At 61.8% G+C, this 456,891-nt stretch carries 414 protein-coding genes, 10 tRNA genes, 3 rRNA genes, 3 pseudogenes and 1 riboswitch (2 of these 431 only partly in view); of the genes and pseudogenes, 196 read left to right on the top strand and 234 right to left on the bottom strand.

Annotation, left to right across the window (positions count from 1 at the left end):
- The 3 genes from ACYU03_RS03285 to ACYU03_RS03275 form a co-directional block, all read left to right on the top strand.
- Nucleotides 1-631: the 3' portion of a M90 family metallopeptidase gene (locus tag ACYU03_RS03285; RefSeq protein ID WP_461888085.1), read on the top strand. The gene continues 185 nt to the left of window position 1, outside the view; 631 of the gene's 816 nt are visible here — the last part of the coding sequence; its start codon lies beyond the left edge, outside the window; it ends in the stop codon at nucleotides 629-631.
- Between the two features lie 90 nt (nucleotides 632-721).
- Entirely contained in the window at nucleotides 722-1,249 is a 528-nt protein-coding gene (gene ppa, locus ACYU03_RS03280) for an inorganic diphosphatase (RefSeq protein ID WP_461888084.1), read from the top strand.
- A gap of 162 nt (nucleotides 1,250-1,411) precedes the next feature.
- Nucleotides 1,412-2,122 carry a LexA family transcriptional regulator gene (locus tag ACYU03_RS03275; RefSeq protein ID WP_461888083.1) on the top strand — a complete coding sequence of 237 codons (711 nt, stop codon included), beginning with the start codon at nucleotides 1,412-1,414 and terminating at the stop codon, nucleotides 2,120-2,122.
- 351 nt (nucleotides 2,123-2,473) lie between these two features.
- Here ACYU03_RS03275 and ACYU03_RS03270 read toward each other — a convergent pair whose 3' ends face one another.
- The 12 genes from ACYU03_RS03270 to ehuR form a co-directional block, all read right to left on the bottom strand.
- Nucleotides 2,474-3,244: an IclR family transcriptional regulator gene (locus ACYU03_RS03270; RefSeq protein WP_461888082.1), complete on the bottom strand. Its 771-nt coding sequence runs from the start codon at nucleotides 3,242-3,244 to the stop codon at nucleotides 2,474-2,476.
- 81 nt (nucleotides 3,245-3,325) lie between these two features.
- Nucleotides 3,326-4,810: an amidase gene (locus ACYU03_RS03265; RefSeq protein ID WP_461888081.1), complete on the bottom strand. Its 1,485-nt coding sequence runs from the start codon at nucleotides 4,808-4,810 to the stop codon at nucleotides 3,326-3,328.
- On the bottom strand, nucleotides 4,807-6,135 hold the full coding sequence (locus ACYU03_RS03260) for a citrate-proton symporter (RefSeq protein WP_461888080.1): 1,329 nt from the start codon (nucleotides 6,133-6,135) through the stop codon (nucleotides 4,807-4,809). Before ACYU03_RS03260 ends, ACYU03_RS03265 begins: the two co-directional genes overlap by 4 nt.
- A 45-nt stretch (nucleotides 6,136-6,180) precedes the next feature.
- Complete coding sequence (locus ACYU03_RS03255) at nucleotides 6,181-7,350, bottom strand: M20 aminoacylase family protein (protein WP_461888079.1); 1,170 nt, start codon at nucleotides 7,348-7,350, stop codon at nucleotides 6,181-6,183.
- Between the two features lie 142 nt (nucleotides 7,351-7,492).
- Nucleotides 7,493-8,638 (bottom strand): porin, encoded by a 1,146-nt coding sequence (locus tag ACYU03_RS03250; RefSeq protein WP_461888078.1) that lies wholly within the window; start codon nucleotides 8,636-8,638, stop codon nucleotides 7,493-7,495.
- 266 nt (nucleotides 8,639-8,904) lie between these two features.
- Nucleotides 8,905-10,290 (bottom strand): aminotransferase, encoded by a 1,386-nt coding sequence (locus tag ACYU03_RS03245; protein WP_461888077.1) that lies wholly within the window; start codon nucleotides 10,288-10,290, stop codon nucleotides 8,905-8,907.
- A gap of 11 nt (nucleotides 10,291-10,301) precedes the next feature.
- Nucleotides 10,302-11,774, bottom strand: a complete 1,473-nt coding sequence (locus ACYU03_RS03240; protein ID WP_461888076.1) for an NAD-dependent succinate-semialdehyde dehydrogenase — start codon at nucleotides 11,772-11,774, stop codon at nucleotides 10,302-10,304.
- Nucleotides 11,775-11,829: 55 nt separating this feature from the next.
- Nucleotides 11,830-12,849, bottom strand: a complete 1,020-nt coding sequence (gene doeB, locus ACYU03_RS03235) for a N(2)-acetyl-L-2,4-diaminobutanoate deacetylase DoeB (RefSeq protein WP_461888075.1) — start codon at nucleotides 12,847-12,849, stop codon at nucleotides 11,830-11,832.
- 3 nt (nucleotides 12,850-12,852) lie between these two features.
- Nucleotides 12,853-14,043, bottom strand: coding sequence for an ectoine hydrolase DoeA (gene doeA / locus ACYU03_RS03230; protein WP_461888074.1), 1,191 nt, complete (start codon nucleotides 14,041-14,043; stop codon nucleotides 12,853-12,855).
- A 35-nt stretch (nucleotides 14,044-14,078) separates the two neighbouring features.
- Nucleotides 14,079-15,071, bottom strand: a complete 993-nt coding sequence (gene eutC / locus ACYU03_RS03225) for an ectoine utilization protein EutC (protein WP_461888073.1) — start codon at nucleotides 15,069-15,071, stop codon at nucleotides 14,079-14,081.
- Between the two features lie 34 nt (nucleotides 15,072-15,105).
- The gene (gene eutB, locus ACYU03_RS03220) at nucleotides 15,106-16,077 is read right to left on the bottom strand and encodes a hydroxyectoine utilization dehydratase EutB (protein ID WP_461888072.1); all 972 of its coding nucleotides are present in this window, start codon (nucleotides 16,075-16,077) and stop codon (nucleotides 15,106-15,108) included.
- A 107-nt stretch (nucleotides 16,078-16,184) separates the two neighbouring features.
- Nucleotides 16,185-17,579 carry a MocR-like ectoine utilization transcription factor EhuR gene (gene ehuR / locus ACYU03_RS03215; RefSeq protein WP_461888071.1) on the bottom strand — a complete coding sequence of 465 codons (1,395 nt, stop codon included), beginning with the start codon at nucleotides 17,577-17,579 and terminating at the stop codon, nucleotides 16,185-16,187.
- Between the two features lie 286 nt (nucleotides 17,580-17,865).
- Here ehuR and ehuB point away from each other — a divergent pair, with 286 nt between their 5' ends.
- The 4 genes from ehuB to ehuA all read left to right on the top strand — a co-directional run bounded on the left by ehuB (nucleotide 17,866) and on the right by ehuA (nucleotide 20,962).
- Nucleotides 17,866-18,723, top strand: coding sequence for an ectoine/hydroxyectoine ABC transporter substrate-binding protein EhuB (gene ehuB, locus ACYU03_RS03210; RefSeq protein WP_461888070.1), 858 nt, complete (start codon nucleotides 17,866-17,868; stop codon nucleotides 18,721-18,723).
- A gap of 63 nt (nucleotides 18,724-18,786) precedes the next feature.
- On the top strand, nucleotides 18,787-19,446 hold the full coding sequence (gene ehuC, locus ACYU03_RS03205) for an ectoine/hydroxyectoine ABC transporter permease subunit EhuC (protein ID WP_461888069.1): 660 nt from the start codon (nucleotides 18,787-18,789) through the stop codon (nucleotides 19,444-19,446).
- Entirely contained in the window at nucleotides 19,443-20,099 is a 657-nt protein-coding gene (gene ehuD / locus ACYU03_RS03200) for an ectoine/hydroxyectoine ABC transporter permease subunit EhuD (RefSeq protein WP_461888068.1), read from the top strand. Before ehuC ends, ehuD begins: the two co-directional genes overlap by 4 nt.
- Complete coding sequence (ehuA, locus tag ACYU03_RS03195) at nucleotides 20,099-20,962, top strand: ectoine/hydroxyectoine ABC transporter ATP-binding protein EhuA (protein WP_461888067.1); 864 nt, start codon at nucleotides 20,099-20,101, stop codon at nucleotides 20,960-20,962. Before ehuD ends, ehuA begins: the two co-directional genes overlap by 1 nt.
- 63 nt (nucleotides 20,963-21,025) lie before the next feature.
- Here the strand turns inward: ehuA and ACYU03_RS03190 are convergent, their stop codons facing one another.
- Nucleotides 21,026-22,231, bottom strand: coding sequence for an RtcB family protein (locus ACYU03_RS03190; protein ID WP_461888066.1), 1,206 nt, complete (start codon nucleotides 22,229-22,231; stop codon nucleotides 21,026-21,028).
- Between the two features lie 46 nt (nucleotides 22,232-22,277).
- On the bottom strand, nucleotides 22,278-23,408 hold the full coding sequence (locus ACYU03_RS03185; RefSeq protein ID WP_461888065.1) for a slipin family protein: 1,131 nt from the start codon (nucleotides 23,406-23,408) through the stop codon (nucleotides 22,278-22,280).
- Between the two features lie 592 nt (nucleotides 23,409-24,000).
- On the opposite strand from ACYU03_RS03185, the gene rtcR reads away from it, so the two are divergent.
- The 6 genes from rtcR (at nucleotide 24,001) to ACYU03_RS03155 (ending at nucleotide 31,947) form a co-directional block, all read left to right on the top strand.
- Nucleotides 24,001-25,587 carry an RNA repair transcriptional activator RtcR gene (gene rtcR, locus ACYU03_RS03180; protein WP_461888064.1) on the top strand — a complete coding sequence of 529 codons (1,587 nt, stop codon included), beginning with the start codon at nucleotides 24,001-24,003 and terminating at the stop codon, nucleotides 25,585-25,587.
- Nucleotides 25,588-25,636: 49 nt separating this feature from the next.
- Nucleotides 25,637-25,779: riboswitch (FMN riboswitch) on the top strand.
- A 76-nt stretch (nucleotides 25,780-25,855) separates the two neighbouring features.
- Nucleotides 25,856-26,506 (top strand): 3,4-dihydroxy-2-butanone-4-phosphate synthase, encoded by a 651-nt coding sequence (gene ribB / locus ACYU03_RS03175; protein WP_461888063.1) that lies wholly within the window; start codon nucleotides 25,856-25,858, stop codon nucleotides 26,504-26,506.
- A 161-nt stretch (nucleotides 26,507-26,667) separates the two neighbouring features.
- Complete coding sequence (locus ACYU03_RS03170; protein WP_461888062.1) at nucleotides 26,668-26,910, top strand: exodeoxyribonuclease VII small subunit; 243 nt, start codon at nucleotides 26,668-26,670, stop codon at nucleotides 26,908-26,910.
- Complete coding sequence (ispA, locus tag ACYU03_RS03165; RefSeq protein WP_461888061.1) at nucleotides 26,907-27,794, top strand: (2E,6E)-farnesyl diphosphate synthase; 888 nt, start codon at nucleotides 26,907-26,909, stop codon at nucleotides 27,792-27,794. Before ACYU03_RS03170 ends, ispA begins: the two co-directional genes overlap by 4 nt.
- Nucleotides 27,795-27,995: 201 nt before the next feature.
- Complete coding sequence (gene dxs / locus ACYU03_RS03160) at nucleotides 27,996-29,891, top strand: 1-deoxy-D-xylulose-5-phosphate synthase (protein ID WP_461888060.1); 1,896 nt, start codon at nucleotides 27,996-27,998, stop codon at nucleotides 29,889-29,891.
- Between the two features lie 175 nt (nucleotides 29,892-30,066).
- The gene (locus ACYU03_RS03155) at nucleotides 30,067-31,947 is read left to right on the top strand and encodes a TonB-dependent receptor domain-containing protein (protein WP_461891362.1); all 1,881 of its coding nucleotides are present in this window, start codon (nucleotides 30,067-30,069) and stop codon (nucleotides 31,945-31,947) included.
- On the opposite strand, the gene ACYU03_RS03150 is transcribed toward ACYU03_RS03155, so the two are convergent.
- From ACYU03_RS03150 to nrdR, 12 genes are all read right to left on the bottom strand, one after another.
- Nucleotides 31,925-32,734, bottom strand: coding sequence for a cobalamin-binding protein (locus tag ACYU03_RS03150; protein WP_461888059.1), 810 nt, complete (start codon nucleotides 32,732-32,734; stop codon nucleotides 31,925-31,927). The genes ACYU03_RS03155 and ACYU03_RS03150 overlap by 23 nt on opposite strands.
- Nucleotides 32,734-33,153: an MFS transporter gene (locus ACYU03_RS03145; RefSeq protein WP_461888058.1), complete on the bottom strand. Its 420-nt coding sequence runs from the start codon at nucleotides 33,151-33,153 to the stop codon at nucleotides 32,734-32,736. Before ACYU03_RS03145 ends, ACYU03_RS03150 begins: the two co-directional genes overlap by 1 nt.
- Entirely contained in the window at nucleotides 33,150-33,770 is a 621-nt protein-coding gene (gene ribA, locus ACYU03_RS03140; protein WP_461888057.1) for a GTP cyclohydrolase II, read from the bottom strand. Before ribA ends, ACYU03_RS03145 begins: the two co-directional genes overlap by 4 nt.
- Before the next feature lie 107 nt (nucleotides 33,771-33,877).
- Entirely contained in the window at nucleotides 33,878-34,630 is a 753-nt protein-coding gene (locus ACYU03_RS03135; protein ID WP_461888056.1) for a substrate-binding periplasmic protein, read from the bottom strand.
- 16 nt (nucleotides 34,631-34,646) lie between these two features.
- Nucleotides 34,647-35,150 (bottom strand): phosphatidylglycerophosphatase A family protein, encoded by a 504-nt coding sequence (locus tag ACYU03_RS03130; RefSeq protein WP_461888055.1) that lies wholly within the window; start codon nucleotides 35,148-35,150, stop codon nucleotides 34,647-34,649.
- Nucleotides 35,147-36,112 carry a thiamine-phosphate kinase gene (gene thiL, locus ACYU03_RS03125; RefSeq protein ID WP_461888054.1) on the bottom strand — a complete coding sequence of 322 codons (966 nt, stop codon included), beginning with the start codon at nucleotides 36,110-36,112 and terminating at the stop codon, nucleotides 35,147-35,149. Before thiL ends, ACYU03_RS03130 begins: the two co-directional genes overlap by 4 nt.
- An 18-nt stretch (nucleotides 36,113-36,130) precedes the next feature.
- Nucleotides 36,131-36,631, bottom strand: coding sequence for a transcription antitermination factor NusB (gene nusB, locus ACYU03_RS03120; RefSeq protein WP_461888053.1), 501 nt, complete (start codon nucleotides 36,629-36,631; stop codon nucleotides 36,131-36,133).
- The gene (gene ribH, locus ACYU03_RS03115) at nucleotides 36,628-37,104 is read right to left on the bottom strand and encodes a 6,7-dimethyl-8-ribityllumazine synthase (RefSeq protein WP_225788776.1); all 477 of its coding nucleotides are present in this window, start codon (nucleotides 37,102-37,104) and stop codon (nucleotides 36,628-36,630) included. The genes nusB and ribH overlap by 4 nt, the downstream gene beginning before the upstream one ends.
- 91 nt (nucleotides 37,105-37,195) lie before the next feature.
- Complete coding sequence (ribBA, locus tag ACYU03_RS03110; RefSeq protein ID WP_461888052.1) at nucleotides 37,196-38,287, bottom strand: bifunctional 3,4-dihydroxy-2-butanone-4-phosphate synthase/GTP cyclohydrolase II; 1,092 nt, start codon at nucleotides 38,285-38,287, stop codon at nucleotides 37,196-37,198.
- 19 nt (nucleotides 38,288-38,306) lie between these two features.
- Nucleotides 38,307-38,972, bottom strand: a complete 666-nt coding sequence (locus ACYU03_RS03105; protein WP_461888051.1) for a riboflavin synthase — start codon at nucleotides 38,970-38,972, stop codon at nucleotides 38,307-38,309.
- A 42-nt stretch (nucleotides 38,973-39,014) separates the two neighbouring features.
- Complete coding sequence (ribD, locus tag ACYU03_RS03100) at nucleotides 39,015-40,145, bottom strand: bifunctional diaminohydroxyphosphoribosylaminopyrimidine deaminase/5-amino-6-(5-phosphoribosylamino)uracil reductase RibD (protein ID WP_461888050.1); 1,131 nt, start codon at nucleotides 40,143-40,145, stop codon at nucleotides 39,015-39,017.
- 2 nt (nucleotides 40,146-40,147) lie between these two features.
- Nucleotides 40,148-40,612, bottom strand: a complete 465-nt coding sequence (gene nrdR / locus ACYU03_RS03095; protein WP_043210325.1) for a transcriptional regulator NrdR — start codon at nucleotides 40,610-40,612, stop codon at nucleotides 40,148-40,150.
- Between the two features lie 105 nt (nucleotides 40,613-40,717).
- Between nrdR and ACYU03_RS03090 the strand changes: the two genes are divergently transcribed.
- From ACYU03_RS03090 to trxA, 3 genes are read left to right on the top strand one after another with little or no spacing between them, the layout of a single operon-like run.
- On the top strand, nucleotides 40,718-41,170 hold the full coding sequence (locus ACYU03_RS03090) for a YbaY family lipoprotein (protein WP_461888049.1): 453 nt from the start codon (nucleotides 40,718-40,720) through the stop codon (nucleotides 41,168-41,170).
- A gap of 1 nt (nucleotide 41,171) precedes the next feature.
- Complete coding sequence (locus ACYU03_RS03085; RefSeq protein WP_461888048.1) at nucleotides 41,172-41,831, top strand: class I SAM-dependent methyltransferase; 660 nt, start codon at nucleotides 41,172-41,174, stop codon at nucleotides 41,829-41,831.
- 46 nt (nucleotides 41,832-41,877) lie between these two features.
- The gene (gene trxA / locus ACYU03_RS03080) at nucleotides 41,878-42,750 is read left to right on the top strand and encodes a thioredoxin (RefSeq protein WP_461891360.1); all 873 of its coding nucleotides are present in this window, start codon (nucleotides 41,878-41,880) and stop codon (nucleotides 42,748-42,750) included.
- A 104-nt stretch (nucleotides 42,751-42,854) separates the two neighbouring features.
- Here the strand turns inward: trxA and ACYU03_RS03075 are convergent, their stop codons facing one another.
- Entirely contained in the window at nucleotides 42,855-43,199 is a 345-nt protein-coding gene (locus ACYU03_RS03075) for a hypothetical protein (protein ID WP_461888047.1), read from the bottom strand.
- A 157-nt stretch (nucleotides 43,200-43,356) separates the two neighbouring features.
- Here ACYU03_RS03075 and ACYU03_RS03070 point away from each other — a divergent pair, with 157 nt between their 5' ends.
- From ACYU03_RS03070 to ACYU03_RS03050, 5 genes are all read left to right on the top strand, one after another.
- Nucleotides 43,357-43,944, top strand: coding sequence for a DUF2796 domain-containing protein (locus ACYU03_RS03070; protein WP_461888046.1), 588 nt, complete (start codon nucleotides 43,357-43,359; stop codon nucleotides 43,942-43,944).
- Entirely contained in the window at nucleotides 43,945-44,664 is a 720-nt protein-coding gene (locus ACYU03_RS03065) for an ATP-binding cassette domain-containing protein (RefSeq protein ID WP_461888045.1), read from the top strand.
- A complete protein-coding gene (locus tag ACYU03_RS03060; protein ID WP_461888044.1) occupies nucleotides 44,664-45,929 on the top strand; it encodes an ABC transporter permease in 1,266 nt (421 codons plus the stop codon). Before ACYU03_RS03065 ends, ACYU03_RS03060 begins: the two co-directional genes overlap by 1 nt.
- A 9-nt stretch (nucleotides 45,930-45,938) precedes the next feature.
- Complete coding sequence (locus ACYU03_RS03055; protein WP_461888043.1) at nucleotides 45,939-46,463, top strand: DUF3299 domain-containing protein; 525 nt, start codon at nucleotides 45,939-45,941, stop codon at nucleotides 46,461-46,463.
- 109 nt (nucleotides 46,464-46,572) lie between these two features.
- A complete protein-coding gene (locus tag ACYU03_RS03050; RefSeq protein ID WP_461888042.1) occupies nucleotides 46,573-47,256 on the top strand; it encodes an OmpW/AlkL family protein in 684 nt (227 codons plus the stop codon).
- A 64-nt stretch (nucleotides 47,257-47,320) separates the two neighbouring features.
- Here ACYU03_RS03050 and ACYU03_RS03045 read toward each other — a convergent pair whose 3' ends face one another.
- The 3 genes and pseudogenes from ACYU03_RS03045 to ACYU03_RS03035 all read right to left on the bottom strand — a co-directional run bounded on the left by ACYU03_RS03045 (nucleotide 47,321) and on the right by ACYU03_RS03035 (nucleotide 50,366).
- On the bottom strand, nucleotides 47,321-48,256 hold the full coding sequence (locus ACYU03_RS03045) for an NAD-dependent epimerase/dehydratase family protein (protein ID WP_461888041.1): 936 nt from the start codon (nucleotides 48,254-48,256) through the stop codon (nucleotides 47,321-47,323).
- Complete coding sequence (locus tag ACYU03_RS03040) at nucleotides 48,249-49,133, bottom strand: sugar nucleotide-binding protein (RefSeq protein ID WP_461888040.1); 885 nt, start codon at nucleotides 49,131-49,133, stop codon at nucleotides 48,249-48,251. Before ACYU03_RS03040 ends, ACYU03_RS03045 begins: the two co-directional genes overlap by 8 nt.
- A gap of 278 nt (nucleotides 49,134-49,411) precedes the next feature.
- A pseudogene (locus ACYU03_RS03035) lies at nucleotides 49,412-50,366 on the bottom strand (IS3 family transposase).
- 225 nt (nucleotides 50,367-50,591) lie between these two features.
- Between ACYU03_RS03035 and ACYU03_RS03030 the strand changes: the two are divergent.
- Complete coding sequence (locus ACYU03_RS03030) at nucleotides 50,592-51,581, top strand: asparaginase (protein ID WP_461888039.1); 990 nt, start codon at nucleotides 50,592-50,594, stop codon at nucleotides 51,579-51,581.
- Between the two features lie 60 nt (nucleotides 51,582-51,641).
- Here the strand turns inward: ACYU03_RS03030 and ACYU03_RS03025 are convergent.
- The 10 genes and pseudogenes from ACYU03_RS03025 to ACYU03_RS02980 all read right to left on the bottom strand — a co-directional run bounded on the left by ACYU03_RS03025 (nucleotide 51,642) and on the right by ACYU03_RS02980 (nucleotide 64,851).
- Nucleotides 51,642-51,737, bottom strand: a tRNA-Sec gene (locus tag ACYU03_RS03025).
- Nucleotides 51,738-51,743: 6 nt separating this feature from the next.
- Nucleotides 51,744-53,663, bottom strand: coding sequence for a selenocysteine-specific translation elongation factor (gene selB / locus ACYU03_RS03020; protein ID WP_461888038.1), 1,920 nt, complete (start codon nucleotides 53,661-53,663; stop codon nucleotides 51,744-51,746).
- Nucleotides 53,660-55,090: an L-seryl-tRNA(Sec) selenium transferase gene (gene selA / locus ACYU03_RS03015; RefSeq protein ID WP_461888037.1), complete on the bottom strand. Its 1,431-nt coding sequence runs from the start codon at nucleotides 55,088-55,090 to the stop codon at nucleotides 53,660-53,662. The genes selB and selA overlap by 4 nt, the downstream gene beginning before the upstream one ends.
- A gap of 141 nt (nucleotides 55,091-55,231) precedes the next feature.
- Nucleotides 55,232-56,161 carry a formate dehydrogenase accessory protein FdhE gene (gene fdhE / locus ACYU03_RS03010; protein WP_461888036.1) on the bottom strand — a complete coding sequence of 310 codons (930 nt, stop codon included), beginning with the start codon at nucleotides 56,159-56,161 and terminating at the stop codon, nucleotides 55,232-55,234.
- A gap of 4 nt (nucleotides 56,162-56,165) precedes the next feature.
- Complete coding sequence (locus tag ACYU03_RS03005; protein ID WP_461888035.1) at nucleotides 56,166-56,822, bottom strand: formate dehydrogenase subunit gamma; 657 nt, start codon at nucleotides 56,820-56,822, stop codon at nucleotides 56,166-56,168.
- The gene (gene fdxH, locus ACYU03_RS03000) at nucleotides 56,819-57,769 is read right to left on the bottom strand and encodes a formate dehydrogenase subunit beta (protein WP_461888034.1); all 951 of its coding nucleotides are present in this window, start codon (nucleotides 57,767-57,769) and stop codon (nucleotides 56,819-56,821) included. The genes ACYU03_RS03005 and fdxH overlap by 4 nt, the downstream gene beginning before the upstream one ends.
- Nucleotides 57,769-60,834 (bottom strand): formate dehydrogenase-N subunit alpha, encoded by a 3,066-nt coding sequence (gene fdnG, locus ACYU03_RS02995; RefSeq protein WP_461888033.1) that lies wholly within the window; start codon nucleotides 60,832-60,834, stop codon nucleotides 57,769-57,771. The genes fdxH and fdnG overlap by 1 nt, the downstream gene beginning before the upstream one ends.
- Nucleotides 60,835-61,488: 654 nt before the next feature.
- Nucleotides 61,489-61,605, bottom strand: a pseudogene (locus ACYU03_RS02990) (transposase); the annotation flags it as partial.
- 136 nt (nucleotides 61,606-61,741) lie between these two features.
- Entirely contained in the window at nucleotides 61,742-63,181 is a 1,440-nt protein-coding gene (locus ACYU03_RS02985; protein ID WP_461888032.1) for a multidrug DMT transporter permease, read from the bottom strand.
- Nucleotides 63,181-64,851, bottom strand: coding sequence for a hypothetical protein (locus tag ACYU03_RS02980; RefSeq protein ID WP_461888031.1), 1,671 nt, complete (start codon nucleotides 64,849-64,851; stop codon nucleotides 63,181-63,183). The genes ACYU03_RS02985 and ACYU03_RS02980 overlap by 1 nt, the downstream gene beginning before the upstream one ends.
- A gap of 256 nt (nucleotides 64,852-65,107) precedes the next feature.
- Here ACYU03_RS02980 and ACYU03_RS02975 point away from each other — a divergent pair, with 256 nt between their 5' ends.
- Nucleotides 65,108-66,091 carry an IS5 family transposase gene (locus ACYU03_RS02975; protein ID WP_461887441.1) on the top strand — a complete coding sequence of 328 codons (984 nt, stop codon included), beginning with the start codon at nucleotides 65,108-65,110 and terminating at the stop codon, nucleotides 66,089-66,091.
- 79 nt (nucleotides 66,092-66,170) lie between these two features.
- On the opposite strand, the gene ACYU03_RS02970 is transcribed toward ACYU03_RS02975, so the two are convergent.
- The 3 genes from ACYU03_RS02970 to ACYU03_RS02960 are packed head-to-tail and all read right to left on the bottom strand — an operon-like array spanning nucleotide 66,171 to nucleotide 75,258.
- Nucleotides 66,171-68,789, bottom strand: coding sequence for an ATP-binding protein (locus ACYU03_RS02970; protein WP_461888030.1), 2,619 nt, complete (start codon nucleotides 68,787-68,789; stop codon nucleotides 66,171-66,173).
- A 36-nt stretch (nucleotides 68,790-68,825) separates the two neighbouring features.
- Nucleotides 68,826-70,400, bottom strand: coding sequence for a hypothetical protein (locus ACYU03_RS02965; RefSeq protein ID WP_461888029.1), 1,575 nt, complete (start codon nucleotides 70,398-70,400; stop codon nucleotides 68,826-68,828).
- Nucleotides 70,393-75,258 (bottom strand): AAA domain-containing protein, encoded by a 4,866-nt coding sequence (locus ACYU03_RS02960; protein ID WP_461888028.1) that lies wholly within the window; start codon nucleotides 75,256-75,258, stop codon nucleotides 70,393-70,395. The genes ACYU03_RS02965 and ACYU03_RS02960 overlap by 8 nt, the downstream gene beginning before the upstream one ends.
- Nucleotides 75,259-75,707: 449 nt before the next feature.
- Between ACYU03_RS02960 and ACYU03_RS02955 the strand changes: the two are divergent.
- Nucleotides 75,708-76,567: pseudogene (locus ACYU03_RS02955) on the top strand (transposase).
- A gap of 579 nt (nucleotides 76,568-77,146) precedes the next feature.
- On the opposite strand, the gene ACYU03_RS02950 reads toward ACYU03_RS02955, so the two are convergent.
- From ACYU03_RS02950 to ACYU03_RS02925, 6 genes are all read right to left on the bottom strand, one after another.
- Complete coding sequence (locus ACYU03_RS02950) at nucleotides 77,147-77,554, bottom strand: hypothetical protein (protein WP_461888027.1); 408 nt, start codon at nucleotides 77,552-77,554, stop codon at nucleotides 77,147-77,149.
- The gene (locus ACYU03_RS02945) at nucleotides 77,535-79,589 is read right to left on the bottom strand and encodes an integrase (protein ID WP_461888026.1); all 2,055 of its coding nucleotides are present in this window, start codon (nucleotides 79,587-79,589) and stop codon (nucleotides 77,535-77,537) included. The genes ACYU03_RS02950 and ACYU03_RS02945 overlap by 20 nt, the downstream gene beginning before the upstream one ends.
- Nucleotides 79,579-81,105 (bottom strand): site-specific integrase, encoded by a 1,527-nt coding sequence (locus ACYU03_RS02940; RefSeq protein WP_461888025.1) that lies wholly within the window; start codon nucleotides 81,103-81,105, stop codon nucleotides 79,579-79,581. Before ACYU03_RS02940 ends, ACYU03_RS02945 begins: the two co-directional genes overlap by 11 nt.
- Before the next feature lie 4 nt (nucleotides 81,106-81,109).
- On the bottom strand, nucleotides 81,110-82,360 hold the full coding sequence (locus ACYU03_RS02935) for a tyrosine-type recombinase/integrase (RefSeq protein WP_461888024.1): 1,251 nt from the start codon (nucleotides 82,358-82,360) through the stop codon (nucleotides 81,110-81,112).
- Nucleotides 82,361-82,518: 158 nt separating this feature from the next.
- The gene (locus tag ACYU03_RS02930) at nucleotides 82,519-83,040 is read right to left on the bottom strand and encodes a single-stranded DNA-binding protein (RefSeq protein ID WP_461888023.1); all 522 of its coding nucleotides are present in this window, start codon (nucleotides 83,038-83,040) and stop codon (nucleotides 82,519-82,521) included.
- 9 nt (nucleotides 83,041-83,049) lie between these two features.
- Nucleotides 83,050-84,444, bottom strand: coding sequence for an MFS transporter (locus tag ACYU03_RS02925; RefSeq protein WP_461888022.1), 1,395 nt, complete (start codon nucleotides 84,442-84,444; stop codon nucleotides 83,050-83,052).
- 129 nt (nucleotides 84,445-84,573) lie between these two features.
- Here ACYU03_RS02925 and uvrA point away from each other — a divergent pair, with 129 nt between their 5' ends.
- Nucleotides 84,574-87,408: an excinuclease ABC subunit UvrA gene (gene uvrA / locus ACYU03_RS02920; RefSeq protein WP_461888021.1), complete on the top strand. Its 2,835-nt coding sequence runs from the start codon at nucleotides 84,574-84,576 to the stop codon at nucleotides 87,406-87,408.
- Between the two features lie 133 nt (nucleotides 87,409-87,541).
- On the opposite strand, the gene bfr is transcribed toward uvrA, so the two are convergent.
- From bfr to tyrS, 56 genes are all read right to left on the bottom strand, one after another.
- Entirely contained in the window at nucleotides 87,542-88,006 is a 465-nt protein-coding gene (gene bfr / locus ACYU03_RS02915) for a bacterioferritin (RefSeq protein ID WP_461888020.1), read from the bottom strand.
- A gap of 155 nt (nucleotides 88,007-88,161) precedes the next feature.
- Nucleotides 88,162-89,604 (bottom strand): catalase, encoded by a 1,443-nt coding sequence (locus ACYU03_RS02910; protein ID WP_461888019.1) that lies wholly within the window; start codon nucleotides 89,602-89,604, stop codon nucleotides 88,162-88,164.
- 172 nt (nucleotides 89,605-89,776) lie between these two features.
- On the bottom strand, nucleotides 89,777-90,163 hold the full coding sequence (gene rplQ, locus ACYU03_RS02905) for a 50S ribosomal protein L17 (RefSeq protein ID WP_461888018.1): 387 nt from the start codon (nucleotides 90,161-90,163) through the stop codon (nucleotides 89,777-89,779).
- A gap of 42 nt (nucleotides 90,164-90,205) precedes the next feature.
- Nucleotides 90,206-91,207 (bottom strand): DNA-directed RNA polymerase subunit alpha, encoded by a 1,002-nt coding sequence (locus tag ACYU03_RS02900; protein WP_003255452.1) that lies wholly within the window; start codon nucleotides 91,205-91,207, stop codon nucleotides 90,206-90,208.
- 22 nt (nucleotides 91,208-91,229) lie between these two features.
- On the bottom strand, nucleotides 91,230-91,850 hold the full coding sequence (gene rpsD, locus ACYU03_RS02895; protein ID WP_461888017.1) for a 30S ribosomal protein S4: 621 nt from the start codon (nucleotides 91,848-91,850) through the stop codon (nucleotides 91,230-91,232).
- A 15-nt stretch (nucleotides 91,851-91,865) separates the two neighbouring features.
- Nucleotides 91,866-92,255, bottom strand: coding sequence for a 30S ribosomal protein S11 (gene rpsK / locus ACYU03_RS02890; protein ID WP_060392320.1), 390 nt, complete (start codon nucleotides 92,253-92,255; stop codon nucleotides 91,866-91,868).
- 30 nt (nucleotides 92,256-92,285) lie between these two features.
- A complete protein-coding gene (rpsM, locus tag ACYU03_RS02885; RefSeq protein ID WP_158460553.1) occupies nucleotides 92,286-92,642 on the bottom strand; it encodes a 30S ribosomal protein S13 in 357 nt (118 codons plus the stop codon).
- Between the two features lie 131 nt (nucleotides 92,643-92,773).
- Nucleotides 92,774-92,890 carry a 50S ribosomal protein L36 gene (gene rpmJ, locus ACYU03_RS02880; RefSeq protein ID WP_002555468.1) on the bottom strand — a complete coding sequence of 39 codons (117 nt, stop codon included), beginning with the start codon at nucleotides 92,888-92,890 and terminating at the stop codon, nucleotides 92,774-92,776.
- Between the two features lie 28 nt (nucleotides 92,891-92,918).
- Nucleotides 92,919-94,250: a preprotein translocase subunit SecY gene (secY, locus tag ACYU03_RS02875; RefSeq protein ID WP_461888016.1), complete on the bottom strand. Its 1,332-nt coding sequence runs from the start codon at nucleotides 94,248-94,250 to the stop codon at nucleotides 92,919-92,921.
- On the bottom strand, nucleotides 94,251-94,685 hold the full coding sequence (gene rplO / locus ACYU03_RS02870; RefSeq protein WP_009397491.1) for a 50S ribosomal protein L15: 435 nt from the start codon (nucleotides 94,683-94,685) through the stop codon (nucleotides 94,251-94,253). It abuts the gene before it with no gap.
- Between the two features lie 3 nt (nucleotides 94,686-94,688).
- Entirely contained in the window at nucleotides 94,689-94,865 is a 177-nt protein-coding gene (gene rpmD / locus ACYU03_RS02865) for a 50S ribosomal protein L30 (RefSeq protein WP_097086946.1), read from the bottom strand.
- A 2-nt stretch (nucleotides 94,866-94,867) separates the two neighbouring features.
- A complete protein-coding gene (gene rpsE / locus ACYU03_RS02860) occupies nucleotides 94,868-95,368 on the bottom strand; it encodes a 30S ribosomal protein S5 (RefSeq protein WP_461888015.1) in 501 nt (166 codons plus the stop codon).
- Nucleotides 95,369-95,371: 3 nt separating this feature from the next.
- Nucleotides 95,372-95,722 (bottom strand): 50S ribosomal protein L18, encoded by a 351-nt coding sequence (gene rplR / locus ACYU03_RS02855; protein ID WP_009397496.1) that lies wholly within the window; start codon nucleotides 95,720-95,722, stop codon nucleotides 95,372-95,374.
- Nucleotides 95,723-95,732: 10 nt separating this feature from the next.
- Nucleotides 95,733-96,266: a 50S ribosomal protein L6 gene (rplF, locus tag ACYU03_RS02850; protein WP_461888014.1), complete on the bottom strand. Its 534-nt coding sequence runs from the start codon at nucleotides 96,264-96,266 to the stop codon at nucleotides 95,733-95,735.
- A gap of 12 nt (nucleotides 96,267-96,278) precedes the next feature.
- Nucleotides 96,279-96,671 carry a 30S ribosomal protein S8 gene (gene rpsH / locus ACYU03_RS02845; protein ID WP_461888013.1) on the bottom strand — a complete coding sequence of 131 codons (393 nt, stop codon included), beginning with the start codon at nucleotides 96,669-96,671 and terminating at the stop codon, nucleotides 96,279-96,281.
- Nucleotides 96,672-96,880: 209 nt separating this feature from the next.
- On the bottom strand, nucleotides 96,881-97,186 hold the full coding sequence (rpsN, locus tag ACYU03_RS02840) for a 30S ribosomal protein S14 (protein WP_138221822.1): 306 nt from the start codon (nucleotides 97,184-97,186) through the stop codon (nucleotides 96,881-96,883).
- 13 nt (nucleotides 97,187-97,199) lie between these two features.
- Complete coding sequence (gene rplE / locus ACYU03_RS02835) at nucleotides 97,200-97,739, bottom strand: 50S ribosomal protein L5 (RefSeq protein WP_461888012.1); 540 nt, start codon at nucleotides 97,737-97,739, stop codon at nucleotides 97,200-97,202.
- Between the two features lie 20 nt (nucleotides 97,740-97,759).
- Nucleotides 97,760-98,074, bottom strand: a complete 315-nt coding sequence (gene rplX / locus ACYU03_RS02830) for a 50S ribosomal protein L24 (RefSeq protein WP_045484115.1) — start codon at nucleotides 98,072-98,074, stop codon at nucleotides 97,760-97,762.
- An 11-nt stretch (nucleotides 98,075-98,085) separates the two neighbouring features.
- Nucleotides 98,086-98,454: a 50S ribosomal protein L14 gene (gene rplN / locus ACYU03_RS02825; RefSeq protein ID WP_225788815.1), complete on the bottom strand. Its 369-nt coding sequence runs from the start codon at nucleotides 98,452-98,454 to the stop codon at nucleotides 98,086-98,088.
- A 23-nt stretch (nucleotides 98,455-98,477) separates the two neighbouring features.
- Nucleotides 98,478-98,744, bottom strand: a complete 267-nt coding sequence (gene rpsQ / locus ACYU03_RS02820; RefSeq protein ID WP_031303185.1) for a 30S ribosomal protein S17 — start codon at nucleotides 98,742-98,744, stop codon at nucleotides 98,478-98,480.
- A 2-nt stretch (nucleotides 98,745-98,746) separates the two neighbouring features.
- The gene (gene rpmC / locus ACYU03_RS02815; RefSeq protein WP_002555481.1) at nucleotides 98,747-98,938 is read right to left on the bottom strand and encodes a 50S ribosomal protein L29; all 192 of its coding nucleotides are present in this window, start codon (nucleotides 98,936-98,938) and stop codon (nucleotides 98,747-98,749) included.
- The gene (rplP, locus tag ACYU03_RS02810; RefSeq protein ID WP_009397508.1) at nucleotides 98,938-99,351 is read right to left on the bottom strand and encodes a 50S ribosomal protein L16; all 414 of its coding nucleotides are present in this window, start codon (nucleotides 99,349-99,351) and stop codon (nucleotides 98,938-98,940) included. Before rplP ends, rpmC begins: the two co-directional genes overlap by 1 nt.
- Before the next feature lie 12 nt (nucleotides 99,352-99,363).
- Nucleotides 99,364-100,050: a 30S ribosomal protein S3 gene (gene rpsC, locus ACYU03_RS02805; protein WP_010220308.1), complete on the bottom strand. Its 687-nt coding sequence runs from the start codon at nucleotides 100,048-100,050 to the stop codon at nucleotides 99,364-99,366.
- Between the two features lie 13 nt (nucleotides 100,051-100,063).
- Nucleotides 100,064-100,396: a 50S ribosomal protein L22 gene (gene rplV / locus ACYU03_RS02800; protein ID WP_003103908.1), complete on the bottom strand. Its 333-nt coding sequence runs from the start codon at nucleotides 100,394-100,396 to the stop codon at nucleotides 100,064-100,066.
- Between the two features lie 11 nt (nucleotides 100,397-100,407).
- The gene (gene rpsS, locus ACYU03_RS02795; protein ID WP_010486981.1) at nucleotides 100,408-100,683 is read right to left on the bottom strand and encodes a 30S ribosomal protein S19; all 276 of its coding nucleotides are present in this window, start codon (nucleotides 100,681-100,683) and stop codon (nucleotides 100,408-100,410) included.
- A 16-nt stretch (nucleotides 100,684-100,699) separates the two neighbouring features.
- Nucleotides 100,700-101,524 (bottom strand): 50S ribosomal protein L2, encoded by an 825-nt coding sequence (gene rplB / locus ACYU03_RS02790; protein ID WP_461888011.1) that lies wholly within the window; start codon nucleotides 101,522-101,524, stop codon nucleotides 100,700-100,702.
- A gap of 14 nt (nucleotides 101,525-101,538) precedes the next feature.
- Nucleotides 101,539-101,838 (bottom strand): 50S ribosomal protein L23, encoded by a 300-nt coding sequence (gene rplW, locus ACYU03_RS02785; RefSeq protein WP_065759206.1) that lies wholly within the window; start codon nucleotides 101,836-101,838, stop codon nucleotides 101,539-101,541.
- The gene (rplD, locus tag ACYU03_RS02780; protein ID WP_461888010.1) at nucleotides 101,835-102,437 is read right to left on the bottom strand and encodes a 50S ribosomal protein L4; all 603 of its coding nucleotides are present in this window, start codon (nucleotides 102,435-102,437) and stop codon (nucleotides 101,835-101,837) included. The genes rplW and rplD overlap by 4 nt, the downstream gene beginning before the upstream one ends.
- Before the next feature lie 12 nt (nucleotides 102,438-102,449).
- A complete protein-coding gene (gene rplC / locus ACYU03_RS02775; RefSeq protein WP_461888009.1) occupies nucleotides 102,450-103,085 on the bottom strand; it encodes a 50S ribosomal protein L3 in 636 nt (211 codons plus the stop codon).
- Between the two features lie 80 nt (nucleotides 103,086-103,165).
- The gene (gene rpsJ / locus ACYU03_RS02770; protein ID WP_003186070.1) at nucleotides 103,166-103,477 is read right to left on the bottom strand and encodes a 30S ribosomal protein S10; all 312 of its coding nucleotides are present in this window, start codon (nucleotides 103,475-103,477) and stop codon (nucleotides 103,166-103,168) included.
- A gap of 142 nt (nucleotides 103,478-103,619) precedes the next feature.
- Entirely contained in the window at nucleotides 103,620-104,813 is a 1,194-nt protein-coding gene (tuf, locus tag ACYU03_RS02765) for an elongation factor Tu (RefSeq protein ID WP_461888000.1), read from the bottom strand.
- A gap of 30 nt (nucleotides 104,814-104,843) precedes the next feature.
- A complete protein-coding gene (gene fusA / locus ACYU03_RS02760) occupies nucleotides 104,844-106,976 on the bottom strand; it encodes an elongation factor G (protein ID WP_461888008.1) in 2,133 nt (710 codons plus the stop codon).
- A gap of 30 nt (nucleotides 106,977-107,006) precedes the next feature.
- Nucleotides 107,007-107,477, bottom strand: coding sequence for a 30S ribosomal protein S7 (rpsG, locus tag ACYU03_RS02755; protein ID WP_009397350.1), 471 nt, complete (start codon nucleotides 107,475-107,477; stop codon nucleotides 107,007-107,009).
- Nucleotides 107,478-107,594: 117 nt separating this feature from the next.
- Nucleotides 107,595-107,966 carry a 30S ribosomal protein S12 gene (gene rpsL / locus ACYU03_RS02750; RefSeq protein ID WP_003186084.1) on the bottom strand — a complete coding sequence of 124 codons (372 nt, stop codon included), beginning with the start codon at nucleotides 107,964-107,966 and terminating at the stop codon, nucleotides 107,595-107,597.
- Nucleotides 107,967-108,177: 211 nt separating this feature from the next.
- A complete protein-coding gene (gene rpoC / locus ACYU03_RS02745) occupies nucleotides 108,178-112,377 on the bottom strand; it encodes a DNA-directed RNA polymerase subunit beta' (protein WP_461888007.1) in 4,200 nt (1,399 codons plus the stop codon).
- A 65-nt stretch (nucleotides 112,378-112,442) separates the two neighbouring features.
- Nucleotides 112,443-116,516: a DNA-directed RNA polymerase subunit beta gene (rpoB, locus tag ACYU03_RS02740; protein WP_461888006.1), complete on the bottom strand. Its 4,074-nt coding sequence runs from the start codon at nucleotides 116,514-116,516 to the stop codon at nucleotides 112,443-112,445.
- Nucleotides 116,517-116,734: 218 nt separating this feature from the next.
- Nucleotides 116,735-117,103, bottom strand: a complete 369-nt coding sequence (rplL, locus tag ACYU03_RS02735; protein ID WP_461888005.1) for a 50S ribosomal protein L7/L12 — start codon at nucleotides 117,101-117,103, stop codon at nucleotides 116,735-116,737.
- An 80-nt stretch (nucleotides 117,104-117,183) separates the two neighbouring features.
- Nucleotides 117,184-117,684 carry a 50S ribosomal protein L10 gene (gene rplJ, locus ACYU03_RS02730; protein WP_461888004.1) on the bottom strand — a complete coding sequence of 167 codons (501 nt, stop codon included), beginning with the start codon at nucleotides 117,682-117,684 and terminating at the stop codon, nucleotides 117,184-117,186.
- A 198-nt stretch (nucleotides 117,685-117,882) separates the two neighbouring features.
- Entirely contained in the window at nucleotides 117,883-118,578 is a 696-nt protein-coding gene (gene rplA, locus ACYU03_RS02725) for a 50S ribosomal protein L1 (RefSeq protein ID WP_461888003.1), read from the bottom strand.
- A complete protein-coding gene (gene rplK / locus ACYU03_RS02720) occupies nucleotides 118,578-119,009 on the bottom strand; it encodes a 50S ribosomal protein L11 (RefSeq protein ID WP_461888002.1) in 432 nt (143 codons plus the stop codon). Before rplK ends, rplA begins: the two co-directional genes overlap by 1 nt.
- A gap of 119 nt (nucleotides 119,010-119,128) precedes the next feature.
- The gene (gene nusG, locus ACYU03_RS02715; protein WP_003255501.1) at nucleotides 119,129-119,662 is read right to left on the bottom strand and encodes a transcription termination/antitermination protein NusG; all 534 of its coding nucleotides are present in this window, start codon (nucleotides 119,660-119,662) and stop codon (nucleotides 119,129-119,131) included.
- 9 nt (nucleotides 119,663-119,671) lie between these two features.
- Complete coding sequence (secE, locus tag ACYU03_RS02710; protein WP_461888001.1) at nucleotides 119,672-120,040, bottom strand: preprotein translocase subunit SecE; 369 nt, start codon at nucleotides 120,038-120,040, stop codon at nucleotides 119,672-119,674.
- 44 nt (nucleotides 120,041-120,084) lie between these two features.
- Nucleotides 120,085-120,160, bottom strand: a tRNA-Trp gene (locus ACYU03_RS02705).
- 55 nt (nucleotides 120,161-120,215) lie between these two features.
- Complete coding sequence (tuf, locus tag ACYU03_RS02700; protein WP_461888000.1) at nucleotides 120,216-121,409, bottom strand: elongation factor Tu; 1,194 nt, start codon at nucleotides 121,407-121,409, stop codon at nucleotides 120,216-120,218.
- Between the two features lie 84 nt (nucleotides 121,410-121,493).
- A tRNA-Thr gene (locus ACYU03_RS02695) sits at nucleotides 121,494-121,569 on the bottom strand.
- Between the two features lie 28 nt (nucleotides 121,570-121,597).
- A tRNA-Gly gene (locus ACYU03_RS02690) sits at nucleotides 121,598-121,671 on the bottom strand.
- Between the two features lie 23 nt (nucleotides 121,672-121,694).
- Nucleotides 121,695-121,779, bottom strand: a tRNA-Tyr gene (locus ACYU03_RS02685).
- A gap of 144 nt (nucleotides 121,780-121,923) precedes the next feature.
- Nucleotides 121,924-122,349, bottom strand: a complete 426-nt coding sequence (locus tag ACYU03_RS02680; RefSeq protein ID WP_461887999.1) for a hypothetical protein — start codon at nucleotides 122,347-122,349, stop codon at nucleotides 121,924-121,926.
- Between the two features lie 7 nt (nucleotides 122,350-122,356).
- The gene (locus ACYU03_RS02675) at nucleotides 122,357-123,106 is read right to left on the bottom strand and encodes a pantothenate kinase (RefSeq protein WP_461887998.1); all 750 of its coding nucleotides are present in this window, start codon (nucleotides 123,104-123,106) and stop codon (nucleotides 122,357-122,359) included.
- Nucleotides 123,096-124,055: a bifunctional biotin--[acetyl-CoA-carboxylase] ligase/biotin operon repressor BirA gene (gene birA / locus ACYU03_RS02670; RefSeq protein ID WP_461887997.1), complete on the bottom strand. Its 960-nt coding sequence runs from the start codon at nucleotides 124,053-124,055 to the stop codon at nucleotides 123,096-123,098. Before birA ends, ACYU03_RS02675 begins: the two co-directional genes overlap by 11 nt.
- A gap of 293 nt (nucleotides 124,056-124,348) precedes the next feature.
- Nucleotides 124,349-124,464, bottom strand: a 5S ribosomal RNA gene (rrf, locus tag ACYU03_RS02665).
- Nucleotides 124,465-124,594: 130 nt separating this feature from the next.
- Nucleotides 124,595-127,485: ribosomal RNA gene (locus tag ACYU03_RS02660) — 23S ribosomal RNA — on the bottom strand.
- A 236-nt stretch (nucleotides 127,486-127,721) separates the two neighbouring features.
- A tRNA-Ala gene (locus ACYU03_RS02655) sits at nucleotides 127,722-127,797 on the bottom strand.
- A gap of 27 nt (nucleotides 127,798-127,824) precedes the next feature.
- Nucleotides 127,825-127,901: transfer RNA gene (locus ACYU03_RS02650), tRNA-Ile, on the bottom strand.
- 86 nt (nucleotides 127,902-127,987) lie between these two features.
- Nucleotides 127,988-129,524, bottom strand: a 16S ribosomal RNA gene (locus tag ACYU03_RS02645).
- The 16S, 23S and 5S rRNA genes sit together here with 2 tRNA genes alongside, the layout of an rRNA operon.
- A 561-nt stretch (nucleotides 129,525-130,085) precedes the next feature.
- A complete protein-coding gene (gene tyrS / locus ACYU03_RS02640; RefSeq protein WP_461887996.1) occupies nucleotides 130,086-131,285 on the bottom strand; it encodes a tyrosine--tRNA ligase in 1,200 nt (399 codons plus the stop codon).
- Nucleotides 131,286-131,496: 211 nt separating this feature from the next.
- On the opposite strand from tyrS, the gene ACYU03_RS02635 reads away from it, so the two are divergent.
- Nucleotides 131,497-132,909, top strand: a complete 1,413-nt coding sequence (locus ACYU03_RS02635) for a peptidoglycan DD-metalloendopeptidase family protein (RefSeq protein WP_461887995.1) — start codon at nucleotides 131,497-131,499, stop codon at nucleotides 132,907-132,909.
- A gap of 3 nt (nucleotides 132,910-132,912) precedes the next feature.
- Complete coding sequence (locus tag ACYU03_RS02630) at nucleotides 132,913-134,007, top strand: anhydro-N-acetylmuramic acid kinase (RefSeq protein WP_461887994.1); 1,095 nt, start codon at nucleotides 132,913-132,915, stop codon at nucleotides 134,005-134,007.
- A 63-nt stretch (nucleotides 134,008-134,070) separates the two neighbouring features.
- On the opposite strand, the gene erpA is transcribed toward ACYU03_RS02630, so the two are convergent.
- Both erpA and argC read right to left on the bottom strand, forming a co-directional pair.
- Entirely contained in the window at nucleotides 134,071-134,421 is a 351-nt protein-coding gene (erpA, locus tag ACYU03_RS02625; RefSeq protein ID WP_461887993.1) for an iron-sulfur cluster insertion protein ErpA, read from the bottom strand.
- Between the two features lie 162 nt (nucleotides 134,422-134,583).
- Nucleotides 134,584-135,618, bottom strand: coding sequence for an N-acetyl-gamma-glutamyl-phosphate reductase (gene argC, locus ACYU03_RS02620; protein WP_461887992.1), 1,035 nt, complete (start codon nucleotides 135,616-135,618; stop codon nucleotides 134,584-134,586).
- Between the two features lie 142 nt (nucleotides 135,619-135,760).
- Here argC and hemJ point away from each other — a divergent pair, with 142 nt between their 5' ends.
- From hemJ to ACYU03_RS02590, 6 genes are all read left to right on the top strand, one after another.
- The gene (gene hemJ / locus ACYU03_RS02615) at nucleotides 135,761-136,186 is read left to right on the top strand and encodes a protoporphyrinogen oxidase HemJ (RefSeq protein ID WP_461887991.1); all 426 of its coding nucleotides are present in this window, start codon (nucleotides 135,761-135,763) and stop codon (nucleotides 136,184-136,186) included.
- A 28-nt stretch (nucleotides 136,187-136,214) separates the two neighbouring features.
- The gene (locus ACYU03_RS02610) at nucleotides 136,215-137,162 is read left to right on the top strand and encodes an NAD(P)H-dependent flavin oxidoreductase (protein ID WP_461887990.1); all 948 of its coding nucleotides are present in this window, start codon (nucleotides 136,215-136,217) and stop codon (nucleotides 137,160-137,162) included.
- A 78-nt stretch (nucleotides 137,163-137,240) separates the two neighbouring features.
- Nucleotides 137,241-138,023 (top strand): SDR family NAD(P)-dependent oxidoreductase, encoded by a 783-nt coding sequence (locus ACYU03_RS02605; protein WP_461887989.1) that lies wholly within the window; start codon nucleotides 137,241-137,243, stop codon nucleotides 138,021-138,023.
- A 64-nt stretch (nucleotides 138,024-138,087) separates the two neighbouring features.
- The gene (locus ACYU03_RS02600; RefSeq protein ID WP_461887988.1) at nucleotides 138,088-138,426 is read left to right on the top strand and encodes a histidine triad nucleotide-binding protein; all 339 of its coding nucleotides are present in this window, start codon (nucleotides 138,088-138,090) and stop codon (nucleotides 138,424-138,426) included.
- Nucleotides 138,427-138,543: 117 nt separating this feature from the next.
- Nucleotides 138,544-139,191, top strand: coding sequence for a 2-polyprenyl-3-methyl-6-methoxy-1,4-benzoquinone monooxygenase (coq7, locus tag ACYU03_RS02595; protein ID WP_461887987.1), 648 nt, complete (start codon nucleotides 138,544-138,546; stop codon nucleotides 139,189-139,191).
- A 9-nt stretch (nucleotides 139,192-139,200) separates the two neighbouring features.
- Nucleotides 139,201-140,241 carry a DUF2157 domain-containing protein gene (locus tag ACYU03_RS02590; protein WP_461887986.1) on the top strand — a complete coding sequence of 347 codons (1,041 nt, stop codon included), beginning with the start codon at nucleotides 139,201-139,203 and terminating at the stop codon, nucleotides 140,239-140,241.
- Nucleotides 140,242-140,296: 55 nt separating this feature from the next.
- Here the strand turns inward: ACYU03_RS02590 and ACYU03_RS02585 are convergent, their stop codons facing one another.
- Complete coding sequence (locus ACYU03_RS02585) at nucleotides 140,297-140,719, bottom strand: OsmC family protein (protein ID WP_461887985.1); 423 nt, start codon at nucleotides 140,717-140,719, stop codon at nucleotides 140,297-140,299.
- Nucleotides 140,720-140,908: 189 nt separating this feature from the next.
- Here ACYU03_RS02585 and crp point away from each other — a divergent pair, with 189 nt between their 5' ends.
- On the top strand, nucleotides 140,909-141,553 hold the full coding sequence (gene crp, locus ACYU03_RS02580) for a cAMP-activated global transcriptional regulator CRP (RefSeq protein WP_461887984.1): 645 nt from the start codon (nucleotides 140,909-140,911) through the stop codon (nucleotides 141,551-141,553).
- Here the strand turns inward: crp and ACYU03_RS02575 are convergent.
- The 4 genes from ACYU03_RS02575 to ACYU03_RS02560 form a co-directional block, all read right to left on the bottom strand.
- Nucleotides 141,550-142,254 carry a lipoate--protein ligase family protein gene (locus tag ACYU03_RS02575; RefSeq protein ID WP_461887983.1) on the bottom strand — a complete coding sequence of 235 codons (705 nt, stop codon included), beginning with the start codon at nucleotides 142,252-142,254 and terminating at the stop codon, nucleotides 141,550-141,552. The genes crp and ACYU03_RS02575 overlap by 4 nt on opposite strands.
- A 115-nt stretch (nucleotides 142,255-142,369) precedes the next feature.
- Nucleotides 142,370-143,203, bottom strand: coding sequence for an indole-3-glycerol phosphate synthase TrpC (gene trpC / locus ACYU03_RS02570; RefSeq protein ID WP_461887982.1), 834 nt, complete (start codon nucleotides 143,201-143,203; stop codon nucleotides 142,370-142,372).
- Nucleotides 143,200-144,249, bottom strand: coding sequence for an anthranilate phosphoribosyltransferase (gene trpD, locus ACYU03_RS02565; RefSeq protein ID WP_461887981.1), 1,050 nt, complete (start codon nucleotides 144,247-144,249; stop codon nucleotides 143,200-143,202). The genes trpC and trpD overlap by 4 nt, the downstream gene beginning before the upstream one ends.
- Nucleotides 144,250-144,258: 9 nt before the next feature.
- On the bottom strand, nucleotides 144,259-144,852 hold the full coding sequence (locus ACYU03_RS02560) for an aminodeoxychorismate/anthranilate synthase component II (protein ID WP_461887980.1): 594 nt from the start codon (nucleotides 144,850-144,852) through the stop codon (nucleotides 144,259-144,261).
- A 376-nt stretch (nucleotides 144,853-145,228) separates the two neighbouring features.
- On the opposite strand from ACYU03_RS02560, the gene estP reads away from it, so the two are divergent.
- Nucleotides 145,229-147,130 (top strand): esterase EstP, encoded by a 1,902-nt coding sequence (gene estP, locus ACYU03_RS02555; protein WP_461887979.1) that lies wholly within the window; start codon nucleotides 145,229-145,231, stop codon nucleotides 147,128-147,130.
- 80 nt (nucleotides 147,131-147,210) lie between these two features.
- Here estP and trpE read toward each other — a convergent pair whose 3' ends face one another.
- The 9 genes from trpE to ACYU03_RS02510 all read right to left on the bottom strand — a co-directional run bounded on the left by trpE (nucleotide 147,211) and on the right by ACYU03_RS02510 (nucleotide 157,970).
- Nucleotides 147,211-148,692, bottom strand: coding sequence for an anthranilate synthase component I (gene trpE, locus ACYU03_RS02550; protein WP_461887978.1), 1,482 nt, complete (start codon nucleotides 148,690-148,692; stop codon nucleotides 147,211-147,213).
- A 70-nt stretch (nucleotides 148,693-148,762) separates the two neighbouring features.
- Nucleotides 148,763-149,581, bottom strand: a complete 819-nt coding sequence (locus ACYU03_RS02545; protein WP_461887977.1) for a phosphoglycolate phosphatase — start codon at nucleotides 149,579-149,581, stop codon at nucleotides 148,763-148,765.
- The gene (gene rpe, locus ACYU03_RS02540; RefSeq protein WP_461887976.1) at nucleotides 149,578-150,252 is read right to left on the bottom strand and encodes a ribulose-phosphate 3-epimerase; all 675 of its coding nucleotides are present in this window, start codon (nucleotides 150,250-150,252) and stop codon (nucleotides 149,578-149,580) included. Before rpe ends, ACYU03_RS02545 begins: the two co-directional genes overlap by 4 nt.
- A gap of 126 nt (nucleotides 150,253-150,378) precedes the next feature.
- On the bottom strand, nucleotides 150,379-151,206 hold the full coding sequence (locus tag ACYU03_RS02535) for an ABC transporter permease (RefSeq protein ID WP_461887975.1): 828 nt from the start codon (nucleotides 151,204-151,206) through the stop codon (nucleotides 150,379-150,381).
- A gap of 11 nt (nucleotides 151,207-151,217) precedes the next feature.
- Nucleotides 151,218-152,465, bottom strand: a complete 1,248-nt coding sequence (locus tag ACYU03_RS02530; RefSeq protein WP_461887974.1) for an ABC transporter permease — start codon at nucleotides 152,463-152,465, stop codon at nucleotides 151,218-151,220.
- A gap of 66 nt (nucleotides 152,466-152,531) precedes the next feature.
- Nucleotides 152,532-153,566: an ABC transporter substrate-binding protein gene (locus ACYU03_RS02525; RefSeq protein WP_461887973.1), complete on the bottom strand. Its 1,035-nt coding sequence runs from the start codon at nucleotides 153,564-153,566 to the stop codon at nucleotides 152,532-152,534.
- Between the two features lie 40 nt (nucleotides 153,567-153,606).
- Nucleotides 153,607-154,731, bottom strand: a complete 1,125-nt coding sequence (locus tag ACYU03_RS02520) for an ABC transporter ATP-binding protein (RefSeq protein WP_461887972.1) — start codon at nucleotides 154,729-154,731, stop codon at nucleotides 153,607-153,609.
- 211 nt (nucleotides 154,732-154,942) lie between these two features.
- Entirely contained in the window at nucleotides 154,943-155,572 is a 630-nt protein-coding gene (locus ACYU03_RS02515) for a response regulator (protein WP_461887971.1), read from the bottom strand.
- A gap of 10 nt (nucleotides 155,573-155,582) precedes the next feature.
- Nucleotides 155,583-157,970: a PAS domain-containing sensor histidine kinase gene (locus tag ACYU03_RS02510; protein ID WP_461887970.1), complete on the bottom strand. Its 2,388-nt coding sequence runs from the start codon at nucleotides 157,968-157,970 to the stop codon at nucleotides 155,583-155,585.
- Nucleotides 157,971-158,061: 91 nt separating this feature from the next.
- Here ACYU03_RS02510 and ACYU03_RS02505 point away from each other — a divergent pair, with 91 nt between their 5' ends.
- On the top strand, nucleotides 158,062-159,066 hold the full coding sequence (locus tag ACYU03_RS02505) for an alpha/beta hydrolase family protein (protein ID WP_461887969.1): 1,005 nt from the start codon (nucleotides 158,062-158,064) through the stop codon (nucleotides 159,064-159,066).
- Between the two features lie 27 nt (nucleotides 159,067-159,093).
- Here ACYU03_RS02505 and ACYU03_RS02500 read toward each other — a convergent pair whose 3' ends face one another.
- From ACYU03_RS02500 to ACYU03_RS02490, 3 genes are read right to left on the bottom strand one after another with little or no spacing between them, the layout of a single operon-like run.
- Nucleotides 159,094-159,858, bottom strand: a complete 765-nt coding sequence (locus ACYU03_RS02500) for a TerB family tellurite resistance protein (protein ID WP_461887968.1) — start codon at nucleotides 159,856-159,858, stop codon at nucleotides 159,094-159,096.
- Nucleotide 159,859: 1 nt separating this feature from the next.
- Nucleotides 159,860-160,531 carry an N-acetylmuramate alpha-1-phosphate uridylyltransferase MurU gene (murU, locus tag ACYU03_RS02495; protein ID WP_461887967.1) on the bottom strand — a complete coding sequence of 224 codons (672 nt, stop codon included), beginning with the start codon at nucleotides 160,529-160,531 and terminating at the stop codon, nucleotides 159,860-159,862.
- A complete protein-coding gene (locus ACYU03_RS02490) occupies nucleotides 160,528-161,553 on the bottom strand; it encodes an aminoglycoside phosphotransferase family protein (RefSeq protein ID WP_461887966.1) in 1,026 nt (341 codons plus the stop codon). Before ACYU03_RS02490 ends, murU begins: the two co-directional genes overlap by 4 nt.
- 1,123 nt (nucleotides 161,554-162,676) lie before the next feature.
- Here ACYU03_RS02490 and ltrA point away from each other — a divergent pair.
- The 12 genes from ltrA to ACYU03_RS02430 all read left to right on the top strand — a co-directional run bounded on the left by ltrA (nucleotide 162,677) and on the right by ACYU03_RS02430 (nucleotide 178,538).
- A complete protein-coding gene (ltrA, locus tag ACYU03_RS02485; RefSeq protein WP_461885033.1) occupies nucleotides 162,677-164,383 on the top strand; it encodes a group II intron reverse transcriptase/maturase in 1,707 nt (568 codons plus the stop codon).
- A 143-nt stretch (nucleotides 164,384-164,526) separates the two neighbouring features.
- A complete protein-coding gene (locus tag ACYU03_RS02480; protein WP_461887965.1) occupies nucleotides 164,527-167,292 on the top strand; it encodes an LPS-assembly protein LptD in 2,766 nt (921 codons plus the stop codon).
- Nucleotides 167,273-168,589: a peptidylprolyl isomerase SurA gene (gene surA, locus ACYU03_RS02475; RefSeq protein WP_461887964.1), complete on the top strand. Its 1,317-nt coding sequence runs from the start codon at nucleotides 167,273-167,275 to the stop codon at nucleotides 168,587-168,589. Before ACYU03_RS02480 ends, surA begins: the two co-directional genes overlap by 20 nt.
- The gene (gene pdxA, locus ACYU03_RS02470; RefSeq protein ID WP_461887963.1) at nucleotides 168,586-169,575 is read left to right on the top strand and encodes a 4-hydroxythreonine-4-phosphate dehydrogenase PdxA; all 990 of its coding nucleotides are present in this window, start codon (nucleotides 168,586-168,588) and stop codon (nucleotides 169,573-169,575) included. Before surA ends, pdxA begins: the two co-directional genes overlap by 4 nt.
- A complete protein-coding gene (rsmA, locus tag ACYU03_RS02465; RefSeq protein WP_461887962.1) occupies nucleotides 169,572-170,375 on the top strand; it encodes a 16S rRNA (adenine(1518)-N(6)/adenine(1519)-N(6))-dimethyltransferase RsmA in 804 nt (267 codons plus the stop codon). The genes pdxA and rsmA overlap by 4 nt, the downstream gene beginning before the upstream one ends.
- A 120-nt stretch (nucleotides 170,376-170,495) precedes the next feature.
- On the top strand, nucleotides 170,496-170,876 hold the full coding sequence (gene apaG / locus ACYU03_RS02460) for a Co2+/Mg2+ efflux protein ApaG (RefSeq protein WP_461887961.1): 381 nt from the start codon (nucleotides 170,496-170,498) through the stop codon (nucleotides 170,874-170,876).
- The gene (locus ACYU03_RS02455) at nucleotides 170,876-171,721 is read left to right on the top strand and encodes a symmetrical bis(5'-nucleosyl)-tetraphosphatase (protein ID WP_461887960.1); all 846 of its coding nucleotides are present in this window, start codon (nucleotides 170,876-170,878) and stop codon (nucleotides 171,719-171,721) included. The genes apaG and ACYU03_RS02455 overlap by 1 nt, the downstream gene beginning before the upstream one ends.
- 32 nt (nucleotides 171,722-171,753) lie before the next feature.
- A complete protein-coding gene (gene glpE / locus ACYU03_RS02450; RefSeq protein WP_461887959.1) occupies nucleotides 171,754-172,083 on the top strand; it encodes a thiosulfate sulfurtransferase GlpE in 330 nt (109 codons plus the stop codon).
- A 281-nt stretch (nucleotides 172,084-172,364) separates the two neighbouring features.
- On the top strand, nucleotides 172,365-174,287 hold the full coding sequence (locus ACYU03_RS02445; RefSeq protein ID WP_461887958.1) for a PrkA family serine protein kinase: 1,923 nt from the start codon (nucleotides 172,365-172,367) through the stop codon (nucleotides 174,285-174,287).
- 134 nt (nucleotides 174,288-174,421) lie between these two features.
- The gene (locus ACYU03_RS02440) at nucleotides 174,422-175,693 is read left to right on the top strand and encodes a YeaH/YhbH family protein (protein ID WP_461887957.1); all 1,272 of its coding nucleotides are present in this window, start codon (nucleotides 174,422-174,424) and stop codon (nucleotides 175,691-175,693) included.
- On the top strand, nucleotides 175,690-177,255 hold the full coding sequence (locus tag ACYU03_RS02435; protein WP_461887956.1) for a SpoVR family protein: 1,566 nt from the start codon (nucleotides 175,690-175,692) through the stop codon (nucleotides 177,253-177,255). The genes ACYU03_RS02440 and ACYU03_RS02435 overlap by 4 nt, the downstream gene beginning before the upstream one ends.
- 53 nt (nucleotides 177,256-177,308) lie before the next feature.
- Nucleotides 177,309-178,538: a multifunctional CCA addition/repair protein gene (locus tag ACYU03_RS02430; RefSeq protein ID WP_461887955.1), complete on the top strand. Its 1,230-nt coding sequence runs from the start codon at nucleotides 177,309-177,311 to the stop codon at nucleotides 178,536-178,538.
- Between the two features lie 91 nt (nucleotides 178,539-178,629).
- Here ACYU03_RS02430 and folK read toward each other — a convergent pair whose 3' ends face one another.
- Complete coding sequence (gene folK / locus ACYU03_RS02425) at nucleotides 178,630-179,139, bottom strand: 2-amino-4-hydroxy-6-hydroxymethyldihydropteridine diphosphokinase (RefSeq protein ID WP_461887954.1); 510 nt, start codon at nucleotides 179,137-179,139, stop codon at nucleotides 178,630-178,632.
- Nucleotides 179,130-179,486, bottom strand: coding sequence for a dihydroneopterin aldolase (gene folB / locus ACYU03_RS02420; RefSeq protein ID WP_461887953.1), 357 nt, complete (start codon nucleotides 179,484-179,486; stop codon nucleotides 179,130-179,132). The genes folK and folB overlap by 10 nt, the downstream gene beginning before the upstream one ends.
- Nucleotides 179,487-179,560: 74 nt before the next feature.
- On the opposite strand from folB, the gene plsY reads away from it, so the two are divergent.
- Nucleotides 179,561-180,130 (top strand): glycerol-3-phosphate 1-O-acyltransferase PlsY, encoded by a 570-nt coding sequence (gene plsY, locus ACYU03_RS02415; RefSeq protein ID WP_461887952.1) that lies wholly within the window; start codon nucleotides 179,561-179,563, stop codon nucleotides 180,128-180,130.
- A 26-nt stretch (nucleotides 180,131-180,156) separates the two neighbouring features.
- Here the strand turns inward: plsY and tsaD are convergent, their stop codons facing one another.
- Nucleotides 180,157-181,182 (bottom strand): tRNA (adenosine(37)-N6)-threonylcarbamoyltransferase complex transferase subunit TsaD, encoded by a 1,026-nt coding sequence (gene tsaD / locus ACYU03_RS02410; RefSeq protein WP_461887951.1) that lies wholly within the window; start codon nucleotides 181,180-181,182, stop codon nucleotides 180,157-180,159.
- Nucleotides 181,183-181,386: 204 nt separating this feature from the next.
- Here tsaD and rpsU point away from each other — a divergent pair, with 204 nt between their 5' ends.
- The 5 genes from rpsU (at nucleotide 181,387) to ACYU03_RS02385 (ending at nucleotide 189,762) form a co-directional block, all read left to right on the top strand.
- On the top strand, nucleotides 181,387-181,602 hold the full coding sequence (gene rpsU / locus ACYU03_RS02405; RefSeq protein ID WP_003255575.1) for a 30S ribosomal protein S21: 216 nt from the start codon (nucleotides 181,387-181,389) through the stop codon (nucleotides 181,600-181,602).
- A 293-nt stretch (nucleotides 181,603-181,895) separates the two neighbouring features.
- Nucleotides 181,896-183,881 carry a DNA primase gene (gene dnaG / locus ACYU03_RS02400; RefSeq protein WP_461887950.1) on the top strand — a complete coding sequence of 662 codons (1,986 nt, stop codon included), beginning with the start codon at nucleotides 181,896-181,898 and terminating at the stop codon, nucleotides 183,879-183,881.
- A 67-nt stretch (nucleotides 183,882-183,948) separates the two neighbouring features.
- Nucleotides 183,949-185,799, top strand: coding sequence for an RNA polymerase sigma factor RpoD (rpoD, locus tag ACYU03_RS02395; protein WP_461887949.1), 1,851 nt, complete (start codon nucleotides 183,949-183,951; stop codon nucleotides 185,797-185,799).
- A 127-nt stretch (nucleotides 185,800-185,926) separates the two neighbouring features.
- Nucleotides 185,927-189,670, top strand: coding sequence for a bifunctional diguanylate cyclase/phosphodiesterase (locus tag ACYU03_RS02390; RefSeq protein ID WP_461887948.1), 3,744 nt, complete (start codon nucleotides 185,927-185,929; stop codon nucleotides 189,668-189,670).
- 15 nt (nucleotides 189,671-189,685) lie between these two features.
- Nucleotides 189,686-189,762: transfer RNA gene (locus ACYU03_RS02385), tRNA-Ile, on the top strand.
- A 396-nt stretch (nucleotides 189,763-190,158) separates the two neighbouring features.
- Here the strand turns inward: ACYU03_RS02385 and ACYU03_RS02380 are convergent.
- A complete protein-coding gene (locus tag ACYU03_RS02380; protein WP_461887947.1) occupies nucleotides 190,159-190,842 on the bottom strand; it encodes a glycosyltransferase family 25 protein in 684 nt (227 codons plus the stop codon).
- A gap of 161 nt (nucleotides 190,843-191,003) precedes the next feature.
- On the opposite strand from ACYU03_RS02380, the gene ACYU03_RS02375 reads away from it, so the two are divergent.
- The 10 genes from ACYU03_RS02375 to ACYU03_RS02330 all read left to right on the top strand — a co-directional run bounded on the left by ACYU03_RS02375 (nucleotide 191,004) and on the right by ACYU03_RS02330 (nucleotide 201,710).
- Nucleotides 191,004-191,465 carry an Lrp/AsnC family transcriptional regulator gene (locus ACYU03_RS02375; RefSeq protein ID WP_461887946.1) on the top strand — a complete coding sequence of 154 codons (462 nt, stop codon included), beginning with the start codon at nucleotides 191,004-191,006 and terminating at the stop codon, nucleotides 191,463-191,465.
- A gap of 196 nt (nucleotides 191,466-191,661) precedes the next feature.
- Entirely contained in the window at nucleotides 191,662-193,344 is a 1,683-nt protein-coding gene (locus ACYU03_RS02370; protein ID WP_461887945.1) for a flavin monoamine oxidase family protein, read from the top strand.
- A 15-nt stretch (nucleotides 193,345-193,359) separates the two neighbouring features.
- Entirely contained in the window at nucleotides 193,360-194,151 is a 792-nt protein-coding gene (locus ACYU03_RS02365; RefSeq protein ID WP_461887944.1) for a carbon-nitrogen hydrolase family protein, read from the top strand.
- 46 nt (nucleotides 194,152-194,197) lie between these two features.
- The gene (pqqF, locus tag ACYU03_RS02360) at nucleotides 194,198-196,513 is read left to right on the top strand and encodes a pyrroloquinoline quinone biosynthesis protein PqqF (RefSeq protein WP_461887943.1); all 2,316 of its coding nucleotides are present in this window, start codon (nucleotides 194,198-194,200) and stop codon (nucleotides 196,511-196,513) included.
- Between the two features lie 169 nt (nucleotides 196,514-196,682).
- Complete coding sequence (gene pqqA / locus ACYU03_RS02355; RefSeq protein ID WP_008365141.1) at nucleotides 196,683-196,754, top strand: pyrroloquinoline quinone precursor peptide PqqA; 72 nt, start codon at nucleotides 196,683-196,685, stop codon at nucleotides 196,752-196,754.
- 63 nt (nucleotides 196,755-196,817) lie between these two features.
- Nucleotides 196,818-197,729 carry a pyrroloquinoline quinone biosynthesis protein PqqB gene (gene pqqB, locus ACYU03_RS02350; RefSeq protein ID WP_461887942.1) on the top strand — a complete coding sequence of 304 codons (912 nt, stop codon included), beginning with the start codon at nucleotides 196,818-196,820 and terminating at the stop codon, nucleotides 197,727-197,729.
- Between the two features lie 8 nt (nucleotides 197,730-197,737).
- Nucleotides 197,738-198,493 (top strand): pyrroloquinoline-quinone synthase PqqC, encoded by a 756-nt coding sequence (pqqC, locus tag ACYU03_RS02345; RefSeq protein WP_461887941.1) that lies wholly within the window; start codon nucleotides 197,738-197,740, stop codon nucleotides 198,491-198,493.
- A complete protein-coding gene (gene pqqD, locus ACYU03_RS02340; protein WP_461887940.1) occupies nucleotides 198,490-198,765 on the top strand; it encodes a pyrroloquinoline quinone biosynthesis peptide chaperone PqqD in 276 nt (91 codons plus the stop codon). Before pqqC ends, pqqD begins: the two co-directional genes overlap by 4 nt.
- Nucleotides 198,737-199,897, top strand: coding sequence for a pyrroloquinoline quinone biosynthesis protein PqqE (gene pqqE, locus ACYU03_RS02335; RefSeq protein WP_461887939.1), 1,161 nt, complete (start codon nucleotides 198,737-198,739; stop codon nucleotides 199,895-199,897). Before pqqD ends, pqqE begins: the two co-directional genes overlap by 29 nt.
- On the top strand, nucleotides 199,863-201,710 hold the full coding sequence (locus ACYU03_RS02330) for a S9 family peptidase (RefSeq protein ID WP_461887938.1): 1,848 nt from the start codon (nucleotides 199,863-199,865) through the stop codon (nucleotides 201,708-201,710). Before pqqE ends, ACYU03_RS02330 begins: the two co-directional genes overlap by 35 nt.
- 53 nt (nucleotides 201,711-201,763) lie before the next feature.
- On the opposite strand, the gene ACYU03_RS02325 is transcribed toward ACYU03_RS02330, so the two are convergent.
- A complete protein-coding gene (locus tag ACYU03_RS02325; RefSeq protein WP_003084988.1) occupies nucleotides 201,764-201,922 on the bottom strand; it encodes a YqaE/Pmp3 family membrane protein in 159 nt (52 codons plus the stop codon).
- 165 nt (nucleotides 201,923-202,087) lie between these two features.
- On the bottom strand, nucleotides 202,088-203,365 hold the full coding sequence (locus ACYU03_RS02320) for an aspartate aminotransferase family protein (protein ID WP_461887937.1): 1,278 nt from the start codon (nucleotides 203,363-203,365) through the stop codon (nucleotides 202,088-202,090).
- Nucleotides 203,366-203,589: 224 nt separating this feature from the next.
- On the opposite strand from ACYU03_RS02320, the gene ACYU03_RS02315 reads away from it, so the two are divergent.
- Entirely contained in the window at nucleotides 203,590-204,513 is a 924-nt protein-coding gene (locus tag ACYU03_RS02315; RefSeq protein WP_461887936.1) for a LysR family transcriptional regulator, read from the top strand.
- A gap of 229 nt (nucleotides 204,514-204,742) precedes the next feature.
- Here ACYU03_RS02315 and ACYU03_RS02310 read toward each other — a convergent pair whose 3' ends face one another.
- The 8 genes from ACYU03_RS02310 to bioB form a co-directional block, all read right to left on the bottom strand.
- A complete protein-coding gene (locus ACYU03_RS02310) occupies nucleotides 204,743-206,521 on the bottom strand; it encodes an acyl-CoA dehydrogenase C-terminal domain-containing protein (RefSeq protein WP_461887935.1) in 1,779 nt (592 codons plus the stop codon).
- A 285-nt stretch (nucleotides 206,522-206,806) separates the two neighbouring features.
- A complete protein-coding gene (locus ACYU03_RS02305; RefSeq protein ID WP_461887934.1) occupies nucleotides 206,807-208,612 on the bottom strand; it encodes a phenylacyl-CoA dehydrogenase in 1,806 nt (601 codons plus the stop codon).
- Nucleotides 208,613-208,894: 282 nt separating this feature from the next.
- Nucleotides 208,895-209,191: a pyrroloquinoline quinone biosynthesis protein PqqE gene (locus tag ACYU03_RS02300; RefSeq protein ID WP_461887933.1), complete on the bottom strand. Its 297-nt coding sequence runs from the start codon at nucleotides 209,189-209,191 to the stop codon at nucleotides 208,895-208,897.
- A 131-nt stretch (nucleotides 209,192-209,322) separates the two neighbouring features.
- Nucleotides 209,323-210,003 carry a dethiobiotin synthase gene (bioD, locus tag ACYU03_RS02295; RefSeq protein WP_461887932.1) on the bottom strand — a complete coding sequence of 227 codons (681 nt, stop codon included), beginning with the start codon at nucleotides 210,001-210,003 and terminating at the stop codon, nucleotides 209,323-209,325.
- Between the two features lies 1 nt (nucleotide 210,004).
- Nucleotides 210,005-210,829 (bottom strand): malonyl-ACP O-methyltransferase BioC, encoded by an 825-nt coding sequence (gene bioC, locus ACYU03_RS02290; protein WP_461887931.1) that lies wholly within the window; start codon nucleotides 210,827-210,829, stop codon nucleotides 210,005-210,007.
- Nucleotides 210,822-211,553: an alpha/beta fold hydrolase gene (locus ACYU03_RS02285; protein ID WP_461887930.1), complete on the bottom strand. Its 732-nt coding sequence runs from the start codon at nucleotides 211,551-211,553 to the stop codon at nucleotides 210,822-210,824. The genes bioC and ACYU03_RS02285 overlap by 8 nt, the downstream gene beginning before the upstream one ends.
- A complete protein-coding gene (bioF, locus tag ACYU03_RS02280) occupies nucleotides 211,546-212,718 on the bottom strand; it encodes an 8-amino-7-oxononanoate synthase (RefSeq protein WP_461887929.1) in 1,173 nt (390 codons plus the stop codon). The genes ACYU03_RS02285 and bioF overlap by 8 nt, the downstream gene beginning before the upstream one ends.
- A gap of 2 nt (nucleotides 212,719-212,720) precedes the next feature.
- A complete protein-coding gene (gene bioB, locus ACYU03_RS02275) occupies nucleotides 212,721-213,779 on the bottom strand; it encodes a biotin synthase BioB (RefSeq protein WP_461887928.1) in 1,059 nt (352 codons plus the stop codon).
- 89 nt (nucleotides 213,780-213,868) lie between these two features.
- Between bioB and ACYU03_RS02270 the strand changes: the two genes are divergently transcribed.
- The 4 genes from ACYU03_RS02270 (at nucleotide 213,869) to rarD (ending at nucleotide 217,478) form a co-directional block, all read left to right on the top strand.
- A complete protein-coding gene (locus ACYU03_RS02270) occupies nucleotides 213,869-214,606 on the top strand; it encodes a double zinc ribbon domain-containing protein (RefSeq protein WP_461887927.1) in 738 nt (245 codons plus the stop codon).
- Nucleotides 214,607-214,662: 56 nt separating this feature from the next.
- Complete coding sequence (locus ACYU03_RS02265) at nucleotides 214,663-215,427, top strand: TOBE domain-containing protein (RefSeq protein WP_461887926.1); 765 nt, start codon at nucleotides 214,663-214,665, stop codon at nucleotides 215,425-215,427.
- A gap of 124 nt (nucleotides 215,428-215,551) precedes the next feature.
- Nucleotides 215,552-216,526, top strand: coding sequence for a serine/threonine protein kinase (locus ACYU03_RS02260; protein ID WP_461887925.1), 975 nt, complete (start codon nucleotides 215,552-215,554; stop codon nucleotides 216,524-216,526).
- Between the two features lie 64 nt (nucleotides 216,527-216,590).
- Nucleotides 216,591-217,478: an EamA family transporter RarD gene (rarD, locus tag ACYU03_RS02255; protein ID WP_461887924.1), complete on the top strand. Its 888-nt coding sequence runs from the start codon at nucleotides 216,591-216,593 to the stop codon at nucleotides 217,476-217,478.
- 215 nt (nucleotides 217,479-217,693) lie between these two features.
- Here rarD and ACYU03_RS02250 read toward each other — a convergent pair whose 3' ends face one another.
- Nucleotides 217,694-218,212 carry a glycine cleavage system transcriptional repressor gene (locus tag ACYU03_RS02250; protein WP_461887923.1) on the bottom strand — a complete coding sequence of 173 codons (519 nt, stop codon included), beginning with the start codon at nucleotides 218,210-218,212 and terminating at the stop codon, nucleotides 217,694-217,696.
- A 438-nt stretch (nucleotides 218,213-218,650) separates the two neighbouring features.
- Between ACYU03_RS02250 and ACYU03_RS02245 the strand changes: the two genes are divergently transcribed.
- Complete coding sequence (locus ACYU03_RS02245; protein WP_461887922.1) at nucleotides 218,651-220,828, top strand: malate synthase G; 2,178 nt, start codon at nucleotides 218,651-218,653, stop codon at nucleotides 220,826-220,828.
- Nucleotides 220,829-220,881: 53 nt separating this feature from the next.
- On the opposite strand, the gene ACYU03_RS02240 is transcribed toward ACYU03_RS02245, so the two are convergent.
- The gene (locus tag ACYU03_RS02240; RefSeq protein WP_461887921.1) at nucleotides 220,882-221,322 is read right to left on the bottom strand and encodes a response regulator; all 441 of its coding nucleotides are present in this window, start codon (nucleotides 221,320-221,322) and stop codon (nucleotides 220,882-220,884) included.
- Nucleotides 221,323-221,578: 256 nt separating this feature from the next.
- On the opposite strand from ACYU03_RS02240, the gene ACYU03_RS02235 reads away from it, so the two are divergent.
- The 7 genes from ACYU03_RS02235 to ACYU03_RS02205 all read left to right on the top strand — a co-directional run bounded on the left by ACYU03_RS02235 (nucleotide 221,579) and on the right by ACYU03_RS02205 (nucleotide 229,812).
- Nucleotides 221,579-223,516, top strand: coding sequence for a putative nucleotidyltransferase substrate binding domain-containing protein (locus ACYU03_RS02235; RefSeq protein WP_461887920.1), 1,938 nt, complete (start codon nucleotides 221,579-221,581; stop codon nucleotides 223,514-223,516).
- On the top strand, nucleotides 223,513-224,223 hold the full coding sequence (locus tag ACYU03_RS02230) for a 3'-5' exonuclease (protein ID WP_461887919.1): 711 nt from the start codon (nucleotides 223,513-223,515) through the stop codon (nucleotides 224,221-224,223). The genes ACYU03_RS02235 and ACYU03_RS02230 overlap by 4 nt, the downstream gene beginning before the upstream one ends.
- A 97-nt stretch (nucleotides 224,224-224,320) precedes the next feature.
- The gene (locus tag ACYU03_RS02225; RefSeq protein WP_461887918.1) at nucleotides 224,321-224,839 is read left to right on the top strand and encodes an RNA polymerase sigma factor; all 519 of its coding nucleotides are present in this window, start codon (nucleotides 224,321-224,323) and stop codon (nucleotides 224,837-224,839) included.
- Entirely contained in the window at nucleotides 224,836-225,798 is a 963-nt protein-coding gene (locus ACYU03_RS02220; protein ID WP_461887917.1) for a FecR domain-containing protein, read from the top strand. The genes ACYU03_RS02225 and ACYU03_RS02220 overlap by 4 nt, the downstream gene beginning before the upstream one ends.
- Before the next feature lie 180 nt (nucleotides 225,799-225,978).
- Nucleotides 225,979-228,429 carry a TonB-dependent siderophore receptor gene (locus ACYU03_RS02215; RefSeq protein WP_461887916.1) on the top strand — a complete coding sequence of 817 codons (2,451 nt, stop codon included), beginning with the start codon at nucleotides 225,979-225,981 and terminating at the stop codon, nucleotides 228,427-228,429.
- 91 nt (nucleotides 228,430-228,520) lie between these two features.
- Nucleotides 228,521-229,639: a PepSY-associated TM helix domain-containing protein gene (locus ACYU03_RS02210; protein ID WP_461887915.1), complete on the top strand. Its 1,119-nt coding sequence runs from the start codon at nucleotides 228,521-228,523 to the stop codon at nucleotides 229,637-229,639.
- Complete coding sequence (locus ACYU03_RS02205) at nucleotides 229,636-229,812, top strand: hypothetical protein (protein ID WP_461887914.1); 177 nt, start codon at nucleotides 229,636-229,638, stop codon at nucleotides 229,810-229,812. Before ACYU03_RS02210 ends, ACYU03_RS02205 begins: the two co-directional genes overlap by 4 nt.
- Nucleotides 229,813-229,961: 149 nt before the next feature.
- On the opposite strand, the gene ACYU03_RS02200 is transcribed toward ACYU03_RS02205, so the two are convergent.
- The 8 genes from ACYU03_RS02200 to glnE form a co-directional block, all read right to left on the bottom strand.
- The gene (locus ACYU03_RS02200; protein WP_461887913.1) at nucleotides 229,962-231,404 is read right to left on the bottom strand and encodes a lipopolysaccharide kinase InaA family protein; all 1,443 of its coding nucleotides are present in this window, start codon (nucleotides 231,402-231,404) and stop codon (nucleotides 229,962-229,964) included.
- Nucleotides 231,404-232,156, bottom strand: coding sequence for a lipopolysaccharide kinase InaA family protein (locus ACYU03_RS02195; RefSeq protein ID WP_461887912.1), 753 nt, complete (start codon nucleotides 232,154-232,156; stop codon nucleotides 231,404-231,406). Before ACYU03_RS02195 ends, ACYU03_RS02200 begins: the two co-directional genes overlap by 1 nt.
- Nucleotides 232,153-232,887, bottom strand: a complete 735-nt coding sequence (locus tag ACYU03_RS02190; RefSeq protein WP_461887911.1) for a lipopolysaccharide kinase InaA family protein — start codon at nucleotides 232,885-232,887, stop codon at nucleotides 232,153-232,155. Before ACYU03_RS02190 ends, ACYU03_RS02195 begins: the two co-directional genes overlap by 4 nt.
- A complete protein-coding gene (gene rfaP / locus ACYU03_RS02185; RefSeq protein WP_461887910.1) occupies nucleotides 232,887-233,693 on the bottom strand; it encodes a lipopolysaccharide core heptose(I) kinase RfaP in 807 nt (268 codons plus the stop codon). The genes ACYU03_RS02190 and rfaP overlap by 1 nt, the downstream gene beginning before the upstream one ends.
- On the bottom strand, nucleotides 233,690-234,814 hold the full coding sequence (locus tag ACYU03_RS02180) for a glycosyltransferase family 4 protein (RefSeq protein WP_461887909.1): 1,125 nt from the start codon (nucleotides 234,812-234,814) through the stop codon (nucleotides 233,690-233,692). Before ACYU03_RS02180 ends, rfaP begins: the two co-directional genes overlap by 4 nt.
- A complete protein-coding gene (waaC, locus tag ACYU03_RS02175; RefSeq protein ID WP_461887908.1) occupies nucleotides 234,814-235,872 on the bottom strand; it encodes a lipopolysaccharide heptosyltransferase I in 1,059 nt (352 codons plus the stop codon). The genes ACYU03_RS02180 and waaC overlap by 1 nt, the downstream gene beginning before the upstream one ends.
- Nucleotides 235,873-236,922 carry a lipopolysaccharide heptosyltransferase II gene (gene waaF, locus ACYU03_RS02170; RefSeq protein WP_461887907.1) on the bottom strand — a complete coding sequence of 350 codons (1,050 nt, stop codon included), beginning with the start codon at nucleotides 236,920-236,922 and terminating at the stop codon, nucleotides 235,873-235,875.
- Nucleotides 236,923-237,164: 242 nt separating this feature from the next.
- Nucleotides 237,165-240,101, bottom strand: coding sequence for a bifunctional [glutamate--ammonia ligase]-adenylyl-L-tyrosine phosphorylase/[glutamate--ammonia-ligase] adenylyltransferase (gene glnE, locus ACYU03_RS02165; protein WP_461887906.1), 2,937 nt, complete (start codon nucleotides 240,099-240,101; stop codon nucleotides 237,165-237,167).
- Nucleotides 240,102-240,485: 384 nt separating this feature from the next.
- On the opposite strand from glnE, the gene aceE reads away from it, so the two are divergent.
- The 5 genes from aceE (at nucleotide 240,486) to ACYU03_RS02140 (ending at nucleotide 249,270) form a co-directional block, all read left to right on the top strand.
- The gene (aceE, locus tag ACYU03_RS02160) at nucleotides 240,486-243,131 is read left to right on the top strand and encodes a pyruvate dehydrogenase (acetyl-transferring), homodimeric type (protein WP_461887905.1); all 2,646 of its coding nucleotides are present in this window, start codon (nucleotides 240,486-240,488) and stop codon (nucleotides 243,129-243,131) included.
- A 13-nt stretch (nucleotides 243,132-243,144) separates the two neighbouring features.
- A complete protein-coding gene (gene aceF, locus ACYU03_RS02155; protein ID WP_461887904.1) occupies nucleotides 243,145-244,779 on the top strand; it encodes a dihydrolipoyllysine-residue acetyltransferase in 1,635 nt (544 codons plus the stop codon).
- 303 nt (nucleotides 244,780-245,082) lie between these two features.
- Nucleotides 245,083-247,776 (top strand): putative bifunctional diguanylate cyclase/phosphodiesterase, encoded by a 2,694-nt coding sequence (locus ACYU03_RS02150; protein WP_461887903.1) that lies wholly within the window; start codon nucleotides 245,083-245,085, stop codon nucleotides 247,774-247,776.
- A 195-nt stretch (nucleotides 247,777-247,971) separates the two neighbouring features.
- Nucleotides 247,972-248,637: a peptide-methionine (S)-S-oxide reductase MsrA gene (gene msrA / locus ACYU03_RS02145; RefSeq protein WP_461887902.1), complete on the top strand. Its 666-nt coding sequence runs from the start codon at nucleotides 247,972-247,974 to the stop codon at nucleotides 248,635-248,637.
- 9 nt (nucleotides 248,638-248,646) lie between these two features.
- Nucleotides 248,647-249,270, top strand: a complete 624-nt coding sequence (locus ACYU03_RS02140) for a glutathione S-transferase (RefSeq protein ID WP_461887901.1) — start codon at nucleotides 248,647-248,649, stop codon at nucleotides 249,268-249,270.
- Between the two features lie 221 nt (nucleotides 249,271-249,491).
- On the opposite strand, the gene creD is transcribed toward ACYU03_RS02140, so the two are convergent.
- The 4 genes from creD to rloA2 all read right to left on the bottom strand — a co-directional run bounded on the left by creD (nucleotide 249,492) and on the right by rloA2 (nucleotide 253,804).
- Nucleotides 249,492-250,820, bottom strand: coding sequence for a cell envelope integrity protein CreD (gene creD, locus ACYU03_RS02135; RefSeq protein WP_461887900.1), 1,329 nt, complete (start codon nucleotides 250,818-250,820; stop codon nucleotides 249,492-249,494).
- A gap of 274 nt (nucleotides 250,821-251,094) precedes the next feature.
- Complete coding sequence (creC, locus tag ACYU03_RS02130; protein ID WP_461887899.1) at nucleotides 251,095-252,528, bottom strand: two-component system sensor histidine kinase CreC; 1,434 nt, start codon at nucleotides 252,526-252,528, stop codon at nucleotides 251,095-251,097.
- Nucleotides 252,528-253,208 carry a two-component system response regulator CreB gene (gene creB / locus ACYU03_RS02125; RefSeq protein WP_461887898.1) on the bottom strand — a complete coding sequence of 227 codons (681 nt, stop codon included), beginning with the start codon at nucleotides 253,206-253,208 and terminating at the stop codon, nucleotides 252,528-252,530. The genes creC and creB overlap by 1 nt, the downstream gene beginning before the upstream one ends.
- Nucleotides 253,209-253,303: 95 nt before the next feature.
- Nucleotides 253,304-253,804: a retropepsin-like aspartic peptidase RloA2 gene (gene rloA2 / locus ACYU03_RS02120; RefSeq protein WP_461887897.1), complete on the bottom strand. Its 501-nt coding sequence runs from the start codon at nucleotides 253,802-253,804 to the stop codon at nucleotides 253,304-253,306.
- Between the two features lie 182 nt (nucleotides 253,805-253,986).
- Between rloA2 and ACYU03_RS02115 the strand changes: the two genes are divergently transcribed.
- Both ACYU03_RS02115 and ACYU03_RS02110 read left to right on the top strand, forming a co-directional pair.
- A complete protein-coding gene (locus ACYU03_RS02115) occupies nucleotides 253,987-254,874 on the top strand; it encodes an acyltransferase (RefSeq protein ID WP_461887896.1) in 888 nt (295 codons plus the stop codon).
- Between the two features lie 218 nt (nucleotides 254,875-255,092).
- Nucleotides 255,093-256,454, top strand: a complete 1,362-nt coding sequence (locus ACYU03_RS02110; RefSeq protein ID WP_461887895.1) for an APC family permease — start codon at nucleotides 255,093-255,095, stop codon at nucleotides 256,452-256,454.
- 122 nt (nucleotides 256,455-256,576) lie between these two features.
- On the opposite strand, the gene ACYU03_RS02105 is transcribed toward ACYU03_RS02110, so the two are convergent.
- The 8 genes from ACYU03_RS02105 to glyA all read right to left on the bottom strand — a co-directional run bounded on the left by ACYU03_RS02105 (nucleotide 256,577) and on the right by glyA (nucleotide 267,122).
- Complete coding sequence (locus ACYU03_RS02105) at nucleotides 256,577-257,152, bottom strand: DUF2780 domain-containing protein (RefSeq protein WP_461887894.1); 576 nt, start codon at nucleotides 257,150-257,152, stop codon at nucleotides 256,577-256,579.
- A gap of 949 nt (nucleotides 257,153-258,101) precedes the next feature.
- Nucleotides 258,102-259,301, bottom strand: coding sequence for a formaldehyde dehydrogenase, glutathione-independent (gene fdhA, locus ACYU03_RS02100; RefSeq protein ID WP_461887893.1), 1,200 nt, complete (start codon nucleotides 259,299-259,301; stop codon nucleotides 258,102-258,104).
- Nucleotides 259,302-259,598: 297 nt separating this feature from the next.
- Entirely contained in the window at nucleotides 259,599-260,456 is an 858-nt protein-coding gene (gene purU / locus ACYU03_RS02095) for a formyltetrahydrofolate deformylase (RefSeq protein WP_461887892.1), read from the bottom strand.
- 11 nt (nucleotides 260,457-260,467) lie between these two features.
- Nucleotides 260,468-261,100, bottom strand: a complete 633-nt coding sequence (locus ACYU03_RS02090) for a sarcosine oxidase subunit gamma (protein ID WP_461887891.1) — start codon at nucleotides 261,098-261,100, stop codon at nucleotides 260,468-260,470.
- A 138-nt stretch (nucleotides 261,101-261,238) separates the two neighbouring features.
- Nucleotides 261,239-264,256: a sarcosine oxidase subunit alpha gene (locus ACYU03_RS02085; RefSeq protein WP_461887890.1), complete on the bottom strand. Its 3,018-nt coding sequence runs from the start codon at nucleotides 264,254-264,256 to the stop codon at nucleotides 261,239-261,241.
- Nucleotides 264,253-264,588 (bottom strand): sarcosine oxidase subunit delta, encoded by a 336-nt coding sequence (locus tag ACYU03_RS02080; protein ID WP_461887889.1) that lies wholly within the window; start codon nucleotides 264,586-264,588, stop codon nucleotides 264,253-264,255. The genes ACYU03_RS02085 and ACYU03_RS02080 overlap by 4 nt, the downstream gene beginning before the upstream one ends.
- A gap of 14 nt (nucleotides 264,589-264,602) precedes the next feature.
- The gene (locus tag ACYU03_RS02075) at nucleotides 264,603-265,853 is read right to left on the bottom strand and encodes a sarcosine oxidase subunit beta family protein (protein WP_461887888.1); all 1,251 of its coding nucleotides are present in this window, start codon (nucleotides 265,851-265,853) and stop codon (nucleotides 264,603-264,605) included.
- A 15-nt stretch (nucleotides 265,854-265,868) separates the two neighbouring features.
- Nucleotides 265,869-267,122 (bottom strand): serine hydroxymethyltransferase, encoded by a 1,254-nt coding sequence (gene glyA, locus ACYU03_RS02070; protein ID WP_461887887.1) that lies wholly within the window; start codon nucleotides 267,120-267,122, stop codon nucleotides 265,869-265,871.
- A 336-nt stretch (nucleotides 267,123-267,458) separates the two neighbouring features.
- Between glyA and ACYU03_RS02065 the strand changes: the two genes are divergently transcribed.
- Complete coding sequence (locus ACYU03_RS02065) at nucleotides 267,459-268,499, top strand: threonine aldolase family protein (protein ID WP_461887886.1); 1,041 nt, start codon at nucleotides 267,459-267,461, stop codon at nucleotides 268,497-268,499.
- Between the two features lie 96 nt (nucleotides 268,500-268,595).
- Here the strand turns inward: ACYU03_RS02065 and ACYU03_RS02060 are convergent, their stop codons facing one another.
- From ACYU03_RS02060 to gbcB, 4 genes are all read right to left on the bottom strand, one after another.
- Complete coding sequence (locus tag ACYU03_RS02060; RefSeq protein ID WP_461887885.1) at nucleotides 268,596-270,533, bottom strand: methyl-accepting chemotaxis protein; 1,938 nt, start codon at nucleotides 270,531-270,533, stop codon at nucleotides 268,596-268,598.
- A gap of 179 nt (nucleotides 270,534-270,712) precedes the next feature.
- Nucleotides 270,713-271,015, bottom strand: coding sequence for a cell division protein ZapA (locus tag ACYU03_RS02055; protein ID WP_461887884.1), 303 nt, complete (start codon nucleotides 271,013-271,015; stop codon nucleotides 270,713-270,715).
- The gene (locus ACYU03_RS02050; protein WP_461887883.1) at nucleotides 271,012-271,248 is read right to left on the bottom strand and encodes a hypothetical protein; all 237 of its coding nucleotides are present in this window, start codon (nucleotides 271,246-271,248) and stop codon (nucleotides 271,012-271,014) included. Before ACYU03_RS02050 ends, ACYU03_RS02055 begins: the two co-directional genes overlap by 4 nt.
- A gap of 226 nt (nucleotides 271,249-271,474) precedes the next feature.
- Complete coding sequence (gbcB, locus tag ACYU03_RS02045; protein WP_461887882.1) at nucleotides 271,475-272,575, bottom strand: glycine-betaine demethylase subunit GbcB; 1,101 nt, start codon at nucleotides 272,573-272,575, stop codon at nucleotides 271,475-271,477.
- Nucleotides 272,576-272,865: 290 nt separating this feature from the next.
- Here gbcB and gbcA point away from each other — a divergent pair, with 290 nt between their 5' ends.
- Nucleotides 272,866-274,155 (top strand): glycine-betaine demethylase subunit GbcA, encoded by a 1,290-nt coding sequence (gene gbcA, locus ACYU03_RS02040; protein WP_461887881.1) that lies wholly within the window; start codon nucleotides 272,866-272,868, stop codon nucleotides 274,153-274,155.
- A 608-nt stretch (nucleotides 274,156-274,763) separates the two neighbouring features.
- On the opposite strand, the gene ACYU03_RS02035 is transcribed toward gbcA, so the two are convergent.
- Both ACYU03_RS02035 and ACYU03_RS02030 read right to left on the bottom strand, forming a co-directional pair.
- Nucleotides 274,764-275,306 carry a glutathione S-transferase family protein gene (locus ACYU03_RS02035; protein WP_461887880.1) on the bottom strand — a complete coding sequence of 181 codons (543 nt, stop codon included), beginning with the start codon at nucleotides 275,304-275,306 and terminating at the stop codon, nucleotides 274,764-274,766.
- Between the two features lie 357 nt (nucleotides 275,307-275,663).
- Nucleotides 275,664-276,557, bottom strand: a complete 894-nt coding sequence (locus ACYU03_RS02030) for a SphA family protein (RefSeq protein ID WP_461887879.1) — start codon at nucleotides 276,555-276,557, stop codon at nucleotides 275,664-275,666.
- Nucleotides 276,558-277,221: 664 nt separating this feature from the next.
- On the opposite strand from ACYU03_RS02030, the gene ACYU03_RS02025 reads away from it, so the two are divergent.
- Both ACYU03_RS02025 and ACYU03_RS02020 read left to right on the top strand, forming a co-directional pair.
- Nucleotides 277,222-278,340: an iron-containing alcohol dehydrogenase gene (locus ACYU03_RS02025; RefSeq protein WP_461887878.1), complete on the top strand. Its 1,119-nt coding sequence runs from the start codon at nucleotides 277,222-277,224 to the stop codon at nucleotides 278,338-278,340.
- The gene (locus tag ACYU03_RS02020) at nucleotides 278,337-279,704 is read left to right on the top strand and encodes an amidase (RefSeq protein WP_461887877.1); all 1,368 of its coding nucleotides are present in this window, start codon (nucleotides 278,337-278,339) and stop codon (nucleotides 279,702-279,704) included. The genes ACYU03_RS02025 and ACYU03_RS02020 overlap by 4 nt, the downstream gene beginning before the upstream one ends.
- Nucleotides 279,705-279,707: 3 nt before the next feature.
- Here the strand turns inward: ACYU03_RS02020 and ACYU03_RS02015 are convergent, their stop codons facing one another.
- Nucleotides 279,708-280,619 carry a LysR substrate-binding domain-containing protein gene (locus tag ACYU03_RS02015; protein WP_461887876.1) on the bottom strand — a complete coding sequence of 304 codons (912 nt, stop codon included), beginning with the start codon at nucleotides 280,617-280,619 and terminating at the stop codon, nucleotides 279,708-279,710.
- A gap of 313 nt (nucleotides 280,620-280,932) precedes the next feature.
- Here ACYU03_RS02015 and ACYU03_RS02010 point away from each other — a divergent pair, with 313 nt between their 5' ends.
- Nucleotides 280,933-281,808: a tryptophan 2,3-dioxygenase gene (locus tag ACYU03_RS02010; protein ID WP_461887875.1), complete on the top strand. Its 876-nt coding sequence runs from the start codon at nucleotides 280,933-280,935 to the stop codon at nucleotides 281,806-281,808.
- Nucleotides 281,809-281,925: 117 nt separating this feature from the next.
- Here the strand turns inward: ACYU03_RS02010 and ACYU03_RS02005 are convergent, their stop codons facing one another.
- On the bottom strand, nucleotides 281,926-282,063 hold the full coding sequence (locus ACYU03_RS02005; RefSeq protein WP_461887874.1) for a hypothetical protein: 138 nt from the start codon (nucleotides 282,061-282,063) through the stop codon (nucleotides 281,926-281,928).
- Between the two features lie 154 nt (nucleotides 282,064-282,217).
- Entirely contained in the window at nucleotides 282,218-282,532 is a 315-nt protein-coding gene (locus ACYU03_RS02000; RefSeq protein WP_461887873.1) for a hypothetical protein, read from the bottom strand.
- Between the two features lie 265 nt (nucleotides 282,533-282,797).
- Between ACYU03_RS02000 and ACYU03_RS01995 the strand changes: the two genes are divergently transcribed.
- Complete coding sequence (locus ACYU03_RS01995; protein ID WP_461887872.1) at nucleotides 282,798-283,394, top strand: glutathione S-transferase family protein; 597 nt, start codon at nucleotides 282,798-282,800, stop codon at nucleotides 283,392-283,394.
- Here the strand turns inward: ACYU03_RS01995 and wrbA are convergent, their stop codons facing one another.
- From wrbA to ACYU03_RS01950, 9 genes are all read right to left on the bottom strand, one after another.
- On the bottom strand, nucleotides 283,395-284,009 hold the full coding sequence (gene wrbA, locus ACYU03_RS01990) for an NAD(P)H:quinone oxidoreductase (RefSeq protein ID WP_461887871.1): 615 nt from the start codon (nucleotides 284,007-284,009) through the stop codon (nucleotides 283,395-283,397).
- A 70-nt stretch (nucleotides 284,010-284,079) separates the two neighbouring features.
- On the bottom strand, nucleotides 284,080-285,030 hold the full coding sequence (locus ACYU03_RS01985; protein ID WP_461887870.1) for a ring-cleaving dioxygenase: 951 nt from the start codon (nucleotides 285,028-285,030) through the stop codon (nucleotides 284,080-284,082).
- Between the two features lie 84 nt (nucleotides 285,031-285,114).
- Nucleotides 285,115-285,798: a nitroreductase gene (locus ACYU03_RS01980; protein WP_461891356.1), complete on the bottom strand. Its 684-nt coding sequence runs from the start codon at nucleotides 285,796-285,798 to the stop codon at nucleotides 285,115-285,117.
- Between the two features lie 305 nt (nucleotides 285,799-286,103).
- Entirely contained in the window at nucleotides 286,104-286,874 is a 771-nt protein-coding gene (gene etfB / locus ACYU03_RS01975; protein WP_461887869.1) for an electron transfer flavoprotein subunit beta, read from the bottom strand.
- Nucleotides 286,875-286,884: 10 nt separating this feature from the next.
- On the bottom strand, nucleotides 286,885-288,105 hold the full coding sequence (etfA, locus tag ACYU03_RS01970) for an electron transfer flavoprotein subunit alpha (protein ID WP_461887868.1): 1,221 nt from the start codon (nucleotides 288,103-288,105) through the stop codon (nucleotides 286,885-286,887).
- The gene (gene dgcB, locus ACYU03_RS01965; protein WP_461887867.1) at nucleotides 288,105-290,060 is read right to left on the bottom strand and encodes a dimethylglycine demethylation protein DgcB; all 1,956 of its coding nucleotides are present in this window, start codon (nucleotides 290,058-290,060) and stop codon (nucleotides 288,105-288,107) included. Before dgcB ends, etfA begins: the two co-directional genes overlap by 1 nt.
- A gap of 118 nt (nucleotides 290,061-290,178) precedes the next feature.
- Nucleotides 290,179-292,239: a dimethylglycine demethylation protein DgcA gene (dgcA, locus tag ACYU03_RS01960; RefSeq protein WP_461887866.1), complete on the bottom strand. Its 2,061-nt coding sequence runs from the start codon at nucleotides 292,237-292,239 to the stop codon at nucleotides 290,179-290,181.
- Between the two features lie 15 nt (nucleotides 292,240-292,254).
- Nucleotides 292,255-292,785, bottom strand: a complete 531-nt coding sequence (locus tag ACYU03_RS01955; protein WP_461887865.1) for a DUF5943 domain-containing protein — start codon at nucleotides 292,783-292,785, stop codon at nucleotides 292,255-292,257.
- Nucleotides 292,786-292,861: 76 nt separating this feature from the next.
- Nucleotides 292,862-293,839 (bottom strand): dipeptidase, encoded by a 978-nt coding sequence (locus ACYU03_RS01950; RefSeq protein WP_461887864.1) that lies wholly within the window; start codon nucleotides 293,837-293,839, stop codon nucleotides 292,862-292,864.
- Nucleotides 293,840-294,078: 239 nt separating this feature from the next.
- On the opposite strand from ACYU03_RS01950, the gene ACYU03_RS01945 reads away from it, so the two are divergent.
- The 3 genes from ACYU03_RS01945 to ACYU03_RS01935 all read left to right on the top strand — a co-directional run bounded on the left by ACYU03_RS01945 (nucleotide 294,079) and on the right by ACYU03_RS01935 (nucleotide 296,026).
- On the top strand, nucleotides 294,079-294,504 hold the full coding sequence (locus ACYU03_RS01945) for a lysozyme inhibitor LprI family protein (RefSeq protein ID WP_461887863.1): 426 nt from the start codon (nucleotides 294,079-294,081) through the stop codon (nucleotides 294,502-294,504).
- A gap of 123 nt (nucleotides 294,505-294,627) precedes the next feature.
- Nucleotides 294,628-295,344 (top strand): hypothetical protein, encoded by a 717-nt coding sequence (locus ACYU03_RS01940; RefSeq protein ID WP_461887862.1) that lies wholly within the window; start codon nucleotides 294,628-294,630, stop codon nucleotides 295,342-295,344.
- Nucleotides 295,345-295,384: 40 nt separating this feature from the next.
- Nucleotides 295,385-296,026, top strand: coding sequence for a hypothetical protein (locus ACYU03_RS01935; RefSeq protein ID WP_461887861.1), 642 nt, complete (start codon nucleotides 295,385-295,387; stop codon nucleotides 296,024-296,026).
- Here ACYU03_RS01935 and ACYU03_RS01930 read toward each other — a convergent pair.
- Nucleotides 296,021-296,968, bottom strand: coding sequence for a GlxA family transcriptional regulator (locus ACYU03_RS01930; RefSeq protein WP_461887860.1), 948 nt, complete (start codon nucleotides 296,966-296,968; stop codon nucleotides 296,021-296,023). The genes ACYU03_RS01935 and ACYU03_RS01930 overlap by 6 nt on opposite strands.
- 144 nt (nucleotides 296,969-297,112) lie before the next feature.
- Here ACYU03_RS01930 and ACYU03_RS01925 point away from each other — a divergent pair, with 144 nt between their 5' ends.
- From ACYU03_RS01925 to ACYU03_RS01905, 5 genes are all read left to right on the top strand, one after another.
- Nucleotides 297,113-298,057: a choline ABC transporter substrate-binding protein gene (locus ACYU03_RS01925; RefSeq protein ID WP_461887859.1), complete on the top strand. Its 945-nt coding sequence runs from the start codon at nucleotides 297,113-297,115 to the stop codon at nucleotides 298,055-298,057.
- 133 nt (nucleotides 298,058-298,190) lie between these two features.
- Entirely contained in the window at nucleotides 298,191-299,075 is an 885-nt protein-coding gene (locus ACYU03_RS01920; RefSeq protein ID WP_461887858.1) for a beta-keto acid cleavage family enzyme, read from the top strand.
- 18 nt (nucleotides 299,076-299,093) lie between these two features.
- Nucleotides 299,094-300,059 (top strand): L-carnitine dehydrogenase, encoded by a 966-nt coding sequence (locus tag ACYU03_RS01915; RefSeq protein WP_461887857.1) that lies wholly within the window; start codon nucleotides 299,094-299,096, stop codon nucleotides 300,057-300,059.
- A gap of 10 nt (nucleotides 300,060-300,069) precedes the next feature.
- Nucleotides 300,070-300,540 (top strand): thioesterase family protein, encoded by a 471-nt coding sequence (locus ACYU03_RS01910; RefSeq protein WP_461887856.1) that lies wholly within the window; start codon nucleotides 300,070-300,072, stop codon nucleotides 300,538-300,540.
- A gap of 308 nt (nucleotides 300,541-300,848) precedes the next feature.
- Nucleotides 300,849-301,106, top strand: a complete 258-nt coding sequence (locus ACYU03_RS01905; protein ID WP_461887855.1) for a hypothetical protein — start codon at nucleotides 300,849-300,851, stop codon at nucleotides 301,104-301,106.
- 47 nt (nucleotides 301,107-301,153) lie between these two features.
- Here the strand turns inward: ACYU03_RS01905 and gbdR are convergent, their stop codons facing one another.
- Nucleotides 301,154-302,257 (bottom strand): choline metabolism transcriptional regulator GbdR, encoded by a 1,104-nt coding sequence (gene gbdR / locus ACYU03_RS01900; protein WP_461887854.1) that lies wholly within the window; start codon nucleotides 302,255-302,257, stop codon nucleotides 301,154-301,156.
- A 394-nt stretch (nucleotides 302,258-302,651) separates the two neighbouring features.
- Nucleotides 302,652-304,028, bottom strand: a complete 1,377-nt coding sequence (locus tag ACYU03_RS01895) for an L-serine ammonia-lyase (RefSeq protein WP_461887853.1) — start codon at nucleotides 304,026-304,028, stop codon at nucleotides 302,652-302,654.
- Between the two features lie 450 nt (nucleotides 304,029-304,478).
- Between ACYU03_RS01895 and ACYU03_RS01890 the strand changes: the two genes are divergently transcribed.
- The 3 genes from ACYU03_RS01890 to choV all read left to right on the top strand — a co-directional run bounded on the left by ACYU03_RS01890 (nucleotide 304,479) and on the right by choV (nucleotide 307,516).
- Nucleotides 304,479-305,426, top strand: coding sequence for a choline ABC transporter substrate-binding protein (locus ACYU03_RS01890; RefSeq protein ID WP_461887852.1), 948 nt, complete (start codon nucleotides 304,479-304,481; stop codon nucleotides 305,424-305,426).
- 66 nt (nucleotides 305,427-305,492) lie between these two features.
- Entirely contained in the window at nucleotides 305,493-306,341 is an 849-nt protein-coding gene (gene choW / locus ACYU03_RS01885) for a choline ABC transporter permease subunit (RefSeq protein WP_461891354.1), read from the top strand.
- Nucleotides 306,338-307,516, top strand: coding sequence for a choline ABC transporter ATP-binding protein (gene choV / locus ACYU03_RS01880; protein ID WP_461887851.1), 1,179 nt, complete (start codon nucleotides 306,338-306,340; stop codon nucleotides 307,514-307,516). The genes choW and choV overlap by 4 nt, the downstream gene beginning before the upstream one ends.
- 89 nt (nucleotides 307,517-307,605) lie before the next feature.
- Here the strand turns inward: choV and hisF are convergent, their stop codons facing one another.
- From hisF to ACYU03_RS01850, 6 genes are all read right to left on the bottom strand, one after another.
- The gene (gene hisF / locus ACYU03_RS01875) at nucleotides 307,606-308,376 is read right to left on the bottom strand and encodes an imidazole glycerol phosphate synthase subunit HisF (protein WP_461887850.1); all 771 of its coding nucleotides are present in this window, start codon (nucleotides 308,374-308,376) and stop codon (nucleotides 307,606-307,608) included.
- Nucleotides 308,377-308,469: 93 nt separating this feature from the next.
- The gene (gene hisA, locus ACYU03_RS01870; RefSeq protein WP_461887849.1) at nucleotides 308,470-309,219 is read right to left on the bottom strand and encodes a 1-(5-phosphoribosyl)-5-[(5-phosphoribosylamino)methylideneamino]imidazole-4-carboxamide isomerase; all 750 of its coding nucleotides are present in this window, start codon (nucleotides 309,217-309,219) and stop codon (nucleotides 308,470-308,472) included.
- A gap of 123 nt (nucleotides 309,220-309,342) precedes the next feature.
- The gene (locus tag ACYU03_RS01865; RefSeq protein WP_461887848.1) at nucleotides 309,343-309,606 is read right to left on the bottom strand and encodes a DUF2164 domain-containing protein; all 264 of its coding nucleotides are present in this window, start codon (nucleotides 309,604-309,606) and stop codon (nucleotides 309,343-309,345) included.
- Nucleotides 309,606-310,244 carry an imidazole glycerol phosphate synthase subunit HisH gene (gene hisH, locus ACYU03_RS01860; protein WP_461887847.1) on the bottom strand — a complete coding sequence of 213 codons (639 nt, stop codon included), beginning with the start codon at nucleotides 310,242-310,244 and terminating at the stop codon, nucleotides 309,606-309,608. The genes ACYU03_RS01865 and hisH overlap by 1 nt, the downstream gene beginning before the upstream one ends.
- Nucleotides 310,244-310,837, bottom strand: coding sequence for an imidazoleglycerol-phosphate dehydratase HisB (gene hisB / locus ACYU03_RS01855; RefSeq protein WP_166885280.1), 594 nt, complete (start codon nucleotides 310,835-310,837; stop codon nucleotides 310,244-310,246). Before hisB ends, hisH begins: the two co-directional genes overlap by 1 nt.
- 181 nt (nucleotides 310,838-311,018) lie before the next feature.
- Complete coding sequence (locus tag ACYU03_RS01850) at nucleotides 311,019-312,677, bottom strand: OFA family MFS transporter (RefSeq protein ID WP_461887846.1); 1,659 nt, start codon at nucleotides 312,675-312,677, stop codon at nucleotides 311,019-311,021.
- 435 nt (nucleotides 312,678-313,112) lie between these two features.
- On the opposite strand from ACYU03_RS01850, the gene ACYU03_RS01845 reads away from it, so the two are divergent.
- From ACYU03_RS01845 to ACYU03_RS01830, 4 genes are all read left to right on the top strand, one after another.
- Nucleotides 313,113-315,362, top strand: coding sequence for an AsmA family protein (locus ACYU03_RS01845; RefSeq protein ID WP_461887845.1), 2,250 nt, complete (start codon nucleotides 313,113-313,115; stop codon nucleotides 315,360-315,362).
- The gene (gene mutY / locus ACYU03_RS01840; protein WP_461887844.1) at nucleotides 315,359-316,426 is read left to right on the top strand and encodes an A/G-specific adenine glycosylase; all 1,068 of its coding nucleotides are present in this window, start codon (nucleotides 315,359-315,361) and stop codon (nucleotides 316,424-316,426) included. Before ACYU03_RS01845 ends, mutY begins: the two co-directional genes overlap by 4 nt.
- On the top strand, nucleotides 316,423-316,695 hold the full coding sequence (locus tag ACYU03_RS01835) for an oxidative damage protection protein (RefSeq protein WP_461887843.1): 273 nt from the start codon (nucleotides 316,423-316,425) through the stop codon (nucleotides 316,693-316,695). The genes mutY and ACYU03_RS01835 overlap by 4 nt, the downstream gene beginning before the upstream one ends.
- A 91-nt stretch (nucleotides 316,696-316,786) precedes the next feature.
- A tRNA-Phe gene (locus ACYU03_RS01830) sits at nucleotides 316,787-316,862 on the top strand.
- A 109-nt stretch (nucleotides 316,863-316,971) separates the two neighbouring features.
- Here ACYU03_RS01830 and ACYU03_RS01825 read toward each other — a convergent pair.
- Nucleotides 316,972-317,511 carry a TetR/AcrR family transcriptional regulator gene (locus tag ACYU03_RS01825; RefSeq protein ID WP_461887842.1) on the bottom strand — a complete coding sequence of 180 codons (540 nt, stop codon included), beginning with the start codon at nucleotides 317,509-317,511 and terminating at the stop codon, nucleotides 316,972-316,974.
- 108 nt (nucleotides 317,512-317,619) lie between these two features.
- Between ACYU03_RS01825 and ACYU03_RS01820 the strand changes: the two genes are divergently transcribed.
- The 3 genes from ACYU03_RS01820 (at nucleotide 317,620) to ACYU03_RS01810 (ending at nucleotide 319,741) form a co-directional block, all read left to right on the top strand.
- Nucleotides 317,620-318,108: an HPP family protein gene (locus tag ACYU03_RS01820; protein ID WP_461887841.1), complete on the top strand. Its 489-nt coding sequence runs from the start codon at nucleotides 317,620-317,622 to the stop codon at nucleotides 318,106-318,108.
- Between the two features lie 78 nt (nucleotides 318,109-318,186).
- The gene (ppk2, locus tag ACYU03_RS01815) at nucleotides 318,187-319,218 is read left to right on the top strand and encodes a polyphosphate kinase 2 (RefSeq protein WP_461887840.1); all 1,032 of its coding nucleotides are present in this window, start codon (nucleotides 318,187-318,189) and stop codon (nucleotides 319,216-319,218) included.
- Between the two features lie 79 nt (nucleotides 319,219-319,297).
- Nucleotides 319,298-319,741: a hypothetical protein gene (locus tag ACYU03_RS01810; RefSeq protein WP_461887839.1), complete on the top strand. Its 444-nt coding sequence runs from the start codon at nucleotides 319,298-319,300 to the stop codon at nucleotides 319,739-319,741.
- Nucleotides 319,742-319,845: 104 nt separating this feature from the next.
- On the opposite strand, the gene gabP is transcribed toward ACYU03_RS01810, so the two are convergent.
- Nucleotides 319,846-321,246 carry a GABA permease gene (gene gabP, locus ACYU03_RS01805; protein ID WP_461887838.1) on the bottom strand — a complete coding sequence of 467 codons (1,401 nt, stop codon included), beginning with the start codon at nucleotides 321,244-321,246 and terminating at the stop codon, nucleotides 319,846-319,848.
- Nucleotides 321,247-321,849: 603 nt separating this feature from the next.
- On the opposite strand from gabP, the gene ACYU03_RS01800 reads away from it, so the two are divergent.
- The 5 genes from ACYU03_RS01800 to ACYU03_RS01780 are packed head-to-tail and all read left to right on the top strand — an operon-like array spanning nucleotide 321,850 to nucleotide 326,112.
- On the top strand, nucleotides 321,850-322,623 hold the full coding sequence (locus ACYU03_RS01800; RefSeq protein WP_461887837.1) for an ABC transporter ATP-binding protein: 774 nt from the start codon (nucleotides 321,850-321,852) through the stop codon (nucleotides 322,621-322,623).
- A gap of 13 nt (nucleotides 322,624-322,636) precedes the next feature.
- Nucleotides 322,637-323,392: an ABC transporter substrate-binding protein gene (locus tag ACYU03_RS01795; protein ID WP_461887836.1), complete on the top strand. Its 756-nt coding sequence runs from the start codon at nucleotides 322,637-322,639 to the stop codon at nucleotides 323,390-323,392.
- A gap of 56 nt (nucleotides 323,393-323,448) precedes the next feature.
- The gene (locus ACYU03_RS01790) at nucleotides 323,449-324,144 is read left to right on the top strand and encodes an ABC transporter permease (RefSeq protein WP_461887835.1); all 696 of its coding nucleotides are present in this window, start codon (nucleotides 323,449-323,451) and stop codon (nucleotides 324,142-324,144) included.
- Nucleotides 324,141-324,830: an ABC transporter permease gene (locus tag ACYU03_RS01785; protein WP_461887834.1), complete on the top strand. Its 690-nt coding sequence runs from the start codon at nucleotides 324,141-324,143 to the stop codon at nucleotides 324,828-324,830. The genes ACYU03_RS01790 and ACYU03_RS01785 overlap by 4 nt, the downstream gene beginning before the upstream one ends.
- Nucleotides 324,831-324,876: 46 nt before the next feature.
- A complete protein-coding gene (locus ACYU03_RS01780) occupies nucleotides 324,877-326,112 on the top strand; it encodes a methyltransferase (protein ID WP_461887833.1) in 1,236 nt (411 codons plus the stop codon).
- 235 nt (nucleotides 326,113-326,347) lie between these two features.
- On the opposite strand, the gene mdtI is transcribed toward ACYU03_RS01780, so the two are convergent.
- The gene (gene mdtI / locus ACYU03_RS01775; RefSeq protein ID WP_461887832.1) at nucleotides 326,348-326,677 is read right to left on the bottom strand and encodes a multidrug/spermidine efflux SMR transporter subunit MdtI; all 330 of its coding nucleotides are present in this window, start codon (nucleotides 326,675-326,677) and stop codon (nucleotides 326,348-326,350) included.
- Nucleotides 326,671-327,030 (bottom strand): SMR family transporter, encoded by a 360-nt coding sequence (locus ACYU03_RS01770; RefSeq protein WP_461887831.1) that lies wholly within the window; start codon nucleotides 327,028-327,030, stop codon nucleotides 326,671-326,673. The genes mdtI and ACYU03_RS01770 overlap by 7 nt, the downstream gene beginning before the upstream one ends.
- 478 nt (nucleotides 327,031-327,508) lie before the next feature.
- Here ACYU03_RS01770 and ACYU03_RS01765 point away from each other — a divergent pair, with 478 nt between their 5' ends.
- The 5 genes from ACYU03_RS01765 to ACYU03_RS01745 all read left to right on the top strand — a co-directional run bounded on the left by ACYU03_RS01765 (nucleotide 327,509) and on the right by ACYU03_RS01745 (nucleotide 329,147).
- Complete coding sequence (locus tag ACYU03_RS01765; protein ID WP_461887830.1) at nucleotides 327,509-328,087, top strand: hypothetical protein; 579 nt, start codon at nucleotides 327,509-327,511, stop codon at nucleotides 328,085-328,087.
- Nucleotides 328,088-328,096: 9 nt separating this feature from the next.
- Nucleotides 328,097-328,303 (top strand): helix-turn-helix domain-containing protein, encoded by a 207-nt coding sequence (locus ACYU03_RS01760; protein ID WP_043211003.1) that lies wholly within the window; start codon nucleotides 328,097-328,099, stop codon nucleotides 328,301-328,303.
- A 19-nt stretch (nucleotides 328,304-328,322) separates the two neighbouring features.
- Nucleotides 328,323-328,703: a hypothetical protein gene (locus ACYU03_RS01755; protein WP_461887829.1), complete on the top strand. Its 381-nt coding sequence runs from the start codon at nucleotides 328,323-328,325 to the stop codon at nucleotides 328,701-328,703.
- Nucleotides 328,704-328,730: 27 nt separating this feature from the next.
- On the top strand, nucleotides 328,731-328,973 hold the full coding sequence (locus ACYU03_RS01750) for a hypothetical protein (RefSeq protein WP_461887828.1): 243 nt from the start codon (nucleotides 328,731-328,733) through the stop codon (nucleotides 328,971-328,973).
- 98 nt (nucleotides 328,974-329,071) lie between these two features.
- Nucleotides 329,072-329,147: transfer RNA gene (locus ACYU03_RS01745), tRNA-Thr, on the top strand.
- A 36-nt stretch (nucleotides 329,148-329,183) separates the two neighbouring features.
- On the opposite strand, the gene ACYU03_RS01740 is transcribed toward ACYU03_RS01745, so the two are convergent.
- Complete coding sequence (locus tag ACYU03_RS01740; RefSeq protein ID WP_461887827.1) at nucleotides 329,184-330,266, bottom strand: phage integrase; 1,083 nt, start codon at nucleotides 330,264-330,266, stop codon at nucleotides 329,184-329,186.
- Nucleotides 330,267-330,269: 3 nt separating this feature from the next.
- Nucleotides 330,270-330,506: a helix-turn-helix domain-containing protein gene (locus ACYU03_RS01735; RefSeq protein ID WP_461887826.1), complete on the bottom strand. Its 237-nt coding sequence runs from the start codon at nucleotides 330,504-330,506 to the stop codon at nucleotides 330,270-330,272.
- 94 nt (nucleotides 330,507-330,600) lie between these two features.
- On the opposite strand from ACYU03_RS01735, the gene ACYU03_RS01730 reads away from it, so the two are divergent.
- The 7 genes from ACYU03_RS01730 to ACYU03_RS01700 all read left to right on the top strand — a co-directional run bounded on the left by ACYU03_RS01730 (nucleotide 330,601) and on the right by ACYU03_RS01700 (nucleotide 335,411).
- Entirely contained in the window at nucleotides 330,601-330,819 is a 219-nt protein-coding gene (locus tag ACYU03_RS01730) for a hypothetical protein (RefSeq protein ID WP_461887825.1), read from the top strand.
- 9 nt (nucleotides 330,820-330,828) lie between these two features.
- Nucleotides 330,829-333,519, top strand: coding sequence for a toprim domain-containing protein (locus ACYU03_RS01725; RefSeq protein WP_461887824.1), 2,691 nt, complete (start codon nucleotides 330,829-330,831; stop codon nucleotides 333,517-333,519).
- 469 nt (nucleotides 333,520-333,988) lie between these two features.
- Nucleotides 333,989-334,351, top strand: a complete 363-nt coding sequence (locus ACYU03_RS01720) for a DUF7673 family protein (protein ID WP_461887823.1) — start codon at nucleotides 333,989-333,991, stop codon at nucleotides 334,349-334,351.
- Complete coding sequence (locus ACYU03_RS01715) at nucleotides 334,348-334,590, top strand: hypothetical protein (RefSeq protein WP_461887822.1); 243 nt, start codon at nucleotides 334,348-334,350, stop codon at nucleotides 334,588-334,590. Before ACYU03_RS01720 ends, ACYU03_RS01715 begins: the two co-directional genes overlap by 4 nt.
- 62 nt (nucleotides 334,591-334,652) lie before the next feature.
- Entirely contained in the window at nucleotides 334,653-334,892 is a 240-nt protein-coding gene (locus ACYU03_RS01710) for a hypothetical protein (protein WP_461887821.1), read from the top strand.
- Between the two features lie 10 nt (nucleotides 334,893-334,902).
- Entirely contained in the window at nucleotides 334,903-335,160 is a 258-nt protein-coding gene (locus ACYU03_RS01705; protein WP_461887820.1) for an Arc family DNA-binding protein, read from the top strand.
- The gene (locus ACYU03_RS01700; RefSeq protein WP_461887819.1) at nucleotides 335,160-335,411 is read left to right on the top strand and encodes a hypothetical protein; all 252 of its coding nucleotides are present in this window, start codon (nucleotides 335,160-335,162) and stop codon (nucleotides 335,409-335,411) included. The genes ACYU03_RS01705 and ACYU03_RS01700 overlap by 1 nt, the downstream gene beginning before the upstream one ends.
- Nucleotides 335,412-335,801: 390 nt before the next feature.
- Here the strand turns inward: ACYU03_RS01700 and ACYU03_RS01695 are convergent, their stop codons facing one another.
- The 3 genes from ACYU03_RS01695 to ACYU03_RS01685 all read right to left on the bottom strand — a co-directional run bounded on the left by ACYU03_RS01695 (nucleotide 335,802) and on the right by ACYU03_RS01685 (nucleotide 338,966).
- Complete coding sequence (locus tag ACYU03_RS01695) at nucleotides 335,802-336,056, bottom strand: ogr/Delta-like zinc finger family protein (RefSeq protein ID WP_461887818.1); 255 nt, start codon at nucleotides 336,054-336,056, stop codon at nucleotides 335,802-335,804.
- Between the two features lie 74 nt (nucleotides 336,057-336,130).
- Nucleotides 336,131-337,063 carry a phage portal protein gene (locus ACYU03_RS01690; protein WP_461891352.1) on the bottom strand — a complete coding sequence of 311 codons (933 nt, stop codon included), beginning with the start codon at nucleotides 337,061-337,063 and terminating at the stop codon, nucleotides 336,131-336,133.
- Nucleotides 337,064-337,115: 52 nt separating this feature from the next.
- On the bottom strand, nucleotides 337,116-338,966 hold the full coding sequence (locus ACYU03_RS01685; RefSeq protein WP_461887817.1) for a terminase large subunit domain-containing protein: 1,851 nt from the start codon (nucleotides 338,964-338,966) through the stop codon (nucleotides 337,116-337,118).
- Between the two features lie 162 nt (nucleotides 338,967-339,128).
- Between ACYU03_RS01685 and ACYU03_RS01680 the strand changes: the two genes are divergently transcribed.
- From ACYU03_RS01680 to ACYU03_RS01550, 27 genes are all read left to right on the top strand, one after another.
- Entirely contained in the window at nucleotides 339,129-340,100 is a 972-nt protein-coding gene (locus ACYU03_RS01680; RefSeq protein WP_461887816.1) for a GPO family capsid scaffolding protein, read from the top strand.
- A complete protein-coding gene (locus tag ACYU03_RS01675) occupies nucleotides 340,100-341,119 on the top strand; it encodes a phage major capsid protein, P2 family (protein WP_461887815.1) in 1,020 nt (339 codons plus the stop codon). Before ACYU03_RS01680 ends, ACYU03_RS01675 begins: the two co-directional genes overlap by 1 nt.
- Complete coding sequence (gene gpM, locus ACYU03_RS01670; protein ID WP_461887814.1) at nucleotides 341,116-341,850, top strand: phage terminase small subunit; 735 nt, start codon at nucleotides 341,116-341,118, stop codon at nucleotides 341,848-341,850. Before ACYU03_RS01675 ends, gpM begins: the two co-directional genes overlap by 4 nt.
- A 96-nt stretch (nucleotides 341,851-341,946) precedes the next feature.
- A complete protein-coding gene (locus ACYU03_RS01665) occupies nucleotides 341,947-342,408 on the top strand; it encodes a head completion/stabilization protein (protein WP_461887813.1) in 462 nt (153 codons plus the stop codon).
- On the top strand, nucleotides 342,405-342,857 hold the full coding sequence (locus ACYU03_RS01660) for a phage tail protein (RefSeq protein ID WP_461887812.1): 453 nt from the start codon (nucleotides 342,405-342,407) through the stop codon (nucleotides 342,855-342,857). Before ACYU03_RS01665 ends, ACYU03_RS01660 begins: the two co-directional genes overlap by 4 nt.
- On the top strand, nucleotides 342,850-343,530 hold the full coding sequence (locus ACYU03_RS01655) for a phage virion morphogenesis protein (protein ID WP_461887811.1): 681 nt from the start codon (nucleotides 342,850-342,852) through the stop codon (nucleotides 343,528-343,530). The genes ACYU03_RS01660 and ACYU03_RS01655 overlap by 8 nt, the downstream gene beginning before the upstream one ends.
- A gap of 10 nt (nucleotides 343,531-343,540) precedes the next feature.
- Entirely contained in the window at nucleotides 343,541-344,656 is a 1,116-nt protein-coding gene (locus ACYU03_RS01650; protein ID WP_461887810.1) for a DUF2586 domain-containing protein, read from the top strand.
- A gap of 3 nt (nucleotides 344,657-344,659) precedes the next feature.
- Entirely contained in the window at nucleotides 344,660-345,109 is a 450-nt protein-coding gene (locus tag ACYU03_RS01645; RefSeq protein WP_461887809.1) for a phage protein, read from the top strand.
- Nucleotides 345,109-345,327, top strand: coding sequence for a TraR/DksA C4-type zinc finger protein (locus ACYU03_RS01640; RefSeq protein WP_461887808.1), 219 nt, complete (start codon nucleotides 345,109-345,111; stop codon nucleotides 345,325-345,327). The genes ACYU03_RS01645 and ACYU03_RS01640 overlap by 1 nt, the downstream gene beginning before the upstream one ends.
- The gene (locus tag ACYU03_RS01635; protein ID WP_461887807.1) at nucleotides 345,324-345,530 is read left to right on the top strand and encodes a hypothetical protein; all 207 of its coding nucleotides are present in this window, start codon (nucleotides 345,324-345,326) and stop codon (nucleotides 345,528-345,530) included. The genes ACYU03_RS01640 and ACYU03_RS01635 overlap by 4 nt, the downstream gene beginning before the upstream one ends.
- Nucleotides 345,527-346,057, top strand: coding sequence for a lysozyme (locus ACYU03_RS01630; protein WP_461887806.1), 531 nt, complete (start codon nucleotides 345,527-345,529; stop codon nucleotides 346,055-346,057). The genes ACYU03_RS01635 and ACYU03_RS01630 overlap by 4 nt, the downstream gene beginning before the upstream one ends.
- Nucleotides 346,045-346,539, top strand: a complete 495-nt coding sequence (locus ACYU03_RS01625) for a lysis system i-spanin subunit Rz (RefSeq protein WP_461887805.1) — start codon at nucleotides 346,045-346,047, stop codon at nucleotides 346,537-346,539. Before ACYU03_RS01630 ends, ACYU03_RS01625 begins: the two co-directional genes overlap by 13 nt.
- Nucleotides 346,536-346,823 carry a putative phage tail assembly chaperone gene (locus ACYU03_RS01620; protein WP_461887804.1) on the top strand — a complete coding sequence of 96 codons (288 nt, stop codon included), beginning with the start codon at nucleotides 346,536-346,538 and terminating at the stop codon, nucleotides 346,821-346,823. The genes ACYU03_RS01625 and ACYU03_RS01620 overlap by 4 nt, the downstream gene beginning before the upstream one ends.
- 20 nt (nucleotides 346,824-346,843) lie before the next feature.
- Nucleotides 346,844-346,990, top strand: coding sequence for a DUF6890 family protein (locus tag ACYU03_RS01615; RefSeq protein WP_371858534.1), 147 nt, complete (start codon nucleotides 346,844-346,846; stop codon nucleotides 346,988-346,990).
- A 3-nt stretch (nucleotides 346,991-346,993) separates the two neighbouring features.
- Nucleotides 346,994-348,931 carry a phage tail tape measure protein gene (locus tag ACYU03_RS01610; protein WP_461887803.1) on the top strand — a complete coding sequence of 646 codons (1,938 nt, stop codon included), beginning with the start codon at nucleotides 346,994-346,996 and terminating at the stop codon, nucleotides 348,929-348,931.
- Nucleotides 348,931-349,248: a DUF2590 family protein gene (locus ACYU03_RS01605; RefSeq protein WP_461887802.1), complete on the top strand. Its 318-nt coding sequence runs from the start codon at nucleotides 348,931-348,933 to the stop codon at nucleotides 349,246-349,248. Before ACYU03_RS01610 ends, ACYU03_RS01605 begins: the two co-directional genes overlap by 1 nt.
- A complete protein-coding gene (locus tag ACYU03_RS01600; protein WP_461887801.1) occupies nucleotides 349,245-350,420 on the top strand; it encodes a baseplate J/gp47 family protein in 1,176 nt (391 codons plus the stop codon). Before ACYU03_RS01605 ends, ACYU03_RS01600 begins: the two co-directional genes overlap by 4 nt.
- Nucleotides 350,413-351,003 (top strand): phage tail protein, encoded by a 591-nt coding sequence (locus ACYU03_RS01595; protein ID WP_461887800.1) that lies wholly within the window; start codon nucleotides 350,413-350,415, stop codon nucleotides 351,001-351,003. The genes ACYU03_RS01600 and ACYU03_RS01595 overlap by 8 nt, the downstream gene beginning before the upstream one ends.
- 8 nt (nucleotides 351,004-351,011) lie before the next feature.
- Nucleotides 351,012-352,619, top strand: coding sequence for a phage tail-collar fiber domain-containing protein (locus ACYU03_RS01590; RefSeq protein ID WP_461887799.1), 1,608 nt, complete (start codon nucleotides 351,012-351,014; stop codon nucleotides 352,617-352,619).
- Nucleotides 352,620-352,628: 9 nt separating this feature from the next.
- Entirely contained in the window at nucleotides 352,629-353,339 is a 711-nt protein-coding gene (locus ACYU03_RS01585; RefSeq protein WP_461887798.1) for a DUF4376 domain-containing protein, read from the top strand.
- A complete protein-coding gene (locus ACYU03_RS01580; RefSeq protein ID WP_461887797.1) occupies nucleotides 353,336-354,256 on the top strand; it encodes a hypothetical protein in 921 nt (306 codons plus the stop codon). The genes ACYU03_RS01585 and ACYU03_RS01580 overlap by 4 nt, the downstream gene beginning before the upstream one ends.
- Nucleotides 354,253-354,798 (top strand): baseplate complex protein, encoded by a 546-nt coding sequence (locus ACYU03_RS01575; protein WP_461887796.1) that lies wholly within the window; start codon nucleotides 354,253-354,255, stop codon nucleotides 354,796-354,798. The genes ACYU03_RS01580 and ACYU03_RS01575 overlap by 4 nt, the downstream gene beginning before the upstream one ends.
- Before the next feature lie 2 nt (nucleotides 354,799-354,800).
- Nucleotides 354,801-355,505: a hypothetical protein gene (locus ACYU03_RS01570; RefSeq protein ID WP_461887795.1), complete on the top strand. Its 705-nt coding sequence runs from the start codon at nucleotides 354,801-354,803 to the stop codon at nucleotides 355,503-355,505.
- A complete protein-coding gene (locus ACYU03_RS01565; protein ID WP_461887794.1) occupies nucleotides 355,478-356,428 on the top strand; it encodes a hypothetical protein in 951 nt (316 codons plus the stop codon). Before ACYU03_RS01570 ends, ACYU03_RS01565 begins: the two co-directional genes overlap by 28 nt.
- A gap of 1 nt (nucleotide 356,429) precedes the next feature.
- A complete protein-coding gene (locus ACYU03_RS01560; protein WP_461887793.1) occupies nucleotides 356,430-358,367 on the top strand; it encodes an SGNH/GDSL hydrolase family protein in 1,938 nt (645 codons plus the stop codon).
- A gap of 22 nt (nucleotides 358,368-358,389) precedes the next feature.
- Complete coding sequence (locus tag ACYU03_RS01555) at nucleotides 358,390-359,133, top strand: hypothetical protein (RefSeq protein WP_461887792.1); 744 nt, start codon at nucleotides 358,390-358,392, stop codon at nucleotides 359,131-359,133.
- Nucleotides 359,134-359,740: 607 nt separating this feature from the next.
- Entirely contained in the window at nucleotides 359,741-360,028 is a 288-nt protein-coding gene (locus tag ACYU03_RS01550; protein WP_461887791.1) for a HigA family addiction module antitoxin, read from the top strand.
- A 141-nt stretch (nucleotides 360,029-360,169) separates the two neighbouring features.
- On the opposite strand, the gene ACYU03_RS01545 is transcribed toward ACYU03_RS01550, so the two are convergent.
- Entirely contained in the window at nucleotides 360,170-362,446 is a 2,277-nt protein-coding gene (locus ACYU03_RS01545; protein ID WP_461887790.1) for a TonB-dependent siderophore receptor, read from the bottom strand.
- A 144-nt stretch (nucleotides 362,447-362,590) separates the two neighbouring features.
- Between ACYU03_RS01545 and ACYU03_RS01540 the strand changes: the two genes are divergently transcribed.
- From ACYU03_RS01540 to ACYU03_RS01530, 3 genes are all read left to right on the top strand, one after another.
- A complete protein-coding gene (locus ACYU03_RS01540) occupies nucleotides 362,591-363,310 on the top strand; it encodes a response regulator (RefSeq protein WP_461887789.1) in 720 nt (239 codons plus the stop codon).
- 1 nt (nucleotide 363,311) lies between these two features.
- Entirely contained in the window at nucleotides 363,312-364,721 is a 1,410-nt protein-coding gene (locus ACYU03_RS01535; RefSeq protein ID WP_461887788.1) for an ATP-binding protein, read from the top strand.
- Between the two features lie 419 nt (nucleotides 364,722-365,140).
- Nucleotides 365,141-366,520: a flavin-containing monooxygenase gene (locus tag ACYU03_RS01530; RefSeq protein ID WP_461887787.1), complete on the top strand. Its 1,380-nt coding sequence runs from the start codon at nucleotides 365,141-365,143 to the stop codon at nucleotides 366,518-366,520.
- Between the two features lie 49 nt (nucleotides 366,521-366,569).
- Here ACYU03_RS01530 and ACYU03_RS01525 read toward each other — a convergent pair whose 3' ends face one another.
- The 14 genes from ACYU03_RS01525 to tagH form a co-directional block, all read right to left on the bottom strand.
- Entirely contained in the window at nucleotides 366,570-366,989 is a 420-nt protein-coding gene (locus ACYU03_RS01525; protein ID WP_461887786.1) for a hypothetical protein, read from the bottom strand.
- Complete coding sequence (locus ACYU03_RS01520; protein ID WP_461887785.1) at nucleotides 366,989-367,891, bottom strand: NAD synthetase; 903 nt, start codon at nucleotides 367,889-367,891, stop codon at nucleotides 366,989-366,991. Before ACYU03_RS01520 ends, ACYU03_RS01525 begins: the two co-directional genes overlap by 1 nt.
- A 67-nt stretch (nucleotides 367,892-367,958) precedes the next feature.
- Nucleotides 367,959-368,870, bottom strand: coding sequence for a type VI secretion system-associated lipoprotein TagQ (gene tagQ / locus ACYU03_RS01515; RefSeq protein ID WP_461887784.1), 912 nt, complete (start codon nucleotides 368,868-368,870; stop codon nucleotides 367,959-367,961).
- A 78-nt stretch (nucleotides 368,871-368,948) separates the two neighbouring features.
- On the bottom strand, nucleotides 368,949-370,694 hold the full coding sequence (locus tag ACYU03_RS01510; RefSeq protein WP_461887783.1) for a formylglycine-generating enzyme family protein: 1,746 nt from the start codon (nucleotides 370,692-370,694) through the stop codon (nucleotides 368,949-368,951).
- Nucleotides 370,687-371,889 (bottom strand): FtsX-like permease family protein, encoded by a 1,203-nt coding sequence (locus ACYU03_RS01505; protein ID WP_461887782.1) that lies wholly within the window; start codon nucleotides 371,887-371,889, stop codon nucleotides 370,687-370,689. Before ACYU03_RS01505 ends, ACYU03_RS01510 begins: the two co-directional genes overlap by 8 nt.
- On the bottom strand, nucleotides 371,889-372,605 hold the full coding sequence (locus ACYU03_RS01500; RefSeq protein WP_461887781.1) for an ABC transporter ATP-binding protein: 717 nt from the start codon (nucleotides 372,603-372,605) through the stop codon (nucleotides 371,889-371,891). Before ACYU03_RS01500 ends, ACYU03_RS01505 begins: the two co-directional genes overlap by 1 nt.
- Nucleotides 372,605-375,616, bottom strand: a complete 3,012-nt coding sequence (locus ACYU03_RS01495) for a serine/threonine-protein kinase (RefSeq protein WP_461887780.1) — start codon at nucleotides 375,614-375,616, stop codon at nucleotides 372,605-372,607. Before ACYU03_RS01495 ends, ACYU03_RS01500 begins: the two co-directional genes overlap by 1 nt.
- A gap of 13 nt (nucleotides 375,617-375,629) precedes the next feature.
- Complete coding sequence (locus ACYU03_RS01490) at nucleotides 375,630-376,349, bottom strand: PP2C family protein-serine/threonine phosphatase (RefSeq protein WP_461887779.1); 720 nt, start codon at nucleotides 376,347-376,349, stop codon at nucleotides 375,630-375,632.
- Nucleotides 376,350-377,000, bottom strand: a complete 651-nt coding sequence (tagF, locus tag ACYU03_RS01485) for a type VI secretion system-associated protein TagF (protein ID WP_461887778.1) — start codon at nucleotides 376,998-377,000, stop codon at nucleotides 376,350-376,352. It abuts the gene before it with no gap.
- Nucleotides 376,997-380,503 (bottom strand): type VI secretion system membrane subunit TssM, encoded by a 3,507-nt coding sequence (tssM, locus tag ACYU03_RS01480; protein WP_461887777.1) that lies wholly within the window; start codon nucleotides 380,501-380,503, stop codon nucleotides 376,997-376,999. The genes tagF and tssM overlap by 4 nt, the downstream gene beginning before the upstream one ends.
- Nucleotides 380,500-381,801 (bottom strand): DotU family type VI secretion system protein, encoded by a 1,302-nt coding sequence (locus tag ACYU03_RS01475; RefSeq protein ID WP_461887776.1) that lies wholly within the window; start codon nucleotides 381,799-381,801, stop codon nucleotides 380,500-380,502. Before ACYU03_RS01475 ends, tssM begins: the two co-directional genes overlap by 4 nt.
- 6 nt (nucleotides 381,802-381,807) lie before the next feature.
- Nucleotides 381,808-383,142 carry a type VI secretion system baseplate subunit TssK gene (tssK, locus tag ACYU03_RS01470; RefSeq protein ID WP_461887775.1) on the bottom strand — a complete coding sequence of 445 codons (1,335 nt, stop codon included), beginning with the start codon at nucleotides 383,140-383,142 and terminating at the stop codon, nucleotides 381,808-381,810.
- A 15-nt stretch (nucleotides 383,143-383,157) separates the two neighbouring features.
- Entirely contained in the window at nucleotides 383,158-383,643 is a 486-nt protein-coding gene (gene tssJ / locus ACYU03_RS01465; protein ID WP_461887774.1) for a type VI secretion system lipoprotein TssJ, read from the bottom strand.
- A 49-nt stretch (nucleotides 383,644-383,692) separates the two neighbouring features.
- Nucleotides 383,693-385,120 (bottom strand): type VI secretion system-associated FHA domain protein TagH, encoded by a 1,428-nt coding sequence (gene tagH, locus ACYU03_RS01460; RefSeq protein WP_461887773.1) that lies wholly within the window; start codon nucleotides 385,118-385,120, stop codon nucleotides 383,693-383,695.
- Between the two features lie 395 nt (nucleotides 385,121-385,515).
- Between tagH and tssA the strand changes: the two genes are divergently transcribed.
- The 14 genes from tssA (at nucleotide 385,516) to ACYU03_RS01390 (ending at nucleotide 404,210) form a co-directional block, all read left to right on the top strand.
- Nucleotides 385,516-386,544, top strand: a complete 1,029-nt coding sequence (tssA, locus tag ACYU03_RS01455) for a type VI secretion system protein TssA (RefSeq protein ID WP_461887772.1) — start codon at nucleotides 385,516-385,518, stop codon at nucleotides 386,542-386,544.
- Between the two features lie 93 nt (nucleotides 386,545-386,637).
- Nucleotides 386,638-387,153, top strand: a complete 516-nt coding sequence (tssB, locus tag ACYU03_RS01450) for a type VI secretion system contractile sheath small subunit (RefSeq protein WP_461887771.1) — start codon at nucleotides 386,638-386,640, stop codon at nucleotides 387,151-387,153.
- 15 nt (nucleotides 387,154-387,168) lie between these two features.
- A complete protein-coding gene (tssC, locus tag ACYU03_RS01445; protein WP_461887770.1) occupies nucleotides 387,169-388,662 on the top strand; it encodes a type VI secretion system contractile sheath large subunit in 1,494 nt (497 codons plus the stop codon).
- A 96-nt stretch (nucleotides 388,663-388,758) separates the two neighbouring features.
- Complete coding sequence (locus ACYU03_RS01440; protein ID WP_461887769.1) at nucleotides 388,759-389,247, top strand: Hcp family type VI secretion system effector; 489 nt, start codon at nucleotides 388,759-388,761, stop codon at nucleotides 389,245-389,247.
- A 68-nt stretch (nucleotides 389,248-389,315) separates the two neighbouring features.
- A complete protein-coding gene (locus ACYU03_RS01435) occupies nucleotides 389,316-389,756 on the top strand; it encodes a type VI secretion system amidase effector protein Tae4 (RefSeq protein ID WP_461887768.1) in 441 nt (146 codons plus the stop codon).
- Nucleotides 389,753-390,205, top strand: a complete 453-nt coding sequence (locus tag ACYU03_RS01430) for a hypothetical protein (RefSeq protein ID WP_461887767.1) — start codon at nucleotides 389,753-389,755, stop codon at nucleotides 390,203-390,205. Before ACYU03_RS01435 ends, ACYU03_RS01430 begins: the two co-directional genes overlap by 4 nt.
- The gene (gene tssE, locus ACYU03_RS01425; protein WP_461887766.1) at nucleotides 390,199-390,714 is read left to right on the top strand and encodes a type VI secretion system baseplate subunit TssE; all 516 of its coding nucleotides are present in this window, start codon (nucleotides 390,199-390,201) and stop codon (nucleotides 390,712-390,714) included. The genes ACYU03_RS01430 and tssE overlap by 7 nt, the downstream gene beginning before the upstream one ends.
- Nucleotides 390,711-392,573: a type VI secretion system baseplate subunit TssF gene (tssF, locus tag ACYU03_RS01420; protein WP_461887765.1), complete on the top strand. Its 1,863-nt coding sequence runs from the start codon at nucleotides 390,711-390,713 to the stop codon at nucleotides 392,571-392,573. The genes tssE and tssF overlap by 4 nt, the downstream gene beginning before the upstream one ends.
- Complete coding sequence (gene tssG / locus ACYU03_RS01415) at nucleotides 392,537-393,589, top strand: type VI secretion system baseplate subunit TssG (protein WP_461887764.1); 1,053 nt, start codon at nucleotides 392,537-392,539, stop codon at nucleotides 393,587-393,589. Before tssF ends, tssG begins: the two co-directional genes overlap by 37 nt.
- Nucleotides 393,582-396,257, top strand: a complete 2,676-nt coding sequence (gene tssH / locus ACYU03_RS01410; RefSeq protein WP_461887763.1) for a type VI secretion system ATPase TssH — start codon at nucleotides 393,582-393,584, stop codon at nucleotides 396,255-396,257. Before tssG ends, tssH begins: the two co-directional genes overlap by 8 nt.
- 22 nt (nucleotides 396,258-396,279) lie before the next feature.
- Nucleotides 396,280-398,229, top strand: a complete 1,950-nt coding sequence (locus ACYU03_RS01405) for a type VI secretion system Vgr family protein (RefSeq protein ID WP_461887762.1) — start codon at nucleotides 396,280-396,282, stop codon at nucleotides 398,227-398,229.
- Nucleotides 398,230-398,244: 15 nt separating this feature from the next.
- The gene (locus ACYU03_RS01400; protein ID WP_461887761.1) at nucleotides 398,245-398,679 is read left to right on the top strand and encodes a DcrB-related protein; all 435 of its coding nucleotides are present in this window, start codon (nucleotides 398,245-398,247) and stop codon (nucleotides 398,677-398,679) included.
- Nucleotides 398,680-398,691: 12 nt separating this feature from the next.
- On the top strand, nucleotides 398,692-403,068 hold the full coding sequence (locus ACYU03_RS01395) for an RHS repeat-associated core domain-containing protein (RefSeq protein WP_461887760.1): 4,377 nt from the start codon (nucleotides 398,692-398,694) through the stop codon (nucleotides 403,066-403,068).
- A complete protein-coding gene (locus ACYU03_RS01390) occupies nucleotides 403,068-404,210 on the top strand; it encodes an ankyrin repeat domain-containing protein (protein WP_461887759.1) in 1,143 nt (380 codons plus the stop codon). Before ACYU03_RS01395 ends, ACYU03_RS01390 begins: the two co-directional genes overlap by 1 nt.
- 178 nt (nucleotides 404,211-404,388) lie before the next feature.
- On the opposite strand, the gene ACYU03_RS01385 is transcribed toward ACYU03_RS01390, so the two are convergent.
- On the bottom strand, nucleotides 404,389-405,678 hold the full coding sequence (locus ACYU03_RS01385) for an OprD family porin (RefSeq protein ID WP_461887758.1): 1,290 nt from the start codon (nucleotides 405,676-405,678) through the stop codon (nucleotides 404,389-404,391).
- Between the two features lie 436 nt (nucleotides 405,679-406,114).
- Between ACYU03_RS01385 and ACYU03_RS01380 the strand changes: the two genes are divergently transcribed.
- Nucleotides 406,115-408,217 carry a TonB-dependent receptor gene (locus ACYU03_RS01380; protein WP_461887757.1) on the top strand — a complete coding sequence of 701 codons (2,103 nt, stop codon included), beginning with the start codon at nucleotides 406,115-406,117 and terminating at the stop codon, nucleotides 408,215-408,217.
- A gap of 173 nt (nucleotides 408,218-408,390) precedes the next feature.
- On the opposite strand, the gene ACYU03_RS01375 is transcribed toward ACYU03_RS01380, so the two are convergent.
- From ACYU03_RS01375 to aguB, 3 genes are all read right to left on the bottom strand, one after another.
- Nucleotides 408,391-408,588, bottom strand: coding sequence for a hypothetical protein (locus ACYU03_RS01375; protein WP_461887756.1), 198 nt, complete (start codon nucleotides 408,586-408,588; stop codon nucleotides 408,391-408,393).
- Nucleotides 408,589-408,962: 374 nt separating this feature from the next.
- Nucleotides 408,963-410,069 (bottom strand): agmatine deiminase, encoded by a 1,107-nt coding sequence (gene aguA, locus ACYU03_RS01370; RefSeq protein WP_461887755.1) that lies wholly within the window; start codon nucleotides 410,067-410,069, stop codon nucleotides 408,963-408,965.
- A 59-nt stretch (nucleotides 410,070-410,128) separates the two neighbouring features.
- Nucleotides 410,129-411,007, bottom strand: coding sequence for an N-carbamoylputrescine amidase (gene aguB / locus ACYU03_RS01365; protein WP_461887754.1), 879 nt, complete (start codon nucleotides 411,005-411,007; stop codon nucleotides 410,129-410,131).
- Between the two features lie 532 nt (nucleotides 411,008-411,539).
- On the opposite strand from aguB, the gene rfbB reads away from it, so the two are divergent.
- The 7 genes from rfbB to ACYU03_RS01330 are packed head-to-tail and all read left to right on the top strand — an operon-like array spanning nucleotide 411,540 to nucleotide 418,616.
- A complete protein-coding gene (gene rfbB, locus ACYU03_RS01360; RefSeq protein WP_461887753.1) occupies nucleotides 411,540-412,622 on the top strand; it encodes a dTDP-glucose 4,6-dehydratase in 1,083 nt (360 codons plus the stop codon).
- A complete protein-coding gene (rfbA, locus tag ACYU03_RS01355) occupies nucleotides 412,619-413,497 on the top strand; it encodes a glucose-1-phosphate thymidylyltransferase RfbA (RefSeq protein ID WP_461887752.1) in 879 nt (292 codons plus the stop codon). Before rfbB ends, rfbA begins: the two co-directional genes overlap by 4 nt.
- Nucleotides 413,494-414,039, top strand: a complete 546-nt coding sequence (gene rfbC / locus ACYU03_RS01350) for a dTDP-4-dehydrorhamnose 3,5-epimerase (RefSeq protein WP_461887751.1) — start codon at nucleotides 413,494-413,496, stop codon at nucleotides 414,037-414,039. Before rfbA ends, rfbC begins: the two co-directional genes overlap by 4 nt.
- 8 nt (nucleotides 414,040-414,047) lie before the next feature.
- On the top strand, nucleotides 414,048-414,908 hold the full coding sequence (rfbD, locus tag ACYU03_RS01345) for a dTDP-4-dehydrorhamnose reductase (RefSeq protein WP_461891350.1): 861 nt from the start codon (nucleotides 414,048-414,050) through the stop codon (nucleotides 414,906-414,908).
- Between the two features lie 38 nt (nucleotides 414,909-414,946).
- On the top strand, nucleotides 414,947-416,761 hold the full coding sequence (locus ACYU03_RS01340; protein WP_461887750.1) for a sensor histidine kinase: 1,815 nt from the start codon (nucleotides 414,947-414,949) through the stop codon (nucleotides 416,759-416,761).
- A complete protein-coding gene (locus ACYU03_RS01335) occupies nucleotides 416,758-418,164 on the top strand; it encodes a sigma-54-dependent transcriptional regulator (protein ID WP_461887749.1) in 1,407 nt (468 codons plus the stop codon). The genes ACYU03_RS01340 and ACYU03_RS01335 overlap by 4 nt, the downstream gene beginning before the upstream one ends.
- Entirely contained in the window at nucleotides 418,161-418,616 is a 456-nt protein-coding gene (locus tag ACYU03_RS01330; RefSeq protein ID WP_461887748.1) for a YiiD C-terminal domain-containing protein, read from the top strand. Before ACYU03_RS01335 ends, ACYU03_RS01330 begins: the two co-directional genes overlap by 4 nt.
- On the opposite strand, the gene cysQ is transcribed toward ACYU03_RS01330, so the two are convergent.
- Both cysQ and nudE read right to left on the bottom strand, forming a co-directional pair.
- Nucleotides 418,605-419,432: a 3'(2'),5'-bisphosphate nucleotidase CysQ gene (cysQ, locus tag ACYU03_RS01325; RefSeq protein ID WP_461887747.1), complete on the bottom strand. Its 828-nt coding sequence runs from the start codon at nucleotides 419,430-419,432 to the stop codon at nucleotides 418,605-418,607. The genes ACYU03_RS01330 and cysQ overlap by 12 nt on opposite strands.
- Nucleotides 419,429-419,995, bottom strand: a complete 567-nt coding sequence (gene nudE / locus ACYU03_RS01320) for an ADP compounds hydrolase NudE (RefSeq protein WP_461887746.1) — start codon at nucleotides 419,993-419,995, stop codon at nucleotides 419,429-419,431. Before nudE ends, cysQ begins: the two co-directional genes overlap by 4 nt.
- A 76-nt stretch (nucleotides 419,996-420,071) precedes the next feature.
- On the opposite strand from nudE, the gene yrfG reads away from it, so the two are divergent.
- Nucleotides 420,072-420,734 (top strand): GMP/IMP nucleotidase, encoded by a 663-nt coding sequence (gene yrfG / locus ACYU03_RS01315; protein ID WP_461887745.1) that lies wholly within the window; start codon nucleotides 420,072-420,074, stop codon nucleotides 420,732-420,734.
- 115 nt (nucleotides 420,735-420,849) lie between these two features.
- Here the strand turns inward: yrfG and lysM are convergent, their stop codons facing one another.
- The gene (gene lysM, locus ACYU03_RS01310) at nucleotides 420,850-421,290 is read right to left on the bottom strand and encodes a peptidoglycan-binding protein LysM (RefSeq protein ID WP_461887744.1); all 441 of its coding nucleotides are present in this window, start codon (nucleotides 421,288-421,290) and stop codon (nucleotides 420,850-420,852) included.
- Nucleotides 421,291-421,468: 178 nt separating this feature from the next.
- Here lysM and fdhD point away from each other — a divergent pair, with 178 nt between their 5' ends.
- From fdhD to ACYU03_RS01285, 5 genes are all read left to right on the top strand, one after another.
- Nucleotides 421,469-422,299, top strand: a complete 831-nt coding sequence (gene fdhD, locus ACYU03_RS01305; RefSeq protein ID WP_461887743.1) for a formate dehydrogenase accessory sulfurtransferase FdhD — start codon at nucleotides 421,469-421,471, stop codon at nucleotides 422,297-422,299.
- Nucleotides 422,300-422,302: 3 nt separating this feature from the next.
- Entirely contained in the window at nucleotides 422,303-424,639 is a 2,337-nt protein-coding gene (locus tag ACYU03_RS01300; protein ID WP_461887742.1) for an FdhF/YdeP family oxidoreductase, read from the top strand.
- Between the two features lie 214 nt (nucleotides 424,640-424,853).
- Entirely contained in the window at nucleotides 424,854-425,327 is a 474-nt protein-coding gene (locus ACYU03_RS01295; protein ID WP_461887741.1) for a glycine zipper domain-containing protein, read from the top strand.
- A gap of 210 nt (nucleotides 425,328-425,537) precedes the next feature.
- Nucleotides 425,538-426,350, top strand: a complete 813-nt coding sequence (locus ACYU03_RS01290) for a CheR family methyltransferase (RefSeq protein WP_461887740.1) — start codon at nucleotides 425,538-425,540, stop codon at nucleotides 426,348-426,350.
- A gap of 118 nt (nucleotides 426,351-426,468) precedes the next feature.
- Entirely contained in the window at nucleotides 426,469-427,125 is a 657-nt protein-coding gene (locus ACYU03_RS01285) for a response regulator (protein WP_461887739.1), read from the top strand.
- Here the strand turns inward: ACYU03_RS01285 and ACYU03_RS01280 are convergent.
- From ACYU03_RS01280 to hslO, 3 genes are all read right to left on the bottom strand, one after another.
- Nucleotides 427,115-427,549 (bottom strand): acyl-CoA thioesterase, encoded by a 435-nt coding sequence (locus tag ACYU03_RS01280; protein ID WP_461887738.1) that lies wholly within the window; start codon nucleotides 427,547-427,549, stop codon nucleotides 427,115-427,117. The genes ACYU03_RS01285 and ACYU03_RS01280 overlap by 11 nt on opposite strands.
- A gap of 130 nt (nucleotides 427,550-427,679) precedes the next feature.
- A complete protein-coding gene (locus ACYU03_RS01275; protein ID WP_461887737.1) occupies nucleotides 427,680-429,221 on the bottom strand; it encodes a phosphoenolpyruvate carboxykinase in 1,542 nt (513 codons plus the stop codon).
- Nucleotides 429,222-429,401: 180 nt separating this feature from the next.
- Nucleotides 429,402-430,304: an Hsp33 family molecular chaperone HslO gene (gene hslO / locus ACYU03_RS01270; protein ID WP_461887736.1), complete on the bottom strand. Its 903-nt coding sequence runs from the start codon at nucleotides 430,302-430,304 to the stop codon at nucleotides 429,402-429,404.
- 109 nt (nucleotides 430,305-430,413) lie between these two features.
- Here hslO and ACYU03_RS01265 point away from each other — a divergent pair, with 109 nt between their 5' ends.
- Nucleotides 430,414-431,217 carry a phosphatase PAP2 family protein gene (locus ACYU03_RS01265; RefSeq protein WP_461887735.1) on the top strand — a complete coding sequence of 268 codons (804 nt, stop codon included), beginning with the start codon at nucleotides 430,414-430,416 and terminating at the stop codon, nucleotides 431,215-431,217.
- Here ACYU03_RS01265 and ACYU03_RS01260 read toward each other — a convergent pair.
- On the bottom strand, nucleotides 431,214-431,615 hold the full coding sequence (locus tag ACYU03_RS01260) for an RNA-binding S4 domain-containing protein (RefSeq protein ID WP_461887734.1): 402 nt from the start codon (nucleotides 431,613-431,615) through the stop codon (nucleotides 431,214-431,216). The two genes, ACYU03_RS01265 and ACYU03_RS01260, sit on opposite strands and share 4 nt — an antisense overlap.
- Before the next feature lie 166 nt (nucleotides 431,616-431,781).
- On the opposite strand from ACYU03_RS01260, the gene rimB reads away from it, so the two are divergent.
- Together rimB and rimK are read left to right on the top strand one after the other, a co-directional pair.
- A complete protein-coding gene (gene rimB, locus ACYU03_RS01255) occupies nucleotides 431,782-432,264 on the top strand; it encodes a retropepsin-like aspartic endopeptidase RimB (RefSeq protein WP_461887733.1) in 483 nt (160 codons plus the stop codon).
- Nucleotides 432,261-433,166: a 30S ribosomal protein S6--L-glutamate ligase gene (gene rimK, locus ACYU03_RS01250; protein WP_461887732.1), complete on the top strand. Its 906-nt coding sequence runs from the start codon at nucleotides 432,261-432,263 to the stop codon at nucleotides 433,164-433,166. Before rimB ends, rimK begins: the two co-directional genes overlap by 4 nt.
- On the opposite strand, the gene ACYU03_RS01245 is transcribed toward rimK, so the two are convergent.
- Together ACYU03_RS01245 and ompR are read right to left on the bottom strand one after the other, a co-directional pair.
- Complete coding sequence (locus ACYU03_RS01245) at nucleotides 433,167-434,480, bottom strand: ATP-binding protein (RefSeq protein WP_461887731.1); 1,314 nt, start codon at nucleotides 434,478-434,480, stop codon at nucleotides 433,167-433,169.
- 123 nt (nucleotides 434,481-434,603) lie between these two features.
- Entirely contained in the window at nucleotides 434,604-435,344 is a 741-nt protein-coding gene (gene ompR / locus ACYU03_RS01240; protein ID WP_461887730.1) for an osmolarity response regulator transcription factor OmpR, read from the bottom strand.
- A gap of 229 nt (nucleotides 435,345-435,573) precedes the next feature.
- Here ompR and ACYU03_RS01235 point away from each other — a divergent pair, with 229 nt between their 5' ends.
- The 4 genes from ACYU03_RS01235 (at nucleotide 435,574) to ACYU03_RS01220 (ending at nucleotide 440,696) form a co-directional block, all read left to right on the top strand.
- Nucleotides 435,574-437,895 (top strand): Tex family protein, encoded by a 2,322-nt coding sequence (locus ACYU03_RS01235; protein ID WP_461887729.1) that lies wholly within the window; start codon nucleotides 435,574-435,576, stop codon nucleotides 437,893-437,895.
- Nucleotides 437,895-438,278, top strand: coding sequence for a PaaI family thioesterase (locus tag ACYU03_RS01230; protein WP_461887728.1), 384 nt, complete (start codon nucleotides 437,895-437,897; stop codon nucleotides 438,276-438,278). Before ACYU03_RS01235 ends, ACYU03_RS01230 begins: the two co-directional genes overlap by 1 nt.
- 214 nt (nucleotides 438,279-438,492) lie before the next feature.
- Nucleotides 438,493-440,070, top strand: coding sequence for a glutamate--cysteine ligase (gene gshA / locus ACYU03_RS01225; RefSeq protein ID WP_461887727.1), 1,578 nt, complete (start codon nucleotides 438,493-438,495; stop codon nucleotides 440,068-440,070).
- The gene (locus tag ACYU03_RS01220) at nucleotides 440,070-440,696 is read left to right on the top strand and encodes a TetR/AcrR family transcriptional regulator (protein ID WP_461887726.1); all 627 of its coding nucleotides are present in this window, start codon (nucleotides 440,070-440,072) and stop codon (nucleotides 440,694-440,696) included. The genes gshA and ACYU03_RS01220 overlap by 1 nt, the downstream gene beginning before the upstream one ends.
- Nucleotides 440,697-440,875: 179 nt before the next feature.
- Here the strand turns inward: ACYU03_RS01220 and ACYU03_RS01215 are convergent, their stop codons facing one another.
- The 8 genes from ACYU03_RS01215 to ACYU03_RS01180 form a co-directional block, all read right to left on the bottom strand.
- Nucleotides 440,876-441,091 (bottom strand): TOBE domain-containing protein, encoded by a 216-nt coding sequence (locus tag ACYU03_RS01215; protein WP_128323260.1) that lies wholly within the window; start codon nucleotides 441,089-441,091, stop codon nucleotides 440,876-440,878.
- Nucleotides 441,092-441,118: 27 nt separating this feature from the next.
- Nucleotides 441,119-441,931: an aliphatic sulfonates ABC transporter ATP-binding protein gene (ssuB, locus tag ACYU03_RS01210; protein WP_461887725.1), complete on the bottom strand. Its 813-nt coding sequence runs from the start codon at nucleotides 441,929-441,931 to the stop codon at nucleotides 441,119-441,121.
- On the bottom strand, nucleotides 441,928-442,722 hold the full coding sequence (ssuC, locus tag ACYU03_RS01205) for an aliphatic sulfonate ABC transporter permease SsuC (protein WP_461887724.1): 795 nt from the start codon (nucleotides 442,720-442,722) through the stop codon (nucleotides 441,928-441,930). Before ssuC ends, ssuB begins: the two co-directional genes overlap by 4 nt.
- Nucleotides 442,723-442,732: 10 nt before the next feature.
- Nucleotides 442,733-443,881 carry an FMNH2-dependent alkanesulfonate monooxygenase gene (ssuD, locus tag ACYU03_RS01200; RefSeq protein ID WP_461887723.1) on the bottom strand — a complete coding sequence of 383 codons (1,149 nt, stop codon included), beginning with the start codon at nucleotides 443,879-443,881 and terminating at the stop codon, nucleotides 442,733-442,735.
- Nucleotides 443,882-443,940: 59 nt separating this feature from the next.
- Entirely contained in the window at nucleotides 443,941-444,906 is a 966-nt protein-coding gene (locus ACYU03_RS01195) for a sulfonate ABC transporter substrate-binding protein (protein ID WP_461887722.1), read from the bottom strand.
- Between the two features lie 93 nt (nucleotides 444,907-444,999).
- The gene (ssuE, locus tag ACYU03_RS01190; RefSeq protein ID WP_461887721.1) at nucleotides 445,000-445,593 is read right to left on the bottom strand and encodes an NADPH-dependent FMN reductase; all 594 of its coding nucleotides are present in this window, start codon (nucleotides 445,591-445,593) and stop codon (nucleotides 445,000-445,002) included.
- A gap of 280 nt (nucleotides 445,594-445,873) precedes the next feature.
- Nucleotides 445,874-446,512 carry a peroxiredoxin gene (locus ACYU03_RS01185; protein ID WP_461887720.1) on the bottom strand — a complete coding sequence of 213 codons (639 nt, stop codon included), beginning with the start codon at nucleotides 446,510-446,512 and terminating at the stop codon, nucleotides 445,874-445,876.
- 158 nt (nucleotides 446,513-446,670) lie between these two features.
- Entirely contained in the window at nucleotides 446,671-447,999 is a 1,329-nt protein-coding gene (locus ACYU03_RS01180; RefSeq protein ID WP_461887719.1) for an OprD family porin, read from the bottom strand.
- A gap of 525 nt (nucleotides 448,000-448,524) precedes the next feature.
- Between ACYU03_RS01180 and tauA the strand changes: the two genes are divergently transcribed.
- Genes tauA through tauD form a run of 4 tightly spaced genes read left to right on the top strand, consistent with a single transcriptional unit; the run spans nucleotide 448,525 to nucleotide 452,019 of the window.
- Nucleotides 448,525-449,496, top strand: coding sequence for a taurine ABC transporter substrate-binding protein (gene tauA, locus ACYU03_RS01175; RefSeq protein WP_461887718.1), 972 nt, complete (start codon nucleotides 448,525-448,527; stop codon nucleotides 449,494-449,496).
- Between the two features lie 12 nt (nucleotides 449,497-449,508).
- Complete coding sequence (gene tauB / locus ACYU03_RS01170) at nucleotides 449,509-450,303, top strand: taurine ABC transporter ATP-binding subunit (protein WP_461887717.1); 795 nt, start codon at nucleotides 449,509-449,511, stop codon at nucleotides 450,301-450,303.
- Entirely contained in the window at nucleotides 450,300-451,139 is an 840-nt protein-coding gene (gene tauC / locus ACYU03_RS01165; protein ID WP_461887716.1) for a taurine ABC transporter permease TauC, read from the top strand. Before tauB ends, tauC begins: the two co-directional genes overlap by 4 nt.
- A gap of 46 nt (nucleotides 451,140-451,185) precedes the next feature.
- Entirely contained in the window at nucleotides 451,186-452,019 is an 834-nt protein-coding gene (tauD, locus tag ACYU03_RS01160) for a taurine dioxygenase (RefSeq protein ID WP_461887715.1), read from the top strand.
- Nucleotides 452,020-452,269: 250 nt separating this feature from the next.
- On the opposite strand, the gene betT is transcribed toward tauD, so the two are convergent.
- Together betT and epsC are read right to left on the bottom strand one after the other, a co-directional pair.
- Entirely contained in the window at nucleotides 452,270-454,231 is a 1,962-nt protein-coding gene (betT, locus tag ACYU03_RS01155; protein WP_461891348.1) for a choline transporter BetT, read from the bottom strand.
- Nucleotides 454,232-454,452: 221 nt separating this feature from the next.
- Nucleotides 454,453-455,385 (bottom strand): serine O-acetyltransferase EpsC, encoded by a 933-nt coding sequence (gene epsC / locus ACYU03_RS01150; protein WP_461887714.1) that lies wholly within the window; start codon nucleotides 455,383-455,385, stop codon nucleotides 454,453-454,455.
- Nucleotides 455,386-455,726: 341 nt separating this feature from the next.
- Between epsC and tcyJ the strand changes: the two genes are divergently transcribed.
- Nucleotides 455,727-456,521 carry a cystine ABC transporter substrate-binding protein gene (gene tcyJ / locus ACYU03_RS01145; RefSeq protein ID WP_461887713.1) on the top strand — a complete coding sequence of 265 codons (795 nt, stop codon included), beginning with the start codon at nucleotides 455,727-455,729 and terminating at the stop codon, nucleotides 456,519-456,521.
- A protein-coding gene (tcyL, locus tag ACYU03_RS01140; protein WP_461887712.1) for a cystine ABC transporter permease crosses the window boundary here: on the top strand, nucleotides 456,518-456,891 show its 5' portion. 295 nt of this gene lie beyond the right edge of the window; the window shows 374 of its 669 coding nt (coding positions 1-374); the start codon lies at nucleotides 456,518-456,520; the stop codon falls past the right edge of the window. Before tcyJ ends, tcyL begins: the two co-directional genes overlap by 4 nt.

Below are 456,891 nucleotides of genomic sequence, written 5' to 3'. Positions count from 1 at the left end.
TGTCGAGCTCGATGGCGAACAGCGTCTGTTCCTCGCCGCCCAGGCCCAGTTGCCGCTACTGCACCTGGGCGACCTGAACTGGTACCATGGCTTCCACGAGATCGTCCTTTACCCCGACGACTTCGTCAGCCCCCAGCGCCACCGTGACTCCAGTGGCGTGGAGCACGAATGGGACGGCGAGCACAGTGGTGAAGCCTGGCAGCAAGGCCCGGTGATCCTGGCCTGGCCCGGCGTGCTGGCCAGCGGTGGCTGGGAAGGCTACAACCTGGTCATCCACGAACTGGCGCACAAACTCGACATGCTCAACGGCGACGCCAACGGCCTGCCGCCTCTGCACGACGGCATGCCTGTCGCAGAGTGGGCCCAGGCCATGCAACAGGCTTACGACGACCTCAACAGGCAACTGGACCACAACCCGGACGCCGAGACCACCATCGACCCTTATGCCGCGGAAAACCCGGCGGAGTTCTTCGCCGTCACCAGCGAGTACTTCTTCAGCGCCCCCGACCTGCTGCAACAGGCCTACCCCGCCGTCTACCAACAGTTGCGGCTGTTCTACCGCCAGGACCCGCTGGCCCGCCTGACCCGCCTGCAGGAGGAGCATCCACTCTACCGTGAGCCACAGGGGTAAGGGGCCAGACATCCGAGCGGACGTGGCAAGCCCTGCGTAATGTGCCTATAATCGCGACCAATTTTTGGTCAAACATGGGGGCAATGCCCAATGAGCTACAGCAAGATTCCGGCTGGCAAAGACCTGCCGAACGACATCTACGTCGCCATCGAGATCCCGGCCAACCACGCGCCGATCAAGTACGAAATCGACAAGGACAGCGACTGCCTGTTCGTCGACCGTTTCATGGCTACCCCAATGTTCTACCCGGCCAACTACGGCTACATCCCCAACACCCTGGCTGACGACGGCGATCCACTGGACGTGCTGGTCGTAACGCCTTACCCGGTCGCCCCAGGCTCGGTTATCCGCGCCCGTCCGGTCGGCGTGCTGAACATGACCGATGATGGCGGCGGTGATGCCAAGGTCATCGCAGTTCCTCACGACAAGCTGTCGCAGCTGTATGTCGACGTTAAGGAATACACCGACCTGCCAGCACTGCTGATCCAGCAGATCGAGCACTTTTTCGCGAACTACAAAGATCTCGAGAAGGGCAAGTGGGTCAAGATCGAAGGCTGGGACGGCGCCGACGCCGCCCGCGCCGCCATCAGCAAATCGGCCGCTGCCTACAAAGGCTGAGCCTGACGGATGGAAAGCCCCGCTTCGGCGGGGCTTTTTTATGCCTGCAAGCAAAATCCTACTAGGTCCTAGGAAAATTCTTTCAGATCGCTACCTTTTTCACTCAGAAGCTGAACTTACCGTTTATTTCCCTAGGCAAGACCACCCGATAAACTCGGGCCCATGAACAGCTCCGGTGAACGCCTCAAAACACTCCTGCAGGAATGCAACCTGACCGCCTCCGACTTTGCCGCCCATCGCAAGGTCACCCCACAGCATGTAAACAACTGGTTCAAGCGTGGCGTGCCCTTGGCCCGGCTCGACGAGTTCGCTGAACTGCTGTGCGTACACCCCCGCTGGCTGCGCACAGGCGAAGGCCCCAAGCACCCTTCCCCACTGCCGCGACTCTGCATAACGCGCCCAGGGTCGGCCCCCGAAGCCGGAACGCTCAGTGGGTTGATGGCACATGACGGGCCAGACGCACGGATCCCGTTTCATCGCGTGCATGACGGCCATCTCGAGTCGATACCGGGCCGTCACCTGCGCCTCCCCAGGCAAGCCCTCGACACCCTGGGTGTCGCCATCGAACACAGTCTTTGCCTGGACATGCCGGCACACAACATGAACCCTGTGCTTCCCCTCGGCACCCTGCTGGCCGTCGACCGCAGCCTGACCCGAATCATTCCAGGCGAGACCTACGCCTTACTGCACAACGGCGTCCTGCGCATCCACACCCTCAGCCTCGGCGACAATGGCGCCCTGTTCCTGCACAGCCATGACAACCACAACTATCCCACCGAGCGTTACACCGCCGCGCAACGCAAGCGCCAGGATCTGAGAATCATCGGCTGGGTCTTCTGGTGGTCGCACCTGCGCCCCAGCCGTCCGGACTGAAACATCAGGCACAATTTTTTGCTGGGCAACCCGTGTCAGCCCTTGTATCCTACGCGGCACATTTTGCCCCCTACCGGCACCAGCCGCGTACTAGAGGGCCTGGCGACGCCTCACACAGCCGTCTGCCATCTTTTCAGGCCACAGTGCCAATCATGGTTTAAGGCGGTTGCGGCTTACCAAAAATTAGCCAAGACCGTCCCCGAGGAGCCGGCCACAAGCCGGCTTTTTAATGCCTACCGCCCTCGATTTACGGCCCCCCGCCTACTTTTAGCCCAAGATATCGATCATGAGTGCAAGCGAAGCGTCAGGATGGCCATCGTCCGGAGCACCCTGAGTCGCCGCTCGCCAACTTCAACCCAAGTTGCGCTGCAGTTGCTCGACGGCAGCACCGAGGCTACCCAGATGTCGGCGGCGTACTTGCTCGACACTGTCCTGGTCTTGCGGCCAGTGCAGCGCGATGCTGCCCAGAACCCGCTCTCCGGCCTGCACCGGCAGTGCGATGGCACGGATCAGGAACGGTAGGCGTACCGCATACTCCCAATGGCCCTCGGTACGTTCACCGAAACCACGATGGTGCACGCGTTCGTGCAGTTTCAGCAGTTCCTCTCCCTGCAGCGGGTGGCGCTCGGCCAGGTCACGGATATGTTCAGTATCCAGCGCCGCCAGGCATGCCTGCCCCATCGCAGAGTGGAACAGGCTGGCTTTGAGGCCGATGACCAGGCTGTTGTTCGGGTAACGTTTGCGCAAGCGCTCGGGGACCGAGCTTTCCACCACGCGCAAGTTGGCACCATCGAAGAACGACAGGTCGGCGACCAGCCCAGTGCGTTCACTGAGTTCCTTCAGCAACGGCGCTGCTTCTTCCAGCAGACGCCGGCTCTGGCGTTCGCCGGCATCGCCGAACAAGCGTCGCGAACTCAGCTGGTAGCGCCGATCGCACAGGCCGCGGTACAGCCAGCCCTGTTCTTGCAGGGTGTGCAGAAGCCGCGACACCGTGGCCTTGGGCAGGCCGGTCAGGTAGTGCAACTCCTCCAGCCCGAGAGAGCCGTGCTCGCCCAGCAACTCGACAATCGCCAGGGCGCGCCCTACCGAGCGCACCGTGCCGCCATCCTCTCTTGCCTGCATCGCGGCTCCCCATGTCGCTTCACGCACTGTTGTCAGTAACGCAGAGGCAGAATGCGTGCCATATCCGCTCGGGACCGCACATCAACGCTCACTGAGCATCGCAGGCGGCCGCCGGCTGACCCAGCGGGTCTGCTGCTCGTGGGCATGTGCCAGTTGCAGTACCGCCAGGTCGGCCTGTGCCGGGCCGAGTATCTGCACGCCCATGGGCAGCCCGGTGGCGTTGAAGCCTATCGGTACGTTCATCGCCGGCAACCCGGCGAGGGTGGCACCGATCACCACTTCCATCCAGCGGTGGTAGGTGTCCATCAGTCGTCCATCGATAGCTTTTGGCCACGCCAGTTGTGCATCGAAAGGGAACACCTGGGCACTAGGCAAGAGCAGGTAGTCGTAACGTTCGAAGAGCTTTTCCAGGGCGCGGTACCAATCGCTGCGATCCACTGAGGCGCGATAGACGTCGGCGGCGCTCAGGCTCGAAGCGCTTTCGACTTCCCAGATGGCCTCGGGCTTGAGTTGCTCCCGCAGCGCCGGGTCGGCGTATGCCTGGGCCAGGTTGCCAGCCACCAGCCACTGACGGTGCGTCAGCCAGCAGCGCCACAGGCGCGCCATGTCGTAGTCCGGGTGGCAGGGCTCGACCTCCGCACCCAAAGCACGAAAGTCCGCCAGGCCGGCTTCGCAAAGTTTCAGCAGGCCCGACTCGGTGGGCAGGTAGCCAGCGAAGTCGCCCAGCCAGCCGATGCGCACGTCCTTGAAATCACGCTCCAGCGGCCCGGCGAGATCGTCGGCGCCGCGCAGCGACAGCGGCGCCCCCGCAGCCGCGCCGGCCTGGGTGCGCAGTAGTGCAGCAACGTCGGCGACACTACGCCCCATGGGCCCTTCGCAGGCCAACTGCTGGGCGAACAGTTCTGCGGTCGGGCCGAAGGGTACGCGGCCCTGGGACGGGCGCAAGCCATACACGTTATTGAAAGCGGCCGGGTTGCGCAGCGAGCCCATCATGTCGCTGCCATCGGCCACCGGTAGCATGCGCAAGGCCAGCGCCACTGCTGCGCCACCACTGCTGCCGCCAGCGCTCAGGGACGGGTCGTAGGCGTTACCGGTGACGCCGAACACGGTGTTGTAGGTGTGCGAACCAAGACCGAACTCGGGCACGTTGGTGCGCCCGATAAAGATCGCCCCGGCCCGCCGCACACGCTCCACTGCGTAGGCGTCATGGGCAGTAACCTGGCGGGCGAACAGCGGCGACCCCATGCTGGTGACCAGTCCGGCGCAGGCAGCCAGGTCCTTGGGGGCCTGGGGCATGCCATGCAGCCAACCGAGCCACTGTCCCTGCTCGAGCAGGCGATCGTACTGGTCGGCCTCGCGCAGCAAGTCGTCCTCGGCGCGCAGCGAAACAAGCGCGTTGACCTGCGGGTTATAGCGATCGATCTGCTCCAGGTACGCCTGCATCACTTCGCGGCAGGCCAGTTGGCGGGTGCGTATCGCCTCCGACAGCGGTAGCGCGTCAAGCGCGACGATATCCTCGCGCAAGGGCGTGGCGTAGCGTTCAGGGAGAGGTCTGCTGGTCGTCATTCAGAAACTCCGGGGGCAGTGGAAAGAGCGGTTCGAGCACGGCGACGGGCCAAGGCTTCAGGCGCGCCTTCGCGCAGGAAGGCGATAGCGAGCAGGCCGATCAACGAGGCTGCCAGCACGTACCAGGCAGCCGCTACCGGGGTGCCACCGACGCGGGTCAGCCAGGCGACGATGAACGGGGCAAAACCGCCGAACAGCATCACCGCAACGTTGTAGGCCAGGGCCAGGCCGGTGGAGCGCACGCGTGTGGGGAACTGTTCGGCCACAGCAGTGGGCGCCGGGCCGTAGCTAACGCCAATCATGCTGCACAGCAGCAGTTGCATCACCAGCAGGTTCTGGATGCTCGGCGCACTGGCAACCCAGGAGAACAACGGGTAGACCAGCACAGAGAAGCCCAACACCCCAATGAACAGCACCGGACGCCGGCCGTAACGGTCGGAAAGGCTGCCGGCCACGGGGATGACCACGGTCATCAGCGCCACGGCCAGCATTTGCACCATGAACACCTGATCCAATGGTAGGCCCAACTGGGTATGGGCGAAGGTCGGCATGTTCACCAGCACCACATAGAAGGCCACAGTACCGCTGATGGTCGAGCCCATGGTTACCAGCACCGCGCGGCGGTGTTCACGTAGCACCTGGCGCAAGCCAACAGGTTTCTCACCGGCCTTGCGTGAAGCGATGAAGTCGTCGCTCTCCTGCATGTGCCGGCGCATCCACAGGCCCACCGGACCGATCAGCAGGCCAAGCAGGAAAGGCACACGCCAACCCCAGCTATCCAGGGCCTCAGGCGACAGGGTATGGGTGACCAGCGCCCCCATACCAGCACCGGCGAACACCGCCAGGCACTGGCCGAACAATTGCCAGGCACCGTATAGACCGCGACGGTTCGGCGGTGCAGTTTCGACCAGGAAGGAGGTGGCGCTGGCGTACTCACCGCCGGTGGCGAAGCCTTGAATCAGACGTGCGATCACGATCAACGCCGGCGCGCCAAGGCCGATGGCGGCGTAGTCCGGGGCGAAGGCGATGAGAGCGATGGAGCAGGTCATCAACAGAATGATGAGTTGCATCGCCGCCTTGCGTCCTTTGCGGTCGGCGTACATGCCAAGCAACACGCCACCCACCGGGCGCATGAAGAAGCCCACGCCGAAGGTGGCCAGGGCCATCAGCAGCGAGGCATAGGCATCGTCCGAGGGGAAGAACAGCCGGGCGATCAGACTGGAAAGGAAGCCGTAGACGATGAAGTCGTACCACTCGAGGGCGTTGCCGATCACCGCGGCCACCACCTGGCGGTTGCGCGAAGCGGTGCTGGAAGAGGTCTGCATCACGGATGCTCCTGGAAGAAAGAAAGGGGCGTGGGAACAGGGCTGTCAGGCCTGCAGCCAGCGCTCGGCCAGCGCCGCCCAATACGCGGCACCGCGCACCAGAATGTCGTCGTTGAAGTCGTAGGCCGGGTTGTGCACCATCGGCCGCCCGGTGCCATTGCCGATGAACAGGTAGCTGCCGGGGCAGCGCTGGAACATCCAGCCGAAGTCCTCGCTGCCCATCACCGTGGGCGCGTCCTGGACCTGTTCGGCGCCCACCAGCTCGATGCCGACCTGACGGGCGAACTCGGTTTCCTCGGTGCTGTTGACCAGCACCGGATAGGCCGGGCGGTGCTCGATGCTGGCCTGGCAACCGTAGCTCTGCGCCTGGCTGTGAATGATCGAGAGCACCCGCTCCAGCACCCTTTCGCGCACCTCGGCGTCGAGTGCACGCAAGCTCAGGCGCAGCAGCGCCTGCTGCGGGATGACATTGGCCGCTTCACCAGCCTGCAGGGCACCGACGGTGACCACCGCAGCCTGCTGCGGATCGACGTTGCGCCCGACCACTGTCTGCAGCGCCATCACTACGCTCGCCGCAGCCACCAGCGGATCGACGCTCAAGTGCGGCATCGAGCCGTGGCCGCCAACGCCTTCGATGCGCACCTCCAGCAGGTCCTGCGAGGCCATCATCGGCCCGCTGCGAAAGCACAGCCGGCCAGTCTCCAGCCCAGGCATGTTGTGCATGCCAAACAGTGCGTCGCAGGGGAAGCGTTGCAGCAGGTTGTCCTCCAGCATGGCCAGAGCGCCACCCTGTCCTTCCTCGGCGGGCTGGAAAATCAAGGTCAGAGTGCCCTCGAACCGCCGGGTGGCAGCCAGGTAACGGGCCGCGCCGAGCAGCATCGCCGTATGCCCATCATGGCCGCAGGCATGCATGCGGCCACCGTGGCAACTGCTGTAGGCGAGCCCCGTGGCCTCGTCGATGGGCAATGCGTCCATGTCCGCGCGCAGCCCCAGGCGCCGGGGCGAGTCGCCGTTGCCCAGCACACCGACCACGCCGGTGCGACCGACAGCCCGGTGCACCTCGTAGCCCCACTGACCGAGCAGGTCGGCCACCAGGTCGGCGGTGCGTTGTTCTTCGAAGCCCAGCTCGGGATGGGCATGAATGTCCTGGCGCAGGGCCTTGAACTCTTCGGCCCTGTCATCGAGCCAGGCAAAGATATGGTCGTGCAGTGGCATGGCAGGCACTCCGGTGGCCGGATTGTGATCCGGTCTTGTTGCTGGGACCGGCGGGGATGCCGGATTGGCTTTTCAACAGTAAAGCGCGCACTGCTGCCGGAGGGCAACGTGCGATGGTTCCACAGGGTGGAACCTCACGTCGCTAGAAGTGGTAGTAGAGGCCTATGGCGACATTGGACGGGTCGTCGCCCGCCTGCTCCACGGGAATGCCGGCGTAGCTCACCGAGGCCTGGCGCTGGTTGTCTATCAACGCCACGCGGCCATAGAGCGCCAGGTTCGGCCGCAGGAAATGGTCGTAGCCGAACATCACCCCAGTGGCATCCTGTTGCCCCGCGCCAATCGTGCGCCGGGTCACGGCCAGCCTGGCGAGGTCGCGCGCCCCGACTGGCGCCATGAGCCCGAGGGTCCAGGCGCTCATGCTCGGCGTGCCGCTGTAGTCCACCTCCTGGCGTTGCCAGGTGAGGTTGGATGAGAAGGGCCCGAAGTCGTAGAAGACCGATGCGCTCTTGAAAGTGTTGTGAGTCTGCCGGCTGCGCCCGTTGTCGTCGTCCCATGGGTCGCTGAGGTAGTCGTTGTACGAGCCAAGCAGAATCAGCCGGCTGTCACGGTACTGCAGGCTGATGCCCTTGCCGCGTACGGTCCGCCCGGCGCTCGATGCGTCGTCGAAGCCGAAGGACAGCGCGCTGCCGACGCTGAAACCGTGGTAGGACGGTGTGGTGTAGGCCAGCGTGTGCTTGGGCCGCACGTCTAGGTAATAGGCGCCCTTGCCATGCGGCGGCAGGGTCAGGAAGGTGTAGGGCGAGCCGTAGACCGCGAGGAAAGGGTCGGCATAGGTCGGCGTGCTCATGCTGTAGGTCTTGCCGAACTCCAGCTTGCCGTAGTGCCGCGTGCGCAGCGCGACCACTGCCAGGCGCAATGCGCCAATCTGCTTCCAGTGCTGGTCCAGGGCCTGGCCATTGAGGTTGAAGCCCTCCTCGACGTCCGCTTCGAGCACGGTGTCCTCGTCCAGCGCCTTGCGCAGGTACAGGCCCAACTTGTTGGTCCAGGCTCCGCCGCCTTCCAGGCGCCAGCCAGAGTGGTGGCCGGAATCATGGTAGCTGGCGAAGGCGTCCAGGGTCCCATAGACCCGCGCCTTGTCGTCAAAACCACGGTCGATGTTGTAGTCGCCAAAGCCAGGGGCGATGCGGGCAATGCCGGGAAACCCCTCGGCCTGGCTCACTGCCGGGAAGGCCAAGAGGACGGTGAGGGTGAACAGAGAGCGTTTGCTGAAGTCTGGGCGGGGCTGCATTGGCATGTGTTCCTGGATTGTCGTTGTCAGGGCCGTCGGCGCGCTTTCAGCAAAATCCGGGTAGGCCATGCAAGGCAATCCACAGCGGTTCCATCGCGCGGAACAGCTGGCACGCTCAGTCAACAGTTACGTTCAGGTTAATGACCACTATGTACCCTGGCAGCGGGGCACTAGCGGCGTTTCGTGGAGGGGTCGATTGCGCTGGGAGCGCGAGAGGGTCGAGAGGGGGAGAAAAAGGGCTGGCCATCACTGGCCAGCCCGGACCTTTATGCCAACACCTTGTTGGCCACCTCATCGATCGCGCCCTTGGTGATGTCGACGATCAGGTCGGCATCTTCCTGGGTCAGGACCAGGGGCGGCGCGAAGCCGAGAATGTCGCCATGGGGCATCGCCCGGGCGATCATCCCGCGCGCCAGGCAGGCCGCCGATACCTGCGGGCCGACCTTGAGCGCGGGATCGAAGGGGGTGCGGGCTTCGCGATCGGCCATGAACTCCACGGCCGCCAGCATGCCGTCGCCCCGCACTTCGCCAACCAGCGGATGCCCTTCGAGGGCTTCACGCATCCTGCGGTTGAGGTAGGCGCCCACGGTGTCGGCGTTCTCGGTGAGGTTCTCACGCTCAAGGATATCCAGATTGGCCAAGGCCGCCGCGGCACATACCGGATGGCCCGAATAGGTCCAGCCATGGCCCATGGCGCCTTCTTTCTGCGAGCCCTGCTCGATCACATCCCAGACCTTCTCGCCGACGATCACCGCCGAGAGTGGCGCGTAGGCGCTGGTCAGGCCCTTGGCGGTAGTGATCAGGTCCGGCTTCATGCCGTAGCGCTGACTGCCCATCTTCGAACCCAGGCGACCAAAGGCGCAGACCACCTCGTCGGCGATCAGCAGCACGTCATACTTGTTCAAGACTGCCTGGATGGCAGCCCAATAACCCTTAGGAGGAACAATGATGCCGCCGGTGCCCATCAGCGGCTCGCCAATGAACGCCGCGACCGTATCGGGGCCTTCGGCGAGGATCATGCTCTCCAGCTCATTGGCGCAGTACTGCACGAACGCTTGCTCATCCATGCCGACCGGAGCCTTGCGATACCAGTGCGGGCATACCGTGTGCTTGATGCCTTCGGCCGGCAGGTCGAAGTTCTGGTGGAAGCTGGCCAGGCCGGTCAGGCTGCCAGTCATAATGCCCGAGCCATGGTAGCCGCGGTCGCGGGAGATGATTTTCTTCTTCTGCGGGCGACCGAGAATGTTGTTGTAGTAACGCACCAGCTTGATCTGGGTTTCGTTGGCGTCAGACCCCGAAAGCCCGTAGTAGACCTTCTTCATGCCCTCCGGCGCCCAATCGATGATGCGCTTGGAAAGCTCGATGATCGCTTCGGTCGAGTGCCCCACATAAGTGTGGTAATAGGCCAGCTCCTTGGCCTGTTTGTAGATCGCGTCGGCCACCTCGGTACGGCCGTAGCCGATGTTCACGCAGTACAGGCCAGCGAACGCATCGATCAGCTCCCGGCCCTCGTGATCCTTCAGGCGGATGCCCTCGGCGCCCTTGATGATCCGGCCCTGGAGCGCACCACTGCTGTGGTCATGGGCGTGGGTCGATGGGTGCATGAAGTGGGCACGATCCAGTTCGAACAGTGAGTTGAATTCTTGGCTCATTGGGACGCTCCTTAAAACTGACCTTGGTGGTGCAAGCAAAAGTATTTGGTTTCAACGAAGGGCTCGAAGCCTTCACTACCGCCTTCGCGCCCCAGCCCCGAGGCTTTCATGCCGCCGAACGGGATTGGATGGCCGGTGAACTTCACGCCATTGACGGCGACCATCGCGTGGTCCAACCGGCGAATCAACGGATAGACCAAGTCCAGGCGGTTAGAGCAGATGTAGGCCGCTAACCCATACTCGGTGTCATTGGCCATTTCCACCGCCTGGTCGAGGGTGTCGAACGGCATGACGCCGGCAATCGGTGCGAAGTTTTCTTCCTGGTAGATGCGCATCTGCGGGGTGACATCGGCCAGCACCGTCGGCTGGTAGAACCAGCCGCCCAGCGCATGCGCCTCACCGCCGACGAGGCGCTGGGCGCCTTTGCGCACGGCATCCTCGACACGGTCGGCGGTTACATCGAAGGCGGCCTGGTGCATCAGCGGGCCGACCTCCACGGCCGTCTCCTCATCGTCGACCATCGCCGGCCCCACCCGCAGCGCCCTGACCGCTTCCGCGAAACGGGCGAGGAACGCTTGGTACAGCGGCCGCTGCACCATGATCCGGTTGGCCGCGCAGCAGTCCTGCCCGGAAGTCTGGAACTTGGCCGCGACCGCCACCTTCACCGCCAGCTCCAGGTCTGCGTCGGCGCAGACAATGAACGGCGCGTTGCCACCCAGTTCCAAAGCTACTTTCTTCACATCGTGGGCCGCCGCCTGTAGCACCAGCTTGCCGACCCGGGTCGAACCAGTGAAGCTCACCGAACGCACCCGTGGATCGCGCACCAGGGTTTCCATAGTCATCTGCGGCTCGCCGATGACAACGTTGAAGACGCCCGCCGGGAACCCGGCCTCTTCCGCCAGTTGGGCCAGGGCAAGAGCCGAGTACGGTGTTTCATGAGCTGGCTTGACCACCACGGTGCAGCCAGCCGCCAACGCGGCTGCGGCCTTGCGGGTGATCATCGCGCTGGGGAAGTTCCACGGCGTGAGCAATGCACAGACGCCGACGGGCTCCTTCACCGTGCCCAGGTGCGCACCAGGAATGTGGCTGGGCAGGTTCTGACCATAGAGACGCCAGGCCTGCTCGGCGAACCAGGGGATGAAACTGGCCGCATAGGCGATCTCGCCACGCGACTCGGCCAGTGGCTTGCCCTGCTCTTCGCTGAGGGTCCATGCCAGCGCTTCCTGGTTTTGCATGATCAAGTCGGCCCAGCGCCGCAACAGTAGTGCCCTGGCCTCCAGGCTTTGCTCGCGCCACGGGACGAAGGCCCGCTCGGCCGCATCGATGGCACCGACGATCTGCTCCTGGTCCAGCAGCGGCACATGGCCGATGACTTGGCGGTTGGCCGGGTTGTGTACCGCGATGCGCTTGCCGCTGGCGCTGTCCAGCCATTGGCCGTCGACATGGCAAAGGCTCTTGAGCCCGGGATAATGCTTGCGTGGCATGACCTATCCTCCAATTCTTGTTATCGCCCCACCCCATGGCGAGGTGCACAACGCGCTAGCGCACCACCTCGGCGACCACCGCCAAGGTATCGCCGCACTGCACCAGCCCTGGGAAATGGCGGGCAGCCAGCAGCCCGCTGCGCCGGGCCCGGTACTCGACCGGCTCGGCGCCACTGCGCTTGATGTCGTGGATACGGGCGATGACCTCGCCTTCGGCCACCGTCTCGCCAAGGTCGCGGCACATCTCCAGCAAACCGTCATGCTCACTGGCCACGAAGCAGTCGCCGTCGGGCATATCGAGCATGACCGACTCGCTGGGCTCGACCTCGCCTTCGAGAATCCCCGCATGGATCAGCAGATTGCGGACCCCGCGCTCGGCCACCGCGATGCTGCGCGCGGTCGACGAACCGCCGCCGCCCAGTTCGGTGGTCACGAAGACCTTGCCTTGCTCCTCGGCCGCGGTGTCATACATGGCCTGCGCGTCCAGTTCGAGCATGCGCATGCTGTACGGCGCACCGAAGGCCCGCATGCCCGCCTCGCAGCGTGCTTGTTGCACCTTGTCGGGCAACACATGGCAGGCGGCGAAAGGCAAGAAGTCCAGGGTCCGGCCACCGGAATGGATATCCAGGACGATGTCGGCAAGCGGCAACAGCGTGCGCCGGAAGTAATCGGCGATCTTTTCCGTCACGGTGCCATCCGGCTTGCCGGGAAAGCTGCGGTTCATGTTGCCCTTGTCGATGGGCGAGGTGCGCTGGCCGGCGTGGAAGGCAGGCGTGTTCATGAACGGGACGATGATGACCCTGCCCTGCACCTGGTCGGCGCTCAAACGCTGCGCCAGCTTGCTCAGGGCTACAGGCCCCTCGTACTCGTCGCCATGGTTGCCGCCGGTGAGCAAGGCCGTGGGGCCCGTCCCGTTCTTGACCACGGTGATTGGGATCATCACCGCGCCCCAGGCCGAGTCGTCCCGTGAATAAGGCAGTTTGAGAAAACCGTGTTGCACACCGTCACTGGCAAAATCGACCGTGCTGCTGATCGGGTTCGCCGGCAACTGAAGCTCTGGCAATGATGCGTTCATGGCTCAATCCTTCACGAACAGTTGGCGCGGCACGTTGCAGAACGTCTCGACGCCGGTTTCGGTGATCAGAATGCTTTCGGTGATCTCCAGGCCCCAGTCGTCCATCCACAGGCCGGGCATGAAGTGAAAAGTCATGCCCGGTTGCAACACACTGGTGTCGCTGGGGCGCAGGCTCATGGTGCGCTCGCCCCAGTCGGGCGGATAACTGATACCGATCGGGTAGCCGCAGCGGCTGTCCTTGTGGATACCGAACTTCTCCAGCACCGTGAAAAACGCCTTGGCGATATCCCCAGTGGTGTTGCCTGGCCTGGCGACTTCGAGCCCAGCGGCGATGCCCTCGACCACGGCCTTCTCGCCGTCGAGGAAGTGCTGGGGCGGCTTGCCCAGGTAAATCGTGCGCGACAGCGGGCAGTGATAGCGCTTGTAGCAACCGGCGATCTCGAAAAAGGTCCCGGCGCCTTTCTGGAACGTGGTGTCGTCCCAGGTCAGGTGCGGCGCGCTGGCGTCCGCCCCGGTCGGCAACAGCGGCACGATAGCTGGGTAGTCACCGCCATGCCCCTCGGCACCGAGGATGCCGCTGTGGTAGATCTCGGCCACCAGCTCGTTCTTGCGCATGCCTGGCTCGATGCGTTCGAAGATCCTTGCATGCATGTTCTCGACGATGCGGGCGGCAACCCGCATGTACTCGACTTCCTGCGTGGACTTGACCGCCCGCTGCCAGTTGACCAGGCCCGCCGCATCGCTGAATGCGGCCTGGGGCAGATGCTTTGTCAGGGCCAGGTAGGCGGCAGCGCTGAAATAGTAGTTGTCCATCTCCACGGCGATCTTCGCCGCGCCCCAGCCCCTTGGGACGATAACTTCCTGGCACAGGTAGTCCATCGGATGGCGCTCGAGCGACTGCACGTAGATATCCGGGTAGCCGATGATGTTCTCGTGCTGCATGAATACCGTGCGCTTGGCACCGTTGGCGTCCTGGCCACGGCCGAACCAGACCGGCTCGCCGTCCAGCGCCAGGAGCACGCATTGATGAACATAGAAGGACCAACCGTCATAACCGGTCAGCCAGGCCATGTTCGATGGGTCGGTGACCAGCAGCAGCTCGATGCCCTTTTCTTGCATGGCGGCGCGGGTCTTGGCCAGGCGCTGCGCATATTCCTGCCGACTGAACGGCAGATTGACGACGACCTCAGACATGCAGATGCCCTCTGTGAGTGAGATAGCGGTTGTGATCAGCTGTTGAATTGGAAGCCCTTGCCCGCCTGGAGCGCTCGCTCCAGAGCGAGGTTGGCGATCGCCGTGTCCTGAGCGCCGGTACCGGTCAGGTCGCACAGCGTGACCTCGGCGTCACTGCCACGGCCCGGGCGCTGGCCCGCGATGATCTGGCCAAGCTCGCTGAAGCCGCTTTCCTCACTGATGAGTCCGGCTTTCAGCGCGTGATGCATCTCTCCCAGCAGCCGCGTCTGGCTGAGGCGGTCGGCGACATAGCGGTCGACCGCGGCCAGGGCCCGGGCATCGATTTCGTTCTTGTGTTCGGCATCGGAGCCCATCGCCGTGATGTGCAGCCCGGGATGCAAGTGACGCGGTTCAATCAGAGGATCGCGGCTCGGCGTACAGGTAACGGCGATATCCACGCCCTGCATGGCATCGTCGACCGAGGCACAGGGAATGACCAACAAGCCGCCATCGCGCCCAAGCTCATCGCACAGCGCAGCAGCCTTGGCCGGGTCCCGGCCCCAAACTCGCACCGTGTCGATTGGCCGGACCAGCCGCAACGCCTGCAGTTGCAAGCGGGCTTGCTCGCCGCTGCCGATCAGCGCCACGCAGCGACTGTCTTCACGGGAAAGCCAGCGGGCAGCCACGGCGCCTGCCGCCGCAGTGCGCACGGCGGTCAGGTAGCCGTTATCGAGCAGCAAGGCATCCAGCAATCCGGTGCGTGCCGACAACAGCATCATCATGCCGTTGAGACTGGGCAGCCCCAGCTTGGGGTTATCGAAAAAACCGGGGCTGACCTTGATCGCAAAGCGCTCAAGGCCTGGCAGGTAAGCGGTTTTCACGTCGACCTCGCCGTTATATTCCGGCACATCCAGACGCAGGATCGGTGGCATGGCCACCGCGGCCGTCGCCAGCAAGGCGAAGGCTTGCTCGACAGCATCGACAGCCGCCTGGTCGAGGGCGACACAGGCTCGCAGGTCGGCTTCGCTGAGCAGGGTGATAGCAGGCATCGGAAAACCTCCATTGAGAACGGAACGGGCAGGCTCAGGCGTCGGCGCCATTCAAAACGCGCAAGTGCTGCTCCACATCGACATTGCGGCCGCTGACCACCACCACGACAGGGCCGCGCGCCGGGATCAGGCCGTCGAGCAGTGCGCCGATGCCCACGGCGGCAGCGCCCTCCACCACCTGCCGCTCATGGCGGTAGGCGTGGCGCATGCCGTTGGCGATCGACGCTTCGTCAAGCAGGTGGACTTGGTCGCAGAGCGCACGGGTCATGGCAAAGGTGTATTGATTGTCCAGTCCGATCCCTCCGCCCAGCGAGTCGGCCAGCGTTGGCATCTCCTGCACTTCGACCGGCTGGCCGGCTTCCAGGCTGGCCTGCATGGCCGCGCCCCGACGCATGCTGATGCCATGCAGGGTGATCGCCGGATTGGCGCTTTTCAGCGCCAGCGCGACACCGGCGAACAGGCCGCCACCTGAGAGCGGCACGAGCACCTGGGCGACCTGCGGGAGCTGTTCGAGGATTTCCAGGCCCAGCGTGCCCTGGCCGGCGATGATTGCCGGGTGATCGAAGGGCGGGAGCAATGCCGCCCCCTGTTCAAGCGCAATGCGCTCGGCTTCTCGTTGGGCGTCATCCTGGGAGTTGCCGACGATGCAGACTTCAGCGCCCAGGTCGCGAATCGCCTGGACTTTGTTGGCCGGCACCAGGTTCGACAGGCAGATCGTCGCCCGCACCCCGAGTTGCGAAGCCGCATAGGCCAGTGCCCGACCGTGGTTGCCGGTGGACGCCGCCACCACGCCCCTACCCTGTTGCTCTAGGGTCAGCAAGGCGATGGCGTTGCTGGCGCCGCGCAGTTTGAAGCTGCCGGTGACCTGTTGGGACTCGAGCTTGAGGTAGACCGCCACGCCCAGTTGCCGCGACAGGCTGGGCGAGTGTTCCATCGGCGTAGGCCGAACAAGGCCCCCAATACGCTGGCGAGCAAGGTAGATATCGTTAAGCGACAGCTCTGACATGACCGCGTCCCAACAAGTGTGGTGTTGGGGCCGAGTGTAAGAGCGGCAAATTGTCGTGATGAATGTACTAGTTCAATTGCCGAAAGATTTTTTCAACCCTGGTGCAATCAGAAATCATGGATCTGGGGATACTGCCCAAACAGCTCGCGTACTCCTGCCAGCGCTTGGCGCATTTCCGCGTCGCTGCACTCGGCACCGACGCACAGGCGAACCGCACGGGGCCGGGGAATACCCCGGACGAGGAAGGGCTCGGGCGGGGTCACCGCGATGTGACGCTTGCGCAACGCCCGCACCAGGCTGTCCACCTCCCAATGCTTCGGAATACCCAGCCAGGCGCTGAGCGCTTGCGGGTGATAACCGAGCAGGTGTTCCGCCAGGTATTCCCGGACCATCGCCTGCCGCTCGCCAAGAAGCTTACGTTGCAGTTGCAACAGGGTGTCGGCGCGACCGTCGCGGATCCAGCGGGTGGCGACCTCCGCCACCAACGGCGTCGCCATCCAACTGTTGACCCGCAGGATGCTTTCGGTGCGCAGCGCCAGGCGCTTGGGCATCGCCAGGTAACCAACCCGCAGGCCGGTCAGCACCGACTTGGTCATGCTCGTGCAGTAAAAAGACAGCTCAGGCGCGTAATAGCTGATCGGCCGCGCGTGCCGCTCGGTGAGCAACGGGCCATAGACATCATCTTCGATGATATGCACGCCAAAACGCCGCGCGATCGCGGCGATCTCGCGGCGGCGGGCATCGGGCATAAGGCTGGTGGTGGGGTTGTTCAGGTTCGGCGTGCACACCAATGCCGTGATGCGCTCGTTGCTGCACATGTCCTCGAAATGCTCCGGATCAATCCCGTCGCGGTCCATCTCCAGGCCCTTGAGGGTAAAGCCCAGCACTTGCGAATTGCCGATCACGCCATGGTCGGTCAGCCCTTCGCACAGCACGACGTCATCGGGCCCGGCCAGTGAGGCCAAGGCCAGGAACACGCCGTGGGCAGCACCGTTGGTGACCAGGATGTCGTTGCGCTCGACGTCGAGGCCCAGGCCACCGAGCCAGTGCACCGCCGCCTCCCGATGCGCCTCGAAGCCAGCGATGGGACGGGCGGCCTGGATCCATGGCTGCTCTTCTTCCTGGCTGAGTTCAACGCAGGTATCGCGCCAGATCCGGTCATGGAGTTGGGTGTGCAGGATACGGGCGATCGACAGGTCCACCAGGGCGCGCTCCGGCGCGTCGAGGATGTGGTTGGCGATCCGGTCGCTCATGCGTCGCGTGACAAAGCTGCCACGCCCGATCTCGCAGCGCACCAGCCCCTGGCGCTCTAGCTCCTTGTAGGCGTTGGTCACGGTCTGGACGCTGATACCCAGGTCCTCGGCGACCTGCCGTTGCGGCGGCAGGCGCTGGTTATTGGCCAGCCGACCCTGTTCGATTTCGACAGTGATAGCTTGCACCAGGATCTTGTATTTGGACTCGCCGATGCGAGCCGCGCCAAGGGCCACTTTCCAACTTTCCATGAAGATCGCTTCGCCTGTGCTGGTTTGAAGCACAGCATCGCCCGAGCAGTGATCGCAAGCAATTGTCCTAGTGCAATTACATCACCGCCAGACCTTTTGTATGCTCAAGCCCAGGTCGAACCCAAGCCGCCTCACAGCGCCAGAACAATAGCCAATCGACCGGTGCTGGAACGGTCCATCCGTTTGCCCGCTCTTAACATAAGCGGCCCTGCACGTTGTTCTTGCTCCACTGCTCCTAACACAGAGCCGTCCTCGACGGAGTCATAACAAACAGGAGATTTCAACGATGAGCCATCTGTTCAAGAACACAGCAACATCGTTCAGGCAACTATTGGCTGCCTGCGCCGCGTGCAGTCTGCTTGCCAGTGCCCAGGCCGCAACGCTGGAAGAGATCAAGCAAAACAACGCCATCCGGATCGGCTATGCCAACGAAACGCCTTTTGCCTTTACCGGAACCGACGGCAAAGTCACTGGCGAGTCGCCCGAAATCGCCAAGATCATCTTCGAGAAGATGGGCATCCAGAAAGTCGACGGCGTCCTGACCGAGTGGGGCGCCCTGATCCCGGGCCTGCGCGCGGGCCGCTTCGACGTCATCGCTGCCGGCATGTACATCACACCGGCCCGCTGCAAGCAAGTCATCTTCACTGACCCGCAATACCAGTTGCCCGACACCTTGCTGGTGAGCAAGGGCAATCCGAAGAACCTGCACAGCTACGCAGATATCGCCAAGAACCCCGACGTGAAGCTCGCCATCATGGCCGGCACCGTGAACCTCGCCTATGCCCGGGATTCCGGCGTCAAGGACTCGCAGATCCTCCAGGTCCCGGATACCACCGCCCAGTTGCAGGCCGTGCGCGCTGGCCGCGCCGATGCCGCGGTCGGGACCCAGTTGACGATGAAAGGCCTGGCGAACAAGGGTGGCGAGGGTGTCGAAGCCATCAGCGACTTCACCGATGACCCGGCGCACACGGGCTATGGCGCACTGGCCTTCCGCCCGGAAGACAAGGCCCTGCGTGACGCGGTCAACGACGAGCTGCAGAAATGGCTGGGCAGCGAGGAACACCTCGCAGCAGTCGCCCCGTTCGGCTTCGACAGCTCCAACGTCACCCACAAGACCGCTGCCGAGCTGTGCGGCCAGCCTTGAATCGAAGTGGCATGGCGTCCACGCCATGCCGTTCCCTGCGTAGTCCGACCATTCAGGTGAACCATGGCTGAACTCATACCATTGTTACTGCAAGGCGCCTGGATCACCATCCAGGTCACTTTCTTCGGCTCGATTCTGGCGATCATCGTTGCAGTCCTGGCGGCCCTCGGGCGTCTGTCCCCGTGGCGGCCATTGCGCTGGTTCAGCGTGGCCTACATCGAGCTGTTCCGCGGCACCTCGCTGCTGGTGCAACTGTTCTGGCTGTTCTTCGTGCTTCCCCTGCCCCCCTTCAACCTTGAACTGAGCGCCTACACCGTAGCGATCGTGGGTCTTGGCTTGCATATCGGGGCCTATGGCGCCGAGGTCATGCGCGGGGCAATCAGCTCGGTGGGCAAGGGCCAATACGAGGCCTCGACCGCCTTGAACATGACCCCCTCGACGCGCTTTCGCCGGATCATCCTGCCCCAAGCGTTGCTGGCAGCCATCGCACCAGGCACCAACCTGCTCATCGAACTGCTGAAGAACACCTCGCTGGTATCGCTGATCACCCTGTCGGACCTGACCTTCCGGGCCCGCCAGTTGGACCAGGCGACGTTCGAAACCTTGAAGATCTTCAGCCTGACACTGCTGCTGTACTTCATCCTGGCCCAGGCCATCAACTTTGCCATGCGTGGGGTTGAGCGCCGCTTGAGTCGCGGCCGCCTGCGGGGAGGTCTGTCATGAATCTTTGGGATTGGGATTATGTCTGGCAGATCCTGCCTGACCTGCTCCGTGCATCGCTGAACACCGTGGGAATCACCCTGGTCGGGTTCATGATCGCGATCGTGTTGGGCCTGTTCCTGGCCATTGCCCGGCGTAGCCACAAGATCTGGCTGTCGTGGCCGGTGACGCTGGTGATCGAGTTCATCCGTAGCACACCACTGCTGATCCAGGTGTACTTCCTCTACTACGTGCTGCCCGCCTATGGGGTCAACCTGACGGCCATGCAGGCAGGTATCCTCGGCATCGGCGTGCATTACGCCTGCTATATCGCCGAGGTCTACCGTGGCGGCCTGGACTCGGTGGCCCGCAGCCAGTGGGAAGCGGTGGTCGCCCTGAACTTCGCGCCCTGGACCGCCTACCGCACGATCATTCTGCCTCAGGCAATCCGCCCGATCCTTCCGCCGCTGGGCAATTACCTGGTTGCCATGCTCAAGGACACGCCTGTGTTGTCAGCGATCACCGTCGTGGAAATCATGCAGCAAGCCAAAAACGTCGGTTCGGAAAGCTTCCGTTACCTGGAGCCGATCACCCTGGTCGGTCTGTTTTTCCTGGCCCTGAGCGTCGCTCTGGCCTATCTGGTACGGCGCCTTGAAGTGCGCCTGGAGTTACGCTAATGATCACGCCCGCCTCTACCCTGGCCACCGCCCCGTCCTCCACCAGCCCGATCCAGCAGGCTGTCGCTACGCCGCAGCCAGAAAGCGCCCAGTCCATCGTCAACTTCAAGGACGTGACCAAGCGCTATGGCAGCTTCACCGTGCTGGACCAGCTCAACCTGAGCGTCGCGCCTGGCGAGAAAGTCGCCATCATCGGCCCCAGCGGCTCGGGCAAGTCGACCTTGCTGCGGGTACTGATGACGCTGGAAGGCATCGATGAAGGCATGATCGAGGTGGACAACCAGTTCCTGACCCACATGCCCAACCGCAATGGCGTGCTGGTACCGGCCGATGCCAGCCATGTGCGTAAGGTGCGCGCCAAGATCGGCATGGTGTTCCAGAGCTTCAACCTGTTCCCCCACATGACCGCCTTGCAAAACGTCATCGAAGCCCCGGTGCAGGTGCTGGGCATGAAACCCGCAGAAGCCCGCGAGCGGGCCGCCGGCTTGCTAGAACTGGTCGGCCTGGGTAACAAGTTCGACCACTATCCGTCCCAGTTGTCCGGCGGCCAGCAGCAACGGGTAGCGATTGCCCGGGCCCTGGCCATGCGCCCCAAGGTCATGCTCTTCGACGAAGTGACCTCGGCACTGGACCCGGAGCTGTGCGGCGAAGTGCTCAACGTGATCCGCAAGCTAGGCGCCGAGCACAACCTGACCATGTTGATGGTCACCCACCAGATGGGCTTCGCCCGGGAGTTCGCCGACCGCGTGTGCTTCTTCTACAAAGGCCAGATCCACGAACAGGGCACGCCACAGCAGATCTTCGAAAACCCGCAGAAGGAACGGACCTGCGCCTTCCTCAGCGCCGTGAAGGAAGCCAACTGAAGGAAGCAGGCCTGGGTGATCCGTGGCGCCGGTCGAGCCCGCAGGGGCTCCCCCGCGCCGGGGTCAGCCTTTGACGCAAACCACCTGGCGCAGCGTGTGCACCACTTCCACCAGCTCGCGTTGAGCCTGCATGACCGCATCGATGTCCTTGTACGCCATGGGGATCTCGTCGATCACATCCTTGTCCTTGCGGCATTCGACATGGGCCGTGGCACGCTGCTGGTCCTGTACGGTGAAACTGTTCTTGGCCTTTGTCCGGCTCATGGTGCGGCCAGCACCATGACTGCAGGAGCAGAACGCCTCCTCGTTGCCCAGGCCGCGAACGATGAAGCTCTTGGCGCCCATCGAGCCGGGGATGATGCCCAGTTGCCCCTTGCGCGCCGACACCGCGCCCTTGCGGGTCACCAGCACCTCTCGACCGAAATGCTGCTCGCGTTGCACATAGTTGTGGTGGCAGTTGACCGCTTCGAGGTTGGCCTCGAAGGGCTTGCCGAGCACCTTGCGCGTGGCGGCGATCACCGCCTGCATCATCAGCTCGCGGTTGTGCCGGGCGAAATCCTGGGCCCACTCCACGGCTTCCACGTAATCGGCAAAATGCCGGCTGCCTTCTTCGAAATAGGCCAGGTCCTTGTCCGGCAGGTTGGCCAGGTGCTGGCGCATGTCAGCCTGGGCCAGCTCGATGAACAGGTTGCCGATGGCGTTGCCGACACCACGCGAGCCGCTGTGCAGCATGAACCAGACGCGGTCGGTTTCATCCAGGCAGACCTCGATGAAGTGGTTACCACCGCCCAGAGTGCCCAGGTGCTGGCGGTTGTTGGTCCGTTCCAGACGTGAGTATTTGTCGGTGATCATCTTGAAGCGCGCGGCCAGCCCGCTCCATACCTGGTCGGCATGGTTCGGCACCCGGTCCCAGGCACCCTGGTCACGCCGGCCGAAAGTCTTGCCGTGGGGCACAGCCTTCTCGATCGCACAGCGCAAGGCATGCAGGTTGTCCGGCAGCTCCCGGGCGTTGAGCGAGGTGCGTGCGGCGATCATGCCGCAGCCGATGTCCACGCCCACCGCCGCCGGGATGATCGCTCCTACGGTCGGGATCACGCTGCCGATGGTCGACCCCTTGCCCAAATGCACGTCCGGCATCACCGCCAGGTGCTTGAAGATGAATGGCATCTTCGCCGTGTTCATCAATTGCCGGCGGGCGTCTTCCTCCACCGGTACGCCCTCGGTCCAGAGTTTGATCGGCTTGCCACCGGCCACTTCGAGTATGTTCATTGCCAGATTCCTTGTTGCTTGCCAGGCCTTGCAGGCCTGGCGCAGATCAGCCGGCCTTGAGGCTGACCAATCCATTCAATACCTGATCGAGGCCCCCGAATACCGAGATCCGATCAATGCGCTCGGCCACCCGCTCAAGGGTTTCCAGCTCCTTCAGGCGCAAGGCCGTTGGGTTGTCTTCCATGACCTTGGCGGTGTTGAGCAGCGAGCGGGTCGCCGAGGTTTCCTCGCGCCGGCGGATCACATTGGCCTGCGCCGCCTTTTCCGCTTCGACTACCTGCGCCAGCAGAGTCTTCATTTCGCCCGGCAGAATGATGTCGCGCACGCCCAGGCTGTTGACCTCAAGCCCGGTATCGGCCAGATGCGTCTGCAGGTGCTGATTGACACTGTCATCGATCAGTTGCTTGTTCTCCAGTAGTTCATCGAGGGTCCGGGTCCCTACCGCGGCACGCAGGCCGAACTGCAACTCGCGGTACAAGTGCTCGACCGGCTTGCTCAGGCGGGCAAAGGCACCCAGCACATCGTGGTAGCGCCAGTTAGCCACCAGGTTCAGGCGCAGGCTGACTTTGTCGCGGGTGAGTATCTCCTGGCCATTGACCTCCAGCGCCTGCAGGCGGGTATCGACCAGATCGACGCTCACTTGGCCATTGCAGCGCCAGAAACCATGTTGGCCGGCCTCCAGCAGCTCGGCAACCGCGCCGTCGACCTTCAACACCCCCACATGGAAGGCCGGAACCGTCACCAACAGCACGGCATCGAGCCCGGCCACGCCCGGCCGGTTGAGGCGTTCTACCAATGCCTGGTCCAGGCGCTTGTCTTGGGCCAGGTCGAGGCGCTGCAAAACCTGGTCCCCCTGGCCTTTCCAATACAGGCGCCGGCTGCCCGGCGGCAGCAGCTCGACCAAGGCACCGTCCTCGAAACGCAGCCCGACTTCATGCTCAGCCAGGTCCATGCGCTCGAAGTACCGCTCGACCAGAGCCGGCTCGCTCTGGCGCAGGTAGCCAGCCAGTGGATGGTCGAACAGCGGCGAATTGAGGCTGAAGGTCTGCACCGCCAGCCGGTCTTGCAGGTCAAAACGCTGGTACAGCCCAGGCTCGAGGATCGACACGAAGTCACCCTCGCAGAACAGCAGGCCGCGTTCGTTCTTCTTCACGATAAAGCGCTTCAACAGTTTCATCTTGTTCTTCCTTTTCAATTGTCCGTGGTGCCAGTGTCGCCGCTTCGCCGAGCGCTGCGGGCGAGGTCTGGCGGAGTCAGGCACCGGGGACCGGGGTCCACACGGTGTCCTGCCTTGCGCCAGGCCCGGCCGGCAGGCCGGGCGAAACGGCGGTGGCGTGGGCGTCCTTCGCAATGGCCGGCCGTCCTGGCCGTGGGTGCGTTGCCTGTGCCTCACCGGCGGGTGTTGCGGTACAGCTACCGTGACAGGGTATGTTCGAGTCCGTACTCGACAGTGATGGCGGCCCCCTCGGGGTTGCGCCAAGCAGTGACCGGTCGTTGTGGAGGCGGCATACACGACACCGACACCTGAGTGGGTTCGTGCACCGGCGGGGTTGCAACCCCTGGCCCGTGGGCCTGCCTGGCGATGCGGTCGGGGTAGCTATAGCGAGTGGCGTGCCAGCTTTTTTCAAAGCCTTGGAACAAACTTTCAAGATATTGATTTAAATGAATTTATTTATTATTCGATGCGAAAAATGGAGATTTCTCTCAAGCAAGCTATTGCTGTTTCTATATATGATTAGATAAGTATTTATCCCAAGAGATAATCCGCCGTGAACAAACGCAGCGTCGCCATCGGTTTCCTCGGCACGACCCTCGACCGCAACGGCAAAGGCGCAGCGCGCTGGAACAGGTGGCGCCCAACCGTCGGCCTGTGCCAGCAGCCCGACCTGGCGATCGACCGCTTGGAACTGATCCATGGCACCCGCGACCTGGGGCTGGCCAAACGCATCCGCGCCGATATCCTCAGTGTCTCGCCGCACACCGAGGTCCGCCTGCACCTGCTGGCGCTGCGCAATCCATGGGACCTCGAAGAGGTCTATGGCGCCCTGCATGATTTCGTCAGCGCCTATACCTTCGACACCGAGCATGAGGACTACCTCGTCCATATCACCACCGGCACCCACGTCGCGCAGATCTGCTGGTTCCTGCTGACTGAAGCGCGCTACCTGCCGGCACGGCTGGTGCAGACTTCACCCGCCCGCGACAAGGAGAACGAAGGCGACCCGGCCGGCGTCAGCACGCTGATCGACCTCGACCTCTCGCGCTACGATCAGATCGCCTCGCGCTTCAGCCGCGAACAAGCCGAAGGCCGGGCCTTCCTCAAGGCCGGTATCGCCACCCGCAACGCGGGCTTCAACCGCACCATCGAACAGATCGAGCGGGTCGCCCTGCGCTCGAAAGCGCCCATGCTGCTGGTGGGCCCCACCGGTGCCGGCAAGTCGTTCCTGGCCCGGCGCATCCATGAGCTCAAACGCGCCCGCCACCAGCTCGACGGCCGCTTCATCGAGGTGAACTGCGCCACTCTGCGTGGCGATGGCGCCATGTCCGCCTTGTTCGGCCATAGCAAAGGCGCGTTCACCGGCGCCCAGTCGGCACGTGAAGGCCTGCTGCGCGCCGCCGATGGCGGCATGCTATTCCTGGACGAAATCGGTGAGCTGGGCGCCGACGAGCAGGCCATGCTGCTCAAGGCCATCGAGGAAAAACGCTTCTTCCCCCTGGGTGCCGACCGCGAGGTCGAGAGCAACTTTCAACTAATCGCCGGCACTCACCGCGACCTGCGTGGCCGGGTCGCCGAAGGGCAGTTCCGCGAAGACCTGTTCGCCCGCATCAACCTCTGGACCTTCGCCCTCCCAGGCCTTGCCGAGCGCCGCGAGGACATCGAGCCGAACCTGGACTTCGAACTGCAGCGCCACGCCCAGGAACAAGGTCGCCAGGTACGTTTCAACCTGGAGGCCAAGCGCCGCTACCTGGCCTTCGCCCATTCGGGCGAAGCGCGCTGGGCCGGCAATTTCCGCGAACTATCGGCCTCGATCACACGCATGGCCACCCTGGCCGACAGCGGGCGGATCGACGAGGCCCTGGTCGAGGAAGAGGTCCAGCGCCTGCGTTATGCCTGGAGCCTGGACAACTCGCCCGACCCGCTGCAACCACTGCTCGGCGGGCAAGCGCTGGACCTGTTCGACCGCCTGCAACTGCAGGCCGTGATCGATGTCTGCCGCCAGTCCCACTCGCTGTCCGAGGCTGGGCGCCAACTGTTCGCAGTGTCTCGCCAGGGCAAGGAAAAGCCCAATGACGCCGATCGCCTGCGCAAGTACCTGGCGCGTTTCGGACTGGACTGGCAGCGACTGCGGCACTGAACAAAGGTCGTAGGGCTTGCCCTGCCCCAGGCACCCTGCTGTATGCTTGCCCGGTCTTCAGGGCGGGGTGAAAGTCCCCACCGGCGGTAAATCGAAAGATGAGCCCGCGAGCGCCTCGGCTTCGGCCAAGGGTCAGCAGATCTGGTGAGACTCCAGAGCCGACGGTCATAGTCCGGATGAAAGAAGGCGTCAGGCGGGGCCTCTGCGCCCCTGCGCGCGCGTTTTGTTCGCCCTGAAACGTTCATCGATCTCTAACGAGGAGCGTTTCATGTCCCCATTGCACCGCCAGCAGTACCCCAATGTCGCGGCCGCTATCGCCGCATTCCAGGCCGGCAAACCCGTGTTGTTGCTCGACGACGATGATCGCGAGGACGAAGCGGACATCGTTGCCGCCGCCGAGAACATCAGCCTTCAGACCATGGCCATGATGATCCGCGATTGCAGCGGCATCGTCTGCCTGTGCCTGGACGAAGCCACGGTCGACGCCTTGCAGCTGGCTCCGATGGTACAGAACAACCAAGCCCGCCACGGCACTGGCTTCACCGTCACCATCGAAGCCGCCGAGGGCATCAGCACCGGCGTTTCTGCCCAGGATCGCATCACCACTATCGGGGCGGCCCTGCGCTCGACCGCGCAACAGCGCCATATCGTCAGCCCGGGCCACGTCTTTCCGCTGCGCGCGCGCAACGGTGGCGTGCTGACCCGCCGTGGCCATACCGAAGGCTCGGTGGACCTGGCGCGCCTGGCCGGCCTGCGCCCGGCAGCGGTGCTCTGCGAACTGATGAACCCTGATGGCAGCATGGCCCGCGGTGAACAGGTGATGGTCTATGCCCGTCAGTATTCGCTACCTATGCTGACCATCGATGAGCTGGCCCGCTACCGCGAAGCGGTGCGGGTCGAGGCGACGGTCGCGGTCTGATCGCGTCATGGCTACCGGGGAGCGGCCTCATGCAATCCCTCCCCGGCACCCTCATCGATCCAACTGCAACAGAATGCGACCAATGATCCCCCTCGAAATTTGCTCCCCCTGCCCTGCTCTGCTAGTGTCGCGCCGTTTATACCGCCACCGAGACAGCCGCCATGGCCCGAAAAAAAGCCTCCATCGATTTCGAGCAATCCCTCGCTGACCTGCAAGCCCTGGTCGAACGCCTGGAGAACGGCGAGCTGTCGCTTGAAGAATCGCTGGCTGCCTTCGAGCAAGGCATCAGCCTGACCCGCGACTGCCAGGGCGCCCTGGCCCAGGCCGAGCAGAAAGTACAGGTATTGCTCGAGCGCGATGGCGAACTGGCCGCCGAGCCTTTCGACGCGGATCCGGCGGCATGATCGCCGCCTATCAGGCCAGTTGCCAGGCCCGCGTCGACGCCGCACTCGAACCCTTGTTCGTAGCACCTTCGGCAGAACTGCAACGGCTCTACGCCGCCATGCGCTACAGCGTCATGAATGGTGGCAAGCGCGTGCGCCCGCTGCTTGCCTATGCTGCCTGCGAAGCCTTCGGTGCGCCGGCGGAACATGCCAATGGCGCCGCGTGCGCGGTCGAACTGATCCACGCCTACTCGCTGGTGCATGACGACCTGCCGGCCATGGACGACGACGACCTGCGCCGTGGCCAGCCAACCACCCACAAGGCCTTCGACGAGGCCTGCGCCATCCTTGCCGGCGACGGCCTGCAGAGCTTGGCCTTCAGCGCCCTGCTCGACCCGCGCCTGAGCCCACAGGACGACGGCATCCGCCTGAGCATGGTGCAGGCATTGGCCAAGGCGGCCGGCCCAGCGGGCATGGTCGGTGGCCAGGCTATCGATCTCGGCTCGGTGGGCGTCAAGCTCGACCAGCGCGCCCTCGAATACATGCACAGGCACAAGACCGGCGCATTGATCGAGGCCAGCGTACGCCTCGGTGCCCTGGCCAGCGCCCGTGCCGACCAGGCGCGGCTCGAAGCCCTGCAGGCCTATGCCCAGGCGATCGGCCTGGCCTTCCAGGTGCAGGACGATATCCTCGATGTCGAAAGCGACACCGCCACCCTGGGCAAGCGCCAGGGCGCCGACATCGCCCGCGACAAGCCAACCTACCCGTCCCTGCTAGGGCTGGACGCGGCCAAGGCCTATGCCATTGAGCTACGCGACCAGGCACTGGCCGCGCTGGAAGGCTTCGGAGAAAGTGCCGAGCCACTGCGGGAGCTGGCACGCTATATCGTCGCACGCCGCAACTGAGCCGCTGCCACAGGTTTTGGCGCTGATCATCTAACCTGAGCAAGGCCGGACAGAGTGGGGACGGCCTTGTGTCGCGATGGGCTGCGCAGCCGCCTCAATTGGGCGCGACTGATTAGCCAGGAATGTCCCCCCGCCTAAATGGGCAGTCTCCTACACAATGGGGTAAACTGCCGCCACTTCAAACCTATAACGATTCGCCTGATGCCCACGACGTTTCAAGAGATCCCCCGCGAACGCCCGGTCACGCCGCTGCTTGACCGTGCCGATACGCCTGCCGGCCTGCGTCGGTTGGCTGAAGCCGACCTGGAGACCCTGGCCGACGAACTGCGCCAGGAGCTGCTCTATACCGTAGGCCAGACCGGTGGGCATTTCGGCGCCGGCCTGGGCGTCATCGAGCTGACGATCGCCCTGCACTATGTCTTCGACACCCCAGACGACCGTCTGGTGTGGGACGTCGGGCATCAGGCCTATCCGCACAAGATCCTCACCGGTCGCCGCCAGCGCATGCACACCCTGCGGCAGAAGGACGGCATCGCCGCCTTCCCCCGCCGCAGTGAAAGCGAGTACGACACCTTCGGCGTCGGCCACTCGAGCACGTCGATCAGCGCAGCCTTGGGCATGGCCATCGCCGCACGCCTGCAGAACGATCCGCGCAAGTCGATCGCAGTGATCGGCGACGGCGCCCTGACCGCCGGCATGGCTTTCGAAGCGTTGAACCACGCCCAGGAAGTCAACGCCGACATGCTGGTGATCCTCAACGACAACGACATGTCGATCTCGCGCAACGTCGGCGGCCTGTCCAACTACCTGGCCAAGATCCTTTCCAGCCGCACCTACGCGAGCATGCGCGAAGGCAGCAAGAAAGTGCTTTCGCGCCTGCCCGGTGCTTGGGAGATCGCCCGCCGCACCGAAGAGTACGCCAAGGGCATGCTGGTGCCTGGCACCCTGTTCGAAGAGCTGGGCTGGAACTACATCGGCCCGATCGACGGCCATGACCTGCCAACCCTGATCGCCACCCTGCGCAACATGCGCGACCTCAAGGGCCCGCAGTTCCTGCATGTGGTGACCAAGAAGGGCAAGGGTTTCGCGCCTGCCGAGGTCGACCCGATCGGCTACCACGCCATCACCAAACTCGAACCGGCAGACAAACCCGCCGCACCGAAAGTGGCGGGCGGGCCGAAGTACTCGGCCGTGTTCGGCCAATGGCTGTGCGACATGGCCGCAGCCGACCAGCGCCTAGTGGGCATCACCCCGGCGATGAAGGAAGGCTCCGACCTGGTGGCCTTCAGCGAACGCTACCCGGAACGCTATTTCGACGTGGCCATCGCCGAACAGCACGCGGTGACCCTGGCCGCCGGCATGGCCTGCGAAGGCGCCAAACCGGTGGTGGCGATCTACTCGACCTTCCTGCAGCGTGCCTACGATCAGTTGATCCACGATGTCGCGGTGCAGAACCTCGACGTGCTGTTCGCCATCGACCGCGCCGGCCTGGTCGGTGAAGACGGCCCGACCCACGCGGGCAGCTTCGACCTGTCGTACCTGCGCTGCATCCCCGGCATGCTGGTGATGACACCGAGCGACGAAAACGAACTGCGCAAGATGCTCAGCACCGGCCACCGCTACAACGGCCCGGCCGCCGTGCGCTACCCGCGCGGAAGCGGCCCGAACGCACCGATCAGCGGCGATCTCGAGCCGCTGGAGATCGGTAAAGGGGTGGTTCGCCGCCAAGGCAGCAAGGTCGCCCTACTGGTGTTCGGCGTACAGCTTGCCGACGCGCTCAAGGTCGCCGAAACGCTCGACGCCACCGTGGTCGACATGCGCTTCGTCAAGCCGCTGGACGAGGCCCTGGTCCGCGAGCTGGCCGGCACCCATGAGCTACTGGTGACCATCGAAGAGAACGCCATCATGGGTGGCGCCGGCGCTGCCGTCAGCGAATTCCTCGCCCGTGAAGGCGTGCTCAAGCCAGTGCTGCACCTGGGCCTGCCGGACATCTATGTCGAGCATGCCAAACCGGCACAGATGCTCGCCGAGTGCGGGTTGGATGCTGCCGGGATCGAAGCATCCGTGCGCACGCGGATAAACCTGCTGGGCCTTTGACCCTCAAGTAAGCCATTGGGCCGCCGCGCGGCCCATCGCGACACAAGGCCGCCCCTACAGGATTTTCGTCTTGCTCAACATCAATGCACACCTCGAACCCTGTGGGCGAGACCTTGTATCGCGAGCGAGGGCGAAGTTCTCGCAGCATGTCCAAACGTCATTCTGGAGCGTCGCTCTGAGCCATGCCTGGCGAGCTCCGCTGTTACTTTGCCTTCCCACTACTCTCCTGGCCGCCCCTGCCGACCGCGACGAAGCCCTCAAGCTTCCCGACGTGCTGATCAGCGCTAACCGCCAGGTCGAGTCGCGTACAGCGACCAGCGCCGCCAACAGCGTCTTCACCCGCGCCGACATCAACCGCCTGCAACCAGCCAACGTCACCGACCTGCTGACCCGCGTCCCCGGCGTCCAGGTCGCTCCTACCGGCGGCCGTGGCAGCCTGCCGGGTATCTTCATCCGTGGCACCAAAGCGGCGCAGAGCCTGGTGCTGGTCGATGGCGTGCGCATCGCCAATGCCACCTCCGGCGACAGCGGCCTGCAGTTTCTAGACATCGACCAGATCGAGCGGATCGAGGTACTGCGTGGTTCGCGTTCGGCGATCTACGGCAGCGATGCCATCGGCGGGGTGATCCAGATCTTCACCCGCCGCAGCGCTGGAGAAGGCCTGCAGCCGCGCTTGCGCCTGGCCGGCGGCAGCCACCAGACCTGGCAACGCAGCCTGGGTCTTTCTGGCGGTGACAGCCAGACTCGCTTCAACCTCGGCGCCAGCCTCGACGAAACCGCAGGCATCGACGCCACCGGCCCTTCATTCGCCAGCGACGGCGACCATGACGCCTACCGCAACAAGTCGTTCAACCTGAGCTTGAGCCATACGTTCAGTGAGCGCTTCGAGGCAGGTTTGAACCTGCTCGACAGCCGAGGCCGCAGCGAGTACGACAATCCCTTCGGTCGCTTCGACCCGATCACCTTCGAGAGCTTCGGCCAGGCGCCCTACACCGACTTCAGCGTCAGCAGCGTCGGTAGCTATCTGGATGCACAGTTGAGCGAGCAATGGCACTCACGCCTGGAACTGAGCCACAGCGAAAACCGCGACAAGAAGCGCGACAAGCTCAGTGACGACGGCAGTGTGTTCAACACCTACCGCGATCAGCTCACCTGGCAGAACGACCTGGCCCTGAACGAGCGCAACAACCTGTTGCTGGGCGCCGACTGGTACCAGGACCGGGTGCACGGCAGCACTGACTTCGACGAGGATAGCCGCTGGAACCGCGCCGCCTTCCTCCAGCACCGCTTCAGTGGCGAGCACTTCTCCACCGAACTGGGTGTGCGTCGCGACCAGAACCAGCAGTTCGGTGGCCAGACCACTTGGAGCGCGGCCCTGACCCTGCCGGTGAATGCCGACAACGACCTACTGCTGTCCTACAGCGAAGGTTTCCGCGCGCCCACCTTCAACGACCTTTACTACCCGCAGTTCAGCAACCCGAACCTGGACCCAGAGCGTTCGAAGAGCTACGAGCTGCAATGGCGCAGCCAACTCGGCCCCCGCAGCCGCCTGGAAGCCTCGCTGTACCGTACCGACCTACGCGATGCGATCATCTTCGGCGAGGGCTCGATCCCCCGTAACGTCGCCTCGGCACGGATCAACGGCCTGGAACTGGCGCTGCATCAGGAACTTTTCGGCTGGCAGGGCCAACTGGGCCTGGCATTGATCGACCCGCGTGATCGCGATAGCGGCCATACCCTGGCCCGCCGCGCGCGGCGCACCCTGAGCCTGGACCTGGATCGTCAATTCGATCGCTTCAACCTTGGCGGCACCTGGCAGGCAGTCAGCAACAGCTATGACGACGAGAGCAACCGCAACCGCTTGGCTGGCTACGGTCTGCTTGGCGTGCGCGGCGGCTGGCAGGCCAGCTCCGAGCTCAAGCTCGAACTGAAGCTGGATAACCTGCTGGACAAGGGGCACAGCCGGGCCCTGTACAGCTACGACAACACCAGTTACGCCTATCGCGAAGAAGGCCGCACCTGGTTGCTGAGCCTTACTTGGACGCCGGCACTCTAGCGTCGAGCAAAGCGCACAGGCGCGCCGTCGCTTCGATCACCTGCCCGCTGGGCCGTTCCAGCCCCTTGTCCGGCACCAGCAACAACTGCCCCCTGGCCACGGCCGTGATCCGCGGCCAGGCCGTCCATGCCTGCAACTGAGCCTGCTCACCGGCCAGGATCACTTCAGGATCACGCAGCAACACTGACTCCAGGCTCACCTGGGGGGCTGGCTGGTCAAGGTCGGCGAACAGGTTGCGCGCTCCGCACACCGCCAGGGCATCGCTGACGAACTGCCGCCCGCCCAAGGTGTACAACGGCTTGTCCCAGACTTGATAGAACACCCGCAACGGCTGCTCACGGTGGTAGCGCTCACGCAGGCCGCGCAGGCGCTCGCGCAGCATGGCGGCGTACTGGCGGCCCTGCTCGGCGCGGCCAAGGCGCACACCAATGGTTTCGATCTGCTCGATCAACTGGTCAAGGTCATGGGGTTCGGCGCTGTAGGTCGCAATGCCCAGACGCTTGAGCTGGTCACGCTGGGCCGGCGCTACGCTGCCGGGCCAGAGCAACAGCAGGTCGGGCTTGAGGCTGAGCAACTGCTCCACGTCGAGCTGCCCATACCGCCCCACCGAAGGTAGGCCCTGCAGTTGCGGCGGCCGTGGGCCGCTATCGAGCACGCCTACCAGCAGGTCATCGGCCTGCAACTCGACGACGATCTCCGTCATCGACGGAGCCAGGCTGATGACCCGGGGCGCCGCGCTGGCCTGGCCCCCTAAAACCATTGCGAGCAGCAGCAGAAAGCCGCGCATCAACCGAGCTGACGCGGGATACGGTAGAGGTAGAACAGCACCACGGTGGACAAAGCCAGGAGAAACTGCGGCACCGCCTCCAAGCCGACCAGCACCGACAAGGCGGCGACCCACGCGGGGAAACAGGCGAACAGCATGGCAAAACGGCGCGCCCGCGCCAGTTCGATCCAGGACGCCGGTTCGCCGGCAGTGTCGAGTGCTTTCGAGGTCGCGATCAATGCCCGCTTATAGGCACCGAAGCGTGGCAGGCTGAGGAACATGGTCGCCACACCGCCAATGAACAACGGCATGGCCAACACGGGGATCAACCCCTTGCCGCCACCGAAGGCCCAGGCAACCACCAGCAACGGCAGCAAGCCCATCGCTAGGTATTGCCACCAGGTCAGCGTCAGGCGCCGCTTCACCTCGCTGCGCATCACGCCTGGCCGGCCCCCTCGCCCTGATGCTCGTTGCCCATCATGTGGCCGAGCTTGCCAGCCTTGGTGGCCAGGTAGTGACTGTTGTGCGGGTTGTGGCCGGTGTGCAGCGGCACGCGCTCGGCGACGACGATACCCATGCTGGTCAGAGCCTTGACCTTGCGCGGGTTGTTGGTCATCAGGCGCAGGGACTTGACGCCCATATGCTCGAGCATCGGCAGGCACATGGCGTAGTCACGCTGATCGGCGGCGAAACCGAGGCGTTCGTTGGCCTCGACCGTGTCGGCGCCGCCATCCTGCAGCTCGTAGGCGCGGATCTTGTTCAACAGGCCGATGCCACGGCCTTCCTGACGCAGGTACAGCAGCACGCCACGGCCTTCACGGGCGATGGCCTGCAGGGCAGCTTCCAGTTGCGAACCGCAGTCACAGCGCTGGCTGAACAGCGCGTCACCGGTGAGGCATTCGGAATGCAGGCGCCCCAGCACCGGCTGGCCATCGGCGACATCACCCAGGCTGAGCACCACATGCTCGCGGCCCGTGGCTTCATCGAGGAAGCCATGCATGGTGAAGATCGCAAAAGGGGTAGGCAGTTTCGAGGCGGCGACAAAGACGACGGGCACGTTGTGCTCCTGATTAACTTGAGATTTCACGTGGCCCCGATTGTATCAGCAGCCCGGCGCCCGTGCTCAGGCTGAATACCGTGGGATAAGATCGAAAAGTTCGATCCTTAGTGCGGACTGCTGCCTTTACCGAAAGGATACGGCTGCTTCCAGTGATCGAAGATAGGCTTCAGTTCGCCACTGCGCGCCAGCTTTTCCATGCGCTGGTCGAACAAGGCGCGCAAGGCCTCGCCCGCCTCGTTGCGGGCGAAAGCCAGGTACAAAGGCAGCTCGGCGATATGGGTGCGACGGTACAGTTCAGGCTGCTGCGACAGACCAAGCACGTAGTCGATCTCAGTGAGGGCATCGACGTAGAAGTCCACCCTATTGTGTTCGAGCATCGGCAGGATGCCTTCCCGCCGCTGGATCTCGCGGTAGTGCTCGATGCCGGGCAGGTAATTGTGGAAATCATAGCCGCGCACCCAGGCCAGGCGGTAGTGGTTGAGGGTCGCCAAGGTTGGTACCGGCTGGCTGGCCAGGCCCAAGGCGTAGATATGGTCCATATCGAAATGCCAGCGCGGGTAGAGGTTGTCAGCGTTCTCTTCCTTGTACGAGCCGACCCAGGCATCGGCGTCGCCGCGCTTGACCAGGCCGATCGCACGACTGTACGGCACCGTCTGGATCCTGACCTCGACCCCGGCCGGTTCGAAGACCTTGCGCAGCACATCCCAGGCAAGCCCGGTGCCGTCAGCATTGGTGTAGTCGAGCCATTCCTCGCTGACCAGGTGGATCCGGGAGGGTGGAGTGTCATCCACGCCCGCAGCGCCTGCGCTCCCGGCCAGCACCATCAATACCGCCAGCAACACATTCCTTATGACCATCTGCCCCGCTCCCTCGCTAGGCAAGAACCCACACCAGCCCCTGCATGCCCAGCCAGGCGAAAACCCCGGCGAGCACATCATCGAGCATGATCCCGACACCGCCGTGGACATGCCGGTCGATCCAGCGGATCGGCCAAGGCTTGAGGATGTCGAAGAAACGGAACATCAGGAAGCCTGCCACCAGCCAGAGCCAACCCTCCGGCACCAGCCACAGGGTGATCCACATCCCGACCATCTCGTCCCAGACGATGCCCTCATGATCGTGCACACGCAAATCATCGGCAACCTTGCCGCACAACCAGAAGCCGAACAGCATGGTCAGCCCCAGCATCAGCCAGTAGCCCCAGTCCGGCAGCATCTGCCACAGCGGCACGAACGGCAATGCCACCAGCGAACCCCAGGTGCCCGGTGCCTTGGGCAAGGTACCGGAACCGAAGCCGAAGGCAAGGAAGTGCCAAGGATTGCGCCAGACCGAGGGCGGAACGAACTCCGCAGGCACCTGTTTGGGGTGGTCGGTCACGGTGACTCCCTAAAATGTTGATAGCCCCGAACGTCCGGGGTGATGTCCTGGCCCTGCCGGTCATGCAGGCTGACGCCACGGCCTTCGAGCACGCGCCCGATGACATGGACCGGCCAACCGGCCTGTTGCAGGGATGAAAGATGCGCTGGCGGCAGGGTGAAGGCCAGCACGTAGTCGTCGCCGCCACTCAGCGCCGCCTGTTGCGCGCCCTCGCGGCCCAGAAAGCCTTGCAGGGCTGGCGACAGGGGGATGTGCTCGAGGTCCACCTGCAGCGCCACCTGCGATGCCTTGGCGATATGCCCGCAGTCGGCCAACAACCCATCGGAGATATCCAGTGCCGAAGTGGCCTTGCCTCGCAGTGCCTGCCCCAGCGCCAGTTGCGGCAACGGTGACCAGTAATGGGCGAGCAGCGGCCCGGCCAGGTCGGCCTCGGCCTGCCGCTCGCCCAGTACCAACGGCAAGGCACCTGCGGCATTGCCTAACTCCCCCCCCACGCAGAGCAAGTCCCCCGACCGCGCCCCGCTGCGCACCAGGGCCTGGCCGGCCGGAACCCGGCCAAACACGGTCATGGTGATGCTCAAGGGGCCACGGGTGGTGTCACCGCCAATCAGGCTCAGTCCGCAGTGGCGGGCCATGCGGTTCAGCCCCTCAGCATAGGCCTGCAGCCATTCGGCACTGACCTCGGGCAAGGTCAATGCAAGGGTGAAACCGATGGGTGTAGCGCCCATCGCGGCGAGGTCACTGGCCGCCACGGCCAGGGAACGCTGGCCAAGCAGCAGTGGCTCGCTCGCGGCAGGAAAGTGCACGCCAGCGACCAGGGTGTCGGTGGAAACCGCCACCTGCTCGCCCGCGGGCAGGTTCAGCAGGGCGCAATCGTCGCCGATCCCCAGGCCAACCCCTTCGCCGCCCTGCGCGCAGGGCGCGGCGGCGAAGTAGTGGCTGATCAGCTCGAATTCACCCATGGTCCGACAGCGCCGGGATCAGCGCTTGCCTGCCTTGACTTCGGCTTCGCGCAGACGCGGCGCAAGCTTGTCCAGCACGCCGTTGACGAACTTGTGGCCATCGGTGGCGCCGAAGACCTTGGCCAATTCCACGCCTTCGTTGATCACTACGCGGTACGGCACGTCGACGCGCTTGATCAATTCCCAGGTGGACAGGCGCAGCACCGACAGCTCGACTGGGTCGAGCTCTTCCAGTGCCAGGTCCAGGCAAGGTGCCAGGGCCTTGTCGATTTCGCCCTTGATCGCGGGAACCCCGTGCAGGATTTCCCGGAAGTAGGCACCGTCGACATCGGTGAAATCGTTATCGACCCGGAATTGCGCTTCGATCTCGTTCAGCGAGTGCTTGGCCATGTGCCATTGATACAGGGCCTGGGTCGCGAGCTTGCGGGCTTCGCGGCGCTTGGCGCTCTTCGATGGCTTGCCGGCATCCGCAGGTTTCGGATCGCGCGGGTTGAAACGATCGCTTTCGTCGCTAATCACTTGGCCTCCAACTGCGCCAGCAGGCTGACCATTTCCAGAGCGGACAAGGCAGCTTCGGCACCTTTGTTGCCAGCCTTGGTGCCAGAGCGCTCGATGGCCTGTTCGATGGAGTCGACGGTGAGGACACCGAAGGCCACCGGAACACCGAACTCCATGGACACCTGGGCCAGGCCCTTGGTGCATTCGCCCGCTACGTATTCGAAGTGCGGGGTACCACCGCGGATTACGGCGCCCAGGGCGACGATCGCGGAGTATTCGCCTTGTTGGGCGACTTTCTGCGCAACCAGCGGGATTTCGAAAGCGCCAGGAGCACGGATAATGGTGATGTCGCTTTCGCTGACACCGTGGCGGACCAGGGCGTCAACGGCACCGCTCACCAGGCTTTCGACGACGAAGCTGTTGAAGCGGCCAACCACCAGAGCATAGCGACCTTTGGGGGCGATGAAGGTACCTTCGATGGTCTTCAGGGTCATTCCGGAGTTCTCATCTTAAAGAGCGAGGCCGCAACCAGGCGGCCTACAGGAGGGTTTGGACACGAGCGGCAGAACGGCAGATGCCCCTGTGTCACTCGGAGGGCACGTATTCTACAACTTCCAGATCGAATCCGGATATCGCGTTGAACTTCATCGGCGAGCTCATCAGGCGCATCTTGCGCACGCCCAGGTCACGCAGGATCTGCGAACCGGCACCGACAGTGCTGTAGGTGGTCGGGGCCTTGGCCTGGGTATCGCCGGCGCTTTCACGGATGTGCGCCAGCACCACGTCGCCATCGAGCGGGTGGCCGAGCAACAGCACCACGCCACTGCCAGCCTCGGCTACCGCACTCATCGCAGCGCGCAGGCTCCAGCGCCCGGGTTGCTTGACCATCAGCAGGTCGCGCAGCGGGTCCATGTTGTGCACCCGCACCAGGGTCGGCTCTTCCGCGCAGATGGTGCCCAGGGTCAGGGCCATGTGCACGTCGCCTTCCACCGAATCGCGGTAGGTCACCAGGTTGAACTGGCCCAGCTCGCTGTCCAGCGGCTGCTCGGATACCCGCTGAACGGTACGCTCGTGGATCATCCGGTAGTGGATCAGGTCGGCGATGGTGCCGATCTTGATGTCGTGCTCGGCGGCAAAAGCCTCCAGCTCCGGGCGACGCGACATGGTGCCGTCGTCGTTCATCACCTCGCAGATCACCCCGCTCGGCTCGAAGCCGGCCATCCGCGCCAGGTCGCAGGCGGCCTCGGTATGGCCAGCGCGGGCCAAGGTGCCACCAGGCTGGGCCATCAGCGGGAAGATGTGGCCGGGGCTGACGATGTCCTCGGCCTTGGCGTCACGGGCGGCAGCCGCCTGCACAGTACGCGCACGGTCGGCAGCGGAGATGCCGGTGGTCACGCCTTCAGCCGCTTCGATCGACACGGTGAACTTGGTGCCGAAACCGGAACCATTGCGTGGCGCCATCAGCGGCAACTTGAGCGTTTCGCAACGCTCACGGCTCATCGGCATGCAGATCAGGCCACGGGCGTACTTGGCCATGAAGTTGATGTGTTCGGCCTTGCAGCACTCGGCGGCCATGATCAGGTCGCCTTCGTTCTCGCGGTCCTCGTCATCCATGAGGATGACCATTTTGCCTTGGCGGATGTCTTCCACCAGCTCTTCGATGCTGTTGAGCGCCACGCGGCACCCCCTTCTCAGATCAGGATTTCAGGTAGCCGTTGGCGGCCAGGAAGCTTTCGGTGATGCCACTGCCCTTGCTCGGTTCGGCGGCCTTGTCACCCAGCAGCAGGCGCTCCAGGTAACGGGCAAGCAGGTCGACCTCAAGGTTGACCCGACGACCGGGACGGTAATCGGCCATGATGGTTTCGGACAGGGTGTGCGGGACGATGGTCAGCTCGAACTCGGCGCCATCGACCAGGTTGACCGTCAGGCTGGTGCCGTCGACGGTGATCGAGCCCTTGTGGGCGATGTACTTGGCCAGGTCCTTGGGCGCACGCACGCGGAACTGGATGGCGCGGGCGTTATCGCTACGCGAAACGATCTCGCCGACACCGTCGACGTGGCCGCTGACCAGGTGGCCGCCAAGGCGGGTGGTCGGCGTCAGGGCCTTCTCCAGGTTGACCCGGCTGCCGCTCTTGAGGTCGTCGAAAGCCGTGCAGTCCAGGGTTTCGCGGCTGACATCAGCCCAGAAACCGTCGCCCGGAAGCTCTACCGCGGTCAGGCAGACACCGTTGACGGCGATGCTGTCACCGAGCTTGACGTCGCCCAGGTCGAGCTTGCCGGTTTCGACGTAGACCCGCACGTCTCCACCCTTGGGGGTGAGGTTGCGGATGGTGCCGATGGATTCGATGATGCCTGTAAACATGAGTCCTCCTCGAGAACGGGGCTGCCCGTGGCAAGCCTGGAATTATACGCCGGCGGCCGGCACAGGGATGGCCGTGACCCGCCAGTCATCGCCGACCGCACGCATCTCGGTGATTTTCAGCCGGGGCGCCTCGCTCATCCGCGCCATCGGCCAGTCCAGCAACGGCCGGGCGCTGGAGCCCAGGAAAGTGCCGGCGACGAACAACTGGTACTCGTCGATCAGCCCCAGGCGGGCGAACGCACCGACCAGGCCCGGGCCGGCTTCCAGCAGGATCTCGTTGGCACCGCGCGCCGCCAGGGCGTGAAGCAACCCCGGCAAGTCGACCCGGCCATCGCTGGCGGGCAGGATCAGCAGTTCATGGCCGGCTTCGCTATAGCGGATATCGTCGGCCTGAGCCGTCACCACCAGCGCCGGCCCGGCCTGGAAGAACGGTGCATCCAGCGGCAGGCGCAGGCGGCCATCGACCAGCACGCGCAGCGGTGGGCGCGACAGCGCCAGGTCGGTGGTTTGCGCATCCAGGCCCAGCTCAGCGGCACGCACGGTCATCCGCGCGTTGTCGGCCAGCACGCTCTCGGCGCTGGTCAGCACCACGCTGGAGCGGGCCCGCAGGCGCTGCACCGCAGCGCGGGCTGACGGACCGGTGATCCATTGGCTTTCGCCGCTGGCCATGGCGGTGCGGCCGTCCAGGCTCATGGCGAGCTTGGCGCGCACATAGGGCAGGCCGTGCTCCATGCGCTTGAGGAACCCGGGGTTGAGCGCTCGCGCTTCGGCCTCCAGAACACCGCTGCTGGTCTCGATGCCGGCTTCGGCCAAGCGCCGAAGACCTCGCCCCGCCACCTGCGGATTAGGGTCTTGCATGGCCGCGACCACCCGCGCCACGCCCGCCGTGACCAACGCTTCGGCACAGGGCGGCGTGCGGCCATGGTGGCTGCAGGGTTCCAGGGTCACATAAGCGCAAGCGCCACGGGCACGCTCGCCAGCCTGGCGCAGCGCATGGACTTCGGCATGGGGCTCGCCGGCACGGACATGCCAGCCTTCACCGACCACCTCGCCGTCGCGCACGATCACGCAGCCGACACGTGGGTTCGGGTGAGTGCTGTACAGGCCCTTGCGGGCCAGCTCCAGCGCACAGGCCATGTAATGGGCATCGAGGATGGCGGTCTGACTGGACATCGTCACTCTTTAGCTGGCTCGCGGGCCAGGCGGTCGATTTCTTCGCGGAATTCGTCGAGATCCTGGAAACGCCGGTAGACCGAGGCGAAGCGGATATAGGCGACTTCATCGAGCTTGCGCAGCTCAGCCATCACCAATTCGCCAACGACCAGCGACTTGACCTCACGCTCGCCGGTAGCCCGCAGCTTGTGCTTGATGTGCGCCAGCGCCGCTTCCAGGCGCTCGACGCTGACCGGGCGCTTTTCCAGTGCGCGCTGCATGCCGGCGCGCAGCTTCTCTTCGTCGAAGGGCTGGCGTGTGCCGTCCTGCTTGATCAGCCGCGGCAAGACCAGCTCGGCGGTTTCGAAGGTGGTGAAGCGCTCGCCGCAGGCAACGCATTCACGACGGCGGCGCACCTGTTCGCCCTCGGCGACCAGGCGCGAGTCGATGACCTTGGTGTCGTTGGCACCGCAAAAGGGACAGTGCATGGTGGCAGGCAACAAAAAAAGGGAGGGCCATGGTAGCGCATCCCACTGGCAAGACAAGCCAAAGGGGTTACCATCCAGTGAAAACTGCCCGTGAAGGACTTCTCCATGCACCATCGAGCGCTTGTCGTGCTCTGCCTTGCCGCCCTGCTGACAGCCTGCAGCAGCGACAAACCGAAGACCGAGCAGCCCCCTGCGGCGCCGGCCCCCAAGGCCGTCCAGAAGAACGAGAGTCTCGGTCCGCTGCCGGCCTACCAGCGTGAACTCAGCGGTACCCTGCTGGAGGTGCCGACCGGAGCCGAAGTGGAATTGGCCCTGCTGGTCATCGACGAACGCGGTCGCCCACAGCGCTTGCTGGCCAGCCGCAACCTGATCGGCACCGGCCAACCCCTGCCTTACCAACTGCGTTTCAATCCCGAAGCCTTTCCGGCCGGCGCCCGCGTCGAACTGCGCGGACGTGCCAGCCGCTCCGGCCAGTTGATCCTGCAGTTGCCGGCCCGGCGCATCATCCAGGCCCAGACCCAGGCCACCGGACCGCTGCATTTCAAAAAGGCGCCGTGAGATGGCCCCGCCGCCCCTGCAACAGGCCCTGAGCAGCCTGCTTGGCGACGCGCGCCTGGTGATCAGCGAACTCCCGGACTGCGAACTCAAGCTCTGGTTGATCGATGCCGAGAACATGGACCGTGCCTTCAGTCCTGAAGAAACCCAGCGCATCCTCCATGAGCCCCCTTACTGGAGCTTCTGTTGGGCCAGCGGCCTGGCCATGGCCCGTTTCCTGGCCGAGCGGCCCGAGTGGGTACAAGGCAAGCGCGTGCTGGATTTCGGTGCTGGCTCCGGGATCGCAGGGATCGCCGCCGCCCGCGCGGGTGCGCTAGAGGTCGTAGCTTGCGACCTTGACCCGCTGGCCCTGGACGCCTGCCGCGCCAACGCCGCATTGAACGACGTGGAACTGGGCTACAGCGACGACTTCTTCGCCGAGGCCGACCGCTTCGACCTCATTCTGGTCGCCGACGTGCTCTACGACCGGGCCAACCTGCCGCTGCTCGACCAGTTCCTCAGCCGCGGCCGCCAGGCCCTGGTGGCCGACTCGCGGGTGCGCGACTTCAGTCACCCGCTTTACCAACCTCTTGGCACGCTCGAGGCCCTCACCCTGCCGGATCTGGCCGAACCGCACGAATTCCGCCGGGTCAGCCTGTACCACGCCAGCCGCCAGCCTTTATAGTGATGCCATTCTAGGATTTGCGAGATTCGCGATGAGCCAAACCCCAATGAACCCAGACACGCCGTACATTTTCGATGCCAGCGACGCCAACTTCCAACAGCTGGTCATCGAGAACTCCTTCCACAAGCCGGTGCTGGTGGACTTCTGGGCCGAATGGTGCGCGCCCTGCAAGGCGCTGATGCCGCTGCTGGCCAAGATCGCCGAGGGCTACCAGGGCGAACTGCTACTGGCCAAGGTCAACTGTGATGTCGAACAACAGATCGTCGCCCAGTTCGGCATCCGCAGCCTGCCGACCGTGGTGCTGTTCAAGGACGGTCAGCCGGTCGACGGTTTCGCCGGCGCCCAACCGGAATCAGCGATCCGCGCCCTGCTCGAGCCTCATGTGCAGATGCCTGCGCCGCCTGCCGCATCGCCACTCGAACAGGCCAAGGCGCTGTTCGCTGAGGGCCGCTTCAGTGAAGCCGAAGCAGCCCTCAAGGTGCTGCTGGCTGAAGACAACAGCAATGCCGAGGCACTGATCCTTTATGCCCGTTGCCTGGCCGAACGCGGTGAGCTGGGTGAGGCCCAAGTGGTGCTCGACGCAGTCAAGACCGACGAGCATAAAGCCGCCCTGGCCGGGGCCAAGGCGCAACTGACCTTCCTGAGCCAGGCCGCCAGCCTGCCAGATGTCGCCGACCTGAAGAGCCGCCTGGCGCAAAACCCTGAGGACGACGAAGCAGCCTACCAGCTGTGCATCCAGCAGTTGGCGCGCCAGCAGTACGAGGCAGCGCTGGATGGCCTGCTCAAGCTGTTCGTGCGCAATCGCGGCTATGAGAACGGCCTGCCGCACCAGGCCCTGCTGCAAGTGTTCGAACTGCTGGGCAACGATCACCCGCTGGTGGGCACCTATCGCCGCAAGCTGTTCTCTGCGCTGTATTGAGCCTCGGCCCTATCGCGGGCAAGCCCGCCCCTACACGCTGTGCTTACCCGCGATAGGGGCCGCAAGAACACTCAAGAGAAATACCCCGGTGAGCAGATAGCCACTCACCCCACCCAGTGATACACCGGTGCGTCCGCCCCACTCTCCACCCGCACCTGGGCGCTGTGGCGTAGGCGCACCAGCAGACGCTTGCCTGCTGAGGTACTGCCCGCCAACCCTTCCAGGTGCTCTAGCAGCTCAGGCCCGTTGAGCTGCCCGGCCTGGCGCAGCAGCTCACAAGCGGCCAGCCATTGACCATCATCCTGGCGCGGTGCGGCCGTTGCCGCCGGGGAAGCCGGGGCAACAGCAATCGGTGCATCCAGTTGCCGCCCCAACTGCGCCCACTCCTCCGGCTCCAGCTCAATGGTCAAGTCCACCGGCCAGTCACCGATCTGTCCTCGAATTCTCACGATGCTTTCCTTCCTGCAGGATCAATGGCGTCATGCTCCCATAGTCAGCGTGCTAACTGTAGCCAGTGTCAGTACGTCGTCACCAAGCAGGCTGGTGCGACCGACAGAAGTTGTTATAACATTACCAAATCTTTCCGCACCCGCCCTGGAGTCGTCCATGCGCCGCCTGTTGCTCGCCCTGCCTTTCGCCCTGCTCCCTTTGGCCGTGGCCCATGCCCACGACGACCATGACCATGCGCACGAGCATGGCCACGACCACCAGCACGGCAGCCTCGGTGCCCATGAGCACGGCGTGGCCAGCCTCAACGCAGTGCTCGACGGCAATACCCTGGAGTTGGAGCTGGCCAGCCCAGCAATGAACCTGGTCGGCTTCGAGCACGCCGCCAACAGCGATGCCGACAAGGCCAAGGTCGCCGCCGTGCGCCAACAACTGGAACAACCGCTGAAGCTGTTCGCCCTGGACCAGGCTGCTGGCTGCAGCGAAAGCGCCCAGGAGCTGGAGAGCCCATTGTTCGGCGACCTGCCCGCCCAGGATGACGACGGGGACGCCCACGAGCATCAGCACAGTGATATCCATGCCCATTACCAGCTGACTTGCAGCCAGCCGGCCAAGCTCACCCGATTGGACCTCGGCCCACTGTTCACAGCCTTCCCTGCCACCCAGAAGATCAACCTGCAACTGATCGGCCCCAACGGCCAGAAAGGTGTGGAAGCCAGCCCATCCAAGGCCGTGGTCGAGTTCTGAATGCGCCAACCACTGATCGAACTGCACGACCTGGTTTTCGCCTGGCCCGGGCAGCCGCCGCTGCTGGATATTCCCCACTTCCGGTTGGAAGCTGGCGAGGCCTTGTTCCTCAAGGGCCCCAGCGGCAGCGGCAAGACCACCTTGCTCGGCCTGCTGGGCGGAGTGAACCTTCCTGGCCAGGGCAGCGTGCGCCTGCTCGGCCAGGAGCTTGGTGACCTGGGCCAAGGTGCCCGCGACCGCTTCCGGGTCGACCATACCGGCTACATCTTCCAGCAGTTCAATCTGCTGCCCTTCCTTTCGGTGCGGGAGAACGTCGAACTGCCTTGCCGCTTTTCACGCAGCCGTGCCGAGCGGGCCGCACAGCGTCACGGCAACATCGATCAGGCGGCCAGCCAGTTGTTGGCCCACCTGGGCCTGAGCGATCCCGGCCTGCTCGCCCGCCGGGCCGACAGCCTATCAATTGGCCAGCAGCAACGGGTCGCCGCCGCCCGTGCACTGATCGGCCAACCGGAACTGGTGATCGCCGACGAACCGACTTCGGCGCTGGATGCCGATACCCGCGAGGCCTTTATCCGCCTGCTGTTCGACGAATGCCGGGCCGCCGGCTCCAGCCTGCTGTTCGTCAGCCATGACCAGAGCCTGGCGCCGCTGTTCGACCGCCACCTGTCCCTGGCCGAACTCAATCGGGCGGCCAGCCCGGCCCAGTCCCAGGAGGCCTGATGTACCTGCTCCGCCTTGCCTTGGCCAGCCTGGCCAATCGGCGCTTCACCGCCTTCCTCACCGCCTTCGCCATTGCCTTGTCGGTGTGCCTGCTACTGGCCGTCGAACGTGTGCGTACCGAGGCCCGCGCCAGCTTCGCCAGCACCATCAGCGGCACTGACCTGATCGTCGGCGCCCGTTCCGGCTCGGTGAACCTGTTGCTGTATTCGGTATTCCGGATCGGCAATGCCACCAACAACATCCGCTGGGACAGCTTCGAACACTACGCCAAAGACCCACGGGTGAAATGGGCCATCCCCATTTCCCTGGGCGACTCCCATCGCGGCTACCGGGTGATGGGCACCACTGGTGATTACTTCGAGCACTACCAGTACGGCCGTAAGCAACACCTGCAACTGAGCCAGGGACGCCCCTTCGCCGATGACCCTTTCGAGGTGGTGCTGGGCGCCGAGGTGGCCGAAGCCCTGCACTACAGGCTTGGCGACAAGCTGGTGTTGGCCCATGGCGTGGCGGCGATCAGCCTGGTCAAGCACGACGACAAACCCTTCACCGTGGTCGGGGTACTCAAGCGCACCGGTACGCCGGTGGACCGCACCTTGCACATCAGCCTCGGTGGCATGGAGGCCATCCACATCGATTGGCACAACGGCGTGCCGGCCCGCGGCGCAGGACGTATCAGTGCCGAACAGGCGCGCACCATGGACCTGCAGCCGACAGCCATCACCGCATTCATGCTCGGCCTGAACAGCAAGATCGCGACCTTCAGCCTGCAACGCGAGATCAATGAGTTCCGCAACGAACCCTTGCTGGCGATCCTGCCCGGGGTGGCCCTGCAAGAGCTCTGGAGCCTGATGGGCACGGCCGAGCAAGCGTTGTTCGTGGTCTCGCTGTTCGTGGTCCTGACCGGCCTGATCGGCATGCTCACGGCCATCCTCACCAGCCTCAACGAGCGGCGCCGGGAGATGGCCATCCTGCGCTCGGTCGGCGCCCGGCCCTGGCACATCGCAGGCCTGCTGGTGCTGGAAGCCCTGGCGCTGGCCGTAGCCGGCATCACCGCCGGGCTGGGCCTTCTCTACCTGGGTATCGCGGTAGCCCAAGGTTATGTGCAATCCAGCTATGGCTTGTACCTGCCTCTGGCCTGGCCGAGCGCACACGAGTGGACATTGCTGGCTATCATCCTCGGTGCTGCGCTGTTGATGGGCAGTGTGCCGGCCTGGCGTGCCTACCGGCAGTCACTGGCCGATGGCCTGTCCATTCACCTCTGAGAGCCTGCCATGCGCCGTGCCCTGCTGTTGATACTGATGTTGACCGTGACTCCGCTGTGGGCGGCCACGCCCCAGACTCTGGACTGGCCACAGCTCATCCCCGAAGGTGCTCCGGTGATCCCGCCGCAACTGACTCCGTTGCACGAGCTGTCGCAACTGTCACAGCTCGGCGATGCCCTGGCTGCGGAGTCGGCTCCCGCGGTGCGCCAGCAGGCGCCAGATGCGCCAGTGGTCAAGGCCCTGGATGGCCAGCAAGTCAAGCTGCCAGGCTACATCGTGCCGCTGGAGGTCAGCGAGGAGGGGCGCACCACCGAGTTTCTCCTGGTTCCCTATTACGGCGCGTGCATCCATGTGCCGCCACCACCGTCGAACCAGATCGTGCATATCTTCAGCGAAATTGGCGTGCGCATCGAAGACCTCTACCAGCCCTACTGGATCGAAGGACGGATGCAGGTCAAGCCCTCCAGCAGCGAGCTGGCTGATGCCGGTTACCAGATGGAAGCCGAGAAAATCTATGCTTATGAGCTGCAATGAGCACGACGTCCGCTCAAGGGCGGACCTTTCATTGAGCTGAATCAACGTTCACCCATTCGCAGCTCCGTACCATTGGGCCACAAATTTTCTACGTCCTTTGGGAGCTTCCATGAACAAGTCCTTGCTTGGCGCCTCGCTCGTTGCCTTGGCGCTTGCAGCCCCTGTTGCCCATGCCCACCAGGCGGGTGACTTCATCATCCGTTCCGGTGCCATCACCGTAGCGCCGAACGAAGACAGCAGCGACCTCAAGCTCAATGGCGCCAAGGTCCCCGGCACCAAGGCAACCCTGGACAGCGACACCCAACTGGGTCTGACCTTCGCCTACATGCTCACCGACCATATCGGCCTCGAACTGCTGGCCGCCACCCCGTTCAAACACACCGTCGGCGTCAAAGGCCTGGGCGGCGGCCTAGACGGCAAGCTGGCCGACATCAAGCAACTGCCGCCGACCCTGTCGCTGCAGTACTACCCGATGGAAGCCTCGTCGAGGTTCCAGCCATACGCGGGCATCGGCATCAACTACACCCTGTTCTTCGATGAAGACCTGAGCAGCGCCCGTAAGCAGCAAGGCTTCAGCAACATGAAGCTGCAGGATTCGATCGGCCTGGCCGGCCAACTGGGCATGGACTACATGGTCACCGACAACCTGCTGGTCAACGCCTCGGTCTGGTACATCGACATCGACACCAAGGCCACCATCGACGGCCCGACTGCACTGGGCGTAGGCAAGACCAAGGTCGACGTGGACGTAGACCCATGGGTCTACATGGTCGGTATCGGCTACAAGTTCTGACGGCAATGCCCGGACAAAGTGGGGCGTTAGATCTAGGGGCTGCTTTGCAGCCCCAATTGCGCAATTAACGAACTTTACCGAGCAGCTTGGCCACCCCTTCGACCATCGGCGTCGGCTCAGGAAACGCGAACCGCGCCAGCAACCGCTGGTTATCCGCCCGCGAATGACGGATATCCCCCGACCGCGCCGGCCCATAGCTCACCGGCGGCAGGCTGCCGAGCACATCCTTGAGCGCCGCCAGCAACTGATTCAACGAAGTCGCCTGGTTCAGGCCGATATTCACCGCGCCCTCTTCCACCTCAGCCAACTCCAGGGCCTGGATCATTACCTGGACCAGGTCACCGACATAAAGAAAATCGCGAGTCTGTTCGCCATCGCCAAAGACCGTGATGGGCAGGCCCTTGGTGGCGCGTTCGGCGAAGATGCTGATCACCCCTGAATAAGGCGAGGATGGGTCCTGGCGTGGCCCGAAGATATTGAAGAAGCGGAAAACCACCGGCTCCAGGCCATGCAGGCGATGGTAGAAGTCCAGATACTGCTCGCTGGCCAGTTTGTCTACCGCATAAGGCGTCAAAGGTGCCTTGGGGGTGTCCTCGCTGATCGACTGGCCTTCGCCATTGTTGCCGTAAACCGCCGCGCTGGAGGCGTACAGCACCCGCCGGATGCCGTTCAGGCGCATGGCCTCGCAGACATTCAGGGTGCCGATGAAGTTGCTCTGGTGGGTCTTGACCGGGTCCTCGACCGAGGCCTGCACCGAGGCCACGGCTGCCAGGTGGACCACCGCACGGCATCCGGCGGCGGCGCGGGCGACCAGCGCGGCGTCGGCGACATCGCCTTCGATCAGTTCCAGGTTGGGATGCTGCAGTTGCAGATTGCTGCGCTTGCCAGTCGACAGGTCATCGAGGATGCGCACAGCGTAGCCTTTCTCCAGCAGGGCATCGCTCAGGTGCGAACCGATGAAACCCGCGCCACCGGTAATCAGAATTGGGGCATCAGCCATGACGGTAGAAACGGTCCAGTAGGGGTGGCAAGCCGGCACGCCAGGCGCGGGGCTTGATACCGAAGGTGTGGAGGATCTTCTTGCAGGCCAGCACTGCGTGTTGCGGCTCCTCGCTGGCATCCGGGCGGGCGGCATGGGCCTGCGGGGTCGGCGCCTGCACCGCCAGCTTGTGCCACTGGGCTGCCTCACTGAGGATAGCCTGCCCCAGCACCAGCGGCGTGGTCGCCTCGTTGCCGGCGTAATGGTAGGTGCCCCACAAGGGCGCGGCACAGTCAAGCTGCTTGAGGACCGAGAGGATCACCCGCGCGGCGTCATCGACCGGCGTCGGATTGCCACGCCGGTCATCGGCCAGCAACAGCTCCTGGGGCTGTTCGGCCCGGGTCAGGAAGCGCCCAAGCACGCCGTCGACGCTTTCATCCAGCACCCAGCCGAAGCGCAGTAATACGTGCTGCGGGCAAGTCGCCCGCACGCTCTGCTCGATACGCCACAGCGCCTGGCCACGCAGGCCCAGCGGCACCGGCTCGTCCTTCTCGCTATAGGCCGTGGCACGGGAGCCATCGAACACCCGGTAGCTCGACGGCTGCACCAAGATGATCTCGTGGTGCTGGCACAACTCCGCCAGCCGCTCCACCGCCCGTTCCTGCTGGGCCAGACGCTGTTCACTGACCGACTCGGCCTGGAACCAGTCGAAGTAATAGGCAAGGTTGATCAGCGCATCCGGACGAGTGTCGTCGAGCAACTGGGTCAGGCTGGCTGGGTCCCAGCCATCCTCTGGCGGACGCGGCGCCAGAAACCCGATGTCCTCCTCGGCCCCGAGACGAATCAGCGCTTGCCCGAGGGCACTTCCACCACCCAACAGCATCAGGCGCATACGCATAGAGTCAGCAGATCCGAACAGGTTGATTAAGGAAAGCGAACATTTTGCGGTTTCCGGACGGGGAAGTCCAACCGTGGGCGAGACGCCCTGGCATTTACTCAGTGACTGAGCGCCCCGATCTCCTTCTGACACCCCTTTGGGAAATTACCTATGGCCCGATAGGAGAGGTATGGCTTCCCCATCTAAAACCCCAGGTTAAATCATCGACTCTTGCTCAGTTGAGCGCTTACTTGCCATGCATTACATGACTCCCCCAGAAAAATACAAGGATGTAGTGGTCAACTAATCCCGGACACTGCGTTAAGTTTTTCCTCGGCCACAGCGGGCGCCAGCCCGCTGTTAAATTGATGTGGCCGTTGCCAGTTGTAGCGCTGCATCAAAAACCGACCAATATCCTGCTGTGCCAGCGAAGCGCTCATGTAGCCCACGGTTGGTACCCATTCCGTTTTCAGGCTGCGAAACAACCGCTCCATCGGCGCATTGTCGTGGCAGTTTCCGCGGCGGCTCATGCTCTGTTTAAAACGATAGCGCCACAGTCGCTGGCGGAAGCTTCGGCTGCCATATCATTCGGCGCCGACACGGTGAACGCTCGATCCAGCACATTCGGGATATCCGGTCGCTCCACCGTCGCCTTTTTGTAAGCATGTGAGCCGGGTTGCTTGCTGATCAGTTCCATCTCGCTCATCAGCTTGCGCACCTTGAATCGCCCAATCTCTATGCCGTTCTCGCGCATCATGAGCATGATGCTTCGGCTGCCCGCCGCGCTGCGGCTTTGAGTGAACAGCTCGTTCACGCGGCTGCGTAGAACCAACCGCTCAACGTCCGGAAATCGGCGCTTGCGGCAGTGCGCGTAATAGCAAGATCGGGTGATTTCAAATACCGAGCACAACAGATCAACAGGCTCTTCAGAACGAAGTTGATCAATTAACGCGAACGCTCGTGTTCCTCGGCCATCAAGAGCGCGGTGGCCTTTTTTAAGATAGATTTTTCCCGTTCCAACCGATTGATTCGAGCTTCCAGTTCCTGGATTTTTTGCTGTTCGGGCGTCAGCGCTTTACTGGTCGGGGTTACACCATTTCGTTCTTCCTGAGGCTGGTTAACCCATCGACGCAGGGCCGACTCCACCAGCCCAAGCGAACGGGCTGCTTCGATATGGCTATAGCCCTGGTCGAGCACCAGGCTGGCCGCTTCGCGCTTGAATTCTGGGGTAAAGGTACGACGTTGCTTGGTCATCAGACACCTCTCTATGGCGAGCATTCTCGCCTAAATGAGGGTCCGGTTTCATTAGACCACTACACTCGACTCCGCGAGATTCGCCGGCCTGTGTCTAGACCGCGACGCCTGGCCGATCAGCCCTCAAGCTGAAGCAACCGCGAGTCCAAGGCTGATATCCTGTCCTACCAGCCGCCCCTTCCGTGGGCGGTTTCTCCCTTCCCGCCTACCGCTACGGAATACCCCATGCGTGCAGTGAACAACCTTCTCGTCCTCTATACCGGCGGCACCATCGGTATGCTGCAGACTCCGGCAGGCCTGGCGCCGGCCGGTGGCTTCGAAACACGGATGCGCGAGCACCTGGCGCAACAGGCCGACGCACCGCAGCTGAACTGGTCCCTGCGCGAACTAAGCCCGCTGCTCGACAGCGCCAACATGCAGCAGGCCAACTGGCTGGCCATGCGCGACACCATCGTCGAAGCGGTGGAACGCGATGGCCATGACGGTGTGCTGGTATTGCACGGCACCGACACCCTGGCCTATAGCGCCGCCGCCCTGTCCTTCCTGTTGCTCGGCCTGCCGGTACCGGTGCTGCTGACTGGCTCGATGCTACCCGCCGGCGTCCCGGACAGCGACGCCTGGGATAACCTCGACGGTGCTTTGCGCCTGTTCACCAACGGCCTGGAGAATGGCGTGCAGTTGTACTTCCACGGCCAGTTGCTGCACGGCGCCCGGGCGTCGAAGCTGCGCAGCGAAGCCTTCGATGCCTTCGTGGCCTTGCCGCGCCACCGCGAAGGTGAGAAAGCGGCTGCCATCCCGCCCTCCCTGGACTACCGCCAGCAGCGCCAGCCGGTCAACCTGGCGGTGTTGCCGGTATTCCCCGGCCTGCAGGCCATACACCTGCGCGCCCTGCTGGCCAGCGGTGTGCGAGGCTTACTGCTGGAGTGCTATGGCAGTGGTACCGGGCCTTCGGATGACCAGGTCCTGCTCGACGCTCTGTATGACGCCCGCCAGAGCGGTGTGATGATCGCTGCGATCAGCCAATGCCCGGAGGGGGCGGTCGAATTCGGCACCTATGCCGCCGGCAGCCGCTTGCGCGACACGGGCTTGATCAGTGGTGGCGGTATGACCCGCGAAGCTGCGCTGGCCAAGCTGTTCGCCCTGCTTGGCGCCGGCCTCGACGTGCAGGCCGCCGAACATTGGTTCGCGCAGGATTTGTGTGGGGAACGGGCCTGACCGCTTATTGGGCAGTCAGTTGGCTCCTACACCGATACTGCAGACCTTGCTGTACGAGAATGGCGGAAGGCAGCGGGAGTCGAACCTGCCCGGGAACGGCTGCCGTCCCCAACCGGGTTTGAAGCCCGGCCGCGCCACCGGGCGCGATTGCCTTCCTTGAACTCAGCGCCCGGCCTGTTGGGCCAGGGCGTTGTCGGGGCGGATGTAACGCTGGTCGGCGACCCTACGGGTCAGACCGATCCGGTCGAAGTACTCCAGTATCTGCACACTGCGCTTGCGACCGATGCTCAACATATCGCGAAACGTGGCGACCTGCACTATCGGTGTATTGGCGGCCTGCTGCAAGAGCAAAGCCGCCATTTGCCGGATCGTCACCTCGGGGTAGAACAGGTCGCGCACCACTTGGTGCACCAGGCCGAGGCGCGCCAGTTTGCGCAGCAGCAACCGCACCTCGGCTTCCTGCACCTTCTCCGCCGCTGCCAGGCTTCTGACCCAGGGCGGATCGAAGCCCCCTTGCAGCAACAGCGGCTCCAAACGTTCCCACAGCAGCGTGTCGGCATCGCTCAAGCGCACTTGGTGGTCAGGCAGGTGCAGCCACGGGCCACTGCTGGCAATCCCACCAGCGCTCAGCAACTCATCCAGCAAGCTAACAAACGCCGGCCGCTCTAGCGGCAGCGCAGCGAACCGCCGCAGACGGTCGCGGTCCGGGCCCAACTGGTCCGGCTCCTGTTCATGGAACAGTGCCAATTGCTCCAGTACTTGCTTCTTGAGTGCTTGCCAATGCCTGCTGGCGAACAGCAACTGCCCCTGGCGCGTAGCAATCACCTCCAGGCCGTCCGGCAGCTTCCAACTGCTACGCAGGCGGTTGAACTGACGCTCTAGGCGCTGCGGATCGAGGCCACCGGGCGCGGCTTCGAGCAAAGCGGGTAATGCCTGCTCCAGGCCATTGGCATCGGCTAGCACCTGCAACTGCTGCAGGCGCAATTCGCTGCGCCGCTGCCGACTTGGCGCAAAAGGATCGAGGACGCGGCCGCCACCAAGGGTGCGCTGGGCGCGTTGGTCACGCAGCACCAGGCGGTCGCCATGCACCGCTTGCAAGGGCGCGTTGAGCAGCAATTGGGCAAACATCCGCTCGCCTGGCAACAACTGCTCCCCCTGCAAAAGCGCCACCCGCGCGGTGACATCCTGGGTGCCAAGGTGTACGTGCACTGCGCTGAAATGCTCGAAGCCCCGCGCCTCACCGGGCAGCAGGGTCATTTCGATATCCACCCGCGAGGTCGGCGCATGCAGCCACTCGGCCACCAGCCAGTCGCCACGGTGGATCTGTTCCAGGGCCAGGCGCTCAGCGCTGATGTTCAAGGCCACCCGCTGCCCGGCTTCGGCCACCAGGGCGGCCTGGTTCTGCGCATGCAGGCCACGCACCCGTATGGGCTTGCCGGCCTTGCCCAGGAGCAGGGTATCGCCGGCCGTCACGCGTCCGGCCAGCGCCGTGCCGGTGACCACGATGCCCGCGCCGGCCACGGCGAATGCCCGGTCGATGGCCAGGCGAAAGCCACCACGCACGCTACGCTGGCGCACCTCGCTCTGAGCCTGCAGCAAAGCCTCGCGCAACGCTTCGACCCCCTCGCCGCGGAGGCTCGACAACGGAAACTGCGCCGCGCCCGCATAGGGGCCCGACGCCAGAAGGTCAGCCACCTGGGCCTGTACTTGGGCGACACGCTCCGGCTCGACCCGGTCGCACTTGCTGATCGCCACCAAGGCCTGGGGAATACCCAGCAACTCGATGATCGCCAGGTGCTCACGGGTCTGCGGCATGACGCCGTCGTCGGCAGCGACCACCAGCAGCACCAGGTCGATGCCCTGGGCGCCGGCCAGCATGTTGTGGATAAAACGTTCGTGCCCAGGTACATCGATGAACCCGGTCAGCGGCGCCCCGTCGGTCAAAGCTGCATACCGGTAACCGAGGTCGATGGTCATGCCTCGGTCGCGTTCTTCCTGACGTTGATCGCCGGCCTGGCCGGTCAGGGCCTGGAGCAACGCTGTCTTGCCGTGATCGATATGTCCGGCGGTGCCGACGATCACGGCTGCACCACGCCCAACCGCAGTTCCGGCAATTGCGCCAGCCACTGGGCTTCATCGTCGAGCTGGCGCAAATCGAGCCACAGGGCATCGTCGTCGATGCGTCCGAGCACCGGTACCGGCAATGCGCGCAAGGCCCGCTCCAGCACATGCAGGCTGCGCCCACGCAGGCGCTTGGAAACTTGCGGACGTAGGCACAGGGCAGCGCTGGGCAGGCGCGCTACCGGCTGGCTGCCACTGCCGATCATGCCCAATGCCGGCTCGGCAGTGACCGTCCAGTGCACGCCGAGCTGGCTGGCCAATTGCGGCGCCAGGCGAGTGGCCTGGGCCATGATGTCGTCCTGCGGACGGGTCAGCAGGCGCAGGGCAGGCAGGCGCTCGGCCAGGCGGTCCGGATTGCGGTATAGCCCCAGCACCGCTTCGAGGGCGGCCAGGGTCAGCTTATCGACCCGAAGGGCGCGTTTGAGCGGATTCTTCTTGATCTTCGCGATCAGTTCCTTGCGTCCAACGATGATCCCCGCCTGGGGGCCACCGAGCAGCTTGTCGCCACTGAACGTGACGATATCAGCACCATCGGCCAGCGCCTGACGCACCGTCGGCTCGGCCGGCAGGCCCCAGCGGGTCAGGTCGAGCAGGCTGCCGCTGCCCAGGTCCTCAAGCAGCGGCAGGTCATGCTGATGGGCGATCTGCGCCAGCTCGGCGGTCGGCACTTGGTTGGTGAAACCCTGGATGCTGTAGTTGCTGCAATGCACGCGCATCAGCAGGCCGGTGCGTGGGCCGATGGCGGCCTGGTAGTCGCGGGCGTGGGTGCGATTGGTAGTGCCGATCTCGTGCAGGCGCACACCGGCCCGGGCCATGATGTCGGGAATGCGGAAGGCGCCGCCGATTTCGATCAGCTCGCCACGGGAGATGATGCCCTCCTTGCGCGCCCCCAGGCTGTTGAGCGCCAGCAACACGGCGGCGGCATTGTTGTTGACCACGGTGACCGCCTCGGCGCCGGTCAACTCGCGGATCAGGCCCTCGATCAGGTCATCGCGGTCACCACGCTTGCCAGTGGCCAGGTCGAACTCCAGGTTCAGCGGATAGCGTGCAGCCAGTTGCACGGCCTCCACCGCCTCTTCCGGCAGCAGCGCCCGCCCCAGGTTGGTGTGCAACACCGTACCGGTCAGGTTGAACACCCGCCGCACTTGACTCTTCTGTTGGACATCCAGGCGTTCACCAGCGCGCCCCAGCAGGACCTCAGCGGCCAACTCCACGGCACCGAGCTGGCCGAGCCGCGCCGGCTCGCGCAGGTCATCGAGCAACTGGCGCAAGGCCGTCAGCACCGCCTCGCGGCCATGGCGCTCAAGCAGCGGCTGGCAGGCTGGGTGGCGCAACAGAGTGTCGACGGAGGGCAAACGTGAGGCGTTGCTGGCGAGGCTGGAAGACATGCAGGTACTACCTTCAACTGGTCCGTTGTCTGTTCAGGCCCATTCGCTGGCAAGCCAGCTTCCACAGGTATTGAATGCAGCGGACCTGTGGAAACTGGCTTGCCAGCGAATCGGATTAGCTCGTTTTCCCAGTGTAGCCCTTCACTCCCCACCTGGCGCCAGCATCAGGTTCGGCGCCAGGCGCCAGAAGCCCTCGTCGTCCAGGCGTATGTCCAGGGCAAGGCTAGCCAGATCGTCGGCCAAGGGCTCGGCGGCGGCGTCATTCTCCAGGTAGCAGTGCTTGAGGTAGCTGTTGCAGCCCGGACAGCACTCGGCACGCAGCGGCGCTTTGCCCGCAGCGTGACGGTCGTCCTCCAGGTTGGTATAGCGCAGGTCCTTGCTCGACTCGCAGTACACGCACTTGACCCGCACCACATGCCACTCGCAGGCGCACAACGAGCAGACCAGGTAGCGCAGGCCGTTATGTCGGCCGCGATTGCGCACCACCCCGGCCATGGCCGGTGAACCGCAGGCCGGGCACCGGCTCAGGTGGCTGGTGGGCTTGAGTTCCTGGCTGGGCAGGCTAAGCAGCCAGTGGGTCCAGGCCGCCTGCAAGGCCGCGCCAATGAAGGGCATCCAGGCCGGCGGCACAACATCGTAGCGGCCCTCTACCAGGGCGGTGGCCCAGGCTCTGCGCTCGTCTTCAGCACTCATGCGCAACGCCTGCACCTCGCTGTCCAGGGCACTGCTGCTGCCGGCGTCGAACCGATCGAGGAACGCCTGTAGCCAGGCCTGCCATGAACCCTCCCGCACCAGGCTGTCAGCAGCCAATGGCGGCAGCCCATGGCTCATACACAGGCGCTGGCGCTCCTCGGCCACGGGCAGGCCGGTTGGCGGCTGCTCGAGCAATTGCTGCTGGACCCGACTCAAGCGGGCGATCAGCTTCAGGTAATCGGCAAGTTCACCGCCTTCGGCGGCTAGCTGCTCCAGGCGCGCTGCGCGCCGTTCGAAGAGATTGGCTGGCGGCAGAAGCAGAAACGGCGGCGTGGTCGCCGCCGCTTCGATCTGCCCGGGTTCGAGAATCTTGCTCAAACTGTCATCCTTCTTTACGGGGCGGGGTGTGCGCTGGCTTGTCGCCGGTCACTTCCCGGTACCACAACTCATGATGCTTGCGCGCCCAGGCCCGACTGACCCAGCCATGCAGCATGGCGCCGACAGAACCCTTGATCCAGATGCCGGCATAAATGTGCACGATGATACCGAGCACCAATACGAAGGCCGCCAGCGCATGCAGCAGCGAGGCCAAGCGGATCGAACCGATGCCGAAGTACTCACTGAAGTAAGCCCGCCAGATCACCACACCACTGAACAGCAACACCAGCATGCACAGCAGCAAGGTCCAGAACAGCAGCTTCTGCCCTGCGTTGTACTTGCCGATCGGCGGCACACCCTCCTCCTTGTTGAGCATCACCCGGTCGATGCGGCGCAGCCACAGGCGGTCGTTGGCGGTGATGAAGTTGGCGCGCCAGAAGCGCACCACCAGGCCGAGGAAGAACACGAACATCGCCACACCCATGAACGGATGCAGGATCCGTGTCCAGGGCCCTCCGCCGAACAAGTTGCTGAGCCAAAACAGCGCTGGATGGAACAGCGCCAACCCCGACAATCCAGCCATGAAGAACAGGATGGCGACCAGCCAATGGTTGGTGCGCTCGTTGGCGTTGTAGCGCTGAATCGGTTTGTTGTCGTTCATGGCCGTTGCTCCCCTTGTCCGCCGGGCTGGCCCGGGTCATAGACATGGACCGCCGGGTCCACCTGGTGCACGCTGTTATCCACAGGCGCGGGATGCTCGTCTTCCTCGACCCGCTGCGGGCCCACCCGCACATAGTGGAAGAACCCAGCCAACACAGCAGCGCCCATGGCCAGCAGCGCCAGCGGCTTGCTGAAGCCCTTCCACAGCCCGACCAGCGGGCTGATCACCGGCTGGTCCGGCAGGCCGGCATAGATCCGTGGCGTATCGGCATGATGCAACACGTACATCACATGGGTGCCGCCGACCCCGTCCGGGTCGTACAACCCGGCGTTCTCGAAACCGCGTGACTTGAGGTCGACGATACGCTCGGCGGCATGGTCCTTCATGTCGTCCTTGGTGCCGAAGACGATGGCGCCGGTCGGGCAGGTCTTCACGCAGGCCGGCTCCAGGCCCACGGCCACGCGGTCGGAACACAGGCTGCACTTGTAGGCCTTGTGGTCCTTCTGCGAAATCCGCGGGATGTTGAACGGACAGCCAGTGATGCAGTAGCCGCAGCCGATGCAATGGTCCTGGTTGAAGTCGACGATGCCGTTGACGTGCTTGATGATGGCCCCCGGGCTCGGGCAAGCCTTCAGGCAACCGGGATCTGCGCAATGCATGCAACCGTCCTTGCGGATCAGCCACTCCAGGTTGCCTTCGGCCGTCTCGTGCTCGGTGAAGCGCATCAGGGTCCAGGTCTGGGCCGTCAGGTCCTGGGGGTTGTCGTAGGTCCCATGGTTGTGACCGACGTCGTCACGCAACTCGTTCCACTCCGAACAAGCCACCTGGCAGGCCTTGCAGCCGATGCACTTGGTGGTGTCGATCAGCTTGGCCACTTCCTGTTGCTGGCGCACCGAGGGTGGCAGGGTCGTGGTGGCCGAACGGGCGATGATATCTTGGCTAGCCATCAGATCTTCTCCACGTTGACCAGGAACGACTTGGATTCCGGCGTCTGGGTATTGCCATCACCCAAGAACGGCACCAGGGTGTTGGTCAGGTAGCCATGTCGGGTCGCACCGGTGAACCCCCAATGCAACGGGATACCGATCTGGTGTACGGTCTGGTTGTTGACCTGCAGCGGACGGATCCGCTTGGTCACCACCGCCACCGCTTCGATATGCCCGCGCTTGCAAGTGACCCGGACCCGGTCACCGGCGGCGATGCCCTTCTCCTTGGCCAGGACTTCACCGATCTCGACGAACTGCTCAGGCTGCAGCACGGCATTGATCGGGCAATGCTTGGTCCAGAAGTGGAAGTGCTCGGTCAGGCGGTAGGTAGTGGCCGCGTATGGGTAATCCTGCGCCTTGCCCAAGCTGTCCCACACCGACTCCAGCACTCGTCCGGCCGGGTTGCTGATCGCCTGCTTGTTGTTCGGATGCAGCGGGTTGACCCCGATCGGCGTTTCGAACGGCTCGTAGTGCTCGGGGAACGGGCCTTCGGCCATCTTGTCGAGGGCGAAGAAGCGCGCGACCCCTTCGGGGTTCATGATGAAGGGGTTCATCCCGCTTTCCGGCGCTGCATCGACCTTGAAGTCCGGCACATCGGTGCCGGTCCACGCCTTGCCGTTCCACCACACCAGCCGCTTGTGCTCGGCCCAGGGCTGGCCCTGCGGGGTAGCCGACGCGCGGTTGTAGAGGATGCGCCGGTTCGCAGGCCAGGCCCAAGCCCACCCCAGGTTCTGCTTCATGCCAAAAGGATCGGCGTTGTCGCGCCGAGCCATCTGGTTGCCTTGCTCGGTCCAACTACCGCAGAAGATCCAGCAACCAGACGCGGTGCTGCCATCGTCCTGGAGCTGAGCAAATCCGGCAAGCTGCTGGCCTGCCTTGACCGTCGCACCTGCAGCATCGGTGACATCGCTCACGGCATAGCCGTTGAACTCCTTGGCGATCTCCTCCGGCGACGGCTCTTCTGGCACCTTGTACGGCCAGTTGAGCTTGAGGATCGATTCGGCCCAGGCCCCGCCCTCGCGCTGGTAGCGCTCGCGCAGGCGCAGGAACAATCCGCTCATGATCTGCACGTCGGTGCGTGCCTCACCCGGTCCGTCGGCACCTTTCCAGTGCCACTGCAGCCAGCGGCTGCTGTTGACCAGCGAGCCGTCTTCCTCGGCGAAGCAGGTGGTGGGCAAGCGGATGACTTCGGTCTGGATATTGGCCGTCTCGACGTCATTGTATGGCCCGGCATTGCGCCAGAACTCGGAAGTCTCGGTGGCCAGCGGGTCCATGATCACCAGCCACTTGAGCTTGGCCAGCGCCGCGGTCACGCGGTTTTTGTCCGGCAGGGCGGCAATCGGGTTGAAGCCCTGGCAGAAGTAACCGTTGACCTGCTCCTTGGCCATCATGTCGAACATCTTCAGCACGTCGTAGCCGGGAATATCGAGCTTGGGCAGGAAGTCAAAGCCCCAGTTGTTTTCCGCCGTGGCATTGTCACCGTACCAGGCTTTCATCAGGCTGACGTGGAACTTGCCGTAGTTCTGCCAGTACGACAATTGCCCCGGCCGCAATGGTTTCGACGCGCGCCTGGCGATGTAGGTGTCGTAGTCCTGCTCGGCATCCGCCGGCAGAGTTAGGTAGCCCGGCAAAAGATTCGACAGCAGCCCCAAGTCAGTCAGGCCCTGGATGTTCGAGTGACCGCGCAAGGCATTGACCCCACCACCCGGCATGCCGACGTTGCCCAGCAGCAACTGGACCATGGCCGCACTGCGGATGATCTGCGAACCGATCGAATGCTGGGTCCAGCCCAGGGCATAGAGGATCGTCATGGTCTTGCCCGGTTGGGAGCAAGTCGCGATCTCTTCCCAGATCTTGCGCATCTGCTCGACCGGCATGCCGCAGACCTGGCTCGCCACCTCTATGGTGTAACGGCTGTAGTGCTGCTTCAACAACTGGAAGACGCAGCGCGGGTGCTGCAGGGTCGGGTCGACTTGGGCGAAGCCGTCCTCACCGATCTCGTAGCCCCAGCCGGACTTGTCGGTGTAACTGCGCTTATCCACGTCATAGCCACTGAACAGCCCGTCCTCGAAGCCGTAGCCTTCCTTCACGATGAACGACACATCGGTGTAGTTGCGCACGTACTCGTGCTGGATCTTATCCTCGGCAATCAGGTAGTTGATCAGCCCGCCCATGAAGGCAATGTCGGTACCGGTGCGGATCGGTGCGTAATAGTCAGCCACCGACGCCGTGCGGGTGAACCGCGGGTCGACCACGATCAGCCGGGCCTTGTTATGGGCCTTGGCTTCGGTCACCCATTTGAAACCACAAGGGTGCGCTTCAGCGGCGTTGCCGCCCATCACCAGGATCAGGTTCGCATTGGCGATATCGGTCCAATGGTTGGTCATGGCTCCACGGCCGTACGTCGGGGCAAGACTTGCCACCGTCGGGCCATGTCAGACACGAGCTTGGTTATCGAACCCCAGCATGCCAAGACTGCGAACGACCTTATGGGTCATGTAGCCAGCTTCGTTGGACGAGGCCGATGCCGCCAGGAAGCCCACCGTCAGCCAGCGGTTGACCGTCTGGCCCTGAGCGTTCTTCTCGATGAAGTTGGCATCGCGGTCAGCCTTCACCAAGTCGGTGATGCGATCGAGCGCCTCGTCCCAGGAGATCCGCGTCCACTCCTTGCTCCCCGCCTTGCGCACCTGCGGGTACTGCAGACGGTTAGGGCTGTGGATGAAGTCGAGCAGGCCCGCGCCTTTCGGACACAGGGTCCCACGGTTGACCGGATGGTCTGCGTCGCCTTCGATGTGGATGATGTTCTGCGAGACGTTTTTCCCTCCATCCCCGTGGCTGTACAGGATCAGGCCGCAGCCGACTGAACAGTAGGGGCAGGTATTGCGGGTCTCTTTGGTGTGCGCCAGCTTGAAGTGGCGCACCTGCTCGGCAAAGGCAGGTGTCGGGGCCATGCCCAACGCCGCCAGGCTCGAGCCTCCAAGGCCAACTGCAGCGACCTTGAAGAACTGCCGACGGTTGAGGTCCATCGTGCACTCCTGATCAGGTGGTGGACGCACGGGGCTTTGCCGGCGTCTCTTGGACTGTCACGGTGGCGACAAACAGAGGTCGCCAGACTTAAGACTAGCCAAGAATCCTGAAAGCGCGATGACATGAGTCATGGACTGGAGGGCGAGTGCTTGTTCTTTGCTGGGGCTGTTCCCACCTCTTCGCGAGCAAGAAAGCGCGATGACGGCCAACAATAATAATGCTGAAACAAAAAACCGTGGCACAAGGCCACGGTTTTTTGGGTACGGCAGGCTCAGATAACCGATCAGAGCTTTTCTAAACACCTTGATCGTATATCCCAAGGGTCACAGTAAAAAAATATTATTTTTTCAAAGGGTTGCATATACGTCTAGCCCACCAACCAAATAATGTAATAAATTCTGTAAATTTTTCTTCAGTCTTGGCACTCAAATCTTAACAAAAATCAAAAGTAAACAGATCTAGGAGGCCGTCGCCGTACTACGACCGCGTAGTCACAGACGCCCAATTGGTCCTGGCTCTATGGGTCAATGGCACCAGATGAGCGCACCTCGCCCGCTGCTGGCAATAATTGGCGGCGCACCATCCATAGATGCGACATTGCAAAAAGCGTGGTCAGTTGCGCCGTGTTCTTGGCCAAGCCATGGGCCCGATTAAAGGCTATGCACGGAGATCCCCAGGCGCTGACCGACATCGGCGACAGGTTTGCCTTCTTCGGTAACTTGCTTGACCGCTTGGATCTTGAGTTCTTCGGGGTAATGCTGACAACTCATGACACCTCCTATTTGGGCCTTATTGTGAGGCTTGGAGGTGTCTACGAAACCATGAGCGATTCAGTCGGTGCGCTTCGCAAAGTCATTACAACCTGGCCAGAGGTTGACCAAACGAAGCCTGTGTGCCGTTGGTAAACTATACGAATATGGATCCCGTCGTCAGCGTTTGATTGAAGGGCTCAAAAGTATTTTCCCGTTGCAGCGTTTTCACTCGCCAAAGATAGAACGAACGTACGGTACCTTCCAGCGAAACAGCTCCTTCTCGATAAGCTGCGCCCCTTGAAATGAGTGCAGTACCGCAGTTACCACTAAACTGAATGGGCCGAGCAGCTTCCCAACCGGCGTTCCAATAACAAAGGTCCGCGATTACCTGTTCGTCAACCTTAACCTCCAAACGCCCGCCGCAAGAGGTAAGCTCCGCCTGATTGATGCCAGGTAGCGTTGGAAGGAAAAGCCGTCCAGGATATAAATCGTGCTGGAGGTAACCTAAACGGTCGAAATCAAGCGGCGTAGCAAGCGGCCACGCCTTGCATTGCTCCTCCGTCAACTCGCCTGGCTGGGGTGGCAAAAGGATAGTTGTCGTGCTTAAAGGGTCGGAGTATGCGCTGCGAAGCACCCAAGTGCTGGACCAGAAATCCTCCAAGTGTGCTGGTAAGTCACCGTCAGCGGTACTGCTCCCCTCCGCTTGCGACCACCGGACCAATGAAACTTCTACACACCGCGTCATCGATACAAATATTGGTGAACTGAACGCGATCAATTCGTCATCGGGCCGTAATTTTTTTACGTTGTCTACCAAGACTCGTACAGATGATTCGATAACATCTATATCTCCGTCGAAGTCAGTCGTCGCAGGGAACCAAACGGGGCGCTGAGGCCTGAGTAAGGCCAAGGTTGGGTGAACAGGCAAAGCCAAAAGAGCCCTAGCTTCCGCTCGATCCGTGGGCATGCCCCAGAACTCTTCAGCCACCGCCAAAGTGCGAAGGTAGGCAGAGATAGCCCGAAGGGCTGTGCGCGAGGAGAGCTGTCCGATGAAACCATCGCCTAGGGGGCGCGAGAAGTGCCACGGATCTCCTTGGAACGGTGCATCCGGGTAGGCGGATCGATTCGCCGCCCATTCAAAAGCCATCTGCCGGACGAATGGAAATCCTGTACGGTTTTCGAGCTCGCCCATAGAAGTTCGAAACATCCGAGGTAGATCTGAGCCTTGCACGCCATCAAAGTCTTGGGGAATCTCGAAGTCGTCAGGCACTTCCTCCAGTGCTTCGTAACCTTCGGCAAACATACCAAAGCTCTCTAGTAGCAGGTCCGAAAGTATTGATGATTTCGGGATGCTTTCAGCTAGTTTGACGCTAGGTGCGTAGTCGTACGTTTGCGTTGCAATCCAGAAGATACATAGTACTTCAACCACTTCGGCCTCAAGCTTGCGAGAGCTCAGCTGTCGAAGCAGCGCGCGCTCAGTCTCCTCCCTTTTTGCAGCCTCACCTAGCCGAGCGGCCAGCTCCTGCATGCTCCACCACCTTGCAGACGTCGACGGCCAACCAAGCCGGGCCATGAGGATGCGAAGCTCATCCATCAGTTTTCCGCTCCTTCAAGTTGGACTAGCTCGACAGCCCAGAGTGGTTTTGCCAATGGCAAAGTACGAGTGTCTTCAATTACGCAGTCAACCATCGTCTCGGCAAATTTCACGGCTTCTGCGATGCGCCCTTGTTGCGCATAGAAATAAACCATCTCTTCGTTAGGTGTCACTCGTGGAGGTTCGGGGTCACCGAACATGCTGTAGGTCGTCGCAGTGACGAACTCGTCGCAGCGCTGCGGATAGTGTTTGACGACTAAGTCGAGCCTGCTGCGGGTCTTTTCTTGCTTCTCCATAAATCCGATCCAAGCACCGTTATGGATGTGCGCCTGTACGAGATACTTCCATGCCGCCTTTGCGCCACTTAGCTTGCGTCTAGTCTGAAATGCCAAATCAGACAGCTCCAAAACGCCCTGGAGCCTGCCCTCTCCCGACAGAAGTAAACCGTCGAGTGCCGTAAGAAGCCGCTTTCCTTGACCAGCCTTTTCCCAATGCTGATACCAGGTACGAAGAAGCGTCAGTTGTTCCTTGTAGCTGGCTGATGAGCTGTCGAGCAGCTCACCGAGTTGTTCCGGCGCAAAAGTCGTGACGTCTCCGGCGTATGGTTTGTTTTCGCTATCGCTGCCAGTATTCTCCGTTCGCTGCAGCAGTCCGATGTCCCAACCGACATGTTCCCGAAGTACTCGAAGTCGCTCCCCAGCGCTTTCGCTGCCTTCTCGTGCAATTCTATTCAGAGCGTTATAGATTTCCGGATGCAGCCCGGTTCGCATCAACGCGTCAAGCGGCCACCCATCTCTGACACCTCGCTCCACGTATTCTCGCAAACTGTCTTCTGCCTGCGACCAGTCACCAACGTGAGTATGCTCCTCGTACTTGGTCACCAAAGCTGACGGCTTCAGCTTCGCAAGTATTCGGTCGGCGGCCGCCAGAACGTGTCTGGTGCCCTTCCCATCGGTGTAGTCCAAAACGTTATGGACCTGAGGCGCGATAACGCTGAGCAAGCGACGAGCGTCGTTCGGGGCGACATCAACCAAGGAGCCGATGGCGTCGACCGTATTGTTCAATGTAGGATCTTTGCGATGTGCATAGCCGGTTGTCAGCTCCCAGGTCTGTTTGCATAACTCGCGAGCGCTGGAGTTCAGGCCATGAGCTAAAGCAATGGCACATAGCTGGAGCGGCATCTGAAGATGAACGCTGGTTTCCTGGCGAATCTCTGCATCAAGCAAGGCACGTTGGGACTGAACGAACCCAGCCGCAGCATCGTCGCTCATCCTCGTCAACAATCCGGAAGCGTATTGAATGCGAAAGGACGCGCAGTCAAACCATGCCTGCTGTTCTGCCGCTTTGAGGGTTTCGTCGGTTAGGGCGACGTCATCGAAGTGGTCCAGTAGGATACTGCCGAGGCGGATATCACAGGCAATGCGATGCAGCGCGCTCCGGAAGTCCTCGGCTGCAGAGCTCGCATCATGGGTTTGCCTGAACCGTCTGAATTCGACCGTCTTGAGCAACTCAAACAGCTCATGGAAGTCCACGAACTCTCCCCGCCACCAATGATGCGCAACCTGTGCCGCGACCACAGAAAGCGCATTGAGGAACTCTGTGATATTCCTCCGATCTTCGTAGACGGGAGCCCGTACGAACTCGAAAGCGGTTTGACCTTCCGCGGCCATGCACAGACTCAGTTGAACGGAACTGAAAAACCAGTGGTGCGCAAGTGTCGCCAGATCTTCCTTGCGCTCGTAATAGTTACCCTTTAGCCATTTAATGGGGATAGGCGCATTCAACGGTTTGGAAGCCCGCGTTCTAGCCACTTCTACGGCAGCGACGAATGGGGTTCTGCTAAGGATTCTCCGATCAAGTCAGCACAGGCTGCACGACCTGTGCTGAAATGGCCCTTCGTTTAGCCACCCCAAGCAAGCCTTGCCCATGAGTCAGATGAGCTTCTCCGATTTCGAGTACGCCGGTAAGCGCAAGCAGACCCGCCGAGAGCGTTTCCTGGCCGAAATGGAGCAGGTCGTGCCGTGGAGCGGGTTGGTCGCGTTGATCGAGCCGCACTATCCAAAGGCCGGTGGCGGTCGTAAGCCTTATGCATTGGAAACGATGCTGCGCATTCACTTGTTGCAGAACTGGTTTTCGCTGAGCGATCCGGCGATGGAAGAAGCGTTGTACGAGATCACCTCTATGCGCCAGTTTGCTCGGCTGACGCTAAGCGCGCCGATTCCCGAAGACACGACGATCATGAATTTCCGACACCTCCTGGAGAAGCATCAGCTCGCAGCAGGGATTCTGGAAACCATCAACAACTATCTGCAAGACAAAGGCCTGTCACTGCGCCAGGGCACGATTGTCGATGCCACGATCATCCATGCGCCCAGTTCGACCAAGAACAAGGAAGGCAAGCGCGATCCAGAGATGCATCAAACCAAGAAAGGCAACCAGTACTTCTTCGGCATGAAGGCGCATATCGGCGCCGATGTTGAGTCGGGGCTGGTGCATCACGTTCACGGCACTGCCGCGAACGTCGCAGACGTGACGGAAGTCGCGCAACTGCTGCATGGTGAGGAGAATGTCGTCTGTGCGGATGCGGGTTATACAGGTGTCGAGAAACGACCAGAGCATGAAGGGCGGCAGGTGATCTGGCAGATCGCAGCCCGACGCAGCACCTACAAACGCTTGAGCAAACGCAGCGCGCTGTACAAGGCCAGACGCAAGATCGAAAAGGCCAAAGCCCAGGTACGTGCCAAGGTCGAACACCCATTTCGGGTGATCAAGCGCCAATTCGGCTATGTGAAGACCCGCTTCCGTGGGTTGGCCAAGAACACGGCGCAATTGACCACGTTGTTTGCGCTGTCGAATCTGTGGATGGCGCGCCGGCAGTTATTGAGCCCTGCGGGAGAGGTGCGCCTGTAAGGTGCGATAACCAGGGCTGAGCCCTGGCTATCGCAATGATCGGCGGCCGAAATCGAGTCGGCCTGGGTCAAGATGCCGTTCAGTGCTGGTCGCTGAGTAACTTGTTCGGAGTTTCCCTAAGCTCGTTGAAGTCATCGCGCTCTGCGATGCTGACTCCAATACTCGCGGCCGCGCGGACGCACGCATCGCTGATGATGTTCTTGCTTTCACCTGGGGCGAGCGCCGCAGCAGCCGCCATCAACTCATCCAAATTACCTTCCTCAACAAGCATTCGGACTCGCGGTAGCCAGACGACCGGACCGTTTTCTGAAACTAGCCGGGCCAGCGCTGTCGGCGTCGCGCCGATCGCACCAAGCCGCGCAAACGCATCGACCAGAAACTGGAACTCATCAGAGCCTACGCTCGTCGAGTACCTAGTGGAGAAACGGCTGAGGCCTCTAAATCGACGAAGTGCCTCTTCACCGCATGCCTTGGCCACAGTCTCATCACCCCGAGCACGCAGAGCCAATCCGAGCGCGGCAAGCCGCAAGATGTCCGTCTCATGCCTGGAGGCCAGGGCCTCTCGTACAACCCCCTCCTCTTCAGTTAGGATCAACGTAAACGAGATCAACCTGGCCATATCGTCGTTCTGCATCTGGTACTGACTACCACCGACCATCCGCGACTTGAGGTGTCCTAATCGATACGCTTCAGAGAACTCGTTGGTCTCCAGCGCTGCGACCAAAGCATCGGACAGCAGCGTATCAAAGAGCGACTCTGGATATCCCTCCTCCAGTCGGAGCATGATCCAATCGCGGGTGAGGCCAGTTATGAGATTCTTTGGGTCGCCTAACCTTGCCTGAACCGTCCAGAGCCAGTTCACACGTAGCGAAGTGGGCGCAGTGCTCTCCAACCAGCCTGCCACCGCAGGCATCAGTTCGTTGACGCGATCAACGTAGTCTGCGGTTCCACGCACGAAAACCGCCAAACTCTCGTGAAAAACCTTTAGGCCAGCCGCTGAAGAGTGAAGCAGATGCTCCACTTTCGCGACGTCCGGCTGCGCCACGCCGACTTTAGAGGCGATCTCTCCGAATGCAGATTTAGGCCAGAAGAATGAAAAGGCACATACGAGCCGTAGCGTGTCCTTGAGACTGGAAGGAAGAGCCTCCCAAAGCGATGCGTAGTAGAACTTTGCATCTCTGCTTAAGTCTCCCTTCAGTTGCTCGACATCCCATTTCGACAAGTTGCAACCTGCATGCTCAAGCTCTGCGGTAGCATAGATGACGTGCAAAGGATGGCCATTGGTCTTCGTGCGAAGCGCGGTCGCAGCCTCCTGCAGTCGCGCATCCGCACCATCCTCGCCCTCGAAGCCAGTCGTAAGCCTTCCTTCCTGATACGCCTTGCGCAAATAGGACAGAACTGCGTTCTCGGACATTGCCGGCAGCGTGCGCCACTCGGCTTTGGGCGCGAAGGCAATCAGGTCCATCGGCAACTGGGCGTCGTCCACAGGCTGGGTGCCAATGAGTAGCACCATGTTGTCTGGGCATGGGATCACCTGAGAGAACACATCGTCCAGCGGCCGCTTGTCCCCAGCATTAATGCGCCAAACGTGGTCCAATCCGTCCAGGACAAAAACGAATGGCTTGGCTAGTTTCTTGTAGTGGGAAGCACACGCTTCGATGAGCGAGCGCAGGTCGCCCGCTGGTGCCTGAACATCGGGATGAAATCGTTTGACCTGCGCCTCGATGGACTGTTCGACAACGTAGCTGTTTACCCGGTCGCGCCCCCGCTCCGTCGTCGAGAGGTAGTAGTGGTGTCGGACGGTGGGGATTTCACGGTCGGCGAGCGTGTCGCACAACGCGCTCAGGTATGTGCTCTTTCCGCGGCCTGGCGGCCCTGTGAGCACGATCGCGCGCCCTGTAGCCCCGACAGCGTCACGGACGAACTCGCGATGAAATGTTTCGTCGGGAACCTCGTAACCCGGGGGGACAACGAAGTCCTCAGGCAAGGGTGCCGGCGGCGTCGACCTCAGGATGGTGCGAACCTGCTCCAGCGTGATCCAACCGTCCGGAGGTGGGAGATTCGTGCGCGTTGCCCAATTCAACGCAATATTCTTGAGGGTAGCAATGCCCTCGAGAGTGCCATGCTTGCGAAGTCGTGCGTCGACCTCTTGCTCCAGCGTGTCGAACCCCTTATCGCTGTGACAAATTTGAAGCTGGCTGAAGAACGTCTGGCAGTCTTGCTCCCCCCCAAGTTCGGCAATTACTTCAGAACGCCTAGGCTCAGGGATCTTGGCGAAGGAGATCTTTCCTCCGTCCAGGCAGGCTTCGATATCGGCGTCCGGTCGGCGATTAGTCGTCAACGAAATCACGCCGGTGCGCGCCGGGTCTAGCGCCTTGAAGGCATCGAACCACTTGCGCAACGTCGATCTTGAACGCGCCGTCTTGCCGGTATTTTCGAGCATCCATTTCCAGCAGAGCAGATGCAAATTTGGGTCTGCGGTGAACTTGACCTGCTGGAGGTCTACCAGGCCGTCTGAGCGCTCAACAACGATGTCATCGAGCCCCGTCGGCGCGACAGACTCATCATCGCACTCAAACTTAACCCTAGTATAGCGACCTGGTGCATCAAGCCAATCACAGAGGATCCTAAGGCCGTGCCGGTTCTGATACATGTAACCTGCGGCAGTGGTCGCGGTTTTCTTTATATTTTCAGACATGGGAGGACTCAACCTCAGAAGCCATGGATACTATTGCTACATAAATTCATTTGGGTCTCGTGGTGTAGTGACAGAGTGATCAAGAAGAGAAAAATCGCTCACATCTGCGTCGTTGAACCAGAACCCGCGGCCTTCAGGCGTGCTGCCGTTTCTCCGACCTGACCCATAGAGCGACGACGTCAAGACAACCTGAACAAACTCAACCATCTTCTGCAGCTTTGCATCGGACTGGCTCACAAATCCTAAGGGCACGTTGTACCGGTCTGCGCTTGGCACTACCCACTGGTACGTCGCCGCGCCGAAGATGCCTGGGATCAATAAAACTTCGAAACACTCCTGCTTGGGTTGGTATGGGCCTAGAAATACGCGACTGAAACCTGCATCGAGCAGATGACGTGCGCGCTTTACCAGGCGATCCCTATGTTCCTCTTGGCGGCAGGGTGCAATAGCAACGACTTCCAGAGTTGTACCTAAACTCTCCTTAAGTGCAGCCTGGATGCCGTTGATAAGATCGCGAACCAGGCTAGTGCGCCCCCATAGATCAGAATCCGGGATTGCCCAGAAGATAGCCGCTGGCCGCTCAATCTTCGTAGCCCGGTTGGATGCAGCGAGGGCCTTTTTCAGGCCATTCAAAAAACGCGACTGGCATTTAGGCATATAGGGGGCACCAAGAAGCGCTTGGCTATTGCCAGCATCGTATATTTCGCCGTTCGCCAGGCCATGCACATCGCGTACATACCGCCCGAAGTCGATCACTGGGTCTTTACGTAGGCCGATGCGCCCGTCGGGTTTAATCAACGCGGTCCTCTCCCCACTGGCCTGCGTCGTCAGCAAATATCGCGAGAGCAGTTCATCGTCGAAGAGTTCGATGAAAGTGCGCAGGTGGTTGGTCCGGGTCGAGAGGGCGGCGATCCGGTCGGATGTTAGGGTCCGCACCTGTGAGCGTAGCGACTCCGGCAGAAGTTCGAGCTGCGTGTCGATCTCAAACGCGACATTGCCCTCGACGTCTACTTCGAAGTGGACGGGAAGGGGGACGCTGAACGGGCGCCCAGCACGGATTTCATCCACTTTGTAACAAGCGTAAGCTCGCTTATTTTCATCTTCCTGTTCGAAGCGTTCTATATCGAGGAAATGCTTGTGAAACGCGGCTTCTGCTCTATCAATTGTCTTGCCTGCCGTGGGGTCGTCCGTGTTCCAATTTAGCTCCAAGGCGTTATCCCAGTAGCTACTCGATAGCGCCTTGGGGAGTGGCGTGTAACTCAATAGCTCGAAGACGGGTCGGCTTTGCCGCTCAGCGATCCTCGTGAATCGCGGCATCCCTTCTGATGAACCCGCGAAGCGCGATTCAGCATAGGAAGTTAGTGAGATGCGTCCATTGGTCTCGCCAACGAGACCTTCTTCTCGCAAGAGTTCAAGCAGATTTCGTACCTCGCTCGCGGAGAGGCCAAAATATTCACGGAGCGCGCCAACCTCCAGAGGACCGCTCAAGTGCAGTAAGCGCACTGCGAAGTCCGTCATAACGGGAACCTGGCGGTCGATTGAGACATGACAGCGCACGTTGAAAAGCTGCGCCGGAATCGCTACTGCGACGGTATTAAAACGCTCACGCATTCGACAGGCTCCGCTTAAGTTCCTTGGCAGGTACAAACGTGGCCAGTTTTTTCTCTGCGAGGCGTTCGACTTCGTCGAGCACGCGTTTCATCGGCGTTTCCACCCGGGAACGCCACATCGCCGAGGAGGAAACGATCACAAGCCGATCCTTTGCTCGAGACATGGCAACGTTGATGCGCTCTGGATCACTTAAAAAACCAATGTTCTCGCTGGTGTCGTTGCGCACAATCGAAAGCACGATGATACGGTTCTCCTTGCCCTGGTAGCTGTCAACAGTACCAACTGAGAAGCAGTGACGAAGTCCGGATGCCCATTCAGCTTGCTCGAGCTTATCCCGGATCATGTCGCGCTGATCGGAGTACATGGCGATGACTCCAATGATGGGCTCATGGTCACCTTCCTGCACTTGGATCGCCTCTAAAAACCCAGCTGAGGTTAGGATTGCTCGAACCACTTCCACTACAGCCAAGGCTTCCTGCTCGTTCACGAGCGCACCTTCATGGGTACCAGCCGGACGGTGGAAGGCCTCTCGGCCCTGATCTTGGGTATCTACCCACACTACCTGCGAATCGAGAAATTTGGGCAGTTTCTCGTACTCTGCTCCTGGAGGTGCACGTCCGACCTCTAGTGCATCCGCGTAGAAACAGTGCGACACGAGTCGGTTGATGTGCTCCGCCATACGGTATTGCACACGTAATGTTCTTCCCACAAACTGGCCGTAATTCGATGAGAATGCACGTTGGAAATTGTTCATCCGTCGGAACTCCTTTCGCTGCATTCCCAATAGGGCAGACGCTTGATCCTCAACGGCGCGGGGATACGACGGCGGCAGTTGTAGGTGATCACCCACCAGTAGCACTCGCTTTCCCGCTTGCATCGCAACAACTAGTTCCATCGGCGATGCCCGTGCGGCCTCGTCGACAATGACCCAGTCGTAAGGAACCTCCGTGATGCCCAGTGCCTGCTTGCCAACACCTACACAGGTGCCTGCCACAATGCTGGAGCTGCGGGCGAGGAAAGCGGTGTAGTTGGAGCGTGGGCTACGTAGCACCTGGGAAAATTCCGTCGATAGACGAGCGATCTGCTCCAACCGAGCGCATTTAGCCGGACTCGGTGAACCGTGCTGTTGAGCCAACGATTCAAGTTTTTGGTCTATTAAGTCACGCAAACCTGCCGCGTCATTTCCGGTCGATGCGTGAATGCCGAACTGACGCTCCGCGACCTCGACGAACACCTGCCTGAGCCGTCGCAAATGCTCCTTAGCAGAAGGGTCCTTACTATCTGCCTCGTCTATCGTGTGTATGAGGCGATCAATGCTTTGGAGCATCGGACCCAGTGTGATGTGAAGCTTCGTTGCGGAGCGCACGTAGCCTTCTGGAAGCCCCATAGCCACGCCCGCGGCTCGCACACGATCCGTGATTTCCGCGTCGAAGCTCTCACGGTAGCGCTGACGTAGCGAATCCTCTTGGACGTTACGGAGTCCGGGCGACACCATTGACTGAAGGCCGACGCGCACCATAGGCACATCCATGCCCGACGCACGCAGCGAACCAGCAACCTTGTCCATGGCATTGTTCACCGCCTCATGTGATTGACTGACCAGCAAAATGTTATGTGCCAGTCCTTGCGACAGCAGCAGGTGAACAAACGACGCAATGAATTTGGTCTTCCCTGTTCCTGGCGGACCCTGGAGCAGTGAAATTGGTCCATAGGATAGAGCGGTCCGCAATGCCTCCTCCTGGGAGGGGTTCAGTTCGTAGTTGCTGAGGTCACCTAGGTCAATCGCGACTTGGCACTTCGGCATTCGCTCGGTGTCCGGATCGAAGTAATCAACAAGCGAAGGAATGAGGCCTCCGCCCGCAAGCACCCGCTTCATCGCTGCAACCCGCCGCTCAGACGCCGCCTTTTCGAAGGTACCGCGGACGTGCAAAATGTCTCCTGCCTTCGGCGAGAAGCGCATCTTTTTGGAGCGCACGCGCATCACGTCGCGGCCGAGGTCGGGTGAGACCCAGCCGACAGTAAACCATCGGTCACTGCCGTCGACTGCGTCCACGCCGCGCTCCATCAATTCGATGCCTTCGCCCTCCGAGAAATCGAGTACACCCGCCTCGCAGTCGAAAGGGATGACCCACTCCTCGCTATCCGAAGAGAATTTCGCACCTTGCCGCACCGTAATCTTCGTGACGTTCATCTCATCGGTGTCGGATAGTGCGGTCCAGAGCGCTGTTGCCGATACTCTTTGCGAGGGCGAGCCCCCAGACTGGCGGGCGTAGGGGTCGGCACTAAGTGCCATGGTCGCTTCATTGCTTTCCAACTCATCCAGCACATTCGCGCGGTAGAGTTCGTAAAGCAAACCAGCGAGTGCAGTGACGTCTGCCTCCTCCGCAAAGGTGACATGAATTTCTCCGTTCAGAGAGAAGGCCTTACTGCGGTGCGCGCTGACGAAATCGATATGGTCGACATCCTTAACTGCGGAGCCAAGCACAGCGTCCTCTTTTGGGTCGTATTTGATGTAGAGCTCTTGCCGCACCCCGACGACGCTAAATCGAACGTGTCCAGTCTCAGTATGCCGGGTAGCGCGCACCGAGTATTCACCATTGTTGGAAACCAGATCCAAAGACGAAGAACCACTACGACCGCGGCGCTTTAAGGTTGCCTTGAACGTCGAGATTGAACGCTGTTTTGGGTAAAGCTCGTCCTGCAGCGTCTCGGCCAGCAAGTCCAGCGGCGGCAGTGTGTCTACCAGCTCAATGGCCCGACTCACGTCGCTTCGCGTGGCCGCGAAATCCTCAGGCAACAGTGTCAGTACAAGCGTGCATACAGCAAACGCGTCACGGTGAAGCGGGGATGCGCACTCCAGAGACGGAGGCACCGTACCAACCGTTACCCCTTCATCTCCATCAGCGCTTAGGTCTGGGATGTCTACCAGCACGACCTGCGGCAGTTGTGCCTCCGTCGTCTGCGATACGATGATGTTATCCGCTTTCACATCGCCGTGGGACAGCCCCAAGACGTGAAGACGCTGCACGGAATTGAGCACTGCATGCGCGACGAGGGCACGGTGCCGCCCGTCTGGGTTGTTTGACAGCCAATCGGTTAGCGTCTGACCTTCTGCCCATCGGGTTACCAGCATCAAACCAAACATGCTCAAGCCGAAATCCAAGATTTCAGGGGCTGCATCGAACCCTGACTGTCGCATAGACCTAGCTTGCTGGAGGAAGGCGAGCAGTCGTAGATTGCGCGCTAGATATTTCGGGTCGTACTTGAGTTGTGGCCAGCACTTCACTAGTACACGCTCACCGCTCTGCTCAGACTCGTAAACCATCTTGGTCGGATTAGTCGAAATAGTATGCTTGATGGGGAGAGTTATTAGACTAGCGTCGGTCTCGTAGCCCTCAAAATCCTCAGCGCAGACGTCTGGTCCAGCATCAACCGACAAACAGTCGTTCAACGCGTCGAGCGCCTCGGAAGCATTGCGGTAGCGCGTTTTAGGGTCTAGGTCCATGGCTTTGGCGTACCACGGCGCCAGAGCAGGGACGACGAGTGTGACTGCATCGTCATAGACCGGTACGTTGTTGAGCCGTTCTAACACATGGCTCTCCAGCATCTCGTAGACCAGAACCCCGAGCAGGAATACGTCGCGAGCGAAGGGATCAATTGAGCGAGCCTGTGCGGCGACGCCTTCATCTTCCGGCAGTTCGATGGACCCGGTTTCTAGCTCGATACGATGAACGCCTACGGTCTGTGCCTGGGGCACCCGCGCGGCGGCAAATGTAGACAGAATCACACGTGACGGTTCGAGCACCCACAACGTACGTTTAGTGATGTCACGATGAGCAATCCCCAGTGCGTGTAGTTTCGAGAAGCGTGCAAGAATACTTTTTGCCAGTAAGCGTCGGTCTTGCTCGCTCTTGTTGCTGTTGCGCTCTAAGTGCTCGGAGAGACGTTCAATACCCGTGGGAAGTCGATACGCTTCGACGAAGTTGGTAGTGATGTCGTCAGCCGTCGCTGAACCGATCGGTTCTAGCAAGTCTTCATGGAGCCCGGGAGCTTGGACACGGAGCGCCTCGTTCAAGCGTAGCTCACGAAGGCCGATTGTCTGACGTTCGATGGTGGACGTTCCGCCAGTGGCAAGCTCTTCGAAATTCCACTTTCGCAGCAGCGCTTTTGAACTTCGGTTCTCTTGGTGCTCGGCGAGGAACTCTGACCAGATATTGCGCGGATGTACGTAGTCCGCCTGATCCTCAGTCTGCTCAAAGCCATGTAGCACGGTGCGACGTCTGAGCACCGACGGGTTGGAATTAGAAAAAATGGTGTTGTACTGCTGACGGTTGGGCAAGGGGTTTACGGAGCGATAGTTCCATTTAGCGGGTATGTCGGGGAAGCGCGTCTCGTAGCGTGCCCTGTCGGAGGCCGTATGCACGAACTCGGGCAGCGTTGTTACGAAGCGCCGCTGTTCGTCCGGAAAGCTAATCAACCGGCATTTAGGATGACAAAGAACTACCAGCGACTCAATGAAAGGCACCTTCAGGGAAGGGATCTTCTCCTGAATAAACTGCTTCAAAGCACGAGCTTTGTTATCTGTTGTATCGACAGGCGAAGGCATGGGAGCCCCGCGATGAAACCACTGACCGGACGAATACGTAATGTCGCCGGACCAGTTTTTCAACTCAACTACCAGAATCCTATTGGTTGACAGTAACAGCAAATCGATATCGAGTGGTTGCTTGGAACCTCGCGTTACTAACCGAAATGCTGCATAGGCCCCCCATTCCCGGGGTAGCTTCGCTTCAAGCTCGCGCAAGGCGGCATGCTCGACCTCAAGAACACCTCTAGGGCTGAGAAAATTGATACGCAAATGTGAGACCTCCCTATCCTGATTTACTCGTCAGCCATCGACCCGTGAAGACTCGCTCAATGCTCGCATTGTGCCACCACGCCCACGAGCTGCGCCATCACACATCGGAAGACATTTAAGTCTGAATCAAAACCAGCCGACCCAACAGAACGCAACAGAAATCTACTTGACAGCGGCTCAAGCAGAAGGAATTTGCGTATAAATCCCGCCTTTTCCGAATTACAAGCCACTCGCTACCTAGCCAGATAGTTCTGAAAAGTAGCAGAATTTAATAACTTACTGATTTATAAACGGTAAATTTTTTATAATGTTAGGTAGGCTTCGGATCGTCTCCCGGAAAGTGGTGTAACTGAACCAAGCGAAGGCTCCCTACGGGCGAAAGAGGATGATCATCGTGGTTTTTAGCTAACGTTGAGTTTGCAGACTTAACCTCCATCGGAGAGATCACGATGACCAAGCCCACTATTGCATTGACTGAGCTGGTTGAGAAAGGCAGACGCAGATCTACTCAAACAAATGATCCTGTTCGTTTCCCAGCGCATGATGGAGTTCGATGTCGAAGGCCTGGGCGGCGCCAGCCTCGATGTCATAAGCGCTGACCGAGTAGGCGATTGGCCTTACCTGTGGATCAATGCCACTTACGTCAAGGCGCGGGAGGCCGGGCGTATCGTCTCGGTCGCAGTAATCATCGCTGTCGCCATGAACACCGATGGTGGAAAGGGAAGTTTTGGGCATGCGCGTTGGCCGTTCAGAACCAGAGCCGTTCTGGACATAGTTCGTGCGAAGCCTTAGGCGAAGTGGCCTGTGAGGTGTTAGCAAGTCATCTCCGGCGCCCACGAAGGCTCAAAGAGGCAATTTCCGAGCTCTCCCATCGGACCTAGTATGCTGCCACGTGCTTTTGATGCGCAATGCCATGGCCGATTTCGGCTAGCGCGCTGTAGTAGCGTCGCTGCTACGCAAGTTCTTCGCTCAAGACAGCCGTACCGAATGCCACCAGCAGTGGCGCCTGGTTGCTGACCAACTGCGCGAAAAGTATCCGAAGATAGCTACGCTTATGGACGGCAATGAGGACGGAGTCCCAGCACACATGGCGTTTCCCTAAGCGCACCGACGGCGGTTGAACAGCACCAATCCACTCGAGCAGATCAACGCGGAGACCAAACGTCGCATCAACGTGGTGGGCACCTCCCTAACACCCCTGCAATCAAACGGCTCGAGGGCGACGCTGCTGAAGCAGAACGACGAATTGTGTCTGCAACGGCGCTATATGCAGTTGGAGGGCCTTGAGGCCGTCAGCGATAATCCATAGGTCAGCTGCGGGCGGTGATCAACTAAACGGCAAACTTATTGGCTATAGCCATAATGAGTTACACCACTTCCTGGTTCACGATCAGGCTTCGAAACTGACCCTACCACACAAAGGCAAAATCCCGACCAATGGCCGGGATTTGCAGGTGCCTCAAGGGCTACGGGATAAATGGTAGCTCAAACAGCCCGACCTGGATAGGTGCTTGCCTTTGCTGGGGCTTTGCCACGACAACAGAAGGATGGTTCAAACCCGTAGCTGCCGGTAGCCACCGGCAGAAACCGCCCAAGCTGTATGAGAACGTTTTAGAGCACGTTCGGCAATCGGCAGCGGAAAGAAAATCGCGCCCCTAATGAAATTTCATGGCGATTGACTAATCAATACGTGGGTAGATCTTACGTAGCAACGCAGGCTGCCAACTGGTGGGGTCATAAGGAAATAGCTATCCGGTAGAATGCAACCAGATGGTCTGGTGCGATGCTGCCTCTCGATTTGAAAAAAGGGTTGCTGCAGGGTCGCTTTTGACAATCACTAACAGCACGTCTTCCGAGCAATACTAAGCCTAGGCCTGACGCCCATTCGCTAGCCCTCTGAGGAGCCCCTCCTGACCTTTGGAAGTGGTGCGGCCAACTGCAGGTTAGTAAGGCCGTGGCAGTATGCGTTGTATTGCCAAATGACGAACTGCTCCAGCAGGCATTCATTTTCATGTCTAAGCCTCGCGTTTTCCTCCCCCAGACGCTTGATGCGCTGAGCCGCCACTGTGAGTGAAGGTGGTACCTTGGCTTTATCATTCAGGACGTTGCCTCTGCCTTTCTTATGCTGGAACGCCTCTTGAATTTTCACATAGGCACTCAGTGTTTGGCGCGTTGGACGCGTGCCAATCAGCGGAAGCAGTGAATCACACAAGGTTTCCCATGTGAGCCGCCCCTGCCAGCCATCCAGCGTGTGAAGGATCTTTTCGATATCTGTCTCAGTCAGGTGTTTTGCCATGGTCTTCTCCTATCGAGTAAGGTGTCTCGCCCCTCACACTTTCCGAAAGCTTGGGTTGCGGACTCTTTGTCGCTAACTCTCGCTTCAGCGGGCTAAACTCCTGATCACACCTCAACCTGACAATGGCTCCCGGCGCGAGGTCATCAGACTGTAGCAGCGCGATTAGTTGATCCGCTCGATCTAAGGTCTGTTTCTGGTGAACTGTCCACCGGTCAGCGCCATAGTAGCCTTCCGCCAGAGCATGTTCCGCTTGAGCAAGCTGTAAGAAAATAGCCTCTCGCTGAAGCTTAAGCCGCGCAAATTTTTCCTCATCGCCTTTAATACACACCTGCTCGGTACAGTTCAAACAGTCTCTGTGCTTCTGACACGGCAGCATCGAGTAATCATGTACACAGAAGCCAAACTCGGTTACATGCGCCATAACATCGCCAGTGGCGCCTAAGTCGGCCAGAGTGACCGGCGAATTGGTGTTGATTTTCTCTAACGGACCAGCCAATGACTTGAGCGCCAAAAAGCTGCCAATTTTCTCTTGATACTCGTCGTCGGTCATATGGTTGTAGGTATTGTTCTGAGACACTTTAGCGCGCCCTGACCAGCGAGCGATATCAAACTGTCCAAGGTCGCCGCGCTGCGCCGCGGTATTCAAAAAATGGCGCACTTGATGGGTCGTCAAACTCACCCGGCTACCGTCCGGGTTTTTATACCCGTTCCGATCCCACACTGTCTGCATCTCTCGAATGCCACTGGTAATGGACAGCGCACTGCTGATACTGCTACTGCCCGGTCCCCAGACAATGATCGGAGACACACCGCGTTGATGATGCAGCTCATTGACTCTCATGCAGAAAAGACTATCAGACCATTTCAATTGCCGCTTTTGGTTCTTCCATGGGAAACCCTTAGGCAATCGCGAGTGTGCATATTTATTGAGCACCGCGAGCGTAACTTCGTCCAGACTTATACTGTTCCCCTCAAGAAATGCCCTGATGGGACTGCCTGGGTTTTTAAGAACTTTCCGAGCTCGACCGGCAGACCCAGCATATTCAATCCCTAGTGCATCACAGATCTGCACTGGGGTCAGTAGATCGTCTTCATCCACCAATGGACAAGCTGCGTGCCGATAAAATTTGTCCATATTATCTTCATACCACTTGGCAGCACGCCGGCCCTCATCCGTCAACTCTTTGATGCGACCAACCGCTTTTACGGCAACATCCTTGAACGCCGTGGAAACCCACTTAATAGTAGGACCAAAGCCCTTGGCTGAAAAAAAGCGCAGACCCAATTTTTCTGATCCGTTATGATCCGTTTCATAATGCAAACAATCCAATGGCAGATCGTGAACTTCCGAAATGCGTGAGGGCGCGCACATCAACAGCGCGAAAAGCGACACCACATATTTATCGGCGGAACTCTGCGGGTTGTTCGAAAACATTTCTGCCATGTAGTTCAGTACATGCTCAGGCGGCATTTTTTCTTGACTTGCTTTTTTCCCCGCACGATCCAGCCTTCCCATTTTGCTGGAGACCGGGATGGCACACCGCCAATAAAACGCTTTCTCCACCAGCTTATGCTCAAGCAAAAATCCTACGAGCCGGTTCAGCTCCGAACTCGCTTGATAAGCGGTAGACGGGTAATACTCACGCGCCACTGCCGCGGCTTGATCCAAAACAATAGGGTCCACTAGAGAAATATCAGCGACTTTCTTAACCTTCAACAACGCCGGTTCGATACAGCGAATGGCCATAATCCTTCGTGCAGTGGCACGCACGCATGGATTATGTGCTTTCTGATAAGCCACATAGGCCTTAGCAAAAGGAATGATATCCTGATCCAGCAGGTTTTCGGCCTCAACCTTCCGGGCATTAACGCCGGCCTTTGTGAAGCCCACCTCCCCCCTCCAGAAATTACTGTCCCACTCAATCTCCGGAGCCAATACGTCTAAGTCTTTGCGGCACCGAGCAATAAACGCCTGGACATTCGCTTGCGCCCCAACACTTTCGTTTGGCGTGAACTTGAATATCTCAGCCATCATAGGTTGCCCTCTTAGCCTGCGCGCACCGCTGGACTACTTCTGTGACCGCTAGTATCAGCCGGGCATTGACCGAAGCAATTTTGACGTCCTTTGTTACCTCCCATACGCGGTCACTGCCGGCGAGGAGCTCATCCAAGACTTCTTCATGAGGCCCATCCACCCACGGTTGGAAGTGTATGCAGGTATAGCAGGCAATCGGGGCTAATGCCCCACAAAAGCCATAGTTCCCGCATGTGCCAACATTCACGCGCCCATTTGAAATACGGCTGCTAGCGTCGCCCCCTCGAACAGCCTCCTTTTCCGTTGTCACCAGAACCCCTTGAAAGGCTTGAGCCAATGGCGCCAGTTGCTGCGCAACCGCTTTGTCAATTCGCGCCACAATATCCGAAAGGCTTTTTATATAGTAGCCGGCACTGCGGATATTTGAATGATCAAGTACTTCAGCCACAATTGAAACACCGTAACCTTGGCGGGCCACATTGGTCCCGAGTGTAGATCTGAAGCGCCGCGGAGATAGGCTTAATGGTTCACCTGTTCTTTCCGAAAGTACGCAATGGATTTCCGAAAACCTGGCTAATGCGGTCCCACATACGTTCGCAGAGGCATGGAGGTAGTCAAACTGCAAGAGTCTCAGTAGCGCTTTCTCACTTATCCCTTGTGACAGATCACCAAAATCGGCAAATAATGGAACCTCCTTGATCACGGAATCTGAAAGAGAAAAACCAACAATGTCTTGCAGCCGTTTTACCGTTTCTACAGCCTGTAATTTTAGAATTAACCACAAATCTTCATCGATTGCACATGTGTTAAAAGTCGAACGCCACGGGGCATGCCGCTGCTTTGCCCGTGGGAAATTGATCGAGTAGGCAGCGATGCCATTTTTTTCGGCTAACAGTAGATCCTTAATTTTTAGAGCGACCATCTGTACCGGCCGTCTACCCGTATGCACTAGCGTCAGGATTAATGAAAACTCCTCTAGCGGTAGCCGACTTTTCGAATAACAGGCAATCACGCCATCGAGTACGCCTTGCATTTCGATGTCAGTCAATGGCCCCTTCAGGCTATCCATCTGTAACACCGCGCGCCCCACCTCATTACCTTTTAAAACCCAGGCATTTAGCGTTTTAAAAAACTCTTCACTTATTCCTGGATGGCCTTGCTCATACCAGGTAATAAAAAAACCTTTCAGCCCGCCCAGATAATGCTCCTTTGAAGCATCCAAGCTTGCCCTATAAGCCAGTAGAGAACTAGTATCTAGCTTACCCCTTGTGAATTCGAAAAAACGCTTTGCTCGATCAGATATATTGCGAGCATGTGCTGCCGAACTATAAATAGAGTAAAATCTCAACGTAGCTAAAAATGAATTCTTAATATCTATCGCTAAATTGTCTACCCACCCCAAGCAAACGGTGGTATTTTTATTAAGTCGCCAAGTACGGCCACACGCATTAAACTCCCACCCATCGCGAGACCGGAATACTTGCTGAGCATCTATTCCTGAATGACTATTGATCACCGGACTAATCCCTTCTAATTTTAAGCGCCCCCTGATACTCCAATGCCGCCTTGGCGGCCTTCTCTTTGATATGACGCTTATTGTACGTATTGACCGTATCGGAAGTTTCTGACCACCCCATCAAATAGGCACGTATTTTTTGCTCCTGTTCAGGCGTCACGCTTGCCGCCTCATCAATGATTTTCGAAAACGTATAGTTCCAAGTATGCCTAAATGCATGCGCATGAATTACTTCGAAACCGTTTGCGACCCCTTGAATAGTAGCCATAATCTTGCCAAAACTGCTATTCGATAACGGATTACCCTGGCTCGGGCCCGCCTTGTGCGCAACAAACAAATAAGGGTGTTTTCTAGCCTGGCGAAAGTTGGCTCTGCAATGGAGAATATAGTCACTCAGCGTCTTTTGTAGTGCGTCATTTATTGGAATGTTACGCTGTGCGGTCTTGACCAACGGTTGATGTCGGCGGCTGTCCAGCGGACTGTCCGCGCGTCTAACGACCTTGATCACAGCCTTACTGAAATCCACGTCCTCTACCCGCAAATTAAGTAGTTCGCCGCGCCTGATACCCAAGTAGCGAAGCAGCGTTATGATTAAATGATTGCGTTGTTGAACACCCTTATCGGAAAAGGGATTCTGCGGGTGCTCTGGCAAGAGACACTCCAGCACCTGATCTACTATATCGAGGTCCAGCCCCTTCTCATCCCGATCGACTGCTGTGATGTTTCTTACTTTAGGCCGGCAGGCGTTTAGACGTTCAACCATCGCACTCACCTGACTCTGCGCCGCACTGCTAACACGCCCAACACGTAATGTTTCAGCCAGAAAGCCCAGGTATTTTGAAATAGTGCTGATCCGCGTAAATTGGGTCTGCGCACTGACGTTACACGTATTACGAGCGACGGTCCTACCGGCGTTAAGCTTCAGGGTGAGCACCTTCGCAGTTTGTTGCCGGCGCTCTTTTCTTAACAGTCGCGCACTAAACGCGACCAAAGAAGTAATTTCCTCGCGCTGGAGTAACCGCCCTGTCGAAAACAACGCTTCGAGATCAATACCTTGGAATGCTTGCCAGGCATACAGTACTTTGACTGCTTCAAGCGCCGCTTGAACTGTAGAAACGGAGAAACCGCCAGCACGGACATGGGTCGTGATAAAGAGTGAGGGGTAATACAGAGGAATGCCCGTCTGAGCACTGACCAGCAATTTGTGCCGCTCGCCATGGCGGAATTGGATGTGTTTTATCACCAATGAGGTCATCAGGATTACCACCCATGAAAACTTTACATTTCTCAAGGTAGTACACAATCTTGAAAACCGGGAAACCACAACGCGAAACTTGACAGCGCAAACTATAAAAAAAGCCCCTAAACAGGGGCTTTCAGGCAGAAACTTTACATCATAGTCTCAGGTGTTCGCTAGAACGGAATATCGTCATCAAAGCTATCGAAGTCAGCCGCTGGCTGTGGAGCCGGCTGCTGCGGGGCAGGACGCTGTGGCGCCTGCTGTGGACGCGGAGCCTGTTGGCGTGGCGCCTGGTTGTACTGCTGTTGGCCACCCTGGTTGTACTGGTCACCACCGCCTTGCTGGTTCTGCGGACGGCCGCCGAGCAGCTGCATGGTACCCTGCATGTCGACGATGATCTCGGTGGTGTAGCGCTTGATGCCGTCCTTTTCCCACTCGCGGGTCTGCAGCTTGCCCTCGATGTAGACCTGCGAACCTTTACGCAGGTATTCACCAGCGATCTCGGCGACCTTGCCGAACATGGCCACACGGTGCCATTCGGTACGCTCGACCTTCTGGCCAGTCTGCTTGTCGGTCCACTGCTCGCTGGTTGCCAGGCTCAGGTTGGTCACGGCGTTACCGTTGGGCAGGTAGCGGACTTCGGGATCCTGACCGCAGGTACCGACCAGAATGACTTTGTTAACCCCACGGGCCATAACGTTCTCCTAGGCTTCGCACGCCGCAGAGGTCGGATTCACCAAACGCTCCAGGGTCGCACGGTCCAAAATTTTCGTATCCAGTTTGATGTAGATGGCGGCTTCATCGGCCACCACCACGGCGTCGGTCACACCCGGCACAGCCATGAGGCGTTCGGTCAGTCCGGACTCCCGAACCGCTTCCGGTGACAGCGGCATGCGCAGGCTGGTCACGTAGGGCGGCTCGCGCATGCTCAGCGCAACGACCAGCCACAACGCACACAACCCTGCACACCCCAGGAACACCGTGCCCAGGCCACCGTGCTGGAACAACCAGCCGCCGATGATTCCTCCCAGCGCGGCGCCGAGGAACTGGCTGGTGGAATACACCCCCATTGCCGTCCCCTTGCCGCCGGCGGGCGACACCTTGCTGACCAGCGAAGGCAAGGATGCCTCCAGCAGGTTGAAGGCAGTAAAGAATATCACGGTGCCGATCACCAGTCCGCGCAAGTTGTCAGCCCATTGCCAGAAGAACACCTCGGTGAGCATCAACACACTGACCGCGCCAAGCAGGACGCGTTTCATCTTGCGCTTTTTTTCGCCGTAGATGATAAACGGAACCATTGCAAAGAATGAGATGAGCAAAGCGGTCAGGTAGACCCACCAGTGTTCTTCCTTCGGCAGCCCGCCGCGCTCGACGAAGGCCAGCGGCAGGGCAACGAAACTGGCCATGAGGATGGCGTGCAGAACGAAGATGCCAGTGTCCAGGCGCAGCAGATCCGGGTGACGCAGGGTCGGGCCGAGCGCCTGACGTGCCACGCCAGACTCGCGGTGCAACAGGGTACTGTGGCCGCTGGGCACGACAAAGGCGATCAGGGCGATGCCGACCAAGGCCAGGCCCGCGGTGGCGAGGAACAGACCGGATAACCCGAAGGCACGGGTCAGCAGAGGACCGACCACCATGGCGACAGCGAACGACAAGCCAATGCTCATGCCGATCATGGCCATGGCCTTGGTCCGGTGTTGCTCGCGGGTCAGGTCCGACAGCAAGGCCATGACCGCCGCCGAGATAGCCCCGGCACCTTGCAAGATGCGTCCGGCGATCACTCCCCAGATTGAGTCGGCCTGGGCCGCCAACACACTGCCGAGGGCGAAGATCACCAAGCCCAGGTAGATCACCGGACGACGCCCGATGCGGTCGGAAATCACACCGAACGGAATCTGCAGCACGGCCTGGGTCAGGCCATAGGCACCAATGGCCAGGCCGATCAGCGCGGGGGTCGCGCCTGCCAGGTCCATGCCATAGGTGGCCAGCACCGGCAGGACCATGAACATGCCCAGCATACGAAAAGCAAAGACCAGGGCCAGGCCGCCTGCGGCGCGGGTTTCGCTGCCACTCATGCGTTCGTTGTGGGTATCGTGCATGGATTAACCTCGTGTGAACCGGCGGGGATTCTATCAGTCCCATCGCTTAACGGCATATACGCGACGCTTTGCCGCGTAATGGCAGCGCGCCGTATACTTCCTTGTTTATGCCCGCCAAGCGAGGCCGCAGTGGACAAGATCCTGATTCGTGGGGCGCGCACCCACAACCTGAAGAACATCGACCTGACCCTGCCGCGGGACAAGTTGATCGTGATCACCGGCCTTTCCGGTTCCGGCAAGTCGTCCCTGGCGTTCGACACCCTGTATGCCGAGGGCCAGCGCCGTTATGTGGAATCCCTGTCGGCCTATGCCCGGCAGTTCCTGTCGATGATGGAAAAACCCGACGTCGACACGATCGAAGGCCTGTCACCGGCCATTTCCATCGAGCAGAAGTCGACCTCGCACAACCCACGCTCGACGGTCGGCACCATCACTGAGATCTACGACTACCTGCGTCTTCTCTACGCCCGGGTCGGAACCCCACGCTGCCCGGACCACGACATCCCATTGGAGGCACAGACCGTCAGCCAGATGGTCGACCTGGTGCTGGCCCAGCCCGAGGGCAGCAAGCTGATGCTGCTGGCGCCCGTGGTGCGCGAACGCAAGGGTGAGCACCTGGCGGTGTTCGAGGAACTGCGCGCCCAAGGCTTCGTCCGCGCTCGGATCAACGGCAAGCTGTTCGAACTGGACGAGCTGCCCAAGCTGGACAAGCAAAAGAAGCACAGCATCGATGTAGTGGTAGACCGCTTCAAGGTTCGTGCTGACCTGCAGCAACGCCTGGCAGAGTCCTTCGAAACCGCCTTGAAGCTGGCCGACGGCATCGCCTTGGTGGCACCGATGGACGATGAGCCCGACGAAGAGGTGATCTTCTCCGCCCGCTTCGCCTGCCCGGTCTGCGGTCATGCCATCAGCGAGCTGGAGCCGAAGCTGTTCTCCTTCAACAACCCCGCTGGCGCCTGCCCAACCTGTGACGGCCTCGGGGTCAAGCAGTTCTTCGACACCAAGCGCCTGGTCAACAGCGAGCTGACCCTAGCAGAAGGAGCGATCCGCGGCTGGGACAGACGTAACGTCTATTACTTCCAGATGCTCGGCTCACTGGCTGCGCACTACGGCTTCAGCCTCGAAATACCGTTCGGAGAGCTGTCAGCTGAGCAGCAGAAGGTCATCCTGCACGGCAGCGGCAAGCAGAGCGTCGATTTCAAATACCTCAACGACCGTGGCGACATCGTCAAGCGCTCGCACCCGTTCGAGGGCATCGTGCCGAACCTGGAGCGGCGCTACCGCGAGACCGAGTCGGCCACCGTGCGCGAGGAACTGGCCAAGTTCCTCGGCACCCAGCCTTGCCCGGACTGCCGTGGCACCCGCCTGCGTCGCGAAGCGCGCCACGTGTGGGTGGGCGAGAAGACCTTGCCGGCCGTCACCAACTTGCCGATCGGCGATGCCAGCAATTACTTCAGCGGCCTGACCCTGACCGGGCGCCGCGGCGAGATCGCCGCCAAGATCCTCAAGGAGATCTGCGAACGCCTGCAGTTCCTGGTCAACGTCGGCCTCGACTACCTGACCCTGGATCGCAGCGCTGACACCCTCTCCGGCGGCGAGGCCCAGCGCATCCGCCTGGCCAGCCAGATCGGCGCAGGCCTGGTCGGGGTGATGTACATCCTTGACGAGCCCTCCATCGGCCTGCACCAACGCGACAACGACCGTTTGCTGGCCACCCTCAACCACCTGCGCGACCTGGGCAACACGGTGATTGTCGTCGAGCACGACGAGGACGCCATCCGCCTGGCCGACTACGTGGTGGATATCGGCCCCGGCGCTGGCGTACATGGCGGCCAGATCGTTGCAGAAGGGACGCCGCAGGAGGTCATGGCGCACCCCGACTCGCTGACCGGAAAGTACCTGTCCGGACGCAAGAAGATCGTCGTGCCGGCCAAACGCACCCCACGCAACAAGAAGCTGTCGCTCAAGCTCAAGGGCGCCCGCGGCAACAACCTGCAGAATGTCGACCTGGAGCTGCCGATCGGCCTGCTGACCTGCGTCACCGGTGTCTCGGGGTCGGGCAAATCGACCCTGATCAACAACACCCTGTTCCCGCTGGCCGCAACCGCCCTCAACGGCGCCACCAGCCTGGAGGCGGCGCCGCACGGCAGCATCGATGGCCTGCAGCACTTGGACAAGGTGGTCGATATCGACCAGAGCCCGATCGGCCGCACGCCACGCTCCAACCCTGCGACCTACACCGGCATCTTCACGCCGATCCGCGAGCTGTTCGCCGGCGTGCCGGAGTCACGCTCGCGCGGCTACGGCCCAGGGCGCTTCTCGTTCAACGTCAAGGGCGGCCGCTGCGAGGCCTGTCAGGGCGATGGCCTAATCAAGGTGGAGATGCACTTCCTGCCGGACATCTATGTCCCGTGCGACGTGTGCAAGAGCAAGCGCTACAACCGCGAAACCCTGGAGATCAAGTACAAGGGCAAGAACATCCACGAGGTCCTGGAGATGACCATCGAGGACGCCCGCAACTTCTTCGACGCGGTGCCGGCACTGGCGCGCAAGCTGCAGACGCTGATGGATGTGGGACTGTCCTATATCAAACTGGGCCAGTCGGCGACCACTCTGTCCGGTGGTGAGGCACAGCGGGTCAAGTTGTCCCGCGAGCTGTCCAAACGGGATACCGGCAAGACCCTGTACATCCTCGACGAGCCGACTACCGGCCTGCACTTCGCGGATATCCAGCAGTTGCTCGACGTATTGCACCGCCTGCGCGACCACGGCAATACCGTGGTGGTGATCGAGCACAACCTGGATGTGATCAAGACCGCGGACTGGTTGGTCGACCTGGGGCCGGAAGGGGGATCCAAAGGCGGCCAGATCATCGCCTGCGGCACGCCGGAAGAACTGGTCAAGATGAAACAGTCCCACACCGGCCACTACCTCATGCCCCTGCTGGAGCGGGACCGGGCCTGAAGGGAATGAAAAAGCCCCTGCCCCTGTGGCAGCGGGCTTGCCTGCGATAGCCCCTGATTAGACAACAGCGTCGTCCAATCCAGCGCCATCGCAGGCAAGCCCGCCCCACAAGAACAGGGGCTCCGGGATTCCGTTACATCTGCGACTGCAGGTAGTTCTCCAGGCCCAACGATTTGATCAGCCCCTGCTGCTTTTCAAGCCAGTAGGTGTGGTCTTCCTCGGTATCGGCCAGTTGTACGCGCAGGATGTCGCGGCTGATGTAGTCCTTGTGCAGCTCGCACAGTTCAATGCCCTTGCACAATGCGGCGCGCACCTTGTATTCCAGACGCAGGTCAGCGGCGATCATGTCCGGCACAGTGGTACCGATGTCTAAGTCGTCAGGACGCATGCGTGGCGTGCCTTCGAGCATTAGGATACGGCGCATCAGGGCATCGGCGTGCTGAGTCTCTTCCTCCATCTCATGGTTGATACGTTCATAGAGCTTGGACAAGCCCCAGTCTTCGTACATCCGCGAATGGATGAAATATTGGTCGCGCGCCGCCAGTTCGCCCGTCAGCAACGTGTTGAGGTAGTCGATTACGTCCGGGTGACCTTGCATCGCCCTGCTTCTCCCTGTGTGAAAGCCATAGTGTGAACCAGGATTACTGGGAGGTCACTGAAAACTGCGCAAAAACCCTGAAAAAAGTCGGCAAACGGTAGTGATATTCATTGAAAAACCGCCCAAATGAGGGCGGTTCTTCTTATCACTTCGACTTAGGCCAGATTCACGCCCAAGGCCTTGGCAACACCTTCGCCATAGGCCGGGTCGGCCTTGAAGAAATGCTGCAACTGACGCTGCACCACATCATCGCTGACACCCGCCATGGCTCCAGCAATGTTGCTGATCAGCAGTGCCTTCTGCTCGGCATTCATCAGGCGGAAAAGCGCGCCGGCATGACTGTAGTAATCCGTATCCTCACGGTGGTCGTAGCGGTCTGCCGCACCATTCAGAGCAAGTGCTGGCTCGGCATGACGTGGTGACTGCTTCGGCGCGTCGCTGTAGCTGTTGGGCTCGTAGTTCGGCGCAGCGCCCCCGTTACTGCCAAAGGCCATGGCACCGTCACGCTGGTAAGTGTTTACCGGACTGCGTGGCGCATTCACCGGCAACTGCTGGTGATTGGTACCTACCCGGTAGCGATGCGCGTCTGCGTAAGCGAATACACGCCCTTGCAACATGCGGTCCGGCGACAGGCCGACGCCCGGAACCATGTTGCTTGGGCCAAACGCAGCTTGTTCGACCTCAGCGAAGTAGTTCAGTGGGTTACGGTTCAGCTCCAGTTCACCCACCTCGATCAGCGGGTATTCCTTCTGCGACCATGTCTTGGTCACGTCGAAGGGGTTCTCCGTACGCGACGCGGCCTCAGCCTCGCTCATGACCTGGATGCACACAGCCCATTTAGGGAAGTCGCCACGCTCGATGGCCTCGAACAGGTCACGCTGGGCGTAGTCTGGATCGGTACCGGCCAGGCGTGCAGCTTCAGCCGGTGCCAGGTTCTTGATGCCCTGCTTCGTCTTGAAGTGCCACTTGACCCAGGTGCGCTCGCCCTTGGCATTGATCAAGCTGTAAGTGTGGCTGCCAAAGCCGTGCATGTGCCGATAGCCATCCGGGATGCCGCGGTCAGAGAACAGGATAGTGACCTGGTGCAACGCCTCAGGGGAGTGCGACCAGAAGTCCCACATCATCTGCGCACTCTTCAGGTTGCTTTGCGGCAAACGCTTCTGGGTGTGGATGAAGTCGGGGAATTTCAGCGGGTCGCGAATGAAGAACACTGGAGTGTTGTTGCCAACAATGTCCCAGTTACCTTCCTCGGTGTAGAACTTGAGGGCAAAACCGCGGGGGTCCCGCTCGGTATCAGCCGAACCACGCTCGCCACCTACGGTGGAGAATCGCAGGAAAGTCTCGGTCTGCTTGCCAACCTGCTCGAACAGTTTGGCGCTGGTGTATTGGGTGATATCACGGATAACGGTGAAGGTACCGTAGGCCCCCGAGCCCTTGGCATGGACACGGCGCTCAGGAATGTTCTCGCGGTTGAAATGCGCGAGCTTTTCTATCAGGTGGAAGTCTTCCAGCAGCAACGGACCTCGTGGACCTGCCGAACGCGAGTTCTGGTTATCGGCGACGGGTGCACCGCTAGCGGTAGTCAGTGTCTTGCTCATGGGCTCTCCTTATCAGGCTGGATCTGCCGGCTGTCCGGCTTGATAAGGAGTATTGACTGGAAATATGACAACAACAAATTCATTGCATGACTGAGATCAATAGAGAATCTCAATTCTTCCAGATACAAAAAACCGGGCTCGAGGCCCGGTTTCTTGTAGCAGACAGTTCGTCTTACTCAGCAGCTTCTACAGCGCCGCCGACTGGACGATCAACCAGCTCGACATACGCCATAGGCGCGTTGTCGCCAGCGCGGAAACCGCACTTCAGGATGCGCAGGTAGCCGCCCTGACGGGTGGCGTAGCGCTTGCCCAGGTCATTGAACAGCTTACCAACGGCAGCTTTCGAACGGGTACGGTCGAAAGCCAGGCGACGATTGGCTACGCTGTCTTCCTTGGCCAGGGTGATCAGCGGCTCGGCAACGCGGCGCAGTTCCTTGGCTTTTGGCAGGGTAGTTTTGATCAGCTCGTGCTCGAACAGCGACACCGCCATGTTCTGGAACATGGCCTTGCGGTGAGAGCTGGTACGGCTCAGGTGACGTCCACTTTTACGATGACGCATGATTCATTCCTTACCAAACACTACGTTCGGTGATTACGACGATCAGGCAGTCGCCTTGTCGTCTTTCTTAAGACTTGCAGGCGGCCAGTTGTCGAGGCGCATGCCGAGGGACAGACCACGGGAAGCCAGAACGTCCTTGATTTCGGTCAGGGACTTCTTGCCCAGGTTCGGAGTCTTCAACAGCTCTACTTCGGTACGCTGAATCAGGTCGCCGATATAGTAGATGTTCTCCGCCTTCAGGCAGTTGGCCGAACGTACAGTCAGTTCCAGATCGTCAACCGGGCGCAGCAGGATCGGATCGATCTCGTCTTCCTGCTCGACAACCACTGGCTCGCTATCACCTTTCAGATCAACGAACGCAGCCAGCTGCTGTTGCAGGATGGTCGCGGCACGACGGATAGCCTCTTCAGGATCCAGGGTACCGTTGGTTTCCAGATCGATGACCAGCTTGTCCAGGTTAGTACGCTGCTCGACACGGGCGTTTTCCACCACGTAGGCGATACGGCGTACCGGGCTGAACGAAGCATCCAGCTGCAAACGACCGATGCTGCGGCTTTCGTCTTCGTCGGTTTGACGCGAGTCGGCCGGCTCATAACCACGACCACGAGCTACGGTGAGCTTCATGTTCAGGGCGCCGTTGGACGCCAGGTTAGCGATTACGTGATCGGGGTTGACGATCTCGACATCGTGATCCAGCTGAATATCGGCAGCGGTAACCACCCCCGAACCCTTTTTCGACAAGGTCAGCGTAACTTCGTCACGACCGTGCAGTTTGATAGCCAGGCCTTTGAGGTTCAACAGGATTTCAATGACATCTTCCTGTACACCTTCGATCGCGGAGTACTCATGGAGTACACCGTCGATCTCGGCCTCGACTACTGCACAGCCAGGCATGGAGGACAACAGGATGCGGCGCAGCGCGTTGCCCAGGGTATGGCCGAAGCCACGCTCGAGAGGCTCGAGCGTGATCTTGGCGCGGGTCGGACTGACAACCTGCACATCAATATGGCGGGGTGTCAGGAACTCATTTACCGAAATCTGCATGGATGCACCTATTTTCTAGCCCTTACTTGGAGTAGAGCTCGACAATCAGGTTTTCGTTGATGTCGGCGGACAGGTCGCTGCGAGCAGGAACGTTCTTGAAAACGCCCGACTTCTTGGCAGCATCCACGTCTACCCACTCAACTCGGCCACGCTGGGCGCACAGTTCAAGGGCTTGAACAATGCGCAGCTGGTTCGACGACTTCTCGCGAACCGCGACCACGTCACCCGGACGAACTTGGTAGGATGGAATGTTTACAGTCTTGCCGTTGACGCTGATTGCTTTGTGCGAAACCAGCTGACGGGATTCGGCGCGAGTCGAACCGAAGCCCATGCGGTAAACGACGTTGTCCAGACGGCACTCGAGCAGTTGCAGCAGGTTCTCACCGGTAGCGCCCTTCTTGGAGGCCGCTGCCTTGTAGTAACCGCTGAACTGACGCTCCAGAACACCGTAGATACGACGGACTTTTTGTTTCTCGCGCAGCTGGGTACCGTAGTCGGACTGACGGCCACGGCGCTGGCCGTGGATACCTGGGGCTGCTTCGATGTTGCACTTCGATTCCAGAGCGCGAACGCCGCTCTTCAGGAACAGATCGGTGCCTTCACGACGAGACAGTTTGCATTTTGGACCAATGTAACGTGCCATTTATCTGTCTCCTGATTACACGCGACGCTTCTTCGGCGGACGGCACCCGTTGTGCGGGATTGGCGTCACGTCGGTGATGCTGGCGATCTTATAGCCACAGCCGTTCAGAGCACGAACAGCCGACTCACGACCTGGACCTGGACCCTTGACGTTGACGTCGAGGTTCTTCAGACCATATTCCAGCGCAGCTTGACCAGCACGCTCAGCAGCGATCTGAGCTGCGAACGGGGTGGACTTGCGCGAACCACGGAAACCCGAACCACCGGAGGTAGCCCAGGACAACGCGTTGCCCTGACGGTCGGTGATGGTCACGATGGTGTTATTGAAAGACGCATGGATGTGGGCGATGCCATCAACCACTGTCTTTTTGACTTTCTTACGAGGACGAGCAGCAGGTTTTGCCATGTCTAAATTCCTGTCGATTCGCTGGTGCGATTACTTGCGGATCGGCTTACGCGGACCTTTACGGGTACGCGCATTGGTCTTGGTACGCTGACCGCGAACCGGAAGACCCCGACGATGGCGCAGACCGCGGTAGCAGCCCAGGTCCATCAAACGCTTGATTTTCATGTTGACGTCACGACGCAGATCACCTTCGGTGGTGAACTTCGCGACTTCGCCACGCAGCTGTTCAATCTGCTCGTCGCTCAGATCCTTGATCTTTGCGGCTGGGTTGACACCAGCATCTGCACAGATCTTCTGTGCAGTAGTGCGACCAACACCGTAGATGTAGGTCAGCGAGATAACAGTGTGCTTGTTATCTGGAATGTTAACGCCTGCAATACGGGCCATTCAGTGGGACTCCAATTGACAGCTACCTACGCCCCGGAAGCCAAGAAATAGGGCGCGAGATAATATCGCTGTAGAAACAAATAATCAACCCAGCAGCACACTAGCTGCTGGGTTTGAAGCGCAGATCACACTCAGCCTTGGCGCTGCTTGTGACGCGGTTCCGCGCTGCAAATTACTCGCACGACACCTTCGCGGCGAATAATCTTGCAGTTACGGCACAGCTTTTTCACCGATGCACGAACTTTCATCACCAACTCCTCGAACCTTAGGGGACTATCAGCGCAGCAGACCGCTGCCACCGTAGCCTTTCAGGTTGGCTTTCTTCATCAGGGATTCGTACTGGTGCGAAACGAGGTGCGATTGTACTTGGGACATGAAGTCCATCACAACCACTACCACAATCAGCAACGAGGTCCCGCCAAGGTAGAACGGAACGTTTGCTGCTACCACCAGAAACTGGGGCAGAAGGCAGACGGCCGTCATGTAAAGAGCACCGAACATGGTCAGACGAGTCAGAACGCCATCAATGTAGCGCGCCGACTGCTCACCAGGACGGATACCCGGAATAAAGGCACCGGACTTCTTCAGGTTTTCCGCTACGTCTTTCGGATTGAACATCAACGCCGTATAGAAGAAGCAGAAGAAAATGATCCCTGCACTAAACAGCAGAATATTCAACGGCTGACCAGGAGCGATCGACTGCGAGATGTCCTGCAACCAGCCCATACCTTCGGACTGACCGAACCAGGCACCCAGCGAAGCCGGGAACAGCAGAATGCTGCTCGCGAAAATGGCTGGGATGACCCCTGCCATGTTCACTTTAAGCGGCAAGTGGCTAGTCTGCGCAGCGAAGACCTTGCGGCCCTGCTGACGCTTGGCGTAGTGAACGGCGATACGACGCTGACCACGCTCGATGAACACCACAAAACCGATAATCGCTACTGCCAGCAGACCGATCGCGACCAGGGCGAAAATGTTGATATCGCCTGTGCGTGCAGACTCGAAAGACTGCCCGATTGCGCTCGGAAGACCGGCAACGATACCCGCGAAAATCAACATCGAGATACCGTTGCCCACACCGCGCTCGGTGATCTGCTCGCCCAGCCACATCATGAACATCGCGCCAGCCACGAAGGTGGAGACGGCGACGAAATGGAAGCCAAAGGTTGCAGAAAACGCCACGCCCTGACCGGCCAGACCAATGGACATGCCAATGGCTTGGACCAGCGCCAGGATAACGGTGCCGTAGCGGGTGTACTGGCTGATCTTGCGACGGCCAGCTTCACCTTCCTTCTTCAACTGCTCCAGCTGTGGGCTGACCGCGGTCATGAGCTGCATGATGATCGACGCCGAGATGTACGGCATGATCCCCAGTGCAAAAATGCTCATGCGCTCCAGCGCACCGCCGGAAAACATGTTGAACAAGCTAAGAATGGTCCCCTCATTCTGCCGGAACAGTTCCGCCAGCCGGTCCGGGTTGATGCCTGGTACTGGGATATGCGCGCCTATCCGATAGACGATGATCGCCAGGAACAGAAAACGCAGACGAGCCCAGAGTTCAGACATCCCGCCCTTGCCGAGCGAAGAGAGAGCACCTTGCTTAGCCATTTATTCCTCGAACTTGCCGCCAGCTGCTTCGATAGCCGCACGCGCACCCTTGGTGGCTGCGATACCCTTGATGGTGACTGCGCGAGTAACTTCACCCGACAGCATGATTTTCACACGCTGAACGTTCTGGTTAATCACGTTGGCATCCTTCAGGGATTGCACGGTGATGACGTCACCCTCCACCTTGGCCAGCTCGGACAGACGCACTTCGGCGCGATCCATGGCTTTCAGCGAAACGAAGCCGAACTTCGGCAGGCGACGGTGCAGCGGCTGTTGACCGCCTTCGAAGCCCGGAGCGATGGTGCCACCGGAACGGGAGGTCTGACCTTTGTGACCACGGCCACCAGTCTTACCCAAACCGCTACCGATACCACGACCCGGACGATGCTTCTCGCGACGGGAACCCGGCGCTGGACTCAGATCATTGAGTTTCATCGATTAACCCTCGACGCGCAGCAGGTAGTAAGCCTTGTTGATCATCCCGCGGTTCTCGGGAGTATCCTGGACTTCTACAGTGTGACCGATGCGACGCAGACCCAGGCCTTTAACACACAGTTTGTGGTTAGGCAGGCGGCCGGCGGTGCTTTTGATCAGCGTTACTTTTACGGTTGCCATGATCAGATGATCTCCTCAACGCTCTTGCCGCGCTTGGCAGCAATGGACTCAGGAGATTGCATGGCTTTCAGACCCTTGAAAGTGGCATGAACCACGTTCACTGGGTTGGTCGAACCGTAGCACTTGGCCAGAACGTTCTGGACACCAGCAACTTCCAGGACAGCACGCATTGCGCCGCCGGCGATGATACCGGTACCTTCCGAGGCAGGCTGCATGTAGACCTTCGAGGCGCCGTGGGCAGCCTTGGTGGCGTACTGCAGGGTGGTGCCCTTCAGGTCGACTTGAATCATGTTACGACGGGCAGCTTCCATGGCCTTCTGGATCGCGGCTGGAACTTCGCGCGACTTGCCACGGCCGAAGCCGACACGGCCCTTGCCATCACCTACCACGGTCAGCGCGGTAAAGGTGAAGATACGGCCGCCTTTGACGGTTTTTGCAACGCGGTTAACTTGAACCAGCTTCTCAATGTAGCCTTCGTCGCGCTTTTGGTCGTTATTTGCCATAACTTAGAACTCCAGCCCGCCTTCACGAGCAGCATCAGCCAGCGCCTTGACGCGGCCGTGGTACTTGAAGCCAGAACGGTCGAAAGCAACTTGAGAAACGCCAGCGGCTTTCGCACGCTCGGCAACCAGCTTGCCAACCTTAGTGGCCGCGTCGATGTTGCCGGTGGCACCATCACGCAGTTCTTTGTCCAAGGTCGAGGCGCTTGCCAGAACCTTGCTGCCGTCGGCCGAAATGACCTGGGCGTAGATGTGCTGCGACGAGCGGAACACGCACAGACGCACGACTTCGAGTTCGTGCATTTTCAGGCGTGCTTTGCGAGCGCGACGCAGTCGAGTAACTTTTTTGTCGGTCATTTGCTAGGCCCTACTTCTTCTTGGCTTCTTTACGACGGACTACTTCGTCCGCGTAACGCACACCCTTGCCTTTGTAAGGCTCTGGCGGACGGAAGTCGCGGATTTCAGCGGCCACCTGACCAACCAGCTGCTTGTCGATACCCTTGATCAGGATGTCGGTCTGGCTTGGGGTCTCAGCGGTGATACCGGCTGGCAGTTCGTAGTCCACTGGGTGCGAGAAGCCGAGTGCCAGATTCAGTACGGTGCCTTTGGCTTGCGCCTTGTAACCAACACCGACCAGCTGGAGCTTACGCTCGAAGCCTTGGCTTACGCCTTGGACCATGTTGTTTACCAAGGCACGGGTAGTACCGGCCATGGCACGCGCTTGCTGGTCACCATTGCGAGCAGCGAAACGCAGCTCACCAGACTCTTCGGTAACTTCAACAGCGGTGTGAACGTTCAGTTCGAGAGTGCCCTTGGCACCCTTTACCGAAAGCAGCTGACCGGCGAATTTGACTTCGACACCGGCAGGCAGCTTAACGGGGTTCTTAGCGACGCGAGACATGCTTATCCCCCCTTAGAACACTGTGCAGAGAACTTCGCCGCCGACACCGGCAGCGCGCGCAGCGCGATCCGTCATCACACCTTTGTTGGTGGAGACGATAGACACGCCCAGGCCGCCACGTACTTTCGGCAGCTCTGCGACGGACTTGTACTGGCGCAGGCCTGGACGGCTGGTGCGCTTCAGCTCCTCGATGACTGGACGGCCTTCGAAGTACTTCAGTTCGATCGACAGGGAGGGCTTGACTTCACTGCTGACTTGATAGCCGGCGATGTAGCCTTCGTCTTTCAGAACTTTTGCTACCGCTACCTTCAAAGTCGAGGAAGGCATGCTTACGACGGACTTTTCAGCCATCTGGGCATTACGGATGCGAGTTAGCATGTCCGCTAACGGGTCCTGCATACTCATGGGCTAGATGCTCCTGATACAAGAAATATTAGCCTTGCGGCTATAACTACCACCCGAACACGCAGGGCAAAAGACCCGGGCTCAGGTGAGCCGGTCATTCTAGACACATAGCAGAAACGAAACAAGCCCCATATAGGGGCTTGTTTCGTTTCGAGGTCACCGGCGGTCGGAAGATCGCTCCCCTTCCGCCGGAGCCACACCAGCAGGGATTACCAGCTGGCTTTGACCAGACCTGGAACGTCACCACGCATGGCGGCTTCGCGCAGCTTGTTACGGCCGAGGCCGAACTTGCGGTATACGCCATGCGGACGACCGGTCAGGCGGCAACGGTTACGCAGGCGCGCGGCGCTGGCGTCACGTGGTTGCTTCTGCAGGGCGACAACGGCTGCGAAACGCTCTTCAGGAGATGCGTTCAGGTTGACGATGGTCGCTTTCAGCTCAGCACGCTTTTTGGCGTACTTGGCAACCGTGAGCTGACGCTTCAGCTCGCGGTTTTTCATGCTCTTCTTGGCCATTTTCCTACTCCAATCAGTTGCGGAACGGGAATTTGAAAGCACGCAGCAGAGCGCGGCCTTCGTCATCCGAACGAGCAGTGGTGGTCAGGGTAATGTCCAGACCGCGCAGAGCATCGATCTTGTCGTAGTCGATTTCCGGGAAGATGATCTGCTCTTTCACGCCCATGCTGTAGTTGCCACGACCATCGAAGGACTTGGCATTCAGGCCGCGGAAGTCGCGAACCCGAGGCAGGGAGATCGCCAGCAGGCGGTCCAGGAATTCGTACATACGATCACGGCGCAGGGTAACCTTGACGCCAATCGGCCAACCTTCACGAACCTTGAAGCCCGCAATGGACTTACGAGCGAAAGTCACAACCGGCTTTTGACCGGTGATCTTCTCGAGGTCAGCTACCGCGTGCTCGATGACTTTTTTGTCGCCGATCGCTTCGCCCAGACCCATGTTCAGGGTGATCTTGGTAACGCGCGGAACTTCCATCACGTTCGCGAGCTTAAGTTCTTCCTTAAGCTTGGGAGCGATTTCGTTCCGGTAAATCTCTTTCAGTCGTGCCATGGTCTTCTACCTAGCAGTGTTCAAGCATCAACCGCTTTTTGGGTCGACTTGAAGACACGAATTTTCTTGCCGTCTTCTACTTTGAAGCCAACGCGGTCAGCCTTGTTGGTTTCGCCGTTGAAAATGGCGACGTTGGAAGCGTGCAGAGGCGCTTCTTTCTCGACGATACCGCCCTGTACGCCCGACATCGGGTTAGGCTTGGTATGACGCTTCACCAGGTTGACACCACCGACAACCAGACGGTTGTCAGCGAGCACCTTCAGCACCTTACCGCGCTTACCTTTGTCTTTGCCGGCGATCACGATGATCTCGTCGTCACGACGAATCTTTTGCATGTCGGATCTCCTTACAGCACTTCAGGGGCGAGCGAGACGATCTTCATGAACTTCTCAGAACGAAGCTCACGGGTCACTGGCCCGAAGATACGAGTGCCGATCGGCTCTTGCTTGTTGTTCAGCAGAACAGCAGCGTTGCCGTCGAAACGAATGATGGAGCCGTCAGCGCGACGAACACCGTGCTTGGTGCGGACGACGACAGCAGTCATCACCTGGCCTTTCTTGACCTTGCCGCGCGGAATCGCTTCCTTCACGGTCACCTTGATGATGTCACCGATGCCGGCGTAACGGCGGTGGGAACCGCCGAGCACCTTGATGCACATGACGCGACGAGCGCCGCTGTTATCGGCCACATCGAGCATGGATTGAGTCTGAATCATAAAATTTCTCCGACCCTTCGCCCTTAGACTTCAACAGCGCGTTCGAGAACTTCAACCAGTGCCCAGGACTTGGTCTTGGCCAGCGGACGGGTTTCACGGATGGAAACCTTGTCGCCGATGTGGCATTGGTTGTTTTCGTCGTGCGCGTGCAGCTTAGTCGAACGCTTAACGTATTTACCGTAGATCGGGTGCTTTACGCGACGCTCGATCAGAACGGTGATGGTCTTGTCCATTTTGTCGCTGACGACACGGCCAGTCAGCGTACGGACGGTTTTTTCAGCTTCAGCCATGATCACTTACCTGCCTGCTGGTTGAGCACAGTTTTCACGCGAGCGATGTCACGCTTAACTTGCGAGAGCAGGTGCGACTGCCCCAACTGGCCAGTTGCTTTCTGCATGCGCAGATTGAACTGGTCGCGCAGCAAGCCGAGCAGTTGCTCGTTCAGTTGCTGTGCTGATTTCTCACGAAGTTCGTTCGCTTTCATCACATCACCGTCCGCTTAACAAAGGAGGTGGCAAGTGGCAGCTTGGCAGCAGCCAGGGCGAACGCCTCACGAGCCAGCTCTTCAGAAACACCCTCGATCTCGTACAGGACCTTGCCTGGCTGGATCTGGGCAACCCAGTACTCCACGGAACCCTTACCTTTACCCATCCGCACTTCGAGAGGCTTCTTGGTAACCGGCTTGTCCGGGAACACACGGATCCAGATCTTGCCGCCACGTTTTACGTGACGGGTCAGGGCACGACGTGCCGACTCGATCTGACGGGCGGTGAGACGACCGCGAGCAACAGCCTTCAGGGCGAATTCGCCGAAGCTGACTTTGCTACCGCGCAGTGCCAGACCACGGTTGTGGCCGGTCATCTGCTTGCGGAATTTTGTACGCTTTGGTTGCAACATTTGGCGTACCCCTTACTTAGCAGCTTTTTTACGAGGCGCTGGTGCTTGAGGCTTCAGCTCTTCCTGGCGACCACCAATAACTTCGCCTTTGAAGATCCAAACCTTGACACCGATCACACCGTAAGTGGTGTGAGCTTCGTAGGTGGCATAGTCGATATCAGCACGCAGGGTGTGCAGAGGCACACGACCTTCGCGATACCATTCAGTACGTGCGATCTCAGCACCGCCGAGACGACCGCTCACCTGGATCTTGATGCCCTTGGCACCAATACGCATGGCGTTCTGTACGGCGCGCTTCATGGCGCGACGGAACATTACGCGACGCTCCAGCTGCTGAGCTACGCTCTGCGCAACCAGCATACCGTCGAGTTCCGGCTTGCGGATCTCTTCGATGTTGATGTGCACAGGCACACCCATTTGCTTGGTCAGGTCCTGACGCAGCTTCTCAACATCTTCACCTTTCTTCCCGATGACGATACCAGGACGAGCGGTGTGGATGGTGATGCGTGCAGTTTGAGCCGGACGATGGATATCGATACGGCTAACGGACGCGCTTTTTAGTTTGTCTTGGAGATACTCACGCACATTCAGATCCGCGAGCAGGTAGTCCGCGTAAGTCCGACCGTCTGCATACCAGACGGAGGTGTGCTCCTTGACGATTCCCAGGCGAATGCCAGTGGGATGTACTTTCTGACCCATCTGATCGACTCCGTTACTTGTCCGCAACCTTGACAGTGATATGGCAAGACCGCTTGACGATGCGATCAGCGCGGCCTTTGGCACGCGGCATGATGCGCTTCAGCGAACGCCCTTCGTTGACGAAAACGGTGGAGACCTTCAGGTCATCAACGTCTGCGCCTTCGTTATGCTCGGCGTTGGCTACGGCCGACTCGAGGACTTTCTTCATGATTTCAGCAGCTTTTTTGCTGCTGAAAGCCAACAGGTTGAGCGCTTCGCCCACCTTCTTCCCGCGGATCTGGTCGGCGACCAAGCGGGCTTTCTGGGCGGAGATTCGAGCGCCCGACAACTTAGCGGCTACTTCCATTTCCTTACCCCTTAACGCTTGGCTTTCTTGTCAGCCACGTGCCCACGGTAGGTGCGGGTACCGGCAAACTCGCCCAGTTTATGGCCGACCATGTCTTCGTTCACCAGAACGGGGACGTGTTGACGACCGTTGTGTACCGCGATGGTCAAACCGACCATTTGTGGCAGGATCATAGAACGGCGCGACCAGGTTTTAACTGGCTTGCGATCGTTCTTCTCCACCGCCACTTCGATCTTCTTCAGTAGGTGAAGATCAATAAAAGGACCTTTTTTCAGAGAACGTGGCACTGTCGTATCCCTCTATTTACTTGCGACGACGGACGATCATGTTGTCGGTACGCTTATTACCACGAGTCTTAGCACCCTTGGTTGGGAAGCCCCATGGCGATACCGGATGACGACCACCGGAGGTACGACCTTCACCACCACCATGCGGGTGGTCAACCGGGTTCATGGCAACACCACGAACGGTTGGGCGAACGCCACGCCAGCGTTTGGCACCAGCTTTACCCAGCGAACGCAGGCTGTGCTCGGAGTTCGAGACTTCACCCAGGGTCGCACGGCACTCGGCCAGCACTTTACGCATCTCACCAGAGCGCAGACGCAGAGTCACGTAGACGCCTTCGCGAGCGATCAGCTGAGCCGAAGCGCCAGCGGAGCGAGCGATCTGAGCACCTTTGCCCGGCTTCAGTTCGATGCCGTGAACGGTGCTACCTACTGGGATGTTGCGCAGTTGCAGGGAGTTGCCCGGCTTGATTGGAGCCAGGGCACCTGCGATCAGCTGGTCGCCAGCGCTCACGCCTTTCGGCGCGATGATGTAGCGACGCTCGCCGTCTGCGTAGCACAGCAGGGCGATGTGAGCAGTACGGTTCGGGTCATATTCGATACGCTCGACAGTGGCGGCGATGCCGTCCTTGTCGTTGCGACGGAAGTCGACCAGACGATAATGCTGCTTATGACCACCACCAACGTGACGAGTGGTGATGCGGCCATTGTTGTTACGACCACCAGACTTCGACTTCTTCTCGAGCAGCGGTGCGTGAGGAGCGCCTTTGTGCAGCTCCTGGTTGACCACCTTGACCACGAAACGGCGGCCAGGGGAAGTCGGTTTGCATTTAACGATTGCCATGATGCACCCCTTCCTTACTCAGCACTGCTGCTGAAATCGAGATCTTGGCCTGGCTGAAGGGAGACGATCGCCTTCTTCCAGTCATTACGCTTGCCCAGACCACGTGCGGTACGCTTGGTCTTACCCAGAACGTTGACGGTAGTCACGTTCTCGACCTTCACGCCGAACAGACCTTCGACAGCTTTCTTGATTTCCAGCTTGGTTGCATCGGTTGCAACCTTGAATACGAACTGGCCTTTTTTCTCAGCCAGAACGGTAGCCTTCTCGGAAACGTGCGGGCCAAGGAGGACTTTAAATACGCGTTCCTGGTTCATCCCAGCAGCTCCTCGAATTTCTTCACGGCCGACACAGTGATCAACACTTTGTCATAGGCGATCAGACTGACCGGATCGGAACCTTGAACATCACGTACATCGACGTGCGGCAGGTTGCGAGCAGCCAGGTACAGGTTCTGGTCAACGGCGTCGGAAACGATCAGCACGTCGCTCAGGCCCATGCCATTCAGCTTGTTCAGCAGGTCTTTGGTTTTTGGCGCTTCGACAGCGAAGTCCTGAACCACAACCAGACGCTCGGTACGTACCAGCTCAGCGAGGATGGAGCGCAGTGCAGCGCGGTACATCTTCTTGTTGAGCTTTTGCGAGTGGTCTTGAGGACGAGCTGCAAAGGTGGTGCCACCGCCGCGCCACAGTGGGCTGCGGATGGTACCGGCACGAGCACGGCCAGTACCCTTCTGACGCCATGGGCGCTTACCGCCGCCAGCCACGTCGGAACGGGTCTTCTGCTGCTTGGTGCCCTGACGGCCGCCGGCCATGTAGGCCACGACTGCTTGGTGAACCAGCGTCTCGTTGAATTCGCCACCGAAGGTCAGTTCGGAAACTTCGATCGCCTGAGCGTCATTTACATTAAGTTGCATGTCAGCTTCCCCTTAACCGCGAGCCTTGACAGCCGGACGTACAACCACGTCGCCGCCAGTAGCGCCAGGAACGGCACCCTTGACAAGCAGCAGGTTGCGTTCAGCGTCTACGCGTACTACTTCCAGGGACTGCACAGTCACGCGCTCAGCGCCCATGTGACCGGACATTTTCTTGCCCTTGAATACACGACCAGGAGTCTGGCACTGGCCGATAGAGCCTGGGACGCGGTGGGATACGGAGTTACCGTGGGTGTTGTCCTGACCACGGAAATTCCAGCGCTTGATGGTACCGGCGAAGCCTTTACCTTTGGACTGACCGGTTACGTCAACCAGCTGGCCTGCAGTGAAGAGTTCAGCTTTGATCAAGTCGCCAGCCTGGAAATCGCCTTCTTCAAGACGGAACTCCCAAACACTGCGACCAGCGGCAACGTTAGCCTTGGCGAAGTGACCTGCCTGAGCGGCAGTCACGCGCGAAGCACGACGCTCACCGACAGTGACTTGCACTGCACGATAGCCATCGGTTTCTTCAGTTTTGAACTGGGTGACGCGATTCGGCTCGATCTCGATGACCGTGACCGGAATGGAGACACCTTCTTCGGTGAAAATACGGGTCATACCGCATTTACGACCGACTACACCAATAGTCATGTTGTAAACCTCATGAGTGTACGGGGCTTTCACCCGCTATGGCCGCCCATTTCAGAGCGTTACACGACCAGACCGAAGTCTTAGCCGAGGCTGATCTGCACTTCCACACCTGCCGCAAGATCGAGCTTCATCAGCGCGTCAACGGTTTTATCCGTTGGCTGGACAATGTCCAGAACACGCTTATGAGTACGGATCTCGTACTGGTCACGCGCGTCTTTGTTGACGTGCGGGGAGACCAGAACGGTGAACCGCTCTTTACGGGTAGGCAGTGGAATAGGACCACGCACTTGAGCACCAGTACGTTTCGCGGTTTCCACGATTTCCTGGGTGGATTGGTCGATCAGGCGATGGTCAAAAGCCTTCAACCTGATACGGATTTGCTGATTTTGCATTGGATTTCAGACTCCAGGCTGCTATTCCCACCGGGCGCACTACGCCCGTTAAAAGGAGGCGTGATTCTATAGACGCCCCTATTGGGTGTCAACCCAATAAAAAAGCCCCCGCTGAGCGGGGGCTTTTTCAACCTATCGAGAATTACTCGATGATTTTGGCTACGACGCCGGCGCCGACGGTACGACCGCCTTCACGGATGGCGAAACGCAGACCTTCTTCCATTGCAATGGTCTTGATCAGAGTGACTTCCATCTGGATGTTGTCACCTGGCATTACCATTTCAACGCCTTCCGGCAGTTCGCACGAACCGGTCACGTCAGTGGTACGGAAGTAGAACTGAGGACGGTAGCCTTTGAAGAACGGAGTGTGACGACCGCCTTCTTCCTTCGACAGAACGTAGACTTCTGCGGTGAACTTGGTGTGCGGCTTAACCGAACCTGGCTTGGCCAGAACCTGACCACGCTCAACGTCGTCACGCTTGGTACCACGCAGCAGAACGCCGCAGTTCTCGCCAGCACGACCTTCGTCCAGCAGCTTGCGGAACATTTCAACGCCGGTGCAGGTAGTCTTGGTGGTTGGACGCAGGCCAACGATCTCGACTTCTTCCTGGATGCGGACGATGCCACGCTCAACACGGCCGGTAACAACGGTACCACGACCGGAGATCGAGAACACGTCTTCGATCGGCATCAGGAACGGCAGGTCGATTGCACGAACTGGCTCTGGAATGTAGCTGTCCAGGGTTTCAACCAGACGCTTGACAGCGGTGGTGCCCAGCTCGTTGTCGTCTTCGCCGTTCAGGGCCATCAGGGCCGAGCCGATGATGATCGGAGTGTCGTCACCTGGGAAGTCGTAGGTCGACAGCAGGTCGCGAACTTCCATCTCAACCAGTTCCAGCAGCTCAGCGTCGTCAACCATGTCAGCCTTGTTCAGGAAGACAACGATGTACGGAACGCCAACCTGACGGGACAGCAGGATGTGCTCACGGGTTTGTGGCATAGGACCATCGGCAGCCGAGCAGACCAGGATCGCGCCGTCCATCTGGGCAGCACCAGTGATCATGTTCTTGACGTAGTCGGCGTGGCCCGGGCAGTCAACGTGCGCGTAGTGACGGACGTTCGAGTCGTACTCTACGTGAGCGGTGTTGATGGTGATACCACGAGCTTTTTCTTCTGGGGCGCTGTCGATCTTGTCGAAGTCAACGCGGGCCGAACCGAAAACTTCGGAGCAGACGCGAGTCAGAGCAGCGGTCAGAGTGGTTTTACCGTGGTCAACGTGACCGATGGTGCCAACGTTGACGTGCGGTTTGTTACGTTCAAATTTTTCTTTAGCCACGACAGTGAACCTCTTGCCTAAAGGGCTGGATTAGCCTTGTTTTTTAACGAGTGCTTCGACGATGTTCGACGGAGCTTCGGCGTATTTGGAGAATTCCATGGAGTAGCTCGCGCGACCCTGAGACATGGAACGAACGTCGGTCGCATAACCGAACATCTCTCCGAGCGGAACTTCAGCACGGATAACCTTGCCGGAGACCGAGTCTTCCATACCCTGGATCAGACCACGACGACGGTTCAGGTCACCCATCACGTCACCCATGTAGTCTTCAGGGGTCACCACTTCTACCTTCATGATCGGCTCAAGCACTTTACCGCCGCCCTTCTGGGCCAGTTGCTTGGTCGCCATGGAGGCAGCGATCTTGAACGCCATCTCGTTGGAGTCGACGTCGTGGTAGGAACCGTCAAACACGGTAGCCTTCAGACCGATCAGCGGATAGCCGGCGACAACGCCGTTCTTCATCTGCTCTTCGATACCCTTCTGGATCGCTGGGATGTATTCCTTCGGAACCACACCACCCACGATTTCGTTGGTGAAGACCAGACCTTCGGTGATATTGCCCTTGTCGTCCACGTCCGGAGTCGAGAAACGAATCCAGCAGTGACCGAACTGACCACGACCACCGGACTGACGAACGAACTTACCTTCGATCTCGACATTGTCCTTGGTGGTGGTTTCGCGGTAGGAAACCTGTGGCTTACCGATGTTGGCCTCAACGTTGAACTCGCGCTTCATGCGGTCAACGAGGATGTCCAGGTGCAGCTCACCCATACCGGAGATGATGGTCTGACCGGTTTCTTCGTCAGTCTTGACGCGGAACGACGGGTCTTCCTGGGCCAGCTTGCCCAGAGCGATGCCCATCTTCTCCTGGTCAGCCTTGGTCTTCGGCTCTACAGCTACCGAGATTACCGGCTCAGGGAAGTCCATGCGCTCAAGGATGATCTGCTTGTCGAGATCGCACAGGGTTTCACCAGTGGTGACGTCCTTCATGCCGATCAGTGCCGCGATGTCGCCAGCGCGCACTTCCTTGATCTCTTCACGCTGGTTGGCGTGCATCTGCACCATACGACCAACGCGCTCTTTCTTGCCCTTGACCGAGTTGATGACCGAGTCACCGGAGTTCAGAACACCCGAGTAGACGCGAACGAAGGTCAGAGTACCCACGAACGGGTCGGTCGCGATCTTGAACGCCAGAGCCGAGAACGGCTCGCTGTCGTCAGCGTGTCGCTCGTCTTTCGGAGCATTCTCGTCGTCGACATGGTCAGGGTGTACGCCCTGGATCGCCGGGATCTCGGTCGGAGCCGGCAGGAAGTCGATGACAGCATCGAGAACCAGCGGAACGCCCTTGTTCTTGAACGAAGAACCGCAGACAGCCGGAACGATTTCGCTGGCCAGGGTGCGCGCGCGCAGACCTGCCTTGATCTCTTCGACGGTCAGCTCACCTTCTTCAAGGTACTTATTCATCAGCTCTTCGTTGGCTTCAGCGGCAGCCTCAACCATGTTGGAGCGCCACTCTTCGGCCAACTCGAGCATATCGGCAGGAATTTCTTCCTCACGATAGGTAGTGCCCTTGTCGTCGTCATTCCAGTAGATGGCTTTCATCTTGATCAGGTCGACCTGACCCTGGAAGTTATCTTCCGCACCGATAGCCAACTGGATCGGAACCGGGGTGTGGCCCAGGCGATTCTTGATCTGGCCGACAACGCGCAGGAAGTTGGCACCAGCACGGTCCATCTTGTTCACGTAGACAACGCGTGGAACGCCGTACTTGTTGGCTTGACGCCATACGGTTTCGGACTGAGGCTCAACACCAGAAGTACCGCAGAACACAACGACCGCGCCGTCGAGCACACGCAGCGAACGCTCTACTTCAATGGTGAAGTCAACGTGGCCGGGTGTATCGATAACGTTTACGCGGTAGTTGTCATACTGACCACGGGAGCCTTTCCAGAAAGTGGTAACGGCAGCGGAGGTAATGGTAATACCGCGCTCCTGCTCCTGCACCATCCAGTCGGTGGTCGCGGCGCCGTCGTGCACCTCGCCCATCTTGTGGCTCAAACCTGTGTAAAACAGGATCCGCTCGGTAGTGGTAGTCTTGCCCGCGTCAACGTGGGCGCAAATACCAATGTTACGGTAGCGGTTGATTGCTGTAGTACGAGCCATAAAGCCCTCGCAAAAAGATTGATGCTGATATTAGAAGCGGTAGTGCGAGAAAGCCTTGTTGGCTTCGGCCATACGGTGTACGTCTTCACGCTTCTTGACTGCAGCACCTTTGCCTTCAGCGGCATCCAGCAGCTCGCCAGCCAGGCGCAGCGCCATGGACTTCTCGCCGCGCTTGCGGGCGAAGTCTACCAGCCAGCGCATTGCCAGCGCGTTACGACGGGACGGACGAACTTCAACAGGAACCTGGTAAGTGGCACCGCCGACACGGCGGGACTTTACTTCGACCAGCGGAGCGATGGCGTCGAGAGCTTTCTCGAAGATTTCCAGGGGATCGCTGTTCTTGCGTGCTTTGACGGTATCCAGAGCACCGTAAACGATGCGCTCGGCTACGGCCTTTTTGCCGCTTTCCATCACGTGGTTCATGAACTTGGCGAGGATCTGGCTTCCGTATTTCGGATCGTCCAGGATCTCACGCTTGGCTGCTACACGACGTCTTGGCATTGATAAGCCCTCAAACGGTCTTCAGGTTAGCCCGGGACTCGACCTTGCGGCCTGCGCCCGACCTTACTCTTATCGACTCAATAAAAAGAATTACTGCAAATTACTGCAAACGGCCGATTACTTCGGACGCTTGGTACCGTACTTCGAACGGCCCTGGTTACGACCTTTAACGCCGGAGGTATCCAGAGAACCGCGAACGGTGTGATAACGAACACCTGGCAAGTCTTTTACACGGCCGCCACGGATCAGGACGACGCTGTGCTCTTGCAGGTTGTGGCCTTCACCGCCGATATACGAGGAAACCTCGAAACCGTTGGTCAGACGCACACGGCACACTTTACGCAGTGCCGAGTTAGGTTTTTTCGGCGTAGTGGTGTACACACGGGTGCACACGCCACGACGTTGCGGGCAGTTCTGCAGCGCAGGAACGTCGGATTTCTCGACGATACGCTTACGCGGCTGACGTACCAGCTGGTTGATAGTTGCCATCTACTAGCTCCACTGATTGTCTTGCGACGCTATTGTCTTGCAAGAAAGCCAAAAATTGACGAGACAGAGTCCCACCAAATTTAAGGGTACAAAAGTCTAAAGAGGATCTTGCACCCAGTCAAGACGAGGCCCCGGCCCTTCCCGTCCGGTCATCGGCAACATTTCATGTCACCGATGCCCTTTCAGGATGTGCCGGGGCCCTGCCCTGTACTCAGTTACCGCTGGAATTCAGCGCTTCGGTCAGTGCGGCTTCCACCTCACTGGCACTCACACGCAGCGGCTTGTCGGCATCACGGCGACGCTTGCGCTCGCTGTGATAGGCCAGTCCGGTACCGGCCGGGATCAGACGACCCACGACCACGTTCTCTTTCAGACCGCGCAGGTAGTCGCGCTTGCCGGTTACTGCCGCTTCGGTCAGTACGCGGGTGGTTTCCTGGAAGGAAGCCGCGGAGATGAACGACTCGGTCGACAACGAGGCCTTGGTGATACCCAGCAGGACACGCGAGAACTTCGAGACGAACTTGTCCTCGGCGGCGAGACGCTCGTTCTCCACCAGCACCTGGGTCAGTTCCATCTGGTCGCCCTTGATGAAGCTGGAATCGCCGGACTCAGCGATCTCGACCTTGCGCAGCATCTGACGCAGGATGGTCTCGATGTGCTTGTCGTTGATCTTCACACCCTGCAGGCGGTAAACGTCCTGGATCTCGTTGACGATGTACTTGGCCAGCGCACTCACACCCAGCAGGCGCAGGATGTCGTGCGGATCGCTAGGACCGTCGGAGATGACTTCGCCGCGGTTGACCTGTTCGCCTTCGAAGACGTTCAGGTGGCGCCACTTCGGAATCAGCTCTTCGTACGGATCGCTGCCATCGTTCGGAGTGATGACCAGACGGCGTTTGCCTTTGGTCTCCTTGCCGAATGCGATGGTGCCACTGACTTCCGCCAGGATCGAAGCTTCTTTAGGACGACGCGCCTCGAACAAGTCGGCAACCCGTGGCAGACCACCGGTAATGTCGCGAGTCTTCGAGGTTTCCTGTGGAATACGCGCGATAACGTCACCGACACCGATCTGCGCGCCGTCAGCCACACCGACGAGGGCGTTGGCAGGCAGGAAGTACTGGGCAGGCACGTCTGTACCTGGCAGCAGCAGATCCTTGCCATTGGCGTCGACCATCTTGATCGCAGGACGGATTTCCTTGCCTGCGGCCGGACGATCCTTGACGTCCATGACCTCGATGTTGGTCAGGCCGGTCAGTTCGTCGGTCTGACGCTTGATGGTGATGCCTTCTTCCATGCCCACGAAGGTCACGGTACCTTTCATCTCGGTCACGATCGGGTGGGTGTGCGGGTCCCACTTGGCGACGATGGCGCCAGCGTCGACCTTCTCACCTTCCTTGACCGAAATCACCGCACCGTAAGGCAGCTTATAGCGCTCACGCTCACGACCGAACTCGTCGGCAATGGCCAGCTCACCAGAACGCGATACGGCAACCAGGTTGCCATCGGCACGCTCGACCTGCTTCAGGTTGTGCAGACGCACCATACCGCCGTTCTTCACCTGGACGCTGTCGGCAGCCGAAGTACGGCTTGCAGCACCACCGATGTGGAAGGTACGCATGGTCAGCTGGGTACCCGGCTCACCAATCGACTGGGCGGCGATAACACCGACCGCCTCACCGATGTTGACCTGGTGACCGCGAGCCAGATCACGACCGTAGCACTTGGCGCAGATGCCGTAGCGGGTTTCGCAACTGATCGGCGAACGCACGACCACTTCGTCGATGCTGTTCAGCTCGATGAACTCGACCCACTTCTCGTCGACCAAGGTGCCGGCCGGAACGATGACATCGTCAGTACCAGGCTTGAACACGTCACGGGCAACCACACGACCCAGTACGCGCTCACCCAGCGGCTCGACCACGTCGCCGCCTTCAATGTGCGGTGTCATGAGCAGGCCCTGCTCGGTACCGCAGTCGATCTCGGTCACGACCAAGTCCTGGGCCACATCGACCAGACGACGGGTCAGGTAACCGGAGTTCGCGGTCTTCAGTGCGGTATCCGCCAGACCCTTACGAGCACCGTGGGTCGAGATGAAGTACTGGAGTACGCTCAGACCTTCACGGAAGTTCGCCGTGATCGGCGTTTCGATGATGGAGCCGTCCGGCTTGGCCATCAGACCACGCATACCAGCCAACTGACGGATCTGTGCTGCGGAACCCCGCGCACCCGAGTCAGCCATCATGTACATCGAGTTGAAGGATTCCTGCTCGACTTCGTTGCCCTCGCGATCGATGACCCTCTCCTTCGAGAGGTTGGCCATCATTGCCTTGGACACTTCGTCGTTGGCCTTCGACCACAGGTCGATCACCTTGTTGTACTTCTCGCCCTGGGTTACCAGGCCGGAGGCGTACTGGCTCTCGATTTCCTTCACTTCCTCGGTAGCGGTACCGATGATGCGCGCTTTCTCGTCAGGGATGACGAAGTCGTTCACACCAATGGAAACGCCGGAAATGGTCGAGTAGGCAAAACCGGTGTACATCAGCTGGTCAGCAAAGATGACGGTTTCCTTCAGACCCACCACGCGATAGCACTGGTTGATCAGCTTGGAAATCGCCTTCTTCTTCATCGGCTGGTTGACTACGTCGAACGGCAGGCCTGCAGGCACAACCTGGAACAGCAGCGCACGGCCGACGGTGGTGTCGACGATACGGGTGTTCTTGACGCTGTTGCCATCACGATCGTTCACGGTTTCGTTGATACGAACCTTGATTTTCGCGTGCAAGGCAGCCTCGCCGGCGCGGAATACGCGGTCGACTTCCTGCAGGTCGGCGAATACGCGGCCTTCGCCCTTGGCGTTGATGGCTTCACGGGTCATGTAGTACAGACCCAGGACCACGTCCTGCGAAGGAACGATGATTGGCTCACCGTTGGCTGGCGACAGGATGTTGTTGGTCGACATCATCAGCGCGCGCGCTTCGAGCTGGGCTTCCAGGGTCAGCGGCACGTGAACGGCCATCTGGTCACCGTCGAAGTCAGCGTTGTACGCAGCACAGACCAGCGGGTGCAGCTGGATAGCCTTACCTTCGATGAGCACAGGCTCGAACGCCTGGATACCCAGACGGTGAAGGGTCGGCGCACGGTTGAGCAGCACAGGGTGTTCGCGGATAACTTCGGCGAGAACGTCCCAGACCTCTGGCAGCTCGCGCTCGACCATCTTCTTGGCCGCCTTGATGGTGGTCGCCAGACCACGCATTTCCAGCTTGCCGAAAATGAACGGCTTGAACAGCTCCAGAGCCATCTTCTTCGGAAGACCGCACTGATGCAGGCGCAGGGTCGGGCCTACGGTAATTACCGAACGACCGGAGTAGTCGACACGCTTACCGAGCAAGTTCTGACGGAAACGACCTTGCTTACCCTTGATCATGTCAGCCAGGGACTTCAGCGGACGCTTGTTCGAACCGGTGATGGCGCGACCGCGACGGCCGTTGTCGAGCAGGGCGTCGACCGCTTCCTGCAGCATGCGCTTTTCGTTGCGCACGATGATGTCCGGCGCGGACAGGTCGAGCAGGCGCTTCAGACGATTGTTACGGTTGATCACCCGACGATACAGGTCGTTCAGGTCGGAGGTCGCGAAGCGACCGCCATCCAGCGGAACCAGCGGACGCAGGTCTGGCGGCAGAACCGGCAGAACGGTCAGGACCATCCACTCAGGCAGGTTGCCCGAGCCCTGGAAGGCCTCCATCAGTTTCAGACGCTTGGACAGCTTCTTGATCTTGGTTTCCGAGTTGGTCTGCGGAATTTCTTCGCGCAGGCGGCCGATCTCGTGCTCCAGGTCGATAGCGTGCAGCAGCTCACGAACAGCCTCAGCACCCATGCGGGCGTCGAAGTCGTCACCGAACTCTTCCAGCGCTTCGAAATACTGCTCGTCGTTGAGCAGTTGGCCTTTTTCCAGGGTAGTCATGCCCGGGTCGATAACCACGTAGCTCTCGAAATAGAGCACGCGCTCGATATCGCGCAGGGTCATGTCCATCAGCAGGCCGATACGGGACGGCAGCGACTTCAGGAACCAGATGTGCGCGACTGGCGAAGCCAGTTCGATGTGTGCCATGCGCTCACGGCGGACCTTGGCCAGCGCGACTTCAACGCCGCACTTCTCGCAGATCACGCCGCGGTGCTTGAGGCGCTTGTACTTACCGCACAGGCACTCGTAGTCCTTGACTGGGCCAAAGATCTTGGCGCAGAACAGGCCGTCACGCTCAGGCTTGAACGTACGGTAGTTGATGGTTTCCGGCTTTTTAACTTCACCGAACGACCACGAACGGATCATTTCAGGCGACGCCAGACCGATACGGATGGCGTCGAACTCTTCGACTTGACCCTGGTTTTTCAGCAAATTCAGTAGGTCTTTCAAGGCCTTTCCTCCTGGCGGAGCAAGGAGCGGGCTGTATCAGCCCCGCTCCCGATTCGCGTCACGTGTTATTCGGTTTCCAGATCGATATCGATACCGAGCGAACGGATTTCTTTGATCAACACGTTGAAGGACTCGGGCATGCCCGGCTCCATACGGTGATCGCCGTCCACGATGTTCTTGTACATCTTGGTCCGACCGTTCACATCGTCCGACTTCACTGTGAGCATTTCTTGCAGGGTGTATGCCGCGCCGTATGCTTCCAGCGCCCACACTTCCATCTCCCCGAAACGCTGACCACCGAACTGCGCCTTACCACCCAGCGGCTGCTGGGTAACCAGGCTGTAAGAACCAGTGGAACGCGCGTGCATCTTGTCGTCCACCAAGTGGTTCAGCTTGAGCATATACATGTAACCAACGGTCACCGGACGCTCGAACTTGTTGCCGGTACGACCATCGAACAGCACCATCTGGCCGCTCTCTGGCATGTCGGCCAGCTTCAGCATGGCCTTGATCTCACGCTCCTTGGCACCATCGAAGACAGGGGTCGCCATCGGCACACCGCCCTTGAGGTTGTTCGCCAGGTCCAGGATCTCCTGGTCTGTGAACTCTTCCAGGTTCTCCTGGCGGCCACCGATCTCGTTGTAGATCTCGGTCAGGAAGGTACGCAGCTCAGCGGCCTTGCGCTGCTCTTCGAGCATGCGATTGATCTTCTCGCCCAAGCCCTTGGCCGCGAGGCCCAGGTGGGTTTCAAGGATCTGACCGACGTTCATACGCGAAGGTACGCCCAGCGGGTTCAGAACCACATCGACCGGAGTACCGTTGGCGTCGTGCGGCATGTCTTCGACCGGCATGATCACCGAAACCACACCTTTGTTACCGTGACGGCCGGCCATCTTGTCGCCCGGCTGGATGCGACGGCGGATTGCCAGGTAGACCTTGACGATCTTCAGTACGCCCGGTGCCAGGTCGTCGCCCTGCTGCAGCTTGCGCTTCTTGTCTTCGAACTTGTCGTCCAGCAGACGACGGCGGTCGACGATGTAGGCTTGAGCCTTTTCCAACTGCTCGTTCAGAGCATCTTCGGCCATGCGCAGTTTGAACCACTGACCGTGCTCCAGACCGCTCAGGACTTCGTCAGTGATCACGGTGCCTTTCTTCAGGCCCGCGCCACCATCGACCACCTGGCCGTTCAGGGCGCTGCGCAGACGCTCGAAGGTCGCGCCTTCGACGATGCGGAACTCTTCGTTGAGGTCCTTACGGATCTCGTCCAACTGCATCTTCTCGATGGACAGCGCGCGACTGTCGCGCTCTACGCCATCACGGGTGAATACCTGTACGTCGATGACAGTACCCTTGGTGCCAGTCGGCACGCGCAGGGAGGTGTCCTTAACGTCGCTGGCCTTCTCACCGAAGATCGCACGCAGCAGTTTCTCTTCCGGGGTCAGCTGGGTTTCGCCTTTTGGCGTGACCTTACCGACCAGGATGTCGCCAGCGCCAACTTCGGCACCCACATAGACGATACCGGCTTCGTCCAGCTTGTTCAGTGCGGCTTCACCGACGTTCGGGATATCCGCAGTGATTTCCTCTGGGCCAAGCTTGGTGTCACGAGCCACACAGGTCAGTTCCTGAATGTGGATCGTGGTGAAGCGATCTTCCTGAACCACACGCTCGGACAGGCAGATGGAGTCTTCGAAGTTGAAACCGTTCCACGCCATGAACGCGATGCGCATGTTCTGACCCAGGGCCAGCTCACCCATATCGGTGGATGGGCCGTCGGCCATGATGTCACCACGCTGAACCACATCACCCTTGTTCACCAGCGGACGCTGGTTGATGCAGGTGTTCTGGTTGGAGCGGGTGTACTTGGTCAGGTTATAGATGTCGACACCCGCCTCGCCGGTCTCGACCTCATCATCGGCAACACGAACGACGATACGGCTGGCATCCACGGAGTCGATCACACCACCGCGGCGCGCCACGACACAGACACCGGAGTCACGAGCAACGTTGCGCTCCATGCCGGTACCGACCAGCGGCTTGTCGGCGCGCAGGGTTGGTACAGCCTGACGCTGCATGTTCGAACCCATCAACGCACGGTTGGCGTCGTCGTGCTCGAGGAACGGGATCAGCGAGGCAGCGACGGAAACAACCTGCTTCGGCGAAACGTCCATCAAGGTGACGTCTTCCGGCGCCTTGACGGTGAACTCGTTCAGGTGACGGACGGCAACCAGCTCGTCGACCAACTGCTTCTTCTCGTTCATCGCGGCCGAAGCCTGGGCGATGACGTGATCAGCCTCTTCGATCGCCGACAGGAACACGATGTCGTCGGTAACCACACCCTCTTTCACAACACGGTACGGGCTCTCCAGGAAACCGTACTGGTTGGTGCGGGCATAGGCCGCCAGGGAGTTGATCAGACCGATGTTCGGACCTTCAGGGGTCTCGATCGGGCACACGCGCCCGTAGTGGGTCGGGTGTACGTCACGGACTTCGAAGCCTGCACGCTCACGGGTCAGACCGCCAGGACCGAGTGCGGAAACACGGCGCTTGTGGGTGATCTCAGAAAGCGGGTTGTTCTGGTCCATGAACTGGGAAAGCTGGCTGGAACCGAAGAACTCCTTCACCGCCGCCGCAACCGGCTTGGCGTTGATCAGATCCTGCGGCATCAGGCCTTCGCTTTCGGCCATGGACAGACGCTCTTTGACCGCGCGCTCGACGCGCACCAGACCAACGCGGAACTGGTTCTCGGCCATCTCGCCGACGCAACGTACACGGCGGTTACCCAGGTGGTCGATGTCGTCGACGATGCCCTTACCGTTACGGATATCGACCAGGGTCTTCAGGACCTCGACGATGTCTTCCCGGCTCAGCACGCCCGAACCTTCGATCTCGGTGCGACCGATACGACGGTTGAACTTCATGCGGCCCACGGCGGACAGGTCGTAGCGCTCGGCACTGAAGAACAGGTTGTTGAACAGGGTCTCGGCGGCATCCTTGGTTGGCGGCTCGCCTGGACGCATCATGCGATAGATCTCGACCAACGCTTCCAGCTGATTGCTGGTGGAGTCGATCTTCAGGGTATCCGAGATGAACGGACCGCAGTCGATGTCGTTGGTGTACAGGGTCTCGATGCGGACAACCTGAGCCTTGGCGATCTTGACCAACAGCTCGGTGGTCAGCTCGGTATTGCACTCGGCCAGGATCTCGCCGGTGGCCGGATGCACGATGGCCTTGGCCGTGGTGCGACCCAGGACGTATTCCATCGGAACGTCCAGCTGCTTCACGCCAGCTTTTTCCAGCTGGTTGATGTGGCGGGCGGTGATACGACGCCCCTGCTCGACGATAACCTTGCCACTGCCATCATGGATGTCCATGACCGCGACTTCACCACGCAGACGCTGAGGCACCAGCTCCAGGCTCAGCTTCTCGCCGGAGACATGGAACACGTTGGTGGTGTAGAAGGCGTCCAGAACCTCTTCGGTGCTGTAGCCCAGGGCGCGCAGCAGTACCGAGGCCGGCAGCTTGCGACGACGGTCGATACGGACGAACACGCAGTCCTTCGGGTCGAACTCGAAGTCCAGCCAGGAGCCACGGTAAGGAATGATGCGTGCCGAATACAGCAGCTTGCCGGAGCTGTGGGTCTTGCCACGGTCGTGGTCGAAGAACACACCTGGCGAACGGTGCAGCTGGGAAACGATAACACGCTCGGTACCATTGATTACGAAGGTACCGTTTTCAGTCATCAGGGGGATTTCACCCATGTAGACTTCTTGCTCTTTGATGTCCTTGATCGCTTTGTTCGACGACTCCTTGTCGAAGATGATCAGGCGGACTTTCACCCGCAGCGGCACGGCGAAGGTCACGCCACGCAGGACGCATTCCTTGACGTCGAAAGCCGGCTCGCCCAGACGATAGCCAACGTACTCCAAGGCAGCATTGCCGGAGTAGCTGATGATCGGGAAGACCGATTTGAAGGCCGCGTGCAGGCCGACGTCGCGGAACTGATCCTTGGTCGCTCCCGCCTGCAAGAATTCACGATACGAATCCAGCTGGATGGCCAGGAGGTAAGGCACATCCATGACGTCCGGCAACTTGCTAAAGTCCTTGCGGATACGTTTTTTCTCAGTGTATGAGTAAGCCATCAGCGTTCCCCAGCTTGGTCACCTGCTTGTTTGGCTCCTCCCGACGGGAGCAGCCAGAAAATCGTGCAAACCCCTTGGTTTGCGCCACCCTCTAGGTGGTTGCAGCACGTTATCGGGGCCGACCTGATCGGCCACCAATAACGGAAAAAGGCCGGTGGCAAAAGCCACCAGCCATCAGCCGTTTGCTCAACGCTCGGGCTGGAGTCGCAAGGTCGAGATTACTTCAGCTCGACAGCAGCGCCTGCTTCTTCCAGTTTCTTCTTCGCGTCTTCAGCGGCTTCTTTCGAAACGCCTTCAGCGATGACAGCAGGAGCGCCGTCAACTTTCTCTTTGGCTTCTTTCAGGCCCAGACCGGTGATTTCGCGAACGGCCTTGATCACGTTGACTTTCTTGTCGCCAGCGGCGGTCAGAACAACGTTGAACTCGGTTTGCTCTTCAACAGCAGCAGCTGGACCAGCAGCTGGGCCGGCAGCGGCAACAGCAGCGGTAACGCCGAAGGTTTCTTCCATCGCTTTGATCAGCTCAACAACTTCCAGAACGGTTTTCTGGCCGATCGCTTCGATGATTTGCTCGTTAGTCAGAGACATGACTATGAATTCCTGTATTGGGGTGACAGCCTACGCAGCCATCAAATTAAACATATGATTTTGAAAGCGCTTATGCAGCCTTAGGCAGCAGTAGCTTCTTTCTGGTCGCGAATGGCCGCCAGAGTACGAGCCAGCTTGCTGGTAGCGCCTTGGATGACGCTCATCAGCCTTGCAATGGCTTCGTCGCGGGTCGGCAGCGATGCCAACACGTCGATCTCGTTTGCTGCGAGGAACTTGCCCTCGAACGCAGCTGCCTTGATCTCGAACTTGTCCTGACCCTTGGCGAACTCTTTGAACAGACGAGCAGCAGCGCCCGGGTGTTCGTTGGAGAATGCAATCAGGGTCGGGCCTTTGAACGCGTCGTTCAGGACCGAGTAATCGGTGCCTTCAACAGCGCGCTTGAGCAGGGTGTTACGTACGACACGTACGTAAACGCCAGCTTCGCGGGCCTCTTTACGGAGTCCGGTCATTGCGCCTACAGTCACACCACGGGCATCAGCCACGACAGCGGACAGAGCGACTTTGGCAGCCTCGTTGACTTCAGCGACGATGGCCTTCTTGTCTTCGAGTTTAATTGCCACGGGTTTACTCCTGGTTTTTACCGTTTCATCCGACCGGAGCCAGATGTCGTTTTGGTGTCTGATTCGGTAACGAATCGGGAGCACCATCTGCGTAGGCTTGAGGTTTAAGGCTTTCGCCGCCTACGGTCTTGGACAGCCCCCGCCAGGCAGGGACCCCAATTTTTGCAACCGACGCGCACAAGGCGCGCCGGCATGGTCTTACGCGTCCAGCGAGCTCTGATCGATGACCAGACCTGGGCCCATGGTGGTGCTCAGGGTAACGCGCTTGACGTAGATACCTTTCGAGGAAGCTGGCTTGATACGCTTCAGATCAGCGATCAGGGCCTCAACGTTTTCCTTCAGCTTGACGGCTTCGAAACCGACTTTACCGACGGAGGTGTGGATGATGCCGTTCTTGTCGGTACGGTAGCGAACCTGACCAGCCTTGGCGTTTTTGACAGCGCCGGCTACGTCTGGAGTTACGGTACCAACCTTCGGGTTAGGCATCAGGCCACGCGGACCCAGAACCTGGCCCAACTGGCCGACAACACGCATGGCATCAGGCGATGCGATGACGACGTCGTAGTTCAGGTCGCCGCCTTTCATTTCGGCAGCCAGATCGTCCATACCTACACGGTCAGCGCCGGCAGCCAGAGCGGCCTCAGCAGCTGGACCCTGGGTGAAGACGGCAACACGTACGGTTTTGCCAGTGCCGTGAGGCAGCACGGTAGCGCTACGAACAACCTGGTCGGATTTACGTGGGTCAACGCCGAGGTTGACAGCAACGTCGAAGGACTCGGTGAACTTCACAGCGGACAGTTCAGCCAGCAGCACAGCGGCTTCTTCGAAGTTGTAGACTTTGCCCGCTTCGACTTTCGAAGCAATGGCCTTTTGGCGCTTAGTCAGCTTAGCCATTACACACCCTCCACGTTGAGGCCCATGCTGCGAGCAGAACCGGCGATGGTACGCACGGCTGCATCCAGATCAGCGGCAGTCAGATCGGCATTCTTGGTCTTGGCGATCTCTTCCAGCTGAGCACGGGTCACAGTACCCACCTTGACGGTGTTCGGACGCGCAGAACCGCTGGTCAGGCCAGCTGCTTTCTTCAGCAGGACCGAAGCAGGGGTGCTCTTGGTTTCGAAAGTGAAGCTGCGGTCACTGTAAACAGTGATGATCACTGGAGTCGGCAGACCTGGTTCTTGACCCTGAGTACGGGCGTTGAAGGCCTTGCAGAATTCCATGATGTTCACACCGTGCTGACCCAGTGCTGGACCAACGGGTGGGCTTGGGTTGGCCTGGCCGGCCTTAACTTGCAGCTTGATGTAAGCCTGAATCTTCTTAGCCATGAGCTACTCCAAAATCGGGTACGAACGCCAGAAGGCTCCCCGGATGACTTGCGTTTTATCCCAGTGACGACAAAACCCCGCAGCACATAGGGCTGCGGGGTATGGGATGCTTCGTTCCGCTAGACCTTTTCGACCTGGCTGAACTCGAGCTCCACCGGAGTAGAGCGACCGAAAATGAGCACCGCCACTTGGAGCCGGCTCTTTTCGTAGTTAACTTCTTCAACACTGCCATTGAAGTCAGCAAATGGACCGTCAATGACGCGAACCACTTCACCCGGCTCGAACAGCGTTTTCGGCTTCGGCTTGTCACTGCCGTCGGCTACGCGACGCAGAATGGCCTCTGCCTCTTTATCGGTGATCGGCGCAGGCTTGTCTGCGGTACCACCAATGAAACCCATGACGCGAGGGGTATCCTTGACCAAGTGCCAAGTCCCTTCGTTCATTTCCATCTGAACCAGCACATAACCTGGGAAGAACTTACGTTCGCTTTTGCGCTTCTGGCCATTACGCATCTCGACCACTTCTTCGGTCGGAACCAGAATCTCGCCAAAACCGTCTTCCATGCCAGCCAGCTTAACGCGCTCAATCAGCGAGCGCATAACATGCTTCTCGTAACCCGAGTAAGCATGCACAACGTACCAACGCTTAGCCACGGGACACCCTTAGCCAACAATCAAGGAAACCAACCAGCCGAGCAGGGAGTCAAGACCCCACAACAGCAACGCCATAACCAGAACAACCGCCACTACGATCAGCGTGGTTTGAGTGGTCTCTTGGCGGGTTGGCCACACGACTTTACGGATCTCGGCACGAGCTTCCTTCGCCAGCACAAAGAACGACTTGCCTTTGGCAGTCTGCAGGGCAACAAAGCCAGCGACAGCAGCGAGAGCAAGCAGTGCGAGCACACGGTACAGGATTGGTGCGGCGGAGTAGTATTGGTTACCCACTACGCCAACGACTACCAGTGCAACAACAACCAGCCACTTGAACAGATCAAAACGCGATTCTTGGGCTTCAGTCTTGGGAGTCATCGAGGAGGATCCTGTGAGAAGAAAGCCAATCACACCGAGGTGAATGGCAGGTCAGGAGGGAATCGAACCCCCAACCTACGGTTTTGGAGACCGTCGCTCTGCCAATTGAGCTACTGACCTATAACGCTGTATCAGGCCGGCCATTATGCCGACCTGATTGAGAGAAATCAACTACTTATTCAATAATTTTGGCTACGACGCCGGCGCCGACGGTACGACCGCCTTCACGGATGGCGAAACGCAGACCTTCTTCCATTGCAATGGTCTTGATCAGAGTGACTTCCATCTGGATGTTGTCACCTGGCATTACCATTTCAACGCCTTCCGGCAGTTCGCACGAACCGGTCACGTCAGTGGTACGGAAGTAGAACTGAGGACGGTAGCCTTTGAAGAACGGAGTGTGACGACCGCCTTCTTCCTTCGACAGAACGTAGACTTCTGCGGTGAACTTGGTGTGCGGCTTAACCGAACCTGGCTTGGCCAGAACCTGACCACGCTCAACGTCGTCACGCTTGGTACCACGCAGCAGAACGCCGCAGTTCTCGCCAGCACGACCTTCGTCCAGCAGCTTGCGGAACATTTCAACGCCGGTGCAGGTAGTCTTGGTGGTTGGACGCAGGCCAACGATCTCGACTTCTTCCTGGATGCGGACGATGCCACGCTCAACACGGCCGGTAACAACAGTACCACGGCCGGAGATCGAGAACACGTCTTCGATCGGCATCAGGAACGGCAGGTCGATTGCACGAACTGGCTCTGGAATGTAGCTGTCCAGGGTTTCAACCAGACGCTTGACAGCGGTGGTGCCCAGCTCGTTGTCGTCTTCGCCGTTCAGGGCCATCAGGGCCGAGCCGATGATGATCGGAGTGTCGTCACCTGGGAAGTCGTAGGTCGACAGCAGGTCGCGAACTTCCATCTCAACCAGTTCCAGCAGCTCAGCGTCGTCAACCATGTCAGCCTTGTTCAGGAAGACAACGATGTACGGAACGCCAACCTGACGGGACAGCAGGATGTGCTCACGGGTTTGTGGCATCGGACCATCGGCAGCCGAGCAGACCAGGATCGCGCCGTCCATCTGGGCAGCACCAGTGATCATATTCTTGACGTAGTCGGCGTGGCCCGGACAGTCAACGTGCGCGTAGTGACGGACGTTCGAGTCGTACTCTACGTGAGCGGTGTTGATGGTGATACCACGAGCTTTTTCTTCTGGGGCGCTGTCGATCTTGTCGAAGTCAACGCGGGCGGAACCGAAAACCTCGGAGCAGACGCGAGTCAGCGCAGCGGTCAGCGTGGTCTTACCATGGTCAACGTGACCGATGGTGCCGACGTTAACGTGCGGCTTGTTACGTTCGAACTTTTCCTTAGCCATCGAGACAATCCTCCGCAGAAGAAATAAACAAGTCACTACCACCATTAAAACAAAGGCAGATATTTTCATATCTGCCTTGTCATATGGAGCTCTTGAGCGGACTTGAACCGCTGACCTCACCCTTACCAAGGGTGTGCTCTACCAACTGAGCTACAAGAGCGAAACTCTTTCTGCAAAAACAGCAAACCTGGAGCGGGTAGCGGGAATCGAACCCGCATCATCAGCTTGGAAGGCTGAGGTTCTACCACTAAACTATACCCGCGGAGCTTGCGGCTCTCGCTAAACTGGTGGAGGGGGAAGGATTCGAACCTTCGAAGTCGTAGACGTCAGATTTACAGTCTGATCCCTTTGGCCGCTCGGGAACCCCTCCTGAACGTGGGCGGCATTTTCAACTCTTGCCGTCCTACTGTCAAGCTTTTTCTCATTTAAAATCTTGAGGTTAGCTCACTTGACAGCTGCTTACTGGGTCACCGCCAAGTGGCTATCCCTGTGAAGCGGGCGCCATTCTATCAAGCTATTCGCCAGTTGCAATACCCTCGCACAAAATAATTTTATGCTTTAAGTCTTTGAAATCCCTGGAAAGTGTCCCAAGCAGCACTTCATCCAACAAACGCTCGCTTTGCGGCGCAACTTTCAGCCATAAGCCATCAGCACCAGGTAGCCGCCCGGAAAGCGGCGCCGTCGCCACATCTAGGCTGATCAGACGCTGGCGTAGCGCATTGAGCTGCTCCCGGGTAGCCAGCCCCCCAACGACTAGGCACTCGTCACGTCGCCGAGCGGGCGCTGCAGCCCCTGTTTCACGAAGCAGGCGAATCTCCTGCTGACTGCCTTTGTAGAGGGAAAGCGGGGTGACCTCCTTGGCCTTGAGCGGCGCTTCCTGTTGGTGCCAGACGTAATAGACGACATTGAGCACCACCAACAACAAAAACAACCAACGCATAGACACCTCAGTCCAGAGGACAAGCCATGGCCAGGCCGACAAACACCAAGTCCGGCACTACCCGGGCCTGCAGAAAAGCATGACCCACCAAGGGAGCATCCCCTCCAGTGAGAAATACCGTGAAGTCCTCTCCCCATAGTGCCTGCGCCTGCTCAATCTGAACCCGCGCGAACCCTTGCAGCATCAATACGCACCCACGCTCGACCGCCTCAACCGTGGAGCGCCCCGGCACAAGACTGGCCAAGGCCCGCTCAGCAGAAGCATCATCGTAGCGGATGCGACGGGTATGGGTGCGCAACTGACTGCGCATCAAAGGCATGCCCGGGCAGATATAGCCACCCAGGTGCTGGCCATCAGCAGCAACGAAATCGGCCTTCGCCGCCGTACCGAAATCCATGACCAGGCACGCCCCCTTCGCCAGGTGATACCCACCCAGGGCAGCCAACCAACGATCCATCCCCAGGCGCTGGAAGTCCTCGTAGCCGTTGCGCACACCGGCCATTTCAGCAACAGGTTCGGCAACCCGTGCGATAACACCAAAACCCGCTTGAAGCAGGGCACAAAGCGCAGTCGTTTCTTCCTCACTGCGAACGCTGACTAGGCGACAACCCGTCAACCGAACCGCAGAAAGCGCCTCGACCGCAGCCAGAAGCGCTTGGTCCGAATCGACAATCCCCCCACCCACGATCGTGGCATCAGCCACATGGATCACCCGCCACTTAATAAAGCTGTTACCGCAATCGAGCTCAAGAATCATCACGCAACCTCAAACTGAGCTCTCCACCGCTGAAGCTCTTTTCTACACCCTCGATATCAAGACGCAAGCCGCCTTGCCCATCCACTCCCAGCACCACACCGTCGATTCGATTGCTGCCTGCAATCAGCGAAACAGGACGCCCCTGCCAGAGATGGGCTTGCTCCCACTCCTCCTGGAAGGCGGCAAAACCGTAGCGACGATGACGCATCAACTCATGCTGCAGCTGCTGATTGAGCGATGCGACCAACCGATTGCGATCTATTGTCGCACCCACTTCGCGGCGCATCGAGGTCCACTGCTGGTCCACCTGCCCATTGACCTGCATGTTGACGTTGATACCGATGCCCAACACGACATGACAGACATCCGCCGGGTCCCCAACCAGCTCCAGGAGAATACCGGCGATCTTCTGGTCCTTGACCAGCACGTCGTTAGGCCATTTCAAGCCGCCACCCACTACCCCGAAGGATTGCAGCGTACGCATGACAGCAAGACCGACAACCAGGCTCAAGCCTTCGAGCTGGCGCATGCCACCTTCGATGCGCAAGACCAGGCTGTAATAGAGATTCTCGGCAAAAGGACTGACCCACTGCCGCCCACGACGCCCGCGCCCGGCACTTTGTCGCTCGGCAAGTACCAAGAAAGGCGCAACCCGTCCTTCGGCAATGCAACGCAAAGCCTGAGCATTGGTGGAGTCGATGGTTTCATGGATGAACACGGGCCACGACTCACCCGACGAGCATTCAGCGATTGCCGCCGACTCAAGCAGGGTCAATGGCGTAGCCAATTGATAGCCACGGCCGCGCACCTTATGGATAGGCAGATTCAATTCGCTTTCCAGGTGCTGCAGCTGCTTCCACACGGCGCTGCGACTCACCCCCAGAGCAGCCCCCAGGGCCTGCCCGGAATGAAACCGACCATCCTTGAGGAGATTCAACAACTTCAGCATGCCAGTCTCGACTCAGAATAAGGCTGGCATGATAGCCACGCGTCGAAGCATTGCATAGGAAAAGGGGTTTGAGTGGAGAACCAATGTAGGGCGAGCTCTACGCCACCGGACCATGGACAGGGCCGCGAGGCTTTTATGTCCTGCTAGGGGGCCGCTGCGCAGCCCATCGCGACACAAGGCCGCTCCCACAGAGACAGACCAGCTCGGCAGCTGAGGGTGCAGCCCTGCCCTTCAAACCCCGGAAAAGACAAAACCCCTACCTGCTCGCGCAGATAGGGGTTTTGCGAAATGAATCTTGACGATGACCTACTCTCACATGGGGAAACCCCACACTACCATCGGCGATGCATCGTTTCACTGCTGAGTTCGGGATGGGATCAGGTGGTTCCAATGCTCTATGGTCGTCAAGAAATTCTGTTACCAGAACGTCCTGTTGGACACTCCAGTCAATTCGGATATGTGCATTTGTGGTCTTGCGAATCTTCGGCTGTTGCGTCTTCACCACCGCCATCTGCGTCAGCAAATTGCTTGGGTGTTATATGGTCAAGCCTCACGGGCAATTAGTATCGGTTAGCTCAACGCCTCACAGCGCTTACACACCCGACCTATCAACGTCGTAGTCTTCGACGGCCCTTCAGGGAGCTCAAGGCTCCAGTGAGATCTCATCTTGAGGCAAGTTTCCCGCTTAGATGCTTTCAGCGGTTATCTCTTCCGAACATAGCTACCCGGCAATGCCACTGGCGTGACAACCGGAACACCAGAGGTTCGTCCACTCCGGTCCTCTCGTACTAGGAGCAGCCCCTCTCAAATCTCAAACGTCCACGGCAGATAGGGACCGAACTGTCTCACGACGTTCTAAACCCAGCTCGCGTACCACTTTAAATGGCGAACAGCCATACCCTTGGGACCGGCTTCAGCCCCAGGATGTGATGAGCCGACATCGAGGTGCCAAACACCGCCGTCGATATGAACTCTTGGGCGGTATCAGCCTGTTATCCCCGGAGTACCTTTTATCCGTTGAGCGATGGCCCTTCCATACAGAACCACCGGATCACTAAGACCTACTTTCGTACCTGCTCGACGTGTCTGTCTCGCAGTCAAGCGCGCTTTTGCCTTTATACTCTGCGACCGATTTCCGACCGGTCTGAGCGCACCTTCGTACTCCTCCGTTACTCTTTGGGAGGAGACCGCCCCAGTCAAACTACCCACCATACACTGTCCTCGATCCGGATGACGGACCTGAGTTAGAACCTCAAAGTTGCCAGGGTGGTATTTCAAGGATGGCTCCACGCGAACTGGCGTCCACGCTTCAAAGCCTCCCACCTATCCTACACAAGCAAATTCAAAGTCCAGTGCAAAGCTATAGTAAAGGTTCACGGGGTCTTTCCGTCTAGCCGCGGATACACTGCATCTTCACAGCGATTTCAATTTCACTGAGTCTCGGGTGGAGACAGCGCCGCCATCGTTACGCCATTCGTGCAGGTCGGAACTTACCCGACAAGGAATTTCGCTACCTTAGGACCGTTATAGTTACGGCCGCCGTTTACCGGGGCTTCGATCAAGAGCTTCGCGTTAGCTAACCCCATCAATTAACCTTCCGGCACCGGGCAGGCGTCACACCCTATACGTCCACTTTCGTGTTTGCAGAGTGCTGTGTTTTTAATAAACAGTCGCAGCGGCCTGGTATCTTCGACCGGCATGGGCTTACGGAGCAAGTCCTTCACCCTCACCGGCGCACCTTCTCCCGAAGTTACGGTGCCATTTTGCCTAGTTCCTTCACCCGAGTTCTCTCAAGCGCCTTGGTATTCTCTACCCAACCACCTGTGTCGGTTTGGGGTACGGTTCCCGGTTATCTGAAGCTTAGAAGCTTTTCTTGGAAGCATGGCATCAACCACTTCGTCGCCTAAAGGCAACTCGTCATCAGCTCTCGGCCTTGAGATCCCGGATTTACCTAAGATCTCGGCCTACCACCTTAAACTTGGACAACCAACGCCAAGCTGGCCTAGCCTTCTCCGTCCCTCCATCGCAATAACCGGAAGTACAGGAATATTAACCTGTTTTCCATCGACTACGCTTTTCAGCCTCGCCTTAGGGACCGACTAACCCTGCGTCGATTAACGTTGCGCAGGAAACCTTGGTCTTTCGGCGTGGGTGTTTTTCACACCCATTGTCGTTACTCATGTCAGCATTCGCACTTCTGATACCTCCAGCAAGCTTCTCAACTCACCTTCACAGGCTTACAGAACGCTCCTCTACCGCATCACCTAAGTGATACCCGTAGCTTCGGTGCATGGTTTGAGCCCCGTTACATCTTCCGCGCAGGCCGACTCGACTAGTGAGCTATTACGCTTTCTTTAAAGGATGGCTGCTTCTAAGCCAACCTCCTAGCTGTCTAAGCCTTCCCACATCGTTTCCCACTTAACCATGACTTTGGGACCTTAGCTGACGGTCTGGGTTGTTTCCCTTTTCACGACGGACGTTAGCACCCGCCGTGTGTCTCCCATGCTCGGCACTTCCAGGTATTCGGAGTTTGCATCGGTTTGGTAAGTCGGGATGACCCCCTAGCCGAAACAGTGCTCTACCCCCTGGAGTGATACATGAGGCGCTACCTAAATAGCTTTCGAGGAGAACCAGCTATCTCCGAGCTTGATTAGCCTTTCACTCCGATCCACAGGTCATCCGCTAACTTTTCAACGGTAGTCGGTTCGGTCCTCCAGTCAGTGTTACCTAACCTTCAACCTGCCCATGGATAGATCGCCCGGTTTCGGGTCTATACCCAGCGACTAAACGCCCTATTAAGACTCGCTTTCGCTACGCCTCCCCTATTCGGTTAAGCTCGCCACTGAATATAAGTCGCTGACCCATTATACAAAAGGTACGCAGTCACCTAACAAAGTAGGCTCCCACTGCTTGTACGCATACGGTTTCAGGTTCTATTTCACTCCCCTCTCCGGGGTTCTTTTCGCCTTTCCCTCACGGTACTGGTTCACTATCGGTCAGTCAGTAGTATTTAGCCTTGGAGGATGGTCCCCCCATGTTCAGACAAAGTTTCTCGTGCTCCGTCCTACTCGATTTCATGACTAAGAGATTTTCGCGTACAGGGCTATCACCCACTATGGCCGCACTTTCCAGAGCGTTCCGCTAATCTCAAAGCCACTTAAGGGCTAATCCCCGTTCGCTCGCCACTACTAAGGGAATCTCGGTTGATTTCTTTTCCTCAGGGTACTTAGATGTTTCAGTTCCCCTGGTTCGCCTCTTGCACCTATGTATTCAGTACAAGATACTCAGCTTGTGCTGAGTGGGTTCCCCCATTCAGAGATCTCCGGATCAAAGTCTGTTTGCCGACTCCCCGAAGCTTATCGCAGGCTACCACGTCTTTCATCGCCTCTGACTGCCAAGGCATCCACCGTATGCGCTTCTTCACTTGACCATATAACCCCAAGCAATCTGGTTATACTGTGAAGACGACATTCGCCGAAAATTCGCATGCTTGCTCATGAGAGCAACTCACAAATTTTACCTTAGCCTGTTCACCACCAGTGAAAGTGGTTCACAGTCTATCTTTCTATCACATATCCGAATTTTTAAAGAACGATCTGACAAAAGTCAGAAATCAACATTCAGCACGAATGCTCATTTCTAAGTTCTGCAGGGTAACTGCAAGAGTGGTGGAGCCAAGCGGGATCGAACCGCTGACCTCCTGCGTGCAAGGCAGGCGCTCTCCCAGCTGAGCTATGGCCCCGTATGTACAGGTTGCACCACAAGCAATTGGTAGGTCTGGGCAGATTTGAACTGCCGACCTCACCCTTATCAGGGGTGCGCTCTAACCAACTGAGCTACAGACCTATAACAGGGTCGCGTTACTACATCGTCTTCGTTCAATGAATCAAGCAATTCGTGTGGGTGCTCATCAGCCGGCTGATGTCGTCGATTAAGGAGGTGATCCAGCCGCAGGTTCCCCTACGGCTACCTTGTTACGACTTCACCCCAGTCATGAATCACACCGTGGTAACCGTCCTCCCGAAGGTTAGACTAGCTACTTCTGGTGCAACCCACTCCCATGGTGTGACGGGCGGTGTGTACAAGGCCCGGGAACGTATTCACCGCGACATTCTGATTCGCGATTACTAGCGATTCCGACTTCACGCAGTCGAGTTGCAGACTGCGATCCGGACTACGATCGGTTTTGTGAGATTAGCTCCACCTCGCGGCTTGGCAACCCTCTGTACCGACCATTGTAGCACGTGTGTAGCCCAGGCCGTAAGGGCCATGATGACTTGACGTCATCCCCACCTTCCTCCGGTTTGTCACCGGCAGTCTCCTTAGAGTGCCCACCATTACGTGCTGGTAACTAAGGACAAGGGTTGCGCTCGTTACGGGACTTAACCCAACATCTCACGACACGAGCTGACGACAGCCATGCAGCACCTGTGTCAGAGTTCCCGAAGGCACCAATCCATCTCTGGAAAGTTCTCTGCATGTCAAGGCCTGGTAAGGTTCTTCGCGTTGCTTCGAATTAAACCACATGCTCCACCGCTTGTGCGGGCCCCCGTCAATTCATTTGAGTTTTAACCTTGCGGCCGTACTCCCCAGGCGGTCAACTTAATGCGTTAGCTGCGCCACTAAAGTCTCAAGGACCCCAACGGCTAGTTGACATCGTTTACGGCGTGGACTACCAGGGTATCTAATCCTGTTTGCTCCCCACGCTTTCGCACCTCAGTGTCAGTATCGGTCCAGGTGGTCGCCTTCGCCACTGGTGTTCCTTCCTATATCTACGCATTTCACCGCTACACAGGAAATTCCACCACCCTCTACCATACTCTAGCTCGCCAGTTTTGGATGCAGTTCCCAGGTTGAGCCCGGGGCTTTCACATCCAACTTAACGAACCACCTACGCGCGCTTTACGCCCAGTAATTCCGATTAACGCTTGCACCCTCTGTATTACCGCGGCTGCTGGCACAGAGTTAGCCGGTGCTTATTCTGTCGGTAACGTCAAAACAGCAAGGTATTCGCTTACTGCCCTTCCTCCCAACTTAAAGTGCTTTACAATCCGAAGACCTTCTTCACACACGCGGCATGGCTGGATCAGGCTTTCGCCCATTGTCCAATATTCCCCACTGCTGCCTCCCGTAGGAGTCTGGACCGTGTCTCAGTTCCAGTGTGACTGATCATCCTCTCAGACCAGTTACGGATCGTCGCCTTGGTGAGCCATTACCCCACCAACTAGCTAATCCGACCTAGGCTCATCTGATAGCGCAAGGCCCGAAGGTCCCCTGCTTTCTCCCGTAGGACGTATGCGGTATTAGCGTTCCTTTCGAAACGTTGTCCCCCACTACCAGGCAGATTCCTAGGCATTACTCACCCGTCCGCCGCTGAATCCATGAGCAAGCTCACTTCATCCGCTCGACTTGCATGTGTTAGGCCTGCCGCCAGCGTTCAATCTGAGCCATGATCAAACTCTTCAGTTCAATACTGCTTGGGTTTTTAAGAAACCCTAAACTTGGCTCAGCAATCTCAAATGACTATGTGATTTCTCATATGGCCACTTGTGATGCTGATAATCTTTTTGACTATCAGTCCGTACTCACAAGCACCCACACGAATTGCTTGATTCGATTGTTAAAGAGCGTTTGGTCAGGAGCCTTTCGACTCAACCGAGGCGCGCATTCTACGCTTTCCTCAAAACCTGTCAAGCGTTTATTTCGAAGTCTTTTGCTAAAAAGCCGTTCAACTTCAACCACTTGACTCGCTGCGATCGCTCGTAGCGGGAGGCGAATCATACAGCGTTAAAACCTGCTGTCAACTGCCTTTTTCACCGCTGCCAACCTCTCGATCGAAGCCCTTCCGATACTACCTGAAACTTCTAACTATATGAATCTCAAGGAGTTTTCCGTTTCGACTGCGTCGGAAGTGGGGCGCATTATAAGGGGATTCGAAAGCCCGTCAACCCTTAATTTCAAGAAACCTTCATATTCCTTTAAAACAAAGCGGGGAGGCCTATCGGCCTCCCCGCCTTCCTCTATATAGGCTTACTCCGCTTTCAGCGTGATACGGGCAAAGGCCTTCTTGCCCGCCTGGCACACGTGGGTAGCGCCAATCGCAAACATGAAGCCACGATCCACCACCTCACCGTCGACCTTCACGCTACCCGCCGCCAGCAAATCACGCGCCGCCGCCGAGTTCTTCACCAGCGCCGCCTTGTTGAGTATCGCCGCAATAGGCATCTCCTCAGCCGCAGACAGCTCGACCTCCGGCAGGTCCTCTGGCAGCTCGCCATCCTTCATCCGATTGCCGGCAGCGCGATGCGCATTGGCCGCGGCCTCCTCACCATGGAAGCGCGCAACAATCTCTTCGGCCAGCTTGATCTTGATGTCACGGGGATTGGCCCCCTTCTCGACATCGGCGCGGAATTCGTTGATCTCATCCATCGAGCGAAAACTGAGCAGCTCGAAGTAACGCCACATCAAAGTGTCCGGGATCGATACCAGCTTGCTGTACATCACGCCGGGCGCTTCCTGAATACCGACATAGTTGCCCAACGACTTGGACATCTTCTTCACACCATCGAGACCTTCGAGCAGCGGCATGGTCACGACATTCTGTGCCTCCTGCCCATAGGCGCGCTGAAGCTCACGACCCATCAGGAGGTTGAACTTCTGGTCGGTCCCTCCCAATTCGACATCCGCCTTGAGCGCTACCGAGTCATAACCCTGCACCAGCGGGTAGAGAAACTCATGGATAGCGATCGGCTGGTTGCTGGTGTAACGCTTATCGAAGTCGTCGCGCTCGAGCATGCGCGCCACGGTGTACTGGGAAGCCAGGCGGATGAAGTCGGCAGGGGTCAGCTTATCCATCCAGGTGGAGTTGAAAGCGACCTCGGTCTTGGCCGGGTCGAGAATCTTGAACACCTGCTGCTTATAGGTCTCAGCGTTTTCCAGCACCTGCTCACGGGTCAGCGGCGGACGCGTAGCACTTTTGCCGCTCGGGTCACCGATCATTCCGGTGAAGTCACCGATCAGGAAGATCACCTGATGCCCCAGATCCTGGAACTGGCGCAACTTGTTGATCAGCACGGTATGCCCAAGGTGCAGGTCCGGCGCAGTCGGGTCGAAACCCGCCTTGATACGCAGCGGCTGACCACGCTTGAGCTTTTCCGCCAACTCCGACTCGACCAGTACCTCTTCCGCACCGCGCTTGATAAGCGCCAGCTGCTCTTCAACCGACTTCATACACAGACCCGCAAGGCTCAGATTCAAAGGGACCCAACCATACAAGATCAGCCACCAAATACAAGTTTTTGCCTGGGATGTGACCCGAAGGCTACCTGCAGACGTCTGCCGCCCTTGCGCTGAAATGGATTTGGTTATATTTTATACAGTTATTTCATCTTCATCATGTCATTCATCTTTTCCATTTCACTTTTTCAAAGTCACTTTTCCTATGACCAACGAACCTCCTAAAGCGCCACCGCTTTATCCGAAGAGCCATCTGTTGGCCGCCAGCGGCATCGCCGCCCTTCTCAGCCTGGCCTTGCTGGTATTCCCTTCCAGCGATGTCGAAGCCAAGAAAACGACTCTGAGCCTGGAGTTCGAAAGCTCGGCCGATCAACTGAAAGACGAATCCAAATCTGCCCCCCTGGTCCAATCCCAGGAGAGCGAAGGCTCGCCTTTCGCCCAGATAGAAAATGCCGAGCCAGCCACCGAACAAGCCTCCCAGGCCGAGCCCGTACCAGAAAAGGCCGAAACGCTTCCCGGCCATCGCGAAGTGACTGTTGCCCGTGGCGACACGCTGTCCACCCTGTTCGCCAAAGTCGGCCTGCCAGCCAATGTGGTCCATGAGGTGCTGGCCAGCAGCAAGCAAGCCAAGCAGTTCAGCCAGCTCAAGCATGGGCAGGTGCTGCAATTCGAGCTGGACAAGGACGGTCAACTGACCAGCCTGCACAGCAAGGTCAGCAACCTCGAAACCATCCGCCTGACCAAAAACGACAAGGGCTATGCCTTCAATCGAGAGATCAGCAAACCGCTGGTCCGCACTGCCTATGCCCACGGCACCATCAAGAGCTCCTTCTCGGCCTCCGCCCAGCGCGCCGGACTGCCTCACGGGCTGAGCATGGATATGGCTCGTATCTTCGGCTACGACATCGACTTCGCCCAGGATATCCGCCAGGGTGATGATTTCGATGTGGTCTACGAACAGAAGGTCATGGATGGCAAAGTGGTCGGTACTGGCAACATCCTTTCCGCCCGTTTCACCAACCGCGGCAAGACCTACACTGCCGTCCGCTATACCAACAAGCAAGGCAACACCAGCTACTACACCGCTGACGGCAACAGCATGCGTAAGGCGTTCATCCGTACCCCGGTGGACTTCGCCCGCATCAGCTCGCGCTTCTCGAACGGCCGCAAGCATCCGATCCTGAACAAGATCCGCGCCCACAAGGGCGTCGATTACGCCGCGCCACGCGGCACGCCGATCAAGGCGGCAGGTGACGGCAAGGTTCTGCTGGCCGGGCGTCGCGGCGGTTATGGCAATACCGTGATCATCCAGCACGGCAACACCTACAAGACCCTCTACGGTCACATGCAAGGTTTCGCCAAGGGCATCAGGACCGGCGGCACGGTCAAGCAGGGCCAGATTATTGGCTACATCGGTACTACAGGCCTTTCTACCGGTCCGCACCTGCACTATGAGTTCCAGATCAATGGCGTGCACGTCGACCCGCTGGGCCAGAAGCTGCCAATGGCCGACCCGATCGCCAAGGCCGAGCGCCAGCGCTTCCTGCAGCAGAGCAAGCCCCTGCTCGCCCGCATGGACCAGGAAAAGGCCACCATGCTCGCGTCGAACAAGCGCTAAGCAGTGGCGCTCTACCTGGGGGTGATGTCCGGAACCAGCCTCGACGGCCTGGACATTGCCCTGATCGAACACACCACCGAGCAGCTCCGGCTGCTCGCCACCCATTACACCCCAATGCCTGCGCCCCTGCGCCGTGACCTGCTGGCCCTCTGCGCCAGCGGTCCGGACGAAATCACCCGCGCCTCGCTGGCCGAAAACCAGTGGGCAACCCTGGCGGCCGAAGGCACCCGCCAGCTACTGGCCAGCCAACGGCTGGATGCCAGTGCCATCCGCGCCATCGGTAGCCATGGCCAGACTATTCGTCACGAGCCGGCACTCGGCTTTACCGTGCAGATCGGCAATCCCGCGTTACTCGCAGAACTGACCGGCATCAGCGTGGTCAGTGACTTCCGCCGCCGCGACGTCGCCGCAGGCGGTCAAGGCGCGCCTCTGGTGCCGGCCTTTCACGAAGCATTGTTCGCTCACCTAGGCCAGCGCCTGGCCGTACTCAACGTCGGTGGTTTCAGCAACCTTAGTCTGATCGAACAAGACAAGCCTGTGCATGGTTTCGACTGCGGCCCCGGCAACGTGCTACTCGACGCCTGGATCGAACGCAAACGCGGTCAGCAGTTCGATGCCGATGGCGCCTGGGCCGCCAGTGGCAAGGTAAACGAGACGCTGCTGAACTCAATGCTGGCCGACCCGTTCTTTGCCGGCACTGGTCCGAAAAGCACCGGTCGCGAGGTGTTCAACCTGTCATGGATTGATAGGCACCTGGGCGTATTATCGGCGTATCGCGACGAAGATGTTCAAGCCACCCTGCTGGAACTGACCGCACGCAGTATCATCGGGGCCTTGCAGAACGCCCAGGAAGATACGGAGACATTGCTGGTGTGTGGTGGCGGGGCACGCAACGGCGCATTGATGCGACGCCTGGGCGACCTCCTGCCCGAGGCCCGGGTCACCAGCACTGCGGCCCATGGCGTAGACCCCGACTGGGTCGAAGCCATGGCCTTTGCCTGGCTGGCCCATTGCTGCCTGGAGCAGATCCCTGGCAACCGCCCCAGCGTCACGGGAGCGAAAGGCCTGCGCGTACTGGGCGCCATCTATCCGGCCTGACCCCGGCCTGGAATGCAAAACGCCGCGCAAATGCGCGGCGTTTGTCTTGCCAAAGCCCCTAGATCAGATAGAGAACGACGAGCCACACCCGCAAGTCGTGGTGGCGTTCGGGTTCTTGATCACGAAACGCGAGCCTTCCAAGCCTTCCTGGTAATCCACCTCGGCACCGGCCAAATACTGGAAGCTCATCGGATCGACTACCAGGGCCACGCCTTCGCGCTCGACCACAGTGTCGTCCTCGGCCACATCTTCATCGAAGGTGAAGCCATACTGGAAACCCGAACAACCACCGCCTGTCACGAATACTCGCAACTTCAGACGATCATTGCCTTCTTCATCGACCAGGGTCTTCACCTTGTGCGCAGCCCCCTGGGTAAACCGCAAAGCCTCAGGGGTAAAGGTTTCGACGCTCATGTTGACTCTCCCGGCGCTGTGCCGCCATAAAACGTGATGACGCGCATTATCCGCTTCTCCGAGAAAATCGGTCAACAATACGAAAGCGGCAAGTTGCAAGCCCCAAGCCGCAAGCCGCAAGCAGGTCGCATATGGCCCACTTACGACTTGAAACGCCCCCTCTTAAGGCAACAGGCCGGCATGGGACAGGCCCATGCGCTCATCCAGGCCGAAGAGGATGTTCAGGTTCTGCACGGCCTGGCCGGACGCGCCCTTGACCAGATTGTCGATCACCGACAGTACCACGACCAGGTCACCGCCCTGCGGCCGGTGCACGGCGATACGGCAGACATTGGCCCCCCGCACACTTCGGGTTTCCGGGTGGCTGCCAGCCGGCATCACATCGACGAACGGCTCATCGGCGTAGCGCTTCTCGAACAGCGCCTGCAAGTCGACCGACGTGTCGGCGACGGTAGCGTAGAGCGTCGCGTGGATACCACGGATCATCGGGGTCAGGTGTGGCACGAAGGTCAGGCCGATGTCCTGGCCGGCAGCCAGACGCAGACCCTGGCTGATTTCTGGCAGGTGGCGATGCCCCTTGACCGCATAGGCTTTCATGCTCTCGCCCGCTTCACAGAACAGCGAGCCAACCGATGCGCCACGGCCGGCGCCGCTGACACCTGACTTGCAGTCAGCGATCAGGCGCGAAGAGTCGGCCAGCCCAGCCTCAAGCAGTGGCAGGAAGCCCAGTTGGGTGGCGGTCGGGTAGCAGCCAGGCACAGCGATAAGACGTGCCTGGCGGATCTTCTCCCGGTTGACTTCGGGCAGGCCGTAGACCGCGTCCTTGAGCAGCTCCGGCGCGCCATGGGGTTGGCCGTACCACTTGCCCCACTCGACGGCGTCCTGCAGACGGAAATCGGCGGACAGGTCGATGATCTTGGTCCCGGCAGCCAGCAGCTCACCGGCCAAGGCGTGGGCGACGCCGTGCGGGGTGGCGAAGAAGACCACATCGCAGGCCGCCAGGGTCTTGCTGTCCGGAACGCTGAAGGCCAGGCCGTCGTAGTGGCCGCGCAGATTCGGGTACATGTCGGCAACCGCCACGCCGGCCTCGGAGCGCGAAGTGATGACCGCCACTTCGGCCTGTGGATGCTGTGCCAGAAGACGCAGCAGCTCGACTCCGGTGTAACCCGTACCGCCGACGATACCGACCTTGATCATAACGCTTGCCCCTTATCAACGAACCGACTGGAAAGCGCACGATAATAGGGGCGCGAGACGCCTGTAACAACTCTTGAGATGACCCCTCGGGCCCTTCGCCTCTACTATCTGACGACCGTGAAAACCTGAAGGAACTCCCTCCATGCTTTATCTCTGGATCAAAGCTCTGCATATCGTCAGCGTGGTCTGCTGGTTTGCCGGGCTGTTCTACCTGCCGCGCCTGTTCGTCTACCATGCCCAGAGCCAGGACAGCATCAGTCAGGAACGCTTCGTCACCATGGAGCGCAAGCTGTACCGCGGCATCATGGGCCCTGCGATGATCGCCACCTTCGTCTTCGGCATCTGGCTGCTGAGCCTGACCCCGGGCTTCCTCAGCCAGGGCTGGATGCACGCCAAGCTCACGCTGATCGTCCTGCTGACCGGCTACCATCACATGTGTGGCGCCCAACTCAAGCGCTTCGCCCGCGGCGAGAACAAACGTAGCCATGTCTACTACCGCTGGTTCAACGAAGTGCCAGTGGTGATCCTGCTGGGCATCGTAATTCTCGTGGTGGTCAAACCGTTCTAGCGATATCCATCCTGCCAGGAGCCCTGCCATGCCATTGCCCGTCCTGCTCGAAAAGCGCCTTCATCTCCCCTTGGTGGCGGCACCGATGTTCCTGATCTCCAATCCGCAATTGGTACTGGCCTGCTGCGGCAATGGCGTGGTCGGCAGCTTCCCGGCGTTGAACCAACGGGACAGCGCAGGCTTCAAGGCCTGGCTCGAGGAAATCGACAGCGGCCTGGCAGCCCTTGAAACACCCGCACCCTATGCGGTCAACCTGATCGTACACCCGAGCAACCCGCGCCTGCAGGCCGACCTGGCGCTCTGCGTCGAACACCGGGTGCCGATCGTCATCACCAGCCTGGGCGCGGTCAAGGAAGTGGTCGATGCCGTGCACAGCTATGGTGGCCTGGTCTTCCACGATGTCACCACACGCCGTCACGCCGAGAAGGCTGCCGAAGCCGGTGTCGACGGCTTGATCGCCGTGGCCGCCGGCGCCGGTGGCCATGCCGGGACCTGGAGCCCTTTCGCCTTGGTGGCCGAGATCCGCCAGTTCTTCGACAAGACCCTGCTGCTGGCCGGCTGCCTGAATCATGGCCACGAGATCCTCAGCGCACAGTTGCTCGGCGTCGACCTGGCCTACATGGGTACCCGCTTTATCGCCACGCAAGAAAGCCAGGCCCCGGCGGCCTACAAGCAGATGCTGCTGGATGCCCATGCCGCTGACATCATTCATACCCCGGCTGTTTCCGGCGTTCCTGCCAGTTTCCTGCGCCAGAGCCTGGAGCAGGCCGGTTATGACATGTCGGCACTGAAAACCAGCCATGAACAGAGTCGCCTCAAGCCCCTGGACGATGAAGCCAAGGCCTGGAAAACAGTCTGGTCCGCCGGCCAGGGTGTCGGCGGCATCGACGACCTGCCCAGCGCCGGCTCACTGATCGATCGCTTGCACAGCGAATACTTGGCAGCGCTGGAGCGCAGCCGCCAGCTGCACGCTTGAGCCCCTCCGGGAAAGAAAGCACCTTCCCTGGCCAAGCTGTACACTAGGCGCCCTCATTCGCCGCCCCAGGAGCACTGCATGACCCGTTACGCCATGATCACCGGCGCCTCCAGCGGCCTGGGCCTTGCCCTGGCGGAGGCACTGGCACGGCGCGGGCGTAATCTGATCCTGGTGGCACGGCAACGCGAAGCGTTGGAGCCCGTCGCCATCGAGCTGACCCAGCGCTTCGGTGTCGAAGTGCTGTTCCGTGCCTGCGACCTCAGCGAGCCACTGCGCCTGTCGGGCTTCATCCTCGAACTGGAAGAAGGCGACCGGCAGATCGACCTGCTGGTCAACTGCGCCGGGCTGCGCTCCTATGGTCCGTTCATGGCCCATGAGTGGGCTGACGAGCAGGACGTTCTGGAGGTCAACATCGTCGCCCTGACCCGCCTGTGCCACGCTGTGGGCAATGTCATGGCCGTGCAGGGCGGCGGGCAGATCCTCAACGTCGCGTCACTGGGCGGCTTCGCGCCCGGCCCATGGATGGCGACCTACTCTGCCAGCAAGGCCTATGTGTTGCACTTCTCCGAAGCCCTGCGCGAGGAGCTCAAACGCACGGGCATCAAGGTGTCGGTGCTCTGCCCCGGCCCGGTGCGCTCGGCGAAACGGCGCATTGCGCGACTGGAGGGCAGCAAACGCTGCCTGAGCCCCGAAGAAGTGGCGCTATACACGGTCCGCGCCCTGGACAAGAACCGCGCCGTTATCCTGCCGGGCCGTCGCAACCGCTGGCTGGCCTTCACACCCCGCCTGCTGCCACGTTGGCTGACACGCAAGCTGGCCGGCCTGATCCATCGCGCCTACCGTCCCCTCGGTGCGGAATAGCCACTGGGCGAGCGGCGCCACGCTGGGTACACTCAGCCCGGACCACCACCATGGAGCAAGCGCTGTGGAGACTCTCTTCACCAAGATCATCAACCGGGAAATCCCGGCAAAGATCATCTACGAGGACGACCAGGTTCTGGCCTTCCACGATATCGCCCCCCAGGCACCAGTACATTTTCTGGTTATCCCGAAAAAGCCGATCCGAACCCTCAATGACCTGACCGAGGAAGACAAGGGCCTGGCTGGCCACATTCTCTTCACCGCCCAGCGCCTAGCCAAGGAGCTCGGCTGCGAGGACGGTTTCCGCGTTGTCATGAACTGCAACGAGATGGGCGGCCAGACCGTCTATCACATCCACATGCATGTGCTTGGCCAGCGCCAGATGCACTGGCCGCCGGGCTGATCCCAGACCCTGCTTGCGCTTCATCCGCGCCCCTGAATGAAGCGAGAACTGACCCTGGGCAAGCCCAGGGCACATGATTGGGGTAAACTGTCGGGCACACTCTTGCGGAGGTGCCCGATGGCTACCGAACGTCACTACTCGCCGCTCGACCGCTTGTTACTGCAGGCCGATACCGCCATGCGTACCTTGCTGCCCTTCAGCGGCCAACCTTCCCGCCCGTCCCCGGCCATTGTCCAACCGGACGCCGAGATGGACGAGACCCAGGCTCGCCACGTCGCAGGCCTGATGCGTATCAACCACACCGGCGAAGTCTGCGCCCAGGCGCTCTACCAAGGCCAGGCCCTGACCGCCAAGCTGCCCCAGGTGCGCAAGGCCATGGAGCAGGCGGCCGAGGAAGAGATCGATCACCTGGCCTGGTGTGAACAGCGTATCCGCCAGTTGGGCAGCCATCCCAGCGTGCTCAACCCCCTGTTCTATGGCATGTCATTCGGTATCGGCGCACTCGCCGGCCTGGTCAGCGACAAGGTCAGCTTGGGCTTCGTCGCCGCCACCGAACATCAGGTGTGCAAGCACCTGGACGAACACCTGGAGCAGATTCCCAAGGAAGACGAGAAGTCCCGCGCCATCCTTGAGCAAATGCGTGTCGACGAAGAGCACCATGCCGAGTCGGCCCTCGAAGCCGGTGGCTTCCGCTTTCCAGCCCCGGTGCGCTTCGGCATGAGCCTGATGGCCAAGGTCATGACCAAGAGCACCTACCGCATCTAGGACACTCCCATGACAGAACGCTTCGATGCCAAGGATCTGGCCCGCGCGGTAAGCGCTGGCGTTCTCCAACCGGGCCAGGACCAAGCGCTGCTGGTCTTCCTGCGCCAGCAGCCGACCAGCCAGGGCAGCTTCCAGTTGGCCCATGTGGCGTTCTACTTCGGCGCCATGCTGATCATGGCTGCCATGGGCTGGTTGCTCACCGAGGCCTGGATGAGCATCGGCGACCCAGCCTTGCTTGTCATCGCCCTGCTCTATATCGGCCTGTTGACCCTGGCGGCCCTGTCCCTGCAGCGCCGTGGCCAAACCATTGCCGCCGGCGTGCTAGCAGCAGTGGCCGTCAGCATCGTGCCCCTGGCCGTGTTCGCCATCGAACGGCTTACCGGCCTCTGGCCTCTGGATGACGCCCAGGCCGACTACCATCAGTACTATGCCTATGTGCAGGGCGGCTGGCTGCTGATGGAGGCGGCAACAGTGATCGCAGGCTTGCTGATGTTGCGCCTGGTGCCCTTCCCCTTCATCGTCATGCCGATCGCGGTGGCCCTCTGGTTCATGTCCATGGACCTCAGCGAATGGTTCCACGGCTCGGAGTTCACCTGGGCACAGCGCCGCACCGTCTCCCTGTGGTTCGGCCTGGGGTTGTTGTTGGTATTCCTGTTGGTGGATGGCCGCACGCGCAAGGATTACGCATTCTGGGGCTACCTGGCCGGGCTGTTGGCCTTCTGGGGCGCACTGAGCCAGATGGAAAGCGGCAGCGAACTGGGCAAGGCGTTCTACTGCCTGATCAACCTCGGCCTGATGGCCCTGGCAGTGCTATTGCGCCGACCGCTGTTCATGGTGTTCGGCGCCATGGGCGTGGCGGCCTACCTGGGCTACCTCTCCTATGAGGTGTTCGCCGACTCGCTGCTCTTCCCTCTGGTGCTGACCGTGATCGGACTGGCCGTGATTGCCCTTGGCCTGTTCTACCAGAAGCGCCGCGAGCAGCTGAGCCAGGCATTGCGAGCCCACCTACCACAATGGTTACAGGATGGTTTGCCAGCGCTGCGTCGCTGATAAGCATGAAGAAGGGGCTCGGACCGCTCCCCCCCTTTTTCGCTGATGCGCCTGCTCAGCCCAGCTCGACGATTTCATAGCCATGGGTGATTTCCACACCCGCGCGGTCGAGCATGATCGAGGCCGAACAATATTTCTCCGCCGACAGCTCCACCGCGCGCTTGACCTGGGGCTCCTTCAGCCCGCGACCCTTGACCACGAAGTTGAGGTGGATCTTGGTGAACACTTTGGGATCCTCGCTGGCGCGTTCGGCCTCCAGGAAGGCTTCGCAGCTCTCCACAGCCTGGCGCGACTTCTTGAGGATGCTCACCACGTCAAAACTGCTGCAGCCCCCCAGGCCCAACAGGAGCATCTCCATAGGCCGAACGCCCAGGTTGCGGCCACCGGCCTCGGGTGGGCCGTCCATGACCACGACGTGACCACTCCCCGACTCGCCGAGAAACATGGCTTCACCGGCCCACTGGATACGTGCCTTCATTTATCCGGACTCCATTGCATATTAAAAAAGGTTGCCAGCTTAGACCTTGCAGCCCCGGCGGAAAAGCTCAAGCCAGTGTGCATTTTGCCGATACACATAACACTGTCTGATAAGCTGACGCCAAATCACTGGCACTTACCGCCAGGCTCCCTATAAAAGCCACTACGTCGCCTCTACCGGAATTTCGTCATGGTTGCCTCAGCCTTACCCGCCAAGATCAAGAACATCGACAAACTGCTAGCCCATTGCCAACGCCGCCGCTATGCCGCCAAGAGCAATATCATCTGCGCCGGCGACCGTGCCGAGTCGCTGTCGTTCATCATCAAAGGCTCGGTGACCATCCTGATCGAGGACGATGACGGCCACGAAATGATCATCGCCTACCTGAACAGTGGAGACTTCTTCGGCGAGCTGGGATTGTTCGAGCCGGCCGGGCAGGAGCAACAGCGCAGTGCCTGGGTGCGGGCCAAGAGCGAGTGCGAAGTGGCCGAGATCAGCTATGAAAAGTTTCGCGAACTCGCCCGCCTGGACCCGGACATCCTCTACGCCTTGGGTGGCCAGATAGCCCAGCGCCTGCGCAACACCACCCGCAAGGTCGGCGACCTGGCCTTCTTCGATGTCACCGGGCGCGTGGCCCGCTGCCTGCTCGACCTGTGCAAGCAACCCGACGCCATGACCCACCCCGACGGCATGCAGATCAAGATCACCCGCCAGGAAATCGGCCGCATCGTCGGTTGTTCACGAGAGATGGTCGGCCGCGTCCTCAAGGACCTGGAGGAACGCAGCCTGGTTCACGTCAAAGGCAAGACCATGGTGGTCTACGGCACGCGCTAATCCTTGGGCAGCGCTGCGATCACCTCGGCGTAGGCCTGGCCGAGGCGCTCATACAGGGGCGCCTGCGGCACCACTTCATGCAAGGCGATATGGCTGTCGGCACGACAACGCTGCTCCAACTCGCAGCATTCGTTGAAGCGGTTGACCGCCGCGACCATGGATTCGCGCTCGTTGTCCAGCAGCAGGGCACCATGCACCAACACCACCGGACGCTTGCCGCCCAGGCCCTGGCGCCAGCGCTGGGCCGTGCCAACCAGCTTGCGGCCGTTGAGGTTGACGTTGTAACGACCATCGCAGAAGGCACCGTCGATCTCACCGACCGAGGCGAGCCCACCCCATTCGCGCAATACCTCACACAACGGTTGGCATAGACGCTCATAGGCATTCTCGATACGCCCATGGTCACCTTCGCTGCGCGGCGCCACGTAGACCAAGGCCACATTCACCACCGAAGGTGATTGCGGGACCGGCTCACCACCCGTCTCACGCAACAGCACCGGCCAGCCGGAGATCGCCAGTTCCGCGCAGGCGGCCTCGAAATTCTCCAGCCGACTCATACGCCGTGGCATCACCAGGGCACGGTCGGTGGGTTGCCAGAACAGCACGGCGGCTTCCTGCTCGCCCCGGCACACGGAGGCCAGTAGGTCCTGCTCGGCGTGCAGGCCGGCTTCGACAGTCAAAGCAACCACTTGATGGGTCATCCTTACCTCGCAATCGGAGCCTGATGTAGGCACTGGGTTTCTAGGGGACTCCGTCCAGGCAGCAGCAGGGCCGCGACGCGGCCCATCACCAGCTGACGCTGGGTCCGGCATGGGGTCAGTCCAGTTCCTGAACCTTGTGCACCACACGCTCCGGGAAAAACAGGCGTTGCAGCTCCAGCCCCGGTTGTTCGGCACGCATGAAGGCTTCGCCGACCAGGAAGGAGTACACCTCGTTGATCTCCATCAGTTCCACATCAGCGCGGTTGAGGATGCCACTCTCGGTGATTGCCAGGCGCTCGCGGGGAATGCGCGGCAACAGGTCGAGAGTGGTATCCAGGCTGACCTCGAAGGTATGCAGGTTGCGGTTGTTGACGCCGACCAACGGGGTGTCGAGGGTCTGCAAGGCACGCTCCAGCTCGTCGCCGTCGTGCACTTCCACCAGGACGTCGAGCCCGACGTCCTTGGCCGTGGCCGCCAGCTCGGCCATCTTCACGTCATCCAGCGCAGCAACGATCAGCAATACGCAATCGGCACCCAGCGCGCGAGCCTCAACGATCTGGTACGGATCGATCATGAAATCCTTGCGGATCACCGGCAGTTGGCAAGCAGCGCGCGCCTGCTGCAGGTAGGCATCAGCCCCCTGGAAATAGTCGACATCGGTCAGCACAGACAGGCAAGTAGCACCGCCCTTCTCATAGCTGACCGCGATCTCCGCTGGCACGAAGTGCTCACGGATCACCCCTTTGCTCGGTGACGCCTTCTTGATCTCGGCGATCACTGCTGGCTGCTTGCGCCTGGCCTGCTCGATCAAGGCGTTGGCAAAGCCACGGGGCGCGTCAGCCGTCCTGGCCAGACGCTCCAGTTCATCCAGACTGACCCGAGCGCTGCGCTCGGCCACTTCCTCGGCCTTACGGGCAAGGATCTTTTCCAGCACCGTCGGTACGCTCATGCTTCGTTCTCCTGCTTGAATACCGCGGTGAAGGCTCCCAGCTCCTGCAGCTTTTCCCAGGCCAGGCCGGTGTGCAGCACATCATGCGCCAGCTCCACCCCCGCTTTCAGGCTCATCGCGTTGTCAGCCGCATACAATGCCGCGCCGGCGTTGAGCACGATCATCTCAGCGGCCTTCTGGCCGTTCTCGGTCTTGCGCCGGCCCAGGGCATCGCGGATCAGCTCCAACGAGGCCTGTGGCCCATCCACGGCCAGGCCATGCAGGCTCTGGCTCTTGATTCCCAGGTCCTCTGGCTCGACCCAGTATTCGGTGATCTCGTCATTCTTCAACTCGGCCACGAAGGTAGGGGCCGCCAGGCTGAATTCATCCAGGCCATCCTTCGAATGCACCACTAACACATGCTTGCTGCCCAGACGCTGCAGCACCTCGGCCAATGGGCGGCACAGGGCCTGGGTGAAGACCCCGACCACTTGATGCTTCACGCCGGCCGGATTCGTAAGCGGGCCGAGCATGTTGAACAGCGTACGCAGCCCCAGCTCGCGACGCGGACCAGCAGCATGTTTCATCGCGCTGTGGTGGGTTTGGGCGAACATGAAGCCTATCCCCAGGCTGTCGATGCAACGGGCCACCTGTACGGGGGTCAGGTTCAGGTAGATCCCGGCGGCCTCCAGCAGGTCGGCACTGCCGCTCTTGCCTGATACCGCCCGATTGCCGTGCTTGGCCACCGGGCAGCCAGCAGCGGCCAGAACAAAGGCAGATGCGGTGGAGACGTTGAAGATGTTGGCACCATCGCCTCCAGTGCCGACGATGTCTACCACGCCATCAAGGCTCTGCAGCTCGACCTTGTCGGCCAGCTCGCGCATCACCGAGACGGCACCGACAATCTCGTCGATACTCTCGCTCTTCATGCGCATGCCCATCAGGAAGGCGCCGATCTGCGCCTCGGTGCATTGCCCGGTCATGATCTGGCGCATGACATCACGCATTTCCTCGGTAGTCAGGTCCAGATGGCCGACGATGCGGCTCAGCGCACTCTTGATATCCATGTTCGATCCTTAGCGGCGGCCGCCGGTCTGCTTGAGGAAATTGGCGAACAGTTCGTGGCCCTGCTCGGTGAGGATGGATTCAGGGTGGAACTGCACCCCTTCGATGTTCAGGGTCTTGTGACGCAAGCCCATGATCTCGTCGACCGAGCCGTCTTCCAGCGCGGTCCAGGCCGTCACTTCCAAGCAGTCGGGCAAGGTCTCGCGCTTGACCACCAGAGAATGGTAGCGGGTTACCGTCAGTGGGTTGTTCAGGCCGGCGAACACACCCAGGTCACGGTGGAACACCGGGCTGGTCTTGCCATGCATCACCTGGCGCGCACGCACCACATCGCCGCCAAAGGCCTGGCCGATGGACTGGTGGCCCAGGCACACGCCAAGAATCGGCAGCTTGCCAGCGAAATGCAGGATGGCTTCGATGGAAACGCCCGCCTCGCTCGGTGTGCAGGGGCCGGGAGAGACCACAATGCGTTCCGGGTTGAGGGCTTCGATCTGGGCGATGGTCATTTCGTCATTGCGAATGACCTTGACCTGCGCACCCAGCTCGCCGAGGTACTGCACGACGTTGTAGGTGAAAGAGTCGTAGTTGTCGATCATCAGTAACATCTGGGTTCAACCTCTTGAATCTACTGACTTTTGATTCGAACCTTCCGCTTCCGGCCACAGACGTGGACGGCCCGCGTGACGCGGCGGGTGAAGCAATCAGGAAGGCAAACGGGGACGGGCCGGACAGGCCGGCAAAAGATAAAGTCAGGCGCGCCAACGCCAACGGGCGTGGGCCTTGATTACGCGCATCAAGAGTTTGCTGACGATCAACACGGGGTAGGTCTCGTTCATACGTCCCGGCACAGTAGCCTACCGCAGCGGCAGGTGCAATATGGCCGCAAGCATGGTGAAACGAATGACTTTGGAAACAATGCCCACGGCTTTGCTATGGTCAATCGGTTGATACCTATAAAAACAATGAAAAAGGACAGTCACCATGAGGAAACCGCCGTTCTTTCGCTCCCTGCTCGGCCTGCTGGCCCTGGCTTGCAGCCAAGCGATCGCCGCCCCCTCACCCTACTCCACGCTCATCGTCTTCGGCGACAGCCTCAGCGATGCGGGCCAGTTCCCGGACCTGGCCGGTTCATCAGACGGCATGCGTTTCACCAACCGCACAGCGGATGGCACGTACGCCGCAGTCTCACCCATGATCCTCGGAGCAAAGCTGGGCGTCTCACCCACTGAACTCGGCCCCTCCACTTCCCTGACCAACGCCCTCTCTGGCCAACCGGACGGCAACAACTGGGCCGTCGGAGGCTACCGTACCGACCAGATCCTCGATTCGATCACCGGCACCTCGCAAGTGGCCATCCCACCGGGCAACCCCGGTGCCGGGACCGTGCTGCGAGAGCGTCCCGGCTACCTGGCAGGAGGCCTGCACGCCGACCCGAACGCACTTTACTACCTGACCGGCGGCGGCAACGACTTCCTCCAAGGCCTGGTCAACAGCCCCGCCGATGCCGCGGCCGCCGGCACCCGCCTGGCGGCAAGCGCCCAGGCCCTGCAACAAGGTGGCGCACGCTACATCATGGTCTGGCTGCTACCGGACCTGGGCCAAACGCCAAACTTCAGCGGCAGCCCGATGCAAGGCCCGCTGTCCCAGCTCTCCCAGGTGTTCAACCAAGCCCTGGTCGGTCAGTTGGAGCAGATCGATGCGCAGATCATCCCATTGAACGTTCCCGTGCTGCTCGAGGAAGCCCTCGCCGATCCCGCGCAGTATGGCCTGGCCGCCGGCCAGGACCTGGTCGGCACCTGCTACAGCGGCGACAGTTGCGTGGAGAACCCGGTCTACGGCGCCAACGGCGCTACGCCCGATCCTACCAAGTTGCTGTTCAACGACTCGGTGCACCCGACGATCGCCGGCCAGCAACTGATTGCCGACTATGGCTATTCGATCCTTTCCGCCCCCTGGGAACTGACCCTGCTGCCGGAAATCGCCCATGCCAGCCTGCGCGCCCACCAGGATGAGCTGCGCAACCAGTGGCAAACCCCATGGCAAAACGTAGGCCAGTGGCAGGCAATTATCGCCACCGGCGCCCAAGACCTGGACTTCGACAGCCAGAGCAGCGCGGCCAGCGGCGATGGCCGCGGCTACAACCTGACCTTCGGCGGCAGCTATCGTCTCGACGAAGCCTGGCGCATCGGTTTGGCGGCAGGGGTCTATCACCAGAAGCTGGAGGCTGGAGCGCAAGATTCCGACTACAAGCTCGACAGCTACCTGGCCACGGCCTTCGCCCAGTTCCAGCAGAACCGCTGGTGGGCCGACGCCGCGCTGACTGTCGGGCACCTGGACTACACCGACCTCAAGCGTACCTTCGCCTTGGGCGTGAACAACCGCAGCGAGAAAGGCGACACCGATGGCGAAACCTGGGCACTGGCCGGACGCCTGGGCTTCAACCTCGCCGCGGCCGGCAGCCCATGGCAACTGTCGCCCTTCGTCAGTGCCGACTATGCGCGGGTCAAGGTCGACAGCTATTCCGAGAAGAGCAACCGCTCCACCGCTCTCGAGTTCGACGACCAAGACCGCACCTCCCGTCGCCTCGGCGCGGGCCTGCAAGGCAGCGTGCTGTTCGGGCAAGGTACGAAGCTGTTCGCCGAAGTCGCCCGGGAACACGAATTCGAGGACGACCGTCAGGACCTGACCATGCACCTGACGACGCTGCCAGGCAACGCGTTCACCCTCGACGGCTATACCCCGCACAGCAACCTGACCCGTGCCAGCCTCGGCCTGAGCCATGAACTCACCCCTGGCTTGCACCTGCGCGGCAACTACAACTGGCGCAAAAGCGACGAGCTGACTCAGCAAGGCATCAACCTGGCCCTCAGCCTGGACTTCTGATCGGAGCAGAAAAGAAAACGGCGCTCACTTGGAGCGCCGTTTTTCTTGCCACTTGTCGCTATATAGCCTGTAGCCGAGCATCAGGCCTTGGGCGGCTGCTCCGCCAGGGCCACCGCGCGGAACATGGCGCGGCGCTTGTTGATAGTCTCTTCCCACTCCAGGACCGGCACCGAGTCCGCGACGATGCCACCACCGGCCTGGACGTGCAGTTCGCCGTCCTTGATCACCGCGGTACGGATGGCAATCGCCGTATCCATATTGCCGTTCCACGCCAGGTAACCCACGGCGCCGCCGTAAACACCCCGCTTGACCGGCTCCAGCTCGTCGATGATTTCCATCGCACGGATCTTCGGCGCGCCGGACAGGGTGCCAGCCGGCAGGATCGCCCGCAGCGCATCCATGGCCGTCAGGCCTTGGCGCAACTGGCCGGTAACATTGGAGACGATGTGCATGACGTTCGAATAGCGCTCGATCACCATCTTCTCGGTCAAGCGCACCGAACCGGTCTCGGAGACCCGACCAGTGTCATTGCGCCCCAGATCGATGAGCATCAGGTGCTCGGCGATTTCCTTCTCGTCCGACAGCAGGTCATCTTCCAGCGCCTTGTCGGCCTCTTCGGTGGCACCACGCGGACGGGTTCCGGCGATCGGCCGAACGGTGACCAGGTTGTCCTCGACTCGCACCAGCACCTCGGGCGAGCTGCCGACCACGTGGAAGTCACCGAAGTTGAAGAAGTACATGTACGGGGTTGGGTTGAAACAGCGCAACGCCCGGTACAGATCGATCGGGGCGGCCTTAAAGTCGATGGACATGCGCTGCGACGGCACCACCTGCATGCAGTCACCTGCCAGGATGTACTCCTTGATGGTGTCCACCGCGCGCTCGTAGTCATCCTGTGTGAAGCTGGAGCGGAAAGCCGGCTCGGCCGCCTGCGGCCCGCTCAGGTCCAGGCCCCGGCGTGGGGTGATCGGCTCACGCAGCTTGGCCAGCAGTTCCTGCAGACGGGCTTGGCCCTGTTCGTAGGCCTGCTCCTGGGCCGGGTCCACCAACACGATGGCGTGCATCTTGCCCGCCAGGTTGTCGAACACCACCACCGCGTCGGAGACCATCAACAGGATGTCCGGCACGCCCAGCGGGTCTGGGTTCGGGCACTTGCCCAGGCGTTTCTCGACATAACGCACGCAGTCGTAGCCGAAGTAACCGACCAGGCCACCATTGAAACGCGGCAGGCCCTCGATGTCGGCAACCTTATAGCGATCCTTGAAGGTTTCGACGAAGGCCAGTGGATCTTCCACCTCGTGGCTTTCGATCTCCTCACCGTCGTGACGGATGCTGACCTGGTGATCGTGGACCCGTAGCACAGTGCGCGACGGCAGGCCGATCATCGAGTAACGCCCCCACTTCTCACCACCCTGGACCGACTCGAGCAGGTAGGAGTTGGGCTGGTCGGCCAGTTTCAGGTAGATCGACAGCGGGGTATCGAAGTCGGCCAGGGTTTCACAGGCCAGGGGAATGCGGTTGTAGCCGGCAGCGGCCAGGCGCAGGAATTCTTCGCGGGTCATAGTTAGCCTCGTGGCAAGCAGCAATGGGGTCAGGCAAGCGGACGGGCCGGCAAGCGCCGGCGGGCAGGAGTCAGGCGCGCCAGCGCCAACGGGCCAGGGCCTTGATGACTTTCATCCAGAATTTGCCAGTAACCGCCACGGTGGACTCTCTGTCTTGTGAGGCTTGAAGGTCCGCCAACGTTATCCCAGTGGCCGGGACTAAGCAACCAGGCAGCAGTGAGCGCAGGTCATCGATGACCAGGCTGGGCGACTCTTCATTGATCGGCCTACCGTGGTTGTAGCCATAGGTGAGCCCTACACACTTGACCCCGGCCGCTTTCGCCGCCAGCACATCGCTGCGCGAATCGCCAACGAACAGCGCCTGTTCGGCCGAAACACCGGCCATCTGCATGACGAACAGCAGCGCGGCAGGATCGGGCTTCTTTTGCGGCAGAGTGTCCCCGCCGATGATCCAGCGGAAGTAGCGGCCGATCTTCATCTGGTCCAGCAATGGGCCGACGAAGCGCTCGGGCTTGTTGGTGATCAGCGCCATCTCCACACCCTGCTTGCGCAGCCACTTGAGGGTGTCGCGCACCCCGGGGTAGACCACGGTCAGGTCGTGCTGATCGGCATAGGCCTGCATAAAGAGTTCGAGGCCACGTTCGGCCTCGTCGTCGTCCACAGCTTCGTGGTCCAGTCCTCCGGCCAAAGCCCGGCGGACCAGGACCTGGGCGCCATTGCCGACCCAGTGGCGCACAGCCGCAAGGCCTGCCGGCTGGCGTCCCATCTCGAGCAGCATGCGATCCACGGCTGCGGCCAGGTCCGGCACGGAGTCGATCAGGGTACCGTCCAGATCGAACATCACCAGCCTGGGCAGTGTTCCGGGAAACAGCTGCTCGAAGCCACTCATGGGCGGGCCAGGGCCATTTCGGCGCGCATCTTGGCGATGACTTCCTGGTAGTCCGGCGCGTTGAAGATCGCCGAGCCCGCCACGAAGGTATCTGCGCCTGCGGCGGTAATCTCGCGGATGTTGTTGACGTTGACGCCGCCGTCGATTTCCAGGCGGATATCACGACCGCTGGCGTCGATCAGGGCGCGCGCTTCGCGCAGCTTGTCGAGGGTGCCAGGGATGAACTTCTGCCCGCCGAAACCTGGGTTAACGCTCATCAGCAAGACCATGTCGATCTTGTCCATCACGTACTTCAGCGCATCCAGGCCGGTGGCCGGGTTGAACACCAGGCCGGCCTTGCAGCCACCGTCGCGGATCAGTTGCAACGAGCGGTCGATGTGCACAGTGGCGTCCGGATGGAAGGTGATGTAGCTGGCACCTGCCTCGATGAAGTCGCCGATGATACGGTCGACCGGGCTGACCATCAGGTGCACGTCGATCGGCGCGGTCACGCCGTACTTGCGCAAGGCGCTGCAAACCATCGGGCCGATGGTCAGGTTGGGCACGTAGTGGTTGTCCATCACATCGAAGTGGACGATGTCGGCCCCGGCGGCCAGCACCTTGTCGACATCCTCACCCAGGCGGGCGAAATCGGCGGAAAGAATGGAGGGGGCAATAGCGTAGGGCTGCATGGCGCACCTGTTGGCAGAGTCACGGTGGCGCGCATTGTAACCCAGGCTGGGGTGATGAGGCTGCTCGGTATCAAAGGACAGTTCCGTCCCTGTAACGGGCTTGCCCGCTACAGGGACAGCGCCGCTTCAACCCGGCTGCTGGGTCCGCAGCTTCTCGCTGCGCCCACGCAGCCACTCCAGCGTCAGCAACAGCACTACCGAGAAGCCGATCAGCAGCGTCGCGGCGGCGGCGATGGTCGGGCTCAGGTTCTCGCGGATACCACTGAACATCTGCCGTGGCAGGGTGGCCTGCTCGGGCCCGGCGAGGAACAGGGTCACCACCACTTCATCGAAGGACGTGGCGAAGGCGAACAGCGCCCCGGAGATGACGCCAGGGGCGATCAACGGCAAAGTCACCCGGCGAAAGCTGGTCAACGGCGAGGCGCCCAGGCTGGCCGCCGCGCGCACCAGGTTGTAGTTGAAGCCCTGCAGGGTCGCCGACACGGTGATGATGACGAAGGGCACTCCCAGCACGGCATGCACCAGGATCAGCGAGATGAAGCTGTTGCCCATGCCCAGCGGAGCGAAGAACAGATAGCTGGCCACACCGATGATCACCACCGGCACCACCATGGGTGAAATGACCAAGGCCATGATCAACGACTTGCCTGGAAATTCGCCACGGGTCAGACCGATGGAGGCCAGGGTGCCGAAGACCATGGCCAGCACCGTGGCCGCCGGGGCGACGATGATGCTGTTCCTCAGGGCGCGCATCCACTCTGCGGAGCCGAAGAAGTCCTGGTACCACTGCAACGAGAACCCCTGCAGCGGATAGACCAGAAAGCTGCCGCTGTTGAACGACAGCGGCACGATCACCAATACCGGTAACACCAGAAACAACAGGACCAGGCCGCAAAAGATGCGCAGGCTGTAGAACCAGATCCGCTCCACGGGCGACATGTAAGGACTCAGCATGACAAGGCTCCTCAGCTCAGGCGCAGGCGGCTGGCGCCAACCAGCCAGCTATAGATCAGGTAAAGCACCACGGTTGCCAGCAGCAGCAACCCGCCCAACGCGGTGGCCATGCCCCAGTTGATGCTGGTGTTGGTGTAGAAGGCGACGAAATAGCTGACCATCTGGTCGTTCGGGCTACCGAGCAGCGCCGGGGTGATGTAGTAACCGATGGAAATGATGAACACCAGCAGGCAACCTGCGCCAACACCAGCATAGGTCTGCGGGAAATACACCCGCCAGAAGCTGGCGAACGGATGGCAGCCGAGGGAGATCGCCGCACGCATATAGCTGGGCGAAATGCCCTTCATCACGCTGTACAGCGGCAGGATCATGAACGGCAGCAGGATATGGACCATGGAGATGTACACGCCCGTGCGGTTGAACACCAGTTCCAAGGGCTGGTCGATGATGCCCAGGGCCATCAGGGCGCTGTTGATCAGGCCGCCGGACTGCAATAACACGATCCACGCCGCCACCCTTACCAGGATCGAGGTCCAGAACGGCAGCAGTACCAGAATCATCAGCAAGTTGCTCTGCCGGGTTGGCAGGTTGGCCAACAAGTAGGCCAGTGGATAAGCCAGCACCAGGCAGATTCCGGTGATCACCACACCCATCCACAGGGTACGGGCGAAGATATCGAGGTAAATGGCCTGGTCAGGCGTAGCTCGCGCCAACTCGCCCAGGTCGTCGATACGGTGGTCCAGCGCTGCCAGCAGGTAGAACGGCGTGACGGTGCTGGTGTTGCGGCGGATCGCTTGCCAGTAGGCCGGGTCGCCCCAACGCTCGTCGAGCGTCTGCAACGCCTCTTTGTAGGAGCCTGGCTCGTCTTGGAACGGCAAGGCCCGGGCAGTCTTGGCCAACAGGCTGCGGTAACCGGCCAGTTCCATGTTCAGACGTTTGGACAGGTCACCCAGGGTCTGGTTCTTGCGCGACTCGGCCAGGTCCTGGCTCAGGGCCTTGTAGACCTCCTCGCCGGGCAGGCTCTTGCCATCCCACTGGGAAACGGCCTCGACAGTACGCGGCAAGCCAGCCACCACTTCCGGATTACCGACACTTTTGTATAGCAGCGCGGCGATCGGCACCAGGAACACCAGCAACAGGAACAGCGCCAACGGTGCGATCAACGCCTGCGCCTTCCAGCGGTTGACCCGCTCGGCACGCGCCAGGCGTTGCTTGAGGTTTGGACCGGCGCCTTCTTTGAGGGGCACTGCGATGGCCATAGCGAACTCCGAAAATCTGGGAAACACAGGAGCGCCAGCCCGTAGGCGGCGCCCCAATGGCGCGGCTTACTTACGGGCTGCCCACGCGTTGAAGCGTTGCTCCAGTTGCTCACTGTTGTCGGCCCAGAAGGCCACATCGATCTGCACCTGGTTGGCGATGTTTTCCGGAGTGGTCGGCATGTCCTTCTTGACCTCGTCGGACAGCAGGCTCACCGCCTTGGTGTTCGCCGGTCCATAGGCGATGTTCTCGGAGTACACCTTCTGCTGCTCGGGCTGGACCGTATGGGCAATGAACTGCTTGGCCTGCTCGATATCCTTGGCGCCCTTCGGAATGGCCCAGGCATCGAAGTCATAGATGCCGCCGTTCCACACCACCTTCAGGTTGCTCTCTTTCTGCACCGCAGCGATGCGGCCGTTGTAGGCCGAACTCATGACCACGTCACCCGAGGCCAGGTACTGGGGCGGCTGGGCGCCCGCTTCCCACCACTGGATGCTTGGCTTGAGCTGGTCGAGTTTCTTGAAGGCGCGGTCCTGGCCTTCCTTGGTACCGAGCACCTTGTACACGTCCTTCGGCTCGACGCCGTCGGCCATCAGGGCGAACTCCAGGGTGTACTTGGCGCCCTTGCGCAGGCCACGCTTGCCTGGGAATTTTTCTGTGTCCCAGAAATCGGCCCAACTGGTCGGCGCGGCATTGAGCTTATCGGCGTTGTAGGCCAGCACCGTGGACCAAACGAAGAAGCCTATGCCACACGGCTGGATGGCCCCTGGCACGTAGTCAGCCTCATCACCGAACAGGGCCGGGTCGAGCTCTTCGAACATGCCCTCGTCACAGCCACGGGCGAGCTCCGGCGACTCCACTTCCACCAGGTTCCAGGACACGCTCTTGGTGTCGACCATGGCTTTGACCTTGGCCATCTCACCGTTGTACTCGCCAGCGACGATCTTGCCCTTGCCGGCCTTTTCCCACGGATCGTAGAACGCCTTGACCTGGGCGGCCTTGTTCGCCCCACCGAAGGAAATCACCGTCAAGTCGGCGGCCAAGGCCTGGCCAGCGGCGAACAGGCCAAGGGCCAGGGCGGTCAGTTTCAACTGCTTGCGCATTATTATTCTCTCCACAGTACAGGGTTGGTGAAGCAAACCATCAATGGGCTTCGGCAATCGGATCGAGCGCGCGGGCGTGCTCCACCTCCCAGCCAAGCGGTACTACATCGCCCACGGCCAAGGCCGGGTCGAGCTCGGCAATCGGCTGTTTCACGAAGAAATCGGCCTTGCCACAAACCTCCAGGCGCACCCGCACGTGGTCACCCAGGTAGATGAACTCGGCCACCCGGCCGGAGAAGCGGTTGATGCAGCTTTCGCTATGGCCATTGAGGCGCACGCGCTCGGGCCGGATCGACAAGGTCACCGGCTCGCCAGCCTCACCGACGTTGACCGCCAGCGCCTCGACCCGCTCGCCTCGAGGCAACTGCACCTGGCAACGGTCGCCGGTGTGTCCGAGCAGGATGCCGTTGAGGCGGTTGTTCTCGCCGATGAAGTTGGCGACGAAGGTGTTCTTCGGCTCTTCATAGAGGGTGCGTGGGTCGGCGATCTGCTGGATCTCGCCCTGATGGAACACCGCCACCCGGTCGGACATGGTCAGCGCCTCGCCTTGGTCGTGGGTCACGTAGACGACGGTCACGCCCAAGCGCTGGTGGATGTGCTTGATCTCCATCTGCATATGTTCACGCAGTTGCTTGTCGAGGGCGCCAAGCGGCTCGTCCATCAGCACCAGCTGTGGCTCGAACACCAGGGCACGGGCCAGCGCCACACGCTGCTGCTGGCCACCAGACAACTGGCCTGGGTAGCGTTTGGCAAAGGCATCCAGCTGGACCATAGCCAGCACCCGCTTGACCCGCTCGCTGATGTCGGTCTTGCTCAGGTTGCGCACGCTCAGGGGGAAGGCCAGGTTCTCCGCCACGGTCATGTGCGGGAACAGCGCATAGTTCTGGAAGACCATGCCAATATCACGCTTGTGCGGCGGCACATTGTTGATCGAGCGCCCGTCCAGTTGGATCTCGCCAGCAGTGGGTGTCTCGAAGCCGGCCAACATCATCAGGCTGGTGGTCTTGCCCGAGCCGGACGGGCCGAGCAACGTGAGGAATTCACCCTTGCGGATATCCAGGTTGAGGTCCTTGACGATCAGCGACTCACCGTCGTAGCTCTTCTGCACACCACGGAAGCTGACCAGCACATCGCCAGCCGCAGCGTTCGAATTCACCTCACTCATACCTGCACCTTCTTGTTGGATGACTGCCGTGTCCAAAGACTAGTGAAGGTGCAAGCGCCCGGAAATCGGGGGTACTGAGAGAATGCCATCAGCCGGATGGAAGGGTTCTTGTAGGGATTGCCCTACAAGAATGACGTTTTCGGACAAGCCGTCCCAAGATTCACGCGGACCTGTAGGCGCGGGACCAGCAGACATGTCGCAATCAGGACATTCAGATCAGCTTGTGCTCCATGGCGTACTTCACCAGTTCAGCCAGGGAGTTCACCTTGAGCTTCTGCATCAACCGCGCTTTGTGGGTACTGATGGTCTTGTTGCTCAGTGCCAGTTGCTGGGCAATGTCGTTGACGTTGGCGCCTTGGGCCAGGCGCTCGAACACCGAAAACTCCCGCTCCGACAGCAGCGAGTGCAACGGACGTGTCTCAGTCAGCCCGACTTCGAAAACCATTCGATCGGCCAATGCCGGGTCGATGTAACGGCCACCACCGGCAACCCGGCGAATGGCGGTGAGCAGCAAGGCCGGATCGCTGTCCTTGGTGGCGTAGCCCGCCGCGCCGATCTTCAGGGCACGGGCGGCCATCTGGGCTTCGTCGTGCATGGACAACACCAGGATGGCAGGCGGATTGTTCAGGGCGCGGATCCGCGGAATGGCTTCCAGGCCATTGACGCCGGGCATGGAGATGTCCAGCAGGACCACTTCGCAGGGCGTATGACGCAAGTTTTCTAGCAATTGCTCACCGTTGCCGGCCTCGCCCACCACTTGCATGTCCTTGGCCAGGCCGATCAGTTGCTTGATGCCTTCACGAACAATGGTGTGGTCTTCGGCCACCAGCACTCGAATCACGGTCGCACTCCTAATCCAGGGGAATAGCCACGCTCAGGCTGGTGCCCTCGCCCGGTTCGCTGTCCAGGGTCATGCTGCCACCAAGCATCAACACCCGCTCGCGCACGCCCACCAGCCCGAAGGATGTCGGCCGAGCCTGCTCGAGACTGAAGCCCTGGCCGTCATCGATGACGGTCAACTGCAGGCGCGGGCCAAGGCGCACCAGTTCGATCTGCACCGTATGCGCCTGGGCGTGGCGCATGACGTTGGTCAGCGCCTCCTGGAGGATACGGAACAGGCTGGTGGCCTTGGCGTCGCTCAATGCGGGCAGGTTATCAGGCACCTGAACCAGGCAGGGAATCTGTGTGCGCGCCTCGAAACGCCGAGCCTGCCATTCGATCGCCGAGGCAATGCCAGCGTCGAGGATCGGCGGGCGCAAGGCGGTCGCCACATCACGCACCAGTTGGAACAACTGGGCGATCAGACGCTTCATGCTGGCCAGGCGCTCATTCAGGCCCGGGTCAAGCTCGGCATAGGCCAGCTCGCACATGGACACCTCGAGTTTCAATACGGTGAGCATCTGCCCCAACTCATCATGCACCTCCCGGGCGATACGTGCCTTTTCTTCCTCGCGCACGCTCTCCAGGTGCGCCGACAGCTCACGCAATTGCTCCTGGGAGCGCGCTAACTCCAGCTCCGCCCGCTTGCTCTGGGTGATGTCCCAAACGATCCCGTCCCAGACCACGCTGCCATCGGCCAGGCGCCGGGCGCTGGCCTTGATGTCGGCCCAACGCTGCTCGCCCTGGCGAGTGAGGATGCGACCTTGCCAGGACCAGTCCTGGTCGGTGGCCAGGGCCAGGTCCTGGACCCGGTGGTAGTCGGCCCTGTCGGCCGGGTGGACCAGGTTGCGCAAGCCCATGTCTGGGTGCTGGATGGCAGCCGGCGAGTAGCCGACCAAGGCCTCGCTGCCCTCACTGATGTAGGGGAACTCCAGCTCACCCTCGGCCGGATCGCGCTCCAGGCGGAACACCAGGCCCGGCACGTTGCCGGCAATCCCCTTGAGCCGCGCCTCGCTCTCGCGCAGAGCCGCCAGCGCCCGACGCCGTTCAGTGACGTCGGCGAGAAACACCACCAGGTATTCGGCATCGCGAAAGCGCAGAAAACTCAGCGACAGGTCCACGGGCAGTAGGCTGCCATCGGCACGCAGACAATGGGTCTCGAAGTGCTCCGCCGTACCATCGCTGGTCCTGGCGCGCTTCCAGATTCCCAGCCAGCGGTCCATATCCAGGTTTGGTTCGAAATCGATCAGTGGCCGCTCCACCACCTCGCCCTCGGCGTAGCCCAGCATGCGTTCCGCAGCGCGGTTGGCGTAGCGGACATGGCTGTCCCAGTTGACCCAAAGAATACCTACGGTGCTCTGGTCGATAGAGAACTGGCTAAGGCGCAGTGCTTCCTCGCGGGTCAGGCGCTCGGCAAGGTTCTCCCGGGCAGCCAGCAGGTTGCGCTCCAACTGCCGCTGCTGGCGGCGCTGCCAGAGCAAGATCGTCAGGGCACAAAGCAGGAGCAGCGCCAGCAGCAGCGCGAGGTTCTGCCAAAAGCCCGTCGACTCGCTCAGGCGCGGGTACTTCGGCTGCAACCAACGCTGGTGCAATTGCTCCAAGTCCTTGGCCGGAATTGCCTGCATCCCTCGCTCGATGATATCGGCCAGCAGGGGCCAGTCGCGCCGCGAGCCCACCCGCAACAACTGCGGCAAACCGATATCACCGACCACGGCCAAGTCGGTGAACTCGATCTCCCGTGACAAACGGGAGAACTGGGCCTCATCCACCACCGCATAACTCGCCTGCTCGCTGAGCACCAGTTGCAATGCCTCGCGCTCCTCGGGCACGCCTTGCAGGTTGAGGTTGCCATAGTTGGCCCGCAAGTAGTCGGCCAAGGCGCTGGGCATGCGTACCGCGACCCGTTCGTTGCTGGAGAGTCTTTCCAAGTCCACCGCCAATGCGCCACTGCGCGGGCCGACCACCAGTTGCGGGATGCGCATGTACGGATCACTGAACAACCACAGACGCAGGCTCGCCGGCGTCTGGGTCAAACCGGGAGCCAGGTCGATCTCGCCAGCCTCAAGCGCGTGCTCCAGCGCGGCCTGGTCGGGAAAGTTGCGCCACGTCAGGTCCAGCCCCAGGGCGCGGCCGAGCCAGTTCATCAATTCGACGTTGACCCCATACAGTTGCTGCAAGCGCCTGTCGAACTGAGCGTAGGGTGCTTGCAGCACCAGGCCGACCCGCAGGTTGCGGTGCTCTTCCAGCCACTGCTGCTGGGCAGGCTCCAGCACCACCTTCGACGGCGCGGGCGGATTGGCCAGGGCAATCAAGGGCAGACAGAACCAGCCGATAACCAACAAGCGACGCACTCGCTTCATCTGCACTCTCGTCTTGGCAAGGTCGGCCATGCTTGGCCGCCGCGGACAAATACTATTAGGCTGCCGGTATCATTCTGGCCTGGGTTGATCCATGTTCACACTTTATCGCACGACGCTGGCCGCGTTCTGCCTGGCGTCGATACTACCTGTCACCGTACAGGCCACCGATGGCAAAAAGCCAGAAGCCGCCACTGAATCCCCTGTGGCACCAGCGCCTCGCCTGCCACTGACGGAGCGTAGCCAGGAAGACGCACAAGCCCTGGAGCGCCAAGTGCCCAAGGCCGAGCTGCAAACGCTGCAGGCCGGCGCCGACAGTTTCCTGGCCCTGTGGAAACCGGCCAACGACAGCGACCCTCAAGGCGCGCTGATCATCGTTCCCGGCGCCGGTGAAACAGCCGACTGGCCAAAAGCCGTGGGGCCGCTGCGGCGCAAGTTTCCTGATGTGGGCTGGCACAGCCTGAGCCTGACCCTGCCCGACCTGCTGGCCGACAGCCCGCAAGCGCGGGTCGAAACCCAGCCGACGCCTGCGCCCGACCAGGGTACAGGCGAGAGCGCTCCGGCCAAGGACACACCGGCCGATGCCAATGCCAACGTCGCCCAGGCTACCGCCGCCGAAGCTGATACGGCGCAAAGCACCAATGCCATGGAAGCCAGCGACCAGAACGACCAGGCTGACGCCGAACGTATCTTCGCCCGCCTGGATGCCGCAGTGGCCTATGCCCAGCAGCAGAACGCGCGCAGCATCGTGCTGCTCGGCCATGGCAGCGGCGCCTACTGGGCCGCCCGTTACCTGAGCGAGCGACAACCGCCAGAGGTACAGAAGCTGGTGATGGTATCGGCGCAGACACCGGCACGGGTCGAACATGACCTGGAAAGCCTAGCGCCGACCCTGACGGTGCCAACCGCCGACATCTACTACGCCACCCGCACCCAGGATCGCCACGCCGCCGAACAGCGCCTGCAGGCCAGCAAGCGCCAAAGGGACAGCCAGTACCGACAAATGCTGCTGATCGCCATGCCCGGCAATGCCGCAGCGGAGCAGGAGCAACTGTTCCGCCGAGTACGCGGGTGGTTGAACCCGCAGCCTGAGAACTGAGGCTACAACCGAAACAGCGCGAACACTTCAGAACCCCCGCCGCTTTCGCACAAGGGAATAGGCCTGGTGCAGTTCACGCGTGCGCTCGGTCGCCTCGCGCACGCGGGCCTCGCTGGCACCGCTGCCGACCAGTTTGTCCGGGTGGTGGCGACTGAGCAGTCGGCGGTAGGCCTGTTTGATCTGCTCGGCATCGGTATCGACCTGCACACCGAGCAGACGCAGCGCTCCGGTATAAGTCATGGGGCCACTGTCCAGTGCAGCCTTGCGCGGCTCATAGTCGAGGGACAACGCCTGGACCTTGGCACCGGACAACCCTAGCTGCTGCCCCCAGCCCATCAACAGCTCCCGCTCCTGACGCCCAGCCTTGCCATCGGCCCAGACCATACGCCAACAAGCGCGCAAGGTGCCTTCGGCGGCATGGGGTTGTTGCCTCAAGCGACGCAGATAATGACCCAGCCGGTCCTTACCCGATTTGCCACGATTGAATGCCTCGATAGCCCGACGCCGGGCCGGCTCGCCCATGTCCAGGCGCTGCATTTCCTGGCGGGCCTGGCGGATATGCCCCTCGGACACCCGGCCGTCGCTCTTGGCAAGGCGTCCCAGCAGGACGAACAACACCTCTTCATCGCGCAGGGCCGGGCGCCCGCCAAACCGTTCGCGAACATCCTCCCAGCCTTGCAGTTGCAAACGGCGGTCCATCGCCTGACCCAACAGCGCGCCCAGCAAGGCACCCGGAATGCTCGCCAGCGCGAAACCAGCTCCGGCACCTATAACTGTGCTCGGCCACCACATGTCAATTGCGCCCGGCGAGCAAGCGCTCGACTTCAGCCAGGCGTTCCAGGGTGCCGACATCTACCCAGCGCCCAGCGTAACGCTCACCGCTGACTTGCCCATGCGCCATGGCCTGACGCAACAGCGGCGCCAGTTTGAACGCCCCTGGCTGGCAATCGGCGAACAAGGCCGGGTCGAGTACGGAGATGCCACTGAAGGTCAGGGTCTGGCCGCTGCCATCCGTGTCCGACACCTTCCCTTCCTCCAGGCGAAAATCACCGCGCCCGTGGTGATCTGGATTGTCCACCAGGACCAGGTGCGCCAGGCCAACCAGCGGCGCCCGTAGCAAGCTGAAGTCGTAGTCGGTCCAAACATCGCCATTGACCAGCAGAAAGGGGGAGTCACCCAGCAATGGCAGCGCCTTGAAAATGCCACCACCGGTTTCCAGCGGTTCACTCTCGGCTGAATAGCGGATGCTCAACCCCCAGCGACTGCCGTCACCCAGGTGGCCTTCAATCTGCTGGCCGAGCCAGGCGTGGTTGATCACTACCTCGGTGAAACCCGCCTGGGCCAGGGCCTGTAGGTGGTATTCGATCAACGGTACCCCGGCGACCGGCACCAGCGGCTTGGGGGTATGCAGGGTCAGCGGCCGCATGCGCTCACCTTTGCCGGCCGCCAGGATCATCGCTTTCATGGACGAGCTCCGGCCGCGCCCTGCAGCTCGGCAATCAGTTGACCAAGCTCCGCCAGCTCGGCGCGGCGGCCGATCACCTCCTCTATATAAGCGAAGAAGCGTGGCACATCGGCGACATAACGCGGTTTGCCATCACGGTGGCAGATCCGCGCGAAGATGCCGATGACCTTGAGGTGGCGCTGCACGCCCATCAAGTCGCTGGCGCGATGGAAGTCCTCGAAATCGGCCTGCACCGGAATACCGGCGGCCTTCGCCCGTTGCCAGTAACCGTGCAGCCAGCCTTCGACGCGGGCCTGCGGCCAGCTCAGGAAGGCATCCTTGAACAAGCAGGTGATGTCATAGGTCACCGGCCCGTACACCGCGTCCTGGAAGTCCAGCACGCCAGGGTTTGGCTCGCTCAACATCAGGTTGCGCGGCATATAGTCACGGTGCACCAGAACTTTCGGCTGGGCCAGCGCGCTGTCTATCAACAGGCTGCTGACACGCTGCCAAACAGCCAACTGAGCCTCGTTGAGCGTCAGGCCTAGCTCACGGCCGACGTACCACTCAGGGAACAGCTCCAGCTCGCGGCGCAGCAGCGCAACGTCGTAGCTCGGCAGCGGCGCCTCCATTGGCAACTGCTGGAACGCCAGCAGGGCCTCGATGGCATCAGCGAACAGGGTATCGGCGTTGTCGGCGTCGATGACCTCCAGGTAGGTCTGGTGGCCCAGGTCGCCGAGCAGCAGGAAGCCACGCGCCAGGTCCTGGGCATGGATAGTCGGCACATGCACCCCGGCGCTGGCCAGCAAGTGGTCGATGTCGACGAAGGGGCGGCAGTTCTCCTGAGGTGGTGGTGCATCCATGACCACGAAGCTGCGGTCGCCGCCCTGCCAGCGGAAATAGCGACGGAAACTCGCATCGCTGCTGGCGGCGGTCAGGTTGCCTTCGGGAACCGGGCCCCAGCCTTGTTTCGGATAGAGATGGTGCAATTGTTCATCGAGCCAGACAGTCAGTTGTTGCAGGCGTGCATCATGATCGGGCATTACAAGGGTCTCCGACGGCCCTAGCCGTCAAGCGGGTCATGCTTTATTATCCAGCATCTTGTGCGACACGCGTAGCGTGTCTCCTCCACCAAGCTGTATGGTCAGCTTGATGGGATTTCCGGGAGGAAATCGAATACTTGGGTATCCATCCCCAAGAAACAAAACCAGCCCAGAAGTTCATTGCCTTCAAGAACTTACCGCTGCGGCGGATGGCAAAACCCAAGGTCGTTCAGCTCTCGGTAGCACGACCGCAAAACCAGCAACATCCGGTTTTGGAGAGCCCTCTACATACCAACCCAAGCGGGGGATCTGACCCCCGCAGGGGTCTCCTCCTGCTCATTTTGAACCAGGAGGCATCAACTTTCCGACCAACGGCTATCTTGCTGTCTTGGTTCGGTCTTCCAGGAGACATGAGCGAAAGCTCTGTCTGTCATTGTCCAACTGCCGCCTCTATGGAGCAGTAGCGGACTCGTTGTGCGACCAACGGTAGCCTACGACGGCATGCATCACTGACAACGGTGGTGTGTGAAGCCCGTCAGACAACGTAGCCCCCATATGGGTGCATCTCTCCCGCGAGGAAGAATGCAGAGACTCGGAGCAGTACCGGGTTGAGGCGCTAGGCTGGCTGGTACGGCCAACACAAGTGAATCGCTGATAAACACCGTAAGGATAACCATGCCAAAGCTGCTGTTAGGCATGAACCAAAATGGTACGAGGTTGGATATCCCTGTGGGATGTGGGGATACGTCGCCATCATAACCTCCGGTGAAAAGGCGGGGCCTAACCCAGTCGTGTGACAGACAGGGAACGTGGTAAGCCCGTATATCTGCCCTCAGGGCAGGTGGACCGTAAGGAACACTGTTAGTTATGCGGGTATGGGATCGCAGAGAAAGCGAATGCCAGACCGTAATATTCTGGATAGAGGTTGAAACATCACCTCACGGGAAACCGGGCAGACTTCTGCGTGGTCTTTCGTCGCAATAACTCTGACTGAGACCGTCTCATTAACCTCAGGGCCTAGCTCCATTGGCCCTTGATAATCCTACCCTGACGGGGTGCATGCACCCCTCAGGGGGTACGTGCGCCTTCCGCTCGGGTGGTTTCACTTTGAGAGGAAAGCAGCATGAAAGAGCTCAGCCAGCAAGGTGAGTCTGCGCTTTCCGGCACTCCGCAACAGTGGCACGACGTCGATTGGCGCCGAGTCCACCGGAATGTCCGGGGAATGCAGATGCGAATTGCGAAGGCTTGTCGGGAAGGCAAATGGCGCAGAGTCAAATCTCTGCAACGGATGCTCACCCGCTCGAAGTCGGCCAGATACCTGGCTGTACGGAGAGTCACGGAAAATCAGGGGAGCCGCACGGCGGGAGTCGATAAGCAACTCTGGGATACACCCAACGCAAAATGGATTGCGGTTGGTCAGTTGAAGACGCGGGGATACGAGGCTCGGCCACTACGGCGAGTCTACATCCCGAAGTCGGACGGACGGGAACGCCCACTGGGAATACCGACCATGACGGACAGAGCCATGCAAGCGCTGTACATGCTGGCCCTGTCTCCCATCGCTGAAACCCGAGGAGATCCGAACAGCTACGGCTTCAGGATCGAACGCTGTACGGCGGATGCGATGGCGCAATTGTTCTTGTGCCTATCCAAGCGGGCTTCGGCCTGCTGGGTATTAGACGCGGACATCGAGGGATTCTTCGACAACATCAACCACGAATGGCTATTAAGGAACGCCCCCACGGATGCACGGATTCTCCGGCAGTGGTTAAAAGCTGGAGTTATCCACAAGGGGCAGCTACACGCAACGGACGCAGGTACGCCACAAGGGGGAATTATCTCCCCCGTGTTAGCGAATCTGGCACTGGATGGTCTGGAAAGACTCCTTAAGCAGCACCTAGGAGTGACAAGGGCGAAGAAGCTGAAGGTGAACGTGGTGCGATACGCCGATGACTTCGTAATCACAGGGGCCTCTCCGGAGGTTCTGGAAAACGAAGTTAAACCTTGGGTAGAGCAGTTCCTCGCAACGCGTGGGCTGCGGCTGTCACTCAAGAAAACGCGTATCGCCCACATCGACGAAGGCTTCGACTTTCTTGGATGGAATTTCCGGAAGTACGACGGAACGTTACTGATCAAGCCGAGCAAGAAGAACGTCAAAGCGTTCTACAGCAAGATCAGAGAGGCGATTGACTCTCACAAGACGGTCAAGCAGGAGGATCTGATCCGACTGCTCAACCCGAAACTGAGGGGCTGGGCGCTGTACCACCAACCAGTTGTCGCGAAACAGGCGTACAGCCGAATGGACCACAGAGTGTTTATCAAACTCTGGCGTTGGGCGAAAAGGCGACACCCCAACAAGTCCCTCGACTGGGTAAGGAAGAAATATTTCCGGACCTCAGGCGACAGGAGCTGGGTGTTTGCCACCACGGTAGTAGACGAAGCTGGAGGTAAAAGGGAGGTCGAGTTGTACTCGCTCGCGAGTACTCCGATCGAACGGCACAGGAAGGTGAGTGGGGACTATAACCCCTACGATCCCACCATGGAGGCTCAAGGCGAGAAACTGCGGATGGACCGGATGCTGAGCAAGCTCAAGTACCGGAAACAAATCAACAGCCTCTTCGCCAGTCAAAATGGACTGTGTCTGCTGTGTAAGCAACCGATAACCAGGGAAACAGGGTGGCATGACCACCACATCATTCACCGCGCTTCGGGCGGTGGCGATGAATTGGGCAATCGGGTACTCTTGCACCCCAACTGTCACAGCCAGCTCCACACGCGTGGTCTGCACGTGAGCAAACCGGCTCCCCATGGGAGCTTCGTAAAGGCTTGAGCCGTATGCGCTGAAAGGTGCACGTACGGTTCTTAGGGGGGGAGGGGTCAGGAATGGCTCCTCCCTACCCGACTTTCAGACCATCGAGAGGCGTGCGGCCCCACACGCGGGCAGATGGCACGCAGGAAGCCCGGACTAATAAGATGGCATTGAAATCCCCCGCGTTTCGTAGAAAGTTTCCGTTGCTGGTGACCGGCGGTCTGCTGATCCTGCAACCTCTGGCCACCTCATACGTGGTGGCAGCCGAGCAGTTTGACTGCCAAGTGTCCGCCTCCGGTGGCTGGGACTGCAAGCCCAAGACCGCTGTCACCGACCTGCCACCGCGCCCGGTGCACAAAGGAGCTGCCGTCAGCTCCAGCGAGCAGGCGCCAACCGAAGGCGTCGATGCCGAGCCCAAGCCTGTACTGGTCACCGATAGCAAGGGCCGCGGCCTGAAGTCGCGCAGTGCCGACTACAGCCACCTGGACTGGGTGCCACGTGAGCAACTGACTCCAGCCCAACTGGCCGAGACCGGCCCGTATTGCGCCGGCGCCTACATCGAGCCAATCCGTCCGGGCATGAACGACACCACGCCCAAGGACGAATCGCCGACCTACATCAATGCCAAAGTTTCCCGCTATCAGCAGGAGCAACAGATCGCCACCCTCGCCGGTGACGTGGTCATGCGCCAAGGCAGCATGCAGATCGAAGCCGAAGAGGCCAACCTGTACCAGGCCGAGAATCGTGGCGAGCTCAAGGGCAATGTAAAACTGCGTGACAACGGCTCGCTGGTGGTGGGTGACCAGGCGGAAATCCAGCTCGACACGGGCGAGGCCCAGGTCGACAACGCCGAATACGTGATGCACAAGTCGCGCATCCGCGGTAACGCGCTGTACGCCAAGCGCGCGGAAAACGCGATCATCCGCCTGAAGGACGGTACCTATACCACCTGTGAGCCGAACAGCAACGCCTGGCAGCTCAAAGGCAACAACATCACCCTGAACCCAGCCACCGGCTTCGGTACTGCGACCAACGTCACTCTGCGGGTCAAGGATTTCCCGGTGTTCTACACACCGTACATCTACTTCCCGATCGACGACCGTCGCCAGTCCGGCTTCCTGCCGCCCTCGTTCAGCACCAGCAGCGACACCGGCTTCATGCTGGTCACGCCGTACTACTTCAACCTGGCGCCGAACTACGATGCCACCTTGTATCCGCGCTACATGACCAAGCGCGGCCTGCTGATGGAAGGTGAGTTCCGCTATCTCACCAAATCCAGCGAAGGCCAGTTCGGTGGTGCGTATCTGAATGACAAAGAAGACGAACGCAAGCTGCAGTCCGATTACAAAGAGCAGCGTTGGATGATCAACTGGCAGCATAAAGGCGGACTTGACAGCCGCCTCATGACTGAAGTCGATTACACTAACATCAGCGACCCCTATTACTTCCAGGACCTGGAGTCAGATCAAATCGGCGTGGAAAGCCGAGACTATATCAACCAGCAAGGTGCGTTGACCTATCGCGGTGATAGCTATACTGCTCGCCTTAACCTGCAAGGGTATAAGCTGGCGTCCATCAGCAAGATCACCCCATATGATCGACTACCGCAAGTCACCTTCAACGGTACTCTCCCTTATCACCCTGGAGGACTGGACTTTGCGTACAACACTGAGTTCGTTCGCTTTGATCGCGACCTGCGAAAAGGCGACTTTGTGGATGAGAATGGTTTTGCAACACCGTGGTACGACACCCGCGTAGCAGGTCTCGCCCGCGCCACTGGTGATCGTATAAATGTTGCTCCGTCCGTAAGCCTTCCTTTGACCGCATCCTACGGTTTTATCAAGCCATCGCTGAAATATGTCTACACCAACTACCAGTTGGACCTAGATCAGCGCGGTAAAGACACGCTCAGTGCTGATGAAAACTACAGCAGTTCCCAAGACCGTAGCGTACCTATTTTCAGTGTTGATAGCGGTTTGTACTTCGACCGTGACACACAATGGTTCGGCAAAAACTACCGTCAGACCTTGGAGCCACGCCTGTTCTACCTGTACGTCCCGTATAAGGATCAAACCGACATTCCGGTGTTCGACACTAGCGAATCGACGTTCAACTATGCGTCTCTGTTTCGTGAAAATCGCTTTAGCGGCTCCGACCGTATTGGTGATGAAAACAAGCTCTCGCTGGGCATCACCAACCGCTGGATTGAAGAGAATGGATTCGAACGCCAGCGTTTCAGTATTGGTCAAGCACTCTATTTCAAAGATCGCAAAGTCCAATTACCGCGCATCAACTATCGCGACCGCGATGACTCACAATCTGATGTTTCACCGTACGCGCTAGAATACCAATACCGCTTCAACCGCGATTGGCGCTTTAACTCAGACTTCAACTGGGACCCAGACAGCCACAGCACCCGCTCGGGCAGCGCAACGTTCCAGTACCAGCCTGAAGATGACGTCAACAAGATCGTCAACCTTGGTTACCGCTACCGCAACGATCTGGTCCGCTATGACCAGAGCACTGGTCGTTGGCAGGTAGGTGGTGGCGATTACAGCACCCCAGGCTCACCGAACTACATCAAGGACTACTATAAGATCCAGCAGCATGACTTCTCAGTGATGTGGCCGATCGTCCCACAATGGAGCGTAATCGCCCGCTGGCAACATGATTACAACCGCAACCGCACCCTGGAAGCCTTCGGTGGCTTCGAGTACGACAACTGCTGCTGGAAACTGCGTCTGATCAATCGTTACTGGATTGATTACGATGAGTACAGCCAAGACGCACCATCGAACGAAAAAGGCGACCATGGTGTCTTCCTGCAAATCGTGCTGAAAGGCCTCGGTGGCGTGGTGGGCAACAAGGTCGAATCCTTCCTCGATCAAGGCATTCAAGGTTACCGTACACGTGAAGAACAAGCTTATTGATCGCCTGCGCCCGCTGATGCTGGGCGCCGCACTGCTGAGTAGCGCGGTACATGCCGCGGTGCAACCGCTGGACCGGATCGTGGCCATCGTCGACAACGACGTGGTCATGCAGAGCCAGCTGGACCAGCGCACCCATGAAGTGCAGCAGACCATCGCCAAACGCGGCGGGGGCGTGCCCCCTGCCAGCGCGCTAGAGCAACAGGTGCTCGAGCGCCTGATCGTCGAGAACCTGCAACTGCAGATCGGCGAGCGCTCCGGCATCCGCATCACAGACGAGGAGCTGAACCAGGCCATCGGCACCATTGCCCAGCGCAACGGCATGAGCCTTGACCAGTTCCGCGCCGCTCTGGCCCATGATGGCCTGTCGTTCGATGATGCCCGCGAACAGGTCAAGCGCGAGATGATCATCAGCCGCGTGCGCCAACGCCGCGTAGCCGAGCGCATCCAGGTTTCCGAGCAGGAAGTGAAGAATTTCCTCGACTCGGACCTGGGCAAGGCTCAGTTCTCGGAAGAGTTCCGCCTGGCGAACATCCTCATCCCAACCCCGGAAAGCGCCAGTTCCGAAGCCATCCAGGCTGCGGCCAGCCAGGCTGGGGAAATCTACCAACAGCTCAAGCAAGGCGCAGACTTCGGCCAGGTGGCTATTGCCCGCTCCGGCAGCGAGAACGCTCTTGAAGGCGGCGAGATGGGCTGGCGCAAGGCAGCCCAGTTGCCTCCACCGTTCGACCGCCTGCTGAGCTCGATGGACGTCGGCGATGTCACCGAGCCAGTACGCACGCCGGGCGGCTTCATCATCCTCAAGCTTCAGGAAAAGCGCGGCGGCGGCCAGTTGCTGCGTGATGAAGTACACGTTCGCCATATCCTGATCAAGCCGAGCGAGATTCGCAGCGAGGCGGCCACCGAGCAACTGGCCGAGCGTCTCTACGAGCGCATCAAGGGTGGTGAAGACTTTGCCGAACTGGCAAAAAGCTTCTCGGAAGACCCAGGTTCAGCGCTCAACGGCGGCGACCTCAACTGGGTCGACCCAGAGAGCCTGGTGCCGGAATTCCGGGAAGTCATGGCCAACGCCCCGCAAGGCGAAGTGTCCCGTCCGTTCAAGAGCCAGTACGGCTGGCACGTGCTGGAAGTCCTTGGCCGCCGCGCGACCGACAGCACGGAACAGGCCCGCGAACAGCAGGCCCTGAATGTGCTGCGCAACCGCAAGTACGACGAAGAGCTGCAGACCTGGCTGCGCCAGATCCGCGACGAAGCGTACGTTGAAATCAAGCTGCCTGGCGCTGACCAGGCCGCCCAGTGAAACACCTACGTTTCGCCCTGACCCCGGGCGAGCCTGCAGGTATAGGCCCTGACCTATGCCTGCTGCTCGCCACCGAGGCACAGCCCCACCCCCTGATCGCTATCACCAGCAGTGACCTGCTCGCCGAGCGGGCCACGCAGCTGGGGCTGGCTGTCACCCTGCTACCGGTGACACCGGGCGCCTGGCCTGATCAGCCGGCCCCTGCTGGCAGCCTGTACGTCTGGGATACGCCACTGGCAGCCCAGGTCGTGCCCGGCCAACTGGATCAGGCCAATGCCGCCTTCGTCTTGGAAACCCTGACCCGCGCCGGCCAGGGCTGCCTGGAGGGCAATTTCGCTGGCATGATCACCGCGCCAGTGCACAAGGGCGTGATCAACGAGAGTGGTATCGCCTTTTCTGGCCATACCGAGTTCCTCGCCGACCTGACCCATACCGCCCAGGTGGTGATGATGCTGGCCACCCGTGGCCTACGCGTGGCCCTGGTGACCACTCACCTGCCCCTGCGCGACGTTGCCGACGCCATTACTGTCGAGCGCCTGGAGCGAGTCACGCGGATCCTGCATGCCGACCTGCGCGACAAGTTCGGCATCGCTACCCCACGCATCCTGGTCTGCGGGCTCAACCCACACGCCGGCGAAGGCGGCCACCTGGGCCGCGAAGAAATCGACATCATCGAGCCGACACTGGCTCGCCTGCGCACTGAAGGCATGGACCTTCGCGGCCCGCTCCCAGCCGACACCTTGTTTACCCCCAAATATCTGGAGCACTGCGACGCAGTGCTGGCGATGTACCACGACCAGGGCCTGCCCGTGCTCAAGTACAAAGGCTTCGGCGCTGCGGTCAACGTGACCCTGGGCCTGCCGATCATCCGCACCTCGGTTGATCACGGCACCGCCCTGGATCTTGCCGGCACCGGCAAGATCGACACCGGCAGTCTGCAGGTCGCGCTGGAAACCGCCTACCAGATGGCCGAGACCCGACTATGAACGAGCATTACCAACACCGGGCGCGCAAGCGCTTCGGACAGAATTTCCTGCACGACGCCGGGATCATCGACCGCATCCTGCGGGCCATCAACGCCAAGGCTGGCGAGCACCTGCTGGAAATCGGCCCGGGCCAGGGAGCCCTGACCGAGGGCCTGCTAAGCAGCGGCGCGCAACTGGACGTAGTAGAGCTGGACAAGGACCTGGTGCCGATCCTGCAACACAAGTTCGCCGAGCACAGCAATTTCCGCCTGCATCAGGGCGACGCCTTGAAGTTCGACTTCAACCAGTTGGGCGTGCCGCCGCGCAGCCTGAAGGTCGTGGGCAACCTGCCCTACAACATCTCCACGCCGCTGATCTTCCACCTGCTGCAACATGCAGGGCTGATCCGCGACATGCACTTCATGTTGCAGAAGGAAGTGGTCGAACGTCTGGCTGCCGGTCCCGGTGGCGGCGACTGGGGCCGTCTGTCGATCATGGTGCAATACCACTGCCGGGTCGAACACCTGTTCAATGTCGGCCCAGGCGCCTTCAACCCGCCGCCCAAGGTGGATTCGGCAATCGTCCGCCTGGTCCCGCATGAGACCCTGCCACACCCGGCCAAGGACCCGCGCCTGCTCGAACGCATCGTCCGCGAAGCCTTCAACCAACGCCGCAAGACGCTGCGCAATACCCTGAAGGGCCTGCTCGATAGCCAAGCCATCGAAGCCGCCGGTGTCGACGGCAGCCTGCGCCCGGAACAGCTGGACCTGGCCGCGTTCGTCCGCCTGGCCGACAAACTCGCCGAACAGCAAGACACCTAATACCGATGGGGGCCGATCGGCCCCCATTGCAAGCCCCGCACACGACTGGCCTCCCGCCCCGCCAATAGCCTAGACTGCAGCCATAGCCGTATCCGCGTCTGTTTGTCCAAGGCCTCTTGCATGTCTGATCCCCGCTACCAGATCGACGTCAGCGTCGTGACCCGCTACCTCAAAGAACAATCCGATCCTGAAAACGACCGTTTCGCGTTCGCCTACACCATTACCGTGCAAAACAACGGGACCGTGCCGGCCAAGCTGATGTCACGTCACTGGCTGATCACCAACGGCGACGGGCAGGTCGAGGAAGTACGCGGCGCCGGCGTCATCGGCCAGCAGCCGTTGATCGAGCCAGGCAAGAGCCATACCTACAGCAGCGGCGCCGTCATCAGCACCCGCGTCGGCACCATGCAGGGCAGCTATCAGATGTTCGCCGAAGACGGTAAGCGCTTCGACGCCACCATCGCCCCGTTCCGTCTCGCCGTCCCTGGAGCCCTGCACTGATGGCGGTCTATGCGGTCGGTGACCTGCAAGGCTGCCTGCAGCCCCTCAAGTGCCTACTGGAACGCGTCAGTTTCAACCCGGCCATTGACCGCCTATGGCTGGTCGGTGACTTGGTCAACCGCGGGCCGGACTCCCTGGAAACCTTGCGCTTCCTTTATGCCATGCGCGACTCGTTGGTGTGCGTGCTGGGTAATCATGACCTGCACCTGCTGGCGGCCTGGCACAACGTCGAGCGCCTGAAGAAGAGCGATACCCTGCGCGAGATCATCGAGGCGCCGGATGCCGACCAGTTGCTCGACTGGCTCCGTCGGCAGAAGCTGCTGCACTACGATGAGGAACGCAGCGCCGCCTTGGTCCATGCCGGCATCCCGCCACAATGGACCCTGGGCAAGGCCCTGGAACTGGCCGCAGAGGTCGAGGAAGTACTGCGCGACGATGCTCGCCTCAAGCTCTACCTGGACGGCATGTACGGCAACGAACCGAACAAATGGAGCAAGCAACTGAGCGGCATCGAGCGCCTGCGCGTGATCACCAATTACTTCACCCGCATGCGCTTCTGCACCGCCGAGGGAAAACTCGACCTCAAGAGCAAGGAAGGCCTCGACAGCGCCCCCAAGGGCTACAAGCCCTGGTTTGCCCATAAGGCACGGCGCTCGCGCCATGTGAAGATCATCTTCGGCCATTGGGCGGCCCTGGAAGGCCGCTGTGACGAGCCGGGAGTCATCGCCCTGGACACCGGTTGCGTCTGGGGAGGGGCCATGACCCTGTACAACGTCGAAAGCGGCGAATTCCACCGCTGCGACTGCGCCGACGACGGCACGCCACGTGCCAGCACAACCCGCTAGAATGAACGATCAGTCCTGAAGGAAACCGCCCCATGAGCGAATTCAAACGCATCCCTCCCGAGCAGGCCCAGGCCTTGCGTGAGCAAGGTGCGGTCGTGGTCGACATTCGTGACCCGCAAGCCTATGCCGCCGGACACATCAGCGGCGCCAAACATCTGGATAACCATTCGGTCGCGGAGTTCATCCGCAACGCCGACCTCGACGCCCCGACCCTGGTGGTCTGCTACCACGGAAACTCCAGCCAGAGTGCAGCGGCGTACCTGGTCAGCCAGGGCTTTTCTGACGTCTACAGCATCGACGGCGGCTTCGAGCTATGGCGCAGCACCTATCCGACAGAAACCGCCCAAGGTCCCCTGGAATAAATTTTTCATTTTCCTGCAGCCCGCGCCCCGTGCGGGCTGGCGCCTGACCTGACGAACGGTCATAGGCAACTTCTCGGCGTCACGCCCTTGACCTCCCCGATAACGAACTATCCTTAAGCCCAGGCCATCCAAAAAGGGGAGAGCCGGTACACCGGCGTGCGGGTCATCGGTAGCGTTTCTACAGGTGTTCTGGGGGGTATACAGCAACCGGCAACCCGGTTGCATGCCAGCATCAGCTGACTGATCCGGCGTCGGCTCCACGTATCGAGCGAGGTGACGTCATGAGTATCTTTAGCCACTTCCAACAACGTTTCGAGTCAACACGCCAGGAAGAACTCACGCTGCAGGAGTACCTCGAGCTCTGCAAAGCGGATCGTAGTGCCTACGCATCGGCGGCCGAACGCCTGTTGATGGCCATCGGTGAGCCGGAACTGGTCGACACCTCCAGCAACTCCAGGTTGTCGCGGATCTTCTCCAACAAGGTAATCCGCCGCTATCCGGCCTTTGAAGACTTCCACGGCATGGAAGAATGCATCGACCAGATCGTTTCCTACTTCCGCCATGCCGCACAAGGGCTGGAGGAGAAGAAACAGATCCTCTATCTGCTGGGTCCAGTGGGTGGCGGCAAGTCGTCCCTGGCCGAAAAACTCAAACAGCTCATGGAGAAGGTGCCCTTCTACGCAATCAAGGGCTCGCCAGTCTTCGAATCGCCACTGGGGCTGTTCAATGCAGCCGAGGACGGTGCCATTCTCGAAGAAGACTTCGGCATCCCACGGCGCTACCTGAATACCATCATGTCGCCATGGGCGACTAAGCGACTGGCTGAATTCGGGGGCGATATCAGCCAGTTCAAGGTGGTCAAGCTCTATCCATCGATCCTCAACCAGATCGCCGTCGCCAAGACCGAGCCAGGTGACGAGAACAACCAGGACATCTCGGCCCTCGTGGGCAAGGTGGATATCCGTAAGCTCGAGGAATTCCCGCAGAACGACGCCGACGCCTACAGCTACTCGGGCGCACTGTGCCGGGCCAACCAGGGCCTGATGGAATTCGTCGAGATGTTCAAGGCGCCGATCAAAGTCCTGCACCCCTTGCTGACCGCCACCCAGGAAGGCAACTACAACAGTACCGAGGGTCTGGGGGCCATCCCCTATTCCGGTATCCTGCTGGCCCACTCCAACGAATCGGAATGGCACAGCTTCCGCAACAACAAGAACAACGAAGCCTTCATCGACCGGATCTACATCGTCAAGGTGCCCTACTGCCTGCGCGTCAGCGACGAGATCAAGATCTACGACAAACTGCTGTTCAACAGCTCGCTGGCCAAGGCCCACTGCGCCCCGGACACCCTCAAGATGCTGGCCCAGTTCACTGTGCTGTCACGCCTGAAGGAGCCGGAAAACTCGAACATCTACTCCAAGATGCGCGTCTATGACGGCGAGAACCTCAAGGACACCGATCCGAAGGCCAAGTCCATCCAGGAGTACCGCGATGCCGCCGGTGTCGACGAGGGCATGAACGGCCTGTCGACCCGCTTCGCCTTCAAGATCCTGTCCAAGGTGTTCAACTTCGACCCGCACGAAATCGCGGCCAACCCGGTGCACCTGCTTTATGTGCTGGAGCAGCAGATCGAACAGGAACAGTTCCCGGCCGAAGTGCGCGAGCGCTACCTGCGCTATCTAAAGGAATACCTGGCTCCACGCTACATCGAGTTCATTGGCAAGGAAATCCAGACTGCCTACCTGGAGTCCTACAGCGAGTACGGCCAGAACATCTTCGACCGTTACGTGCTGTACGCCGACTTCTGGATTCAGGACCAGGAGTACCGCGACCCGGAAACCGGCGAGATCCTCAACCGCATCGCTCTGAACGAGGAACTGGAGAAGATCGAGAAACCGGCCGGCATCAGCAATCCGAAGGATTTCCGCAACGAGATCGTCAACTTCGTGCTGCGCGCCCGGGCCAACAACAACGGCAAGAACCCGACCTGGCTGAGCTATGAAAAGCTGCGGGTCGTGATCGAGAAGAAAATGTTCTCCAACACCGAGGACCTGCTGCCGGTCATCAGTTTCAATGCCAAGGCCAGCAAGGAGGATCAACAGAAACACAACGACTTCGTCACCCGGATGGTGGAACGTGGCTACACCGACAAACAGGTCCGCCTGCTGTCGGAATGGTACCTGCGGGTCAGGAAATCGCAGTAGGCAGCAAGCTACAAGCTATAAGCGGCAAGCTGATCGCCGCGGTCTGGATGACGCGGTCCAGCTTGCGCTTGTGGTGACTGCTTTGTCTTGCAGCTTATGGCTTGCAGCTGAAGCTGTTGTGCTCCGGAGGGCCTATGAGCTACGTAATCGATCGACGCCTGAACGGCAAGAACAAGAGCACGGTCAACCGCCAGCGCTTCTTGCGGCGCTACCGTGAACATATCAAGAAAGCCGTCGAAGAGGCCGTGAGTCGCCGCTCCATCACCGATATGGAACATGGCGAGCAGATCAGCATTCCGGGACGCGATATCGACGAGCCCGTGCTGCACCACGGTCGTGGTGGCAAACAGACCATCGTCCATCCAGGTAACAAGGAGTTCACTGCTGGCGAACATATCGCCAGGCCTCAGGGCGGTGGCGGCGGCGGAGGACGCGGCAAAGCCGGCAACTCCGGCGAAGGCATGGACGAGTTCGTCTTCCAGATCACCCAAGAAGAATTCCTCGAGTTCATGTTCGAGGACCTGGAACTGCCCAATCTGGTCAAACGCCACCTGGCCGGTACCGATACCTTCAAGACCGTGCGCGCCGGTATTGCCAACGAAGGCAATCCATCGCGCATCAACATCGTCCGCACCCTGCGCTCGGCCCATGCCCGCCGCATCGCTCTGACCGGCAGCAGTCGCGCCAAACTGCGCGAGGCCCAAGCAGAACTGGCGCGTCTGAAGCGGGAAGAACCAGACAACTTCGGCGATATCCAGGAAATCGAAGCGGAAATCGAGCGACTGAGCGCGCGTATCAACCGCCTGCCCTTCCTCGACACCTTCGACCTCAAGTACAACCTGCTGGTCAAGCAACCCAACCCCAGCTCCAAGGCGGTGATGTTCTGCCTGATGGACGTGTCAGGCTCGATGACCCAGGCCACCAAGGACATTGCCAAGCGCTTCTTCATCTTGCTGTACCTGTTCCTCAAGCGTAATTACGAACGCATCGAGGTGGTATTCATCCGCCACCATACCAGCGCCCGCGAAGTCGACGAGGAAGAGTTCTTCTACTCTCGGGAAACCGGCGGCACCATCGTCTCCAGCGCACTGAAGCTGATGCAGGAGATCATGAGCGAACGCTATCCGGCCAACGAGTGGAACATCTATGCCGCCCAAGCTTCCGACGGCGACAACTGGAACGACGACTCGCCCATCTGCCGCGATATCCTGTCCAAGCAGATCATGCCGTTCGTCCAGTACTACACTTATGTGGAAATCACCCCCCGCGAGCATCAGGCGTTGTGGTATGAGTACGAGCGTATCGGCGAAGCCTTTGCCGACACGTTCGCCCAGCAGCAGTTGGTATCGGCCGGCGACATCTATCCGGTCTTCCGTGAACTCTTCCAGCGCAGGTTAGCCACATGACCGCCAGAGAGCAGAAACGCCAACATATTTCCGTCGGGTCCGAGTGGACATTCGAGCTGATCCGGGCCTACGACCGGGAAATCAGTCGCTTGGCCGCCCGCTACGCCCTGGATACCTACCCCAACCAGATCGAGGTGATCACGGCCGAGCAGATGATGGATGCCTATGCTTCAGTCGGCATGCCGCTCGGTTATCACCACTGGTCCTATGGCAAGCAGTTCCTCAGCACCGAAAAGTCCTACAGTCGGGGACAAATGGGCCTGGCGTACGAGATCGTGATCAACTCCGATCCCTGTATCGCCTACCTGATGGAAGAAAACACCATGTGCATGCAGGCGCTGGTGATTGCCCATGCCTGCTATGGGCACAACAGCTTCTTCAAGGGCAACTATCTCTTCCGCACCTGGACCGACGCCAGTTCGATCATCGATTACCTGGTGTTCGCCAAGCAGTACATCAGCCAGTGCGAGGAGCGCCACGGTATCGATGCCGTCGAAGACCTGATCGACTCCTGCCATGCCCTGATGAACTATGGCGTCGACCGCTACAAGCGGCCTTATCCCATCTCTGCCGAGGAAGAACGCCGCCGGCAGAAGGAACGTGAAGAACACCTGCAACGCCAGATCAACGACCTCTGGCGCACCATTCCCAAGAGCGCGGAAAAAGGTAGCGAACGCGACGATGCGCGTTTCCCTGCCGAACCCCAGGAAAACATCCTGTACTTCATCGAGAAGCACGCGCCGCTGCTCGAGCCTTGGCAGCGCGAAATCGTGCGCATCGTGCGCAAGATCGCCCAATACTTCTATCCGCAGCGCCAGACCCAGGTGATGAACGAGGGCTGGGCCACCTTTTGGCACTACACCCTGATGAACGACCTGTACGACGAAGGACTGGTCACCGACGGCTTCATGATGGAGTTCCTTCAGTCCCACACCAGCGTGGTCTTCCAGCCTGGCTTCGACAGCCCCTACTACAGCGGCATCAACCCCTATGCCCTGGGCTTTGCCATGTACCGTGACATCCGGCGCATGTGCGAGAACCCAACCGAAGAAGATCGCCGCTGGTTCCCCGATATTGCCGGCAGTGATTGGTTGTCCACCCTGAAGTTCGCCATGAGCAGCTTCAAGGACGAGAGCTTTATCCTGCAGTACCTCTCGCCCACGGTGATCCGCGACCTCAAGCTGTTCAGCATTCTCGACGATGACCAGCGCGACGACCTGCTGGTGCCCGCGATCCATGATGATGCGGGCTACAGGATCATCCGCGAGACCCTGGCAGCCCAGTACAACCTGGGCAACCGCGAACCAAACGTGCAGATCTGGAGCATCGACCGCCGCGGCGACCGCTCGCTGACCCTGCGCCACCAACAACACAACCGCAAACCCCTCGGCGACTCCACCGACGAGGTGCTCAAGCACCTGCACCGGCTGTGGGGCTTCGATATCCACCTGGAGACCGTCCAGGGCGACCAGGTGATGAAGACCCATCACATGCCGCCCCGGGGGGAGCACAGCGAAGGCGGTGAGTACGGCCGCATGGACCTGGCCGTGGTTCACCTGTAACCGCCCTGCGTTATTGCCGACAGGGTATCCTGTGGGCAATAACGGAGGTTCAAATGCAGATTTACAAAGTCGGCGGCGCAGTGCGCGACCGCCTGCTCGGCCGCCCAGTCAACGATGTCGACTGGCTGGTGGTCGGCGCCACGGTCGAACAGATGCAAGGCTTGGGCTATCGGCCTGTGGGCGCTGACTTCCCGGTATTCCTCCATCCGAAAAGCGGTGAGGAGTACGCCCTGGCCCGTACCGAACGCAAGAGCGGGCGTGGCTACGGTGGCTTTACCTTCCATGCCAGCCCGGACGTCACCCTGGAAGAAGACCTGATCCGCCGCGACCTGACCATCAACGCCATGGCCGAGGACGAACAGGGTAATCTTTGCGACCCCTTCAATGGCCAACAGGACCTGGAAAACCGCATCCTTCGCCATGTATCCCCGGCATTCGCCGAAGATCCCTTGCGAGTCCTGCGCGTAGCCCGCTTTGCCGCCCGCTATGCACCACTCGGGTTCCACGTGGCCGATGACACACTCGAACTGATGCGGCAGATCAGTGCCTCGGGTGAACTACAGGCCCTGACCGCCGAACGCAGTTGGAAGGAGATCGAACGGGCATTGATGGAAGACCAGCCGCAGGTATTCATCCAGATCCTGCGCGACTGCGGAGCATTGAAGGAACTCATGCCCGAGGTCGATGCCCTGTTCGGCGTGCCGCAACCGCCAGCACATCACCCGGAAATCGACAGTGGCGTGCATACCCTCGCAGTCCTGGAGCAAGCGGCACAGTATCAGCTACCGCTGAACGTACGCTGGGCCTGCCTGCTGCATGATCTGGGCAAGGGCACGACTCCAGAAAGCGAATGGCCCCGGCATATTGCTCACGAACATCGCGGCCTCAAGCTGATCAAGGCCGTCAACCAACGCTTCAAGGTGCCCCGCGAATGCCAGGAACTGGCTCTGCTGGTGGGTGAATACCACACCCACTGCCACCGCGCGCTGGAACTGCGCCCCTCGACCCTGCTGGAGTTGCTGCAGCGATTCGACGTATACCGCCGTCCTCAGCGTTTCGAGGACTTTCTCGCTGCCTGTGAGATGGACGCCCGTGGGCGCCAGGGCCTGGAGAATCGCGACTATCCACAGGCCGAATACCTGCGGGGCGCAGCAGCTGCCGCCAAGGCCGTACAGGCCCAGGCCTTGGTGGAAAAGGGACTGACCGGCCAAGCCTTGGGCGAAGCGCTCAAGGCTGAGCGGCTGAAGGCACTCAAGGCCTACAAGGAAAGTCGTCAGGGCTGAGCGGCATCGCAGGCCTCTGTTTCCGAGGCCAACGCAGAACCGGTAGGAGCCAGCGTAAGCTGGCGACGCAAGGCAACGCGATAGCCCCCGCTCAAAGCCGGGTAAGCTGCGCTCCTCGCCACTCGAACGGCACCGGCGCCAGCACCTGGTCGATCTGTGCTTCTTCCCACAGTTGGCCCATGCTCTTGCCAACTCCCGGATGCACAAGCTCCGGCGCAATCAGAGACAATGGCCAGAGGACAAAGGCATTCTTCAGGATCTCGGCACGCGGCAGGAGCAGGCCATCGAAAGTGCCGTGCAGGTCGTCATACATCAACACATCGATATCCAGCGGCAACCCTTTGCGGTCTGGCGCATAGCGCCCATTATCCGCCTCGATGAACTTGAGTCGGCGATCCAGCTCCAGCAACGGCAAACGCGTCTGCCCAGTCACCACCAGGTTGTAGAACGGCCCGCTCTTGATACCCACCGCCTGGCTTTCGAACACCGTCGAGCAGCGCATGTCCTCGAGAATACCGGCCAAAGCATCGAGCCCGGCGCACAGGTGCTTCTCTCGGTCGGTGTTGCTGCCAAGGCCCAGGTAAACCGTGCTCAGAGACATCCGCGCTCGATCTCCACTCCAACACCGCCACGGGCTGCCGGGATCGCACCCGGCTTAGTCAGTTTCAGGCGCATCCAGGGAATCCGGAACTCCTCCATCAGCACTGCGGCCAGCCGCTCAGCGAACGTCTCTACCAGCTCGAAGCGCGCCTGCTCGGCGAAAGCCTGGATACGCGCCGTGACACTGGCATAGTCCAAGGCCAAGCTGAGGTCATCACCTGCGGCCGCCGGACGGTTGTCCCAAGCGAAACTCAGGTCCAGACGCAGGCACTGGCGAATATCCCGCTCCCAGTCATAGGCACCAATGACGGTATCGACTTCCAGGCCTTCGATGAACACTCTGTCCAAGCACTTCTCTCCACAGCACGACAAGGGCGACTGGCGCCGTTAGAATCAGGGCGTCCTCGCCCGGAATAGTTAGCATGTTTTGGTTACTGGCGTTGCTCGCCTACCTGCTTGGCTCTCTGTCCTTTGCCATCGTCCTGAGCCGCCTTACTGGCAGCCCGGACCCGCGTTCCAGCGGTTCAGGCAATGCCGGTGCCACCAACATGCTGCGCCTGGCAGGCCGCAAGCTAGCGATCCTGACCCTGCTGGGCGACCTGTGCAAGGGCCTGCTGCCCGTGCTGGTGGCCCACCTGGCCGGGCTCGGGCTGCAACAACAGGCCTGGATCGGCGTATGCGCTGTGCTCGGCCACCTGTTCCCGCTGTACTTCCGCTTCCAGGGAGGCAAGGGCGTAGCCACTGCCGCCGGCATGCTCATGGGCCTGTACCTCCCGGCCGCCCTGCTGGCCATCAGCGCTTGGCTACTGACCTTCTACCTGACCCGCACCAGCTCCCTGGCCGCGCTGATCGCCATGCCGCTGACCTTGCCGTTGCTGGCCTGGCGCGAACCAGAAGCTCTGCTGCCGGTGGCCCTGCTGACGGCACTGGTCGCCTGGCGCCATCGCAGCAATCTACGCGACCTTTTCGCCGGGCGCGAACGGCATTTCTGAACCACCGACATGAACCCCGCTCATCTTCACAGGGCCGGCAACTGCTCCATGGGCCAGCGGGCCTGCACGCTGATCGCCAAGCCCTGGCGCTGGCCGGCCAACAATCGCTGGCAGCCGGCATAGGCGATCATCGCACCGTTATCGGTGCAGAACTGCGGCCGCGCGTAATACACATTGCCCTTGATGCTCGCCAGCATTGTTTCCAGGGAAGCACGCAGGGCCTTGTTGGCACTGACACCACCAGCAATGACCAGACGCTTGAGGCCGGTCTGCTTCAGCGCCCGCTTGCACTTGATGGTCAGAGTGTCCACCACCGCCTGCTGGAACGCCAGCGACAGGTCGCAACGGGTCTGCTCGCTGTCGTCCCCAGCATCGCGGCATTGCTGCCAGGTGTTCAGGGCGAAGGTCTTGAGGCCGCTGAAGCTGAACTCCAGGCCCGGGCGATCGGTCATCGGACGCGGGAACACGAAGCGCCCCGGCACGCCCCGCTCGGCCAACCGGGCGATCTCGGGGCCACCGGGGTAATTCAGGCCGATCAGCTTGGCGGTCTTGTCGAATGCTTCGCCAGCGGCATCATCCAGGCTCTCTCCGAGCAACTGGTACTGGCCAATGCCATCCACCCGCACCAGCTGGGTATGGCCGCCGGACACCAGCAAAGCGACGAACGGGAACTCCGGTGGCTGCTCTTCCAGCATCGGTGCCAACAGGTGCCCTTCCATATGATGGACACCCAGGGCCGGAATGCCCCAGGCAAACGCCAAGGCCTGAGCGCAGGACGCGCCGACCAGCAGCGCGCCGACCAGCCCCGGCCCAGCGGTATAGGCAATGGCATCGATCTCGGTGGCAACACAGTCGGCCTCGGCCAGCACCTGGCGGATCAGCGGCAACATGCGCTTGACGTGATCACGGGAGGCCAACTCGGGCACAACCCCACCGTAGACACGGTGCAGGTCAATCTGGCTGAACAGGGCATCGGCCAGCAGGCCGCGCTCGCTGTCATATAATGCGACGCCAGTTTCGTCGCAGGATGTTTCCAATCCCAGTACTAGCATGGGTCCGTGCCTTGTGGAGGCTGAATTCGAAGCCGCGCATGATAGTCGCCGTACCCGATGCCGACCAGCGGTTTTCGATCAGAGGCTTTGCATTCCGGCTGGCTAAGGGTTAACATCCGCAACCCTTAAAAACCGACGTTCTCCAGCACACCTTTGTTTTGTAGGAGTTACGTCTACCCCGGTAATGAATGAAGGTAGCCCTGGATGCCAGCCGTCAAAGTTAAAGAGAACGAACCCTTCGACGTAGCTCTGCGTCGTTTCAAGCGCTCCTGCGAAAAAGCCGGTGTACTGGCTGAAGTTCGTAGCCGCGAGTTTTACGAGAAGCCGACTGCCGAGCGTAAGCGCAAGGCCGCTGCTGCTGTCAAGCGTCACGCCAAGAAAGTCCAGCGCGAACAGCGCCGCGCCGTTCGTCTGTACTAATTACAGGCGTTCATCGCAAAGCTTCTGCCCGCCCGGCCTCAAGCCGGGCTGCCGGCAGCAGCCGCTCCAGACCTTTGACCTTGTGTCGGAGGCGCTCCATGCCCCAACATGCGAGCAACCTGCCTGAACACGTCAGAACTGGCATCACTGCCAGCTGTGCACGTCCTGTCTGACGAGCCCCTGTGGCTAGCGACGAGCACGCTCCCTTACGCATTCTGTGTGACGCCACTCGACAAGGCTCGAACCCGCAGCATTAGCGATTAGACTTGGCTTTTGCTTATGACGAGAATGCCATGGCCGGGCTGATTCCCCAAAGCTTCATCGACGACCTTCTCAACCGCACCGACATCGTCGACGTGGTGAGTTCGCGCGTCCAGCTGAAAAGGGCCGGCAAGAACCTCACAGCCTGCTGCCCCTTCCACAAGGAGAAGACCCCCTCCTTCAGCGTCAGCCCCGACAAACAGTTCTACTACTGCTTCGGCTGTGGCGCAGGCGGCAACGCCCTTGGCTTCATCATGGACCACGACAACCTGGACTTCCCCCAGGCCGTCGAGGAACTGGCCAAGGCCGCAGGCATGGAGGTGCCGCGAGAGGAAGGCCGACGCGGGCAAAAGCCCCGCCAACCGACCGACTCGCCACTTTACCCACTGCTGGAAGCAGCAGCCGAGTTCTACCGCCAGGCCCTGCGCAACCACCCAACCCGCAAGGCCGCGGTGGAGTATCTCAAGGGGCGCGGGTTGTCCGGGGAGGTCGCCCGCGACTTCGGCCTGGGTTTCGCGCCACCGGGCTGGGACAACCTGTTCAAGCACCTGAGCAGCGATACATTGCAGCAAAAGGCCATGATCGACGCCGGCCTGCTGATCGAAAACGCCGAGACCGGCAAACGCTACGACCGCTTCCGCGACCGGGTCATGTTCCCCATCCGCGACAGCCGCGGTCGGGTCATCGCCTTCGGCGGCAGGGTACTGGGTGACGACAAGCCCAAGTACCTGAACTCCCCGGAAACCCCGGTGTTCCACAAGGGGCAGGAGCTGTACGGGCTATACGAGGCTCGCAAGTTCAACCGCAACCTCGACGAGATCATCGTGGTCGAGGGCTACATGGATGTCATCGCCCTGGCCCAGCAAGGCCTGCGTAATGCCGTGGCAACCCTGGGCACAGCCACCAGCGAGGAACACCTGAAACGCCTGTTCCGCGTGGTGCCCAGCGTGCTGTTCTGCTTCGACGGCGACCAGGCTGGACGCAAGGCCGCCTGGCGCGCCCTCGAAGCCACCCTGTCTAGCCTGCAGGACGGACGCAAGGCGCGCTTCCTGTTCCTGCCCGAAGGCGAAGACCCGGACAGCCTGGTCCGCGCCGAGGGCACTGACGCTTTCCGTGCGCGTATCAACCAACATGCGCAGCCATTGGCCGACTACTTCTTCGAGCAATTGGGCAACGAGGCCGATCCGCGCTCGCTCGAAGGCAAGGCGCACATGGCCACGCTGGCCGCACCGTTGATCGAAAAGGTCCCCGGCGCGAACTTGCGTGCGCTGATGCGCAACCGCCTCAAGGAAATCACGGGCCTGGATCCCCAGCAGATGGAACAGCTGGCCCACAGCACGCCGACCGAAAGCGTGCCGGACTACGACCCAGGCATCGATTACGACGCCATGGCCAGCTACACGCCCGACTATGGCGACCAGCAACCCGCCGACTATGGGCATGCCCAGCCACAACAGCGCGAGTGGACACCCAACAAAGGGGGCGGCAAGAAGCAGTGGGAAGGCAAGCCTTGGGACAAGAAAGGCGGCAAGCCCTGGCATCGCGACGGCCAGCGCCAGGAGGCGCCACCCCGTGTGCCGGCACCGGTCGAACCACCGACGCTGAGCGCCCTGCGCACCCTGCTGCACCATCCGCAACTGGCCCGCAAGGTCGAGGATGCCAGCCATCTCGCAGCCGAAGAGCACGTCTACGCCCAGTTGCTGGTGGCCCTGCTCGAAGCCCTGCAGAAGAATCCTGAGCTACGCTCTCTACAGCTCATCGCACGCTGGCACGGCACCGAACAAGGTCGCCTCCTGCGTGCATTGGCGGAAAAGGAATGGTTGATCGATGCCGACAACCTTGAACAACAGTTTTTCGACACTATAACTAGCTTGTCCGCTCGCCAACGCGAGCGCAGCCTGGAACATCTGCTCAGGAAAGCACGTCAAAGTGAGTTGAGCGCAGAGGAAAAAAATCAGCTGCGTGAATTGCTAAGCCGTAATGTTCCCGCACAAACCCCGACCTCAACTGGCGCGTGAGGTCCATGCTCGGGTATAATCCTCGGCTTGTTTTTTGCCCGCCAAGACCTTCAGTGGATAGGGTGTTATGTCCGGAAAAGCGCAACAGCAGTCTCGCATCAAAGAGTTGATCACCCGCGGCCGTGAGCAGGGCTACCTGACTTACGCGGAGGTCAACGACCACCTGCCTGAGGATATTTCAGATCCAGAGCAGGTGGAAGACATCATCCGCATGATCAACGACATGGGGATCAACGTATTCGAGAGTGCTCCGGATGCGGATGCCCTTTTGTTGGCCGAAGCCGATACCGACGAAGCCGCAGCCGAAGAAGCCGCAGCAGCGTTGGCGGCTGTGGAAACCGATATTGGCCGCACGACCGACCCGGTGCGCATGTACATGCGCGAAATGGGTACTGTCGAGCTGCTGACCCGCGAAGGCGAGATCGAAATCGCCAAGCGCATCGAGGAAGGCATCCGTGAAGTGATGGGCGCCATCGCCCACTTCCCCGGCACTGTCGACTACATCCTCAGTGAATACGACCGCGTCACCACCGAAGGTGGTCGCCTGTCCGACGTGCTGAGCGGCTATATCGACCCGGACGACGGCATCGCCCCGCCGGCCGAAGTACCGCCGCCGATCGACCCCAAGGCCGCAGCTGCCAAGGCCGATGAGGAGGAGGACGAAGACGAAGATGGCGACGACAGCGACGACGACGAAGGTGATAGCGGCCCGGATCCGGAAATCGCCCGCCAACGTTTCGGCGCGGTTTCCGATCAGCTGGAAGTCGCCAAGAAGGCGCTGAAGAAGCACGGCCGCAGCAACGAGCAAACCATTGCCGAGCTGCTGACCCTGGCCGAGCTGTTCATGCCGATCAAGCTGGTGCCGAAGCAATTCGAGGTCCTCGTCGATCGCGTACGCGGTGCTCTGGAGCGTCTGCGTGCCCAGGAACGTGCGATCATGCAGTTGTGCGTACGTGACGCCCGCATGCCACGCGCCGACTTCCTGCGCCTGTTTCCAGGCAACGAAGTCGACCAGACCTGGAGCGGTGACCTGTCCAAACGCAGCACCAAATGGGCGGCAGCCTTGGGTGAAAAGGACGCGGCCATCGTCGCCTGCCAGCAGAAGCTGGTCGACCTGGAGGCCGAGACCGGCCTGACCGTCGCCGAGATCAAGGAAATCAACCGTCGCATGTCGATCGGCGAGGCCAAGGCCCGCCGCGCGAAAAAGGAAATGGTCGAGGCCAACCTGCGTCTGGTGATCTCCATCGCCAAGAAATACACCAACCGCGGCCTGCAGTTCCTCGACCTGATCCAGGAAGGCAACATCGGCCTGATGAAGGCGGTGGACAAGTTCGAATACCGGCGCGGCTACAAGTTCTCGACCTACGCCACCTGGTGGATCCGCCAGGCGATCACCCGCTCGATCGCCGACCAGGCACGCACCATCCGTATCCCGGTGCACATGATCGAGACGATCAACAAGCTCAACCGCATTTCTCGGCAGATGCTGCAGGAAATGGGTCGTGAACCGACCCCGGAAGAGCTCGGTGAACGCATGGAAATGCCTGAGGACAAGATCCGCAAGGTATTGAAGATCGCCAAGGAGCCGATCTCCATGGAAACGCCGATCGGTGACGACGAAGACTCGCATCTGGGCGACTTCATCGAGGACTCGACCATGCAGTCGCCTATCGACGTGGCGACGGTCGAAAGCCTCAAGGAAGCCACCCGTGACGTGCTCTCCGGGCTGACCGCACGCGAAGCCAAGGTGCTGCGCATGCGGTTCGGTATCGACATGAACACCGACCACACCCTCGAAGAGGTGGGCAAGCAGTTCGACGTGACCCGCGAGCGGATCCGTCAGATTGAAGCCAAGGCATTGCGCAAGCTACGCCACCCGACGCGCAGCGAACACCTGCGATCGTTCCTCGACGAGTGATGACGAACCCCGGCCCAGGCCGGGGTTTTTCTTATGTGACAAAAAGTCTGCTTTCAAGCCGCCACCACGCCCGCCGTGCAAAATGCCCGTCTACACTCGAATCAATCCACTTGTTCGAGAGGCCGCTATGCCGCAGATGCCGGCCCTTCTGTTGCTGCTCCTGATCGCCTGGAACACAACCGCCGGCGCCCTGACCCTGACCGATGAAGAAAAAGCCTGGCTCAGCGACCATCCACAGCTGCGTCTGGGCATTGACGCGTCTTGGCCCCCCTTCGAGTACCGTGACCAGGAAGGTCGTTACCAGGGACTGGCCGCCGATTACATCGCCTTGATCCAGAGCCGCCTGGGGGTGGTTTTCGAGCCGGTCGAACCCAGCAACTGGACGCAGGTCTTGGAGCAGGCCCGACAGAACCAGCTACACCTGCTACCCGGCATCATGTCGACGCCAGAGCGCCAGGGCTACCTGGCCTTCACCCGCCCCTACCTGGATTTCCCCATCGTCATCCTGGCCCACGAGGGCGGCCCACAACCCCGCACCCTCAAGGACCTTTATGGCCTGAAGATCGCCGTGGTGGAAAACTACGCCCCCCATGAGCTGCTGCGCACCCATCACCCGGACCTCAATCTAGTCGCTCTGCCCAATGTCAGCTCGACACTGCAGGCACTGGCCATCGACGAAGTCGACGCGGTGGTCGGCGACCTTGCCTCAAGCATCTGGAGCCTGCGCCAGCTCAAGCTCGACGGGCTCTATGTCAGCGGAGAAACGCCGTATCGCTATCAACTCGCCATGGCCGCGCCACGTGAGCAGAAAATACTGGTGGGCATCCTCGACAAGGTCATGGCCGACATGACACCCAGTGAAATCAGCGACATCCAGGAGCGCTGGGTAGGCAAGGTCCTGGATCAGCGCACCTTCTGGCATGACCTGCTGATCTATGGGCTGCCGGCAGTCCTGCTGCTGATAGCGGTGCTCGCAGTGGTGATCCGAATCAACCGCCGCCTGAGTTCGGAAATCTCACGGCGCATCGCCCTGGAACAGGAACTTCGCAGCAGCGAGTACCACTACCGCGGCCTGGTGGAAAGCCTCTCCGCCATCGCTTGGGAAGCTGATGCCAACGATTACACTTACAGCTACGTTTCCCCCCACGCCGAGGACCTGCTCGGCTACCCGCTGGACGAGTGGCTCAAGCCTGGCTTCTGGCGCAGCATCCTGCACCCCGAGGACGCCCTTTGGGCCCAAGCCTACTGCGACAGCGAAACCGCCGCCGGTCGCGACCACAGCCTCGACTACCGGGTAATCCGCGCTGACGGCCACAGCCTCTGGGTGCACAACATCGTCAGCATGATCGAGCATGGGCACAAGCCGCTGATGCGTGGCCTGATGATCGACATCAGCGAAACCAAGCGCACTGAAGACGCCCTGCGCCTGTCGGAGCAGAAGTTCGCCTCAGTGTTCCAGCAGTGCCCGGATATCCTCATGATCGCCCGACACAGCGACGGTTGCCTGCTGGAAGTCAACGAAGCGTTCGAAGAGCAGATAGGTCTGAGCCCCTCCGAAGTGCTCGGCCGTACCGCCACCGAGCTGAACCTGTGGGATACCGCTGGTACTGACCCCGCCTTGCTGGAGCGCCTGCAAGGCGGCGGTATCCGCAACCTGGAGATGACCTTCCGTCGCAGCAACGGCCAGCTGTTCACCGGCCTGACCTCGGCCGAAACCTTCGAGCTCGACAGCACGCCGGCATTGGTGGTGGCCGTGCGTGACATCAGCCAGCTCAAGGAAACCCAAGAACAGTTGCAAATCTCCGAGGAAAAGTTCGCCAAAGCCTTCCATGCCTCTCCCGATGGTCTGCTGTTGTCGCGCCAGAGCGATGGCTTGCTGATCGAGGTCAACGAGGGCTTCTGCCGCCTGACCGGCTACGACATCCATCCGGCCATCGACCAGACCTCTCTGGACCTGGGCATCTGGGTCGATCTCAACGAGCGCAGGCGCCTGGTCGAACTGCTCAAGCGCGACGGATTCGTTCGTGACTTCAGTTGCCATATCCGCCGCAGCGACGGGCAGATCCGCCTGTGTGAGCTGTCGGCGCGACCACTGCCGATTGCCGGGGTCGATTGCATGCTGACCATCGCCCGGGACATCACCGAGCGCCACCTGATGCAGGAGAAACTGCAGTTAGCTGCCACCGTGTTCGAGAACACGGCAGAAGGTGTATTGATCACCGACACCGAACAACGCATCACCGCAGTCAACCGCGCCTTCAGCGAGATCACCGGCTACAGCGATATCGAAGCCCTCGGCCAAACACCGCGCCTGCTTGCCTCCGGCCAGCACGACAGCGCCTTCTATGCCGCCATGTGGCACCAACTGACGGCAGAAGGTCATTGGCAGGGTGAAATATACAACCGGCGCAAGGACGGTGAGCTCTATCCCGGCTGGCTGACCATCAGCGCTGTGCGCAACAACGATCGCGAAATCACCCATTTTGTCGCCGTTTTTGCCGATATCTCCAGCCTCAAGCACGCCCAGGCCAAACTCGACTACCAGGCCCACCACGACCCGCTCACGGGGCTGCCCAACCGCACCTTGTTCGAAAACCGCTTGCAAGCTGCATTGACCTGCCCCCAGGTCTCCAACCGGCGAGGTGCGGTGCTGTTCCTCGACCTGGACCGTTTCAAGCACATCAACGACAGCCTTGGCCACCCGGTCGGCGACCTGCTGCTCAAAGGCATCGCCCAGCGCCTCAAGGAGCAGGTGCGTGACGTCGATACTGTCGCACGCCTGGGCGGTGACGAATTCATCATTCTCTTGCCCGGTCTGCACAAACCCAGTGATGCCAGCGCCATCGCCAACAAGCTGCTGGCAGGCTTCCACGCCCCTTTCCAGGCCGGAGAACACGAGTTCTTCACCAGCGCCAGCATCGGCATCAGCCTCTACCCCCAGGATGGCAGCGACGTTGCCACCTTGATCCGAAATGCCGATGCAGCCATGTACCGCTCCAAGGCCAAGGGGCGCAACCGTGTCGAAGCTTATACCCTCGACCTCACCGCCCAGGCCAGCGAGCGTATCGCCCTGGAGCACGAACTGCGCCGCGCCATCGAACGCAATGAACTGAGCCTGTGCTACCAGCCCAAGTTCAGCCTCAAGAGCCAAAGCCTGGTCGGCGCCGAAGCCCTGATTCGCTGGACCCACCCGAGCTTCGGCGAAGTGCCGCCGGAACACTTCATTCACCTGGCCGAAGAGAATGGCACCATTCTGCAACTGGGTGACTGGGTGCTAGAGCAAGCCTGCCGGCAAATGCACAACTGGAAAAAGACCTACCAGGCCTTCGGCCCGCTGTCGATCAACCTCGCCGGCGCCCAACTGCGCCAACCCAACCTGGCCAAGCGAATCGAACAGTTGCTCAAGGCCAACCAACTCAAGGCTGGCGACCTGCAACTAGAGATCACCGAAAACTTCATCATGAGCCAGGCAGAAGAAGCCCTGGCCATCCTTCACCAGCTCAAACAGTTGGGCGTGCAACTGGCCATCGACGACTTCGGCACCGGCTACTCGTCACTGAGCTACCTCAAGCGCCTGCCGCTGGACATCCTGAAGATCGACCAGTCCTTCATCCGCGGCCTGCCCGACGACCCCCACGATGCCGCCATCACCCGCGCCATCATCGCCCTCGGTCGCAGCATGCAACTGACCATCATCGCCGAAGGCGTGGAAAACCAGGCGCAGCAGCGCTTCCTCGCCGCCGAAGGCTGCGAACAGATCCAAGGCTACATCGTCAGCCTCCCTCTCCCCCCAGAAGAATTCGCCGCGACGTTCCTTCGCATAGCACTTTCCGATCTTTCGGATAGCACCACATCGAAACCCTCGTTATAATCCGGCCCACCTCTGGGGCCTATAGCTCAGTTGGTTAGAGCAGAGGACTCATAATCCTTTGGTCCACGGTTCGAGTCCGTGTGGGCCCACCACCTTCAAAGCCGCGCACTGCGCGGCTTTTGCGTTCACCTTCATCGTGACCTTCGGCTGCTCAGCACCAGAGTTTGGCAAGGCTCCACGGTCAGGCCCCGGTCGCCTTATCGCCCCCCGCGCACGTGTCGCAAGGGGTGGTAAACGACTGAGGCTGGTGCTGTTCGGTGCTGAAGTCTGGGGCGAGCCCCCCACTTCGAAGACCTTGCGCAACTGATCTATGACTGCATCGTCAGTGGCCATGAGCAACGCGCCCAGGATGCTCAACTCCTACAGAAGGGTGAGGAACCTACGGGGATATAAGGCCCATATAGACAAGGACTTAGCCAAGCACAATCCTGCCCTCTGAGCGGATCATCAGGAGACGCTTAAGTACATTTCCAGGTTATCCAGATGGCTCACAGGTCCCGTAACAATATCGTCTTGCCCAGGTTCCTGAATGCTTGGGAATACTGTTTGCGCCAGTTCTCACGCCAATAGGCAGCATCCGGAAAAGTCCCATCCGTTGACCTGGCCGCCAGCACATCGCTTGCAACGACCTCTTCGGGCTGTTGCTGGCTCAGCATCGGAAATGCCATGTACGCCTTGAAGTATTTGGAAAAAATCTTATCTATCGCAATGCCGGAATAGGGGGCATGCCCCAACAATTGCCGGCACCCGTTCTGGTTGAGCATATAGGCATGCGTCCCCTTGGCGCGCACCCTGGCGATCCCTCGGGACCAGGTAAGCCAAACCTTCCCTAGGTTAGCCCCCAGGTAGAACAGTTCGGGATCACGGCGGGCAAGAAACCTGTTCATCTGCCGCACCTGTTGCGCCTCGAATGTCAACAAGGTCGCATCGTCTTCCAGGATCAGGACCCGCTGGTAATTTCGTTCCAACGCCAGTTTTGCGCATTTCAAATGAGAGTCGAAGCAACCGCGCTCGGGGTTATCGCTGTCACGCTCCACTACTATGAACTCGATACTCAACCCGCAGCCTGCGAATTCGCGAAGCAGCAATTCACGACGATCCGTACGCTCCTTGAGGCTGATACAGAACACACCGTCTACTGCCAGCCTGCTCAGATCCTTGTCCTTGACCAATACCTGCCACCTTTCTGCTGAGGTTATCTAAAGAACCTTGAATCATAAGGTGGCTAATGGCCATTAGCCATATAAAATGTGCCATCATTCGACAGGTCGACGTACCTTGCACCTGCCCGTCATGAGTGACTAGGCTAACCGCCCCATTGCAGAGACTCACCATGCCGGACTCCCGCCCCATCGCCCTCGACGAAATCGACCGCCAACTGATCGCCCTGTTGCAGATCAATGCCCGTGAAAGCGTCGCCACCCTCGCCCGCCAGCTGGGTATTGCCCGCACTACGGTGACATCGCGCCTGGCGCGGCTGGAGAAGGGCAAAGTCATCACCGGCTATGGCGTGCGCCTGGGCCAACGCCTGGTCGATGGTGGCCTGCAGGCCTATGTAGGGATCAAGGTGCAGCCTCGTTCGGGCAGGGATGTGGTGCGTCGCCTGAGTGCCATGGGCCAGGTGCAGCAGCTCTGCGCGGTCAGTGGTGAATTCGACTACGTGGCTTGGCTACGCAGTGACTCGCCGGAGCAACTGGACCAATTGCTGGACCAGATCGGCAGCCTCGAAGGTGTGGAGAAGACCACCACCTCGATCATCCTCAGCAGCAAGGTGGATCGCGGACAGCCGCTCTGAATACAAGCAGGTCCGCAGGAATTTCTAAGGAACACTCGTCAGACCGCCATATACAGCATCCATTTCGACGAAAAAAAGCACATAACGACGACACTCTGCATCTTATTTACGTAACCCCAGCTCCCTAAAATGACCGCCAGGCATTTCCTATACTCAGGCTCCGCTCCCTGCGCAGCCCTCTGGCCAAGGTCAACTCATGAACAAGAACAATCGCCACCCTGCTGACGGCAAGAAACCCATCACCATCTTCGGCCCGGACTTCCCCTTCGCATTCGACGACTGGCTGGAGCACCCTGCCGGCCTGGGCAGCATTCCCGCAGAGCGGCATGGTGAGGAAGTGGCGATCGTCGGAGCCGGGATCGCCGGGCTGGTCGCGGCCTATGAGTTGATGAAGCTGGGCCTCAAGCCAGTCGTCTACGAGGCGTCGAAGCTAGGCGGGCGCCTGCGTTCGCAGGCCTTCAATGGTACCGACGGTATCGTCGCCGAGCTGGGCGGCATGCGTTTTCCAGTGTCGTCCACGGCCTTCTACCACTATGTGGACAAGCTGGGACTGGAGACCAAGCCCTTCCCCAACCCGCTGACCCCCGCCTCGGGCAGCACGGTCATCGACTTGGAGGGCCAAACTCACTACGCCGAGAAGCTCACCGACCTGCCGACACTGTTCCGCGAAGTGGCCGATGCCTGGGCCGATGCCCTGGAGGATGGAGCGCGCTTCGGCGAGATTCAGCAGGCCATCCGCGAACGCGATGTACCCCGCCTCAAAGAGCTGTGGAACACCCTGGTACCGCTGTGGGACGACCGCACTTTCTATGATTTCGTTGCCACGTCCAAGGCCTTCGCCAAGCTGAGCTTCCAGCACCGCGAAGTGTTCGGCCAGGTGGGCTTCGGCACCGGTGGCTGGGACTCGGATTTCCCTAACTCGATGCTGGAAATCTTTCGCGTAGTGATGACCAACTGCGACGACCACCAGCACCTGGTGGTGGGGGGTGTCGAGCAGGTGCCGCAAGGCATCTGGCGCCATGTGCCGGAACGCTGCGCCCACTGGCCCGCAGGCACCAGCCTGAGCTCGCTGCACAACGGCGCGCCGCGGCCTGGTGTGAAGAGCATTGCCCGCGCCGCCGACGGCCGTCTGGCGGTCACCGACAACTGGGGCGACACCCGTCATTACGCGGCGGTGCTGACCACCTGCCAAAGCTGGCTGCTGACCACCCAGATCGAATGCGAGGAATCGCTGTTCTCTCACAAGATGTGGATGGCCCTGGACCGTACCCGCTACATGCAGTCGTCGAAAACCTTCGTCATGGTCGACCGCCCCTTCTGGAAGGACAAGGACCCGGAAACAGGCCGCGACCTAATGAGCATGACCCTCACCGACCGCCTGACCCGTGGCACCTACCTGTTCGACAATGGCGACGAAAAACCGGGCGTGATCTGCCTGTCCTACTCATGGATGAGCGACGCCCTGAAGATGCTCCCGCACCCGGTGGAAAAGCGCGTGAAACTGTCGCTCGATGCACTGAAGAAGATCTACCCAAAACTGGATATCGCCGGGCACATCATCGGTGATCCGATCACCGTCTCCTGGGAGGCCGACCCTTACTTCCTCGGCGCCTTCAAGGGTGCGCTACCGGGCCACTACCGCTACAACCAGCGCATGTACGCGCACTTCATGCAACAAGACATGCCAGCCGAACAGCGCGGCATCTTCATCGCCGGCGACGACGTGTCATGGACGCCGGCCTGGGTCGAGGGCGCGGTGCAGACGTCGCTGAATGCAGTGTGGGGTATCATGAACCACTTCGGTGGAAGTACCCACCCGGACAACCCCGGCCCCGGCGATCTGTTCGACGAGATCGGCCCGATCGCCCTGGCTGACTGAAGAAGGAGAGCCGCCATGCGCATCGCCCTGTTCCAAGGCGCGCCCCGCCCACTGGACGTGCCCGGCAATCTCGAACGCCTGCAGCAGCAGGCGCAGGTGGCCGCGGCCCGCGGCGCCCAAGTGCTGGTCTGCCCGGAGATGTACCTGACCGGCTACAACATTGGCAGCGAGGCCGTGGAGCGTCTGGCCGAGGCCGATGATGGCCCGTCGGCAATCACCGTGGTCGAGATCGCCCAGGCCAACCGTATCGCCATCGTCTATGGCTACCCGGAGCGTGCCGACGACGGCCTGGTCTACAACAGCGTGCAACTGATCGATGCCCACGGCAGCAGCCTGTGTAACTACCGCAAGACTCACCTGTTCGGCGACCTGGACCGGGCCATGTTCAACCCTGGTGCGGATCATTTCCCGGTGGTCGAGTTGGACGGCTGGAAGCTGGGCCTGCTGATCTGCTACGACATCGAGTTCCCGGAGAACGCCCGACGCTTGGCCCTGGCCGGTGCCGAACTGATCCTGGTGCCGACGGCGAACATGACGCCCTACGACTTCATCTGCCAGGTGACGGTGCGTGCGCGTGCCCAAGAAAACCAGTGCTACCTGGTCTATGCCAACTACTGTGGCGCCGAGAAAGACATCCAGTACTGCGGACAGAGCAGCATCATCGGCCCCGACGGCAGCCTGCTGGCCATGGCCGGTCGCGACGAGTGCCAACTGCTGGCCGATCTGGAGCGCGACCGCGTGCTGCAGGGACGCCAGGCCTTCCCTTACCTCGAGGACCTACGCCGCGAGCTCCACGGCCTGGAATGAAACGTCAACAGCACCTAACATGGGGCTTCGCCTTGCCGGAGCCTCCATGCCTGACGCCCTTCGACACCTGACTCTGGACAATGGACTGCAGCTTGTCCTGCGCCATGCCCCGCGCCTGAAGCGCGGCGCCGCCGCACTGCGGGTCAGTGCTGGCAGTCATGATGCCCCAACGGCCTGGCCTGGCTTGGCGCACTTTCTTGAGCACCTGTTTTTTCTCGGCACCGCTCGCTTCCCGTTGGAAGACGGTCTGATGCGCTACGTGCAAGGCCTCGGCGGGCAGGTCAATGCCAGCACCCGCGAACGCACCACCGACTTCTTCTTCGAGGTGCCGCCCGCTGGGCTGGCCGGAGGACTGGAGCGCTTGTGCCAGATGCTCGCCGAACCAGACCTGGATCTTGAACGACAGCGCCGCGAGCGCGAGGTGATCCATGCCGAATTCATCGCCTGGTCACGCAACCCCGAGGCGCAACGGCAGTTCGCCCTGCTCCAGGCGGTATCGCCCCGGCATCCGTTGAGCGGCTTCCATGCCGGCAATCGCTATAGTCTCGCTGTCCAAAACCCGGGGTTCCAACGAGCGCTGCATGGTTTTCACCGTCGCTTCTACCAGGCCGCACAGATGACCCTGAGCCTGTGCGGGCCACAGCCGCTGGACGAGCTGGAGGGGCTGGGCCGGCAGTACGGCAGCCTCTTCGCTACAGGAAGCAAGGTTGAACAGGAAGCACCACCGGCCTTGCTGAACGTACCACAGCGCCTCCCGAAGCATGCGCCTCAGTTGGACCTGCTGTTTGCCCACCAGGCCCTACCGGCGGGTGCCGAACAGGCCCTTGAACTGCTGATCGCCTGGCTTTCCGACAGCCGCCCCGGCGGCTGGCTGGGCGAACTGCGCCAACGCGGCTGGCTGCAGGACTTCAGCACCCAGGTGCTGTACGCCTTTGCCGGGCAGGCGCTCTGGCATGTGCAACTGCAACTGAACGCCAGCGCGTCGCGAGAGGAAGTTCGCGATCTGCTGCATGGTTGGCTGGGCTTCATGCGCCAAACCGATGCCGAATACCTGAACGCAGAATTCGCCCGCTTGCAGCATTGCCGAGAACAGGCGGCAAGCGCCCTGGTGCTGGCAAGGCGGGACAGCAGTGGCCACCCCTTCCAAGCACTCGATGAACAAGGCCTCAAGGCCCTCCGCGCGTTGATTGACAGCCTGCCGGCCAGTGACAGTGGCCAATGGCAACTGCCTCCAGCAGACCCGCTGCTCATGGCCGTGCTGCCCGGCAAGGGGCATGCCCCCTTACCGGCGGGACTCAAGCGTAACGGCAGCCTTCCGGCCACGCGACAGTGCGGTGCGCTGTACTTGCGCTGGCAGATCAACTCCCCCCTGCGCCAGCGCTTCCAGGCGATCCTCGAACGGACCATGCAGCCCTTGATGGAGCGTGCCGAACGCGCGTCTGTGCAACTGCACTTCAGCGCAAGCGGCGATGCCTGGCAATTGCGATGTACAGGTCTGCCGGCGGCGGTGATTCGTGTCAGCGAGCAAGCGCTTGCCCTGCTACGCACGCCTCCACTAGAAAACTGGCCGCTTCTGCCGTCCCATGAGCCGGTCTTGATCCCGATACGCGCCCTGCTCAAGCAACTGCCAGACGCGATCCTCGCTGTCGATCCCGAGCCGCAACCGGCCTGCACGCTGGACCAGGACCTGCTGGATGCCCTCTGGCAGCACGCCACATGGCAGGGCCTGGTGGTCGGCTTCAGCGAAGCCGAACTACACGCCTTGGGCAGTGTGCTACAGGCCTTGCCCGGACAACCCGCTTCATCCCCCACCCCATCGCTGCTACCAGGCCGCCGCTGGCAGCAAGCCACGGTGCCAGGCAGCGAACAGGCGCTGTTGTTGTTCTGCCCGTTGCCGGCCTCGGCCCAAGGCAGCGGCCGTCTGCTCGCGCAGTTGCTGCAGGGGCCGTTTTATCAACGCCTGCGGGTCGAGTTGCAGTTGGGCTACGCAGTCTTCAGTGCCTTCCGTCAGATAGAAGGTCGCAGTGGCTTGCTGTTCGGCGTGCAATCACCCAGCGCCACCCATGGTGAAATCCTCGCTCACCTGCAGACTCTGCTGCAGGCAAGCGTCAAACTCGAACCATCGGTCCGACAGGCGCTGGCAGCGCAATTCGATGAAGCCGCGATGGACAATGCCCAGGTTGCGGAATGGGCATGGCAGACACAACTGGCTACACAGGCAGAGGATCTGGCTGACCTTCAAAGGGCTATTCTGGCTACAGGACAAACTGATCTGGATGACCTGCTCCAGCATCTGCTGAATGCCGAATGGGGCTGGCTGTGCCTGGCCAACGGCCCGCCACCAGACGCGAGTTGGCAATGATCAAGGATGATTATTACTGCGTCTGTAACGACACTTTGTGAACTTTTAACCTTTCGGTACAAAATTTTCTTGTAAGATAGCGCAATCTCAGCCAGTGGAACCCTTCACCGCAAGGGAGCACTAAATAAGTAGCTGACAACCCCCAGACCTATCCTGAAGGAGTAATCCCATGTGGACCAAACCTGCATACACTGACCTGCGTATCGGCTTTGAAGTGACCATGTATTTCGCAAGCCGCTGAGTCTGCTTGCGGTACAACGCCTCGGTCCGCCGGGGCGTTTTCATTTTTGGATACGGAGTGGCCATGTACGTCCAGATTCTCGGCTCCGCCGCCGGCGGCGGTTTCCCTCAGTGGAACTGCAACTGCGTCAACTGCAAAGGCTTTCGTGACGGCAGCCTGCGGGCCAGCGCGCGCACCCAATCATCGATCGCCCTGTCCGATGACGGCGAACACTGGATCCTGTGCAATGCTTCGCCGGACATCCGTGCGCAACTGCAAGGCTTCGCCCCCATGCAGCCGGCCCGCGCCCTGCGCGATACCGGGATCAATGCGATCATCCTGCTCGACAGCCAGATAGACCACACCACCGGCCTGCTCAGCCTGCGTGAAGGCTGCCCGCACCAGGTCTGGTGCACCGACATGGTCCACCAAGACCTGACCACTGGCTTCCCGCTGTTCAACATGCTCAGCCACTGGAACGGTGGGCTGGCATGGAACCGCATCGAGCTCGAAGGCAGTTTCGTCATCGAGGCCTGCCCGAACCTCCGGTTCAGCCCATTCCCGCTACGCAGCGCAGCCCCACCCTACTCGCCCCACCGCTTCGACCCGCACCCAGGTGACAACCTCGGGCTGATGGTGGAAGACCTGCGTACAGGCGGCAAACTCTTCTATGCCCCAGGCCTGGGGCAAGTCGATGAAAAACTGCTGCAGAAGATGCACGATGCCGATTGCCTGCTGGTCGACGGCACGCTGTGGGAGGATGATGAAATGCAACGGCGTGGCGTCGGCACCCGCACCGGCCGCGAGATGGGCCACCTGGCACAGAACGGCCCGGGCGGCATGCTTGAAGTCCTAGAGGGCTTCCCACAGCAACGCAAGGTGCTGATCCACATCAACAACACCAACCCGATTCTCGATGAAGACTCAGCCGAACGGGCCGAGGTGAGCCGCCGGGGCGTGGAAGTCGCCTACGATGGCATGAGTATCGAGCTGTAGGAGCCCCGATGAGCGACGCCACCCCGATGTCCCCTGCCGAGTTCGAGCAGGCCTTGCGCGCCAAGGGCGCCTACTATCACATCCATCACCCCTATCACGTGGCGATGTACGAAGGCCGCGCCACCCGCGAGCAGATCCAGGGCTGGGTGGCCAACCGTTTCTACTATCAGGTGAACATCCCGATGAAGGATGCGGCGATCCTGGCCAACTGCCCGGACCGCGAAGTACGCCGCGAGTGGATCCAGCGCCTGCTCGACCACGACGGCGCGCCCGGTGAAGACGGTGGCATCGAGGCCTGGCTGCGCCTTGGCCAAGCGGTGGGCCTGGACCCGGACCAACTGCGCTCCCAGGAGCTGGTACTGCCCGGTGTGCGTTTCGCCGTGGACGCCTACGTCAACTTCGCCCGCCGCGCCAGTTGGCAGGAAGCGGCCAGTAGCTCGCTGACCGAGCTGTTCGCCCCGCAAATCCACCAGTCGCGCCTGGACAGCTGGCCCCAGCACTACCCCTGGATCGACCCGGCGGGCTACGAGTACTTCCGCACGCGCCTGGGTCAGGCCCGACGCGACGTCGAGCACGGCCTGGCCATCACACTGCAGCACTACACCACGCGCGAAGGCCAGGAGCGCATGCTGGAGATCCTGCAGTTCAAGCTGGATATCCTCTGGAGCATGCTCGACGCCATGAGCATGGCCTACGAACTGAACCGCCCGCCCTATCACAGCGTCACTCGCGAGCGGGTCTGGCACAAGGGGATCACCCTATGAGTTTCGACCGTCAACAAGTTCCCAACTGGCGCCCCGGCTACCGCTTCCAGTACGAGCCGGCCCAGAAAGGCCATGTCCTGCTGTACCCCGAGGGCATGATCAAGCTCAACGAGAGCGCCGCGCTGATCGGTGGCCTGATCGATGGCCAACGCGACGTCGCGGCGATCATCGCCGAACTGGAACAGCAGTTTCCCGATGTCCCGGAAGTCGCCGAGGACATCGAGCAGTTCATGGAGGTGGCCCGTGCCGAACACTGGATCGTCCTCTCCTGAATCGCCAGGCAAGCCCGAAGTCGGCTTGCCGCTGTGGCTGCTGGCCGAGCTGACCTACCGCTGCCCGCTGCAGTGCCCCTACTGCTCCAACCCTTTGGACTTCGCCGCCCAGGGCAAGGAACTGAGCACCGAGCAGTGGTTCCGGGTGATGGCTGAAGCCCGGGAGATGGGCGCGGCGCAGCTAGGCTTCTCCGGTGGCGAGCCGCTGGTGCGCCAGGACCTCGCCGAACTGATCGGCGAAGGGAGGCGCCTGGGGTACTACACCAACCTCATCACCTCCGGTATCGGCCTGACCGAGCAAAAGATCGCTGCATTCAAACAGGCTGGCCTGGACCACATCCAGATCAGCTTCCAGGCCAGCGACGAGCAGGTGAACAACCTGCTGGCCGGCTCGAAGAAGGCCTTCGCCCAAAAGCTGGAAATGGCCCGTGCCGTGAAGGCCCACGGCTATCCGATGGTGCTCAACTTCGTCACCCACCGGCACAACATCGACAAGATCGACCGTATCATCGAGCTGTGCATCGCCCTGGAAGCCGACTTCGTCGAACTCGCCACCTGCCAGTTCTACGGCTGGGCGCACCTCAACCGTCTGGGCCTGCTGCCGACCCGCTCGCAACTGGAACGGGCCGAGCGCATCACCAACGAGTACCGGGACAAACTCAAGGCCACCGGCAACCCCTGCAAGCTGATCTTCGTCACCCCGGACTACTACGAAGAACGTCCTAAGGCCTGCATGAACGGCTGGGGCAGTGTATTTCTCACCGTCACGCCCGACGGCACCGCCCTGCCCTGTCACGGCGCGCGCCAGTTGCCGGTACAGTTCCCCAATGTGCGGGAGCACAGCTTGCAACACATCTGGTATGACTCTTTTGGCTTCAACCGCTTCCGCGGCTATGACTGGATGCCCGAGCCTTGCCGCTCCTGCGACGAGAAGGAAAAGGACTTCGGCGGCTGCCGTTGCCAGGCCTTCATGCTCACCGGCGATGCCAGCAAGGCTGACCCGGTATGCTCTAAGTCGGCCGACCACGGCATCATTCTCACGGCCCGCGAAGAGGCGGAGCACGCCCAACTCGCCATCGAGCAACTGACTTTCCGCAATGAGCGAAACTCCCGTGTCATCGTCCGAGGCTGAGCACTTCAGCGCCGCCCTGGCTGTAGCGGCCGGCACCGATTTCGCCGAACTCAAGCTCGGCGCGACTGGCCTTTTCTGGAACGAATTCCGCCCAGCCGACGGCGCCTGCCGTATTTGGCACTGGCAGGACGAACAGGCCCGCTGCCTGACCCCTGACGGCTTCAGCGTCCGCAGCAGGGTCTACGAGTACGGCGGCGGCAGCTTTTGCTTGGGCGGTGACGGGCTGGTGTTCGTCAACGAGGCGGACCAGCAGCTCTACACCCAGGACCTGGAGGGCGGCGCACCGCGCCCGTTGACCCAGGGCCAATGCCGCTACGGTGATGTGCAATGGCATGACGGGCAGGTCCTGGCCGTGGAAGAACACCATGGCGACCAGGGTGTCCAGCATCGTCTTGTGGCCATCGGCGCGAAGGGCCGTGACGTGCTGGCCGAAGGTACCGATTTCTACGCCTCGCCCACCCTCAGCGATGATGGCCGGCGCCTGGCCTGGATCGAGTGGGATCGCCCAGCCCAGCCCTGGACCACGACACGCCTGCTGTGCCGCGAACGCGACGCTGATGGACGCTGGGGTATCACTCGGTGCGTCGCCGGCGATAGCGGGCAAGAAGAGTCCTTGCAGCAGCCCCGCTTCGATAACCAGGGCCAGCTCTATTGCCTATCTGATCGCCAAGGCTTCTGGCAGCCCTGGGGAGAGGTCGACGGCCACTGGCAAGCATTGCCCGCCGCTGTCGCCGATCATGCCGCTGCGCCTTGGCAACTTGGCGCCAGCACCTGGCAGCCGATAGGGCCGCGATCCTACCTGGCCACCTGGTTCGAGGATGGCTTCGGACAACTTGCCCTGCGCCATGCAGATAGCAGCCTGGAGCGCTTCGCCAACGATTACGGCCGCTTCCGCAGCGTGGCCATGGACGACTCGCACCTCTATGCGATCGCCGCCTCGGCCGTCAGCCCACCAGCCGTTATTGCCATTGAACGCAACAGCCGGCAGGTGCGCATCTTGGCCGGTGGCGGCCTGGTCCTGCCGAGCGAACGCATCAGCCGTCCGCACCCAATCAGCTACCGCAGCGGCGATGGCATGGCCCACGGCTTCTTCTACCCGGCTATGCAGGGCAAGGCTCCTTCACCGCTGTTGGTATTCATCCATGGCGGGCCGACCTCGGCCTGTTACCCGGTGCTCGACCCGCGCATCCAGTACTGGACCCAGCGCGGCTTCGCCGTGGCCGACCTCAACTACCGCGGCAGCAGCGGCTATGGCCGCGCCTATCGTCAGGCCCTGCACCTGCGCTGGGGCGAAGTCGACGTCGAAGATGCCTGCGCGGCCGTCGCCCATCTGGCTGCCGAAGGCCTGATCGACCCGGAAAAGGCCTTTATCCGGGGCGGCAGCGCCGGTGGCTATACCACCCTCTGCGCACTGGCTTTCCATGATGTGTTCCGCGCTGGCGCCAGCCTCTATGGAGTCAGCGACCCCGTGGCATTGGCGCGGGCCACGCACAAATTCGAAGGTGACTATCTGGACTGGTTGATCGGCGATCCGCAGCAGGATGCCGAGCGCTACCGGCAACGTACTCCGCTGCTGCACGCCTCACAGATCAAGGCGCCGGTGATCTTTTTCCAAGGTGAGCTGGACGCGGTGGTGGTGCCAGAGCAGACCCGCGCCATGCTGGCGGCCCTGCAGGCCAATGGCATCGAGGCCGAAGGGCATTTCTATCCGGGCGAACGGCATGGGTTCCGCAAAGCGGCGAATCTGGCCCATGCGCTGGAAGAGGAATGGCGGTTTTACTGTCGGGTATTGGGGCATGCAGGGACTGCGTAGGAGCCAGTATCAGCTGGCCCCTACCGGTATCGCTTCGACCACGTGAATTGAACTCACCGCTTGGCGATGATGTATACCGCATGCACGATCCCTGGGATGTACCCCAGCAGCGTCAGGAGGATATTCAGCCAGAAGGCACCGCCGAAGCCGACCTGGAGGAAGACACCCAGCGGGGGCAGGAGAATGGCGATGAGGATGCGGATCAGGTCCATGAAAATGCTCCTTGTGTGAGTAGTAACAATGACTACACACCAGGACCGGAGGTTCCGCCAGCGAACGGCAGGCAAAAAAACGCCCCGGGCCAAAGTACTGCAGGCCAAGGGCGATGCGCAGGAGCGCGAGACGGTTCGTTGAAATTCGTCAGTACCGGGTTTCGATCAGGCCGAGACCTCGCGGCGGTTGTGTTGCTGGGCATGAAGGCGAGCAAAAGCCCGGGCCAGGCGCAGGAGCATCTCGTCGATATTGCCCTTGCTCACCGTCAGCGCCGGGGAGAAGCGCACCACATCTGCCTGCGGAGCATTGAGCAGCAGGCCTTCGTGCAGGGCGGCCTGTACCAGTTCGTGGGCCATGTCTTCGCGCAATTGCAGCGCCCATAACAGGCCCTGGCCACGTACTTCGCCCTGGCCGTAGCGGCCGGCCAGGCGGATCAAGCCGTCGCGCAGGTGGCGTCCGCTGTCTTGTACCTGTTCGAAGAAGCCTGGCTGCAGCACAGTCTCCAGCACCGCCAGGCCCGCAGCGCTCATCAATGCGTTGCCGTGATGGCTGCCCTCCAGTTCGCCCGGTTCGGCACAACAGGCGGTGCCACGCGCCAGCAACGCTGCCAGGGGCACCCCGCCCCCCAGGCCCTTGCCCAAGGTGATGATGTCGGCGCGCACGCCGTAGGTCTGTTCGGCCAGCAGGGCGCCGCAACGGCCGACGCCAGTCTGCACTTCGTCGAGGATCAACAGGATCCCAAGTTCACGGCACAGGCGTTCGACCCCCTTGAGGTAGGTCTCAGTGGCGGGAATTACTCCGGCCTCACCTTGGATGGGCTCCAGCATGATCGCCACGGTGCGGGAGTCCACTGCCGCATGCAAAGCTTCAAGGTCATTGAATGGCACCTTGCTGAAGCCCGGCAACCCGGGCTCGCAACGGTTGCACTGCGATGGGTCGGAGGCTGACAGCGCTCCCAGGGTGCGGCCATGGCAGCTCTGGCTGGCCGTGATGATGTGGTAGGCGCCACTGCGGTGCAGTTGACCCCATTTCCGCGCCAGTTTGATCGCGCCCTCGCAGGCTTCGGCACCACTGTTGAGCAGGTAGGCCTGGTCGCTGCCGGTGCTCCGGCACAGGCGGTTGACCAACTCCAGCAAACCACCGCTATGAAAGCCCGCGCCGGGGTTGATCAGCGCCTGGACCTGGTTGCCCAGCGCCTTGACCAGCACGCTGGGGCTGTGACCGAGGCTGTTGACCGCGCACCCCTGGGTGAAATCCAGGTAGGCATGACCTTCGCTATCCCACAGCCATGAGCCCTGGCCACGCACGAAGACCTGGGATGCGCGCTCAGTGCTCGGCATCAGGCAGTCACGCGACAGCTGTGGTGCAGCGGGCTCGATTGCCGGCACGAGCTTGCGTTCGGCAACAACGGCAGCCGAGCGGCGCAGGTTGAACAGGTTCATGCGTGCTCCAACGAATCACGGTAAGTGCCAAGGCCCGGTCGATGCCAGGAGGACGTGCCCATCAGCTGAAGCTGATTTTTTGCCTTGCCTATCTAAAAGCTTCTCTCATCCGAGGTAGGCGTCACTGCATCAGGCCCTGTAAACCTCGGGAATACGGGATAGACTAGGCTTCTTGCCGGCCAGCGGCCATTCGGTTTTTCGAGCTTTTTCAATAAGTATTTCTTATGGATTTTCGCCAACTGCGTTATTTCGTCGCGGTATACGAGGAAGGCCATGTCGGCCGGGCTGCCGAACGCCTGTCATTGTCCCAACCCGCGCTTTCGCAGCAGATCCGCCAACTCGAGCACAGCCTCGATGTGAGCCTGTTCGAACGCAGCAACAAGCGCCTGCTGCCCACTCTCGCCGCCCATACCCTGTACAACCATGCCCTGCCCCTGCTCGACGGCCTGCAGCGGGCGCGCGAGGCCCTGCGCAACTTCAAGGGCCAGTCGCTGCGCACCCTCGCTATCGGCGTGCTGCAGACGGTGCGCCCGAGCCTGGTACCACAATTGCTGGAGCGGGTGCGCAAGGCCCAACCCCACCTAGTCGTGCAGATCTACGAACTGTCTGGCCTGGAGATCGAACGGCGCCTGCTCAACGGCAGCCTGGACATCGGCATCAGCTACCTGCCACCGCGCCAGCCAGGGCTGCATGGGCTGCTGCTGTATGAAGACGAGCTGCAGCTAGTCATCCCCAACACTCACCCTTTGAAGGAATTCAAGAAGGTCTCGATCAAGCAGGCGGCTGAGCTGCCCTTGCTGATGCTCGGTGAGGAATTCCAGATCCGGCAGATCTGGCAGGCACAGCTGGCCAGCCTAGGGCGCCGGCCACAGGTGCAGGCGGAGATGAATAACATGGGTGGGATTCTGGACAGCCTGGCGCATACGGCGCTGGCAACCATTCTGCCCGGGCGGGCCAAGGATGCCGCCGAAGATGATCACGAGCTGTTGTGGAAGCCACTGAGCGAGCCACGGGTACCGCTGAAGGTCGGCCTGGTGTTTCGCGACGCACAGCGCCAGCAGGCCTCGGTGGAGCTGCTGCGCTCTTTGCTCGAAGAGGAAACCGATAGCCGTCAGCTCGGTGTCTCGCCGCTGGACGTACTCGGCTGAAAAACCAGCACACAAAGAAAACCCCGCAAAAGCGGGGTTTTCCAGACTGTTTCCCTGACATCCCTATCGCCCCGCCATCCTGGCAGGAAATCCTACGTGTCCGTTTTCTGTCCTTTTGCGCTTCCTGCGCGACGTCCATGTGAGAAAGATTACCCATGGATCCAATCTTGCGATAGAGGCGAAAAGTCACCGCAACGCGTAAGAGAATGCTTACAAACTCCAAAAACCGTCAGAATTGCCCTTCGTCCAGCAGGTAAAGCGACTCACTCCCTGCCTTGACCGACGCTACCAACGAATGAATGCGCGGCAGCAACCGAGCGAAATAGAAGCGTGCCGTGCCCAGCTTGGCGGCATAGAAATCCTCATCCCCCTCCCCTGCCAAGGCGGCACGGGCCATTAGCGCCCACATGTAGGCATAAGCGGTATAGCCAAAGGCATGCAGGTACTCCACCGACGCCGCGCCGATCTCGTTCGGATTGCTCTTGGCACGCTCAAGCACCCAGGCAGTCACATCGTCGAGCTGGTCCAGCGCGGTACCCAGGGGGTTGACGAACTCTTCCAGCTCGCTGCCGGCAGTGCCGATGAAATGGCGGATCTCTTCGGCGAACAGGCGGTAGAAGGCGCCTCCGCTGCCGACCACCTTGCGGCCCATCAGGTCCAGCGCCTGGATACCGTTGGTGCCTTCGTAGATCTGGGTGATGCGCACATCACGCACCAACTGCTCCTGACCCCACTCGCGGATGTAACCGTGGCCACCGAAGACCTGCTGCCCATGCACCGCCGACTCCAGCCCCAGGTCAGTCAGGAAGGCTTTCGCCACAGGCGTCAGTAAAGCCACCAGATCCTCGCCACGCTTGCGGGCAGCGGGGTCCTCACTGAACTTGGCGGTATCCAGCTGCATAGCCACATAGGTGGAGAAGGCCCGGCCGCCCTCGTTGAGGGCCTTCATCGTCAGCAGCATGCGGCGCACATCCGGATGGACGATGATCGGGTCAGCGACCTTGTCCTTGGCCTGAGGGCCGGTCGGAGCACGGCTCTGCAGACGGTCGCGGGCGTATTCGATGGCGTTCTGGTAGGAGCGTTCCGCCGAGGCCAGACCCTGGATGCCAACCCCCAGGCGCTCGTAGTTCATCATGGTGAACATGGCAGCCAGGCCCTTGTTCGGCTCACCGACCAGGTAGCCGACCGCACCATCGAAGTTCATCACGCACGTAGCCGAAGCCTGGATGCCCATCTTGTGCTCGATCGAACCGCAATTGGCCGGGTTGCGCTCGCCCAGACTGCCATCGTCGTTGACCAGGAACTTGGGCACCAGGAACAGGGAAATACCCTTGGGCCCAGCCGGAGCATCCGGCAACTTGGCCAGTACCAGGTGAATGATGTTCTCGGTCAGGTCGTGCTCGCCGCCGGTGATGAAGATCTTGGTGCCGCTGACTTTGTAGGTGCCGTCAGCTTGAGGCTCGGCCCTGGTGCGGATGATGCCCAGGTCGGTACCGGCGTGGGGCTCTGTCAGGCACATGGAGCCAGCCCAGATGCCGGCGTACATGTTCGGCAGGTACTTTTCCTTCAGCGCTTCGCTGGCATGGGCATTGATCGACAGGCAGGCACCGGCAGTCAGCATCGGATACAGGCCAAAAGCCAGGCTGGAGGCGTTGACCATCTCCTCGACCTGAGCGGAAATCGCCTTGGGCATGCCCATGCCCCCGTAGGCCGGATCACCACCTACACCTACCCAGCCACCTTCGGCGTAAGTCTTGTAGGCTTCGATAAAACCAGCAGGGGTGCGCACCGAGCCGTTGTCCCAATGGCAACCTTCCTCGTCACCCGAGCGGCTCAGCGGCGCAATACTTTTGCCGGTGACCTTGCCCGCCTCTTCCAGTACGGCCATGGCCGTCTCTTCATCGACCACTTCGGCCAGCCCGGGCATCTGCGCCCAGAGCTTGGTAACCTCGAAGACTTCATTGAGAACGAAGCGCATATCGCGCAGGGGCGCTTTATAGTCAGCCATGGCAACCTCTCGCTAGTAGGGCGGGGGCGGTCCTGAGGACCGCGCACTGTTATGGAAGCAGTGTACCCGAACAACTTTTGCGAGACATAGGGTCATCTAGAGACCGAATAGTCAATTTTGGTCACGCTATGTGCACGGCTTTTCCCATGCCTTGGATCTCAAGAGTCTCAAAGAACCCAAGGCATGCACCCGCAAGCCATAAAACGGCCCAAAGCCAACTTTCCACAGCCCATAAAAAAACGCCTGCCGGTAAGGGCAGGCGTTTTTCCCGGAGGGTTAGCAGCCTTAGTAGGAGAGACCGAAGTGCTCTTCGTCCATGGCCATCAGGTTACCAGCACCGGACAACATGGTAGCCACGTGGGTGCGGGTACGCGGCAGGATGCGCTGGAAGTAGAAGCGCGCAGTCTGCAGCTTGGCGGTGTAGAAGGCCTCTTCGCTGGTGCCGGCAGCCAGTTTCTCGGCGGCGACACGGGCGATATCGGCCCAGAAGTAAGCCAGGCAGGCATAACCGGAGTACATCAGGTAGTCCACCGAAGCGGCACCGACTTCCTCACGGTCCTTCATGGCGGCCATGCCGACCTTCATGGTCAGTTCGCCCCACTCCTTGTTCAGCTGGGCCAGCGGCTCGACGAATTCCTTGACGGCTTCGTTGCCTTCCTGGGCCTGGCAGAACTTGTGCACGATCTTGGTGAAGCCCTTGAGCGCCTCGCCCTGGGTCATCAGTACCTTGCGGCCGAGCAAGTCCAGCGCCTGGATGCCGGTGGTGCCTTCGTACAGCATGGAAATACGGCTGTCGCGCACGTTCTGCTCCATACCCCACTCGGCGATGAAGCCGTGACCACCGTAAATCTGCACGCCATGGTTGGCAGCTTCGAAGCCGACTTCGGTCATGAATGCCTTGGCGATCGGAGTCATGAACGCCAGCAGGGCATCGGCTTTCTTGCGCTCTTCCTCGTCCTGGCTGTACTTGACGATGTCCACTTGCTTGGCGGTGAAGTAGACCATGGCGCGGTTGCCTTCAGCGAACGCCTTCATGGTCAGCAGCATGCGACGCACGTCCGGGTGGACGATGATCGGGTCAGCCGCCTTGTCCGGTGCTTTCGGGCCGGTCAAAGAACGCATCTGCAGGCGCTCGCGGGCGTACTTCAGGCCACCCTGGAAGGCCACTTCGGCATGGGCCAGGCCTTGCAGCGCAGTACCCAGGCGAGCGGTGTTCATGAAGGTGAACATGCAGTTCAGCCCCTTGTTCGCCGGGCCGATCAGGTAGCCGGTGGCACCATCAAAGTTCATCACGCAGGTGGCGTTACCGTGGATGCCCATCTTGTGTTCGAGGGACCCACAACTCACACCATTGCGCTCGCCCACGCCGCCTTCGGCGTTAGGCAGGAACTTCGGCACGATGAACAGGGAAATGCCCTTGGTGCCGGCTGGCGCGTCAGGCAGGCGGGCCAGGACGATATGGACGATGTTGTCGGCCATGTCGTGCTCGCCAGCGGAGATGAAGATCTTGGTGCCGCTGACCTTGTAGGAACCGTCGGCCTGAGGCTCGGCCTTGGTGCGCAGCATGCCCAGGTCAGTACCGCAGTGAGGCTCGGTCAGGCACATGGTGCCAGTCCACTCGCCGGTCACCAGCTTGCTCAGGTAGGTGTGCTGCTGCTCGGCGGTGCCGTGGGCAGACAGGGTATTCATCGCACCGTGGGACAGCCCGGGGTACATGCCCCAGGACCAGTTCGACTCGCCGACCATCTCGCTGATGGCCAGTCCCAGGGACTCTGGCAGGCCTTGGCCACCATGGTCGACGTCATGGGCCAGGCTCGGCCAGCCGCCTTCGACGAATTGCTTGTAGGCATCCTTGAAGCCGGTCGGGGTCTTCACGCCGGATTCGCTCCAGGTGCAGCCTTCAAGGTCGCCGACACGGTTCAGCGGGGCCAGTACTTGTTCACAGAACTTCGCGCCCTCTTCGAGGATCGCGTCGACCATGTCCGGCGTGGCGTCCTGGCAACCCGGCAGGCTCTGATAGTGCGCTTCATAGCCGAGCAGTTCGTCGCGAACGAAGCGAATATCACGCAAGGGGGCTTTGTAATCAGGCATAGCGATGAACCTCTGTGATGAGTCCGGGTTAGGGAGACCGCATTACACCGACCAGCTCTTGGTGGCTTTCGGTCAAACAGTTGTTTGAAACTTACGTTTAAGGGGGAAGCTTGTCAAGCTGTGGACTACGTGCCATTTCCGCCACCAAACAGGGCTTTTTTGCCGCAACGCAAAACACCACGGGACAAGCCGGCCCCCCACGCCGCCTGGAATCGGAATCGTGGGAGCGGGCTTGTCCCGCGATGCGTATTGAAAAAAGGATAGGTGTCGGACGAATGCTGCTCAGGCGTAGGTATCGATCAGTGTGCCAAGCATCTCGTCCGATGCCTTGGCCACTTTAACGCCCAGTTCGACCTGATGCTTGCCCAAGGCCAGCTCCACGGTGTTAGTGGCCAGGTCCATTTGCTGGCTGCGATCGACCGAGCGCAAGCGTTCAGCCTGGTAGTCGCTGGACTGGCTGGTGACGGCACGCTCGACAGTGGTATTGGCGATCTGGCTGGCGGCCTGGTCGACGCGGCTCTGCCCGGCCTGGAGCGCACCGAGGCCTGCGTAGAAGGCTGAACTACCGGAGATTTCCATGTCGAAGCTCCATGCCGCTGAAGTGCGAATAGCGCCTATTAAAGCAGCGATGCCCGCAAAAGACCCGTAAAAAACACTAATGGCTTTGTGCTACCCGATAGACCAGAACTAGCACCCCGCCGTGTGGCTAACTAGTCCAGCAGGTCCAGTTGCAGGTGCGCAGCGACAGCGTCTGCCGTTGCCGGTTTGAGCCTGGGCACACGCCCCAGGCAAGGCGCTGGCAGGCGCTCGGCCAGGGTGGAGAGGTTCTCTTCAAGACGCGAGGTGCGCGGCTCAATGACATTGGCCACCCAGCCTGCCAGTTGAAGGCCGTCACGGGCGATGGCTTCGGCGCTGAGCAAAGCATGGTTGATACAACCCAGGCGCACACCGACCACAAGGATCACCGGTAGCTTCAGGGCAATAGCGAGGTCCGACAGGTTGGCCTGGTCAGACAGTGGCACCCGCCAGCCGCCCGCGCCCTCGATCAAGGTGAAGTCGGCCCCTTGGGCCAACACCTGGCGCATGGCGGCCAGCAAGGCCTGCACAGTCAAGGCCACGCCCGCCTCGCGTGCCGCCAGGTGTGGGGCAATGGCGGGCTCGAAAGCGAAAGGGTTGACCTGCTCGTAGGGCAGCTTCAGTGAGCTTTCATCGATCAGCGACAAGGCATCGGGGTTACGCAGCCCCTTGGTCGTGACCGTGCAACCCGAAGCCACCGGTTTGGCACCCAGGGTGCTCAGGCCATTCAGCCGCGCGGCATGCAGCAAGCCTGCGGCGACAGTGGTCTTGCCGACATCGGTGTCGGTTCCTGCGATGAAATAGGCCGGGTTCATCTCACTCCCCTTCTGCCGATGGCTTGCGTAATACACCGTAGACCACCTGGTAGGTGGCCGGCAGCCCCTGGGCCTGGCGGAAGCGCTCGTAGGCGTGCAGCAGACCTTGCATGCGCGCACGTCCAGTCAGGCCACTGGGGCGTCCAGGATTGAGGTTATGGGCGCCGAGCGCCTTGAGTTCGTGGGTCAGGCTGCGCACATCAGGGTAGTACAGCACTTGGGGACGGTGTTGCAGGCCTAGCACCTGCAGGCCGCTGTCGGCGCACAGGCGCTGGTAGTCCTCGAAACGGCGGAAACGGTTGACATGCACCAAGCCATCAACCACCTGCCAACTCGCGCGCAGCTCATCGAGGGTGCCGACGCACAGGCTGCTGAAGGCCAGCACACCGCCCGGCTGCAGCACACGGCGAGCCTCCGCCAGCACACTGGCGAAGTGGCTGCACCACTGCAATGCCAGGCTGGAGAACACCAGGCCGACGCTGGCATCACGCAATGGCAGGCGCTCGGCATCACCGGCCACGTAGTAATGCGCGCCACCGGCGCTGCGGGCATGGAGCAACATGCCTTCGGCGATGTCGACCGCCACGCCCTGGGCCGGCGGGAAGCGCTCGGCCAGCACCCGGCTGAAATGGCCGGTGCCGCTGCCCAGGTCCAGCCAGCGCCGTGGCTGCAGGTCAGCCGGCAGTTGTTCGAGCAGGGCCATGCCGACCGCACGCTGCAAGGCCGCCACGCTGTCATAGCTGGCCGCTGCGCGGGAGAACGAGGCCGCCACCTGGCGCTTGTCTGGCAAGGCGCCGGGCAGGGGTGGTCGGGAAAGATCAGTCATCACCACTCTCATGCAGGAAACTCTTGATGCCTGCCGCCAGTTCCTGGGGATACTCCAGCAGGAAGGCATGGGCGCTGTCTTCGACCAGGCCGACCTCCACGTCCGGCAACAGGTCGCTCAGGGCTTGTGCCGCCTCGGCCGGGACCAGGCCGTCGCTGCCGGCGAACAGGTGCAGTTGAGGCCCGCCGTAATTCTGCAAGGCGGCGCGGGTGTCCAGTTGCGCCAATACTTGAAGACCGTTGGCCAGGTACAGCGGGTCAGTGTCCGGTACGCCAATGCCCAATTGGCGCATCAAGCTGCGCGGCATCTGCGCGCCTTCGCTGCACAGGGTGCGGAAGCGCTTGAGAGTGACTTGCGGATGGTTGCGGCAGCCGTCAAGGAAGGTGGCGAAGGTATCCGGCGCCATCCCGTGAGGCCAGTCCGGTCGGCTGACGAAGCTGGGGTTGCTGGCCAGCGTCATCAGGCCACAGCAATGATCGCCACGGCGCTCGGCCAGCAAGCTGGCAAGCATGCCGCCGAAAGACCAGCCGCCCAGCCACGTGTCGGTCGGCAGCTTGCGATCAAGGTAGTCGAGCCAGGCCTGGACATTCGCCTCGGGCAACTCCGGCAAGGGCGTCAGCTCGACCTGCAGGCGAGCGTCCTGGGCACGCAGGCTGGCCGCCAGGGGCTCCAGTGCCGCAGTACCCAGGCCCCAGCCGGGCAACAGGATCAGTCGATTACGCATCAGCGGGCTCCAGCAGTGGATAACACTCGGCCAATGCATTCAACAATAGCTGCACCTGCGCCTCGCTGTGCGCCGCACTCAGAGTCACACGCAAGCGCGCGCTGCCAGCAGGGACGGTCGGCGGGCGGATAGCGGTCACCAACAGGCCGCGCTCGCGCAGCAATTGCGAAAGCCGCAGTGCCCGCGCACTGTCGCCAATGACGATCGGCTGGATCGGCGTCTGGCTGTCCATCAGTTGCAGGCCGATCTGCTCGGCCCCCCGGCGGAACTGCTGGATCAGTGCGGCAAGACGCTCGCGCCGCCAATGCTCGCCACGCAGCAGCTCCAGGCTCTTCAAGGTGGCGCACGCCAAAGCCGGGGGCTGGCTGGTGGTGTAGATGTAGGGGCGAGCGAACTGCACCAGGGCTTCGATCAGTTCTTCGCTGCCAGCCACAAAGGCCCCAGCGGTGCCACAGGCCTTGCCCAGGGTACCGACCAAGACCGGTATCTCCTCGAACCCCAAGCCAAAGTGCTCGGCGACACCGCCACCGTGGCGCCCCAGGGTGCCCAGGCCGTGGGCGTCATCCACCATCAGCCAGGCGTCCCGTGCCCGCGCCGCAGCGGCCAGGGCTGGCAGGTCGGCGAGATCACCGTCCATGCTGAACACACCATCGGTGACCACCAGGGTGTTGCCCACGGCCTTGTCCAGGCGGCTGCTCAGACTGGCAACATCGTTGTGCAGATAGCGGTTGAAACGCGCACCGCTGAGCAGGCCAGCATCGAGCAGCGAGGCATGGTTGAGGCGGTCTTGCAGCACCGTGTCGCCCTGGCCCACCAACGCCGTAAGGGCACCGAGGTTGGCCATGTAGCCGGTGGAAAACAACAACGCCCGCGGGCGCCCGGTCAGCTCGGCCAGGGCTTCCTCCAGCTCATGGTGCGGGCGGCTGTGGCCTATCACCAGGTGCGAAGCACCGCCACCCACGCCCCAGCGCTCGGCACCGGCGCGCCAGGCGGCGATCACATCGGGATGATTGGCCAGGCCCAAGTAATCGTTGCTGCAAAAAGCCAGCAACGGCTGGCCATCGACCACCACTTCAGGCCCCTGCGGGCTCTGCAGCAGCGGCCGTTGCCGGTACAGGTCCGCGGCACGCCGTTCGGCCAGGCGTGCCGCCAAGTCGAAGGCCATGGTCAGGCCGACGCGGCGTTGTAGAACAGTTCGCTGCTGCGTTGCTCGACCAGCGCCTGCTCGATGGCGGCCTGATGCACTTCATCGGCATGCTCTTCGCGGGCTTCCGGCTGGATGCCCAAACGAGCAAACAGTTGCATGTCCTTGTCCGCTTGCGGGTTGGCAGTGGTCAGCAGCTTCTCGCCATAGAAGATCGAGTTAGCGCCCGCCATGAAGGCCAGAGCCTGCATCTGCTCGTTCATCGCCTCACGCCCGGCCGACAGCCGCACATGGGACTTGGGCATGAGGATGCGGGCCACGGCCAGCATGCGGATGAAATCGAAGGGGTCGACTTCCTCGGCGTTCTCCAGCGGCGTACCGGCGACCTTGACCAACATGTTGATCGGCACCGACTCAGGATGCTCCGGCAGGTTGGCCAACTGGATCAAGAGGCCTGCGCGGTCGTCCAGCGACTCGCCCATGCCGAGGATGCCACCCGAGCAGATCTTCATACCCGCGTCACGCACGTAGGCCAGGGTCTGCAGGCGCTCGCCATAGGTGCGGGTGGTGATGATGCTGCCGTAGAACTCCGGCGAGGTGTCGAGGTTGTGGTTGTAGTAGTCCAACCCGGCCTCGGCCAAGGCCTGGGTCTGCTCGCGGTCGAGGCGGCCCAGGGTCATGCAGGTCTCCAGGCCCATGGCCTTGACCCCTTTGACCATTTCCAGGACGTAGGGCATGTCCTTGGCCGATGGGTGCTTCCAGGCTGCGCCCATGCAGAAGCGGGTCGAGCCGATGGCTTTGGCCCGGGCGGCCTCTTCCAGCACCTTCTGCACTTCCATCAGCTTCTGTTTTTCCAGGCCCGTGTTGTAGTGGCCGGACTGCGGACAATATTTGCAATCTTCCGGGCAGGCGCCGGTCTTGATCGACAGCAAGGTGGAAACTTGCACCCGGTTGGGGTCGAAATGCGCGCGATGCACGGTCTGCGCCTGGAACAGCAAGTCATTGAACGGCTGCTGGAACAGGGCCTTGACCTCGGCGAGGGTCCAGTCGTGACGTGTTGTTGCAGTTGTGCTGGCGCTCATCGGCGTTTCCTTGTTTAGGCTCTGGCTGGCGCCGGGACAGGAATGCCCGCAAGCGCATCACGGATAGCTCGCATAGTCGGGGATGCACCATGTACTGTCAACCACCACTCAAAGCACTGGTTTACAAGTGTATAAATATTGATCATATCTGCTTGCTCTGCGATGAGGAGGCGCAACAGCCTTATCCTCTCTGCGTGGCATGCGAAAGCGAACTGCCCTGGCTCGACGAGCAATGCCGGGTATGCGCCCTCCCCCTGCCCATGCGCGACCTGACCTGCGCCCAGTGCAGCCGACGCCGGCCAGCCTTCGGCAGGGTCGAGGCGCTTTGGCACTACGGTTTTCCGATCGATACCCTGATCACCCGCTTCAAGCACCACAGCCACTGGCCGTTGGGGCGATTGATGGCCCGTCTGCTGGGCAACAGCCTGCGACATCGCTTTGCCGAGGGCTTGCCCCGCCCTGACCGGCTGTTGCCTGTTCCCCTGGCACGGCGCCGGTTGCGTCAGCGGGGATTCAACCAGGCGGCCATGCTCGCCCGATGGTTGGGGTCCCAGCTGGCCATTCCCTGTGACCAGGGGTTGCTTCAGCGAACGCGGGAAACACCGGCACAACAAGCGCTCGGGGCCAAGGCCCGGCAGCGCAACCTGCGCCACGCCTTCAGCCTTGGTGACGGGGAGGCGGTGAAAGGCTTGCACCTGGCGCTGGTCGACGACGTGTTGACCACCGGCGCCACCGCCCAGGCCTTGGCCGGCCTGCTACGCAAGGCAGGCGCGCGGCGAGTCGATGTCTATTGCCTGGCACGCACGCCCAAGCCCGACAAGGCTTGACTTGCCCTTGCACGAGAGGCAACGTCAGTCCTGTCCTCGCTCGAACGTTGCCGATCATGTCCCTGCCTCTCCTGCTCACCCAGCACATTGCCCGCCGCCCGCAACGCATCGCCCTGCTCCAGCACATCGCTGAGCAAGGCTCGATCACCCGTGCGGCGAAAGCCGCCGGCATGAGCTACAAGGGCGCCTGGGATGCCATCGATGAGCTCAACAACTTGGCGGCCCGCCCCTTGGTGGAGCGCATCATCGGCGGGCGGGGCGGCGGCGGTGCCAGATTGTCTGATGAAGGTCAGCGCGTATTGCGCCTGTACCAACGTCTGCAGAGCCTGCAAGCGCAGATCCTCGAAGCCGCCGAAGAAGCCAGCGATCTGGACCTGCTCGGCCGCCTGATGCTGCGCACCAGTGCGCGCAACCAGCTGCAGGGCCAGGTCCGCGACCTGAAGCGAGAAGGCCGCTACGACCGCATCCGCCTGACCCTGGCCGGCGACCTGCAGGTCGAAGCATTGATCACCCGCGACAGTACCGAGCGCCTGGATCTGGCGCCAGGCACCACAGTGATCGCCTTGCTGAAGGCCGGATGGGTCGACCTGCTTGGCCCTGATGACGCGGCAGACAGTGCCTGCAACTGCCTGCAGGCCAAGGTCGAAGACGTGATCGCTGACAGTGAAGGGCCTAGCGAGCTGCGGCTGGTGCTGGACAACGGCCAAACGCTGTGTGCCTTCGCCGAGGCTGACTGGCTGGCGGCGCGGCAGGTTGCCGTGGGCAGTGAGTTGCGTGCGCAGTTCCATCCTTCCTACGTATTGCTCGGAACACCGTTGTAGCCCTCGCCAACAGGTCCTGCGGGAGACACCATGGTTGCGGGCGCGCATTGCCAACCGAGAAACCTTCCGAAGCCACACCCCGCAATGGGATACCATGGCCGCACGCGCACAAGCAGGAGCGATCATGTCCCATCCCTTCGACAACCTCACCCCCGACCTGGTCTTGGATGCAGTGGAAAGCCTGGGCTTTCTCAGCGATGCTCGGGTACTGGCGCTGAACAGCTACGAGAACCGGGTCTATCAGATCGGTATCGAAGGGGCGCAGCCACTGATCGCCAAGTTCTACCGCCCAGGCCGCTGGAGCGATGCGGCGATCCTCGAAGAGCATCGTTTCAGTGCCGAGCTGGCCGACTGCGAAGTGCCAGTGGTAGCGCCGCTGCTGCATGAAGGCCAGACCCTGTTCGAACACCAGGGCTTCCGCTTCACTCTGTTCCCGCGCCGTGGCGGACGCGCCCCTGAGCCTGGCAACCTCGATCAGCTCTACCGGTTGGGCCAGTTGCTCGGCCGGCTGCACGCCGTGGGCGCCACCCGCCCCTTCGAACACCGCGAGGCATTGACGGTCAGCAACTTCGGCCATGCTTCGCTGGACACCCTGCTGCAGGGTGATTTCATTCCGCGCAGCCTGCTGCCCGCCTTCGAATCCGTAGCCCGCGACGTGCTCAAGCGGGTCGAAGACATCTACGCCAAGACCCCGCACCAGATCATCCGCATGCATGGCGACTGCCACCCCGGCAACATGATGTGCCGCGACGAGGTCTTCCACATTGTCGACCTCGACGACTGCCGCATGGGGCCGGCGGTCCAGGACCTGTGGATGATGCTCGCCGGTGACCGCGAAGAGCGCCTGGGCCAGTTGGCCGAACTGATGGACGGCTACAACGAGTTCCACGATTTCGATCCGCGCCAACTGGCCCTGATCGAGCCTCTGCGCGCCCTGCGCCAGTTGCACTACAGCGCCTGGCTGGCACGGCGCTGGGACGACCCGGCATTCCCGCCGAGCTTCCCCTGGTTTGGCCAGGAGCGTTACTGGGGCGACCAGATCCTCGCCTTGCGCGAGCAGATGGCGGCACTGGATGAAGAACCGCTGAAATTGTTCTAGAAGCACAAGTAACTCTGTCTACAATAGGCGTCGCTGTACTTAGCTACCTAAGCAAGGAATCTACATGCACGCCGCAAACCCGCGCCGCGGGTACATCCTGGGCCTGAGCGCCTATATCATCTGGGGCCTGTTCCCCATCTACTTCAAAGCGCTGCAAAGCGTCCCAGCAGTCGAGATCATCGTCCACCGGGTACTCTGGTCCGCTCTGTTCGGCTCCCTCCTGCTGCTGGTCTGGAAGCACCCGGGCTGGTGGCGTGAACTACGAGAGAACCCTCGCCGCCTGGCCGTCCTCGCCCTCAGCGGCACCTTGATCGCCGGCAACTGGCTCACCTACGTCTGGGCGGTGAACAACGGACGCATGCTCGAAGCGAGCCTGGGCTACTACATCAATCCGTTGGTCAATGTGCTGCTGGGCATGCTGCTGCTCGGTGAACGTCTGCGCCGCCTGCAATGGCTGGCCGTGGGTCTGGCAGCCATAGGCGTAGTCCAGCAGGTTTGGCAAGTCGGCAGCCTGCCGTGGGTGTCCCTCGTGCTGGCGCTGAGCTTCGGGTTCTATGGCCTGATCCGCAAGCAAGCACCGGTAGCCGCCCTGCCTGGCCTGGTGGTGGAAACCTGGATGCTGGTGCCGCTGGCGGCCGGCTGGCTGCTCCTGCACCCGACCGCAGGCAGCGCGCAGGCGGACTTCTACACCAGCAGCCAGGCCTTGTGGCTGATGGCCGCCGGGCCCGTGACCCTAGTCCCACTGGTGTGCTTCAACGCTGCCGCCCGCCACCTGCCCTACACCACCCTGGGCTTCCTGCAGTACCTCGCACCGACCCTGGTGCTGCTGCAGGCGGTGCTGCTGTTCGGTGAGCATTTGTCGTCCAGCACCTTGCTGGCCTTCATGTTCATCTGGGCCGGCCTGGCCCTCTACAGTGTCGATGCCTGGCTCAGCTTGCGCCGACGCAGCTGATCAGAAAACATACAAAACTCTGCAGGCCACACCAGCCGTGGCCTGCAGCCAGATCTCCAAAGGTTATCCACACCCTCGTCCCCGCACTTTGTGCACAAGCACCTGAATTCTGGACATTTTTTGCTCAGGTCGCCGGAGGCTACGCCACCCCTGGGCTGGCTCAAGGTCTCCCCAGCTTATCCACAACCCCGTCCCCGTGAATACGGGATAACTGCCTACTCCTCAGGGCGTAGTTTCAGCTCCACCATCAGGTCATCGGCCAGGGCTTCAAGGCGATGTTGCAGATCGTCCAGCGACAAGGTCAGCGGCAGGGCCAGCAAGGCATCGGCGTGGAACAACGGCTCGCTGCTCATCGGTGCCGGGCGCACCTCGGTGGTGAAACGCTCGAGGTTGACCCCCAGCTCGGCCAGCAAACGGGTGATGTCGCGCACGATGCCGGGCCGGTCGTTGCCGACCAGTTCCATCGCGATGGGCTTCCAGGTGCAGGAAGGTTCGATTCCGCTTTCGGCGATCAATACGCGGATATCGTGGCTGACCAATGCCTGCAAGGCCTCCACCAGTTCATCGTAGGACTCGGCCGGCACCGCCACCCGCAAGATTCCGGCAAACTGTCCGGCCATCCGCGACATGCGGCTTTCCAGCCAGTTGCCATTGTGCTCGGTGATGCATTGCGCGATGCGCTCGACCTGGCCGGCCTTGTCAGGAGCAATCACAGTCAGTACAAGATGATCCACAGGCCATTCCTCTGCTGGGTAAGCCGGCGCACGGCAAAAAAATCAGGGCGCCGGAAAAGTATAGGCAAGGCGCGGCAACCTGCCGCAGGAGCAGCGCATAACAAATCGTGTACTGTTTTAAGATTTATCTGGAACAATCCACCAGTTTTTTGCGAACATAACGTCTCCCAGCGTGACCCCATGCGACCGCTTGGTCGCAGAACGACGCTTTTAGTCTAATTTTCACATGCGCAGCGCATCATGTAGTATGCCGCAGCGCGGACTACAAAACGTTGTTTCGATGTCTGCCAAGGCGCCTGTGAAAATACGCAAACGCCCGTCGGCCCGTCTGACAGGCCGCACCCAGCCGCCCTGTGGGCATGCACTGGTGCCGTGTTTAGAGAAGCGCTACAGGCTTAATACAGAAGAGCGAAATAGCTGAGCAGAGTGAGGCAAGCAATGACTGAACACGTTCAAGTCGGTGGCCTTCAGGTCGCCAAGGTCCTGTACGACTTCGTCAACAACGAAGCCATTCCAGGGACCGGCATCGTCGCCGAGCAGTTCTGGGCGGGTGCGGAAAAGATCATCAACGACCTCGCTCCGAAGAATAAAGCCCTGCTGGCCAAGCGCGACGCGCTACAGGCCCAGATCGACGCTTGGCACCAGGCACGCAAGGGCCAGGCCCACGATGCCGCTGCCTACAAGAGCTTCCTTCAGGAAATCGGCTACCTGCTGCCACAAGCCGACGATTTCCAGGCCTCGACCCAGAACGTCGATGAAGAAATCGCCCGCATGGCCGGCCCGCAGTTGGTAGTGCCGGTGATGAACGCCCGCTTCGCCCTGAACGCCTCCAATGCCCGCTGGGGCTCGCTGTACGATGCCCTGTACGGCACCGACGCGATCAGCGAAGAAGGTGGCGCCGAGAAGGGCCAGGGCTACAACAAGGTCCGTGGCGACAAGGTCATCGCCTTCGCCCGCGCCTTCCTCGATGAGTCCGCAGCACTGGCCGCCGGCTCCCACGTCGACGCGACCGCCTACCGCATCGAAGCCGGCAAGCTGGTCGTCACCCTCAAGGGCGGCAGCAACAGCGGCCTGCGCGACGACGGCCAACTGATCGGCTTCCACGGTGATGCCGCGGCACCGACGGCCATCCTGCTCAAGCACAACGGCCTGCACTTCGAGATCCAGATCGATGCCAGCACCCCGGTCGGCAGCACCGATGCCGCCGGCGTGAAAGACATCCTGATGGAGTCGGCGCTGACCACCATCATGGACTGCGAAGACTCCGTCGCCGCCGTCGACGCCGACGACAAGGTCGTGGTCTACCGCAACTGGCTGGGCCTGATGAAAGGCGACCTGGCCGAAAGCGTGAGCAAAGGCGGCAAGACTTTCACCCGCACCATGAACCCTGATCGCGAATACACCGCGCCCAACGGTGGCAATGTCACCCTGCACGGTCGTTCGCTACTGTTCGTGCGCAACGTCGGCCACTTGATGACCATCGACGCCATCCTCGACAAGGACGGCAACGAAGTGCCGGAAGGCATCCTTGACGGCCTGGTCACCAACCTGGCGGCGATCCACAACCTCAACGGCAACACCAGCCGCAAGAACAGCCGCACCGGTTCGGTCTACATCGTCAAGCCGAAGATGCACGGCCCGGAAGAGGCCGCCTTCACCAACGAGCTGTTCGGCCGCGTCGAAGACCTGCTGAACCTGCCACGCAACACCCTGAAGGTCGGCATCATGGACGAGGAGCGCCGCACCACGGTCAACCTCAAGGCCTGCATCAAGGCCGCCGCCGAGCGCGTGGTATTCATCAACACCGGCTTCCTCGACCGCACCGGTGACGAGATCCACACCTCCATGGAAGCCGGCGCCGTAGTGCGCAAGGGTGCCATGAAGAACGAGAAGTGGATCGGCGCCTACGAGAACAACAACGTCGACATCGGCCTGGCCACCGGCCTGCAGGGCCGTGCCCAGATCGGCAAGGGCATGTGGGCCATGCCTGACCTGATGGCCGCCATGCTCGAACAGAAGATCGCCCACCCGCTGGCCGGTGCCAACACCGCCTGGGTCCCTTCGCCGACCGCCGCGACCCTACATGCCCTGCACTACCACAAGGTCGACGTGCAGGCACGCCAGGCCGAACTGGCCAAGCGCACTCCGGCATCGGTCGACGACATCCTGACCATTCCGCTGGCCGCCGATACCAACTGGTCGGATGAAGAGATCCGCAACGAGCTGGACAACAACGCCCAGGGCATCCTCGGCTACGTGGTTCGCTGGATCGACCAAGGCGTCGGCTGTTCCAAGGTGCCGGACATCAACGACGTCGGCCTGATGGAAGACCGCGCCACCCTGCGTATCTCCAGCCAACTGCTGGCCAACTGGTTGCGCCATGGCGTGGTCAGCGAAGCCCAGGTAATGGAGAGCCTCAAGCGCATGGCCGTGGTGGTCGACCGGCAGAACGCCAACGACCCGCTGTACCGCCCGCTGGCTCCGGATTTCGACAGCAATATCGCCTTCCAGGCGGCAGTCGAGCTGGTGATCGAAGGCGCCAAGCAGCCGAACGGCTACACCGAGCCAGTGCTGCACCGCCGCCGCCGTGAGTTCAAGGCGCGCAACGGCCTGTAAGCCTGCTAGAAACCCATCGCGACACAAGGCCACTCCTTGTGTCGCGACTGGGGCTACATTCCCAACTCTTTCCTCACCAGCTCCAGCAGCCTGTCCAGGTCTACCGGCTTGAGCAGGAAGTCCACCACTCCCAGGTGCATGACGTTCACCGCCTCCTTCACATCCGTGTCGCCGGACACGACGATGATCGCCAGTTCCGCCCGCTCCGACTCGCGAATCTGCTGGATCAGCTCCAGGCCGTCCTTGGGCTCCATGCGCAAGTCCGTGATCATCAGCCCGATGTTCCCCTTGCGACGCAGATACTCCAAGGCTGTCAGGGCACCGTCTGCCGTGATGCAATCGATTCCCTTGCTCTTCAGGTAGAGGCACAAAGCCTCACGATTGACTGCATTGTCGTCCACCACCAACACCTGCTGCGCTGGCGCCGGAGGTGCAGTCACCATGGCCAACGCCTCGCGTTCGGCTTCACTCAGTATGTCGTCATGCTCGGCCATGGACGTCTCGTTGAAAAAACCCCTTGAATCAAGTTCAGACCGCAAATCGAATGCTTGCAACCCGCCTTTCGTCGTCTATTTGACACCTGGTTCCAGGTTTCATTCGCGGCTGCGGCAAAAATGGGCTAGATCGAAGGGCCATGCCGCACCATTTAGACTTACGTCCAATGGGCAGTGCCTGGCAGGCGGCCGACCATGGAGTTCGAAAACAACAAGGTCTGCGTATGCACGCCGACATAAAGATGCGGTCAGTTCCATGAGCAAAAAGGACGCCTACAGCCAGGCAGGAAAAACTGCAGTCCTGCAGAACATCCAAGGCACCCTGCAGTTTCTGCAACGCTTCCCACCGTTCAACCAGATGGAACACAGCCACCTGGCCTACCTGGTGGAACAATGCCAACTGCGCTTCTACGCAGCCGGCGAGAGCATCATCAAGCCTGCCGACGGTCCCGTGGAACACTTCTACATCGTCAAGCAGGGCCGTGTGGTCGGTGAGCGCCAGCATGTGACCAAGCCCGGTGTGGAGACCACCTTCGAAATCACCAGCGGCGAGTGCTTTCCCCTAGCCGCACTGCTCGGCGAACGGGCCACCCGAACCGAACACCTGGCCTTTGACGACACCTTCTGCCTACAACTGAACAAGACTGCGTTCATCCGCCTGTTCTCCTTGTCCGAGGCATTTCGCGACTTTGCCCTGCGTGGCGTCAGCAGCCTGCTCGACCAAGTCAACCAGCAGGTCCAGCGCCGCGCAGTAGAAACCCTCGGCACCCAATACTCGCTGAACACCCGGCTGGGCGAGCTGGCCATGCGTCATCCCGTGGTGTGCAGCCCGGAAACGCCGTTGCGCGACGCCGTGCGGCAAATGCATGAGCAGCAGGTCGGCAGCATCGTCATCGTCGATGGGCGGCGTTTCCCGACCGGCATCTTCACCCTGCGCGACTTGCGCCAAGTCGTGGCCGATGCCAGCGCCGAATTCACCGCGCCGATCAGCCAGCATATGACCGCCGCACCTTTCTATCTCAGCCCCCAGGCCACCGCCTTCGACGCCGCCATGGCCATGACCGAGCGGCACATCGCCCACGTCTGCCTGGTGGAAAACCAGCGCCTGTGCGGCGTGGTCTCCGAGCGTGACCTGTTTTCCCTGCAACGGGTCGACCTGGTGCACTTGGCCCGCACCATCCGCCATGCGCCACGCCTCGACACCCTGGTGTCCCTGCGCGGCGAGATCGGCCAGTTGGTCGAGCGTATGCTGGCCCACGGCGCCTCTTCGACCCAGATCACCCAGATCATTACCCTGCTCAACGACCACACCGTATGCCGGGTGATCGAGCTGGCGCTGACTGAGAAAGGCGACCCCGGCATCGCCTTCAGTTGGCTGTGCTTCGGCAGCGAAGGCCGCCGTGAACAAACGCTGCATACCGACCAGGACAACGGCATCCTCTTCGACGCCCGCGATGCCGCCGAAGCCGACGAGATCCGCGCCCGCCTACTGCCGTTGGCCCAGTACATCAACCAATGCCTGGCCCAGTGCGGCTTCAGCCTGTGCAAGGGCAACGTCATGGCCGGCAACCCCGAACTGTGCCTGTCACGAATGGAATGGGCCCGGCGCTTCGCTGCCTTCATTCGCGAGGCGACGCCAGAAAACCTGCTGGGCTCGAGTATCTACTTCGACCTGCGAGTGGTCTGGGGCGAGGAACACGCTTGTGAGCAACTGCGCCAGGGCATTCTCGAACAAGTGGCCGACAACCGCCTGTTCCAGCGCATGATGGCGGAAAATGCCCTGCGCCAACGTCCGCCCGTGGGCCGCTTGCGCGAGTTCGTGCTGACGCGCCAGGGTAACGACAAGGCCGCCACCCTCGACCTCAAGGTCCAGGGCCTGACGCCTTTCGTCGATGGCGCGCGCCTGCTCGCCCTGGCCAACGGCATCGGCGCCAACAATACCCTGGAGCGCCTGCGCCAGTTGGTGGCCAAGGGGGTCATCGATCCGCTCGACGGTGCCGCCTATGAAGAGGCCTACCACTTCATCCAACAGACCCGCATGCAGCAGCATCAACGTCAGACCCGCGACAACCAGCCCTACTCCAACCGGCTGGATCCAGACAGCCTCAACCACCTGGACCGACGCATCCTGCGCGAGTCCCTGCGCCAGGCCCAGCGCTTGCAAGGCAGCCTGGCGCTACGGTACCAGCTATGAACCTGTTCGCCTGGCTACGCCCCGGCCCACCACCACTTGATGAACGCCAGCGCCAGCGCTTGGCGCAACTCCCCGTACCCACGCCGCCCGGCAGCCATTCGCTGCGCGAGCAGCGCTGGGTCGTGCTGGATCTGGAAACCAGCGGCCTGAACCTCAACCGCGACCAGGTCCTGTCCATCGGCGCGGTGGCGATCGAAGACGGTGCCATCGACTTTCGCCAACAGTTCGAACGGACACTGCACCGCCCGACCCAGAAGACCAACTCCAGCGTACTCATTCATGGTTTGGGCCCCAGCGCCTTGGCTTCCGGTTGCGACCCGGCCGAAGCACTGCTCGACCTGATGGAGTTCATCGGCAATAGCCCCGTGCTGGCCTTCCACGCCCCCTTCGACCAGCACATGCTGGCTCGCGCCCTGAAGGACAGCCTCGGCTACCGTCTGCAGCATGTGTTTCTGGACATTGCCGAACTGGCTCCGATGCTCAACCCGGAAGTGGTGCTGCGTGAGGCCGGGTTGGACGACTGGATCGCCTTCTTCGGCCTGGAAGTCCAGGAACGCCACCATGCCAGCGCCGACGCCCAGGTCACCGCCGAGCTGGCCTTGATCCTGCTCAGCCAGGCCCGCCGCCAATTGCTCGACAGCCCGTTGCAACTGGATCAGCGCCTCCGGCAGTGGCGGCGGCGCAAGGTTCAGAACCACGGCCTGTGATAGCAATCCGATAAGCGTCAATTGCACCCGAGGCCTCGTCTCTGCAACAATCGCGAATAATTATCGTTAGTTAACGCATTCATTCCCGGGGGACGCCTTGTCGTCTGTGCAGAGTCCACACGCCGAGCTGGTCGGTGAGCTGTACCGCGACCACCGCAGCTGGCTACTGGCCTGGTTGCGGCGCAACACGGCCTGTAGCCAGCGCGCCGAAGACCTGAGCCAGGACACCTTCGTACGCCTGCTCGGCCGCGAGCAACTGAGCGCGCCCAGAGAACCCCGCGCCTTCCTGGTCGCCGTAGCCAAAGGCCTGCTGTTCGACCACTTCCGCCGCGCCGCCCTGGAGCAGGCCTATCTGGCCGAACTGGCGTTGCTGCCGGAGGCCGAACAGCCCTCCCCGGAAGCCCAACACCTGATCCTCGAAGACCTCAAGGCCATCGACCGCCTGCTCAGCAAACTCTCGAGCAAGGCCCGTACAGCGTTCCTGCACTACCGCCTGGACGGCATGGGCCAGGCCGAGATCGCCGAGCGCCTGGGCGTATCGGTATCGCGGGTGCGCCAGTACCTGGCCCAGGGCATGCGCCAGTGCTACATCGCCCTGTACGGTGAGCCGACATGAGCATGGCCCCGGTCTCGGCCAAGGTCCTTGAAGCCGCCATCGCCTGGAAGCTGTGCCTGGACGCGGGTAGTGGCACGGCCGACGAACGCAGCGAATTCATGCGCTGGCATGCGGCCAGCGAAGAACATGCCCGGGCCTGGCTCCAACTGGGCATGCTCGACCAACGCGTCAGCGCCGCGGCCGGCCCGGCTCGCCAAGCGCTACTGCAATCACGGACAAGCCTGCGGCGGCGGGTCGGCAAGCTCGGCAGCGGCCTGGCCAGCGTACTGCTGGTCGGCGCCTTGCTGGCCTGGCTCGGCGCGCCATCGCTGTCCCCCGACTACTGGCTGGCCGACCAGCGCACCGGTACCGGCGAGGTGCGCAGCCTGCGCCTGGACGATGGCACCTTGATCAGCCTCAATACCCATTCGGCGGTAGACCTGCGTTTCGACGCCAAGCAGCGGCTGATTGTCCTGCACCAAGGAGAGATCTCCGTCGAAACCGGCCACGCCGACGAGCGCCCCTTCCTCGTACGCACCGAGGACGGCCACCTGCGCCCCATGGGCACGCGCTTCCTGGTCAAGCGTGAAGAAGACGGCACGCGCCTGGAGGTGCTGCAGTCGGCTGTGGCCGCGCAGCCGCGCAACAGTGGCGATGAGCAAGTCCTGCACGAAGGCCAGCAGGTGTTGATGCGCGCCAACAGCCTGGGCCAGGTCAGCCCGGTGCCAGCCGGAGCCGATGCCTGGATTCGCGGCATGCTGGTGGTCGACAACGTGCGCCTGGGCGACCTGGTCGCCGAGTTGGCGCGCTATCGCAGCGGCCACCTGGGCGTTGCCAACGAAATCGCCGATCTGCGAGTGACCGGCAGCTTCCCGCTTACCGACACCGACCTTGCCCTGGCCTCGCTGCTGCCGGTGTTGCCGGTGCAGATCGAGCAGCACACGCCGTGGTGGGTGACGGTGGTGGAACGCAAGCCTTGAGATCATCGCCAGATTTCTGCCAAGAGAGACTTGGCCTGTAAGAGCGGCGGTGCGGCGCTCTTACAGGGGCAAGGGCGAAGCCATTGAGCCCCGCGAAAAAAAAGTTCAAAGACCCCTGTCACTTTTTCAATCTCGCCCGGCAAGGAAGCAGTTAGCACTTATCCGTCGAGGAGCCGCTGCATGTCCCGTGCTGTTGATACCTTCCTGCGCCCCAGCCTGATGGCCCTGGCCATCGCCCTGGCCGCCCCACTGGCCAGCCCTGCCCTGTTCGCCGCCGAGCAGTCCGCCATGCGCGAATACAACCTGCCCAGCGCGCCACTGGCGACCACGCTGAACCAGATCGCCAGCCAGGCTGGCATCGCCCTGGCCATCGACCCAGCACTGGTAAGCGGCCGCAACTCTGCGCCGGTCAACGGCCAGTACGACGGCCTTGGCGCCCTGCAGGCCGCTCTGCGCGGCACCGGTCTGCAACTACAGCAGAGCAGCGTCGGCAGTTACAGCCTGGCCGCCAGCCCCGAAGGCAGCCTGGCGCTGCCGGAAACCAGCATCAACGCCACCGGTGACTATGAAAGCGCCTGGGGCGCAGCCAGCGGCTACGTTGCCACCCGCACTGCCGCGGGCACCAAGACCGACACGCCGATCGTCGAAACACCCCGCTCACTGTCGGTAATCACCCGCGAACAGCTGGACGACCGCCAGGTCCTCAACCTCAACGATGCCCTGCGCTACACCGCCGGCGTGCAAAGCAGCGGCTACGGTTCGGACTCGCGTGCCGACTGGCTGCGGGTACGTGGTTTCGACCCGACCCAGTTCCTCGACGGCCTGCCGTTACCCAAGGGTTCCTTCGCCAACCCGAAGGTCGAGCCGTGGAACCTGGAGCGCATCACCGTGCTGCGCGGCCCAGCCTCCTCGGTCTACGGCCAGACCCCACCGGGCGGCATGCTCGACATGGTCAGCCGCCGCCCGCAAGCTGAAAGCGCCCACCAGATCGAAGCCCAGGTCGGCAGCAACGAACACAAGCAAATCAATTTCGACAGTACCGGCAAGATCGACGACGACGGCCGCTTTCTCTATCGCGTCAGCGGCGTGGTGCGTGACAGCCACTCGCCCATCGACCACATCCCGGACAAGCGCTACAACATCGCACCGAGCCTGACCTGGAACATCGATGAAGACACCAAGCTGACCTTCATCTCCCAGTACACCCGTGACGATACCGGGATCACTGGCCAGTTCCTGCCGTTGCAGGGCACCAAGCTCGGCTCGCCGGTCGGCAAGATCTCTCACCACAAGAACCTGGGCGAACCAGACTGGGACTTCTACGACCGCACCTACTACGCCTTGGGCTATGCCTTCGAGCACCGCCTGAACGACACCTGGCAGTTCCGCCAGAACCTGCGCTACACCAAGAGCGACCTGGAGTTCCAGGCGGTCAACGTCGGAACCATCAACAGCATCGATGCCGATGGCAACGTCAACCGCGAGTCCGGCATCGTCAACGAAGACATCAGCCAGTTCGCCGTGGACAACAACTTCCAGGCGGACTTCCAGACCGGCGCCATCAGCCACACCCTGCTGCTGGGCTTGGACCACCAACGCTCCAACACCAACTATAAGTGGTTATATGGCGGCTCCTACATCTATGGCCCCGACGGCAGCATCATTGGCAACAACGTTCCGCCGATCAACGTGGTCAACCCGATCTACGGCGCCGACATGTCCAATGTCAGCTACTTCGCCTTGCAGGACTTCGGCCAGAAGACGCGCCAAACCGGCGTCTACATCCAGGACCAGATGGCCCTGGACAACTGGCGCCTGACCCTTGGCGGACGTGAAGACTGGGTACACACCGGCACCGTATTCCACAACCTGAACGACGCCACCAGCACCCAGCGCGACAAGGCCTTCAGCGGCAATGTCGGCCTGAGCTACGTGTTCGACAACGGCATCACCCCATACATTTCCTACACCGAGTCGTTCCAGCCGACCATGGGCGCCAACGTCGATTCGTCGCAGTCGTTCGACCCAACCGAGGGCCGCCAGTACGAAGTCGGCGTGAAGTACCAGCCACTTGGCAGCCAGACCCTGCTCACCGCCGCCGTGTACGACCTGCGCCAAGAAAACGTCCGCGTCACCGAAGGCAGCATCACCCGCCAGGTTGGCGAACTGCAGGTACGTGGCCTGGAACTGGAAGCCACCAGCCAGCTGACTGAGAACCTCAAGGCTGTTGCCTCCTACACCTATACCGACACCGAGATCCTCAAAGGCCTGGATACCGAGAAAGGCAATCGCATGGCCCTGATCCCGCGCAATCAGGCGACCCTGTGGGCTGACTACACCTGGCACAGCGGCCCGCTCGATGGCTTCGGTATCGGCGGCGGTGTGCGCTATGTCGGTGACACCTACGGCAACACCGCCAACACCGACGTTGCCCACGTCAGTTCCTACACTGTCTACGACGCTTCGGTGCACTATGACCTGGGCCGCCTGGACAACAGCCTCAAGGGCCTGAACGTGGCTGTCGAAGCCAAGAACCTGTTCAACAAGGACTACCTGTCCAACTGTGACGGCTATTGGTGCTACTACGGCGACGAACGCAACGTGGTCGCCAGCGTTAATTACAAGTTCTAAGCCGATCCCCTTCTAGGAGCGGGCTTGCCCGCGATAGCGACGGCGAATGCTGCGCCGCTATCGGGCAAGTCCACTCAAGGCTGGAGCCAAGATGAAAAGCCGAACCATCCGCCGCTGGTCCGTAGTCCATACCTGGAGCAGCCTGATCTGTACCCTGTTCCTGCTGTTGCTGGCACTGACCGGCTTGCCGCTGATCTTCCACCACGAGCTCGAGCACCTGCTCGGTGACGCCCCCGAACTCAAGGAGATGCCTGCCGACACGCCCCACCTGGACCTGCAGCAACTGGTGCTCAAAGCGCAAGAGCACCGCCCGGGCGAGGTGATGCAGTACATCGGCTACGACGAGGACGACCGCAATGGCGTGATCGCCATCATGGCCGCCACCGCCGGCACCGAGCCCAACTCGTCGCACACCTTCATGCTCGACGCGCGCACGGGCGAGGCTGTGGCCATGCCTGCGGCCAATGGCGGCTTCATGATGACCATGCTGCGCCTGCACGTGGACATGTTCGCCGGCCTGCCGGGCAAGCTGCTGCTGGCCTTCATGGGCTTGCTGTTCGTCGTGGCGGCGATCTCCGGCACCGTGCTCTACGCGCCGTTCATGCGCCGCCTGGAGTTCGCCACGGTGCGCCACGACAAGTCGCGGCGCCTGCGCTGGCTCGACCTGCACAACCTGATCGGCATCGTCACTCTGACCTGGGCCTTGGTGGTCGGTGTGACCGGGGTGATCAGCGCCTGTGCCGACCTGGTCATCGCCGCCTGGCGAAACGAAAGCCTGGCCGCCATGGTCGCTCCCTACCGCGATGCGCCGCCATTGACCGAACGCGCCCCGGCCAGCCGCCTGCTGGACATTGCCGCCGAAGCTGCGCCGGGCATGCAACCGGACTTCATCGCCTTCCCCGGCACGCGCTTTTCCAGCGAGCACCATTACGCGGTGTTCATGAAGGGCAGCACGCACCTGACCTCGCACCTACTGACCCCAGTGCTGATCGATGCACAGACCCTGCAAGTCACCGCCATCGGCGACCGCCCCTGGTACATGGATGCCATGGGGTTGTCACAGCCTCTGCATTTCGGTGATTACGGTGGCCGACCGATGCAGGTCCTTTGGGCGCTGCTCGATGTGCTGACCATCATCGTCCTGGGCAGCGGCCTGTACCTGTGGTGGGGTAAACAGCGACGCCCCAAGGCTCTGGAGGCACGGGCATGAGCCACAAGTCGCAACCGACCCGGCGCATCTTCGCCTGGCCACTGGTGATCGGCCTGCTGGGCGCGCTGGGGCTGTTCGCCGCATTGCTGGGCGATGGCTGGTGGGATGCGCTGGCCTGGGTAGGGTTGGGCGTGCCGGCAGTATTGGGTATACGGGGATTCTGGCGGGGCTGATCGGCCAGGACCAATGGAGCGCCCATCGCAGGTCTGTTTGCGGTCGACGCTATACCTGTGAGCCAGCGTCAGCTGACGCTGGCTCCTGCCTCGAGACTGCAGCGCCCTCAGTTAACTGACAGGCGTTGTGACCACCTGGCGATCAGGCCTTACTCAGCCAGCCTGGGCAAACACTCATCCAGCTTGTGGTGCAGCGCGCTGCCGCTTGGCCAGTTGCGCAGCAGTCGCGCTCGGTCACGGGCAAAGGCCGGGGCGAAGCTGAGCTGGGTGGCATGCTGACACATGGCATCGAGGTCGATCAGCGACCATTGGCCATCCTGCCAGAACAGGTTGTGGCCCTTCATGTCGCCGTGGCTGATGCGTTCGCGGATCAGTTGCTGCAACAACGCCTGCAAGGCCTGCAACTGTTCCTCGGGCGCGTCACCGCTGTCGATGTAGGGCGCGAAGCTTTCGATCAGGTCCGGGCCATTGGCGTATTCGGTCACCAGATAGGCCCGGCTGCGCAGCCCCATGACCCGCTGCTCCAGCACCGCCAGTGGCTTGGGCGTGGCGATGCCGAGGAACTCCAGGCGGTGCCCTTCGATCCATGAATGCCAGGCCCGGCTCGGGCGCCAGAAGCGCTTGAACCAGTGGGCAGTGTTCTTGATGTTGTAGCGTTTGAGCACCAACTGCCGCCCGCCAACTTCGATACGCGCCACGCTGGCTGCCCCGCCGGTCTTGTACAGGTGGCCCTGGTCGATCAGCGCGTCTGCCTGCTCCAGCACCGGCAACATGGCCTCCACCTCTTTGCGGCGAATGGCGCGCAACCCCGATGGGCTCCGCTCGACGCTGAACAGGGTACATTCGCGCCCGGCCTTTTCCAGGTAGTCCTTCAAGCGCCACGTGCGGACCTTGTCCACCTGCTTCTGCAGGGCCTCCAGCGGCAAGGCATGCTCGCCATTGGCCAGCAGATAATGCACCAGCAACTCCTCGATGAAAGGCTCCAGGCGCTTGGGCAACTGGGCGAAGAACACGCCGAGGTTTTCCAGCACGCGCTGGCGCGACAGGTTCTGGCCAGGCTGTTCAGCCTTGATGCCAGCGCCGTCGATCAGATACAGGCGGCCAGCGTGACGCAGCAGGTTGTCCAGGTGCAGGTCTTCCTGCCACAAGCCCTTGGCATGCATCTGGGCCACAGCCGTCAACGCCTCGCCGAGCACCAACTGCTGCTCGTCGGCCAACGGCGGCAAACCTTCGACCTCGGCCCAGGCATCACCCAGGCTCTGGGCATCCTCGAGGAATTCGAACAGCAGCCAGCCGCCCTCGCCCTCACGCAGGCCATCGGCCAACAGTTGGGGCGTAGTCAGGCCCTGTGCGGCCATCAGGCGCGCGCCATCCAATTCACGCTGGAAATGCCGGGCCGCACTGTTACCGACCAGCAACTTGGCCAGCACCGTCTTGCCGCGCCAGATGCCCGCGCCGACATAGCGCTGGCCAGGCAGCACGCGCAACAGGCTGAGCAGTTGCAGGTCAGCGCTGCCGGCCGCGTCGGCCAGGGTCACGGACAATGGCAGTGCCGGGCTGCGCCCGGCGTCCTTGAGTTCAGACAAACGCATCAGCGGGCCTCTTTTTCACGGCGGCGGCGCACCAGGCGCTGCAACCAGGTATCGACAAGCGGACTGTCCGCTGGCTGCTCCAGATAGGCAGCCAGCAACGTGCGAACATCCGCCTCGCTCCAGGCCCCCGCCCGCCGCAACAGGGGTTCCAGGTCCTTGAGCCGGTCGCGCATGCCGAACAGCAACGGCCGGGTCTTCTCCAGATCGATCAGTTGCGCCTGCCAGCCATCACTGCGAGCGCGCAGGAAAATATGCTTGGGGTAGAAGCAACCGTGCAACTGACCCGCCGCGTGCAGGGTCCGCGCCAGTCGCCCACAGGCCTGCAGGATAGCCTCGCGCTGGTCCGCATCGAGCTGCGGCCACTGCCCGAGCAGGCTCTCCAGATCGCTCCAGTCGTCCAGGGCGCGGGTCATGAGTATCGCGCGGTGCTGACCATCGACCTTGCGCTCGCCGTAGAACACTGCTTGCAAGGCCGGAATGCGCAGCTTCCGGTAACGGCTGATGTTGCGGAATTCGCGGGCGAAGGTCGGCTCGCCGAATGGCCGGTGCAAGGTGCGGGTCAGGTAGTCGCTCTGCCGCTTGAGGTAGTAACCCTTGCCTTCCAGCTCCAGGCGGTAGACGCTGCTCCAGCCGCCGCGCCCGGTATTGGGCTCGTCCACGGCGTCAAGCTGCAGCGCCCACAGTGCATCGAAGTCGTTCAGGCCATGACGTTGCAGCAACGCTCCATCGGCGCTGTCCAGGTAATCAGTCATTCCCGCCCCTCGAAAAAGCCTACCACCCGGCGCACGCGTCGCTTGTCCGACGCATTGAGCCGCTTGTGCCCGCGATACTGCAGGTAGAAGCGCAGGCGCTGGGTCGCCGACAGGTGGTATTTGGCGACCTTATCCAGGCACGCCAGGTCCTTGATGACGCGGTGGCGCAACATGAAACCCCGCCAGAAGTCCCCCGTCGGGCAATCGATGAAGAACAGCGTGGCCTGGTCATCCACCAGCAGGTTGCGCCACTTCAGGTCGTTATGGGTGAAATGGTGATCGTGCATGATCCGCGTATGCCGGGCCAGTTGTCGGCTGACATGATCGACCCAGGCCCGGTCGGCCAGGCGTGGGTCCTTGCGCTCGGCCAAGGCCGAGAGGTCCTCGGTGTGCGGCAGCTCGCGGGTGATCATCGCGCCACGGCCGAAGGCCAGGCCACTGCGCTCCAGGCCGAAGGCCACTACCTCGGCGGTAGGGATGTCCCACTTGGCGAACTGCTTGAGGTTCTGCCACTCGGCCTTGATCCGTGGCCGCCCCAGGTAGCGGCGCAGGCCCTTGCCAGCGCCGGTATAGCGCTTGACGTAATAGTTGACCCCGTCGCGCTGCACACGGATGACCTCGCTCAGCGGGTCGTGGGTCAGGCGTTCGCCCTGTAGGGCGAAGACTGCGTCGATACTGCCGAAATCCGCCGCCAGGGCTTCATAACCTGGCGCCAGTGTCCAACCCGCCATCAGAGCGCGTCCCCATACCGTTGTTTACGCTCGTAGAGCTTTTGAGCCTTGCGTTCGAGCCGCGCCAACAAAGCCGCTTCCTCGGCCAGCACCTGGCGCAGCGGGCGCTGGAAGTAGCCGCGCAGGAAGCGCAGCTTGTCGCGGCGGGTCAGGCCGATGTCCAAGGCCGAGAAGTACAGCGCTGCCAGGTCCTTGTCACGCCAGCGGCGGGAGATTGTCGCCCGGGTCTGTGCACGGTGCAGGTCGATCACCGACAGTTTCAAATCATCGGCCGTCACCGGCCGGTCGGTATGCAGCAGGAAGTGGCAGATGTAACAGTCGCGGTGGTTGACCCCCGCACGGTGCATGGTCCCAATCATCTTCGCCACTTCGGCGATCAGCGCACGCTTGAGGCGCGGTTCGGGCGGCTGGCGGACCCAGTCGAGGCTGAGGTCTTCCAGACTGATGGTCGGCGCCAGTTCCTCGGTAACGATGAAGGAATGCTGGGTCGCCGGATTGCCGCCCCGCTCGCCATAAGCCACGGCGGTCATGGTCGGCACGCCGGCCTGGTGCAGACGCTCGATGGCCTGCCACTCCTGGCCGGCACCGAGCACCGGCAGCTTGGCGCTGAACAGGTTCTTGAAGATCTCGCCCCAGCCGATGCCACGGTGGATCTTGACGAAATAGCCCTTGCCCTCGACCTCGGTGCGCAAGGTGCGGCGCCCTTCCAGCTCGCGGTACACCTGGCCCTCCAGGGCCTCCACAGCATCGAAGGCATCGCGCCCGGCCCACAGGCGCTTGAAAGGCTCGGCCAGTATCAGTTTCATGCGCGCTCCTCGGCCAAGATCACGTCGGCGGCATGCTGCGGCATGCTGTACAGATCCGCCGTGTCGGCAAAGGCCAGGCCATTGCGCGCCCAGGCGGCACGGGCCTCGCCGTCTTCGAGCATGCGTTGCAGGTAGCGGTTGAGCTGCTCCTGCTCGAATGGCTCGTCCAGCACAAGGCCGCTGTCGGCCTCGGCGATATAGTGGGCATAGCCGCAGACCGCCGAGACCAACACTGGCAAGCCGGCGACCAGGGCTTCGAGCAGCACGGTGCCAGTGTTCTCGTTATAGGCCGGGTGAATCAGCAGGTCAGCGCCGAGCAGGAAGCGCGGGATATCGCTGCGCCCCTTGAGGAACTGCACCTGCTCGCCCAGCCCCAGGGTGGCGCTCTGCAGTTGGAACACCTTGGGATCGTCCTGGCCGATGACCATCAGCCGGGTGCGTTTGCGCAGGGCCGACGGCAGCGCCGCCAGGGCCTTGAGGCTACGGTCGACGCCCTTGGTCTTGAAACCGGAACCGATCTGCACCAGCAGTAACTCGTCTTCACCCAACTCGAACTCCTTGCGGAACTCGGCGCGGATCTCGGCGGCATTGGCCGGTGCCCGGCGGTCCTGGGAGATGCCCGGCGGCAGCAGGTGGAAACGCTCCAGAGGGGTGCCGTAGTGCTTGATGAACAGCGGCTGCTGCACCTCGGAGATCATCAGGATCTCGGTGCGGGCGTCCTTGGCGAACACCGAGCGTTCGTACTCGGCAAAGTGCCGGTAGCGCCCCCAACGCCGGTACAGGCCGTTGCGCAGGGTCTGCGCCTTGTCTTCGAAACAGCCGTCGGCAGCGTAGTAGACATCCAGGCCTGGCATCTTGTTGAAGCCGATCAGGCGGTCGACCGGGCGCTTGGCCAAGTCGTCGGCCATCCAGGCGCTGAGCTTCTCGTTACGACGGTGGTTGAACAGCGCCTTGACCGGCGCCACCAGCACCTCGAAGCCCGGTGGAACATCGCCCTCCCAGATCAGCGTATAGACGCGGATCTGGTGGCCCCGCTTCTGGCACTCCAGGGCAATGCGCATGAAATCGCGTTGCAGGCCGCCAAAGGGGAAATACTTGTACAGCACGAAAGCCAGTTGCATCAACGGACATCCTCAGCCAGCAGCAACGCGCTCAAGCGGCTCGCCACATGCTCGGGATTCAGGCGAGTGAAGCACAGCGGCCACTCGCGTTTGAGATCGAACCGGCGCAGGTCTTCGGCGCTCGGCTTGTAGGTGCACTTTTTCTGCAGGCAGGGTGCACAGGAGAAGTCGCTAGCCTGGTGCACCTGAGACCGGCCATAGGCGCCGGTCAGCCCAGGGTTGGTCGGGCCGAACAGCGACAGGGTCGGCACATCCAGCGCCGCCGCCAAGTGGCCCAGGCCGGTGTCCACGGCCACGCAGGCCTTGGCTGCCGCCAGCACGCGGGCGACGCCAGCAAGGTTCAACTTGGGGAGCACTTGGCAGTTCTTCAAGCCTTGGGCAATGCGCTCGGCACGCGCCTTCTCCGCCGGGTTGCCCCACGGCAGACGCACGTCCAGGCCCTTGCGTCCCATGCGCTCGGCCAGCTCGCGCCAATAGGCTTCGGGCCAGTGCTTGGTGGCCCAGGTGGTGCCATGCAGGAACACCACGTAAGGCGCCGCAGGCGGCAGTTGCAAACGACTCAAGTCCAAGCCGTAGTTACCCAGGCCGGCCGGCAGGTCATAACCCAGGGCCAGCGCGAACAGTTGGCGCACCCGCTCCACCGCGTGCTGGCCGACAGCGACCGACAGGCGCCGGTCATAGAAACGGCTGGACCACCCCTCACGGGCTGAATAACGGTCCAGCCCAGCCACCGGCGCCTTGACGTAGCGGGTCAGCCAGGCCGACTTGACCAGGCCCTGGGCGTCGATCACCAGGTCATACCGGCGCTCGCGCACGCGTTGCTTGAACTGACGCCATTCGCCGCTCTTGAAGGTCTGCCAGAGGTTCTTGCGCCAGCGGCGGATGGCCACCGGGATGACCTGATCGACAGCCGGGTGCCAGCTTGGGATCTCGGCAAAACCCTCTTCTACCACCCAGTCGAAGCGAATACCCGGAATCGCGTGGGCCGCATCGGTGAGTGCCGGCAGGGTGTGAATCACATCGCCCAGGGAGGACGTCTTGATGATCAGTACCCGCACTTAGTCGACCTCGGCCATGACATCGATCAGGCTCGGACCGTTGAGCCGCCCCAGGGCGGCGATCACCACATCAGGTTCGAGCATGCGCAGGCAATTGTAGTGGCCGAAGCGGCAGGTGCGATCGAAGCAGGGGCTGCACTCCAAGCCTAGGCGCACGACCTCCACCTGGTCGGCCAGCGGCGGAGTGAAGCCGGGTGAAGTCGAGCCATAGACCGACACCAGCGGCCGGTTCAACGCAGCGGCCACATGCATCAGGCCAGAGTCGTTGGAGACCACAGCATCAGCGCAGGACAGCAGGTCGATAGCCTCGGCCAGCGAGGTCTCGCCGCTAAGGTTGCTGGCTTCTTCACGGAAACCAGGGATCAACCACTCACGGATCGCCTCGCCGACCGGATGATCGTTCTTCGAGCCGAACAGCCAGACCTGCCAGCCTTCGCGGATCTTCGCCTCGGCGACCTTGGCGTAATGCTCGGAGGGCCAGCGCTTGGCCTCGCCAAATTCGGCACCTGGGCACAGCGCCAGCACCGGACGGTCCAACGCCAAGCCGAACTTGGCCAGTGCGGCATCACGGCTTTGCGCCTCGATCTGCAGGCTCGGCCGTGGATACGGAGTCGGCAGCTCTTCGCCTACGGGGTAGGCCAGGGCCATGAAACGCTCGATCATCAGCGGGTAGCGCGCCTTGTCCAGCTTGCGCACATCATTGAGCAGACCGAAGCGCAGCTCGCCACGCCAGCCGGTGCGCTTGGGGATCCCCGCGAAGAACGGCACCAGCGCCGACTTGAGCGAGTTAGGTAGCAGGATCGCCTGGTCATACTGGCCAGCCAGGGACTTGCCGATACGCCGGCGGGTAGCCAGCTCCAGCACACCGTGGCCGAGCGGAAAGCTCAAGGCCTGGCGCACTTCAGGCATGCGCTCGAGGATTGGCCGGCTCCACTCGGGAGCCAGCACATCGATCACGCACTCGGGGTGACGCTGTTTCAGGCACTGGAACAGGGTCTGTGCCATCACCATATCGCCGACCCAACTGGGCCCAATGATCAGTATTCTCATGCTTTGTCCAGAAACGGTCGGGGAGGCTGCAGTTGGCTTACGCAGCCCCCTGTAGGAGCGGGCTTGCCCGCGAATGCGATCAACCAGGCACATCGTTGAACCTGCTGCCGCGTTCGCGGGCAAGCCCGCTCCTACAGGGGACGTGCAGGCCGGTGCCGCGAGAACAGCCTGGCCTCCCCTCTTTATATTCAGGCTATATGGCGTGCAGTGTACCACTGGCGGCCTGTCGCCGCCCTGAACGGTCAAGTCAGGCCAAGCTGCGCCCAGATCCGGCGTACTTCGCGACGCTCATCGGCGAACTGGGCGGCATCGATGACCCCTGCCTGCTTCTGCAGGGCCTGGCGGTGCGAGGCCGAGCGGAACGCTTTGTACACCTCACGCAGCAGCACCGCGTCGCTGGCGGGCATCAGGCCGGCCTGCTCAAGCTCTTCGAGGATGCGGATATTATCGGTCCAGCGCAGCAGCGCTGGGTGCCCGTGGGACCAGGCCAAAGCCGCGTATTGCACCATAAATTCGATATCGACGATACCACCGGCATCTTGCTTGATATCGAAGGGCATACCCGCCTCGAAAGCGTTGGCCGCGGTGCCTGCCGCCGTGATCTTGGTGCCGAGATTGTCGCGCATTTTGGCGCGCATCTCGCTGACCTCGGCCTGCAGCTTGGCCAGATCACGGGGCTGCCCCAGCACCCGCGCCCGCACCTCTTCGAAGGCCGCCCCCACCTGCGGGCAACCGACCAGCACCCGCGCCCGCACCAGGGCCTGGTGCTCCCAGGTCCAGGCCTCGTTCTGCTGGTAGCGCTCGAAGGCGCCCACGGAACTGACCAGCAAGCCCGACGCGCCCGAGGGACGCAGGCGCATATCCACGTCGTAGAGCTGGCCGGAGTTGGTCTGGGTGGTCAGCAAGTGAATGATGCGCTGGCCCAGGCGGGTGAAAAACTGCGCGCTGTCGATTGGCTTGGCACCATCGGTTTCCGCCTGGGGATCGCCATCATGGATGAACACCAGGTCCAGGTCCGAACCATGGCCCAGCTCGATGCCGCCCACCTTGCCATAGCCGACAATGATGAAGCCCGGGTCGCACAGGCTGCCATCGCTGCGCCTGGGCTGACCGTGGCGGGCGACGGTCTGGCGCCAGGCCAGGGCCAGCACCTGGTCGAGGATGGCCTCGGCCAGCCAGGTCAGGTAATCGCTGACCTTCATCAACGGCAGGTTGCCGGTGATTTCCGACGCGGCCACGCGCAGGCTGTGGGCCAGTTTGAAATGACGCAAGGCCTCCATCTGCTGCTCGAGATCATCCTCCGGGATCCGCGTCAGCCGCTCGCGCAGCTCCGAAGCCAGTTCCGGCGCCAGCGGCGGGCTGAACAGGCGGCCTTCGTTGAGCAGTTCGTCGAGCAGCAGCGGGAAGCGGGTGATCTGTTCAGCGATCCACGGGCTGGCAGCGCACAAGGTCAGCAAACGGCGCAAGGCTCCCGGGTTCTCGGTGAGCAACACCAGATAAGCCGAACGCCGCGCCACCGCCTCGACCAGTGGCAACACCCGCTCCAGCACCAGGTCCGGATCATCGTGCTCGACCGCCTGGGCCAGCAGGCGCGGGATGAAGGCATCCAAACGCTCGCGGCCAATGCGCTGCATGGAGCGCAACTGCGGGCTGACACGCAGTCCGGCCAGATGCCGCAAGGCCTTGGCGGCATCGGCGAAGCCGGCTTCCTGCAACTGGCGGCAGGCCGCTTCTTCATCCTGGGCCTGCTCCCACAGCGGCGACCACTCGCCGCCGACCACCAGCCCGCCGTCTTCGCTCTCTTCCTCGTCAGGGTCGGCAATGACCTGGCGGAAGTGCCAGTCGATACGCCCGCGCCAGTGCATCAGTTGATCGTGGAAGCTCGCCCAATCGGCATAGCCCAACATATAAGCAATGCGCGCCCGGTCCAGTTGGTCATCGGGCAGCATCTGAGTCTGGCGGTCGGCGATGGCCTGGATCGCATGTTCGGTGTAACGCAGGAATTCGTAGCCTTCGCGCAGCTCCGCGACCACCGCCGGCGGCAGGTAGCCTTGCCCCTCCAGAGTTGCCAGGACCTTGAGCAGCGGCCGTTGCTGCAGGCTCAGGTCACGCCCACCATGGATCAACTGGAAGGCCTGGGCGATGAACTCCACCTCGCGGATCCCGCCCGCTCCCAGCTTGATATTCTCCGCCATGCCCTTGCGCCGCACTTCCTGCTGGATCAGTTGCTTCATGGTGCGCAGCGCCTCGATCGCCGAGAAGTCCAGGTAACGGCGGTAGACGAAGGGCCGCAGCATTTCCTGCAACTGGGCACCAGCCGCCTGGTCGCCAGCCACCACCCGCGCCTTGATCATGGCGTAGCGCTCCCAGTCGCGGCCCTGGTCCTGGTAGTACTGCTCCAGGGCATTGAAGCTGAGCACCAACGCGCCGGCCGATCCATAGGGCCGCAGACGCATGTCGACGCGGAACACGAAACCATCGACGGTCACCGGGTCGAGGGCCTTGATCAGGCGCTGACCCAGACGGGTGAAGAACTCCTGGTTGTCCAGCGAACGCTTGACCCCTTCGGTCTCGCCACCCTCGGGGAAGGCGAAGATAAGGTCGATGTCCGACGACAGGTTCAGCTCCACCGCGCCCAACTTGCCCATGCCCAACACCACCATATGCTGCGGCTGGCCGCTGCGGTGGCCGATCGGGGTGCCGAACTGCTGGCAGTGGCGCGGGTACAGCCATTGATAAGCCTGGTCGATGGAAGCGTCGGCCAGGTCGGACAAATCGCGACAGGTCTCGCCGAGGTCGGCCTGGCGGGTCAGGTCGCGCCAGATGATGCGCAGTTGCTGGCGGTTGCGTTCGCGGCGCAGGTTGCGCGCCAGCTCGTCCTCACTCTGCGCCGCCTGGGCCGCGGCTGCTACCCGGGCGCACAATTGACCGGGGGCGAAGGCACGCTCCAGCTCGCCGCTGGCGACCAGCTCGGACAACATCGCCGGCTCACGGACAGCCTGGTCCAGGACGAATTCACTGGCAGCGGCAACCCGGTCGAACTGTTGCCGGTGCTCGACGTTCCAACGCTCGAGAGCCAGATCGGGATGGGCGGCCAACGCCTCGCGCAAGGATTGCTCGTTGCGGGCGACCAGCGGTTGAAGGGTGGCAGGCAGATCGAGCGGCAAAGGCAGGCGCATGGACTATCCTTGATCGGCGAGTGAGGGAGGGGCAAATGCGGTCAAGGGGGAGCCAGACCACGGTTGGACTGTCATACAAAAGTTATAAATAGCTGAAAAATGCGATTCACTGGCAAAAAACATCAAGAACCACCCAGGCACAAACTATTTTTAACTACCGGTATCGTTTTTCTCCACAACCCGGACAGCGGCCAAAAGTCGCTTTTCTGTAGTTTTACTACTATCCCGACAGCGCAAAAGCATGAAATGCCAAATCATTTGTAGTAAAACTACACGGCGCCGGACCACACTCCGGTAATCCAAGAATTTCATGACGTCTGCCCAAAAGGCCAGTCGCAAACTCAGGCAACCGATTCTGGAAGCCTTTCCGCCCTGGAGCAAGCCATGCAAGACCTCGATCCCGTCGAAACCCAGGAATGGCTGGACGCCTTGGAGTCGGTCATCGACAAAGAAGGCGAAGACCGCGCTCACTACCTGATGACCCGCATGGGCGAGCTGGCCACCCGTAGTGGCTCTCAGCTGCCGTATGCGATCACCACGCCATACCGCAACACCATCCCTGTCACCCACGAAGCACGCATGCCTGGCGACCTGTTCATGGAACGCCGCATTCGCTCGTTGGTGCGTTGGAACGCACTGGCCATGGTCATGCGCACCAACCTGAAAGACTCGGACCTGGGCGGCCATATCTCTAGCTTCGCCTCCAGTGCCACCCTGTACGACATCGGCTTCAACTACTTCTTCCAGGCACCGACCGAAGAACATGGCGGCGACCTGATCTTCTTCCAGGGCCACGCCTCTCCAGGCATCTACGCCCGCGCCTTCCTCGAAGGCCGCATCAGCGAAGACCAGATGAACAACTTCCGCCAGGAAGTGGACGGCAACGGCCTGTCGTCGTACCCACACCCATGGCTGATGCCTGACTTCTGGCAGTTCCCGACCGTTTCCATGGGTCTGGGCCCGATCCAGGCGATCTACCAGGCGCGCTTCATGAAGTACCTGGAAGCCCGTGGCTACATCCCGGCCGGCAAGCAGAAGGTCTGGTGCTTCATGGGTGACGGCGAGTGCGACGAGCCGGAATCCCTGGGCGCCATCGCCCTGGCTGGCCGTGAAAAGCTGGACAACCTGATCTTCGTCATCAACTGCAACCTGCAACGCCTCGACGGCCCGGTTCGCGGCAACGCCAAGATCATCCAGGAACTCGAAGGCGTGTTCCGTGGTGGTGGCTGGAACGTCAACAAGGTTGTCTGGGGCCGCTTCTGGGACCCACTGTTCGCCAAGGACACCAACGGCGCCCTGCAGCGCCGCATGGACGAAGTCATCGACGGCGAATACCAGAACTACAAGGCCAAGGACGGCGCGTTCGTCCGTGAGCACTTCTTCAACACCCCAGAACTCAAGGCCATGGTCGAAGACCTGTCCGACGAGGAAATCTGGAAGCTCAACCGTGGCGGCCACGACCCGTACAAGGTTTATGCGGCCTACCACCAGGCGGTCAACCACAAGGAACAGCCGACCGTCATCTTGGCCAAGACCATCAAGGGTTACGGTACCGGTGCCGGCGAAGCCAAGAACACCGCGCACAACACCAAGAAGGTCGATGTCGACAGCCTGCGTCAGTTCCGCGACCGCTTCGACATCCCGGTCAAGGATGACGAGCTGGAAAACCTGCCGTTCTTCCGTCCAGAAGAAGGCAGCGCCGAAGCCCGTTACCTGGCCGAGCGCCGTGCCGCCCTGGGTGGTTTCGTGCCTCAGCGCCGTGCGAAGAGCTTCAGCATACCGACCCCGCCACTGGAAACCCTCAAGGCGATCCTGGATGGCTCGGGCGACCGTGAAATCTCCACCACCATGGCCTTCGTGCGCATCCTGGCGCAACTGGTCAAGGACAAGGAAATCGGCCAGCGCATCGTGCCGATCATCCCGGACGAAGCCCGTACCTTCGGTATGGAAGGCATGTTCCGCCAGCTGGGCATCTACTCCTCCGTCGGCCAGCTGTACGAGCCGGTCGACAAGGACCAGGTGATGTTCTACCGCGAGGACAAGAAAGGCCAGATCCTCGAGGAAGGCATCAACGAAGCCGGTGCCATGTCGTCGTTCATCGCTGCCGGTACTTCGTACAGCAACCACAACCAGCCGATGCTGCCGTTCTACATCTTCTACTCGATGTTCGGCTTCCAGCGTATTGGCGACCTGGCATGGGCCGCTGGCGACAGCCGCACCCGTGGCTTCCTGATCGGCGGCACCGCCGGCCGCACCACCCTCAACGGTGAAGGCCTGCAGCACGAAGATGGTCACAGCCACATGCTGGCCGGCACCATCCCGAACTGCCGCACCTATGATCCGACCTATGGCTACGAGCTGGCGGTGATCATCCAGGACGGCATGAAGAAGATGACCGAAGAGCAACAGGACGTCTTCTACTACATCACCGTGATGAACGAAGCCTACACCCAGCCAGCCATGCCGGCCGGTGTCGAGGAAGGCATCATCAAGGGCATGTACCTGCTCGAGGAAGACACCCGCGAAGCGGCGCACCACGTCCAGCTGATGGGCTCCGGCACCATCCTGCGCGAAGTCCGCGAAGCGGCGAAGATCCTGCGTGAAGAGTTCAACGTCGGTGCCGACGTCTGGAGCGTCACCAGCTTCAACGAACTGCGTCGCGACGGCCTGGCCGTAGAACGCGCCAACCGCCTCAAGCCTGGCCAGAAGCCACAGCAGACCTACGTCGAGCAGTGCCTGGGCGGCCGCAAGGGCCCGGTCATCGCCTCCACCGACTACATGAAGCTGTTCGCCGAACAGATTCGCCAGTGGGTCCCGAGCAAAGAGTTCAAAGTCCTGGGTACCGATGGTTTCGGTCGCAGCGACAGCCGCAAGAAGCTGCGTCACTTCTTCGAAGTCGATCGTCACTTCGTGGTACTGGCTGCCTTGGAAGCCTTGGCCGACCGTGGCGAGATCGAACCGAAGGTCGTGGCCGATGCCATCACCAAGTTCGGCATCGACCCGGACAAGCGCAACCCACTGGACTGCTGAGGAGTATTTTTAAGTGAGCGAACTCATTCGCGTACCTGACATCGGCAGCGGTGAAGGTGAAGTCATCGAGCTGTTCGTCAAGGTCGGTGATCGCATCGAAGCCGACCAAAGCCTGCTGACCCTGGAGTCCGACAAAGCCTCCATGGAGATCCCGGCACCCAAGGCTGGCGTGATCAAATCGCTGAAGGTCAAGCTGGGCGATACCCTGAAGGAAGGCGACGAACTGATGGAACTGGAAGTCGAGGGCGCCGCTGCGGCGCCTGAGGCTCCGGCCGCCGCAGCCCCGGCTGCCGAAGAGAAGCCTGCTGCCGCACCTGCGGCTGCCGAGGCCGCTCCGGCACCCGCCGCGGAACCCGCTGCCGCCAGCGTCCAGGACATCCACGTGCCGGATATCGGCTCGTCAGGCAAGGCCAAGATCATCGAAGTACTGGTCAAGGCTGGCGACACCGTCGAAGCCGACCAGTCGCTGATCACCCTGGAGTCCGACAAGGCTTCCATGGAAATCCCGTCCCCCGCCGCCGGCGTGGTCGAGGAAGTAATCGCCAAGCTGGATGACGAAGTCGGCACCGGTGACCTGATCCTCAAGCTCAAGGTCGCGGGCGCTGCCCCTGCTGCAGCTCCGGCACCTGCCGCCGCGCCTGCTCCAGCCAAGGCCGAGGCTGCGCCTGCCGCAGCTCCAGCTGCTGCACCGGCCCCTGCGCCAGCCGCCACCGCACCAGCGGCTGGCAGCAACGCCAAGGTCCATGCTGGCCCGGCCGTACGCCTGCTGGCCCGTGAATTCGGTGTCGACCTGGGCGCTGTCGCGGCCACTGGCCCGCACGGCCGCATCCTCAAGGAAGACGTGCAGGTCTACGTCAAAGCCATGATGGAAAAGGCCAAGCAGGCTCCGGCCGCTGGTGCCACCGGTGGTGCTGGCATCCCGCCGATCCCGGCCGTGGACTTCAGCAAGTTCGGCGAAGTCGAGGAAGTCGCCCTGACCCGCCTGATGCAGGTCGGTGCCGCCAACCTGCACCGCAGCTGGCTGAACGTGCCGCACGTCACTCAGTTCGACTCCGCCGACATCACCGAGCTGGAAGCCTTCCGCGTCGCGCAGAAAGCCGTGGCCGAGAAAGCTGGCGTCAAGCTGACCGTGCTGCCACTGCTGCTCAAGGCCTGCGCCCACCTGCTCAAGGAACTGCCGGACTTCAACAGCTCGCTGGCCCCAAGCGGCAAGGCCATCATCCGCAAGAAGTACGTGCACATCGGTTTCGCCGTGGACACGCCGGATGGCCTGCTGGTCCCTGTGATCAAGAACGTCGACCAGAAGAGCCTGCTGCAACTGGCTGGCGAAGCCGCGGCCCTGGCCGAGAAGGCGCGCACCAAGAAGCTGGCGGCCGACGACATGCAGGGCGCCTGCTTCACCATCTCCAGCCTCGGCCACATTGGCGGCACCGGCTTCACGCCGATCGTCAACGCGCCTGAGGTGGCGATCCTCGGTGTGTCCAAGGCCACCATGCAACCGGTCTGGGACGGCAAGGCCTTCCAGCCGAAGCTGATGCTGCCGCTGTCGCTGTCCTACGATCACCGCGTGATCAACGGCGCCGCCGCTGCGCGCTTCACCAAGCGCCTGGGCGACCTGCTGGCGGATATCCGCACGCTGTTGCTGTAACGCTGCACCCTGCCTCTCCCTTCTTTTTTGGGGGGAGGCAGGCACCCTTTTCGAGCTGCCACGCTCGTACCTCAACCCCGTCATTTGGCGGGGCTTTTTTTGCCTGGAGCAAAGAGCCCACAGGCCGATCGCAGGCTTCGCCAGCGCCGACAGGCCCCCTGCCAATCTTCAGATTCCCCCCCTTCGGCCGACAACCTGTTCACAGCCGTCCCCATGGCTGCTTGCCAGCCTCCAGGACATGATGCAACCTTGCTAAATGCGCCGCCGCCAAGGCCCGCGCCAGCCTATTCAAGCGAGTCGTCGATGAAGAGCCAACCCGATGCCGCCAGCCGTATGGTGGCCGAGGTCGTGACGCAATTGCCCGTGCCCTCGCGGCTCGGCATGCTGCGTTTCGAACGGCTGAACGAGGCCAACTGGACCCTGCTCTATCTCGACCCGGCCTGTGAGCGCCAGTTCGGCGTGCCTGCCGCCGATCTCTGCGCATTGATCGGCTCACCCTATGCCAGCCTGATGGAGCCCGAGGCTCGCTACAAACTGCACGACGACATCCAACTGCAACTGGCCCAGCGTTCGCATTACCGGGTGCGCTACACCCTGCATGCCAACCACGAGTCGCTCCGGCTGCTGGAGATCGGCGAAACTTACAAGCAGCACAACCGGCAGTTGCTGCGCGGCTACCTGACCGTGCTCGACGACCTGCAGGGCGACGACTCCGACCTGACGGCCAGTGATCTGGAGACCCGCAACAACCGCTTGCAGATCGCCCTGCAGTTGAACCAGCGCGCCCAGCAGGAACAGCTCGAACACCTGGAGCGGGTACGCGCCCAGCAAGACCTGATCCTGCGCTTGGCGCGCCAACGCTACAGCGCCAACAACTCGCTGCTGGAAGCCGCCGAGCTGATCACCCGCAGCGCCTGCGAAATCTACCGGCTCGACTGCGCCAGCATCTGGTACCTGCACGACCAGCGCCTGGAGCCGATCTCGGCCTATCATCGCAATACTCAGGAGCACCGGCTGCCCGAACCGATCGACGCCAGCCGCTTCCCCGACTACCTGGATGCCCTACACACCAGCCGTGCCATCGATGCCGACAATGCCAGCCATGACCCGCGCACCCGGGATATCGCCGAAAGCCTGTACAGCACCGCCAACAACGCCATGCTCGATGCCAGCATCCGTGTCGATGGCCAAGTGGTCGGCGTGCTTTGCCTGGAGCAGACCGGCATGCCACGGGTTTGGCAATCCGACGAGATTGCCTTTGCCGGCGAACTGGCCGACCAGTTCGCCCAGGTCATCAACAACCATAACCGACGCACCGCTACCAGCGCCTTGCACCTATTCCAGCGGGCCGTGGAGCAGAGCGCCAATGCCTTCCTGCTGGTCAACCGCGACGGCGTGGTGGAGTACGTCAACCCAAGCTTCACCGCGATCACCCAGTACAGCACCGATGAAGTCCAGGGCCGTCACCTCGCGGAACTGCCGGCCCTGGAGAACCTCAGCGAGCTGCTGTTCGACTCTCCTTCCAGCCTGGCCATGGCCAACAGTTGGCAGGGCGAGTTCAAGAGCCGACGCAAGAACCTCGAGCCTTACTGGGGCCAGCTGTCGATATCCAAGGTCTACGGCGACAACCGCGAACTGACCCACTACATCGGCATCTACGAAGACATCACCCAGAGCAAGCTGGCCCAGCAGCGCATCGAGCGCCTGGCCTATACCGACAACCTGACGAACCTGGGCAACCGCCCGGCCTTCATCCGCAACCTCGACGCACGCTTCGCCAGCAACACCGACAGCCCGATCTGCCTGCTGTTGGTGGACATCGACAACTTCAAGCGGATCAACGACAGCCTTGGCCACCAGACCGGCGACAAGCTGCTGATCAGCCTGTCCCGACGCCTGCGCAACAGCCTTAGCGCCGGCGGCAGCCTGGCGCGCTTCGCCAGCAACGAGTTCGCCGTACTGCTCGAAGACACCTGCCTGGAAGACGGCCTGCAGATCGCCCAGCAGCTGCTGCGAACCCTCGAAAAACCGATGTTCGTCGACAACCAGTTGATCAACGTCACCGCCTCGGTCGGCCTGGCCTGCGCGCCCGTGCATGGGCGCGACCCGCAGACCCTGATGAAGAACGCAGGCCTGGCCCTGCACAAGGCCAAGGCCAACGGCAAGAACCAAGTCCAGGTGTTCACCGAAGTGCTCAACGCCGAGGCCAGCTACAAGCTGTTCGTCGAGAACAACCTGCGCCGCGCCCTGACCCAGAACGAGCTGGAGGTGTTCTACCAGCCCAAGCTGTGCCTGCGCAGTGGCCGCCTGCTTGGCCTGGAGGCGCTGCTGCGCTGGAACCACCCAGAGCGCGGCATGATCCGCCCCGACCAGTTCATCAGCGTGGCGGAAGAAACCGGCCTGATCATCCCTATCGGCAAATGGGTGGTGCGCCAGGCCTGCCGCATGAGCCAGGAACTGCGCGAGGCCGGCATCGGTAACCTGCACGTGGCCATCAACCTGTCGCCCAAGCAGTTCTCCGACCCGGACCTGGTAGCCTCGATCGCCAGCATCATCAAGGAAGAAGCCCTGCCGCCGCATCTGCTGGAACTGGAACTGACCGAAGGCCTGCTGCTGGAAGCCAGCGAAGACACCCACCGCCAGCTCGACCAACTCAAGCAACTGGGCCTGACCCTGGCCATGGACGACTTCGGCACGGGTTATTCCTCGCTCAGTTACCTGAAGAAATTCCCGATCGACATCATCAAGATCGACCGCAGCTTCATCAACGAAATCCCTGACAACCAGGACGACATGGAAATCACTTCGGCGGTGGTGGCCATGGCCCACAACCTCAAGCTCAAGGTGGTCGCCGAAGGCATCGAGACCGCCGAGCAACTGGCCTTCCTCCGTCGCCACCGTTGTGATGTCGGCCAGGGCTACCTGTTCGACCGGCCAATCCCCGGCCGCGAACTGGTCGCCAGGCTCAAGCGCTATCCGCGTGGGCCTAGAGCCTGACAGCGGCGCCACACTCGGGCACTATAGGTAATCCTTCTTGGGCCCTATCGCGGGCAAGCCCGCTCCTACAGGTTCAGCACCATCTTTGTAGGAGCGGGATTGCCCGCGATAAGGCCGGAACAGTCTCCGCAGAGAACGAATCGGAAACAGACCCAACGGGTCTACCCCATACAACCTGATAACAGAGGAACGGCCATGGTCCTGCGTTCGGAAATCCTGGTGAACAAAAACGTCATGCCCACTGCGGAGCAGGCCTTGCCTGGGCGCGAGACGCCGATGAGCCTGCCCGAAAAGCACTTCGTGTTCGAAGACACGCCACTGCTTGGCCCCTTCTTCCAGAATGTCGACTTCGCCATCTTCGGCCTCGGCTGCTTCTGGGGCGCCGAGCGCCGCTTCTGGCAGCGCGAGGGTGTGGTCAGCACCGTGGTCGGCTATGCCGGCGGCTTCACCCCCAACCCCACCTACGAAGAGGTCTGCTCGGGCCTGACCGGCCATACCGAAGTGGTCCTGGTGGTGTTCGACAAGGACAAGGTCAGCTACCGCGAACTGCTGGCAATGTTCTGGGAACTGCACAACCCGACCCAGGGCATGCGCCAGGGCAACGACATCGGCACCCAATACCGCTCGGTGATCTACTGCACCAGCCCTGAACAGCTAGAACAGGCCCAGGCCAGCAAGGTCGCCTACCAGGCCGAACTGACCAAAGCTGGTTTCGGCGAGATCACCACCGAAATCGACCAAGCGCCGACCGTCTACTTCGCCGAGGCCTACCACCAGCAGTATCTGGCCAAGAATCCTGATGGTTACTGCGGCATCGGCGGCACCGGTGTTTGCCTGCCACCGAGCCTGCAGGGCAACTGAGGACGCGCCATGGCCAGCATGACCCTGTTCCATTCGCCGTTGTCGCCATTCGTACGCAAGGTCCTGGTGCTGCTGCACGAAACCGGGCAGCAGGACCGCGTCGCGCTACAGACCGTCAACATCAGCCCGGTCGCAGGCGATGACCAGCTCAACCAGAACAACCCCATCGGCAAGCTCCCGACCCTGCGTCTGGACGACGGTACCGTGCTGCATGACAGCCGGGTGATCTGCGAGTACCTCGACTTGCAGCATGTCGGCAACCCGCTGATCCCCCGTGAAGGCTCGGCGCGCTGGCGGCGGCTGACCCTGGCCTCCCAGGCCGATGCGATCATGGATGCGGCGGTGTCGGCGCGCTACGAGAGCTTCCTGCGCCCCGAGGAAAAGCGCTGGGATGGCTGGGTCGAAGCGCAGAACGGCAAGATCCGCCGGTCCCTGGCCAACCTGGAACAGGAGCACCTGGCCGAACTGGCCTCGGTGTTCGACGTAGCCGCGATTGGCGTCGCCTGTGCCTTGGGCTACCTGGACCTACGCCAGCCGGAGTTCGGCTGGCGTGAACAGCAACCGGGACTTGCGGCGTGGTATGCAGAGGTGGCCAAACGACCGTCGCTGGTGGCTACTGCTCCAGTCGCCTGACAAATCATGCCAGTGCGTACTTCGATCAGGTGATCGACGCTATACCGGTAGGAGCCAGCGTCAATTGACGATGCAAGGCACCGCCTTGCCAAGGCAGGTCCGCTTCGCGGCCCATCGCCAGCTGGCCCTGGCTCCTACCTTTATAGTGCGACCGGAATCGCCTTGAACGAACAATAATCCAATCCGCCACGCCAACCACCGCCCCACTTCCCGGTCCGCCCTCATGCCGACCTCCCCACCCGCGCCCAGTCCAGCCGCCGGGTCAGCACCATGAACACCCCAAGCAGTCCAAAACACAGCAGCGACCCCATCAGCAGCGCATAGTCCTCGGCACTGAGCAGCCCGTAGAGCATGGCGTACAGCATCGCCAAGCCCGCCGCGAAGCCGGTTCCACGCCATAGGCTGCGTAACACATGGCTCAGGTAGAAACCGATCAGCAGCACGCAGCCCGAGGCTGACAAGCCATACGCCAGGGCAAAACCCAAATGCTCCGACAATGACAGCAACAGCAGGTAGAAGAATGCCAGGGCCACACCCACGAGGATGTATTGCACCGGGTGCACGCTGAGGTTCTTCAGCACCTCGAAGAGGAAGAAGCCGGCAAAGGTCAGGGCAATGAACAACAAGGCGTACTTGATCGCCCGCTCGCTCTTTAGATACTGGTCCACCGGGTCGACGAAGCTGACGCCGAAGGCGCGCCCGCTGAAGTCCGCGCACTGCCCACTCGTCGCGCACTGGCGCAAGGCATCCTCGAGGTTGGTGGCGAAGAACGAAGTCTGCCAATGGGCCGTGAAGCCCTGATCGTCGATATCCCGTCGGCTCGGCAGGTAGCTGCCGACAAAGCTGGGATGCGGCCAGTTCGCTTGCATGTCCACACGGCTGGTCCGACCGACTGGCAACACATGCAACTGGCCGGTGCCCTGCAAGGCAAGGTCGAACGCGTAGCTGAATTCGCCGGGCGCGGAGTCGTCCACAGCGGGCAAGGCGACATGCACGCCACCGCGCATCCAATCCAGTCCGGTGCCGGCTTCGAACGGCAGGCGCTGGTCGTCGAGGGTCAGCTCCATACCGTTCTCGATGCCACGGATGTCGCTGATGCCGACCACCAGGAACGGCTTGTCGAAACGATAGTCCTCGTAGTCTTTCTCGATACCCCAGCGCTCCGGCACTTTGAAGCGGCCAGCGACCCGGCTCTTGGAGTGGAACAGACGCGCCTGGTAGATACCCCGGGCGCGCAGCTCGGTGTCGATGTCGGCCTTCACCTCGAAGGTTTCCGGCAAAAAGTACAACTGGCCACTGACCGCCTTGGTTTCCTGCACGGTCTGGCCATCCTTGTCGATCCAACGCCGCTCGTACTTGCGGTAGGGCACAACCAGCAAGGGGCCGCTGATCTGCTGGTCGAAGCTGGAGCTTTCGGCGATATCGCGCAGCACGCTGTCACGCAGCGCCTGCCGCTCATCGATCAAGCCGCCGATCATCAGCAGCGGTATCAACAACAGCAACATCAGCGCAGCAATCATGCCGAGCTTGAAACTCAGGGTCTTGTTCATGGGGCTTGGGCTCCGTTTGCGATGGGCGCAGTCTGTGCCGTGCCCGTGGAGCCTTCAGGGAGGGAATGTGGAGAGTCTGTGGGGATTGTGTGGCCCCATGAGCAAAACTGCTTCCACCGCAAGAATCAAGGGCTGCTCAGGATCCTGGGAGACGCTATGCTTCAGAGCAAGTGATGTATTGCCAGTACCGGCCCAATCGCAGGCTCCCACTGGGTGGACTGCATACCTCCGTTCTTGCGGTTGACGCAGAATGGGCCGCACAGTGGCCCCGCAATCAGCTCAGACGCCGCACCGGCAGCCACAGCCGCACACGCACCCCACCCTCGACGTTGTCCACCGCCAGCGCCCCGCCATGCAATTGCATCACTTCGTCGACGAAGTTCAACCCCAACCCCGTGCTCTTGCGTCCGCTGCCAGGACGCGGCAAGGAGTAGAACCGCTCGCTGACCCGCCCAATGGCATAGTCGGGAATCGCCTCAGCCTGGTTGAACAGGCTCAGAGCAACGCGCTCGCCAGCCTGCTCCAACTCGAACAGCAACATGCCACCAGGCGGTGTGAAGTCCAAGGCATTCTCCAGCAGGTTGGCCAACGCCTGACGCATCAGGAACGGATCACACAGCAGCCTCGCCCCCACTGGCACACGCTGACGTACCTGCAACTCTGAGGCCTCGATACGAGCGTCGTGAGCCAGCAACAGCTCATCGATGAGTGCCGCCAAGACTACCTGCTGCTCATCCTCCAGCGTCTGCATCTGCTCGACCTGGGCCAGGTTGAGCAAGCGCTCGATCATTTGCTGCAGCCGGGCGCTCTCGCGCTCGATATTGCCGGCGAAGCGCTCGCGCTGGAGTGCCGGCATATCACCCTGGAGCAGCTCGGAGGCGCCGCGAATGGCCGCCAGCGGGCTTTTCAACTCATGGGTCAGGGTGTGCACGTAGCGCTCGACATAGGCCTTGCCCTCCAACTGCGTGCGCATGCGCTCCACCGCCGAAGCTAGCTGCGCCAGCTCGCCACCGCGATAATGCGGCAAGGCCGCCCGCTCACCCTCGCTGACCGCCTGGGCGTAGCGGGTCAAGCGCCACAGCGAGCGCGCCAGCCACCACGACAGCGCCGCCCCCATCAACAGGCCCAGGCCGATCAAGCCCAGCCCCAAGTGCAGCAAGCGCCGCTCGGCGCGATCGATATAGGGCTGCAGCGAGCTGTTGGGCTTGGCCACAGTGACCACGCCAATGATCTGGCCGTTGTCGAGGATCGGCGCGGCCACATGCATCACCGAGGTCGACTCGTCATCCGGATCGCTACGGGTCGAGCGCGCGCCATACTGGCCGCGCAAGGTCAGGTAGACGTCATTCCAGCGCGAATAGTCCTGCCCCAGCGCCACGCCACTGGAATCGAGCAAGACCACTCCCTTGGCATCGGTGACGTAGATGCGGTGGTTCACCTGGTTCTTCGCCAGGCCCCAGATATCTGCACCCGGACGGCGCTGGCCATAGGCTTCGAGCGCTTGGGGTAAGTGGCTCTGGCCGAGGGTGCCGGCCTTGACGTCATCGTGGAGGATCTCAGCCAGTAGGTTGGCGGTGTCGACCAGCGTCTCCTCAGTGGACTGGCGTACACCTGGGCGGATCTGCTCGCGCACTGTGTTGAGAATGAAGTAGCCAGTCAGGCCGACGAACAGGAAGTAGACCAGGAAGATACGGATGCCCAGGCGCATCAGCTATGACCTGGGCTGTAGCTGTAGCCCAGGCCGCGATGGGTCTGGATCGGCTCGGCAGCGGCGGCGACCTGGCGCAGCTTGGCGCGCAGACTCTTGATATGGCTGTCAATGGTCCGCTCGTAGCCAGCGTCCGAGGCCACGCCCAGGGCATCGAGCAACTGCTCGCGGCTGAACACCCGCTCCGGTTGCTCCAGCAGGCATTGCAGCAGGCGGAACTCATGGCGGGTCAGGCTCAGTGGCTGCCCATGGTAGGTGATCTGCATACGCAGGGTGTCGAGTTGGAACGGCCCCATGCTGGCAGCCGGTTCAGGTCGTGGCGCCATGCGTTTGAGGATCGCCCGCACCCGCGCCGCCACCTCGCGTGGGCTGAAAGGCTTGACCACATAATCGTCAGCGCCGATCTCCAGGCCCACCACCCGGTCGATTTCGGCATCGCGGGCACTGAGGAACATCACCGGCACCTCGCTGAAGCGACGTAACTGGCGGCAGGTTTCGAAGCCACTGATGTCCGGCAAGCCGATGTCGAGGATGACCAAGTCAGCTGGATGCAAGCGCTGTTGTTCGAGGGCGGCGCTGCCCAAGGTCACCCATTCGGTGCTGTGGCCGTCGGCCTGCAAGGCATAAACCAGCGTATCGGCGATGGCAGCTTCGTCTTCGACGATGAGGATATGGGGCATTCTGAGCTTCAAGCCTCAAGCGGCAAGCTTCAAGTAGAAGCGGACCGCGTGAAATTACACTGAATCGCTCTTTCTTGCAGCTTGCAGCAGCAGTGTCAGCAATCCGGCTTGCCCGCGGTGAACTTGCGCGCTGGGTTCACCGCAGCCTTGAACTCGCGCAAGGCCTTGGCTCCGATCAGCAGCGGATAGTTGAAGCTGCTGCGGTCGGTCAGGTTGACCTCGACGGTGCGCTTTATGTCACCCAAGCAGAGTTCCAGCTCTACCACCGGGCGCCTGGCCACTTCGGGGCTTTCACGTTCTTCTTCCTCGTCGGCGCGGCTTTTGATTTTGCTGATGCGCGCGACCTTGTGTTCATAGACCTTGCCGTCGGCATCCTTGGTCGCCAGACGGAAGCGCACCCACTCTTCGCCGTCGCGGGTGAAGCGCTCGATGTTCCTGGCCGACAGCGAAGCGGTCAAGGCGCCGGTGTCCATCTTGGCTTTGAGGGTCTCGCCGATCTCCGGCAGGCCGATGTATTCGTAACGCCCGTAGAGGGTCGGGTCCGCGGCCATGACTGGCAGGGCCAGCAGCGACAACAGTGCGAGCAAAGGTTTCACAGGATACGCTTCCTTGAAATGGGACAGTGATTAGACTGCGCGGGCAGGATAGGTTCGTTGCATAAGATTACCCAACATAATGTGAAACATTTGTCTGCCCCGACTCGGCCGTGCCATTTGGCGTAGGCTCTGGCGCTGATTATCATTGCCAATCGTTTAAACCTGACAACAAGAGTTTTTCTATGCGTCGCCTGCTGACCGGCATTTTCGTGACCCTCCTGCTGCTGCTCAACACCCTGGTGCTGATCGGCCCGCTGCTGGTCTTCGCCCTGCTCAAACTATTGCTGCCCGGCCGCTACCGCGACTATGCCTCTTGGGCGGTGATGTGGATCGCCGAGACCTGGTCAGAAATCGACAAGGCGATCTTCGCCCTTTGCATCCCCACCCAATGGGACATCCGTGGCATCGAAAAACTGCGCCAGGACACCTCCTACCTCTGCGTGAGCAATCACCAGAGCTGGGTCGACATCCCCGCCCTGATCGAAAGCCTCAACCGCCGGGTGCCGTTCTTCAAGTTCTTCCTCAAGAAGGAGCTGATCTGGGTGCCACTGCTGGGCCTGGCCTGGTGGGGGCTGGATTATCCGTTCATGAAGCGCTACAGCAAGGCCTTCCTGGAAAAACACCCGGAGCTCAAAGGCAAGGACCTGGAAATCACCAAGGCCGCTTGCGAGCTGTTCAAGCGCCAGCCGGTCACCGTGGTCAACTATCTCGAAGGGACCCGCTTCAGCGAGGCCAAACGCCTGGCGCAGCAGTCGCCCTACAAGCATCTGCTCAAGCCCAAGGCCGGCGGCGTGGCCTTCGTGCTGGCGGCATTGGGTGAACAGCTCGATGCATTGCTGGACGTCACCATCGTCTACCCCGGCGACAAGGCTCCCGGGTTCTGGGACCTGCTCAACGGCAGCATCAGCCGGGTGATTATCGATATCCGCGTGCATGAGCTGGACCCAGCGTTGTGGGCTGGGGATTACGAGAACGATCCGGCCTTCCGCCAGACCGTGCAGGCCTGGGTGAACCAGCTGTGGGAGGAGAAGGATCAGCGGATCGAGCAGTTGCGCGCCCAGATGCGCTGAGATCTTCGTTGTCTGATCCGACCTATTCGCGGGCAAGCCCGCTCCTACAGAGACCGCGCTGTCTTTGCAGGGGTGGGCTTGTCCACGAGTGAGCCCCCACTGAAATCCGATCAAAATCCAGATTTATAATTGAAATAAGCAATTCTTTGTTTGTCATCATCCATATAGATGGATAAAAATCGATCAACACACAACTACAAGAAAGCCAGGATCGATCGATGGCAAATCAACCTTGCACCCCCGCTGAGGCCGCTTCCCCTCAACTGCGCCGTGTACTGGGGCTCCCCGCCCTGGTGTTCTTTGGCTTGGTCTACATGGTCCCGCTGACCATCTTCACCACCTATGGCATCGTCACCGAAATTACCGGTGGACGCACCGCCGGGGCCTACCTGGTGACCCTGCTGGCGATGCTGTTCACCGCCGCCTCCTATAGCTTCATGGTCAAGCGCTTTCCGGTCGCAGGCTCGGCGTACTCCTACACCAACCTGGCGTTCGGGCCCAACGTCGGTTTTCTCGCCGGCTGGTCGCTGCTACTCGACTACCTGTTCATTCCGATGATCAACTACCTGCTGATCGGTCTGTTCCTCAACATCGCCTTCCCAGCCATCCCCGCATGGACCATCGTACTGGCGTCGATTGCCCTGGTCACAGTGCTCAACGTGGTCGGCATCCACTCGGTGGCCAAGGCCAGCAACCTGATCGTCGGCGCGCAGATCGTGTTCATCGGAGTATTCGTTGCCCTATCCTGCCAAACGCTGGCCGGCCAACCGATCGACCTGCTCTCGCCGCTGTTGGGTGATGGCACCCAACCAGGCTTCGGCCCGTTGATGGCGGGCGCAGCAGTACTGTGCCTGTCGTTCCTCGGCTTCGATGCCGTCTCGACCCTGGCCGAAGAATGCCGCGACGCTCGCCGCGACGTGCCAAGAGCAATCATCCTGACCACGCTGTTTGCCGGCGTGCTGTTCACCTTGCTGGCCTACGTCAGCCAACTGGTGTTTCCCGGCAGCACTTTCGCCAATGCCGATGCGGCGGCGAACGAGGTGATGTTCAAAGCGGGTGGGCAGTTCCTGGCCAACTTCTTCACCGCAGCGTTCGTCGCCGGCAGCCTGGGTTCGGCGCTGGCGTCGCAGGCCGCTGTATCGCGCATTCTGTTCACCATGGGCCGTGACAAAGTGCTGCCACAGCGCACCTTCGGCTACCTTTCGCCACGCTTCGGCACGCCGGCATTCGCCATCCTGCTGGTATCGACGTTCTCGCTGTTGGCCTTGGTGATAGATCTCGCCACCCTCGCCTCGCTGATCAGCTTCGGTGCGCTGGTGGCGTTCTCGGCGGTGAACCTGGCGGTGGTGAAAACCCATCTGGTGAACAACGACTCGCACCGCAACCTCAAAGGCTTGCTGCGCTATGGCGTGGTGCCACTGGTGGGGTTGGGCCTGACATTGTGGCTGTGGACCAGCCTGTCGGCGCTGACGCTGGTGATCGGGCTATGCTGGTTTGCTCTGGGCCTGGCTTACCTAGCGGTGCTGACCGCTGGCTTCCGCCGCCCGGTAACCCTAGTGGATTTCTCCGAAGCTACCTGACCTGCGCAGATAAAATTGGCGCCGGATGCTCTTGTGGGAGCGGCCTTGTGTCGCGAGTGCTGGGGCCGCTGCGCGGCCCTTTAGCGACACAAGGCCGTTCCCACAGGAGGAGTGCCAAGCCGTTAAACCGAGGGCTGGGCCAACGGCGCGGGGGTGGTCCACAGGCTAGCCAGGTTCTGCAGCAACGAACCGGCAATCCCCTGCTGGCCCAGGTACTGCAGAATCAACGGCGCAAACTGCCCGATCATGCCGGTATCCATGCCCAAGGCTTTGAAGGCGCTGTCCAGGTCGCTGCGATTCTCAACGTTGTTACCCAACGCATTGCTCAATGCCGACTGGCTTTCGCTGTTCTTGCCCAGCATCTCGCCCAGCCCACTCAACCCGCCCAGCGCATTGGCGCCAGACAGCAGGTCCAGCCCAGGCACGGCCTTGGTCAACTGACCGTAATCGTCAGCGCTCAGGTTATTGCGCGCCAGCCCCAGCATCGCCCCTGCTCCGCCCACGGCCTGCTCGGGGGTGATCTTCAGTTCACTGCCCAGGGTGTTGAGCAGGTTGGCCTGCGCCTCGGGCGCCTGCACCTGGCCTTGTTGTTTCTGGTTCTGCATGGCCGACACGGCGCTGGCGGCGTCGCTGAGGTTGAAGGCGAACACCGGGCTTGCGGCCAGGGTCATCAGGGTTGCAAGGGTGAGTGCTTTCATCGGAGGGACCTCGTCGGCCGGAATGGCTTGGGAAACGAGGCATTCGACTGAATGTTTCAAGATTTGTTCCAAGCCATATATCGGGCTGCCTGGCTCCTCGAAAACTATCCCACCTAGCATTTCTGCTAGTTGTGCATTTGATCCTGAGCGACAGACACTGACACCAGTCCTGAGCGTGGTCCAGCAAGTCAATTATATTGGATGGGATAAGCGAATTAGCATTCAGCAGCATTTCTATCAGGGCAGCAATCTACATAGTATCAAGTCGAGCGCCCAGACAAACTTACTGTTTCGTCATCAGGACAGGCCACTAGCGGAACGGCGCGGGGCAAACCAAGCGAGTTTACTTGGCTCCGACCTTGCTCGATCTGTACTGACGGGCCATAACTCATCGTCACCAAAACGTTTTTCTTATACCCCGTACGGGTACATTCCCGACGGGATAGAAGCAACGTCGTCGCTAAATTTCAATGGTGAACATAGAGATCCGCTCGACTTCTACCTGCTGGGAAATGGGTATCGCGCTTACAACCCGGTACTTATGTGATTCCATTCACCGGATTCCATGAGCCCGTTTGGGAAGGGTGGGTTAAATGCGGACGCCTATTGTAAGGGAGATCCAATAAACCATAGAGGTCCTACGGGTCATTTCGCGGCACTCTTCGCAATCGCTATGTTGATCATTATAATAGTTATAGCGCTCGTCATAGTTGGTCTGACACAATTGAGTAAGATTCGACCTAGGCATACAAGATCGGCTAGCTACGAATCTTCAAGAATCAGGCGTTAGGATTTGCCAAGATGGGCTGGCCTGTTTGCGAGCCTCCCATAATAACTCGCTCTCGTCCCAGGGGATTGGTCGCCAGTGAGATTGCGCGGCACTACAGCCCGCAAGACGAGCCATGAACAAAGCCCCTCAATATGAGGGGCTTTTCATTACATCACGGCATCACGCCGCGCCCCACATCTTGTGCGGGTCGATCACGAATTTCTTCGGCACACCAGCATCGAACTCGCCATAGCCTTCCGGCGCCTGATCCAGGTTGATCACCTGCACGCCCACCACCTCAGCAATGTTGATGCGGTCCCACATGATTGCCTGCATCAGCTGGCGGTTGTACTTCATGGTCGGGGTCTGGCCGGTGTGGAAGCTGTGCGACTTGGCCCAGCCCAGGCCGAAGCGGATGCTCAGCGCGCCGATCTTGGCGGCGGCATCCACCGCGCCCGGGTCTTCGGTCACGTATAGGCCTGGGATACCGATGCTGCCGGCAACGCGGGTCACCTGCATCAGCGAGTTCAGCACGGTAGCCGGGGCCTCGTGCTTGGCGCCTTCGTGGCCATGGCCGCGCGCTTCGAAGCCTACGGCATCGACCGCGCAGTCCACTTCCGGCTCGCCAAGAATGTCGATGATCTGCTCGTGCAGCGGGGTGTCCTTGGACAGGTCGACCACTTCGAAGCCCTGGGACTTGGCGTGGGCCAGGCGCGCTGGGTTGAGGTCGCCGACGATGACGCAGGCTGCGCCCAGCAGGCGGGCCGAAGCCGCAGCGGCCAGACCGACCGGACCAGCCCCCGCAACATACACGGTGCTGCCTGGGCCAACGCCAGCAGTCACGGCACCGTGGTAGCCAGTGGGCAAGATGTCGGACAGGCAGGTCAGGTCACGGATCTTCTCCATGGCCTTGTCGCGGTCCGGCAGTTTCAGCAGGTTGAAGTCGGCGTAGGGCACCAGCACGTATTCGGCCTGGCCGCCGGTCCAGTCGCCCATGTCGACATAACCGTAGGCACCGCCGGCACGGGCCGGGTTGACGGTGAGGCAGACGCCGGTGTGCATCTCTTTGCACGAGCGGCAGCGGCCGCAGGCGACGTTGAACGGTACGGACACCAGGTCACCGATCTTCAGGCGTTCGACGTCACCCCCCATCTCGATGATTTCACCGGTGATTTCATGGCCCAGGACCAGCCCGACCTGGGCAGTGGTGCGGCCACGCACCATGTGCTGGTCAGAGCCGCAGATGTTGGTGGAGACCACCTTGAGGATCACGCCGTGTTCGATCTTCTTGCCACGCGGGTCCTGCATTTTCGGGTAGTCGATCTTCTGCACCTCGACCTTGCCGGCGCCGAGATACACCACTCCACGATTGCCAGACATGCTCTTACCTCGCTTGATTTGTATTTATGCAGCGTTGGTTGAAGCGCCGCCTTCCATGGACGGCATGTGTTACTGGAATGGGGGAATTGTGGGCTTGTGGCAGGGCAGCACCGTGACTGGAAACGACAGTGGCTTGTCATTGGGCGTCAGAGAGGGATGGCTGGGTTTAGCAGTGTTTCAGGAGAGTCGCCAGGGTCGTTTTGCGCCCCATCGCAGGCAAGCCAGCTCTACAGATACGGCGCTGTACCTGTAGGAGCTGGCTTGCCTGCGATGGGCTGCAAAGCAGCCCCAAAAACGTCAGAGCACCACAGTACGATTAGCGTTGAGAAACACCCGCCGCTCGATGTGATAACCAATAGCCCGCGCCAGGGTCAGGCATTCAATATCGCGCCCCTTGGCGATCAGGTCTTCGGGGTAATGACTGTGATCCACTACCTCGACGCCCTGGGTGATGATCGGCCCTTCGTCGAGATCGTTGTTGATGTAGTGAGCAGTGGCACCTACCAGTTTCACGCCCTTGTTGTAAGCCTGATGGTAGGGCTTTGCACCCTTGAAGCCAGGTAGCAACGAGTGGTGGATGTTGATCGCCCAGCCATCGAGCCGGCGGCATAGCTCCGGCGATAGCACCTGCATATAGCGGGCGAGGATCACTAGCTCGGCGCCGGTCTCTTCGATTACCTGCAACACCTTGCGCTCCTGGGACGGTTTGTCCTTGGGGTCGAGGGGGAAGTGGTAATAGGGGATGCGGTGCCAGTCCGCCAGCGGTTCGAGGTCGGGATGGTTGGAGATCACTGCGACCACATCCATCGCCAGCTGGCCGATGCGCTGGCGATACAGCAAATCGTTCAGGCAATGGTCGGCCTTGGACACCATGATCACCACCTTCGGGCGGTGATTGGGTGCGGTCAGTTCGAAGACCATGCCGAAGGCCTCGCCGCGCTCGCCCAGGGCAGCGCGGAATCCGGCTTCATCGAAGTCCTCCGGCTGACGGAACTCGACGCGGATGAAGAAGCGTCCGGAGAGCCGGTCATCGAAGGAGTGGTGTTCCGTGACGTAGCAACGCTGTTCGTAGAGAAAGCGCGTCACTACATCGACGGTGCCGAGCAGGCTCGGGCAGTCGGCGGTGAGGATCCAGGTGTCCGGAGCTCTGCTCATGGGGTGCCCTCCTAGGCCTCGATGCTCAGGCCGTATTCGGCCGAAGCGTCCTGCAGCCACAGCCACCAGTAGTCGGAGAAGCTGCGGCGGATCACCAACTCCCAGGTGTCTTCAGCCGTGCGACGGATCACCAGTTGCGACTTGGCGAACACGGTGCCGACGGCCTTGCCGACCGGGAAGTTGTTCGGGTGAACATCATAGCTGGTGGACTTCATCAGCACGTCGCGCACGTTGGGGCCGCGCAGTTCGAGCAGGGTCTGCCCGCCACTGACGTTGACCACCTGGATATGCTGGCCATCGAGGGCGTCGCGCAGCTTCTGCTCGACGGCGAACTCCTGGCCGCCGGGGACGATCAGCAACCACTCGTCAGGACCGACCCACTGCAGCGACATTTCGGCATTGGCGACCACGGTCAGGGCCACCGGCAGCTCCAGGCCCAGGGCTTTGTGCACACCGGCGGCGAAGACCGGATCGTGGCCGTCACCACGCAGGGTGAGGTGGCCGAGGAATTTCCTTTCACGCAGGGTCACGCCTGCGTTCTTGCGGCCCTTGCCAACCAGGCTGGCCAGGTCGGCGTGGTGCAACGGCGACTGAGCCTTGGCATCGGCGCCGGGGTTTTGCTGGAAGACGTTGATAGCGCTCATTTCTTACCTGCCTTGAATTCTGTTGGTCCGAGCGGCGGCGGCCTTGTAGGAGCGGGCTTGCCCGCGATGCGATGGTGGCTTCACCGCCTCACTCGCGGGTAAGCCCGCTCCTCTAGGTTCAACGCTGCCTTCAGTGCCTTAAACGTTCTGCCGCTCACCCTTCGGATCGAAGAACACCGAAGATACGATCTCCGCCTCGATCACGCTGCCATCGGCCTGCGGCGAGTAGACACGCTCACCCATGCGCTTGAGGCCGCCCTTGACCACACCCATGGCGAACGAATAGCCCAGGGAGTTGGCCGCATAGCTGGAGGTGACGTGACCGACCATGTCCATCGGGATCGGTTGCTTCGGATCGAACACCAACTGGGCGCCTTCGGGCAGCCATTTGGTCGGGTCCACCGGCTTGAGGCCGACCAGTTGCTTGCGGTTCTCGCGCACGCAGTCCTCGCGGTTCATGCCTCGCAGGCCGATCCAGGAGAACGGCTTGTTGCGGCCGACGCACCAGCTCATATTGAGGTCGTCCGGGGTCATCGAGCCGTCGGTGTCCTGGCCAACGATGATGAAGCCCTTCTCGGCGCGCAGGACGTGCATGGTCTCGGTGCCGTACGGGGTCAGGTTGTACTTCTTGCCGGCCTCGACGATCTGCTCCAACACCCCCATGGCGTAGTTGGCCTGAACGTTGACTTCGTACGACAGCTCGCCAGTGAAGGAGATACGGAACACCCGCGCCGGCACGCCGCCGACCAGGCCTTCCTTCCAGCTCATGAACGGGAAGGCTTCCTTGTCCAGGTCGATGTCGGTCAGCTCGGCCAGCAGCTTGCGACTGTTGGGGCCGGACAGAGTCATGGTCGCCCAGTGGTCGGTGACCGAGGTGAAATACACCTTCATCTCTGGCCATTCGGTCTGGTGGTACAGCTCCAGCCACTGCAGCACACGGGCGGCGCCGCCGGTGGTGGTGGTCATGATGAAGTGGTTGTCGCCGACGCAGGCAGTCACGCCGTCGTCGAAGACCATGCCGTCTTCCTTGCACATCAGGCCGTAGCGGGCCTTGCCCACATCGAGCTTGGTCCAGGCGTTGCTGTAGATGCGGTTGAGGAACTCGCGGGCATCCGGGCCCTGGATATCGATCTTGCCCAGGGTCGAGGCATCGAGCAGGCCCACGCTGTCGCGCACGGCCTTGCATTCACGTTCGACAGCGGTGTGGATGTCTTCGCCCGGCTTGGGGAAGTACCACGGACGCTTCCATTGGCCGACGTCTTCGAATTCGGCGCCATTCTTCACGTGCCAGGCATGCAGGGCGGTGAAGCGCACGGGCTCGAACAGATGGCCACAGTGCCGGCCCGCTACCGCGCCGAAGGTCACCGGCGTGTAGTTGGGGCGGAACATGGTGGTGCCCATTTCCGGAATGCTGATGCCCAGCGAACGGGCGGCGATGGCCAGGCCGTTGATGTTGCCCAACTTGCCTTGGTCGGTCCCGAAGCCCAGGGCGGTGTAGCGCTTGACGTGCTCGACCGACTCGAAGCCTTCGCGGGTGGCCAGTTCGATGCCGGCTGCGGTGACGTCGTTCTGTTGGTCGACGAACTGCTTGGGTGCACGGTTAGTGCCCTTGTCGTGCGGCACCTGGAACAGCGCCACGGTGGCCTCTTCCTTGCGTTCCACAGTCTTGGGCAGGCTGCCGGCGACGGCCTTGAAGCCCGCCTCGGTGGCTGCGCACACGCCGCCCTCGAAACCATCGGCCAGCACATCGCCGAGTGGGTAGACGCCGTTCACACCACCGACACAGACGCGCTTCTGCGGCGCGTCGCCCGGAACGAAGCCGAGGATGTCCTCGCGCCATACCGGACGGCCGCCCAGATGCGAGGCCAGGTGGACGATCGGGCTGTAGCCGCCGGAGGTGGCGATCAGGTCGCAGTCGAGCACTTCGCCAGGGCTGGTGACCTTGTGCGCCTGTACATCGATGGCGGCGATGCGGGCGCCGGTCACGTGCTTGCTGCCACGGGCTTCGATCACTGCGCTGGAGGTCAGGATGCGGATGCCTTTGGCACGCGCTTCCTCGACCAGCGAGCCACGCGGGTTGTGCCGGGCGTCGGCGATGGCGACCACTTGCAGGCCGGCGTCATGCCAGTCCAGGGCAGTGCGGTAGGCGTGGTCGTTGTTGGTCGATAGCACCAGCTTGCGGCCTGGGGCCACGCCATAACGGCGCACGTAAGTGGAGACGGCACCGGCAAGCATGTTGCCCGGGACATCGTTGTTGCCGTACACCAGCGGCCGCTCGTGGGCACCTGCAGCCAGTACCACTTGCTTGGCGCGGACACGGTGCACGCGCTGGCGAACCTGGCCGATCGGCGCGCGGTCACCGAGGTGGTCGGTCAGGCGCTCATGAATGGTCAGGAAGTTGTGGTCGTGGTAGCCGTTGACCGTGGCGCGGGGCAGCAGGGTCACTTCCGGCAAGCTCTGCAGCTCGGCGATGGTGGCGGCGACCCAGTCGGCAGCAGGCTTGCCGTCGAGGGTTTCGCGGCTGTCCAGCAGGCTGCCGCCGAACTCTTCCTGCTCGTCGGCGAGGATCACCCGCGCACCGCTGCGACCAGCGGCCAATGCCGCAGCCAGACCGGCAGGGCCTGCGCCGACCACCAGCACGTCACAGTGCTGGTTCATGTAGTCGTAGCTGTCCGGGTCGTTCTGCAGCGGTGCGCGACCGAGGCCCGCGGCCTTGCGGATGTACTTCTCGTAGGTCATCCAGAACGACTTGGGATACATGAAGGTCTTGTAGTAGAACCCGGGCGGCATCATGCTGCCGCCGACCTTGCCAAGGATGCCCATGACGTCGTTGTTGACGTTCGGCCAGCCGTTGGTGCTGGTGGCCACCAAGCCGGAATACAGGGCCTGCTGGGTGGCACGCACGTTGGGAATCTGGGTAGCTTCGCTGGAGCCGATTTGCAGGATGGCGTTCGGCTCTTCGGTACCTGCGGCGACGATGCCGCGTGGACGCGAATACTTGAAGCTACGGCCGACGATGTCGACGCCGTTGGCCAGCAGGGCCGCGGCCAGGGTGTCACCGGCATAGCCCTGGTAGGTCTTGCCGTTGAAGGTGAAGTTCAGGACCTTGCTGCGGTCGATACGGCCGCCGCTGGCGAGACGATAGGTCTGGCTCATACTTTTTCCCCCTGGCCCTTGACGGTCGACTGGGCGTTGCTCTGCTTGCCGCTGGCGGTCACTTGCGGCTTCTCGCCGATCTTGTAGGTTTCCAGGATCTCGTAAGTCACCGTGTCACGGGTGACGTTGAAGTACTGCCGGCAGCCGGCGACGTGGTCCCACAGCTCGTGGTGAATGCCACGCGGGTTGTCACGGAAGAACATGTAGGTACCCCACTCCTCGTCGCTGCAGGCGTTGGGGTCCAGCGGGCGGGCGATGTGGGCCTGGCCCGAGGCATGGAACTCTTCTTCGGAGCGCAGCTCGCCGCAATGGGGACAGAAAATTTGCAACATGACAGTGTCTCCGGTTAGTGGGCGACGGCGGCGGCGCCGTGTTCGTCGATCAGTGCGCCGTTGTAGAAACGGTCGATGGAGAAAGGCGCGGCCAGCGGGTGCATCTCGCCCTTGGCCAAGCTCGCCGCGAAGACGTTGCCCGAACCCGGGGTGGCCTTGAAGCCACCGGTGCCCCAACCGCAGTTGAAGAACATGTTCTTGACCGGGGTCTTGGAGATGATCGGGCAGGCGTCTGGAGTGGTGTCGACGATGCCGCCCCATTGGCGGTTCATGCGCACCCGCGAGAGGTTCGGGAACATCTCGACGATGGCCTGCAGGGTGTGTTCGATGATCGGGTAGGAACCCCGCTGGCCGTAGCCGACCCAGCCGTCGATGCCGGCGCCGATAACCAGGTCGCCCTTGTCTGACTGGCTGATGTAGCCGTGCACGGCGTTGGACATGATCACGCTGTCGATGATCGGTTTGATCGGCTCGGACACCAGCGCTTGCAGCGGGTGGGATTCGATCGGCAAGCGGAAGCCAGCCAGACGCGCCATGTGACCAGAGTTGCCGGCGGTGACCACGCCGACGCGCTTGGCGCCGATGAAGCCTTTGTTGGTTTCGACGCCGATCACAGCGCCGTTTTCCTTGCGGAAGCCAGTGACCTCGGTCTGCTGGATCAGGTCTACGCCCAAAGCATCGGCGGCGCGGGCGAAGCCCCAGGCCACGGCGTCATGGCGGGCCACGCCGCCCCGACGTTGCACGGTGGCGCCGAGGATCGGGTAACGGGTGTTCTTCGAGCAGTCCAGGTAAGGGATCTCCGCCGCCACCTGAGCGGTATCGAGCAGTTCGCCGTCCACGCCGTTGAGGCGGTTGGCGCTGACCCGGCGCTCGGAGTCACGCATGTCCTGCAGGGTGTGGCACAGGTTGTAGACGCCACGCTGGGAGAACATCACGTTGTAGTTGAGGTCCTGGGACAGGCCCTCCCACAGTTTCATGGCGTGCTCGTACAGATGCGCCGACTCGTCCCACAGGTAGTTGGAACGCACGATGGTGGTGTTACGGGCGGTGTTGCCGCCGCCCAGCCAGCCCTTCTCGACCACGGCCACGTTGGTGATGCCGTGCTCCTTGGCCAGGTAGTAGGCCGTTGCCAGGCCATGGCCGCCACCGCCGACGATGACCACGTCGTAGACCTTTTTCGGGGTCGGCGTGCGCCACATGCGCTGCCAGTTCTCATGGTGGCTGAGCGAGTGCTTGAAGAGGCCGAAGCCTGAATAACGTTGCATAGTCGTTTACTCCACTCAGCGGTAAACCGGGAAATCTGCACAGAGTGCCGAGACGTGCTGGGCCACATTGGCTTCGACGTCGGCATCACCGAGGTTGTCGAGGATGTCGCAGATCCAGCCGGCCAGCGCCACGCACTGGGCGACCTTGAAGCCGCGGGTGGTAACCGCCGGGGTGCCGATGCGCAGGCCGGAGGTGACGAACGGCGACTGTGGGTCGTTCGGCACGGCGTTCTTGTTGACGGTGATATGGGCGCGGCCAAGGGCGGCGTCGGCGTCCTTACCGGTCAGGCCCTGGCGGATCAGGCTGACTAGGAAGAGGTGGTTGTCGGTACCACCGGAAACCACATCGTAGCCACGCTCGATGAAGACCTGGGCCATGGCCTGGGCGTTCTCGATGACCTGCTTCTGGTAGGTCTTGAAGCCAGGCTCCAGGGCCTCCTTGAAGCACACGGCCTTAGCGGCGATGACGTGCATCAGCGGGCCGCCCTGGGCGCCCGGGAAGACAGCGGCGTTGAGCTTCTTCTCGATCTCTTCGTTGCTGCGCGCCAGGATCAGGCCGCCACGTGGCCCACGCAGGGTCTTGTGGGTAGTGGTGGTGACGACGTCAGCGTACGGCAGTGGGTTCGGGTACAGGCCAGCGGCGACCAGGCCGGCGACGTGGGCCATGTCGACGAACAGATAAGCGCCGACCTTGTCGGCGATTTCACGGAAGCGCGGAAAGTCGAGGGTCTTGGAGTAGGCCGAGAAGCCGGCAACGATCATCTTCGGCTTGTGTTCAACGGCCAGGCGCTCGACTTCGTCATAGTCGATCAGCCCGGTATTGGTGTCGATGCCGTACTGCACGGCGTTGTACAGCTTGCCCGAGGACGACACCTTGGCGCCGTGGGTCAGGTGGCCGCCATGGGCCAGGCTCATGCCCAGGATCGTGTCGCCGGCCTGCAGCAGGGCCAGGTACACGGCGCTGTTGGCGGAGGAGCCCGAGTGCGGCTGGACGTTGGCGTAATCGGCGCCGAACAGTTGCTTGGCGCGGTCGATAGCCAGTTGTTCGACCTTGTCAACGTGCTCGCAGCCACCGTAGTAGCGCTTGCCTGGGTAGCCCTCGGCGTATTTGTTGGTCAGGCCGCTGCCCTGGGCCTGCATCACGCGCTTGCTGGTGTAGTTCTCCGAGGCGATCAGCTCGATGTGATCTTCCTGGCGCAGTTCTTCGGCATTCATCGCCGCCAGCAGTGCGTCGTCGTAACCCTGGATCTGGTCTTGCTTGCTGAACATCGTGTATCTCCCGGCAGCGATCATTTCTTGTCTGATGGACCCGTGGTCCTTTGCAGCGATGGTATGACCGGCGCAGGGTACCCAGATGCCTGCGCACGCCTTGCAATGGCGCGTTTACGACATTCGTTCCAGGCATGGAGACAGGAGGTGTGTCAGCCAGGGCCCTTTCGCGGGAAGGCTCGCTCCCAAAGGGGTGGGCGGGGTTATCCTTGAGCCCGCCTGGCCGCGAACAGTCCGGCATGACAGCCACTGAAACCGGTTCATGCGCAGCTTGTATAGGCAACCGTTTCAGCGATGGTTTAGAGTGCTGTTCTGCGTCGTTCACAGGACCGTGTCATGACAGATCAAAGCCAACAATTCGCCAGCGACAACTATTCCGGCATCTGCCCCGAAGCCTGGGCGGCGATGGAAAAGGCCAACCAGGGCCACGAGCGCGCCTATGGCGACGACCAGTGGACCGAGCGCGCCGCCGACCACTTCCGCCAACTGTTCGAAACCGACTGCGAAGTGTTCTTCGCTTTCAACGGCACCGCCGCCAACTCCCTGGCCCTGGCCTCACTGTGCCAGAGCTACCACAGCGTGATCTGCTCGGAGACCGCCCACGTCGAGACCGACGAATGTGGCGCGCCGGAGTTCTTCTCCAACGGCTCCAAGCTGCTGACAGCACGCAGTGTCGACGGCAAGCTGACACCGGAGTCGATCCGCGAGGTCGCGCTCAAGCGCCAGGACATCCACTATCCCAAGCCGCGCGTGGTGACCCTGACCCAAGCCACCGAGGTTGGTAGCGTCTATCGCCCGGACGAGCTCAAGGCAATCAGCGCCACCTGCAAGGAGCTGGGCCTGAACCTGCATATGGACGGCGCCCGCTTCAGCAACGCCTGCGCCTTCCTCGGCTGCTCGCCGGCCGAGCTGACCTGGAAGGCCGGGGTCGACGTGCTGTGCTTTGGCGGCACGAAAAACGGCATGGCGGTCGGTGAGGCTATCCTATTCTTCAACCGCGACCTGGCCGACGACTTCGACTACCGCTGCAAGCAGGCCGGGCAACTGGCATCGAAGATGCGTTTCCTCTCCGCCCCCTGGGTGGGTCTGCTGGAAGATGGCGCCTGGCTGCGCCATGGCACCCACGCCAACCATTGCGCGCAACTGCTCAGCAGCCTGGTGAGCGACATTCCGGGCGTCGAACTGATGTTCCCGGTAGAAGCCAACGGAGTGTTCCTGCAGATGCCTGAAGCCGCGATCGAAGCCCTGCGCAACAAGGGCTGGCGCTTCTATACCTTCATTGGCAGCGGTGGGGCGCGGTTCATGTGCTCATGGGACACCCAGGAGGCGCGCGTGCGCGAACTGGCGGCGGATATCCGCTCGATCATCGGTGCCTGACAAAAACCGCCTCGGGGCTGCAAAGCAGCCCTTCTCAGCGCTTCACAGGGCGCTCTGTGCGACCTTGTGTCGCGATCGAGCGTGAAGCGCTCGCTATCAAAGCTTGAACCCACCCATCTGCCGCGCCAGGTCCTCAGCCAGCCCACGCAGCGCCCGGCAGTCTTCCCGGCACATCTGCACCTCGGCAGCCGTCTCCCGGGCCAGGTCGGAAATCCCCTGCACGGTGCGGTTGATCTCTTCGGTCACTGCCGACTGCTCTTCGGTGGCGGTCGCCACCTGCTGGTTCATGTCGCTGATGTGATCGACCTGATCGGTAATGGCTCCGAGCGACGTTCCGGTACGCTGGCTGGACTCCACCCCGGTACCGGTCGCTTGCTGTCCGGCCTGCATCGAGGCCACCGCCGTGCCAGCTCCCTGCTTGAGACGCTGGATCATCTGCTGCACTTCGTCGGTTGAAGCCTGAGTGCGCCGCGCCAGGGTTCGTACTTCATCGGCGACCACGGCAAACCCCCGGCCCATTTCCCCGGCCCGCGCAGCCTCGATGGCGGCATTGAGCGCCAGCAGGTTGGTCTGTTCGGAAATACCGCGAATCACCGCCAATACCTCATCGATCGAGGCAACTTCATCAGCCAACTGGCTCACCGCCTCAGCCGCCTGGCCGATGTCGCCAGACATGCCTTCAATATGCTGGATCGACCGGCGCACCACCTCCCGGGCCAGCAGCGCTTCACTGCGCGCCGTCTCCGAGGCTTGGGCGGCGTTGCCGGCGTTCTGAGCGATGTCCTGCACGGTCAGCCCCATCTCGTGCACCGCGGTGGCTACCATTTCGGTCATTTCCTGCTGGCGGCCGGAACGTTCGGTGGTGTTCTCCACTACCCGGCTCACCTGCTCCACCGAGCGGTGCAGGCGCTCGGTGGTGCGAAGCACTTCGCCGATCAAACCACGCTGGCTGTCCAAGAAGCGGTTGAAACCGCGAGCCAGGTCGCCGAGCTCATCCTGTCGGGTCTCGTCCAGCCGATGGGTCAGGTCGCCAGCGCCACTGCCGATCTCCATCAGTGCAGCGGTGACCCGACGGATTGGCCGCACCAAGCCGCGAGCCAACAGCACCACCAGTAGCAGTGAGACCAGCGCCACGGCCCCGCCTATCAGGCTGGTCAGCCACACCGCCTGGTGCATCTGCGCATAGATTTGCGATTCCGGGACCTCGGCAACCAGGGTCCAGTTCAGGTCGCGCAAGGGCAGGCTCAAGGCCAGGTACTCCTCACCGTCCCGGGTAAAACGGCCGCTGCTCAAGCCCTCATGCTGGCCGAGTGCGACCTTGGCCGCCGCCGTGCCGATCTGCTCGCTCAACTGGCGCTTGCCACTGAACTCGCTCTGCGGATGAACCTGGATCAGCCCATCATTGCGTACCAGGAACACCCGTCCATGCTCGCCAAAACTGAAGTCACGAATCAGCTTCGACAGCTCGGCCATGCGCAGCCCCATGCCGGCGATGCCGACCAACTGCCCATCCTTCTCGATGCGGTAATCGATGAACAGCGCCAGCTCACCGGTCGCGCCATCGATGTCGATATTGACCAAGCGCTCGGCGCCGCTGTCGACATAGCCATAGAACCACTGGTCCTTGGGGTTGCCACGGCTGAGGGTGCGGTCCAGGCCTTTCTCGTTGTAGTAATGGCCGGTCGCGGTCGCGGCAAATAGCGTAGTAAAGGCCTGGTTGCGCTGCCGCGCCGCCTCCAGGTACTCGACGAAGCGCGGCGCCTGGGCCGGATCTTCACCGGCGGCCAGCCAGTCGCGCAGCAAGGTGTTGCCGGCGATATCGGCGGCGGCGACCAGGGGCTTGCCGAGCATCCGCTCGATATCGTTGCGGATCGCTTCGACACTGGCCGGCAGGGCGGTGTCGAGCAGATAGCGCTCCGTGAGGCGATTGACCGCCACGGTATAGATCGCCACCACCACCAGTATGCTCAGCAGTAAAGCCGCGCCCATACTGCCAATCAATTGCCACTGGATACTCCGCCGCCAGATCCGCATACCCTTCCTCCCCAGGAACTATGTGCGGGAGAAGTGTATACACTCAAGTATCCAGTTATTCCAGCAATCTAAGACAGGCACAAAAAACCCGTAGGAAAGGGCTTGCCTGCGATTGCGTCGGTCGAATCACCATCGCAACCGCAAGCAAGCCCTCTCCTGCAGGGGTTTGGGCAATACGTTTATTGTTCGCCGATAGTACGGACGATGGCCTCGACCGTAGCGTCGATCTGTGCCTGGGTGCGCTCAAGCGCCTGCTGGTGCTCTTTCTGCATTTCGATCTGCTTGGAACACAGGTTCAAGGCCGCCAGTACCAGCAGTTTGTCACCGATCAGGGTCGGGTATTGGCGCTTGGTTTCGGCCAGGGACGCATTGAGCATCTGAACGGCTTGCGCCAGGGTCTGTTCCTGGCCTTCGGGCGCCTTGATCGAATAGTCGTTGCCAAGGATCGACACGACGTTGATCGGCTGCGCTTGCAGTCTCATGCGTTGACGGCACCCGCGCTGGCGCTGGCGCGCTCAACCAGAGCCTGGATACGCGCGGCGGTGGCGCCGTGCTTTTCTTCCTGCTCCATCAGCGACAGTTGCAGGCTGTCGTTTTCTTCTTTGGCCTGGGCCAGTTCCTGGCTCAGTTGAGCGTTCTGTTCAGCCAGTTGGGCGTTCTTCTGCACCAGGTCGTTGACCAGTTGCTCGAGTTGATTCAGGGATGCTTCCAGCATGGGGTTTATCTCGGGTTGTTGCAAAGGGCGCACACGATAAAGAAAACCTCGCGCCCTCGCCAGGAATATCGGGAATAGAGGCTTCGGCCTGGTGCAGATTGACAGGCATATCCGCTCCTTGTTCCGACCTGGGTCAACCGCCCGTCAGGAAACCGGTAGCTGCTGCTCGCCCCTGCGCAGGTCACGACCAATCAGCCATGACCTCCCGGGGCATTGCCGTGCCGGATCAGTAATCGATGCGCACATCGCCTTTGGGTACGCTGCAGCACGACAGGATGTAGCCTTCGGCAACATCGTCATCGGTGATGCCGCCGTTGTGCTCCATGTCCACCTCGCCACCGAGCTTGAGCACCTTGCAGGTACCGCAAATACCCATGCCGCAGGCCTTTGGGATCATCAGGCCGACCTTGGCCGCTGCCGCATGCACGGTCTCGCCTGGAGCCACACGGATGCTCTTGTCGCTGCCGATGAACTCCACCAGGTGAAGGTCGGCGGCATCCACTTCCGGCGCATCGGCAGCCTGCTCGGCCTGCTCCACTGCATCGGCCTTGGCTTCCGGCGGCGTGGCGCCGAACGACTCCTCATGGTAGCGGCTCATGTCGTAGCCGACCGCTTCGAGCAGCCGCTTGACTGCGTTCATGTACGGGGTCGGCCCACAGCAGAAGATCTCGCGCTCCATGAAATCCGGGGCGATCAGCTCCATCAGCTTGTGGTTCAGGTAGCCACGGTAGCCGGCCCAAGGTTCGCCCAGGCCATGCTTCTCACAGATGATGTGCAGGCTGAAGTTGTCGATCCGCGAGGCCATGTGCTCCAGCTCGCGGTGATAGATGATGTCCTTGGGCGACCGCGCGCTGTGCACGAAGACCATGTCGACGTTGGCGTTGGTGTCGTAGAACCAGCGCGCCATGGACATCACCGGAGTAATGCCGACTCCGCCACTGAGGTACAGCACTTTCGATGCCGGGAAGTCGATGGCATTGAACAACCCCACCGGGCCGTGCACCGCCACTTCCTGACCTTCGTGCAGGGTATCGTGCAACCAGTTCGAGACCTTGCCGCCCGGCACCCGCTTGATGGTCACCGAGAAGCTGTAAGGCACGGACGGTGAGCTGGAGATGGTGTAGGAGCGCATGATCGGCTGGCCTTCTATTTCCAGCTCCAGGGTCACGAACTGCCCGGGCTTGAAGAAGAACATGATCGGTTGGTCGGCCATGAAACAGAACGTGCGCACGTCCCAGGTTTCCTGGATGACCTTGACGCACCGGACAAGATGGCGGCCATTGGCCCAGGTCTGGGTAGTGACCGGATTGAGGAAGGGATTGGACATGCTCGTCTCCACGGCCGACTGCGGCTTGATGGGAGAGATAATGCTCAAGCCGGTGCCGCTGTACATTCCCATCCGCGACATCGGCGTGCTTATCGCGACCAGCCTTGAGGTGCAAGGGCTGGTGCGTCGGAAACGGATTCGGCCATGTCGTCCATGGATATGGTTCCGGAAGTTGGCGAACGCACACTCCACCGCAAATGAACCTGCTGTTTTTCTGCAACAGCCTTGCGGCACCACAAGAACGATTAGCCACCTTTCGCCGGCCGTTATCGGCCATGAGGACCCAAACGATGGACGTCACCGCAACCTTGAGCCTGGGCGATCCACTGGAAGCAGCACGCGGCGCCACTGCCGAGATGCTGCAAAACCGCGAGCGCACCTTCTCGCTGCCGCAACCTTTCTATACCGATGAGCGTCTGTTCCAGATCGACATGCAGGAGATCTTCCACAAGGAATGGCTGATCGCGGGCATGACGTGCGAGATTCCGGCCAAGGGCAACTTCCTCACTCTGCAGATCGGCAAGAACCCGATCATCGTCATTCGTGGGGCCGAAGGCCAGGTGCATGCCTTCCACAACGTCTGTCGGCACCGTGGCTCGCGCCTGTGCACCAGCGACAAGGGCAAGGTCGCCAAGCTGGTGTGCCCTTACCACCAATGGACCTACGAGTTGGACGGCCGCCTACTGTTCGCCGGCACCGAGATGGGCGCCGACTTCGACATGAAGCAGTACGGCCTCAAGCCGGTGCACGTGAAGACCGCTGGCGGCTACATTTTCATCAGCCTGGCCGAGAACCCGCCAGCGATCGACGAGTTCCTAGCCACGCTGGAACACTACATGGAACCGTACGACATGGAGAACACCAAGGTGGCGGTGCAGACCACCTTGATGGAAAAGGCCAACTGGAAGCTGGTGCTGGAGAACAACCGCGAGTGCTACCACTGCAACGGTTCGCACCCTGAGCTGCTCAAGACCCTGCTGGAATGGGACGACGTCACCGACCCCCGCGCCGACCAGGCGTTCAAGGACCACGTCGCCGCATCGGCCGCCGCCTGGGATGCCGAGAAGATCCCTTACGCCCATGCCAGCTTCGGCCTGCGCAACCGTATCGTGCGCATGCCGCTGCTCAAGGGCACCGTATCCATGACCATGGACGGCAAGCAGGCCTGCCAGAAGCTGATGGGCCGGATCAAGAACCCTGACCTGGGCTCGATGCGCATCCTGCACCTGCCGCATTCCTGGAACCACTGCATGGGCGATCACATCATCGTCTTCACTGTGTGGCCGATCAGTGCCCAGGAAAGCATGGTCACCACCAAATGGCTGGTGCACAAAGACGCAGTCGAAGGCGTCGACTACGATCCACTGCGCATGCGCCAGGTCTGGGACGCCACCAACGACCAGGACCGCCGGCTGGCCGAAGAGAACCAGCGCGGCATCAACTCCACGGCCTACCAGCCGGGGCCCTACTCCAAGACCTACGAGTTCGGCGTGGTCAACTTCATCGACTGGTACAGCCAGCGCATGCTCAACAACCTGGGAGCTGAGCCGGCGGCGTATCTGAGGGAAGTGGAGGCGTAATTAGTATCCTCCGGGGCCGCCTCGCGGCCCCATCGCCAGCTGACGCTGACTCCTACCCAGGCGAAGTGCTGCTGAACATCACTTCCTTGCGCGCCGACCTGCCCAACAGCCTGCACGTTTATCCACATTGGAATGCCGTATGGATCTGATCAAATAATGATCAGAAAGCTTGGAGCCCAATATCTACGGGGCCTCGGCAGGTCAGCGAACACTTTATCCACAAGGCGACCCACAGCTATTGTGGAAACCTCACTCTCCCCTATGTGGAAAACGGCCACAGGTGATTGATCACTATTTGACCAAAACTCTGTAAGCCTTTGAATCAGTGGCCTCCAGCCGCTGACAAACACCTTGTCCACAGAGCCGCCAACAGACTTTGTGAGCAACCCGTCAAACATCAGAAGACCCGTTGTGGATAAGCCCACAAAGCCTTGATTGCTGACGGTTTCATGGGCGTTAACCAGTATTTGATCAATAAATGCTCAGTTCCTTCTACCCCTTGTCATCCGTGCCCTACAGCCATGACCGAACAGATTATCCACAGAGAGGCCAACAAGGATTGTGGGCAAATACAGGCGTCTCTCTGTCAGATGAATAAAAATCTATGGTCACCCATACAAAAGCCCACGAACCCGGCGCCGGATCAGTAGGCTTTTAGGCGCAGGATCAAGCCGGTTTTTTACGCTCGGACGGTCGCGGACCTTGGCGTTCCACGCCAGCAATGCCGCGCATTCCGATGGAATGGCGATCTGCGCGAAGCCGGCGCACACCAGCCCGGCCCACACCGTGATATCCGCCATCGAGAATTGGTCGCCGGCCACGTAGGGCGACGTCTTCAGGACTTCATCAAAGTACTTCATACCGGCGATGGCTTTGGCGCGGTGCATCTCGCCCCACACCGCGCGGTCGCTCCACTCCGGGCTTTTGTAGGGTTTCAACTGCGGGCCGAGGTCGTCGATGGCGTGGTGAAAATAAATCCCCACAGCGTCGATTAACTGGTCGTCGGCACACTTTTGCATCATGTGGATCACGGCCTTCTCTTTGACCGTGACACCGGTAAGCGTCGGCTGGCCATCGAGGTTGTCGAGATACTCGATAATCGCCGTGCACTCGGACAGGAACGTACCGTTATCCAGTTCCAACACCGGCACCAAACACACCATTTTGCAGGCCGCGCGCCTGGTGGTGCAGTCCCGCGGATACAACGCCTTGAGCTTTCGCGAACTGGCCAAGACATTGGCTTGTCAAAGTCTTAGCCCTGAGCCAACCGCAGGCGCAGCCCGAAGCACTGGAACGCCAGGCCCAATCGATTTTCTCCGCCGTGCAAGTCGCGCAACTGGTGGCGCGCGGGAGCAACGACCTGGCGGTGTTTGACCAGACCATCGCCTCGTACCGCTTGGCGGGATTGATTCCCTGACCGTGTTCTCGCGCAGCAAAAAGCCCACTGACCGCGAAAGGTGCAGTGGGCTTTTTGCCGACGTCACGCCGGATGCTTGCTCAACCTGGACTCAAAACGGCACGCTGACCTTGAACCAATAGGCGCTGCCGTCCGCGCGGTTGCGCACTTGTTGCTCGTCCTGCCATTTCGCGGTTACGAACCAGCCGTTCTTGTTCTGGTACTTGATCGACGGGCCGATGGCGAAACTGCGACCCTTGTTGTCATGCACGGTCTCACCGTCCTGGCGGTCGTCGGTGGTCTGGTGCAGCGCATAGCCGCCGACGCCGACCACCCAACCATTGCCGAAGCCCCAACCTACCGAGTAATCGAGGTGCAATTCCTGGCCGGAACGGTAGTCGGTGGCAGGGTTCTTGCGGTTGAAGTCGTACATGGTCTTGACCGCAAAATTGAGGCCATCGGGGTCGATGTAATCCACGGCAATCACCGGTTGAAACACCCAGTAGTTACGCCCGGTGTTGGCCAGGTCATCGCGGTCATAACGGCCGGTAGGTGCAATGGTGTCGATGGCAAACACGGCGTGCAGTTTGTCGCCGAAGTGGTAACCCAACGCCGGGGCGAACAGGATGTCGCCCAGGCCGCTTTTGCTTTGGGACTGGCCGTTGACGCTGACTTTCAGATCCACCAACGGCGCGATCACATGGAAACCCAACTGACCGCCCAGGATCTGTTGCTCGGTGACCCAGATCACCCGGGGCACCACCGAATTGGCGCGGATGTAGAAATCCACCGGCAACTTCTCACCATGATTGCCGCGCAAGGTGTCCGCTTCGTAATGGCTGAAAAACAACTGGCCATACAGCCCCGGCGGCGGCATAGCCCCTGCCATATAAGTTTCCGCGCCTTGGGCGTAGCTTGACGCTCCGCCCTCGGTGGCATTTGCCTGGCCGCATGCCAGGGTCATACACGCAATACTGATCGGTGTTAATAACAGGCGACGATTCATTCTTCAGGCCTTCTTATAGTTATGAGCCAGATACACGGCTACATCCCCGCGACGATGTCGTGGTGAGCAGGTACGAGACTTCCTTAAAGAGTATCGGGAGAGTGATACAGCGCGTCCTTCGCAGCCTTTATAGGGCGACCACATAGAAATGTCACGGACGAAAAACTCGAAAAATAACGGCTTACATGCCCGACCAAGTCTATGAATTCGCCACTTACCGCCTGTAATTTGTGCGCAAAAAAAATTCCAAAATTATATCTAAGCCAATGATTTAGATAATGAAAACTTACTATCCATGGCCCATAACCAAAGCAGTCACACAACCGTTGAGCCAGCGCAGAAGCACCATCGTTCGAAAATCACGAACTAAGCGTACAAGCTATACCGCCACGCACCGATGCATTAATCCACCAAGAACCAATGCACTAAAATGACGCAAATTATTATCGACCTGAATCTGTTACAGCAACTTTTCTAAACGCGTCTTTCAATCGTTCAAAAACTTGGACGCTATGTCTGCTGTGGCTGACTTGTGAGTGCGGCAACCCTGCCCGCATCCTGTCGCTGCGAGCCCGTCCAGGCACCTGGCCGGGCTTGTGAATTGGAGGCGGTGGGCTGCGCGACCGCCAATCTGCAAGGCACACCCGTTTTTAGGTCTAGAACAATGAATCATTTGAATTGTCTGCCGCAGGACTCGGTGTTCTGGGGCGCCAACAGCCTGGCCGAGACCGTGGCCCACTTTGGTGATTACGGCATTGACCGTCCGATCACGTTCACCGTCGCGCCGCTGGCGCATCTGAACAGCAGCTACGTGCAACCCCATGTCCAGAACGGCGTGGGCAGCTTTACCGAGCTGCCGGCGCACGTGCCCGATGTCGCCGTGCAACAAGCCTTGGCCGAGTGCATCCGCCTGCAAGCCCACTCGATCATCGCGCTGGGCGGCGGTTCGGTGCTCGATGCGGCCAAAGCCGTGTCGTACCAGCACTTCCAGAAGACCGGGCGCTTTCTGCCGATTGCGGCATTGCCGACCACCCTCTCCGGCTCGGAGTTTTCCCATTACTTCGGCATCACCGAAACCGATGGCCCGGAGAAATTCAAACGCAGCTACGCCATCCGCGAAACCACGCCGAAAGTGGTGGTGATCGACCCAATCCTATTGCTCGATACACCTCGCCCGTTGCTGCTGTCATCGGCAATCAAGGGCATGGACCACGCCATCGAAGGCATGCGCAAAGTCGCGGTCGATCATCCCCACGCGATCATGTCGGCCAGTGGTTTGCAGCGCTTTTTCAGCGTGCTGGAAAAGTGGCCAACGGAGATTGATACCCGTCACGCCATCGACCAGGGCCTGGTCAGCCTCGATGATTTGCTGCAACTGCAACTGGCGGCCTGGCAGTGTTACTTCTCCCCAGCCTCGGTGATCTACGGACTCAGCCACCGCATCGGCCACATCCTCGGTGGCACGTATGGGCTGCCCCACAGCGCCACGTCGTGCATCACTCTCGCCCCGGTCATCCAGGCCTGCGCCGACTATTACGGCAGCAAGCTCGAAGCATTCTCCGCGCCACAGGGCGAGACAACGGCGGCCGAACAGCTGGCCCATCGCATCGCTAGCCTGGTGACCCACCTCGGCTTGCCGAACCGCATCGGCCAGTTCGATCTGGATAAAGCGCAGCTGGCCAACATCGCCGACCTGCTGATAACTCACTACCCAAACGAGGTCAACGACCTGGGCAGCGATGCCGCGAACAAACTCAAGCAACTGCTGGAGCGCTTGTGGTGAGCGGCCGGTTCCTGGCGCGGCGCACACCGGGCTTGCGCAACGCCCGTGAGGCGCTGATCGATGGCCACGTCAGTGCCGTGAACCTGACCAGCCATGCCCTGAGAGTTGCCGAGGCTAGTCAGCGCACGGTAAAGGCCTTTGCCACCCTGGCCAACGAATCAGCACTGGCGGCCGCCGCCGAGAGTGACCGACGCTACGCGATGGGCATCGCTCGGCCACTGGAAGGGTTGCCGATTGGGGTCAAGGACCTGATCGACACCCGGGGCATTGAAACCCGCTACGGGTCGGCGGCGTACATCGGCCATGTGCCATCGGCGGACGCGGCGGTGGTGCGCACACTGGTGGATCAGGGCGCGATCATCATCGGCAAGACCACCACCCACGAATTCGCCTGGGGCGTGACCACCGCCAGCGACGCCTTCGGCGACACCCTCAACCCGTTGGACACCCAGCGTATTGCCGGGGGGTCGAGCGGCGGCGCGGCAGCGGCCATTGCCTACGGCGCGGTGGCGGCTGGGCTCGGCACCGACACCGGCGGTTCGGTGCGCATTCCCGCCGCGTTGTGTGGTGTGGTCGGTTTCAAATCGAGCTACGGATTGCTGCCCACCGAGGGGATTTTTTCCTTGGCCCCCAGCCTCGACCATCCAGGTTTGTTAGGCGCCAGCGTCAGTGACGTGATGCTGTTGGCGGCGGCGCTGGACATCACCCGATCCGACCACCCACCCAGTGCGCCACCGCGCTTTGGGGTGATCCGCCACGTCGATCCGGTACCGATGAGCGTGGAGGTGACCACCGCCTTCGAACGGGCTGTAGCCACTGTAGGCCGTGCTTATAGCTGTGAGGACATCGATTGCGCCGGACTGTTCGACGGCGCCTTCCAGGCCTTCGCTGGCATTGTGCTAACGGAGGGCGGTATCACCCACTTCGCTCGCAACGACTGGGACTTCATCGCCCAGCACTACGGAGCGGAAACCGTCGACCGGCTCAATCGCGCCGGCAGCGTGGTGCTCAGCGACTACGCCCGGTGGCAACACACGCGACGCCAGTTCAGTGCCCGCCTCAGTCGGGCGATGACCAACGTCGACTACCTGCTGCTGCCCACCAGCCCCTGCCTCGCGCCGTCCGTGGGGGAATCGGCGATCAGCATCGGCGGGTGGTCGGGAACGGTGCGCGAAGCGCTGATGACCTACACCGCGCCCTTCAACCTGGCGGGGTTCCCGGCGATCTCGATTCCACTACCTAGCCATCGCAACCCGCTGCCGTCGGCGCTGCAAATTGTCGCCCGCCCCGGCGGCGACACCGGCCTGCTGCAACTGGCGGCGAAGCTGGAGCGTTTGCTGGCCAAAACCACCACACCTGCCTGAGCTTTACTCGTCGTCGAAGGTCGTCGCCTTAGGGATCTCGACGGCGAGGAAATCAATCAACGCCCGCACCGCCGGCAACAGCCCGGTGCGATACGGCATCAACGCGGTCATGCGCGCGTCCGCTACCATCCATTCCGGTAGCACTCGGCGCAAGGTGCCAGCCTTGATCTCCGACTTGCAGATATAGCCGGGCAATGCGGCGACCCCAAGATTGGCGCACGCCGCTTCCTTGGTGGAAATCATGTCGTTGCTCTGGAACCGTGGCGCAATTGGCACCACCACGTCTTTGCCCGCCGGACCGCGCAATTGCCATTGCGGCGAGCCGCCGCGCACGATGGAAATCGTCGAGTGCTGCAGCAACTCATCTGGGCTGGCCGGCGCGCCCATCTTGTCCAGGTAATCGGCGCCGGCAAACAGGAACCACGGCACGCTGGCAATCGCCCGCTGCACCAGCGACGAATCCTGCAACGGCGAGATATGCCCGCGAATTGCCAGATCAAAGCCTTCACCAACAATGTCCACCAAACGGTCGGTGGAAATTTCGACGATCTGCACCTTGGGGTAGCGGTTGAGGAACACTGGCAGCAGATCACGCAAGGCGAACTGGGCGATTTCCACCGCCGTGGTGATCCGCACCACGCCGCTGGGCTCCGTCAACCGCTGGCGCACCGCCTCCTCGGCGACCTCCGAGCTGTGCAGCAGGGCAATCGCATATTGGTAGAACTCAGTGCCAACGTCGGTCATGCCGAACTGGCGCGAGGTGCGATTGATCAGGCGCACGCCCAGGTGGTTTTCCAGCTCATGCACCCGATGGCTCAGGGTCGACTTCGGCAAGCGCAAGCTATTGCCCGCCGCCGTGAAACCGCCCCGGTCGACCACTTGAACGAAGTAATAGACATCCTTCAAATCCAGCATTGGCGCCCTAACCTTTTCAATCCCGTGGAAACAGCATCACGTCATATGAACGTAATGTGATGGCCGGCGCCAGAGGTTGCAAACCCTGATTTCAGCACCTGCGACAGCCGCTTGCAGTGAGGCGCCCGGATTGCTGGGCGGTCCCTGGATCGTTCGTATTTTCGAGACCCAACGTACAGGAACGGCCAACTTCTCAAGCACTTTTGATCACCCTAGACTCGAAGGGGGTTATTAACCAAGCCCTGCGCCCTGTGCCGCAAAAAGACCGCCGCCAGGCGGCTGTTTGCCGTGAACACCTGAGGAGAATAATAAAATGTCCACCACTCAACCCGTCATGCCGCCCGCCGGGCAAACACCCTACAGCGCTTGGATGCAGACCGACGCGTTGCACTCGCTGCAACGCACCGTCAGTGACCATCCCGGCGAGCCCGCGTGGATCGCCCATGTGCAGGTTTCCGAACTGTACTGGATGCTGATCATCAAGGAACTGCAAGCCGCGCAAGCACAGTTGCGGACCGACGATTTGGCGCAGGCCCAACAGACTTTGCAACGGGTGGTTGCCCATCAGGACGTGCTGGATGCGATCTGGCGTTCCATTGCCTGGATGACCCCCAACGACTTGCTGGCGATCCTGTCCCGCGCCCAGGGCACCTATGGCAAGGACACTGCGCTCCAGGGCTGGACCTATCGTCACATGGTTTACCTGCTGGGGATCAAGCAAGTCGAACACTTGCAGCATTTCGAGCCGCAACCGCAGCGCTGGGCGCAACTCAATCAGGCGCTGGCCGAACCGAGCCTCTACGACGACGTGCTCGCCTATTTGAGCCGTCGCGGTCTGGCGCTGCCGGCCACATCGCTGCAACGTGACTGGCGCCTGCCTTACGCCCCCACCCCCGCCGTCGAACAACTGTGGCGTGACATTTATGCTGGCCCGAACACCTATCCGGAGCTGCAACGACTGGGCGAAACCCTGGCTGATATCGCCGAAGGGTTCAGCCACTGGAAATACCGGCACCTGATGGCCACCCGTCGCACCTTCGGCGCGCGGCCCGCCTACTTTGGCACCGAGGGCATCGCGTGGCTGGTGCCGACCCTGAATGAAATTCCGTTCCCGGAGTTGTGGTCGGCCCGAAGCTTCATCGGCGATCCGCCGGCGGTCTGCCCGCACATGGCCAAGCAACGGGGCTGACTGAAAAGTCCAAAAGCTTCGGCAGCGCTCTCCAAAGAATGAACGCCGCCGAAGCCTTTTTTGCGTGGCCAATTAAAGTACGGTGCTTTCCATTCGCTGAGCCATCAGCGCATTCAGTTAACTGGAGGGCGGCAATGAGCGGATCGACGACTCGATGGCTTCCTCGCGCAGCGATGACCGCTGGATCAACGCCTCGAAATAACGGCTGACGTGGGGCAAGATATCCCACATCGACTCCAGGCCGAGGTAGGCCATACAGATCAGGCTCCCCCCACACCAGGTCCGCCATCGAGAACCCATGACGGCTCAACCACAGCGATGGCTGGCCGGACAGTGCCTGTTCGAGGCCCGCCGGCAGACCCGCGACATTTTCCCGTGCCTGGCGTTGAAACCCAGCGTCATGGCACACCTACCGGCCGCCGCTTTCCTTGGCGATTTTCGACCGGTAGGCGACGACCAGTTCCGAGTCATCGGCGTTGGCCGCAATCATCGCCTCGAGGACCATGATCTTGTAGTCATACACGGTGCCCATCACCCATTTCAGGATGTCTGGGCGACAATCTGCACCCGGATGAATACCGTAAAACAATGCGCCGTTGGGCAAGGTATCGACGATCATCCGGCCCGCCTCGTAATCGATGAGCGTCGGCACGACGCAGGGGTCGAAGCCTTCGCTTTGTACCGAGGTCCGACCGCTGTAGCCGTTGACCAGAGCCTGATTCAACTCGCGCCCGGCCTAAAAGCGCAGGCGCACATTAGGCCAGCGCGAATCGCCTCGGCGACTGCTCTTAATTGTTCACTATTGGCCATTGCCTCGGATTTTCAATCTCCACGAGGGTCAGTCCGTGAATCAAGGTTACGGTTTAATGAATTAGAGGTGTGCATGGCGCGAGCGCGCGCTTTTCGCCCGGGCCAAATACGGTACGATACGAACACTTTCAGGCCCCGGAACTCGCTGCAGGGGCAGGCACGAACTGAGTGGTGTGAACATGTTGCGACTCTATGACAGCCGGCTCTCGGGCAATTCGTGGAAGGTCCGGATCTTGCTCAATCAACTGGGGATCGCCTATGAGCGGGTGACCCTGGACTTGCTGAAAGGCGAAACCCAGACGCCAGAGTTCAAGAAAATCAGCTGTTTCGCCCGAGTGCCGGTCTTGCAACTGGAAGACGGGCGCAGCCTGGTGGAGTCGTCGGCGATCCTGCTGTTCCTGGCTCAGGACAGCCACTTGTTGCCGGACGATCCCTACCAGCGGGCGCAAGTCACCAGTTGGCTATCGTTCGAGCAAGGTGACCTGCAAAAGCCCTTGGCGCTGTGCCGCGTTTACCACAAACGCGGACTCGTGCAGGCCATGGCCAAACAGATCGAGCAGTACCACAGCGAAGGCCACATGGCCCTGGAAAAGCTCGAACTCTGGTTGACCGATCGCCCATGGCTGGTCGGTGACACGTACACCGTCGCCGACCTGGGCGTGTTCGGCTATGTCTCACTGGCCGGCGAAGGCGGCTTCGACATGACCCCCTACCCGGCCATCGCGCAGTGGCTCGCCCGAGTCGAACAGCAACCCGGCTGGATCGACCTGCTCTGATCAGGCCGCCTGACTGCGCAAGGCACGGGCGACCGAGGCCACTCGGCGCCCCTGGTAATGCGCCACGGCCAGGTGATCTTCATCCGGCATCAAGGTGTCGTGGTTCGACACATGGGTCGCGCCGTACGGGGTGCCCGCCTTGAACATTACCGGATCGGCATACCCCAGCGGCACGATAATCAAGCCCAGGTGTGCCATCGGCGCGTAGATCGACAACAGCGTCGATTCGTTGCCACCGTGCTTGGACGAAGTCGCGCCGAACACCGAGCCGACCTTGCCATTGAGCTTGCCGGCAAACCACAGGCCGCCAAGGCCGTCGATGTAAGCCTTCAGTTCCGAGGTGATCGAGCCGAAACGCGTCGGCGTGCCGAACACAATGGCGTCGGCCCATTCGGCGTCGGCTTCGGTCGGTTGTTCATATTTCGCGTTCATCACTTCGGCACTGTCGAACCAGCCGGGCACTTGCAGCATAAGTTCAGTGCTGACCAGTTCCCGAGCGCGGCGCAGGCGCACTTCGGCACCCTCGGCGATAGCGCCCTGGGCGATGGCGTTGGCAAGGATCTCGGTGGAGCCGGCGCGGGAATAGAACACAATCAGGACTTTGGTGTTGGGCATAACAAAACCTATGGGTAAGGGCAGTTAATGGGCGACACCTTGGGTGTCGCCCTGGGGTGCAGAAGCGGGATCAGACGCTGATCGGTTCAAGTCGGCCGAGCAATTCGTCTTTGCGCTCGACCAGCCACGGCGGGGTCTGGAATTCCGAGCCCAATTGGTCCTGGGGTTCGTCGATGGCAAAACCGATGTCGGTAGTGGCCGCTTCGAACATCACGCCGCCGGGCATCTTGAAATACATCGAGCGGAAGTAATTGCGGTTCACCGACTCGGAGGTGTCGATGTGCCCCATCGCCATCAGCTTTTCCTTCAGGGCCATTTGCTGTGCGACGCTGTCGACCGCGAACGCCACGTGGTGGATGGTCCCCTCACCGTAAATCGAAGAACCTTGCAGGCGATCGGGCTCGTGCTGGAACTCGACGATGGTCCCCGGCGCGCCGTTGGCGGTTTCAAAGCGGTGATAAACGCCGTGTTCGCCGGCATAGCGGAAGTTGAGTGCGTCCTTCATGAAGATGATCGACTCGTGCACTTCCCGCAGAGACAAGGTGATGCTGTGCACGCCGCGAATCGCGAAACGCGCGGGAATGTCACTGGCGACGCACGGTGGACGCGGGTCCAGATCCGAAGCCACCAGGTCGAACTCAATGCCGCACGGATGATGGAAGCGCTGGCGCTCTTCTCCGAAACGCGAGACCACGGCCGCGTCAAACGGCACGCCCTTGGCTTCGAAGCGCGCCCGCCAGAAATCCAGCGAACCCTTGGGCACCGAGTAGTTGATCACCCGAATCTGACCCGAGCCAGGACGCGCTTTCACGCCACGCTGCCGGAACGGAAACGACGTCACCAGGGTGCCTGCATCGCCTTGGGCATTGCCGTAATACAGGTGGTAGATCGGGTCTTCACCGTCCAGCAGCACGGTTTTCTTCACGAGGCTCTGCCCCAGCAACTTCACGTAGAAATCCACATCCTCTTGGGCCCCGGCCACTCCGGCGGTGAGATGGTGAAAGCCTTTGATGTCGGTCATGTCATTCTCCACTTTTGTTTGGGCAAGCCGCGTCCGACGCAGATGCCGGCGGGCTGCGGTTGCTTGAACGGTATTGAGGGTGGTTTATTCGTCGACGAAGGTCGCGAATTCTTCCAGTTGCAGCTTGGAAATACTCATCTGATTCTCCGGCAGACTGTTGTCGGCCCAACCGAGCGACATGCCGGCGATAACCATTTGGTCTTCGGGCAGGTTCAGTTCAGTGCGCAATAACGGGTGTTGCAGCGACCAGATTTGCTGGGGGCAGGTGTCAAGCCCGCGGCCCTTGGCGGCCAGCATGATGTTCTGCAGAAAGCAGCCGTAGCAGAGGAAACTGGCCCACTCCAGACGGCGATCCATGGTGAAAATGAAACCCACCGGCGCATCGAAAAACCGGAACTGGCGCTCGACGTCCCGTCGCCGGCCATCTTTGTCAGCGCGGCTGCAACCCTGGGCGTCCCCCAGTTGCCCGCGAAAAGTATTGAAGCGCGTTGCATAAGGATCGTGCAGCGGCTGCGGAAAAAAAGGATATTCCGGCGCCAGGCCTTCCGGCGATGCGCGATACGCCTCCACAGCGGCGGCGGTAATGCGCTCGCGGGCCGCGCCGGTGATGACATAACAACGCCACGGCTGGCTGTTGCTCGAACTGGGCGCATATTTCGCCGCTGAGAGGATGTCCTTGACCATTCCCATTGATACAGGGCGATCCAGAAATCCACGCTTGGTACGACGTACGCGTATCAGATCATCAATGAACGGGCTAGTCGGCATCACGTTTCGTCTCCTTCTTATTAGATTCACAGCCAGGCCGGGACAGGATTCAAATGCCTAGGGCGTGTCTCGATAATAGGAGCCTTGAACAGACGGGAGAAGCCACCGGGCTTGTACGCAAGGTCTCGGATTTACGAACGATAAAGCGTGGCTCAACTTTTCAATGGCGTATAAAACCACGGAAAACCCGTGGCCTGAATTGATCATTTTTTAGTCTAAAGCCTGTAAGCCTTGGTAGATAAGGCCTACAGCCATAGGCGAACACTTTATCCACAGAAAGGCCAACAGACTTTGTGCACAACGCCTCAGCGCAGCACGCCTTCCTCTACCAGCAGTTTGAGGATCGCCTCGGCGCCTTCCTGTGGAGAAACATCCTTGAGCACCTTGCCTCCCCCACCACTGGCCTTCGCCGTGGCCGCTTTCATACGGTCGGCACCGCTCTTGGCCTTGATGACCTTCAGTCGCTTGGGACGGGGCTTGGCCGGTTGCAGCTCGGCAGTAGCAAGCAGCTCATCCTCTACAAGAGCCACGTTACGTGCCGCCAGCACACCACGCCGCGCCGGGCCGAAGGCGCTCTGGCGCGGCTTGGGCGCGGCATTATCCACAGTCGCCAGCAACGGCAGGCGAACCTTCAGCCGACGCCGTTGGCCACGTGGCAGCGCCTGCAGGACCTGGGCGGTACCGTTGTCGATCGACTCGACCTCGGCCAGCCCGACCACCAGCGGCCAGCCCAGGCGTTCGGCCAGCAGGAACGGCAGCATGCCCGAGCCCTCGCCGGTCTCCGCCTGGCTGCCGGCCAGCACCAACTGGGCGCCGGCATCACGCAAGTAATCCCCCAGCACACCCAAGACATCGGCACCGGCCGGTTGCTCCAGCACGTCGAGATGGTCCAGGCCCATGCCCAGGTAGGCACGCAAGGCTTCTTCACGAGGGTCGCCGGCATGCACCACCTGCAGGTTATCCCCAGCCAGTTGCAAGCCTAGCTCCACCGCGCGCGCATCCTGTTCGGCACGCCGGGCGCGGCCAGAGCTAGGGTGAGCGCCAATGGAGACCAGGCTGATGACTTTCGTACTCATGCTCATGCCCTTATGCCGCGTCGCGCTGGGCGCCGCTGCGGTAGTTGTCCACAGCCTCGATCAGCGCCTGGAGAATCGCCGAGCTGTCGCCAATCACCGACAGGTCAGCCCGTTTGATCATGTCGCAGCCCGGATCCATGTTGACCGCCACCACCTTGTCGCAGGCACCGATGCCTTGCAGGTGCTGGATCGCTCCGGAGATACCCACTGCCACGTAGACCCGCGCCGTAACCCAGGTGCCAGTGGCGCCGACCTGGCGGTTGCGCGGCATGAAGCCGTCGTCCACCGCCACCCGCGAGGCGCCTTCGGTGGCGCCAAGCGCTACCGTAGCGCGGTGGAACAGGTCCCAGTCCTTGACGCCATTGCCGCCAGAGACAATGAACTCGGCTTCGGCCATGGCGATCGCAGCCGGGTCCACAGCTACCGGGCCAAGGTCGTCGATGCGCGAAAGACTGCGTGCCACGGTTGTGGACAACTCCACAGGCAAGGCTTCATGCCGGGTTTCACTGACCGGTTCGGCGCATTCGGCCGCCGCCAGGATCAGCCGTGGCACGCTGCGCTGCAGGTCCTGCTGACCGGCACCGGCACGACCGATGCACTGGCCATCCTTGACCTGCCACACCCGCGTTGCCGGTCGTTCGCCCAAGGCCGCGGCCAAGCGCCGCCCCAGCTCACCGCCTCCGGTACGGCTGTCAGGCAGCAGCCAGTGACGGGGAGCGAACTGGTTATCCACAGCCCGTAGGCCCTGAACCAGTTGCTCCGGTGCATAACCTTGGTATTGCTCGCCGTCGATGACCAGCAGGCGGTCGACCCCAGCTGTGGAAAAGTTGCTTTCCTTGTGTTCGCCGAACACCACCGCCAGCACCGCGCCGTCGCTGCCAGCCAGGCTGTGGGCCAGGCCCAGCAGGTCGCGGTCATGGCTGCCAAGGCGGCCACCGACCATGTCTGGCACCACGGCGATATAGAACGCAGGGTCCGCCACCTGATGCAGCGGCAGTTGCACTTCCACAGCGACGCTGCGCTTGCTGCCGCCGCCCTGTTGAGCGCCTGTGCGGTCGATACGTTTGAGCCCATTGGGGCCGACAAAGCCAACTGCATGAGGGTTTTTGCGGATCAGGCCATTGGGCCCCATCCAACTGGTCTGCTGGGTCTGCATCGCTGCGTGCAAGGGATGCAGCCGGTTACGGGCGATCCACTCGGCGCGCGGGTCGCGGCGGATAATGTCGCTCATCAGTGCACCTCCGCAGGTTCACGTCGGGATGCCTGGGGTTTGTTGGCTGACGGCGCGCTCTCGTCTTCGAGCAGGGCATCGGCCACCAGTTCGGCCAGGTCCTTGATCTGTGGCCGAGGCTCGACCACCCCTTCGAGCATCGCCGTGCACTGTGGACAACCCACGGCCACCAACTCGGCTTCGGTTTCCCGGATGTCGTCCATACGCATGTCGGGGATGCGCTGCTTGCCAGGGATATCGGTGATCGGCGCACCGCCACCGCCGCCACAGCAACGGGAACGGAAGCCCGAGCGCTGCATCTCGCGGACCTCGATACCCAGCGCCTTGAGTACATCGCGCGGGGCCTCGTACTCACCGTTGTAGCGGCCCAGGTAGCACGGGTCGTGGTAGGTCACGCTGCCGCCCTTGTGCTGGCCAAGGTTGAGGCGGCCGGCAGTGATCAGTTCGGCGATGTAGGTGCTGTGGTGCAGCACCTGATACGCGCCGCCCAACGCGCCGTATTCGTTCTTGAGCACATGGAAGCTGTGCGGGTCGCAGGTGACGATACGTTGGAAGCGGTACTTGGCCAGGGTTTCTATGTTGCGCCGGGCCAATTGCTGGAAGGTCGCCTCGTCACCCAGGCGGCGGGCCACATCGCCGCTGTCGCGCTCTTCCAGGCCGAGTACGGCGAAGTCCACGCCAGACGCCTTGAGTACTTTGACGAAGGCGCGCAGGGTGCGCTGGTTGCGCATGTCGAAAGCACCATCACCGACCCAGAACAGCACGTCGGTGGCCTTCACCTCCGACAGGATCTTGAGGTTGAGGTCGGCCGCCCAGTTCATCCGCCCGCCCGGGTTGAAACCGCCTGGGTTGTCGGTGGCGATCAGGTTGTCCAGCACCTCGGCACCCTTGTTCGGCGTGGCACCCTTCTCCAGGGTCAGGTGGCGACGCATGTCGACGATGGCGTCGACGTGCTCGATCATCATCGGGCACTCCTCGACGCAGGCACGGCAGGTAGTGCAGGACCACAGGGTCTCGGCATCGACCAAGCCATTGACGATCGGCTGGTGTGGATGGCCGCCATGCTCGCCGATAGGCTTGCCAGGATAAGGACTGCCAGCGAACTGGGCGTCGGTGCCACCGGCCAGGCCGATGACCATATCCTGGATCAGTTTCTTCGGGTTCAGCGGCTGGCCGGCGGCGAAGGCCGGGCACATGGCCTCGCACTTGCCGCACTGCACGCATGCATCGAAGCCAAGCAACTGATTCCAGGTGAAGTCCTTGGGTTTTTCCACCCCCAGAGGCGCGTTCGGGTCTTCCAGGTCCAGGGGCTTCAGGCCGGTAGAACGGCCACCACCGAAACGCTCGGCGCGGCGGTGCCAGGCCAGGTGCAGGGCGCCAGCGAAGGCATGCTTCATTGGCCCGCCCCAAGTCATGCCGAGGAACAGCTCGGACACGCCCCAGACCACGCCAAGTCCCAGTAGAGCGACCAACAACCAGCCACCGGTCCCTTCCGGCAGAATGCCCGCTACCGGCAAGGTGGCGATGAAGAAGGTCGTGGCAAACACCAGCAGGCTTTTTGGCAAGCGCATCCACGGCCCTTTGGACAACCGCGACGGCGGATCGAGGCGGCGCTTGAAGACGAAGATGGCACCACTGAACATGATCACGGTGGCCACCAGCAGGGCGTACCCCAGGATCTTGCTCTGCAGGCCGAAGCCATGCACCAGGATCGCCAGCACGGCCGACAGGACGAAGCCGCCAGCCGTGGCGACGTGGGTCTTGGACATGTACTTGTCGCGCTCGACCACATGGTGCAGATCCACCAGGTAGCGTCGCGGCATGGCCAGCAGGCCAGCGATCAGGTTGACCTTGGACGGCCGCCCCTGACGCCACATGCGCACGCGGCGCAGCGCGCCGAGCACCGCCAGGCCGAGGGCGGCGAACAGCAGGATGGGTAGAAGGGTGTTCAACATGGGAAGCTCCCACAACAGCGGTTGCAAGGGGTGCGAGCCCCCTGGAATCTTGCACCGTTACCTGTAGGAGCAGCGGTTCGGTGCTCCTACAGGGATGGCGTCGGTCCCAAACGTGTGATCAGAAGTCCTTGCACAAGCGCAAGGCGTCGTAGATCGCCGCATGGGTGTTGCGCTGAGCCACGCAGTCGCCGATGCGGAAGAGCAGGTAGCCGTCACCCGGCTGGCTCAGGCAAGGCTGCGGCTTGATGGCGAACAACGCCTCCACATCGATCTGGCCCTTGTTGCGCGAGCCCTCCTTCAGCGCGTAGTACAACGCCTCGTCCGGACGCACGCCGTTCTCGATCACCACCTGGTCGACCACGCGTTCTTCCTTGGCCCCGGTGTATTCGTTCTCCAGCACCGCCACCAGCTTGTCGCCCTCGCGGTAGACCTTTTCCAGCATAAGGTCGCCGGTCATGATCACTTCCTTGGGGTACAGGCTGCGGTAGTAGGTTGGGAACGACGTCCCGCCGATGGCCACGCCTGGCTTGATGTCGTCGGTGACGATCTCCACCAGGCTGCCCTTGTCGGCAAGGAAGTCAGCCACGGACATGCCGGTGAATTCGCAGATGGTGTCGTACACCAGGACGTTCTTGCCTGGCGCGACCTTGCCGTCGAGCACGTCCCAGCTGCTGACCACCAGCCCTTCGGCTGCGCCCCAATGCTCGTTCTGCTCGACGAACGGATGGCCGCCCACCGCCAGGACGACGACGTCCGGGCGCAGGTCCATGATGGTGTCGGCATCGGCAGCAGTACCCAGGCGCAGGTCGACCTTCAGCCGCGCCAACTCCAACTGGTACCAACGGGTAATGCCGGCGATCTGGTCCCGCTGCGGTGCCTTGGAGGCAGTAGTGATCTGCCCGCCGATCTGTTCTTTCTTCTCGAACAGGGTCACGTCATGGCCGCGTTCAGCAGCCACGCGCGCAGCCTCCATACCGGCCGGGCCGGCACCGACCACCACCACCTTGCGCTTGGGCCCGGTGGACTTCTCGATGATGTGCGGCACGCCCATGTATTCACGGGAGGTGGCGGCGTTCTGGATGCACAGCACATCCAGGCCCTGGTACTGGCGGTCGATGCAGTAGTTGGCGCCGACGCACTGCTTGATCTGGTCGACCTGGCCCATCTTGATCTTGGCGATCAGGTGCGGGTCGGCGATGTGGGCACGGGTCATGCCGACCATGTCCACGTATCCCCCTTCGAGGATGCGCGTGGCCTGGTTCGGGTCCTTGATGTTCTGTGCGTGCAGTACCGGGATCTTCACCACTTCCTTGATACCAGCAGCCAGGTGCAGGAACGGCTCCGGCGGGTAGCTCATGTTCGGGATGACGTTGGCCAGGGTGTTGTGGGTATCGCACCCGGAGCCGATCACGCCGAAGAAGTCGAGCATGCCGGTGGCATCGTAGTACTTGGCGATCTCCTTCATGTCTTCATGGCTGAGGCCGTCCGGGTGGAACTCGTCACCGCAGATGCGCATGCCCACGCAGAAGTCGTCGCCGACCTCGGCACGCACAGCCTTGAGCACTTCCAGGCCGAACTTCATGCGGCCCTCGAAGGTGCCACCCCATTCGTCGGTACGCTTGTTGACCCGCGGGCTCCAGAACTGGTCGATCATATGCTGGTGCACCGCCGACAGCTCGATGCCGTCCAGGCCGCCCTCCTTCGCGCGGCGAGCAGCCTGCGCATAGTTGCCGATCACCCGCCAGATTTCCTCCGGCTCGATGGTCTTGCAGGTGGCGCGGTGCACCGGTTCACGGATGCCGGATGGCGACATCAGGGTAGGCCAGTTGAAGCCGTCCCAACGCGAGCGCCGGCCCATGTGGGTAATCTGGATCATGATCTTGGCGCCATGCTTATGCATGGCGTCGGCCAGGTTCTGGAAGTGCGGAATGATCCGGTCCGTGGACAGGTTCACCGAAGACCACCACTCCTGCGGGCTGTCGATGGCCACTACGGAGGAGCCGCCGCAGATCGCCAGGCCGATACCGCCCTTGGCCTTCTCTTCGTAGTACTTCACGTAGCGCTCGGTGGTCATGCCGCCATCGGTGGCATAGACCTCGGCGTGCGCAGTGCTGAGCACACGGTTGCGGATGGTCAGTTTGCCGATCTGGATCGGCTGGAACATAGCTTCGAATGCCATGACGGTATCTCCGGCTTACAACGGCTTGACGATGAACAGGCCGTCGTCGTGGCCTTCTTCAGAACCGCCGTAGACCTGCTCGGCCACGGTGCGGATCGAGCTGCCGCGAGCGGCCAGGATCTGGTCCATGGCGCCGGCGAACCAGCCGGTGAACATGTAGTCGACCTTGCGTCCGACCTTGCCGTACACGTACACGAACGCCGAGTGCTCGAGCTTGACGCTGGCGGTGCCCTTGTCGAGGTCGATGTCCTGGATCTTAAACAGGCCCCAGCCACGCTGGGACAGGCGCTTCATGTAGTGCTCGAACACCGCTACGCCGTCCAGGCCATGGCATTCGGCTTCCTTCTCGCACCAGTGCCAGGCGGACTTGTAGCCGGCCTTGTAGAGGATTTCGGCATAGGCTTCGGCGCCCAGCACTTCCTCGATGCCCATGTGGTTGTTGACGAAGAAATGCCGCGGCACGTACAGCATCGGCAGGGCGTCGCTGGTCCAGACACCGGTCTCGCTGTCGACTTCGATTGGCAATTGCGGGGCGATCTTGGCCATGGAAACTCAACTCCAGAAAAATTTGAAGGTTGGCCCCGGGGTCTTTGGCCGGGGCTGGACAGGCTTGGAGAGCGGCTTATTCGCCCCACACATCCTTGAGAACATTGACCCAGTTCTCACCCATGACCTTGCGCACCACGCGCTCGGAATGGCCGCGCTTGAGCAGGGTCTCGGTGAGGTTGGGGAACTCGCCAACCGTGCGGATTCCCAGCGGGTTGACGATCTTGCCGAAGTTGGTCAGGCGACGGGCGTAGCCCTTGTCGTGGGTCAGGTATTCGAAGAAGTCCTGGCCATGGCCCTGGGTGAAGTCGGTGCCGATGCCGATGGCATCCTCACCGACGATGTTCATGGTGTACTCGATGGCTTCGGCATAGTCGTCGATGGTCGAGTCGATGCCCTTGGCCAGGAATGGCGCGAACATGGTCACGCCGACGAAACCGCCGTGGTCGGCGATGAACTTCAGTTCCTCGTCGGACTTGTTACGCGGGTGTTCCTTCAGGCCCGAGGGCAGGCAGTGGGAGTAGCAGACCGGCTTCTTCGACTCGAGGATGACCTCTTCGGAGGTCTTGGAGCCGACGTGGGACAGGTCGCACATGATGCCGACACGGTTCATCTCGGCGACGATCTCGCGGCCGAAGCCCGACAGGCCTCCGTCACGCTCGTAGCACCCCGTGCCCACCAGGTTCTGGGTGTTGTAGCACATCTGCACGATGCCCACGCCCAGTTGCTTGAAGACTTCCACGTAGCCGATCTGGTCCTCGAAGGCATGGGCGTTCTGGAAGCCGAACAGGATGCCGGTCTTGCCCAGCTCCTTGGCCCGACGGATGTCGGCGGTGGTGCGCACTGGCATGACCAGGTCGCTGTTCTCGCGGATCAGCTTCTGGCTAGCGGCGATGTTGTTGACCGTGGCCTGAAACCCTTCCCAGACCGACACCGTGCAGTTAGCGGCGGTCAGCCCGCCCTTGCGCATGTCCTCGAACAGCTCACGGTTCCACTTGGCAATGATCAGGCCGTCGATGACGATGCTGTCGGCGTGCAGTTCGGCTGGGCTCATCAGGCTGTCCCCTTTTATTGAGTGGGCTGCGCCGAATCGTTTGCCGGCGCTTTGGGGCCAGCATATGCCTGCGCGTCAGGCGAACCGGATGCAAAAACGACAGGGGGTTTGCCGAAAGCGTCAAGCATGCCAAGCGATGACCCGGCACCAAGATGAAATCCTGCGCCGAAGCTGTTCTTCGTAAAGGCCGTAAGCCAGAATTGCGGCCACTCGCCCCACTGACAGACGGACCCTGATCAATGAAATCAATGCTATGGCTGCTGGCGATCCTGCCCCTGAGCGCCTTTGCTACCGATGACGGCCCCACCCCATGCGACAGTGTCGAAACCGCGCAACAGGCCTTGGAATGTTCTGTTTACAGCCGCAATACCGCCGAACGGCAGTTGGACGACGCTTATAACGACCTCAAGCTCCAAGCCCAGGCCCAGTTCGGCGACCAACCCACACGGCTCAAGGACTATCTGCAGAAGATCGCTATCGCCCAGGAGTTGTGGCACAAGCTGCGCGAAGCCGATTGTGCGGCGCAAGTCCTGGGCGCCGGCACCACTGACTCTAGCGCCCAGATAGTACTCAATGACTGCATGGCGCAGCGTAGCGATGAACGCTCGGAGTACCTGCAATCACTTGCTACGCAAACTGAAGAAATCGATCCGCTCGACGACTGAATGGACCGGACTCCATCAGGGAAATATGTGCTGCTGATTACATGCCCAGGTTTTCGACAAAGTAGATCTCAGGCCCCTCCCCCGGAGGGAAGTCTTGAATCTGACCTAAAGGGAATTTGCCCCATGAGCACCAGCATAACCAAAGCCGATATGGATAAAGCGATCGCAGCACTGAAGAAAGAAGGCGAAGATCGCGTTCTTATGGTCGCCAACACGGTCTGTATTTTCGCTTCCGATGTACCGGCCGGCGTAGCAGAAGATGTTCTGGCAGGTATGCGCCTGATGAACCTGTCCGCCAACAAGAAGTTCGACAAGGAAACTCAGCAGCGCGAGTGGTACAACTACTACAACGATGGCCTGGGCAAGTTCGGCTGGACGCTGACTGGCGCCGCCCATGTAGAGGAAGGCATCGACAAGGACGATTACACCCCAGCCACCCTGACCTCTCATATCGTTACTGTCAGCCTCGGTCGTAACCATCGCCTGTCCCGTTGCGTAAAACGCGCCTTCGAAGTCACCATCCAAACCCCCAAGGCGTTGGCACTTCTGGAAGAAAGCAGCCTGAGCGTTTCGGGCCAATCGAGCACCATTCAGGTAGCGGCGTGCGAGATGACGCCACAAGGCTTGCCAATCATGCACATGACCAGCGTACAGATAAGCTACGACAAGGTAGAGCAAGAGCAAGGCTCGATGGCGCGTACCCTCAGCAAATCCAACACTCGCGTATACCGCGCCTCCCAGCAGGGCACCTTCAGTGTTCGTCAGTTCGAAGCGATGCGAGGCGCTGTGACCAGCAAGCTGGCCAGTCAGGCAAACGACATCCTCGATCTGGAAATCTAAGGTCAGGGCCAGGCGTCGGCGCTCCGGCGCCTGGCCTTAAATGACCGACAGCCCTTCTGCTGGACGCAAACTGGACATCACGCCAATGATGAGCATCTTCTCTTCACCAATGATGATCAGGCAGAACAGCCAAGTGCACACCGACCTGCTTGAGGACATTCATCAATGCCTGCGCCTGGCACAATTGGTTGCCCAAAGCCAATATGATAATGAGCGTCAAGCCAAGGAGTGGTTTGCAAACTTCCTTGAGACCTTGGTGGGGCTCGATTTCAACTTATTCGAACACACAAAAAGAACCATCCCCTATACCTACTCCCAAGATGTGCTGAACGATGTCTTCGAGGGCTGGCTGCCCGCACCACAGGCACCGAATACACGTTTCAGATCGATTACACGGGAAGTCATCAATCAATTGTCATCAGAAGACAAGCTGTATCGAAGGTCCGGCACCTCTTCACACCTGAGTATCGAACTGGACTCGGACGATGGAGAAACATTCGTGGCCATTCTGTTTCATGTCTTCTGCACGAAAGCTCCCGATATATCGAAAACTCGCCTGAACCTGGAGTTCGATCACTTGGGGGCGATGTTCGACAGCACCGCGTTCGAGGCCCAGCGTGCCATGGTGCAATCGCGGCTGCAGCAGTTTGCCGAGCCTTATCTGCAGGCGCTTGACCTATAAGGAGCGCGCCAGCCTGCGCTCTTCCCGTGGACACTTGCCAAAACGCCGTTTATAGCGACGAGTGAAGTAGGACGGTAATTCGAAGCCACACGCCAGGCTGATTTGCGTGACGCTCATGTCTGTCTGGCTGAGTAGTTGGCGTGCCTTGTCCAAGCGCAACGACAGATAGAAGCCGCTCGGCGTATCGTTCAGGTACAAGCGAAACAGCCGCTCAAGTTGACGTCGGGTAACCATAACTCTGGATGCCAATTCCAGAGTGCTTAACGGTGGCTCGGTGTGCTTCTCCATCTCTCCGATCACCTGCACCAGCTTCCTGTTACTGATGCCATAACGTGTAGCGATCTCCATCCTCTGGTGGTCCTGGCGCTGACGGATCCGGCCGAGCACAAACTGTTCCGACACCTGTACCGCCAGCTCGCTGCCATGGGCCTGGGCGATGAGGTGCAGCATCAGGTCAATCGAGGCGGTACCACCGGCGCAGGTGATGCGCCGGCGATCGATCTCGAACAGTTCCTGAGTGACCTGAAGGCGCGGATAACACTCCTTGAACGCCTCCAGAGCCTCCCAATGCAATGTCGCCCGATGACCATCGAGCAACCCCGCCTCGGCCAGCACCATCGCCCCCGTATCAATGCCACCGAGCACGACACCTTCGTGATCAGCGCGGCGCAAGATCTGCTGCAATGACGGCCCGAAACACGCCAGCGGCTCGAATCCAGCCACCACCAGCAACATGCTTGCGCCCGCACTCTCCCCCAACACGCCGTCAGCATTGACCGACATGCCGTTACTGGCTTGTACCGGCCCACCATCCAGGCTCAACACGCTCCAGCGATACAGTTCGCCACTGAAACGGTTGGCCACGCGGAACGGCTCCACTGCCGAGATGAATCCCATCGCGGAAAATCCCGGCAAGAGAAGAAATTGGATCGATTCCGACATTGCATGCTCCCTGGTGGCTGGTCGCCAGAGTGCAAGTGTTGGTCGCCACGGTGCGCTTTTCAACCCCGCTACCAGCGTAGCTTGTGTTCACGGTCCGCAGAGGCCGGCCCCCATAACAATACGTTCTGCCGATGGAGAGCCACCATGCAACGCTTTATCCGCCGCAGTCTGTTGTCCCTCGCTCTCAGCACCACCCTCGCTACCCCGGTTTTTGCCGCTGAACCCGCGGTTTGCAAGAACGTTCGCCTCGGTGTGGTCAACTGGACCGACGTCATCGCCACCAGCGCTATGGCGCAAGTACTGCTCGATGGCCTGGGCTACAAGACCAAACAGACCAGCGCCTCGCAACAGATCATCTTCGCCGGCATCCGCGACAAGCGCCTGGACATGTTCCTGGGTTACTGGAACCCACTCATGACCCAGACCATCACCCCCTTTGTCCAACAGCAGCAAGTCAAGGTCCTGGATAAGCCAAGCCTTGAAGATGCCCGGGCCACCCTGGCAGTGCCGCAGTACTTGGCTGACAAGGGCTTGAAGACTTTTGCCGACATCCACAAGTTCGAGAAGGAACTCGGCGGCAAGATCTACGGCATCGAGCCGGGCTCAGGCGCCAATACCCAGATCAAGGCGATGATCAGCAAGAATCAGTTCGGCCTGGGCAAATTCCAGCTGGTCGAGTCGAGCGAGGCCGGCATGCTCGCCGCTGTCGACCGCGCCGTGCGGCGCAAGGAGGCCGTGGTGTTCTTCGGCTGGGCGCCGCACCCGATGAACGTCAACATCGACATGGCCTACCTGAGTGGTAGCGAGGATGCCCTGGGCCCGAATGAAGGCCGCGCCACGGTGTGGACGGTGACCGCGCCGGACTACGCCGAACGCTGCCCGAACGCCCACCGCCTGCTGACCAACCTGACATTCAGCGCCGAGGACGAGAGCCGCATGATGCAACCGCTGCTCGACCACAAGGATCCGCAGGAGTCCGCCCGCCAATGGCTCAAGGACCACCCTGAGGACAAGGCGCGCTGGCTCGAAGGAGTGACCACCTTCGACGGCAAGCCCGCTGCCGAGAACATCGCCCTCACCGCCAACTGACAGCCCCATCGCGGGCAAGCCTGCTCCCACAGGGACCGCACAACACTCAGGATCGCTGCAGATCCTGTGGGAGCGGGCTTGCCCGCGAAAAGCACAACATCGATCTCACAGACATGCCTGAAGGAATTACCCCATGAACCACGACGTCATCATCACCTGTGCACTGACGGGCGCTGGCGACACCGCCAGCAAAAGCCACCTGGTGCCCGTGACCCCGCAACAAATCGCCGCCGCCGCCGTGGAAGCGGCCAAAGCCGGCGCCACCGTGGTCCACTGCCACGTCCGCGACCCGCAAACCGGCCGCTTCAGCCGTGACGTGGCGCTGTACCGCGAAGTCATGGAACGCATCCGCGAAGCCGATGTGGACATCATCGTCAACCTCACCGCCGGCATGGGTGGCGACCTGGAGATCGGCCCCGGCGAGACGCCCCTCGAGTTCGGCACTGGCACCGACCTGGTCGGCCCGCTGGAGCGCCTTGCCCATGTCGAGGCATTGCTGCCGGAGATCTGCACCCTGGACTGCGGCACCCTCAACTTCGGCGATGGCAACAGCATCTATGTCTCCACCCCGAGCCAACTGCGCGCCGGTGCCAAGCGCATCACCGAACTGGGCGTGAAGGCGGAGCTCGAAATCTTTGACACCGGCCACCTGTGGTTCGCCAAGCAGATGATGAAAGAGGGCCTGTTGGAAGACCCGCTGTTCCAACTGTGCCTGGGCATCCCATGGGGCGCGCCGGCAGACACCACCACCATGAAGGCCATGGTCGACAACCTGCCCGCCGGGGTCACCTGGGCCGGCTTCGGCATCGGCCGCATGCAGATGCCCATGGCGGCCCAGGCGGTATTGCTCGGCGGCAACGTACGGGTCGGCCTGGAAGACAACCTCTACCTGGACCGTGGCGTGCTGGCCAGTAACGGCCAACTGGTCGAGCGCGCGGTGGAAATCATCAGCCGCCTCGGCGCCCGTGTACTCACTCCGGCTGAAGGCCGGGAAAAGATGAACCTGACCCGCCGCTGAAACCCACAGGAGACAAGCATGCCTTTCATCACCGAGATCAAGACCTTCGCCGCCCTCGGCAGCGGCGTCATCGGCAGCGGCTGGGTCGCCCGCGCCCTGGCCCACGGCCTGGACGTGGTTGCCTGGGACCCAGCACCCGGCGCCGAAGAAGCCCTGCGCGCGCGCATCGCCAATGCCTGGCCGGCCCTGGAAAAGCAGGGCCTGGCACCGGGCGCCTCACAGCAACGGCTGCGCTTCGTCAGCACCGTCGAAGAGTGCGTGCGCGAGGCTGACTTCATCCAGGAAAGCGCTCCCGAACGTCTGGAGCTGAAGCTTGAGCTGCACGCGAAAATCAGCGCAGCGGCCAAGCCGGAGGCAATCATCGGCTCCAGCACTTCTGGCCTGCTGCCTAGCGAATTCTACGAGTCGGCGACCCACCCTGAACGCTGTGTGGTCGGCCACCCGTTCAACCCGGTCTACCTCTTGCCGTTGGTGGAAATCGTTGGCGGCAACAAGACCGCCCCCGAGGCCATCGAAGCCGCGAAAGCCATCTACACGGCCCTAGGCATGCGGCCCTTGCACGTGCGCAAGGAAGTCCCCGGCTTCATCGCCGACCGCCTGCTCGAGGCCCTGTGGCGAGAGGCTCTGCACCTGGTCAACGATGGGGTGGCCAGCACCGGCGAGATCGACGATGCCATCCGCTTCGGCGCCGGGTTGCGCTGGTCGTTCATGGGCACATTCCTGACCTACACTCTGGCCGGTGGCGACGCGGGCATGCGTCACTTCATGGCCCAGTTCGGCCCGGCCCTGCAACTGCCCTGGACCTACCTGCCGGCACCGGCACTCACCGACAAGCTGATCGACGATGTGGTCGAAGGCACTAGCGAGCAACAGGGCGAACGCAGCATCGCCGCGTTGGAGCGCTATCGTGATGACTGCCTGCTGGCGGTACTCGACGCAGTGAAGAACACCAAGGCCCAGCACGGCATGGCCTTCGGCGACTGAGGAGACATCGATGCCGGCATTGACCACCTACCGTACCCCAGTCCAAAAGGACTGGGTCGACTACAACGGGCACCTGCGCGATGCCTACTACCTGCTGATCTTCAGCTACGCCACCGATGCGCTGATGGAGCGCATCGGCCTGGACGGCGACAGCCGCGAACAAAGCGGCCATTCGCTGTTTACCCTGGAGTGCCACCTGAACTACCTGCACGAGGTGAAACTCGGCACGGACGTGTGGGTGCAGACGCAGATCATCGGCTTCGACCGCAAGCGCCTGCACCTGTATCACAGCCTGCACCGCGAGGGTTTCGATGAGGCCTTGGCGGCCAACGAGCAGATGCTGCTGCATGTGGACCTGGCGGGACCGAAATCGGCGCCGTTCAGTGAGCTCAGCGTAGAGCGGCTCCAAGCGCTGGTGGACGAACAACAGGACCTGCCTCCGGCCGAATTCGCCGGGCGGGTGATCAGGCTACCTGGCTGAACGAGCCCGACGCCAAGGATCGGCGTCATACCAACCGCCAGGCGCATGCCTTGATGACCAAAAAATAACCCCGGTAAGCCGTGAGCAACCGGGGTCAAGAGCGAGCAACATCCACTGGCACGATCGCGGGTGACCAAACCCTACGTAGCTGTGAATGACTTCAGTTTGCAGCCTTCCCCGACCGTCGATTTAGCCGAAAACGACGTGTTCTTAGCCAATGCAGCCATGGCGACATTCTGTCCTTGCCGCACCCACTACTTGGTCACAGAATCAACTGAAGATCACAGCAGCAAACAAGGACAACAACCATGATGCATGCGGACTTGATTGATCAGGAAGACCTGCTGGGCCACCTGCGCGCACTGGGCTTCGAAATGCCGGCCGGGGCCACCGCCGAGCAGGCCTGCGAATGTGCCGTACGCGGCCTTAGCGAACCGCGGGCCAAGGCCCTGCGTGGCATGATCGAGCAGATGTACACCGGCAGCGCCACCATCCTCCCGGCCGTACGCCAGGCCATCGACCAGCAGTTGCTGCCGGCATTGGCGCAGTTCAACAGCAGCCACTGAAGACCAGCCCGCCCCTTGTAGGAGCGGGCTGCCCCTGAGTCCGCCCCCTACAACCTCACACTGGCAAAGGTCGACTCGTTGCGCGCCTGGCTCAGCGCGGCCATCGGTCCACCATGGGACAGCACCACGGCCTGCGGGATCGGCATCATCGCCACCTGCTGCGTGGTGTTGGAGCCGACGCGCTCATCACGCGGCGGAATACCGAAGTACTCGCGGTAGCACTTGGAGAAGTGCGGCGTGGAGACGAAGCCACAGACCGACGCCACCTCGATGATCGACATCGGCGTCTGCTTGAGCAACTGCCGCGCGCGAATCAGGCGCAGCTTCAGGTAGTAGCGTGAAGGCGAGCAGTGCAGGTACTTCTGGAACAAGCGCTCGAGCTGACGCCGCGAAACCGAGACGTACACCGCCAGTTCGTCCAGGTCGATCGGCTCTTCCAGATTGGCTTCCATCAGCGCGACGATTTCCTGCAGCTTCGGCTGGTTGGTGCCAAGCATGTGCTTGAGCGGCACGCGCTGGTGGTCCTGCTCGTTGCGGATGCGTTCGTAGACGAACATCTCGGAGATAGCTGCCGACAGCTCACGGCCATGGTCGCGGCTGATCAGGTGCAGCATCATGTCCAGCGGCGCGGTGCCACCGGAGCTGGTGAAGCGGTTACGGTCGAGGGTGAACAGGCGGGTACTCATGCTGACCCGCGGGAAAGCCTCCTGCATGGATGCCAGGCATTCCCAGTGCACGCTGCAATCGAAGCCGTCGAGCAAACCGGCGCAAGCTAGCGCCCAGCTGCCGGTGCATACCGCGCCGAGCCGGCGCGACTGGCGTGCCTGGCTCTGCAGCCAAGTGACGTGTTCACGGGTGACGGTGCGCTGGATACCGACTCCACCGCAGACGATGACCGTGTCCATGGCGGGCGAGTTGTGTACGGCCGCATCCGGGGTGATCTGCAACCCATCGCTCGCCCAGACCTGACCGCCATCGATGGTCAGGGTGTGCCAGCGGTACAGCTCGCGACCGGACAGTTGGTTGGCCATGCGCAGTGGTTCGACGGCGGAGGCCAGGGAAATCAGGGTGAAGTTGTCCAGCAGGAGAAATCCGATGGACTGGGGAGCTGTGCGGTTCTGGGTCGAGGTCCCGGAGTTGTACGGCGTCATCGCGATATCTCCTCACACAATGCAGGGGGTGTCTCAGGCGGACACTGTTTTTTGTAATGGCCCCGATTCGTATGCAGGGGCTTTGCCAATCTCAACGCAAATGCCATGCCTGAAATTGAACGGCCATCCAATAAAACCCAAAAACGACCTCTTGATGCGTCTATCAGGGCTTTGCTTCTTAGCTTAGAAGAAAACGGAAACTCCCGTGCCAGCGCCTTCGCAGGAAGCTGCTGAGCAATTCGGTAGCACTTGTGGGAAGGATGCCCAGAAACGACATCCTGGAGTGTCACCGAGCGCATCACCGGGCGCGGTAACAGGCATCGGTTTGCACATTGGAGGGTGACGCGCCAAAAGGTGGCACGTCAGCCAAGGGCGGGCAAAAACAGCGCATTGCTCAGCATTCGATGGCGTTGACTGCAAGGCCGCCCCGCGAGGTTTCCTTGTACTTGTCGTGCATGTCGGCGCCGGTGTCGCGCATGGTGCGGATCACCCTGTCGAGGGAGATGAAATGCTCGCCGTCACCGCGTAGGGCCATCTGCGCAGCGTTGATCGCCTTGACCGCCGCGATCGCGTTGCGCTCGATGCAAGGCACCTGCACCAGACCGCCAACCGGGTCGCAAGTCAGCCCCAGGTTGTGCTCCAGGGCAATCTCGGCGGCGTTCTCTACTTGCGCCGGTGTCGCGCCCAACACTTCGGCCAGGCCGGCAGCGGCCATGGCGCAAGCCGAGCCGACTTCACCCTGGCAACCGACCTCGGCCCCGGAGATCGAGGCGTTCTTCTTGCACAGGATGCCTACCGCCGCCGCGCCGAGGAAGAAGTCGACCACGTTGGCCTCGGTGACTTCGTCGCTGAAGCGCATGTAGTAGTGCAGCACCGCCGGGATGATCCCGGCTGCGCCATTGGTCGGCGCGGTGACCATTCGCCCGCCGGCAGCGTTCTCTTCGTTGACCGCCAGGGCGAAAAGGTTGACCCACTCCATGGCGTTGAGGGTCGAGCCGATCACGTTGGGCTTGTTCAGCTCCTGCAGGCTGCGGTGCAACTTGGCTGCGCGGCGCCGTACATTGAGCCCGCCAGGCAGGATGCCCTCATGTTTCAGGCCGTTCTCCACGCAGTCCTGCATGGCGCGCCAAAGCTTGAGCAGGCCAGCGCGGATTTCCTCCTCACTGCGCCAGACCTTCTCGTTCTCCAGCATCAATTGCGACACGCTCATGTCGTTTTGCTTGCACAGCCTGAGCAGTTCCGCCGCGCTATTGAAGTCGTAGGGCAGGACCGTGTTGTCGGCGTCCAGCACACCGCTGGCGGCCTGCTCGGCATCCACCACGAAGCCGCCACCGACCGAGTAGTAGGTGTCACGGTGCAACTCGCCGTCCGCACCGATGGCCACCAGGGTCATCGCGTTGGGGTGGTAAGGCAGATTCTCGTCCAGCAGCAGCATGTCGCGGGCCCAGATGAAACTCACTGGCAGGCGCCCATCGAGCAGCAAGGTGTCGGTTTCGCGCAGGTCGGCGATACGCGGAATGATCTGGCTCGGGTCAATGGCATCAGGCCACTCGCCCATCAAGCCCATTATCACGGCGTTGTCGCTACCGTGGCCGATGCCAGTCGCCGAGAGCGATCCATACAGGCGCACTTCCACTCGCCGCACTCGCTCAAGCTCGCCACGCTCACGCAATCCCTGGACGAATAGCGCGGCGGCGCGCATGGGGCCGACCGTGTGGGAGCTGGAAGGCCCGACACCGATCTTGAACAGGTCGAACACGCTGATGGCCATTGTCGAATCACCTCTTGATGGGCTTGTCTCCCGTGCTTGCGGCAGCGGGTGGCGGAGCTGCTAAGCTAAAAACAGCGATCCGCCGCGAATGCACGCATCATCAAGCTTTTGTCAGCGCCTCCAACGTCTGCAACCGACGTACTTTTGTCCAGCAACGCCGCCCCTGAAATGGCCAGCCCTGCGCCGTTTTCTTGCGGCGCAGATACCGTAAAAGTGTCCTCAGGGGAGTGGAGAAACCTGTATGCGACATCGTCCGCACTGGATGCGACCCGTCCTGTACTGGATACGACCCACCCTGTAGGCGTTTGCCAAGCGCTGATAGATGATCGATAGCGACTCGATTGCACGGCCCCCGTCCCGCTGCCGCCAGGCAGCACCCGCCGACCGGTGCGCTCCAAGAAAGCACGGCGGCTCCGGGACACCCGAGACAACATACCAAGGAGTCCATCCATGAAAGGTTCACCCTCGCTGTTGCTGGCTGCACTCCTCAGTGTGCCGCTGCTGGCCCAGGCGGCCGAACCTGACCAATGTCACACGGTCAGGTTCTCGGATGTCGGCTGGACCGACATCACTGTGACCACCGCTGTGACCAGCGTCGTGCTCGAAGCCCTCGGCTACAAGACCCACACCACCATGATCTCGGTACCCGTGACCTACAAGTCGCTGGCAAGCGGCAAAGACCTGGACGTCTTCCTCGGCAACTGGATGCCGACCATGGAGAACGACATCAAGCAGTATCGCGATGCCGGCACCGTCGAGACGGTGCGCGCCAACCTGGAAAATGCCAAGTACACCCTGGCCGTGCCCCAGGCCCTGTACGACAAGGGCCTGAAGGACTTCGCCGACATTCCCAAGTTCAAGAAGGAACTCGACGGCAAGATCTACGGCATCGAGCCGGGCAATGACGGCAACCGCACCATCCAGAGCATGATCGACAAGAACGCCTTCGGCCTGAAGGACGCCGGCTTCAAGCTGGTCCAGTCGAGCGAGGCAGGCATGCTCTCCCAGGTCGCCCGTGCCCAGGACCGCGGCAATGACATCGTGTTCCTCGGCTGGGAACCACACCCGATGAACAAGCGCTTCAAGATGCAGTACCTGAGCGGCGGCGACGACTTCTTCGGCCCCGAGTTCGGCAAAGCGACGGTACTGACCAACACCCGCAAGGGCTATGTACAGGAATGCAGCAACGTCGGCCAGTTGCTGAAAAATCTGTCGTTCACCCTGGACATGGAAAGCACCCTGATGGGTAATGTCCTGGACGACAAGATCAAAGCAGACGCTGCCGCCAAGGCGTGGCTGAAGAACAACCCCCAGGTGCTCGACACCTGGCTGGCCGGAGTTACAACTGTGGATGGCAAACCGGGACTGGAGGCGGCCAAGGCCAAACTGACGCAGTAAGCACTTCCTGTGGCGGGACCGTGCCCGCCACAGGCTGACTTCAATCTTTGCAGGTGGAAGCTCGCTATCATGCTCATCGATCAAAAAATACCACTAGGCCAGTACATTGCGGCCTTCGTCGACTGGCTGACGCAGAACGGCGCCGCCTATTTCGACGCCATCGCCCAAGGGCTGGAATTCATGATTCATGGTGTTACCGGGGCGTTGACCTGGTTCAACCCCTTTGTCCTGATAGCCCTGATCGCGGCACTCGCCCACCTGATCCAGCGCAAATGGGCCCTGACCGCCTTCTGCGCCTTCTCCTTTCTCCTGATCTACAACCTGGGTTACTGGCAGGAGACCATGGAAACCCTCGCCCAGGTGATGTTCGCCACCTTCGTCTGCGTGGCCATCGGCGTGCCACTAGGCATCCTCGCCGCACACAAGCCGATGTTCTATACCGCCATGCGCCCAGTGCTGGACTTGATGCAGACGGTACCGACCTTCGTCTACCTGATCCCCACCCTGACCCTGTTCGGCCTCGGTGTGGTCCCCGGGCTGATCTCGACGGTGGTGTTCGCCATTGCCGCGCCGATTCGCCTGACCTACCTGGGTATCTGCGATGTGCCCCAGGAACTGCTCGACGCCGGCAAAGCCTTCGGCTGCTCGCGCCGCCAACTGCTGTCACGCATCGAGCTACCGCACGCCATGCCCAGCATCGCGGCTGGCGTCACTCAATGCATCATGCTCTCGCTGTCGATGGTCGTGATCGCCGCTCTGGTGGGCGCCGACGGCCTGGGCAAACCCGTGGTCAACGCACTGAACACCGCCGATATCGCCCTGGGCTTCGAAGCAGGCCTTGCGATCGTGCTGCTTGCGATCATGCTCGACCGTATCTGCAAACAACCCGAGTTACCGGTAAGAGGTGAAGCATGAGCATCATTCGCTTCGAAGACGTAGACGTCATCTTCTCCACTCGTCCGCGTGAGGCCCTCAGCTTGCTCGACCAGGGCATGACGCGGGAGCAGATCCTGAAGAAGACCGGGCTGGTAGTCGGGGTAGAGAAGGCCAACCTGGATATCGACAAGGGCGAGATCTGCGTACTGATGGGCTTGTCCGGCTCGGGCAAGTCCAGCCTGCTGCGTTGCATCAACGGCCTCAATACCGTCAGCCGCGGCAAGCTGTTCGTCGAACACGAAGGCTCGCACATCGACATCGCTCATTGCACACCGGCGGAACTGAAGATGATGCGCACCAAGCGCATTGCCATGGTGTTCCAGAAGTTCGCCCTGATGCCTTGGTTGACCGTGCGCGAAAACATCAGCTTCGGCCTGGAAATGCAGGGCCGCCCGGAAAAGGAACGGCGCAAGCTGGTCGACGAGAAACTGGAGCTGGTGGGCCTGACCCAATGGCGCAACAAAAAGCCCGATGAGCTCTCCGGTGGTATGCAGCAGCGGGTCGGCCTGGCCCGGGCCCTGGCCATGGACGCCGATATCCTGCTGATGGACGAACCCTTCTCCGCCCTTGACCCGCTGATTCGCCAGGGCCTGCAGGACGAGCTGCTGGAGCTGCAACGCAAGCTGAGCAAGACCATCGTCTTCGTCAGCCATGACCTGGATGAAGCCCTGAAGCTGGGCAGCCGCATCGCGATCATGAAGGACGGGCGGATCATCCAGTACAGCAAGCCGGAAGAGATCGTCCTCAACCCGGTCGACGACTACGTGCGCACCTTCGTCGCCCACACCAACCCGCTCAACGTGCTCTGTGGCCGTAGCCTCATGCGTACCCTGGACCAGTGCAAGCGGATCAACGGTTCCGTATGCCTGGACCCAGGAGGCGACTCCTGGCTGGACCTGGCGGAAGGCAATACCATCAAGGGCGCGCGTCAGGGCGTCAACGGCCTGGACCTGCAGAATTGGGCGCCGGGGCAGGCCGTGGAAGCCTTGGGTCGCAAACCAACACTGGTCCATGCCGACATCGGCATGCGCGATGCCCTGCAGATCCGCTACCAGACTGGCAACAAGCTAGTGCTGCAGGAAGGCAACAAGGTGGTCGGCATCCTGGGCGACAGCGAGCTGTATCACGCGCTGCTGGGCAAGAACCACGGGTGATGGTTTGGTCCGCTCCTACAGGTGCATCTCAATTTCCGCAACCGACGCGGAACCTGTAGGAGCGGGCTTGCCCGCGAAGAGCCTGTGAATCAGCGAACGACGATACCGCGCTGGGCCATGTAGGCCTTGGCTTCCGGCACGGTGTACTCGCCAAAGTGGAAGATGCTCGCAGCCAGCACGGCGCTGGCATGGCCTTCGAGGATACCGTCGGCCAGGTGTTGCAGGTTGCCCACACCACCGGACGCGATCACCGGAATGCCCAGGGCATCACTGATGGCACGGGTGACACCGAGGTCGAAGCCGTTCTTCATGCCATCCTGGTCCATGCTGGTCAGCAGGATCTCGCCAGCCCCCAGGCCTTCCATCTTCTTCGCCCACTCCACCGCATCCAGACCAGTCGGCTTGCGGCCGCCATGGGTGAAGATTTCCCAACGCGGCGTCTCGCCCGGGGCCGACACCTTCTTGGCATCGATGGCGACAACGATGCACTGGGAGCCGAAACGCTCGGCCGCCTCGCCGACGAACTCTGGATTGAACACCGCGGCCGTGTTGATCGACACCTTGTCGGCACCGGCATTGAGCAGGTTGCGGATGTCCTGCACGGTGCGCACGCCACCGCCCACGGTCAGCGGGATGAACACCTGGCTGGCCATGCGCTCGACGGTATGCAGGGTGGTGTCACGACCGTCGACGCTGGCGGTGATGTCGAGGAAGGTGATCTCGTCGGCACCCTGCTCGTCGTAACGACGGGCGATTTCCACCGGATCGCCAGCATCGCGGATGTTCTCGAACTTGACGCCCTTGACCACCCGGCCGTTGTCCACGTCCAGGCAAGGGATAATACGTTTTGCTAAAGCCATGAACTTCTCCGGTCACGGCAGTTGCAAGCTGCAAACTTCAAGCTGCAAGAGAAAAGCGGATCGCGGTCTTGCTCTTCTCTGGCAACTTGTCGCTTACAGCTTGCCACTGCTCGGGTAGTTGTCGCAGAAAGCCTGGGCCTCAGCGACGTCCAGGGTGCCTTCGTAGATGGCCCGACCAGTGATCGCACCAATGATGCCTGGCGCCTTGGCGTCGAGCAGGGCCTTGATGTCACCCAGGTTGTGGATGCCGCCGGAGGCGATCACCGGGATCGAAGTGGCTTCGGCCAGGGCCTTGGTGAAAGGCACGTTGCAGCCCTGCATCATGCCGTCCTTGGCGATGTCGGTGTAGACGATCGCCGAGACGCCATCGGCCTCGAAACGCTTGGCCAGGTCGATGACCTGCACCGAGCTGACTTCAGCCCAGCCGTCGGTGGCGACGAAGCCGTCCTTGGCATCCAGGCCGACGATGACCTTGCCCGGGAAGGCCATGCACGCTTCGGCGACGAACTCAGGCTGCTTGACCGCCTTGGTGCCGATGATCACGTAGCTGACGCCGGCCTTGACGTAGTGCTCGATGGTTTCCAGCGAGCGGATACCGCCGCCGATCTGGATCGGCAGGTCCGGGTAGCGCTTGGCGATGGCAGTGACCACTTCGCCATTGACCGGCTGGCCTTCGAAAGCACCGTTGAGGTCGACCAGGTGCAGGCGGCGGCAGCCCCCCTCGACCCACTTGGTGGCCATGCTCACCGGGTCATCGGAAAATACCGTGGAGTCTTCCATACGGCCCTGGCGCAGACGTACGCAGGCACCGTCCTTGAGATCGATAGCGGGGATAATCAGCATGCTCTTTCCTTCGTCAATTCAAGCGGCAAGCTGCAAGCCACAAGCTGCAAGCATGCGTGTCGGTTGTTCAAAAAAGCGCCAGACGTAATTCACTTGAAGCTTGCAGCCTGAAACTTGTGGCTTTCAGCTGCTCTTTTCCAACGCCCACAGGTCGCTTTCGATGCTCTCGAACCGCTCCTTGAGGTGCAGCTGAACATCGGCAATCGCCCTGTTGTAGTAATGCGGTGCAATTTCCTTGCTGAACAGCTCCAGGACCTCGGCCACCTCGAACGAGCCGAGCTGCAGCTCGAAGCGGTCTTCGAGAAAGTGCTTCAAGGTATCGAGCGCCTCGCGCTCCTGCTCAGGGGCCAGTGTGATGACCGGGGCTTTGGTCCGCGATCGGCTCATTACCAGCGCCCATCCCAGGCGATGAAGTTCTGCAGCAGTTGCAGGCCGTGGCTGTGGCTCTTCTCTGGGTGGAACTGCACGGCGAAGCGCGAACCGTCGGCCAGCGCCGCAGCGAAGTCGACCCCATAGTGGCCACGACCGACCACCTGGCCCGGCTTGCCGGCGGCGATGTAGTAGCTGTGCACGAAGTAGAAACGCGCGCGGTCGGGGATGTCGTGCCACAACGGGTGGTCGACGGCCTGGGTCACTTCGTTCCAGCCCATGTGTGGCACCTTCAGGTGCTCGCCGTCTTCCTTGAGGTCCTTGCCGAAGAAGCGCACCTGGCCTGGGAACAGGCCAATGCAATCGACGCCATCGTTTTCCTCGCTACGCTCCAGCAGCGCCTGCATACCTACGCAGATGCCGAGAAACGGACGATCCTGGCTGACCTCGCGGACCAGGCTGTCGAAGCCCAGGCGGCGGATCTCGGCCATGCAGTCGCGGATCGCGCCAACACCAGGGAACACCACGCGGTCAGCCTCGCGGATTACCGCTGCATCACTGGTGATCAGGACCTTGCCGGCACCCACGTGCTCCAGGGCCTTGGCCACCGAGTGCAGATTGCCCATGCCATAGTCGATAACGGCTACTGTCTGCATCAGAGGCAACCCTTGGTGGACGGCATCTGCCCGGCCATGCGCTCATCCTGCTCCACCGCCATGCGCAGGGCACGGCCGAAGGCCTTGAACACCGTCTCGATCTGGTGGTGGGTGTTGTGGCCACGCAGGTTGTCGATGTGCAGGGTCACCAAGGCGTGATTGACGAAGCCCTGGAAGAACTCCTGGAACAGATCGACGTCGAAGCCACCAACCGATGCGCGGGTGTAGGGCACGTGCATCTGCAGGCCCGGACGGCCGGAGAAGTCGATGACCACCCGCGACAGGGCCTCGTCCAGCGGCACATAGGCATGGCCGTAACGGCGGATGCCCTTCTTGTCACCGATAGCCTGGGCGAACGCCTGGCCGAGGGTGATGCCGACGTCCTCGACGGTATGGTGGTCGTCGATGTGCAGGTCGCCCTTGCACTCGATGTCCAGATCGATCAGACCATGCCGGGCGATCTGGTCGAGCATGTGTTCAAGGAAAGGCACGCCGATATCAAATCGGGCCTTGCCGCTGCCATCCAGGTTGATCGAGGCCTTGACCTGGGTTTCCAGGGTATTGCGCTCGACGGAAGCCTTACGTTCGACCATCACCAGCTCCGCAAAATCATTGGGCGAAAAGGGCATCATTATAGGCCCAGAAGCGCACGGCTTGAAACGCGGATGACATATGGCAGGGGAAATTGTCTCGCATCACTCTTTTTGGGTGTTGCAGTCTCCAGGATAGGAGCCAGCGCCAGCTGACACTGGCTCCTACCGGTATGGCGTCAGGTCAATGGAACAACACCGCCGTCTTCTGCAGCGTCACCCAGATCCCCCACGCCAGCGGTACGCCCACCACCAGCCAGGCGGCAACCGCCAGAGGCCGGCTGCCCGGCGCGGCCTTCCACTCCAGGGAGCACGTGCTGTCAGCCCCTTGGTCATGGCTCAGCGCACGCTCTGCAGCCAGCTCGGCATCGGTCATGAAGTACTTGTCGGCCACCGGGCGCACCAGCATGTTGCAGATGAACCCCAGCACCAGCAGGCCGGCGAGGATGTACAGGGTGATGTCATAGGCTGCCGCCCGCTCCACACCCAACGCCAGTTGGTACTCGCGCAGGTAGGTGATCAGCACCGGGCCCAGCACGCCTGCCGCCGCCCAGGCGGTCAGCAGTCGACCATGGATGGCGCCGACCATCTGGGTACCGAACAAATCGGCCAGGTAGGCCGGCACCGTGGCGAAGCCACCGCCATACATCGACAGGATGATGCAGAACGCCGCGACGAACAGAGCCACGTTGCCCAGGTGCCCCATGTTCGGCACCAGCGCATACAGCGCTACGCCCAAGGCGAAGAAGGCGAAATAGGTGTTCTTGCGCCCGATGTAGTCAGAGAACGAGGCCCAGAAGAAGCGTCCGCCGATGTTGAACAGGCTGAGCAGGCCAGTGAAACCTGCGGCGATGGCAGCGATCTGCGCCAGTTGCGCGCTGTTCAGCTCGCTGAAGCTCAGCTCATTGCCCAGCAGCTTGCCCGCGAACACTTCCTGTAGCAGCGGCGAAGCCATGCCAAGGATGCCAATGCCAGCGGAAACGTTCAGGCATAGCACCAGCCAGATCAAAGCAAACTGCGGGGTTTTCCACGCAACACTCACGTGTACATGGCGATTGGTGATCATGCCGTTGGCTTTTTTCAGCGGGGCAGTCCAACCCTCCGGCTTCCAGCCGGTCGGCGGCACGCGGTAGGCCAGCGCGCCCCCGGTCATGAACACGAAGTAGATCAGCGCCATGACCACGAAGCTTTGCCATACCCCCACCTCCTGCGCCGTAGCGAAATGGCTCATCAAGGCGGTCGCCAATGGTGCGCCAACCATCGCGCCACCGCCGAAGCCCATGATCGCCATGCCGGTGGCCATGCCGCGCTTGTCCGGGAACCACTTGATCAGCGTCGACACCGGCGAAATGTAGCCCAGCCCCAGACCTATCCCGCCGATCACCCCCGAACCCAGCCACATCAGCCACAGCTGATGGGTATGCACGCCCAGCGCCGAGATCAGCAGGCCGCCACACCAGCACAGCGCCGAGACCAGGCCAGCCTTGCGCGGACCGGCGTGCTCCAGCCATCCGCCCAGAACCGCAGCGGAGCAACCAAGGAAGACGAAGAACAAGGTGTAGATCCAGCTCAACATCGAGATCTGCCAGTCGCAGTCAGCACTGAACAGGCGGGCGATGAACCCCATGTCCGGCGCGCAGGCCACCGGCGAGGTGATGCCGATCGCCTGGGACAGTGGCAGCCAGAACACTGAGAAGCCATAGGCCATGCCGATGCACAGGTGGATGGCCAATGCGGCTGGAGGTACCAGCCAACGGTTGAAGCCCCGGCGGGCAATGATGCGTTCCTTGGACAGGAAACCCGGTGCTGTCGCGATACCCCCTGCCGTGATGCTGCTGTTCATGCGTGGTTCCTTTGTAGGTAGGCGCTTATGGATTCAATGCCCGGCTCTGGTATGAATGCACGCAGGTGATTCCGGCCGTTTTCGGCAACGTACGCGACAAAAGGCCGCAGCTCGCACCAAAAGCGGCGCAAGATTAGCATTTGCCGCAGCCAATGAAAGCCATCTGACACTGTTGTTTTTGCATCGGCTGAATCCATTCAAGGAACTGTGATGCCCCTGGCTGTCGAAATCCTGGTGCAGGCGACCTGGCCGCACTCGGCCGCGCCTCTGCAAAAGTATCTGCCGGCCTGCCTTTCGACCCAGCGCCAAAGCCAAATTGCACTTAAACGTTTGTAGGAAATGCCCTGTATCTCTTGTCGGATACTCAGGGGCCGCAGTCACGGCGTTATACTCTGCGGCTGAATTTTCAGAAAAATCGACTACAAGGACTCGCCCATGAAAGCGTTCGGCAAAATCCTGGGGCTTGGGCTTCTCGGGTTGTTGCTGATCATCGTGGCTCTGGGCTTCGCCCTGACCCACCTGTTCGATCCCAACGACTATAAAGACGAGATTCGCCAGTTGGCTCGCGACAAGGCGCACGTCGAGCTGACGCTCAACGGCGACATCGGCTGGAGCCTGTTCCCCTGGCTGGGGCTTGAGCTGCATGAAGCCAGCGTCGCCACCTTGAACAATCCCAAGGAGCCGTTCGCCGACCTGCAGATGCTTGGCCTGTCCGTGCGTGTGCTGCCCTTGTTGCGCCGTGAAGTACAGATGAGCGACGTACGCGTCGAAGGCCTGAACCTGAACCTGGCCCGCGACGAGCACGGCCACGGCAACTGGGAAGACATCGGCAAACCGCTGCCGGCACAAGACGCCAACGGCGCGCCTGCCGCAGCGTCCGGCAACCCAGCGGCGGACGAAGCCAAGCCAAGCCAGGACAGCGGCAACGAACGCATGGTCAAACTGGACATCGACAGCCTGACCGTCAACAACGCCCGGGTGCAGTACACCGATGCCAAGACCGGCCAGACCTTCGGAGCCGAAAGCATCCAGTTGAGCACTGGCGCGGTGCATGAAGGCTCGAACATCCCGGTGAAGATGACCGCCTTCCTCAATGTCGGCGAGCCGAACCTGCGCGCCCGCACCGAACTCAGTGGCGAGCTGCGCTTCGACCGCAAGCTCAAGCGCTACAACTTCGAAGACATGCGCCTGAGCGGCGAAACCTCGGGCGAACCCCTGGCCGGGAAGACCATGACCTTTGCCGCCCAAGGCCAACTCCTGGTCGACTTGGCTGCCAACGTCGCCGAGTGGAATGGCCTGAAGGTTTCGGCCAACCAACTGCGTGCCCTCGGCGAGCTGAGCCTGCGCGACCTGGACAAAACCCCGCAGCTCAGCGGCGGCCTGTCGATCGCCCAGTTCAACCTGCGCACCTTCCTCGACAGCGTCGGCCATCCGCTGCCAGCCACCACCGACCCGGAGGCATTCGGTAAGGTCGAGCTGGTCAGCCGCCTGCAAGGCACTCCGAACAGCCTGGCCCTGAACGACCTGGCTGTGAAGCTTGACGACAGCACCTTCAGTGGCCGCATCGCCGTCGAGGACTTCGCCAAGCAAGCCCTGCGCGTGCAACTCAAGGGCGACAGCTTCGATGCCGACCGCTACCTGCCGGCCAAGAGCGAGGAAGCCAAAGGCGCCAGCGCCGCGCGCCAGGCCGAGGTCAAGCAGCAGGAGACCCGCGCCGTGACTGGCACCACTCCCCTGCCGAACGCCCCGACCCAAGTGGCCTGGAGCACTGACAAGCTGCTGCCGGTGGACCGCCTGCGCCAGCTCGATCTGCAAGCCGACCTGAGCTTCGGCGCACTGACGCTGGACAAGCTGCCGATCAGCAACGCCAGTCTCAAAGCCCGTGGCCAGGGCGGCTTGGTCACCCTCGAGACCCTACGCGGCGGCCTCTACAACGGCAGCTTCGAAGCCCACGGCAACCTCGACGTACGTCCGGCCGTTCCGCAAGTCGGCGTCAGCACCAAGATCAATCGCGTGCCCGTGGAGCACTTCATCAAGACGGAAGGGGAAAACCAGACCCCACCAGTCAAGGGCCTGCTGACCCTGTCCAGCGACCTGACCGCCTCCGGCAACAGCCAAAAGGCCCTGATCGATACCCTCAACGGCAACGCCAGCTTCACCATCAGCGATGGCGTGCTGGTCAATGCCAATCTGGAGCAGCAGCTGTGCCAGGCCATCGCCACCCTCAACCGCAAGCAGCTCAGCGGCGAGCCACGCGGCAAGGACACACCCTTCCAGGAGCTCAAAGGCAGCCTGGTCGTGCGTAACGGCGTTGCCAGCAACCCAGACCTGAAGGCGCGTATCCCTGGCCTGGCTGTCAACGGCAATGGCGATCTCGACCTGCGCGTGCTGGGCATGGACTACCACGTCGGCGTGGTCGTCGAAGGCGACCAGCGCGCCATGCCGGACCCAGCCTGCCAGGTCAACGAACGCTACGTCGGCGTCGAACTGCCGCTGCGCTGCCGTGGCCCACTGGAGCTGGGCGCCAAGGCTTGCCGCCTGGACCAGGATGGGCTGGGCAAGGTTGCCGCCAAGCTGGCCGGCAACCGCATCAACGAAAAACTGAACGAGAAGATCGACGAGAAGCTGGGCGACAAGGTCAGCCCGGAGCTGAAGGACGCACTCAAGGGGTTGTTCAAACGATGAGCCCCGAGCAGTTCTCCGGCGCCGTACTCGACTGGTACGACCGCCATGGCCGTCATGACCTGCCCTGGCAACAGGGCATCACCCCCTACCGGGTGTGGGTCTCAGAAATCATGCTGCAGCAGACCCAGGTCAGCACCGTGCTCAACTACTTCGATCGCTTCATGCAGGCCCTGCCGACCGTGCAGGCGCTGGCCGAGGCGCCAGAAGACGAAGTGCTGCACCTGTGGACCGGGCTTGGCTACTACACTCGTGCACGCAACCTGCAGAAGGCGGCGAAGATCGTCGTCGAGCAGTATGGCGGCGAATTCCCGCGCAGCGTCGAGCAGCTCACCGAACTGCCCGGCATCGGCCGCTCCACCGCTGGCGCCATCGCCAGCATCAGCATGGGCCTGCGTGCACCGATCCTCGATGGCAACGTCAAGCGCGTGCTGGCCCGCTATACCGCCCAGGAGGGTTACCCGGGCGAGCCCAAGGTGGCCAATGCCCTGTGGGCCAACGCCGAACGCTTCACTCCACACGCCCGGGTCAACCACTACACCCAGGCGATGATGGACCTTGGCGCCACCCTGTGCACCCGCAGCAAGCCCAGTTGCTTGCTGTGCCCGCTGCAACGCGGCTGCGAAGCGCACATGCTCGGCCAGGAAACCCGCTACCCAGTGCCCAAGCCGCGCAAGACGCTGCCTCAGAAGCGCACGCTGATGCCGCTGCTGGCCAACCACGAAGGCGCCATCCTGCTTTACCGCCGCCCTTCCAGCGGCCTCTGGGGCGGGCTGTGGAGCCTGCCTGAACTGGACAGCCTCGAGCAACTCGACGACCTCGCCTACCAGCACGGCCTGCGCCTGGCCGACAGCCGCGCCATGGACAACCTGACCCACACCTTCAGCCACTTCCAGTTGGCCATCGAACCCTGGCTGGTGCGTGTCGACCCGGTCGGCCAGCACGTGGCCGAGGCCGACTGGCTCTGGTATAACCTGGCCACCCCGCCGCGCCTGGGCCTTGCCGCCCCGGTCAAGAAGCTGCTCAAACGCGCGGCCGACGAATTGATTGCAGGAGAGCCGCAATGACCCGCACCGTAATGTGCCGCAAATACAAAGAAGAACTGCCAGGCCTGGAGCGCCCACCGTACCCGGGCGCCAAAGGCCAAGACATCTACGAGCACATTTCGCAGAAGGCCTGGGCTGACTGGCAAAAGGAACAGACCATGCTGATCAACGAGAAGCGCCTGAACATGATGAACGCCGAGGACCGTAAATTCCTCCAGGGCGAAATGGACAAGTTCTTCTCCGGCGAGGACTACGCCAAGGCCGAAGGCTACGTTCCACCTAGCGAATGACCCCGAAAAATCGTAAGCGACGGAATTAATTTAAAAAATTTTCAAAAAGTCGTTGACGCAAACCTGAAAAACCCTTTTAATGCGCCCCGTTGCCCAGATAGCTCAGTCGGTAGAGCAGGGGATTGAAAATCCCCGTGTCGGCGGTTCGATTCCGTCTCTGGGCACCACTAATACCGAAACCCCTGAATCGCGAGATTCAGGGGTTTTTTGTTTGTCTGGGATTATTGTTGGACGCAATGCCCAGGTAAAAGCCAGCGTCAGCTGGCGATGAGCTCGTCACCTGGCCAATGCCTCCACCAAGCGCCGTGCCGCCTCGAACAGCGAGACCTGCGCCCCACTGACCTGCGACGCGACGATCAACCCCTCGCCCAGCAGGAAAAGCTGCTCCGCCACCCCTTCCCCCCTGAACCCCGCCTCCCGGCAGACCTGCTCCAGCACGTGCCGCACCTTCAGCTTGTGCTCATGGGCCAGCCGGTGCGGAGGCTCGGCGGCATCGGCGTACTCAGCAGCAGCGTTGATGAAGGCACAACCATGAAAGCTGCCGCTACGCGCCCAGCCCTCAAGGAAATCGATATAGGCCAGCGCACGCAGGGCCGGCTCTGCTGTGGCCAGTGCGCTTTCCAGGCGAGCCATGAAGTCTTCGTCACGCCGCTGCAGCGCCGCTTCGATCAGCGCCTCCTTGCTGGGAAAGTGCCGGTACAGGGTCTTCTTGGTCACCCCTGCCTCCTGGCTCAGTTGCTCGACGCCAGTACCGTGATAGCCCTGACGGTAGAAAACCTGCAGCGCCGATTCAGCAATCTTGTCCGAGGTACTCATGGCACACCTTTGATCTGGAGAGTTTCACACAGTGTATACCGATCGGTTGACTCGCAGGTAAACCGGTCGGTATCCTCGCCGAACTTTTCCCGCCCGGAGTCTCCGCCCATGCCCTTCAAGTCCAAGGCCCCTGCTGCTCCTTCCCTGCATTTCAGCCTGATCTCACTGCTTGGCGCAGCACTGGCCATCGGCATTACCGGTTGGCTCAGCCAGGTCTCGGCCGCGCCCTGGCTGATGGCGCCGTTCGGTGCCAGTTGCGTGCTGGCCTTCGGCATGCCCGACTCACCGCTCGCGCAACCACGTAACATCATCGGAGGCCATGTAATAGCCACCCTGGTCGGCCTGCTGGTGCTGCATACCCTGGGCGATAACTGGTGGGCTGCTGCCTTGGCCGTGGGCCTGGCCCTGGCAGCCATGCAACAGACCCGCACCTTGCACGCCCCTGCCGGGGCCAACCCGCTGGTGGTGATCGCCAGCCATGCACCGCTGAGCTTCGTGATCACCCCTGTGCTGGCAGGATCGCTGGTGATCGTTGCCGTGGCCTGGTGCTTGAACAACGTACGACAACCCAATAGCTACCCGAAGTACTGGTACTGATTGATCGACATCAATACGCCACTATCGGGTCGCCCTAGAATGCCTGGTGGACATTCGAAACGACCCGACAGGCCCTCCATGAGCGAAGAATCCACCAGCACTCCATTACTCCCCGCCTCAGCCGAGCCCCTCTCCGGCCCCCGTACCACCAGCACGCCTCGGGCCCGCCGCCCGCGCAGCCGTAAACCTGCCGCCACTCCTGTCCCGGAAACCGACATCAGCGCCATCAGCCAACAGCCGGTCGCCCTGGAAGTCGCCACTGCCCGCCATGGCAGCAATGAAGACAGCACCTCGGCCAAGCTGCCGGCCAGCTACCCCTACCGCAACCGCATGCGCCGCCAGGAGTACGAGAAAGCCAAGCACACGCTGCAGATCGAGCTGCTGAAGGTGCAGAGCTGGGTGAAGGAAACCGGCCAGCGCGTCGTGGTGCTGTTCGAGGGCCGCGACGCAGCTGGCAAGGGCGGTACCATCAAGCGCTTCATGGAACACCTGAACCCACGTGGCGCACGGATCGTCGCCCTGGAGAAGCCGTCCGAGCAGGAGAAAGGCCAATGGTATTTCCAGCGCTACATCCAGCACTTGCCGACCGCTGGGGAAATGGTCTTCTTCGACCGCTCCTGGTACAACCGCGCCGGGGTCGAGCGGGTCATGGACTTCTGCACGCCGCTGCAATACCTGGAGTTCATGCGCCAGGCCCCAGATCTGGAGCGCATGCTGTGCAACAGCGGCATCCAGTTGTTCAAATACTGGTTCTCGGTGAACCGCGAAGAGCAACTGCGCCGCTTCATCTCGCGTCGCGACGACCCACTCAAGCACTGGAAGCTCTCGCCCATCGACATCAAGTCACTGGACCGCTGGGATGACTACACCGCCGCCAAGGAAGCCATGTTCTTCCACACCGACACCGCCGACGCGCCCTGGACGGTGATCAAGTCCGATGACAAGAAGCGCGCACGGATCAACTGCATCCGGCACTTCCTGCACTCGCTGGACTACCCCGGCAAGGACCTGAGCGTGGCGCACCTGCCCGATCCACTGCTGGTAGGCCGGGCCTCGCGCGGCTTCGAGGAAGATGAACAGCAGGAGGCCGGGCTGGCGCTGCCAGCCTGAGGACGACAAGCGAGGCTTGGGTTTACCAGGCAACTGCGTTTCAATACGCGCATTTTCCAGACTGACCAAGGTTGAGCCCATGGCCTCCAACAGCAAGCAACAGAAACGCGCCAAGCGCGCCGCCACCAAGGCCAAACAAAACCGCATGGTACGCAGCGGCCAGGCGGTCAAGGCCAGCAGTGGCGAAAGCACCAGCGTCGAGCAGGTATTCAACAAGGCCATGGAATCGGGTAGCTACAACGACCTGTTCGAGAAAATGAAGCAGGCCCAAGAAAACGGCCTGGTGCCAATGATTTCGGTATTCCTGGTCGATCCGTTGCTGACACTGGTACTCAAGGGCCACAAGGAAGAGCACGCCACCGACTACATAGTCCTGGTCTTCACTGCCTACCGTAAATGGCTCGACGGCGCCGACGAAGACACCACCATGGCCTGGCTGGAAAGCGATGAGTTCCAGGAAGCCTATGTGGCAGCCTCGGAAGCCGTGGCCAAGCAGCAACAACAGCAAAAGCAGTTCGGCTGACCCAAGCTGCACACAAGCCAGCTAGGCAGAGTGACCTGCCGGGCAACCCACTAAAAAGGCCGCGCCCCTCACAGGGCGCGGCCTTTTGCTTTCGACTACGCGAGTCAGCTATCCAGCGCCACCTGCCCGGCAGCATGACGCTCGGCCTTACGCTTGCGCTGCACCAGCAGGCCGGCAGCGACCACAGCGATACTCAGCAGCGCCGTCGCGACGATTTCGGCACGGTGATCCGGACGGGTCGCCATGACCACCAGCACCGCCACGATAAAGATGATCGCCGCCCAGGTCAGCCCTGGGAACAGCCACATCTTGAACGCGATCTGCTCGCCGCGGGCCACGCGCTGACGACGCATGCGCAGTTGCGACACGGCGATCACCAGGTACACCAAGAGGGCAATGGCGCCGGAACTGGCCAGCAGGAACTCGAAGACCTGCGACGGCGCCAGGTAGTTGGCGATCACGGTGAGGAAGGCTGCAGCAGTGGACAACAGCACTGCCCAGTGCGGGGTACCGGCCTTGGTGGTGCGTTGGGCCAAGGCCGGGGCGTCGCCCCGCTTGCTCAGGGAGAACAGCATGCGCGAAGAGGTGTACAACGCCGAGTTCAGGCAACTGGTCACGGCAATCAGCACGACGATGTCCACCACCAGCTTGGCATTGGGCACGCCGATCATGCTCAGCACGGTCTGGTAGGAGCCGGATTCGGCCAGGGCTGGGTCGTTCCACGGCACCAGGGCCACGACCAGGAAGATCGACACCAGGTAGAACAGGCAGATACGCCAGATCACCGAATTGGTCGCCTTGGTGATCTGCTTGCCCGGGTCCTTGGATTCGGCGGCGGCGATGGTGACGATCTCGGTGCCCATGAACGAGAACATGGTGGTCAGCATTGCGGCTAGCACGGCACCCAAGCCGTTGGGCATGAAGCCCTGAGTATCGAACAGGTGGCCGGCACCGCTGACCTGGCTGTTAGGCACGAAACCGAACATGGCCGCGCAAGCGACGACGATGAAACCGACGATGGCCAGCACCTTGAGCAGGGCGAACCAGAACTCGAACTCACCGTAATTCTTCACGCTGAACAGGTTGGTAGCGGTCAGCACCAGGGTGATGACCAGGGTGAAGACCCAGAAGTCCACGGCAGGGAACCAAGCGTGGAGAATGGCCGCTGCGGCGTTGGCTTCCAGCGGGATCACCAACACCCAGAACCACCAGTACAGCCAGCCGATGGTAAAACCGGCCCAATGGCCGATGGCGCGGTCAGCGTAAGTGGAGAAGGAGCCGGTGTCTGGCGAGGCAATGGCCATCTCGGCCAGCATGCGCATCACCAACACGACCAGGGTGCCGGCGGCAGCGTAGGCCAGCAACACGGCCGGGCCGGCTTGGGCGATCGCATGGCCGGAACCGACGAACAGGCCGGCGCCAATCACGCCCGCGATGGACAGCATGGTCACATGCCGTTGTTTGAGCCCCTGAGCGAGGTCATTGGAATTGTGCGTACCGCTCATAAAACTACCTTTGCAAGGAGTGGCTATCCAAATCAGCTGGGCCTGGTGTGCAGCATCAATAACGTGCGCCCGGCCCGGTGCCGGGGGTTCTGGCAATAACCGCGCCACATGAGAATGACTTTCGTCTGAAACATCTCGCAGCCCCGGAAAACAGGGGCCGCGGGGCCTTTCTGCCAACCTTTGACCGAAAGACCGCCAAAATGCCATGCCAACACGTTATTACTGAAATACTCACTTACAACTGCACAAAAGGTGCTCCTAAGTAACACCTACGCACAAAACAGGTGCACGAAAAAGCGCAACCCAACGGCGCAACTCATGAAGCACGCAAATAGGTCGAGGGTAATACCCGGCCAAAAACGTCTTCCCAGGCACGGCCAAAGCTGGCACCATCGCGCCTTTTTTCATCAGGGCTTCTAGGCTGGGCAGCACGCCGGCGGACATCCGCGCGACAGTCCACTGCACCGATGCGACACCTGCCCTGCCAGCAACCAATTGCCCTTGCGACCTGGTTGGCTGTCATTCCGCCGCTATGCTAGCTTGGCGCTCGCCAGGAAAGGCCGCCAACAGCTGGGATCGCACCCGAACACATGAGGACCGCACATGGCCGAGGCCACGCCCGCGCTGGAAATCCGCAACCTGCATAAACGCTACGGCGATCAGGAGATACTCAAGGGCATTTCGCTGACCGCTCACGACGGTGCCGTGATTTCGATCCTGGGGTCATCCGGGTCAGGCAAGTCCACCCTGCTGCGCTGCATCAACCTGCTGGAGAACCCGCACCAGGGCCAGATCCTCGTCGCCGGTGAAGAGCTCAAGCTCAAGGCGACCAAGAACGGCGAACTGGTCGCCGCCGACAACCGCCAGATCAACCGCCTGCGCAGCGAGATCGGCTTTGTCTTCCAGAACTTCAACCTGTGGCCTCACATGTCGATCCTCGACAACATCATCGAGGCCCCCCGCCGTGTGCTGGGCCAGAGCAAGGCCGAAGCCATCGAGCACGCCGAGGCGTTGCTGGCCAAGGTCGGCATCCACGACAAGCGCCATGCCTATCCGGCACAGCTTTCCGGTGGCCAGCAGCAGCGCGCCGCCATCGCCCGGACCCTGGCCATGAAGCCCAAGGTCATCCTGTTCGACGAGCCGACTTCGGCCCTCGACCCGGAAATGGTCCAGGAAGTGCTTAATGTTATCCGCGCGCTCGCCGAAGAAGGCCGCACCATGCTACTGGTAACCCACGAAATGGGCTTCGCCCGCCAGGTGTCCAGCGAAGTCGTCTTCCTGCACCAAGGGCTGGTCGAAGAGCAAGGATCGCCGCAGCAGGTTTTCGATAACCCGACCTCGGTGCGTTGTAAGCAATTCATGTCCAGCAACCGCTAACGGAGCAACACGCATGCAGACCTACAAGAAATTCCTCCTGGCAGCTGCCGCCACGCTGGTGTTTTCGGCCAACGCCATGGCTGCGGAAAAACTGCGCATGGGTATCGAAGCGGCGTACCCGCCGTTCAACAACAAGGACGCCAGCGGCCAGGTGGTCGGCTTCGACAAGGACATCGGTGACGCCCTGTGCGCCAAGATGAAAGTCGAATGCACGGTGGTCACTTCCGACTGGGACGGCATCATCCCGGCCCTGAACGCCAAGAAGTTCGACTTCCTGGTCTCTTCGCTGTCGATCACCGACGAGCGCAAGCAGGCCGTTGACTTCACCGAGCCCTACTACTCCAACAAGCTGCAGTTCATCGCGCCGAAGAACGTCGACTTCAAGACCGACAAGGACTCGCTCAAGGGCAAGATCATCGGCACCCAGCGCGCCACCCTCGCCGGTAGCTGGCTGGAAGACAACTACGGCAACGACATCACCATCAAGCTGTACGACACCCAGGAAAACGCCTACCTCGACCTGACCTCGGGCCGCGTCGACGCCATCCTGGCTGACAAATACGTCAACTACGACTGGCTGAAGACCGATGCAGGCAAAAACTACGAGTTCAAGGGCGACCCGGTGGTCGAAAGCGACAAGATCGGCATCGCCGTTCGCAAGGGTGACGACAAACTGCGCAACGACCTGAACGCCGCCCTGAAAGAAATCATTGCCGACGGTACGTACAAGAAGATCAACGACAAGTACTTCCCGTTCAGCATCTATTGATTCGCCCCGACCGGCACCGCCTTTGGGCGGTGCCGGTCCCTTGAACACACCTGCCCATGAATATCGACCTACACGGATTCGGTCCGGCTCTTATGGCCGGCACGCTGATGACCGTCAAACTGGCGCTCTGCGCCCTGCTGCTGGGGCTGGTCCTGGGCCTGCTCGGCGCCCTGGCCAAGACCTCGCCGATCAAGCCGCTGCAATGGCTCGGCGGCGCATATTCGACCCTGGTACGCGGCGTTCCCGAGCTGCTCTGGGTCCTGTTGATCTACTTCGGCACCGTCAGCCTGATGAATCAGCTCGGCGAAGCCCTGAATATTCCCGGACTGGAGCTCAATGCCTTCGCTGCGGGCGTGATCGCCCTGGGCCTGTGCTTCGGCGCCTACGCCACGGAGGTGTTCCGTGGCGCCATCCTGGCCATCCCCAAGGGCCACCGTGAAGCCGGCCTGGCGCTGGGTCTGTCGCGCAGCCGCATTCTCTCGCGCATCATCCTGCCGCAGATGTGGCGTATCGCCCTGCCGGGCCTTGGCAATCTGTTCATGATCCTGATGAAGGACACCGCGCTGGTGTCGGTGATCGGCCTGGAAGAAATCATGCGCCACTCGCAGATCGCCGTGACCGTGAGCAAGGAGCCCTTCACCTTCTATATGGTCGCCGCCTTCATATACCTGGGCCTGACCATCCTCGCCATGATCGGCATGCATTTCATGGAAAAACGCGCCGCTCGCGGCTTCGTGAGGGCCAACCAATGAACTGGGAAGTGATCATCAAGTGGCTGCCACGCCTGGCCCAGGGCGCAACCCTGACCCTGGAGCTGGTGGCTATCGCAGTCATCGCCGGACTGATCCTGGCCATCCCGATGGGCATAGCCCGGGCCTCGCGGCACTGGTACGTGCGCGCCCTGCCCTATGGCTACATCTTCTTCTTCCGCGGCACACCGCTGCTGGTGCAGTTGTTTCTGGTCTACTACGGCCTGGCGCAGTTCGATGCGGTGCGCAGCAGTGCGCTGTGGCCTTACCTGCGCGATCCGTTCTGGTGCACCGTGCTGACCATGACCCTGCACACCGCCGCCTATATTGCCGAGATCCTGCGGGGCGCACTGCAGGCCATCCCGCGGGGTGAGATCGAAGCGGCGCGCGCGCTGGGCATGTCGCGGGCCAAGACGTTGTTCTACATCATGCTGCCACGCGCCGCGCGCATCGGCCTGCCGGCCTACAGCAACGAAGTGATCCTGATGCTCAAGGCCAGCGCCCTAGCCAGTACCGTCACCCTACTGGAACTGACTGGCATGGCGCGGACCATCATCGCCCGCACTTACCTGCCGGTAGAAATCTTCTTCGCCGCCGGGGTGTTCTATCTGCTGATCTCTTTCATCCTGGTCCAGGTCTTCAAGGTGCTCGAACGCTGGCTGCGCGTCGATGCCTGCCAAGGCCGCTGACACCACTGCGCGGGGCTGTCACAAGCCCCGCCTTCTGTAGCCGAGCATGAGCACGACTTCCTTCCTCCACGGCCACCAGCTCCTTGCCCGTTTCCAGGCCCTCGACCAGTTCATCTGCCAGTACCAGCACCTGTGGCGACCACGGCCGTTCACCTCTCTGCGCCTGAACTGGGAGGCCGAACTTCCAGAACTGTCCACTTGGCTGCGCCAGCGCTCCCTGGAGCAAGCCGAGGCGCTCCAGCAACACCCGGAACAGTTGCCCGCGCCCAGGCCTTTTCCACAGCTGGCCGAACAAGCCCGCCAACTGGCCGTCGTTGGCGAACTACCGGACGCCGGGCTGCACCCGGCCGGGCATCGCCTCGACGTCAACGTGCCGGGGCGCAAGTGGCAGCAGGTCGAAGCCTTTGCCCGCCGCCTGGCCTTCCGCGAACAGCCCAGCCACTGGCTGGACTGGTGCTCCGGAAAGGGGCATCTGGGCCGCCGCCTGCTGCAACCCGGGCAGCAACTGACCTGCCTGGAGTTCGATGCCGCGCTGGTCGCCGCCGGGCAGGCCCTGAGCGAGCACCACCACTTGCCTGCCAGCCACCTGCAACAGGATGTGATGGCCGACAACTGCGGACGCCATCTGGATGCCAGCAAGAGCGTGGTCGCACTGCATGCCTGCGGCGACCTGCACGTGCGCCTGCTGCAAGTGGCCAGCCAGCAGGGGTGCCGGCAACTAGCGGTGGCGCCCTGCTGCTACAACCGTATCCAGGGTGACGCCTACCAGCCGTTATCTACAACTGCGCGTGCTTCGAGCCTGAAGCTGTCGCTGGATGATCTCGGCCTGCCGTTGAGCGAGACCGTCACCGCCGGCGCCCGGATACGGCGCCAGCGCGACGACTCCATGGCCCGGCGCCTGGGCTTCGACTTGCTGCAACGCCAGCAGCGCCAACTCGACGAGTACCTGCCAACCCCGTCACTACCGGTCAGTTGGCTGGAGAAATCCTTTGCCCAGTATTGCCGGGACCTGGCCGAACTCAAGCACGTGCAGTTGCAGGGCGAACCCGACTGGATCGCGCTGGAAGCCGCGGGCTGGCAGCGCCTGGCACAGGTACGCAACCTGGAACTGGTGCGCAACCTGTTCCGGCGCCCGTTGGAACTATGGCTGGCGCTGGACCGTGCTCTGTTTCTCGAAGAACAGGGTTACGAAGTGCGTCTCGGCGTGTTCTGCGAGCAACCCCTGACACCGCGCAATCTCATGCTGTTGGCAGAACGTGGTAAGTCAGCGCACAACGGTTGAAACCCTGTGGATAACTCTGTGAACAAGCTTGTGATGAATGTCATGGAATCTTCGTTCCAAACGCTATTTCCCCAGCTCCACTTATTTCGTTGGGGAACTGAAAACCAGCAAAAACAGGCGTTTGCGCAAAGACCAGCGGCAGCATGAAATGGCATGCTTTTAGAGCACTGTTGACATGCTGCTTGTGCATAAGCATGTCAACCAATCGCTCTAAGGCCATCCAAATGGATGGATTTCAAGCCAGTTTCAACAATCCCATCCCCAACAGCAGCAACCCCAGACCGAGCCATCCACGGCCAGCCAAGCGCTGACCAAAAAGCGCCCAGCCCATGGCCACGGTGGCGAGAATGCCGAAACCGCCCCAGACGGCGTAGGCCAATGACAACTCGATGTCCCGCACAGCCTGCGCCAGGGCAGTGAAGGCGGTGAGCACGCACAGAATCGAGGCGATCCCCAGGCCGCGCTTGCGGAAACCGTCGGAGTACTTGAGCAGCAGGTTGGCCAGTACCTCCAGCACGATGGCCAGGCCCAGCCAAGCGAAGGGAACCCAGTTCAGGCTCAGCATGGCAGCGCCTCCCCATTGCGCACCGACGGTGCGGAGCGGGTACCGGCCTTGATCAGCAAGATGCCAATGATCATCACAGATAGGCCGAGGGCCTTGGTCCAACCCAGGCTCTCGCCCAACCAGGTGACGCTGACCAAGGTGATCAGCACGATACCGATACCTTCCCACAGGGCGTAGGCAACACCGACCGGCACCCGTTTGACCGCCAGGGCCAAGAAGAAATACGACAGGCCGACCATGGCGTACATCACTGCATGGCCAAGCAGCGGGGAATGGGTGGCGGCGAGCTTCATCGACGCGGTGCCGATCACCTCGGCGGTGATGGCGACGAACAAATAGATCCAGGAACGCATGATGCCCTCCCACGGGCGATAACAGCCGAGCACTCGGGCGTCGGCGACAGACATGAAAACAACAACGGCTGTATGTCGGGGGAGGTGCTACAGATCGCCGGTCCAGTGACGTTCACGGGAAACCAGACGGGAGAAGGAAAGGGGCTTAAACGCTTTAGTGTTCAACATAATGAACACAAGATTAGCCAAGACCATCGATTCAGTCAAACCGATAGAACGGGACTAATTATTTGTCAGGTATTTCGTTCATAAAACAGGGAAAAGCCCTTAAGAACTGTTGAAAGGTACGTAAATTATATTACCCACTGCTTTCCCAGATCCCATCTTGACCCTGCCAGAACCCGCATAAGCCTGCGCGGCAAAATCAGCAGCGTCTGAGTCAAACTGTCGCACTTTTCATAAATAAAGAATTAATTATTGTATTACGATAATTTTTCGAAAATAATGCGCACCGCTCAACACAGAAAGGAGGCACCCCATGAACAGTAAAACCGTGGCCTATGCGCGTTCTCGCCTACGAGCGATCGGCGCTTTCGCCGCCTTCCTCGCCTGGCTCACCGCCGCGGCCGAGTTTGGCGGCCTACCGCTGCTCTGGCTGTTCGACTACCCCGATGTACTCGCTGCCTACCTGCAAAGTTATGGGGAAGAGATGCCATTGCTGCTAGCACCCGGCTATCAGCCCTCGAACCTCGCCATGGGCGTGGTGCTGGGCCTGGAGTTGATCCCCAGCTGCCTTTCGGTACTGGCGCTGATCCTGACTGGGCTGTTCTTCATTCGCCTGTCCAAAGGGCAGACCTGGACGGCGCAGAACATCAAGCTGCTCTGGTGGGTCGGTCTGCTGTGCATCGGCACCCCCCTGGTCTGGCCACTGGTCAGCACGCTACAAGGCCTGGGCTTTGCCATCGACCTGCCGGCTGGGGAAAGGAGCTTCAGCGTGTCGATCGGTGTATCATCCGAGGCCGTCTACGAGATCATGAAAGGCATCCTGCTCTGCGCCTTCTCGCTCCTCATGCGTGACGCCAAAACCATCAGCGATGAACACAACTGTTATGTCTAGCCGCCCCCTATGCCGATAATCATCCGACTCGACGTCGTCATGGCCAGGAACAAGATCCGCTCGAAGGACCTGGCAGAAATTATCGGCATTACGGAAGCGAACCTGTCGCTGCTGAAGAACGGCAAGATCAAGGGTTTCAAGATCGAGACCCTGGAAAAGCTCTGTCGCGCGCTGAACTGCCAACCCGGCGACCTGCTGGAGTTCAGCGAGGAATGATCAAGGAACGTACAACCCCGTGGACACCCCATCCAAACGCTGCGCCACCTGGCTGCTGGCCGGCGCCCTGCTGAGCGGCTGCGGCCCCAGCTATACCTACAGATACTCGCCACCGCCCAGCGCGCATGGCATGAACTGCATCAACAGTTGCTCGATGCAGCGCAACCACTGCCAACAGATGTCCCGCCTGCAAGAAAACAGCGACCGCGCCCTGTACCAGGCCAACCTGCGCGCCTACCAACACTGCCAGGCCGGCAAGAGCAAACACGACGCCCGACACAGCTGTTACTACCCCAGCTACCCCTTCAACAGCGGGACCAGCTACAGCTGCGAGCGTGACTACGACAGTTGCTACATGGCATGCGGTGGCACCATCCAGCGCATTCTCGACAAAAATTGATCCAACCCACCCGAACGGAACCAGAACGTGGCCAACTCCAACCCACTCACCCTGCTGACCTTCGCCCTGCTCCTGGCCGGCTGCAGCAACGCCCCCACACAGCACACCTCCCCCGACTGGGAAGTGCCCTCGATGGAACTCGGCGGCGACCGCGGCCTCCCCCTGCACCCCCAAGGCCCCTGCAAGAAGCGCGGCTGCGACAACCACAAGTTGTTTTTCAACCCGGGACAACCTGAACCCAGCGTCAACTCCATACACCGCGGCTGGTAGGAGAAATCTCTTTTCCGGGCGGTAACTTACGTCCCTGCAAAGGAAACGCACAGAAGTAGTTTACAGCCGCCAATCGATCGCTATAATGACGCCCCTATGCCGGTATAGCTCAGCTGGTAGAGCAACTGACTTGTAATCAGTAGGTCCCGGGTTCGACTCCTGGTGCCGGCACCACCTCTCAAAGCCCCGTACTACGGGGCTTTCGTGTTTCTAGGCCTTGTCCTTTTTCGCTTTCTTACCCTTTCCAGCGTCCACATTCTGTCCACATTGCTCAGCCAGAGGGTTCAGGTTGACCACGTCGGCCAGGTGCCCGGGGCTGAAATGTGCGTACCGCATGGTCATAGTCAGGGAGGAATGGCCCAGAACTCGCTGCAAGGTCAGGATGTCGCCGCCGTTGGCCATGTAGTGGCTGGCGAATGTGTGGCGAAGGACGTGCGTCATTTGGCCATCTGGGAGATCGATGCCTGCGGTCTCGACCGCTTCACCGAACTTTTTGTAGCAATCCCCGAAAGGAAGGGCCGCTTTTATCTGATCCTCCAGGGCTTGGGTGATAGGTACCACACGACTCTTGGAGTTTTTGGTTCGATGGAAAGTAATTCGTCCACCGCGAACCTGGCGCGAATCCAACCCTTCTGCCTCAGACCATCGGGCACCAGTGGCCAGGCAAACCCGAGCTACGACGCCAGCCTTGACCGAGATCCCATCCAACACCCGGAGCAATGTCGGGATTTCGTCCTTCTCCAGGTATGCCATCTCCGGTTCATCGAACTTAAGACGCCGCACCTTCTCCAGCGGGTTATCCCCTGTCCATTCCCCTAACCGGTCCAATTCGTTGAACACGGCACTGAGGTAGGCCAGTTCGTGATTCAGCGTGTTTGCACTGACGGGCTTTGCCTTCTGGCCCTTCTTCATCCCGTTGCCAGGGGTTGTTCGGCCATGTTCGCCAGCGAGGCGCTCGGCGCGGTACTTGGTGAAATGGGCCGCACTGAAATCAACGCTGCGTGGATTCCCCATACGCTCTGCCATCGACTGCAAGGCTCGCTGCCGCTCCTCACCTCTTTTCAGCGTTTGTCCATGCAGCTTGTACCAAAGGTCGACCAAATCACTGAGTCGCCGATCGTCGCGCTTTGGCTTCTTCTCAAACTCCCCTCGCGCACCGTCCCCCATCAGCATCCGCTCGGCATACATCGCTTCGCTTTTTGATTTCAACTTGCGGCGAACACGCGGCCCATCACGCCCTTCTGGCCGGCAATCCACAAGCCATTCACCGCTGGGTAACTTCTTGATCGACATGCGCTAAACCGGGCTCACCTGGCCGGCTTCTGGTGCGGTCTGCTCAATCATCAGCCACAGCGTGTATTTCATGAATCGCGGGTGATTCACCACCTTCGATACGGCAGTGAAACCCATCTCAAACAGCGAAGACTCGTACTTCTTGTAGGTGCTCAAGCTGAACCCCACTAGCTCACAGAATTCCGACTGCGTCACGCCTTCCTTCGCCCTAATCGCCTTCAGCTTCGCTGCCAAATCCATTTCTCACCTCTCTCTTGACAAGAACCTATATAGGACCCACCATGGATCCCATATAGGAACTTATGTCCCCAATATTCCGCGAGAGGTTAACAGAATGCAGATCACGATCGACACGCCCTACGTCACGGTTGGCGAGTACGCCAGGCGCTCCGGTCAATCGGATTCGGCTATTCGCCGTGAGATTGAGCTGGGGCGCTACATCATCCGGCCTAAGACGGAGGGCTCGAAATCTGCGGTGCTTATCAACATGGTCCACCTCGCAATGGAAGCGGCCGAGCAAGCGGAAAACGCTCGCCGGGCTGGCAAGCAATAAGGGCCAGGTATGAACGCACGTATCACCCCGGAGCACTTCGATCGGATCTACCTCGAGGACGTGATCCCCGCCCTCGAGCACGATCCGGAGTTGAGCTTCCTGACCAAGGACGAGTCGAAGGACTACTACAACAAGGGCGTATGCCCAGGCTGTAGCAAGCGTTCGCTCTACATCAGCAAGCAGAAGCCCTACCAGCTCAAGTGCAACCGGTTGAATCAATGCGGCTTCGAAGAGAAGACCCGCGACCGTTACCGCCACCTGTTCGAGAACCTGAGCGAGCGTTTCCCGTCCACCCCGGACAACCCCAACGCTACTGCAGACGCTTACCTGCAGCGCAGCCGCGGCTTCGACATCACCCGGATCGCCGGCTGGTACAGCCAGGCCCGGAGAAAGATGGCCGACGGTTCATTTGCCGACACCGTGCGCTTTCCCCTAGGCAACGGCTACTGGGAGCGCATCATCGATGCGCGCGCCGTCGCGGCGAACGACGGTGACAAGGCCGGTATTCGTTACGGCATGACATACAAGGGGAAAGGCTGGGAGCCCGCTGGGCAGACCTACGAGAAGGACGACCTGGTCTTCATCGTGGAGGGCATCTTCCACGCCATCGCGTTGTGGCTGGCCGGGTACAAGGCGATCGCCGCCATCAGTTGCAACAACTTCCCCTGGGAGATCATCGAGGCCAACAAGGGCAAGGGCGTTCGCTGGGTAATAGCCCTCGATGACGACCAGGCCGGCCATGAGGTAATCCCGAAGTACCGCGAACGTCTGCGCAAGATGTCCGAGATCCGTCTGGTAGCGCTTGCTGGCGAACGTGACTGGGACGACGTGTATCGCGATGGTCAGCTGGATGACGTGTTCATCCGTGATGCGCTGTACCAGGGGCAACTGTTCTGTGCCGGGTCGCCCATGAAAAAGGCCTACCTGCTGTACACCCGCCGACAACTGCCGTTCTTCCTGGTGGAGTTTGGGCATTGCTTGTATTCGGCCAGCGTGCGCAGCTCTGAGCTGCAGAAGGACCTGGACGATATGCCTCGCAAGGCAGGCGAGGAGCCTAGCGGGTATCTCACCGAGTTCACCAAGCACACAACCATCAGTCAGGTGGCCAACTGCGTCCCACGTTTCGAGTACCTGGAGCGCGACGCCATCAGTGGTGAGCAACGCTACTTCTTCCAGTTCGAATTCCCTAACCGCCGGCTCAACTGCAAGGAGCCCCTGCCGCCCAGTGCGATCACAGAGCCCCGAGGCTTCGCCAAGGCACTCCTCGAGCGCACCCCCGGCGGCATGTTCGAGGGCGGCGAAAAGGTCCTGGGCATGCTGAAGAAGGACTGGCTACGTGACCCCAACGTCGTTCGCACGCTGCCATTCGTGGGCTACGACGAAGCAACCGGCGCCTACTGCTACCCCGAGTTTGGCTTCTTCAAAGGAAAGGAAATCATGGTCAACGAACACGGTTTTCTGGACATCAAGGGCGAAGGCCTGAAAACCTCTGCGCGCAGCTATCCCATGCATCGTGGGGAGCCCTTCGACCCGTCCTGGTTCATCGACTTCCGCAAGGTGTTTGGGCTCAACGGTCTGGCCAGCTTGGCCTGGTGGACTGGCTCCCTGTTCGCCGAGCAGATTCGAGGGAAGCAACAAGGCTGGACCTTCCTGGAGCTGACGGGCGCCGCCGGTGCGGGTAAGTCGACGCTGCTTCGTTTCCTGTGGCGCCTGGCCGGCCGCAAGAATGAGGAAGGCATTAAGCCAAGCGGATCCGGTGCATCGGCGATCGGTCTGCTGCGCTCCCTGTCTGCAGTGAGCAACCTGCCGGTCGTGCTGCTGGAGTCCGACAAGGAAACCACCGACGCCATGGGGCGGACCGTGATCGTCCAGTACAACTGGGACGAGATGAAGTCGCTGTTCGACCAGAACGCCAAGCTGCGCGTCACCGGCGTGAAGACCGGCAACAGTGACACCGATGCGCTGATTTTCCGGGGCGCCATCTGTATTTCGCAGAACACCATGGTGGAAGGTTCGGACGCGATCATCACCCGGATCGTGTACCTGCACATGACCTGCGACCACCACACGCCAGAACTGAAAGTGGTGGCCGATCGGCTCAAGGCAATGCCCGTGGAACAGTTGAGTGGCTATCTGCGAGCAGTGCTATGCCAGGAAAGCACCTGGCTCCAGCGCTACTTCGAGGTGTACCCCGACTGTGAACGACGCTTCACGGCGCTCGGTGGCGTGAGCCATGCCCGAATCATCCAGACACATGCTCAGGTGTTGGCTGCAGCCAAGGCCACCCAGGCGCTATTTCCGGCCTGGTCCGATCGGGACATGGAGGCACTGGCCAAACACCTGGAGGCGCGTGCCCTCGATCGAGAGCAAACCCGCACAGCCGAAAACAAAGTCGCTGCCCAGTTCTGGCAGGCCTACCACTACCTCAACGAACGGATCGTGACGATCGAAGACGCTGACGGCCGTCGCCAGGAGACCCAGGAGACCCTGAACCACAGCAGCGACAAAAGCCTGATCGCCATCAACATCCAGCACTTCCAGTCAGCGTGCCGCGCTGCAGGCTTGGAAGCGCAACCCACCGTACTGCTGCAGAAAGCCCTGAAACAGAGCCGCACCCACACCTTCCTGGAGACACGCAAATGTCACTCCCGCATCGAGCAGCGATCGCTGAACTGCTGGGTGTTCCGGAAAGGTGGATAGCCCGCCAGCTCGGGTGGATAGACGTTCGTGAGAGCCGCCTGCGGTGTGTGCTCGGAGTTTCTGAGTAGTCCCCTAAAACATCTGGAATATCTGGAAGGAATAGAAATAAGTCAATGAATACAGGTAGTTACAGCCGGTCAGCAAGCCGCATGCCACTGGAAGGCACTGGAAGGAATCTCCTTCCACCACCTTCCACCAACCTTCCACTTCCAGGGCTTTTCCGTAAATCGGCTGTAGCCCAAGCGTGGCGCTGCCTACAGAGCAACGAGGCTATTTCGACCTTCCACCACCTTCCACCCCAGGTGGAAGGAACTGAAAAAACCTGCAGCCCAGCAAGCACGGGGCCTGCAGCAGCACCTCCCAACCGACCTTCCAGATATTCCACATGTACGGGGGGTATACGCGCCGCATTAGTTTCCGGGCACTGAGCCCACCACCTTTGCAATCAAGCACCTCGAGGAGCAACACCATGCAAGACACCACCAAACACAACCTCGCCACCGCGATGGCTGCAGTCCAGGCACATGAGCAACGTCGCCCTGCGATCGTCACCGCCGGCACTCAAGCGCTGAACCGCCTTGTTCCAATCGCCCTTCGTGACAGCGGCCAAAGCCGCGTCCTGGGCCGCTTTCTGCTGGGCCTCTACAACGGGGAGGACTTCCCCTTCGATCTGACCGACCTGCGCAGCCTCGACCTGGTCCTTTTTCAGGATTGCCTGCAGGTCCTGGTCATGGACTACCGGCCCGAACTGGAGGTGCATGAACGCATCCAGAACGGCAGCGCGATCTGGCAGCAACTGATCGAGAAGTGGGCGCCGGAGGCTTTGGAATGAACGTGGAATACACCGTGGACGGCCAGCCAGGTGCACTGCAGATGCCCGCGACCTACCTGCTGTTCGCGAACCCCAAGGACTTGGCCGAGCTGGTGGCCAGCGACTTCTGGCGCAACCAGCCGCCACCCGAAACCTGCCAGGTGCACCTGCAGCGTGTGGATGGAATGGACCTGGGAGTGTTTGAAGTTCGAAGCGTGACCCGCCCGGTGTTCACGGCCAAACCCGTGACCCAAGGCTGATAGAGACGGTGCCAAGGAGCTGCAACTCCCTGGCACCAACCACCACTAGAAGGAGAGGCGACATGCAAGCACCCAGTCCAAGCGGCAGTGGTTCGAAGGCTACCACAACGCCGCGTCACCTGCAGGCCACCGCCATCGTTGGCGGTGCCTTGATTGGCTTCCTGGTCATGAAGACCCCGGAAGCCCGGACACAACTGGAAAGCGTGACCGACATGGCGTGTCGACTTGGCGACCTATCCGCCCACGATGCCGCCATCGTCCGCCAACTGCTGGCGGCGCACCCACGCACCACATTCAACTGAGGAAAACAGCATGCAACAGCAATACACGACCACCTGCTCCCGTACCGCTGACAAGTTCGTCGTCCGTCTGCCCGACTGCCTGCGCGCCGACATCGCGGTGCTGGCCGACAGTAACGACCGCAGCATGAACTCGGAGATCGTCAACCGCTTGAAGCGCTCGATCGCCCAGGACCAACTGGCCGAGGAGCAAGCCAAGACGATCGCCATTCTGCTGCAGCGTATTGATGAGCTGCAGGCGCAACTGCAGCCTGAATCGGAGGCCGCGTAATGTTGATCGACGGCAACCTGGTCGCCGTGACGGACATCGAGATCGAGGAGGCGCGCCGCCAGTTGGCCCTGCCTGCTGACTTTTTCCTGATGCAGGCCTCCCAGCGCCTCTATCACGATCCTGGTGATGGCATGGTGGTGATTCCAATGCCATCCGACATGTTTGTGGTGGGCTTTGAGAATGAAGCCGGGGAAAGGAAGTTTGGCGTGGTCAGAATAAACTCACTCAAACATAAACTGAAAGGATACTAATTTAGTAACCAATGGATATACAAATGGGCGCCTAGGCGCCCATTTTTCGTTTTCATGCAATAGATATCCACAGGCCTGAAATCAGGACCCTCAAGAAATAAATCCCACAACTCAGATGCAAAATTCAATACCCATAAAACCCTTGACTGGCCGTTTTTTGGATAACAAACTATTGGCTATGTGCCATCACGCAAAACGGAGTTCCGCCATGACACAACCAGCGCCCTGCCTCACTCAGCTGGCCGACGACATCGAAAGCCACGGCAACATGCTCGCCCTTTTGACGGACGTGCATGTTGCAGAGCTCTCGCCGAGGGGAAGAGTTGGACTTATTCAACTGTCGTCACACTTACTACAAGACTTCGAAAAAATTGAAGTTCGGCTAAAGTCCTACCGAGCCTCAATAACGCCAAGCTGTTGAAATATTTCTTGCTGCCGTGCCCTGGGCAAAGCCCGCAGTTGATCGAAGACCAGCCGGTCCATCATCTGCGCCGAAGGGGTCAGGGTATGCGAGAACGTAAGGTGAGCAACCCAACGATGACCGCAATCGAGACACGTGCAATAGAGAGATGAGAACTCCCTGGAAATATCATTCCTAGATGAGATCCGCCCCTTCCCATTACATTCCTTGCAATAAACTCGCATATCCCCTCCCCAGGGTTCCTGATTGGGTACTATTTTGCCATAAAGTGGTGCCCAATGCCTCTAGTCAACTGCCTTCAAGGCTTCTCCACGACAGGCTCTCGCCAAGCAATGCGCCTGTCGTCCCGTAGAACTTCGTTAACTTGATTGAACAACTGGCAGATAGGTCTGATTTCATTGCTGGTATAAACACGATCAATTTTCTCGATATCACCAAAGCCTGCGCTATTTTCAGGAATAATGCCGGCCAACGCGGGATTCATACGCCAAGCCGCAATGATGTCGTTCCTGGTGATGTTCTTCACCTTCTCCAGTTCGTCCTTCGCTTGAAAGTCACCTACGGGGATGATCTTGATGGCGTTCTCATGCCCACCAGGAATGTTCACAAACATTGAGCGGAAGTTTCCCACGCCCTTGCTGGCCCCGATCTGCGCTCGCAGCTCATCTTCATCTTCCTCGGATAAGTTCGGATCGTTGGTATAGAAGATATAACCCGCGTGAGCACCGTTGCTGTAATAACGGCGACGGAACAATGTGGCCGCTTCATTCAGCAACAAGGCCTGGAGGCCGCCCAGGTAGTCAGGGATTCCATAAATGTTCTGCTCAACGTCGTAATCCTTGATATGTATTATTTCGTCTTGATCGAACTCCTCTTCCTGACCATTCGCCAGTAACTGGACAAAGCCGCCGTCCACCTTCACCCGCATGTTGATGGCCGGCAGATGCTCAAGCTCCAGGGCATGCCCGGCGAAGTTAAAATGAGTGAGGAAGTACGCTTCCCCGAACACCATGTAATCCAGGCCTGCGCAGCCCATTGTGTATGCGCTACAACCCACCGATGGAATGAACTCACGCAGCAACAAGTTGCGCTTGAACTTCGGAATAGCGCCATGGTGCGCATTGGCCCGCAGCAGCTTGGCCAGGCCAGCCCGGGAAACCGGTGGTTTGTAGATTCGTCCGTCGTCGCTGGCGAACACGCCCAGGTACTCGCCGATATTGGCGGTCAGCACCTGCTCTGGCTCCCCGAACGTAAACACCCGTGTGGGCTTGTGCACGCCCTGCTTATTGGGCTTGTTGTTCCTGCGTCGTTTGGCCATGTGTTGTGCTCATCAGGTAGCGACTACGGCGCCGCTTGTTGGTGTTCAAAGGTTCGTTGTGCAGGGCGTGCATGACCGCCCAGGCGATGTCGGCGTGGCCGGTGGCGTCCGTCCTCGAGGCGCTGAAGGTGATCTGACCGCTGCCGGTAGTACCGCGCTTGATGGTCAGGAAGGCGGCAGCGATGTCGGTCCAGCCCGCGTCCCATTCGATGCGGCCGGCCTGGATGACATCCTGAGCTTTGAGCACCAGGGTCGTTTTCGTCTCTAGGCTGTAATGGATCTGCTTGGCGCGTGGATAGAAGTCGCACACCAGGTCGTACACCCCGATCCCAACACCGGTGGTATCGATCCCGATGTGCTGGACATTGAAGCGCTCGGTGAGCTTCTTGACCTGGGCGGCCTGGTAGGTGAAGGACTGTCCACGCCAGGAATACTTCTCCAGGATCCTGAACTGTCCACCAGGCTCCGCAGGTGGCGCGACAACAACACAGGTCGCATCGTCTCGGGTACGGCTCGGGTCGTAGCCCAGCCAGACTGGAGCGTTGCCGAACGGACGTTGTGCGGTAGGGTCGTAGTCCTTCCATTGACCAAGGTCGGAATAGCAGCTTTCGAGGTCCGCGAGGCTGAACACCGACTGAGTGCTGTCGATGAATTTACACATGAACAGCTGCTCGAAGCGTTCTTCGTCGTTCTCCAAACGCAGGCGATCGATGTCGAACAGATTGCAGCCGCCGGCGATGGCATCTTCCAAGGTGATGATCTTGCGCCACTGGCCATCAGGACAGAGTGTGCCCGCGTGAATTTCCGCCTCGCTGGGCCATGCACCTGCTTTCTTTCCGCGTTTACTGTTGCGGAACGTCTCACCCGTCCAGAAGGGGTACGCCTCATGGGTAACTGCACTGGGCGTGGAGAAGTAGGTTTGTCTCCACTTCGCATGAGCGGCCATACCACTGGCTACGCCCTGGATTTTGTCGAAGCGAGGGATCCAGAAGACCTCATCGACGTAGAGGTGACCGTGGTAGCTCTGCGCGGTATTCGCATTGGTGGACAGGAAGCGCAGCTCAGCCCAGGGCTTACCATCTTTGCTCAAGATGATGGGGTTCCCGGTCAGTTCGATATCGAACCACTTGCTGGCGAAGGCCACGATGTAGCTGCGGAAAACCTCTGACTGGGCGCGGCTGGCGGACAGGAAGATCTGGTTGTCACCTGTCAGCACCGCATCCATGAACGCTTCGGCAGCGAAGTAATAGGTGAGCCCGATCTGGCGGCTCTTCAGGATATTGCGGATCCGCGCCGTCAATGGATTCATCTTGGCGGCGAACAGCTCCTGCTGATAGCCGAACATGGTGGAGGTAAACTTCTCCAGGAAGTCCACCTCGGTCAGTGCACTGATGTCGTTCTTGGCCTTTTTCTCTTTGCGCTTGCCGCCACGCTCGCCTTTGTCGCCTCGATCTCGACGCTCACGGCGTTGGCCGCGCTGCTCGTCCTGATCGGGATCCACTGCATCATTCGCCGGCGGCGCAGGCGGGCGATTCGATTGTTTCAGCAGTTGCCCACGGAGTGCTGTCAGGCGCTCCAGCTCCTTCAGTTCGCCCTCCGTCAGCGTTTCCTGCTTTTCCATGATGAGCGTGATCCGCCGGCTGACAGCGGTCACCGGCTCCTCATCGGTCAGCATCTCGTCCCAACTGCCCTGGCGGATCCAGTAATAGATGATCCGCACGTTCGGCAGCTTCAACTGAGCCTGGATTTCCTTCACCGACGCCCGACGCAGGTAGAGGCGTTTGGCCGCCTCTTTGACCTCAATGGAGTAATTCATGCGCCGCAGTCTATGCGGCGAAAACTCCACAAACTCGACCTAAAAGTGAGCGAAATTCCTAGATCGTGGAAATAGGAATTTCGCTCAAGCAAACCGTTTGGCCAGTGCCGATCGGCTCCCTATCTTGGCGCTCATCGACCACCACTGAGCGCTTCACCGACCATGCCCCGCTCCCTTGTCTCCTACTGGAAACGTGTTGCCACCAGCGGCTGGACTGCCGACAAGCGCGAAATCACCGTGCAGGAACTGGTCGACTGCGCCGAGACCTACAAGCCTTCGGTCTACACCGCAGTCATCTGGGATGAGCACGAGCGCGAGCCAGGCTCCCTGGGGACCGTTTATGCAGTGCGCCTGGTCACCGAGAACGACGACCCAGAACTGCAGCCTGGCCAGGTCGCCCTGGAAGCGCAGCTCAAGCCCAACGATGACCTGCTCTACCTCAATGACCGGGGCAAGCGGCTGTTCACCAGCGTGGAGATCACCCCGGACTTCGCCAACACCGGCCGTTTCTACCTGACCGGTCTGGCTGTCACCGACTCGCCAGCGAGCCTGGGTACCCAAGAGCTGTATTTCTCCAAGCGTGGCCGCAAAGGCAACCGCTACGACAAGACCTCCTACTACTGCGCCGCCGTAGAGCTGGGCTCCCTCCGCGAGGGCAGCCAGCAACCGGGCGAGTTGCGCCGCTTCTTCACCGCCCTGACCGGCCTCTGCAAGCGCTTCGCCGACACCACTACTCCCAATCCCAACTCACCCGATGAGACCAAACCAATGGATGAAGCAACAGCCAAGGCGCTCAAGGCGCTGACTGATCAACTCGTAATCATTGTGGCCGGCTTCCAGGCTGTCCTGGAACCGGTCCTGGAAGGCGTCGACACCGACGACAGTCAGGAGCAGGTCGAGGCTGTGGGCACCGCCGTCCAGGACGTGGTTGACGAGGCCGACGAGAACCGCGAGTTCAACCGCAAGGGCGGCAAAGGCAGCAAGGGCAAGGACGAGATCAAGGAGCTGAGCGCCCGCGTAGAAGAGTTGAACGAGACCGTGGCCAAGATGTTCAACACCCCGGCCGGCCGCCGTCAGGTGAAGCGTACCACTGGCCCTGCTGGTGAGAAAAAACGCGGCGGGGGCCTGCGCTAATGGGCGCCCTGTCGCAACGCGCTGCAGAGCAGTATCTGCAGCTCCAGGACGACCTGGCCGAGGCGTACAACACCGACAACGCCGCCCGTACCTTTGCGGTGGAGCCTACCCATGCCCAGGAACTGAACGAGCAGATCACCGAGCGCGTGGACTTCCTGGGCCGTATCAACGTCGTGCCGGTCTCTGAGATCAAGGGCGAGAAGGTTCTGCTGGGTCTGAATGGTCCGGCCACCAGCCGCACCGACACCGACCAAAACGATCGCGAGCCGCGCCACCTCCTGGACCTCAAGAACAACTTCTACGAGCTGTTCCACACTGAGACCGATGTGGCGCTGAAGTTCGCGACGATCGACGCCTGGGCCAAGTTCCCCGAGTTCGCGCAAAAGTACCTGGCCGCCGTCCAGAAGCGTATTGCGCTGGACCGCATCATGATCGGCTGGCATGGCACCCATGTCGCTTTGCAGACCAATCTGACCAACTTCCCGATGCTCCAGGATGTGAACAAGGGCTGGCTGCAACAAGCCCGTGAGCTGATCCCTGAGCAAGTCCTGAAGTCCGACGACCCTGCCGTGAAAATCAAGATCGGCAAGGGCGGTGACTATGAAAACCTCGACGCGGCGGTGCATGACGTAACCCAAATGATCGATCCGGTCTTCCGTGATGAAGGCGACTTGATCGCTATCGTCGGCTCGGACCTGCTCGCTCATGACAAGGGCAGGCTGTACGCCGCACAAGGCCAGACTCCGACCGAGAAAGAGCGCATCGAGGACGCTCAGGTAATCGCCACTTACGGCGGTAAGCCTTCGTTCCTGATCCCGTTCTTCCCACCCAAGGGCATCCTGGTCACTTCCTGGGACAACCTGTCCATCTACTTCCAGGACTCCAGCTGGCGTCGCCACCTGCTCGAGAATCCAAAGCGCTCCCGCGTCGAGGACTACAACGGTCGTAACGAAGGTTACGTGATCGAGCAGTTGGGCAAATTCGCCTACCTGGAATCGGACTCGGTGGAAACGGTATGAGCCTTGCCCTAGCTCACAAGCGCCGGATTCAGGCCCAGGGCACGGCAGCGGCAGCTACGGCAAGCGCCGCAGCTGCTCTGCCCTACTCCCCAGCCGAGGCGCTGAGCAGCCCCGCGAATGCTCGCAAGCACCTGGCGCTGATGGAGGCCAGCCTGGACCAGGACCTGGAGCGCCTGAGTGCGATCCAGGGCCTGGCCTCTCGCCAGGACCTCAAGCGCAACGAGTTGCTGCCCAAGTACCAGGACTACGTCCAGCGCTACGTCGAGTCCGGCCTGGTCATGCCCAACCGTGTCCTGGTCCAGGTCATGGTCTGGCTGTTCGACACCGCGCAGTTCGAGGACGCCCTGGAGCTCGCAGACATTGCCATCGCGCAAGGCCAGAAGATGCCCGAGCGCTTCAAGCGCCGCGACATCCAGACCTTTGTCGCGGACGCGATCTGCGAATGGGCCTATGAGGAATACAAGGCCCAGCGTAGCCCCGAGCCGTACCTGTCCGATCTGCTGCCACGTGTCGATGGCGAATGGGACCTGCCGGAACAGATCCCGGCCAAGTACCACAAGCTGATCGGTATCCGTGCCCAGGAGGCCAAGGACTGGACCACCGCTCTGCAGCACCTGGAGCGCGCTCAGCAGCTGTATTCGAAGGTCGGTGTGGACACCCGCATCGAGAACGCCCGCAAGGCACTGCGCAAACAGCAGGCGGCACCGCGACTACCACCCGAAAACCCGTAACCGACTACCCCCCCAGCGGGGACCCGTGAAACGAGTCGGCCATTTATGGCCCGCCCCGTGGCAACGGTGTCTCCCGCCCTTTTCGAGTGATCAGCAATGAGCTTTTCAGGCAGAACTTCCACCGTGGTGGACCAGACCATCGAGAACAACGGCTTCTGGCCGGACCTCTCCCTGGCTGAATACCAGAAGGCTTACCGCCTGCCCGGTGAGTACCTGAGCGACGTGCTGATCACTCATCTCGAACTGGCCATGGCCGAGGTCAATGCGGACCTGCAGCGCCTCATGGCTGGCTGGCAAAACACGGGCATCACCGAGGTGGCCACCGCCGACCCGATGGTGCTGCCTGAGCGATCGCTGAAGGTGAAGCTGTACAAGCGCGCCGTGTACTGCCGGGCCAAAGCCACCGCCCTGACCGACTTCGCCACCGTGACCCGTCGGGAAGTGGCCGAGAACACCGGCAAGGAAGCACCTGAGCGTGCCGAAACCTACCTGGCTTTCAGCCAGCAAGCCGTACGCGCCCTGCAGGGCCGCAGCCGCATCACGGCGGTGCTGCTGTGATCCTGCTCAAGGACCTGACCGCCTACCTGCTCGATCGGCAGCTGGTTCCCCCTGAGCAGCTGGGCAGCTGGACCGAGCAGATGGACATCCAGCTCATCTGGAAGGAAGCCGAGCGCGGCCTGCACATGGCCGATATGCGTTATCGCGCCGTGTTCGACCTGGAGCGTTTCGACGGCTCGCCGTCCCGCCTGGTCGCCCTGGTCGGCAGTTGGCTCGAAACCCACGACCCAGACCGCGAGCGGTATGACCTTCCACAGCCGGCTTTCACCATCGAGCCCCTGGACCTGGACAACGACCTGTTCGACGTGGAGCTGGTCCTGGAGTTCGTGGAGCCCCAGTACCTGGCCGAGGATGACGCCGGCGAGATCGAGGCGTTCGGCAAGACCTGGTCGTTCATCCCGTATGACCTCTGGATCGCTGAGCAGGGCGAGGTGATCAACCGTGGCTAGCCGTCTGTTCGACCAGGACGTTCGGGGCATGCTCGGTGTGCGCGAACAGTTGGCCCTGCTGCAGCTGGAGCCACGGCTGCGCCGGCGCTTGCTCAACAACGTGTCGAAGCGCGTCCGGACGATGAGCCGCCAGCGAATCCGCAGCCAGCAGAACCTGGACGGTTCGCCCTTTGCCCCCCGCCGTAACCCCGAACCCGGGCAGAAGAAGATGGAGGCCGGCCTGGGCAAGCTGATCCAGGTCACCAGCCTGACCGCCGACGAAGCCCGCCTGGGCTGGAAGAACAACCTGACCTCCTGGGTCGCTGCCCAGCAGCACAACGGCGCTACCGAGCGCCGCACGGCCCAGCAGATGCGCCGCTGGAACAAGGTGGAGGAAGGGGCCAAGGCCACCGACAAGCAGGCCAAGCGCCTGCGTCGGCTGGGCTTCAAGGTGCGCCAGGCCGGCAAGAAGCGCCTCACACGCCCATCCGTGGCCTGGATCCTCGAGCACGTCAGCTACATGCAGGCCGGTGTCCTGATTCGCGTCCTGGACGAAGCCCGGGGCGAGTCCACCGGCGCCGACAGCTGGGAAATCAAGCTGCCCAAGCGCCAGTTCCTCGGTGCGACCCATGCCCGGGACACCAGCCTGCTGGTGAACCAGGTGCTTCAACAAATCCTCAATTCCCCCCGCTAAGAGGCAATCCATGGCACTCGGCACAGTCGGCGTCAACAATCTCAACCTCGGCCAGGGCGCCGTGACCGAGATCGAGCGCTATTTCCTGTTCATCGGGCCGGCGACCAAGAACGTCGGCAAGCTGATCCCCCTCAACACCCAGAGCGACCTCGACCAGGAGCTCGGGACCGCTGCCTCGGACTTGAAGACCCAGGTCCTGGCCGCTCGCCAGAACGGCGGCGACAAATGGGCGTGCATGGCCGCCCCGATCGCCGCCGGCGGCGACTGGACCGAGGCCCTGGACAAGGCCCAGCAGGACAATGTGTCGGTCGAAGCCGTGGTGGTCACCGTGCCGGTCACTGACAAGGCCGTTTTCGATGCCATGCACGCCAAGGCCCTGGAAATCAGTGCCCAGTACGGCCGTCGCATTTTCATCATGGCCGCGATCGACGGCATTATCGCGGGCCAGGACTGGTCGACCTACCTTTCCACTGCCAAGGCCTTGGTCGCCAATGTGGCGGCGCCGCGTGTGCTGTGCGTGCCGCAGTTGCACGGCAACAACCAGGGCGTGCTCGCCGGACGCCTGGCCCGGGCGGACGTGAGCATCGCCGACAGCCCGATGCGTGTGGCCACCGGCGCAGTGGTCGGCCTCGGCGAGGTGCCGGTGGACAAGGACGGGGTCCCTCTGCCATCGGCTGTGCTGGCCGAGCTGGACAAGGCTCGCCTGTCGGTACCGCAGACCTATCCCGACTACCCCGGCACCTTCTGGGGCGACGGCAACATGCTCGATGCCCCGGGCAGCGACTACCAGGTGGTCGAGTACCTGCGCATCGTCGACAAGGCGGCCCGCCGCGTGCGGATCCTGCTGATCCAGCGTGTGGCCGATCGGAAGCTGAACAGCTCCCCGACTTCGATGGCGGCGAACAAGACCGCGCTCATGCGGCCGCTGCGTGACATGGCTAAGTCCGTTGTCTTCGCCGGCACCCAGTTCCCGGGCGATATCGAGTCGCCGGCAGACGATGCGATCACCCTGGTCTGGACCAGCAAGACCGCCGTAGAGGCGTACCTGAAGCTGCGCCCCCTCAACTGCCCGAAAACCCTGACCGCAAACATCGCCCTGGACCTGAGCCAGGACGACGAGGAGTAACGCATGGCCAAGATCGGCGGCAAAAACTTCGACATCACCGTGGGCGACCTGCAGATCCACGTTGAAACCGTCACCCTCGACATTACCGACAACAGCGCTGTGGCCCAGACTGGCGGCGTGCCGGATGGCTACGTCGAAGGCGATGTGGCCGCGAGCGGCGAACTGGAGCTGGACAGTGCCAACTTCAACCTGCTGATCGACGCGGCCCGCGCTGCCGGTAGCTTCCGTCAGCTGGAGCCTTTCGACTCGCTGTTCTACGCCAAGACCCCGACGGACGAGCTCCGCGTCGAGGCGTTCGGCTGCAAGCCCAAGATCTCCAGCCTGCTCAACATCGATTCGAAGGGCGGCGAGAAGCACAAGCACAAGGTGCCGTTCGATGTCACCAGTCCAGACTTCATCCGCATCAACGGTGTGCCGTACCTGGCCGCCGCCGAGATCGAGGGCCTGCGCTGATGGTCTGCCCGTTCGACCGTGCCCAGGACGTGGAGCAGCGTCAGCGTGACCAGGCGATCGACGCCGCCCTGGCCAAGGCCCGGGCGCGATCGGCCGGACCGAGCCTCACTCATTGCGAAGACTGTGACGACGAGATCCCCGAGGCGCGCCGCGAACTCGGCGGCATGACCCGTTGCGTCCCCTGCCAATCCATTTTCGAGAAAGGTGTTCAGCGATGAGCGCGAATCAGGCCGCCCAGGACACCGCTATTGCGTTGGCCAAGGCCTCGCCCGCGATCGGCGTGGCTGCTACCGGTGCAATCGGCGCCGTCGATTGGTCGGCGGTCGCCTACATGCTGACCGCCCTCTACATGGTGCTGCAGATCCTTCTGTTGGTCCCCAAGTACCGTCAAATGGTGCGCGACTGGAAGGGCAAACGATGAGCCTGCGCAACAAGATCCTGACGGGATCGATCGCCCTGGTGCTGGGCAGCAGCACCCTGATGGCATTCCTGGGCAAGTGGGAGGGCGAAGGACAGAACGTCGTCTACGCCGACAAGCTGGCCCGGGGCCTGCCGACCGTGTGCAAGGGCATCACCCATCACACCAGTCCTTACCCGGTTGTCGTCGGTGATTACTGGTCGCCGGAGCGCTGCGCCGAGGTTGAGCAGATGGTGGTCGAGAAGGGCCAGTTGGCCCTGGCCGATTGCCTGACCAACGACAAGATCAGCCAGAACACCTTCGACGCGCTGAGCAGCCACGGCCACCACTTTGGAACGCCGTCCACCTGCGCGAGCCGCGCCCTGGTGCTCATCAACGCCGGCCGTGTCGCCGAAGGCTGCCAGGCGCTCGCCTGGGGCGCGGATGGCCGCCCCGTGTGGGCGTACGTCACCGACGCCAAGGGCAACAAGGTGTTCGTGCGCGGTCTGCACGCTCGCCAGCTGGACGAAGCGAAGTTATGCGCCTCGTGATCATCCAACTGCTCGGTGCCCTGCTGTTTGCCGGCGGGACCTGGTTCTTGTTCGACCAGGTACTGCAGCAACGCGACACTGCCCGATCGGAGCGCGACACCGCAAGGGAAGAAGCATCTGGCCTGCGCGAGGCCGCCAGGATCAGCGCCGAGCGCCTGGCAACCGCTGCAGCGAATGACGCCAAACACACTCAGGAGCTGAGGAATGCCCTCAAGACCAACCAGGATCTGCGCCTTTCTGTCGGTACTGGCGATCAGCGGCTGCTCATCCAAGCCAGCTGCCCCGTCGCCTCAGTGTCCGCCGGTACCGGCACCGCCGGCATGGTTGATGGAGCCGCCGCCGAACTCTCGCCAAACGCTCGACCGGATTATTTCACCCTCCTCGATCAACTCGCCCTCAGCGAGCGAATGATCCTGGGGCTGCAGGACCACATCGACAGCTTTTGCCCTACCCAACCCACTACACCTGGAGCAGCACAATGACCGAACGCACCGAGATCACCCTGGAAGTCGGCGACCAGGAGTTCGACTTCACCGTCGACCCGGCCCTGATGACCAAGTACATCAACAGCATGACCCAGTCCAACAAGGTCGCGCCCTCCCACAACCTGCTGATGACCGCCGTCAACCAGGAGCAGAAAGCGCGCCTCAAGCCTCTGCTGGCCAACCCGGTCGCGGCCATCCAGATCGCCGGCGCGCTGATGGAGGAGTACTCCCCGACCATTGAAGTCACCGTAAAAAAGCGCTCGGCCACGCTGAGCGCCTGACCGACGACGGCCTGGGCCAACTGCTGGCCCTTGCCGATCGCTGGCTACCTGGTGCCGATCGATCGCCCGAGACCCTGGGCACAGCCAAATGGCTGGAGGACGAGCACTGGCGGCGAATGGAGATCGCCATAGCCAACGGCATATCACGAGCTTTCAACGGTAATTGACCCATGAGCGCGAGCGCATCCAGCCGCCTGGACTTCATCCTGAGCCTGACCGACAAGGTCTCGGCGCCCTTGGCCAAGGTGACCAAGGGCTTCGACAATCTGGCCTCCCAGGGTGAGACCAACATCAAGCAGATCGGTACCGGTTTCGTCGGCGTCTGGGGCGCCCTGACCAGCATCGAGGCGTCGATGGCACCGGCGCTGGAGGTGAACCGCGCCCTGGGCGATGTCCGTTCGCTCGGCGTGGCCGAGGATGCCCTGGATGCGCTCAACGCTAAGGCCCTGGACTTTTCGGTGGCCTACGGCGAGAACGCGGAGGCCTTCGTCGCCTCGGCCTACAAGATCGAGGGCGCCATCAAGGGCCTGGCTGGCGAGCAACTGGCCACCTTTACCAACACCAGCGCCGTGCTGGCCAAGGCCACCAAGTCCGACCAGGACGTGATGGGCGAGTACGTCGGCACCCTCTACAACCTGCAGAAGCAGCAGGCCGACGCCATGGGCAAGAGCCAGTGGGTCGAGAAGCTGGGCGGCCAGACCGCCCTGGCCGTACAGCTGTTCCGCACCAGCGGCGAGCAGATGAAGGAGGGCTTCAAGGAGGCCGGGGCGATCGCTACGGCATCCGGTATCGACCTGGCCGAGCAGATGGCGGTGATCGGCAGCCTGTCCAGCACCATGGAAGGCGGCGACGCGGGCGGCCGCTACAAGGCCTTCTTCGAGAACATCGGCAACGCCTCGGACAAGCTGGGGATCAAGTTCACCGACACCAACGGCAAGGTCCTGCCGATGCTGGATATCCTGGGCAAGCTGCAGGGCAAGTTCGGCGATCTGCGCAACGCCGCTGCCAACGCCAAGCTGGTCGAGGCCTTCGGCGGCGAAGGCGCCCAGGTGATCGGCGCCCTGGCCCAGGACACCGACCGCCTGCGCAACGGCATTGACCAGCTCGGCAAGGTCCGCGGCCTCGAGCAGGCCGAGCAGATGGCCCAGGCCATGGTAGACCCGTGGCAGCAGTTCGGCGCCGCTGTTCAGGCCCTGCGCATCGCCTTTGGCCAGACCCTGATCCCGCTCCTGCAGCCGCTGATGGATCGCCTGGTCGCGATCGGCAAGGCCATGGTCCGCTGGACCCAGCTGTTCCCGAACATCACCCGCGTGATCGGCATCGCCACCTTGGCCGTCCTGGGCATCACCGCTGCGATCAGCGCGCTGACCATGCTGGTCGGGCTGAGCAAGATGGCCATGCTCGGCCTCAACGTGGTCTGGACCGTGCTGACCTGGACCGGCTGGAAGTCCATCGGCATGTTCATCGCCCACACCATCCAGGGCGGGCTGTTCATTGCCCGGATTCTGGGCATGATCGCAGCGATGGGCCTGGCCAAGGCCTCGATGCTGATCTGGCAGGGGGCGATCTGGCTCGTCAACGCCGCGCTGATGGCCAACCCTGCGACCCTGGTGGTGATCGGCGTACTGGCCCTGGTCGCAGTGATCGTGGCGGCCATCGCCTACTGGGAGCAGTGGACCGGCGTCCTGATGGATACCGCCGCATTCCAGTTCGTCCTCGAGCAGCTGCAGGCCCTGGGTGCCTGGTTCGACAGCATGGGCGGCTGGACAGGCATGGCCAGCGCCGCGTGGGACGGCATCGTGTCGATCTTCAAGGCAGCGATCGAAGGCCTGATCTCCCTGCTGAACAAGATCCCGGGCGTCGAGATCGACGCCAGCCTGGGCAGCATGCCCAACCTGCCCAGCCTCAACGCTGATGCTAACTACAAGCCCGTGGGCAGCCTGAGTCCGACCAAGGCCGAAGCCGTACCCGCCGGCGGGCTGATGACCAGCATCCAGAACAACCAGACCCAGAACCGGGGCAACCACATCGACACGGTGAACATCAACACCAGCAAGCCGATGAGCCCGCTCGAGCTGGAAAACATGATGGCGATGGCGGCCGGCTGATGAGTCTCTACATCGATCTCCTGATCACCAACAACGACCTGACCCTGGACCCGTCCGCCCAGCCCGAGCTGGTGGACGACCGGGCCAGCATCGCCCAGGACATCGCTCACATGATCCGCGAAAGCGGGCTGCTGGTGACGCTGATGGCCGAGCGCGACCGCTTCCGCCAGGCCGACTGCATCCAGCAGCTGGAGCTCCTGGTGGAGAACGACGAGCGCCTGGTACCGGGCACCGTGCAGATCACCGAAACCGGTAGCGGCCAGTACCTGGTCACCGCCACCACCGTTGCATTTGGAACCACCGAGGTACTGCTGTGAGTGACGTCGACTTCAAGAAAGCCCTGCAGGACGCCGGCGTCCCGACGACCGAGGCAGGCCTGCGCCAGGCCTGGGAGAAAGAGGTGGCCGCCCAGGGCAGCAAACTGAGCAACACCAGCGCCTGGTCGCCGTTCTGGCGCCTGGTGACCGCCCTGGTAACCAAGCCGGTGATGTGGCTGCTCGAGTTCATCACCGCGACCGTGCTGCCGAACTTCTTCGTCAAGACGGCCACCGGGGCCTGGCTCGACATGCTGGCCTGGGCGGTGAACGTCACCCGCAAGCCGTCGACCAAGGCCCAGGGCCAGCTGCTGTTCACCCGCAGCGCGGTCGCCGGCACGCTGGAGATCCCTGCAGGCGTGCGCGTGCAGTCGGTGGCCATCAACGGCAACGTCTACGTCCTAGTGACAACGGCAGCCACCGTGTTCCAGGACGGCGACGCCCAGGTCCTGGTCCCGGTCGAGGCCAGCGAGGCTGGCAGCGGCTTCAACCTTGCACCGGGTTACTACTCGATCCTGCCCGAGCCGATCCCGGGTATTGTCCAGGTCGTCAACGCCGACGGCTGGCTGACCGTGCCCGGGGCGGACCAGGAGCACGACGACGACCTGCGCATGCGCACCCGCAACCAGTTCAGCGCGGTCAACCAGTGGCACACCGACGCCGTGTACCGGGCCATGATCGCGGCCTTTCCCGGCGTCGAGCCGGATGGCGTCTACTTCGAGCATGGCGCTCCTCGAGGACCAGGTAGCGCCAATGCCTACGTGCTGTTCGAGGCTGGGTCGCCGGCCAGCAGCTACCTCGAGACGATCAACACCTATATCCGTGACCAGGGCAACCATGGTCATGGTGACGACTTGCTGGTCATGGAGATGCCGGCAACCCTGCACACCGTGCGCGTCACTGTCTGGCCACGTGCCCAGGTCGGCGCAGAGCACCAGGATGCGCTGCTGAACGATATCGAGCTGTTCATCCGCGCCGCATTCCGTGAGAGCACGGCCAGCGACTACCAGCCGACCCTGACCTACCCCCAGTCGCGCTTTTCCTTTAGCCGCCTGGGCGAAGAGCTGCACGAGACCTTCGCCGGCATCGAGTCCCTGCAGTTCGACAACGACGACATCGTCTCGCAGCTGACCATCCCGCGCCTCGAGGCGGTCCAGGTGGTGCTCGGTGCTTAAGCTGAAACTCCCGTTCTGGCTCGAGGGCGTCGAGCTTTCCAAGCTGCGCGACGCCGCGCAGGCCTGGTGGAACCGGGTCGAGACCTGGATGAACTGGCCGCTGCTGCAGTTGGACGCTGAGACCTGCCACCTGACCGTGCTCGATCTGCTGGCCTGGCAGCGCGATATCCAGCGTTTCCAGGGCGAGCCCGAGAGCTTGTACCGGAAAAGGGTCAAGTACGCCTTCATCAACGCCGTGGACGCCGGCAGCAGCGCCGGCACGGTGCGGATCTTCCAGCGCCTGGGAGTCGGCTACGTCGAGATCGAGGAGCGCTTCGACAGCGTGGACTGGGACGTGGTGCGCCTGTACCTCACCGATGGCCAGCTGAGCGCCAACCCTGTGCTGTTGCGCGTGCTGATGCAGCAGTACGGCCGCACCTGCCGCCGTTACGAGTTCGCCACGATCACGCCGGTCACCCTGGGCATACGGGTCGCCCACTTTCATGACGACCAGGAAACGCTGCACGCCGCTTGGGACGAAGGCGCGAGCCGTCTGGTCGTGATCAACGAATTGGCCGTCGTGCCTCCAGAGAACCCCCAGTAGGAGCCCCCATGGGAGCAAGCATTACCCTCGCTGGCCAGTCGCTGATTGCGCAGAAGCAAGCCGCCAAGCAGGTCCTGAACGTGGTCCGTTTCGTGTTCGCGAACGTGCCCGGGCTCGACCCGGCAGCGCCGATCGACCGCGCGGCCGGCAAGCCGCCGGCCGGCCAGGTGGTTTACACCACGTCTGTGGACCGTGCCGGCTATGTGAACCCCGACCAGGTCATTTACAGCGTGGTGGTCGACTCCAGCGTGGGCGACTGGGACTTCAACTGGATCGGCCTGGAGACCGAGGAGAACGTGCTGCTGGCCGTGGCCTACGTGCCCCTGCAGCAAAAGCGCAAGAACATCCCGCCGCTGCAGATCGGCAACAACCTGACCCGGAACTTCCTGGTGGAGTACGACGGCGCCCAGGAAATCACTGGCATCACGGTCGACGCGAGCACCTGGCAGCACGACTTCACCGTGCGCCTGGCTGGCATCGATCGGCGCGAGCGGCTGAGCAACCGCGATGTTTATGGCCGGGCGTGCTTCTGGGATAGCGGCCTGCAGCTGGAGCGCAACAGTTTCGGGCTGTACCAGCTCAAGGCCGGAATCGCCTACGTCGAAGGCGTGCGCATCGCGCTCGAGGAGCCGGTGCACGTCCAGCTGCCAGCGCTGCCGGCCCAGGCCTGGCTCGACGTGACCCTGCGCCGCCAGAGCAACGACGTGACCGCCCAGTGGGTCGTGGTCTTCGGTGCCAACAAAGTCGATTACCTAGACGGTACCGGTAACCAGCATTACCTGGTTGAGCTGGCCAGCGTGTCGGCCAGCGGCGCGATCACCGACCAGCGCACAGTGCAGCCCGTCACCACCGCCCTGGTCGACCACTTCGCCGCGAAAGTGGGTGACTACGAGCACCTGCGTGCGCGGGCCACGACCAAGGAGGACGTGGAGCTTGGCAACCTGCCGAACGCCAAGAGCGACGACCCGAATAGCGACAGCAGCGAGATCCTGGCCACCACCAAGGCGCTCAAGGCGGCACTCAAGGCCATGGAGGACACCATGGTGGGCATGATCGGGATGTTCGATCTGCCATCGCCTCCACCGGGTTGGCTGAGAGCCAACGGCGCGGCAGTGTCGCGCACGGTGTATGCGGCCTTGTTCGCCCGGTATGGCACCCGTCACGGCGCTGGCGATGGGGTCACGACGTTCAACCTGCCGGATGTTCGGGGCTTGTTCCCGCGCTTCCTGGACGATGGCCGGGGAGTCGATCCAGGCCGCGCCCTGGGCAGCGTTCAGGCCGACGAGATCCGCTCGCACATCCATACGGCCAGTTCCGGCAGTGCCGGCAACCACGTCCATGCCGCCAATAGCGACGTGCAAGGTCGCCACACCCACGCCGTAAAGGAAGGCCAAGAGGTGGGCATCAAAGACCCGACCGGGGAGCTGTTGAGCTCAGGTGATGACATGACCACCCGCGTCAACAACTACTCGACCACTACAGCAGACGGCGAGCACGCCCACAACATCACCGTGCTCGCCGCCGGCGCTCATACCCACCCGATCACCGTCAATGCCACCGGCGGCAGCGAGACGCGGCCGCGGAACATGGCCTTTCTGGCCTGCGTGAAGTACTGAGGACCCGAAATGGACACCAAGATCGTCTATCAAACCGATCACCTCGGCATCTATACCGGGCCGACCACTGCTGACCCGTCGCCACTCGAGGAGGGCGTCTGGTTGATCCCTGGCGGCTGCGTCGAGGTGGCTCCGCCGGAAATTCCGGAGCACAAGGCCGCACACTGGGACGGCCAGCGCTGGAAGTTGATTGACTCCTATCTGGGGCTGACGGCCTACAACATCCAGACTCGCGAGCCGATATCGATCGACCGCCATGGGCAGTTGCCGGCGGGATACACCCTGGAGCAGCCCGGCCCCGGCCAGATCTGGAGGGACGGCGAGTGGATCGATGACGTGCCGGCGGCCGTTGAGCAGCGCTACCAAGAGCAGGTTGTCGTTATCGACAACGCTTGTGCCCGGGAGATTACAGGGGGCTTCTGGTCGCAGGCTCTGGGCGATCGCTACTGCTACAGCAGCACCCTAGATGACCAGTTGAACCTGAGCGGCGCTGCCACCTTGGGCGTCGACCTGCCCTACGCCTGCAGCGACCTGGCCGGCGTGAAGGCCTTCCGGCCGCACACGGCCGCCCAGCTGCGCCAGGTGGCCGACGAGTTCACCCGGTTCAAGCTGCAGCTGCTGCAGAAGGCCTACGACCTGAAACAGCGCCTGCAGGCGGCGCGGGAAGCGAAGGACCTGGCTGGCCTCGAGGCGGTGACCTGGGAGGCCGACCCGGTATGACCTGGACCCCCGTCACCATGCGCTGGCCGGCCCAGTCCACCAGCTGGCTCGCCGACCTCGAGGAGGCCAAGACGCTGGCCGGCAGCGAGCTGGCCAGCACCGGCGCACGCCTGGCCGCCCTGGACGGCTTGGCCACCACCGAGCCCGGTCCGGTCGGCGCGGCCGCCGCCCAGGTGGTTGCCGTAGGGCGCAGCGCGCTGGCCGAGGCCCTGGGCGAGGCGCCGGCCTGCCTGGTCGTGACCCCGTTCCAAAGTGGGGTTGGCCAAGGGCGTGGCCTGCAGCGCTACCTGTCGGCCCCGAATCTGCTCAAGCACCTGGGGGCCAAGCTCGAGGACATCAGCGACCTGAACCGCCCCGGGGGCCAGCAGTACGCCCTGGTGGTACTGTTCGTCGGCACCCGCTACGACCACTTTGCCGCGACCTTGGGGCGATTCAACGCCGTGCTGCCCCTGCCAGACCTGCAGCGCGCACAGAACCGGGCGGGCCGGCTGTTCGAGCTGGAAACCTCCAAGTGGGAGCTGCCCAACGCCGGCACGCTGCCACGCTGGGGGCGCGTGCCCCTCGAGCGCGCCACCATCACCCGGGCGGCAAGCCAGGCCATGCAGGGCCAACTGGCCGCTCTAGAGAGCTTCGCCGACAGCTCGCCTATGGCGGACCTCAAGGCCCTGGCCATCCGCAAGGCTGAGCGCAGCCAGGTCCAGGACCAGGTCCTCGCCGACCTCAAGGCACAGTTCGACTCGGCCGCGCCTGAAACGACGATGAGCGCCCGTCTGATCGGGCCCGGGAACGTCGCAGACCTGCGCCGCGAGCTGCTGGCCGGCGACGCCCCGGGCCATGAGTGGCCGCTGTCCGCCGGCGTCATGCTGGTGGGCTCGCTCAAAGGCCTGAGCTTCGTCAGGGAGCTGGTGGGCCTATGACCTTGCTCCTGGACGGCGAGAAGATCCGCGGAAAGAACCTCAAGGTCACCGGCAACCTGCGCATTGAGAGCGAGGACATGTCGGGGCAGACCAGCAACACCGACACCGCGCACAAGGGCTTCAAGCCCAAGACCCTGACGGTCACCCTGCTGATTCGCTTCGCTGATGCGGCGGACCTGCGCACGCTCATGCGCCTGGCCGAGGCGACGGCCAGCGGTGGCCAGCTCAAGACCTATCGCATCGTGAACGATACGGCGGCGGCGTTCGGCATGCGCCAGGTGCAGTTCTCCGACGGCGTGAACGCCCGCGAGGACGACTTCCTGAAGGCCTGGCGGATCCAGTTCACCCTGACCGAGAAGCTGTCGAACCCCGAGCGCGTGGAGAAACGCCGCGCCAGCAACGCCGTGGGCACCCAGAGTGCCCCGGGGCAGGCGGTCAGTGGAGCGGGCGGTACCGACGGCGCTGGTAGCGCCGCCCAGGAGCTGACCGGCTTCGAGGCGACCCTGAAGCGGCTGGACGACTTCCTGGGGGGCAAGGCGTGAGCATGAAGCTACACAAGGTCCTTCGGATCGCCGGCGTCGAGCAGACCGTGGTCAAGGATGATGTCCGCCTGGATCTCGTCACGCCTGGCCGTGCCCAGTTCACCATCAAGGCCCCGGGGCCGGTGAGCGGCCTGGTAACCCTGGACATCGGCTACAACGACGCCCAACTGCAGCGCCACTTCATCGGCTACGTCGAGCGCAGCACCGCCGTGAACGGCGTGGAGCAGGTCCTGTACTGCCGCGAGCTCGCTGCGATCCTGGCCCACCCGCTGCCGCTGAACCTGCGCCACGCCGACCTGCGCACGGTCCTGGGCGAGATCAGTGACAAGACCGGCCTGCGCTTCCGCGTCCCGGAACAGGCCTACGCATCGACCAAGGCACCGTTCTTCTACAGCCTCGCCTCGGGCATCCAGGCCATGGACAGCCTGGCCCGGGTGTTCGCCATCCCCGACTTCATCTGGCAGCAGCAGGGTGATGGCGAGGTGTTCGTGGGCAGTTGGGCGCACAGCTTCTTCGGCTCCCGTGCGCCCCTGCAGCTGCCGGCAGAGCTGTTCAACGACTACCAGGGCAACCAGAGCGCCGTCGTCGCGGCCCTTCCTGGGCTGCGTCCTGGTGCAACCATCAACCAAGGCGAGCGGGTCACGTCCGTGGCCCTCGTCGGCACGCAAATGGCGATCAAATGGAAGACGCAATCCGGCGCTGCGTAGAGCGCCTGTTCCCCGAACTGACCGGGGGCTACCACCTGCCGCGCTTCGCCCGGGTCGTCGGCATCGCCGATGCCCCGGCGGGGGCGAGTATCTGCGACGACTTCCGGCCTCGGTTCGCGGTCGACCTGCAGGTCCTGGACGAGCATGGCGAACCCGACGAGACGCTGCCGGTGCTGGCCGGCGTTCCGGTACCGGTACCGACCGGTGGTGACGAGAAAGGCTTCTTCGGCCTGCCCGAGGAGGGCACCGCCGTGGTCGTGTCCTTCGCCCATGGCCTGCCGCACAAGCCCTTCATCCAGTGCGTGCTGCCGCATGGCCTGTCGCTGCCCAAGGTGCCGCTGGGTGAACAGGTCTGGCAGCACAGCGAGGCCTGCCAGCAGCGCGTGGAGGCAGATGGCAGCTGGCTGCGCCAGACCGACGGCCGGATCCGCGACAAGTCCACCGAGCGCCTGGTGGAAAGCCTGAGCAACACCGAGCAGTACCAGAGCGATAGCCGCACCGTGGATGACCACGCCACCGAGTCCGTCGGCGGCATCAAGACGCTCGAGGCCCTGGGCGCCCTCAAGCTGCTGTCCGGCGGCGCGGCAACCCTGGCCGCCATCGATGACCTGGGCCTGTCGACCGGCCGCGACCTGAACCAACTGGTGGGCCAGAAGCTGAACCTGGCCGTGGGCGGCCAGCTCCTCGAGCGCGTCCAGGGCGCCCGCCGCAGCATCGCGGCCACCACCTGGCTCGGCTCGGAAAGCGTGAACGTCCTGCAGGTGCTGTGCGACCTGATCGACCTGGTGGTGCTGATGAACACCGACCTGGCCAGCCACACCCACGGGCCGAGCCCCGTCCCATCCAACGCCGGCGCGTTCGCCGGACATGCCGCGAACGGCGAAACACTTTCCGGGCAGTTGAAGCCCATCACAGGAGCCTGAATTGGAACTCAAGAACTTTTTCGCCCAGGACGATGAGGGCAACCTGCTCGCAGAGGCCACCTGCTACCTGTACCAGCGAGGCACCGAGTCGCTCGCCACCGGCCTGGTATGTGCCAGCGGCCTGCCGCTGACCAACCCGTTCAGCTCGGATGTAGCCGGGCTGATTCAGTTCGCGGCCCCGAATGGGCTGTATGACCTGCGCATTTTGAAGGGCGCCCGAGACTATCGGATCCGCGTCCAGTGTAATGACGTGGAGGACACCGCAGCCGCAGCGACCTCAGCCGCTGAGCGTGCCGAGATCGCTCGTGATGCAGCCCAGCTGTCCGCTGGCATCTTCCCCAGTGTCGAAGCCGGCCTGGCCGCAACGGCGGATGGTAAACCCTTCCAGGTGCTTGCGGCCGCAGACAATGACTACCTGGTGCTCTACCTCAACCAAGGCGGCATCGCTGTGGAACAGACCCGCTACCCCTCGGCCTTGGCGGTAGAGGCTGTACGTGGTTTGGTCCAGACCACTCCCAACGACATGGTAGAGGCCTCGATCCTGGAGATCTGCGACGAGGAATCCTCCCGGCTCGCGTACCTCACCAAGCAGCGCCTGGAGACCCCAGGCTTCAACATTCGGTCGGAAGACGCTACTACGCTCATCAGCGACGATGAGGGGGCTGCAGTGCTCTATGCCGACGATCAGAGGATTCTGCTGGGCGGCCTGGAGATTCACCCGACGATGCAACCGGGCATCTTCGTGGTGGACGAAGACAATTGCGTACTGCAGGACCTGAGCGCGACAGCGACGGTCGTTAGCGACGCTCCCCCATCGCCTTTCGACGACGGACTGCTGTTCGCCCCGACCATCGCAACGATGGAGGGGGTTGACTCTTACATCTATCCGCAGTGCCTGCTCCCGAACCGGGAACAGGCCGGTGAGGTCATCGCGACCCTGGCCAGCACCACGAAGCCGATCACCGCCACCGGTAACCCGCTGCCGGTGAACGCATCGACGTTCGGTCCTGATGCTGTCCTAAACCTGCGTCAGGCAACACAGGCCGCCCATCGCCGCTTCATGCCGCTGCAGTTGCTGAACGTGCCGGTGCAGTCGCCTCCCGTGGAGTGCACCATCCTGTTCATCGGCGACAGCATCGGTAATCGCCAGGGTGGCTACCTGCTCAAGCAATACCTAGCAGACGTGGGTATCAACGCCACATTCATCGGGACACTGCGAGGATCCGCCGACCCGGCCAGCGCCGGTGCGACCACCGGAGAGCTCGGCGAATGCCGTGAGGGCTGGGAAACCGGCGACTTCACCAACGCCATCACCGACCGCGTGAGCATCATCGCGCCCGGAAACGAGGCAGCCTACCTGGCGATGACGAAGAGCCAGCAGGCTCCCATCAACCCATTCCTACGCGCCGCCACTGCAGAGGATCCTGCAGACCTGGTGCGCAACGGCCGGATCTTCGACCCGGCCTTCTACCAGTCCCGATTCGGCCTGGCTACGCCAGACGTGGTCATCTGCGCCCTGGGCACCAATGACGTACGCGACCGGTCCGAGGCGACCATCTTCGACCACGTGTACAACAACGACCTGATCATGACCAACCAAATCCGAAAGGCCTGGCCGACCGCCAGGATCGTGCGGACCATACCGGGCACAGCGCTCAACACGAAGCGCAATGATCTGTGGGGCACCCGTTACGCCAAGGCAATCCGGGCCATGCGAAAGGCCGCGGCCGATCGCGCCGACAGTAAGACCATCGTCGCCCCGCTGTGGGCAATGACCAACCCGGAAGCGGGCTACTCGTTGCCCTCTGGATCTGCAGCAGAAGACGGCTTCCTGGCCGGCGACTGGGCGGATCCAGTTCACCCTATCGGGGCAAGCCGGGTAGCCCTCTATCAAGCAATGGCGCCGTTCATCGCGGCTGCCGCCCTGAACCTTTTCTGACACACTCGCAAGGAATCATCGTATGGGCCTTAAACTCGTAGCTCACGGCACCTCCGCCCCTTGGTTCGCCAAGGTTATCCCACCGGTCACTCGCGGTCTGGAGGCCTGGTTCACCTTTGACACCGATGCTTCGCGCTTCACCTTCAACCGCGCCATCGGCAAAGCTGATGCCGAAATGGTCGGTGCTCCGGTGGCGTACCCGACCCATGGTCGCTTCAAGGGTTTGACTAACTATCTCAAGACCAAGGCGCCTGACTCCGATGAGTTGACCATTATTACTGTGGGGCGTGCTGTTGAGGAGCCAACCGATACGGCCGATGGTGTGATGTTGGTCAGCAACTACATCGGTAAAGCGGCAACGCCGGGCTATACGGGTAACTCCTACGGTGCAAGCGTGTATGCCGTCAGCTCGCGAATGGTGGCTGCCGCCACCCGTGATAATGCCGCTGGCGGGCAAACTTCATCACCTGTGACGGACACTAGTGATTTCGCGACCAACTGGGCTATTCGTGCGCTTCGGGCGAAGTCTGGTGAGTTCAACCAGAATTTGAACTTCACCAAGAATTCTGTATTCAACGGCGTTAACAATCGGGGGCGCGTCCTTGCTGACACGCTGTTCCGTATTGGTAGCGCCACCACCGGCTATGCGGGTGAGGTTGATATCTCGGCGGTGGCGATCTACTCGGTTGCGTTGACTGATGACGAGTTGGCCCAGGTGGCAGCGTTGATGCGTCGGCGCATGGCTCGCCTGGGCATCACAGTGTAAGGGACACAGCGACGACGAAAGCCGCTCTTGGAGCGGCTTTTTCACGTCTGCAGGAAACCGAGGCGACCCGAGCGGGAAAATTCGGCGCGACAAAAAAAATCGGGATGGAAAATCACTTATCCCCCTCCCGCCGACGCGCTTTGCGTCGCGAAATAGTGCAAACGCCCGCCCTGGTGCAATACACCCCCAGGGCAGACTCAATGCGGGCCGTGTAGAGGACTAGGGCGTTGCACACTGTGCAAAGATTTGAAGATCTGTGCAGCCTGATGCAGGCGTGAGCGTCCACAAAGTGTCCACACCGCTGCCAAATATCCAACCCATATATACCCATATATCCAGCAAAATCAGAGCCATGCCGGGTTTTCCCAATGACCACTGGTCGCAAACTTGGACTTGTAATCAGTAGGTCCCGGGTTCGACTCCTGGTGCCGCACCACTCAAGGTTCCATAGAAAGCTTTCAAAATCTCTGGAACCCCCGAAAAACCCGCCTTCTGGTGGTTTTTTTCGTTGTGGTGTCGCTTCACGGCAGCCGGTTTGTTCTTAATTTGTCGGCAACGACGTCGAACTGGTCAATTACCTGGACCACCACTGAACGGAGGTAGGCCAATGACCATGGTCAACCCACCTCACCCAGGCGAGATCCTGCTTGAAGACGTACTCCCCGCCCTCAACATGAAAATCGCCGAGTTCGCTCGTCGTCTGGGTTACGGCCGCGAAACCCTCTCGCGCATCATGCACGGTCATGCCTCCACCAGCCCTGACCTGGCTATGCGCTTGGAGCGGGCCGGGATCGGCACGGCGCGTACGTGGTTGACCGTGCAGGCCTATTACGACCTATGGCAAGCAGAACATCGCGAACAACCGGCTATCGAGCGGTTTGCATCCATCGCTTGAGCCCGGCAGTTCTCAGCGAATGCCATCTAACCCCGACATTCATGGAGTCCCAGTAGACGGCAAGCACCTCTTCAGGGACAAATGCAATGCGCCCAACTCCACACAAAGCGAGGGCCCGCCTGTGCGAGCCCTGCAGAAACATCAGAACGACGTACTCACCGTCACCGCCAAATTGCGCGGATCACCATAAATGGCCCCGGCATAGAAGCCGTACCGGGTGTAGTAGTGCTTGTCGAAGAGGTTGTTGGCGTTGAGGCTGACTGCGGTGTCGTCGGTCAGTTGGTACTTGGCCATGGCGTTCCAGATGGCATAGCCGGACCAGTTGACGTCGCTGGCGCTGCGGCTGACGCCGTTGCTCGGCTGGCCAGCCGGCGTCGAGGTCGCGCGGATGTTGCTCTGCGCGGTGACGCCAGCCCCCAGGGTCAGGCGGTCGAGAGGGCCGGACAGGCGGTAGGTGGTCGAGGCCTTGAACAGGTGCGATGGGTCGCTGCGGCCATCGCTGTCCAGGCGACGGAAGTGCAGGTAGGTGTAGCCGGCATAGACGTTCCAGTTCGGGGTCAGGGCGCCGGCGAGCTCCAGGTCGATACCGTCGGTTTCCTGGCCGGAGCCGGCCTTGTACGCCTGGGCGCCGGTCGGGGTCAGCAGGTCGCTGTCGGTGACCGCTTTGTTCTCCTGCTTGGTGCGGAAGTAAGCAGCGGAAGCGTTCAGGCGGCCGTCGAACCATTCGCCCTTGATGCCGGTTTCGTAGCTCTGGCCACGGATCGGCTCAACCTTGCCGCCGCTGCTGGTTTCCTCGGTCTGCGGGGTGAAGATGTCGGTATAGCTGGCATACAGCGAGTAGGTGTCGTTCAGGTCATAGACGGCACCGAGGTACGGCGTGACGATGCCGTTTTCTTCTTGGCTGCTGCGCTCGCCGGTGGTGCCACGGGTGATCGCCGAGTAGTTGCTGGTACGCACGCCAAGGATCACCGACAACGGGTCGGTGATGCTCAGACGGGTCGCGGCGTACATCCCTTGCAGACGGGTGGTGGTCTTGCTGTGCAAGCCAGTCTTCGACGCGAGGAGGGCATAGTCGCTATCCACGCCGTCGAGCCAGTTGCTCAGCGGGAAGCCGTTGTTGGCGCGGAATTGGCAGCCCACCGAAGGAGCGCTGACGCGGTCGTCACCGACCATGGTGCAGGTGTACTGCGGCGACCAGGCCACGGTGCGGCTGTCGTTGTAGCCGACCATGGCTTGGTGGGTTCGGCCGAACAGTTGGAACGGGCCGCTCAGGTCAATCTGCGCGGATTGCTGGGTGGTGTCGGTGGAGCTGTGCAAGCCGTTAAGCACGGCGCCGCTGCCGTCCTGGTCCCAGTAGCCGCCATAGGTGCCGCCCCCGGCTGAGTTGACCTTGGCCAGGCCGCGGTGGTTGAGGGCCTCGCTGGTGCTCTGGGCGGCCTTGAAGTCGAGGGTCCAGTCGTTGTCGAAACGGTGCTGCAACGAGCCAAAGGCGGTGCGGGTGATGTACTCGCCGAAGCTCCAGCTCGGCACCACGTTGGTGCTGCGCGGCAAGTCGGTCTTGCTGCCGTCGCCGTACCAGATCGGGATGTTGGCACCCCAGCCGGCGCCGACCACTTTGTTGTATTCGTACTGATAACCGGCACCGAGGGTGGTGGCATCGTCGAGGTCGAACTCGAAGTTGGCCAACGCAGCCCGCGAGCGCTCGGACTGGTTGTCGCGGAAGGAGTTGGCATCCTGCTGGGTGACCACGAAGCGCGAGCGCAGGCGGCCGTCTTCGGACAGCGGCAGATTGAGGTCAGCCCCCAGGCGACGCTTGTCCCAGCTGCCATAGGTGGCATAGGCGTTGCCACCGAAGGTCTTGCCCGGCGCCTTGCGGATCAGGTTGACGGTCGCCGAAGGGTCGCCAGTACCACCGAGCAGGCCATTGGCGCCGCGAACGATATCGATGCGCTCGTACAGGTCCAGGTTCAGAGCGTTGCCACCACCGCTGAAGTCAGAGCCCCCCTGGAACTGCAGCCCATCGACCTTCCAGTTGCTGATCGAGTAGCCACGGGCGCGGTAGTCGGTACGCCCGCCCACCTCAGCCTTGCTCATGCTGATGCCAGGCGCGGTCTCGAGCGCCTGCTCAAGGTTGGTGATCTGGCGATCCTCCATCTGTTGGCGGGTGATGGTGGTGACCGATTGCGGGGTTTGCCGTGGCGTCAGGTCCAAGCCTGTGGAACTACGTGTACTCTGCACGGTGTAGCCCAGCTGGCCGGCGCTGTCGGCCGGCAGCAACGCGCTGTCTTCAATCTGCGTAGCGTCCAGTTCGAGCGGTTGGCTGTCAGCAGCGATCGCGCTCCCACTCAGGCCCATGGCCACGAAGAGCGCGAGTGGAGTGAGGCTGCTGCCTCGCGAGTAAGCGTGATAGTCGGTCATGGGGCTCCGGATAGTCATTGGTAAAGCTTCGTATTCGCAGATAGTTTTTTGATACGATTTTAGGGACACGCCCTCTGGGCTCCATGCCCGGCTTGTACGGGGATGTAATCGAACGTAATGGCCCCGAACAGGTGTATGCCGCCCATGACCACAACCTTGCTGGTTGTCGACGATGACGACGAGATCCGCGAACTTCTCTGCGATTACCTGACCGATGCCGGCTATGAGGTCCTGGCTGCCGCCGATGGCGAGCAAATGCGCCAACACCTCGCCCAACACGCCGTCAACCTGGTAGTGCTGGACCTGATGCTGCCGGGGGAGGATGGCCTGAGCCTGTGCCGTCAGTTGCAAGGCCAGCCGGGCCTGGCGGTGATCATGCTGTCGGCCAAGGGATCGACCCTGGACCGCATCATCGGTCTGGAGGTAGGTGCCGACGACTACTTGGCCAAGCCGTTCGAACCACGCGAGCTGATCGCCCGCATCAAAGCGGTGCTGCGCCGCCCACAGCGGCTGGACGCCAGCCCGGAAGCCCCCGAGGCGGAGGAACAAGCCTTCGCGGGCTACCGCCTGGACCACATCAAGCGCTTGTTAACCCGTCCCGACGGCCAAGTGCTGAGCCTGCCGCGCTCAGACTACCGGGTGCTGCGCGACCTGCTGGAAGCGAACAACCGCGTGGTGTCGCGGGATCAGCTGACCCGCAGCGCCTTCGGTCGTGACCACCTGCCGGATGACCGCTCGGTGGACATGTGCATCAGTCGCCTGCGCCAGCACCTGCGCCACTCACCGGGTGGCGCCGTGCAGATCCTTACCATCCGCAACGAAGGCTACCTGCTCAGCATCGCCCGTACCGGCGCGGACACCTGAGATGAGCGCCCCCGCCCTGCTGCGCCGCCTGTGGCCGAAAACCCTGTTCGGCCAACTGCTGCTGATCATGGTCAGCGGCACCCTGGCGATTCAGCTGATGTCCAGCAGCATCTGGTTCGATGTGCGTTTCGCCCAGGTGCTCGAAGCACCGGTAAGGCTGACCGCCGCCCGCAGCGCACCACTGATTGCCCAGGCCGATTGCCATGCAACCAACCTCGTCGCCCCACCCCATTACCGGGTGCGTTGCGTCGATGCCCGGCCCACGCGCCAGCATGACGAGCGACGAGGCTGGCGGCGTATCGAACTGCTACTGAACCAGGCCCTGGCCTATGAACTGGGCCACCCGCAGAGCGTCCGCCTGCTGCGAGTGCGACTGACCGATGAACTCGGCCAGCCGATCGTCTGGCGCAGCCTGTTCGGGCTGCGCACGGCCCAGGCCCATATCCGCTTCGCCGTCCCCCTGGCCGACGGCCACTGGCTGACCGTCGATGGCCAGGAACTGCAGGGCTGGAGCGGCGAGTCGGCCTGGCTGCTGATCAGCGACTATCTGCTGCGGGTCTATGCCCTGCGCATCGTCGCCGTGCTGCTGGTGTGCCTGGTGGCCGTGCGCTTGTGCTTGCGCCCGCTGCGCCGCCTGAGCGACGCCGCACGAGGGTTGGGGCAGAACCTGGAGCAACCACCGCTGCCCCTGGAGGGGCCCGAAGAAGTGCGCCAAGCGGCGCAAGCCTTCAATGCCATGCAGCAACGCCTGATCGCCATGGTTAACGACAAGGCCACCTTCCTTGCCGCCGTGTCCCACGACCTGCGCACCCCACTGACACGCATGCGCCTGCGCATCGAACGACTGGAACCCAGCGAGCACCGCGAACGCCTGCGGCAGAACATCGCGCAGATGGACGCCATGATCGGCCAGGTCCTGGATTACCTGCGCGCGGGCGAGCAGCAGACCTTGCAACAGCTGGATATCGATCACCTGGTGACGCGCCTCTGCGCCGACCTGGCCAGCCCCGCCGAGCCCCTGCCGGTCCATGGCCACGCCGGTATGCTGCGGGCTGACGAACTGCTGCTGCAGCGCTGCATACAGAACCTGCTGGTCAACGCGCTGCGTTACGCCCGGGAAGTCTCGGTCAGCCTGGAAGCGGATGCCAAAGGTGTTCACATTCACGTGGATGACCGGGGGCCGGGTATTCCCCCTGAGTTGCTGGCCTCGATCACCGACCCCTTCGTGCGCGGCGAAAACTCGCGCAACCAGGATTCCGGCGGCTACGGCCTAGGCCTGGGCATCGCCAAACGCATCGCGGAAAGCCACGACGGCCAGTTGACCCTGGCCAACCGTGAGGCGGGAGGGTTGCGGGTCAGCGTATTCCTGCCGTTCCGAGAGTCAGGCCCAGGCTTGCAGCCGTCCAATTGACCTTGAGGACCCAGGGGCCAGCCCCCAACTGCCCACAAACCTTGAAACAAGCGCTCCCGATGCGTTATAGCTAAAAAGGACTCCATAACGATAACGAGGCATCACCTGCCCCCATGCATGAGATCACACGTATCTTTCGGCCCTCGGGCCCACTTGCCGGCCTGGCCAGCAAGCTGACCGGGCCCTTCCCCGCCGCAACCGCCGCTGTCTCCCGCACCTCCGGCTGTTCTCCCCTCTCGACGCTGTTCCACGTTCTGTCGATTCCACCCCGTGACGCGCTGCTGGCGCACAAGCGCAAGCGTCCCGTGCCTCCACCTGTCCGCTGACACCTGAAGTCTTCCCGCTTCCACCACCCTCGGTCCGTACCGTTCAGGGTTGGGGAGGTTTTGCATTTCTTCCGAGTTTCCGCAGGACATCCTATGAGTATTCGCGTCGCTATCATTGGTGCCGGCCCATCTGGCCTGGCGCAACTTCGTGCTTTCCAATCCGCCCATGCCAAGGGCGCGCCCATGCCAGAAGTGGTCTGTTTCGAGAAACAGGCTGACTGGGGCGGCATGTGGAACTACACCTGGCGCACCGGGCTGGACGAACATGGTGAGCCAGTGCACGGCAGCATGTACCGCTACCTTTGGTCGAATGGACCGAAGGAGTGCCTGGAATTCGCTGACTACAGCTTCGACGAGCATTTTGGCCGTCCCATTTCCTCCTACCCGCCACGTGAAGTCCTTTGGGACTACATCCAGGGCCGGGTAAGCAAGGCCGGTGTACGCCAGTACATCCGCTTCAACACGGCCGTGAAGGCCGTGCGCTTCGATGCCGAAAGCCGTACCTTCACCCTCACCGCCCATGACTACGCCCTCGACCAGAGCGTGGAGCAGGTGTTCGATTATGTGGTGGTCGCCAGCGGGCACTTCTCCACACCTCATGTGCCGTCGTTCCCTGGCTTCGAGCGTTTCTCCGGGCGCATCCTGCATGCCCATGACTTCCGTGATGCCCTGGAATTCGCCGGCAAGGACGTCCTCATCGTCGGTAGCAGTTACTCGGCCGAAGACATCGGCTCACAGTGCTACAAATACGGCGCGCGCTCGATCACCAGCGCCTACCGTACCCAACCGATGGGCTACCAGTGGCCCAAGGGCTGGGAAGAACGCCCACAGTTGCAACGGGTAGAAGGCGATGTGGCGTTCTTCGGCGACGGTTCGAGCAAACGCGTGGACGCGATCATCCTGTGCACCGGCTACCAGCACCACTTCCCCTTCCTGCCTGAGGAGCTCAGCCTGCGTACCAACAACCGCCTGTGGCCGCTGAGCCTGTACCAAGGCGTGGTGTGGGAGGCCAACCCGCAGTTGATCTATCTGGGTATGCAGGATCTCTGGTACAGCTTCAACATGTTCGATGCCCAGGCCTGGTTCGCCCGCGACTACATGCTCGGCCGCATCCACCTGCCCGATCTTGCCGACATGCGGGCCGACAGTGCTCGCTGGCGTGCCGAAGAGGAAGCGTTGGAAACCACGGCGTCGATGTACGAATTCCAGGGCCGCTACATCAAGCACCTGATCGAACAGACCGACTACCCGAGCTTCGACATCGATGCGGTGAACCAGATCTTCCTCAAGTGGAAGGTCGACAAAAAGCACGACATCATGGGCTACCGCGACCGCTCCTACCACTCGGTGATCACCGGCACCGCCGCCGTGCCGCACCATACCCGGTGGATGCAGGCGCTGGATGACTCGCTGGAAGAGTACCTGCGCGAAACCTCGGAGCCGGGGGACGTACAGGTGTTGCGCAAGCCCTGAGGACTGGCGATGGGCCGCGCAGCGGCCCTCTCCACGGCGAGGCTGACGCCTACCGGTTACGCGCCTGACGCAACGCCACCAGCCGCTCCCGCATCTCCCGGTGCCGCTTGCCGTTGAGCACCAAGAATGCCAGCAACGGCAAGAGCACGGCGAAGCCCAGCAACAAAGCCGTGAGGCCAGTACCGAACAGGCTCAGCGCCATCAACAGGCTCAGCACCAGCACACCCACCACCACCCTGACGCTCCAGGCAAAACCACGGATCATCAGGAAGTGCCCCAGGCACAAGACCAGCACCAGCCCCCCCATCAACACCACGCTGTACAGCGGGTTATCCGGGTGATTGCGCCAGTGCGCGTCGACCCACAGGGTCACCGCCAGAGCCACGGCGAACAGCGAGGCGAAGAAGCCGAGGATGAAAGTGGGGAAGTACCGCGCCATGAAGGCGCCGAAATCACCATTGGCGCTCATCAATCAACCTCCTCATAGAGCCCGACCGCGATGCTCTGCGCCGTGGCGCTGCCGGCCAGGCCGAAGGTGGCGCCGAGGGAGTCGCGCAAGAGGGTCTGAGTAGCGTGGCTGATCTCGGTCGGGGTGTAACGCTTGGTCAGGGTGCCAGCCGCCTGTCGCAGCTTGAGCTGCTTGGCGGTGAGGGTCGGGTGCTTGATCGACAACAGCTCGTCGGTCAGCGCCTTGCGCTGCTGGCGGCTGAGGGTCTTGCTCAGCTCCATCCAACTGCGGCCGGTAGCGGCCTTGTGCACCTGCAGGTACTTGAGCGTGGACAGCCCCGAAGCGCCAACCCCCAGCAAGGACACCCCATCGAGCACAGGCGAAACGGCCTGATACCACGCCGATTCATCCATGGCGTCGTTAGCCGCCGGGTTGGACACTTCGCGCACGGTGCGCATCACGCCGATGCCGCACTGGATGCTGCTGGCCGTGGCAGCGGCACCGCCGATGTAGGTCAGCACCAGGCTGGTGCCGCCGGAAAACGGTGCGGCAATGGTGCCGCTGAAGACCACGATCCAGCCCAGTACCGCGCCAGCGCAGGACAGCGTGGTGTTGACTGCTTCCTTGACCACGCGCGACTCACGTGGGTTGTTCTGCAACTGCTCGGTGTACTGCGCGGGGGTCTGGTATTTATTGATCTCGCGCAGGATCACGCGCTTGGGCTTGATGCTGCAGATCGGCCGGAACTCGCGCAGGGTGATGACGTTGTAGTTGGCATCGATATACACCACGCCAGCGCCGGAGATATTCGGGTCGGCATCGATGGCGGCGAACATCTGCGGCAGGTTGATGCGGCTCTGGATACGCTGACGGGCCAGGAACTGCGAGGTGTTGCCCAGCTCGTTTAGCAGTAGGTCTGTCACAGGAGAGTTTCCTTACAAAGGTGCCGCCGCCGCACCGGGCACAACAGATGCGGCGGCAGCCGGAGCATCACACGTTCGGGCAAGGCACCGGTGCCCAGTCACCCATGTCCGGGTTGCGGCACATGTTGTTGACCTGGTCCTGGCCAGCCTTGGCGACCTGCTGGGCCTCAGCCTTCTTGCCATTGGCGTTCTGCAGGGTCTTCTCGGTGGCGACTGCTTCCCTTGGCACAGCCTTGCTCGGCTTGGCCGGTGTCTTCTTGCCGGCGGCTTTAGGCGCTTCGGCCTCGGCCACCACGACCACGTCGGAGCGCTGTACGCCGACCTGCTTGAGGTCCTGCTCATAGGCCTGGGTGTAGTTGTCCAGGTTCTCGCCCAGGCGGCCATTGACTGCGGTGATCAGGTTGTTCGACTCCTGCAGGCCGGAGATGATTTCGGCCAGGCGCTTACGCCCTTCGGTGTCGTTGATGCGGTTGGCCTTGCGGCCTTCCATGAGGCTGGCGAACTCGCGCTGGTAGCAGGACTGGGACGCCTTGGCATAGGCCGTGGTGCGGTCCATGTCGGCCGCGCTCTTGTCGATGTCGGTGGCGTAGGAGGCGATGCGCTGGTTGTCATCGCTGATCTGCTTCTGGCGCTCGGTGTAATAACCGGCCGCGCCGCCCACCAAGGCACCACCGGCCGCACCGATGGCAGCGTTGCGGCCACGGTTATCGCCGTCGACCAGTGCGCCAGTCAGGGCACCACCCACCGCGCCGAGCAGCGCGCCGGTGGCGACTGAGCGGGTCATGTTGGAGTCAGTGGAGCGCAGGTGCTGTACCGGCTCGTAGCAGCTGGGGTAGTACTCGACCTTGGTCGTGGCGCCAACCCTGGAGACTGGCGAACCGGCGCAGCCAGCCAGCAGAACGGTGCTGAAACCGGCCGCCAGCAGCAGCGCGGCCCGGCCTTGGGAAGCGGTGAAAGTGGGCTTGCGAGTGAAAAGCATGGTCAGGTTCTCTCTTGGGTTATCAATTACCCGGACGGCTTCATGCCGTCCGGTCTACCGGGCGCTCGTGGCGGCCACTCAGGGGCGTGGCGCAGCCGATGCGAGCAGTTCCTTCAGGATCGCCGCCGGGTCGGCCCGCCGGTTCTGGCGGTACTCCCCGACGTGGCGGACGAACAGGGTCGCGCGGGCCTCCAGGCTCTTGCCCAGGACCGGCTTGCGATTGAGTTCTTCCTTGACCCGCTGGAACTGCGCCTGAATCACCGCATCGGTGTAGCGCGTTCCGCTGGCAAGGTTGTCGATGTAGATCGCCACGGCGCCATCGAGGGCGCTGCGGCCATTGGCGATGGCGGCGGCGAACAGCCGCGCGCTGGTCTGGTCGCCGGACGCTTCGGCCTGCTCCTGGGTCTTCTGCAGGTTGGTCAGGCGGATGTTGTAGTTGTTGATGGTCTCGGCCACCAGGGCTGCGGACTGGATCAGGTTGCCCGCCGCCTCCTCGCGCTGCTGGGCGATCAACGAGACGTTGCGCTTGAGCTCTTCGTTGACCAGCCCCAGCTCGGCTTGCAGGCGCGGGTCGAGGGTGCTGGCGATGATGCTGTCCAGGCGTTTGGTCGGGTCCTGGGCATCGTCGATGGCGTCGGTCAGGCTGGCCAGTCGCCCCTCCTTTTGCCACTGCTCGAACAGTTCCTGATAGCGCGAGCGCGGCGCCGACAATGCACCGATGGCCACCCGGAAACCGGTGGTCTCGTTGCGCTGCTCGGTGCCATCGCTGCCGAACAGCGGATACTCACGGCGCATGCCAGTGAACAGCGTACCCTCGCCTTCCAGGTAGTTGCCGCCCTTGACCACAAAGCCCCCGTAAGCGCCTTGGCGGCGACCGGCATGCACCAGCTGGAACGACTCCTGGACCATTTCGGCGGCGTTGCCGATCATATCGAACAGGCCAAGGGGGTTGGGCAGCTTGGTGCCGATGGGCATCAACCGTGCGGCCTGCCCGGTGCCACCGGCCACCTGGTTGAATACCGCCCAGTCAGCCAACGGGCCTTCGTCCTCGCTACCTTCGAGCCGACGCGGGAACAGCCGGCCTTCCAACTGCTGGCGACTGACCGCCGAACCACCACGGGCGGCGAACTCCCACTCCACCTCGGTGGGCAGGCGCACGAAACCGATGCCACCGTCCTCTGGCTTGCTGCCCCGACCACTGACCGGCAGCAAGTCGCGGTGATGCTTCATCAGCCAGGCGCTGTACACCGCGGCGAAGCGCTCGGCCTCGAAGCGCGATAGCTTGACCTTGGGCAGGCGCCCGGCCATGTCGTTGTCCGGCTCGCAGGCCGGCGCCGGTTCGCCACTGGCCAGCGACTGCGCCTGGGCCATCACCTGGGCGTACTGGCGCGCGGTGACCTCGTACTTGCCGATGAAGTACATCATCGGCTTGAGCGGGCTGCCCGACTCCACCTTGGGCAGGCTCGGCTCGACCTGCTTGCGCCACTGCGGCGCCAAGTCCTGCAGGCTGAACTGGCCATTGATGAAGTCGCGTCGATAGCCGGAAATGAACGACTGCTTGTAGCCCGCCTCGCCTTCGCTGAAGGGATAGCCGAGGTTGACCTCACGGTCGTCGAGGCTGCCCTGGGCGAGCACATAGACATGCCGGAACACCATCTCGCCATCGCAGGGTAACGGCAGGCTGACGTCATCCGCCAACGGCTTGGGGTTGTCCAACTTGTTGCTGGCAGCAGGTTTTTTACCATCGTCCTCGGCCTGGGCGCAGGCGACCAGAGTCAGGGTGGCGAGGATCAGGGCAGCAACCCTTAGGTGGCGGTCAAACATCACGGATTCCTTGCGAAGCGTCGATGCGCGCCACCCGCCAGCCGCCCAGGGCGGCCGCGGCGGTGCTGGCCAGCAGGACGGCGAGCAGCGCGACGAGGTAATGCGAGGGCAGCAGATGGCTGGCGTATTCGCCGGGCATCTGCACGAACAACTGGTTCAGGCCCTGTTCGGCCAGGCCATAGAGCAGCGCGGCCAGCACGGCCGCGAGCACGCCGCTGTACAGCGCCTGCAGGACCACGAAGGCAAGCAGCGCAAGGGTGCTGAAACCCAGCAAGCGCAGCACCGCCAACTCGCGGCGCTTGCGCTCGACAGCGGCCAGGGCGCCAGCACAGACAGCGGCGACCGCGCCGGTTACCGCCAGGGCAGCGATGATCCAGAACACCAAGCCCAGGTTGCGGCTCAACGACTGCACCTGGGCGATCTGCGCGGCCTGGGTCGAGACCAGCAGGTGGCGATCGGCAAAGTAGCGGCGCAGCGGTTCCACATCGCCGAGCTGACGGGCATACAGGCGGAACCCCGGGTAGACCCGTTGCGCAGAGCCTGCGGTGGCCTCTCCTGGCCATGCCAGGGCAGGCACGGCACGTCCGTCGCGATAGTCCTCGGCGGCTTCGAGCAAGGCCAAGGGGGCAAACAGGGCATCGCGCTCGAACGCCTCCAGCGGCAGCACGGCCAGCACCTGCAGGCGCGTCTGGCGCCACTGCACCTGGCCGGCTTGTTGGCGGCTGAAGCTGGCCTCCAACTCATCCCCAGCCTTAGCGCCGAGCTTCTCCGCCGCCGTATGGCTGAGCAGGATCTGCTGCAGTCCACGGGGCACCGCCATGCCTTGCAACAAGGGGTCGCCCTCGGCGGTAGGCAGCATCTCGACGGTCACGCCGAGGCCTCGTGCTGGCAGCAGCAAGTCGGCAGTCGCCGCGATCTGTCGGGTACGCGGGATAGCGAACGCCACATCGCCACGCTGGAGCAGGTCGTCGATAAAGGCAGCGCTGTAGCGGCCGCCGCCCAAGGGAATGATCTCGCGCACGCCGGGATCGCGTTGCAGGCGCTCAGTCAGGCTGCTGACCAACCCGAACTTCAGCCCAAACAGCACCAGCAACGGCGCGATCACCGCGACCAGCGCCAACACACTGCACGCCGACAACCGTGCATCCTTGCGGTAGTCCTGCCAGGCCAGGCTGGCGATCAGCAGCGGGCGCATCAGCTTGCCTGCTCCAAGGTCGCGGTGACGCCGCCACCAGCATCTCGCCGGCAGGCCATGCGCAACACTGCCAAGCCGGCGCCACGGGCCAGGCCTTCGTCATGGGTGGCGATCACGCAAGTCACCTGACGTGATTCAGCCTGGCGCAACAGCAGTTGCATCACCCGCTCGGCGTTGAGCGGATCGAGGGCTGCGGTTGGCTCGTCGGCCAGCAGCAACTCTGGGCCATGCGCCAGGGCGCGGGCGCAACTGACCCGCTGGCGCTGACCAAGGGAAAGGTCGGCCGGTCGCTTGGCCAACTGGTCATGGACGTCCAGCTGTTCGGCCAAGCGCTCGACGCTGCCATCGTCCTTGAGGTTCAGCAACTGGCGCGGCAGGCGGATGTTGCCGCGCACGTCCAGGAAACCGAGCAACCCACCAGCCTGCAACACGTAGCCCAAGTACTGGCTACGCAGGCGCGCCAGGCGGTCGAGGCGCTGGTCGCGCCAGAGCCCGGCGACATCCACCGCCACGCCGGCAGGCGCCAGGGTGAATTCATCCGCTGCATCCGGCGCCAGGGCCAGGGCCAGTAGGTCCAGCAGGGTGCTCTTGCCGCAGCCGCTAGGCCCGACCAACGCCAGACGCTGGCCGGCGGCCAGCTGCAGCCGCTCGATCTCGAGGCTGTAGCGCTGGCCGCCCTGGCCACGCGTCTTGCGCACACCCCGCAGGCTGATCATCAAGGCAGGGTCGACAGCGGGACACGGTACAGGGCGTCGCCCGGCTCGGCGTTACCGAAGCGGACCCAGTTGGCCATGTCGTTGTGGAAGGTTTCGTAGAGACGGATCTTCGAGTCCAGTTCGTCGATAAAGTCCTCTTGCTCGGCGACGCTGAGCGACAACCACAGGTCCTGGGTCATGCTCAGCGACTTGCTGCGGTACGGCAGGCCTTCGAGGTACTCGCCGAGCACGCCGCTCTCGGCCAGGTTGGCGCCTTTGCTCAGCGCCGCCGGATCACGGCTCATGTAGGCGCTGGCGCTGGCGATCTCGTCGAAGAAGTCCTTAGGCGAGCTGCGCGTCTTGCGTGCCGCGTCGACGATCAGCTTGAGCGACTGTTGCAAGTCGTTGAGCTGCAGTTTGGTCAGCATCACGCACACCTGCAGGGTCGGCAGCGCTGGGTTGGTCAGGTCACGGTCGGCGGTCCAGGCGCTGACCAACTGCGGCGCCTGGCTGGCGCTCTGACGGCCGAGGAAGTCCATGTGCATGGCATAGCCGACGGCCGCCGACTTGGCCGCCAGACCCGACACCGAGGTCAACAAGGGCACTGGCTGCGGCTGCTTGTTGCGCACCTGGTGGACCAGTTCGGCAAAGGTCGAGCCGATCTCGCGCACGCGCTCGCCGAAAGTGCCCACGTCGCCGCCCGGCACCGAGACATAAAGGTCGCCGATCTGCGGGTTGCTGTCGGCGGTGAGCACGCGGTACTGCTGCTCGGCAGAGCCGTGGTTCTTCTGCCCGACGGGGGTGCGCAGGTGTAGGGCGTAGATCTTGATCTGCTTGCTCAGCGCGGCCTGGCGTACCTCAGCCTCGTTCATCTGGGTGCTGCTGTAGCTGTCATTCTTGCGCAGGGCACCGGCATCGCTGACCAACAGGATCAGGCGGCCGCCGTAGCCGGACCAATCCATGTCCTCGACCGCCTGCATGATCCCGGCGAAGGCGTCTTCGTTGAAGGAGTGGCTGGACACGGTGGTCGCCTTGACCTGCGAGGCCAACCTGAGGAAACGCGCCGGGTCGCGGCCTTCATCCAGGGTGACCAGGGTCTTGCTCACGTAGTCCAGGGCAGGCGTGCGGCTGGTGCTGTTGCGAAAGCCCACCAGGCCGAAGCTGACGTTGTCCAGCTCGCCGCGCTGGGCGAGTTGCTGCTGCAGCTCGCTGACCACCTGGCGCACCCGGTCGATGTAGGGCTGCATCGACACCGAGGTGTCCACCACCAACACCACAGCAGTGCGGAAGGCGTTCGGGTCCGCCGCCGTCACTCCGGCAGCCTTGGGCTCGCTGGCGCGGACGCCGCTTCCAGGGTCGATCGAGGCGATATTGAGCAACTGCACCGGCTGGCCATTCTCGTCGAAGCTCTCGCGCGCATCGAAGATCGGCATCAAGTAGAACTGGTCCTGGGGCACGGCATTTTCAGCGGGTTCCAGGGCCACGACCTCGGGGGCCTGGTCTGGGCTGTTCTGCGCCTTGAGCAGTTCGTCACGGGCGGCGGCGGTGTCGCCCAGCAGGCGCTGCACATCATCGGCCTGGCGCAGGAACATTACCGGCGCCCGCCCGGAGCGCTCGGTGAACTTGAGCACCAGGCTCTGCTTCCAGTCGCTGGCCTGCTCCGCCGGCAGCCAGCCATCGCGGCGACCGTCACTGGCGGTACCGACCTGCAACCAGGATTTACCCCCCACGTCCTGGCGCTGGTAGACGTAGAGCACGGTGAAAGCCGGCAAGCTCTCGCCAGACGCCACTCCCGGCTCACTGACCACCTGCGCGCCCGGCTTGCTAAGCACGCGCTGGAACAAGGTCTTCTTGCCGGCCATCAAAAGCGGACGCGAATCGTCCAGCGGTGCTGTCGCTGTTGCATTCGAGCTGGCCTGGACCGGTTCCTCGACTGGCGCCTGGGCCACCGGCTCGTCAGGGTTCGGCTTCTCATCGCCACCCAGTAACCAGTAGCCGGCCCCGCCCAGACCCAGGGCGGCGGCGATGGCCACGGCCAACAGGGTCAAGGCCGGCCTCTTGCGCGCCGGTGCCTGTGCTGGGACAGGTCCGGGCGCTGGCGCAGGGCGCGCCTGCGCTTCTGCAGCAGGGGTAGGCGGCGCCTGCGGAATATCGATCGACACCGGGGTCAGCCCGCCCAGGTCCGGCTTGGCCGAGGGGGGCAACGGCAGCGGCTTGATCACCGTGTTGTCAGTGTCCTCGGCCGGCAGCCGGTCGAGCGCGGCCAACAGCGCTGCGGCGTCGCTGAAACGCTCCTTTGGGTCCTTGGCCAGCAGGCCACGGAGGATATCCTGGTAGCGGCCATGCTCGATCGGCAGCTCCGGCAGCGGTTCGGTCAGGTGGGCCAAGGCCGTGGACAGAGCATCGGTGCCGCTGTAGGGCAGCTTGCCGACCAGGATCTCGTAGAGCACCACGCCCAAGGCGTAAAGGTCGGCCCGGCCATCGATCTCCTGGCCACGGGCCTGCTCCGGGCTCATGTAGCTCGGCGTGCCGACGGCGAAGCCTGCCTGGGTGAACTGGGTGCGGTCGTCCAGCGACTTGGCGATGCCGAAGTCGGAGAGCACGGCGGTGCCGTCGGCGCGGAACAGGATGTTGGCCGGCTTGACATCGCGATGCACCAGGCCCTGGGCATGGGCATAACCCAGCGCGGCGGCGATCTGGCGCACATAGAGCAGCCCCTGCTCCGGGCTCAGGCCGTCGGCGATGCGCTCCTTGAGCGTGCCGTTGGGCAGGTACTCCATGGCCATGTAGTAGAGCTCGCCGACATTGCCGATGTCGTGGATGGTGGCGATGTGCGGGTGCGACAGCCGAGCCAGGGTCCTCCCCTCTCGCAGGAAGCGCTCGCAGAAGGTCGGGTCGGCGGCCAGGCTGGCGGCCATGACCTTGAGCGCCACCTTGCGCTCCAGCGAGCGCTGGGTCGCCAGGTACACGCTGGCCATGGCGCCCTGGCCAATCTCGCCGTCGATGTCGAATCCGGGTATCTGTTTGTCCATGACGTGTGTTCTTTTATCCGGCCTTGACGACCACGGCAGTGATGTTGTCGGGAGCCCCACGGGTCAGGCCCAGGTGCACCAGGCTACGCACCACCTGGTAGGGGTCGGCGTGGCTCAGCACTTCGCGGATCTCATGGTCTTCAGCGGTCTTGTTCAGGCCATCGCTGCACAACAGGTAGGTATCGCCGGCCCGCACCTGCACGGACACGGACGCCAACTCCAGTTGCGCTTCGACACCGATGGCGCGGGTGACGATGTTGCCGCGCGGGTGCACGCGGGCTTCGGCCTCGTTGAGCAGGCCGCTGTCCTGCAGTTCCTGGACGTAGCTGTGGTCGTGGGACAGGCGCTCTAGCTGGCCGTCACGCAAGCGGTAGAGACGGCTGTCGCCGGCCCACAGGCCGATGCCCTGGTCGCCGCGCACCGCTAGCACCACCACGGTGCTGCCCATCATCGGCACACCACGCCGGGCGCTTTCCTCGCGCACCGCGCTGTTGACCCGACCGAGGCTGTCACGCAGGGCCTGGGCGTAGTCGTCGAGGCTCTGGCTGGGCGCCAATTGACGCAGGCTGTCGACGGTCAGGCTACTGACGTAGTCGCCGGCCGCATGCCCGCCCATGCCATCGGCCACAGCCCACAGGCCTTCGGCGGTCAGTTCCAGGCAGGCGTCCTCGTTGATGCGGCGGACCATGCCGGTATGGCTGTAACTGGCCGCGGTGTATTGCATGGCGGTCATCTAGCGTCCTGCCTCACTACCCAAGAGAAATCCGGCGAAATCCTCGCTGTGCGGCAAGCCGCTGCAACGCATCAGGCCGGGGGCGATACGTTCGGAGCCCTTGCCCCACCACAAGCTCATGCCGTCGCAGGCGCATTCGGCCAGGGCCAGGGCACGGCCTTCAGGCGAGGTGGCGTCCAGGCGTTGCAAGCCACCCAGGATCGGACGCGGTTCAGCGCCACGCGGTGCTACGCAAAAGCCCTGCACAGCGGCGTCAAAGTCTTCGAAAGCGGCCTCCGGCTCCAGGGTCGCAAGCAAGGTGGCCTCGCTCTGCTCGAACCAGCTATCGCTGCCCGTGACCACGGCGGCCAGGGACTCCTCCGGCGCCAGTACCTGGGCCAGAGTCAGCGGAAAGTAGCGACCGACCCGGTCGATGCTCGGCATCAGTACGCCCACCACGGCCTGCGGCCCACACACGCCAGGGGCCAGGGCGAAACGCCACAAGGGGCTGACCAGGTAGGCCGACAACCATTGCTCGCCCAGCTGTTGCTGGCTGGCCAGCAGCCCGGCGGCCAGCCACTGGTCCCAGGGCTGGATGAAGTCCTGCGGCAGGCCACGGCTGACGAAATCGCCGCGGCAGGCCAGCTTGCCGTAGAAGCCCACGCTGCTCACAGGCGCTCCGGCAGGCTGAAACCTGCGAGCACGCGGCTCCTGAAGGGATTGAAGGCGCTGTTGGCGCGCAACTCGTAAGACACACTGGCCCCATCCACACGCAAGCGCAGGTTGAAACGATCCGGCGAGTTGCCCGCCACCAGGTCAGACTGGTCGAGCAGGCGGAACCAGGCCCAAGGCCCTTCCAGGGTCAGGCCGGACCGGCCACTGGCGGTTGGCGGCATCACCGACAGGCGGACCACACCGATGCTGTTGGGGTTGGGCCACTGCATCGCCACCGGCCGGCTCGGCCCGTGGTCGTAGCTGACCTGCTGGCCATCGAGGTCGAGCAAGAACTGGGTGATGGAGGCATCCATGGCCACAGGCTTGAGCTCGAAACGCACCGCCGGCTGCAGGCCACCGGAGCGGAAGAAGGCATCGCGGATCGCCGCTGCGCGCTGGAAGGTGTGCAGCACGCCAGAGCCGATACCTAGCTTCTGCGCCGCGCCCGGCTGCCAGCTCCACGGGGTGGTCGAGGTGTTGACGTAAGGCTGCAGGTACTTGCGGAAGTAGCTGTCCATCACCCCGCCTACACCGAAGAACTGGCCGAAGTCATCCAGGGTGGCGTCGCGCGAGCTGCCCGGAGCCAGCGGATAGCGGCCACTGAGAGACTGGCGGTAAACGTTCAGCACCTCACTGACCCAGGCAGCGTTGAGCTGATTGCGCACCCCGCCCATGACGATGCTGTTGGTCGAACCGACCACCGAACTCACCAATCCCTGGACCAGCTTCGGCTGGCGCTCGGCGCCCAGGCTGACCCGCTGTGCTGCAGCCTGAGCCTGGTTCTTGGCTTCACCGAGCAGGGCTTCGCCACTGGCGCCGACCATAGCGCTGACCTGCACATAGAGCGCATTGAGATCAGCGAGCAAACCATCGATGGCGGCAGGCTCGCCCTCGCCGCTATTGACCAGCTCGGCCAGTTCGGTGAAGTGCGCCGTCACCGGGTCCGTTTCCTGGGCCGCTGGTGCGCTGCCCGCCGCCGGCGTCTGTCCGAGCAGGCCGCCGAGGCGCTGGCGCAGTTGGTCTACCCCAACCTCCTCGGCCTTGGCCTGGACGTTCTCCAGGGTGGTCGGTTGTTGCAGGTCGGTTTCCTTGGCCACTGCCTGTAGCAGCTTCTTCAACGGCGAGGTCGGGCCGGACAGCACGCGCAGCACATCGGCAGCCTGGCCGACGCTGGTGATGGAAACGAAGTCGAGGTCGGCCAGCAGCGCGTCCCAATGGCGGATGTAGTCCTGGTAGTAGAGCTGGCGTACATCGTCTGCCAGGCGCGCGGCATCGCCTTCATCGGCCCGCTCCTCACGTCCCAACACCCAGCTCTCCTCCGCCAGGGTGGCGCTCTGCTGCAGGCTGGTGGCGAGAAACGCCTTGCGGTAGCCCTCGACGGTGAACAGCCCGCTGAGCGGGTCGTTCAGGGGCTTGCCGCTCTTGCGGGTGAACACTAGCGCGGCATCGCGTCCAGCCGCGTCGCTGAGGCGGAAGTCACTGACCCCTGTCGGCAGCTTCTGACGCTTGACCCGGTCATAGACGCGCTGGGCCACCGGCAGTTGCTGCAACTGGCGGCGCAAGTCTTCGATCAACCGGGCATCCAGCCGGGCATTCGGCGGGCGCCGCTCGAACAGGGCTTGCAGATGCTCACCCAGGGCCCGGCGCTGGTCCGGGGCCAGGTCGCGGGGCAGGCTTTGCTCCCAGTCGAGGGTGACCCAGGCCTTGATGAAGTCCGGGTCGTAGTGCTCGTTGTCAGCCAGCATCAGGTAGGCCTTGAGACCCTCGTAGAGGTAATCCGAAGAGCCGCCGGCGTACAGCTGTTCCTCAATGCGGGTCACCAAGCGCGGGGCGAACACAGCGATCAGCAGCTTGCGGTAAACGCTGGCCGACTCGCCTTCGAGCATGTCGCCCTGGTACAGGCCCAGGCCCTCTGCCCAGGCCGGCGGGTCGTCGGCCAGGCGGCGCGTGGCGTTGAGCAGCGGCAATACTTCCAGCACGTCGCGTTGCGCCGGGCTGAGCTCCTGCACGCTCTTGCCCAGTGGCTTGAGACGGTTGTCCACCTCGGCGATGTAGGCCTGGTTGGCCCGGTAGCTGACCGCCCACAAAGTGCCGACCAGCAGCACCAGCGCCACACTCAAGGCCAGGGCGCCACGGGCCAGCCATTTGCGCCGCCGCTCCACCTTGGGGTTGACCCCCACCAGCCCTCGCTCGGCAAAGGCCACAGCGGTGAACAAGCGCTCGATGAAGTAGCTGCGCCCAGTGCCGCTCTGACGTGCCAGGTGCGCGCGGTCCAGGCCCATGCTCTGCGCCATGCTGCCGATCAAACGATCGATCGGGCTGCCTTCCTGGGTGCCGCTGGTGAAATACACGCCGCGCAACAGGGCACGCTCTTCGAAGGCATTGGGCTTGAATACGCCATCGAGGAACTCCTTGAGGTTGCCGCGCAAGGCGGCGAACTGCTGGACAAAGCCATAGACCAGGTCACGCCGCGCAGGGTCACGCTCCTGCTGCATGCGCTCGACCAGACGTTGGTTGAGGCGCTGTTCGAGCAAAGCGAATTCACTGCCGAACTGTGCCAACGGCCCCTCGCCTTGCTGGCCGTCATCGAGGGCGAAGGTCATGCCCCAGACCTGGGCACGGTCCTCCTTGCTCAGGTTGTCGAAGAACTCCATGAAGCCCGGCACCAGGTCGAGCTTGGTGAGCATCAGGTAGATCGGGAAACGTACGCCGAGCTGGGTGTACAACTCCTGGATACGGGTGCGGATCGCCACGGCATGGGCGGCGCGCTCGGCCTCGCTGCCCAGCAGCAGGTCGGCCAGGCTGATGGCGATGAAGGCGCCATCGATCGGCCGCCGCGAGCGCTGGGTCTTGAGCAGGTCGAGGAAGCCCAGCCAGGCGGCCTTGTCGACTTCGGCATGGCTGTCCTGGGTGGTGTAGCGCCCGGCGGTGTCGAGCAACACGGCCTGGTCGGTGAACCACCAGTCGCAGTTGCGCGTGCCGCCCACGCCACGGACCGCCCCAGCACCCAACTGCGCGGCCAAGGGGAAATGCAGCCCAGAGTTGACCAGCGCGGTGGTCTTGCCCGACCCGGGCGGGCCGATGATCACATACCAGGGCAGTTCGTAGAGATTGCGCCGCTCGTCACCACCCAGACGTGCCTTCTTCAGCAATGCCAGGGCCTCGCCCATACGCTGGCGCAAGGTTGCCAGCTCTTCGGCAGTGGCTACGCTGGTCGGGTCCGGGGCGGTTTCGGCGGCCAGGCTTTCCATGACCTTGGCCGCCTGGCGCCGGGCCTGGATGATGCGGAACACGCGGTAGGCGATCCACAGGGCAAACAGCAGGATGATCAACGCCCAGCGACGTGCGGCCGGCACCAGCCAATCGAGCAGTGGGCCGACGAACCAGATGATCAGGCTCAGGGCGATCAGGCCCAGCACGGGCACGATCCAGCGAATGAAAAAACTGAAAAACGCCTTCACTCGACGCCCTCCGCCAATACGGTGATTTCAACCCGGCGATTCTTCGCCCTACCTTGGGCGGTGCTGTTCGACGCCAGCGGTTCGGTGTCGCTCAGGCCCTGAGCGGTGAAACGTCCGGCCTGGCCGGTGCGGGCCACGAGGATCTGCTGCACCTCCTCGGCACGCGCCTGGGACAACGCCCAGTTGGAGGGGAAGCGCAAGGTCCTGATCGGTTGGTTGTCGCTGTGCCCGGTGACGCGCACATTGCCCTTGACCTTGGCGATGGCCTCGGCGATGCGCAGCATCAGCGGCTGATAGGCGTCCTGGATGCTGGCGCTGGCCGAGGCAAAAAGTTCGTCACCGCGGATGGTCACTACCGAACGGTCCACCGCGTCCTCGACGCTGACCCGGCCGGCCTTGATGTCATCAGCCAGAAAGCCCGCCAGACGTGGGCGTTCCACCGGCTTGGGCTGGACCACCGGGCGGTCCATCGCCTGTACCGGGATCTCGCCCAAGGCATGGATGCCCTTGAACACCGGCTCGGCATCGGCCGCCAACTTCAGGCGCAAGCCGAACAGCAGGAGCAGCAGCACGGCCAGGGCGATGGCCAGGCCGACCCAGGGCGGCATGAACTGCGCCAGGCGATCGCGGGCCACGGTGACTCCACGCCAGTGCGGCGACAACTCGCGTTCGAGCTCGCCACGGGCGCTGCGGATGGTCGCGGCGGTGCGCTCGCGCAGAGCTTCGAGCTGGGCGCGGCCACCGTTCATGACGCGGTAGCGGCCTTCGAAACCCAGGCTCATGCACAGGTACAGCAGCTCCAGCAGGTTGAGGCGCTCGCGTGGGCTCTGCAGGCAATGCTCAAGCAACTGGAAGACCTTTTCCCCACCCCAGGCTTCGTTGTGCACGGTGATCAGCAAGCTCTGCTTGCCCCAGTCGCTGCTACTGCCCCAAGGCGTGCTGAGCACCGCCTCGTCGAGCGCCGTGCACAAGGCATAGCGCGCCAGCAGCACCTCGTTGCGTGGCACACCAGCGGCTTCGGCGCGCTCTTCGAACTGGCGCAGGTACGCCAGCAGTTGCGCGCGCAGGCTGGCCGGCGCCGGGTGATCGATGGTGTTACGCAGCCGGGTGAGCAGTGCCAGCAAAGGACCGGCCGCCTGCTCCAGCGGGTTCAAGCCCTCCGCCTGGCCTGCCGCCAAGGGCGCGGTCGGCATGCTCAGGGGCGGCGCTGGCTCGGGGGCGGCTGGCTGCGGGCCGCGTCCACCGGGACGCGGCATGAACTGGGTACGGTCATTGGCCGAAGGATCGTCGGGCTGCATCGCGGCTTATCCTCGAATGGCCCAGAAGGCCAGGTTCAAGCCAGGGAACTCACCAGCGACGTAGAAAGCGAAGCCACCGGAATGCTGCAGTTGCTTCCAGTGCTCGCTGCCACGGTCGAGTTCGTAATAGGTGGAGCCGGCATGGAACGGGATCTGCCGCGGCGCCACTGGCAACGGCAGCAGGCCGATGCCTGGCAGTTGCAGGTTGACCAGGTCGCGGATGTGCTCCACCGAACCGATCTTGCTCTGTTGCACGAAACGCCCACGCAAGGTTTCGCTAGGCACATCAGCGCGTACCACCAGGACGAAGCTGGCGCTGTCCAACAGGCTACGGTCGGCGAGCATGGCGACATGAATGCCATAGGCCTTCTCGACGATGGGGATGGCCACGGCCTTGCTGTCGATCAACATCGACAAGGCCTCGCGCAGGGCCGCCATGACCGGCTCGAAGCTCGCCGCCAGGTCGTCGTGCTGGTACTGCGCAAAAGCTTGCGGACGGCGGTCGGCAGCGCAAAAGGTGGCGAACTCACCGGCCATGCTCACCAGTTCGCTGTAGAAGCGCTCGGGGTGCAGCGGGCTGAGCTGGTTCAGGTGCTCGACCAGTGGTTGTGCCCGGTTGACCAACTGCAGCAGCATGAAGTCGGCGATCTCCGAGGCCCCGCCATTGGCCGAGGCCACCACACGGCCGGCCAGGGCTTCGCCACGCTGGTGCAACAGCCCTAGCAGCTCGCTGCGAAAGCCTGACAGCAGGTTGCTGGCGGTCACATCCAGCAGCGGTGGAATGTAGCTGTCATCCAGCACCAGGGCACGGTCGGCGCGCTTCTCGCGAATGCGCACAAGGCCCAGCGCGGCGTAGTCACTCAAGCCGTCACCGGCGCTGAGCAGGCGCAGGGCTCGAGACCCCAAGGCCACGGGGGCGCGGTTCTCGAACGGCGCGTTGTCGTCGCGCACTTCACTGACCCGGCTGATGTAACGCGCACCGTCCAGCGCCTCGCCTTCCTCGACCGTGTCACGGGCGCCGGCACGCTTGAGCGGCAGGGCCAGGTAGATCACAGCGTCACGCAGGTCGTCGGGGATCTCCAGCGGTGCCGGAGGCACATCGTCCTGGGGGATGTTGAACGGCGTGCCATCGGGCAACAGGCCACGGGCACTGAGGATCGCCAACTTGCCCTGGGCCAGCAGGCCCTGGTCGATCAGCAGTTCGGAAAAGCCCCAGGCCCCGGCCGACAGCGGACGGCTGCGGGCATCGATCAGGTTCTCCAGGTAACGGTCATGTTGCTGGAAATGCTGTGTCGCGATGAACATGCCTTCCGACCAGACCACTCGATTGTTCCAGGACATGGGTTCTCCGATTGCCTAGCGGGCAGGTTCAGGTTGGGGGGAGGCCACGGCGCTGCGCACGGCGCGCACATCGAGGCTGATCTGATAATCGTGGGGCGGGACCGGCAGCACGCTGCGCCACTGGGCCTGGTCGATCTCTCGGTAACCGACCACCAGGCCGACCTGGCGGGTGGCCGGGTTCAGCGGGCGCTCCAGGCGCAGTTGCTCGCCCGGTTGCAGCAGCACTTCATCCTGGTCGATCAGGTCAGCGGCGAGGGTCTCCTGGGCGCGTTCGGCCAGGGCGAAGTAGTCGGCGCGGGCAAAGGCTGCGCTGTTCTTCAGCTCGTAGATGCGCACCCGCACCGGCGCAGGCACGCCACCGGCGCCAGGGTTGAGCCCGGCGGCGGCACTGAAATACAGGGTGATGCCGGGCACCTGCGTGCCCTCACCAACCACCGCATCCTTGCTACAGGCACTGAGCAGCACGATGGCCACGGCTGCGATCAGTCTTCTTGCATTCATCCTCGTCCTCATGACGTCCTGGCATTCTTCCTATCCGAAGGCCGTGGCCTCAGGAGCGTTGTAGTCGAGCGCTATGCGCCTCGTAGGCGCGGCTGAACTCGCGCCCGAACAGGTCCTGGAAGTCCTCTTCGGCTTCCTGGGAAATCTTGCTGTACAACTCGGTGAACTGCTGCCAGCAATGGGCCTGGCGCGAACCGCCGAACAGCTTGGCCAGGCCGGCGGCGGGCGCCAGGCGTGCCTCCAACTGGGCCGGTTCGAAGCGTGTGAGCAGGTGCTTGATGGCCGCCTCGACGCCAGCCATCACGGCCAGTTGGTGAGCCCGTAGGTCGTCGAAGCTGTCGCGTACCGCCTGGTCCGGGGCCATGAACGCCTGGTTGCCATGGCGCATCAGCAACAACAACGCTTCGTCGGCGTTGGGGGCGAACTTCAACGGGTTGTTCTGCACCGGGGCGATGCTGGTCTGCTGCATGCGGAACTCGCCCTTGAGGCTGCTGCGCGCACGCAACACATCGATCAACCCCTCGACCATCAGCCGATAACTGCGCCCGAGCGCTTCCATCTGAGCCTCGACCTGGGCGCTGTCGATGCGCAGATGCTCGATGCCAGCGCCACGCAAGAAGGCCTGGACCAGCTCATCGTTGCCCGCTGGGGCCGGCGCGGCAGAGGCGGCTGGCGGTTCGACGGCAGCAGGTCGCACTGGCTCGGCAGCAGGTTGTGGCGTAGGCGGGGGAATATCCGGCACTGGCGGGGCCGGCTCCGGTTGGGCAGCAGCAGGTGGAGGGACTGCCGGAGCAGCAGGCGGCACGGGCGCGGCGGCGGGCGCACCTGTCAGCAGGTCCCAGTCCTCCGGGATCAACCCAGGTGCAGCCGGTGCAGGCTCAGTCGGGGCGGGTTCGGCAGCAGGCGTTGGCGCCACCGGTGTCGGTGGGCGAAAATCATGCTCTTGCGCCGGTAGGTGATCCGGCTGGGTCACCGGCGCCACGCTGGACGGCTCGAGGAAGTCGAACAGGTCCGGCAAGGTATCCTGGCTCGACGCGCCCTGGAGAAACGCAGCCGAGCCGGCAGGAAGCGGCGCCGAAGGCGAGGCCGTCTGGTTGGCCATCAGGGCTTCGAAACTGTTGGCATCCGCTTGGCCGTCCGTAGATATGGAAAAACCCGAATCTATTCGAGCCTGGATTTCGTAATCGCCAATTCGAATAATTTCGCCATCCATCAAGGGCTCGCTATTACCGCGACGCAAGCGAATACCGGCATGGACTAACTCGATGCCGTTAGTGCTGCTGTCGGTCAAATAGTAGCGACCATCCTTGAATTGAATAACGCAATGTCTTGAAGAAACCAGACGTTCTGGATCCGGCAATACCCAATCATTATCGGGGCCACGCCCAATACTGATGGCACCGGATTCCATAGACTTTTCAGGGCATTGGCCGGGCGTAATCTTGTGATAACTGATAATGGTAAGGCTAAGTGCCATCACGCCTCCTTGCTTGTTCCCTGGAAGCACCAACCGGCCCATTGGGCAGGGTTCCGCTCGACTTCGCGCTTCACGCAACACACTGAAAAGCCTGGATATTCTTCAGCGCTCACGGCCTGAATCGACGGATTAAACCATAAAAGTCCGTCATTCCAAGTCCTCTCGTCCAATGGGTCGCAAAACCTGCCGACTGCATCACACTGGTCACTGGGAGGAATAGCTTACCTTGACAGCGTTTTGGAAATAAACCAAAAATGTCTAACTTAATAGAGTGTCAGATTGATATCACTTCGATATCAACCCTGCATTCTTTGACAAGTTTCGCGCCAGTTCACACAAGCAACTTCGCGCCAATCAAAGCCCCCACCACGGGCCGATATGGAGATCGATACTGGGTGAACTCTCCACTGCTGCTCGCCGCTGTTTCCGCCGATTATCCATGCGGTGAGGACCTAGAATATGACCCGGACTTCCTGCAATTGGAGCGTGACGCCCAAGGGCGTCCCGAGCGTGTCATGGGCGATGCCATCCAGCCGGCCGAACCACCGCAGTGGCGCCAGATCGAACAGTCCTGCACGGCCCTGCTCCAGCGCAGCAAGGACCTGCGTATCACCCATTTCCTGCTGCAGGCCAACCTGGCCCTGCACGGCCTGCCGGGCCTGGCCGCCAGCCTCGAACTGATCAGCGCACTGCTGCGCGAGTACTGGCTGCACCTGCACCCGCAACTCGATGCCGAAGACGACAACGATCCGACCGTGCGCATCAACGCGCTGGCCGGGCTGACCTGCGACACCAACATCGCCCTGCTGCGCGACGCCGTTCTGGTGCGCTCGCGCGCCTTCGGCCCGGTCACCCTGCGCGCCGCCCTGCATGCCGGTGGCATGCAGCACTTCGCCAGCGAGCACCTGAGTGCCGAGGAACTGGCCGCCGCCCTGCGCGACAGCGACCCCGAGCAATTGCAGCAAGCCCGCCAGGCCTTGAGCCAGGCCCGCGAGGCTTGCGAAGCCATCGAGCACCAGGTCAGCGATCAGGTCGGCTCGGCCAGCGGTGTTGACCTGGCCGCCCTCAAGCAGCCGCTGCGCCAGGCCTGGCAAGTCCTGGCCGACTATGCACCGGGTGTTGACATACCCTCCACCGAATTCAGCGACACCCCTAGCGACACTGACGACCAGCCGGTCCCTGTCGCCCCGCGCGCCGCCCAGCCCGCCATGCGTCCAGGTGAGATCAGCAGCCGCGAGGATGTCCTGCAGAGCCTCGAACGCCTGTTGCAGTACTACGCCCGCCACGAGCCCTCGAGCCCGCTGCCGGTGCTGCTGCGCCGGGCGAAGAATCTGGTCAACGCCGATTTCGCGACCATCGTCCGCGACCTGATTCCCGATGGTCTGTCGCAATTCGAAACCCTGCGAGGCCCCGAAGCCGACTGATGTCGGCAACCGAGCAGACAGCATCGCGTAGCACCGACAGCAGCAACGAATGATGACGCCCATACCGTCGCAGCGGCGACCAGGAGGAACAACGTGGCGAACCCCAGCTCCCAGAAATTCATCGCGCGCAACCGCGCGCCGCGGGTGCAGATCGAGTACGACGTCGAGCTGTATGGCGCCGAGAAGAAGGTCCAGTTGCCCTTCGTCATGGGCGTGATGTCCGACCTCGCCGGCAAGCCTGCCGAGCCTCTGCCGCCCGTGGCCGACCGCAAGTTCCTGGAGATCGATGTCGATAACTTCGACTCGCGGCTCAAGGCCATGCAGCCACGGGTGGCCTTCAACGTCCCCAACGAGCTGACCGGCGAAGGCAACCTGAGCCTGGACATCACCTTCGAAAGCATGGAGGACTTCAGCCCCGCTTCCGTAGCACGCAAGATCGACTCGCTGAACCAGCTGCTCGAAGCACGCACTCAACTGGCCAACCTGCTGACCTACATGGACGGCAAAACCGGCGCCGAAGAAATCATCATGAAAGCCATCAAGGACCCTGCCCTGCTCCAGGCATTGGCTAGCGCGCCAAAGCCCAGTGACGCCGAGCCGAACGCTTAACCAGGACACCGTCTCATGAACGATCCGATGCGTGACACCCAGGGCCAGCCGGCCACCGCCGAGCAGACCAGCGAATTCGCCGCCCTGCTGCTGCAGGAATTCAAGCCCAAGACCGAGCGTGCCAAGGAAGCGGTGGAAACCGCCGTGCGCACCCTGGCAGAGCAGGCACTGGCGCAGACCAACCTGATCTCCAACGATGCCATTGGCTCGATCGAGTCGATCATCGCCGCCATCGACGCCAAGCTCACCGCCCAGGTCAACCAGGTCATCCACCACCCCGACTTCCAGCAACTGGAAAGCGCCTGGCGTGGCCTGCACTACCTGGTCAACAACACCGAGAGCGACGAGCAGCTGAAGATCCGCGTGCTCAACATCTCCAAGAACGACCTGCACAAGACCTTGAAGAAGTTCAAGGGCACCGCCTGGGACCAGAGCCCGGTCTTCAAGAAGATGTACGAAGAAGAATACGGCCAGTTCGGTGGCGAGCCCTATGGCTGCCTGGTGGGCGACTACTACTTCGACCAGTCGCCGCCCGACGTCGAGCTGCTCGGCGAGCTATCGAAAGTCTGTGCCGCCATGCACGCGCCCTTCATCGCCGCCGCTTCACCGACCGTGATGGGCATGGGCTCCTGGCAGGAGCTGTCGAACCCGCGCGACCTGACCAAGATCTTCACCACTCCGGAATATGCCGGCTGGCGCTCCCTGCGTGAGTCAGAAGACTCGCGCTACATCGGCCTGACCATGCCGCGCTTCCTCGCCCGCCTGCCCTACGGCGCCAAGACCGACCCGGTCGAAGCCTTCGCTTTCGAGGAAGACACCGACGGCGCCGATAGCAGCAAGTACACCTGGGCCAACGCCGCCTATGCCATGGCGGTGAACATCAACCGCTCGTTCAAGCACTACGGCTGGTGCTCGCGCATCCGTGGCGTGGAGTCCGGCGGCGAAGTGCAGAACCTGCCGGCGCACACCTTCCCCACCGATGACGGTGGCGTGGACATGAAGTGTCCGACCGAGATCGCCATCTCCGACCGCCGCGAAGCGGAACTGGCGAAGAATGGCTTCATGCCGCTGCTGCACAAGAAGAACACCGACTTCGCCGCGTTCATCGGCGCACAGTCGCTGCAAAAGCCGGCCGAGTACGACGACCCGGATGCTACCGCCAACGCCAACCTGGCGGCGCGCCTGCCGTACCTGTTCGCCACGTGCCGCTTCGCTCATTACCTCAAGTGCATCGTCCGCGACAAGATCGGCTCCTTCAAAGAGAAGGACGAGATGCAGCGCTGGCTGCAGGACTGGATCCTCAACTACGTCGACGGCGACCCGGCGCACTCGACCGAGACCACCAAGGCACAGCACCCGCTCGCAGCTGCCGAGGTGGTGGTCGAGGACGTAGAAGGCAACCCCGGTTACTACAACTCGCGCTTCTACCTGCGCCCGCACTACCAGCTCGAAGGGCTGACCGTGTCGCTGCGCCTGGTCTCGAAGCTGCCATCGGCCAAAGGGGCCTGAGCAGGGGCGCCTTCGCGGGCATACAGGCTCGCGAAGGGCTGCAAAGCAGCCCCAACACACCGAAACCGCTAAACGACGAGACATTCCGGAGACATCATGGCTGTTGATATTTTCATCAAGATCGGCGACATCAAGGGCGAGTCCATGGACAAGGCCCACAAGGACGAGATCGATGTACTGAACTGGAGCTGGGGCATGTCCCAGTCCGGCAACATGCACATCGGCGGTGGCGGCGGCGCTGGCAAGGTCAACATCCAGGACCTGTCGGTGACCAAGTACGTCGACAAGTCCAGCCCCAACCTGATGGCCCACTGCTCCAGCGGCAAGCACATCGACAAGGTCAAGCTGACCGTGCGCAAGGCTGGCGGCGAAAACCAGGTCGAGTACCTGATCATCAACCTCGAAGAAGTGCTCATCAGCTCGCTGAGCACCGGCGGTTCGGGCAGCGATGACCGCCTGACCGAGAACATCACCCTGAACTTCGCCAAAGTCACCGTCGACTATCAACCGCAGAAAGCCGACGGTTCCAAGGAAGGCGGCCCGATCAAGTACGGCTGGAACGTGCGCTCCAACGTCAAGATCTGACCGAGTACGCCTGCGGCCCACGGCCGCAGGCGACTTCCCCGACGCGTCAGCCGCACCCGGTGAACACCATGGCCAAGCCCTCGTTTATCAATCTGTGGAATGCCTACCCGATCGACCAGTTTCCCTGCGACGGACCGTGGGACAACCAGTGCGCCATTCGCATGAGCATCGCCCTCAATGGGGAACGCAGCATCAAGGTCAACACCTCCAGCTACAGCGAACCGCGCTGTGCCCATGGCCATGCCCGTGGCGCGGAGTCCTTGGCCAACTGGCTGTGGAAACACCATCTGGGCGCCCCGCTGCAGCTCAGCGGCAGCGCCGAAGACCGACAGAAACTGAGGTCCAAGCGCGGCATTATTTTCTTCAAGGATTGCTTCGCCCGCGCCGGCCAGTCGTTCGAGGACCGTAGTGGCGACCATATCGATCTCTGGGACCGCGGGCTGGTGACCGGCGAATTCGCCGACCAGGCCCACCGCTCCAAAGCAGTCTGGTTCTGGGAGCTGAAATGAAACGGTGTCACACACTGCCGATGATCGCCCTTGCGCTGACGACCTCGATGAGTGCCTGCGCGCAAGAACGCCCCGCCGCCACCGAGGCTCTTCCCGAGGACATGCATGTCACGCTGTCCGGGCAGCGCTTGATCCTGGAAAACCATCAGGAGCGTTGCGCTCTGCGCAAGACGGACCAGACGCTCCTACAACTGGAACTGCCCTGGCCCTGCCAGTTCAGCCCCGACAGACGTTCCGGGGAGCCGCGCGTGGAAAACTTCAACGGCGCGCAGATCGTTATTGTCAGGCACATTGATTTCGACACACCGGCACCTGGCAGTTGCCGGAGCCAGTACCAGGCCATCCGCCAATTCAATAACCAGCTGGAACCCTCGGTTGTCGCCCACGGCGCCAGTTGCACGACCGGGCCTGTCGACCAGAAGAACTTCGTGGGCCTGTTCAAGTGGTAGCTGAAATCGCCGCCCGCGACCGCCTGCAGCCTGCACTGCTGGACCGTCTGACCGACGACGAGCCCGGCAACCCGCAAGAAGGCCCCGACAAGCGCGTGCTATCGCTGCAGCAGCTCAAGGCCTCGGTACTGCGCGACCTGACGTGGCTGCTCAACACCACGTCCCTGCTCGATACCGGCGCCACCCTGAACACCCCGGCCGGCGCCTCGGTGGTCAACTACGGCCTGCCAGCCCTGGCCGGCAACAGCGCCTCGAACATCGATATCAATGTCCTGGAGCGCATCATTCACCAAGCCATCGTCACCTATGAGCCACGCATCCTTGCCCATACCCTGCGGGTGCGGGCGCAGGCCGCGCCCGGCGAAATGAACAACAACGCCCTGAGCTTCGAGATCGAGGGCGACCTCTGGGCCCAGCCGGCAGCCTTGCCGTTGCTGCTGCACACCGACCTGGACCTGGAGTCCGGCCATGTGCGCGTGGCCCCCGCCGAGCGCCGGAGGCGTACATGAACCCGCGCCTGCTCGAGCTGTACAACCAGGAGTTGCAGCACATCCGCGAAAGCGCGGCCGAATTCGCCAAGGAATACCCGAAGATTGCCGGGCGCCTGACCCTGTCCGGCATCGAATGCGCCGACCCTTACGTCGAGCGCCTACTCGAAGGTTTCGCCTACCTGACGGCGCGGGTCCAGCTCAAGCTGGATGCCGAATACCCGACCTTCACCCATAACCTGCTGGAAATCGCCTACCCGCACTACCTGGCACCGACTCCATCGATGACCGTGGTGCAGTTGCAGACCGATCCTGATGAAGGCTCACTGAGCGCTGGCTTCGAGTTGCCACGCGGCAGCGTGCTGCGCGCTAACCTGGGCCGCGACTCGCAGACCCCCTGCGAATTCCGCAGCACCCAGAGTGTCACCTTGTGGCCGCTGGAAGTGGCCCGCGCCGAGTATTTCGGCAACCCCGGCGCCGTGCTCGGACGCCTGGCCGCCAGCGAGCCCAAGGCCCGCGCCGGCCTGCGCCTGACCCTGCGCAGCGGTACCGAAATCCCGTTCGCCAGCCTGGCCCTGGAGCGCCTGCCGCTGTACTTGAACGGTGCCGACGAGACACCGTTTCGCCTCTACGAGCAACTGCTGGGCAACGCCTGCGCCGTGTTTGCCCGCCAGCCGGGCGGCGACTGGGTCGAGCGCATTCCTGTCGAACAGGCCCTGCGTCCCTGTGGCTTCGATGACCGCGAGGCCGCGCTGCCAGTGGTGCCCCAGGCATTCCAGGGCTATCGCCTGCTGCAGGAATACTTCGCCCTGCCACAACGCTTCCTGTTCGTCGAACTGGGCGGCCTGGAGCGGGCAGTGCAGCGTTGCAACGGCCAGGAACTGGAGCTGGTGATCCTGTTCGAGCGCTTCGACCAGAGCCTAGAGAGCAGTGTCGGCACGGCCCAGTTCGTGCCCTTCTGCACGCCAGCGATCAACCTGTTCCCACGTCGAGTCGACCGCATCCACCTGAGCGACCGGGTCAACGAACACCATGTGATCGCCGACCGTACCCGACCGACCGACTTCGAGGTCCACTCGCTGCTGAGCGTCACCGGTCATGGCACCGGCCCTGACCAGACGTTCCTGCCGTTCTACGCCGTGCGCGACCCAGCGCGCTATGGCCGCGACCAGGCCTACTACCTCATCCGCCGCGAGCCAAGGGTGCTGTCCAGCGAGCAACGGCGCAACGGCACCCGCTCCAGCTACATGGGCAGCGAGACCTTCGTCAGCCTGGTCGACGGCCAGCAAGCGCCCTACCGCCACGACCTGCGCCAACTGGGCATCAGCGCCCTGTGCAGCAATCGTGACCTGCCCTTGTTCATGACCGTGGGCGATGGTCGCAGCGACTTCAGCCTGGCCGACAGCGCACCGGTGGCCGCCATCCGCTGCCTGGCAGGGCCGAGCCGGCCTCGGGCCAGCCATGCTCATGACAACCGCGCCTGGCGTCTGATCAGCCAGCTGTCGCTGAACTACCTGTCGCTCACCGAGCAAGGCCAGGGCGCCGCCGCCCTGCGCGAGCTGCTGCGTCTGTATGGCGACAGCCAGGACGGCGCTCTGCAGTTGCAGATCGACGGCCTGCGCGAAGTCAGCAGCAAGCCCTGCACCCGCCGCCTGCCGATGCCCGGGCCGATCGTCTTCGGACGTGGCCTGGAGATCACCCTGGAGTTCGACGAGAACGCCTTCCGCGGTACCGGGGTATTCCTGCTGGGTGCGGTGTTCGAGCGTTTCCTTACCCGCTATGTCTCGATCAACAGCTTTACCGAGACCGTGCTCCGTACCACCGAACGCGGCGAGATCATGCGATGGAAAGCCAAACCCGGCCGTCGTCCGACCCTGTGAACACGCTTGAGGCCATGCAGGCCGCGCCCTGGGAATACGATTTCTTCCAGGCGCTGCGCCGCCTCGAGGCGGAAAACCCAGAGGTGCCGCGCTTCGGCCACTCCCTGCGCCTGGCCGACGAGCCGGTGCGCCTGGGCCAGCGCCTGGACTGCGCCTTCGCACCTGCGACCCTGGCGTCGGTGACCTCCGCGGAGGATGGAGGACCGGCGCGCCTGGAGCAGTTCTTCTTCGGCCTCGGCGGGCCCAACGGCCCCTTGCCGCTGCACCTCACCGAGTACATGCGAGAACGCCAGCGCAACCATGCCGACCCTACCAGCAAGCGCTTCCTCGACGTCTTCCATCACCGCTTGCTGAGCCTGTTCTACCGCGCCTGGGCCGAGGCCCGGCCGACTGTCAGCCACGACCGGCCAGACGATGACTACTGGGCCGCACGCCTGGCCGCCCTCAGCGGCCGGGGGCAACCCGCCCTGCGTGGCCAAGGGCCGCTGGCCGACAGTGCCAAGCTGCACTACTCCGGCCACCTGGCCGCGCAGACGCGTTACCCCGACGGGCTGAGCAGCATCCTCGGGGCCTACTTCGGAGTACCGGTGACCTTGGAGGAGTACGTCGGCCAGTGGCTGGAACTGCCCGAACGCAGCCGCCTCGGGGCCAGCGCCAACCGCCTGGGCGTAGACCTGTGCCTGGGCCGCTACGTCTGGGACCGCCAGCATAAATTCCGCCTGTGCCTGGGGCCTCTCAGCCTGGACCAGTACCACGCCCTGCTGCCCGGCGGCAGTGCCTTCGTCGAGCTGGCCGCCTGGGTCGCCGAATACCTGGGCCACGAGCTGGACTGGGACCTGAACCTGATCCTGCGCCAGGACCAGGTACCCGCCCTGCAACTCAATGCTGGCCGACGCCTGGGGTTCGACACCTGGCTCGGCCGTCCGCCACACGATGCAAGGGACCTGAAACTCGCCCGGTACTACGCCGAGCAGCCGGTCGCATCACCATCCACAAGGAGTCCGGAACATGGGTGAAATCAGCCGCGCCGCGCTGTTCGGCAAACTCAACAGCATCGGCTACAAGGCCATCGAGGCCGCCACGGTTTTCTGCAAGCTGCGGGGCAACCCCTATGTGGAGCTGGCGCACTGGTTTCACCAGTTGCTGCAACTACAGGACTCGGACCTGCACCGCATCATCCGCCAGTTCAACGTCGAGCCGGCACGCCTGGCACGCGACCTGACCGATGCCCTGGACCGCCTGCCACGCGGTTCGACCTCGATCACCGACCTGTCGTCCCAGGTCGAGGAAGCGGTCGAGCGCGGCTGGGTCTACGGCAGTTTGATGTTCGGCGAGAGCCAGGTGCGTACCGGCTACCTGTTGGTCGGCATCCTCAAGACACCGAGCCTGCGCAATGCCCTGCTCGGTCTGTCGAGCGAGTTCGCCAAGCTCAAGGTCGAAGCCCTGAGCGAGCGCTTCGACGAATACGTCGGCGACTCCCCGGAGAACGCCCTGCAGGCCAGCGATGGCTTCAGCGCCGCCGTGCCGGGCGAAGCCAGCGGTGCAGTGGCGCCTGCCGCCATGGGCAAGCAGGAGGCGCTCAAGCGCTTCACCGTCGACCTCACCGAGCAGGCGCGCAGCGGCAAGCTCGACCCCATCGTCGGCCGTGACGAAGAGATCCGCCAGCTTGTGGATATCCTCATGCGCCGTCGGCAGAACAACCCGATCCTCACCGGCGAGGCCGGGGTCGGCAAGACCGCCGTGGTCGAGGGCTTCGCCCTGCGCATCATCGCCGGCGACGTGCCGCCCGCCCTCAAGGACGTCGAGTTGCGCAGCCTGGACGTCGGCCTGCTGCAGGCCGGGGCGAGCATGAAGGGCGAGTTCGAACAGCGCCTGCGCCAGGTGATCGAGGACGTACAGGCCTCGGCCAAGCCGATCATCCTGTTCATCGACGAAGCCCATACCTTGGTCGGCGCCGGTGGCGCGGCCGGTACCGGCGATGCCGCCAACCTGCTCAAGCCGGCCTTGGCCCGTGGCAGCCTGCGCACCGTGGCCGCGACCACCTGGGCCGAGTACAAGAAGCACATCGAGAAAGACCCCGCCCTGACCCGCCGTTTCCAAGTGGTGCAGGTCGCCGAGCCGAGTGAAGACAAGGCGCTGCTGATGATGCGCGGCGTGGCTTCGACCATGGAGAAGCACCACCAGGTGCAGATCCTCGACGAGGCCCTTGAGGCAGCGGTGAAGCTATCGCACCGCTACATCCCTGCGCGCCAACTGCCGGACAAGTCCGTGAGCCTGCTCGACACCGCCTGCGCCCGCGTGGCCATCAGCCTGCACGCCGTACCGGCTGAGGTCGATGACAGCCGCCGGCGTATCGAGGCGCTGGAAGTAGAGCTGCAGATTATCGCCCGCGAAGACGCGATCGGTGTCGTCACCGGCCAGCGCCAGGCCCAGGCTCAGGCGCTGCTCGACAGCGAGCGCGAGCGCCTGGCCGAGCTGGAAAAGCGCTGGGCCGAGGAGAAAGCGCTGGTCGACGAACTGCTGGCGACCCGCGCCCAATTGCGCGAGCAGGTGGGCGTGGTCGACCGTGAAGTGGACAGCCAGGCCAGCCATGACCTGCGCGAGAAGTTGGTGGACCTGCAGCAGCGCCTCACTACCCTGCAGGGCGAAAGCCCGCTGATCCTGCCGACCGTGGACTACCAGGCGGTGGCGTCGGTAGTCGCCGACTGGACCGGCATCCCGGTCGGGCGCATGGCGCGTAACGAGTTGGAAACCGTGCTCAAGCTCGACCAGCATCTGGCCAAACGCATCATTGGCCAGGACCATGCCCTGCAGATGATCGCCAAGCGCATCCAGACTTCCCGCGCCGGCCTCGATAACCCGAACAAGCCGATCGGCGTGTTCATGCTCGCCGGCACCTCCGGCGTGGGTAAGACCGAGACAGCCCTGGCCCTGGCCGAAGCCCTGTACGGCGGTGAGCAGAACCTGATCACCATCAACATGAGCGAGTTCCAGGAAGCCCATACGGTGTCCACTCTCAAGGGCGCGCCACCCGGTTATGTCGGCTACGGCGAGGGCGGCGTGCTGACCGAGGCGGTACGCCGCCGTCCGTACAGCGTGGTGCTGCTCGACGAAGTCGAGAAAGCCCACCCGGACGTGCACGAAATCTTCTTCCAGGTATTCGACAAGGGCGTGATGGAGGATGGCGAAGGTCGCCAGATCGACTTCAAGAACACCCTGATCCTGCTCACCACCAACGCCGGCACCGAGCTGATCTCGCAAATCTGCAACGACCCGCAGGCGATGCCGGAACCTGAGGCGGTCGCCACGGCCCTGCGCAAACCGTTGCTGGAGATCTTCCCGCCGGCATTGCTCGGGCGTCTGGTGACCATCCCCTACTACCCGCTCAGCGACGCCATGCTCAAGGCCATCACCCGCCTGCAACTCGAGCGTATTCGCAAGCGCGTGGAGGGCACTCACAAGGTGACATTCGCCTACGACGACGAGGTGGTCGACCTGATCGTCTCGCGCTGCAGCGAAACCGAAAGCGGTGGCCGCATGATCGATGCCATCCTGACCAACGGCCTGCTGCCGGACATGAGCCGCGAGTTCCTCACCCGCATGCTCGAAGGCAAGGCGTTGGCCGGGGTGAGCATCAGCCGGCGGGACAACGACTTGCACTACGACTTCAGCGACGCGACGTAACAGCGCGCCTTACGGGATAACCATGCTGTTCAAGCAACTCACGCGCCTGGCGCAGATCAACAGCCCCTTGGGGCCGGACGTGCTGATCCTCAGCGAGATGGGTGGCAGCGAAGAACTCGGCCGCCTGTTCGACTATGAGCTGCAACTGACCAGCGACGACCCGGCGATCGACCTCAACCAACTGCTGGGCAAGCCTATGAGCCTGGCCCTGCAGATGGGCGTGTCGCTGCAAGGAACCAGCTCACGCTACTTCCATGGCATCGTCGCCCGCTGCAGCCAGAACATCGACCAAGGCCAGTTCGCCAGCTACCGTGTCACCCTGCGGCCCTGGCTGTGGCTGCTGACCCGCACCAGCGACTGCCGGATCTTCCAGCACCTGACGGTGCCGCAGATCATCAAGCAGGTGTTCCGCGACCTAGGCTTCTCGGACTTCGAAGACGCCCTGAGCCGCAGCTACCGCGAGTGGGAATACTGTGTGCAATACCGCGAGACCAGCTTCGACTTCGTCAGCCGACTCATGGAACAGGAAGGCATCTACTACTACTTCCGCCATGAGAAGGACCGCCATGTGCTGGTCCTCGCCGATGCCTACGGCGCGCACCAGAAGGTGCCCGGCTACGAGTCGGTGCCCTATTACCCGCCGGACGGCCAGCACCGCGAACGCGACCATATCAACGACTGGCACCTGGCCCAGGAGGTCCAGCCCGGCTCGCTGGAGCTCAACGACTATGACTTCCAGCGCCCCAGCGCGCGCATCGACGTACGCTCGGCCATGCCGCGCCCGCACTCGGCCAGCGACTACCCGCTGTTCGACTACCCGGGCACCTACGAGCAGAGCCAGGACGGCGAGCACTATGCCCGGACACGCCTGGAAGCCTTGCATAGCCTGCACGAACGGGTGGAGTTGCGCGGCAATGCCCGGGGCCTAGGCAGCGGCCATCTGTTCAGCCTCAGCGGCTTCAGCCGTCAGGACCAGAACCGTGAATACCTGATCGTCGCCGCCCGCTACTACATCGTCCAAGAGCGCCTGGAGACCGGCACCGGCGGCGGCGCCGCACAGTTCGAAAGCAACCTCAGCTGCATCGAGGCCCAACAGAGCTACCGCCCGCTGGCCAGCACGATGCGGCCAGTGGTCAAAGGACCGCAGACCGCCCTGGTGGTCGGCCCGGCCGGCGAAGAGATCTGGACCGACCAGTTTGGCCGGGTCAAGGTGCACTTCTACTGGGACCGGCACGACCAGTCCAACGAGAACAGCTCTTGCTGGATCCGTGTATCCCAGGCCTGGGCTGGCAAGAACTGGGGGTCGATGCAAATCCCACGGATCGGCCAGGAAGTGATCGTCAGCTTCCTCGAAGGCGATCCGGACCGGCCGATCATTACCGGCCGCGTCTACAACGCCGAGCAGACGGTGCCCTACGACCTACCCGCCAATGCCACCCAAAGCGGCATGAAGAGCCGCTCCAGCAAGGGTGGCTCGCCGGCCAACTTCAACGAAATCCGCATGGAGGACAAGAAGGGCGCAGAGCAGCTGTACGTCCATGCCGAGCGCAACATGGACACGGTGGTGGAGCAGAACGAAACGCTGTCGGTGGGCGTCAGCCGCACCCAGACGGTTGGCATGCTGGAGACCATCACCATCGGCCAGGACCGTATCCGCGCGGTACGCCGCGACGACATGCTGCTGGTCGGCGCAAGCAAGACCGACAGCGTCAGCACCAGCTACCTGATCGAGGTGGGCGAAAACCTGCGCCTGGTCTGCGGCAAGAGCGTGATCGAGCTCAACGCCAGCGGACAGATCAACCTCAGTTGCGTGCAGTTCAACTTCCATGCCAGCGGGGATGCCCAGATCAATACCGACGGCACCCTCGACCTGAATATCGGCGGCGCTGCCGAAACCTCGCCGAATGACCAGGGCGTGAAGACCAAGATCGATGACTCGGTGAAAGCGATCTTCCCCAAATCCGGCCAATAACGAGACTCCCGCGTCATGAGCTACCGCCTCAACGAATTCCAGTTCAACCTGCCGGACGCCAAAGTGCAGGACACGACCATCAACATCCTGCGCTTCGAGGCGCTCGGCACATCACTGATCGTCAGCCGCAGCCTGCTGGCCGAGGACGAGACCCTGCAGAGCAATTTCGATAGCCAGTTGCAGCGGCTGCAGCAGCAGGTCAAGGATCTGCGCTTCCAGCCCGCGAAAACAGTACGCCTGGGTACGGCCCAGGACATCGATGCCATCGAGTTACGCAGCCAGTTCAGCAAGGGTCAGGAGAAGGTTTACCAGTACCAACTGGCCCTGCTGCTGCCGGGTACGCGCAAGATGTTCGCCCTCAGCTACGTCAAGCCACAGCCACTGGGCGCTGCCGAGGCCGCGCACTGGGCGGCGCTCAAGCAATCGCTGAACTTCGACAATATCAGTTGATGAGCCGCACCGATGTCTGACGCACTCTGGGCGGCGCGCGAAGGCGACGCGCTGATGCACACCTCGATGTGGGCCGACATCGTCGGCGGGGTGCTGGAAGTGGCCGCCAACGTAGCTATCGGCGCGCTGGCGACCGCGGCCGTGGGCGCTGCGCTAGGCATCACCGTGGTCACCGGTGGCCTGGGCTGCTTCGTGCTGGGCGCTGTGGTCGGGCTGGTGGTCGGCGTGGTCATGGCCAAGACCGGTGCCGACACCGGCCTGAGCCGATTATGCGAGGGCATCGGCAATGCCCTCTTTCCGCCATCGGTACAGGCCAACATAGCCACCGGCTCCGACGACACCCATACCAACGGCAAGCGGGCCGCCCGTGCTGCCGGGGTCATCCTCGCGCCTTCCGCTCCGGCCGGTGAAGGCAGCGAAGACGCTGAAGCCGAAGCGCCCGAGGAAGAAAGTTTCCTCGACATGGCCAAGGGCTTCTTCTCCCAACTGTGGCGCCCTACCGTCGCAAGCCCCGCGCCCAACACCGCGCCAGCTGACGACGACAAGGTCCTCTGTACAAAGCACCCACCGATGCCACCGCAGTACCTAGCCGAGGGCTCGAGCAAGGTCACCATCAACGGCCAGCCGGCGTGCCGCAGCGGCGACCGCAGCACCTGCGATGCGGTGATCGTCGACAGCGGGCTCATCTCCAACAACGTGCGCATCGGCGGCGAGCCGATCGTGGTGCGCGAGATCCGCAGCGGCAAGACCCCTGGCATCGGCCTGGCCGTCACCGCCCTGATGTTGCTGCGCGGGCGGGGCGGCAAGTTCTACAGCAAGTTCGGCTGCATGCTCATCGGCGGTATGACCAACCTCGTGACCAGTCAGGTCTCCAGTGCCTTGACCTCAGCGATCGTTGGCTCTCCAAATCCAGTCCATGCCCCGACCGGGGCGAAGATCCTCAATGGTGAAGAAGAGCTGGACTTCAACCTGCCCGCGTTGATTCCCCTGCTCTGGCAACGCTATTACAACAGCCATGGCGAACGTGACGCTGGCCTGCTCGGCGCGGGCTGGAGCGTAGAGTTCGAAGTTTACATCGAGGTACAGGTACACCCCGAGGGCGGAGAGCGCCTGCTGTTCGTCGATGAGCAGGCACGGCGCATAGACATGGGCAACATACCTCTGGGCGACGCTGTGTTCAGTGCTGGCGAAGGCTTGAGTGTCCGCCGCGAACACAACGGCGAGGTGCTGATCGAAAGCAGCGATGGTCGCTACCGCCTGTTCCAGCCAACGCCGAACCAGTCAGCGCGGCTGCGCTTGAGCCAATTGGGGGATCGTAACGACAATCGTATCTACCTCGACTACGACGACCTTGGCCGACTGCGTGGCCTGCGGGACACCTTCGACCTGGTCGAAGTGGAACTGCACTACAGCCAGCAATGGCCACAACAGGTCAGCCACCTGGAGCGACGCTTTGCCGATACAAGCGTCGAACGGCTGGTCAGCTATGCCTACGATGCAGCCGGTAACCTCGTCGAGGTGCGCGGTGCGGACAACCAGGTAAAACGGCGCTTCACCTATGACCAGGGGCGGCGCATGATCGAGCATCAATTGCCCGCAGGCCTGCGTTGTTTCTATGAGTGGATCTTGACCGAGGATGGCTGGCGTGTGGCCCGGCACTGGACGGACGAAGGCGACGAATACCGCTTCGAATACGATGTCCCAGGCGGTATGACCCGCGTGACCGATGGCTTGCAACGCGTCAGCACCCGTCATTGGAACGCCCAGTACCAGGTTACTGCTTTCACCAATGCCCTGGGCCTGACTTGGCAATTCGAGTGGAACGACGAACGCCAGCTACTCGGGGCGACCGGCCCAGATGGCGGCCAGTGGCTCTTCAACTACGACGAGTCTGGCAACCTCAGCCAGACGCTAGACCCACTGGGGCGCAGCGAGTCGACGCAGTGGCTGGAACATTGGGCCCTGCCCAGATCATGGACCGACCGGGCGGGCAACAGCTGGCACTATCGCTATGACTCGCGCGGTAATTGCGTCCGTGAGACCGACCCTCTCGGCCAGGTCACCCGCTATCGTTATGACAACCATGGGCGCAATATCGAGATCATCGATGCCACGAGCAAAACCAAGCAATTGCAGTGGAACGATCTGGGTCTACTCACCCGCTACGTTGACTGCTCCGGCTATCCGACCCGCTTCACCTATGACCGACATGGCCACCTCAGCACGGTCATCGACGCCCTGGGCGGGCGCACAGGCTACCGACACGATGCGCAAGGCCGTCTGCTGGAAACGCAACTCGCGGACGGTCGTAGCGAACACTATCAATACAACGATGACAACCAGCTCATTCGCTACACCGATGCCGCTGGAAACAACCGGCACTATCACTACGACCGACGCGGCCAATTGCAGCAGCAGGTAGCCCCCAATGGCCGGGTCGTCGAGTACCACTATGACCACTACGGCCGCCTACTCAGCCTGACCAACGAAAACGGCGAGCACTACCGCTTCACCTGGGACGAGGCAGACCGCCTCATCCAGCAGCAGGACTTGGACGGCAGCGTCAAACGCTACCATTACGATGCACTCGACTGCCTGGCCCAACTGGACTATCTGCCCGCGCCCTATGGTCATGGCCTGGCTCTGGTGCCCACATCCCTACCACCCCCTATCATCCACCGTTTTCAGCGGGATGCCGGTGGCCGCCTGGTGGCCAAGGTCACCGACGATGGGCGCACCGAATACCAGTACGACGCCCTCGACCAGGTGCTTGCAGCCAACTTCACCGACAACCAGGGCAACACCCAACAATTGGGTTTTGCCTATGACGCGCTGGGCCAACTGGTCGCCGAGCAAAGTGATGCCGGTGTACTTCGACACCGCTACGACGAAATAGGCAACCGCATCCAGAGCCTGCTGCCGGATGGGCGGATACTCAATCACCTGTATTACGGCAGCGGTCACCTTCACCAGATCAACCTCGATGGCAAGGTCATCAGTGACTTCGAGCGTGATCGCTTGCACCGAGAGGTCCTGCGTACCCAGGGCGGCCTGGACATGCGCAGCGAATATGACCAGAGAGGGCGTTTGCGCGCTCGGCTTCGCCGTATGCGCAGCGCAGCGGCGCACCTGCCCGCGCAACTCCAACAGCGCTTCGAATACGATGCGCTGGACAACCTAGTCACACGCTTCAACCAGCGGCCAGGCAGCCATTATCAGCAGTGGCTGCACAATGACGCCAGCGAGCACGTCATAGCCTGCCAGGAGAGTGGCCAAGGCTTGAGCGAATCCTTCGCCTACGATGCAGCTGCTAACCTACTTGACGGCCCCCAAGGCGGCTGGGTTCGCCACAATCGTGTATTGACCTACCAGGACAAGCGTTACCGCTATGATGCATTCGGACGCTTGATCGAGAAACGTAGCACTCGCAGAGGTGTGCAACGCTTCAGCTATGACGCTGAACATCGACTGATCGAAGTTCGCAACCTGCAGGTTGGTCGCGAACGCGTAGTGCGCATGAGCTATGACCCGCTTGGACGACGCATCGAGAAGCGCGAGTACGACAGTAACGGCCAACTCCTCGGCCAGACCCGTTTCAGTTGGGATGGGTACCGTCTGTTGGAAGAGTTCCGCCATGGCCAGCAGTGCCTCTTTCTATACCAGGACGAGGGTCATGAGCCATTAGCACGGGTCGATGGCCAGGGGCTACACCAACAAGTGCGTTACTACCATAACGACCTCAACGGGCTGCCCGAACAGTTGACCGATAGTGACGGTAATCTTGTCTGGCAAGCCCGCTATCAGGTCTGGGGCAATACAATCATCGAGCAGCACGAAACCTCCCTCCTCGAAGAGCAGAATTTGAGGTTCCAAGGGCAGTACCTAGACCGTGAGACAGGGCTGCACTACAACACTTTCCGCTTTTTCGACCCGGATATCGGACGCTTCACCCAACCAGACCCGATCGGCCTGGCTGGCGGCATCAACCTGTATCAGTACGCACCCAATCCCACCGACTGGATCGACCCCTTGGGGCTGGAGGTCTGTCGACTCAGCTCCGCTGATCGCAAGAAAATGGGCCCAGCGCCCAAGAACATGAAAAACCCCCATCGCCATCATATCGTGCGCGAAAACGCACCACGGAACTGGAAAGCCCAGAACCGTGCCTACATCACCGACGCACAGGCGATCATGGCCAAACACAAGATCGACCTTAACACCGATCTACGAAACTTCACCTGGGCCCGCAATGGTGGCAAGACCCACTCGATTGCCTCTGCCAAGAAAGTTTTCGAACGACTGCAAAAGGCGGACAACAAGGGCCTGGCGGCGGTGGAGAGGGAATTGAAGCGAATGGGCCTAGCCTTCAAGAGAGGTACTTTCATCTGATGAACGATTCAGAAAAACTCTACGAAAAGCATGAAGCCAAGCTGGACCGTCTTTACGACGCTATCGAGGACGGCAAGCTGGAGCAAGTCCGTAAGATGGCGGAAAAACATCCCGAGTTGTTGCCACTGCCGCGTTACGGCCAAGCCGAGGAAGAAGGCCTGCTGCACATGGCGGCAAGAAGTGGCCACGAGGCAATCTGCAGCCTGCTGCTCGACCTGGGCCTTGACCCAAACCTGCCAGTTGCCAGCGAAGGTTATAGCACCGCGCTCGAATATGCGGCCGGCGAAGGACACCTGCAGACCTGCGTATGCCTGCTCGATGCTGGCGCCCAAGTGGATGGCCTGCCGATCAGTGTCTGCAACCCTCTGTATGCAGCAGCCATGTTCGGTCAATTGGAAGTGGTCGAGCTGCTGCTGTCTCGTGGCGCCGATATCAATCGTCTGCACCGGAAGTTCAACAACAGCCCGCTGGATGCTGCCGACGAATGGGGGGCTCCTGAAGTCGCCGCCTTGCTGACTCAGCACGGCGGTCGCAGTGTCACCGATGTCCAGTCCGCAGATGCGCAAGGCGCCGGCCAATCCATCGTCACATTCGTGCACAACTCTGTAGGTTGGGTGCTACCGGCCACGTTCAGCCCTGCCAACGAGGACCCGCGCGCGACGCTGCATGTCAGCCTGATCGACGGCAAGACCGACTTCAAGCTGCTGTTCACCGTCGGGCTCTACCAGGCTTCGCCGATGACAGAAATGTTTGTCTGCCTGCCAGGCGATTGGGCTTTGCCGCGCGAAGGCTTTGCCCAAGACAGCGTGTGGCGCTTCCCAGTCCAACTGCTGGCGCGCCTGACTCGACGGACTATCGACAACACCCCACTGGCCGAGGGCTCATTGATAGAGCGAAGCAACCCAGAGTTTGCTGATCTACCCTGGCCGGCAGAAGTGGATGCCATGCTGGTCGTGGACAAGCCCTGGAACAAGGACACCGACCAAGCCGAGATTCCCGAGAACGAAAAGGTCTTCCTGTTCACCCTGGCGCCGGTGAAGTTCACCCACAAGGGCGCGCCCGATGCCAAGGCACTGGCGGCTCTGGTTGAACGCAAGCGGACGGCGAGCTGGAAGGTGCTGGCACTGACTAGCCCGGAGTAAACCACTCAAGCCTCCCCAAACCATAGGCCAGCGGCCCGATCAACAGTGAGTTCTATGCACGGATGTGGCGGATGGCTCGCAGTGGGAGGCGGACGAGACAATGCCGACAGCGATCGTCGTACGCCGGAACGAAACAGCCCCGGCATAGGCCGGGGCTGCTGGTAACGCCAAATCAGAATCAGAAGATGCTGATCGGGTACTCGACGAATACGCGGACTTCGTTGCCGTCGTCGTTGTAGCCGTTCTGGCGGACGCTTTCCGAAGTGCGCAGGATGGAGCTACGCAGCTTGACCGACAGGTCCTTGGCCGGGCCTTCCTGGACCACGTAGCGGATCTGGTTGAACAGCTCGCGCTCTTTACCTTCGCCGAAACCGTGGGTGTTGATGTTGTCACCACGGACGTAGGCGATGTTGTAGGTCAGGCCAGGCACGCCGAAGGCACCGAAGTCCAGACCATAGCCAACCTGCCAGGAACGCTCATCTTCAGCGTTGAAGTCAGACCAGTAGGAGTTGGCCAGGTAGATGGTCGAACCACCGTCACCCACGCCGCCACGGTTCTGGTACCAGCCGTACTGGTAGCCGGTGTCACCGGTGCTGCGCTGGTGGGCGATGGTGATCGAGTGAGGGCCGAAGGCGTAGGTCGCCGCCAGGCTCCAGATGGTGTTGGAGTCACCGGTCAGGCCCGCTTCACGCTCGTACTTGCTGTCGATCTTCGACTTGTAGCCGTTGAAATCGAGGGTCAGGGACTGCTCGTCGGAGATCGGGTGAACATAGTTCACGCCCAGGTAGTGCTTCTTCAGCACATCTTCAACGTCGGAGGTGTACAGGGACGCGGTCAGGTTCTCGGTGAACTGGTAGCTACCACCGAAGACGTTGATCGACTTCAAGCCGCCACTGTCACGACCTTCGGCACTCTTGCGCGCTTCCTGGGTGAAACGGCCAGCGTTCAGTTCCAGGCCCTTGATCTCCTTGGAGGTGATCAGGGTGCCAGTGAAGCTTTCCGGCAGCAGACGGGCGTCGTCGTACTGCAGCACTGGCAGGGCCGGCATCTGGTCACCGTACTTCAGAACGGTGTTGGAGACGCGGAACTTCACGGCTGCGCCACCACGGGCCAGGTTGTGCGGAGAGTTGGACGGGTCGGTATCGCTTGGCTTGAAGAAGTCCACACCGGCGCCGCCGTTGTGACCCTTTCCGCCGTCAAGACGGATGGCATACAGGCCGAACGCATCCACACCGACACCGACGGTGCCTTGGGTGAAGCCGGAGGAGAACTTGGCGATGAAGCCCTGGCCCCATTCGATCTGGTCGTTGGTGCCGTGTTTCTTGTCACGGTTGATGTAAGCGTTGCGCAGCAGCAGGTTCATGCTGCTGTCTTCGATGAAGCCCTTGCTTTCGGCCTGCTCGTTGGCCTGCGCCTGGGTCGCGGCGACAAGCGCCAAGGCGACCAAGCTGATCCTGGTTTTCAACATATTCTTTTCCTTATTACGAATCAAAAACGCTCTGCAATTAAAACGCCAGGAACCAACGCCCCTTCGTAGGTTCGACGCTATGCGGATCCAAACTGAAAAGCCCGCCGATGGCGTGACGCAGCGGGCCTTGTGCAGCAGCATGGCCAAGGTATGGCCAGCAGGCGTTGGCCGAATCCTATCCGCCTCTGGTTTGGCATGTCAAAAAATCGTGAAAAATAGGCGGACCTACTCGCTTTCCTATACGTATTTGACGCATTTCCCCACCTGACTGCGCCTTTTACAGACATTTTTCCTGATTTAGCTTGGCCCCAGCACCTGGTTACATTGGGATACATATGTAAATAAACTCATTTACAATTAGCTAGGCATTAGCAAATAGCAAGCATTACCATTCGCACCCCAAGTCACCCCCCTCCCTGATTTCCGGATGCATTTCATGCCTGCTCCCTGCCGTCTTTCCCCTTTGACCCTGGGCTTGTCCCTGCTCTTCAGCGCTGGCCTGGCCAGTGCCGCCAGTACCACCCTGCCGGAGTTGTCGGTCACCGCTAACAGCGAACGCGATCGTGACGACCCCCGGGTCAAGGAAGTCAGCACCGCCACCCGCACCTCGACACCCGCGCGCTATGTGCCCCAGGCCATCGACTCGGTGAAGACCAGCAACGTGCTGGACTATGGCAGCAACAACCTCGGCAAGGCCTTGGAAGGCATCCCCAACGTCAGCAGCGGTGCCGACACGCGTTTCGACAGTGTGCGCATCCGTGGCTTCGACGCGAGCAACGACTTCTATCTCGATGGCATCCGCGACGACAGCCAGTACGTGCGCGACCTGCACAACATCGAGCGGGTCGAGGTGCTCAAAGGGCCGGCGGCAGTGCTCTATGGCCGTGGCAGCCAAGGCGGTATCGTCAACCGGGTGAGCAAGGCGCCGGAATTCGGTCGCCGCTCGACTATCGAGGCGCAAGGTGGCAGTGAAGACCTGCGCAGCCTGTATGCCGACCTCAGCGCCGACCCTTCGGAGAACATCAGCCTGCGCCTGAACATGGGCAACCAGGACAACAACAGCTTCCGCGACGGTGTCGACGGCAACCGTCAGTTGTTCGCCCCATCCATGAGCTGGCAACTGACGCCCGACCTGAACTGGCTGGTGCAATATGAATACAGCCGTTACAACCGCACGCCGGACCGCGGTATCCCGGGCGTCAATGGCCGTCCGGCGGACGTTGGCCGCGACACCACCTATGGCGACACCCAGCGCGACTTCATCGACGACAAGGCCCAGTCGCTGCGCTCGCGCCTGAACTACCAGCTCAGCGACAACTGGCAAGTGCGCCACACCCTGGGGCTGTTCAAGCTCAACAGCGACTTCGACAACACCTACCTGAGCGGCTACAACGCGGCGACCAACCAAGTCACCCGTCAGCGCTGGCAGCAGGACCTGAACACCCGCAACCTGTTCAACACCCTCGAAGTGGAAGGCGACTTCACCACCTTCGGCCTTGAGCACAAGCTGCTCACTGGCCTGGAAGTGGGCAACCAGCGCCGCGACCCGATCCTCTACACCGCCGCCGGCGTCTCGGCCGGTGGCCAGCCCGTACCCAGCCTGGACCTGAACAACCCGGACCGCAGTCTCCAGCACAATGGCCTCATGGTGACCTCCAGCAACAACCACACCGTGGTCGACAGCCGTGGCCTATACCTCCAGGACCAGATCCGCCTGAACGAGCAATGGCAAGTACTCGCCGGCGTGCGCTTTGACCGCTTCGAGGTCGAAACCACCAACAAGCTGCGGGGCATTTCCGAGAAACAAGACAACAACAGCACCAGCCCACGCCTGGGCGTGGTCTATTCGCCATGGCGCGAGCACTCCTTCTATGCCTCCTGGAGCAAGACCTTCTCCCCAGTCGGCGGTGGCCTGATCGGCATCACCCCGGGCGCAGCGGGCAATACCAATGAGACCGGCCCGGAACACACCAGGCAGAAGGAGATCGGGGTCAAGAGCGACTGGTTCGACGAACGCCTGAGCACAACCCTGGCAGTGTACGAACTGGAGTTGTACAACCGCCGCACCAGCGACCCTGACAACCCTGGCACCACCCTGCTGACCGGCTTGCAACGTTCGCGCGGCGTGGAGCTGACCGCGACCGGCAACATCGTCGGCAACTGGTACATGCGCGCTGGCATAGGTCTGCAGGATGCGACCATCGTCAAGGACAACAACGGCCAGGAGGGCAACCGGATCAACAACGTGGCCAAGCGCAACGGCAGCCTGTTCATCACCTGGAAGCCTGAGCAGGGCTGGTATGGCGAGACCGGCCTGACCCTGGTCGGCGAGCGCTTCGCCGATACCGCCAACACCACCCTCCTGCCCGGATACGGCCGTTGGGATGCCCTGGCGGGTTACCGTACCAAGGACTGGGACCTGCGCGCGGCGCTGAACAACATCACCGACAAGACCTATTACAGCTCAGCTACCAGCGCTGCGCAGATCCAATTCGGTGACCCACGTAGCCTGGTGGTGACGGGGACCTACAGTTTCTGACACGGCTGAGCTTGGGGCCGGGGCAACTGTCTTGCACCGGACGCTGCCGGGGTTGCAGTTTCAAGGCAGGAGTCAGCGGCAACCTTAGGATGCGGGTATCCAGAGGCTCATCCCCATAAACGAAAACGCCACCGGCAAAGCGGTGGCGTTTTCATTTCAGGCAATCCTGCCAGTCAGTGCCAGACATCCATCAGAGCCTCCAGCTCTGCATCGGAAATCAGTCCCTGGGGATATCGCTCGTTCAGCAAATGCCGTGGGTCGGTCGTCCTGACCCGGATGCTTCCATGGTGTTTCAACCACTGCGCCAATACCTTGAGCGATTCGTGATCCACTGCCGATGGGGGCAAAGCCGACTCACTTGCTGCATTCATTTCCACACGCACTCCCTGAGGCCGTGAGCGGTTAACTTACGGAGGTTTTGTTACAGAACGGCGTAGCCCTATCTGTTTGCAATACCAGTGCGGATAAATACAAAAGCTGTGCCATCAACCTCACCAACCGTCGATACAAACACAAAGGCCTGCCCCATATGTATTGCTGCTCACCTATGCTGGAGTGCCTTCAGGTGGGGCAGCTACGCAGCCCATCGCGACACAAGGCCGCTCCCACAGAGGGCTTGCAAGGCCTCTTGTGGGAGCGGCCTTGTGTCGCGATCGGGCGCGCAGCAATGGCCCCAAACCATACGACAGATGTCTTAAGTGAACAGCATTACATCATGGGACGGGCCTTTGCATTGAGTACCGAATCAGCGCTTGAGCGGCGCCGGTTGCTGCTGGGTCAGGCAGTGGATGTTCCCTCCTCCCAGGAGCAACTCTCGCCCAGGGATCATGACCACTTCATGGTCCGGGAACAGCTTGGCGAGAATCACTCTGGCCTGGGCATCCGCCGGGTCGTCGAAGCTCGGCGCGATGATGCCGCCATTGACGATCAGGAAGTTGACATAGGAACCGGCCAGGCGCACCGATGGGTTGCGCTCCTGGCTGCCGTCCACCTGGTCGACGCCGGCACATTCTTCTTCGGTGGCATACAGCGGCCCCGGGATAGGCATTTTATGCACCACGAACTCGCGCCCCTTGGCATCGCGGCTGTTTTGCAGCACGTCGAGGGCTGCGTGGCAACGCGCATAGTTGGGGTCCTGAGGGTCATCTGTCCAGGCCAGTAACACTTCGCTGGGGCGGACGTAACAACAGAAGTTGTCGACGTGGCCATCGGTCTCGTCGTTGTACAGACCTTCCGGCAACCAGATGATCCGCTCCACCGCCAAGTGGTCGCAAAGGATCTCTTCGATCTGCTCGCGGTTCAGGTGCGGGTTGCGATTGTGATTGAGCAGGCACTCTTCGGTGGTGATCAGGGTGCCTTCGCCGTCCACATGGAACGAGCCGCCTTCGAGCACGAAACCCTCGGTGTGGTAACGCTGGCAGCGCTCCATCTCCAGGACCTTGCTGGCCAGTTGCTCATCTCGATTCCACGGCGCGTACAGCCCCCCCTCGAACCCACCCCAAGCATTGAAGCCCCAGTCGACACCACGGACTTCGCCGTTGTCGTTGATCACGAAGGTCGGGCCGGTATCACGTACCCAGGCATCATCGTTGCTGATTTCCACCACGCGGATGTTCGGAACGTCCAGGCGGCTGCGGGCGTTCTCGTACTGCGCTGCCGACACCGCCACGGTGACCGGCTCGAAACGGGCGATGGCCTTGGCCAGGGTCACGTGCGCGGCCTGCGCCGGCTTACCGCCGAGGCGCCAGTTATCCGGGCGCTCCGGCCAGACCATCCATACCTGGGTTTGCGGCGCCCATTCGGCTGGCATATGGAATCCATCGGCGCGCGGGGTCGTGTTGAGGGTCTTCATGTGTCTACCTTTGCAATAGCCCGGCGCCAGGGGCTTGCCCGCGCCGGGTCGGTGAGCGGTCAGGATTCCAGCGAACCATCCAGGGTCTTCAGCGGGCCGTACAGGTTCGGTCGACGATCACGGAAGGTGCCCCAGGCGCTGCGGATGTGCTCCAGCTTGTCCAGGTCGAAAGTGTGCACCAGCACGCCTTCGGCTGTCTCGTTGAGTTCTTCGACCTTCTCACCGAACTGGTTGGCGATGAACGACGAGCCATAGAAAGTGATGTCGTAGCCGTCCTGCTCTTCCCGACCGATGCGGTTACTGGCCACCAGCGGCATCAGGTTGGCTCCGGCATGGCCCTGTTGAACACGCTGCCAGTGGTCACGCGAAGAGATGCTGGCGTCATGCGGCTCGCTGCCAATGGCGGTCGGGTAGAACAGCACTTCGGCGCCGAGCAGCGCCATGCTGCGCGCGCATTCCGGGAACCATTGGTCCCAGCAAATGCCGACGCCGATCTTGGCATAACGGGTCTGCCAGACCTTGAAGCCAGTGTCGCCTGGATTGAAGTAGTACTTCTCATGGTAGCCCGGGCCATCCGGGATATGGCTTTTGCGATACACCCCCAGGTTGCTGCCGTCGGCATCGATGATGGCAATACTGTTGAAGCGGGCACGGCCAGCCAGTTCGTAATAGCTGATCGGCAAAACCACCTGCAGCTCCCTGGCGACGGCCTGGAAGTGTTCGATGGCCGCATTGACCTCGGTCGGGGTGGCCAGTTGCAGGTAGTCCGGGTTCGGCTTCTGGCAGAAGTACGGAGTCTCGAACAGCTCCTGGAGCAGGATGATCTGGGCGCCCTTGGCAGCCGCTTGGCGAACCAGTGTCTCGGCATTGGCGATATTGGCCTGGCGGTCCCAAGAGCACGCCATCTGGGTGGCGGCGACGGTAACAGTGCGGCTCATGCAAACCTCTTCGTAGCAGTGGCATGGATCTGAAAGCGCTGATGAGGCGATTTATATCCGATAAATATCGACTTTTGAAGAGATAAAATAAAATTAATACGCATATTAATGAGAATTAAACGATAAAAATCGACTTAACAAGCTCAGCCTTGGCGGTTACAGACTTTCGGTGCTATGGCGCTCTTGAGGTCCCGAGCCGCCCGCGCGGCGCAGGGCGAAATACTGCATATGGGCTTGCGGCCACCTCAATATCTTCGCCGTACAAACAAAGGCTAAAACTTCGGTCTATCAGCAATCGATGTGGGGGCGGCCTTGTGTCGCGCGAGCGGCGCGAGGTCTTCAGGGCACCAAAGAACTGCCGGCATGCACATCGTTCTCAAGAGCGCCACAGGAGCCAAGGCATGCCCCCTGGGCCTAAAGACAACTCAAAAAAGCGCAACAGACCATCATTACTCAGCCCCGGCTTGTCACAATCGGCGGCAGCCGACAAGCTAGGCTAGACACAATGCTCGTTACCCAAAGGCAATCTGACATGCGCATTCTCATCACTGGTGGCGCCGGCTTCATCGGCTCGGCCTTGATTCGCCATTTGATCGACAACACTGAGCATGAAGTGCTGAACCTCGACAAGCTGACCTATGCTGGCAACCTCGAATCCCTGCACAGCATCGCCAGCAACACACGATACGAATTCGTCCAGGCCGATATCGCCGACCAAGCCAAGGTGAGCGCGGTACTGGAGCGCTTCCAGCCCCAGGCGATCATGCACCTGGCGGCCGAGTCGCATGTCGACCGCTCCATCGACGGGCCGGCCGTCTTCATCCAGACCAACATCGTCGGGACCTACAGCCTGCTGGAGGCGACACGCGCCTGGTGGAGCACGTTGTCGGCCGACCAGCGCGACGCCTTTCGCTTCCATCATGTGTCCACCGACGAGGTCTATGGCGACCTGCACGGCGGCGGCGACCTGTTCACAGAGACCACGCCCTATGCGCCCAGCTCGCCCTACTCGGCGAGCAAAGCCGCCTCCGACCACCTGGTGCGCGCCTGGCAACGCACCTATGGGTTGCCGGTGCTGGTCAGCAATTGCTCGAACAACTACGGGCCGTTCCACTTCCCGGAAAAGCTCATCCCGCTGATGATCCTCAATGCCCTCGCAGGCAAGCCGCTGCCGGTGTATGGCAACGGCGAGCAGGTGCGGGACTGGTTGTTCGTCGACGATCACGCCCGCGCCCTGCTCAAGGTGGTCAGCGAAGGCAAGGTCGGGCAGACCTACAATATCGGCGGCCACAACGAGCAGAAGAACATCGACGTGGTGCGCAGCATCTGCGCCCTGCTCGAAGAACTGGCGCCACAGCGCCCGACTGGCATAGGCCGCTACGCCGACCTGATCACCTTCGTCCAGGACCGCCCAGGCCATGACCTGCGCTATGCCATCGATGCCGGCAAGATCGAACGCGAGCTGGGTTGGGTGCCCGAGGAAACCTTCGAAAGCGGCCTGCGCAAGACCGTGCAGTGGTACCTGGACAACCTCGAATGGTGCCGCCATGTCCAGGACGGCAGCTACCAGGGCGAACGCCTGGGGAACAGTGACTTCAAGGACCTGATCGCATGACCACCAAGGGTATCGTCCTGGCGGGGGGCTCCGGCACTCGCCTGCACCCCATCACCCTAGGGGTCTCCAAGCAACTGCTGCCGATCTACGACAAGCCGATGATCTTTTACCCGATTTCGGTACTGATGCTGGCTGGCATCCGCGAGATCCTGCTGATCTCTACGCCCCAGGACCTGCCCCAGTATCGCCAGCTGTTCGGCGATGGCAGCCAGTTCGGCATCGAGCTCAGCTACGCCGAGCAGCCCTCGCCCGACGGCCTGGCCCAGGCCTTCCTGATCGGTGAATCCTTTATTGGCCAGGATCCGGTATGCCTGATCCTCGGCGACAACATCTTCCACGGCCAGGGCTTCAGCGAACAACTGCAGCGCGCCGTCAACCAGCCATCCGGGGCCACAGTGTTCGGTTACTGGGTCAAGGACCCGGAGCGCTTCGGTGTGGTGGAGTTCGATGGACACGGCCAGGTGCTGTCCATCGAAGAAAAACCCGTACAGCCCAAGTCCAGCTATGCGGTGACCGGCCTGTATTTCTATGACAACGACGTGATCGAAATCGCCAAGGGCATCAAGCCATCCTCACGGGGCGAACTGGAGATCACCGATATCACCAATGCGTACCTGAAGCGGGGCGACCTGCGCGTCGAGCGCTTCGGCCGCGGCTTCGCCTGGCTCGATACCGGTACCCACGACAGTCTTCTGGAAGCCTCGCAATATGTGCAGACCATCGAGCACCGCCAGGGCCTGAAAGTGGCCTGCCTGGAGGAGATCGCCTTCCAGAAGCGCTGGATCAGCCGCGAACAACTGCTGGCCAAAGCCCACGAACTGAAAAAGACCGGCTACGGCCAGTACCTTCAGAAACTGGCCGAAGAGTACCCATGAACATCACCGCGACTTCCCTACCTGATGTATTGCTCATCGAACCCGAGGTGTTCGGTGACAGCCGGGGCTTCTTCTTCGAAAGCTTCAATGCCCGCGATTTCGAAACGCAGACGGGAGTCACTACCGCCTTCGTCCAGGACAACCACTCCCGCTCACAACGAGGCGTCCTGCGCGGCCTGCATTACCAAGTGGAGAATGCTCAGGGCAAGCTGGTGCGCGTGGTGCAGGGCGAGGTGTTGGATGTGGCTGTGGATATTCGCCGCAGCTCACCGAGCTTCGGCCAGTGGGCCGCGATCAGCTTGTCCGCCGACAATCACCACCAACTGTGGATACCTCCAGGGTTCGCTCATGGCTTCCTGGTACTCAGCGAAACAGCCGAGTTCCTCTACAAGACCACCGACTACTACAACCCCAGCGCCGAACGCTGCATCCGCTGGGACGACCCCGACCTGGCCATCGACTGGCAGTCGCAGGCGACTCCGCTGCTGTCAGCCAAGGACCAGGCCGGCCAATGGCTGCGCGATGCCGAGCTGTTCCCGTGAGCGCTCCATTGAACATCCTCATCACTGGCCGCAACGGCCAGGTTGCCCAAGCGCTGCAATGCGCCCTGGCAGACCTGGGCCGGTTGCATGTGCTTGGCCGTGATCAGCTCGACCTGGCGCAGCCCGATCGGATTCGCCAACAGGTTCGCCGGATCCGCCCTGACCTGATCATCAATGCCGCAGCCCATACCGCGGTGGACCAGGCAGAAAGCCAACCGGAGCAGGCCTTCGCCATCAACGCCCGGGGCCCAGGCATCCTCGCCGAGGAAGCCGCACACCTGGACGTTCCGCTGTTCCACTACTCCACCGACTATGTCTTCGATGGCAGCAAGGTCACGCCCTACACCGAAACGGACGAACCCAACCCACTGAGCGTCTATGGCCGTAGCAAGCGGGCGGGCGAACAGGCCATTGCTGCGGTGGATGGCCGACACCTGATCCTGCGTACCAGCTGGGTCTACTCCCTGCATGGCCGCAACTTCCTGCTGACCATGCAGCGCCTGTTGCAGGAGCAGCCACAACTGCGCGTTGTACACGACCAGGTCGGCGCTCCGACCTGGGCCGACACCATCGCCCAGAGCACCCGCGCCCTGATCGAACGCTGGCAAAGTGGCCAGGCCGGAGCCTGGGGCCTCTATCACCTCACGGCCCAAGGCGAGACCTCTTGGTTCGGCTTCGCCCAGGCCATCGCCGAACAACTGCAGGCCCGTGGCCTGTCCTGTGCGCAGCTGTTGCCGATCCCTTCCAGCGAGTATCCGGCCCCAGCCCGGCGGCCGCTCAATTCGCGCCTGGACTGCAGCCGGCTGGCCCGTGAATGGCAGGTCACCCAACCACATTGGCGGCAAGCGCTGATCGCCTGCCTCAAGTAGCGCATAATTGCGTCAGATTCTTCTGGCGCATATTGGCGATGACTTCGACCCCCACACCTCCGCGACGCCCCCGCTGGCGCAGCCTGGCCATCCTGGCCCTGTTCCTGGCCCCCCTGCTCTGGCCGCTGCAGCACCTGGCCGAGCGTTACTACCAGGACGAGCTGGCCTCGCAGAACCGCCAGACCCTCGACCTTTATGTCGCCAACCTGCTGGGTACCCTGCACCGCTACGAAACCCTGCCGCAAATCCTCGGCGACCTGCCGGCCCTGCGCGCGGTCCTGGCCGACCCACTGAAGCTGGAAGGCCTGACCAACGCCAATCGCCTGCTCAAAGACATCGTCAACCAGACCGGGGCCGAGGTCATGTACCTCATGGATATCAGCGGCAATACCCTGGCGGCCTCCAACTGGGACAAGCACGACAGTTTCATTGGCCGCAACTTCGCCTTCCGCCCCTATTTCATGGAGGCCATGGCTGGGCGCTTGGGCCGCTTCTTCGGCCAGGGCACCACCTCGGCCAAACGTGGGTATTTCTTCGCCGCAGCGGTGCGCGATGATGACAAGGTGATCGGCGTGCTGGTGGTCAAGGTCGACCTGGACCACACCGAAACTCTCTGGGGGAAGACCCCCGAGCAATTGCTGCTGACCGACCAGAATGGTGTGGTGGTGCTGACTTCGCGCCCTGACTGGCGCTTCCGTGCGACCCGCCCATTGAGCGAGGAGGAGCGCGAAGCGATCATCGCCATCCAGCCCTACCCGACCCAAGCGCCGCAGCCGTTGAACCTCAACAGTGACGCCTGGCTGGTGCAAACCCAGGCCATCGAGGAGACCGGCTGGCAGGTCAGCATTCTTGCGCCACGCACCCTGGTGGACCGCCCGGTGCGGACCGTCATGGCCATCGGTGGCAGTACCCTGCTGGTGCTGATGCTGCTGCTCGGATTGGTGATGCAGCGTCGGCGCCACTACATCGACCGCATCGACTTCGAGGCCAAGGGTCGCCAGGAGCTGGAAAAGCGTGTGATCGAGCGCACCGCGGACCTCGAGGGGCTGAACACCCGACTCAAAACCGAAGTGCTGGAGCGCGAACAGGCGCAACAGGAACTGGTCCAGGCCCAGGACGAACTGGTACAGGCTGGCAAGTTGTCGGTGCTGGGCACCATGTCGGCGAGCATCAGCCATGAGCTCAACCAGCCCCTGGCGGCGATCCGCAGCTACGCGGAGAACGCCGAGATTCTGCTCGACCATCAACGCACCGAGGATGCCCGTGGCAACCTCAAGCAGATCGGCGAACTCACCGGGCGCATGGCCTCGATCATCGCCCACCTGCGCGCCTTCGCCCGGCGTGACCGCCATGCCCCGGAGAGCGTGGCCCTGCAACCGGCACTGGACGATGCCCTGGCGTTGCTGGCCAAGCGCCGGCGGGCCATGGCCGTGGAGCTGATCCGCGACCTGCCGGATGCCACACTCTGGGTCCAGGCTGGGGAAACCCGTTTGCGCCAGGTGCTCGGCAACCTGCTAGCCAACGCCCTCGACGCCCTGACCGAGAAAGCCAACCCTCGCAGGCTCTGGCTCAGTGCCGAACAACGCGAAGGCAACGTCTACCTGTACATTCGCGACAACGGCCCTGGCTTCACCCGCCAGGCCCTGGAGCGCGCCAAGGAGCCGTTCTTCACCACCAAGACAAGGACCCAGGGCTTGGGTCTGGGCCTGGCAATCTGCGAAAGCCTGATGCGTGCCTTGGGCGGTGAACTGCTGCTGGCCAACCACACGGAAGGGGGTGCCCTGCTGACCCTGCAACTGCGCATGGCCAAGCCCGGCGCCAACCTGCAACCCTCGGAGGATCCCTCGGCATGACGACCGAGACACTGATCGACAGCCGCACCCAGGTCATCCTGGTCGATGACGACCCCCACCTGCGCCAAGCCCTGAGCCAGACCCTCGACCTGGCCGGGCTCAAGGTCTTGTCTCTGAGCGATGCCCAGGGCCTGGCAGGACGCATCGAGGCCGACTGGCCCGGCGTGGTGGTCAGCGACATCCGCATGCCTGGTATCGATGGCCTGCAACTGCTCGAGCAACTGCACAGCCGCGACAACGAGCTGCCGGTGCTGCTGATCACCGGCCACGGTGACGTCCCCCTGGCGGTACAGGCCATGCGCGCTGGCGCCTATGATTTTCTCGAAAAACCCTTCGCCAGCGACGCCCTGCTCGACAGCGTACGCCGCGCCCTGGCCCTGCGCCGCCTGGTGTTGGACAACCGCAGCCTGCGCCTGGCCCTGAGCGACCGCCAGGAACTGAGCACGCGCCTGGTCGGCCAGTCTCCAGCGATGTTGCGCCTGCGTGAGCAGATCGGCGCCTTGGCCGGCACCCGTGCCGATGTCCTGATCCTCGGTGAAACCGGCGCTGGCAAGGAAGTGGTGGCGCGCGCCCTGCACGACCTGTCGGGCCGACGCGACGGCCCCTTCGTGGCGATCAACGCCGGCGCCCTTGCCGAGTCTGTGGTCGAAAGCGAGCTGTTCGGCCATGAGCCGGGGGCCTTCACCGGCGCGCAGAAGCGCCGCATCGGCAAGTTCGAGTTCGCCAACGGCGGCACCCTGTTCCTCGACGAGATCGAGAGCATGAGCCTGGATGTTCAGGTCAAGCTGCTGCGCCTGCTGCAGGAGCGAGTGGTCGAGCGCCTGGGTGGCAACCAACTGATCCCCCTGGATATCCGTATCATCGCCGCGACCAAGGAAGACCTACGCCAAGCCGCCGACCAAGGCCGCTTCCGCGCTGACCTCTACTACCGCCTGAACGTCGCGCCGTTGCGCATTCCAGCCCTGCGCGAACGAGGCGACGACATTCTGGTGCTGTTCCAGCATTTCGCCGACGCGGCCAGCCAGCGCCATGGCCTGACGCCGCACAACCTGCAACCGATGCAACGTGCAACGCTGCTGCGCCATGACTGGCCGGGTAACGTCCGGGAGCTGCAGAACGCGGCCGAACGTTTTGCCCTCGGCCTGGAACTGGCCCTCGATGGCCAGGCGGCTCCCGCTGCCGACACCCCAGCCCCCGTCCTTGGCGGCAACCTCAGCGAGCAAGTCGAGCAATTCGAGCGCTCGCTGATCGCCGCCGAGCTGGCCCAGCCACACAGTTCGATGCGCAGCCTCGCCGAAGCCCTCGGCATTCCACGCAAGACCCTGCACGACAAACTGCGCAAGCACGGCCTGAGCTTCGCCGACAGCAGCAGTCACGATGACCTGGAGGACAACCGCCCATGAGTAGCGACAGCCGTTACCTGGAATCGGTGCTGCACAACGACATTCCACTGACCCGCGAGATGGGCCTGGAAGTCCTCGACTGGCAGCAACAGACCCTGCGCCTGCAACTGCCGCTGGCGGCCAACGTCAACCACAAGAGCACCATGTTCGGCGGCAGCCTGTACTGCGCGGCGGTGCTGGTCGGCTGGGGTTGGCTGCACCTGCGTTTGCGCGAGCTGGGCATCGACGATGGACACATCGTCATCCAGGAGGGTCAGATCAGCTATCCGCTGCCAGTCACTGGCGCGGCCATTGCGCGTTGCGAAGCACCGCAAGAAAAAGCCTGGGAGCGTTTCGCCGCCACCTACCAGCGCCGTGGCCGGGCGCGCCTGAGCTTGCATACCCAGGTCTTCAATGCCGGCAGCGATGAACCCGCCGTGCAGTTCAACGGGCAGTACGTGCTACATCGCTGAGGCCAGGTCGAGCAGGTCCTGGCGCCAGGCGGCAGCGCCAGGCAAGGCAAGGAAGAAGGGGTTGAGCAGGGACTCGCACGCTGGGTAGCGGAAAGGCTGGCCATCCAGGCCAATGACTTCGCCGCCGGCACCTTCGAGCACGCCCTGGGCTGCGGCGGTGTCCCATTGCGAAGTGGGTGCCAGGCGCGGATAGCAATCGGCCGCGCCCTCGGCCAGCAGGCAGAATTTCAGCGAGCTGCCGATATTGGCCAACTCCAGCTCGCCCACCGCCGCGCCCAGACCGGCCAGCAAGGCTTCCTGCTGCGGGCTGGAATGACGACGGCTGGCGACCACGGTGAAGCGACTGCCAGCGGCAGGCGCGTTGCGTACGCTGATCGGCTGGGCGGCCCCCTGCGCCTCGGCCCGCCAGGCGCCCAGGCCCCGCCCCCCGAAATAGCAGCGGCCATTGGTCGGCATAGCCACCACGCCGAAGACCACTTCGCCCGCCTCGACCAAGGCAATATTGACAGTGAACTCCTCACTGCCGGCAATGAACTCCTTGGTACCATCCAGCGGATCGACCAGCCACCAGCGCTGCCAACCCTGGCGCTCAGCCAGGGGGATATCGCAATCCTCTTCGGACAGCACCGGGATCTGCGGGGCCAGGGCACCCAGCCCCTCGGCGATCACTTGGTGCGCGGCCAGGTCGGCAGCCGTCACCGGCGAATTATCAGCCTTGGCGGTGACCGCCACGTCGGCGCGCCAGAACGGCAAGATGGCATCGCCTGCACGGCGGGCGAGCTCGACGGCCTGCTCCATCAATCGCTGATCGTTCATGCGCCGAGCAGCCCCCGCTGGGTCAACAGGTCACGCACCAGGTACAGGGCAGCCAGTGCCCGCCCTTCGGAGAACTGTGGGTGCTGGGCCAGGGCCGAGAGTTCTCGCAGGTTGACCTTGTCGACGCGCATCGGCTCCGGCTCGTCGCCTTCCAGACGCTCTTCGTACAGGTCGCTGGCCAACACGACCTGGATCTTCTGGCTCATGTAGCCGGGCGACAACGACAGCTCGGTCAGGTGTTCCAGTTGACGCGCACCGAAGCCTGCTTCCTCCTTGAGCTCGCGATTGGCCGCCGCCAGCACGTCCTCGCCAGGCTCGATCAGCCCCTTGGGCAAGGACAACTCGTATTCGTCGGTGCCGCCGCAGTATTCCTCGACCAGCACGGCGTGCTCGGCATCGAGCATCGCCACGATCATCACCGCACCATAACCCGTGCCACGGCCGACCAGGCGCTCATAGGTCCGCTCGGTGCCATTGGCAAAGCGCAATTGCACGGCTTCGACACGGAACAGGCGGCTGCTGGCGACAATCTCGCGGGCGAGTACGGTGGGTTTCTGGCGCATGAGGGGCTCCTTGGCGTGAACGCGTTACTATACCGTGGCTTGCCTGGAGTCTGCGTCCTGACTGTCGAGAATTAATATGCCTGTCTTACCCTGGTCCGCCATCGATACCGTTCTGCTGGACATGGACGGTACCCTGCTTGACCTGCACTACGACAACCAGTTCTGGCTGGAGCACCTGCCCCAGCGCTATGCCGAGCTGCATGGCGTCAGCCGGGCGATGGCCGAACTGGAGCTGCAGCCGCTGTTCGAGCGCAACGCCGGCACCCTGAACTGGTACTGCCTGGACTTCTGGAGCCAGGAACTGAAGCTGCCGGTACGGGCGCTGAAACAGGAAATCGCCGACCTGATCGCCCTGCGGCCAGATGCCGACACCTTTCTTGCGGCAATCCGCCAGGCCGGCAAGCGTGTGGTGCTGATCACCAACGCCCACCGTGACTCACTGTCACTGAAACTCGAAAGGGTGGAGCTGGCGCCTTACTTCGAGCGCCTGATCAGCTCCCATGACTATGGCTTTCCCAAGGAAAGCGCGCAGTTCTGGGATGCCTTGCAGGCCGATATCACCTTCGACCCGGCGCGTAGCCTGTTCATCGACGACACCTTGCCGATCCTGCGCAGCGCCCGCCGCCATGGCGTGGCGCACCTGCTCGCGGTACGTCAACCGGACAGTCGCAAAGGGCCGAGGGATACCGAAGAATTCGCCGCGGTGGAGGATTATCGGGAGTTGCTGGCAGGGCTATGAACCCTGGGCTTTTCTGAGTTGCCGTCTCTAGGTAGGCGCCAGCGTCAGCCGCAAGAATTAAGGCAATGCATGAGGGCGGCCTCGTACCTCGCTCGGCCGCCCTCACATCAGTCGATCACTCGGGAATCCGCAGTACCTGCCCCGGATAGATCTTGTCCGGGTGCGTGAGCATCGGCTTGTTGGCCTCGAAGATCTTGTTGTACTGGTTGGCATCGCCATACTCGGCCTTGGCGATGGCGCTCAAGGTGTCGCCCTTCTTCACCGTGACGAAACGCGCGGCCTGGGCCACTGGTCCGGTGACAGTGATCTGGTCCTCGACCGAGGCGACGCCGTTGATGTTGCCGGCGGCCAGGATGATCTTCTCCTTCTCCTCCTGGCTGGCGACTTCACCTGTGAGAATGACCTTGTCACCTTCGACCGTGGCGGTGATGTTCGGGTTGCCCAATCCGACACTTTCCACATGCTTCTTCAGCTGATCTTCGGCATTGGCGTTACCGGGGGTCAACAGGTCGATAAGTTTCTCGCCGGCTTCTTTGACAAAACTGAACAGACTCATAACGCGCTCCTTGGTGATAAACCTGAGAGCAGCAGTCTAGGCCAGCTTCCCGAATACCGCTCGATGGGTCTGCGAGCGGTTGATCGATGGTATCTATCATTGGATAGACCCTAGCGATTAGACGTCGCTCGGGCACAAGCCTAGGCTTGAAGGTAAATGCCGCCGGTAATCCGCCCTGATGAACAGCAAACCTCCGGTCTGCGCGGCGCCTACGCCCCTGTCCTTGCCCGCCGCCAGCAACACGTACGACTACATCCAACTGACCGACGACGAACGGGCAGCGACTCCGCTTGCCGAAGAAGTCGCACTGGCCATCGCCTACAACGGCCTCAACCAGGCCGTGATGCTGGTCAGCCCGACACACTTGGAAGATTTCGCCGTCGGTTTCAGCGTCGGCAGTGGCATCGTGTCGTCGCCGTCAGAGATCTACGACATGAAGTTCTCCGGCAGCGGCTCGGCGCTCTATGCCGACCTGGAAATCTCCAGCCGCGCCTTCTGGAATCTGAAGAACCAGCGCCGCCAACTGGCCGGCACCAGTGGCTGCGGCCTGTGCGGGGTCGAGGCCTTGGAGCAGGCCCTGCCGGAGCTCGAAACACTGGCGGGCGCGCCCCTGCCCCCTGCCCACTGGCTCGATGGCCTGCGCCAGCGCATCGATGACTTTCAGCCGCTGGGCCAACACTGCGGCGCCGTGCACGCGGCGCTGTTCATGGATGCTCAAGGCCAATTGCTGCTGGGCCGCGAAGACATTGGCCGGCACAACGCCCTGGACAAGCTGATCGGCGCCCTGTTGCGCCAGCACATCAGCCTCGAGGGCGGCCTGGCGATCGTCACCAGCCGTTGCAGCCTGGAGCTGATCCAGAAAGTCCTGCGCGCAGGCATCCAGACCCTGGTCAGCCTCTCGGCACCCACCGGCCTTGCCTTGCAGTGGGCACGGAGGCACAACCTCAACCTCATTCATTTGCCCAAGCACAGCGCACCGCGGGTCTTCAGCCCCGTGCCGGAGATCTAGACCGTGAGCCTGCACCATCAAGCCGACCAGAAACCTATACCCCGCTACAAGCCCTACCACGGCCCCGCCGGTGGCTGGGGCGCGCTGCGCAGCGTAGCCCGGGCCTGGGTCGGCAGCGACAATGCCCTGAAGAACATCCGCGCTCTGCTCAAGACCAACCAGAACGGTGGCTTCGACTGCCCGGGCTGCGCCTGGGGCGACTCGCCGGAAAGCGGCATGGTCAAGTTCTGCGAGAACGGTGCCAAAGCGGTGAACTGGGAGGCGACCAAGCGCCGTGTCGACGCGGCCTTCTTTGCCCGCTACAGCGTCACCGCGCTGCTGGAGCAGAGCGACTACTGGCTCGAATACCAAGGCCGCCTGACCGAGCCGATGGTCTACGACCCGGCCAGCGACCGCTACCAAACCATCGACTGGGATGGCGCGTTCGCCCTGATCGCCCAACACCTGCAAGCGCTGGAGTCGCCGGACCAGGCCGAGTTCTACACCTCGGGCCGGGCCAGTAACGAGGCCGCCTTCCTTTACCAATTGTTCGTGCGCGCCTACGGCACCAACAACTTCCCCGACTGCTCGAACATGTGTCACGAAGCCAGCGGCGTCGCCCTGGGCCAGAGCATCGGGGTCGGCAAAGGCACCGTGACCTTCGATGACTTCGAGCATGCCGATGCGATCTTCGTCTGGGGCCAGAACCCCGGCACCAACCACCCGCGCATGCTCGATCCGCTACGTGACGCGGTCAAGCGCGGTGCCCAAGTGGTGTGCATCAACCCCTTGAAAGAGCGCGGCCTGGAGCGATTCCAACATCCGCAGCATCCAATCGAGATGCTCACCAACGCTGACCGGCCGACCAACACGGCCTATTTCCGCCCAGACTTGGGCGGCGACATGGCGATGATGCGCGGCATGGCCAAGTTCCTCCTGCAGTGGGAGCGCGAGGCTCAGGCCAAGGGCGGGCCGGCGATCTTCGATCACGCCTTCATCGAGCAACATAGCCACGGCGTACAGGACTACCTAGCGGTGGTGGACGCTACATCCTGGGAGCAGATCCAGGCGCAGTCCGGCTTGCAACTGAACGAGATCGAACAGGCCGCCCGGATGTATTGCAAAGCCGACAAGGTCATCATGTGCTGGGCCATGGGCATCACCCAACACCGTCATTCGGTGGCGACCATCCAGGAGATCGCCAACCTCATGCTGTTGCGCGGCAACCTCGGCGTGCCCGGCGCCGGCCTGTGCCCCGTGCGCGGCCACAGCAACGTGCAGGGCGACCGCACCATGGGGATCAACGAGCGGCCACCGGTGGCGCTGCTCGACGCCATTGAAAAGCGCTTCGGCTTCACGGTGCCCCGCCACAATGGCCATAACACCGTGGAAGCGATCCAGGCCATGCTCAATGGCAAGGCCAAGGTGTTCATCGGCCTGGGCGGCAACTTCGCCCAGGCCACCCCGGATACCGAACGCACCGCCCAGGCCTTGCGCAACTGCGACCTGACCGTGCACATCAGCACCAAGCTCAACCGCAGCCACCTGGTCCATGGCAAGCAGGCACTGATCCTGCCCTGCCTCGGCCGCACCGACATCGACCGCCAAGCGCAGGGCCCACAAGCAGTGACGGTGGAAGACTCGTTCAGCATGGTGCATGCATCCAATGGCCAACTGCAGCCACTCTCGCCACAGATGCGCTCGGAGCCGGCAGTGATCGCCGGGATTGCCGCCGCCACCCTAGGCAAGCAACCGGTGGACTGGAACTGGCTGATCGGCGACTACGGCCGTATCCGCGACCTGATTCGCGACACCATCCCAGGCTTCGCCGACTTCAACGAACGTCTGCAACACCCGGGTGGCTTCTACTTGGGCAACAGCGCCGGAGCGCGCCAGTGGAAGACTACGACGGGACGCGCGAACTTCAAGGCCAATGCCCTGCCGGACAACTTGCTGGACGAGCGCGTGCGCGCCAGCGGCCAGCTTCCGGACCTGATCCTGCAATCGATGCGTTCCCACGACCAGTACAACACCACCATCTATGGCCTGGATGACCGCTACCGAGGCGTCAGAGGCCAGCGCAACGTCCTGTTCGCCAACGAGGCCGATATCATCCGCCTGGGCTTCAAGCCCGGGCAGAAAGCCGATATCGTCTCGCTCTGGGGCGATGGGCGCGAGCGCCGCGTGCAAGGCTTCACCTTGCTGGCGTTCGACATTCCGGCAGGTCAGGCGGCAGCCTACTATCCGGAGGTCAACCCGCTGGTGCCCCTGGAAAGCGTCGGCGACGGCAGCCACACTCCCACGTCGAAATTCATCGCCATCAAGCTTGAGGCTGCCCGCGACGACGCCCGGATTCTCTGAGCAAAAAGCTGGCGATCGGCCATAAAAAAGCCCTGTCCGCAATGGCCAGGGCTGTGTCTCAAGAACACTCAGACAAGCAAAAATAGATAAAGTTTCACAGCAAAAACAGCAACTTACAGAATTGTGTACAATTCGTGCTACTCGTCGGATTTCCGTTGCCAGCCTCCCATCCTCAGCCTCAGGATCGCCTCGTCATCCCTATGAGGCTCTCTTGATGAAGAAGTACTCCTCGATTCTGTTGTTGTCTCTTGGTCTGCTCAGCGGCGTTGCCATGGCAGGCGGCACCACCGAGGCCGGCATTGGCGGCGCATTGGGTGGGGTACTCGGCTCAGTGGTCGGCCAGTCCATTGGCGGCAGCACCGGTGGCGCCATCGGCGCAGGCCTGGGCGGCGCCGCCGGTAGTGCGGTCGGCGCCGACAAGCGCCAGCGCGGTGAAGCCGCGATCGGCGGCGCCCTCGGCGCGGCGGGCGGCAATGTCGTAGGCCGTACCGTGGGCGGCACCACCGGCAGCTATATCGGCGCGGCCGCGGGCGGCGGCGCTGGTGGCGCACTTGGCAACTACATGGGCAACAAGGCCGACGCAGACGACCGTCGCTCCCGCCGTGGCTACGATGGCCGGCACTATGACCGCGGCCACCACTACGGCCATCGTAAGCACAAGCACAAGCGGCACTGGCGCCACCGCTGATCCCACGGCTTAAGCCAGTCGCCTAAGGCCCTGTCCCAACGGACAGGGCCTTTTCATTTGCAGAGCACTCCATGGCTTAAGGGTAGCCCCGATATGGATGAGGATGGCCACTAGCTATCATCATCCATTCGCTAATTACCATTGGACGCAGGGAATGCGCACAGATCACCGAACGCCGGCCTGCCAGTCTCTTGATCAACGGAACTGAAGATGCCCGCCGGCTCTCGCCCGCCATTACTTACCGAAGCGGCTTTCGATCGGATCCGCCAGCGGGTCGCCCAGGCCTGTGGCATATACTTGGCGGACGATCGCCGCAGCGTGGTCGCCAACCGCTTGCACAAGCGCCTCAAGCACCACCGGCTGGACAGTTTCGAGGCTTACCTCGATCTGCTCGATAACGGGCAATGCCAAGCGGAACACCCGCAATTGCTGAACCTGCTGATTGCCCGGGACACCTACTTCTTTCGCGAGCACCGGCACTTCGAACTCCTTGCCCAGTGGCTACGCCAGCAGCCCAATCCGGTCCGGCTGTGGAGTGCTGCCTGCGCCTCTGGCGAAGAAGCCTGGAGTCTGGCCATGGTCGCAGCCGAGCAGGCCCAGCATCGGCGCTGGCAGGTCCTCGCCAGCGACCTGAATCCCGGCCTGCTCAAAGCTGCCAGCGAGGGCGTCTACGACATCGCCCAAGCCCGTTACTTTCCCGCTGGCTGGTTGCAACGTCACTGCCTGTGCGGCGCCGATGGAATGTCCGGGCGCCTGCAGGTCGCTGCACATTTGCGCGGGCAAGTGCAGTTTCGCCAGATCAACCTGATCCAGCCGCTGCCCGACGACCTCGGCCCGTTCGACGCGATCCTCCTGCGCAACCTGCTGGCCGGCTTCGCCCCGGAGCACAAGGCACGCACCCTGCACCAACTGCTGGCGCAACTGCGCCCCGGGGGCCTGCTGCTGATCGGGCACAGCGAAAGCATTCACGGGCTGGACCTGCCACTGCGGCCGATACTGCCGTCGGTGTTCAAGCGCCTATGATGAACACCACTGCCGCCCTCCACGGCAGACAAGGACTGATCGCGCGCCCGCGCGGCAGTGCGCTTCCGGATCGAGCAGGCCTGCCGTCTCTTTTCTCTTGCGAAACAGGCCCGAACCCATGCCTTGCCGAATCCTACTTGCCGATGACTCGCCGCTCTTCCGTGCCGGCCTGCGCGCACTGCTCGAACAGAAGAAAGACTATGCCGTGGTCGGGGATACCGGTGATGGCATGAGCACCGTGGCCCTGGCGGAAAAACTCAAGCCGGATATCGTCCTGCTGGACATGACCTGCGACTCGCTCGACAGCGAACAGACCCTGCACGAGCTGTTCATCCGCGTGCCCTCTAGCCGGGTGCTGATGCTTTCGGCGCGCTCGGAGCTCGACTATGTCATGCGTTGCCTGCAACTGGGCGCCCATGGCTTTCTGCTGAAGAACGCTACGGTGCTGGAGCTGGAGCAGGCCTTGCAGGCCCTGCGCCACGGAGGCCAGTACCTGTCCTCGGCGGTGCTACCGATGGTCATCGGCCAGGCCATCAAGCACAACCGCAAACGCCCGGCGGGCAGCGTCTCGACACCATTGACCACACGCCAACTGGAAATCCTGCGGCTGATCGCCCGCGGCGAGTCGACCCGCTCGATCGCCGAGGGCCTGGGCTTGAGCGTCAAGACCGTGGAGGCGCACCGCTCACAGATCATGCACCGACTGCAGATTCACGATGTTCCGGGGCTGGTGCTGTTCGCTGTGCGTGAAGGCATCATCCGTCTCAACGACTGATCTGCAAGTGCGACAACGCTGCCTGCAACGGCTCGGGCAAGGCGAGCGGTTGCCCTGAACGACGCTCGACGAACACCTGCACTACCTTGCCGGCGGCGCAGGGCTCTGGGTCACCCAGGCGGAACAGGGCCAGGTGGTATTCCACCGAGCTACCGGCCAGGCGCGCTACCCGCAAGCCAACCTCCAAGGGGTCGGGAAAGCTCGGCAGCGCGAAGAAGTCGGCTGAAGAGCTAACGACAAAGCCGACCACCTCACCTTCCTGAAGGTCCAGGCCGGCCTGTTGCTGAAGATAGGCCTGTATGGTCGTCTCAAAGTAGGCATGGACCGTTGGGCCGGCGATATGGCCGTGCGGATCGCTGTCCTGGTAGCGGCTGAAAACAGGCTGGAAATGCGCAAAGCATTGGCGCTCGGGGAGGTCAGTCAAGGCGGACTCCATTGTTGATAAGCGTTCTGGACGAGCCGGAGTTTATCCTGTGGGCGGGCAGACGCAGACTCCACGTACAAACAAAAAAGCCGCCCCTAGGGGCGGCTTTGCGTTTCGTACTGGCTGCAGCTTACAGCTGTGGGCCAGCCGCCTTGATGGCGTCGGAAACTTCGAACTTCTTGAAGTTTTCGATGAACAGTTTGGCCAGGCCTTGGGCGGCCTCGTCGTAGGCGGCCGAGTCAGCCCAGGTGTTGCGTGGGTTGAGCAGGACGGTCTCGACACCCGGTACGGCCTTTGGCACGTCCAGGTTGATGATGTCCAGGTGCTCGGTCTCGGTGCCAACCAGCGCGCCGCTCTGGATCGCAGCGATCACCGCACGGGTGGTCGGGATGTTGAAGCGCTTGCCGACACCGTAGCCGCCACCGGTCCAGCCGGTGTTGACCAGGTAGACCTTGGAGCCGAAGCCACGGATACGCTTGATCAGCAGCTCGGCGTACTCACCGGCCGGACGCGGAAAGAACGGCGCGCCAAAGCAGGTGGAGAAGGTCGACTTGATGCCGCCGCCCGAACCCATCTCGGTGGAACCGACCAGGGCGGTGTAGCCGGACAGGAAGTGGTAAGCAGCCTGTTCTTCGCTGAGGATCGACACAGGCGGCAGCACGCCGGTCAGGTCGCAGGTCAGGAAGATCACGGCGTTCGGCTCGCCACCGAGGTTCTTCTCGGAGCGCTTCTCGACGTGCTCCAGCGGGTAGGCGGCACGGCTGTTCTGGGTCAGGCTGCCGTCGGCGTAGTCAGCCTTCTTGTCAGCGTCCAGGACGACGTTTTCCAGAACCGCGCCGTGCTTGATGGCTTTCCAGATAACGGGCTCGTTCTTTTCGGACAGGTCGATGCACTTGGCATAGCAACCGCCTTCGATGTTGAACACCACGCCCTCGCCCCACGCATGCTCGTCATCGCCGATCAGGTAGCGGCTTTCGTCAGCCGACAGGGTGGTCTTGCCGGTACCCGACAGACCGAAGAACAGGGTCACGTCGCCTTCTTCACCAATGTTGGCGGCACAGTGCATCGGCAGCACGTCGGCGGCTGGCAGCAGGAAGTTCTGCACCGAGAACATGGCTTTCTTCATTTCACCGGCATAGCGCATGCCAGCGATCAGCACTTTCTTCTGGGCGAAGTTGATGATCACGCAACCATCGGAGTTGGTGCCGTCACGCTCAGGCACGCATTCGAAGTTGGCGACATTGAGCACTTGCCATTCATCACGGCCAGCTGGGTTGTACTGCTGCGGGTTGATGAACAGGCAACGGCCGAACAGGTTCTGCCAGGCGGTCTGGGTGGTCATGCGCACGGGCAGGTAGTGCTCAGCGGCCGAGCCGACATGGACGTGGGAAACGAAGTGCTCTTGGGCGCTGTTGAACGTCTCGACGCGATCCCACAGGGCATCGAACTTGTCGGCCGGGAACTTGCGGTTGATCGGGCCCCAGGCGATGGCGTCCTGAGTGGACGGCTCTTCGACGATGAAACGGTCAGCCGGCGAACGACCGGTGCGGTGACCTGTTTTCACGACCAGCGCGCCAGTATCGGCCAGTTCGCCCTCACCGCGGTTCAGCGCTTCTTTTACCAGCTCATCGACGCTCAGGTCGGTGTACACGGTGTTATTGGCTTGCGTCATGAGATTCCCCATCCGGCCCGCGGCCGAGTGCTCCAAACGTTTTGTAGTCGTTCGTTTCAAACTACTACAGCGAAAAAAAGTGGCCGGATTATGCCAGAAACGCCCAAAAAAAGTAGGGCCCTCCTGTCAGAACGGCGGTTTTCAGCCATTCGACAGGAGTTTTTCCTGTGCAGAAACGTTTTAGTGACGAGTTTCTGACGGCGCATCTACACCGCCGCCCGCAAACAATTGCGCGACATCGGTCGCATCGAAGAAATAGCGTTCGTTACAGAACTGGCAATCGATCTCGACCTGCCCGCCACACTCTTCCACCAAGTGCTGCGCATCCTCCTGGCCCAAGCTGACCAACGCGTTGCCGGAACGCTCGCGCGAGCAGCTGCAGCGAAAACGCAGCGGCTGAATGTCGAACAGGCGCACGGCGTCCTCGTGGTAAAGGCGGTGCAACAGGGTTTCGTTGTCCAGGCTCAGCAGCTCCTCGACGGCGAGAGTGCCGGCCAGGGTGGTCACGTGCTGCCAACTGGCATCGCGCTCTTCCTCATCGCGCTGGCGGTCGGCCGGCAACTGCTGCAACAGCAGGCCACGGGCATGCTGGCCATCGGCGTTGAGCCAGAAGCGGGTGTTCAGTTGCTGCGACTGGACGAAGTAGTTGGTGAAGCATTCCGACAGGTTCGCGCCATGAAGGTCGACGATGCCCTGGTAACGCTGGCCCTGGACAGGGTCGATGGTCAGGGTAAGGGCGCCGTCGGGCATCAGTTGTGCCAGCGTCGCATCGGCTTCGATCTGCTCACCGTCATAGCGTGCCATGCCGCGAATATCGCGTTCGCTGGAGCATTCGACCATCAGCAGCGGGATCGGCCCTGCCGAACGTGCCTGAAGCACCAGCAGGCCATCGAACTTGAGCGCACCGACCAGCAGCGAGGCCGCCGCCATCAACTCACCGAGCAGCAATGCCACCGGTTGCGGGTATGGATGGCGGGCCAGCACTTCGGCATAGCTGTGCTCGAGCGCAACCCACTCGCCGCGGATATCGCGGTCGTCGAAGATGAAACGTTGGGTGAAATCGGTGTCCGGCAAATCGTGCATGAGTTTTGGCTATCTGAAAATAATGACAAAATGTGTATAGGGCTTCAAGAAAGCCCGTTCCAGAGCGCCCACCAGGCGCTCCATACTCCGTTGGCAATAGAGGTATCTTATGGACAATCGACCACTGTTCCAAGCAAGGTGGTCCTGGGGCCCACTGGCAGCCTGTACCCTGCTGCCCATCGCTCTACTGTGTTTCTGGCTATGGCCTTTTGGCCAGATTCTTTGCCTGACTTTCGACGAGTGGCTGTTCCATAGCCTCAACGCACCGCTGGCCGAGAACGCCACCTGGCGCTACATCTGGACCGTCGGCAGCCTACGCCCGTTCGACATCGTCGTCGGCCTGATCCTCCTGGCCTTGCTGATCCGGGGCGACTGGGTGTTCAAGGCTAGCCAGGTACGGCAGGCCTTCTTCGGCTTCTTCGCTACCCTGATCCTCTTAGTGGTGGTTCGTGCCCTGTTTTCCAAGTGGACCACTGCCATGGGCTGGCAGCACAACAGTCCGTCGATGGTGTTCGACAACGCCGTCCACCTCAGCGACTTCTACCCGAACCTGGAAGCTCGCTGGGAACTGAAGGACCGCTCCAGCCAGAGCTTCCCTGGCGACCACGCCTCGGTGCTGCTGGTCTGGGCGCTGTTCATGAGCCTGTTCAGCCGCCGCTTGTTGCAGCATCTGGTGACCTGGGGCCTAGCCTTACTGTTCATGCTGCCGCGCCTGGTCGCCGGCGCCCACTGGGGCCAGGACGACTACATCGGCGGCCTGCTGATGGCGATCCTGGCCGTCGGCTGGAGCTACTACACGCCGTTCGCCGCCAAGAGCAGCGCGGCCCTGCTGCGCTGGACCGCTCCTTTGTTCGACCTGCTGGCCCGATTGCCGCTCGTCGGCCGACTGAGCGTGATCCGAGCACACTCTTAGTCGTAGCTGCCGTGTAACTGGTGGATCTGCCGACGCTGTTTCTTGGTTGGCCGGCCATCGGTGGTAACCCCCAGCACTCCCGCCTTGCGCATTGCCGCCGCCTGCTCGCGGCGGCGGATGCTCTCAGCGGTCTCCTCGTACAGGGCCTGAGCCTCAGGCGCACCACGGCGCACCACGGACAAAGCCTTGACCACCACGGTACGCTCGTCGAAGCCAGTGCGCAGGACAAACTCATCGCCCAGCCGCGGCTCCTTGCCCGGTTTGCAACGCTCCCCCCGGCAATGCACCTTGCCGCTCTCGATGGCCGCTTTGGCCAGGGCGCGGGTCTTGTAGAAGCGCGCCGCCCACAGCCACTTGTCCAAACGGACCTTGTCGTCGTCTTCCCGCTTTTGTGCCATGGCATTTCCTCGAACACTATCTTTCACGGAACTGTACTACCGTAACTGGCGGATGCAAAAAGCCCTCGGCGTGCTTAGGGTCCGCGCCAAAACAGACACCGGCGCGCACTGGAATGAAACGACGACAGCCCCTACAGTTCACCGACTTTTCCGCAGGTTGTACATCGTGAAGACATTTGACCATTTGACTGTGATCGGCCTGCGCGAGTGGGTCGCCTTGCCCGATCTCGGTGTCGCCGGCCTGCGCGCCAAAATCGACACCGGCGCCAGCACCTCCAGCCTGCACGCCACAGAGGTGGAGCTCTTCGAGCGTGACGGCCAGCCCTGGGTGCGCTTCAACGCCCACCTGGGGACGATCGTGCAGTTGCGCCACCGTCGCTGCGAGGCGCCGCTGGTCACCATGAAGACCATCAAGAGCTCCAACGGCCAGGCCCAGACCCGCTACGTGATCCGCACGCCCCTGGCGCTGGGCGACCGGGTCTGGGAGGTGGAGTTCACCCTGGCCTGCCGCAAGGCTATGCGCTACCGCCTGCTGCTCGGCTCCAAGGCACTGATCCACGGCCAGCTAGTGGTCAACCCAGGGCTCAAGTACGTTCAAGACAAACCGGCCTTTGCGGCCACCCTTTCCCCTGTCACAGGTGCTGCATGAAGATCGCTGTGCTGTCGCGCAATCCGCGTCTGTATTCCACTCGCCGCCTGGTCGAAGCCGGTACGCAACGCGGCCATCAGATGGTGGTTATCGATACCTTGCGCGCCTACATGAATATCGCCAGCCACAAGCCACAGATCCATTACCGTGGCAAGCCGCTGGAGGGCTTCGACGCGGTGATCCCGCGCATCGGCGCCTCGGTAACCTTCTATGGCTGCGCGGTACTGCGCCAGTTCGAGATGATGGGCGTGTTCCCGCTCAACGAGTCGGTCGCCATCGCCCGTTCCCGGGACAAGCTGCGCTCCCTGCAACTGCTTTCGCGCCGTGGCATCGGCCTGCCTATCACCGGCTTCGCCCATTCCCCGGACGATATTCCCGACCTGATCCAGATGGTCAACGGCGCCCCGCTGGTGATCAAGGTCCTCGAAGGCACCCAGGGCATCGGCGTGGTGCTGTGTGAAACCACCAAGGCTGCCGAATCGGTGATCGAAGCCTTCATGGGCCTGAAGCAGAACATCATGGTCCAGGAGTACATCAAGGAAGCCGGTGGCGCGGATATCCGCTGCTTCGTGGTCGGCGACAAGGTCATCGCCTCGATGAAACGCCAGGCCAAGCCGGGGGAGTTCCGCTCCAATCTGCACCGCGGCGGCAGCGCCAGCCTGATCAAGATCACCCCGCAAGAGCGCATGACCGCCATCCGCGCAGCCAAGGTCATGGGCCTGAGCGTGGCCGGCGTGGACATCCTGCGCTCTCATCACGGCCCGCTGGTTATGGAGGTGAACTCCTCACCGGGCCTGGAGGGCATCGAGGTCACCACCGGCAAGGACGTTGCCGGGATGATCATCGGACACTTGGAAAAGAACGGCGGACCAAACCTGACCCGCACCAAAGGCAAGGGCTGATCAGACCGCGTCGCGCGGCAGCAACAGGCCCAGGGGAAGACGCACACGGGCCTCGATGCCACCGCCGGAGCGGTTGCGCAGCTCCACATTGCCACCGTGCTGGGCGGCGATGCGCTTGACAATCGCCAAGCCCAGGCCAGTGCCTTTGCCACTGCGCGCACGATCTCCCCGGATGAAAGGGTTGAAGATACCTTCAAGCTCCGCCGGGTCGATGCCGGCCCCACGGTCCAGCACGCTCAGCACCACGTAGGGAGCACCATGGTCACCTGAGACATAGGCCGCCACCTCGACCCCCTTGCCCGCATGGTAGAGGGCATTGCCGATCAGGTTGTTGAGCAGGCGCTTGAGCGAGACCCGGCGTAGCGGAAACGGCGGTATCGGCTCCAGACACAGACGCACCCGCTCCTCTGGCTGATTGAACGGCGCCACCACCTCACGCACCAGGTCGCTCAGGTCGACCTCCTCCACCGGCTCGTCGCGGCCGTCACGGATGAACGCCAGGAACTGGTCGAGGATCGCGTCCATATCCTCGATATCACGGACCATATCGTCTGTCAGGTCATTGTCATTGGCCAGCAGCGACAGCGACAGGCGCAGGCGGGTCAAGGGCGTGCGCAAGTCATGGGAAACCCCGGCTAGCATCAGTTCCCGCTCGCGCCCGGCCTGTTCGACATCCTCGGCCATCTGGTTGAAGGCGCGGTACACCTCGGTCATTTCACTCGGTGTGTCGCTGATCGGCAGACGCACGCTACGCCCCTGGCCAAGCTGGCGGGCGGCGAACACCAAGCGTTTGAGCGGCTGGTTGAGCTGACGCACGAAGATCCAGGCCGAAGCGGTGGATAACAGGCCGATGGCCAAGAACCACCCCAGCACGTTCCAGATCTTCTGCCCGCGCAGCGGGTGCGGGTACAGGGGTACCTTGAGCCAGCCGTCACCCAGGCTCGGCGCGTTCACCCACAGGGCTGGCGGGGCGTGGACACGCAGGCGGACCTCGGTGTCCTCGCCCAGTTCAGCCCGCATCTGGCGCTGGTAGATCTCGCTGTAGGGCCAGTGCTGCTCACCCTCCGGCACCCCTGAGCCGACCACACGGATCAGGCCGGCGGCCTCGGCGATCGTGTCCCGGTTTTCTTCATCGGCGGCCCAGTAGGCACGCAGGGTCAGGGCCACGCCATGGCTGTACTGGCGGTCAACCAGCACGTCCTCGTTCATCAGCAGGTACACCAGGGTCAATGCCTTGGAGAACAGAACGACGATCAGCACCAGCCAGAGGGTGCGGGCGAAGAAGCTTTGCGGGAACCATAGGGGCGTTTTCATCGGCGACAGCTACACAGTGCAAGCGCGAGCGTGGCTCGCAGGCGTGCGGGCCCGCCACATACGAAAACAGGGCGATCCCTTGGGATCACCCTGCCGCAGTGAAGCGCGCCTACGGACGGAACATCACTTGCCGGCATTGCCATCCGGCACGAATACATAGCCCACGCCCCAGACCGTCTGGATATAGCGCGGCTTGGACGGATCTGGCTCGATCATCCGCCGCAGGCGGGAAATCTGCACGTCGATGGAGCGCTCCAGGGCATCCCATTCGCGGCCACGGGCCAGGTTCATCAGCTTGTCGCGGGTCAGCGGCTCACGGGCGTGCATGACCAAGGCCTTGAGCACGGCGAACTCGCCGGTGGTGAGCATGTGCACTTCCTCGCCACGCTTGAGTTCGCGGGTAGCCAGGGAGAGTTCGTAGTCGCCGAAGGTGACGGTCTCGTCCTCGCTGCCCGGGGCGCCCGGCACGCTCTGGACCTGACGGCGCAGCACGGCCTTGACCCGCGCCACCAGCTCGTCGGGGTTGAACGGCTTGGCCAGGTAGTCATCGGCACCCAGCTCCAGGCCCTTGATACGGCTCAGCTCATCGCCCTTGGCAGTAAGCATGATGATGGGGATCTGGTTGTTCGCCGCGCGCAGGCGGCGGCAGGCCGACAGCCCGTCCTCGCCAGGCAGCATCAGGTCGAGCACCACCAGGTTGAAGACCTCACGGGCCAGCAGGCGGTCCATCTGCTCGACGTTGGGTACCGCACGTGCGCGGTAGCCCTTGCTGGTGAAGAAACGTTCCAGCAGGCTGCTCAGCCCGGGATCGTCATCGACGATGAGAATCTTTTCGCCTTCAGCGGTGTTTGCAGTGCTGGTCATGAACAACTCCTTTGATCTCGGCGCGCATTATGGCGTAGCCACTGCGGATCGTGCCGTGTGCATTGTTAGCAGATTTTTCCCCTCCTGCCACTTTTACCGCCTGGGGAACTGGCTCCCGGCCATCACCGCAACTCTGATACGCCGGGTATAATGCGCCGCTTTCATCCAGCGCCGCCGGGCCCGATGCCCGCCTGCGGCCTCAAGCATTCACAATTTGTCAGGTGGTTTTATGGACAGCATCAACAGCCGTATCGCCGAGGAACTGGGCGTTCGCCCGCAACAGGTCGAGGCGGCCGTGACCCTACTGGATGAAGGCTCGACGGTGCCCTTTATCGCCCGTTACCGCAAGGAAGTGACAGGCAGCCTGGATGACACTCAACTGCGCCACCTGGAAGAGCGCCTGCGCTACCTGCGCGAGCTCGACGAGCGCCGCGCCAGTATCCTGGCCAGCATCGATGAACAGGGCAAGCTGACCCCGGAGCTGGCCCGCGAGATCAAGCTGGCCGACACCAAGACCCGCCTCGAAGACCTGTACCTGCCGTACAAACAGAAGCGCCGCACCAAGGGCCAGATCGCCCTGGAAGCCGGCCTGGGCGAGCTGGCCGACGCCCTGTTCAACGATCCGCAGCTGACGCCGGAAAGCGAAGCAGCGCGCTTCGTCGATGCCGACAAGGGCGTGGCCGACGTCAAGGCCGCCCTGGAAGGCGCAAAGTACATCCTCATGGAGCGCTTCGCCGAAGACGCCAACCTGCTCGACAAGCTGCGCAGCTTCCTCAAGCAAGAAGCCGTGCTCAGCGCCCGCGTGGTGGCCGGCAAGGAAGAGGAAGGGGCCAAGTTCCGCGACTACTTCGCCCATGACGAACTGCTGCGCAGCGTGCCCTCGCACCGTGCCCTGGCGATCTTCCGCGGGCGCAACGAAGGCGTGCTGAGCGCTTCGCTGAAGGTCGGCGAGGAGCTGCCAGGTACCCTGCACCCATGCGAACTGATGATCGGCGAACATTTCGGCCTGGCCAACCATAACCGTCCGGCCGACAAGTGGCTGGCCGAGGTGGTGCGCTGGACCTGGAAGGTCAAGCTTTACACCCACCTGGAAACCGACCTGTTCGGCGAGCTGCGCGACAACGCCGAAGGCGAGGCCATCAACGTCTTCGCCCACAACCTGCACGACCTGCTGCTGGCCGCCCCGGCCGGCCCTCGCGCCACCCTGGGCCTGGACCCAGGCCTGCGCACCGGTTGCAAGGTCGCCGTGGTCGACAGCACCGGCAAGCTGCTGGACACCGCCACCGTCTACCCCCACGTACCGAAAAACGAGTGGGACCGCACCATCGCAGTACTCGCCGCCCTCTGTGCCAAGCATTCGGTGGAGTTGATCGCCATCGGCAACGGCACCGCCAGCCGTGAAACCGACAAGCTGGCCGCCGAGCTGATCAAGAAGTATCCAGCGCTCAAGATGACCAAGATCATGGTCTCCGAGGCCGGTGCCTCGGTGTATTCGGCTTCGGAACTGGCCGCCCGCGAATTCCCCGGCCTGGATGTGTCGCTGCGCGGCGCCGTCTCCATCGCCCGTCGCCTGCAGGATCCGCTGGCCGAGCTGGTGAAGATCGACCCGAAATCCATCGGCGTCGGCCAGTACCAGCACGACGTTTCCCAGGTCAAGCTGGCCCGCGGCCTGGACGCAGTGGTCGAGGACTGCGTGAACGCCGTCGGCGTGGACGTCAACACAGCGTCGGTGGCGCTGCTGACGCGCATCTCCGGCCTCAACGCGACCCTGGCGCAGAACATCGTCGCGCACCGCGATGCCAATGGTGCCTTCGCCACCCGAGCGGCGCTGAAGAAGGTCAGCCGCCTCGGCGAGAAGACCTTCGAGCAGGCCGCCGGCTTCTTGCGTGTGATGAATGGCGACAACCCACTGGACGCCTCGGCGGTGCACCCGGAGGCCTATCCGCTGGTCCAGCGTATCGCCGCCGAGACTGGCCGCGACATCCGCTCGCTGATCGGCGACAGCACCTTCCTCAAGCGCCTGGACCCGAAGAAGTTCACCGACGAAACGTTCGGCCTGCCGACCGTCACCGACATCCTCCAGGAGCTGGACAAACCGGGCCGCGACCCGCGTCCGGAGTTCAAGACCGCGGCCTTCCAGGACGGCGTCGAAGACCTCAAGGACCTGCAGCCTGGGATGATCCTCGAAGGTGTGGTGACCAACGTCACCAACTTTGGCGCCTTCGTCGACATCGGCGTGCACCAGGACGGCCTCGTGCACATCTCGGCACTGTCGGAGAAGTTCATCAAGGACCCGCGCGAAGCGGTCAAGGCCGGTGATGTGGTCAAGGTCAAGGTCATGGAAGTGGATATCCCACGCAAGCGCGTCGGCCTTTCCATGCGCATGAGCGACACGCCGGGCGAAAAAGTCGAAGGCAACCGTGGCGGCCGCCCGCAAGGCGGCGGTGCGCGCCAGCAACAGGCGCCAGCCCGTCAGCGCGAGAGTGCGGCCCCGGCCAACAATGCCATGGCTGCCTTGTTCGCCAACGCCAAGCAGTTGAAGAAGAAGTGATGGACGTCCCAGCTGAGTTCGTCCAGAGCGCCTTCAGCCAGCTCCTGGGCTGCCGTCTGCAACGCCTGGAACAAGGCGTTGCAGAGGTGACCCTGGCACTTGAGTCGCACCTGCGTAACCGCGGCGGCAAACTGCACGGCGGCGCGATCTTCAGCCTGGTGGACATCGCCATGGGCCTGGCGTGCTCCAGCAGTCACGGCTTCGACCAACAGAGCGTGACCCTGGAATGCAAGATCAACTACGTGCGCGCGGTCAGCGAGGGCGAGGTCCTGTGCATCGCCCGCGTCCTGCATGCAGGACGGCGCACCCTGGTGGTCGACGCCGATGTGCTCCAGGGCGACAAACTGGTCGCCAAGGCCCAGGGCACCTTCGCTGTCCTCTAGGGCCTGTCGGAGTTCCATTCCAGGCCACGTCGCAGGGAGTGAAACGTCAACTGGCCCTAGCCCGCAAGCCCCGATCTGCGGTACTTTCGGCAGTGCGCAGGCACTGCCGAAACGAGCGTAAACCAGGCGACAACGCCAGTTCCTCTCTTACTACCCTTGTAGACCGTTATCTCTACCCCCATATTGGGGCGACTGACGCGTGAAGGAATCCATCTTGAGCGAACTCCTCAACCGCCGCCTGAGCCTGCTCGGCGCCAATCTCCCCCTGCTCAAGCAGTGCCTGCACGGTATTGAGCGCGAATGCCTACGCGTGACCGAAGACGGTCGCCTGGCCCAGACCCCGCACCCGGAAGCCCTGGGTTCGGCGCTGACCAACGAGCAGATCACCACGGATTATTCCGAGTCGTTGCTGGAGTTCATCACTCCGGCCCTGACCGACCCGGCGCAGACCCTCGACAATCTGGAGCAGATCCACCGTTTCGCCTACAGCAAACTGGGCAACGAGTACCTGTGGAGCCCGTCGATGCCCTGCCCGCTACCGGCCGAGGAAGACATCCCGATCGCCGAGTACGGTACCTCCAATATCGGCCAGCTCAAGCACGTGTACCGCAAGGGCCTGGCCCTGCGCTACGGCCGCACGATGCAGTGCATTGCTGGCATTCACTACAACTTCTCCCTGCCCGAAGCCCTTTGGCCGATGCTGCGAGATGCCGAAGGCAGCCAGGAGAATGACCGCGACTACCAGTCGGCCGCGTACATCGCGCTGATCCGCAACTTCCGCCGCTACAGCTGGTTGCTGATGTACCTGTTCGGTGCCTCGCCAGCACTGGATGCCGGGTTCCTGCGCGGTCGCCCGCACCAACTCGACACTTTCAACGCCGAGACCCTGTACCTGCCCTACGCCACCAGCCTGCGCATGAGCGACCTGGGCTACCAGAGCAGTGCCCAGGCCGGCCTGACACCGTGCTACAACGACCTGGCCAGCTACACCGACAGCCTGCGCAAGGCCGTCGCCACGCCCTATGCGCCCTATGTCGAGATCGGCACGCACAAGGATGGCGAGTGGGTGCAACTGAACACTAACATCCTGCAGATCGAGAACGAGTATTACTCGAACATCCGCCCCAAGCGCGTGACCTACACCGGCGAACGGCCGATCCAGGCCCTGATGGCCCGTGGCGTGCAGTACATCGAAGTGCGCTGCCTGGACATCAACCCGTTCCTTCCGCTGGGCATAGACCTACCCCAGGCACGGTTCCTCGATGCGTTCCTCCTGTTCTGTGCGCTGGAGGACAGCCCGCAACTGCGCAATGGCGAGTGCGGCCAGTGCACCAGCAACTTCCTCAGCGTGGTCAAGGAAGGCCGCCGTCCCGGCCTGGAGCTGCAGCTCGATGGCCAGCCGGTCGCCCTGAAGACTTGGGCCGAGGAGCTGCTCGCCCGCATCGCCCCCCTGGCCGAGCTACTCGACCGCGCCCACGGCGGTGACGAACACGGCCAGGCCCTGGCCCTCCAGCGGGCCAAGGTCGATGATCCGTCCCTGACGCCATCGGCCCAAGTACTGGCGAGCATGACCGAGCACAAGGAGAGCTTCGCCCACTTCGCCTTGCGCCAGAGCCAGGCCCATGCCGAGCAGTTCCGCGGCCAGCCCCTGGACCCTGCCCAGCAGCAAGCCTTCGAAGTCCTCGCCCGCACATCGCTGGAAGAGCAGGCCCGGCTGGAACAGCAGGAGATCGGCGACTTCGACCTCTTCGTCGGCGCCTACCAGGCCAGCATCCTGGCCATCAGCAACTGATGAGCCGGCCCGTGAGCACGCGCAAGCCCCGCGCAAGCAGCCAGGCCAGGATCGCCTCGATCCTGGCGGCAGCGCGCGCCTTGCTGGCCGACGAAGGGGTGGCCGGCCTATCGATCTACAGCGTTGCTGAACGTGCGCAGATCCCGCCGTCGTCGGTCTATCACTTCTTCGCCAGCGTCCCGGCATTGCTCGAAGCCCTGACCAGCGATATACACAGCGCCTTCCGCGCCTGCCTGCAGGCCCCCATCGACAGCGATACCCTCGATACCTGGCATGACCTGTCACGCCTGGTCGAGCAGCGCATGCTGAACATCTACAACCAGGACAACGCCGCACGCCAGCTGATCCTTGCCCAGCATGGGCTGAGCGAAGTGACCCAGGCCGACCGCCAGCACGACATCGAACTGGGCGATCTGATGCACAAGGTGTTCGACCAACACTTCCAGTTGCCGGCCCTGCCCAACGATGTGGATGTGTTCGCACTGGCCATGGAACTGGGGGACCGTGTCTATGCCCGGTCGGTGCAGTTGCACGGGCAGATCACGCCACGCATGGCCGAGGAAGGCATGCGCGTGTTCGATGCGTACCTGGGGCTTTACCTGCCGCCGTTTTTGCCCAAACGCTGAAGGTTTGGGGCTACAAGAGCGGCCGAATCGAGGACCGAGCCCGCCCTGCAAATGCGTTGCCTACACCAGCCCATGCACGGGCAAGCCGGCTTACCGGCAAATCGAGGGCAGAACCCTCGCCTTGCTGATGCTGGTGCCGGCTATTCACGGGTGCTGGCGAAGCCTACCCACGCCTCTTTTCAGAGCTTGGCGATGGACACCTCGGTCGACTTGACGAAGGCGATCACCTCGCTGCCCACGGCCAGCTCCAGCTCGCGCACGGAGCGGGTGGTGATCACCGAGGTGACGATGCCGGAGGCGGTCTGCACGTCGATCTCGGACAGGACCGGGCCTTCGAGGATTTCCTTCACAGTGCCTTTGAACTGGTTGCGCACATTGATCGCTTTGATGGTCATAACTGTATTCCTTCTGGCTTCGGGGGTTCAGTGAGCCCAACGCAACTGCGTGGGCAAAGGGGCTACGGGTTCCGGCTCGGGCGGAGTGCCCGGGACGGCGAGAACACGGTTGAGTACTTGGCTTTCCAGCGCCGCCAGGCGGTGCGAACCACGCGCCCGCGGCCTTGGCAGGTCGACGATCAGGTCCAGGCCGATTGCGCCATCTTCGATGAGGATCACCCGGTCGGCGACGGCAACGGCTTCATTCACGTCATGGGTCACCAGCAGCACGGTGAAACCATGCTGGCGCCACAGACGCTCGATCAGTTGCTGCATCTCGATGCGGGTAAGGGCATCCAGGGCACCAAGCGGTTCATCGAGCAGCAACAGACGCGGCTTGTGGATCAAGGCCCGCGCCAAGGCCACACGTTGCTTCTGGCCACCGGACAAGGCCGCCGGCCACTCGTTGGCGCGCTCGGCCAGGCCGACCGCTTCCAGAGCTTCCAGGGCGCTCGGCCGCCAGTTGCCGGTGAGGCCAAGGCCGACGTTGTCGATGACCTTCTTCCAGGGCAGCAAGCGGGCGTCCTGGAACATCAGGCGGGTTTCCTCGCGCGCCTCGGCCAAGGGAGCGGCACCGGCCAGCAGCTCGCCGCCGCTGGGCTGGTCGAGCCCCGCCAGCAGTCGCAGCAAGGTGCTCTTGCCACAGCCACTGCGGCCGACGATGGCAACGAACTGCCCGGCCGGAACATGCAGGTCGATGCCCTGCAGCACCTCACGCTGACCGAAGGTCTTGCGCAAGCCTTGCGCCGCCAGGGGGATGCCACGCAACAGGCGTGGCGGCTGTTCCTTGAGCAAGGTCATGCGCCCTCCCTCTTCACGGGTTGATAGGCCGGGTGCCAGCGCAACCACACACGTTCCAGGCCGCGGGCGGCCAGGTCGGCGAGCTTGCCGAGCACGGCGTAGAGGACGATGGCCAGGACCACCACATCGGTCTGCAGGAATTCACGTGCGTTCATCGCCAGGTAGCCGATGCCGGCGTTGGCCGAAATGGTCTCGGCGACGATCAGGGTCAGCCACATGAAGCCCAAGGCGAAGCGCACGCCCACCAGGATCGATGGTAGCGCACCCGGCAGGATCACCTGGCGGAACAGGGCAAAACCGGACAAGCCATAGCTGCGCGCCATCTCCACCAGGGCTGGGTCGACGTTGCGAATACCGTGGTAGGTGTTGAGGTAGATCGGGAACAAGGTCCCCAGGGCCACCAGGAAGATCTTCGCCGACTCGTCGATGCCAAACCACAGGATCACCAGCGGGATCAGCGCCAGATGCGGCACGTTACGGATCATCTGCACGGAACTGTCGAGCAGGCGCTCGCCCCATTTCGACAGCCCGGTGATGAAACCGAGCGTCAGGCCGATGCTGCCGCCAATGAGGAAACCCAGCGCCGCACGCCAGCCACTGATGGCCAAGTGGGTCCAGATCTCGCCACTGCGCACCAGCTCGACACCAGCACTGATCACCGCGCTGGGGGCCGGCAGGATCCGGGTAGACAGCCAGCCACTGCTGACTGCCAGTTGCCAAACAGCCAGCAGCAAGACGGGCAAGGCCCAGGGCGCGAGGCGCCGGGACCAGGTGGAAGCAGAACGACTCATGTCCTGGCCCTCAGCTCTGCGACGCGGACTTGGGCAGGATGTCGTTGGCTACCATCTCACCGAAGGGGCTGACGTAACCGGCGCCCTGTGGTTGCTCCGGACGCTGGATGTCCAGGTGCGGGAACAGCAACTCGGCGACGCGGTACGACTCTTCCAGGTGTGGATAACCGGAGAAGATAAAGGTATCGATGCCCAGGTCGGCGTACTCCTTGACCCGCGCCGCCACGGTCGGGCCGTCGCCGACCAATGCCGTGCCGGCCCCGCCGCGCACCAGGCCGACTCCGGCCCAGAGGTTGGGGCTGACTTCCAGCTGGTCGCGCTTGCCGCCATGCAAGGCCGCCATGCGCTGCTGGCCGACCGAGTCGAAGCGTGCCAACGAAGCCTGGGCGCGAGCGATAGTGTCGTCGTCCAAGTGCGAGATCAGCCGCTCGGCGGCCTGCCAGGCTTCATCGTTGGTTTCCCGCACGATCACATGCAGACGAATGCCGAAGCGCACGGTACGCCCTTGTTTGGCCGCCTTGGCGCGGACCTGCTCGATTTTCTCGGCCACGGCAGATGGTGGCTCGCCCCAGGTCAGGTACAACTCGACCTGCTCGGCGGCGAGATCCTGAGCCGCTTCCGAAGAGCCACCGAAGTACAGCGGAGGACGCGGTTGCTGGACCGGTGGGTAAAGCAGCTTGGCACCCTTGACCTGGATGTGCTCGCCGTCATAGTCGACGACCTCACCTTCCAGTACACGGCGCCAAATGCGGGTGAATTCCACGGAAGCCTGGTAGCGCTCTTCATGGCTGAGGAACAGGCCATCGCCGGAGAGTTCGTCAGGGTCGCCCCCGGTCACCAGGTTGAACAGCGCACGGCCCCCGGACAGGCGGTCGAGGGTCGCCGCCTGGCGCGCCGCCACGGTCGGCGAGATGATCCCCGGACGCAGGGCCACGAGGAACTTCAGGCGTTGGGTCACCGGGATCAGCGATGCCGCCACCAGCCAGGAGTCCTCGCAAGAACGGCCGGTAGGGATCAGCACCCCACCGAAACCGAGGCGGTCGGCGGCCTGGGCGATCTGCTGCAAGTAACCATGATCGACCGCACGGGCGCCTTCAGCGGTGCCCAGGTATTTGCCGTCACCATGGGTGGGAAGAAACCAGAAAACATTCAGACTCATTGGAGTTGTCTCCTCAGGGGTGGCTCAGACCGGGGCGGCGCCCCGGCGCAGGCGAATCGTCAAGGCGCGCTGGCGACCTTGGCCGGGGGTGTCCAGATCACGTCCTTGATGCTCAAGGGCTTGGGAATCAGCTTCAGAGCCTGGAAGGTGTCGGCGATTTTCTGCTGGGCAGCGATCACTTCCGGGGTGAGCACAGCCGCGCCGTAACCCTGGCGCTTGACCGACGTCAGGGTGATGTCGGCGGGCAGGCCGAGCAGCGGTGCCACCTGATCGGTGACTTGCTGTGGATTGGCCTGGGACCATTCGCCCACGGCACGCACTTCCTCGATCAGGGTGTTGATCACCGCCGGATGCTGGGTGGCGTAGTTGCGGGTGGCCAGGTAGAACTGATGGTTGTCGACCAGGTCCTTGCCATCGCGCAGAGTGCGCGCTTGCAACTGCTGCTCGGCAGCGGCCTGGTAGGGGTCCCAGATTACCCAGGCATCGACGCTGCCACGCTCGAAAGCGGCACGGGCGTCAGACGGCGGCAGGTATATGGGCTGGATATCGCTGTACTTCAGGCCGGCGTCCTCAAGGGCGCGGACCAGCAGATAATGGACGTTGGAGCCCTTGTTCAGCGCGACTTTCTTGCCCTTGAGCTCCTTGACCGACTGGATCGGTGAGCCCTTGGGCACCAGGATCGCCTCGCTGTGCGGCGCAGGTGGCTCGTAGGCGACATAGAGCAGGTCGGCACCAGCGGCCTGGGCGAATACAGGTGGGGTTTCACCGGTCACACCGAAGTCGATGGAACCGACATTCAGCCCTTCGAGCAATTGCGGGCCGCCGGGGAATTCGGTCCATTGCACCTGGACGCCCTGCTCGGCCAGGCGCTTCTCCAGCGTACCCTTGGCTTTGAGCAGCACCAAGGTGCCGTATTTCTGATAACCGATACGCAGGCTTTCTGCCTGGGCTTGGGTAATAGCGCCGAAGGACACAGCCGCCGCAAACAGGGCGACCAGACCGCGACGCAAGAAGACTGTGCGCATGGCGCTCTCCTGTGCGAGTGGGGTTCAGGCTGCACCTGCTTGCCCGTTGGCGGGCGAGTAAGGTGGGAATTACAGTGACGCGTTGTTTGTCGCTCAGATGCTCCAACGGGCGCTGAGCAGGCGTTCGTTCAGTACGCCGGGAGCCACCGGCCTGGGCCGACGGGTCAAAGCACTGTGAAACAGCTCCAGTGACTCCTGCAGGCGTTGCTCCAGCTTTGCCGCCAGCTGTGCTGGTGTCGAACCTTCGCCGTAGGCGATCTGGCTGTCGTCAGCAAAGATCCCCTGCAGCGTTTCTTGCGCTTTCAGTGCGGACAGCACTGGCTTGAGTGCATAGTCCACTGCAAGCATGTGAGCGATGCTGCCGCCAGTGGCGATGGGCAGCACCACCTTGTGTTCCAGGGCGCGCTCGGGCAGCAGGTCCAGCACAGTCTTCAAGGCACCGGAAAAGGACGCCTTGTATACCGGAGTCGCGACGACCAGGCCGTCAGCTTGCTCTATCAGTTGCTGGAAGTGCTGCACCTTGGGGCTATCGAAGCGTGCATGCAGCAGGTCTTCGGCCGGAAAGTCGCGAACCTGGAAGCTCACCACCTCCACTCCCTGGTTCTGCAGCCACTGCCGCGAACGCTCGAGCAACACGCCGGAGCGTGAACGGGTACTTGGGCTACCGCCAAGAGACACAACCAGCATGAAGCACTTCCTTTTCGATTCCTGGGCCGCGAGTTGTTGTTCTCGCTGGATGGGAGTGACATTAACAGCTCATCACATATATCTATAAATCATATTTTTTCATTTGTTTATAGCATTTAGGGATAACAACGATTCCCCGGTTCACCCTTGATATCCCGCGCGCCCGCGCGGGATATCAAGAACAGCAAAGAATCCAAGGCATGCTCCCGAGAGCCATAAAAAAGGGCCGTCGAAACGGCCCGAAGATCCCTGCTATGGCTAAGAGCAATGCAACAAAGATTCAGCGATTGGGTTGCGGCGTCAGGCGCAGGTACGGTTTGACCGCACGGTAACCTTTAGGAAAGCGTTGTTTGATCTCTTCCTCGTCCTTGAGCGATGGCACGATCACCACCTCGTCACCGTCCTGCCAGTTGGCCGGCGTAGCCACCTTGTGGTTGTCGGTTAGCTGCAGCGAATCGATCACCCGCAGGATCTCGTTGAAGTTGCGCCCGGTACTGGCCGGGTAGGTGATGGTCAGCCGGACCTTCTTGTTCGGGTCGATCACGAACAAGGAGCGCACGGTAAGGGTGTCGTTGGCATTGGGATGGATCAGGTCGTAGAGGTCCGCGACCTTGCGGTCGGCGTCAGCGATGATCGGAAAGTTGACCACGGTGTTCTGGGTCTCGTTGATGTCGTCGATCCAGCGCTGGTGCGACTCGACCGGATCCACCGACAGGGCGATGACCTTAACCCCACGCTCAGCGAACTGCCCCTTCAGCTTGGCGGTAAAGCCCAGTTCGGTGGTGCATACCGGCGTAAAGTCAGCCGGATGGGAGAACAGCACACCCCAGCTGTCACCCAGCCATTCATGGAAGCGGATCTTGCCGGCGCTGGAATCCTGTTCGAAATCGGGGGCGATATCGCCAAGTCTGAGGCTCATGGTGCGGCTCCTGGGCTGTGTGCGTTATGGGTTCACTGTGCCTGCTCCGGAAGCAAAACAAAAAGAATAAATATCGATTTATTTATAACCGTTGGATATACGCGATAGCAGGCAAAAAAAAAGCCTCGCACTAGGCGAGGCTTCTTTTCTCAATACGCTTACAGGAAGTTGTAAGTGTAGTTGAAGATCAGGCGGGTCTGGTCTTGGTCAGCCAGGGAGTTGCCGCCGCTGCCACGGTATACACCGTGACGCAGGCTGGTCCCCAGGCCTTTGAGCGGGCCTTCCTGGATGACGTAGTCGATACGTGCATCACGCTCCCACTCGCTGAAAGTGCCATTGCCATTGGTATTGCGCACATCGTCGCCACGCAGGTAGGCAACCGACGCTTTCAAGCCAGGCACACCCAGGCGAGCGAAGTCGTAGGAGTACTGACCGAAGGTGGTGTTGGCACCAGCCTTGGCGAACTGGTTGATCATGCTATCGGTGAACAGGTAGAAGCTGGAGCCACCAGCACCTTCCGGACGACCGTTGCCATCAACCACGTTGCCTTGGTTCAGCCAGACGAAGCCACCGTCATCGCTGACACGTTGATGACCGAGCATCAGCGCATGACCACCCAGGGTGTAGGTGAACATGGCGCTCCAGGTCTTGTTGTCGACCTCGCCAGCGTGCTTGGCGTAACCACCGTTGTTGTTGAAGGTGTAGCCGGCGTCGCCATTCTTGCCATCGCTGCGGCTATCGAAATAGCGCAGGTCGGTCTTGAACGACTGGTCTTCAGCGATCTGGAATACGTGTACCAGGCCCAGGAAGTGCTGCTTGTAGAAATCTTCCAGGTTCGAGTAGTAGTACTGCAGGGTCAGATCTTTGGTGACCTTCCAGTCTGCGCCGCCGAAGCGGAACTTGTTGCTGTCCTGGGAAGCACCAGCCACGGACAGACCGGTACGGTTGCTCGAAGCACGGCCCATAGCGTGGGTCAGTTGACCCGCGTTGATGGTCAGGTTGTCGATTTCCTTCGACTGGATGGTGCCACCCTCGAAGGTCTGCGGCAGCAGACGGCCATCGTTGGAGACCAGGATCGGCAGGTTCGGTGCCAGTGCGCTACCGAAGTGACCTTCGGTCTTGGAGAAACGCGCCTTGACGTTACCACCGATACGCGCCCATTGGTCTACGGCCGAACCGTCCGAATCGCTTGGGAAGAAGGTGCTGTTGTCAGGGTGGTGGCCACGGCCGCCATCCAGGTGGATACCCCACAGGGCTTGTACGTCGACACCAAAGCCAACGGTGCCTTCAGTGAAACCAGAGAGGTAGTCGACCTTGAAGCCTTGACCCCACTCACGGTTGTCGTTGGCACCTTCGCGGTTGTCGTTGTCGAAGTACATGGTGCGCGAGCTGAGGGACAGTTTGCTGTCCTCGATGAAGCCGGCAGCACCTGCTTGTTGGGCCAGAACCCCCAGTGCCACGGCCAGAGCCAGGCTGGACTTATACATGTTTTGCTCCTCTACGTTCTAATTCTTGTGTGTCGCTGAAGGCGGGATCTACTGCCCCGCTCATCGTCGATTGGCGATTTAGCACCAAAAAGTGACCTTCAAGTCAATCGTAACCAATCATTTCACTACTTTGGTCTAATGCGCCAGTCCTGCGCTACAGGATAATGACAATCCTATAAATCCAAAATGACTGTTTTATGAATCGCTCAGATTTTTGAGGAATATCGATGGAACCTTTAACACCAAAGGTTGTATCGCCCCCTCAGAACCATTCCTTTAGGTTATTTGCAAACGTTTGCCCATAACCCTTCTGACAAATACCCTTCCCTGCGCTTTTAGCAGCGCTGAGCCTAGCACCAACCTCCGCTTTTCGCCCTTGAGCCCCATCACCGCCGGACAGGCTACGCGGCGCTTGAAACGATTGACTCCTAAGCTAATGCAAAAAAGTTATTTATTTCATAATTTTTAGATCAATTAATCTTCTCGTCATCCACTCATCACGACCGCCTGACGAGGAATTCACTCATGATCCCGCACGCTCCGCTGCGCCTGTTCGCCACCCTGACCCTGGCCGGTGCCAGCTGGCTTGCCCAGGCGGCCGACCTGACCGTGGCCTACCAGACTACCGTCGACCCGGCCAAGGTGGCTCAGGCCGACGGCAGCTATGAAAAGGCCAGCAACGCCAGCATCGACTGGCGCAAGTTCGACAACGGCGCCGATGTCATCACCGCCGTGGCCTCCGGCGACGTGCAGATCGGCTACCTCGGCTCCAGCCCGCTGGCCGCTGCTGCCACCCGCAAGCTGCCGGTGGAGACCTTCCTGATCGCAACCCAGATCGGCGCTGGCGAGGCCCTGGTCGCGCGCCAGGGCATCGATTCGCCGCAAGACTTGGTCGGTAAGAAGATTGCCGTGCCTTTCGTTTCCACCGGTCACTACAGCCTGCTGGCCGCGCTGAAGCAGTGGAACATCGACCCGTCCAAGGTGCAGATCCTCAACTTGGCGCCGCCCGCGATCATCGCCGCCTGGAAGCGTGGCGACATCGACGCCACCTATGTCTGGGACCCAGCCCTGGGCGTGGCCAAGGAAAACGGCAAAGTGCTGATCACTTCCGGCGAACTGGCCCAGAAAGGCGCGCCAACCTTCGACGCCTGGATCGTGCGCAAGGACTTCGCCGCCAAGCATCCGGACATCGTCAAGTCCTTCGCCAAGGTCACCCTCGACGCCTACGCCGACTACCGCCAGGACCCGAAAGCCTGGCTGGCCAACCCGGACAACATCAGCAAGCTGGCCAAGCTCTCCGGCGCCAAGCCTGCCGATATCCCGGTCCTGCTGGAGGGCAATGTCTATCCGCTGGCCGCCGACCAGGTCAGCGCGCTGGGCGCCCCGACTACCCAAGCGTTGACCGACACCGCGTCCTTCCTCAAACAGCAAGGCAAGGTCGAAGCGGTGCTGCCGGACTACTCGCCCTACGTCAGCGCCCAATACATCACCAATTGATCGGAGCCTGTCATGGCCTTGCTTGAACTGGAGCGTATCAACGCACAGTACCCCGGCGCCGCCGAACCGGTGCTGTCCGACATCAATCTGACCCTCGGGCCACGCCAGTTGCTGGTGGCCCTCGGCCCATCCGGCAGCGGCAAGACTTCGCTGCTCAACCTGATCGCAGGGTTCGTCGCGCCCAGCAGTGGGCGCATCACCCTAGACGGTGTACCGGTGCAAGGCCCCGGCGCCGAGCGCGGCGTGGTCTTTCAGGACGATGCCCTGCTGCCCTGGCAAGACGTGCTGGGTAATGTCGCCTTCGGTCTGGAACTGGCCGGCGTGCCACGCACTCAGCGTGAGCAGAAAGCCAGAGAAATGCTGACACTGGTCGACCTGGCCGGTTTCAGCGAACGGCGCATCTGGCAACTGTCGGGCGGTCAGAAGCAACGCGTGGGCCTGGCCCGTGCGCTGGCCGCCGACCCACGTGTGCTGCTGATGGACGAGCCGTTCGGCGCCCTCGATGCCTTTACCCGCGAGCAAATGCAGGAGTTGCTGCTGCAGGTCTGGCAGCGCACCGCCAAACCGGTGTTCCTGATTACCCACGACATCGAAGAAGCGGTGTTCCTGGCCACTGAGCTGGTGTTGCTGGCGCCCAACCCGGGGCAGATCGTCGAACGCCTGCAACTGGACTTCGGCAAGCGCTATGCCGCCGGTGAGCCGGCCCGCGCGATCAAGTCCGATCCACGCTTCATCGAAACCCGCGAGCATGTCCTGGCACGGGTGTTTTCCCAACGCAGCGCCGCCCAGCGGCAGGAGTCCGCATGAGCAGCCTGGACCTGCCGGTCGCCAGCAAGACTGGCACCAAACAACCATCCGCCCCCCAGCCACGGCGAACCCTCGGCACCCGCTGGATCAGCGCCCTGACCCTGGCCACATTGCTGCTGGCCTGGTGGCTGGTCACCGCCGCCGGCTGGGTCGAGCCGCTGTTCCTGCCCTCGCCCGGCGACATCCTGGCCAAGGCCTGGGTGCTGCTGACCCAGGGCTACATGGATGCCAGCCTGTGGCAGCACCTGGGCGCCAGCCTTGGACGGATCGGTCTGGCGCTGGGCGCGGCGATCCTGACAGCGATCCCGGTCGGCATCGCCATCGGCTACAACCGCATCGCCCGCGGCATCCTCGATCCACTGATCGAATTCTACCGGCCGATCCCGCCGCTGGCCTACCTGCCACTCATCGTAATCTGGTGCGGCATTGGCGAGTTGTCGAAGGTGCTGCTGATCTACCTGGCGATCTTCGCCCCCATCGCCATTGCCACCGCCACCGGCGTGCGCACGGTAGACCCGGCCAAGCTGCGCGCAGCGCAATCGCTCGGCGCCACCAAGGCCCAGCTGATCCGCCATGTGATCCTGCCCAGCGCCTTGCCCGACATCCTCACCGGCATCCGCATCGGCCTGGGTGTCGGCTGGTCGACCCTGGTCGCTGCCGAGTTGATCGCCGCCACCAGCGGCCTGGGCTTCATGGTGCAGTCGGCGGCGCAGTTCCTGGTCACCGATGTGGTGGTGTTGGGGATCCTGCTCATCGCCCTGATCGCCTTTGCCCTGGAGATGGGCCTGCGCGCCCTACAACGCAAGCTGGTGCCCTGGCACGGGCAAAGCCACTGATTCCGACTGACCACGCCGACACTTCGGCGCCAACCAAGAGACCGACATGAGCCTGACCGTTACCCCTCTCAGCCCGGCGCTCGGCGCCCAGATCAGCGGCATCGACCTGAGCCGCGAGATCAACATCGAACAGCGCGACGCCATCGAGCAAGCGCTGCTCAAGCACCAAGTGCTGTTCTTCCGCGACCAGCCGATCACCCCAGCGCAGCAGGCGCACTTCGCCGCGCGCTTCGGTGACCTGCATATCCACCCGATCTACCCCAATGTGCCAGACACCCCGCAGGTGCTGATCCTCGATACCGCCGTCACCGACGTGCGCGACAATGCCGTCTGGCACACGGACGTTACCTTCCTGCCAACGCCAGCGCTGGGTGCCGTGCTCAGCGCCAAGCAGTTGCCGGCCTATGGCGGCGACACCCTGTGGGCCAGCGGCATTGCCGCCTTCGAGGCGCTGTCGGCGCCGCTGCAGCAGTTGCTCGATGGCCTGACCGCGACCCATGACTTCACCAAGTCCTTCCCGCTCGAGCGCTTCGGCACCACGCCACAAGACCTGGAGCGCTGGGAAGCGACCCGGCGCAACAACCCGCCCCTGTCGCACCCGGTGGTGCGCACCCACCCAGTCAGCGGACGCAAGGCGCTGTTCGTCAACGAAGGCTTCACCACCCGTATCAACGAACTGAACGAGCATGAGAGCGAAGCGCTGCTGAAACTCCTGTTTGCCCATGCGACCCGGCCAGAATTCACCATTCGCTGGCGCTGGCAGGAAAATGACGTGGCCTTCTGGGACAACCGCGTCACCCAGCACTACGCGGTGGACGATTACCGGCCGTCACGGCGGGTCATGCACCGGGCGACGATCCTGGGGGATGCGCCGTTCTGAGCTGGATCAGTGGCGCAGTTCAGAGCCCTGTGGGGGGATTCGCTAGTCTAGAGTAAGGCTCCAGTGAGCCGGGGCCGCTTTGCGGCCCAATCGCAGGCTGCGCCAGCCTCCCACAGGGGCCCTGCATACCCCAGTTCCGTGGCCGACACAGAACCCTGTGGGAGCCGCGATGGGCCGGCACCGGCAGTACAGCACTTGCTCCGAACCCTAGCGGCAGGAGCAAGCTGATCCGCCCAATGCCTCAGCCCTATCACCTCACCAGATGCAGGAACTGCATGTGCCGCTCGTACTGGTCGAGGATGTCATTGATGATCTGCTCCTTGCTGTAGCCCACCAGGTCATAGTTCTGGCTGCCTTCGCTCAGGTGCACCTCGGCGCGGTAGTAGCGGCGGTTCCTCAGGTCTTGGGTACCCAACCCACCCAGAGCGAACGATGGGGTGAAGTAACCTCGCATCTGCACCTGGTAGATGAACGGCTGCTCCTCGCCATGGCCGATCTTCAGGCTGACGTTGTCGTGGCTCGGGTCTTCCTGGGTGATCAGGCGCAGGCCTTTCTGCTCGAAGACTTCGGTGACTTCGGCTATCGCCGGACGCACCACCGTGTCCATGAAGCGGTACACCTCATCCCGCGACGGGAAGTGCACGGCCTGGCTCAAACGCTGGCGCCAGCCGCCACGGCCACGCCGCGAATTGGCGAACGGCGCCAGGGAGTGCATCTGCGCGATCTGCCTTTGCGACTCCAGGTAGAACGCCTTGTGCAGCCCCCACATCATGGTCAGCAGGATCATCGAGAACGGCAGCGAGGTCAGCACCACAGCGGACTTCAGCGAGTCGATACTGCCGGCGAACAACAACCCGCTGGTGATCAGCGCAGTCATTGCCCCCCAGAAGACCCGCAACCAGTTCGGCCCATCCTCGTCAGCGTTACCACCGCGAGCCGAGAGGGTCGAGAGCACTACGGTGCCGGAGTCGGCCGAGGTAACGAAGAAGACAAAGCTGATGAACACCGTGACAGCGATCACGGCCTTGCTCCAGGGGTAGGTCTCCAGGAGCAGGTAGAGAGCCATCGGCGGGTCATCCAAGGCCGTCTGGCCCAAGGCGGTCATGCCGTGTTCGAGAACCTGATTCAGGGCGCTGTTGCCAAAAATCGACATCCAGGCCAGGGTGAAGCCTAGGGGAATCAACAACACGCCAAAGACGAATTCGCGGATCGTCCTGCCCCGGGAAATACGTGCGATGAATAGACCGACGAAGGGCGCCCAGGCAATCCACCAGGCCCAGTAGAACACCGTCCAGCCCCCCAGCCAGCCGTTGTCCTGAGTGTAGGCATAGACGTCGAAGCTCTTGCGGGGCAAGTCACCAAGGTAGTCGCCCAGGTTCTGGATCAGGGTGTTCAACAGGTGCTGGGTCGGGCCGGCGAACAATACGAACAGCAACAACGCACAAGCCAGGAACAGGTTGATATCCGACATCACCCGCACGCCCTTCTCCACCCCGGCGACCGCCACGGCCACGGCGGCGCCCATCATCAACACGATGAGCATCACCTGTACCCACTGGGAATGGGAGATCCCGAACAGGTAGTCCAGGCCGGCGTTGAGGTGCAGCACACCGAAGCCCATGTCCGCGCCCAGGCCGAACACCGTGGCGATGATGCCGAAACCGTCCACCGCATAGCCGATCGGCCCATTGATGCGCTTGCCGATCAGCGGATACAGCGCCGAGCGTAAGGCCAGCGGGAGGTTGTGCCGGTAGGCGAAGTAAGCCAGGGCCATGCCGACGAAGGCGAATACACCCCAGCCATGCAAACCCCAGTGCAGAAACAGCAACTGCATCGCCTGGCGCCCGGCCTCCACCGTACCCGCTTCGCCCTGGGGCGGCTGGAGCATGTGGGTCAGGGGTTCGGAGACGCAGAAGAAGAACAGGGTGATGCTGATGCCAGCGGCGAACAGCATGCCGGCCCAGGACAGGTAGCTGAACTCGGGCTCGTCGTGGTCGGCACCGAGCTTGATCTTGCCGTAGCCAGACAAGGCGGTGACCACCACGAAGACCAGATACAGCGTCATTGCCAGCATGTAGTACCAGCCGACCGTGTTGGCCGCCCAGTTCTGCGCGGCGAGCAACCACTCGCCAGTCGCTTGCGGGTTGGCGATGACCACCAAGCCGAATATCAGAATGAAGCTTGCCGCGAAGTAAAACACCGGCGGGTTCATGCGGATCTTGCCATTGGCAAGAGGGTTGGATGCACTCATTGCGGGTGCACCTCACAGAGGGGTGAATGGCTAGGATTGAACGGGTTCGACAAAGGGTTTCCTCCTGTTGAACACCGGCAGCGGACCACCGTTTAACTTGAACAAGCGTTCAAGTTAAACATGGATGGGGGTTGCAATGCGACCCAACGCCTGGTTCTCAGCGCTGCACCGGCCCGGCCAGGTTACTTCTGAGTCCCGTCATCATGCTGCAGGTTGGCCTGGGTCAGGTTGCTGCCCGGTGGCACGCTGCGGGTCAGCCAGACGTTGCCGCCGATGGTCGAGCCCTTGCCGATGGTGATCCGTCCCAGGATAGTCGCGCCGGCGTAGATCACGACGTCGTCTTCGACAATCGGGTGGCGCGGATGTCCCTTTTGCAATTGGCCGGATTCGTCCGCCGGGAAGCGCTTGGCGCCAAGGGTCACGGCCTGGTAGATGCGCACCCGTTCACCAATGATCGCAGTCTCGCCGATCACCACGCCTGTCCCGTGATCGATGAAGAAGCTCGGACCGATCTGCGCACCCGGATGGATGTCGATACCCGTGGCCGAGTGGGCCTGTTCGGAACTGATCCGCGCCAGCAACGGCAGGCCGGCCTGATACAGGTGATGAGCCAGGCGGTGGTGGATGATCGCCAGGATGCCCGGGTAGCAAAGCAGCACCTCATCGACACTGCGCGCCGCTGGGTCGCCATGGAAGGCCGCCAATACATCCGTGTCGAGCAGGCTGCGCAAGCCCGGCAGGGCGGCAGCGAAATCCTGGATCAGGCGCAGGGCCCTGGCATCGACATCGGCATCGTCGGCCTTGCCTTGGCGGGCCGCATAGCGCAACTCCAGACGGGCCTGGGCCAGCAGCGCGGTCAGGGCCGCATCGAGGGTATGGCCGACATAGAAGTCTTCGCTTTCCTCACGCAGGTCTACCGGGCCCAGGCGCATGGGAAACAGAGCCCCGCACAGCTGCTCGAGGATCTGCCGCATGGCCTCGCGTGACGGCAGTTCACGACCGCCTTGTTCACCGCTGCTGCGACCATTGCGGGTACGCCACTGTTCGCGCGCACTGCGCAAGCCGCTGACGATGCTCTGCAACTGCCAATGCCCTGATGCTGGATGTTCGCTCACGGTATTCTCCTGGCGCGGCGGCTTTGCTGGAAATTGCGCAGGCCCCGTGGGAACGGGCCAATCACGCCTTCAAATTGATGTGGGGCGCCGCCGATCCGCTCCACTCTACGGCAAATCTACCCCTTGGAAAAAACACCGCTTTATTCCATCCTGCGCTAAGACGGGCATAAGCAATCGATGTCGAGCATCAGTCCCCAATTCTTCGCCTAACCTGTAGAGCTGAATACCTCAGCACACAAGGCAATAAAGAAATAAGAAAATAATTTTTTATTATTTCTAAGCCTATGAACTCACCCCTATAGTCGCCACCCACTACTTTCACAACAAGCGCGGGGCCAGCCATGACGAAATTCGCCAAACCTCTACTCAACGCCAGCCTCGCCTTGCTTTTGGGCACTGGGCTGTTCAGCCAGGTGTTCGCCGGTGAGCAACTGAAGACCATCCAGGAGAAAGGCGTGATCAACGTCGGCCTGGAAGGCACCTACCCACCGTTCAGCTTCGTCGATGAAAGCGGCAAGCTGACGGGCTTCGAAGTAGAGCTGTCCGAGGCGTTGGCCCAGGAGCTGGGGGTCAAGGTCAAACTGCAGCCGACCCCATGGGACGGCATCCTCGCGGCCCTGCAATCCAAACGCCTGGACGCGGTGGTCAACCAAGTGACCATCTCCGATGAGCGCAAGAAGACCTACGACTTTTCCGAGCCCTATACCGTTTCCGGCATCCAGGCCCTGGTGCTGAAAAAGAACCTGGAAAAGCTGAATATCCAGGGCGCTGCCGACCTGGCGGACAAGAAGGTCGGCGTAGGCCTGGGCACCAACTATGAGCAATGGGTCAGGCAAGAAGTCCCCAAGGCCGATGTGCGCACCTACAACGATGACCCGGCAAAATTCCAGGACCTGCGGGTCGGCCGCATCGACGCCATCCTGATCGACCGCCTCGCTGCCTTGGAGTACGCGAAGAAAGCCCAGGACACCGCTACCGCAGGCGAAGCCTTTTCGCGCCTGGAGTCCGGCATTGCTCTGCGCAAGGGTGAACCTGAGCTGCTCGAGGCCATCAACAAGGCGCTGGACAAGCTGCGTGCCGACGGCACCCTGGCCAAGCTGTCCGAAAAATACTTCGGCGCTGACGTAACTAAATGATTGGAGAAAGCCTGCAACTGGCCATCGACTCCGTGCCCTTCCTGCTCAAGGGCGCGTACTTCACAGTGATCCTCAGCGTCGGCGGGATGTTCTTCGGCCTGCTACTGGGCTTCGGCCTGGCGCTGATGCGCCTGTCGCGCTTCTGGCCGATCAGCTGGCTGGCGCGGGTCTATGTGTCCTTCTTCCGCGGCACGCCGCTGTTAGTGCAATTGTTCGTGATCTACTACGGTCTGCCGCAAGTGGGCCTGGAGCTGGATCCGCTGCCAGCGGCGCTGATCGGTTTTTCCTTGAACATGGCCGCCTACACCTGCGAGATCCTGCGCGCGGCCATCGGCTCCATCGACCGTGGCCAGTGGGAGGCCGCAGCCAG

It is taken from the genome of Pseudomonas sp. X10 (assembly GCF_054889225.1).
This window is presented reverse-complemented; position numbering and strand designations above follow the sequence as displayed.

Excerpts from the sequence above, each read along its gene's own strand:
- ppa (WP_461888084.1), top strand. The coding sequence starts at position 722 with ATGAGCTACAGCAAGATTCCGGCTGGCAAAGACCTGCCGAACGACATC.
- ACYU03_RS03275 (WP_461888083.1), top strand. The coding sequence starts at position 1,412 with ATGAACAGCTCCGGTGAACGCCTCAAAACACTCCTGCAGGAATGCAAC.
- ACYU03_RS03270 (WP_461888082.1), bottom strand. The coding sequence starts at position 3,244 with ATGCAGGCAAGAGAGGATGGCGGCACGGTGCGCTCGGTAGGGCGCGCC.
- ACYU03_RS03265 (WP_461888081.1), bottom strand. The coding sequence starts at position 4,810 with ATGACGACCAGCAGACCTCTCCCTGAACGCTACGCCACGCCCTTGCGC.
- ACYU03_RS03260 (WP_461888080.1), bottom strand. The coding sequence starts at position 6,135 with ATGCAGACCTCTTCCAGCACCGCTTCGCGCAACCGCCAGGTGGTGGCC.
- ACYU03_RS03255 (WP_461888079.1), bottom strand. The coding sequence starts at position 7,350 with ATGCCACTGCACGACCATATCTTTGCCTGGCTCGATGACAGGGCCGAA.
- ACYU03_RS03250 (WP_461888078.1), bottom strand. The coding sequence starts at position 8,638 with ATGCAGCCCCGCCCAGACTTCAGCAAACGCTCTCTGTTCACCCTCACC.
- ACYU03_RS03245 (WP_461888077.1), bottom strand. The coding sequence starts at position 10,290 with ATGAGCCAAGAATTCAACTCACTGTTCGAACTGGATCGTGCCCACTTC.
- ACYU03_RS03240 (WP_461888076.1), bottom strand. The coding sequence starts at position 11,774 with ATGCCACGCAAGCATTATCCCGGGCTCAAGAGCCTTTGCCATGTCGAC.
- doeB (WP_461888075.1), bottom strand. The coding sequence starts at position 12,849 with ATGAACGCATCATTGCCAGAGCTTCAGTTGCCGGCGAACCCGATCAGC.
- doeA (WP_461888074.1), bottom strand. The coding sequence starts at position 14,043 with ATGTCTGAGGTCGTCGTCAATCTGCCGTTCAGTCGGCAGGAATATGCG.
- eutC (WP_461888073.1), bottom strand. The coding sequence starts at position 15,071 with ATGCCTGCTATCACCCTGCTCAGCGAAGCCGACCTGCGAGCCTGTGTC.
- eutB (WP_461888072.1), bottom strand. The coding sequence starts at position 16,077 with ATGTCAGAGCTGTCGCTTAACGATATCTACCTTGCTCGCCAGCGTATT.
- ehuR (WP_461888071.1), bottom strand. The coding sequence starts at position 17,579 with ATGGAAAGTTGGAAAGTGGCCCTTGGCGCGGCTCGCATCGGCGAGTCC.
- ehuB (WP_461888070.1), top strand. The coding sequence starts at position 17,866 with ATGAGCCATCTGTTCAAGAACACAGCAACATCGTTCAGGCAACTATTG.
- ehuC (WP_461888069.1), top strand. The coding sequence starts at position 18,787 with ATGGCTGAACTCATACCATTGTTACTGCAAGGCGCCTGGATCACCATC.
- ehuD (WP_461888068.1), top strand. The coding sequence starts at position 19,443 with ATGAATCTTTGGGATTGGGATTATGTCTGGCAGATCCTGCCTGACCTG.
- ehuA (WP_461888067.1), top strand. The coding sequence starts at position 20,099 with ATGATCACGCCCGCCTCTACCCTGGCCACCGCCCCGTCCTCCACCAGC.
- ACYU03_RS03190 (WP_461888066.1), bottom strand. The coding sequence starts at position 22,231 with ATGAACATACTCGAAGTGGCCGGTGGCAAGCCGATCAAACTCTGGACC.
- ACYU03_RS03185 (WP_461888065.1), bottom strand. The coding sequence starts at position 23,408 with ATGAAACTGTTGAAGCGCTTTATCGTGAAGAAGAACGAACGCGGCCTG.
- ribB (WP_461888063.1), top strand. The coding sequence starts at position 25,856 with ATGTCCCCATTGCACCGCCAGCAGTACCCCAATGTCGCGGCCGCTATC.
- ACYU03_RS03170 (WP_461888062.1), top strand. The coding sequence starts at position 26,668 with ATGGCCCGAAAAAAAGCCTCCATCGATTTCGAGCAATCCCTCGCTGAC.
- ispA (WP_461888061.1), top strand. The coding sequence starts at position 26,907 with ATGATCGCCGCCTATCAGGCCAGTTGCCAGGCCCGCGTCGACGCCGCA.
- dxs (WP_461888060.1), top strand. The coding sequence starts at position 27,996 with ATGCCCACGACGTTTCAAGAGATCCCCCGCGAACGCCCGGTCACGCCG.
- ACYU03_RS03150 (WP_461888059.1), bottom strand. The coding sequence starts at position 32,734 with ATGCGCGGCTTTCTGCTGCTGCTCGCAATGGTTTTAGGGGGCCAGGCC.
- ACYU03_RS03135 (WP_461888056.1), bottom strand. The coding sequence starts at position 34,630 with ATGGTCATAAGGAATGTGTTGCTGGCGGTATTGATGGTGCTGGCCGGG.
- thiL (WP_461888054.1), bottom strand. The coding sequence starts at position 36,112 with ATGGGTGAATTCGAGCTGATCAGCCACTACTTCGCCGCCGCGCCCTGC.
- ribH (WP_225788776.1), bottom strand. The coding sequence starts at position 37,104 with ATGACCCTGAAGACCATCGAAGGTACCTTCATCGCCCCCAAAGGTCGC.
- ACYU03_RS03105 (WP_461888051.1), bottom strand. The coding sequence starts at position 38,972 with ATGTTTACAGGCATCATCGAATCCATCGGCACCATCCGCAACCTCACC.
- ribD (WP_461888050.1), bottom strand. The coding sequence starts at position 40,145 with ATGTCCAGTCAGACCGCCATCCTCGATGCCCATTACATGGCCTGTGCG.
- nrdR (WP_043210325.1), bottom strand. The coding sequence starts at position 40,612 with ATGCACTGTCCCTTTTGCGGTGCCAACGACACCAAGGTCATCGACTCG.
- ACYU03_RS03090 (WP_461888049.1), top strand. The coding sequence starts at position 40,718 with ATGCACCATCGAGCGCTTGTCGTGCTCTGCCTTGCCGCCCTGCTGACA.
- ACYU03_RS03085 (WP_461888048.1), top strand. The coding sequence starts at position 41,172 with ATGGCCCCGCCGCCCCTGCAACAGGCCCTGAGCAGCCTGCTTGGCGAC.
- trxA (WP_461891360.1), top strand. The coding sequence starts at position 41,878 with ATGAACCCAGACACGCCGTACATTTTCGATGCCAGCGACGCCAACTTC.
- ACYU03_RS03070 (WP_461888046.1), top strand. The coding sequence starts at position 43,357 with ATGCGCCGCCTGTTGCTCGCCCTGCCTTTCGCCCTGCTCCCTTTGGCC.
- ACYU03_RS03065 (WP_461888045.1), top strand. The coding sequence starts at position 43,945 with ATGCGCCAACCACTGATCGAACTGCACGACCTGGTTTTCGCCTGGCCC.
- ACYU03_RS03060 (WP_461888044.1), top strand. The coding sequence starts at position 44,664 with ATGTACCTGCTCCGCCTTGCCTTGGCCAGCCTGGCCAATCGGCGCTTC.
- ACYU03_RS03055 (WP_461888043.1), top strand. The coding sequence starts at position 45,939 with ATGCGCCGTGCCCTGCTGTTGATACTGATGTTGACCGTGACTCCGCTG.
- ACYU03_RS03050 (WP_461888042.1), top strand. The coding sequence starts at position 46,573 with ATGAACAAGTCCTTGCTTGGCGCCTCGCTCGTTGCCTTGGCGCTTGCA.
- ACYU03_RS03045 (WP_461888041.1), bottom strand. The coding sequence starts at position 48,256 with ATGGCTGATGCCCCAATTCTGATTACCGGTGGCGCGGGTTTCATCGGT.
- ACYU03_RS03040 (WP_461888040.1), bottom strand. The coding sequence starts at position 49,133 with ATGCGTATGCGCCTGATGCTGTTGGGTGGTGGAAGTGCCCTCGGGCAA.
- ACYU03_RS03030 (WP_461888039.1), top strand. The coding sequence starts at position 50,592 with ATGCGTGCAGTGAACAACCTTCTCGTCCTCTATACCGGCGGCACCATC.
- selA (WP_461888037.1), bottom strand. The coding sequence starts at position 55,090 with ATGTCTTCCAGCCTCGCCAGCAACGCCTCACGTTTGCCCTCCGTCGAC.
- ACYU03_RS03005 (WP_461888035.1), bottom strand. The coding sequence starts at position 56,822 with ATGAACGACAACAAACCGATTCAGCGCTACAACGCCAACGAGCGCACC.
- fdxH (WP_461888034.1), bottom strand. The coding sequence starts at position 57,769 with ATGGCTAGCCAAGATATCATCGCCCGTTCGGCCACCACGACCCTGCCA.
- ACYU03_RS02985 (WP_461888032.1), bottom strand. The coding sequence starts at position 63,181 with ATGGATGAGCTTCGCATCCTCATGGCCCGGCTTGGTTGGCCGTCGACG.
- ACYU03_RS02980 (WP_461888031.1), bottom strand. The coding sequence starts at position 64,851 with ATGGCCGCGGAAGGTCAAACCGCTTTCGAGTTCGTACGGGCTCCCGTC.
- ACYU03_RS02975 (WP_461887441.1), top strand. The coding sequence starts at position 65,108 with ATGAGTCAGATGAGCTTCTCCGATTTCGAGTACGCCGGTAAGCGCAAG.
- ACYU03_RS02970 (WP_461888030.1), bottom strand. The coding sequence starts at position 68,789 with ATGTCTGAAAATATAAAGAAAACCGCGACCACTGCCGCAGGTTACATG.
- ACYU03_RS02965 (WP_461888029.1), bottom strand. The coding sequence starts at position 70,400 with ATGCGTGAGCGTTTTAATACCGTCGCAGTAGCGATTCCGGCGCAGCTT.
- ACYU03_RS02950 (WP_461888027.1), bottom strand. The coding sequence starts at position 77,554 with ATGGCAAAACACCTGACTGAGACAGATATCGAAAAGATCCTTCACACG.
- ACYU03_RS02945 (WP_461888026.1), bottom strand. The coding sequence starts at position 79,589 with ATGATGGCTGAGATATTCAAGTTCACGCCAAACGAAAGTGTTGGGGCG.
- ACYU03_RS02935 (WP_461888024.1), bottom strand. The coding sequence starts at position 82,360 with ATGACCTCATTGGTGATAAAACACATCCAATTCCGCCATGGCGAGCGG.
- ACYU03_RS02930 (WP_461888023.1), bottom strand. The coding sequence starts at position 83,040 with ATGGCCCGTGGGGTTAACAAAGTCATTCTGGTCGGTACCTGCGGTCAG.
- ACYU03_RS02925 (WP_461888022.1), bottom strand. The coding sequence starts at position 84,444 with ATGCACGATACCCACAACGAACGCATGAGTGGCAGCGAAACCCGCGCC.
- bfr (WP_461888020.1), bottom strand. The coding sequence starts at position 88,006 with ATGCAAGGTCACCCGGACGTAATCGACTACCTCAACACGTTGCTGACG.
- ACYU03_RS02910 (WP_461888019.1), bottom strand. The coding sequence starts at position 89,604 with ATGAGCAAGACACTGACTACCGCTAGCGGTGCACCCGTCGCCGATAAC.
- rplQ (WP_461888018.1), bottom strand. The coding sequence starts at position 90,163 with ATGCGTCATCGTAAAAGTGGACGTCACCTGAGCCGTACCAGCTCTCAC.
- ACYU03_RS02900 (WP_003255452.1), bottom strand. The coding sequence starts at position 91,207 with ATGCAGATTTCGGTAAATGAGTTCCTGACACCCCGCCATATTGATGTG.
- rpsD (WP_461888017.1), bottom strand. The coding sequence starts at position 91,850 with ATGGCACGTTACATTGGTCCAAAATGCAAACTGTCTCGTCGTGAAGGC.
- rpsK (WP_060392320.1), bottom strand. The coding sequence starts at position 92,255 with ATGGCAAAACCTGCTGCTCGTCCTCGTAAGAAAGTCAAAAAGACAGTG.
- rpsM (WP_158460553.1), bottom strand. The coding sequence starts at position 92,642 with ATGGCCCGTATTGCAGGCGTTAACATTCCAGATAACAAGCACACTGTT.
- rpmJ (WP_002555468.1), bottom strand. The coding sequence starts at position 92,890 with ATGAAAGTTCGTGCATCGGTGAAAAAGCTGTGCCGTAACTGCAAGATT.
- secY (WP_461888016.1), bottom strand. The coding sequence starts at position 94,250 with ATGGCTAAGCAAGGTGCTCTCTCTTCGCTCGGCAAGGGCGGGATGTCT.
- rplO (WP_009397491.1), bottom strand. The coding sequence starts at position 94,685 with ATGAAACTCAATGATCTGAGTCCAGCGCCGGGTTCCCGTCGCGAGAAG.
- rpmD (WP_097086946.1), bottom strand. The coding sequence starts at position 94,865 with ATGGCAACCGTAAAAGTAACGCTGATCAAAAGCACCGCCGGCCGCCTG.
- rpsE (WP_461888015.1), bottom strand. The coding sequence starts at position 95,368 with ATGGCAAATAACGACCAAAAGCGCGACGAAGGCTACATTGAGAAGCTG.
- rplR (WP_009397496.1), bottom strand. The coding sequence starts at position 95,722 with ATGACCGACAAAAAAGTTACTCGACTGCGTCGCGCTCGCAAAGCACGC.
- rplF (WP_461888014.1), bottom strand. The coding sequence starts at position 96,266 with ATGTCTCGCGTCGCTAAGAACCCCGTTAAGCTGCCTGCCGGTGTCGAA.
- rpsH (WP_461888013.1), bottom strand. The coding sequence starts at position 96,671 with ATGAGTATGCAGGACCCGTTAGCGGACATGCTAACTCGCATCCGTAAT.
- rpsN (WP_138221822.1), bottom strand. The coding sequence starts at position 97,186 with ATGGCCAAGAAGAGCATGAAAAACCGCGAGCTGAAGCGTCAGCTCACG.
- rplE (WP_461888012.1), bottom strand. The coding sequence starts at position 97,739 with ATGGCACGACTGAAAGAGATTTACCGGAACGAAATCGCTCCCAAGCTT.
- rplX (WP_045484115.1), bottom strand. The coding sequence starts at position 98,074 with ATGCAAAAGATTCGTCGTGACGACGAGATCATCGTGATCGCCGGCAAA.
- rplN (WP_225788815.1), bottom strand. The coding sequence starts at position 98,454 with ATGATTCAGACTCAATCCATGCTCGATGTGGCCGATAACAGCGGCGCT.
- rpsQ (WP_031303185.1), bottom strand. The coding sequence starts at position 98,744 with ATGGCTGAAGCTGAAAAAACCGTCCGTACGCTGACTGGCCGTGTCGTC.
- rpmC (WP_002555481.1), bottom strand. The coding sequence starts at position 98,938 with ATGAAAGCGAACGAACTTCGTGAGAAATCAGCACAGCAACTGAACGAG.
- rplP (WP_009397508.1), bottom strand. The coding sequence starts at position 99,351 with ATGTTGCAACCAAAGCGTACAAAATTCCGCAAGCAGATGACCGGCCAC.
- rpsC (WP_010220308.1), bottom strand. The coding sequence starts at position 100,050 with ATGGGTCAGAAAGTACATCCCACTGGCATTCGCCTGGGAATCGTCAAG.
- rplV (WP_003103908.1), bottom strand. The coding sequence starts at position 100,396 with ATGGAAGTAGCCGCTAAGTTGTCGGGCGCTCGAATCTCCGCCCAGAAA.
- rplB (WP_461888011.1), bottom strand. The coding sequence starts at position 101,524 with ATGGCAATCGTTAAATGCAAACCGACTTCCCCTGGCCGCCGTTTCGTG.
- rplW (WP_065759206.1), bottom strand. The coding sequence starts at position 101,838 with ATGAACCAGGAACGCGTATTTAAAGTCCTCCTTGGCCCGCACGTTTCC.
- rplD (WP_461888010.1), bottom strand. The coding sequence starts at position 102,437 with ATGCAACTTAATGTAAATGACGCTCAGGCGATCGAAGTTTCCGAACTG.
- rplC (WP_461888009.1), bottom strand. The coding sequence starts at position 103,085 with ATGACTATTGGTGTAGTCGGTCGTAAATGCGGTATGACCCGTATTTTC.
- rpsJ (WP_003186070.1), bottom strand. The coding sequence starts at position 103,477 with ATGCAAAATCAGCAAATCCGTATCAGGTTGAAGGCTTTTGACCATCGC.
- fusA (WP_461888008.1), bottom strand. The coding sequence starts at position 106,976 with ATGGCTCGTACTACAGCAATCAACCGCTACCGTAACATTGGTATTTGC.
- rpsG (WP_009397350.1), bottom strand. The coding sequence starts at position 107,477 with ATGCCAAGACGTCGTGTAGCAGCCAAGCGTGAGATCCTGGACGATCCG.
- rpsL (WP_003186084.1), bottom strand. The coding sequence starts at position 107,966 with ATGGCAACTATCAACCAGCTGGTACGTCAGCCGCGTAAGCGTATCGTC.
- rpoB (WP_461888006.1), bottom strand. The coding sequence starts at position 116,516 with ATGGCTTACTCATACACTGAGAAAAAACGTATCCGCAAGGACTTTAGC.
- rplL (WP_461888005.1), bottom strand. The coding sequence starts at position 117,103 with ATGTCTCTGACTAACGAGCAAATCATCGAAGCGATCGGCCAGAAAACC.
- rplA (WP_461888003.1), bottom strand. The coding sequence starts at position 118,578 with ATGGCTAAGCTGACTAAGCGCCAAAAGGCCATTGCTTCGAAAGTCGAA.
- rplK (WP_461888002.1), bottom strand. The coding sequence starts at position 119,009 with ATGGCTAAGAAGATTCAGGCTTACATCAAGCTGCAAGTTAAGGCCGGC.
- secE (WP_461888001.1), bottom strand. The coding sequence starts at position 120,040 with ATGACTCCCAAGACTGAAGCCCAAGAATCGCGTTTTGATCTGTTCAAG.
- tuf (WP_461888000.1), bottom strand. The coding sequence starts at position 121,409 with ATGGCTAAGGAAAAGTTCGAACGTAACAAGCCGCACGTTAACGTCGGC.
- ACYU03_RS02680 (WP_461887999.1), bottom strand. The coding sequence starts at position 122,349 with ATGCGTTGGTTGTTTTTGTTGTTGGTGGTGCTCAATGTCGTCTATTAC.
- ACYU03_RS02675 (WP_461887998.1), bottom strand. The coding sequence starts at position 123,106 with ATGATTCTTGAGCTCGATTGCGGTAACAGCTTTATTAAGTGGCGGGTG.
- birA (WP_461887997.1), bottom strand. The coding sequence starts at position 124,055 with ATGCTGAAGTTGTTGAATCTCCTCAAGGATGGTCGGTTTCATTCCGGG.
- tyrS (WP_461887996.1), bottom strand. The coding sequence starts at position 131,285 with ATGAAGTCGGTTGAAGAGCAGCTGGCGCTTATCAAGCGCGGTGCGGAA.
- ACYU03_RS02635 (WP_461887995.1), top strand. The coding sequence starts at position 131,497 with ATGACCAACGAACCTCCTAAAGCGCCACCGCTTTATCCGAAGAGCCAT.
- erpA (WP_461887993.1), bottom strand. The coding sequence starts at position 134,421 with ATGAGCGTCGAAACCTTTACCCCTGAGGCTTTGCGGTTTACCCAGGGG.
- argC (WP_461887992.1), bottom strand. The coding sequence starts at position 135,618 with ATGATCAAGGTCGGTATCGTCGGCGGTACGGGTTACACCGGAGTCGAG.
- hemJ (WP_461887991.1), top strand. The coding sequence starts at position 135,761 with ATGCTTTATCTCTGGATCAAAGCTCTGCATATCGTCAGCGTGGTCTGC.
- ACYU03_RS02610 (WP_461887990.1), top strand. The coding sequence starts at position 136,215 with ATGCCATTGCCCGTCCTGCTCGAAAAGCGCCTTCATCTCCCCTTGGTG.
- ACYU03_RS02605 (WP_461887989.1), top strand. The coding sequence starts at position 137,241 with ATGACCCGTTACGCCATGATCACCGGCGCCTCCAGCGGCCTGGGCCTT.
- coq7 (WP_461887987.1), top strand. The coding sequence starts at position 138,544 with ATGGCTACCGAACGTCACTACTCGCCGCTCGACCGCTTGTTACTGCAG.
- ACYU03_RS02590 (WP_461887986.1), top strand. The coding sequence starts at position 139,201 with ATGACAGAACGCTTCGATGCCAAGGATCTGGCCCGCGCGGTAAGCGCT.
- ACYU03_RS02585 (WP_461887985.1), bottom strand. The coding sequence starts at position 140,719 with ATGAAGGCACGTATCCAGTGGGCCGGTGAAGCCATGTTTCTCGGCGAG.
- crp (WP_461887984.1), top strand. The coding sequence starts at position 140,909 with ATGGTTGCCTCAGCCTTACCCGCCAAGATCAAGAACATCGACAAACTG.
- ACYU03_RS02575 (WP_461887983.1), bottom strand. The coding sequence starts at position 142,254 with ATGACCCATCAAGTGGTTGCTTTGACTGTCGAAGCCGGCCTGCACGCC.
- trpC (WP_461887982.1), bottom strand. The coding sequence starts at position 143,203 with ATGAGCGTACCGACGGTGCTGGAAAAGATCCTTGCCCGTAAGGCCGAG.
- trpD (WP_461887981.1), bottom strand. The coding sequence starts at position 144,249 with ATGGATATCAAGAGTGCGCTGAGCCGCATCGTCGGCCATCTGGACCTG.
- ACYU03_RS02560 (WP_461887980.1), bottom strand. The coding sequence starts at position 144,852 with ATGTTACTGATGATCGACAACTACGACTCTTTCACCTACAACGTCGTG.
- estP (WP_461887979.1), top strand. The coding sequence starts at position 145,229 with ATGAGGAAACCGCCGTTCTTTCGCTCCCTGCTCGGCCTGCTGGCCCTG.
- trpE (WP_461887978.1), bottom strand. The coding sequence starts at position 148,692 with ATGACCCGCGAAGAATTCCTGCGCCTGGCCGCTGCCGGCTACAACCGC.
- ACYU03_RS02545 (WP_461887977.1), bottom strand. The coding sequence starts at position 149,581 with ATGAGTGGCTTCGAGCAGCTGTTTCCCGGAACACTGCCCAGGCTGGTG.
- rpe (WP_461887976.1), bottom strand. The coding sequence starts at position 150,252 with ATGCAGCCCTACGCTATTGCCCCCTCCATTCTTTCCGCCGATTTCGCC.
- ACYU03_RS02535 (WP_461887975.1), bottom strand. The coding sequence starts at position 151,206 with ATGCTGAGTCCTTACATGTCGCCCGTGGAGCGGATCTGGTTCTACAGC.
- ACYU03_RS02530 (WP_461887974.1), bottom strand. The coding sequence starts at position 152,465 with ATGGCCATCGCAGTGCCCCTCAAAGAAGGCGCCGGTCCAAACCTCAAG.
- ACYU03_RS02525 (WP_461887973.1), bottom strand. The coding sequence starts at position 153,566 with ATGCGCAAGCAGTTGAAACTGACCGCCCTGGCCCTTGGCCTGTTCGCC.
- ACYU03_RS02520 (WP_461887972.1), bottom strand. The coding sequence starts at position 154,731 with ATGAGTGAGGTGAATTCGAACGCTGCGGCTGGCGATGTGCTGGTCAGC.
- ACYU03_RS02510 (WP_461887970.1), bottom strand. The coding sequence starts at position 157,970 with ATGAAGCGAGTGCGTCGCTTGTTGGTTATCGGCTGGTTCTGTCTGCCC.
- ACYU03_RS02505 (WP_461887969.1), top strand. The coding sequence starts at position 158,062 with ATGTTCACACTTTATCGCACGACGCTGGCCGCGTTCTGCCTGGCGTCG.
- ACYU03_RS02500 (WP_461887968.1), bottom strand. The coding sequence starts at position 159,858 with ATGTGGTGGCCGAGCACAGTTATAGGTGCCGGAGCTGGTTTCGCGCTG.
- murU (WP_461887967.1), bottom strand. The coding sequence starts at position 160,531 with ATGAAAGCGATGATCCTGGCGGCCGGCAAAGGTGAGCGCATGCGGCCG.
- ACYU03_RS02490 (WP_461887966.1), bottom strand. The coding sequence starts at position 161,553 with ATGCCCGATCATGATGCACGCCTGCAACAACTGACTGTCTGGCTCGAT.
- ltrA (WP_461885033.1), top strand. The coding sequence starts at position 162,677 with ATGAAAGAGCTCAGCCAGCAAGGTGAGTCTGCGCTTTCCGGCACTCCG.
- ACYU03_RS02480 (WP_461887965.1), top strand. The coding sequence starts at position 164,527 with ATGGCATTGAAATCCCCCGCGTTTCGTAGAAAGTTTCCGTTGCTGGTG.
- rsmA (WP_461887962.1), top strand. The coding sequence starts at position 169,572 with ATGAACGAGCATTACCAACACCGGGCGCGCAAGCGCTTCGGACAGAAT.
- apaG (WP_461887961.1), top strand. The coding sequence starts at position 170,496 with ATGTCTGATCCCCGCTACCAGATCGACGTCAGCGTCGTGACCCGCTAC.
- ACYU03_RS02455 (WP_461887960.1), top strand. The coding sequence starts at position 170,876 with ATGGCGGTCTATGCGGTCGGTGACCTGCAAGGCTGCCTGCAGCCCCTC.
- glpE (WP_461887959.1), top strand. The coding sequence starts at position 171,754 with ATGAGCGAATTCAAACGCATCCCTCCCGAGCAGGCCCAGGCCTTGCGT.
- ACYU03_RS02445 (WP_461887958.1), top strand. The coding sequence starts at position 172,365 with ATGAGTATCTTTAGCCACTTCCAACAACGTTTCGAGTCAACACGCCAG.
- ACYU03_RS02440 (WP_461887957.1), top strand. The coding sequence starts at position 174,422 with ATGAGCTACGTAATCGATCGACGCCTGAACGGCAAGAACAAGAGCACG.
- ACYU03_RS02435 (WP_461887956.1), top strand. The coding sequence starts at position 175,690 with ATGACCGCCAGAGAGCAGAAACGCCAACATATTTCCGTCGGGTCCGAG.
- ACYU03_RS02430 (WP_461887955.1), top strand. The coding sequence starts at position 177,309 with ATGCAGATTTACAAAGTCGGCGGCGCAGTGCGCGACCGCCTGCTCGGC.
- folK (WP_461887954.1), bottom strand. The coding sequence starts at position 179,139 with ATGTCTCTGAGCACGGTTTACCTGGGCCTTGGCAGCAACACCGACCGA.
- plsY (WP_461887952.1), top strand. The coding sequence starts at position 179,561 with ATGTTTTGGTTACTGGCGTTGCTCGCCTACCTGCTTGGCTCTCTGTCC.
- tsaD (WP_461887951.1), bottom strand. The coding sequence starts at position 181,182 with ATGCTAGTACTGGGATTGGAAACATCCTGCGACGAAACTGGCGTCGCA.
- rpsU (WP_003255575.1), top strand. The coding sequence starts at position 181,387 with ATGCCAGCCGTCAAAGTTAAAGAGAACGAACCCTTCGACGTAGCTCTG.
- dnaG (WP_461887950.1), top strand. The coding sequence starts at position 181,896 with ATGGCCGGGCTGATTCCCCAAAGCTTCATCGACGACCTTCTCAACCGC.
- rpoD (WP_461887949.1), top strand. The coding sequence starts at position 183,949 with ATGTCCGGAAAAGCGCAACAGCAGTCTCGCATCAAAGAGTTGATCACC.
- ACYU03_RS02390 (WP_461887948.1), top strand. The coding sequence starts at position 185,927 with ATGCCGCAGATGCCGGCCCTTCTGTTGCTGCTCCTGATCGCCTGGAAC.
- ACYU03_RS02375 (WP_461887946.1), top strand. The coding sequence starts at position 191,004 with ATGCCGGACTCCCGCCCCATCGCCCTCGACGAAATCGACCGCCAACTG.
- ACYU03_RS02370 (WP_461887945.1), top strand. The coding sequence starts at position 191,662 with ATGAACAAGAACAATCGCCACCCTGCTGACGGCAAGAAACCCATCACC.
- ACYU03_RS02365 (WP_461887944.1), top strand. The coding sequence starts at position 193,360 with ATGCGCATCGCCCTGTTCCAAGGCGCGCCCCGCCCACTGGACGTGCCC.
- pqqF (WP_461887943.1), top strand. The coding sequence starts at position 194,198 with ATGCCTGACGCCCTTCGACACCTGACTCTGGACAATGGACTGCAGCTT.
- pqqB (WP_461887942.1), top strand. The coding sequence starts at position 196,818 with ATGTACGTCCAGATTCTCGGCTCCGCCGCCGGCGGCGGTTTCCCTCAG.
- pqqC (WP_461887941.1), top strand. The coding sequence starts at position 197,738 with ATGAGCGACGCCACCCCGATGTCCCCTGCCGAGTTCGAGCAGGCCTTG.
- pqqD (WP_461887940.1), top strand. The coding sequence starts at position 198,490 with ATGAGTTTCGACCGTCAACAAGTTCCCAACTGGCGCCCCGGCTACCGC.
- ACYU03_RS02330 (WP_461887938.1), top strand. The coding sequence starts at position 199,863 with ATGAGCGAAACTCCCGTGTCATCGTCCGAGGCTGAGCACTTCAGCGCC.
- ACYU03_RS02325 (WP_003084988.1), bottom strand. The coding sequence starts at position 201,922 with ATGGACCTGATCCGCATCCTCATCGCCATTCTCCTGCCCCCGCTGGGT.
- ACYU03_RS02320 (WP_461887937.1), bottom strand. The coding sequence starts at position 203,365 with ATGAACCTGTTCAACCTGCGCCGCTCGGCTGCCGTTGTTGCCGAACGC.
- ACYU03_RS02315 (WP_461887936.1), top strand. The coding sequence starts at position 203,590 with ATGGATTTTCGCCAACTGCGTTATTTCGTCGCGGTATACGAGGAAGGC.
- ACYU03_RS02310 (WP_461887935.1), bottom strand. The coding sequence starts at position 206,521 with ATGGCTGACTATAAAGCGCCCCTGCGCGATATGCGCTTCGTTCTCAAT.
- ACYU03_RS02305 (WP_461887934.1), bottom strand. The coding sequence starts at position 208,612 with ATGCCTGATTACAAAGCCCCCTTGCGTGATATTCGCTTCGTTCGCGAC.
- ACYU03_RS02300 (WP_461887933.1), bottom strand. The coding sequence starts at position 209,191 with ATGGAAATCTCCGGTAGTTCAGCCTTCTACGCAGGCCTCGGTGCGCTC.
- bioD (WP_461887932.1), bottom strand. The coding sequence starts at position 210,003 with ATGAACCCGGCCTATTTCATCGCAGGAACCGACACCGATGTCGGCAAG.
- bioC (WP_461887931.1), bottom strand. The coding sequence starts at position 210,829 with ATGACTGATCTTTCCCGACCACCCCTGCCCGGCGCCTTGCCAGACAAG.
- ACYU03_RS02285 (WP_461887930.1), bottom strand. The coding sequence starts at position 211,553 with ATGCGTAATCGACTGATCCTGTTGCCCGGCTGGGGCCTGGGTACTGCG.
- bioF (WP_461887929.1), bottom strand. The coding sequence starts at position 212,718 with ATGGCCTTCGACTTGGCGGCACGCCTGGCCGAACGGCGTGCCGCGGAC.
- bioB (WP_461887928.1), bottom strand. The coding sequence starts at position 213,779 with ATGAGCGCCAGCACAACTGCAACAACACGTCACGACTGGACCCTCGCC.
- ACYU03_RS02270 (WP_461887927.1), top strand. The coding sequence starts at position 213,869 with ATGTACTGTCAACCACCACTCAAAGCACTGGTTTACAAGTGTATAAAT.
- ACYU03_RS02265 (WP_461887926.1), top strand. The coding sequence starts at position 214,663 with ATGTCCCTGCCTCTCCTGCTCACCCAGCACATTGCCCGCCGCCCGCAA.
- ACYU03_RS02260 (WP_461887925.1), top strand. The coding sequence starts at position 215,552 with ATGTCCCATCCCTTCGACAACCTCACCCCCGACCTGGTCTTGGATGCA.
- rarD (WP_461887924.1), top strand. The coding sequence starts at position 216,591 with ATGCACGCCGCAAACCCGCGCCGCGGGTACATCCTGGGCCTGAGCGCC.
- ACYU03_RS02245 (WP_461887922.1), top strand. The coding sequence starts at position 218,651 with ATGACTGAACACGTTCAAGTCGGTGGCCTTCAGGTCGCCAAGGTCCTG.
- ACYU03_RS02240 (WP_461887921.1), bottom strand. The coding sequence starts at position 221,322 with ATGGCCGAGCATGACGACATACTGAGTGAAGCCGAACGCGAGGCGTTG.
- ACYU03_RS02235 (WP_461887920.1), top strand. The coding sequence starts at position 221,579 with ATGAGCAAAAAGGACGCCTACAGCCAGGCAGGAAAAACTGCAGTCCTG.
- ACYU03_RS02230 (WP_461887919.1), top strand. The coding sequence starts at position 223,513 with ATGAACCTGTTCGCCTGGCTACGCCCCGGCCCACCACCACTTGATGAA.
- ACYU03_RS02220 (WP_461887917.1), top strand. The coding sequence starts at position 224,836 with ATGAGCATGGCCCCGGTCTCGGCCAAGGTCCTTGAAGCCGCCATCGCC.
- ACYU03_RS02215 (WP_461887916.1), top strand. The coding sequence starts at position 225,979 with ATGTCCCGTGCTGTTGATACCTTCCTGCGCCCCAGCCTGATGGCCCTG.
- ACYU03_RS02210 (WP_461887915.1), top strand. The coding sequence starts at position 228,521 with ATGAAAAGCCGAACCATCCGCCGCTGGTCCGTAGTCCATACCTGGAGC.
- ACYU03_RS02205 (WP_461887914.1), top strand. The coding sequence starts at position 229,636 with ATGAGCCACAAGTCGCAACCGACCCGGCGCATCTTCGCCTGGCCACTG.
- ACYU03_RS02200 (WP_461887913.1), bottom strand. The coding sequence starts at position 231,404 with ATGCGTTTGTCTGAACTCAAGGACGCCGGGCGCAGCCCGGCACTGCCA.
- ACYU03_RS02195 (WP_461887912.1), bottom strand. The coding sequence starts at position 232,156 with ATGACTGATTACCTGGACAGCGCCGATGGAGCGTTGCTGCAACGTCAT.
- ACYU03_RS02190 (WP_461887911.1), bottom strand. The coding sequence starts at position 232,887 with ATGGCGGGTTGGACACTGGCGCCAGGTTATGAAGCCCTGGCGGCGGAT.
- rfaP (WP_461887910.1), bottom strand. The coding sequence starts at position 233,693 with ATGAAACTGATACTGGCCGAGCCTTTCAAGCGCCTGTGGGCCGGGCGC.
- ACYU03_RS02180 (WP_461887909.1), bottom strand. The coding sequence starts at position 234,814 with ATGCAACTGGCTTTCGTGCTGTACAAGTATTTCCCCTTTGGCGGCCTG.
- waaF (WP_461887907.1), bottom strand. The coding sequence starts at position 236,922 with ATGAGAATACTGATCATTGGGCCCAGTTGGGTCGGCGATATGGTGATG.
- glnE (WP_461887906.1), bottom strand. The coding sequence starts at position 240,101 with ATGCGCCTGCCTTTGCCGCTCGATCTGCCTGCCACCCTTCAACCGCTG.
- aceE (WP_461887905.1), top strand. The coding sequence starts at position 240,486 with ATGCAAGACCTCGATCCCGTCGAAACCCAGGAATGGCTGGACGCCTTG.
- ACYU03_RS02150 (WP_461887903.1), top strand. The coding sequence starts at position 245,083 with ATGAAGAGCCAACCCGATGCCGCCAGCCGTATGGTGGCCGAGGTCGTG.
- msrA (WP_461887902.1), top strand. The coding sequence starts at position 247,972 with ATGGTCCTGCGTTCGGAAATCCTGGTGAACAAAAACGTCATGCCCACT.
- ACYU03_RS02140 (WP_461887901.1), top strand. The coding sequence starts at position 248,647 with ATGGCCAGCATGACCCTGTTCCATTCGCCGTTGTCGCCATTCGTACGC.
- creD (WP_461887900.1), bottom strand. The coding sequence starts at position 250,820 with ATGAACAAGACCCTGAGTTTCAAGCTCGGCATGATTGCTGCGCTGATG.
- creC (WP_461887899.1), bottom strand. The coding sequence starts at position 252,528 with ATGCGCCTGGGCATCCGTATCTTCCTGGTCTACTTCCTGTTCGTCGGC.
- creB (WP_461887898.1), bottom strand. The coding sequence starts at position 253,208 with ATGCCCCATATCCTCATCGTCGAAGACGAAGCTGCCATCGCCGATACG.
- ACYU03_RS02115 (WP_461887896.1), top strand. The coding sequence starts at position 253,987 with ATGCGTCGCCTGCTGACCGGCATTTTCGTGACCCTCCTGCTGCTGCTC.
- ACYU03_RS02110 (WP_461887895.1), top strand. The coding sequence starts at position 255,093 with ATGGCAAATCAACCTTGCACCCCCGCTGAGGCCGCTTCCCCTCAACTG.
- ACYU03_RS02105 (WP_461887894.1), bottom strand. The coding sequence starts at position 257,152 with ATGAAAGCACTCACCCTTGCAACCCTGATGACCCTGGCCGCAAGCCCG.
- fdhA (WP_461887893.1), bottom strand. The coding sequence starts at position 259,301 with ATGTCTGGCAATCGTGGAGTGGTGTATCTCGGCGCCGGCAAGGTCGAG.
- purU (WP_461887892.1), bottom strand. The coding sequence starts at position 260,456 with ATGAGCAGAGCTCCGGACACCTGGATCCTCACCGCCGACTGCCCGAGC.
- ACYU03_RS02090 (WP_461887891.1), bottom strand. The coding sequence starts at position 261,100 with ATGAGCGCTATCAACGTCTTCCAGCAAAACCCCGGCGCCGATGCCAAG.
- ACYU03_RS02085 (WP_461887890.1), bottom strand. The coding sequence starts at position 264,256 with ATGAGCCAGACCTATCGTCTCGCCAGCGGCGGCCGTATCGACCGCAGC.
- ACYU03_RS02080 (WP_461887889.1), bottom strand. The coding sequence starts at position 264,588 with ATGTTGCAAATTTTCTGTCCCCATTGCGGCGAGCTGCGCTCCGAAGAA.
- ACYU03_RS02075 (WP_461887888.1), bottom strand. The coding sequence starts at position 265,853 with ATGCAACGTTATTCAGGCTTCGGCCTCTTCAAGCACTCGCTCAGCCAC.
- glyA (WP_461887887.1), bottom strand. The coding sequence starts at position 267,122 with ATGTTCAGCAAGCAAGACCAGATCCAGGGTTACGACGACGCACTGCTG.
- ACYU03_RS02065 (WP_461887886.1), top strand. The coding sequence starts at position 267,459 with ATGACAGATCAAAGCCAACAATTCGCCAGCGACAACTATTCCGGCATC.
- ACYU03_RS02060 (WP_461887885.1), bottom strand. The coding sequence starts at position 270,533 with ATGCGGATCTGGCGGCGGAGTATCCAGTGGCAATTGATTGGCAGTATG.
- ACYU03_RS02055 (WP_461887884.1), bottom strand. The coding sequence starts at position 271,015 with ATGAGACTGCAAGCGCAGCCGATCAACGTCGTGTCGATCCTTGGCAAC.
- ACYU03_RS02050 (WP_461887883.1), bottom strand. The coding sequence starts at position 271,248 with ATGCTGGAAGCATCCCTGAATCAACTCGAGCAACTGGTCAACGACCTG.
- gbcB (WP_461887882.1), bottom strand. The coding sequence starts at position 272,575 with ATGTCCAATCCCTTCCTCAATCCGGTCACTACCCAGACCTGGGCCAAT.
- gbcA (WP_461887881.1), top strand. The coding sequence starts at position 272,866 with ATGGACGTCACCGCAACCTTGAGCCTGGGCGATCCACTGGAAGCAGCA.
- ACYU03_RS02030 (WP_461887879.1), bottom strand. The coding sequence starts at position 276,557 with ATGAATCGTCGCCTGTTATTAACACCGATCAGTATTGCGTGTATGACC.
- ACYU03_RS02025 (WP_461887878.1), top strand. The coding sequence starts at position 277,222 with ATGAATCATTTGAATTGTCTGCCGCAGGACTCGGTGTTCTGGGGCGCC.
- ACYU03_RS02015 (WP_461887876.1), bottom strand. The coding sequence starts at position 280,619 with ATGCTGGATTTGAAGGATGTCTATTACTTCGTTCAAGTGGTCGACCGG.
- ACYU03_RS02010 (WP_461887875.1), top strand. The coding sequence starts at position 280,933 with ATGTCCACCACTCAACCCGTCATGCCGCCCGCCGGGCAAACACCCTAC.
- ACYU03_RS02005 (WP_461887874.1), bottom strand. The coding sequence starts at position 282,063 with ATGGCCTACCTCGGCCTGGAGTCGATGTGGGATATCTTGCCCCACGTC.
- ACYU03_RS01995 (WP_461887872.1), top strand. The coding sequence starts at position 282,798 with ATGTTGCGACTCTATGACAGCCGGCTCTCGGGCAATTCGTGGAAGGTC.
- wrbA (WP_461887871.1), bottom strand. The coding sequence starts at position 284,009 with ATGCCCAACACCAAAGTCCTGATTGTGTTCTATTCCCGCGCCGGCTCC.
- ACYU03_RS01985 (WP_461887870.1), bottom strand. The coding sequence starts at position 285,030 with ATGACCGACATCAAAGGCTTTCACCATCTCACCGCCGGAGTGGCCGGG.
- ACYU03_RS01980 (WP_461891356.1), bottom strand. The coding sequence starts at position 285,798 with ATGCCGACTAGCCCGTTCATTGATGATCTGATACGCGTACGTCGTACC.
- etfB (WP_461887869.1), bottom strand. The coding sequence starts at position 286,874 with ATGAGTACGAAAGTCATCAGCCTGGTCTCCATTGGCGCTCACCCTAGC.
- etfA (WP_461887868.1), bottom strand. The coding sequence starts at position 288,105 with ATGAGCGACATTATCCGCCGCGACCCGCGCGCCGAGTGGATCGCCCGT.
- dgcB (WP_461887867.1), bottom strand. The coding sequence starts at position 290,060 with ATGTTGAACACCCTTCTACCCATCCTGCTGTTCGCCGCCCTCGGCCTG.
- dgcA (WP_461887866.1), bottom strand. The coding sequence starts at position 292,239 with ATGGCATTCGAAGCTATGTTCCAGCCGATCCAGATCGGCAAACTGACC.
- ACYU03_RS01955 (WP_461887865.1), bottom strand. The coding sequence starts at position 292,785 with ATGGCCAAGATCGCCCCGCAATTGCCAATCGAAGTCGACAGCGAGACC.
- ACYU03_RS01950 (WP_461887864.1), bottom strand. The coding sequence starts at position 293,839 with ATGAGCCCAGCCGAACTGCACGCCGACAGCATCGTCATCGACGGCCTG.
- ACYU03_RS01945 (WP_461887863.1), top strand. The coding sequence starts at position 294,079 with ATGAAATCAATGCTATGGCTGCTGGCGATCCTGCCCCTGAGCGCCTTT.
- ACYU03_RS01940 (WP_461887862.1), top strand. The coding sequence starts at position 294,628 with ATGAGCACCAGCATAACCAAAGCCGATATGGATAAAGCGATCGCAGCA.
- ACYU03_RS01935 (WP_461887861.1), top strand. The coding sequence starts at position 295,385 with ATGACCGACAGCCCTTCTGCTGGACGCAAACTGGACATCACGCCAATG.
- ACYU03_RS01930 (WP_461887860.1), bottom strand. The coding sequence starts at position 296,968 with ATGTCGGAATCGATCCAATTTCTTCTCTTGCCGGGATTTTCCGCGATG.
- ACYU03_RS01925 (WP_461887859.1), top strand. The coding sequence starts at position 297,113 with ATGCAACGCTTTATCCGCCGCAGTCTGTTGTCCCTCGCTCTCAGCACC.
- ACYU03_RS01920 (WP_461887858.1), top strand. The coding sequence starts at position 298,191 with ATGAACCACGACGTCATCATCACCTGTGCACTGACGGGCGCTGGCGAC.
- ACYU03_RS01915 (WP_461887857.1), top strand. The coding sequence starts at position 299,094 with ATGCCTTTCATCACCGAGATCAAGACCTTCGCCGCCCTCGGCAGCGGC.
- ACYU03_RS01910 (WP_461887856.1), top strand. The coding sequence starts at position 300,070 with ATGCCGGCATTGACCACCTACCGTACCCCAGTCCAAAAGGACTGGGTC.
- ACYU03_RS01905 (WP_461887855.1), top strand. The coding sequence starts at position 300,849 with ATGATGCATGCGGACTTGATTGATCAGGAAGACCTGCTGGGCCACCTG.
- gbdR (WP_461887854.1), bottom strand. The coding sequence starts at position 302,257 with ATGACGCCGTACAACTCCGGGACCTCGACCCAGAACCGCACAGCTCCC.
- ACYU03_RS01895 (WP_461887853.1), bottom strand. The coding sequence starts at position 304,028 with ATGGCCATCAGCGTGTTCGACCTGTTCAAGATCGGTGTCGGGCCTTCC.
- ACYU03_RS01890 (WP_461887852.1), top strand. The coding sequence starts at position 304,479 with ATGAAAGGTTCACCCTCGCTGTTGCTGGCTGCACTCCTCAGTGTGCCG.
- choV (WP_461887851.1), top strand. The coding sequence starts at position 306,338 with ATGAGCATCATTCGCTTCGAAGACGTAGACGTCATCTTCTCCACTCGT.
- hisF (WP_461887850.1), bottom strand. The coding sequence starts at position 308,376 with ATGGCTTTAGCAAAACGTATTATCCCTTGCCTGGACGTGGACAACGGC.
- hisA (WP_461887849.1), bottom strand. The coding sequence starts at position 309,219 with ATGCTGATTATCCCCGCTATCGATCTCAAGGACGGTGCCTGCGTACGT.
- ACYU03_RS01865 (WP_461887848.1), bottom strand. The coding sequence starts at position 309,606 with ATGAGCCGATCGCGGACCAAAGCCCCGGTCATCACACTGGCCCCTGAG.
- hisH (WP_461887847.1), bottom strand. The coding sequence starts at position 310,244 with ATGCAGACAGTAGCCGTTATCGACTATGGCATGGGCAATCTGCACTCG.
- hisB (WP_166885280.1), bottom strand. The coding sequence starts at position 310,837 with ATGGTCGAACGTAAGGCTTCCGTCGAGCGCAATACCCTGGAAACCCAG.
- ACYU03_RS01850 (WP_461887846.1), bottom strand. The coding sequence starts at position 312,677 with ATGAACAGCAGCATCACGGCAGGGGGTATCGCGACAGCACCGGGTTTC.
- ACYU03_RS01845 (WP_461887845.1), top strand. The coding sequence starts at position 313,113 with ATGAAAGCGTTCGGCAAAATCCTGGGGCTTGGGCTTCTCGGGTTGTTG.
- mutY (WP_461887844.1), top strand. The coding sequence starts at position 315,359 with ATGAGCCCCGAGCAGTTCTCCGGCGCCGTACTCGACTGGTACGACCGC.
- ACYU03_RS01835 (WP_461887843.1), top strand. The coding sequence starts at position 316,423 with ATGACCCGCACCGTAATGTGCCGCAAATACAAAGAAGAACTGCCAGGC.
- ACYU03_RS01825 (WP_461887842.1), bottom strand. The coding sequence starts at position 317,511 with ATGAGTACCTCGGACAAGATTGCTGAATCGGCGCTGCAGGTTTTCTAC.
- ACYU03_RS01820 (WP_461887841.1), top strand. The coding sequence starts at position 317,620 with ATGCCCTTCAAGTCCAAGGCCCCTGCTGCTCCTTCCCTGCATTTCAGC.
- ppk2 (WP_461887840.1), top strand. The coding sequence starts at position 318,187 with ATGAGCGAAGAATCCACCAGCACTCCATTACTCCCCGCCTCAGCCGAG.
- ACYU03_RS01810 (WP_461887839.1), top strand. The coding sequence starts at position 319,298 with ATGGCCTCCAACAGCAAGCAACAGAAACGCGCCAAGCGCGCCGCCACC.
- gabP (WP_461887838.1), bottom strand. The coding sequence starts at position 321,246 with ATGAGCGGTACGCACAATTCCAATGACCTCGCTCAGGGGCTCAAACAA.
- ACYU03_RS01800 (WP_461887837.1), top strand. The coding sequence starts at position 321,850 with ATGGCCGAGGCCACGCCCGCGCTGGAAATCCGCAACCTGCATAAACGC.
- ACYU03_RS01795 (WP_461887836.1), top strand. The coding sequence starts at position 322,637 with ATGCAGACCTACAAGAAATTCCTCCTGGCAGCTGCCGCCACGCTGGTG.
- ACYU03_RS01790 (WP_461887835.1), top strand. The coding sequence starts at position 323,449 with ATGAATATCGACCTACACGGATTCGGTCCGGCTCTTATGGCCGGCACG.
- ACYU03_RS01785 (WP_461887834.1), top strand. The coding sequence starts at position 324,141 with ATGAACTGGGAAGTGATCATCAAGTGGCTGCCACGCCTGGCCCAGGGC.
- ACYU03_RS01780 (WP_461887833.1), top strand. The coding sequence starts at position 324,877 with ATGAGCACGACTTCCTTCCTCCACGGCCACCAGCTCCTTGCCCGTTTC.
- mdtI (WP_461887832.1), bottom strand. The coding sequence starts at position 326,677 with ATGCTGAGCCTGAACTGGGTTCCCTTCGCTTGGCTGGGCCTGGCCATC.
- ACYU03_RS01770 (WP_461887831.1), bottom strand. The coding sequence starts at position 327,030 with ATGCGTTCCTGGATCTATTTGTTCGTCGCCATCACCGCCGAGGTGATC.
- ACYU03_RS01765 (WP_461887830.1), top strand. The coding sequence starts at position 327,509 with ATGAACAGTAAAACCGTGGCCTATGCGCGTTCTCGCCTACGAGCGATC.
- ACYU03_RS01760 (WP_043211003.1), top strand. The coding sequence starts at position 328,097 with ATGCCGATAATCATCCGACTCGACGTCGTCATGGCCAGGAACAAGATC.
- ACYU03_RS01740 (WP_461887827.1), bottom strand. The coding sequence starts at position 330,266 with ATGTCGATCAAGAAGTTACCCAGCGGTGAATGGCTTGTGGATTGCCGG.
- ACYU03_RS01735 (WP_461887826.1), bottom strand. The coding sequence starts at position 330,506 with ATGGATTTGGCAGCGAAGCTGAAGGCGATTAGGGCGAAGGAAGGCGTG.
- ACYU03_RS01730 (WP_461887825.1), top strand. The coding sequence starts at position 330,601 with ATGCAGATCACGATCGACACGCCCTACGTCACGGTTGGCGAGTACGCC.
- ACYU03_RS01725 (WP_461887824.1), top strand. The coding sequence starts at position 330,829 with ATGAACGCACGTATCACCCCGGAGCACTTCGATCGGATCTACCTCGAG.
- ACYU03_RS01720 (WP_461887823.1), top strand. The coding sequence starts at position 333,989 with ATGCAAGACACCACCAAACACAACCTCGCCACCGCGATGGCTGCAGTC.
- ACYU03_RS01715 (WP_461887822.1), top strand. The coding sequence starts at position 334,348 with ATGAACGTGGAATACACCGTGGACGGCCAGCCAGGTGCACTGCAGATG.
- ACYU03_RS01710 (WP_461887821.1), top strand. The coding sequence starts at position 334,653 with ATGCAAGCACCCAGTCCAAGCGGCAGTGGTTCGAAGGCTACCACAACG.
- ACYU03_RS01705 (WP_461887820.1), top strand. The coding sequence starts at position 334,903 with ATGCAACAGCAATACACGACCACCTGCTCCCGTACCGCTGACAAGTTC.
- ACYU03_RS01700 (WP_461887819.1), top strand. The coding sequence starts at position 335,160 with ATGTTGATCGACGGCAACCTGGTCGCCGTGACGGACATCGAGATCGAG.
- ACYU03_RS01695 (WP_461887818.1), bottom strand. The coding sequence starts at position 336,056 with ATGCGAGTTTATTGCAAGGAATGTAATGGGAAGGGGCGGATCTCATCT.
- ACYU03_RS01685 (WP_461887817.1), bottom strand. The coding sequence starts at position 338,966 with ATGAATTACTCCATTGAGGTCAAAGAGGCGGCCAAACGCCTCTACCTG.
- ACYU03_RS01680 (WP_461887816.1), top strand. The coding sequence starts at position 339,129 with ATGCCCCGCTCCCTTGTCTCCTACTGGAAACGTGTTGCCACCAGCGGC.
- ACYU03_RS01675 (WP_461887815.1), top strand. The coding sequence starts at position 340,100 with ATGGGCGCCCTGTCGCAACGCGCTGCAGAGCAGTATCTGCAGCTCCAG.
- gpM (WP_461887814.1), top strand. The coding sequence starts at position 341,116 with ATGAGCCTTGCCCTAGCTCACAAGCGCCGGATTCAGGCCCAGGGCACG.
- ACYU03_RS01665 (WP_461887813.1), top strand. The coding sequence starts at position 341,947 with ATGAGCTTTTCAGGCAGAACTTCCACCGTGGTGGACCAGACCATCGAG.
- ACYU03_RS01650 (WP_461887810.1), top strand. The coding sequence starts at position 343,541 with ATGGCACTCGGCACAGTCGGCGTCAACAATCTCAACCTCGGCCAGGGC.
- ACYU03_RS01645 (WP_461887809.1), top strand. The coding sequence starts at position 344,660 with ATGGCCAAGATCGGCGGCAAAAACTTCGACATCACCGTGGGCGACCTG.
- ACYU03_RS01640 (WP_461887808.1), top strand. The coding sequence starts at position 345,109 with ATGGTCTGCCCGTTCGACCGTGCCCAGGACGTGGAGCAGCGTCAGCGT.
- ACYU03_RS01635 (WP_461887807.1), top strand. The coding sequence starts at position 345,324 with ATGAGCGCGAATCAGGCCGCCCAGGACACCGCTATTGCGTTGGCCAAG.
- ACYU03_RS01630 (WP_461887806.1), top strand. The coding sequence starts at position 345,527 with ATGAGCCTGCGCAACAAGATCCTGACGGGATCGATCGCCCTGGTGCTG.
- ACYU03_RS01625 (WP_461887805.1), top strand. The coding sequence starts at position 346,045 with ATGCGCCTCGTGATCATCCAACTGCTCGGTGCCCTGCTGTTTGCCGGC.
- ACYU03_RS01620 (WP_461887804.1), top strand. The coding sequence starts at position 346,536 with ATGACCGAACGCACCGAGATCACCCTGGAAGTCGGCGACCAGGAGTTC.
- ACYU03_RS01610 (WP_461887803.1), top strand. The coding sequence starts at position 346,994 with ATGAGCGCGAGCGCATCCAGCCGCCTGGACTTCATCCTGAGCCTGACC.
- ACYU03_RS01605 (WP_461887802.1), top strand. The coding sequence starts at position 348,931 with ATGAGTCTCTACATCGATCTCCTGATCACCAACAACGACCTGACCCTG.
- ACYU03_RS01590 (WP_461887799.1), top strand. The coding sequence starts at position 351,012 with ATGGGAGCAAGCATTACCCTCGCTGGCCAGTCGCTGATTGCGCAGAAG.
- ACYU03_RS01585 (WP_461887798.1), top strand. The coding sequence starts at position 352,629 with ATGGACACCAAGATCGTCTATCAAACCGATCACCTCGGCATCTATACC.
- ACYU03_RS01580 (WP_461887797.1), top strand. The coding sequence starts at position 353,336 with ATGACCTGGACCCCCGTCACCATGCGCTGGCCGGCCCAGTCCACCAGC.
- ACYU03_RS01575 (WP_461887796.1), top strand. The coding sequence starts at position 354,253 with ATGACCTTGCTCCTGGACGGCGAGAAGATCCGCGGAAAGAACCTCAAG.
- ACYU03_RS01570 (WP_461887795.1), top strand. The coding sequence starts at position 354,801 with ATGAAGCTACACAAGGTCCTTCGGATCGCCGGCGTCGAGCAGACCGTG.
- ACYU03_RS01565 (WP_461887794.1), top strand. The coding sequence starts at position 355,478 with ATGGAAGACGCAATCCGGCGCTGCGTAGAGCGCCTGTTCCCCGAACTG.
- ACYU03_RS01555 (WP_461887792.1), top strand. The coding sequence starts at position 358,390 with ATGGGCCTTAAACTCGTAGCTCACGGCACCTCCGCCCCTTGGTTCGCC.
- ACYU03_RS01550 (WP_461887791.1), top strand. The coding sequence starts at position 359,741 with ATGACCATGGTCAACCCACCTCACCCAGGCGAGATCCTGCTTGAAGAC.
- ACYU03_RS01545 (WP_461887790.1), bottom strand. The coding sequence starts at position 362,446 with ATGACCGACTATCACGCTTACTCGCGAGGCAGCAGCCTCACTCCACTC.
- ACYU03_RS01540 (WP_461887789.1), top strand. The coding sequence starts at position 362,591 with ATGACCACAACCTTGCTGGTTGTCGACGATGACGACGAGATCCGCGAA.
- ACYU03_RS01535 (WP_461887788.1), top strand. The coding sequence starts at position 363,312 with ATGAGCGCCCCCGCCCTGCTGCGCCGCCTGTGGCCGAAAACCCTGTTC.
- ACYU03_RS01530 (WP_461887787.1), top strand. The coding sequence starts at position 365,141 with ATGAGTATTCGCGTCGCTATCATTGGTGCCGGCCCATCTGGCCTGGCG.
- ACYU03_RS01525 (WP_461887786.1), bottom strand. The coding sequence starts at position 366,989 with ATGAGCGCCAATGGTGATTTCGGCGCCTTCATGGCGCGGTACTTCCCC.
- tagQ (WP_461887784.1), bottom strand. The coding sequence starts at position 368,870 with ATGCTTTTCACTCGCAAGCCCACTTTCACCGCTTCCCAAGGCCGGGCC.
- ACYU03_RS01510 (WP_461887783.1), bottom strand. The coding sequence starts at position 370,694 with ATGTTTGACCGCCACCTAAGGGTTGCTGCCCTGATCCTCGCCACCCTG.
- ACYU03_RS01505 (WP_461887782.1), bottom strand. The coding sequence starts at position 371,889 with ATGCGCCCGCTGCTGATCGCCAGCCTGGCCTGGCAGGACTACCGCAAG.
- ACYU03_RS01500 (WP_461887781.1), bottom strand. The coding sequence starts at position 372,605 with ATGATCAGCCTGCGGGGTGTGCGCAAGACGCGTGGCCAGGGCGGCCAG.
- ACYU03_RS01495 (WP_461887780.1), bottom strand. The coding sequence starts at position 375,616 with ATGGACAAACAGATACCCGGATTCGACATCGACGGCGAGATTGGCCAG.
- ACYU03_RS01490 (WP_461887779.1), bottom strand. The coding sequence starts at position 376,349 with ATGACCGCCATGCAATACACCGCGGCCAGTTACAGCCATACCGGCATG.
- ACYU03_RS01475 (WP_461887776.1), bottom strand. The coding sequence starts at position 381,801 with ATGCAGCCCGACGATCCTTCGGCCAATGACCGTACCCAGTTCATGCCG.
- tssK (WP_461887775.1), bottom strand. The coding sequence starts at position 383,142 with ATGTCCTGGAACAATCGAGTGGTCTGGTCGGAAGGCATGTTCATCGCG.
- tssJ (WP_461887774.1), bottom strand. The coding sequence starts at position 383,643 with ATGAATGCAAGAAGACTGATCGCAGCCGTGGCCATCGTGCTGCTCAGT.
- tagH (WP_461887773.1), bottom strand. The coding sequence starts at position 385,120 with ATGGCACTTAGCCTTACCATTATCAGTTATCACAAGATTACGCCCGGC.
- tssC (WP_461887770.1), top strand. The coding sequence starts at position 387,169 with ATGAACGATCCGATGCGTGACACCCAGGGCCAGCCGGCCACCGCCGAG.
- ACYU03_RS01440 (WP_461887769.1), top strand. The coding sequence starts at position 388,759 with ATGGCTGTTGATATTTTCATCAAGATCGGCGACATCAAGGGCGAGTCC.
- ACYU03_RS01435 (WP_461887768.1), top strand. The coding sequence starts at position 389,316 with ATGGCCAAGCCCTCGTTTATCAATCTGTGGAATGCCTACCCGATCGAC.
- ACYU03_RS01430 (WP_461887767.1), top strand. The coding sequence starts at position 389,753 with ATGAAACGGTGTCACACACTGCCGATGATCGCCCTTGCGCTGACGACC.
- tssF (WP_461887765.1), top strand. The coding sequence starts at position 390,711 with ATGAACCCGCGCCTGCTCGAGCTGTACAACCAGGAGTTGCAGCACATC.
- tssG (WP_461887764.1), top strand. The coding sequence starts at position 392,537 with ATGGAAAGCCAAACCCGGCCGTCGTCCGACCCTGTGAACACGCTTGAG.
- tssH (WP_461887763.1), top strand. The coding sequence starts at position 393,582 with ATGGGTGAAATCAGCCGCGCCGCGCTGTTCGGCAAACTCAACAGCATC.
- ACYU03_RS01405 (WP_461887762.1), top strand. The coding sequence starts at position 396,280 with ATGCTGTTCAAGCAACTCACGCGCCTGGCGCAGATCAACAGCCCCTTG.
- ACYU03_RS01400 (WP_461887761.1), top strand. The coding sequence starts at position 398,245 with ATGAGCTACCGCCTCAACGAATTCCAGTTCAACCTGCCGGACGCCAAA.
- ACYU03_RS01395 (WP_461887760.1), top strand. The coding sequence starts at position 398,692 with ATGTCTGACGCACTCTGGGCGGCGCGCGAAGGCGACGCGCTGATGCAC.
- ACYU03_RS01390 (WP_461887759.1), top strand. The coding sequence starts at position 403,068 with ATGAACGATTCAGAAAAACTCTACGAAAAGCATGAAGCCAAGCTGGAC.
- ACYU03_RS01385 (WP_461887758.1), bottom strand. The coding sequence starts at position 405,678 with ATGTTGAAAACCAGGATCAGCTTGGTCGCCTTGGCGCTTGTCGCCGCG.
- ACYU03_RS01380 (WP_461887757.1), top strand. The coding sequence starts at position 406,115 with ATGCCTGCTCCCTGCCGTCTTTCCCCTTTGACCCTGGGCTTGTCCCTG.
- ACYU03_RS01375 (WP_461887756.1), bottom strand. The coding sequence starts at position 408,588 with ATGAATGCAGCAAGTGAGTCGGCTTTGCCCCCATCGGCAGTGGATCAC.
- aguA (WP_461887755.1), bottom strand. The coding sequence starts at position 410,069 with ATGAAGACCCTCAACACGACCCCGCGCGCCGATGGATTCCATATGCCA.
- aguB (WP_461887754.1), bottom strand. The coding sequence starts at position 411,007 with ATGAGCCGCACTGTTACCGTCGCCGCCACCCAGATGGCGTGCTCTTGG.
- rfbB (WP_461887753.1), top strand. The coding sequence starts at position 411,540 with ATGCGCATTCTCATCACTGGTGGCGCCGGCTTCATCGGCTCGGCCTTG.
- rfbA (WP_461887752.1), top strand. The coding sequence starts at position 412,619 with ATGACCACCAAGGGTATCGTCCTGGCGGGGGGCTCCGGCACTCGCCTG.
- rfbC (WP_461887751.1), top strand. The coding sequence starts at position 413,494 with ATGAACATCACCGCGACTTCCCTACCTGATGTATTGCTCATCGAACCC.
- ACYU03_RS01340 (WP_461887750.1), top strand. The coding sequence starts at position 414,947 with ATGACTTCGACCCCCACACCTCCGCGACGCCCCCGCTGGCGCAGCCTG.
- ACYU03_RS01335 (WP_461887749.1), top strand. The coding sequence starts at position 416,758 with ATGACGACCGAGACACTGATCGACAGCCGCACCCAGGTCATCCTGGTC.
- ACYU03_RS01330 (WP_461887748.1), top strand. The coding sequence starts at position 418,161 with ATGAGTAGCGACAGCCGTTACCTGGAATCGGTGCTGCACAACGACATT.
- cysQ (WP_461887747.1), bottom strand. The coding sequence starts at position 419,432 with ATGAACGATCAGCGATTGATGGAGCAGGCCGTCGAGCTCGCCCGCCGT.
- nudE (WP_461887746.1), bottom strand. The coding sequence starts at position 419,995 with ATGCGCCAGAAACCCACCGTACTCGCCCGCGAGATTGTCGCCAGCAGC.
- yrfG (WP_461887745.1), top strand. The coding sequence starts at position 420,072 with ATGCCTGTCTTACCCTGGTCCGCCATCGATACCGTTCTGCTGGACATG.
- lysM (WP_461887744.1), bottom strand. The coding sequence starts at position 421,290 with ATGAGTCTGTTCAGTTTTGTCAAAGAAGCCGGCGAGAAACTTATCGAC.
- fdhD (WP_461887743.1), top strand. The coding sequence starts at position 421,469 with ATGAACAGCAAACCTCCGGTCTGCGCGGCGCCTACGCCCCTGTCCTTG.
- ACYU03_RS01295 (WP_461887741.1), top strand. The coding sequence starts at position 424,854 with ATGAAGAAGTACTCCTCGATTCTGTTGTTGTCTCTTGGTCTGCTCAGC.
- ACYU03_RS01290 (WP_461887740.1), top strand. The coding sequence starts at position 425,538 with ATGCCCGCCGGCTCTCGCCCGCCATTACTTACCGAAGCGGCTTTCGAT.
- ACYU03_RS01285 (WP_461887739.1), top strand. The coding sequence starts at position 426,469 with ATGCCTTGCCGAATCCTACTTGCCGATGACTCGCCGCTCTTCCGTGCC.
- ACYU03_RS01275 (WP_461887737.1), bottom strand. The coding sequence starts at position 429,221 with ATGACGCAAGCCAATAACACCGTGTACACCGACCTGAGCGTCGATGAG.
- hslO (WP_461887736.1), bottom strand. The coding sequence starts at position 430,304 with ATGCACGATTTGCCGGACACCGATTTCACCCAACGTTTCATCTTCGAC.
- ACYU03_RS01265 (WP_461887735.1), top strand. The coding sequence starts at position 430,414 with ATGGACAATCGACCACTGTTCCAAGCAAGGTGGTCCTGGGGCCCACTG.
- ACYU03_RS01260 (WP_461887734.1), bottom strand. The coding sequence starts at position 431,615 with ATGGCACAAAAGCGGGAAGACGACGACAAGGTCCGTTTGGACAAGTGG.
- rimK (WP_461887732.1), top strand. The coding sequence starts at position 432,261 with ATGAAGATCGCTGTGCTGTCGCGCAATCCGCGTCTGTATTCCACTCGC.
- ACYU03_RS01245 (WP_461887731.1), bottom strand. The coding sequence starts at position 434,480 with ATGAAAACGCCCCTATGGTTCCCGCAAAGCTTCTTCGCCCGCACCCTC.
- ompR (WP_461887730.1), bottom strand. The coding sequence starts at position 435,344 with ATGACCAGCACTGCAAACACCGCTGAAGGCGAAAAGATTCTCATCGTC.
- ACYU03_RS01235 (WP_461887729.1), top strand. The coding sequence starts at position 435,574 with ATGGACAGCATCAACAGCCGTATCGCCGAGGAACTGGGCGTTCGCCCG.
- ACYU03_RS01230 (WP_461887728.1), top strand. The coding sequence starts at position 437,895 with ATGGACGTCCCAGCTGAGTTCGTCCAGAGCGCCTTCAGCCAGCTCCTG.
- ACYU03_RS01220 (WP_461887726.1), top strand. The coding sequence starts at position 440,070 with ATGAGCCGGCCCGTGAGCACGCGCAAGCCCCGCGCAAGCAGCCAGGCC.
- ACYU03_RS01215 (WP_128323260.1), bottom strand. The coding sequence starts at position 441,091 with ATGACCATCAAAGCGATCAATGTGCGCAACCAGTTCAAAGGCACTGTG.
- ssuB (WP_461887725.1), bottom strand. The coding sequence starts at position 441,931 with ATGACCTTGCTCAAGGAACAGCCGCCACGCCTGTTGCGTGGCATCCCC.
- ssuC (WP_461887724.1), bottom strand. The coding sequence starts at position 442,722 with ATGAGTCGTTCTGCTTCCACCTGGTCCCGGCGCCTCGCGCCCTGGGCC.
- ssuD (WP_461887723.1), bottom strand. The coding sequence starts at position 443,881 with ATGAGTCTGAATGTTTTCTGGTTTCTTCCCACCCATGGTGACGGCAAA.
- ACYU03_RS01195 (WP_461887722.1), bottom strand. The coding sequence starts at position 444,906 with ATGCGCACAGTCTTCTTGCGTCGCGGTCTGGTCGCCCTGTTTGCGGCG.
- ssuE (WP_461887721.1), bottom strand. The coding sequence starts at position 445,593 with ATGCTGGTTGTGTCTCTTGGCGGTAGCCCAAGTACCCGTTCACGCTCC.
- ACYU03_RS01185 (WP_461887720.1), bottom strand. The coding sequence starts at position 446,512 with ATGAGCCTCAGACTTGGCGATATCGCCCCCGATTTCGAACAGGATTCC.
- ACYU03_RS01180 (WP_461887719.1), bottom strand. The coding sequence starts at position 447,999 with ATGTATAAGTCCAGCCTGGCTCTGGCCGTGGCACTGGGGGTTCTGGCC.
- tauA (WP_461887718.1), top strand. The coding sequence starts at position 448,525 with ATGATCCCGCACGCTCCGCTGCGCCTGTTCGCCACCCTGACCCTGGCC.
- tauB (WP_461887717.1), top strand. The coding sequence starts at position 449,509 with ATGGCCTTGCTTGAACTGGAGCGTATCAACGCACAGTACCCCGGCGCC.
- tauC (WP_461887716.1), top strand. The coding sequence starts at position 450,300 with ATGAGCAGCCTGGACCTGCCGGTCGCCAGCAAGACTGGCACCAAACAA.
- tauD (WP_461887715.1), top strand. The coding sequence starts at position 451,186 with ATGAGCCTGACCGTTACCCCTCTCAGCCCGGCGCTCGGCGCCCAGATC.
- betT (WP_461891348.1), bottom strand. The coding sequence starts at position 454,231 with ATGAACCCGCCGGTGTTTTACTTCGCGGCAAGCTTCATTCTGATATTC.
- tcyJ (WP_461887713.1), top strand. The coding sequence starts at position 455,727 with ATGACGAAATTCGCCAAACCTCTACTCAACGCCAGCCTCGCCTTGCTT.